General features: G+C 55.5%; 433 protein-coding genes, 13 tRNA genes, 1 rRNA gene, 1 other RNA gene, 6 pseudogenes, 1 riboswitch and 1 other annotated feature (1 of these 456 only partly in view). Of the genes and pseudogenes, 203 read left to right on the forward strand and 251 right to left on the reverse strand.

Going from position 1 to position 460457, the window contains the following annotated elements; all coding sequences use genetic code 11:
* Together dinG and K5Y30_RS05980 are read right to left on the reverse strand one after the other, a co-directional pair.
* Positions 1-232: the start of an ATP-dependent DNA helicase DinG gene (dinG, locus tag K5Y30_RS05975; RefSeq protein WP_222181690.1), read on the reverse strand. 1913 nt of this gene lie to the left of the window's left edge; the window shows 232 of its 2145 coding nt (coding positions 1-232); it begins with the start codon at positions 230-232; its stop codon lies off the left edge, out of view.
* 54 nt (positions 233-286) lie between these two features.
* Positions 287-1183, reverse strand: a complete 897-nt coding sequence (locus tag K5Y30_RS05980; protein ID WP_101763134.1) for a LysR family transcriptional regulator — start codon at positions 1181-1183, stop codon at positions 287-289.
* A 124-nt stretch (positions 1184-1307) separates the two neighbouring features.
* Between K5Y30_RS05980 and speB the strand changes: the two genes are divergently transcribed.
* Positions 1308-2264: an agmatinase gene (gene speB, locus K5Y30_RS05985; RefSeq protein ID WP_255606566.1), complete on the forward strand. Its 957-nt coding sequence runs from the start codon at positions 1308-1310 to the stop codon at positions 2262-2264.
* Positions 2264-3349, forward strand: a complete 1086-nt coding sequence (locus tag K5Y30_RS05990) for an iron-containing alcohol dehydrogenase family protein (protein WP_222210690.1) — start codon at positions 2264-2266, stop codon at positions 3347-3349. The genes speB and K5Y30_RS05990 overlap by 1 nt, the downstream gene beginning before the upstream one ends.
* Before the next feature lie 301 nt (positions 3350-3650).
* Here K5Y30_RS05990 and K5Y30_RS05995 read toward each other — a convergent pair whose 3' ends face one another.
* Genes K5Y30_RS05995 through argH form a run of 7 tightly spaced genes read right to left on the reverse strand, consistent with a single transcriptional unit; the run spans position 3651 to position 10665 of the window.
* Positions 3651-5012, reverse strand: coding sequence for an MmgE/PrpD family protein (locus K5Y30_RS05995; RefSeq protein WP_222210691.1), 1362 nt, complete (start codon positions 5010-5012; stop codon positions 3651-3653).
* A complete protein-coding gene (locus tag K5Y30_RS06000) occupies positions 4996-5883 on the reverse strand; it encodes a polysaccharide deacetylase (protein WP_222210692.1) in 888 nt (295 codons plus the stop codon). The genes K5Y30_RS05995 and K5Y30_RS06000 overlap by 17 nt, the downstream gene beginning before the upstream one ends.
* Positions 5876-6721 carry a polysaccharide deacetylase gene (locus K5Y30_RS06005; protein WP_101763139.1) on the reverse strand — a complete coding sequence of 282 codons (846 nt, stop codon included), beginning with the start codon at positions 6719-6721 and terminating at the stop codon, positions 5876-5878. The genes K5Y30_RS06000 and K5Y30_RS06005 overlap by 8 nt, the downstream gene beginning before the upstream one ends.
* An 11-nt stretch (positions 6722-6732) precedes the next feature.
* Positions 6733-7554, reverse strand: a complete 822-nt coding sequence (locus K5Y30_RS06010) for an ABC transporter substrate-binding protein (RefSeq protein ID WP_222210693.1) — start codon at positions 7552-7554, stop codon at positions 6733-6735.
* Positions 7555-7571: 17 nt separating this feature from the next.
* Entirely contained in the window at positions 7572-8336 is a 765-nt protein-coding gene (locus K5Y30_RS06015; protein WP_008102604.1) for an amino acid ABC transporter ATP-binding protein, read from the reverse strand.
* A 13-nt stretch (positions 8337-8349) separates the two neighbouring features.
* Positions 8350-9228, reverse strand: coding sequence for an amino acid ABC transporter permease (locus tag K5Y30_RS06020; RefSeq protein ID WP_101763141.1), 879 nt, complete (start codon positions 9226-9228; stop codon positions 8350-8352).
* Between the two features lie 9 nt (positions 9229-9237).
* The gene (gene argH / locus K5Y30_RS06025) at positions 9238-10665 is read right to left on the reverse strand and encodes an argininosuccinate lyase (protein ID WP_101763142.1); all 1428 of its coding nucleotides are present in this window, start codon (positions 10663-10665) and stop codon (positions 9238-9240) included.
* Between the two features lie 157 nt (positions 10666-10822).
* Between argH and K5Y30_RS06030 the strand changes: the two genes are divergently transcribed.
* Positions 10823-11794: a LysR family transcriptional regulator gene (locus tag K5Y30_RS06030; protein ID WP_222210694.1), complete on the forward strand. Its 972-nt coding sequence runs from the start codon at positions 10823-10825 to the stop codon at positions 11792-11794.
* 200 nt (positions 11795-11994) lie between these two features.
* Here K5Y30_RS06030 and K5Y30_RS06035 read toward each other — a convergent pair whose 3' ends face one another.
* Positions 11995-12513, reverse strand: a complete 519-nt coding sequence (locus K5Y30_RS06035) for a GNAT family N-acetyltransferase (protein ID WP_222210695.1) — start codon at positions 12511-12513, stop codon at positions 11995-11997.
* The gene (locus K5Y30_RS06040) at positions 12510-13073 is read right to left on the reverse strand and encodes a helix-turn-helix domain-containing protein (protein WP_222210696.1); all 564 of its coding nucleotides are present in this window, start codon (positions 13071-13073) and stop codon (positions 12510-12512) included. The genes K5Y30_RS06035 and K5Y30_RS06040 overlap by 4 nt, the downstream gene beginning before the upstream one ends.
* A 151-nt stretch (positions 13074-13224) precedes the next feature.
* On the opposite strand from K5Y30_RS06040, the gene K5Y30_RS06045 reads away from it, so the two are divergent.
* The gene (locus K5Y30_RS06045) at positions 13225-13959 is read left to right on the forward strand and encodes a MerR family transcriptional regulator (protein ID WP_101763312.1); all 735 of its coding nucleotides are present in this window, start codon (positions 13225-13227) and stop codon (positions 13957-13959) included.
* 169 nt (positions 13960-14128) lie between these two features.
* Here K5Y30_RS06045 and K5Y30_RS06050 read toward each other — a convergent pair whose 3' ends face one another.
* Genes K5Y30_RS06050 through K5Y30_RS06065 form a run of 4 tightly spaced genes read right to left on the reverse strand, consistent with a single transcriptional unit; the run spans position 14129 to position 17866 of the window.
* Positions 14129-14860, reverse strand: a complete 732-nt coding sequence (locus K5Y30_RS06050; RefSeq protein ID WP_222210697.1) for an ABC transporter permease — start codon at positions 14858-14860, stop codon at positions 14129-14131.
* Entirely contained in the window at positions 14860-15795 is a 936-nt protein-coding gene (locus K5Y30_RS06055; protein ID WP_192413953.1) for an ABC transporter ATP-binding protein, read from the reverse strand. The genes K5Y30_RS06050 and K5Y30_RS06055 overlap by 1 nt, the downstream gene beginning before the upstream one ends.
* On the reverse strand, positions 15788-16954 hold the full coding sequence (locus tag K5Y30_RS06060) for an ABC transporter permease (RefSeq protein WP_222210698.1): 1167 nt from the start codon (positions 16952-16954) through the stop codon (positions 15788-15790). The genes K5Y30_RS06055 and K5Y30_RS06060 overlap by 8 nt, the downstream gene beginning before the upstream one ends.
* 3 nt (positions 16955-16957) lie before the next feature.
* Complete coding sequence (locus K5Y30_RS06065; protein ID WP_222210699.1) at positions 16958-17866, reverse strand: ABC transporter substrate-binding protein; 909 nt, start codon at positions 17864-17866, stop codon at positions 16958-16960.
* Between the two features lie 215 nt (positions 17867-18081).
* Between K5Y30_RS06065 and K5Y30_RS06070 the strand changes: the two genes are divergently transcribed.
* Entirely contained in the window at positions 18082-19548 is a 1467-nt protein-coding gene (locus tag K5Y30_RS06070; protein WP_222210700.1) for an MFS transporter, read from the forward strand.
* Positions 19549-19587: 39 nt separating this feature from the next.
* On the opposite strand, the gene idi is transcribed toward K5Y30_RS06070, so the two are convergent.
* The 3 genes from idi to K5Y30_RS06085 form a co-directional block, all read right to left on the reverse strand.
* Positions 19588-20121: an isopentenyl-diphosphate Delta-isomerase gene (gene idi / locus K5Y30_RS06075; protein WP_222210701.1), complete on the reverse strand. Its 534-nt coding sequence runs from the start codon at positions 20119-20121 to the stop codon at positions 19588-19590.
* A gap of 284 nt (positions 20122-20405) precedes the next feature.
* Positions 20406-22301: a methyl-accepting chemotaxis protein gene (locus tag K5Y30_RS06080; protein WP_222210702.1), complete on the reverse strand. Its 1896-nt coding sequence runs from the start codon at positions 22299-22301 to the stop codon at positions 20406-20408.
* 152 nt (positions 22302-22453) lie between these two features.
* Positions 22454-23566 (reverse strand): suppressor of fused domain protein, encoded by a 1113-nt coding sequence (locus K5Y30_RS06085; protein ID WP_008102641.1) that lies wholly within the window; start codon positions 23564-23566, stop codon positions 22454-22456.
* Positions 23567-23791: 225 nt separating this feature from the next.
* On the opposite strand from K5Y30_RS06085, the gene K5Y30_RS06090 reads away from it, so the two are divergent.
* Positions 23792-24085 carry a hypothetical protein gene (locus tag K5Y30_RS06090; RefSeq protein ID WP_222210703.1) on the forward strand — a complete coding sequence of 98 codons (294 nt, stop codon included), beginning with the start codon at positions 23792-23794 and terminating at the stop codon, positions 24083-24085.
* A 3-nt stretch (positions 24086-24088) separates the two neighbouring features.
* Here the strand turns inward: K5Y30_RS06090 and K5Y30_RS06095 are convergent, their stop codons facing one another.
* Together K5Y30_RS06095 and bglX are read right to left on the reverse strand one after the other, a co-directional pair.
* The gene (locus tag K5Y30_RS06095) at positions 24089-24952 is read right to left on the reverse strand and encodes an oxygenase MpaB family protein (protein WP_222210704.1); all 864 of its coding nucleotides are present in this window, start codon (positions 24950-24952) and stop codon (positions 24089-24091) included.
* Between the two features lie 115 nt (positions 24953-25067).
* On the reverse strand, positions 25068-27365 hold the full coding sequence (gene bglX, locus K5Y30_RS06100) for a beta-glucosidase BglX (protein ID WP_222210705.1): 2298 nt from the start codon (positions 27363-27365) through the stop codon (positions 25068-25070).
* A gap of 154 nt (positions 27366-27519) precedes the next feature.
* Here bglX and dld point away from each other — a divergent pair, with 154 nt between their 5' ends.
* Positions 27520-29229, forward strand: a complete 1710-nt coding sequence (dld, locus tag K5Y30_RS06105; RefSeq protein WP_222210706.1) for a D-lactate dehydrogenase — start codon at positions 27520-27522, stop codon at positions 29227-29229.
* A gap of 48 nt (positions 29230-29277) precedes the next feature.
* Here dld and K5Y30_RS06110 read toward each other — a convergent pair whose 3' ends face one another.
* The 3 genes from K5Y30_RS06110 to K5Y30_RS06120 form a co-directional block, all read right to left on the reverse strand.
* On the reverse strand, positions 29278-31719 hold the full coding sequence (locus K5Y30_RS06110; protein WP_222210707.1) for a DUF3772 domain-containing protein: 2442 nt from the start codon (positions 31717-31719) through the stop codon (positions 29278-29280).
* A gap of 254 nt (positions 31720-31973) precedes the next feature.
* The gene (gene pbpG / locus K5Y30_RS06115) at positions 31974-32903 is read right to left on the reverse strand and encodes a D-alanyl-D-alanine endopeptidase (RefSeq protein ID WP_137385419.1); all 930 of its coding nucleotides are present in this window, start codon (positions 32901-32903) and stop codon (positions 31974-31976) included.
* A gap of 221 nt (positions 32904-33124) precedes the next feature.
* Positions 33125-33712 carry a Yip1 family protein gene (locus K5Y30_RS06120; RefSeq protein ID WP_101763159.1) on the reverse strand — a complete coding sequence of 196 codons (588 nt, stop codon included), beginning with the start codon at positions 33710-33712 and terminating at the stop codon, positions 33125-33127.
* A gap of 166 nt (positions 33713-33878) precedes the next feature.
* On the opposite strand from K5Y30_RS06120, the gene K5Y30_RS06125 reads away from it, so the two are divergent.
* Positions 33879-34454 carry a DedA family protein gene (locus K5Y30_RS06125; protein ID WP_110865775.1) on the forward strand — a complete coding sequence of 192 codons (576 nt, stop codon included), beginning with the start codon at positions 33879-33881 and terminating at the stop codon, positions 34452-34454.
* Here the strand turns inward: K5Y30_RS06125 and K5Y30_RS06130 are convergent, their stop codons facing one another.
* Entirely contained in the window at positions 34455-35231 is a 777-nt protein-coding gene (locus tag K5Y30_RS06130; RefSeq protein WP_110865774.1) for an SDR family oxidoreductase, read from the reverse strand.
* A 117-nt stretch (positions 35232-35348) separates the two neighbouring features.
* On the opposite strand from K5Y30_RS06130, the gene K5Y30_RS06135 reads away from it, so the two are divergent.
* Both K5Y30_RS06135 and K5Y30_RS06140 read left to right on the forward strand, forming a co-directional pair.
* A complete protein-coding gene (locus K5Y30_RS06135) occupies positions 35349-37163 on the forward strand; it encodes a glycoside hydrolase family 15 protein (RefSeq protein ID WP_222210708.1) in 1815 nt (604 codons plus the stop codon).
* Between the two features lie 196 nt (positions 37164-37359).
* Positions 37360-38412, forward strand: coding sequence for a L,D-transpeptidase family protein (locus K5Y30_RS06140; protein WP_101763163.1), 1053 nt, complete (start codon positions 37360-37362; stop codon positions 38410-38412).
* A gap of 166 nt (positions 38413-38578) precedes the next feature.
* Here K5Y30_RS06140 and K5Y30_RS06145 read toward each other — a convergent pair whose 3' ends face one another.
* Entirely contained in the window at positions 38579-39604 is a 1026-nt protein-coding gene (locus K5Y30_RS06145) for a transporter (RefSeq protein WP_222210709.1), read from the reverse strand.
* 162 nt (positions 39605-39766) lie between these two features.
* On the opposite strand from K5Y30_RS06145, the gene K5Y30_RS06150 reads away from it, so the two are divergent.
* Positions 39767-41377: an inorganic phosphate transporter gene (locus tag K5Y30_RS06150; RefSeq protein WP_222210710.1), complete on the forward strand. Its 1611-nt coding sequence runs from the start codon at positions 39767-39769 to the stop codon at positions 41375-41377.
* Between the two features lie 12 nt (positions 41378-41389).
* Positions 41390-42310, forward strand: coding sequence for a polyphosphate kinase 2 (gene ppk2 / locus K5Y30_RS06155; RefSeq protein WP_176970986.1), 921 nt, complete (start codon positions 41390-41392; stop codon positions 42308-42310).
* Here ppk2 and K5Y30_RS06160 read toward each other — a convergent pair.
* Entirely contained in the window at positions 42307-43512 is a 1206-nt protein-coding gene (locus K5Y30_RS06160) for an MFS transporter (RefSeq protein WP_222210711.1), read from the reverse strand. The genes ppk2 and K5Y30_RS06160 overlap by 4 nt on opposite strands.
* A 302-nt stretch (positions 43513-43814) precedes the next feature.
* Positions 43815-44075: pseudogene (locus tag K5Y30_RS06165) on the reverse strand (tRNA dihydrouridine(16) synthase DusC); the annotation flags it as partial.
* A 266-nt stretch (positions 44076-44341) separates the two neighbouring features.
* Between K5Y30_RS06165 and K5Y30_RS06170 the strand changes: the two are divergent.
* On the forward strand, positions 44342-46174 hold the full coding sequence (locus tag K5Y30_RS06170; protein WP_222210712.1) for an anti-phage dCTP deaminase: 1833 nt from the start codon (positions 44342-44344) through the stop codon (positions 46172-46174).
* Between the two features lie 602 nt (positions 46175-46776).
* Here the strand turns inward: K5Y30_RS06170 and dusC are convergent.
* The 3 genes from dusC to K5Y30_RS06185 form a co-directional block, all read right to left on the reverse strand.
* The gene (dusC, locus tag K5Y30_RS06175) at positions 46777-47709 is read right to left on the reverse strand and encodes a tRNA dihydrouridine(16) synthase DusC (RefSeq protein ID WP_222210713.1); all 933 of its coding nucleotides are present in this window, start codon (positions 47707-47709) and stop codon (positions 46777-46779) included.
* 4 nt (positions 47710-47713) lie between these two features.
* Complete coding sequence (gene rhlE, locus K5Y30_RS06180) at positions 47714-49102, reverse strand: ATP-dependent RNA helicase RhlE (RefSeq protein ID WP_008102680.1); 1389 nt, start codon at positions 49100-49102, stop codon at positions 47714-47716.
* A 215-nt stretch (positions 49103-49317) separates the two neighbouring features.
* On the reverse strand, positions 49318-49710 hold the full coding sequence (locus tag K5Y30_RS06185) for a YbhQ family protein (protein WP_101763168.1): 393 nt from the start codon (positions 49708-49710) through the stop codon (positions 49318-49320).
* A 177-nt stretch (positions 49711-49887) separates the two neighbouring features.
* Between K5Y30_RS06185 and K5Y30_RS06190 the strand changes: the two genes are divergently transcribed.
* Genes K5Y30_RS06190 through K5Y30_RS06200 form a run of 3 tightly spaced genes read left to right on the forward strand, consistent with a single transcriptional unit; the run spans position 49888 to position 52864 of the window.
* A complete protein-coding gene (locus K5Y30_RS06190; RefSeq protein ID WP_101763169.1) occupies positions 49888-50649 on the forward strand; it encodes an endonuclease/exonuclease/phosphatase family protein in 762 nt (253 codons plus the stop codon).
* Positions 50646-51890: a cardiolipin synthase ClsB gene (gene clsB / locus K5Y30_RS06195; protein ID WP_137385413.1), complete on the forward strand. Its 1245-nt coding sequence runs from the start codon at positions 50646-50648 to the stop codon at positions 51888-51890. The genes K5Y30_RS06190 and clsB overlap by 4 nt, the downstream gene beginning before the upstream one ends.
* Positions 51890-52864, forward strand: a complete 975-nt coding sequence (locus tag K5Y30_RS06200; RefSeq protein WP_101763171.1) for a lysylphosphatidylglycerol synthase domain-containing protein — start codon at positions 51890-51892, stop codon at positions 52862-52864. The genes clsB and K5Y30_RS06200 overlap by 1 nt, the downstream gene beginning before the upstream one ends.
* Before the next feature lie 57 nt (positions 52865-52921).
* Here K5Y30_RS06200 and K5Y30_RS06205 read toward each other — a convergent pair whose 3' ends face one another.
* The 7 genes from K5Y30_RS06205 to moaA all read right to left on the reverse strand — a co-directional run bounded on the left by K5Y30_RS06205 (position 52922) and on the right by moaA (position 57568).
* On the reverse strand, positions 52922-53629 hold the full coding sequence (locus K5Y30_RS06205) for a Bax inhibitor-1/YccA family protein (protein WP_101763172.1): 708 nt from the start codon (positions 53627-53629) through the stop codon (positions 52922-52924).
* A gap of 63 nt (positions 53630-53692) precedes the next feature.
* Complete coding sequence (locus K5Y30_RS06210; RefSeq protein WP_222210714.1) at positions 53693-54787, reverse strand: DUF1615 domain-containing protein; 1095 nt, start codon at positions 54785-54787, stop codon at positions 53693-53695.
* A gap of 80 nt (positions 54788-54867) precedes the next feature.
* Positions 54868-55323 (reverse strand): molybdopterin synthase catalytic subunit MoaE, encoded by a 456-nt coding sequence (gene moaE, locus K5Y30_RS06215; RefSeq protein ID WP_222210715.1) that lies wholly within the window; start codon positions 55321-55323, stop codon positions 54868-54870.
* Complete coding sequence (moaD, locus tag K5Y30_RS06220) at positions 55323-55568, reverse strand: molybdopterin synthase sulfur carrier subunit (RefSeq protein WP_222210716.1); 246 nt, start codon at positions 55566-55568, stop codon at positions 55323-55325. Before moaD ends, moaE begins: the two co-directional genes overlap by 1 nt.
* Entirely contained in the window at positions 55561-56046 is a 486-nt protein-coding gene (gene moaC / locus K5Y30_RS06225; protein ID WP_110865768.1) for a cyclic pyranopterin monophosphate synthase MoaC, read from the reverse strand. Before moaC ends, moaD begins: the two co-directional genes overlap by 8 nt.
* Before the next feature lie 2 nt (positions 56047-56048).
* A complete protein-coding gene (gene moaB, locus K5Y30_RS06230; protein ID WP_222210717.1) occupies positions 56049-56564 on the reverse strand; it encodes a molybdenum cofactor biosynthesis protein B in 516 nt (171 codons plus the stop codon).
* Positions 56565-56581: 17 nt separating this feature from the next.
* Positions 56582-57568 (reverse strand): GTP 3',8-cyclase MoaA, encoded by a 987-nt coding sequence (gene moaA, locus K5Y30_RS06235; RefSeq protein WP_222210718.1) that lies wholly within the window; start codon positions 57566-57568, stop codon positions 56582-56584.
* Positions 57558-57693, reverse strand: a riboswitch (molybdenum cofactor riboswitch). Its footprint overlaps the gene before it by 11 nt.
* Positions 57694-57888: 195 nt before the next feature.
* Between moaA and yvcK the strand changes: the two genes are divergently transcribed.
* Positions 57889-58791: a uridine diphosphate-N-acetylglucosamine-binding protein YvcK gene (yvcK, locus tag K5Y30_RS06240; protein WP_110865766.1), complete on the forward strand. Its 903-nt coding sequence runs from the start codon at positions 57889-57891 to the stop codon at positions 58789-58791.
* A gap of 115 nt (positions 58792-58906) precedes the next feature.
* Here yvcK and uvrB read toward each other — a convergent pair whose 3' ends face one another.
* Positions 58907-60928 (reverse strand): excinuclease ABC subunit UvrB, encoded by a 2022-nt coding sequence (gene uvrB / locus K5Y30_RS06245; protein ID WP_222210719.1) that lies wholly within the window; start codon positions 60926-60928, stop codon positions 58907-58909.
* A 902-nt stretch (positions 60929-61830) separates the two neighbouring features.
* On the opposite strand from uvrB, the gene K5Y30_RS06250 reads away from it, so the two are divergent.
* Positions 61831-62547 carry an ABC transporter ATP-binding protein gene (locus K5Y30_RS06250; RefSeq protein WP_110865765.1) on the forward strand — a complete coding sequence of 239 codons (717 nt, stop codon included), beginning with the start codon at positions 61831-61833 and terminating at the stop codon, positions 62545-62547.
* Positions 62548-62586: 39 nt separating this feature from the next.
* Here the strand turns inward: K5Y30_RS06250 and bioD are convergent, their stop codons facing one another.
* Genes bioD through bioB form a run of 4 tightly spaced genes read right to left on the reverse strand, consistent with a single transcriptional unit; the run spans position 62587 to position 66177 of the window.
* Positions 62587-63258: a dethiobiotin synthase gene (bioD, locus tag K5Y30_RS06255; protein ID WP_222181668.1), complete on the reverse strand. Its 672-nt coding sequence runs from the start codon at positions 63256-63258 to the stop codon at positions 62587-62589.
* A complete protein-coding gene (gene bioC, locus K5Y30_RS06260) occupies positions 63255-64010 on the reverse strand; it encodes a malonyl-ACP O-methyltransferase BioC (protein ID WP_222210720.1) in 756 nt (251 codons plus the stop codon). The genes bioD and bioC overlap by 4 nt, the downstream gene beginning before the upstream one ends.
* A complete protein-coding gene (gene bioF, locus K5Y30_RS06265) occupies positions 63994-65145 on the reverse strand; it encodes an 8-amino-7-oxononanoate synthase (RefSeq protein ID WP_222210721.1) in 1152 nt (383 codons plus the stop codon). Before bioF ends, bioC begins: the two co-directional genes overlap by 17 nt.
* Positions 65146-66177 (reverse strand): biotin synthase BioB, encoded by a 1032-nt coding sequence (gene bioB / locus K5Y30_RS06270; protein ID WP_222210722.1) that lies wholly within the window; start codon positions 66175-66177, stop codon positions 65146-65148. It abuts the gene before it with no gap.
* A gap of 88 nt (positions 66178-66265) precedes the next feature.
* Between bioB and bioA the strand changes: the two genes are divergently transcribed.
* Both bioA and K5Y30_RS06280 read left to right on the forward strand, forming a co-directional pair.
* The gene (gene bioA, locus K5Y30_RS06275; protein ID WP_222210723.1) at positions 66266-67561 is read left to right on the forward strand and encodes an adenosylmethionine--8-amino-7-oxononanoate transaminase; all 1296 of its coding nucleotides are present in this window, start codon (positions 66266-66268) and stop codon (positions 67559-67561) included.
* 30 nt (positions 67562-67591) lie between these two features.
* Positions 67592-68068: a kinase inhibitor gene (locus K5Y30_RS06280; protein WP_222210724.1), complete on the forward strand. Its 477-nt coding sequence runs from the start codon at positions 67592-67594 to the stop codon at positions 68066-68068.
* Positions 68069-68149: 81 nt separating this feature from the next.
* On the opposite strand, the gene pgl is transcribed toward K5Y30_RS06280, so the two are convergent.
* Positions 68150-69145, reverse strand: coding sequence for a 6-phosphogluconolactonase (gene pgl / locus K5Y30_RS06285; RefSeq protein WP_222210725.1), 996 nt, complete (start codon positions 69143-69145; stop codon positions 68150-68152).
* A gap of 148 nt (positions 69146-69293) precedes the next feature.
* On the opposite strand from pgl, the gene K5Y30_RS06290 reads away from it, so the two are divergent.
* The gene (locus K5Y30_RS06290) at positions 69294-70112 is read left to right on the forward strand and encodes a pyridoxal phosphatase (RefSeq protein ID WP_222181662.1); all 819 of its coding nucleotides are present in this window, start codon (positions 69294-69296) and stop codon (positions 70110-70112) included.
* Positions 70113-70162: 50 nt separating this feature from the next.
* Here the strand turns inward: K5Y30_RS06290 and modC are convergent, their stop codons facing one another.
* From modC to K5Y30_RS06310, 4 genes are all read right to left on the reverse strand, one after another.
* Positions 70163-71221, reverse strand: coding sequence for a molybdenum ABC transporter ATP-binding protein ModC (gene modC / locus K5Y30_RS06295; RefSeq protein WP_222210726.1), 1059 nt, complete (start codon positions 71219-71221; stop codon positions 70163-70165).
* Positions 71221-71913: a molybdate ABC transporter permease subunit gene (modB, locus tag K5Y30_RS06300; RefSeq protein WP_222210727.1), complete on the reverse strand. Its 693-nt coding sequence runs from the start codon at positions 71911-71913 to the stop codon at positions 71221-71223. The genes modC and modB overlap by 1 nt, the downstream gene beginning before the upstream one ends.
* Positions 71910-72683 (reverse strand): molybdate ABC transporter substrate-binding protein, encoded by a 774-nt coding sequence (gene modA / locus K5Y30_RS06305; protein WP_222210728.1) that lies wholly within the window; start codon positions 72681-72683, stop codon positions 71910-71912. Before modA ends, modB begins: the two co-directional genes overlap by 4 nt.
* Before the next feature lie 128 nt (positions 72684-72811).
* Positions 72812-72970 carry an AcrZ family multidrug efflux pump-associated protein gene (locus tag K5Y30_RS06310; RefSeq protein WP_007890616.1) on the reverse strand — a complete coding sequence of 53 codons (159 nt, stop codon included), beginning with the start codon at positions 72968-72970 and terminating at the stop codon, positions 72812-72814.
* Positions 72971-73088: 118 nt separating this feature from the next.
* Here K5Y30_RS06310 and modE point away from each other — a divergent pair, with 118 nt between their 5' ends.
* The 6 genes from modE to gpmA all read left to right on the forward strand — a co-directional run bounded on the left by modE (position 73089) and on the right by gpmA (position 79992).
* On the forward strand, positions 73089-73871 hold the full coding sequence (gene modE / locus K5Y30_RS06315) for a molybdenum-dependent transcriptional regulator (protein ID WP_222181659.1): 783 nt from the start codon (positions 73089-73091) through the stop codon (positions 73869-73871).
* A 76-nt stretch (positions 73872-73947) separates the two neighbouring features.
* A complete protein-coding gene (modF, locus tag K5Y30_RS06320; RefSeq protein ID WP_222210729.1) occupies positions 73948-75420 on the forward strand; it encodes a molybdate ABC transporter ATP-binding protein ModF in 1473 nt (490 codons plus the stop codon).
* Between the two features lie 448 nt (positions 75421-75868).
* Entirely contained in the window at positions 75869-76912 is a 1044-nt protein-coding gene (galT, locus tag K5Y30_RS06325) for a galactose-1-phosphate uridylyltransferase (protein WP_222181657.1), read from the forward strand.
* Positions 76913-78061 carry a galactokinase gene (galK, locus tag K5Y30_RS06330; protein WP_222210730.1) on the forward strand — a complete coding sequence of 383 codons (1149 nt, stop codon included), beginning with the start codon at positions 76913-76915 and terminating at the stop codon, positions 78059-78061.
* A complete protein-coding gene (galM, locus tag K5Y30_RS06335) occupies positions 78055-79089 on the forward strand; it encodes a galactose-1-epimerase (RefSeq protein ID WP_222210731.1) in 1035 nt (344 codons plus the stop codon). The genes galK and galM overlap by 7 nt, the downstream gene beginning before the upstream one ends.
* A gap of 150 nt (positions 79090-79239) precedes the next feature.
* Positions 79240-79992, forward strand: coding sequence for a 2,3-diphosphoglycerate-dependent phosphoglycerate mutase (gene gpmA, locus K5Y30_RS06340; protein WP_008109047.1), 753 nt, complete (start codon positions 79240-79242; stop codon positions 79990-79992).
* 61 nt (positions 79993-80053) lie between these two features.
* Here the strand turns inward: gpmA and aroG are convergent, their stop codons facing one another.
* Positions 80054-81106, reverse strand: coding sequence for a 3-deoxy-7-phosphoheptulonate synthase AroG (gene aroG, locus K5Y30_RS06345; RefSeq protein WP_110865751.1), 1053 nt, complete (start codon positions 81104-81106; stop codon positions 80054-80056).
* 296 nt (positions 81107-81402) lie between these two features.
* Between aroG and K5Y30_RS06350 the strand changes: the two genes are divergently transcribed.
* From K5Y30_RS06350 to zitB, 4 genes are all read left to right on the forward strand, one after another.
* Positions 81403-81762 carry a YbgS-like family protein gene (locus K5Y30_RS06350; protein WP_370634177.1) on the forward strand — a complete coding sequence of 120 codons (360 nt, stop codon included), beginning with the start codon at positions 81403-81405 and terminating at the stop codon, positions 81760-81762.
* A gap of 103 nt (positions 81763-81865) precedes the next feature.
* Positions 81866-82450, forward strand: coding sequence for a response regulator transcription factor (locus tag K5Y30_RS06355; protein ID WP_137385389.1), 585 nt, complete (start codon positions 81866-81868; stop codon positions 82448-82450).
* Positions 82432-85518, forward strand: coding sequence for an ATP-binding protein (locus K5Y30_RS06360; RefSeq protein WP_222210732.1), 3087 nt, complete (start codon positions 82432-82434; stop codon positions 85516-85518). The genes K5Y30_RS06355 and K5Y30_RS06360 overlap by 19 nt, the downstream gene beginning before the upstream one ends.
* On the forward strand, positions 85487-86452 hold the full coding sequence (zitB, locus tag K5Y30_RS06365) for a CDF family zinc transporter ZitB (RefSeq protein WP_222210733.1): 966 nt from the start codon (positions 85487-85489) through the stop codon (positions 86450-86452). Before K5Y30_RS06360 ends, zitB begins: the two co-directional genes overlap by 32 nt.
* Here the strand turns inward: zitB and pnuC are convergent.
* From pnuC to K5Y30_RS06380, 3 genes are all read right to left on the reverse strand, one after another.
* Positions 86446-87168, reverse strand: a complete 723-nt coding sequence (gene pnuC / locus K5Y30_RS06370; protein WP_176971410.1) for a nicotinamide riboside transporter PnuC — start codon at positions 87166-87168, stop codon at positions 86446-86448. The genes zitB and pnuC overlap by 7 nt on opposite strands.
* Before the next feature lie 27 nt (positions 87169-87195).
* Entirely contained in the window at positions 87196-88257 is a 1062-nt protein-coding gene (gene nadA / locus K5Y30_RS06375) for a quinolinate synthase NadA (RefSeq protein ID WP_101763203.1), read from the reverse strand.
* A 135-nt stretch (positions 88258-88392) separates the two neighbouring features.
* Positions 88393-88899 carry a methylated-DNA--[protein]-cysteine S-methyltransferase gene (locus K5Y30_RS06380; RefSeq protein ID WP_222181650.1) on the reverse strand — a complete coding sequence of 169 codons (507 nt, stop codon included), beginning with the start codon at positions 88897-88899 and terminating at the stop codon, positions 88393-88395.
* Between the two features lie 158 nt (positions 88900-89057).
* On the opposite strand from K5Y30_RS06380, the gene K5Y30_RS06385 reads away from it, so the two are divergent.
* Entirely contained in the window at positions 89058-90524 is a 1467-nt protein-coding gene (locus K5Y30_RS06385; RefSeq protein ID WP_222210939.1) for an AlkA N-terminal domain-containing protein, read from the forward strand.
* A 436-nt stretch (positions 90525-90960) separates the two neighbouring features.
* Here the strand turns inward: K5Y30_RS06385 and K5Y30_RS06390 are convergent.
* From K5Y30_RS06390 to sdhC, 22 genes are all read right to left on the reverse strand, one after another.
* A tRNA-Lys gene (locus tag K5Y30_RS06390) sits at positions 90961-91036 on the reverse strand.
* Between the two features lie 27 nt (positions 91037-91063).
* A tRNA-Lys gene (locus K5Y30_RS06395) sits at positions 91064-91139 on the reverse strand.
* Positions 91140-91192: 53 nt separating this feature from the next.
* A tRNA-Lys gene (locus tag K5Y30_RS06400) sits at positions 91193-91268 on the reverse strand.
* A 166-nt stretch (positions 91269-91434) separates the two neighbouring features.
* On the reverse strand, positions 91435-92229 hold the full coding sequence (gene cpoB / locus K5Y30_RS06405; RefSeq protein WP_110865745.1) for a cell division protein CpoB: 795 nt from the start codon (positions 92227-92229) through the stop codon (positions 91435-91437).
* A gap of 9 nt (positions 92230-92238) precedes the next feature.
* The gene (gene pal / locus K5Y30_RS06410; protein ID WP_101763207.1) at positions 92239-92757 is read right to left on the reverse strand and encodes a peptidoglycan-associated lipoprotein Pal; all 519 of its coding nucleotides are present in this window, start codon (positions 92755-92757) and stop codon (positions 92239-92241) included.
* 64 nt (positions 92758-92821) lie between these two features.
* Positions 92822-94117, reverse strand: a complete 1296-nt coding sequence (gene tolB, locus K5Y30_RS06415) for a Tol-Pal system beta propeller repeat protein TolB (protein WP_101763208.1) — start codon at positions 94115-94117, stop codon at positions 92822-92824.
* Between the two features lie 116 nt (positions 94118-94233).
* Positions 94234-95511 (reverse strand): cell envelope integrity protein TolA, encoded by a 1278-nt coding sequence (gene tolA, locus K5Y30_RS06420; protein WP_222210734.1) that lies wholly within the window; start codon positions 95509-95511, stop codon positions 94234-94236.
* Between the two features lie 26 nt (positions 95512-95537).
* On the reverse strand, positions 95538-95966 hold the full coding sequence (gene tolR / locus K5Y30_RS06425) for a colicin uptake protein TolR (RefSeq protein ID WP_008107389.1): 429 nt from the start codon (positions 95964-95966) through the stop codon (positions 95538-95540).
* 13 nt (positions 95967-95979) lie between these two features.
* Positions 95980-96666, reverse strand: coding sequence for a Tol-Pal system protein TolQ (gene tolQ, locus K5Y30_RS06430; protein WP_101763210.1), 687 nt, complete (start codon positions 96664-96666; stop codon positions 95980-95982).
* A complete protein-coding gene (gene ybgC / locus K5Y30_RS06435) occupies positions 96663-97067 on the reverse strand; it encodes a tol-pal system-associated acyl-CoA thioesterase (protein ID WP_008107385.1) in 405 nt (134 codons plus the stop codon). The genes tolQ and ybgC overlap by 4 nt, the downstream gene beginning before the upstream one ends.
* Before the next feature lie 198 nt (positions 97068-97265).
* Positions 97266-97559 (reverse strand): cyd operon protein YbgE, encoded by a 294-nt coding sequence (ybgE, locus tag K5Y30_RS06440; protein ID WP_222210735.1) that lies wholly within the window; start codon positions 97557-97559, stop codon positions 97266-97268.
* Positions 97559-97672 carry a cytochrome bd-I oxidase subunit CydX gene (cydX, locus tag K5Y30_RS06445; protein ID WP_007890642.1) on the reverse strand — a complete coding sequence of 38 codons (114 nt, stop codon included), beginning with the start codon at positions 97670-97672 and terminating at the stop codon, positions 97559-97561. The genes ybgE and cydX overlap by 1 nt, the downstream gene beginning before the upstream one ends.
* A gap of 15 nt (positions 97673-97687) precedes the next feature.
* On the reverse strand, positions 97688-98827 hold the full coding sequence (gene cydB / locus K5Y30_RS06450; RefSeq protein ID WP_101763212.1) for a cytochrome d ubiquinol oxidase subunit II: 1140 nt from the start codon (positions 98825-98827) through the stop codon (positions 97688-97690).
* Positions 98828-98838: 11 nt separating this feature from the next.
* Positions 98839-100410: a cytochrome ubiquinol oxidase subunit I gene (gene cydA, locus K5Y30_RS06455; protein WP_101763213.1), complete on the reverse strand. Its 1572-nt coding sequence runs from the start codon at positions 100408-100410 to the stop codon at positions 98839-98841.
* A 662-nt stretch (positions 100411-101072) separates the two neighbouring features.
* On the reverse strand, positions 101073-101948 hold the full coding sequence (gene sucD, locus K5Y30_RS06460) for a succinate--CoA ligase subunit alpha (protein WP_110865742.1): 876 nt from the start codon (positions 101946-101948) through the stop codon (positions 101073-101075).
* On the reverse strand, positions 101948-103114 hold the full coding sequence (gene sucC, locus K5Y30_RS06465) for an ADP-forming succinate--CoA ligase subunit beta (protein WP_007890646.1): 1167 nt from the start codon (positions 103112-103114) through the stop codon (positions 101948-101950). Before sucC ends, sucD begins: the two co-directional genes overlap by 1 nt.
* 60 nt (positions 103115-103174) lie before the next feature.
* Positions 103175-104401, reverse strand: a complete 1227-nt coding sequence (gene odhB / locus K5Y30_RS06470; protein WP_101763215.1) for a 2-oxoglutarate dehydrogenase complex dihydrolipoyllysine-residue succinyltransferase — start codon at positions 104399-104401, stop codon at positions 103175-103177.
* Between the two features lie 15 nt (positions 104402-104416).
* Entirely contained in the window at positions 104417-107224 is a 2808-nt protein-coding gene (gene sucA / locus K5Y30_RS06475; protein ID WP_222210736.1) for a 2-oxoglutarate dehydrogenase E1 component, read from the reverse strand.
* A 207-nt stretch (positions 107225-107431) separates the two neighbouring features.
* On the reverse strand, positions 107432-108148 hold the full coding sequence (locus tag K5Y30_RS06480) for a succinate dehydrogenase iron-sulfur subunit (protein WP_007890649.1): 717 nt from the start codon (positions 108146-108148) through the stop codon (positions 107432-107434).
* A 14-nt stretch (positions 108149-108162) separates the two neighbouring features.
* Complete coding sequence (sdhA, locus tag K5Y30_RS06485; RefSeq protein ID WP_101763217.1) at positions 108163-109929, reverse strand: succinate dehydrogenase flavoprotein subunit; 1767 nt, start codon at positions 109927-109929, stop codon at positions 108163-108165.
* Positions 109930-110277, reverse strand: coding sequence for a succinate dehydrogenase membrane anchor subunit (gene sdhD, locus K5Y30_RS06490; protein ID WP_049850912.1), 348 nt, complete (start codon positions 110275-110277; stop codon positions 109930-109932).
* The gene (sdhC, locus tag K5Y30_RS06495) at positions 110271-110702 is read right to left on the reverse strand and encodes a succinate dehydrogenase cytochrome b556 subunit (protein WP_168197448.1); all 432 of its coding nucleotides are present in this window, start codon (positions 110700-110702) and stop codon (positions 110271-110273) included. Before sdhC ends, sdhD begins: the two co-directional genes overlap by 7 nt.
* 594 nt (positions 110703-111296) lie before the next feature.
* On the opposite strand from sdhC, the gene K5Y30_RS06500 reads away from it, so the two are divergent.
* Positions 111297-112580, forward strand: coding sequence for a citrate synthase (locus K5Y30_RS06500; protein ID WP_008107361.1), 1284 nt, complete (start codon positions 111297-111299; stop codon positions 112578-112580).
* A gap of 36 nt (positions 112581-112616) precedes the next feature.
* Here K5Y30_RS06500 and nei read toward each other — a convergent pair whose 3' ends face one another.
* The 11 genes from nei to K5Y30_RS06555 all read right to left on the reverse strand — a co-directional run bounded on the left by nei (position 112617) and on the right by K5Y30_RS06555 (position 121857).
* The gene (gene nei / locus K5Y30_RS06505) at positions 112617-113405 is read right to left on the reverse strand and encodes an endonuclease VIII (RefSeq protein ID WP_101763219.1); all 789 of its coding nucleotides are present in this window, start codon (positions 113403-113405) and stop codon (positions 112617-112619) included.
* Between the two features lie 11 nt (positions 113406-113416).
* Positions 113417-114064 carry a pyroglutamyl-peptidase I gene (gene pcp, locus K5Y30_RS06510; RefSeq protein ID WP_101763220.1) on the reverse strand — a complete coding sequence of 216 codons (648 nt, stop codon included), beginning with the start codon at positions 114062-114064 and terminating at the stop codon, positions 113417-113419.
* Positions 114065-114071: 7 nt separating this feature from the next.
* Positions 114072-115088, reverse strand: coding sequence for a DUF979 domain-containing protein (locus tag K5Y30_RS06515; RefSeq protein ID WP_222181645.1), 1017 nt, complete (start codon positions 115086-115088; stop codon positions 114072-114074).
* The gene (locus K5Y30_RS06520) at positions 115088-115816 is read right to left on the reverse strand and encodes a DUF969 domain-containing protein (RefSeq protein ID WP_137385379.1); all 729 of its coding nucleotides are present in this window, start codon (positions 115814-115816) and stop codon (positions 115088-115090) included. The genes K5Y30_RS06515 and K5Y30_RS06520 overlap by 1 nt, the downstream gene beginning before the upstream one ends.
* Positions 115817-115875: 59 nt before the next feature.
* Positions 115876-116613 (reverse strand): 5-oxoprolinase subunit PxpA, encoded by a 738-nt coding sequence (gene pxpA / locus K5Y30_RS06525; protein WP_222210737.1) that lies wholly within the window; start codon positions 116611-116613, stop codon positions 115876-115878.
* Positions 116603-117535, reverse strand: a complete 933-nt coding sequence (gene pxpC / locus K5Y30_RS06530) for a 5-oxoprolinase subunit PxpC (RefSeq protein ID WP_101763224.1) — start codon at positions 117533-117535, stop codon at positions 116603-116605. The genes pxpA and pxpC overlap by 11 nt, the downstream gene beginning before the upstream one ends.
* Positions 117529-118185, reverse strand: coding sequence for a 5-oxoprolinase subunit PxpB (gene pxpB, locus K5Y30_RS06535; protein WP_222210738.1), 657 nt, complete (start codon positions 118183-118185; stop codon positions 117529-117531). Before pxpB ends, pxpC begins: the two co-directional genes overlap by 7 nt.
* Before the next feature lie 161 nt (positions 118186-118346).
* A complete protein-coding gene (locus tag K5Y30_RS06540) occupies positions 118347-119090 on the reverse strand; it encodes a type 2 GTP cyclohydrolase I (RefSeq protein WP_222210739.1) in 744 nt (247 codons plus the stop codon).
* Positions 119091-119108: 18 nt separating this feature from the next.
* A complete protein-coding gene (gene phrB / locus K5Y30_RS06545; protein WP_222210740.1) occupies positions 119109-120536 on the reverse strand; it encodes a deoxyribodipyrimidine photo-lyase in 1428 nt (475 codons plus the stop codon).
* Between the two features lie 12 nt (positions 120537-120548).
* On the reverse strand, positions 120549-121505 hold the full coding sequence (locus tag K5Y30_RS06550) for a 2-thiouracil desulfurase family protein (RefSeq protein ID WP_101763228.1): 957 nt from the start codon (positions 121503-121505) through the stop codon (positions 120549-120551).
* Between the two features lie 151 nt (positions 121506-121656).
* Positions 121657-121857 carry a YbfA family protein gene (locus K5Y30_RS06555; protein ID WP_008107019.1) on the reverse strand — a complete coding sequence of 67 codons (201 nt, stop codon included), beginning with the start codon at positions 121855-121857 and terminating at the stop codon, positions 121657-121659.
* Positions 121858-122103: 246 nt separating this feature from the next.
* Here K5Y30_RS06555 and kdpE point away from each other — a divergent pair, with 246 nt between their 5' ends.
* Complete coding sequence (kdpE, locus tag K5Y30_RS06560) at positions 122104-122778, forward strand: two-component system response regulator KdpE (protein ID WP_137385375.1); 675 nt, start codon at positions 122104-122106, stop codon at positions 122776-122778.
* A 39-nt stretch (positions 122779-122817) separates the two neighbouring features.
* On the opposite strand, the gene pgm is transcribed toward kdpE, so the two are convergent.
* Positions 122818-124458, reverse strand: a complete 1641-nt coding sequence (gene pgm, locus K5Y30_RS06565; RefSeq protein ID WP_222210741.1) for a phosphoglucomutase (alpha-D-glucose-1,6-bisphosphate-dependent) — start codon at positions 124456-124458, stop codon at positions 122818-122820.
* A gap of 24 nt (positions 124459-124482) precedes the next feature.
* Complete coding sequence (gene seqA, locus K5Y30_RS06570; RefSeq protein WP_110865729.1) at positions 124483-125022, reverse strand: replication initiation negative regulator SeqA; 540 nt, start codon at positions 125020-125022, stop codon at positions 124483-124485.
* Positions 125023-125270: 248 nt separating this feature from the next.
* Here seqA and ybfF point away from each other — a divergent pair, with 248 nt between their 5' ends.
* The 4 genes from ybfF (at position 125271) to fur (ending at position 127950) form a co-directional block, all read left to right on the forward strand.
* Complete coding sequence (gene ybfF, locus K5Y30_RS06575) at positions 125271-126035, forward strand: esterase (protein WP_222210742.1); 765 nt, start codon at positions 125271-125273, stop codon at positions 126033-126035.
* 167 nt (positions 126036-126202) lie between these two features.
* Positions 126203-126478: a LexA regulated protein gene (gene ybfE / locus K5Y30_RS06580; RefSeq protein WP_007890670.1), complete on the forward strand. Its 276-nt coding sequence runs from the start codon at positions 126203-126205 to the stop codon at positions 126476-126478.
* Between the two features lie 137 nt (positions 126479-126615).
* Positions 126616-127146 (forward strand): flavodoxin FldA, encoded by a 531-nt coding sequence (gene fldA, locus K5Y30_RS06585; RefSeq protein WP_110865727.1) that lies wholly within the window; start codon positions 126616-126618, stop codon positions 127144-127146.
* Positions 127147-127500: 354 nt separating this feature from the next.
* Complete coding sequence (gene fur, locus K5Y30_RS06590; RefSeq protein WP_007890672.1) at positions 127501-127950, forward strand: ferric iron uptake transcriptional regulator; 450 nt, start codon at positions 127501-127503, stop codon at positions 127948-127950.
* Positions 127951-128010: 60 nt separating this feature from the next.
* Here the strand turns inward: fur and K5Y30_RS06595 are convergent, their stop codons facing one another.
* The 3 genes from K5Y30_RS06595 to nagE all read right to left on the reverse strand — a co-directional run bounded on the left by K5Y30_RS06595 (position 128011) and on the right by nagE (position 132489).
* Positions 128011-128406: a hypothetical protein gene (locus K5Y30_RS06595; protein ID WP_101763235.1), complete on the reverse strand. Its 396-nt coding sequence runs from the start codon at positions 128404-128406 to the stop codon at positions 128011-128013.
* 235 nt (positions 128407-128641) lie between these two features.
* Positions 128642-130309: a glutamine--tRNA ligase gene (gene glnS, locus K5Y30_RS06600; protein ID WP_222210743.1), complete on the reverse strand. Its 1668-nt coding sequence runs from the start codon at positions 130307-130309 to the stop codon at positions 128642-128644.
* 152 nt (positions 130310-130461) lie between these two features.
* A complete protein-coding gene (gene nagE, locus K5Y30_RS06605) occupies positions 130462-132489 on the reverse strand; it encodes an N-acetylglucosamine-specific PTS transporter subunit IIBC (protein ID WP_222210941.1) in 2028 nt (675 codons plus the stop codon).
* 343 nt (positions 132490-132832) lie between these two features.
* On the opposite strand from nagE, the gene nagB reads away from it, so the two are divergent.
* The 12 genes from nagB (at position 132833) to K5Y30_RS06665 (ending at position 139726) form a co-directional block, all read left to right on the forward strand.
* Positions 132833-133633: a glucosamine-6-phosphate deaminase gene (nagB, locus tag K5Y30_RS06610; protein ID WP_222210744.1), complete on the forward strand. Its 801-nt coding sequence runs from the start codon at positions 132833-132835 to the stop codon at positions 133631-133633.
* A gap of 61 nt (positions 133634-133694) precedes the next feature.
* On the forward strand, positions 133695-134843 hold the full coding sequence (nagA, locus tag K5Y30_RS06615; RefSeq protein WP_222210745.1) for an N-acetylglucosamine-6-phosphate deacetylase: 1149 nt from the start codon (positions 133695-133697) through the stop codon (positions 134841-134843).
* A 7-nt stretch (positions 134844-134850) separates the two neighbouring features.
* On the forward strand, positions 134851-136071 hold the full coding sequence (locus K5Y30_RS06620; protein WP_101763239.1) for an N-acetylglucosamine repressor: 1221 nt from the start codon (positions 134851-134853) through the stop codon (positions 136069-136071).
* Positions 136072-136112: 41 nt separating this feature from the next.
* The gene (locus K5Y30_RS06625) at positions 136113-136865 is read left to right on the forward strand and encodes an HAD-IIA family hydrolase (RefSeq protein ID WP_192236634.1); all 753 of its coding nucleotides are present in this window, start codon (positions 136113-136115) and stop codon (positions 136863-136865) included.
* 317 nt (positions 136866-137182) lie between these two features.
* Positions 137183-138850, forward strand: a complete 1668-nt coding sequence (gene asnB, locus K5Y30_RS06630) for an asparagine synthase B (RefSeq protein WP_008107047.1) — start codon at positions 137183-137185, stop codon at positions 138848-138850.
* A 215-nt stretch (positions 138851-139065) separates the two neighbouring features.
* Positions 139066-139142, forward strand: a tRNA-Met gene (locus K5Y30_RS06635).
* Positions 139143-139149: 7 nt separating this feature from the next.
* Positions 139150-139234 (forward strand) — tRNA-Leu (locus K5Y30_RS06640).
* Between the two features lie 21 nt (positions 139235-139255).
* A tRNA-Gln gene (locus K5Y30_RS06645) sits at positions 139256-139330 on the forward strand.
* A gap of 34 nt (positions 139331-139364) precedes the next feature.
* Positions 139365-139439: transfer RNA gene (locus tag K5Y30_RS06650), tRNA-Gln, on the forward strand.
* Between the two features lie 26 nt (positions 139440-139465).
* Positions 139466-139542: transfer RNA gene (locus K5Y30_RS06655), tRNA-Met, on the forward strand.
* 6 nt (positions 139543-139548) lie between these two features.
* Positions 139549-139623: transfer RNA gene (locus tag K5Y30_RS06660), tRNA-Gln, on the forward strand.
* A gap of 28 nt (positions 139624-139651) precedes the next feature.
* Positions 139652-139726: transfer RNA gene (locus K5Y30_RS06665), tRNA-Gln, on the forward strand.
* A gap of 103 nt (positions 139727-139829) precedes the next feature.
* On the opposite strand, the gene ubiF is transcribed toward K5Y30_RS06665, so the two are convergent.
* Positions 139830-141002 carry a 3-demethoxyubiquinol 3-hydroxylase gene (gene ubiF, locus K5Y30_RS06670; RefSeq protein WP_222210746.1) on the reverse strand — a complete coding sequence of 391 codons (1173 nt, stop codon included), beginning with the start codon at positions 141000-141002 and terminating at the stop codon, positions 139830-139832.
* Positions 141003-141171: 169 nt separating this feature from the next.
* Here ubiF and miaB point away from each other — a divergent pair, with 169 nt between their 5' ends.
* The 9 genes from miaB (at position 141172) to K5Y30_RS06715 (ending at position 150478) form a co-directional block, all read left to right on the forward strand.
* Positions 141172-142596, forward strand: a complete 1425-nt coding sequence (gene miaB, locus K5Y30_RS06675) for a tRNA (N6-isopentenyl adenosine(37)-C2)-methylthiotransferase MiaB (protein ID WP_222210747.1) — start codon at positions 141172-141174, stop codon at positions 142594-142596.
* Positions 142597-142803: 207 nt separating this feature from the next.
* Positions 142804-143877, forward strand: a complete 1074-nt coding sequence (locus K5Y30_RS06680; protein WP_101763243.1) for a PhoH family protein — start codon at positions 142804-142806, stop codon at positions 143875-143877.
* Positions 143874-144347, forward strand: coding sequence for an rRNA maturation RNase YbeY (gene ybeY, locus K5Y30_RS06685; protein ID WP_008103651.1), 474 nt, complete (start codon positions 143874-143876; stop codon positions 144345-144347). Before K5Y30_RS06680 ends, ybeY begins: the two co-directional genes overlap by 4 nt.
* 82 nt (positions 144348-144429) lie before the next feature.
* On the forward strand, positions 144430-145311 hold the full coding sequence (corC, locus tag K5Y30_RS06690) for a CNNM family magnesium/cobalt transport protein CorC (RefSeq protein ID WP_008103653.1): 882 nt from the start codon (positions 144430-144432) through the stop codon (positions 145309-145311).
* A 4-nt stretch (positions 145312-145315) separates the two neighbouring features.
* The gene (gene lnt / locus K5Y30_RS06695; protein ID WP_222210748.1) at positions 145316-146842 is read left to right on the forward strand and encodes an apolipoprotein N-acyltransferase; all 1527 of its coding nucleotides are present in this window, start codon (positions 145316-145318) and stop codon (positions 146840-146842) included.
* Between the two features lie 437 nt (positions 146843-147279).
* The gene (locus K5Y30_RS06700; protein WP_101763246.1) at positions 147280-148173 is read left to right on the forward strand and encodes a glutamate/aspartate ABC transporter substrate-binding protein; all 894 of its coding nucleotides are present in this window, start codon (positions 147280-147282) and stop codon (positions 148171-148173) included.
* A 161-nt stretch (positions 148174-148334) separates the two neighbouring features.
* Entirely contained in the window at positions 148335-149075 is a 741-nt protein-coding gene (locus K5Y30_RS06705) for an amino acid ABC transporter permease (RefSeq protein WP_061717388.1), read from the forward strand.
* Positions 149075-149752 carry a glutamate/aspartate ABC transporter permease GltK gene (gene gltK, locus K5Y30_RS06710; RefSeq protein WP_101763247.1) on the forward strand — a complete coding sequence of 226 codons (678 nt, stop codon included), beginning with the start codon at positions 149075-149077 and terminating at the stop codon, positions 149750-149752. Before K5Y30_RS06705 ends, gltK begins: the two co-directional genes overlap by 1 nt.
* Positions 149753-150478, forward strand: coding sequence for an amino acid ABC transporter ATP-binding protein (locus K5Y30_RS06715; protein WP_008103661.1), 726 nt, complete (start codon positions 149753-149755; stop codon positions 150476-150478).
* Positions 150479-150574: 96 nt separating this feature from the next.
* On the opposite strand, the gene K5Y30_RS06720 is transcribed toward K5Y30_RS06715, so the two are convergent.
* Entirely contained in the window at positions 150575-151057 is a 483-nt protein-coding gene (locus K5Y30_RS06720; RefSeq protein ID WP_007890691.1) for a zinc ribbon-containing protein, read from the reverse strand.
* Positions 151058-151279: 222 nt separating this feature from the next.
* Here K5Y30_RS06720 and leuS point away from each other — a divergent pair, with 222 nt between their 5' ends.
* The 14 genes from leuS to K5Y30_RS06790 all read left to right on the forward strand — a co-directional run bounded on the left by leuS (position 151280) and on the right by K5Y30_RS06790 (position 165916).
* A complete protein-coding gene (gene leuS / locus K5Y30_RS06725) occupies positions 151280-153862 on the forward strand; it encodes a leucine--tRNA ligase (protein WP_222210749.1) in 2583 nt (860 codons plus the stop codon).
* Positions 153863-153876: 14 nt separating this feature from the next.
* The gene (gene lptE / locus K5Y30_RS06730) at positions 153877-154476 is read left to right on the forward strand and encodes an LPS assembly lipoprotein LptE (protein WP_222210750.1); all 600 of its coding nucleotides are present in this window, start codon (positions 153877-153879) and stop codon (positions 154474-154476) included.
* Positions 154473-155504: a DNA polymerase III subunit delta gene (gene holA / locus K5Y30_RS06735; RefSeq protein WP_222210751.1), complete on the forward strand. Its 1032-nt coding sequence runs from the start codon at positions 154473-154475 to the stop codon at positions 155502-155504. Before lptE ends, holA begins: the two co-directional genes overlap by 4 nt.
* Complete coding sequence (nadD, locus tag K5Y30_RS06740; protein ID WP_222210752.1) at positions 155497-156141, forward strand: nicotinate-nucleotide adenylyltransferase; 645 nt, start codon at positions 155497-155499, stop codon at positions 156139-156141. The genes holA and nadD overlap by 8 nt, the downstream gene beginning before the upstream one ends.
* A gap of 91 nt (positions 156142-156232) precedes the next feature.
* A complete protein-coding gene (rsfS, locus tag K5Y30_RS06745; RefSeq protein WP_008103673.1) occupies positions 156233-156550 on the forward strand; it encodes a ribosome silencing factor in 318 nt (105 codons plus the stop codon).
* Between the two features lie 3 nt (positions 156551-156553).
* Complete coding sequence (rlmH, locus tag K5Y30_RS06750; protein WP_008103678.1) at positions 156554-157024, forward strand: 23S rRNA (pseudouridine(1915)-N(3))-methyltransferase RlmH; 471 nt, start codon at positions 156554-156556, stop codon at positions 157022-157024.
* 33 nt (positions 157025-157057) lie between these two features.
* The gene (mrdA, locus tag K5Y30_RS06755; protein ID WP_222181625.1) at positions 157058-158962 is read left to right on the forward strand and encodes a peptidoglycan DD-transpeptidase MrdA; all 1905 of its coding nucleotides are present in this window, start codon (positions 157058-157060) and stop codon (positions 158960-158962) included.
* A gap of 8 nt (positions 158963-158970) precedes the next feature.
* A complete protein-coding gene (gene mrdB / locus K5Y30_RS06760; protein WP_222182864.1) occupies positions 158971-160083 on the forward strand; it encodes a peptidoglycan glycosyltransferase MrdB in 1113 nt (370 codons plus the stop codon).
* Between the two features lie 10 nt (positions 160084-160093).
* Positions 160094-161170 carry an endolytic peptidoglycan transglycosylase RlpA gene (gene rlpA, locus K5Y30_RS06765; RefSeq protein ID WP_222181624.1) on the forward strand — a complete coding sequence of 359 codons (1077 nt, stop codon included), beginning with the start codon at positions 160094-160096 and terminating at the stop codon, positions 161168-161170.
* 117 nt (positions 161171-161287) lie between these two features.
* The gene (dacA, locus tag K5Y30_RS06770; protein WP_008103689.1) at positions 161288-162499 is read left to right on the forward strand and encodes a D-alanyl-D-alanine carboxypeptidase DacA; all 1212 of its coding nucleotides are present in this window, start codon (positions 161288-161290) and stop codon (positions 162497-162499) included.
* A gap of 96 nt (positions 162500-162595) precedes the next feature.
* On the forward strand, positions 162596-162859 hold the full coding sequence (gene ybeD, locus K5Y30_RS06775; RefSeq protein ID WP_176971362.1) for a DUF493 family protein YbeD: 264 nt from the start codon (positions 162596-162598) through the stop codon (positions 162857-162859).
* Between the two features lie 69 nt (positions 162860-162928).
* Positions 162929-163579 (forward strand): lipoyl(octanoyl) transferase LipB, encoded by a 651-nt coding sequence (gene lipB, locus K5Y30_RS06780; RefSeq protein ID WP_222210753.1) that lies wholly within the window; start codon positions 162929-162931, stop codon positions 163577-163579.
* Between the two features lie 176 nt (positions 163580-163755).
* A complete protein-coding gene (gene lipA / locus K5Y30_RS06785; RefSeq protein ID WP_222210754.1) occupies positions 163756-164721 on the forward strand; it encodes a lipoyl synthase in 966 nt (321 codons plus the stop codon).
* A gap of 148 nt (positions 164722-164869) precedes the next feature.
* A complete protein-coding gene (locus K5Y30_RS06790; RefSeq protein WP_222210755.1) occupies positions 164870-165916 on the forward strand; it encodes a hypothetical protein in 1047 nt (348 codons plus the stop codon).
* Positions 165917-166004: 88 nt separating this feature from the next.
* On the opposite strand, the gene tatE is transcribed toward K5Y30_RS06790, so the two are convergent.
* The 6 genes from tatE to K5Y30_RS06820 form a co-directional block, all read right to left on the reverse strand.
* Positions 166005-166208, reverse strand: a complete 204-nt coding sequence (gene tatE, locus K5Y30_RS06795) for a twin-arginine translocase subunit TatE (protein WP_064740541.1) — start codon at positions 166206-166208, stop codon at positions 166005-166007.
* Positions 166209-166306: 98 nt separating this feature from the next.
* Positions 166307-167077 carry an amino acid ABC transporter ATP-binding protein gene (locus K5Y30_RS06800; RefSeq protein ID WP_255606568.1) on the reverse strand — a complete coding sequence of 257 codons (771 nt, stop codon included), beginning with the start codon at positions 167075-167077 and terminating at the stop codon, positions 166307-166309.
* Complete coding sequence (locus tag K5Y30_RS06805) at positions 167074-168033, reverse strand: amino acid ABC transporter permease (protein ID WP_222181621.1); 960 nt, start codon at positions 168031-168033, stop codon at positions 167074-167076. Before K5Y30_RS06805 ends, K5Y30_RS06800 begins: the two co-directional genes overlap by 4 nt.
* Positions 168030-168917: an ABC transporter substrate-binding protein gene (locus tag K5Y30_RS06810; RefSeq protein ID WP_222181620.1), complete on the reverse strand. Its 888-nt coding sequence runs from the start codon at positions 168915-168917 to the stop codon at positions 168030-168032. The genes K5Y30_RS06805 and K5Y30_RS06810 overlap by 4 nt, the downstream gene beginning before the upstream one ends.
* A gap of 19 nt (positions 168918-168936) precedes the next feature.
* On the reverse strand, positions 168937-169731 hold the full coding sequence (locus K5Y30_RS06815) for a deaminated glutathione amidase (protein ID WP_222210756.1): 795 nt from the start codon (positions 169729-169731) through the stop codon (positions 168937-168939).
* A 2-nt stretch (positions 169732-169733) separates the two neighbouring features.
* Positions 169734-170693: an ABC transporter substrate-binding protein gene (locus tag K5Y30_RS06820; RefSeq protein ID WP_222210757.1), complete on the reverse strand. Its 960-nt coding sequence runs from the start codon at positions 170691-170693 to the stop codon at positions 169734-169736.
* A gap of 137 nt (positions 170694-170830) precedes the next feature.
* Here K5Y30_RS06820 and K5Y30_RS06825 point away from each other — a divergent pair, with 137 nt between their 5' ends.
* Entirely contained in the window at positions 170831-172186 is a 1356-nt protein-coding gene (locus K5Y30_RS06825; protein WP_222181618.1) for a PLP-dependent aminotransferase family protein, read from the forward strand.
* Here K5Y30_RS06825 and K5Y30_RS06830 read toward each other — a convergent pair.
* From K5Y30_RS06830 to pagP, 3 genes are all read right to left on the reverse strand, one after another.
* Positions 172170-172595, reverse strand: a complete 426-nt coding sequence (locus K5Y30_RS06830) for a GNAT family N-acetyltransferase (protein ID WP_222181617.1) — start codon at positions 172593-172595, stop codon at positions 172170-172172. The genes K5Y30_RS06825 and K5Y30_RS06830 overlap by 17 nt on opposite strands.
* 195 nt (positions 172596-172790) lie before the next feature.
* Positions 172791-173000: a transcription antiterminator/RNA stability regulator CspE gene (gene cspE, locus K5Y30_RS06835; RefSeq protein WP_007890714.1), complete on the reverse strand. Its 210-nt coding sequence runs from the start codon at positions 172998-173000 to the stop codon at positions 172791-172793.
* A gap of 150 nt (positions 173001-173150) precedes the next feature.
* The gene (pagP, locus tag K5Y30_RS06840) at positions 173151-173723 is read right to left on the reverse strand and encodes a lipid IV(A) palmitoyltransferase PagP (RefSeq protein ID WP_101763264.1); all 573 of its coding nucleotides are present in this window, start codon (positions 173721-173723) and stop codon (positions 173151-173153) included.
* A 947-nt stretch (positions 173724-174670) separates the two neighbouring features.
* On the opposite strand from pagP, the gene K5Y30_RS06845 reads away from it, so the two are divergent.
* Positions 174671-174916, forward strand: a complete 246-nt coding sequence (locus tag K5Y30_RS06845) for a hypothetical protein (protein WP_007890717.1) — start codon at positions 174671-174673, stop codon at positions 174914-174916.
* A 106-nt stretch (positions 174917-175022) separates the two neighbouring features.
* The gene (locus tag K5Y30_RS06850; RefSeq protein ID WP_222210758.1) at positions 175023-176105 is read left to right on the forward strand and encodes a malate/lactate/ureidoglycolate dehydrogenase; all 1083 of its coding nucleotides are present in this window, start codon (positions 175023-175025) and stop codon (positions 176103-176105) included.
* Positions 176106-176144: 39 nt separating this feature from the next.
* Here K5Y30_RS06850 and gntT read toward each other — a convergent pair whose 3' ends face one another.
* Entirely contained in the window at positions 176145-177461 is a 1317-nt protein-coding gene (gene gntT / locus K5Y30_RS06855) for a gluconate transporter (protein WP_222210759.1), read from the reverse strand.
* Between the two features lie 283 nt (positions 177462-177744).
* On the opposite strand from gntT, the gene K5Y30_RS06860 reads away from it, so the two are divergent.
* Positions 177745-178896 carry an iron-containing alcohol dehydrogenase gene (locus K5Y30_RS06860; RefSeq protein WP_255606569.1) on the forward strand — a complete coding sequence of 384 codons (1152 nt, stop codon included), beginning with the start codon at positions 177745-177747 and terminating at the stop codon, positions 178894-178896.
* Between the two features lie 31 nt (positions 178897-178927).
* Here the strand turns inward: K5Y30_RS06860 and K5Y30_RS06865 are convergent, their stop codons facing one another.
* Positions 178928-180856 carry a methyl-accepting chemotaxis protein gene (locus K5Y30_RS06865; protein ID WP_222210761.1) on the reverse strand — a complete coding sequence of 643 codons (1929 nt, stop codon included), beginning with the start codon at positions 180854-180856 and terminating at the stop codon, positions 178928-178930.
* A 125-nt stretch (positions 180857-180981) separates the two neighbouring features.
* Entirely contained in the window at positions 180982-181809 is an 828-nt protein-coding gene (locus K5Y30_RS06870) for a Cof-type HAD-IIB family hydrolase (RefSeq protein ID WP_222210762.1), read from the reverse strand.
* 149 nt (positions 181810-181958) lie between these two features.
* Between K5Y30_RS06870 and K5Y30_RS06875 the strand changes: the two genes are divergently transcribed.
* Entirely contained in the window at positions 181959-184136 is a 2178-nt protein-coding gene (locus K5Y30_RS06875) for a hypothetical protein (RefSeq protein ID WP_222210763.1), read from the forward strand.
* Positions 184137-184194: 58 nt separating this feature from the next.
* Here the strand turns inward: K5Y30_RS06875 and K5Y30_RS06880 are convergent, their stop codons facing one another.
* The gene (locus tag K5Y30_RS06880; protein WP_222181612.1) at positions 184195-184680 is read right to left on the reverse strand and encodes an RcnB family protein; all 486 of its coding nucleotides are present in this window, start codon (positions 184678-184680) and stop codon (positions 184195-184197) included.
* 761 nt (positions 184681-185441) lie between these two features.
* On the opposite strand from K5Y30_RS06880, the gene K5Y30_RS06885 reads away from it, so the two are divergent.
* Entirely contained in the window at positions 185442-185954 is a 513-nt protein-coding gene (locus K5Y30_RS06885; RefSeq protein WP_222210764.1) for a DUF523 domain-containing protein, read from the forward strand.
* On the opposite strand, the gene K5Y30_RS06890 is transcribed toward K5Y30_RS06885, so the two are convergent.
* Positions 185906-186145: a DUF1272 domain-containing protein gene (locus K5Y30_RS06890; protein ID WP_222210765.1), complete on the reverse strand. Its 240-nt coding sequence runs from the start codon at positions 186143-186145 to the stop codon at positions 185906-185908. The genes K5Y30_RS06885 and K5Y30_RS06890 overlap by 49 nt on opposite strands.
* A gap of 204 nt (positions 186146-186349) precedes the next feature.
* On the opposite strand from K5Y30_RS06890, the gene K5Y30_RS06895 reads away from it, so the two are divergent.
* Both K5Y30_RS06895 and K5Y30_RS06900 read left to right on the forward strand, forming a co-directional pair.
* Positions 186350-187474: an AI-2E family transporter gene (locus tag K5Y30_RS06895; RefSeq protein ID WP_101763272.1), complete on the forward strand. Its 1125-nt coding sequence runs from the start codon at positions 186350-186352 to the stop codon at positions 187472-187474.
* Positions 187475-187585: 111 nt separating this feature from the next.
* On the forward strand, positions 187586-188266 hold the full coding sequence (locus tag K5Y30_RS06900) for an HAD family hydrolase (protein WP_222181609.1): 681 nt from the start codon (positions 187586-187588) through the stop codon (positions 188264-188266).
* Between the two features lie 18 nt (positions 188267-188284).
* On the opposite strand, the gene K5Y30_RS06905 is transcribed toward K5Y30_RS06900, so the two are convergent.
* The 7 genes from K5Y30_RS06905 to K5Y30_RS06935 all read right to left on the reverse strand — a co-directional run bounded on the left by K5Y30_RS06905 (position 188285) and on the right by K5Y30_RS06935 (position 194174).
* A complete protein-coding gene (locus K5Y30_RS06905; protein ID WP_222210766.1) occupies positions 188285-189526 on the reverse strand; it encodes a VWA domain-containing protein in 1242 nt (413 codons plus the stop codon).
* Between the two features lie 82 nt (positions 189527-189608).
* Positions 189609-190184, reverse strand: coding sequence for a TerD family protein (locus K5Y30_RS06910; protein WP_222210767.1), 576 nt, complete (start codon positions 190182-190184; stop codon positions 189609-189611).
* 57 nt (positions 190185-190241) lie between these two features.
* Complete coding sequence (locus K5Y30_RS06915) at positions 190242-190820, reverse strand: TerD family protein (RefSeq protein ID WP_008103744.1); 579 nt, start codon at positions 190818-190820, stop codon at positions 190242-190244.
* Between the two features lie 50 nt (positions 190821-190870).
* Entirely contained in the window at positions 190871-191908 is a 1038-nt protein-coding gene (locus K5Y30_RS06920; RefSeq protein ID WP_008103746.1) for a TerC/Alx family metal homeostasis membrane protein, read from the reverse strand.
* 24 nt (positions 191909-191932) lie between these two features.
* Complete coding sequence (locus K5Y30_RS06925) at positions 191933-192388, reverse strand: tellurite resistance TerB family protein (RefSeq protein WP_192236653.1); 456 nt, start codon at positions 192386-192388, stop codon at positions 191933-191935.
* A gap of 20 nt (positions 192389-192408) precedes the next feature.
* Positions 192409-193590, reverse strand: coding sequence for a TerD family protein (locus K5Y30_RS06930; RefSeq protein ID WP_222210768.1), 1182 nt, complete (start codon positions 193588-193590; stop codon positions 192409-192411).
* A complete protein-coding gene (locus tag K5Y30_RS06935; RefSeq protein ID WP_222210769.1) occupies positions 193590-194174 on the reverse strand; it encodes a TerD family protein in 585 nt (194 codons plus the stop codon). Before K5Y30_RS06935 ends, K5Y30_RS06930 begins: the two co-directional genes overlap by 1 nt.
* A 320-nt stretch (positions 194175-194494) precedes the next feature.
* Between K5Y30_RS06935 and K5Y30_RS06940 the strand changes: the two genes are divergently transcribed.
* From K5Y30_RS06940 to tssG, 25 genes and pseudogenes are all read left to right on the forward strand, one after another.
* Positions 194495-195553: an ATP-grasp domain-containing protein gene (locus tag K5Y30_RS06940; protein WP_222210770.1), complete on the forward strand. Its 1059-nt coding sequence runs from the start codon at positions 194495-194497 to the stop codon at positions 195551-195553.
* 10 nt (positions 195554-195563) lie between these two features.
* On the forward strand, positions 195564-196691 hold the full coding sequence (locus K5Y30_RS06945) for a phosphoribosyltransferase domain-containing protein (protein ID WP_222210771.1): 1128 nt from the start codon (positions 195564-195566) through the stop codon (positions 196689-196691).
* A complete protein-coding gene (locus K5Y30_RS06950) occupies positions 196684-197469 on the forward strand; it encodes a hypothetical protein (protein WP_222210772.1) in 786 nt (261 codons plus the stop codon). Before K5Y30_RS06945 ends, K5Y30_RS06950 begins: the two co-directional genes overlap by 8 nt.
* Positions 197459-198245 (forward strand): annotated as a pseudogene (locus tag K5Y30_RS06955) (cysteine protease StiP domain-containing protein); the annotation flags it as partial. The gene K5Y30_RS06950 and the pseudogene K5Y30_RS06955, both read left to right, overlap by 11 nt.
* Positions 198246-198286: 41 nt before the next feature.
* Positions 198287-198538: pseudogene (locus K5Y30_RS24930) on the forward strand (RNA-binding protein); the annotation flags it as partial.
* Positions 198538-199482 carry an HpcH/HpaI aldolase/citrate lyase family protein gene (locus K5Y30_RS06960; protein WP_222210774.1) on the forward strand — a complete coding sequence of 315 codons (945 nt, stop codon included), beginning with the start codon at positions 198538-198540 and terminating at the stop codon, positions 199480-199482. The pseudogene K5Y30_RS24930 and the gene K5Y30_RS06960, both read left to right, overlap by 1 nt.
* Positions 199483-199657: 175 nt before the next feature.
* Positions 199658-200140 carry a tellurium resistance protein TerW gene (locus K5Y30_RS06965; RefSeq protein ID WP_101763283.1) on the forward strand — a complete coding sequence of 161 codons (483 nt, stop codon included), beginning with the start codon at positions 199658-199660 and terminating at the stop codon, positions 200138-200140.
* A 556-nt stretch (positions 200141-200696) separates the two neighbouring features.
* Entirely contained in the window at positions 200697-201353 is a 657-nt protein-coding gene (gene tssL, locus K5Y30_RS06970; RefSeq protein WP_222210775.1) for a type VI secretion system protein TssL, short form, read from the forward strand.
* Between the two features lie 36 nt (positions 201354-201389).
* Positions 201390-203774, forward strand: a complete 2385-nt coding sequence (locus K5Y30_RS06975; RefSeq protein ID WP_222210776.1) for a type VI secretion system Vgr family protein — start codon at positions 201390-201392, stop codon at positions 203772-203774.
* 2 nt (positions 203775-203776) lie between these two features.
* Positions 203777-204514 (forward strand): DUF4123 domain-containing protein, encoded by a 738-nt coding sequence (locus K5Y30_RS06980; protein ID WP_222210777.1) that lies wholly within the window; start codon positions 203777-203779, stop codon positions 204512-204514.
* A gap of 5 nt (positions 204515-204519) precedes the next feature.
* The gene (locus K5Y30_RS06985; protein ID WP_222210778.1) at positions 204520-205305 is read left to right on the forward strand and encodes a YceK/YidQ family lipoprotein; all 786 of its coding nucleotides are present in this window, start codon (positions 204520-204522) and stop codon (positions 205303-205305) included.
* The gene (locus K5Y30_RS06990; RefSeq protein WP_222210779.1) at positions 205302-205826 is read left to right on the forward strand and encodes a DUF3304 domain-containing protein; all 525 of its coding nucleotides are present in this window, start codon (positions 205302-205304) and stop codon (positions 205824-205826) included. Before K5Y30_RS06985 ends, K5Y30_RS06990 begins: the two co-directional genes overlap by 4 nt.
* Positions 205811-208120 carry a DUF2235 domain-containing protein gene (locus K5Y30_RS06995; protein WP_222210780.1) on the forward strand — a complete coding sequence of 770 codons (2310 nt, stop codon included), beginning with the start codon at positions 205811-205813 and terminating at the stop codon, positions 208118-208120. The genes K5Y30_RS06990 and K5Y30_RS06995 overlap by 16 nt, the downstream gene beginning before the upstream one ends.
* Positions 208117-208380, forward strand: a complete 264-nt coding sequence (locus K5Y30_RS07000) for a PAAR domain-containing protein (RefSeq protein ID WP_217547308.1) — start codon at positions 208117-208119, stop codon at positions 208378-208380. Before K5Y30_RS06995 ends, K5Y30_RS07000 begins: the two co-directional genes overlap by 4 nt.
* Complete coding sequence (locus K5Y30_RS07005) at positions 208377-209513, forward strand: hypothetical protein (protein WP_222210781.1); 1137 nt, start codon at positions 208377-208379, stop codon at positions 209511-209513. The genes K5Y30_RS07000 and K5Y30_RS07005 overlap by 4 nt, the downstream gene beginning before the upstream one ends.
* Positions 209494-212820 carry an ImcF-related family protein gene (locus tag K5Y30_RS07010; protein WP_222210782.1) on the forward strand — a complete coding sequence of 1109 codons (3327 nt, stop codon included), beginning with the start codon at positions 209494-209496 and terminating at the stop codon, positions 212818-212820. The genes K5Y30_RS07005 and K5Y30_RS07010 overlap by 20 nt, the downstream gene beginning before the upstream one ends.
* Positions 212817-213338 (forward strand): type VI secretion system lipoprotein TssJ, encoded by a 522-nt coding sequence (gene tssJ / locus K5Y30_RS07015; protein WP_222210783.1) that lies wholly within the window; start codon positions 212817-212819, stop codon positions 213336-213338. The genes K5Y30_RS07010 and tssJ overlap by 4 nt, the downstream gene beginning before the upstream one ends.
* Positions 213339-213367: 29 nt before the next feature.
* Positions 213368-213970 (forward strand): CDP-alcohol phosphatidyltransferase family protein, encoded by a 603-nt coding sequence (locus tag K5Y30_RS07020; protein ID WP_222210784.1) that lies wholly within the window; start codon positions 213368-213370, stop codon positions 213968-213970.
* Positions 213963-214892: a phosphatidate cytidylyltransferase gene (locus K5Y30_RS07025; RefSeq protein WP_137385335.1), complete on the forward strand. Its 930-nt coding sequence runs from the start codon at positions 213963-213965 to the stop codon at positions 214890-214892. Before K5Y30_RS07020 ends, K5Y30_RS07025 begins: the two co-directional genes overlap by 8 nt.
* A 9-nt stretch (positions 214893-214901) precedes the next feature.
* A complete protein-coding gene (locus K5Y30_RS07030) occupies positions 214902-215534 on the forward strand; it encodes a lysophospholipid acyltransferase family protein (RefSeq protein ID WP_222210785.1) in 633 nt (210 codons plus the stop codon).
* Positions 215531-217285, forward strand: a complete 1755-nt coding sequence (locus K5Y30_RS07035) for a bifunctional alpha/beta hydrolase/class I SAM-dependent methyltransferase (protein WP_222210786.1) — start codon at positions 215531-215533, stop codon at positions 217283-217285. Before K5Y30_RS07030 ends, K5Y30_RS07035 begins: the two co-directional genes overlap by 4 nt.
* A 1-nt stretch (position 217286) precedes the next feature.
* The gene (locus K5Y30_RS07040) at positions 217287-218606 is read left to right on the forward strand and encodes a phosphatase PAP2/dual specificity phosphatase family protein (RefSeq protein ID WP_222210787.1); all 1320 of its coding nucleotides are present in this window, start codon (positions 217287-217289) and stop codon (positions 218604-218606) included.
* The gene (locus K5Y30_RS07045; protein WP_222181584.1) at positions 218591-218992 is read left to right on the forward strand and encodes a hypothetical protein; all 402 of its coding nucleotides are present in this window, start codon (positions 218591-218593) and stop codon (positions 218990-218992) included. Before K5Y30_RS07040 ends, K5Y30_RS07045 begins: the two co-directional genes overlap by 16 nt.
* A 7-nt stretch (positions 218993-218999) precedes the next feature.
* Positions 219000-220784 carry a type VI secretion system baseplate subunit TssF gene (gene tssF, locus K5Y30_RS07050; RefSeq protein ID WP_222210788.1) on the forward strand — a complete coding sequence of 595 codons (1785 nt, stop codon included), beginning with the start codon at positions 219000-219002 and terminating at the stop codon, positions 220782-220784.
* Positions 220781-221797, forward strand: coding sequence for a type VI secretion system baseplate subunit TssG (gene tssG, locus K5Y30_RS07055; protein WP_222181582.1), 1017 nt, complete (start codon positions 220781-220783; stop codon positions 221795-221797). Before tssF ends, tssG begins: the two co-directional genes overlap by 4 nt.
* A gap of 371 nt (positions 221798-222168) precedes the next feature.
* Here the strand turns inward: tssG and K5Y30_RS24830 are convergent, their stop codons facing one another.
* On the reverse strand, positions 222169-222330 hold the full coding sequence (locus K5Y30_RS24830) for a hypothetical protein (protein ID WP_255606572.1): 162 nt from the start codon (positions 222328-222330) through the stop codon (positions 222169-222171).
* Positions 222331-222385: 55 nt separating this feature from the next.
* Positions 222386-222844: a Rha family transcriptional regulator gene (locus K5Y30_RS07060; RefSeq protein ID WP_255602302.1), complete on the reverse strand. Its 459-nt coding sequence runs from the start codon at positions 222842-222844 to the stop codon at positions 222386-222388.
* Between the two features lie 173 nt (positions 222845-223017).
* On the opposite strand from K5Y30_RS07060, the pseudogene K5Y30_RS07065 reads away from it, so the two are divergent.
* Positions 223018-223371, forward strand: a pseudogene (locus K5Y30_RS07065) (tyrosine-type recombinase/integrase); the annotation flags it as partial.
* 18 nt (positions 223372-223389) lie between these two features.
* Here the strand turns inward: K5Y30_RS07065 and K5Y30_RS07070 are convergent.
* Positions 223390-223466, reverse strand: a tRNA-Arg gene (locus tag K5Y30_RS07070).
* Positions 223467-223561: 95 nt separating this feature from the next.
* On the reverse strand, positions 223562-224065 hold the full coding sequence (locus K5Y30_RS07075) for a DUF1198 family protein (protein ID WP_222210789.1): 504 nt from the start codon (positions 224063-224065) through the stop codon (positions 223562-223564).
* A gap of 175 nt (positions 224066-224240) precedes the next feature.
* Here K5Y30_RS07075 and folD point away from each other — a divergent pair, with 175 nt between their 5' ends.
* Positions 224241-225107, forward strand: a complete 867-nt coding sequence (folD, locus tag K5Y30_RS07080; protein ID WP_036648219.1) for a bifunctional methylenetetrahydrofolate dehydrogenase/methenyltetrahydrofolate cyclohydrolase FolD — start codon at positions 224241-224243, stop codon at positions 225105-225107.
* A complete protein-coding gene (ybcJ, locus tag K5Y30_RS07085) occupies positions 225107-225319 on the forward strand; it encodes a ribosome-associated protein YbcJ (protein WP_007890771.1) in 213 nt (70 codons plus the stop codon). Before folD ends, ybcJ begins: the two co-directional genes overlap by 1 nt.
* Before the next feature lie 30 nt (positions 225320-225349).
* Here the strand turns inward: ybcJ and K5Y30_RS07090 are convergent, their stop codons facing one another.
* Positions 225350-226441, reverse strand: coding sequence for an AAA family ATPase (locus tag K5Y30_RS07090; protein ID WP_222210790.1), 1092 nt, complete (start codon positions 226439-226441; stop codon positions 225350-225352).
* Positions 226442-226473: 32 nt separating this feature from the next.
* On the reverse strand, positions 226474-227859 hold the full coding sequence (cysS, locus tag K5Y30_RS07095) for a cysteine--tRNA ligase (protein WP_110865669.1): 1386 nt from the start codon (positions 227857-227859) through the stop codon (positions 226474-226476).
* Positions 227860-228076: 217 nt separating this feature from the next.
* Here cysS and ppiB point away from each other — a divergent pair, with 217 nt between their 5' ends.
* From ppiB to purK, 4 genes are all read left to right on the forward strand, one after another.
* A complete protein-coding gene (gene ppiB / locus K5Y30_RS07100; RefSeq protein ID WP_008103818.1) occupies positions 228077-228571 on the forward strand; it encodes a peptidylprolyl isomerase B in 495 nt (164 codons plus the stop codon).
* Entirely contained in the window at positions 228571-229287 is a 717-nt protein-coding gene (locus K5Y30_RS07105) for a UDP-2,3-diacylglucosamine diphosphatase (protein WP_222210791.1), read from the forward strand. Before ppiB ends, K5Y30_RS07105 begins: the two co-directional genes overlap by 1 nt.
* Before the next feature lie 131 nt (positions 229288-229418).
* Positions 229419-229928: a 5-(carboxyamino)imidazole ribonucleotide mutase gene (purE, locus tag K5Y30_RS07110; protein ID WP_222210792.1), complete on the forward strand. Its 510-nt coding sequence runs from the start codon at positions 229419-229421 to the stop codon at positions 229926-229928.
* Positions 229925-230989, forward strand: a complete 1065-nt coding sequence (purK, locus tag K5Y30_RS07115) for a 5-(carboxyamino)imidazole ribonucleotide synthase (protein ID WP_222210793.1) — start codon at positions 229925-229927, stop codon at positions 230987-230989. The genes purE and purK overlap by 4 nt, the downstream gene beginning before the upstream one ends.
* Before the next feature lie 77 nt (positions 230990-231066).
* Here purK and K5Y30_RS07120 read toward each other — a convergent pair whose 3' ends face one another.
* From K5Y30_RS07120 to ybbA, 3 genes are all read right to left on the reverse strand, one after another.
* Positions 231067-231810 (reverse strand): class I SAM-dependent methyltransferase, encoded by a 744-nt coding sequence (locus tag K5Y30_RS07120; RefSeq protein WP_222182858.1) that lies wholly within the window; start codon positions 231808-231810, stop codon positions 231067-231069.
* 83 nt (positions 231811-231893) lie between these two features.
* Positions 231894-234311: a putative ABC transporter permease subunit YbbP gene (gene ybbP / locus K5Y30_RS07125; protein WP_222210794.1), complete on the reverse strand. Its 2418-nt coding sequence runs from the start codon at positions 234309-234311 to the stop codon at positions 231894-231896.
* The gene (ybbA, locus tag K5Y30_RS07130; RefSeq protein WP_176971306.1) at positions 234308-234994 is read right to left on the reverse strand and encodes a putative ABC transporter ATP-binding protein YbbA; all 687 of its coding nucleotides are present in this window, start codon (positions 234992-234994) and stop codon (positions 234308-234310) included. Before ybbA ends, ybbP begins: the two co-directional genes overlap by 4 nt.
* Between ybbA and tesA the strand changes: the two genes are divergently transcribed.
* The 5 genes from tesA to K5Y30_RS07155 all read left to right on the forward strand — a co-directional run bounded on the left by tesA (position 234962) and on the right by K5Y30_RS07155 (position 238763).
* A complete protein-coding gene (gene tesA, locus K5Y30_RS07135; protein WP_176971305.1) occupies positions 234962-235588 on the forward strand; it encodes a multifunctional acyl-CoA thioesterase I/protease I/lysophospholipase L1 in 627 nt (208 codons plus the stop codon). The two genes, ybbA and tesA, sit on opposite strands and share 33 nt — an antisense overlap.
* A 31-nt stretch (positions 235589-235619) precedes the next feature.
* Positions 235620-236393, forward strand: coding sequence for an SDR family oxidoreductase (locus K5Y30_RS07140; protein WP_137385302.1), 774 nt, complete (start codon positions 235620-235622; stop codon positions 236391-236393).
* A 79-nt stretch (positions 236394-236472) separates the two neighbouring features.
* Positions 236473-237327: a co-chaperone YbbN gene (locus K5Y30_RS07145; protein WP_101762382.1), complete on the forward strand. Its 855-nt coding sequence runs from the start codon at positions 236473-236475 to the stop codon at positions 237325-237327.
* 63 nt (positions 237328-237390) lie between these two features.
* Complete coding sequence (locus K5Y30_RS07150) at positions 237391-238305, forward strand: SPFH domain-containing protein (RefSeq protein WP_101762383.1); 915 nt, start codon at positions 237391-237393, stop codon at positions 238303-238305.
* The gene (locus K5Y30_RS07155; protein ID WP_225614547.1) at positions 238302-238763 is read left to right on the forward strand and encodes an NfeD family protein; all 462 of its coding nucleotides are present in this window, start codon (positions 238302-238304) and stop codon (positions 238761-238763) included. Before K5Y30_RS07150 ends, K5Y30_RS07155 begins: the two co-directional genes overlap by 4 nt.
* Here K5Y30_RS07155 and cueR read toward each other — a convergent pair.
* The gene (cueR, locus tag K5Y30_RS07160; protein WP_101762384.1) at positions 238739-239155 is read right to left on the reverse strand and encodes a Cu(I)-responsive transcriptional regulator; all 417 of its coding nucleotides are present in this window, start codon (positions 239153-239155) and stop codon (positions 238739-238741) included. The genes K5Y30_RS07155 and cueR overlap by 25 nt on opposite strands.
* Positions 239156-239251: 96 nt before the next feature.
* Between cueR and copA the strand changes: the two genes are divergently transcribed.
* The 3 genes from copA (at position 239252) to ybaK (ending at position 243341) form a co-directional block, all read left to right on the forward strand.
* Positions 239252-241771, forward strand: coding sequence for a copper-exporting P-type ATPase CopA (copA, locus tag K5Y30_RS07165; RefSeq protein WP_222210795.1), 2520 nt, complete (start codon positions 239252-239254; stop codon positions 241769-241771).
* 68 nt (positions 241772-241839) lie between these two features.
* Entirely contained in the window at positions 241840-242640 is an 801-nt protein-coding gene (locus tag K5Y30_RS07170) for a TraB/GumN family protein (protein ID WP_222210796.1), read from the forward strand.
* 221 nt (positions 242641-242861) lie between these two features.
* Positions 242862-243341: a Cys-tRNA(Pro)/Cys-tRNA(Cys) deacylase YbaK gene (ybaK, locus tag K5Y30_RS07175; RefSeq protein ID WP_101762387.1), complete on the forward strand. Its 480-nt coding sequence runs from the start codon at positions 242862-242864 to the stop codon at positions 243339-243341.
* Here the strand turns inward: ybaK and K5Y30_RS07180 are convergent.
* On the reverse strand, positions 243338-244207 hold the full coding sequence (locus tag K5Y30_RS07180; RefSeq protein ID WP_222210797.1) for a LysR family transcriptional regulator: 870 nt from the start codon (positions 244205-244207) through the stop codon (positions 243338-243340). The two genes, ybaK and K5Y30_RS07180, sit on opposite strands and share 4 nt — an antisense overlap.
* Before the next feature lie 90 nt (positions 244208-244297).
* On the opposite strand from K5Y30_RS07180, the gene K5Y30_RS07185 reads away from it, so the two are divergent.
* Positions 244298-244729 (forward strand): multidrug/biocide efflux PACE transporter, encoded by a 432-nt coding sequence (locus tag K5Y30_RS07185; RefSeq protein ID WP_192236693.1) that lies wholly within the window; start codon positions 244298-244300, stop codon positions 244727-244729.
* 50 nt (positions 244730-244779) lie between these two features.
* On the opposite strand, the gene ushA is transcribed toward K5Y30_RS07185, so the two are convergent.
* Positions 244780-246531: a bifunctional UDP-sugar hydrolase/5'-nucleotidase UshA gene (gene ushA, locus K5Y30_RS07190; protein ID WP_222210798.1), complete on the reverse strand. Its 1752-nt coding sequence runs from the start codon at positions 246529-246531 to the stop codon at positions 244780-244782.
* Positions 246532-246990: 459 nt separating this feature from the next.
* On the opposite strand from ushA, the gene ybaL reads away from it, so the two are divergent.
* On the forward strand, positions 246991-248679 hold the full coding sequence (gene ybaL, locus K5Y30_RS07195) for a YbaL family putative K(+) efflux transporter (RefSeq protein ID WP_101762391.1): 1689 nt from the start codon (positions 246991-246993) through the stop codon (positions 248677-248679).
* A gap of 47 nt (positions 248680-248726) precedes the next feature.
* Here the strand turns inward: ybaL and K5Y30_RS07200 are convergent, their stop codons facing one another.
* The 4 genes from K5Y30_RS07200 to K5Y30_RS07215 all read right to left on the reverse strand — a co-directional run bounded on the left by K5Y30_RS07200 (position 248727) and on the right by K5Y30_RS07215 (position 252794).
* Positions 248727-250028, reverse strand: coding sequence for an inosine/guanosine kinase (locus K5Y30_RS07200; RefSeq protein WP_222181569.1), 1302 nt, complete (start codon positions 250026-250028; stop codon positions 248727-248729).
* A 58-nt stretch (positions 250029-250086) separates the two neighbouring features.
* Positions 250087-251046, reverse strand: coding sequence for a ferrochelatase (gene hemH, locus K5Y30_RS07205; RefSeq protein WP_101762393.1), 960 nt, complete (start codon positions 251044-251046; stop codon positions 250087-250089).
* Between the two features lie 121 nt (positions 251047-251167).
* Positions 251168-251812, reverse strand: coding sequence for an adenylate kinase (adk, locus tag K5Y30_RS07210; RefSeq protein WP_008103865.1), 645 nt, complete (start codon positions 251810-251812; stop codon positions 251168-251170).
* Between the two features lie 151 nt (positions 251813-251963).
* A complete protein-coding gene (locus tag K5Y30_RS07215; protein ID WP_222210799.1) occupies positions 251964-252794 on the reverse strand; it encodes a DUF6024 family protein in 831 nt (276 codons plus the stop codon).
* 188 nt (positions 252795-252982) lie between these two features.
* Here K5Y30_RS07215 and K5Y30_RS07220 point away from each other — a divergent pair, with 188 nt between their 5' ends.
* The gene (locus tag K5Y30_RS07220; RefSeq protein WP_222210800.1) at positions 252983-253852 is read left to right on the forward strand and encodes a LysR substrate-binding domain-containing protein; all 870 of its coding nucleotides are present in this window, start codon (positions 252983-252985) and stop codon (positions 253850-253852) included.
* A 53-nt stretch (positions 253853-253905) separates the two neighbouring features.
* Here K5Y30_RS07220 and htpG read toward each other — a convergent pair whose 3' ends face one another.
* The 6 genes from htpG to K5Y30_RS07250 form a co-directional block, all read right to left on the reverse strand.
* Positions 253906-255780 carry a molecular chaperone HtpG gene (htpG, locus tag K5Y30_RS07225; protein ID WP_222210801.1) on the reverse strand — a complete coding sequence of 625 codons (1875 nt, stop codon included), beginning with the start codon at positions 255778-255780 and terminating at the stop codon, positions 253906-253908.
* Positions 255781-255879: 99 nt separating this feature from the next.
* Positions 255880-256485: a recombination mediator RecR gene (recR, locus tag K5Y30_RS07230; protein WP_008103873.1), complete on the reverse strand. Its 606-nt coding sequence runs from the start codon at positions 256483-256485 to the stop codon at positions 255880-255882.
* Positions 256485-256814: a YbaB/EbfC family nucleoid-associated protein gene (locus tag K5Y30_RS07235; RefSeq protein ID WP_008103874.1), complete on the reverse strand. Its 330-nt coding sequence runs from the start codon at positions 256812-256814 to the stop codon at positions 256485-256487. The genes recR and K5Y30_RS07235 overlap by 1 nt, the downstream gene beginning before the upstream one ends.
* A 50-nt stretch (positions 256815-256864) precedes the next feature.
* Positions 256865-258844, reverse strand: coding sequence for a DNA polymerase III subunit gamma/tau (gene dnaX / locus K5Y30_RS07240; RefSeq protein ID WP_192236697.1), 1980 nt, complete (start codon positions 258842-258844; stop codon positions 256865-256867).
* Positions 257462-257523 (reverse strand) — a sequence feature (DnaX frameshifting element). (Overlaps the previous gene by 62 nt.)
* Before the next feature lie 151 nt (positions 258845-258995).
* Positions 258996-259547 (reverse strand): adenine phosphoribosyltransferase, encoded by a 552-nt coding sequence (gene apt, locus K5Y30_RS07245; RefSeq protein ID WP_101762398.1) that lies wholly within the window; start codon positions 259545-259547, stop codon positions 258996-258998.
* A gap of 149 nt (positions 259548-259696) precedes the next feature.
* Positions 259697-260080, reverse strand: coding sequence for a DUF454 family protein (locus K5Y30_RS07250; RefSeq protein ID WP_222181565.1), 384 nt, complete (start codon positions 260078-260080; stop codon positions 259697-259699).
* Between the two features lie 58 nt (positions 260081-260138).
* Between K5Y30_RS07250 and priC the strand changes: the two genes are divergently transcribed.
* From priC to rsmS, 3 genes are read left to right on the forward strand one after another with little or no spacing between them, the layout of a single operon-like run.
* The gene (gene priC / locus K5Y30_RS07255; RefSeq protein ID WP_222181564.1) at positions 260139-260651 is read left to right on the forward strand and encodes a primosomal replication protein PriC; all 513 of its coding nucleotides are present in this window, start codon (positions 260139-260141) and stop codon (positions 260649-260651) included.
* 52 nt (positions 260652-260703) lie between these two features.
* The gene (locus K5Y30_RS07260; RefSeq protein ID WP_008103884.1) at positions 260704-260949 is read left to right on the forward strand and encodes a GlsB/YeaQ/YmgE family stress response membrane protein; all 246 of its coding nucleotides are present in this window, start codon (positions 260704-260706) and stop codon (positions 260947-260949) included.
* Positions 260950-260957: 8 nt separating this feature from the next.
* Positions 260958-261116 (forward strand): pleiotropic regulatory protein RsmS, encoded by a 159-nt coding sequence (rsmS, locus tag K5Y30_RS07265; protein WP_176971286.1) that lies wholly within the window; start codon positions 260958-260960, stop codon positions 261114-261116.
* On the opposite strand, the gene acrR is transcribed toward rsmS, so the two are convergent.
* Entirely contained in the window at positions 261103-261741 is a 639-nt protein-coding gene (gene acrR / locus K5Y30_RS07270; protein WP_110867732.1) for a multidrug efflux transporter transcriptional repressor AcrR, read from the reverse strand. The two genes, rsmS and acrR, sit on opposite strands and share 14 nt — an antisense overlap.
* Positions 261742-261883: 142 nt before the next feature.
* Between acrR and K5Y30_RS07275 the strand changes: the two genes are divergently transcribed.
* The 4 genes from K5Y30_RS07275 (at position 261884) to ykgO (ending at position 266803) form a co-directional block, all read left to right on the forward strand.
* Positions 261884-263074, forward strand: a complete 1191-nt coding sequence (locus K5Y30_RS07275) for an efflux RND transporter periplasmic adaptor subunit (protein ID WP_222210802.1) — start codon at positions 261884-261886, stop codon at positions 263072-263074.
* Between the two features lie 16 nt (positions 263075-263090).
* Positions 263091-266240 (forward strand): efflux RND transporter permease subunit, encoded by a 3150-nt coding sequence (locus tag K5Y30_RS07280; protein WP_222210803.1) that lies wholly within the window; start codon positions 263091-263093, stop codon positions 266238-266240.
* Positions 266241-266389: 149 nt separating this feature from the next.
* Positions 266390-266647: a type B 50S ribosomal protein L31 gene (locus K5Y30_RS07285; RefSeq protein ID WP_101762406.1), complete on the forward strand. Its 258-nt coding sequence runs from the start codon at positions 266390-266392 to the stop codon at positions 266645-266647.
* A gap of 15 nt (positions 266648-266662) precedes the next feature.
* Positions 266663-266803, forward strand: a complete 141-nt coding sequence (ykgO, locus tag K5Y30_RS07290) for a type B 50S ribosomal protein L36 (protein WP_008103894.1) — start codon at positions 266663-266665, stop codon at positions 266801-266803.
* A gap of 43 nt (positions 266804-266846) precedes the next feature.
* Here the strand turns inward: ykgO and K5Y30_RS07295 are convergent, their stop codons facing one another.
* The 3 genes from K5Y30_RS07295 to K5Y30_RS07305 are packed head-to-tail and all read right to left on the reverse strand — an operon-like array spanning position 266847 to position 269240.
* Positions 266847-267725, reverse strand: coding sequence for a metal ABC transporter substrate-binding protein (locus K5Y30_RS07295; RefSeq protein ID WP_222210804.1), 879 nt, complete (start codon positions 267723-267725; stop codon positions 266847-266849).
* 22 nt (positions 267726-267747) lie between these two features.
* On the reverse strand, positions 267748-268587 hold the full coding sequence (locus K5Y30_RS07300; protein ID WP_101762408.1) for a metal ABC transporter permease: 840 nt from the start codon (positions 268585-268587) through the stop codon (positions 267748-267750).
* Positions 268584-269240 (reverse strand): metal ABC transporter ATP-binding protein, encoded by a 657-nt coding sequence (locus tag K5Y30_RS07305; RefSeq protein WP_192236700.1) that lies wholly within the window; start codon positions 269238-269240, stop codon positions 268584-268586. The genes K5Y30_RS07300 and K5Y30_RS07305 overlap by 4 nt, the downstream gene beginning before the upstream one ends.
* 340 nt (positions 269241-269580) lie before the next feature.
* On the opposite strand from K5Y30_RS07305, the gene K5Y30_RS07310 reads away from it, so the two are divergent.
* The 3 genes from K5Y30_RS07310 to K5Y30_RS07320 all read left to right on the forward strand — a co-directional run bounded on the left by K5Y30_RS07310 (position 269581) and on the right by K5Y30_RS07320 (position 270702).
* On the forward strand, positions 269581-269934 hold the full coding sequence (locus K5Y30_RS07310; RefSeq protein ID WP_222210805.1) for a hypothetical protein: 354 nt from the start codon (positions 269581-269583) through the stop codon (positions 269932-269934).
* A 147-nt stretch (positions 269935-270081) separates the two neighbouring features.
* Positions 270082-270459, forward strand: coding sequence for an Hha toxicity modulator TomB (gene tomB / locus K5Y30_RS07315; RefSeq protein ID WP_007886936.1), 378 nt, complete (start codon positions 270082-270084; stop codon positions 270457-270459).
* Positions 270460-270483: 24 nt separating this feature from the next.
* The gene (locus K5Y30_RS07320) at positions 270484-270702 is read left to right on the forward strand and encodes an HHA domain-containing protein (RefSeq protein ID WP_007886938.1); all 219 of its coding nucleotides are present in this window, start codon (positions 270484-270486) and stop codon (positions 270700-270702) included.
* A gap of 129 nt (positions 270703-270831) precedes the next feature.
* On the opposite strand, the gene ffs is transcribed toward K5Y30_RS07320, so the two are convergent.
* Positions 270832-270928, reverse strand: an RNA gene (gene ffs / locus K5Y30_RS07325) — signal recognition particle sRNA small type.
* Positions 270929-271105: 177 nt separating this feature from the next.
* On the opposite strand from ffs, the gene K5Y30_RS07330 reads away from it, so the two are divergent.
* Positions 271106-271417, forward strand: coding sequence for an MGMT family protein (locus K5Y30_RS07330; protein WP_008103902.1), 312 nt, complete (start codon positions 271106-271108; stop codon positions 271415-271417).
* A 181-nt stretch (positions 271418-271598) separates the two neighbouring features.
* Here K5Y30_RS07330 and K5Y30_RS07335 read toward each other — a convergent pair whose 3' ends face one another.
* Positions 271599-272156, reverse strand: coding sequence for a YbaY family lipoprotein (locus K5Y30_RS07335; protein ID WP_110867736.1), 558 nt, complete (start codon positions 272154-272156; stop codon positions 271599-271601).
* Between the two features lie 205 nt (positions 272157-272361).
* Between K5Y30_RS07335 and tesB the strand changes: the two genes are divergently transcribed.
* A complete protein-coding gene (gene tesB, locus K5Y30_RS07340; RefSeq protein ID WP_101762413.1) occupies positions 272362-273225 on the forward strand; it encodes an acyl-CoA thioesterase II in 864 nt (287 codons plus the stop codon).
* A gap of 71 nt (positions 273226-273296) precedes the next feature.
* Here tesB and amtB read toward each other — a convergent pair whose 3' ends face one another.
* The 5 genes from amtB to K5Y30_RS07365 all read right to left on the reverse strand — a co-directional run bounded on the left by amtB (position 273297) and on the right by K5Y30_RS07365 (position 279240).
* Positions 273297-274586: an ammonium transporter AmtB gene (gene amtB, locus K5Y30_RS07345; RefSeq protein ID WP_007886945.1), complete on the reverse strand. Its 1290-nt coding sequence runs from the start codon at positions 274584-274586 to the stop codon at positions 273297-273299.
* A gap of 33 nt (positions 274587-274619) precedes the next feature.
* The gene (gene glnK, locus K5Y30_RS07350; protein WP_007886947.1) at positions 274620-274958 is read right to left on the reverse strand and encodes a P-II family nitrogen regulator; all 339 of its coding nucleotides are present in this window, start codon (positions 274956-274958) and stop codon (positions 274620-274622) included.
* A 259-nt stretch (positions 274959-275217) separates the two neighbouring features.
* Entirely contained in the window at positions 275218-276993 is a 1776-nt protein-coding gene (locus tag K5Y30_RS07355; RefSeq protein ID WP_192414041.1) for a SmdB family multidrug efflux ABC transporter permease/ATP-binding protein, read from the reverse strand.
* Complete coding sequence (locus K5Y30_RS07360; protein WP_222210806.1) at positions 276986-278755, reverse strand: SmdA family multidrug ABC transporter permease/ATP-binding protein; 1770 nt, start codon at positions 278753-278755, stop codon at positions 276986-276988. The genes K5Y30_RS07355 and K5Y30_RS07360 overlap by 8 nt, the downstream gene beginning before the upstream one ends.
* A gap of 23 nt (positions 278756-278778) precedes the next feature.
* Positions 278779-279240 (reverse strand): Lrp/AsnC family transcriptional regulator, encoded by a 462-nt coding sequence (locus tag K5Y30_RS07365; protein WP_222210807.1) that lies wholly within the window; start codon positions 279238-279240, stop codon positions 278779-278781.
* Between the two features lie 115 nt (positions 279241-279355).
* On the opposite strand from K5Y30_RS07365, the gene K5Y30_RS07370 reads away from it, so the two are divergent.
* Positions 279356-280390: a PLP-dependent cysteine synthase family protein gene (locus K5Y30_RS07370; protein ID WP_222181557.1), complete on the forward strand. Its 1035-nt coding sequence runs from the start codon at positions 279356-279358 to the stop codon at positions 280388-280390.
* 34 nt (positions 280391-280424) lie between these two features.
* On the opposite strand, the gene cof is transcribed toward K5Y30_RS07370, so the two are convergent.
* A complete protein-coding gene (gene cof / locus K5Y30_RS07375) occupies positions 280425-281246 on the reverse strand; it encodes an HMP-PP phosphatase (RefSeq protein ID WP_222181556.1) in 822 nt (273 codons plus the stop codon).
* A 93-nt stretch (positions 281247-281339) separates the two neighbouring features.
* Between cof and K5Y30_RS07380 the strand changes: the two genes are divergently transcribed.
* Together K5Y30_RS07380 and queC are read left to right on the forward strand one after the other, a co-directional pair.
* Positions 281340-283055: an SgrR family transcriptional regulator gene (locus K5Y30_RS07380; protein WP_222210808.1), complete on the forward strand. Its 1716-nt coding sequence runs from the start codon at positions 281340-281342 to the stop codon at positions 283053-283055.
* A gap of 26 nt (positions 283056-283081) precedes the next feature.
* Complete coding sequence (gene queC / locus K5Y30_RS07385) at positions 283082-283777, forward strand: 7-cyano-7-deazaguanine synthase QueC (protein WP_154153596.1); 696 nt, start codon at positions 283082-283084, stop codon at positions 283775-283777.
* 37 nt (positions 283778-283814) lie between these two features.
* On the opposite strand, the gene K5Y30_RS07390 is transcribed toward queC, so the two are convergent.
* From K5Y30_RS07390 to bolA, 9 genes are all read right to left on the reverse strand, one after another.
* Entirely contained in the window at positions 283815-284222 is a 408-nt protein-coding gene (locus tag K5Y30_RS07390; RefSeq protein WP_137385275.1) for a thioesterase family protein, read from the reverse strand.
* Between the two features lie 102 nt (positions 284223-284324).
* On the reverse strand, positions 284325-284648 hold the full coding sequence (locus K5Y30_RS07395) for a ComEA family DNA-binding protein (protein WP_101762421.1): 324 nt from the start codon (positions 284646-284648) through the stop codon (positions 284325-284327).
* Between the two features lie 140 nt (positions 284649-284788).
* Complete coding sequence (gene ppiD / locus K5Y30_RS07400) at positions 284789-286657, reverse strand: peptidylprolyl isomerase (protein WP_222210809.1); 1869 nt, start codon at positions 286655-286657, stop codon at positions 284789-284791.
* A 237-nt stretch (positions 286658-286894) separates the two neighbouring features.
* Positions 286895-287167, reverse strand: coding sequence for a nucleoid-associated protein HU-beta (gene hupB / locus K5Y30_RS07405; RefSeq protein ID WP_036648244.1), 273 nt, complete (start codon positions 287165-287167; stop codon positions 286895-286897).
* A gap of 213 nt (positions 287168-287380) precedes the next feature.
* Complete coding sequence (gene lon / locus K5Y30_RS07410) at positions 287381-289735, reverse strand: endopeptidase La (RefSeq protein WP_101762422.1); 2355 nt, start codon at positions 289733-289735, stop codon at positions 287381-287383.
* Positions 289736-289923: 188 nt separating this feature from the next.
* Entirely contained in the window at positions 289924-291195 is a 1272-nt protein-coding gene (gene clpX, locus K5Y30_RS07415; RefSeq protein WP_008103932.1) for an ATP-dependent protease ATP-binding subunit ClpX, read from the reverse strand.
* 129 nt (positions 291196-291324) lie between these two features.
* Positions 291325-291948, reverse strand: a complete 624-nt coding sequence (gene clpP / locus K5Y30_RS07420; RefSeq protein ID WP_007886971.1) for an ATP-dependent Clp endopeptidase proteolytic subunit ClpP — start codon at positions 291946-291948, stop codon at positions 291325-291327.
* A gap of 335 nt (positions 291949-292283) precedes the next feature.
* A complete protein-coding gene (gene tig / locus K5Y30_RS07425; RefSeq protein WP_008103935.1) occupies positions 292284-293588 on the reverse strand; it encodes a trigger factor in 1305 nt (434 codons plus the stop codon).
* A 302-nt stretch (positions 293589-293890) separates the two neighbouring features.
* Complete coding sequence (bolA, locus tag K5Y30_RS07430) at positions 293891-294205, reverse strand: transcriptional regulator BolA (RefSeq protein ID WP_008103937.1); 315 nt, start codon at positions 294203-294205, stop codon at positions 293891-293893.
* Positions 294206-294472: 267 nt separating this feature from the next.
* On the opposite strand from bolA, the gene K5Y30_RS07435 reads away from it, so the two are divergent.
* From K5Y30_RS07435 to K5Y30_RS07470, 8 genes are all read left to right on the forward strand, one after another.
* Complete coding sequence (locus K5Y30_RS07435; RefSeq protein ID WP_007886975.1) at positions 294473-295051, forward strand: lipoprotein; 579 nt, start codon at positions 294473-294475, stop codon at positions 295049-295051.
* A gap of 54 nt (positions 295052-295105) precedes the next feature.
* On the forward strand, positions 295106-296593 hold the full coding sequence (gene ampG / locus K5Y30_RS07440; RefSeq protein WP_222210810.1) for a muropeptide MFS transporter AmpG: 1488 nt from the start codon (positions 295106-295108) through the stop codon (positions 296591-296593).
* Between the two features lie 434 nt (positions 296594-297027).
* Entirely contained in the window at positions 297028-297954 is a 927-nt protein-coding gene (gene cyoA, locus K5Y30_RS07445) for a cytochrome o ubiquinol oxidase subunit II (protein WP_101762426.1), read from the forward strand.
* 4 nt (positions 297955-297958) lie between these two features.
* On the forward strand, positions 297959-299941 hold the full coding sequence (cyoB, locus tag K5Y30_RS07450; RefSeq protein ID WP_192236708.1) for a cytochrome o ubiquinol oxidase subunit I: 1983 nt from the start codon (positions 297959-297961) through the stop codon (positions 299939-299941).
* A complete protein-coding gene (locus tag K5Y30_RS07455; protein ID WP_007886985.1) occupies positions 299941-300555 on the forward strand; it encodes a cytochrome o ubiquinol oxidase subunit III in 615 nt (204 codons plus the stop codon). Before cyoB ends, K5Y30_RS07455 begins: the two co-directional genes overlap by 1 nt.
* Positions 300555-300884 (forward strand): cytochrome o ubiquinol oxidase subunit IV, encoded by a 330-nt coding sequence (locus tag K5Y30_RS07460; RefSeq protein ID WP_007886986.1) that lies wholly within the window; start codon positions 300555-300557, stop codon positions 300882-300884. The genes K5Y30_RS07455 and K5Y30_RS07460 overlap by 1 nt, the downstream gene beginning before the upstream one ends.
* 11 nt (positions 300885-300895) lie before the next feature.
* Positions 300896-301783, forward strand: coding sequence for a heme o synthase (gene cyoE / locus K5Y30_RS07465; protein WP_008103945.1), 888 nt, complete (start codon positions 300896-300898; stop codon positions 301781-301783).
* A gap of 130 nt (positions 301784-301913) precedes the next feature.
* Positions 301914-303278 carry an MFS transporter gene (locus K5Y30_RS07470; RefSeq protein ID WP_222210811.1) on the forward strand — a complete coding sequence of 455 codons (1365 nt, stop codon included), beginning with the start codon at positions 301914-301916 and terminating at the stop codon, positions 303276-303278.
* 33 nt (positions 303279-303311) lie between these two features.
* Here K5Y30_RS07470 and adhP read toward each other — a convergent pair whose 3' ends face one another.
* Together adhP and K5Y30_RS07480 are read right to left on the reverse strand one after the other, a co-directional pair.
* Complete coding sequence (gene adhP, locus K5Y30_RS07475; protein WP_137385269.1) at positions 303312-304352, reverse strand: alcohol dehydrogenase AdhP; 1041 nt, start codon at positions 304350-304352, stop codon at positions 303312-303314.
* Positions 304353-304382: 30 nt separating this feature from the next.
* Positions 304383-305903: an aldehyde dehydrogenase family protein gene (locus K5Y30_RS07480; protein WP_110867746.1), complete on the reverse strand. Its 1521-nt coding sequence runs from the start codon at positions 305901-305903 to the stop codon at positions 304383-304385.
* A gap of 275 nt (positions 305904-306178) precedes the next feature.
* Between K5Y30_RS07480 and K5Y30_RS07485 the strand changes: the two genes are divergently transcribed.
* Positions 306179-307951 carry a sigma-54-dependent Fis family transcriptional regulator gene (locus K5Y30_RS07485; protein ID WP_222210812.1) on the forward strand — a complete coding sequence of 591 codons (1773 nt, stop codon included), beginning with the start codon at positions 306179-306181 and terminating at the stop codon, positions 307949-307951.
* Here the strand turns inward: K5Y30_RS07485 and K5Y30_RS07490 are convergent.
* A complete protein-coding gene (locus K5Y30_RS07490; protein WP_110867748.1) occupies positions 307948-308439 on the reverse strand; it encodes a YajQ family cyclic di-GMP-binding protein in 492 nt (163 codons plus the stop codon). The two genes, K5Y30_RS07485 and K5Y30_RS07490, sit on opposite strands and share 4 nt — an antisense overlap.
* 125 nt (positions 308440-308564) lie before the next feature.
* Here K5Y30_RS07490 and panE point away from each other — a divergent pair, with 125 nt between their 5' ends.
* The gene (gene panE / locus K5Y30_RS07495) at positions 308565-309485 is read left to right on the forward strand and encodes a 2-dehydropantoate 2-reductase (RefSeq protein WP_222210813.1); all 921 of its coding nucleotides are present in this window, start codon (positions 308565-308567) and stop codon (positions 309483-309485) included.
* Entirely contained in the window at positions 309439-310047 is a 609-nt protein-coding gene (yajL, locus tag K5Y30_RS07500) for a protein deglycase YajL (RefSeq protein ID WP_192236713.1), read from the forward strand. Before panE ends, yajL begins: the two co-directional genes overlap by 47 nt.
* 34 nt (positions 310048-310081) lie before the next feature.
* Here yajL and thiI read toward each other — a convergent pair whose 3' ends face one another.
* Entirely contained in the window at positions 310082-311530 is a 1449-nt protein-coding gene (thiI, locus tag K5Y30_RS07505; protein WP_110867750.1) for a tRNA uracil 4-sulfurtransferase ThiI, read from the reverse strand.
* 237 nt (positions 311531-311767) lie between these two features.
* Between thiI and xseB the strand changes: the two genes are divergently transcribed.
* From xseB to K5Y30_RS07525, 4 genes are all read left to right on the forward strand, one after another.
* Positions 311768-312010 (forward strand): exodeoxyribonuclease VII small subunit, encoded by a 243-nt coding sequence (xseB, locus tag K5Y30_RS07510; RefSeq protein WP_101762436.1) that lies wholly within the window; start codon positions 311768-311770, stop codon positions 312008-312010.
* Positions 312010-312909: a (2E,6E)-farnesyl diphosphate synthase gene (ispA, locus tag K5Y30_RS07515; RefSeq protein ID WP_101762437.1), complete on the forward strand. Its 900-nt coding sequence runs from the start codon at positions 312010-312012 to the stop codon at positions 312907-312909. Before xseB ends, ispA begins: the two co-directional genes overlap by 1 nt.
* Before the next feature lie 19 nt (positions 312910-312928).
* On the forward strand, positions 312929-314794 hold the full coding sequence (dxs, locus tag K5Y30_RS07520; protein ID WP_222210814.1) for a 1-deoxy-D-xylulose-5-phosphate synthase: 1866 nt from the start codon (positions 312929-312931) through the stop codon (positions 314792-314794).
* Positions 314795-314885: 91 nt separating this feature from the next.
* Positions 314886-315860, forward strand: a complete 975-nt coding sequence (locus tag K5Y30_RS07525) for an aldo/keto reductase (protein ID WP_222181546.1) — start codon at positions 314886-314888, stop codon at positions 315858-315860.
* A 63-nt stretch (positions 315861-315923) separates the two neighbouring features.
* Here K5Y30_RS07525 and thiL read toward each other — a convergent pair whose 3' ends face one another.
* The 5 genes from thiL to nrdR all read right to left on the reverse strand — a co-directional run bounded on the left by thiL (position 315924) and on the right by nrdR (position 319504).
* On the reverse strand, positions 315924-316901 hold the full coding sequence (gene thiL / locus K5Y30_RS07530; protein WP_222210815.1) for a thiamine-phosphate kinase: 978 nt from the start codon (positions 316899-316901) through the stop codon (positions 315924-315926).
* 46 nt (positions 316902-316947) lie between these two features.
* A complete protein-coding gene (gene nusB, locus K5Y30_RS07535) occupies positions 316948-317367 on the reverse strand; it encodes a transcription antitermination factor NusB (protein ID WP_007887007.1) in 420 nt (139 codons plus the stop codon).
* A gap of 19 nt (positions 317368-317386) precedes the next feature.
* Positions 317387-317857: a 6,7-dimethyl-8-ribityllumazine synthase gene (gene ribE, locus K5Y30_RS07540; RefSeq protein WP_007887008.1), complete on the reverse strand. Its 471-nt coding sequence runs from the start codon at positions 317855-317857 to the stop codon at positions 317387-317389.
* A gap of 90 nt (positions 317858-317947) precedes the next feature.
* On the reverse strand, positions 317948-319051 hold the full coding sequence (ribD, locus tag K5Y30_RS07545) for a bifunctional diaminohydroxyphosphoribosylaminopyrimidine deaminase/5-amino-6-(5-phosphoribosylamino)uracil reductase RibD (protein ID WP_222210816.1): 1104 nt from the start codon (positions 319049-319051) through the stop codon (positions 317948-317950).
* 3 nt (positions 319052-319054) lie between these two features.
* Positions 319055-319504 carry a transcriptional regulator NrdR gene (gene nrdR, locus K5Y30_RS07550; protein WP_008103978.1) on the reverse strand — a complete coding sequence of 150 codons (450 nt, stop codon included), beginning with the start codon at positions 319502-319504 and terminating at the stop codon, positions 319055-319057.
* Positions 319505-319709: 205 nt separating this feature from the next.
* On the opposite strand from nrdR, the gene lysM reads away from it, so the two are divergent.
* Positions 319710-320150: a peptidoglycan-binding protein LysM gene (gene lysM / locus K5Y30_RS07555; RefSeq protein WP_110867754.1), complete on the forward strand. Its 441-nt coding sequence runs from the start codon at positions 319710-319712 to the stop codon at positions 320148-320150.
* A 14-nt stretch (positions 320151-320164) separates the two neighbouring features.
* A complete protein-coding gene (locus tag K5Y30_RS07560; RefSeq protein WP_222210817.1) occupies positions 320165-320728 on the forward strand; it encodes a DUF3251 domain-containing protein in 564 nt (187 codons plus the stop codon).
* Between the two features lie 121 nt (positions 320729-320849).
* On the opposite strand, the gene secF is transcribed toward K5Y30_RS07560, so the two are convergent.
* From secF to queA, 5 genes are read right to left on the reverse strand one after another with little or no spacing between them, the layout of a single operon-like run.
* Positions 320850-321818 carry a protein translocase subunit SecF gene (gene secF / locus K5Y30_RS07565; protein WP_101762444.1) on the reverse strand — a complete coding sequence of 323 codons (969 nt, stop codon included), beginning with the start codon at positions 321816-321818 and terminating at the stop codon, positions 320850-320852.
* A gap of 10 nt (positions 321819-321828) precedes the next feature.
* Positions 321829-323676, reverse strand: coding sequence for a protein translocase subunit SecD (gene secD / locus K5Y30_RS07570; protein WP_222210818.1), 1848 nt, complete (start codon positions 323674-323676; stop codon positions 321829-321831).
* 25 nt (positions 323677-323701) lie between these two features.
* Positions 323702-324034 carry a preprotein translocase subunit YajC gene (yajC, locus tag K5Y30_RS07575; protein WP_008103990.1) on the reverse strand — a complete coding sequence of 111 codons (333 nt, stop codon included), beginning with the start codon at positions 324032-324034 and terminating at the stop codon, positions 323702-323704.
* A gap of 24 nt (positions 324035-324058) precedes the next feature.
* A complete protein-coding gene (tgt, locus tag K5Y30_RS07580; RefSeq protein WP_061717469.1) occupies positions 324059-325183 on the reverse strand; it encodes a tRNA guanosine(34) transglycosylase Tgt in 1125 nt (374 codons plus the stop codon).
* Between the two features lie 34 nt (positions 325184-325217).
* Positions 325218-326288: a tRNA preQ1(34) S-adenosylmethionine ribosyltransferase-isomerase QueA gene (queA, locus tag K5Y30_RS07585; RefSeq protein ID WP_222181543.1), complete on the reverse strand. Its 1071-nt coding sequence runs from the start codon at positions 326286-326288 to the stop codon at positions 325218-325220.
* Positions 326289-326471: 183 nt separating this feature from the next.
* On the opposite strand from queA, the gene K5Y30_RS07590 reads away from it, so the two are divergent.
* The 4 genes from K5Y30_RS07590 to K5Y30_RS07605 all read left to right on the forward strand — a co-directional run bounded on the left by K5Y30_RS07590 (position 326472) and on the right by K5Y30_RS07605 (position 331629).
* Positions 326472-327053: an ACP phosphodiesterase gene (locus K5Y30_RS07590; RefSeq protein WP_222181542.1), complete on the forward strand. Its 582-nt coding sequence runs from the start codon at positions 326472-326474 to the stop codon at positions 327051-327053.
* A gap of 92 nt (positions 327054-327145) precedes the next feature.
* Entirely contained in the window at positions 327146-328396 is a 1251-nt protein-coding gene (locus K5Y30_RS07595) for a mechanosensitive ion channel family protein (protein WP_192236718.1), read from the forward strand.
* 190 nt (positions 328397-328586) lie between these two features.
* Positions 328587-329396, forward strand: a complete 810-nt coding sequence (locus tag K5Y30_RS07600) for an inositol monophosphatase (protein ID WP_222210819.1) — start codon at positions 328587-328589, stop codon at positions 329394-329396.
* A 286-nt stretch (positions 329397-329682) separates the two neighbouring features.
* Entirely contained in the window at positions 329683-331629 is a 1947-nt protein-coding gene (locus K5Y30_RS07605; protein WP_222210820.1) for an acyltransferase family protein, read from the forward strand.
* A 46-nt stretch (positions 331630-331675) separates the two neighbouring features.
* On the opposite strand, the gene proY is transcribed toward K5Y30_RS07605, so the two are convergent.
* The 6 genes from proY to phoB form a co-directional block, all read right to left on the reverse strand.
* Positions 331676-333031, reverse strand: a complete 1356-nt coding sequence (proY, locus tag K5Y30_RS07610) for a proline-specific permease ProY (RefSeq protein ID WP_222181539.1) — start codon at positions 333029-333031, stop codon at positions 331676-331678.
* A 67-nt stretch (positions 333032-333098) separates the two neighbouring features.
* Positions 333099-334418, reverse strand: coding sequence for a branched-chain amino acid transporter carrier protein BrnQ (gene brnQ, locus K5Y30_RS07615; RefSeq protein WP_222181538.1), 1320 nt, complete (start codon positions 334416-334418; stop codon positions 333099-333101).
* Positions 334419-334820: 402 nt separating this feature from the next.
* Positions 334821-335924: a cobalamin-independent methionine synthase II family protein gene (locus K5Y30_RS07620; protein ID WP_222210821.1), complete on the reverse strand. Its 1104-nt coding sequence runs from the start codon at positions 335922-335924 to the stop codon at positions 334821-334823.
* 166 nt (positions 335925-336090) lie between these two features.
* Positions 336091-337017 (reverse strand): PstS family phosphate ABC transporter substrate-binding protein, encoded by a 927-nt coding sequence (locus K5Y30_RS07625; protein ID WP_222210822.1) that lies wholly within the window; start codon positions 337015-337017, stop codon positions 336091-336093.
* 656 nt (positions 337018-337673) lie between these two features.
* Complete coding sequence (phoR, locus tag K5Y30_RS07630; RefSeq protein WP_222181535.1) at positions 337674-338984, reverse strand: phosphate regulon sensor histidine kinase PhoR; 1311 nt, start codon at positions 338982-338984, stop codon at positions 337674-337676.
* A 20-nt stretch (positions 338985-339004) separates the two neighbouring features.
* Positions 339005-339694 carry a phosphate response regulator transcription factor PhoB gene (gene phoB, locus K5Y30_RS07635; protein WP_007887040.1) on the reverse strand — a complete coding sequence of 230 codons (690 nt, stop codon included), beginning with the start codon at positions 339692-339694 and terminating at the stop codon, positions 339005-339007.
* A gap of 197 nt (positions 339695-339891) precedes the next feature.
* Here phoB and sbcD point away from each other — a divergent pair, with 197 nt between their 5' ends.
* On the forward strand, positions 339892-341109 hold the full coding sequence (gene sbcD / locus K5Y30_RS07640) for an exonuclease subunit SbcD (RefSeq protein WP_222181534.1): 1218 nt from the start codon (positions 339892-339894) through the stop codon (positions 341107-341109).
* Complete coding sequence (locus K5Y30_RS07645; protein WP_222210823.1) at positions 341106-344783, forward strand: AAA family ATPase; 3678 nt, start codon at positions 341106-341108, stop codon at positions 344781-344783. Before sbcD ends, K5Y30_RS07645 begins: the two co-directional genes overlap by 4 nt.
* 341 nt (positions 344784-345124) lie before the next feature.
* On the opposite strand, the pseudogene K5Y30_RS07650 reads toward K5Y30_RS07645, so the two are convergent.
* Positions 345125-345355 (reverse strand): annotated as a pseudogene (locus tag K5Y30_RS07650) (GNA1162 family protein); the annotation flags it as partial.
* A gap of 204 nt (positions 345356-345559) precedes the next feature.
* Between K5Y30_RS07650 and K5Y30_RS07655 the strand changes: the two are divergent.
* The gene (locus K5Y30_RS07655) at positions 345560-345979 is read left to right on the forward strand and encodes a cell envelope integrity protein TolA (RefSeq protein WP_222210824.1); all 420 of its coding nucleotides are present in this window, start codon (positions 345560-345562) and stop codon (positions 345977-345979) included.
* On the opposite strand, the gene K5Y30_RS07660 is transcribed toward K5Y30_RS07655, so the two are convergent.
* Together K5Y30_RS07660 and K5Y30_RS07665 are read right to left on the reverse strand one after the other, a co-directional pair.
* The gene (locus tag K5Y30_RS07660; protein ID WP_222210825.1) at positions 345909-347000 is read right to left on the reverse strand and encodes an AraC family transcriptional regulator; all 1092 of its coding nucleotides are present in this window, start codon (positions 346998-347000) and stop codon (positions 345909-345911) included. The genes K5Y30_RS07655 and K5Y30_RS07660 overlap by 71 nt on opposite strands.
* Before the next feature lie 151 nt (positions 347001-347151).
* On the reverse strand, positions 347152-348156 hold the full coding sequence (locus K5Y30_RS07665) for a phosphotransferase enzyme family protein (protein ID WP_222210826.1): 1005 nt from the start codon (positions 348154-348156) through the stop codon (positions 347152-347154).
* 259 nt (positions 348157-348415) lie between these two features.
* Between K5Y30_RS07665 and eat the strand changes: the two genes are divergently transcribed.
* On the forward strand, positions 348416-349780 hold the full coding sequence (gene eat / locus K5Y30_RS07670; protein ID WP_061717487.1) for an ethanolamine permease: 1365 nt from the start codon (positions 348416-348418) through the stop codon (positions 349778-349780).
* 195 nt (positions 349781-349975) lie between these two features.
* Here eat and mak read toward each other — a convergent pair whose 3' ends face one another.
* On the reverse strand, positions 349976-350887 hold the full coding sequence (mak, locus tag K5Y30_RS07675) for a fructokinase (protein WP_222210827.1): 912 nt from the start codon (positions 350885-350887) through the stop codon (positions 349976-349978).
* A 145-nt stretch (positions 350888-351032) separates the two neighbouring features.
* On the opposite strand from mak, the gene rdgC reads away from it, so the two are divergent.
* Positions 351033-351944, forward strand: coding sequence for a recombination-associated protein RdgC (gene rdgC / locus K5Y30_RS07680; RefSeq protein ID WP_008106069.1), 912 nt, complete (start codon positions 351033-351035; stop codon positions 351942-351944).
* A gap of 127 nt (positions 351945-352071) precedes the next feature.
* Here rdgC and ppnP read toward each other — a convergent pair whose 3' ends face one another.
* The 7 genes from ppnP to aroL form a co-directional block, all read right to left on the reverse strand.
* A complete protein-coding gene (gene ppnP, locus K5Y30_RS07685) occupies positions 352072-352356 on the reverse strand; it encodes a pyrimidine/purine nucleoside phosphorylase (protein ID WP_101762466.1) in 285 nt (94 codons plus the stop codon).
* A gap of 104 nt (positions 352357-352460) precedes the next feature.
* Positions 352461-353138: an AroM family protein gene (locus K5Y30_RS07690; RefSeq protein WP_222182854.1), complete on the reverse strand. Its 678-nt coding sequence runs from the start codon at positions 353136-353138 to the stop codon at positions 352461-352463.
* Between the two features lie 2 nt (positions 353139-353140).
* Entirely contained in the window at positions 353141-354073 is a 933-nt protein-coding gene (locus tag K5Y30_RS07695; RefSeq protein ID WP_110867768.1) for a DUF1177 domain-containing protein, read from the reverse strand.
* A gap of 15 nt (positions 354074-354088) precedes the next feature.
* Complete coding sequence (locus K5Y30_RS07700) at positions 354089-355648, reverse strand: OPT/YSL family transporter (protein WP_222181529.1); 1560 nt, start codon at positions 355646-355648, stop codon at positions 354089-354091.
* Between the two features lie 189 nt (positions 355649-355837).
* Positions 355838-356590, reverse strand: coding sequence for an IclR family transcriptional regulator (locus tag K5Y30_RS07705; protein ID WP_222210828.1), 753 nt, complete (start codon positions 356588-356590; stop codon positions 355838-355840).
* 357 nt (positions 356591-356947) lie between these two features.
* Positions 356948-357139, reverse strand: a complete 192-nt coding sequence (locus K5Y30_RS07710; RefSeq protein WP_101762471.1) for a YaiA family protein — start codon at positions 357137-357139, stop codon at positions 356948-356950.
* 108 nt (positions 357140-357247) lie between these two features.
* Positions 357248-357772 carry a shikimate kinase AroL gene (gene aroL, locus K5Y30_RS07715; protein ID WP_222210829.1) on the reverse strand — a complete coding sequence of 175 codons (525 nt, stop codon included), beginning with the start codon at positions 357770-357772 and terminating at the stop codon, positions 357248-357250.
* 283 nt (positions 357773-358055) lie between these two features.
* Between aroL and K5Y30_RS07720 the strand changes: the two genes are divergently transcribed.
* Positions 358056-358748, forward strand: a complete 693-nt coding sequence (locus K5Y30_RS07720) for a DUF2076 domain-containing protein (protein ID WP_101762473.1) — start codon at positions 358056-358058, stop codon at positions 358746-358748.
* On the opposite strand, the gene K5Y30_RS07725 is transcribed toward K5Y30_RS07720, so the two are convergent.
* A complete protein-coding gene (locus tag K5Y30_RS07725) occupies positions 358749-359192 on the reverse strand; it encodes a YaiI/YqxD family protein (protein ID WP_008106050.1) in 444 nt (147 codons plus the stop codon).
* Positions 359193-359339: 147 nt separating this feature from the next.
* Between K5Y30_RS07725 and proC the strand changes: the two genes are divergently transcribed.
* Positions 359340-360152, forward strand: coding sequence for a pyrroline-5-carboxylate reductase (gene proC / locus K5Y30_RS07730; RefSeq protein ID WP_222181526.1), 813 nt, complete (start codon positions 359340-359342; stop codon positions 360150-360152).
* 46 nt (positions 360153-360198) lie between these two features.
* Here the strand turns inward: proC and K5Y30_RS07735 are convergent, their stop codons facing one another.
* The 7 genes from K5Y30_RS07735 to K5Y30_RS07765 form a co-directional block, all read right to left on the reverse strand.
* On the reverse strand, positions 360199-361725 hold the full coding sequence (locus K5Y30_RS07735; protein WP_222210830.1) for an FAD-dependent oxidoreductase: 1527 nt from the start codon (positions 361723-361725) through the stop codon (positions 360199-360201).
* A gap of 125 nt (positions 361726-361850) precedes the next feature.
* Positions 361851-363020 carry an N-acetylglucosamine-6-phosphate deacetylase gene (locus K5Y30_RS07740; RefSeq protein ID WP_222210831.1) on the reverse strand — a complete coding sequence of 390 codons (1170 nt, stop codon included), beginning with the start codon at positions 363018-363020 and terminating at the stop codon, positions 361851-361853.
* Positions 363013-363786: a glucosamine-6-phosphate deaminase gene (locus K5Y30_RS07745; protein ID WP_222210832.1), complete on the reverse strand. Its 774-nt coding sequence runs from the start codon at positions 363784-363786 to the stop codon at positions 363013-363015. The genes K5Y30_RS07740 and K5Y30_RS07745 overlap by 8 nt, the downstream gene beginning before the upstream one ends.
* 1 nt (position 363787) lies before the next feature.
* Positions 363788-365311 carry a sodium:solute symporter family protein gene (locus tag K5Y30_RS07750; RefSeq protein ID WP_222210833.1) on the reverse strand — a complete coding sequence of 508 codons (1524 nt, stop codon included), beginning with the start codon at positions 365309-365311 and terminating at the stop codon, positions 363788-363790.
* Positions 365312-365598: 287 nt separating this feature from the next.
* A complete protein-coding gene (locus K5Y30_RS07755; RefSeq protein WP_101762479.1) occupies positions 365599-365901 on the reverse strand; it encodes a PsiF family protein in 303 nt (100 codons plus the stop codon).
* A 102-nt stretch (positions 365902-366003) separates the two neighbouring features.
* Positions 366004-366258 (reverse strand): anti-adapter protein IraP, encoded by a 255-nt coding sequence (gene iraP / locus K5Y30_RS07760; RefSeq protein ID WP_101762480.1) that lies wholly within the window; start codon positions 366256-366258, stop codon positions 366004-366006.
* Positions 366259-366570: 312 nt separating this feature from the next.
* Positions 366571-366714: a hypothetical protein gene (locus tag K5Y30_RS07765; protein ID WP_222210834.1), complete on the reverse strand. Its 144-nt coding sequence runs from the start codon at positions 366712-366714 to the stop codon at positions 366571-366573.
* A 253-nt stretch (positions 366715-366967) separates the two neighbouring features.
* On the opposite strand from K5Y30_RS07765, the gene K5Y30_RS07770 reads away from it, so the two are divergent.
* Positions 366968-370048, forward strand: a complete 3081-nt coding sequence (locus K5Y30_RS07770) for a beta-galactosidase (protein ID WP_222210835.1) — start codon at positions 366968-366970, stop codon at positions 370046-370048.
* Here K5Y30_RS07770 and K5Y30_RS07775 read toward each other — a convergent pair.
* The gene (locus K5Y30_RS07775; RefSeq protein WP_192236735.1) at positions 369987-371291 is read right to left on the reverse strand and encodes a multidrug efflux MFS transporter; all 1305 of its coding nucleotides are present in this window, start codon (positions 371289-371291) and stop codon (positions 369987-369989) included. The two genes, K5Y30_RS07770 and K5Y30_RS07775, sit on opposite strands and share 62 nt — an antisense overlap.
* Before the next feature lie 392 nt (positions 371292-371683).
* Between K5Y30_RS07775 and K5Y30_RS07780 the strand changes: the two genes are divergently transcribed.
* Entirely contained in the window at positions 371684-371935 is a 252-nt protein-coding gene (locus K5Y30_RS07780; protein WP_101762483.1) for a biofilm development regulator YmgB/AriR family protein, read from the forward strand.
* A gap of 12 nt (positions 371936-371947) precedes the next feature.
* On the opposite strand, the gene K5Y30_RS07785 is transcribed toward K5Y30_RS07780, so the two are convergent.
* The 3 genes from K5Y30_RS07785 to K5Y30_RS07795 all read right to left on the reverse strand — a co-directional run bounded on the left by K5Y30_RS07785 (position 371948) and on the right by K5Y30_RS07795 (position 375634).
* Positions 371948-372265 (reverse strand): hypothetical protein, encoded by a 318-nt coding sequence (locus tag K5Y30_RS07785; RefSeq protein ID WP_101762484.1) that lies wholly within the window; start codon positions 372263-372265, stop codon positions 371948-371950.
* A 171-nt stretch (positions 372266-372436) separates the two neighbouring features.
* Positions 372437-372736: an I78 family peptidase inhibitor gene (locus tag K5Y30_RS07790; protein ID WP_101762485.1), complete on the reverse strand. Its 300-nt coding sequence runs from the start codon at positions 372734-372736 to the stop codon at positions 372437-372439.
* A gap of 312 nt (positions 372737-373048) precedes the next feature.
* Entirely contained in the window at positions 373049-375634 is a 2586-nt protein-coding gene (locus tag K5Y30_RS07795) for an EAL domain-containing protein (RefSeq protein ID WP_222210836.1), read from the reverse strand.
* A gap of 219 nt (positions 375635-375853) precedes the next feature.
* Here K5Y30_RS07795 and K5Y30_RS07800 point away from each other — a divergent pair, with 219 nt between their 5' ends.
* Positions 375854-376501, forward strand: coding sequence for a CPBP family intramembrane glutamic endopeptidase (locus K5Y30_RS07800; RefSeq protein ID WP_101762487.1), 648 nt, complete (start codon positions 375854-375856; stop codon positions 376499-376501).
* A gap of 41 nt (positions 376502-376542) precedes the next feature.
* Here the strand turns inward: K5Y30_RS07800 and K5Y30_RS07805 are convergent, their stop codons facing one another.
* Positions 376543-377274 (reverse strand): SDR family NAD(P)-dependent oxidoreductase, encoded by a 732-nt coding sequence (locus K5Y30_RS07805; protein ID WP_222181518.1) that lies wholly within the window; start codon positions 377272-377274, stop codon positions 376543-376545.
* Between the two features lie 99 nt (positions 377275-377373).
* Here K5Y30_RS07805 and K5Y30_RS07810 point away from each other — a divergent pair, with 99 nt between their 5' ends.
* Positions 377374-377754, forward strand: coding sequence for a helix-turn-helix domain-containing protein (locus K5Y30_RS07810; protein WP_192415363.1), 381 nt, complete (start codon positions 377374-377376; stop codon positions 377752-377754).
* Between the two features lie 37 nt (positions 377755-377791).
* Here K5Y30_RS07810 and K5Y30_RS07815 read toward each other — a convergent pair whose 3' ends face one another.
* Entirely contained in the window at positions 377792-377959 is a 168-nt protein-coding gene (locus K5Y30_RS07815; RefSeq protein WP_168197444.1) for a hypothetical protein, read from the reverse strand.
* Between the two features lie 212 nt (positions 377960-378171).
* Between K5Y30_RS07815 and K5Y30_RS07820 the strand changes: the two genes are divergently transcribed.
* Both K5Y30_RS07820 and K5Y30_RS07825 read left to right on the forward strand, forming a co-directional pair.
* Positions 378172-378342 carry a hypothetical protein gene (locus K5Y30_RS07820; protein ID WP_007887091.1) on the forward strand — a complete coding sequence of 57 codons (171 nt, stop codon included), beginning with the start codon at positions 378172-378174 and terminating at the stop codon, positions 378340-378342.
* A 111-nt stretch (positions 378343-378453) separates the two neighbouring features.
* Positions 378454-378687, forward strand: a complete 234-nt coding sequence (locus K5Y30_RS07825) for a hypothetical protein (RefSeq protein WP_110867781.1) — start codon at positions 378454-378456, stop codon at positions 378685-378687.
* 114 nt (positions 378688-378801) lie between these two features.
* On the opposite strand, the gene yniD is transcribed toward K5Y30_RS07825, so the two are convergent.
* The 5 genes from yniD to K5Y30_RS07845 all read right to left on the reverse strand — a co-directional run bounded on the left by yniD (position 378802) and on the right by K5Y30_RS07845 (position 382783).
* Complete coding sequence (yniD, locus tag K5Y30_RS24835) at positions 378802-378909, reverse strand: small membrane protein YniD (RefSeq protein ID WP_021507251.1); 108 nt, start codon at positions 378907-378909, stop codon at positions 378802-378804.
* A 79-nt stretch (positions 378910-378988) separates the two neighbouring features.
* On the reverse strand, positions 378989-379417 hold the full coding sequence (locus K5Y30_RS07830) for an OsmC family protein (RefSeq protein ID WP_101762490.1): 429 nt from the start codon (positions 379415-379417) through the stop codon (positions 378989-378991).
* Positions 379418-379479: 62 nt separating this feature from the next.
* Positions 379480-380670, reverse strand: a complete 1191-nt coding sequence (gene lldD / locus K5Y30_RS07835; RefSeq protein ID WP_222210837.1) for an FMN-dependent L-lactate dehydrogenase LldD — start codon at positions 380668-380670, stop codon at positions 379480-379482.
* Complete coding sequence (lldR, locus tag K5Y30_RS07840) at positions 380667-381434, reverse strand: transcriptional regulator LldR (protein WP_222181514.1); 768 nt, start codon at positions 381432-381434, stop codon at positions 380667-380669. The genes lldD and lldR overlap by 4 nt, the downstream gene beginning before the upstream one ends.
* A 176-nt stretch (positions 381435-381610) precedes the next feature.
* Positions 381611-382783 carry a cyanate transporter gene (locus K5Y30_RS07845; protein WP_222210838.1) on the reverse strand — a complete coding sequence of 391 codons (1173 nt, stop codon included), beginning with the start codon at positions 382781-382783 and terminating at the stop codon, positions 381611-381613.
* Positions 382784-382870: 87 nt separating this feature from the next.
* On the opposite strand from K5Y30_RS07845, the gene K5Y30_RS07850 reads away from it, so the two are divergent.
* Complete coding sequence (locus K5Y30_RS07850) at positions 382871-383731, forward strand: LysR family transcriptional regulator (RefSeq protein ID WP_110867784.1); 861 nt, start codon at positions 382871-382873, stop codon at positions 383729-383731.
* A gap of 88 nt (positions 383732-383819) precedes the next feature.
* Positions 383820-385181, forward strand: a complete 1362-nt coding sequence (locus K5Y30_RS07855) for an amidohydrolase family protein (protein WP_222181512.1) — start codon at positions 383820-383822, stop codon at positions 385179-385181.
* A gap of 156 nt (positions 385182-385337) precedes the next feature.
* Here the strand turns inward: K5Y30_RS07855 and K5Y30_RS07860 are convergent, their stop codons facing one another.
* Positions 385338-385535: a hypothetical protein gene (locus K5Y30_RS07860; protein ID WP_137385234.1), complete on the reverse strand. Its 198-nt coding sequence runs from the start codon at positions 385533-385535 to the stop codon at positions 385338-385340.
* Between the two features lie 402 nt (positions 385536-385937).
* On the opposite strand from K5Y30_RS07860, the gene dbpA reads away from it, so the two are divergent.
* A complete protein-coding gene (gene dbpA, locus K5Y30_RS07865) occupies positions 385938-387317 on the forward strand; it encodes an ATP-dependent RNA helicase DbpA (RefSeq protein WP_222210839.1) in 1380 nt (459 codons plus the stop codon).
* Positions 387318-387458: 141 nt separating this feature from the next.
* The gene (locus K5Y30_RS07870; protein ID WP_008105989.1) at positions 387459-388421 is read left to right on the forward strand and encodes a chemotaxis protein; all 963 of its coding nucleotides are present in this window, start codon (positions 387459-387461) and stop codon (positions 388419-388421) included.
* A 554-nt stretch (positions 388422-388975) separates the two neighbouring features.
* Here the strand turns inward: K5Y30_RS07870 and K5Y30_RS07875 are convergent.
* Positions 388976-389200 (reverse strand): hypothetical protein, encoded by a 225-nt coding sequence (locus K5Y30_RS07875; protein ID WP_222181511.1) that lies wholly within the window; start codon positions 389198-389200, stop codon positions 388976-388978.
* 84 nt (positions 389201-389284) lie between these two features.
* Here K5Y30_RS07875 and K5Y30_RS07880 point away from each other — a divergent pair, with 84 nt between their 5' ends.
* Entirely contained in the window at positions 389285-390841 is a 1557-nt protein-coding gene (locus K5Y30_RS07880; RefSeq protein WP_110867787.1) for a methyl-accepting chemotaxis protein, read from the forward strand.
* Between the two features lie 45 nt (positions 390842-390886).
* On the opposite strand, the gene K5Y30_RS07885 is transcribed toward K5Y30_RS07880, so the two are convergent.
* The 4 genes from K5Y30_RS07885 to K5Y30_RS07900 all read right to left on the reverse strand — a co-directional run bounded on the left by K5Y30_RS07885 (position 390887) and on the right by K5Y30_RS07900 (position 395849).
* Positions 390887-392176, reverse strand: a complete 1290-nt coding sequence (locus K5Y30_RS07885; RefSeq protein WP_101762498.1) for an HAAAP family serine/threonine permease — start codon at positions 392174-392176, stop codon at positions 390887-390889.
* Between the two features lie 379 nt (positions 392177-392555).
* Positions 392556-393551, reverse strand: a complete 996-nt coding sequence (locus K5Y30_RS07890; protein ID WP_222210840.1) for a glycosyltransferase family A protein — start codon at positions 393549-393551, stop codon at positions 392556-392558.
* Positions 393548-394855, reverse strand: coding sequence for an oligosaccharide flippase family protein (locus K5Y30_RS07895; protein WP_222210841.1), 1308 nt, complete (start codon positions 394853-394855; stop codon positions 393548-393550). The genes K5Y30_RS07890 and K5Y30_RS07895 overlap by 4 nt, the downstream gene beginning before the upstream one ends.
* A 16-nt stretch (positions 394856-394871) precedes the next feature.
* Complete coding sequence (locus K5Y30_RS07900; protein ID WP_222210842.1) at positions 394872-395849, reverse strand: glycosyltransferase family 2 protein; 978 nt, start codon at positions 395847-395849, stop codon at positions 394872-394874.
* A gap of 1026 nt (positions 395850-396875) precedes the next feature.
* On the opposite strand from K5Y30_RS07900, the gene K5Y30_RS07905 reads away from it, so the two are divergent.
* The 5 genes from K5Y30_RS07905 to K5Y30_RS07925 all read left to right on the forward strand — a co-directional run bounded on the left by K5Y30_RS07905 (position 396876) and on the right by K5Y30_RS07925 (position 403366).
* Positions 396876-398516 carry a sensor histidine kinase gene (locus tag K5Y30_RS07905; protein ID WP_222210843.1) on the forward strand — a complete coding sequence of 547 codons (1641 nt, stop codon included), beginning with the start codon at positions 396876-396878 and terminating at the stop codon, positions 398514-398516.
* Positions 398509-399201: a response regulator gene (locus tag K5Y30_RS07910; RefSeq protein WP_110867792.1), complete on the forward strand. Its 693-nt coding sequence runs from the start codon at positions 398509-398511 to the stop codon at positions 399199-399201. The genes K5Y30_RS07905 and K5Y30_RS07910 overlap by 8 nt, the downstream gene beginning before the upstream one ends.
* 170 nt (positions 399202-399371) lie before the next feature.
* Positions 399372-400460: an ABC transporter substrate-binding protein gene (locus K5Y30_RS07915; RefSeq protein WP_222210844.1), complete on the forward strand. Its 1089-nt coding sequence runs from the start codon at positions 399372-399374 to the stop codon at positions 400458-400460.
* A gap of 73 nt (positions 400461-400533) precedes the next feature.
* On the forward strand, positions 400534-402303 hold the full coding sequence (locus K5Y30_RS07920; protein ID WP_110867794.1) for an iron ABC transporter permease: 1770 nt from the start codon (positions 400534-400536) through the stop codon (positions 402301-402303).
* Complete coding sequence (locus tag K5Y30_RS07925) at positions 402296-403366, forward strand: ABC transporter ATP-binding protein (protein ID WP_222210845.1); 1071 nt, start codon at positions 402296-402298, stop codon at positions 403364-403366. Before K5Y30_RS07920 ends, K5Y30_RS07925 begins: the two co-directional genes overlap by 8 nt.
* 156 nt (positions 403367-403522) lie before the next feature.
* On the opposite strand, the gene K5Y30_RS07930 is transcribed toward K5Y30_RS07925, so the two are convergent.
* Positions 403523-405268, reverse strand: a complete 1746-nt coding sequence (locus tag K5Y30_RS07930) for a glycosyl hydrolase family 28-related protein (protein ID WP_101762507.1) — start codon at positions 405266-405268, stop codon at positions 403523-403525.
* A gap of 39 nt (positions 405269-405307) precedes the next feature.
* Between K5Y30_RS07930 and K5Y30_RS07935 the strand changes: the two genes are divergently transcribed.
* Positions 405308-405451, forward strand: a complete 144-nt coding sequence (locus K5Y30_RS07935) for a hypothetical protein (RefSeq protein ID WP_158238604.1) — start codon at positions 405308-405310, stop codon at positions 405449-405451.
* A gap of 19 nt (positions 405452-405470) precedes the next feature.
* Here K5Y30_RS07935 and K5Y30_RS07940 read toward each other — a convergent pair whose 3' ends face one another.
* From K5Y30_RS07940 to proB, 7 genes are all read right to left on the reverse strand, one after another.
* Positions 405471-405764: a hypothetical protein gene (locus K5Y30_RS07940; protein ID WP_110867798.1), complete on the reverse strand. Its 294-nt coding sequence runs from the start codon at positions 405762-405764 to the stop codon at positions 405471-405473.
* Positions 405761-406111 carry a hypothetical protein gene (locus K5Y30_RS07945; protein WP_101762510.1) on the reverse strand — a complete coding sequence of 117 codons (351 nt, stop codon included), beginning with the start codon at positions 406109-406111 and terminating at the stop codon, positions 405761-405763. Before K5Y30_RS07945 ends, K5Y30_RS07940 begins: the two co-directional genes overlap by 4 nt.
* Entirely contained in the window at positions 406108-406575 is a 468-nt protein-coding gene (locus tag K5Y30_RS07950) for a glycoside hydrolase family protein (RefSeq protein WP_101762511.1), read from the reverse strand. Before K5Y30_RS07950 ends, K5Y30_RS07945 begins: the two co-directional genes overlap by 4 nt.
* Positions 406576-406757: 182 nt before the next feature.
* Positions 406758-407033, reverse strand: coding sequence for a hypothetical protein (locus tag K5Y30_RS07955; RefSeq protein WP_222210846.1), 276 nt, complete (start codon positions 407031-407033; stop codon positions 406758-406760).
* Positions 407034-407448: 415 nt separating this feature from the next.
* On the reverse strand, positions 407449-408180 hold the full coding sequence (locus K5Y30_RS07960) for a S24 family peptidase (RefSeq protein ID WP_101762513.1): 732 nt from the start codon (positions 408178-408180) through the stop codon (positions 407449-407451).
* A gap of 353 nt (positions 408181-408533) precedes the next feature.
* Positions 408534-409787, reverse strand: coding sequence for a glutamate-5-semialdehyde dehydrogenase (gene proA, locus K5Y30_RS07965; RefSeq protein ID WP_222210847.1), 1254 nt, complete (start codon positions 409785-409787; stop codon positions 408534-408536).
* Between the two features lie 10 nt (positions 409788-409797).
* Entirely contained in the window at positions 409798-410901 is a 1104-nt protein-coding gene (proB, locus tag K5Y30_RS07970) for a glutamate 5-kinase (protein WP_101762515.1), read from the reverse strand.
* Positions 410902-411146: 245 nt separating this feature from the next.
* On the opposite strand from proB, the gene ompC reads away from it, so the two are divergent.
* Positions 411147-412238, forward strand: a complete 1092-nt coding sequence (ompC, locus tag K5Y30_RS07975; RefSeq protein WP_101762516.1) for a porin OmpC — start codon at positions 411147-411149, stop codon at positions 412236-412238.
* An 81-nt stretch (positions 412239-412319) separates the two neighbouring features.
* On the opposite strand, the gene crl is transcribed toward ompC, so the two are convergent.
* The 3 genes from crl to gpt all read right to left on the reverse strand — a co-directional run bounded on the left by crl (position 412320) and on the right by gpt (position 414651).
* Positions 412320-412721: a sigma factor-binding protein Crl gene (gene crl, locus K5Y30_RS07980; RefSeq protein WP_110867801.1), complete on the reverse strand. Its 402-nt coding sequence runs from the start codon at positions 412719-412721 to the stop codon at positions 412320-412322.
* A 102-nt stretch (positions 412722-412823) separates the two neighbouring features.
* Positions 412824-414071, reverse strand: a complete 1248-nt coding sequence (gene frsA / locus K5Y30_RS07985) for an esterase FrsA (protein WP_192415391.1) — start codon at positions 414069-414071, stop codon at positions 412824-412826.
* A 121-nt stretch (positions 414072-414192) separates the two neighbouring features.
* Positions 414193-414651, reverse strand: coding sequence for a xanthine phosphoribosyltransferase (gene gpt, locus K5Y30_RS07990; RefSeq protein WP_007887137.1), 459 nt, complete (start codon positions 414649-414651; stop codon positions 414193-414195).
* A gap of 255 nt (positions 414652-414906) precedes the next feature.
* On the opposite strand from gpt, the gene pepD reads away from it, so the two are divergent.
* From pepD to K5Y30_RS08010, 4 genes are all read left to right on the forward strand, one after another.
* The gene (gene pepD / locus K5Y30_RS07995; protein ID WP_222210945.1) at positions 414907-416367 is read left to right on the forward strand and encodes a beta-Ala-His dipeptidase; all 1461 of its coding nucleotides are present in this window, start codon (positions 414907-414909) and stop codon (positions 416365-416367) included.
* 295 nt (positions 416368-416662) lie between these two features.
* Positions 416663-418168: a sugar ABC transporter ATP-binding protein gene (locus tag K5Y30_RS08000; RefSeq protein WP_222210848.1), complete on the forward strand. Its 1506-nt coding sequence runs from the start codon at positions 416663-416665 to the stop codon at positions 418166-418168.
* Positions 418165-419163, forward strand: a complete 999-nt coding sequence (locus K5Y30_RS08005) for an ABC transporter permease (protein ID WP_101762520.1) — start codon at positions 418165-418167, stop codon at positions 419161-419163. The genes K5Y30_RS08000 and K5Y30_RS08005 overlap by 4 nt, the downstream gene beginning before the upstream one ends.
* A gap of 27 nt (positions 419164-419190) precedes the next feature.
* Positions 419191-420255 (forward strand): sugar ABC transporter substrate-binding protein, encoded by a 1065-nt coding sequence (locus K5Y30_RS08010; protein ID WP_222210849.1) that lies wholly within the window; start codon positions 419191-419193, stop codon positions 420253-420255.
* Between the two features lie 162 nt (positions 420256-420417).
* Here the strand turns inward: K5Y30_RS08010 and dinB are convergent, their stop codons facing one another.
* Both dinB and K5Y30_RS08020 read right to left on the reverse strand, forming a co-directional pair.
* Positions 420418-421470, reverse strand: coding sequence for a DNA polymerase IV (gene dinB / locus K5Y30_RS08015; RefSeq protein WP_370634181.1), 1053 nt, complete (start codon positions 421468-421470; stop codon positions 420418-420420).
* Positions 421471-421561: 91 nt separating this feature from the next.
* Positions 421562-422359 (reverse strand): FkbM family methyltransferase, encoded by a 798-nt coding sequence (locus K5Y30_RS08020; RefSeq protein WP_222181494.1) that lies wholly within the window; start codon positions 422357-422359, stop codon positions 421562-421564.
* 313 nt (positions 422360-422672) lie between these two features.
* On the opposite strand from K5Y30_RS08020, the gene dpaA reads away from it, so the two are divergent.
* Positions 422673-423416 carry a peptidoglycan meso-diaminopimelic acid protein amidase gene (dpaA, locus tag K5Y30_RS08025; RefSeq protein WP_222210850.1) on the forward strand — a complete coding sequence of 248 codons (744 nt, stop codon included), beginning with the start codon at positions 422673-422675 and terminating at the stop codon, positions 423414-423416.
* On the opposite strand, the gene K5Y30_RS08030 is transcribed toward dpaA, so the two are convergent.
* Entirely contained in the window at positions 423387-424154 is a 768-nt protein-coding gene (locus tag K5Y30_RS08030) for a class II glutamine amidotransferase (RefSeq protein WP_008108933.1), read from the reverse strand. The genes dpaA and K5Y30_RS08030 overlap by 30 nt on opposite strands.
* 48 nt (positions 424155-424202) lie before the next feature.
* On the reverse strand, positions 424203-424784 hold the full coding sequence (gene lpcA, locus K5Y30_RS08035; protein ID WP_064740353.1) for a D-sedoheptulose 7-phosphate isomerase: 582 nt from the start codon (positions 424782-424784) through the stop codon (positions 424203-424205).
* 243 nt (positions 424785-425027) lie between these two features.
* On the opposite strand from lpcA, the gene fadE reads away from it, so the two are divergent.
* On the forward strand, positions 425028-427472 hold the full coding sequence (fadE, locus tag K5Y30_RS08040; RefSeq protein WP_222210851.1) for an acyl-CoA dehydrogenase FadE: 2445 nt from the start codon (positions 425028-425030) through the stop codon (positions 427470-427472).
* Positions 427473-427521: 49 nt separating this feature from the next.
* On the opposite strand, the gene mtnK is transcribed toward fadE, so the two are convergent.
* The gene (gene mtnK / locus K5Y30_RS08045) at positions 427522-428721 is read right to left on the reverse strand and encodes an S-methyl-5-thioribose kinase (protein ID WP_222181491.1); all 1200 of its coding nucleotides are present in this window, start codon (positions 428719-428721) and stop codon (positions 427522-427524) included.
* Positions 428722-428826: 105 nt separating this feature from the next.
* Between mtnK and mtnA the strand changes: the two genes are divergently transcribed.
* Positions 428827-429846: an S-methyl-5-thioribose-1-phosphate isomerase gene (gene mtnA / locus K5Y30_RS08050; protein ID WP_222210852.1), complete on the forward strand. Its 1020-nt coding sequence runs from the start codon at positions 428827-428829 to the stop codon at positions 429844-429846.
* 54 nt (positions 429847-429900) lie between these two features.
* On the opposite strand, the gene K5Y30_RS08055 is transcribed toward mtnA, so the two are convergent.
* The 3 genes from K5Y30_RS08055 to K5Y30_RS08065 are packed head-to-tail and all read right to left on the reverse strand — an operon-like array spanning position 429901 to position 431739.
* Positions 429901-430443, reverse strand: a complete 543-nt coding sequence (locus K5Y30_RS08055) for an acireductone dioxygenase (protein WP_222210853.1) — start codon at positions 430441-430443, stop codon at positions 429901-429903.
* Position 430444: 1 nt separating this feature from the next.
* Complete coding sequence (gene mtnC, locus K5Y30_RS08060) at positions 430445-431128, reverse strand: acireductone synthase (protein ID WP_222210854.1); 684 nt, start codon at positions 431126-431128, stop codon at positions 430445-430447.
* Positions 431125-431739 carry a methylthioribulose 1-phosphate dehydratase gene (locus K5Y30_RS08065; RefSeq protein ID WP_222210855.1) on the reverse strand — a complete coding sequence of 205 codons (615 nt, stop codon included), beginning with the start codon at positions 431737-431739 and terminating at the stop codon, positions 431125-431127. Before K5Y30_RS08065 ends, mtnC begins: the two co-directional genes overlap by 4 nt.
* A 131-nt stretch (positions 431740-431870) precedes the next feature.
* Between K5Y30_RS08065 and K5Y30_RS08070 the strand changes: the two genes are divergently transcribed.
* Both K5Y30_RS08070 and K5Y30_RS08075 read left to right on the forward strand, forming a co-directional pair.
* Positions 431871-433031, forward strand: a complete 1161-nt coding sequence (locus K5Y30_RS08070) for a pyridoxal phosphate-dependent aminotransferase (RefSeq protein ID WP_222210856.1) — start codon at positions 431871-431873, stop codon at positions 433029-433031.
* Positions 433019-433789: an amidohydrolase gene (locus tag K5Y30_RS08075; RefSeq protein WP_222210857.1), complete on the forward strand. Its 771-nt coding sequence runs from the start codon at positions 433019-433021 to the stop codon at positions 433787-433789. Before K5Y30_RS08070 ends, K5Y30_RS08075 begins: the two co-directional genes overlap by 13 nt.
* A gap of 45 nt (positions 433790-433834) precedes the next feature.
* Here K5Y30_RS08075 and katG read toward each other — a convergent pair whose 3' ends face one another.
* The 10 genes from katG to hpxU form a co-directional block, all read right to left on the reverse strand.
* Complete coding sequence (gene katG, locus K5Y30_RS08080) at positions 433835-436033, reverse strand: catalase/peroxidase HPI (protein WP_222210858.1); 2199 nt, start codon at positions 436031-436033, stop codon at positions 433835-433837.
* A gap of 142 nt (positions 436034-436175) precedes the next feature.
* A complete protein-coding gene (gene uraH, locus K5Y30_RS08085) occupies positions 436176-436511 on the reverse strand; it encodes a hydroxyisourate hydrolase (RefSeq protein WP_101762537.1) in 336 nt (111 codons plus the stop codon).
* On the reverse strand, positions 436508-437002 hold the full coding sequence (gene uraD, locus K5Y30_RS08090) for a 2-oxo-4-hydroxy-4-carboxy-5-ureidoimidazoline decarboxylase (RefSeq protein WP_222210859.1): 495 nt from the start codon (positions 437000-437002) through the stop codon (positions 436508-436510). Before uraD ends, uraH begins: the two co-directional genes overlap by 4 nt.
* A gap of 2 nt (positions 437003-437004) precedes the next feature.
* On the reverse strand, positions 437005-438270 hold the full coding sequence (hpxK, locus tag K5Y30_RS08095; protein ID WP_222210860.1) for an allantoate amidohydrolase: 1266 nt from the start codon (positions 438268-438270) through the stop codon (positions 437005-437007).
* Positions 438267-439502: an alanine--glyoxylate aminotransferase family protein gene (locus K5Y30_RS08100; RefSeq protein ID WP_222210861.1), complete on the reverse strand. Its 1236-nt coding sequence runs from the start codon at positions 439500-439502 to the stop codon at positions 438267-438269. Before K5Y30_RS08100 ends, hpxK begins: the two co-directional genes overlap by 4 nt.
* A 21-nt stretch (positions 439503-439523) precedes the next feature.
* Entirely contained in the window at positions 439524-440255 is a 732-nt protein-coding gene (locus K5Y30_RS08105) for an amino acid ABC transporter ATP-binding protein (protein ID WP_101762541.1), read from the reverse strand.
* A complete protein-coding gene (locus tag K5Y30_RS08110) occupies positions 440236-440892 on the reverse strand; it encodes an amino acid ABC transporter permease (RefSeq protein ID WP_222210947.1) in 657 nt (218 codons plus the stop codon). The genes K5Y30_RS08105 and K5Y30_RS08110 overlap by 20 nt, the downstream gene beginning before the upstream one ends.
* Entirely contained in the window at positions 440892-441557 is a 666-nt protein-coding gene (locus K5Y30_RS08115; protein ID WP_222210862.1) for an amino acid ABC transporter permease, read from the reverse strand. The genes K5Y30_RS08110 and K5Y30_RS08115 overlap by 1 nt, the downstream gene beginning before the upstream one ends.
* A gap of 3 nt (positions 441558-441560) precedes the next feature.
* Entirely contained in the window at positions 441561-442346 is a 786-nt protein-coding gene (locus K5Y30_RS08120; protein ID WP_222210863.1) for a transporter substrate-binding domain-containing protein, read from the reverse strand.
* Between the two features lie 192 nt (positions 442347-442538).
* Positions 442539-443378, reverse strand: a complete 840-nt coding sequence (hpxU, locus tag K5Y30_RS08125; RefSeq protein WP_101762543.1) for a MurR/RpiR family transcriptional regulator HpxU — start codon at positions 443376-443378, stop codon at positions 442539-442541.
* Positions 443379-443499: 121 nt separating this feature from the next.
* Here hpxU and K5Y30_RS08130 point away from each other — a divergent pair, with 121 nt between their 5' ends.
* From K5Y30_RS08130 to hpxZ, 4 genes are read left to right on the forward strand one after another with little or no spacing between them, the layout of a single operon-like run.
* Positions 443500-445086, forward strand: coding sequence for a gamma-glutamyltransferase family protein (locus K5Y30_RS08130; protein WP_222210864.1), 1587 nt, complete (start codon positions 443500-443502; stop codon positions 445084-445086).
* 12 nt (positions 445087-445098) lie between these two features.
* Positions 445099-445284, forward strand: a complete 186-nt coding sequence (hpxX, locus tag K5Y30_RS08135) for an oxalurate catabolism protein HpxX (protein WP_222181479.1) — start codon at positions 445099-445101, stop codon at positions 445282-445284.
* Complete coding sequence (locus K5Y30_RS08140) at positions 445281-446675, forward strand: AtzE family amidohydrolase (RefSeq protein WP_222210865.1); 1395 nt, start codon at positions 445281-445283, stop codon at positions 446673-446675. Before hpxX ends, K5Y30_RS08140 begins: the two co-directional genes overlap by 4 nt.
* Positions 446676-446677: 2 nt before the next feature.
* Entirely contained in the window at positions 446678-447061 is a 384-nt protein-coding gene (hpxZ, locus tag K5Y30_RS08145) for an oxalurate catabolism protein HpxZ (RefSeq protein ID WP_222210866.1), read from the forward strand.
* A gap of 47 nt (positions 447062-447108) precedes the next feature.
* Here hpxZ and puuE read toward each other — a convergent pair whose 3' ends face one another.
* Genes puuE through K5Y30_RS08160 form a run of 3 tightly spaced genes read right to left on the reverse strand, consistent with a single transcriptional unit; the run spans position 447109 to position 449548 of the window.
* Positions 447109-448068, reverse strand: a complete 960-nt coding sequence (puuE, locus tag K5Y30_RS08150; RefSeq protein ID WP_222210867.1) for an allantoinase PuuE — start codon at positions 448066-448068, stop codon at positions 447109-447111.
* A 29-nt stretch (positions 448069-448097) separates the two neighbouring features.
* Positions 448098-448829: an allantoin racemase gene (hpxA, locus tag K5Y30_RS08155; protein ID WP_110867823.1), complete on the reverse strand. Its 732-nt coding sequence runs from the start codon at positions 448827-448829 to the stop codon at positions 448098-448100.
* Positions 448826-449548 carry a GntR family transcriptional regulator gene (locus tag K5Y30_RS08160; RefSeq protein ID WP_222210868.1) on the reverse strand — a complete coding sequence of 241 codons (723 nt, stop codon included), beginning with the start codon at positions 449546-449548 and terminating at the stop codon, positions 448826-448828. Before K5Y30_RS08160 ends, hpxA begins: the two co-directional genes overlap by 4 nt.
* Before the next feature lie 145 nt (positions 449549-449693).
* Here K5Y30_RS08160 and K5Y30_RS08165 point away from each other — a divergent pair, with 145 nt between their 5' ends.
* Positions 449694-451187: an NCS1 family nucleobase:cation symporter-1 gene (locus K5Y30_RS08165; protein WP_222210869.1), complete on the forward strand. Its 1494-nt coding sequence runs from the start codon at positions 449694-449696 to the stop codon at positions 451185-451187.
* Positions 451188-451288: 101 nt separating this feature from the next.
* On the opposite strand, the gene K5Y30_RS08170 is transcribed toward K5Y30_RS08165, so the two are convergent.
* Positions 451289-451365, reverse strand: a tRNA-Asp gene (locus K5Y30_RS08170).
* A 134-nt stretch (positions 451366-451499) separates the two neighbouring features.
* On the reverse strand, positions 451500-452231 hold the full coding sequence (dnaQ, locus tag K5Y30_RS08175) for a DNA polymerase III subunit epsilon (protein WP_222210870.1): 732 nt from the start codon (positions 452229-452231) through the stop codon (positions 451500-451502).
* Between dnaQ and rnhA the strand changes: the two are divergent.
* Positions 452185-452752: pseudogene (rnhA, locus tag K5Y30_RS08180) on the forward strand (ribonuclease HI). The gene dnaQ and the pseudogene rnhA overlap by 47 nt on opposite strands.
* On the opposite strand, the gene K5Y30_RS08185 reads toward rnhA, so the two are convergent.
* A complete protein-coding gene (locus K5Y30_RS08185) occupies positions 452737-453471 on the reverse strand; it encodes a class I SAM-dependent methyltransferase (protein ID WP_176973083.1) in 735 nt (244 codons plus the stop codon). The pseudogene rnhA and the gene K5Y30_RS08185 sit on opposite strands and share 16 nt — an antisense overlap.
* Before the next feature lie 40 nt (positions 453472-453511).
* On the opposite strand from K5Y30_RS08185, the gene gloB reads away from it, so the two are divergent.
* Both gloB and mltD read left to right on the forward strand, forming a co-directional pair.
* Complete coding sequence (gene gloB / locus K5Y30_RS08190; RefSeq protein ID WP_222210871.1) at positions 453512-454267, forward strand: hydroxyacylglutathione hydrolase; 756 nt, start codon at positions 453512-453514, stop codon at positions 454265-454267.
* Between the two features lie 71 nt (positions 454268-454338).
* Positions 454339-455712, forward strand: a complete 1374-nt coding sequence (gene mltD / locus K5Y30_RS08195; RefSeq protein WP_036620368.1) for a murein transglycosylase D — start codon at positions 454339-454341, stop codon at positions 455710-455712.
* A gap of 152 nt (positions 455713-455864) precedes the next feature.
* Here the strand turns inward: mltD and K5Y30_RS08200 are convergent, their stop codons facing one another.
* Positions 455865-456668 carry an endonuclease/exonuclease/phosphatase family protein gene (locus tag K5Y30_RS08200; protein WP_008105211.1) on the reverse strand — a complete coding sequence of 268 codons (804 nt, stop codon included), beginning with the start codon at positions 456666-456668 and terminating at the stop codon, positions 455865-455867.
* Positions 456669-456816: 148 nt separating this feature from the next.
* Positions 456817-457995, reverse strand: a complete 1179-nt coding sequence (locus K5Y30_RS08205; RefSeq protein ID WP_222210873.1) for an MFS transporter — start codon at positions 457993-457995, stop codon at positions 456817-456819.
* A 100-nt stretch (positions 457996-458095) separates the two neighbouring features.
* Here K5Y30_RS08205 and yafC point away from each other — a divergent pair, with 100 nt between their 5' ends.
* Positions 458096-459004: a DNA-binding transcriptional regulator YafC gene (yafC, locus tag K5Y30_RS08210; protein ID WP_176973087.1), complete on the forward strand. Its 909-nt coding sequence runs from the start codon at positions 458096-458098 to the stop codon at positions 459002-459004.
* 15 nt (positions 459005-459019) lie between these two features.
* Here the strand turns inward: yafC and dkgB are convergent, their stop codons facing one another.
* The 3 genes from dkgB to rrf form a co-directional block, all read right to left on the reverse strand.
* Entirely contained in the window at positions 459020-459823 is an 804-nt protein-coding gene (gene dkgB / locus K5Y30_RS08215; RefSeq protein WP_222210875.1) for a 2,5-didehydrogluconate reductase DkgB, read from the reverse strand.
* A 178-nt stretch (positions 459824-460001) separates the two neighbouring features.
* A tRNA-Asp gene (locus K5Y30_RS08220) sits at positions 460002-460078 on the reverse strand.
* 102 nt (positions 460079-460180) lie between these two features.
* A 5S ribosomal RNA gene (gene rrf, locus K5Y30_RS08225) occupies positions 460181-460296 on the reverse strand.
* Between the last annotated feature and the right edge of the window lie 161 nt (positions 460297-460457).

A 460457-nucleotide genomic window follows, 5' to 3' on the forward strand; every position in this document is an offset into this window, starting at 1 on the left:
GCTTCTCCTCGGCGCGGCTCACCGCAATTCCGGGAATCAAATAAGAGAGAGTTTTGCCGACGCCGGTGGGCGCTTCAATCGCCAGATGACGACCTTCGTCACCGGCCAGACTTTTCGCCACTTCGGCAATCATCTGGCGCTGCGGCGCGCGCGGGATAAAGTCAGGAACCTGCTGCTGCAGCGCCTTATACCATTGCGCAATCTGGCTTTTTATCGCTGCTGTCAGGGCCATTTTCGTTACTGTTTGCTGAATTGGCCTGTATTTTTACACAGTATTGGCGCAGCGTCAGCTTTCGCTGCTATTTTTTCGCGCTGGATTCAGAATTTCACGCATCGCGCGGATTAAGGTTTCACGCGCGCGCCCACGGCGGAACGCAAAAGAGAAAGGCGCGCGGAAGTGGAAATGGTGCGGCAGCAGGCGACGCAACGTGCCCTGCAGTTCCCCGCTGCGCGCGTAGTGTTCGGGCAAATAGCCAATGAAGCGGCCAGAGAGAATCAGCGTCAGCTGCGCTTCGATGCTCTCCACTGAAGCGTTGCTCTGGCGGAAGCCGCGCTTGTTCAGCTCCTGCTGATTCCAGTAACGCCGCGTCACCATGCCGGTTTGCTGCACGGTGCGCACATCCGGATGGCCCTCAGCCAGCGGATGTTGCGGGCTGCAATAGAGCCAATGCTGCTCTTCGTAAAGCGGAATGGTCACCAGATTGCTGGCGCGCAGCGGAAAGTGCCCAATCGCCAAATCGAGCCGATCCTCCAGCAACTGCTGCTGCAACTCATTGGGATCTCGCACGCTCAGATTAAAGAACACCGCCGGAAAGCGCTGATTAAAGCGGGCAATGGCAGCGGGCAGATCCAGCGTGCTATCGGTGACGGTGGCGTCCACCACGCCAAGCGAGAAAGTGCCGCCCTGCGCGCTTTTCAGCGTCTCTACCTGCTCCTGCCAACCCGCCAGCGTCGCCAGCATCTCCTGACTGTAGCGATAAAACTGCTCGCCTTTGCTGGTCAGGGTAAAGCCGCCGCGCCCGCGCTGACAGAGGATAAAACCGAGCTGGCTCTCGAGCTCGCTCATGTAGGCGCTGATGGCCGGCGTGGTCATGTTCAGCGCCTGCTGCGCGCGCGAATAGCCCTGATTTTCTACCACGCTGGCGAACACCTGCAGCAGTTTAAGATTGGGAAGCGTCTGCACCGATTTTCCTTCAGAGATTGCTGACTAAAGTTAAGTAATCTCTGAAGTGATTATCGGCTGTCAAGGATTTTTCCGGCGCACGGGCTGGGTAATGATGGGTTTCACCTGACTGAAGGAGTGCGTGATGACCGATTTCCCCCAGCCGCAAGGCGGCAACGAAATGCCCCGTTTCGCCGGACGCGGCACCATGATGCGTTTACCCGCCGCTGAATCACCAGCCGATTTGGATGTGGCGTTCGTCGGCATTCCGCTGGATATCGGCACCTCGCAGCGCAGCGGTACGCGCTATGGCCCACGCGCCATCCGCGCCGATTCAGTCATGATCCGACCCTACAACATGGCCACCGGCGCCGCGCCCTTTGATTCGCTGCGCGTCGGCGATCTCGGTGATGTGCCGATCAACACTTACAGCCTGCTGAAATCAGTCGATATCATTGAAAACTATTATACCGAGCTGAATAACTGGCCGATTATCCCGTTAACGCTGGGCGGCGATCACACGCTGACGCTGCCGATTTTGCGCGCGCTGGCGAAGAAGCATGGGCCGATGGGGCTGATTCACATTGATGCCCACACCGACACCAACGACGAGATGTTTGGCGAGAAGATCGCGCATGGCACCACGTTCCGCCGCGCGGTGGAAGAGGGCCTGCTCGACTGCCAGCGCGTGGTGCAAATCGGGCAACGTGCGCAAGGTTACGCCGCCGATGATTTTCAGTGGGGCATCGATCAGGGCTTCCATCTGGTGCCCGCCGAGCAGTGCTGGTATCGCTCCATGACGCCGCTGATGGCCGAGGTGCGCGCGCGTATCGGCGATGGCCCGGTGTATCTCTCTTACGACATCGACAGTTTCGATCCCGCGTGGGCACCCGGCACCGGCACGCCGGAAGTGGGCGGTTTAACCTCGATGCAAGGGCTGGAGATCGTGCGCGGCTGCCGTGGACTCAATCTGGTGGGCGGCGATCTGGTGGAAGTCTCGCCGCCGTACGACATCAGCGGTATGACCTCGCAGCTGGCGGCCAATATCCTTTATGAGATGCTGTGCGTGTTGCCCGGCGTCCGTTACACAGAGAACAAGTGATGACACAACAGAATCTGGTTTTCCCGGCGCGCGTGCTGCGCGGTGCGGGCGTGATCAACCAATTAGGCGCGATCTGCGCCGGACTGGGCCAGCGTGCGCTGCTGATTGGCGGCCATCAGGCGTTGCAGGCGGTAGAAGCGCAGGTTCGCGCGCAGCTGTTGGCGGCCAACGTCACGCTTCTGGCGCAGGAGTGGTTTGGCGGCGAAACCTCGATTAATCAGATCAATCGTCTGGCGGCGGTGGCCAGCGAGCTGCGCGCCGAGGTGCTGATTGGCGTGGGCGGCGGTAAATCGCTGGATACGGTGAAAGCGGTTGGCGCACAGCTCGGCTTGCCGGTAGTAACGCTGCCAACCATCGCCGCCACCTGTTCCGCGGTGACGCCGCTGAGTATTCGCTATGACGATAACGGCAATTTCTTCGACATCTTCCCGCTGCCGCAGGCACCGGCGGCAGTGATTATCGACAGCGAGTTGCTGGCTAAAGCGCCCGCCCGCTGGCTGGCCGCCGGGCTGGGCGATACGCTGGCGAAGTGGTACGAGTTCCGCGCGGTCAGCGCACGCCATCCGGCACGCGACGGCAATGCGCTCTCGTCACTGGCGCACAGCCAGATTTGTTATGACGTGATCGCCGAACACGGCCCGGCGGCCTATGCCGCCGTGTTGCGTGGTGAGAGCAGCGCGTCGCTCGATCAGGTGCTGGATGCGATTTTCACCTGGGCGGGATTAACCTCGCTGATGAGCAACGGCGCACACGCGGCGGCTTCGCACGCGATTTATGAAGGCTTTACCTTCTGCGATAAAACCCGCGAGTTTGGGCACGGCTTGCTGGTCGGCTTTGGCAACCTCTGCTTGCTGGCGCTGGAGAACCGCACCGATGAGGAAGTGCTGGATGAGATGCGCCTGGCGCGCGATTGCGGCGTGCCGCTGACGCTAAGCGAGATTGCCTCGCTGGATGAGAGTGAGCTGGCGCTGATTGTGCGCGAATCGGTGCATGCGCCGGATATGGAGAACATGGCCGAAGCAGTGACCGAAGCGCGCTTGCTGGCGGCGATGGTGCGGGTTGAGGGGTTAGCAGGCAGGGTTTAGTTTGTGCTCGCTGTGGTTTGAATGTGCTCGCTGTGGTTTGGATGTGCTCGCTGTGGTTTGAATGTGCTCGCTGTGGTTTGAATGTGCACGCTGTGGTTTGAATGTGCACGCTGTGGTTTGAATGTGCTCGCTGTCCCCCATCCCGGCCTTCCCCCATAAATGGGGGAAGGAGACGCTGCCACATGCAGCTCCCAACTCACATATAGCAGCATCTTCCTCCCCCATTTATGGGGGAGGACCGAGGAGGGGGACAGCGTGCACCTACCAACGGGACAGCGAGCACCGACCAAAAAGGAAAAAATCACCCAATCCCCAACAACCCCACCACTTCCCGCACATCCGCCACTTCATCCAGCTCCAGACACACCGCCTCGAGCCGTTCGACCTGCTCCAGCGGCAATACGCGCGCGGCCAAACTGCGGTACTTCGCCAGCAAAGCATCCAGCGTGAGCGGATTGGTCGGTGCGCCTGACGGCACCGGCACACGCTGCTGCCACTGCGCGCCCTGCCCGGTTTCCAGCCGCACCCATGGCTCGTCGTCGCGGCTCTGCTGCTCATCGATCACCAGCTCAATACGTGCCAGCAACGCTTCCACATCGGGATGCAGGCGTTTGGCGTCGTCATAACTGGCCAGCTCCGCCGAGCTGTACAGTGAGCGCGCCGCCAGCGCATACGGCAGGCTCATCTGCGCCGCCGCCAGGCTGTGTAACTCGCGTCCGCCGCACATCTCCAGCAGGAACGGATTAACGCCTACCACGATGCGCGCAATCTGCTCTACCCGCACATCATGCTGTTGCAGCAGAATACCCAGCGCATCAATGGCCGCGTGGGTGCCACGGCACGAAGCGTAAGGTTTGATCGAGCAGCGCGCCAGCTTCCACACCTCGCCGAGATCGGCCGTCAAGGCCTGCGGCTGCTGGGTTTCCGCCGCTAAGGTTTGCAGGAAGCCGCCCCAGCGCGGTTCAAACACCGCTGAAGGGCCGCTGATACCGCGTTGTGCCAGCAGCGCGGCCTGTACGCCGCCTTCTGCTGCGCGCGCGGCATGAAGTTTTTTGGTGTGCGATCCGTCGTGAATAAAGCCCCACAAACCGCCGCTGAAGCTGGCGGCAATGCCCAGCGCAGACGCACACTGTGCACGGTCGAGCTGCAGCAGCGAACAGACCGCCGCCGCCGCACCAAACACCCCGCAGCTGGCGGTAGAGTGCCAGCCCGCGCCGTTGTGCGCCGAGTAACCGCCGCAGGCTTCTAACACGCGGCGGCCAACGTCATAGCCGATCACCATCGCCACCAGCAGCGCTTGCCCGTCCACCGGCTGTGTCGCCAGCGGCAAAGCCGCCAGCAGCGCCGGGATCACCACCGCACCGGAGTGATCGCAGCCGCCGGTATCGTCGAGTTCATACATGTGCGCCGCCACGCCGTTCAGCCACGCCGCCTGTCGCGGAATGGCCTGCTGCGCGCTGCCCCAAATCTGCGCCTGTTCGCGGCCACCTTCGGCCTGCACCAGCGCCAGACACTCGCGCCAGATCGGGCTGTCGCAGCCCGCCAGCGAAGCACCGAGCGTATCGAGCAGATGGCGTTTCGCCTGCTCCACCAGCGGTTCAGGCAGTTGTGCAAAACGCGTCCCGGCGATAAAGGCCGCCAGTTGATCAAGCGAGTTCGCCATGCGCACCTCCAGTGATGCGGGTAAACACCTCCGCCGGATGGCAGAAATCGTTATCCGGCTGCGTCTGCCAGTGCGCCGCCGCCTGCTCAGCGGTGGCGATCCACACATTGTGCTGTTGCAGCATCTCGAGCAGCGCCCGCAGCAGGCCAATACGTCCGGCGGTGCCGATGATTTCCGGATGCAGGCGCAGCAAGTAGCACAGGCCAAAGCGATGGAAGCCGTGGAAATCCTGCGTCATATTCGCCAGGGTTTCGCCATACGGCGCGATGCGCGATTGTCCCGGCGGAATAGCCGGGCTGAGGTTAAAGGCGAAGTACGGCTCATCTTCCAGCGTGTAGTGCATCGGCAATTCCACCAAACGCGTACCGGGATGGAAATACGGCATATCGTCGCCGCGCCAGCTCGATGACCATTGAATGCCGCGTGCGATCAACGCCTGCGCCAGTCCCGGTTTCCACTGCCCGGCGGGCGTGCGGAACCCCGTGATTTTGCGTCCGGTTATCTGCGCCAGCTTGTCGCAGCCGCGCGTCACGCTGGCGATCTGCTGCTCCAGCGTCAACAGCGAGAAATCTTCGTGGGTATCGCCGCTGCAGGCGATTTCATGGCCGCCGGTCACGATGCGCTGCACTAGTTCCGGCTGCTGTTCGGCGACAATCGCGGGCATACACCAGCTGGCTTTGAGCTGCTTTTCTGCCAGCAGCGCCAGCAAGCGATCGACGCCGCGCAGTGTGCCGTAGCGCCACACCGACAGCGTTTTATCGCGCCCCGCCACTGCCGGAGCCTGAGTGAGAATGCCGTGAATATCGTTGAAATCGATGGTGAGGATCGCCGCCGACTGGAAACCCAGCGGCCAGCGTGAAGGTTCAGTCATGCTGTTGCTCCTGCAAATACCACTGCGCCACCGCGTCGCAGCGCGCAAACCAAACGTCATCGCGCGCCGTCATATGTGCAAACAGCTGTTCCAGCAGCAGCAAGCGTCCCGGCTGGCCGGAGATTTTCGGGTGAAACAGCGTGGTGAGGCACAAGCCTTCATCCATCGCGCCATCGAACTCGCGCTGCCAGTTATCACGCGTGTGCGCATAGCTGGCGATGCGGTCGCCACCTTTGGGGAAGTCGGGCTGGCGCGTGTAGGCCAGCGAGGCGTAATCATCCATCTCCCACTTACCGGGGATCTCCACCAGCGGCGTATGGCCCGCCACCGGAATGCTGTAGGGGCGATCGTCGCCGCGCATGCTGCTGGAGTAGATCACGCCCGCGTCACGCAGGATTTGTGGCGTTTCCGCATGCCAGTCGCCCGACGGCGTACGAAAACCGCAGGCGGTGATGCCCAGATGTTGGTGAAAGACTTCAGCGGATTTCGCCATGACTGCGCGCTGTTCATCCGGTGAAATCGCCCAAAAGGATTCGTGGCGATAGCCGTGATAGGCCACTTCGTGGCCCTGTTCGATAATCGCCTGACACTGCTGCGGCCACTGCTCCACCACCCACGCCGGCACAAAGAAGGTGGCGGGAAGGTGGAAGGCGCGCAGCAGGTCAAGCAGACGCCCGAGCGCGCGGTACGGCCCGTAAGCCCCAAAGGTAAAATACTCTGGCGTTGACCACAGGCTGCCATTCAACATGGCATCGCCGGTGGGACCGTCGAGGTCAAACGCCAGCGCCATACAGCCGCGTTTACCCTGCGGCCAGCGCACTGCGCCCGGTTGTTGCATCTGCGCGCTCCTTAGCCCTGGTTGACGGTCGCCTTCGCCACGCCGTTGTCTGCCAGCCCCCATTTGCCGAGGATTTTCTGGTAAGAGCCATCAGCAATCATCGCGTCGATCGCCGCCTGAATCGCGGTGGTCAGCTCGCCCGCATCTTTACCAATCGCCATGCCGGTGTACTGGAAGGAGAAGGCTTTATCGAGCGCCTTATATTTGCCCTTTTCCAGATCCATGATGTACGGCAGCGTTTCACTGCCCTGCACCACGCCATCCAGACGGTTCTGACGCAGCTGGGTGCGCGCATCGGCGGTGCCTTCAGCACCTACCACAATGATCGCCGGCTTACCGGCCGCTTCACAGTGCGCTTTTGACCAGTTGGCAATCTCCTGCGGGAAGGTGGTGCGACGGCTGGTACCGACTTTCTTACCGCACAGATCCATCGCGCTGTTGATGTCGCTGCGCGCGGATTGGGTGTAGAACTGCGGGCCGGTTTTGAAGTAATCGATAAAGTTCACCACCTGCTGACGCTCTTTGGTGTCCGTCATGCCGGACATCACCAGATCGACGCGCTTAGTCACCACCGCATTCACCATCTGTTCGAAGGCGATCTCCTGCCAGTTGATCTTCACGCCGAGTTTTTCACCAATCGCCTGGCCGAGGTCGTAGTCCACGCCGGTCAGCTGGTTGGTCGCCGGATCTTTAAAATCCATTGGCGGATAGTTCGGCATGATCGCTACCGTCAGCCCTTTCTCTTTGATCGCCGCGGGTACGGCGATGTCTGCCCAGGCAGAGGATTGCAGCAATACGGCGGCACTGATGGCACTCAATAACAGCTTTTTCATATTCACCCCGGTAATGTTTAAAGAAGAATCGCGTTAATAAAGTTTTTCATCCGTGGATTTTGCGGGTTCAGCAGAATGTCTTCCGGTGCGCCCTGCTCGATAATCCGTCCCTCGTCCATAAACACCACCTGATTGGCCACCTCACGGGCAAAGCCCATTTCGTGCGTGACCACCAGCATGGTGGTGCCCTCTTTTGCCAGCTGACGCATCACCGCCAGCACTTCGCCCACCATCTCCGGATCCAGCGCCGAGGTGGGTTCGTCAAACAGCATCAGTTTGGGTTTCATCGCCAGCGCACGAGCAATCGCCACGCGCTGCTGCTGGCCGCCGGAGAGCGACTGCGGATAGTCGTGCGCTTTGTGCGCCAGACCCACGCGATCGAGCAGCGCCATCGCCTCTTCGCTGGCTTCGCGCCTTGGGCGCAGCAGCACGCGACACGGCCCTTCGATGATGTTCTCCAGCGCGGTTTTGTGGGGGAACAGGTTAAAGCGCTGGAACACCATGCCGGTTTGCAGGCGCTGACGCGCAATCTGTTTGTCGCTTAGCGCATGCAGTTTGTTACCGGCGATGCGATAGCCCGCCAGCTCGTTGTCGACCCAAATTCCGCCTTTATCGACCTTCTCCAGCTGGTTAATGCAGCGCAAAAAGGTGCTTTTGCCGGAACCGGATGGGCCGAGGATGCACATCACCTCGCCGTAGTTCACTTCGAGGCTGACATCCTTCAGGGCGTGGAACTGGTCGAAATATTTGTTCACCTTGACGGCGCGCACGATGTTTCTCATGTTGGGCTCCTGTTTACTGACGCTGACGATGGCCGCGTGAGAAATAACGTTCCAGCCGGCTCTGTCCAAACGACAACACCGTGACCACAATCAGGTACCAAATGCCTGCCACGAACAGCAGTTCCATGACGCGCGCGTTGGCGAAGTAGATGGTTTGCGTGTTGTAGAGCAGCTCCGAGTACTGAATCATGCTGGCGAGGCTGGTGGTTTTGATCATGCTGATAAATTCGTTGCCGACCGGCGGCAGAATCACGCGCATCGCCTGCGGCAGAATGATGCGCTGCAGCGCCTGCAGACGCGGCATGCCGATGGCTTTCGCCGCTTCGTATTGCCCGGTATCCACCGACAGCAGGCCCGCGCGCACCACTTCCGAGGTGTACGCGCCCTGATTGATGCTCAAACCGAGCAGCGCGGCGAGGAACGGCGTCATGATGGTGACGGTTTGCACGCTGAACACGCCGGGAATGCTGATGGTGGGAAACACCAGCGCGAGGTTAAACCACAGCAGCAGCTGCAGAATCAGCGGCGTGCCGCGAAAAATCCACGCGTAGCCCACGGCGATGTAGTGCAGCACCGGATTCGGCGACATGTACATGATGGCGGTGATGACGCCAAACAGTACGCCGAGCCCCATCGCCAGCACCGACATGATCAGCGTGTTGACCACGCCGTTGAGAATCGCCTGGGCGGTAAAGAACTGGCCGACAAACGACCATTCGATATTGCCGTGCGCAAAGGCGTTTACCAGCAGCGCCAGCAGCAGCAGAATCACCGCCGACGCAGTGATGCGGCCGTAGTAACGGCGCGGCACCACTTGGTAACGATCGAGATCGTAATGCGTCTGCTCGCGGCTGTTGTTCAAACCCGGCTCAATCGGCGTTGATTGCGACATAAGTTCTCCTCAGGCGCGTGGGCCAGCGTAATCGTCGGTCCAGCGCTGCTGGTCCTGCATCAGGGTTTGCAGACGTGCCAGCTGCTCACGTACGCGTGCCGGTGCGGTACCGCCGTAGCCGCTACGAGCCGCCAGCGCGGCTTCCAGCGTCAGCGCACTGCGCACCTCCGGCGTTAAGCGGACATCCACCGCCTGCAGTTGCGCATCGCTGAGATCCGACAGACCGCAGTTTTCGCGCTCGCACAATTGCACCAGCTGGCCGGTGATCTCATGCGCTTCGCGGAACGGCACGCCGCGCATCGCCAGCCAGTCGGCCACTTCGGTCGCCAGCGTGAAGCCGTCCGGTGCCTGCTCGCGCATCACGTCGGTGTTGAATTTCAGCGTCGCCATCATGCCTGCCATCGCCGGTAGCACCAGCAGCAGCGTATCCACCGCATCAATCACGTTGCGTTTGTCGTCGCTGAGATCGCGGTTGTAAGAGAGCGGCATCGCTTTCATGGTGGTGAGCAGCGCCATCAGATTGCCGACCAGGCGGCCAGCGCGGCCGCGCGTCAGTTCGGCGATGTCCGGGTTTTTCTTCTGCGGCATGATGGAGCTGCCGGTAGCGTAGCTGTCATGCAGCTCGACCCAGCGGAACTGGCGCGATGCCCACATGCACACTTCTTCGCACAGGCGTGACAGGTTGATGCCGATCATGCTGGTGACAAACAGGAATTCAGCGGCATAGTCGCGGCTGGCAACGGCATCAATGGAGTTTTCGCACGGCGCGAGATAGGAAAGATCGGCGGCGGCTTGCTCCGGCTGGCGCGCAATGGCGGAACCGGCCATCGCCGCAGCACCGAGCGGACAGCGTGCGCTGCGGCGATCCCAATCCTGCATACGTTCAATATCGCGGGCAAAGGATTGCGCGTGAGCCAGCAGCTGGTGACCGAACACAATCGGCTGCGCCTGCTGCAGATGCGTGAAACCGGGCGCGACGCTTTCAGTGTGCTGCGCCGCCTGCTCGACCAGCGCCTGCTGCAGGGCCAGCAACGCGCTCACCACCTTGCGGCCGTTGTCGCGCAGGTAAAGACGCAGGTCGTTAACGGTTTGATCGTTACGCGAACGCCCGGCGCGCAGCTTGCCGCCCAGCGGACCTAAACGCTCGGTCAGCGCGCGTTCGATAAAGGTGTGCACATCTTCGTCGGCGGCAATCGGATGCAGCTGACCGGCGCGATAATCGGCGTCTAACGCGTCAATGGCCGCCAGCATGGTGCTGAGCTCTTCGGCGCTCAGCAACTCGCCGCGCGCCAGTTCACGGGCATGCGCCCGGCAGCCCGCCAGATCGTAAGGTGCCAATGCAAAGTAATAATCCGGGCTACGAGACAGCGCGGTTAAACTCGCCGCCGGTGCCGCTTTAAAACGCGCGCCCCATAACAGTTCGGCATTATCAGACATGCTATTTCCCCTTACAGATAATCATCAGCGATATGAAAAAGATATGAGTGAGCCAGTTGAAATAATAAAAACTTATTTTATGGCTACACTGGTAAATAGGGCCTATTTCAGGTTCACTGTACTTTCACCGCAATTATTCCGGAGTTGAATAGCAAAAATGGAAAGTAAAGTTTCCCAGTCCGGAAACAATGCAAATAATCGCAGCGATAATGCGGTTCTGGCACTGAGTAATATCGATTTAAAATTACTGCGGGTATTTAAATGCGTGGTAGAAGCGGGCGGATTAACCGCTGCCAGCCACGAATTGAATATTGGTCTGGCGGCGATCAGTAAACAGGTTTCCGATCTGGAAATTCGTCTCGGCATGACGTTATGCAGCCGCGGACGCGAAGGTTTTGAGCTAACGCAGTACGGCATCAACGTCTACCAGGCCACGCTGGAACTGTTCGTCTCGCTGAATCTGTTTCGCGAGCGGCTGCACAACAGTCGCAATGAACTGCTGGGTGACATTGCCATTTGCGTGGTGGATAACACCATCTCCGACCCGCAATCTCCGGTCACCGAAGCGGTGCAACAGCTGCACCAGAAAGCGCCAAAGGTACAAATTCGACTGCAAACCGCGCAATTAGATGATATTGAGCGCGGCATCAGTGAAGGCCGTTTTCATTGTGGTATTGCACCGGTTTATGAAATGAAAAGTGATTTTGATTACTTCCCGCTTTATAAGGAATATTCAAAATTATATTGCTCCATGTCACATCCTTTATATTCTGGCTCGTGTGATAAAAACATCTCACTGGAAATATTACGTGAGCAGAAAATCATTAATCATTTATATGTGACGCCACGCGACGATCGTCGCATCATTCCGTTGCAGGACAGTGGTGCGCAGGCGGTTCAGGTTGAATCTGTCGCCATGCTGATTTTAACCGGCCATTTTATTGGTTATTTACCGGATCATTACGCCGCAGCGTTTATTGCGCGTGGGCAGCTGTGTGAGTTGGGTGATGATTCGATTCGCCGTGAAAACCCGTTTTGTTTGATGATGAAGAAGGGTCGCAAAATAAACCCGATTATCCGGCTGTTTATGCAAGCGCTGGGGATTGGCGAGGCGGAAGAACCGCACTGAGTTGGTGCGTTTGGAGATTGTGCTCGCTGTGCCTGGGTTTTGTGCTCGCTGTCCCCCATCCCGGCCTTCCCCCGCAAGCGGGGGAAGGAGATGCTGCCAAATGCAGCTTCAACACTGACATGTGGCAGCATCTTCCTCCCCCATTTATGGGGGAGGACCGAGGAGGGGGACAGCAGGCACAAGCACAATCACAATCACAATCACCCCAACACCTTATACATCACCGTAGTCGCATCCAGCACACCTTCGGTTGACTCGGCATACAGCGGAATTGAACCAGCAATCTGCCAATCCATCGACAAATACAATGTGGTTGCCACGTCGCCGCTGCGCGTATCCAGCACCAGCAGGGTTTTCCCCTGCTGTGCCGCCAGCTGTTCGGCCTGCTGCATCAGGCGGCGTGCAATGCCCTGACGTCTGGCGCGGGGATGCACCAGCAGCTTACTGATCTCCGCCCGATGGCGACCGTTCGGCATTGCGCTGAATCCCACCATCACCGTCGCCACAATCACGCCCTGCTGATACGCCACCAGCAGCTGATTGTCGCCGCTCGCCAGGCTGTAAATTTTGTCCTGCCAGAAGCGCTCAATGGCCACGCGATCGTCTGCATCAATAAAGCCCACGCTGGCGCCATCGGCGACGCAGCCCTGCAGCACATCACACAATGCCGCCAGCAGCGGCTGCGCCTGGGTGGCGCTGAGAGGTTCGATGTCAATCATGGTTTGCATACCACCAAAATGTAGCGCGCGCCGCCTTCGGCATGGGCGGCAAACGCGGATTTGCCAGTGAGATGAAAGCGCAGACAGTCGCCTGCCTGCAGCGTCCAGTGCTGATCGTCCATGCTGATCGTCAGCTCGCCCGATTGCAGCCAGATGTGCTGCTCCAGTCCCTGAATCGGCGGCGCATCGTAATCAATGCGCGCGCCAGGACGCAGCACACCTTCCACCACTTCCGCTTTAAAGTGGCTGGCGGGCGGTGATACGTTGCGGCGCTGGAAGCCGCTGGCGTCATCGCGCCATACCGGCTGTTGCGCCGCTTTCAGCAGCAGCGCGGCCTCCTCTTCCACCTCGCTCAGCAGGCGCGACATGGTCAATCCATAAGCCACGCAAAGGCGGTTAAGCAAAGCGGCTGTGGGGCTCGTTTCGGCGCGTTCAATGCGCGACAACGACGCCCGACTGATGCCGGTCGCCATCGCCAATTCATCTAATGACCAACCGCGTTGTACGCGTAATTCAGCCAGTCGCGCCGCCAGTCGATCGTCGGTATTCGAAGCAGACATCTTCACCTCTCATATACGGGAAATAAATCTCACATATGAGATATGACCTTAAATAAATAAAGCGGTCAAGTTGTACAATTAAAAAATCATTGTACAACCCAGTCGTGGGGGTTAAGGTGTTGTTATGCAGGTCAGAATTTTTGAGGACTTTATGGCCTTATACAGTATCGGGGATGTGGCCGAACGCTGTGGAATCAACCCGGTAACGCTTCGCGCCTGGCAGCGACGTTACGGTCTGTTAAAACCCCAGCGTACCGAAGGTGGTCATCGGCAGTTTGATGATGAAGATGTTCAGCGTATCGAAGAGATAAAACGCTGGATAGAGAGCGGCGTGCCCGTTGGCAAAGTGAAAGCGTTGCTGGAAGGCGCGACGGTCAATGTGGATGACGGTTGGTCGGCGCTACAGGAAGAGTTGATGAGCGTACTGCGCCACGTTCGCCCGGCAAAATTGCGCGTTAAAATTGCCAATATTGGCCGGGAACATCCGGTGGATGCGTTGATCGATCACGTGTTCGTGCCGGTTCGCCAGCGTCTTGGTTTAGATCAGAACACCGCGCGCACCATGTGCAGTCTGCTTGATGGCGCGCTGATTGATTATGTGGCGTTTTGTCTGGCCTGTGGACGTAAAAAAGCCGGTAAAGATGCCTTGATGCTGGGTTGGGCGGTGGAAGATCGTACCCGCATCTGGCTGGAAGCCTGGCGTTTGTCGCAGCAAGGCTGGCGCATGGATGTGTTGGCGGAGCCGCTGGACATGCCGCGCCCTGAGTTATTCCCCGGACAAAACCTGTTTATCTGGACCGGTAAAAAGCCGACGCGTCGTCAGGTCGAGCAGTTTGAACACTGGCAGGCGCAGGGTTTTGCCATTCACCTGCACGATCCCGCATAAGTAAAATCGCACACACGGCCTTTGCCTGGCGTGGTGTGCGCGTTATCATGCCGCCCTAAATTTCTTTTCTCAGGTCTCATCATGAACTGGAATAAACTCCTTATCGGTTCCCTGTTTGCCATCATGGCGCTTGGCGGCATGGGTGGCATGATGCTGGTCGGCTACAGCCTCATTGTGCATACCAACTAAGTTTGCGCTGCACGCGCTCTAGCAGGCGATCGCAAATCAACGCCAGCAGCGCCACCAGCAGCGCGCCCTGAATCACATAAGCGGTGTTAAAGCCGCTTAGACCGATAATCACCGGCGATCCCAAACTCTCCGCGCCCACCGTGGAGGCGATGGTTGCGGTGCCGATGTTGATCATCACTGATGTCCGCACGCCCGCCATGATCACCGGTGCCGCCAGCGCCAGCTCAATCTGCCACAAGCGTCGCCACGGCCCCATGCCGAGGCCGATCGCGATTTCGCGATTGCTGGCCGGTACGCTATCTAGCCCCGCCAGCGTGCCCTGCAAAATCGGCAGCAAACCGTAGATAAACAGCGCCATCACCGCGGGCGTGGCACCAAATCCCATTACCGGCACCGCAATCGCTAGCACTGCGACTGGCGGAAAGGTTTGCCCGGCGGCCGCCACGGTTTCCAGCAGCGGACGAAAGGCGCGCCCGGCGTGACGCGTAGCAAACACCGCGCAGCCGACGCCGACCAGCAACGCCAGCAGGCTGCCGCTGACCACTAACGCCAGATGCGCCAGCGCCAGCCGCCAGAAACTCTCCTGCTGATACAGCGGACGCTCCAGCTGTGGAAACCAGTGGGCAAACAGCGGACCGCTGTGCGGCAAGCCCCACAGCAGCAGCAGAAAGGCCGCCAGCAGCCAGTAGAGCGGATCGCGTAACAGCTGCATCAGCTCGCCTCCCGCTGGCGCAGCAAATCGCTGAAGTGCAGCACACCCAGCGGCTGTTGCTGCTGATCGATCACCGGCAATTTGTCGGTGCGGCGCGCAATAAATTGCGACAGCGCTTCACGCAGCGTCAGCGATTCGGCAATCGGTTCGGCGTCCAGCCATTCACCGCGTCGCGCCGCGCTGCCGGCGCGTCCCAGCGCCAGCAAACGCACGCCCAGCTCGCTACGACCAAAGAACTCGCGGGCAAAGTCATTCACCGGCTGCGTCAGCAGATCGATTGGCCTGCCCTGCTGCACGATTTCGCCGCCGTCCATCAGCACCAGCTGGTCGGCCAGCGTCAGCGCTTCGTCGATGTCGTGCGTCACCAGCACCACGGTGCGACCGGACATTTTCTGAATGCGCAGCATCTCGTGTTGCAGCGCCAGACGGTTGACCGGATCGAGCGCGCCGAAAGGTTCATCCATCAGCAGCAACTCGGGATCGGCCGCCAGCGCACGCGCCACGCCGACGCGCTGCTGCTGTCCGCCCGACAGCTGATGCGGCATGCGCGTCGCCAGATGGCTGTCGAGATTGAGCAGCGCCAGCAGCTCCTCGACGCGTTGAGTGATCTTCGCCTGCGGCCAACCGAGCAGCGAGGGCACGGTGCCGATGTTCTTCGCCACGTTCCAGTGCGGAAACAGACCAATCGACTGAATGGCATAACCGATGCGGCGGCGCAACGCGCGCGCATCCATGGTTTCGATGGCTTCTCCGGCAAAACGGATTTCGCCGCTGTCGTGCTCCACCAGCCGGTTGATCATCTTCAGTGTGGTCGATTTACCCGAACCGGAGGTGCCAATCAGCACGGTAAAACTGCCCTTCTCAATCTTTAGCGACAGGTTACGTATCGCCTCTTTGCCAGCGAACACTTTGCTCACCTGGTGAAATTCAATCATGACGTCTCTCCAGCAGTGCCGACAGTAAACGCAGCAGCGCATCAAAAATCACCGCCAGCGCCACCACCGGAATCACGCCCAGCAGCACCAGATCCAGCGCGCTGCTCAGCAATCCCTGAAAAACAATGGCGCCGAATCCGCCCGCCCCAATCAGCGCCGCGACCACCGCCAGGCCCACGGTTTGCACCACTACCACGCGCAGCCCGGAGAGCCACACCGGCAGCGCCAGCGGCAGTTCGGCGTGCCAGAACTGTTGCCACGCGCTCATGCCCATGCCGCGCGCGGTTTCACGCACTTCCTGCGGCACCTGCTGCAAACCGGCCACCACGCTGCGCACCAGCGGCAGCAGCGCGTAGAGCACCAGCGCAATCAAGGCCGGTGCAATACCGATGCCGCTGATGCCCCAACGGGCCAGCAGCGGAAAATGCGCCACCAATCCCGCCAGCGGCGCAATCAGTAAACCGAACAGCGCCACCGACGGCACCGTTTGAATCAGGTTAAGCACGCTAAATGCGGCATTCTGCCAGCGCGGACGCCGCGCAATCGCCAGCCCGAGCGGCAATCCGATGATTACCGTCGGCAGCAGCGTGCCGCACAGCAGCCACAAATGCTGCGTGAAGGCCGCATCAAACACCGCCGTGCGGTTGGCGTACTCTTTCAAAAGCGAGAGACGATCAAGATGACCGCTGAGTAACAGCGCCAGCGGCAGCAGCCAGATTTGCAGGTTGAGCACAATGCGCCACGGGGTACTGCGGGTGATTTGCCGGACCGCTTCCGCCGCCAGCAGCAGCGCCAGCGCCGCCGCACACCACAAGCCGCTGCCAAACGCGGTGCGCGCCAGCGGGCTCCCGCTGTTCGCCAGTTGCGTGGCCTGTTTTCCGGCCAACCAGATGAGTAAGGCCAGCAGCACTTCCGCCGCCAGCAGCACCGATATCGCGTGAATGCGGCGCGGCGGCCACCACAAGCTCTGCCACAGCCACAGCAATGGGATGAACAGCAGTATGCTGTTGCTCACCTGCCAGAACGTCAGCGGCTGGCCAGAGACCAGCCGATTGGCGGCAAAGCTCAATAGCGGCAAGGCAAACAGCGCCAGCGTGATAAGCGCGATTAACACCAGCAGCACCGGCTGCTGGCGCGGTCGGAATAACAACGACGACACTGCTTACAGCAACTTATTGGTCTGTAGCCACTGTTTCGCGACCTGGCTGGCATCCTGACCATCCACCGCGATCTGCGCATTCAGCTGCTGCAGGGTTTTCTCATCCAGCTTGCTGAAGACCGGCTGCAGCCAGTTGCCGATGTCCGGATATTGCTTGAGCACGCTTTCGCGGATCACCGGCGCAGGGGCATAAATCGGCTGCACGCCTTTCGGATCGCTCAGCGTCTGCAGGCCTAATGCCGCCACCGGACCGTCGGTGCCGTAGGCCATCGCCGCGTTCACGCCAGAGGTTTGCTGCGCCGCCGCTTTGATGGTCACGGCGGTGTCGCCACCGGCCAGCGACAGCAGCTGCGCCTGTTCCAGTTTGAAGTTGTAAGCTTTTTCAAACGCCGGTAACGCATCGCTGCGTTCGATAAATTCCGCCGAGGCAGCCAGTTTGAAAGTGCCGCCTTTTTTCAGGTAAGCGCTGAGATCGTCCAGCGTGTTGAGGTTGTTCTTCTGCGCCACGTCGCCGCGCACCGCAATCGTCCAGGTATTGTTAGCTGGCGCGGACGTCAGCCACACCAGATGATTTTTCTCGGCGTCGAGTTTTTTCACCTTCTCGTAGCCCTGCTGGGCGTTCTTCCACGCTGTGTCTTTCTCATCGTTGAAGAAGAATGCGCCGTTGCCGGTGTATTCCGGGTAGATATCCAGCTCACCGGCGGTGATCGCGCCGCGCACCACTTGCGTGGTACCGAGCTGGATTTTATTGACGGTTTTTACCCCATGTTTGTCCAGCACCTGCAGAATAATGTTGCCGAGTAGCGAGCCTTCGGTATCAATTTTGGAACCGACTTTCACCGGATCCGCCGCCTGCGCTGCACCCACGCTCATTGCCAATGCCATCATTCCCAATAAACCCTGCTTTATCATCCCGCTTCCCTCATTTGTTTTCATTGTGTGACTATCAAGCGTAGCCTGGCGAAAGGGGATAGGCGCGGTCAAGCGGCTTACTTCGTGCTTTTTTTGCTATCAATTGCCTATCGGTTATAACCAAAACGCAGCACATATAACCAATTGGAATTTTCGATGTTAAGACGGCGGCTTATGCTCACAGTCCCACTCATTACAATAAATTACAAAACATCATGACCGACTTAGCTTCTCCGGCGCATGTCGCGCAGGCAGGGAATGCCCCCACCGGTGAGACCAAATGGATCCGCAGCGCGGCCGATGTCTCCGGGCTGGTGAACAACAGCAACGAATCACGCAGCAACGCGCGCATCGTGATCGCCATTGCGCTGGGCGGCGTGTTCCTTGACGCCTACGATCTCGGCGCATTGGCGTTTGGCATCAAAGACGTGACGCGCGAGTTCCAGCTGACGCCCGCAGGCACCGGCATGGTGGCATCGGCGATTACCTTTGGTGCGATTGTCGGGGCGCTGATTGGCGGCTACCTCACCGATAAAATAGGTCGCTATCGCGTGTTTATGGCCGACATGTTTTTCTTCGTGGTGGCAGCGTTAGCCTGTGCGTTCGCGCCAAACGAATATGTGCTGGCCGGTGCGCGCTTTGTGATGGGCCTCGGCGTCGGGATCGACTTACCGGTGGCGATGGCGTTTCTCGCCGAGTTTTCGAAGCTGCGCGGGCAAGGCAATAAGGCCGCCAGCGTGGCGATGTGGTGTCCGACATGGTACGCGGCGATCAGTATTTCCTACCTGCTGGTCCTGCTGCTGTATGCGGTGTTGCCCGAAAGCCACACCGATTGGCTGTGGCGTTTGATTCTGGGATTTGGTGCGGTGCCGGCGCTGCTGATCATCGCCATTCGCAGCCGCTACATGAGTGAATCGCCGATTTGGGCAGCCAATCAGGGCAACCTCACAGGCGCGGCGGAGATTCTGCGCAACTCTTACAACATCAATGCGCAGGTGGCGGATGACGCCGATCTGACGCCGCAGAAAGCGGTACGTAAAGCCAGCTGGCGCAACTACGGCGCGCTGCTGCAGGGCGTCTATCGTCGTCGTACCATTCTGGCAACCGTCACCTCCATCGCCTCGTCGTTTGCCTATAACGCGGTGGCGTTTGGTTTGCCGGTGATTATCTCCAGCTTCTTTGCGCAATCGATGCTGACCACCATTCTGGTGTCGCTGGCGCTGAATCTGCTGTTTGCCTTTGTCGGCGGCTTGCTGGCGGTGCGGCTGGTGCCGCGTCTTGGCGCGTGGAAGATGTCGGTGGCGGGTTACGCTTGTCAGTGCGTGGCGCTGCTGGGATTGGCGTTGATTGGTCGTCCGGAAGGCGGCGAACAGGCGGCAGTGGCGATTGCCATGCTGGCGCTGTTCCTGTTTGGTCAGGGCTTTGGTCCCGGCTCGCATACCATGACGTTTGCCTCGCTGAGCTATCCGGCTTCGCTGCGCGGTGTGGGCGTTGGCTTCAACCAGACGCTGATGCGCGGCAGTTCTACCGTGTCGCTGTTCGCCTTCCCGCTGTTGGTAGCGGCGTTTGGTACCGGCGTGTTCTGGGTGATTTTTCTTGCGCCGCTAATTGGCTTGCTGGCGCTGCTGGCGATTCGCTGGGAGCCGTCGGGTTACGACGTGGATGCGGAAGATTTTCAGTGATGGATTAACAGAGGTCGCCATAAATGGCGACCCTACTGATTATGCCGTCAGGCGAAACTCGCCCAGCGTATTGGGAATGCGTGGAAAGGTATGCAAAAACCACGGCGTGAACTGCGCCGGATTCTCCTGCATCTCCTGCTGAATCTGCGCAATCGAGCGATAGCACCATGCATCCGCCTCCTCCGGGTTGAGGACCGGCTGCTCATCGCTGATGGCGAAGAACACGTGGCCATATTCATGCTCGGTTAAGCCGTTACTCAGCGGCAGGTTGTAGCTCAGCTCAAACACCGGCGTTAACGCAACATTCATGCCCATCTCTTCACGCAAACGGCGCTCGGCGGCATCGTGCGTGGATTCCTGCGGATAGGGATGACTGCAGCAGGTGTTACTCCACAATCCACCACAGTGATATTTAGTGCTGGCACGGCGTTGCAGCAGCACTTCATGGCGCGAATTGAACACGTAAACCGTCACCGCGCGATGCAGCAATCCTTTTTCATGCACTTCCAGCTTTTCCATTTTGCCGATAGGGCGATCGAGGTGGTCAACGAGAATAACTTCAATGGCGGGCATGACAACTCCTTCGGAAAATTCGCAGCTATTGTACACAACCTCCAACGGGTTGATGGAGGAAATAGCGCACATTCCGTGCGTTAACGTGGGCACATTAAAGCGTAGCAGCCTGCGGAGAGTTCAGCATAAAAAAGCGGGGAATGGCGTTAACAGAGGAGATGTGTGCGGTGTGTGAGAAGGTCGCCATAAATGGCGACCCTACGGGAGAGTTGTGCCGGCCGCAATTTTTCGACGGCCGGGAGATTTTGTAGGGTCGCCATTTATGGCGACCGCCTCCAAAAAATTTACAGCTTAAAGCTTTGCACCACCTGCTCCAGCTGCACGCTTTGCTGCTGCATCGACTGCGCGGCGGCTGAAACCTGCTCGACGAGCGCGGCGTTCTGCTGAGTGCTGCCGTCCAGCTGGGTAATCGCCACGTTAACCTGATCGATGCCCATGCTCTGCTCGCGGCTCGCTGACATGATTTCGCTCATCAGCGTAGTCACGCTGCTGACGCCCTGCATCAGCTCATCCATGGTTTGCCCGGCCTGCTCCACCAGTTGGCTGCCGGTATCAATATTCGCCACCGACTCCTCAATCAGCTTCTTAATTTCACGCGCCGAGTTAGCCGAGCGCTGTGCCAGGTTGCGCACTTCTGATGCCACCACGGCAAAACCGCGCCCCTGTTCACCGGCGCGCGCCGCTTCTACCGCGGCGTTCAGCGCCAGAATGTTGGTCTGGAAGGCGATGCTGTCGATGACGCTGATGATATCAACCACTTTGCGCGAAGAGTGATTGATCGCGCCCATGGTGGTGACCACCTGACGCACCACTTCGGTGCCGCGCGCCGCAACCTGCGACGCGCCATCCGCCAGCTGATTCGCATGCGTGGCGTTATCGGCGTTCTGACGTACGGTGCCGGTTAGCTCTTCCATCGATGCCGCCGTTTCGACAATCGAACTGGCCTGCGATTCGGTACGCGCTGAGAGATCGGCGTTGCCGCTGGCAATTTCACGCGAAGCCGCCGTAATCGCCAGCGCGCTATCGCCCACCTGACGCATCAGGCCTTGCAGATAGGCGATGAACTGGTTGAAGCTCTGCGCCACGGCGTTGAATTCCGGGCTATTACTGGCGGGCAGACGCTGCGTCAAATCGGCACCGCCGGTCGATAAGGCTTCAATATTGCTGTTCAGCACCGCGAGGCGTTTCATCATGGCGCGCACAAAGCCCAGCAGCACCAACAGCAGGATCACCGCCAGCGGAATCTGCACCAGACCCAGACGCGTCAACATGCTGTGAGTTTGCGCATCCAGCAAGCTCGACGGCACATCGCTGGCGAGATACCACGGGCTACCGGCAATCGCCTGCACAAACAGCGTGTGTTCGCCATCTTCACCTGCAAAGGTGGTTTGCGCGGGCTGGCTGCCCGCCTGCGCCAGCAGACCTTTTAACGCGGACGCCATCGGCAGCTGGGTATCGGCGAGGTTTTCCAGCTTCGGCGCACCATCCACCAGCGCGGCGTTACCGACCACTTTGCCATCGGCTTCAACGATCAGTACGCGGCCCTGAATCGCCTCACCCATCTGTTTTGCCAGTTGGTTGAAGAAGCCGAGCGTTACGTCAATGGTCGCTACGCCCCATACGGTGCCATCGCGATAGATCGCCATTGCACAGTTGGTACGCGGCTGCGGGCTGGCGGCATCCTGATAGGCTTTTGCCCACGCGCACTGGCCCTTGGGCGCAGCCAAACCCTCTTTGTACCAGGATTGCTCCCAGTATTTGTCGGCGGCATCCGAGTTCCAGTAGGTGTTGACCTGCAGCTGGTTGCTGGCGTTGCGCGCAAAGAACGAACTGTCTTTCTCTTTGGCCGGATCGCGACGGTTCGGTAACGGCCAGACGCCACCGCCGAACACGTTACTGTCCTGATATTGGTTAACTAAGGCGGGCAGCAAGGTATCAATGGCTGCGCTATCCATCACGCCTGCGGCTTCGGTAATGGCGCGCTGCTGCGCCTGTACGCGGTTCATCTGCTCGACGATGCGTCCGGCCAGACCGTCTACTTCGTAACGCACCAGACGACTTTCATTTTCGGAGAGTTGCGGAGCGATAAACTGATTAATTACCAGCACGGTAACCAGCATCAGACCGGCAAAAAAGGCGACCAGCGTCGCGGTGAAACGGGATTGTGTTGTTTTGAACATTATGTGTGCCCTTACCCTGGTTGGCGAGTTGCCTGATCGAGGTTAACGGCGTGTTAATGGGGAACTTGAGGTGAGCACGATCACAAAGCAGTGAAATAGTTGATTTGGGTGATAATTTAAAATCGTAGGGTCGGCATCGATGCCGACCTGATTTACGGAGCGGGAGTTTCAACCACTTCCTGGCGCGGCCGAAACACATGATTATTGCCATCCGCCAGCAAACGTTGCAGCAGCTGCTGCCCACCGCGATCGTCAGCCTGCGCAAACTGGCGTTCGGCTTCGGTAATTGGCGTGGACCACAGCAGATTCACGCGGTCGCCATCGCGTTTCGGCAGTCGGAATTGCGCCGCTTCGGGAGCGAGATCGTTGGCCAGCAGGAAGCTCTCAAAGCCAACCGGCGCCACTTCCGACGCCAGCGTATGCCCTTCGCCAATCCAGGTCAGGCGCGCCCACGGCAGATGGGCAAACTCAGCCAGCGCGCTCGCCATCTGCACCGCATTGGCTTCGGTCATCACTTCACCGTCCACCGCCATCGCCAGCTCGACGCGGCGATACTGCGGCGCCAGCTCGTCAAACAGGTGATCCACCTGCGGCATCGGACGGATCCCCATGCCAAGCGTCAGGAAATACCAAACGCCATTGTGCAAGTGCTGCGAAATCGCCATTGGCGGCCAGTTGCCTTGATCGATGGAGTAATATTTTACCGATTCGCCAAACTGCGCCTGATAACACTGCATCAGCTCGCGCTGCACCACATCCCACAAGTGTCCGTCGTGCCAGTCACGCCAGAAGTGACGCTGCTGTTCAGCGCGCGCGTAGTAATCGTTGGTGGAGGCCGATCCCAGCGGTGCGGTCAGGCGATTCTCTTTGATGCAGGCAGCAGAAAAACTCACCTGCTTATCCTGATACAGGCTCCAGCCAGGGATCACCGCCAGCAATTGACCGTAATACCACAGCGCGGCGCCGTCGTCGCTGGGCTCCCACAGCACCTGTAATCCGGCGGGATCGAGCATCGGCTCGGCTTCCAGCGTGCGGCAATACTCGGCACTCAGCAGCGGCGCAATGCCCTGCTCCATCGCTTCACGATCTTCCTGCGCGGGCGCAGGCAGCAGGTTACGCAGCCAGCAGCCGCGCACCGCGTATTGGCTGCGAAACAGGTCATTCGGCCAGATATAAAAATAGGCCGTACGCGCATCCTGCTCGACGATCGCGGTTAGTGTGTGTTGCTGATTCGGCACCTCAGCAATCAGAGGTTGGTGGGTCATAACGCCTCGATATTACCTGGAGGAATCCATTTTCCCCGAGAATAGAGCAGGATCGGCACTCGTGCCATGTGACACAAGGGTAAAACTCTCAAAGTGCCAGAAGGGAAAGATGAGTGCGGCTTATCAATTGCCGCTTAACACGCTGACAAGCTTCAGATTAATTTGCGATTCTTTTACAATTTCACGTGATATGGTTTGCGCATTCACCTCTTTGGAGCTGCCATCATGGTGCTGCAAAACCTCGATCTGAACCTGCGTGACGTGGTTATTTTCGCGATGTTGGTGTGGCTGTTTATCCGTTATACATGGGTGATGACGTCGCTGACGCTATTGCTGAGCGGCGTGGCGTTGCTGGTGTTATTACCGCTTGATATCTATTACAGCCTGCTGCCGCTGGCGCTGATGGGACTCGGACTTGGCATGATGTTGCACCATTATCAGCAACGTCAGCTGGCACTAAAACGTGAAGCGCGCACACCGCGCACCTACACGCAGAAAGAGGATGAGCTGCATTTGTAACGCTTAGCGGCCCATGCGCTGCATGGCGCGGGTATAAGCGCCGCGCTGAATTGACCAGCGCAGCAGCCCCGCAATCACCGCCATTTCCCGATCCAGGCGCCACTGCGTCAGCGGCCCAACCGGCTGCTGAATCTGCTGTTGTGCCCAGTCAGGCAACAATCCCATTCCCGCTTTCAGCATCACGCGCATTGCCGGTTTCGCCTGCCAGTTGGGTGCAGGCGCGTTAATCAGCAATTGCATCACCTCCAGCGTGCGCGCATCACAGAGCAACTCGGGCCGCATCATCTGTAGATACGCCTCAACCGCCTGCACGCTTTTCGGCACCCGCTGCGCGCCGAGCGCTTCGGCAACTAACGCCGCTTCCTGATAGTAGCGATCCTGATCGGCCAGGCTGAGCTGCGGATTTTTGTAGCGCAGATGCGCTGCCAGAAAACGGCTGGTTTCCGCGACGTGCACCCAGGTAAGCAGATGCGGATCGCTGGCGGCATAGGGCTTGCCTGCGTTATCGACGCCGGTCACGCGCAGGTGAATCCGTTTGACGCGGTCGATAAGGATGTTGGCATCGGCGGTGTTACCGAAGGTGGTGACGGCGATAAACTGGCTGGTGCGCCGCAGGCGGCCCATCATGTCCTGCCGGAAATTGGAGTGATCCCACACGCCTGCCAGCGCCGCCGGGTGCAGCATCTGCAACATTAAGGCGCTGATGCCGCCGCACAGCATCGAGGTGAAGTCGCCGTGGACGCGCCAGATAACGTGGTCCGGGCCAAATAAACCGGGATCGCCAGGCGGTTGCGAGATGTCGAATTCGTTGAGTGACAGACCGTTGAGGCGGAAGACTTGTTGTTGGATGCGTTCGCGGATGTTCATGGGTATGTGCGCTCGTTGGCCTGGTCGGCATGAATGCCGCCCCTACAAATCACCGAAGCATAACATGTAGGGTCAGCATTCATGCTGACCGAGCGAAAGAGCGCAACAATCTTACTTACAGATAATCAAACTGCGCATCCTGAGTGCGCACTGAATCCAGTCCAATCATCACGTTGAATTTGCCTGGCTCGGCAACCTGCTGCATCTTCTGGTTCCAGAATTTCAGCGCATCAACATCGATCTTAAACTTCACGGTTTGCGATTCACCGGCTTTCAGCATGATGCGCTGGAAGCCGCGCAGCTCCTGCACCGGACGGCTAATGCTGGCGACCGGATCGTTGAGATAGAGCTGCACCACGGTCGCGCCATCGCGTTTACCGCTATTGGTTACGGTCACTGAAGCCTCCACCGAGCCGTTACGCGGCATGGTGCGTGACGACATCTTCACCGGCGACACCGTGAAGGTGGTGTAGCTCAGGCCGTAACCAAACGGATAAAGCGGGCCGTTCACGGCATCGTAGTAATGCGAGGTGTACTTGTTCGGCTTGGCGAAGTTGTACGGACGACCGGTTGGCAAGTGGTTGTAGTAAATCGGAATCTGACCCACTGAACGCGGGAAGGAGACCGGCAGCTTGCCCGACGGGTTGTAATCGCCGAACAGCACATCGGCGATCGCGTTGCCGCCTTCGGTACCGCTAAACCAGGTTTCCAACATCGCATCGGCTTGCTGATCTTCCTTCACCACCGTCAGCGGACGGCCGTTCATCAGCACGATCACCAGCGGTTTGCCGGTGGCTTTCAGTGCGGCCAGCAGCTTCTGCTGACTTTCCGGGATCACCAAATCGCTGCGGCTGGAGGCTTCGTGCGCCATGCCCTGCGCTTCACCCACGGCAGCCACCACCACATCGGCTTTTTTCGCCTGCGCCACCGCTTCGTCAATCAGCTCCTGCGGCGAACGCTTGTCCACGCTGACTGCCTGCTCATACAGATTGAGGAAGTCCTGAATGCCTTTGTTGTCGGTGATGTTAGCGCCTTTGGCATACAGCACGGTGCCTTTGCCGGCCATCGCATTGCGTACGCCTTGCAGCAGAGGAATCGACTGCTTTGCCACGCCAGCGGCCGACCAGCTGCCCATGATGTCGCGCTGGCTGTCCGCTAACGGCCCCACCAATGCAATGGTGGCGTCTTTCTTCAGCGGCAGCGTTTCGCGCCAGTTTTTCAGCAGCACAATGCTTTTACGCGCCACGTCACGCGCTTCGGCGCGATGCAAACGGCTTTCGGCATTGGTGTCCTGCGGATCGCCCTCTTTCGGCCCTAAATGACTGTAAGGATCGTTAAACAAGCCCATGTCATATTTGACGTTCAGCACATGGCGCGCGGCATCGTCCACTTCCGCCATGCTCACCGCGCCGCTCTTCACCAGGCCCGGCAGATATTTGCTGTAGTACTCGTCGCTCATGCTCATGTCGATGCCTGATTTCATCGCAATGCGCACCGCATCCTGTGGATCGCTGGCCACGCCGTGTTTAATCAGTTCTTTAATCGCACCGTGATCGCTAATGGTGATGCCTTTGAACTTCCAGTCGCCGCGCAGGATGTCTTTCAGCAGCCAACTGTCTGCTGTGGCCGGTGTGCCATTCAATGAGTTAAGCGCCACCATTACGCCACCGCTACCCGCATCCAATGAGGCTTTATACGGCGGCAGATAATCCTGGAACAGGCGCTGCGGGCTCATGTCGACGGTGTTGTAATCTCGTCCACCTTCCACTGCGCCGTAGGCCGCGAAGTGCTTCACGCTGGTCATGATCGAGTAGCGATCCGCCGCGCTTTTGCCCTGCATGGCTTTCACCATGCTGCTGCCCATTTGCGCGCTGAGGAAGGTGTCTTCACCAAAGCCTTCCGAGCCGCGTCCCCAACGAGGTTCGCGGGACACATCAACCATCGGCGCCCACGTCATGTTGAGGCCGTCATCCGCGGCTTCATAAGCAGAGACGCGTCCCACCTCGGCGATGGCATCCAGATCCCAGCTTGCCGCCAGGCCAAGTGGAATCGGGAAAATGGTGCGCTGACCGTGCACCACGTCATAGGCGAAGAACAGCGGAATTTTCAGGCGACTGAGCTGCATCACCTGATCCTGCATGGCGCGAATATCCTGACGCGTCACGGTGTTAAAAATTGCCCCGACCTGACCGTGATGAATCATGTCGCGAACCGCCGATTTTGGCGTATCCGGTCCTACGCTGATTAAACGCATCTGCCCGATTTTTTCATCAAGGGTCATTTTGCTGAGCAGCTGATTCACAAAGGCGTCGCGCGCCTGTTCAGTCATCGGATGTGGGCCAAACAGATCGTCCGCGAAAGCGGGTTGCATGGCTAAGGAGACAGCGAGGCTAACAGAGTAAATCCATTTCATCAGGTCGGGTTCTCTTAAGTGACTGCGCAATATCGAAATAACAGGGGCAGTTTGCCACAAGATGAGGATAGCAGGTAGCCGCCATGTCACACCGCGATCCTGTCGCTGACGCATGCTACAGTAAAAGCGCCATGTTAAAGACAAGGATAGGCCAATGAATAACAACACTTCGCACCCTACTCTGCTCGCCGAACTGCGTCGTCTGGTCGGATCGTCGAACCTGTTAACCGACGCGGAACAGACCGCGCGCTACCGCAAAGGTTTTCGCTCGGGCGAAGGCGAAGCGCTGGCGGTGATTTTCCCTGGTTCGCTGCTCGAGCTGTGGCGTGCGTTGCAGGCGCTGGTCAGCGCCGATGCGATCATTTTGATGCAGGCCGCCAACACCGGCCTGACCGAAGGTTCCACGCCAAACGGCAACGATTACGATCGTCCGGTGGTGATCATCAGCACCTTGCGTCTGGATAAGTTGCAGCTGATCGACAACGGCAAACAGATCCTCGCCTTCCCCGGCAGCACGCTGTATCAGCTGGAAAAAGCGCTGAAACCGCTTGGCCGCGAGCCGCATTCGGTGATCGGTTCTTCCTGCATTGGCGCCTCGGTGATGGGCGGGATTTGCAATAACTCGGGTGGATCGCTGATCAAACGCGGTCCGGCCTACAGCGAAATGGCGCTGTTTGCGCAGATTGATGCCAGCGGCAAACTCAAGCTGGTGAACCATCTCGGCATCGATCTCGGCCATTCGCCGGAAGAGATGTTGGGTCGGCTGGATGACGATCGCTGGCAGCAGAGCGATGTGCGCTGGGATGAACGTCACGCCTCGGATCATGAATACGCCGACCGCGTGCGCGACATCAATGCAGAGACGCCAGCGCGCTTCAACGCCGATGAGCGCCGCCTGTTTGAAGCCTCTGGCTGCGCCGGTAAGCTGGCGGTGTTTGCCGTGCGTCTGGATACCTTCCCCACCGAACCGCAGCAGCAGGTGTTCTACATCGGCACCAATAATCCGGCGGAATTGGGCGATATTCGCCGCCATATTCTGGCGGAATTTACCCATCTGCCGGTGGCGGGCGAATATATGCACCGCGACATTTTCGACATCGCCGAGGTGTACGGCAAAGATACTTTCGTGATGATTGATAAACTCGGCACCGACAAAATGCCGCTATTTTTCACCCTAAAAGGCCGCGTGGATGCCTGGCTGGGCAAGCTGAACTGGGTGAAACCGCATCTCACCGATCGTTTATTGCAGCGCGTCAGCAGCTGGCTACCGGCGCATCTGCCTAAACGCCTGAAGCAGTATCGCGACAAATATGAGCATCACCTGATGCTGAAGATGTCCGGCGACGGCGTCGCCGAAGCGCAGGCCTATCTGACCGAATATTTCCGCGAAGGCGGCGGCGCGTTCTTCGCGTGTGACGCCAAAGAGGGTGCGCACGCGTTCCTGCATCGCTTTGCCGCCGCCGGAGCTGCGGTGCGCTATCACGCGGTGCATGCCGATGAAGTGGAAGACATTCTGGCGCTGGATATCGCGCTGCGTCGTAATGATGAAGCGTGGTTTGAACGCCTGCCGCCCGAGTTCGATAACGATCTGAGCCACCGTCTCTACTACGGCCACTTCTTCTGCCACGTCTTCCATCAGGATTACATCGTGAAAAAAGGCGTGGATGCGCATGCGTTAAAAGAGAAGATGCTGGCGATTTTAGCCGCGCGCGGCGCCGAGTATCCGGCCGAGCATAACGTGGGCCATCTGTATCAGGCGAAACCGCAGCTGCAGGCGTTTTATCAGCAACTGGATCCTACTAACACTTTCAATCCGGGAATTGGGAAAACCAGCAAGCAGAAGGGTTGGGCTGTGAAGGTTTGAGTCGGTGCGAGAGTGGAAAAGGTGGCCATAAATGGCCACCCTACGGATTTATGGCAACGGATCGCTTTGCTGATCTTGTGCTGCGGCCACGGCGCGGCGCTCGATGATCATGGTCTGCGGCGTCGATAGCATAATGCCCTCTTTGCGCAGACGCGTCAGAATATCGAACAGCAGATCGCTCTTGGCACCGGAAATCTGGCGTTGACCGGCAACGTTGCCGGTGACGCTCAACACGATGCCCGCTGGCGTCAAATCTTTGAACGACACGGACGGCTCCGGCGTCTCCAGAATACGTTCGTTCTCCTGATACACTTCCAGCAGAATTTCACGCACCCGCACCGGATCGATATCCAGCGGGAACGTCAGCAAGATGGTGACCACGCCCTGCGCGTTACCCATGGTGGCGTTACGCACGTTCTGCGAAATAAATTGCGAGTTCGGCACAATCACCGTCGATTTGTCGCCCAGCTGAATTTCGGTGGCGCGCACGTTAATACGACGGATATCCCCTTCAATGCCGCTGATGCTCACCAGATCGCCCACTTTCACCGGACGCTCGGTTAACAGAATCAGGCCGGAAATAAAGTTCTTCACAATCTCCTGTAAGCCGAAACCGATACCGACCGACAAGGCGCTCACAATCCACGCCAGTTTGTTCCACTGCAGGCCCATAATCGACAGCGTCAGCAGGATAATCAGCACGTAACCGATATTGCTGAACAGCGTCACCAACGACACGCGCATGCCGACGTCCATGGTGGTTTTGGGCAGGAAATCTTTATCCAGCCAGCGACGCACCGAACGCAGCACGTAAATGCCCACCACCAGACAGAGAATCGCGTTCACCATGTGCGCCGGCACAATGTTCAGCGACTCCAGCCCTTTGCCGCCCCAGAACTCAATCACCTTCTGGATCAGCTCAATCGGCGTTGATGAGGCAAAGGTGCCGTTCAGCAGTGCCAGCGCCAGAATGGCAATCAGCACGGTTTTACCCAGCGCGCTGAGCAGCGTTGCCGCCTGTTGCAGATAACGCTCATCAATATTCAGCGTGGTTTGCAGGCGCTTGCCGGTGGCATTGCTGGTGGAGAACAGGCTTTCGCAGCCGTCATTCACCAGATGGCTGAGGAAGTAGAACGAACCAAACAAAATGCCGCACCAAATCACTTCATAGCTAAGGAAGCGCGCCAGCGTGACGTAACCGATGATCAGTGAAATCAGGATGCCGAGCGCCGTCAGCATCAGCGCCAGCTGCACCAATCCCACCAACGTTGAACGCGCTTCAGGCTGCTGACCTTCCTGCACCATGCGGCGGCGCACGCGGTTGATGCGCATGCCGATCGCCAGTCCGGTGCTGCCGATCAGCAGCGCGGTCAAGCCATTCGCAAAAATGGTGGTATTCAGGCTGGTGCCGACGCTGTAGTTAAAGGCTTCCACCGTCTGGAAAACAAACACCAGCGCCGCAGTGAATGGCGGGAACGGCTTCAGTGCCTGCGCCACTTCGTTGGAGATGGCCGGCAAACGCCAGCTTGGGCGACGTGTGGAGAGGAACGCGCGGCCTAAACCGGCAATCAAACCGCAATAGACGCTGAGCTGTACCAGACGATCAACAAAATCCTGCACATCACCCGAGACTTCATCGCGGCGCGTAAAGGCCAGCGCGATGAAGTTAAAGGTAATGACCACCGCGGCCAGCGTGGTGAGCGCGGTGGTGGCGGCGAGGAAGCTGCGACGTAAGCGCCCTTCCGGCATTTTATGAATGCTGACCCAGGCAAAGAACTCTTCGCTGTAGCGACGGCCCAGCGTCATCACCAGCATCGCGGCAAACAGCCAGGCCACGGTGCCGAAACGCCAGCCAGATTCCCACGACAGCGCGGCGGTGTCCTGCAATTCAGTAATGAACTCGCTGATCTTCTCGCCATCAAGATCCTGACTGCTGACCAGCGGCGCCCAGAAGCGCGGGCCAAGGATACTGCCAGAGTTCAGCGCCAGCTGGCTTTTCAGCTGGTCACGACGCAGGTTGACGATCTGCGATGACAGCACCAGCGCACCGTTTTTGATGCCATCGGCTTGTTTGATCTGATCGTCCAGCTTGGCTTTCTGGCTCTCCAGCGCCGCACGTTTGCGCGTCACTTCAGGCGTCTCTTTCACGCCGCTATCGGCTTTCGGTGCCGGGCCAAGAACCGCCAATTGTGCATCCAATTGCTGGCCCTGCGGGATCAACGCCTGGCCGAGGGTTTCGGCATTACCGGAAAGCTCCAGCGCCATCTCATTAAGCTGGTTGAGCTGGCTTTCATTGGTATCGCCCGAGACCTGGCCTTTAATTTTGTCGAGAATTTTCTGCATCTTAGGCAGCTCGACCGAGGCATTCACCTTGGGTGCGGCGTCCTCTGCCTGATCGTTGGGCGGCGTATCTGCGGCCACGCTCAGCGTGGGAGCTAACAGCACAAGCAGCAGTAAAAACGGGGTAAACAGATGACGAAACTTGAACATATGAATGAGATTCCAGCGTAATAACAGCCGATAAACGCAAGTGCGATCGTGAATGGCGGCTAGTTTAAGACGTTGCCGACACTGAAACTATAGGAATGAAGGTGTAAAACTTTGGCGCTAACGATAAGCGTTTTTGCAGATGAGCTTAACAAATCAAGGCACAATTTGTAGCGGCGCAATTTATTGCGCATCCTGCAGAATCTGCAATGCGCAATAAATTGCGCCGCTACGGTATGTGCGTGCTTCAAATAGGGTTATTCATTATTCGCGGTCAAGCCGGATTTCTGCTTTTTGTACGCCAGCGCAGCGGCCGGAACCGGTGCGGCTTTACCGGTTTCCAGCCAGTCGCGCAGGCGGTTGGCATCGGCGAAATGGGTATATTTACCAAAGGCATCCAGCACCACCAGCGCCACCGGACGGTTGTTGATCACCGTACGCATCACCAGGCAGTGCCCGGCTTCATCGGTATAACCGGTTTTGGTCAACTGGATGCGCCAGTCGTTTTTGTACACCAGATGATTGGTGTTACGGAACGGCAGCGCGTAGCTCGGATGTTTGAATACGGCGGTGTCTTCTTTGGTGGTGCTCAGTTCGCCAATCAGCGGGTACTGTCGTGTGGCTTTCAACAGTTTAACCAGATCTTCTGCACTGGAAACGTTCTGAATCGACAGGCCCGTCGGCTCGACATAGCGCGTGTGCGTCATGCCAAGTGAGCGTGCTTTGGCGTTCATGGCGCGAATAAACGCATCGTAACCGCCCGGATAGTGATGCGCCAGGCTGGCGGCAGCGCGGTTTTCCGAGGACATCAGCGCCAGTAGCAGCATGTTGCGGCGGCTGATTTCGCTGTTCAGTTTGACGCGGGAGAACACGCCGCGCATCTCAGCGGTATGGCTGATATCCACCGACAGCATTTCATCCATCGGCAGTTTGGCATCCAACACCACCATCGCCGTCATCACTTTGGTGAGTGAGGCGATCGGACGTACGCGGTTAGGATGGCTGGAAAACAGCACTTTGTTGTTTTCCAGATCGACAATCATGGCACTGCCGGAGGCGATTTGCGGTTGTGCAATCGGCGCCAGGTTTGCGAGTGCCGCCGGCGCAGCGAGCGCGGGCGTTATAGCGGCTGGCGCGGCGACAAACAGTGCCAGCGACAGCAAGGAAATACGCATTTTTGCAGACATCGTGTCAAAAAAATCCGGTCAGGAGTTTTGCGCTGTGTTGAGACACAGGCCGCCCGCAACAATCCAGACGGGATGCGGGCTGGCAGCAGTATCATACGCACTTACCTGAGAAATTTCTTATTGAGATTGTTTCCGGGCGTTAAAAAGGTCGCCATGAATGACGACCGTAGAAGGTGGATGCGTTTTTTTGTAGGGTCGCCATTTATGGCGACCTGGCTTTCCTAAAACAACCGTGGCCCGTAACCCCACAGAACCACTGTCAGCGCCAGCAGCACTTCAAACACCAGCACACCAATCGCCAATGTCGATCCGGAGAAGCGCAAGCTCTCATCACGGTCGATGCTCAGGAACACCGGGATGCCGACGTAAAGCAGATAACCGGTGTAAACCAGCGCCATCGCGCCCACCAGCACGCACAGCCATACCAGCGGATAGAGCGCCACCAGCCCGCTGAGGAACAGCGGCGTGGCCACATAGCCGGCAAACACCGTACAGCGCTGCAAGCTGGGACGCTGCGGATAGTTACGCGCCATCCAGTGGATCACGCGGCCCATTACCGCCACGCCGCCGAGGATAATCAGATAGAACAGAATGCCGAGACCGATACCGGTCAGTAGATTGAGTTGTACGAACTGCCCTTCGCCCAGATTCCAGCCCAGCTGCGTGGTACCGATAAAGGCGCAGATCACCGGGATCGCCGCCATTAGCAGAACATGATGGGTGTAATGGTGCGAAACGCTCTCATTTTCCTGTTTAATATCGCGCATTTCCTGACCTGGATGCGCCAGTAAACCCCAGACATGATTCATACATTTACTCCTTTGCTGCGATGGGCTGCCCTTACAGCCAACGGCCTGATCAACGGAGGCAGCGTTAGCTCAAGTATAATCGTCGTCGTCGTTTTTGCGGGGCGCCACACAAATTAAGCCGCTGGTATACACTAATAGCGATTTCACACTTTGCAGGGAGGATAATTTGCATCTCGATATCAATGGATTAATCACCCAATACGGTTATCTGGCGCTGCTGATTGGTTGTATTGCCGAAGGGGAAACGTTCACGTTGTTGGGGGGTGTGGCGGCGCATGAAGGCTTATTGCACTTCAGCGGCGTGGTGCTGGCGGCGATGATCGGCGGCATTATTGGCGATCAGCTGCTGTTCTGGCTGGGACGCCGTTATGGCACGCGCATTTTGCGCCGTTTCAGTAAACATCAGGAAACAATTGGTAAGGCTAAGCGGCTGATTCAAAAACACCCGAGCCTGTTCGTGATTGGCGTGCGCTTTATGTACGGCTTCCGCATTGTCGGGCCGATCATTATTGGCACCAGCCGCCTCAAGCCGCTGCGTTTCTTCATTCTGAACGTGATTGGTGCGGCGCTGTGGGCGCTGATCTTTGTCTCGCTTGGCTACTTTGCCGGACAGATTGTCGCGCCGTGGCTGCACAAGATCGATCAGCACCTCAAGCCGCTGTTGTGGCTGGCGGCGGCGGTAATTTTTGGCATCGTCTTGCGTTACATCATTCGCCACTGGAATCACCGCCGCGCCGGTTGATTACGAGTGGTACCCCTTAAACTGCGGATTGGCCAACATAAAACCACCGTCGACAATAAACGATTGTCCGGTGGTATAAGTTGCCCACTCCGAACAGAGCCATGCCACTAAACTCGCCACTTCACGCGTATCGCCGGGACGCCCAATCGGGATTTCCGGCATACGTCGTCCTTGCTGGTCATCTTTCATATCGTTCATCGCCGTGGCAATTGCGCCCGGTGCGACCGCGTTCACCAGAATATGGTGCGGTAAGAGACTCAGCGCCATCGATTTGGTCAAGCCGCCGAGCGCATGTTTGGCAGCGGTATAGGCGGTGGCATCCGGCAGCGGCGTATGTTCATGCACCGACGTAATGTTGATGATGCGTCCGCCGTCGCCCTGATCAACCATATGACGCGCGGCAATCTGCCCGCAAAGAAACGCGCCATCGACATCCACGTTGAACACTTTGCGCCAATCCTCAAAGGTGACATCGAGAAAGTCGGCTTTGGTCATCACGCCGGCATTACACACCAATACGTCAATGCGCCCCAGCGAGTTGATCAGCTGCGTCAGTTGCTGTGCGCCGGCTTGTGGATCGGAGAGATCAACCTGCCGCACCTGCGCCTGCTGTCCACGACTTTCCACCATGCGCGCGGTTTCCTGGGCGCCCTCTTCATCCGAACTCCAGGTGATGCCCAGCGTATAACCCGCTTCGGCCAGCATCACCGCACAGCTGCGGCCAATGCCTGAACTGGATCCGGTAACCACAGCGACTTTCTGTTTTCCTAAGCTCATTACATTCTCCTGATTGAGGGTGTCTTTACAGTATAGAAGTTATCCTTCTGTGCCTCGGGGCCGCCGAATCTGCCGTTTCGTCTATAGTTAACAATTACCTACGGCAAAGGGGGCACGATGAGTGAGATTAAACGCGGAATAGACGACCATGGCGTGATTGGTGATTTACGCACCTGCGCACTGATTGCTAACGATGGCACCATTGATTATCTCTGCTGGCCGGAGCTCGATAGCCCGTCGATTTTCGCCGCGCTGCTGGACAGCGATGAGGCCGGACTTTTCTCCCTCGCGCCAGACTGGAAAAATGCCCGCCAGCAACAGCTCTATTTGCCGGATACCAATATTCTGCAAACCCGCTGGCTTGATGACGCGGGCGTGGCAGAGATTACCGATTACATGCCGATCTGCGATGAGCAGAGCAAAGTGCCGCGTATCGTGCGCCGCGTAAAGATGGTACGCGGCACCGCCACCTTTCATCTGCTGTGCGCGCCACGCCACGACTACGCACGCGCCGAAACCACCACCGAACTGCGGCCCGGCGGTATCGCCTTCCTTGCGTCGGGACAACCGGCGTTGCGCCTCAGCGCTTCGGTGGTGATGACGCGCGAGAATCACAGCGCGGTGGCGGAATTCACTCTGAAAGCCGGGGAAACCGCTGAATTTGTCTTTGGTAACGATGACGATCCTAACGTGGCCACCATCACCACCGAGCACTGTTTCCACGACACGCTGGAGTACTGGCGACGCTGGAGCAGCCACAGTTCCTATCGCGGCCGCTGGCAGGAGATGGTGACGCGTTCGGCGCTGGCGCTGAAGTTACTCACTTCGCATCAGCACGGTTCCATCGCCGCCGCCGCCACCTTCGGCTTACCCGAAGAGTTGGGCGGCGAGCGCAACTGGGATTATCGCGCCTCGTGGATCCGCGATGCCTCATTCAGCATGTACGCGCTGATGCGCCTCGGCTACACCGAAGAAGCACGCGACTTTACCAAATGGGTCGGCCGCTGCGTTGAACACAGCCACGATGACACGCCGCATCTGCAGGTGATGTATCGCCTCGACAGCGGCACCGAGCTGCACGAAACCGAGTTGCTCAATCTTTCCGGCTACGCCAATTCACGTCCGGTGCGCATCGGCAATGATGCCTGGCGCCAGACGCAGCTCGATATTTACGGCGAGTTGATGGATGCCATCTACCTCGCCAATAAATATGGCGAGGCAATTTCGCATCGCGGCTGGAAGTATGTCTCCGATATGATCGATTACGTCTGCGTGAACTGGAATCAGCCCGATGCCGGAATCTGGGAGATGCGCGGCGAGCCGGAACATTTCCTGCATTCACGTCTGATGTGTTGGGTCGCGCTCGATCGCGCACTGCGCCTTGGCCTGAAACGTTCGCTGCCGATGCCGTACGACCGCTGGGATAAGGTGCGCAGCGAGATCCGCGACGATATCTGGCAGAACTTCTGGAACCCGGAGCTGGGCCATTTCACCGCTACGCGCGGCGGCAATTTCCTGGATGCTTCGATGCTGCTGATGCCGCTGGTGCGCTTTGTCAGCTCCACCGATCCCGACTGGATTTCGACGCTGGACGCGATTAAAACGCATCTGGTGAGCGACGGTTTAGTCCGACGCTATAACATTCACGAGACGCCTGCCGATGCTTTAACCGGCGGAGAAGGATCATTCGGTGCCTGCTCATTCTGGTATGTGGAGTGTCTGGCGCGAGCCGGTCGCGTACATGAGGCGCATTTTGAGTTTGAAAAGCTGCTGAGTTACGCCAATCCGCTTGGTTTGTACGCCGAAGAGTTCACTTCACACGGCGAAGCGTTGGGTAACATGCCGCAGGCGTTGACGCATCTGGCGTTAATCAGTGCCGCTTTTTTCCTCAATCGCAAACTGAGTAATGAAGTGACGCTGTGGCAGCCGTGAAAATTCACATTTTGGGCTGCGGATCGACGGGAATTGTCGGGTAAAGACAAGGAATTGCGTAAAGTATTTGCAGCCAGTAAAAATCCTGATTTCCATCAATGCGCCAATGCACATATAATGCGCAGCGGGTCATACTGACCACGATGGATTCGACACACTGACAAGCCTGAAACATGGCCATAACGACTTGAAAAACATGAAAATGAGCATTCGCGCGTTCGCTTCACTCGCCCTCGCACTGGCGGCGTTCAGCCAGTCGGCATTTGCAGTAGTCTATCCGCTGCCGCCGGCTAACAGCCGTCTGATCGGCGAAAACATTGAAATCACTGTCCCTGATGACAGCAAACTTCCGCTGGAAGCCTTTGCTGCACAGTATCAGATGGGCCTCAGCAATATGCTGGAAGCCAATCCGGGCGTTGACGTTTATCTGCCAAAAGCTGGCACTAAAATGATCATCCCACAGCAGCTGATTCTGCCTGACGCGCCGCGTGAAGGCATCGTGATCAACAGCGCTGAGATGCGTCTTTACTACTACCCGAAAGGCACCAAGACCGTGGTCGTGCTGCCAATCGGTATCGGCGAGCTGGGTAAAGATACGCCGGTCAACTGGACGACCAAGGTTGAGCGTAAGAAAGATGGCCCAACCTGGACACCAACCAAAGCGATGCACGCAGAATATGCGGCACGCGGCGAGAGCATTCCTGCGGTGTTCCCAGCGGGTCCGGATAACCCGATGGGCCTGCACGCGCTCTATATCGGCCGCCTGTATGCGATTCACGGCACTAACGCCAACTTCGGTATCGGCCTGCGCGTAAGCCACGGCTGTGTGCGTCTGCGTGCTGACGACATCAAATGGCTGTTCGACAACGTGCCGGTTGGCACCCGCGTACAGTTCATCGATCAGCCGGTGAAAGCCACCGTTGAGCCAGATGGTTCGCGCTACGTGGAAGTACACAACCCGCTGTCAACCACTGAAGAGCAGTTCAACTCACGCGAAGTGGTGCCAATCAACCTGACTTCCGCGGTGACCAAAGTGATTGCCGATGCCAGCACCAACCAGGATGCGGTTAACAACGCTATCCAGGCGCGTAACGGTATGCCGATCAAAATCAACGGTCCAGCTGGCGAAGTGCAGCCAGCACCGGTGCCGGTGCAGGAGTCTTCTGACGCATTGCCGAAAGAAGAGCCAATGACGCCGCAAGGTATCAACGGCGCAGCGCCAGCAGCGCAGCCGGCCACCAGCCTGTAAGTGTGGTTATGATGTGAAGAGCCAGCCTGCGGGCTGGCTTTTTTGTGCCTGCTTTAAGGAGGTCGCCATAAATGGCGCCCCTACGGAAGCGGCAAGATCGCCATTTATGGCGGACGCGTCCCTTCCCGGGTTTTGTAGGGTCGCCATTTATGGCGACCTGGCCAAATCAATCACGCGGTCGTCGAAACGCCAGCCAACCCGCCACCAGGGTAAACGCCAGTACTACTAACACCAGCAGCAAAAAGCCGTGCGGATTATTCGCCAGCGGAATCCCGCCCACGTTCATGCCAAAAAATCCCGCCACGATATTGATCGGCAGCGCCAGCACGGTAATCACCGTCAGCAAAAACAGCGTGCGGTTGCTCTGCTCCATCAATCGTGCGGCAATCTCTTCCTGCAGCAAACGAATCCGCTCCATCAAACTCGCCAAATCATTCAGCGCCACGCTGAACTCTTCGGTGAAAATCCGCAGCTCGACCGCGGGTTCACGCTTTAGCCATTTGGGCGGACGATTCAGCAAGCGGAACAGCGCCGCCGGTTCCGGTGCCAGCAAACGCTGCACGCGCAGCAGCATACGACGCAGTTGTCCCAGCTCGCGGCGATTGGTTTTGATCGCCGCACTCAGTAAGCGCTCTTCAATCGCATCCACCGCCTGACTGGAACGCCGCACCACTTGCTCCAGCTGCGCTTCCTGCTCGCCAAGCAGCCACAGCAGCATCGCATCCGGCTCGGCGAACTTCAGTTCATTCATCTGCTGATGCATGCGTTCGATCATGCTAACCGGGCGAAAACGCGCGGTGACCACCACACGCGGGCAGCACCACATCCACAACGTGGCGTTCTGCGTGCTGCGCTCCTCTTTACTGAAGGTGACGTCATTAAGTACCGCCAGCAGCGCATCGTTTTGCTGGGCTAAACGGGTGCGCGGCGAAGCAGAATGTATCTCGTCGAAAAAATCGTGGTCTACGCCAAAGTGGTCCTGAACCCAGCGTTCAGCACGCGCGTGATTAAGGTTGATGTGCAGCCAGATAAAGGTCGACTCCGGCAGCTGCTGCTGCGCCAGATGGGCCGCTTCGCGTGCATTGAGCCGCTGTGGCAGCGACGCGGGCGTAAAAAGATAACCATGAATCAGTCCGGCGACGTCGTTATTGAAGTCCGGCAGCGAGGCGAGCGGTAGTACGGGCTGGAGCATTAGCAGGTCATTCCCGAGCGGTCAGATCCACAGCGTGCGACAGGGATGTTGCAGCAAGATGACACCGGGTGTGCGCCATCATCATTCTGTCATACAAACCACGTATCACACTGCCATTAACGGGTGCCGTTCGAGCATCGTGATTTAACACTGAGGTGTTTTATGGCTGAAAACAGTTTACCTGCATCGACCTCCTCGTCCCACAGCGGACGCCCGAACCTTAACCGCGGCAACGGCCCTGCCTCACGCCTGATCTTTGTACTGTTGCTAATCGCTGGCCTGCTGTATGCCGGCATCAACCTGTTTAATGACGTTGAAGAGACCGGTGCGCCGGTCACCAGCTACATACCGTTCCTGCTGCTCGGCGTGGCGCTGATCATTGCGCTCGGTTTTGAATTTGTGAATGGTTTCCACGATACCGCCAACGCCGTCGCCACGGTGATCTACACCCATTCACTGTCACCCGGCGTGGCGGTGATGTGGTCCGGTTTCTGTAACTTTTTGGGCGTGCTGCTCTCCAGCGGCGTGGTGGCGTTCGGCATCATCTCGCTATTGCCGGTGGAGTTGATTCTGCAAGCGGGCAGCGGCCACGGCTTTGCCATGGTCTATGCGCTGCTGTTCTCGGCGATTATCTGGAACCTCGGCACCTGGTATTTTGGTTTACCGGCCTCCTCTTCGCATACGCTGATCGGTTCGATTATCGGCGTTGGTGTGGCGAACGCCTTGCTGCATGGCCGCAGCGGTACCAGCGGCGTGGATTGGGATCAGGCAATTAAAGTCGGTTACGCATTGCTGCTATCGCCGATTGTTGGCTTCGTCTGCGCCGCGCTGCTGCTGCTGGCGATGAAAGCCTTTATCCGCAATCGCCAGCTGTATGAAGCGCCGAAAGGTAATCAGCCGCCACCGGTATGGATTCGCGGCTTGCTGATCCTCACCTGCACCGGCGTCTCTTTCGCGCACGGCTCGAATGACGGGCAGAAAGGCATGGGCCTAATCATGCTGATTCTGGTCGGCACCATGCCGATTGCCTATGCGTTGAACCGCTCGCTGCCGCCGGAGCAGATTCCGCGCGTCGCCGCCTTAACCCAGGTGACGGAACAGCAGCTGCTGACGCTGCAACCGGCGCCCGCCGCCATGCCCGCGCCGCGCGAGGTGCTGACCGAATTCGTGCGCACCAGCCAGAATCGTCCACAGGTGTTGCCGGCGCTCGGCATGATGCTGGGCGATATCGGCGACCAGATTCGTCGCTACGGCGCGGTGGAGAATATTCCGGCGCAGGCGGTGACCAACACGCGAAACGACATGTATCTGGCCTCCGAAACCATTAAGCATCTGCAAAGCACCAAAGTAGCGCTGCCGGAAGAGACCGCGCGCAACCTGGCGGCGGTGAAGAAAGAGCTGGATGCCGCCACGCGCTTTATCCCGATGTGGGTGAAAGTGGTGGTGGCGATAGCGCTGGGTCTCGGCACCCTGGTTGGCTGGCGTCGCATTGTGGTGACGGTGGGCGAACGCATCGGCAAAACCCATCTGACCTACGCGCAAGGTGCCAGCGCTGAGCTGGTAGCGATGGCGACCATCGGCGCGGCCGACGCGTTTGGCCTGCCGGTTTCTACCACGCATGTGCTCTCTTCCGGCGTCGCCGGTACGATGGCCGCCAACCGTTCAGGTCTGCAACTCGCCACCATCCGCAATCTGGCGATGGCGTGGGTGCTGACGCTACCGGTGTCCGTTTTACTTTCGGGGCTCCTTTACGCCCTGTTTATCCACCTGTAACGGGAGAAAATGATGGCGACACACGACAATAGCTTCCACAGCGAGACCTTTAATCAGCGTCTGCTGCAGGAGTTTTACGACAGCTACGACGAAGAGCTGGAGATGGAGCTGGATGACCTGCGTTTTAACGACAGCGGCGAGCCGCAGGCTGATGACGATAAAGCCTTTCGTCGTCGCTATTTCCGCGAACTGCTGCACCTGCAAGGCGAGCTGGTTAAGCTGCAGGATTGGGTGATGCGCACCGGACATCGCGTGGTAATCCTGTTTGAAGGGCGCGATGCGGCGGGTAAAGGCGGCGTGATCAAACGCATCACACAGCGCCTCAATCCGCGCACCTGTCGCGTGGCCGCCCTGCCCGCGCCCAACGATCGCGAGAAAACGCAGTGGTATTTCCAGCGCTATATCGCCCACTTGCCAGCCGCCGGTGAGATCGTGATGTTTGACCGCAGCTGGTACAACCGCGCGGGCGTCGAGCGCGTGATGGGTTTCTGCAACGAAGATGAAGTGGAAGAGTTTTACCGCAGCGTGCCGGAGTTTGAAAAAATGCTGACGCGCAGCGGCATCCAGATCATCAAATACTGGTTCTCGATCACCGATGAAGAGCAGGAGTTGCGCTTCCTCAGCCGCATTCACGATCCGCTCAAACAGTGGAAACTGAGCCCGATGGATCTCGAAAGCCGTCGTCGCTGGGAAGATTACACCGAGGCGAAAGAGGAGATGCTGGAGCGCACCAACATCCCCGAAGCGCCGTGGTGGGTGGTGCAAGGCGTGGATAAAAAACGCGCGCGACTCAACTGTATCAGCCATCTGCTGCAACAGATGCCATACGAAGAGAGCGAAGCCAAACCGATTATGTTACCGCCGCGCGAACGTTCTGAAGACTATCGCCGCGCGCCGGTGCCCGATCACATGGTGGTACCGGAGAAGTATTAATCCAGAACTTGCGCGGCCGTCTGGCGGCCGTGCTGCTGGTGCAGACGCAGTGTGATGGCAAACGCGCCCAGCACCATCAGTGCCGCCGCCAGATAGACCGATTGCATGCCCCAATGACCAATCAGCAAGCCCGCCACCGGACCGGTTAATCCCAGTCCTAAATCGAGAAACGCCGAATAGGTGCCGAGCGCCGAACCTTGATCCTGCTGCTGGACGCGCTTCACCGCTTCCACGCCCAGCGCCGGGAACACCAGCGAGAAACCGCCGCCGGTAAGGAACGCGCCCAAATCCACCAGCCAGATGCTGTCGGCCTGCCAAATCAGCAGCAGTCCGGCACACTCCAGCACGAACGACACCAACGACACTTTCAGGCCACCGAAACGCGTGATGTAGCGACCAAAACCGAGGCGCACAATCACAAAGCCGAGGCTGAACAGCGTCAGCGCGAACGCCGCACCGCTCCAGTCGCGGCTGGCGAAATAGAGCGTGATAAAGGTGGAAATTACGCCGAAACCGATTGTGCCAAAGCCAAGCGCCAGACCAAACATCCACACGCGGCTGACCACGCGATGAAACGGAATGCGCACGCCGGCGGAGACGCTGACGCCCGCTTTGCGACTCGCCATCCAGAATCCGGCAACGCCCATGATCGCCACTAAACCAGCAAAGCCGCTGATGCCAAACCACTGATTCAGCAGCACACCGAGCGGCGCACCAATCGCCATGGCGAAATAGGTCGCGACGCCGTTCCACGAGATCACCCGCGCGGTTTGCAGCGGACCGACAATGTTCATGCCCCACAGCGTCGATCCGGTACTGCTGAAGCTTTCGCCCACGCCGAGGAACAAGCGCCCCGCTGCCAGCAGCGCCAAACTCAGCAGCGGCATGTCGCTGCACAGCGCGGCGATAATCGATAACACACCGCTCATGCCGCAGAACACCAATCCCATCATCACCACGCGCTTCGGACCAAAGCGATCCGCCAGACGACCGGAGTGCGGGCGGCTTAATAGCGTGGCGAAATATTGCAGGCTGATGATTAATCCGGCAATGAACGAGCTGAATCCAAGCTGGTTATGCACGAATCCCGGCAGCACCGCGAGCGGCAAACCCACCGAAAGGTAGCAAAAGAAGGTGAAGACAATGACGGAGAGAATACGTTTATTTAACTGAGCGTTACTCAGTACAGCGGCGTCAGACATGGAAAGTGGCGTCGGGGATCAGGATTAAAGTAGTCGGTCACTATAACCTTAGCGTGCTAAGAGATCGCGGGTTTTTTAGTTATAAAGTTTATATGCACTTGAATGAGAAGGTCGCCATGAATGGCGACCCTACAAAGGATTGCGCGTTTTTTGTAGGGTGCGCATTCATGCGCACGTGCATACAGATGCAAACTAGTGCTTAACTGAACGGCATTACGCCATGAAGGGTGCCTCTACAAATGAGAAGGTCGCCATGAATAGTGCACTTACAAATGAGAAGGTCGCCATGAATGGCGACCCTACTAGGATTTGATTATTGCTGCGGCATGGCGCTCGATTGCGGTGGCGATGTCGGCGGAGACTTTGAGGGTGCGAATTTCGCTGAACAAGCCGTCGGCTTGGTGATACGCCTTGCGCAGATAGCCAAGCCACTGCTTGATGCGCGCCACGTGATACATGCCGGTATCGCCCTGCTTTTCCAGCTGAGTGTACTTAAGCAACAAGGCAACCACGTCGGGCCACGCCATCGGCGCTTCGTTGTACTTCACCACGCGCGCCATATTTAACTGTTACCTTAACAGTTAAGGATGCTCTTGAGCCCTTACCGACAATTCATGGAGTACAGCTTAGCTTATCACCCGGTGCCTCGATAAATTAGTTCGGGAGCCTATAGCTAAGTGGTATGGTCACCACTGTTATAAACCAGCTTCATCAAACAATAATATTTTTAAGCAAGAAATTTTATAACAGTAAATGAAGGCGTATTAGTGAATCCAACTTAAACATAGTGTAACCTTATTATAACCACTCATAATGTAAGGATACTGCAATGGAAAAAATGATCAGTGAATTATTCATGGAGAATAGCAAATTTGTTCTGATAGGCTTAACTGGTAGAACAGGCTCTGGATGTACCACAGCCGCCAAAATCTTAGAGTCCGAACAACCTGATATCCCTGATGAAAACCAAATGAATGATTTCTATACTGGGTTGGATATCAAACGGTATTTGGTAACAAAAAAATACATATCTAAACATTGGAATAAGTTTTTCTCTATTAAAGTGAGCGATCTTATTTCGGCTTATCTTTTATTACAGCAAACAGAAGAATTAGAAAGTTTTATTGTAGCTTCAGCACAAGAACATCAAAAAAAATTATCAAGAGATACAATTAAAAACTTTTTAAATACAACTAGCTTTAGCAAATCGTTAGCTAAATCAAATAAAACAATCACTAAGCATGATCGTGTTTTATCGATAACATATAATGATATGCTTGAGAATTTATTGAATCATGACAAGGATATTAATGAAATACAAGTCAGTAATTCAGACTTTATAAAATTCTTAGAAGCGATTAGGCGGTTTACAGAGAAATTCAAAAAAGATTTAAATAAATTATCCCAAGGATTATACATATCTGTTTATCAAGATGCAGGAAATTCGATCAGGAAAACTTCACGTATTAAGTCAACGTATAAAGAGGACGATTTCTCCCCAAAAAATGTATTTCATCTTCCTGAAACCATGAATAGGATTATAAAGCTACTTAGAAAGAATATTGGTAATACATTTATAGTTATTGATGCTATAAGAAATCCATATGAAGTGAAATTCTTCCGTGATCGATATTCAGCATTCCACCTCGTTTCAATCAATGCGCCTGATAAAGATAGAAAACGATACTTACAAAATGTTCATAAGTTTACTAATGATCAACTTGCTGATCTAGACTCACGTGAATCAGGTGATAAACTAAGTAAAAACACCTCCGAAGAGAACAGTTCCGAAATAGAATTATCAGATAAAATTAAGTCAAAAGATGCATATTTCGAATTTACCTCTCAAAACGTCAAGCGTTGCATTGAAATATCTGACATTCATTTATTTAACCCTAGAAATGAACTTGAAAATAACAATGTATTAAAAGCGCAGTTGTATTGGTATATCGCTCTAATGCTTCACCCCGGCCTAATTACTCCGACAGCAATGGAAAGAGTAATGCAAATCGCATTTACTGCAAAACTTAATTCTGGTTGTTTATCTAGACAAGTTGGAGCTGTTCTCACAGATAACAATAACTCTGTTAAAGCAATAGGCTGGAATGACGTTGCAAAAGGCCAGGTGCCATGTTCACTAAGATCCTTAGAAGGTGTAATTAATGACTTTGATGAAGTCGTTTATAGTGAATTTGAAAGGAACAATAAACACTTCAGAGAAAAAGCAAAAGAGAAACTTTTAATTTTTAAAAGCAAAGGAGATAAGATTACTGGATACAATCTAAGCTATTGTTTTAAGAGCTTAAAAAATAGCATTGATGATGATAAAAACCAGGTACATACACGGGCGTTACATGCCGAAGAAAATGCTTTTTTGCAGATTTCAAAATACGGCGGCATGGGCGTTGAAGGTGGGAAATTATATACAACGGCAAGTCCTTGTGAATTATGTGCTAAGAAAGCATATCAACTTGGCATCAAGGACATTGTATTTATCGACCCCTATCCAGGCATCGCTATAAGCCATATACTTACCATTGGTGATTCAAAGCCTAATCTCGTGCAATTTAGGGGAGCAATAGGAAGAGCCTATCATAAAATTTATGAACAAATTATGCCATACAAGGACGAACTCGATTTTTTAGGTGTGATAAATAAATAGTTCAACAAACAACATTAATTAAAAAGCATAAGTAAAACCAACTTATTAATAACCACTTATGCTTTTTCTTTTATTTATTAAAGTCAATAATAACTCGCTACGACCATAATCATTAAATAAATAATATTGAAAAAAAAATATAGAAACCTATACTATTGAAGATCCGTAGATATAATTAAAAACTCTAAATTATTACTTTTTTATTAATAACATCGGAACACTCAATTAGAAAAATGCAGTGAACATCGAAATAATGACAACAAAATTATTCATCATTATTTTAAAATAATTGATAAATAACTTTAAATACAAAAAATTTGTGAATAATGATCTTACGTAACACTCAAGAAAATGTAAATTTAACTTTGCCGAGTTAACCATATTACAATTAGGGGATATTCATTTTTTAAAGAAACTACTCCAACCAATAATCCAATGAAAATTAAAAAACATTAAAGGCAAATAAAAAATAACAAAAAAGATCTTAATTAGTAAACTATATTTATAATAATTAATAACGCCTTGAATTAAAACATCATAAGCAATTCAATTTTAAATATCACCTAGCGTTTAATTAAATCATTAAAACCATTTTAATAAGATCATGATTTACAAATAACTTGCTCAATGTCTTTTGAGGTTTTTAATGTGCGGATTTCGTTAAATACCTCTGTTGCCTCAATATATTCTTTACGCAAATACCCTAACCACTGTTTGATACGCGCCACGTGATACATACCGGTATCACCTTGCTTTTCTAACTGGCTATATTTTTGCAGTAATTTCACTACGTCAGGCCACGGCATACGTGGTTCATTGTACTTAATTACACGACTTATATTCGGTACGTTGAGCGCGCCGCGCCCTATCATCACCGCATCGCAGCCGGTAATGCGCATGCAATCCTGCGCGTCCTGCCAGTTCCAGATCTCACCGTTGGCGATCACCGGAATACGCAGACGCTGGCGGATTTCGCCAATCGCCTGCCAGTTGATGCTTTCGGCGCGATAGCCATCTTCTTTGGTACGACCGTGCACCACCAACTCGCTGGCACCGGCTTGCTGCACCGCATCGGCAATCTCAAAACGACGATCGCCAGAATCCCAGCCTAACCGCACTTTTACCGTCACCGGCAGATGATCCGGCACCGCTTCACGCATCGCTTTCGCGCCGCGATAGATCAGTTCGGGATCTTTCAGCAAGGTAGCACCGCCGCCGCTGCCGTTGACCAGCTTTGACGGACAGCCGCAGTTGAGATCAACGCCCCAGGAACCGAGTTCCACCGCGCGCGCGGCGTTCTCGGCCAGCCACTCGGGGTATTGCCCGAGCAGCTGCATGCGAACGCGCGTGCCTGACGGCGTGCGGCTGTGGTTATGCAGCTCAGGACACAAACGATAGAAGGATTTTACCGGCAGCAGCTGATCGACCACGCGCAAAAACTCGGTCACGCACAAGTCATAATCATTCACCCCGGAGAGCAGCTCACGCACCAGCGAATCAAGCACGCCCTCCATCGGCGCCAGCAACACCCTCATGACGTTAGGCGTTCCCGGTTTTCTTCGGCGCCGGACGACGACGACCGCTGTTAGCGGCTGGCGCAGCCTGGCTTGCGCCCTGCGCTGGACGACGCGCGGAACGCGCTTCACCCTGCGGACGTGGCGCATTGCCGCTGTGCGGGCGAGAAACGTTGCCGCCCTGACCGCGACCCTGGCCTTGACCACGTCCACCTTGACCGCGACCGCCGCCCTGCTGCTGACGACCGTTCTGGATTGGCTCGGCTTTGATGCTGGGATCGACTTCGAAACCAGGCAGCTCGATGCGCGGGATTTCACGCTTCAGCAGACGCTCAATGTCACGCAGCAGTTTGTGTTCATCAACACACACCAGCGACAGTGCCGCGCCGGTAGCAGCCGCACGGCCGGTACGACCGATACGGTGCACGTAATCTTCCGCCACGTTTGGCAGCTCGTAGTTCACTACGTGTGGCAGCTCTTCGATATCCAGACCACGCGCCGCGATGTCGGTCGCGACCAGCACGCGAATGCCGCCGGATTTGAAGTCAGCCAATGCACGGGTACGCGCGCCCTGGCTCTTGTTGCCGTGGATCGCGGCGGCGGTAATGCCGTCTTTGTTCAGCTGCTCAGCCAGATGATTGGCGCCGTGTTTGGTACGGGTGAACACCAGCACTTGCTGCCAGTTATCACGACCAATCATCAGCGACAGCAGTTCCCGCTTGCGCTTCTTATCCACGAAATGCACTTGCTGTGAAACTTGCTCAGAGGCGGTGTTACGACGCGCAACTTCAACCTGTTCTGGGTTGGTAAGCAGTTTTTCCGCCAGCGTTTTGATCTCGTCAGAGAAGGTGGCAGAGAACAGCAGGTTCTGACGCTTAGCAGGCAGACGCGCCAGCACGCGACGGATGTCGTGGATGAAGCCCATATCGAGCATACGATCCGCTTCATCCAGCACGAGGATTTCAACCTGTGACAGATCAACCGCGTTCTGGTGCGCCAGATCGAGCAGACGGCCCGGTGTCGCCACCAGCACGTCAACGCCGCCGCGCAGTTTCATCATCTGCGGGTTGATGCTCACGCCGCCGAATACCACCAGCGAACGGATATCGAGATATTGGCTGTACTCACGCACGTTCTCGCCAACCTGAGCCGCCAGTTCGCGGGTCGGGGTCAGGATCAACGCACGCACCGGGCGGCGGCCACGCGCCGTGGACGGTTTTGCAGTCAGACGCTGCAGCAACGGCAGCGTAAAGCCGGCGGTTTTACCGGTGCCGGTTTGGGCGCTCGCCAGCAGGTCACGACCAGCCAGCACCACAGGAATGGCCTGACGCTGAATCGGCGTCGGCTCTTGGTAGCCTTGTTCTGCTACCGCACGCAAAATATCGGCACTTAAGCCGAGAGAGTCAAATGACATGCAGGTGTATTACTCCGAACCGTCCTGACCGCCGTAGGCGATGTAGTTTTCAGGAGGGATATGACGCAAGCGCGGGGCTCACGTGTGAAAAGGGCACAAACTACCATGCGTAAGGGCGCGAGTTTAGCAGCTTTCCGCGCAGACAGCATCCATAAAAAAAGGAGCCGCATTGGGCTCCTTTTTGTCAGGTCCGCAGGGTTGCGGTCCCTAATCGATCAACTGCGCTTCTTCTCGATGCGCTGAACCGGCTCTTTCGCCAGCAGTGAAACCAGCGCCGGTCCCACCAACATCACCACGCCGAGGAGACCAATCAGCAGGTTGTTGTGGATAAAGCGGGAGATCAGGAACAGCGTTAACATCGCTGCGCCAAAGTAGTAAGTGGTGGTCACCTCTTCGAGGGAATCACCCATTCTACGTAAACGGGCACTACGCTGCATGACCAGCATGGTAATGAATACCACCGCATAAGCTGCCACCAGGGTACTGCTCACTTCAACCAGCGCCCTATGTTTCCAGCCCCAAACCAGTGCGGCAATCACCAGCAGGTGCATTGCAATGTGCAAACAAGTTTGTCCGGTAACAATCTGAACACGATTAGACCATTTCATTCTCTTCTCCTGGCAGACCCAACAGGTCGCCCAAGTGTATCTGGCTGGAGGCCAGACGAACGTCCTCAATGTAAAGCAAATTTCGGATTACGCCCTAATTTTCTGCCCTTAACACCATCCATTTGTGACAAAGACTACACTTTGTGCTGTTGATGATGAAAAGGAGCGCGTCGAAGTATGCCACAAAATACGCAAGGATTTTCATTTAAAGTCCTGACGATCAATACCCACAAGGGTTTCACCAGCTTTAATCGCCGCTTTATCCTGCCGGAATTGCGTGATGCTGTTCGCGCCACATCGGCGGATATCGTCTTCCTGCAAGAGGTAATGGGTACCCACGCCATCCATTCGCTGCACATTGAAAACTGGCCGGAAACCTCCCATTACGAATTTCTGGCCGATACCATGTGGAACGATTTCGCCTATGGCCGCAACGCGGTTTATCCCGAGGGACATCACGGGAACGCGATATTGTCACGCTTTCCCATCGTTGAATATGAAAACCGCGATATTTCCGTCGCCGGAAGTGAAAAACGCGGCATGTTGCACTGCCAAATCCGCCTGCCGGATCGGGCGGAACCGCTGCATGTGTTCTGCGTACATCTCGGTCTGAAGGAGAAACATCGCCAGGCGCAGATGAAGATGATGTGCGACTTTATCGATACGCTGCCGCCCGATGCGCCTTTGGTGGTGGCCGGTGATTTCAATGACTGGCAGGTCAGCGCCAATCGCTTTCTCAAACGCGCGGTGGGCTTAGAGGAAGTGTTCAGCATCAAAACCGGCCGCCCTGCCCGCACCTTCCCGGCGCGTTTTCCGCTGTTACGGCTAGATCGTATCTACATCCGCAACGCTACGGTGAGTAAGCCGTGGGCGCTGCCGGTTAAACCCTGGTCTCACCTGTCCGATCATGCGCCGTTAGCGGTGGAGATTTTCCTATGAGTTTCAATTGGCGCGACGGTAATCAGCTCCGTCTGTTAGAAAATGGTGACCAGTTTTTCCCGCGCGTATCAGGCGCGATCCAACGCGCCGAGCGCACGCTGCTGCTGGAAACCTTCATCCTGTTTGAGGACGAAGTCGGCAACGATCTGCACGAACAGTTGCTCAAGGCGGCGCAGCGCGGGGTCAAAGTCGAGGTGATGGTCGATGGCTACGGCTCGCCAGACCTCTCCGACCGATTTGTTGATAGCCTGACGGCCGCGGGCGTGCGCTTTATCTATTACGATCCGCGTCCGCTGGTGCTCGGCATGCGCACCAATGTGTTTCGTCGCCTGCACCGCAAGATCGTGGTGATCGATGAACAGATCGCCTTTGTCGGCGGCATCAACTTCTCCGCTGAACATAACATCGATTTCGGTGCAGAGGCCAAACAGGATTATGCCGTGGAGGTGAAAGGCCCGGTGGTGCTGGATATTGCCCAATACGTGCAGCAACAAATGGGCAGCGAACAGCACACGCGGCGCTGGTGGGGTGCGCGCTCCCATCGCCCGGCGGTCAACGCCATGCCCGGTGAAGCGCAGGTACTGTTTGTCTATCGCGATAACGACGAACACCGCGACGACATCGAACAGCACTATCTCGCCATGCTGCGCAAGGCACAGAAGGATGTGATCATCGCCAACGCCTACTTCTTCCCCGGCTATCGTCTGCTGCGCGAAATGCGCAGCGCGGCTCAGCGCGGCGTGCGCGTCAGGCTGATTGTGCAGGGCGAGCCCGATATGCCGATCGTCAAAGTCGGTGCCGAGCTGCTGTACAACTACCTGGTCGATGGCGGTGTGGAAGTGTATGAATATTGCCGCCGCCCGCTGCACGGCAAAATAGCGGTACAGGATCAGCAGTGGTCCACCGTCGGCTCCAGCAACCTCGATCCGCTGAGTTTATCTCTCAATCTGGAAGCCAATTTGATGGTGCACGATCGCGCTTTCAACCAGACGCTGCGCGACAATCTGGAACTGCTGATTCAGCAGGACTGCGTGCGCGTGGAGGATGACAAGTTGCCGCCGCGCAACTGGTGGCAGCTCACCAAGGGCGTAATTGTGTTCCACTTTTTACGTCACTTCCCGGCTATTGCCGGATGGTTGCCTGCGCACACGCCACACTTGTCGCAAGTTGCTCCCCCCGTACAACCCGAAATGGAAACTCAGGATCGGGTTGAAGCCGATAATTCAGGAGCAAAATCCTAATGTCGAAAAAGAATCCGCGCTGGCAACTGGCGAAGAAAATCCTCACCTGGCTGTTTTTTATTGCGGTGATTGTGCTGCTGGTGGTGTATGCGCGCAAGGTGAACTGGGAAGACGTCTATACGGTGATCGTCGGTTATAACCGCTATGTGGTGCTAAGCGCTGCTGCACTAGTGGTGGTGAGTTATCTGACCTATGGCTTGTACGACCTGATTGGACGAGCCTACTGCGGCCATAAGCTGGCGAAGCGCCAGGTGATGCTGGTGTCGTTTATCTGTTATGCCTTCAACCTGACGCTCAGCACCTGGGTTGGCGGCGTGGCGATGCGCTATCGGCTCTACTCAAGACTCGGTTTGCCGGGCAATACTATTACGCGCATTTTCTCGCTGAGCATCGCCACCAACTGGCTAGGCTATATTCTGCTGGCCGGCGTGGTGTTTGCGGCGGGCATGGTGCCGATTCCCTCCGGTTGGTTCATTGGTGAAACCACGCTGCGCATCATTGGCGCGGTGCTGCTGGTGATGGTGGCGGTCTATTTGTGGGCTTGCGCCTTCGCGAAGAAGCGCCGCTGGACGGTTAAAGGCCAGCATCTGCAGCTGCCTTCGCTGCGCATGGCGCTGTTCCAGTTTGCGGTCTCCTGCGCCAACTGGATGGTGATGGGCATGATTATCTGGCTACTGCTGGCGCGTCAGGTGGATTATCCGATTGTGTTAGGCGTGTTGCTGATCAGCAGTATCGCCGGTGTGATTATTCACATCCCGGCCGGGATTGGCGTGCTGGAAGCGGTATTTTTGGCGCTGCTCAGTGGGCAACACGCCTCGCACGGCACCATTATTGCAGCGCTGCTGGCTTACCGCGTGCTCTATTTTATTCTGCCGCTATTGGTGGCGCTGGTGCTCTATTTGTGGCTGGAGAGCCGCGCGAAGCATTTACGGCAGAAGAATGAGCAGAAGATGGAGAAATCGGTATCGCGGTGAGTTTGTGCGGAGTTCCCCTCTCCCGCAGGCGGGAAAGGGGACAGTCTGGTGCGGGATTTAGCGGCGGTTGCCGAAGATGCGCAGCAGCATCAGGAACAGGTTGATGAAGTCGAGATACAGCGTTAACGCACCCATGATTGAGGCGCGACGCAGGTTCTCTTTGTCATTGACGTTGATATTCTCGCCAATCGCCTTCAGCCTCTGCGTGTCATAGGCGGTTAAGCCAACAAACACCACCACGCCGATATAGGTAATCGCCCACATCAGCGCCGGGCTTTTCAGCCAGAAGTTCACCAGTGACGCCAGCAAAATACCGATCAGCGCCATAAACAGCAGGCTGCCAAAACGGCTCAGGTCGCGCTTAGTGGTGTAACCGTAGAAGCTCATGGCACCGAACATCCCGGCCGTCACGAAGAAGGTGCTGGCGATGGATGAGTAGGTGTAAACGAGGAAAATACTCGCCATGGTTAATCCGGTTAGCGCCGAATAGAGCATAAACAGTGCGGTGGCGACCGCGCCGCTCAGGCGATGCACCATGCCAGACAACACAAACACCAGCGCTAACTGCGCGATGATCAAGCCAAAGAAAGTGATGCGGTTAGCAAACACCAGTTCCATTACTGCAGGTGTGCGGGCAGCAAACCACGAAACAAACGCGGTGAGCAGCAAGCCGCAGGTCATCCAGCCATACACCTGCGCCATGTAGGTCTGCAGCGAGGTGGATGCCTGCTGCACGATTGAATCATTACGTGGATATCGATCCATGAAGCGCCTCATTAGCGGTTACGTTAACAAACTCTGTAAGTGTGGAGTGTACACCCGTTTGCGTCAACGGCGCGTCAAGCACTGTTGATAGCGGCCATTTACGCGCTGAGCAAACCACGCGGTAGTGAGATTGCGGGTGATTTTCGGGCTCTCCAGCTTGATGCCCGGCAGCATTTCGCGCGGCAGACGTTTTCCGGCCATCTTATCGGCGAGGATAAAGGTCTGCTTCCACAGCGTGCTTTTGGCAAAATCTTCAGTGTCGCCCTTCTCCAGATCGCGGCGGATTTCACGATTGCTCATATCCAGCTGCTTGCTCAGGCTGCGCACCGCCAGTTCGGTGGAACCGGCCTGATCGCTGCCATAGACGATCAGGTCGCCGTCCAGTGCCAGCTTGATGCCGCTGGCGCGCGCGATGGCCGCCTGAAATGCGGCGTTGCGGCTGGCGTACCAACCGGCGTTGAAGTCGGCGAAGCGATACAGCGGCTGGCTGTAATCGGCCGGGTAGCCAAGCAGATGCAGCGTGCCGAAGTAGATACCACCGCGACGGGTGAAGACTTCACGACGAATCGAGCCGTCAACCGCATACGGATAGCCTTTGGCGTGCGCTTCCGCAAACGCAATGCTGACCTGCATCGGCCCGCCGGTATGAATTGGGTTGAGGTTGCCAAACAGCTTTTGCCCCATCGGCACCATATCGATGAAATCATCAAAAATGGCGCTCAGCTCTTTCTCGCTGCGCACCTTATCCAGACGCGCAGCATAGCTTTCGCCATTTGGTGATTTGATCAGCAGAGCGGTGCGCACCAGAAATGCCGGCACATGCACTTTGGCGGCGCGGCGATCAATCTCGCCCCAGGCGATTTTCGGTAAGCCCGGCACCACCGCATCGGCGCTGAAGTTAGACTCCTGATCGGTAACGGCAATCACCGCGCAGAGGTTGCTGACGCTGGCATCAATTTGCTGCACGCGGAACGCGGTATAGATGTCGTCGGCCCAGGCGGATTTCTGTTTCACGTCGCTGGGCAACAACTGCTGGATTTGGCTTTTTACATCGGCGGGCTGACGCGCGGGCGCCTGCGGCTCTTTTTTCGTGCTACAACCGGCCAGCACCAGCGCAGCCAGCAAAGCTGCGCCTTTCATCATCTTGCTCGTGTTCATCCTGCTCCCTGACGCCAACAAAAACCGTACCTTAACGTTTTCAGTGGCCTGCCGCTATCGGAGCGGGAGGATTTTGCGCGCTAGCTCCAGCGCTCAGCGGCCTGATGATCGCTATCACGGGCATCAACCCAGCGATCGCCTGCGGCGGTGGCTTCACGCTTCCAGAACGGCGCGCGGGTTTTCAGGTAATCCATGATGAATTCGGTGGCGGCGAATGCGCTGCCGCGATGCGCGCTGCTGACGCCAACAAACACGATCTCATCGCCAGGAAACAGTTCGCCAACGCGATGGATCACCGTAACCTGCTGCAGCGCCCAGCGCTGACGCGCGTCTTCCACGATCTCCGCCAGCGCTTTTTCCGTCATGCCGGGATAGTGCTCCAGCGTCAAGGCCGCCACGCTGGCACCGAGATTGTGATTGCGCACTTTGCCGGTGAAGGTGACGACCGCGCCGTCGCTGTCATGGGCGGCGAGTTTTTCGTACTCTTCGCCGACGTTGAACGGCTCTGATCCCACACGAATCCGCGTTTCCATCATCAGCCTCCGGTGACCGGCGGGAAAAAGGCCACTTCATCGCCCGCACGCAGCGGATGACTCATCGGCACCAGCGTTTGGTTTACCGCCGCCAGCAGCTTGCCGGATTCCAGCGCCAGCGCCCAGCGATCGCCCTTCTCTGCTAACGCCGCGCGCAGCGTGGCGACATCGGCGTAGTCAGGCTGCAAATCCAGTGAAGCGGTGCCGGTTAATTCCCGCACATGAGCAAAAAACAGCACCTTAATCATGGCTCACCGCCTTGAAGTCGCCGGATTTGCCGCCGCTTTTAGTCAGCAAACGCAGCTGGTCGATGACAATGTCTTTTTGCACCGCTTTGCACATGTCATAGATGGTCAGCGCTGCAACGGACGCCGCCGTCAACGCTTCCATCTCAACGCCGGTTTTGCCGGTGAGACGACAGAGTGAGGTGACGCGCACGCGATTATGCTGCGGTTCCGCCAGCAAGGTAACCTCCACTTTGCTCAGCATCAGCGGATGACAGAGCGGAATCAGTTCCCAGGTGCGTTTCGCCGCCTGAATACCGGCGATGCGTGCGGTGGCGAACACGTCGCCTTTATGATGGCTGCCGTCAATAATCATCTGCAGCGTTTCGGCGCTCATCAGCACCAGTGCTTCGGCCTGCGCTTCGCGCACCGTTTCGGTTTTGCCAGAGACATCAACCATGTGGGCTTCGCCAGCGGCATTGATATGAGTTAACGATGACATGCTTACAACTTCTTCAAATGTGAGACGAAATTACACGGACGCGTACGCGCATCCAGCTGATCTTCGATAATGCGCTCCCAGGCGCTGCGGCAGGCGTTGGTCGATCCCGGCACGGCAAAAATCAGCGTCTGATTGGCTAATCCAGCCACCGCGCGTGACTGCAGCGTTGAGCTGCCGATCTCTTCATAGGAGATCATGCGGAACAGCTCGCCAAAGCCTTCGATTTCGCGGTCCAGTAGCGGCAGCAACGCTTCTGGCGTGCTGTTTTTGCTATTGAAACCGGTGCCGCCGTTAACGATCACCACTTGCACATCGTCGCTGGCAATCCAGCGCGATACCGTGGCGCGAATGCGATAGCGGTTATCTGGCACAATCGCGCGATCAACCACCTGATGCCCGGTTTCCGCCAGCGCTTCACGCAGATAATCGCCCGATGTGTCATTGCTGGCATCGCGGCTATCCGAGACGGTCATCACCGCCACATTTAAGGCGACAAATTCGCCGGAAGGTTTACCCATGGCCGTAACTCCTGTGTTTAGCCACCAATAAAGGAGAGATTTTGCGTGATGCCGGTGTTGCCCTGATGCAGGAAATGCGTCTGCTTTTTCTGTCCAAGGCTGTGCGCAATGCGCGCCTGCAACTCATCTTGCTGATCGTCAGAGGCCAGCAGATCGCGCAGCGACACGCCGCCGTCACCAAACAGGCACAGATGCAGATTGCCCAGCGCCGAGACGCGCAGGCGGTTGCAGCTGGCACAGAAATCTTTCTCGTACGGCATGATCAGGCCGACTTCGCCCTGATAATCGGGATGACGGAACACCTGCGCCGGACCGTCGCTGCGGCCGCGCGGCTGGCGTTGCCAGCCTTGCAGGATCAGTTGGTCGCGGATCACTTCACCGGAGATGTGATGACGGCGGAACAGATCGCTGCCTTCGCCGGTTTCCATCAGTTCGATAAAGCGCAGTTGAATCGGTCGCAGGCGCAGCCACTCAAGGAAGGTGCTGAGACTATGGCTGTTCACATCGCGCATCAGCACGCTATTGACTTTCACTTTATCGAAACCGACATCAAAGGCGGCGTCGATTCCCGCCATCACCTCGGCAAATTTGTCCTGGCCGGTAATGGCGTGAAACTGGCGAGCGTCGAGGCTATCGACGCTGACGTTGATATGGGTGAGACCGGCATCGCGCCAGGCACCTACGTCACGCGCCATGCGATAACCGTTGGTGGTCATCGCGATCTGGCGAATGGCGGCGTTTTCACGCACTGCAGCGATGATGTCGGTAAAATCACGCCGCATGGAGGGTTCGCCGCCCGTCAGGCGCACTTTTTCCGTGCCCGCCGCCGCAAAGGCACGCGTCACGCGACGAATCTCATCCAGCGAGAGAAAACTTTTATTGTGCGTACCGTTCGGCTTATAGCCGCTCGGCAAACAGTAGGTACAACGGAAGTTACACACATCCGTGACCGACAGGCGCAGATAGTAAAAGCTGCGCGCATAGGCATCTGTAAATTGTGGCACCTGAACACCTTTCCAAAGTCGGGAGATGCAGTCATTTCTTTCTGCACCCTGGCAGCTCAAGGCTGCGGCCTGGCTTCCATATCGATAACGACTTAGGAAACCAGGCTTGGGAGTTTGTTGTCATTATGGACAACACGGTTAAAACGAATGGTAGCGCGATTAACGGTTAGCATCCATGAGTGATTTTCGCTATATATCTTGATGCATAACGTTTTTTCACCGCATTTTCGCGACAGGATACGGTAAAATGCACCACGGATATTGATGCACATCAGTTCAACTACGCCTCAACGCGAGGACGTCAGTGACAAAGGAGAAACATGAATCGAACCCTGGCAGATTTGGATCGCGTAGTGGCATTAGGTGGCGGACACGGTTTGGGCCGCGTGATGTCGGCGCTGGCACCGTTAGGTTCGCGCCTGACCGGCATCGTCACCACCACCGATAACGGCGGATCCACCGGCCGCATTCGCCGCTCGGAAGGCGGCATTGCGTGGGGCGATATGCGTAACTGCATCAATCAGTTGATCACCGAACCGAGCGTCGCCACCGCGATGTTTGAGTATCGCTTCACCGGCAATGGCGAGCTGGCCGGGCATAATCTGGGCAACCTGATGCTGAAGGCGCTTGATCATCTCAGCGTGCGCCCGCTGGAAGCCATCAACATCATCCGCAATCTGCTCAAGGTCGATGCGTTTCTGATCCCGATGTCGGAACAGCCGGTCGATCTGGTGGCGCAGGATGGCGAAGGCAATATGGTGTACGGCGAAACGGCAATTGATGAGATGAAGCAGCCGCCCCAAGAGTTGATGTTACATCCGAATGTATTGCCAACCCGTGAAGCCATCGAGGCAATTGGTGAAGCGGATTTGATTCTGATTGGCCCCGGCAGCTTCTACACCAGCCTGATGCCGATTCTGCTGATGGAAGAGATGGCGCGCGCGCTGCGCCGTACGCCTGCCACCATGGTGTTTATCGGCAATCTGGGCCGCGAACTGAGCCCAGCGGCGGCTAGCCTGAATGTGGCCGATAAGTTGGCAATTATGGAGAAAGCGATTGGCAAGCGGGTGATTGATGCGGTGGTGGTGAGTCCAGCCGCCGATATTCGCGGCGTGGAAGAGCGTTTAATCATTCGCGAGCCGCTGGAGGCCGCCGACATCAAATATCGCCATGACCGCCAGCTGCTGCGCATCGCGCTGGAACACGCGATTCAGGCCGTTTAATTTCCAGGTGCGCATGAATTCGCACCCTACGAAAACCACGCTGAATTCCCGTAGGGTCGCCATTTATGGCGACCTGGTTACAACCATCACGATTATGGCGACCTGGATACCACGATCACGAAGCCGCAATAAACAGCTCGCGCAATTGATGCAACTGATCGCGCACGCTGGCAGCCTCTTCAAACTCCAGATTCTGCGCGTGCTGCTGCATCTGCCCTTCCAGCTCGTGAATCTTCTTCTGCATCGCCTGCGGCGTAAGCGCCATATAGTTGGCTTCCGCTTCTGCTGCGTTGCGTGAGGCGGTTTTGCCTTTACCACGCGTTTTCACTACGTTTTTGCCGAGCTCAAGAATATCAGTGATCTTCTTGTTGAGCCCTTGCGGCGTAATGCCATTCTCTTCGTTGTATTTCTGCTGCTTCTCACGACGACGCTCGGTTTCGCCCATCGCGCGCTCCATCGACGGCGTGATTTTATCGGCGTAGAGAATCGCCCGGCCATTGATGTTACGCGCGGCGCGACCAATGGTCTGTATCAGCGAACGCTCCGAACGCAGGAAGCCCTCTTTATCGGCATCGAGAATCGCCACCAGCGACACTTCCGGCATATCCAGACCTTCTCGCAGCAAGTTGATGCCAACCAGCACATCAAATTCGCCAAGACGTAAATCGCGGATGATCTCCATACGTTCCACAGTATCGATATCCGAGTGCAGATAGCGCACCTTCTCGCCGTGCTCCACCAGGTATTCGGTGAGATCTTCCGCCATACGCTTGGTCAGCACAGTCACCAGTACGCGCTCGTTAATCTCAACACGCTTGCGGATTTCCGACAGCAAATCGTCAACCTGCGTCGACACCGGCCGTACTTCCAGAATCGGATCCAGCAGGCCGGTTGGACGCACCAGCTGATCGATCACTTCGCCACCCGATTTTTCCAGCTCGTAATTGCCCGGCGTGGCCGACACGTAAATGGTTTGCGGAGCGGCTGCTTCAAACTCTTCAAACTTCATCGGACGGTTATCCAGCGCCGACGGCAGGCGGAAACCGTACTCCACCAGCGTCTCTTTACGCGCGCGGTCACCACGATACATGCCGCCAATCTGCGGAATGGTGACGTGCGATTCGTCGACCACCAGCAAGCCATCCGCCGGTAAATAGTCGAACAAGGTCGGCGGCGGCTCGCCCGGTCCGCGCCCGGAGAGATAGCGCGAGTAGTTTTCGATGCCGGAGCAGTAACCCAACTCGTTCATCATCTCGAGATCGAACTGCGTACGCTGGAAAATACGCTGCTCTTCCAGCAGCTTATTGTTCTCCAGCAGCACTTTGCGGCGCACCACCAGCTCATCTTTGATCTCTTCCATCGCCTTAAGAATGCGCTCACGCGGCGTCACATAGTGCGTTTTCGGATAGACGGTAAAGCGCGGGATCACCGAATCAATCTGCCCGGTGAGCGGATCAAACAGCGACAGCCGCTCAACTTCTTCATCAAACAGCTCAATACGCAGCGCAATGTCGTCCGATTCCGCCGGGAACACATCAATCACTTCGCCGCGCACGCGGAAGGTGCCGCGCTGGAAGGCCTGATCGTTGCGGCTGTACTGCAGCTCCGCCAGACGACGCAAAATGCTGCGCTGATCAATAATCATGCCGCGCGTCAGATGCAGCATCATTTTCAGGTAGAGATCGGGATCGCCCAAACCGTAGATCGCCGAAACCGAGGCCACGACGATGACATCACGGCGCTCCAGCAGCGCTTTGGTCGCCGACAGACGCATCTGCTCAATGTGCTCATTCACCGAGGCATCTTTTTCGATAAAGGTGTCAGAACTCGGCACATAGGCTTCAGGCTGATAGTAATCGTAATATGAGACGAAAAACTCCACCGCGTTATCCGGGAAGAACTCCTTCATCTCACCGTAGAGCTGCGCCGCCAGGGTTTTATTCGGCGCCAGCACCATCGTCGGGCGGTTGAGGTCGGCAATCACATTCGCCACGGTAAAGGTTTTACCTGAGCCGGTCACGCCCAACAGCGTTTGATGCGCGAGTCCATCTTCCAGTCCCTCTTCGAGACGGCGAATCGCCTCAGGTTGATCCCCTGAAGGCTTGAAAGCGGAGTTGAGTTTAAAGACTTTGCTCATGTTTTTGCGGTTCCAGCAGATGAAGTCGGCGGGCAGGCTGCTAATTCTACTCTGCTATGGCGAATTTGCCAGAAAAAAATACTGGACATAATTACAGTAACCTTGCACGATAATGGCACCTGACGGCGATTCTCTTCAGTGCAATTTAAGCGGCTGGCGGCAAGTTGTTGTTGCGCAATGTTATCCCCAGGCGGAGGATGCTTTTAACATTTGTCAATAGAGTGTCATTAAATTGCAGTCCGATGACAAGGCAGATAATTCCCATGCTTGATTTTAACTAACCTGCTGTTTTAATTCACTTTGACTCAAAAGCCCAGTTTCTCATCATAATGTAGGAAGGCCGCGAATTTACTCGCTTGCACACGGTTTTCAGTCGCTAATGCACAAGGTTATCCACAGTAATGGTGGATAAGTGAATCCAGCCCCGAGCCCATCGGCTGTGTATAATTTTCTCCCGCCCATTCTTAAGCGTGAAAAAAAATTTTTTCGCATTTATTTTTCCCGCCTTGCGTGTCGCATTAACCCTTCTTTTTCCCGGTTTACCTTCCTATACCTGGAGAAAAGCCAGGCGTTAAGGCCATTTATTTCCCCGGTTATTGCCTTACGAACGATCAAATGCACCAGAAACGTTAAGCAGTCAGCACCGTCAAAGTGCAATCGATTTATCACCGCCGGCAATTGTTAAGAATTTCTCAACTTTTAGCCGCTGATTTGTCAGGTTTCAGCCGCAGATGTGCCTGAATTCCTAACCTGGCCTGGGAATTGCAGTGTTAACGCTATGGAGTGACGAGTCCATATCGGCGCTTGCCGACGACAGCGGTGTCCATCAATCGTGCACGACTGTATGCCAGACGACACAGAGCGGGAGCATTCAGGCTAATAATCTGGAAGGAGTATGTCAGATGCTGAGTTTACGTTCGGTGAATCAGTTTTACGGTCAAAATCACATTCTGTGGGATGTCGATCTCGATCTGCCGCCGGGCACCTGTACCGGCGTGCTGGGCAGTCCCGGCATGGGCAAAACCACGTTGGTGAACTGCATTATGGGCCGCCTGCCAATTAACAGTGGCTCAATGACCTGGCAGGAAGATGGCGCGCCGCCGGAAGATTTACTGTTGCAACCGGCCGAACTGCGCGCGCGCACCGGCATTGGTTATGTGCCGCAAGGACGGCATATTTTCTCGCAAATGAGCGTGGAGGATAACCTGCTGATCGCCCTGATGGCGGCACAGGACGATCGTAGCCGTGCCATTCCGGAAATGGTGTTCGACCTGTTCCCGGCACTCTATTCATTGCGCCATCAGCGCAGCGGCGAGTTGCCAATGGAACAGCAACAACATTTGGCCCTGGCGCGTGCGCTGGTGCTGCAACCCAAGCTGGTGATTCTGGATGAGCCGACAGAGGGGATGTCGCCGTGGCTGGAAGAGGAGATGGGCAATCTGATTCGTCGTTTAAACCGTGAGTATGGTTTAACCATTCTGCTGCTGGAGCAGCACGTCTCGTTTGTCCGCCGCGTCGCCGATTATTTCCTGCTGCTGCATCGCGGACGCAATGTGGCGCACGGTAAAGTGGCGCAGCTGGATGATTTGACGGTGAATAAGTGGCTGACCGCAAGGTGAAGATGTAGCCAGGTCGCCGTGAATGGCGACCCGGGTTATTTATTGCGGCAACGTCAAATAACGCCCGCACTCGGCCTGCTGCGCCTCATCGCGCAGGTGCGGAATCTCACCGAGGAACGGCGCATCAATGCGCTGACGCAGCGTATCCATATACTCCTGATGGCGTTTGCCGGGCGGCTGAATATCATTGGCAATCCAGCCCGCAAGGCGTAATCCGCGCGCTTTAATCGCTTCGGCGGTGAGCATGGCATGATTGATGCAGCCTAACTTCACACCCACCACCAGAATCACCGGCAGCTGCTCGGCTTCCACCCAATCGGCGTAAGTTTGCGTCTCCGACAGCGGCGTAAACCACCCGCCTGCGCCTTCGACTAACACCCATTCTGCCTGCTGCTCCAGCGCGCGCAAGCCCGCTGACAGCGTGGCAAAGCTAATCGGCCTGCCCTCTTCCGCGCTGATGATATGCGGCGAGGTCGGCTCGACAAACGCCAGCGGGTTCACCTGCTCGTAGCTTAACGACAAGGTGCTGTAGCGCTGCAACGCCAGCGCGTCGCTGTTGCGAATGCCTTGCGGCGTGATTTCGCAGCCGGATGCCACCGGCTTATAGCCTGCGGTGCGTAAACCGGCGGCGCTTGCCGCCTGCAGCAGCGCGCCGCTGGCCACGGTTTTGCCCACTTCGGTATCGGTTCCGGTAATAAACCAGCGTGTCATTTGCTTAAAACTCCATACATCAGGTGATAACTCAGGCGATAACCGGACTCGTCCTGCGGCCAGTGCTGCTCAAGCTGTGCCAGTTGGAAACGCGTCAGCACGCTGGCGCCGCGTCCGTCGTGCAAATGCGTAGCACCAATGCCTTTCAGCGAGCGCATAGCGCTGAGCGCGCTGGAAAAATGCAGCGTGATAACCTGCTGCTGCACGGCGATTGGCAGCGTCGCGGTGGCCGCATGAAACTGGGCAGCGCTGAGGAAACGGTTGGCGTGCTGGCGGCCATCCAGCTGCGCCCACGCGTGATGCACTTCGTGCAGCGTACCGTCGAGTAGCGTGGAAAACAGCACCGTGCCGCCCGGCCGCGTGACGCGCAAAAACTGCTGCAGCGCGGTGTGCAAGTCGCTGCTCCACTGCACCGCCAGATTGCTCCACACGCCGTCAACGCTAGCGTCCGGCAGCGGCACCGCATCGATATCGCCCAACAGATAGTACTGCGCCGATTGCTGATCGCGCGCGGTTTGCAGCATGTTGGGCGACAGATCGAGCGCCGTCAGCGTGTGCCCGCGATCGCGCCAGTAGCGGCTATACCAGCCGGTACCGCACCCGGCATCCAGCAGATGCGGACCAAAACCAGCGGGCGCCAGCGCCAGCAGCGCATCGCCGCTCAGCCGCTGTAACTGCGCGTGCTGCTCGTAATGCGCAGCCGCACGACCAAAAGCCTGCGCCACGGCCTGTTTGTTAACCTGCAGCGTCATACAGCGCCTCCAGCAGACGATCAATGTCATCGGTGTGATGTGCAGCGGTAAGCGTGATGCGTAGCCGAGCGGTGCCCGGCGGCACGGTTGGTGGCCGAATCGCACTGACCCAACAGCCGGCCTGCGCCAGCCGCTGCGACAACGCCATTGCCGCGCTGTTTTCGCCAACGATCAGCGGCTGGATGGCGCTCGCAGAATCGACCAACTGCCACGGCAAATCCGCCGCACCGGCGCGGAAACGCGCAATGTGGCTGTGCAGTTTCTCGCGCAGCGCATCACCTTGCTGAATCTGCCGCAGTGCCGCCAGCAGCGCATAGCACTGCGCCGGTGGCATCGCGGTGGAGTAGATCAGATGGCGGGAAAACTGCTCGACGTAATCAGCGGTGGCGTCATCGCACAGCAGCGCCGCGCCGCTAACGCCAAACCCTTTGCCGAAGGTGACGATCAGCAGTTCCGGTTTGACCTGCTGCTGCCAGCAGCTGCCGCGCCCTTGCGCGCCGGTCACGCCAATGCCGTGCGCATCATCCACCAGCAGCCAGCCGTTGCCGCACCGCGTCTCTGCGGCGATGGCTGCCAGCGGAGCGCTGTCGCCGTCCATGCTGAACACGCCTTCGGTCACCACCAGCGTGCCGCCGTCCGACGGCGTTGCCAGCAGCTTCGCCAGACTTGCTGGCTGATTGTGGGCAAAACGACGCAGGCTCGCCGGGCTGTGGCTAGCGGCATCCAGCAGTGAAGCGTGCGCCAGCTTATCGGCGAAGATGCGATCCTGCTTTTCCGCCAGCAGATGAATTACCGCCTGATTGGCGGCAAATCCCGAAATAAACAGCAGCGCGCGCGAGTAGCCCAGCCAGTCAGCCAGCTCCTCTTCGAGCTGCGCATGGTGGCGGCTGTAGCCGGTCACATGACCCGATGCACCCGCGCCGGCGCCCATCTCAGCCGCGCCCTGCTGCCACGCGGCAATCACCGCCGGATGCTGGCTCAGACCAAGATAGTCGTTACTGGAGAAGTGGCGATAACGCTCCCCCTCCAGCGTAATTTCCCGCACGCTGTTGTGCTCAATGGGACGCCGCAGACGCCAGCCATCAGCGGCACGCCGCGCCGCTAGCGCCGCGTCGATACGTTGTGACCAGCCCATTTACACAGCCGCGTTGTAGAACTGCGCGGTATCCGCGTGCAGCAGCTGCTCGCTGAGCTGATGCTGCTGCTCATTGTCACCCGCCGTTGTCGCGGTGTGCTCCGGATTCAGGCCCAATTTGCGGAACTGAATCAGATCCTTATCCTCTTCCGGATTTGGCGTGGTAAGCAGTTTGCAGCCGTAGAAGATCGAGTTAGCGCCGGCCATAAAGCACATTGCCTGCGTTTGCTCGCTCATCTGCTCGCGTCCGGCAGAAAGACGCACATGTGACGAGGGCATCATGATGCGCGCCACCGCGATGGTGCGAATAAAGTCGAAGGGTTCAACATCGTCGTTATCGGCCAGCGGCGTGCCTTTGACCTTCACCAACATGTTGATCGGTACGCTTTCGGGCGGCGTCGGCAGATTCGCCAGCTGCACCAGCAAGCCCGCACGATCTTTCACCGTTTCACCCAGACCCACAATGCCGCCGGAACACACTTTGATGCCCGCGCCGCGCACTTTATCCAGCGTATCCAGACGTTCCTGATAGCTGCGCGTGGTGATGATGTTGCCGTAAAACTCTGGCGAGGTGTCGAGGTTGTGGTTGTAGAAATCGAGCCCGGCTTCGGCGAGGCGCTGCGCCTGGTCGCCATCCAGCGTGCCAAGCGTCATGCAGGTTTCCATGCCCATCGCTTTCACGCCTTGCACCATCTGCTGAAGGTAAGGCATGTCGCGCTCGTGCGGGTTTTTCCACGCGGCGCCCATACAGAAACGGCTCGATCCCGCCGCTTTGGCTTTGCGCGCCGATTCCAGCACCGCATCCACTTCCATCAGACGTTCCGATTCCAGACCGGTTTTATAGCGCGCGCTCTGCGGACAGTATTTACAGTCTTCCGGACAGGCGCCGGTTTTGATCGATAGCAGCGTGCTGACCTGCACCTGGCGTGGATCGAAATGTTGACGATGCACTTGCTGCGCTTCAAACATCAACTCAAGGAAAGGTTTATCGAAAAGTGCCTGAGCTTGTGCCAGTGTCCAGCGGTTTGCCATTGCTTACTCCAGAAAAAGGGGGTTCATCCCGACGATTAACGTGGTTATACTTGTAAACTAAATCTTTTTAAAATGGTTTACAACTCGCATGTTCACTCAGGATGACCTCAACTTTGACCGCCAGCATATCTGGCATCCCTACACGTCGATGCGCGATCCCCTGCCCTGTTATCCGGTTGTGGCGGCGCACGGCTGCCAGCTGCAGTTGGCCGACGGACGTGAACTGGTGGACGGCATGTCGTCGTGGTGGGCGGCAATCCACGGCTACAACCATCCGCGTCTTAATCAGGCGCTGCAGCAGCAAATGACGCAGATGTCGCATGTGATGTTTGGCGGCATCACCCATCCGGCGGCGGTGGAACTGAGCCGCCAGCTGGTTGCCATGACGCCTGACGCACTGGAGTGCGTGTTCCTCGCCGATTCGGGTTCGATCGCCGTCGAAGTGTCGATGAAAATGGCGCTGCAATACTGGCTGGGACGCAACCAAACGCGACAGAAATTCCTCACCCTGAAGCGCGGCTATCACGGTGATACCTTTGCCGCGATGTCGGTGTGCGATCCGGAAAATTCGATGCACAGCCTGTGGCGCGGCTATCTGCCGGAACATCTGTTCGCCAACGCGCCGCAGTGCGCTTTCGATGACGCGTGGAACGAGGCCGATTTCGCCGATTTTGCGCAGCTGGTGGAAATCCACCATCGGGAGATTGCGGCGGTGATTCTGGAGCCGATTGTGCAAGGCGCTGGCGGGATGCGTTTCTACCATCCGCGCTATCTGCAGCAGGTGCGCGAGCTGTGCGATCGCTACGGTTTGCTGCTGATAGCCGATGAGATCGCCACCGGATTTGGTCGCAGCGGCAAGCTGTTTGCCTGCGACCATGCGGGTATCACGCCGGACATTCTCTGCCTCGGCAAAGCGCTGACCGGCGGTACCATGACGCTCTCCGCCACGCTGACCACGCGTGAAGTCGCCGACACCATTAGCCGCAGCGCAGCGGGCTGCTTTATGCACGGCCCTACTTTTATGGGCAATCCGCTGGCCTGCGCGGTGGCGGTGGAAAGTCTGAAGATGATCAATGAAGGCGGCTGGACAACCCAAGTGGCGCACATCGAACAGCAGCTGCGCACCGAGCTGCTGCCGCTGCGCCGTCATCACGCGGTGGCCGATGCGCGCGTGCTGGGTGCGATTGGCGTGATCGAAACTCATCAGGCCGTGAATATGGCGGCGCTGCAGCACTTCTTCGTTGAGCGCGGCGTGTGGATTCGGCCGTTTGGGCGCTTGATCTACCTGATGCCACCTTATCTGATTTCTGCCGCCGAACTAACGAAACTGACGCAAGCGGCAGGTGCGACACTGGATGTTGCGGCGCATTTCCACCATGATTGAGGGTTCTGCACAACCATAAAAGGAGTGATCATGCGCGTAGTTAGCCAGGATTTTAACGACGGCGATAAGATGCCAGAGCGACACGTTTTCAATGGCATGGGTTACCAGGGCGACAATCTGTCACCGCACCTGGCGTGGGATGATGTACCGGCAGGCACCAAAAGCTTTGTGGTCACCTGCTACGATCCCGACGCGCCTACCGGTTCCGGCTGGTGGCATTGGGTGGTAGCGAATATTCCGGCTGAAGTCACCGCGTTGCCACAAGGTGCCGGTTCCGGCGTAGCGGAACTGCCGGAGAGCGCCATTCAGACGCGTACCGATTTTGGCCAAACCGGCTACGGCGGCGCAGCGCCACCGCAGGGCGAATCACATCGCTACATCTTTACGGTGCATGCGCTGGATACGGATAAAATTGACGTGGATGAAGGCGCGAGCGGCGCGATGGTGGGTTTTAATGTGCATTTTCATGCGCTGGCCAGTGCGTCGATTACGGTGAAGTACGCGTAATAAAAAAGGTCGCCATGAATGGCGACCTTACGACGGATTTGTAGGGTGCGCATTTATGCGCACCTGGTTGAATCCAACGCGTTATGCCAACGGGTGAATTACCACCCACATTGGGCCTTGTCCTACCGCGTAACGCGCCAGCGGATTAAGCAGGCCGCGTTCCTGAATCTTATACACTTCGATATGGTGCGATTTCTGTCCCGCCGCCACCAAATACTGACCGCTGTGATCAATATTGAAGCCGCGCGGCTGGGTTTCAGTTGGCTGGTAGCCTTCAATCGCCAGCACCGAGCCATCTTCACTGATGCTGAACACCGTAATGGTGCTGCTGGTACGGTCGCAGGCATAGAGGAAACAACCATCCGGCGTGATGTGGATGTCCGCCGCCCAGCGCGTGTCGCTGAAATCTTTCGGCATCATATCAAGGCTCTGCACGCGCTCAACCTGGCCATGCACATTGTTCAGCGCCCAGACATCGACGGTGCTATCCAGCTCGTTCACCACGTAGCCATACGCGCCGTTCGGATGGAAGGCCATGTGACGCGGACCGGCACCTTCAACGGTGGTGACCTGCGCTTGTTCACGCGGAGCCAGAGTGCCGTCTGCGTTCAACTGATACAGGCAGATGCGGTCCTGCTTCAGTGCCGGTACAAACAGCGTTTGGTTATTCAGATCGATATTGGCGGAGTGGCAACCGTCTAACCCGCTGATCACCTGACCTGGCGCTTGCGGCAAACCATCGCTGCCGATTGGGCTGATGCTGACGCAGGCATCGTTATACGAGCCGCAGAACAGATAATTGCCCTGACGATCGGTGGAGATGTGGGTTGGGCTGCCCGGCAGCGGTGCTTCACCGGCGAGGCTCAGCGTGCCATCGGCCGCAATGCGAAACGCCAGCACGCGAAAATTCGGACGAACACCGACATAGAGAAAATCTTTCTTCGGGCTCACCACCATCGGCTGCACCTGGCCGGCAACATCCGTTACCTGCAATAACGTCAGTGCGCCATCTTCCTGCAACTGCCAGGCATGAATCTGCTGGCTCTCGGGACTGGCGGTATACACGACTTGTTTCATGCGTTTTCCTTATTCGCTGCCTGATGAAAGGGATAACTGTAGCGCGTTTCATTTTGTTGCGCTGGATTCATTTGTGCCCTGTTTTTTGTCTCAGGGCCGCTGCCGGGTGTAGACTCAATGCTTTGCCAACTCCCGGACGGAAAGTGTAATGAGCTACCGCGTAATCGCCCTTGACCTCGACGGCACCCTGCTGACCCCGAACAAAACCATCTTGCCTGAATCCATCGAAGCGCTGGCCCGCGCGCAACAGGCGGGCGTGAAAGTGTTGATCGTTACCGGTCGCCACCACTGCGCTATCCACCCTTTTTATCAGGCACTTAAGCTGGATACACCCGCAATTTGCTGTAATGGCACCTATTTGTATGATTATCCCGCGAAACAGGTGCTGGCCGCCGATCCGCTGGATAAAAGCAGAGCCGCGCGTGTGATTGAGATGCTGGATGAAGAGAACATCCACGGTCTGCTGTATGTCGATGATGCGATGCTGTACCAAACGCCAACCGGCCATGTGACGCGTACGCTTAACTGGGCGCAATCGTTGCCGGAAGCGCAGCGTCCGCTGTTCCTGCAGGTGCCAAGCCTGGCGCAGGCGGCGATTGAGGCTGATTCGATCTGGAAATTCGCGCTGTCGCATCCCGACACGCGCGCGCTGCAGCAGTTTGCCGAACGCACCGAAGCCGAACTCGGTCTGGCGTGTGAATGGTCGTGGCACGATCAGGTGGATATCGCCAAAGGCGGCAACAGCAAAGGCAAGCGTCTGGCACAGTGGGTTGAGAGTCAGGGCTTTAGCATGCAAGACGTGCTGGCGTTTGGCGACAACTACAACGATCTCAGCATGCTGGAACAGGTGGGATTAGGCGTGGCGATGGGCAATGCCGATGATGCCATCAAAGCACGCGCCAAAAAGGTGATTGGCACCAATCTTGAGCCGGGCATCGCTGAAGTGATTTATCAGGAAGTTCTCTAGTTAACACGCCGCATAAACGCTTTTTGGTCGCCATTCATGGCGACCGCTTGCTATGCCGCTATCGACACGCTCTTAATCTGCGCATACAGCCACTGATCCGGTCGAATGCTCAGCTCATCGCGCGCCCACGGTGAAATGCGCGCCCACAGTTCGCTTACCCCAATTCGCAGCTTCACTTCCACCTGATCGTCAATCTCCAGCAGCTCAACCACCTGCGCCGGCAGAATATTGCGGATTGAGGTGTTGTGCGGCGGCTGCAAGGCCAGCGACACATCGGCCGAGGCGATACGAATACGCAGCGGCGTTTTCAGCGGCTGATTCACCCGGCTCACCCAAATATGCTGATCGCCAAGCGACAGCGCGGTCATCGGGTAATCAGGATGCTGCTCCAGCACCTGCACGCGCAGCACGCTGGTGCGCTCGGCGAGCGGCAGCCACGGACGCATCGCCGAACTGCTCCACACTTTTTCCAGCGGACCAAAGGCTTTCACCTGGCCGGCATCCAGCACCAGCACGTTATCCGCCAGCTGCAGGATTTCATCGAGGCTGTGCGATACGTAAAGAATGGGAATATCGACCTGCTTCGCCAGCTTTTGCAGATAGGGCATCAGCTCACGTTTGCGCGGCAGATCAAGCGACGCCAGCGGCTCATCCATCAGCAGAATATCGGGCGCCGTCAGCAACGCGCGTCCTATCGCCACGCGCTGTTTTTCACCGCCCGAAAGCGACGCAGGAAAACGCGTCAGCAGCGATTCTAAACCCAGCAGCGCCACCAGCGCGTTGAACTGCGGCTTCATTGAGGCCGCCATGCCGTATTGCAGATTGCCGCGCACGCGATAATGTGGAAACAGCCGCGCGTCCTGAAACACATAGCCGATACGGCGCTTTTCCGGCGGCAAATTCACGCGCGTGGCCGAATCGAACAGCAGGCGATCGTTTAACTCGATGCGCCCGCTTTGTGGCTGGGTTAATCCGCCAATCGCGTTAATTAACGAGGTTTTGCCCGCGCCCGACACGCCAAAAATGGCGGTAATGCCGCTGGCGGGAATATTGACGTTAACGTCGAGCAGGTGCTCGCCCAACTGCTGAGAAAGTTGCAGATTGAGCATTATGCCGCTCCCAGCCGTTTACGGCCCCAGCGCGCCAGCATTTCCGATGTCACTAACGACATCAGCGCCAGCGCAATCGCCACCGCACACAAGCGCGCGGCGGTGCCTTCCGCGCCCGGCGTTTCAATCAGGGTAAACATCGCCGACGGAATGGTGCGCGTCTCGCCGGGAATGTTGGAGACAAACGTGATGGTGGCACCAAATTCGCCCAGCGAACGGGCAAAGGCCAGTACCGTGCCGACAATAATGCCCGGCAAGGTCAGCGGAAGCGTAATAGTGAAAAATACGCGCCAGCGCCCGGCACCCAGCGTGCGTGCGGCCAGCTCCAGTTTGGTATCCACCGCTTCCAGCGCAAGACGAATTGCACGCACCATCAGCGGAAACGCCATCACCGCCGAAGCGATCACCGCGCCGCGCCAGCTAAAGGCAAAGGTGAAACCGAACCAGTCATACAGCCATTCGCCGATAAAACCGCGCCGGCCTAAGGCGATCAGCAGCAGATAGCCGACCACCACCGGCGGCAGCACCAGCGGCAGGTGGACGATGCTGTCCAACAGGGTTTTGCCCGGAAAGCGGCAGCGCGCCAGAATCCAGGCCATCAGGATGCCAAACGGCAAGCTGCATATCACAGCTACACAGGACACTTTCAGGCTGAGAAAAACGGCCTGCCATTCGGGATCGCTCAATATCATTTCTTCGGCGTGAATCCATACTGTTTAAACACGGCAGCGGCATCCGGCCCCTGCAAATAGTTGTAGAAGGCTTCCACCGTTGCGTTCTGATGTTCTTTGACAATCGCCATCGGATATTCCACTGGCTTGTGGCTATCTTCCGGGAATCGTCCTACGACCTGCACTTTTTGGCTAGCCACCGCGTCCGAACCATACACGATGCCATACGGCGTTTCGTTACGCTCCACCAATGCCAGCGCGGCACGCACGTTATTAGCGGGCGCCAGCTGCGGGGATAAAGCGTCCCACGCACCGAGTTTTTGTAATGCTTCTTTGGCATAAATTCCGGCTGGCACGTGATCCGGATCGCCGACCGCCAGACGCTCACCTTTCAGCAGGCTTTTCCAGTCGGTTTTGCTGTCAAGGGTGACCGCTTTAGCCGCGTCGCTTTTCGGTGCAATCAGCACTAAGTCATTGCCGAGCAGCGTATAGCGCGTGCTGCTCATCACGCTGTTTTTCGCCACCACATCGTCCATCCACTGCTGATCTGCAGAGATGAACAGATCGGCCGGTGCGCCCTGATCGATCTGGCGCGCCAGCACCGAAGAAGAGGCAAAAGAGGATACCACTTCTACACCGCTTTTCTTCTGGTACTGCGTCGCAATGTCCTGCAGCGCATTGGTCAGCGATGCCGCTGCAAACACGGTGATTTTCTCTGCGGCCGCGGCATGACCGGCCAATGAAACGCTTAAAACGGTTGAAGCAGCCCAACGGTACTTGATGGTTCGCATTTGTTGTTCCTTGTTACGTTATATATTTGATAATACAACGTACACGCAAATGCGTCATGAGCTTTATATCGGCAGGATTTTACGGAAGTTCAGAAACAAAACGCCCGCAGGAAGCGGGCGTTGAGAAATTAGTGTTGTGAGCTGTTGGCAGGACGATCGTCGCGGCGGCCAAATTTTGAGATGACGTTGAAAACTTCACCCAGACCGTAAATCAGACCGAGCATAATAGCCATCACAATCGGCACCATGATGATAGCCACAGCCAGGCTTTTTAACAGTTCCAGCATGGAAACCTCACGCAGAAAATAAAAAAGTGATTGTAACGGTTAGCGAAAAAAACGCACTGCCCTTTTCGTGCTTTTACTTTTAAGCAGTAAACTGAGCGGATTAACCTAAGGAGCTGACATGCAGGCAGAACTTTCTCTCCATATTCGTCTTCAGCAAAAGCTGTTTGCCGATCCGCGCCGCATCGAATTACTGAAACGCGTGCAGCAAACCGGCTCGATTAGCCAGGGCGCGAAACTGGCGGGCATCAGTTATAAAAGTGCCTGGGATGCGATCAATGAGATGAATCAGCTGGCCGACCAAACGCTGGTGGATCGCGCCACCGGCGGCAAAGGCGGCGGCGGCGCGCAGCTGACGCGTTATGGCGAGCGGCTGATTCAGCTGTTCCAGTTGATGGAGCAGATCCAACAAAAGGCCTTCGATGTGCTGCAAAACGACAGCTTGCCGCTCGACAGTTTGCTGGCGGCGATTGCGCGTTTCTCGCTGCAAACCAGCGCGCGCAATCAGCTGTTTGGTACGGTGCTGGCCAGCGATCATCAGCAGGTGCAACAGCATATCGAAGTGCTGCTCGCCGATGGCGTAACGCGCTTGCAGGTGGCGATCACTGCCCGCAGCGCCGAACGACTACAACTCGACAGCGGCAAAGAGGTGCTGGTGCTGATTAAAGCACCGTGGATTCACGTCAGTCACGCCGCCGACAGCAGCGACAATCAACTGGCTGCGCAGATCAGCGCGATTGAGCCCGGCGATCAGGTTAGCGAAGTATTGATGGCGTTGCCGAGTGGCGAAACGCTGTGCGCGACCGTCACCAATGAGGCGGTGAAACAGCAGAATCTGCAGGTTGGTGCCAGCGTCACCGCCAGTTTTAATGCCGAACACGCCATCATCGCCACACTGCTCTGAAATCCACGCCATGATTTGACTTCGTCTGCATCACTGGCTAAAACTGGACGACACGATGCATAAAACGGAATAGATCATGGCTTCATTGCAAATTTCGCAAGGTACGTTTCACCTTAGCGACACCCGAGCACTGTCCCTTAACGATTTAACCCTCAACAGCGGCGAAAGCTGGGCGTTTGTCGGCGCCAACGGCAGCGGCAAGTCATCGCTGGCGCGCGCCCTTTCCGGCGAGTTGCAGCCCGGTAAAGGCAGCGTGCAGCAGGATTTTCAGCGTCGTACGCGCCTGTCGCTGGAGCAGCTACAGAAACTGGTCAGCGATGAGTGGGAACGTAATAACACCGATCTACTGAGTGAAGGCGAAGACGATACCGGTCGCACTGCCGCACAGATCATTCAGGATGAAGTGCAAGATGCGGCGCGCTGTCAGGCGCTGGCGCAGCAGTTTGGCATCACTTATCTGCTCGATCGTCGCTTCAAATATCTCTCCACCGGCGAGACGCGCAAAACGCTTTTGTGCCAGGCGCTGATGGCGCAGCCGGATCTGCTGATCCTCGATGAACCTTTCGATGGGCTGGATGTGGCGTCGCGCGCCAGCCTGGCGCAAACCCTCAACGATCTGCATCGAAGCGGTTTTAGCGTAGTACTGGTGCTCAATCGCTTTGATGATATTCCCGATTTTGTCGGGAAGGTCGGCGTGTTGGCCGAATGCACGTTAACCCACGTGGGCGAACGGGGCGCGATTCTGGCCGAAGCGCTGGTGGCTCAGCTGGCGCATAGCGAGAAGCTTGCTGGCATGGCGCTGCCGGAAGCGGATCAACCGGATCAACTACCGCAGCTGGCCGAAGATGCGCCGCGCGTGATACTGCGCAACGGCGTGGTGTCGTACAACGACAAAGCGGTAATTGATGGCCTGAACTGGCAAGTTAATCCCGGCGAACACTGGCAAATCGTGGGGCCGAACGGCGCGGGTAAATCTACCCTGCTTAGTTTAGTGACCGGCGATCATCCGCAGGGATACAGCAACGATTTGACGCTGTTCGGCATCCGACGCGGCAGCGGTGAAACCATCTGGGATATCAAGCAGCATATCGGCTACGTCAGCAGCAGCCTGCACCTCGATTATCGCGTCAGCTGTAATGTGCGCACCGTGGTGCTCTCCGGCTTCTTTGACTCAATTGGCTTGTATCAGGCGGTGTCCGATCGGCATAAAGCGCTGGCGCGTCAGTGGCTGGCGCTGCTCGGTATGGATAATCAGCTGGCGGATGCGCCGTTCCACAGTTTGTCGTGGGGCCAGCAGCGGCTGGTGCTAATTGCGCGCGCGCTGGTGAAACATCCCACGCTACTCATTCTCGATGAACCGTTGCAGGGGCTCGATCCGATTAACCGCCAGTTGGTGCGCCGCTTTGTTGATGTGCTGATTGGCGAAGGCCGTACGCAACTGCTGTTTGTCTCCCACCACGCCGAAGATGCGCCGCAGTGCATCACCCATCGCCTGAGTTTTGTCACGCAGGAACAGGGTTACGGTTTCCTGCAAGAGTCTCTCCGTTAAATAGCGGTTGCCATAGATGGCGTAATGCTCGTCAATTAAGACATGAAAAACCCTCATCACCGAGAGCACACATTGTAGCGGCGCAATTCATTGCGCGATAAATCGCGCCGCTACGGAAGGTGCGGTGATTTGATACGGCGCTTAACTGAGCGGCGTTACGCCATCAATGGTGACCCTTATATCTACAAACATCTAACGTGCATAGCGCCATTGCCAAAATAATTCGAGCTGCGGCAAGCAGCAGCAGTTCGAAGTATGAAGGCAATGTAAGCGTTACCATTTCATCGCCTGGTAATTCAACAAACACACGCAACAACCCCACAAAATGAGAATCGTCACCTTGTGTAAACGATACCATTTATCCAGACTGGATCACGCTTTCACGCTGGTCTTTGTGCTACTTTGATCAAAATCATTTTTATCTGTTTGCCGTTTACCAGGACTCATCATGGAAAAATTTAACCCGGTCGATCATCCGCATCGCCGTTATAACCCATTGATCGATCAATGGGTGCTGGTCTCACCCCATCGCGCTAAGCGTCCGTGGCAAGGTGCGCAGGAAACCCCGGCGCTGGAGCAACTGCCAGCGCACGATCCTGACTGCTTCCTCTGTGCCGGAAACACCCGCATTACCGGTGACAAAAACCCAAACTATAAAAGCACTTACGTGTTCACCAATGACTTTGCCGCGCTGATGACCAACACGCCAGACGCACCGCAAAGCGACGATCTGTTGATGCGCTGCGAAAGCGCGCGCGGTACCAGCCGGGTGATCTGCTTCTCGCCGGATCACAGCAAAACGCTGCCGGAACTGCCGCTGAGCGGGCTGGAAGATATCGTGCGGACCTGGCAGGAACAAACCGCCGATCTTGGTCAGCACTATCCGTGGGTGCAGGTGTTTGAAAACAAAGGTGCGGCGATGGGCTGCTCCAACCCGCATCCGCACGGTCAGATTTGGGCCAACAGCTTCCTGCCGAACGAAGCGCAGAAAGAAGATGACAACCAGCGTCACTATTTTGCCGAGAAAGGCACGCCGCTGCTGGTCGATTACGCTGCGCGCGAGTTGAACGATGGCAGCCGCACGGTGGTGGAAACCGAACACTGGCTGGCCGTGGTGCCGTGGTGGGCGGCGTGGCCGTTTGAAACCTTGCTACTGCCAAAAGCCCATGTGAAACGCATCACCGATCTCACCGAGCCGCAGCGCACCGATCTGGCGCTGGCACTCAAACAGCTCACCAGCCGCTACGACAACCTGTTCCAGTGTTCATTCCCCTATTCAATGGGCTGGCACGGCGCGCCGTTCAACGGCGAAGCCAACGATCACTGGCAGCTGCACGCACACTTCTATCCGCCGCTGCTGCGTTCAGCCACGGTACGCAAATTTATGGTTGGCTATGAAATGCTGGCCGAAACCCAACGTGATTTAACGGCGGAACAGGCAGCTGAACGTCTGCGTTCTGTCAGCGATGTCCATTTCCGCGAGGCGCAATAAATGTCATTAAAATCCCTTACTCAACAGGTTTTCGCTGACACTTTCGGCTATCAGGCGACACACAGCATTCAGGCACCGGGCCGCGTCAATCTGATTGGCGAACACACCGACTACAACGATGGCTTTGTGCTGCCGTGCGCCATCGATTATCAAACCGTGATTGCCTGCGCCAAACGCGACGATCGCCAGGTGCGCGTGATTGCCGTCGATTACGACAATCAGCAGGACAGCTTCTCGCTGGATGCGCCGATTGAGCCGCTGAAAGAGCCAATGTGGGCCAACTACGTGCGCGGCGTGGTGAAACATCTGCAGAAACGCGATGCCAGCTTTGGCGGCGTCGATATGGTGATCAGCGGCAACGTGCCACAAGGCGCGGGCCTGAGTTCTTCGGCGTCACTGGAAGTGGCAGTCGGTACCGTATTCCAGCAGCTGTATGCATTGAAACTCGACGGCGCAGCGATTGCGGTGAACGGTCAGGAAGCGGAAAACCAGTTTGTCGGCTGCAACTGCGGCATCATGGATCAGCTGATCTCCGCGCTCGGTCAGCCGGATCACGCCATGCTGCTGGATTGTCGTACGCTCGGCACGCGCGCGGTATCAATGCCGGAAGATGTCGCGGTGGTGATCATCAACTCCAACTTCCGTCGTAGCCTGGTGGGCAGCGAATACAATACGCGTCGTGAACAGTGTGAAACTGGCGCACGCTTCTTCAATAAACCGGCGCTGCGTGACGTCACGCTGGAAGAGTTTGAAGCCTCTGCCGGTCAGTTGGATGCGTTAGTGGCAAAACGCGTACGTCACGTGATTAGCGAGAATGCGCGCACGCTGGAAGCAGCCGATGCGTTAAGCGCGGGCGATCTGAAACGCATGGGCGAACTGATGGCCGAATCGCACGCCTCGATGCGTGACGATTTTGAAATCACCGTGCCGCAAATCGATCAGCTGGTTGAGATTGTGAAAGCAGAAATCGGCCCGCGCGGCGGCGTGCGTATGACCGGCGGCGGTTTCGGTGGCTGCATCGTGGCGCTGATGCCAATCGATCTGGTCGATGCGGTGAAAGCGGTGGTCGCCGAGAAGTATGAAGCGCAAACCGGCATCAAAGAGACCTTCTACGTATGCAAAGCGTCCGCAGGAGCAGGCCAATGGTAAGTGATGTGAATTCACACGCGCCAGACGGGCAACCGTGGCGCATCACCGTGCTGCGCAATCGCAACGGCATGGTGGCTACTTTTATGGATTGGGGCGCGACCTGGCTGTCAGCACGCGTGCCAATGCGCGATCACAGCGTGCGTGAAGCGCTGCTCGGCTGCGCCACGCCGTCCGATTATCTGCATCAGGATGCTTATCTTGGCGCGACGATTGGCCGCTACGCGAACCGCATCGCCTCGGCCGAACTGAAGACGCTTAATCTGTTGCTGGCGGCGAATCAGGGCGCACATCAGCTGCACGGCGGGCCGGAAGGTTTCGATAAACGTCGCTGGCAGATCCTCAGTCAGAGCGAAAGCGAGGTGCACTATCGCCTCGATTCACCGGATGGCGATCAGGGTTATCCTGGTAATTTGATCGCCGATGTCATCTATCAACTTGATGACGATAATTGCCTGTCGATTCGCTACGAAGCGCAAACCGACAAGCCCTGCCCGGTCAATCTGACCAACCATGCTTACTTTAATCTTGATGCGCATCATGGTGATGCACGCCAGCATCGCTTACAACTGCACGCCGATCGTTACCTGCCGGTGGACAGCGAAGGTATTCCTAACGCACCGCTGAAAGAGGTGGCGGGAAACAGTTTTGATTTCCGCCAGCCGAAGCGCGTCGCCGATGAGTTCCTCGTCGATGACGATCAAAAAGCGGTGAAAGGCTATGACCACGCCTTTTTGCTCAACACCGCTGGTGACAGCAGCCAACCCGCCGCCCATTTGTGGTCTGCCGATGGCAAGCTGGAGCTGAGCGTGTTTACTGCCGCCCCGGCGTTGCAGTTCTACACCGGCAACTATCTGGCGGGAACACGCGCCCGTGAGCAGGACAGCTATACTGCTTTCCAGGGCATCGCTCTGGAGAGCGAATTTTTACCGGATTCGCCCAACCATGCAGAGTGGCCGCAGCCCGATTGCTGGCTGCAACCCGGCGACAGCTGGCAGTCCGTGACGCGCTATCGCTTCACGCCGCACTGAGCCACCGCATGAAAAACGCGCACTGCGCTGCCGACAGGCTTACGCCGTGCGTTGTTTTCCGCTATGGTATGGCGCTATTAGTGAGCCGCTTCTCAGTGGCCGCAGCCGGTTTCAATACTAATCGTAAATCGAGCATTAAGGAGTAAAGCTATGGCCGTAACTAAGCTGGTACTGGTGCGACACGGCGAAAGCCAGTGGAACCAGGAAAACCGCTTCACCGGATGGTACGACGTTGACCTGTCTGACAAAGGTCGCACTGAAGCCAAAGCAGCCGGTCAGCTGCTGAAGAAAGAAGGTTTCGTGTTTGATTTCGCTTACACCTCAGTGCTGAAGCGCGCTATCCACACCTTGTGGAACGTGCTGGATGAGCTGGATCAGGCATGGCTGCCGGTTGAGAAAACCTGGCGTCTGAACGAGCGTCACTACGGTGCGCTGCAAGGTCTGGATAAAGCAGAAACCGCCGCTAAATACGGTGACGAGCAAGTGAAACAGTGGCGTCGTGGCTTTGCCATCACGCCACCAGAACTGGATCGCGCTGATGAGCGTTTCCCAGGCCACGATCCGCGTTACGCTTCACTGACTGACGCGCAGTTGCCAACCACCGAAAGCCTGGCGCTGACCATCGAACGCGTAATTCCTTACTGGAACGAAAGCATTCTGCCGCGCATTAAGAGCGGTGAGAAAGTGATCGTTGCTGCGCACGGCAACTCACTGCGTGCGCTGGTTAAATACCTCGACAACCTGAGCGAAGACGAGATCCTCGAACTGAACATCCCAACTGGCGTGCCGTTGGTGTATGAGTTCGACGAGAACTTCAAGCCGCTCAAACGTTACTATCTGGGTGATGCTGATGAGATTGCTGCGAAAGCCGCAGCCGTAGCAAACCAGGGTAAAGCGAAGTAAGCGAACGCTGAAACGCAAAAAGGCCAGACGCAAGTCTGGCCTTTTTTATTGCCGCAATGGCTTAGCTGCGACGCTGTTTGACCGCCTGAGCCAGCTGACGCAACGCCTTCTCAGTGTCTTCCCAGCCGATGCAAGCATCGGTCACACTCTGGCCGTACACCAGCGGTTTGCCGCTTTCGAGGCTCTGATTACCTTCCACCAGATGACTCTCGATCATCACGCCAGTAATCGCCTGCTCACCACCGGCAATTTGCTGTGCCACGTCGTCGGCAACCACCATCTGACGTTGGAACTGCTTGCTGCTATTAGCATGGCTGAAGTCGATCATCACTTGCGGACGCAAGCCTGCTTTCTCCAGACCGGTTTTCACGGCCGCCACGTGTTCGGCGCTGTAATTCGGCTCTTTGCCGCCGCGCAGGATGATGTGGCAGTCTTCGTTACCGCTGGTTTCGACAATCGCCGAGTGACCATATTTGGTGACTGACAGGAAGCAGTGTGGCGCGCTGGCCGCACCAATGGCGTCAATCGCCACTTTGATGGTGCCGTCGGTACCGTTTTTAAAGCCAACCGGGCAAGAGAGGCCGGAAGAGAGTTCGCGATGCACCTGCGATTCGGTGGTACGTGCGCCAATCGCGCCCCAGCTCATCAAATCGGCCATATATTGTGGCGTAATCATATCGAGGAACTCACCGGCGGCTGGCAAACCGATATCGTTGATATCCACCAGCAGCTTGCGTGCCAGGCGCAGGCCGTCGTTGATCTGGAAGCTGCCATCCATAAACGGATCGTTGATCAGCCCTTTCCAGCCCACCGTGGTGCGCGGTTTTTCAAAGTAAACGCGCATCACCACTTCAAGATCGTCTTTCAGCTCATCACGCAGTGCCAGCAGGCGCGTCGCATACTCTTGCGCAGCCTGGGTATCGTGAATTGAGCAAGGGCCGATCACCACCAGCAGACGATCGTCTTCGCCATGCAGAATGCGGTGAATCGCCTGACGTGACTGCGCTACGGTTGCAGCCGCTTTATCGGTGGCGGGGAATTTTTCAAGCAAAGCAACAGGAGGCAGTAACTCTTTGATCTCTCTGATGCGTAAATCATCGTTCTGGTAATCCATACACAATTCCATTCAAATTTCTGGCCCAACGTCCGTCGGGCGCAACCCGCCCACTTTAGCCCTTCACGCGGTGGGTGTAAATTACGCACCGCGCTTAAAATGTACATCTCAAATTTGCATTTATATATCCATGCACTAAGCTTTTTAAATGTAAGCACTAAGGAATGATGTGTTTGCAAAATTAAATTTTTAAGTGAAGCGTATAAGGTGGATTTTATTCCATCGCGGCACGCTATTTTCGTCATTCAACACCAGTGGGTGTTAGACGGCAACTATCCATTAATTACTGGAGCATAATGATGAATAAGTTTGCAATGATCTTTCTGACAGCAGCGATGACTATGGGTAGCGGTGCTGTAATGGCTGCGGATAACAACAATGGTGCGGCCAACGCTTCAGCTGAAGCCGGTGCAGCAGCTGGCGGTGCAAAACAGAATCTGCCACCCAATAATGTTGATAACAGCAAAATTAACAGCGGCAGCACCAATACCAATAGCGCAGCAACGTCAGGCACTGATACAAGCAATATGTCAGCCAGCCAGGTGCACAAAAACAGCATGTGCAAAGACGGCAAATGCCCGGACATGAATAAAAAAGTCGACACCAAAGAGGGTGGCGGCCACGTGAAACATAAAACAGACGGTACTTCGCAATAAGGTCCCTTCTGTTTAATCAAGGGAGAGCTTCGGCTCTCCCTTTTATTTTGCCCCCCGCCCTTTTCCGCTATGCTGAAGCAATGAAATTCACAGGAACTGTTTCATGGCTTCATTGCTGCTTATTGATGATCACCCGTTAGTTGCCGTCGCACTGGAAGCGGCTTGCGTTAACGCTCCCATCACGTTGAACATTCACGCCGCTGGCGACGAAGCGCAGGCGCGCCAACTGCTTCAACAACATCCCATCGATTTAATTGTGCTGGATATCGGTTTACCCGATTGCGACGGACTCGAACTGCTGCGCCGGTTGCGCGTGCGTAATCAGCACTGCCCGGTGTTGATCTATTCCGCGCAGCAGAGCCGCCACACGCTGCTCAGCGCCGTGTCGCTTGGCGCTGCCGGTTACGTGGTGAAAAGCCAAAGCATGGCGCAACTGCTGAGCGCGATTCTGGCGGTGCTCGGCGGCCAGCAGGCTTTTCCGCCGCTGCCGGAACGTATCGAACTGCCGTTAACCGAGAAAGAGCAGCAGATTGTAGCGCTGCTGGTGCGCGGCCTCTCGAATCTGCAGATTGGCGAACAGCTGCATATCAGCAATAAAACCGTTAGCACCCACAAGAAGAACATCCTGGAGAAAACCGGCGTACAGTCGGTGGTTGAGCTGGCTGAGCTGTGGAAAGCGCAGCAGTGAGGATCTGTTTGCTGCTGTGTACGCTGCTGCTGAGTGTGATGGCGAAAGCCGATCTGCAACCCGCCAGCAGCGTGATGCTACCCGCGATGATGCCGGCCCCGCACGCCGAACCCTGGCCTGGCGCAACCTTGCGCGTCGCGGTGCCGGCACAAAATAGCGCGCCCTGGGCGATGCGTATTGGCGATCACATCTGGGGCATCGACGCCGATTATCTCAGCGCCCTAAGCCAGTTGACCGGTACGCACTTCACGCTGCAAAGCTATGCCGATCGCGCGCAGCAACTGGCAGCATTGCAGCGCGGCGAGGTGGATTTGGTGTTAAGTAATCAACATGCCCAGCTCCCATCCGACGTGCTGCTCAGCGACAGCTGGTACAGCAGCCCGATTCGCATCTATCGTAACCGGGATAATCAGCGCGCGGTGATGTTCAATAGCGAAACCGCGCAGCTCACCATTGCCGAAGCGACGCTGGCGCAGTTGCCCACTGAATTTGTGCAGCAGCATCGCTGGCACACCTTGCCGGGCGATCTGCAGGCGCTGTATGCGCTGCTCAATCAGCAGAGCGATTACCTGGTCGCCGATGAAGCCAGCGCCGGTTTTCTGCTGGGCCAGCTGCAGCAAGGACAAATCTACCAAATCACCGCCGATCCCGGCGCGGGCGAATTAACGCTACGTGCGCTAGCGCGCGATGCCGCCTTGATCCACTGGCTTAACAGTCAGCTGCGCCTGCTGCCCGCCGAGTTCAGCAGTCGCGTCCAGCAGCGCTGGAGTCCGCCGCTGCTGCGCTATCAGGATACGCAAACATTGATGCTGTCGGCCAGCGAAAAGCAGTGGCTGGCGCAGCACAACGAGATTCCCTATGCGGTTGAGGCGGATAACGCGCCATGGAGTTATCGCGACAGCAACGGCAACGCGCGCGGCTTCGGCATCGACCTGCTCAACGCCTTAAGCCAAAGCACCGGCCTGCGCTTCACCCCGCGCTGGGTCAACAATCCGCAGCAGGCCGCCACGCTACTGCAGCAACAGCAGGTGATGCTCAACCTGTTGCAGCCGCTGTATGGCGACGATCCCGGCAGCAATACTTTGCCGGTATGGCGCGCCATTTGGGGCATTTACACGCTTGCCACGCATCAGCCAATGAACTGGCAATCGTTACAAGGCCAGCGCGTGGGCGTATTACGCGACGATCTCGCCATACGTTTGCTGCCGTCAGGTATTACGCCGCAGCCGTTCGACGATCGGACGCAGCTGTGGCAAGCGCTGAATAACGGTCAGATCGATGCGCTGGTAGATAACGTGCTCTCTGCCCGCTGGCGTATGGCGAGTCACGAAGATAATCGTGTGCATCTGGCGTTTGCTGCCAGCGATATCGCCTGGCCGCTGGCGCCGCAGGTCAGTGCTGAACAGCCTGAGCTGCGCGCCCTGCTCGACCATGCATTGCAGCAAATCCCGCCTGATACGCTTAATCAGATGCGCGTCAGCTGGTCGCAGCCGCCGCAGCCCGGCACGACGATGGCGATGCGCAATATTCCGCTGATGATTTTGCTTGCGGCAGGCGTAATTATTCTGTTGCTGTTGGGCTTGCTGGCGCGTCGTTACTGGCAGCAGCGTCGTGACCGATTGCAGCGTGAGCAGGCCGAACGCGCCAATGCCGCCAAAAGCCAGTTTCTCGCCACCGCCAGCCACGAACTGCGCACGCCGATGCAGGCGATTCTCGGTTTGCTGGAGCTGGAACAGCAGCAGCATCCGAGTGAACGGCTGGCGCTGATGCACAGCAGCGCGCGGTCGCTGATGGCGCTATTGAACGACTTGCAGGATCACGCGCGTATTGAGAGCCAGAGCTTCCGTCTGGCGCCGCGCCCGCTCAATCTGACGCTCTGGCTGCAGCAACAGCAGCAGTTTTATCATCCCTTAATGCGCGATGCCGGGCCGAACCTGATTGCCGAAGCGTTAACGCCGCTGCCTGCCAGCGTGTTGCTGGATGGCGATCGCCTGCAGCAGGTGGTGAATAATCTGGTGGCCAACGCCCTGAAGTTTACCCGCGAAGGCGAAGTGCGCCTGTCGCTGGCGGTCAGTGAGCACATCCAGCTTACGGTCACCGACACCGGCAGCGGCATCCCGCTTAACGAGCAGGCAAAACTGTTTGAGCCGTGGTATCAGGCGCCGTCCGGCAAAAGCCATGCGGTGCAAGGCAGCGGCTTAGGTTTGTTTATCTGTCGCGAGATTGTGCAACGAATGGGCGGTACGCTAACGCTCACTTCAGCACCGGGCAGCGGCACCACGGTCAGCGTGCAGTTGCCATTAGTCGTGAGCCAAGAGCCGTTAACCGAGCGCACAGCCAGCTGGCCTGTTTACCCGCAGCTGCGCGTGGCGATTGTGGACGATCACCCGACCAATCTTTTGGTGATGCAGCAGCAGCTGGCGATGTTTGGCGTTGAGGCGCAGGTATTTGAAGAGGGCCGAGCGCTGCTGCGCGCCGATGCTCAGCGCGCCTTCGATATTCTGTTTATCGACCAGATGATGCCGCGCCCGGATGGTTTAACGCTGCTGCGTATTCTGCGCCGTCGTCAGCGCCAGCGCGGCAGCACCTCGCTGCGCGTGCTCTGCTCTGCAGATGTTCAGTTGCTGAAAATCGCCTTGCTGGATGACGAAGCTCTGCTGCTCAAACCCATTGAGCTCGATCATCTGGCACCGCTGCTGGCGCGCGCAGTAAAAGATCCATTGGATGTCTTGCCAAACAGCTTACTGATTCTGGCGCAGGATAATCAGGCATTTATTCCGCGCATCTGTCAAACCTTGCAGCGCACGCTGCAACAGGATCGGGATTTGCTGTTGAACGCGCGCGATACACAAAATTGGACGGCGCTGGAACAGGCTGCACACCGCATGAAGGGCAGCTGGTTGATGCTGGGTATGGATGAGGTAGCCGAGCGCTGTCAGCAGTTGATTGAGCAGGTTAAACAGCAGCAGTTGCCGCTTGATGATCTCAATTTACTGATATCATTAACAAACAGGTTACTTAAACAACTGGATAATTATGGCACACACGCATTCTCACGGGACCGCTAACGGCAACCGCAAACGACTGGCCGCGGCGTTTGGCGTAACGGCGCTGTTTATGGTGGCCGAAGTGATCGGCGGGCTGGTTTCTGGTTCGCTGGCGCTGCTGGCCGATGCCGGACATATGTTGACCGATGCCGCCGCGCTGCTGATGGCGTTACTCGCGGTGCAGTTTTCTCAGCGCAAGCCTAACGCGCGCCATACCTTCGGCTTGCTGCGTCTCACCACCTTAGCGGCGTTCGTCAACGCCATTGCGCTATTGGTGATTACGGTGCTGATTGTCTGGGAAGCGCTGCGTCGCTTCTATGAACCCCAGCCGATTGCCGGCGGATTGATGCTCGGCATCGCCATTGCCGGTTTGCTGGCCAATCTGCTGTCGTTCTGGCTGCTGCATCGCGGCAGCGAAGAGAAGAATCTCAACGTACGTGCGGCGGCATTGCATGTGCTGGGCGATTTGCTGGGTTCGGTCGGTGCGATTGTCGCGGCGGTGATCATCATGCTGACCGGCTGGACGCCAATCGACCCGATTTTGTCGCTGCTGGTGTCATTGCTGGTGGTACGTAGCGCCTGGTCGCTGCTGCGCGAGAGCCTGCATGAGTTGCTGGAAGGTGCGCCGGGCCATATTAACGCGGATAAACTGTCACGCGAGCTGACGCGCAATATCGATGAAGTACGTAACGTGCATCACGTTCATCTGTGGCAGGTGGGTGAAAAACCGGTGCTGACGCTGCATGTGCAGGTGATTCCGCCTTACGATCACGACGGCCTGCTCAAGCGCATTCACCATTATTTACATGAGCACTATCAGATTGCCCACGCCACGGTGCAGATGGAGTATCAGCCGTGCAGCGGGCCGGACTGCGAGTTGTGTTTAGATAACAGCGCCGCGCAGCATGATCACCACGATCATGCTGCGCTGGAAGGTCACGCTCATCATCACTGATGGGACAGCGCGCGCGAGCCATGTTCGCGTGCGCTTTGCATCCACAGGCGCGAACCGTTAAGCGCAATCAGCGTCAGAATCGCGTACTCCAGTGACATGGCATAAACGCCCTGACGCGCAAAGATCATCACGCTGATAACGTTGATCACCACCCACAGCAACCAGTTCTCAACGTATTTACGCGTCATCAAAATCATCGCCACAATCGACAGCACCATCATGCACGAATCCCAAAACGGAAACGCGTCCGGCTGCAGTTGCGGCATCGCCACGTTAAGCCCCAGACTCTGCATAATGCCGACCGCTGTTTTGGTCAGGAAAGCAAAGACCGGATCGATGTACACCGTCATCAGCGCAATCGCCACCACGCACGCCGCGCCCCAACCCAATGCTTTCGGCAGCGGCAGCCAGCGAATTCTCAGCTCCGTTTCGTTGTTAGAGGTTTGCCGACTCCACGCGTACCAGCCGTAAACGTTGGCGACAAAGAAGAACAGTTGCAGCAACAAGCTGGCATAGAGCTGAATCTGGAAGAAGATCACCGCAAACAGCGTGACGTTTATCAGTCCAAAAAAGTAGTTGATGATTTTCTCAAGGCTGGCGAGCCAGATGCACAGCAGGCCAGCAATGGTGCCAACGGCTTCGATCCATGAGAGATCGTAGCCGCCAACGCCGAGCGGAATGTGAACCAGAATATTTTGCGTGCTAAAGAAGTCCATATTAGGAGCCTGTGTAACGGGAGCCCATCATGCATTCCCTTTGATTTTAAGTTTGAGATCTGCAGCAAAGGATAGCATGCGGTTGAGCGGTAGCAACGCGGCCTCACGCAATGCGCTATCCACATGGATCTCATGCGCGCTGCCGCCACGCTCCAGTCCTTCGGCAATCGCTTTCAGGCCGTTCATCGCCATCCAAGGACAGTGCGCACAGCTGCGGCAGGTGGCGCCCTCGCCTGCGGTGGGCGCTTCCAGCAACTCTTTGTTCGGCACCGCCTGCTGCATTTTGTAGAAGATGCCGCGATCGGTGGCGACGATCATCTGCGGATGCGGCAAACTTTGCGCCGCCTGAATCAGCTGACTGGTGGATCCCACCGCATCAGCCAGATCGACAATCGCCTGCGGTGATTCAGGATGCACCAGCACCGCCGCATGCGGATAGAGCGCCTTCATGCGTTGCAAAGCCTGTGTTTTGAATTCGTCATGCACAATACAGGCGCCCTGCCAGCACAGCACATCCGCGCCGGATTTTTGCGTGACGTAGCGGCCGAGATGGCGATCCGGTGCCCAGATGATTTTCTCGCCGAGGCTGTCAAGATGCTCAATCAGCTCAACCGCGATGCTCGAGGTGACGACCCAATCCGCACGCGCTTTAACCGCCGCCGAGGTGTTGGCATACACCACCACAGTGCGATCGGGATGCTGATCGCAGAAGCGGTTAAATTCTTCAATTGGGCAACCGAGATCGAGCGAGCATTCCGCCTGCAAGGTGGGCATCAGCACGGTTTTTTCCGGGCTAAGGATTTTTGCGGTTTCACCCATAAAACGCACGCCCGCCACCAGCAAGGTTTTAGCGGGATGGGTGCTGCCGAAACGCGCCATTTCCAGTGAGTCCGATACGCAGCCGCCGGTCTCTTCCGCCAGCGCCTGAATTTCGGGATCGGTGTAGTAATGCGCCACCATCACCGCATCGCGTTCTTTCAGCAAGCGTTTGATTTTGTTTTTGTAGTGGGCTTTTTCATCGTCGCTGAGACGTGCCGGTTTCGGCGGGAAAGGATAGATCGCGCTTTCAGGATCGAACATCAGGCTCATGACACGGCTCTCGTTTTCTCAATTTAACAAAATTGCCGGTTACGGCAATGATGCGGCATCAAAACCGCTATCGTGTTTTATATGCTAAACACGATAGCGGAATTGCGCGAGAGTGTCGTCTCTTTTTTGCGCGCTCTACAGCAACAATGCGCTGCTCAACGTTTTCTGCGGACTTTCCAGCTCCAGCAGGAAGGCTTTAACGGTGAGTCCGCCTGCAAAACCGGTGAGTTTGCCGTTGCTGCCAATCACGCGATGGCACGGCGCCATAATCGACAGCGGATTTTTACCGTTCGCTGCGCCTACGGCGCGCACCGCTTTCGGATTGCCGATCTGCTCGGCGATTTGCAGGTAGCTGCGCGTTTCTCCAAACGGGATGGTGAGCAGCGCCTGCCACACTTTTTTCTGAAACTCGGTGCCGACGGTGTCGTACGGCATATCAAACTGCTGACGCTCACCGGCGAAATATTCGCGCAGCTGGCGTTCGGCCTCACACAGAATCGGATGCTGATCGTTACGGTTGATCGGCTTCAACGGCACGCGCTGCGCCCCTTCGTTTTCCCACAGAATCGCCGACAATCCTTTATCGGTGGCAACAAGCGTGAGCTCACCAACGGGCGTCGCGATGATTTTGGCATGATACATGGTGCACCTCCGGCATATTCTCTGCTGGCGATTATCGCATTTCCGCCGCAGGAAACTGGCTGTTTTCGGTCATCAGCATAAACTGGTTAGCTGTCCGAAAGCAGCGAGTTTTCCTGTTCAGCTTGCGCGACCATGCCGTTTATTTGCCGGAGACGATGATGTTTGATGCTGAAATTGCGTACCAGGCGCTGACGTCGCGCGATAGCCGCTTCGACGGGCTGTTTTTTGTTGGCGTGACATCCACCGGCATTTATTGCCGCCCCATTTGTCCAGTGAAAGCGCCGATGCAGAAGAACTGCCTGTTTTTTAGCAGCGCAGAGGCCGCCGAGAAAGCGCACTTCCGTCCGTGTTTACGCTGCCGTCCGGAACTGGCGCCCGGCTCTGCGCCGGTGGATAGCCATCACCGCATTGCCGATCGTTTGATTCGCCGCATCGAAGAGGGCTTGCTGGAAGAGCAGGAGACGCTGGCAGACATCGCTGGCGAGTTTGACCTCAGTGAACGTCAATTGCGTCGCGTGGTGCAGCAGGAGCTCGGCGTATCGCCTTTAGAGCTGCGTCAGACGCGTCGTATGCTGCTGGCTAAGCAACTTCTGACAGAAACCTCACTACCGGTAACAGAAATTGCTTACGCCAGCGGCTTCCGCAGTTTGAGGCGCTTTAACGATGTGTTCCAGGCGCGCTATCGCATGACGCCTTCCCGCCTGCGCAAGCAGAATCAACCCGACGCCGTGAAGACCACGCAAGAGAGCGCCGAACTACGCCTGAGTTATCGGCCGCCTTACGATTGGGATGCGATGCTCGATTTCCTGCAACAGCGCGTGATGAAGGAGGTGGAATGGGTGAACGAGGGCATTTATCACCGTACGGTGGCGCTGGGCAACTGTCGCGGCTGGGTGCGCGTGAGCCATCTTGCGGAAAAACAGTCGCTGAAGGTGCAATTTACGACGTCTCTGACGCCAGTGCTGCCCGCTTTGCTGCGTCGTCTGCGCGATCTGTTTGACCTGGATGCGCAGCCACAGCGCATAGCAGAGCACCTAAGCCACGATCCGCTATTAGCCGAGAGCTTGTCGCGCTTTCCCGGTTTACGCGTTCCTGGTGCGTTTGACGGCTTTGAGTTGGGTGTGCGTGCGATACTCGGCCAGCAGGTTACCGTGAAAGCGGCGACCACGCTTAGCAGCCGAATGGCACAGCGCTTTGGTGAGCCGCTGGTAACGCCGTGGTCAGAACTTTCACGTTTGCCGCCGAATGCGGAGTCGCTGGCGGCGGCGAGTATCGATGATATCGCCAGTCTGGGGATTGTCAGTGCGCGTTCACATGCCATTCAGGCACTGGCGCAGGCCTGTGCTTCTGGCGCATTACGCTTTAACGGTGCGGTGAATCCAGACGTGGTTCAGCAGCAGCTACTTGCGCTAAAAGGCATTGGGCCGTGGACGGCAAGTTATATCGCGATGCGTGCGCTGCGTTGGCCTGATGCGTTTCCCAAAGAGGATATTGCGATTCGTAATAATCTCGGCGGCGTGAGTGCCAAAGTGGCGGAGCAGTTATCGCAGGTTTGGCGACCGTGGCGCAGCTATGCGGTGCTGCATATCTGGAAAAGTCTGACGCCGGTTAAGAAATCTGAATAGTGCGTTTCAGGCGGAAATAAGGGGCGGTTGCGTAAAGTCGCCGTGGATACATCCCTGTAGGCTCTGCCGGCGCATCCATGCGCCGGAAGCTTTACTCCACCGCCCCTTATCCCCGCCTTCATGCAAATATGTGCACTTATTTAGAAGCGACTCTTGAGCCTGATAGCTCTAAAAGGCGGGAGCGGAAGGAGCGAAGCGTCCGAGCCATGGACAAAAACGCCGGGAGCGTTTTTGCACAACGCGAAGCGTTGCCCGCTTGCGGGCGAGCCTCATGGATGAGGCGAGGACTTGCGAGGCCGATCCACAGGGATGTGATGTGTCTTCGCGATCCGTCCCGCCTTTTAGAGCCCGGCACCCATCCCAAAGCAACACTGCTAAAATTTTATTAAAACGTAGAAAAGCAAAAAGGCGCCTTTAGGGCGCCTTTCTACATAACTGGTGGGTCGTGCAGGATTCGAACCTGCGACCAATTGATTAAAAGTCAACTGCTCTACCAACTGAGCTAACGACCCGCTGTGGGGCTTACAACCTTTACTAGATGGTGGGTCGTGCAGGATTCGAACCTGCGACCAATTGATTAAAAGTCAACTGCTCTACCAACTGAGCTAACGACCCATCAAGGTTGTAAAGCTTACTGAAGAAATCATCTCTCTTACAACGGGTTGAGATGGTGGGTCGTGCAGGATTCGAACCTGCGACCAATTGATTAAAAGTCAACTGCTCTACCAACTGAGCTAACGACCCATCTTCAGTGCTGCCGATACTTGTTAAGATATGTCCCGGCAACGGCGGCATATATTACTGATTTAGCGGGAGGGCGCAACCCTTATTTTCCACTAAATGTCTCAATTGCTTACCTTTCATGCTGTAAGACCAGAAATCACACGAAATCCGGTCTTTTAAGCACAAATTACAACCCGGCAAGACGTTTTTGCGCCTGCTTAGCAGAATCACTATTTGGGAATTGTTTGATCACTTGCTGGAAGACAGCCTTGGCTTTCGCCGTGTCGTTCTTCTCTTGCATGATCACACCAACCTTAAACAGCGCTTCCGGGGCTTTTGGCGATTTCGCGTAATTTTTTACCACAGTGGCAAAGTAATAGGCCGAATCGTCTTTTTTGCCCTTGTTGTAAAACAGCTGACCCAGCCAGTAATTGGCATTCGGCTGATAGGTAGAATCAGGATATTTCTTCACCCAAGCCTGCAGGGCAGTAATCGCCTGATCGTACTGCTTCTTCTCCAGAATCAGCGCAACCGCAGCATTGTAGTCCGTGTTGGCATCGCCGGTTTGCGCTGGCGCAGCCGAACTGGCGCTGCTACCGCTATCCGCAGAAGCCGCAGCGCCCGCTGCAGCGGCATCAGCACCACCGCTCGCCTGCGCACCGTTACTGCCGGAGCTAAGGCTGTCGATTTGCTGATAGAGCTGCTTCTGGCGCTCAATCACCTGATTAAGCTGATAGCTATTTTGCTGGATTTGCCCGCGCAGCGAATCGATATCGCTTTGGTTGTCGCTCATCTGCTGCTGCAATTGCTGCAAAAGCTGAGCCTGGGCATTAGAGATACGTTCAAGAGTGGTGACGCGGTCTTCGACCGAGCCTGAGCCAACGCTACTGATTGACGCCTGGGCATTAGCGGCCCCCAAAGGAGCCGCTAAACCAACCAGTAACGACAGACTCAACAGATGAAGTCTGAAGTTACTCATCATGATATTTTCTTAGTAAACCAGTACGGCACGACGGTTTTTAGCGTAAGCCGCTTCGTCATGACCCAGTACAGCTGGTTTTTCTTTACCGTAAGAAACGATAGACATCTGGTCAGCAGAAACGCCTTTGCCTTGCAGATACATCTTAACGGCGCTTGCACGACGTTCGCCCAGGGCGATGTTGTATTCTGGGGTACCGCGCTCATCCGCATGACCTTCGATGGTCACTTTGTAAGACGGGTTGCCACGCAGGAATGCAGCGTGCTGATCCAGCATCTGAGCGTAGTCAGAAGCCACGTCATATTTGTCCAGACCGAAGTAAACGATGTTGTTCTGCTGCAGCTGCTGCATCTGCAGACGCGCTTGCTCATCAGAAGACATGTTACCGCCGTTCTGACCAGCACCGTAAGCACCGTCGTTAGCGCCCATGCCAGTCTGATCGTTGTTGTTGTTTTTGTGTGAGCTACATGCAGCTACTGCGATAACCGGCAGAGCCAGCATCAAACCCTTCAGCACTTTGTTCAGTTGCATTTCTTTATCCTATTATTTTGTTTGCCATACATTTTAATCCCCCGCCGTGCAGGGGACCTATGCATCACAGATACGGCGACCAGGCAGGGAATTTGACCTGTCCATCAGTTGCCGGAAGACGCGCTTTGAAACGCCCGTCGGTTGAAACCAACTGCAACACGGAACCCATCCCCTGAGTAGAGCTATAGATTACCATTGTGCCGTTTGGCGCCAGACTCGGCGTTTCATCCAGGAACGTGTCCGTTATTGTTTGAACGGCTCCCGTTACCAGATCCTGTTTGGCGACGTGCTGAGCGCCACCGGCGCTGCTGATCATCACCATAGTTTTGCCGTCGGTTGACACATCCGCATCCTGGTTTTGCGCACCTTCCCAGGTAATACGTTGTGGCGCACCGCCGTTGATACCAACTTTATAAATCTGGGGCGCACCGGCCTGATCCGAGGTGTAAGCCAGTGTCTGGCTGTCCGGGAACCACGTTGGTTCAGTGCTGTTGTAGCGACCATCAGTCACCTGACGCGTCTGACCAGAAGCCAGATCCATCACATACAGGTTCAGGCTACCGGTTTTCGACAGCGCGAAGGCGAGTTTAGAACCGTCTGGTGAGAAGGCTGGCGCACCGTTATGACGCGGATAAGAAGCCACCTGACGGATTGCACCGTTAGACAGCGTCTGAACCACCAGTGCAGATTTGCCGCTTTCGAAGGTCACGTAAGCCACTTTGCTGCCATCTGGCGACCAGGCCGGAGACATCAATGGCTGCGGTGAACGGTGAACCACAAACTGGTTGTAGCCATCGTAATCCGACACGCGCAACTCATACGGGAACTGACCGCCATTGGTCTGCACCACATAGGCAATGCGGGTACGGAATGCGCCTTTGATGCCGGTCAGCTTTTCGAACACTTCGTCACTGGCGGTGTGCGCTGCGTAACGCAGCCACTGCTTAGTCACTTTATAAGAGTTCTGCGCCAGCACGGTGCCTGGCGCGCCGCCGGTGTCCACCAACTGATAGGCAACTTGATAGCTGCCGTCAGCGTTAGGCGTTACCTGACCAACTACGACCGCATCAATACCCAATGCGCTCCATGCGGCAGGTTGAACTTCCTGTGCGCTGGCTGGCTGTTGTGGCAGACGAGAACGATCGAGCGGATTAAATTTACCGCTGTTACGTAAGTCAGCAGAAACGATCCCGCCGATGTCTTCTGGTGCCGCGCCTGGGCCAGCCCATTGGAACGGAACCACACCAATAGGACGTGCGGTGTTAACGCCCTGCGTAATTTCAATACGGACTTCTGCATGAAGCATTGCTGCCCACAGCAGTACAAAAAAACCTAAGGTTACACGAAGTGCCTGCTTCATTTTTTCTCCCTTACCTGAACCAGAGGTTCATGATAATTCGCACAGTTCCTGAAAAACACGAGTACTCATAGAGTATGGCAAGCTAACCTTAGTTCAACCTGCCGTACGTTACTGCATTATTCTGGTTTGAAACGCATCGGTGCGTTTTTAAACACTTCATACACCGCCTGCGAAGGCGGCTTCGGAATCCGCGCCTGCTTCGCGGCAGCAATTGCCGCCTGACACAAGGCGGGGTCGCCACCTTCCGATTTAACGTCAATCAGCAAACCATCCGGTGCCAGTTTAATACGCAGGTTACACTCTTTACCTTTGTACAAATCTGCATCGTAGAAACGGCTCTGAATCGCCCCGACCACTTGCCCCAGATAATTATTGATATCTGCGCCTGACGCGCCCGCTTTCTTCTGATTGCCCTGCCCTGCAGCGCCACCCGATGCGGTGCCGCTTTTCGGTGCATTCTTACCAGAAGACAAACCACCTAACAGGTCATCAACCGCATTTTCGTTCTTCGCAGCTTCAGCGGCGGCTTTTTTGGCATCCGCAGCCGCTTTCGCTTTTGCATCCGCTTTGGCCTTAGCAGCCGCATCGGCCTTGGCTTTCGCCTCGGCGGCAGCCTTCTCTTTGGCTTCTGCTGCGGCTTTTTCCTTCGCCTCAGCAGCCGCTTGCTCTTTAGCCTCTTTGGCTTCCTGAGCCGCTTTCGCCTTGGCATCGGCAGCAGCCTGCGCTTTGGCTTCAGCGTCCGCTTTGGCTTTCGATTCTGCGGCCGCTTTTGCCTGCTGCGCCGCTTTCTCTTTCGCTGCTTCAGCGGCAGCGGCTTTCGCCTGCTCTTCTGCTTTCTTCTTCGCATCAGCCGCGGCTTGCTTGGCTTCTTCTACCGCTTTGGCTTTGGCGTCGGCGGCTGCTTTTGCCTGCGCATCGGCTTCCGCTTTGGCATCAGCCTTGGCTTTCGCTGCGGCGGCTTCGGCAGTTTTCTGCTGTTCCTGCGCTTGCTTAGCGGCGGATTCAGCGGCTTTCTGCTGCTCGGCCTGCTGCTTCGCCTGCTCTTTGGCTTCCTGCTGGGCCTGCAAGCGCTCTTTTTCCATCTCTTTCAAACGCTGCTGCTCAGCAGCTTGTTTCTGCTGTAACTCTTCGGCCTGCTGCTGCGACTGTTTCTGACGCTGCTGCTCGGCGCGCTGACTGTCTCGTTGCTGATTCTGCTGGCGGTTATACTGCTCAACCACGGCGCCGGAATCGACCATCACTGCGTCAATATCACTGCCACCGCCACCGCCGCTGGATTCGATTTTTTCGTTAAACGAGCTCCAAATCAGTAAGGCGATCAGCACGATGTGCAGAATCACCGAAACGATTATCGCGCGCTTTAACTTGTCGTTCTGCTCGGTTGCCTTCGACACACTCGGTTCCCAAAAAACGGTTCGCTTTAAATCGGCTGCGTCATCAAACCGACAGATTTCACGCCTGCCTGATGTAACAGGTTCAGCGCCTTGATGATTTCGTCGTAAGGGACGTCTTTCGCACCGCCGATCAGGAAGACCGTTTTCGGATTGGCTTCAATCCGGCGCTGCGCTTCGCTCACCACCTGCTCCGGCGGTAACTGCGTCATACGATCGTGATCCACCACCAGGCTGTACTGGCCAACACCAGACACTTCAACAATCACCGGTGGATTATCATCAGTTGAGACGGTTTTTGAATCTGTCGCATCCGGCAGATCCACTTCCACGCTCTGGGTAATAATCGGCGCGGTTGCCATAAAGATGAGCAGCAACACCAACAGCACGTCCAGCAGTGGAACAATGTTGATTTCCGACTTAAGGTCGCGTTTACCGCGACCACGGGTTCTGGCCATCGTAAACCTCGACTTACTTCGTGTTGTCGGTGGAGAAAGCCTGACGATGCAGGATAGCCGTGAACTCTTCCATGAAGTTGTCGTAGCCCTGTTCCAGCTTGTTAACACGCTGGTTCAGACGGTTGTACGCCATAACGGCAGGAATGGCCGCAAACAGACCGATTGCGGTCGCGATCAACGCTTCGGCAATACCCGGTGCAACCATCTGCAGCGTGGCCTGTTTTACCGCACCGAGGGCGATAAAGGCGTGCATGATCCCCCACACCGTACCAAACAGACCGATATACGGACTGATGGAGCCAACGGTGCCAAGGAAAGGAATGTGAGTTTCCAGCGTTTCCAGTTCACGATTGAAGGAGATACGCATCGCACGGCTCGCGCCCTCAACGACCGCTTCTGGCGCATGGTTATTAGCACGATGCAAACGCGCAAACTCTTTGAAACCCGAATAGAAAATTTGCTCAGATCCGCTCAGTTCATCGCGGCGTCCCTGGCTTTCCTGATACAGGCGTGACAGCTCGATACCCGACCAGAACTTATCTTCAAACGCTTCGGCTTCGCGCCCCGCCGCATTCAAAATGCGCGTACGCTGAATAATGATCGCCCATGAGGCAATAGAAAAGCCGATCAAAATCAACATGATAAGTTTGACCAGAAGGCTCGCCTTCAGGAACAAATCAAGAACATTCATGTCAGTCACTGCTTGAACTCCGCGACAATAGACTTGGGAAGCGCAATTGGCTTCATTAGATGTGGGTTGATGCAGGCAATCAGGACTTCTGCTTCATTTAGCACTTTGCCTTCTGCATTCACGATACGCTGCGAGAACGTCATCGTTGCACGCGTCATTGAGGTCACTTCTGTTTGAATTTCCAAAAGATCGTCCAGACGTGCAGCCGCAACAAAATCGATCGTCATGCGTCGTACCACAAAAGCCACCTGCTCTTCCAACAGGACCTGCTGATTGAAATGGTGCTGGCGCAACATTTCGGTACGTGCTCGTTCATAGAAAGCAAGATAACTGGCGTGGTAAACCACACCACCGGCATCGGTGTCTTCGTAATAGACACGAACCGGCCAGCGAAACAGCGTTGTACTCACTCTACATCCCGGTCTCATTTTAAACGTTGCTACTATACGCAAGAGAGATCGGCTTGGGAATGGTCCGCTGACGCCGCGAGAAAATAATTATCACAGGTTAACAACTGGAAGGATTTATAGGATGTTTCTTGACCGGACGCTGACAAAACCTCACGTCAGCGTCTGAAATTGCGGCGTTTTTAAGTCCTGAGCCTGGACTTAATAGTAGAACCAGAAAATTCCTGCCACTAAAACTATCATCGCGGGCAACGGCGAGAAGAGCGCTTGCCAGCGTAGGCGCTGAGGGAGAAATCCGGTGCCGTGTATCACGCCGGTACAAACGGCCCATATCAGCAGCATTCCGTGCCATATCGCTAAATCACTGGTGCGCGCGGCAAAGCGTGAAGGCTGCCAAATGACACAGCCCGCCAGCCACAACGCGAGGATTAGCGAAAGGGCCCGAAGCGGGCCCTTGTCCATCAGACGATAAAGCGTCTGAATCATTGTGCGCATCAGACTTGCTCGTCCTTCGCGCTGCTCTCTTCAACGTGCTCCAGCGCCAGCGCCGTAATCACACCGAACGCACAGGCCAGCAAGGTGCCAAGAATCCAGGCAAAATACCACATGCTCAATCTCCTTAATCAGTACAGGGAGTGCGTATTGCTCTCAATGTGTTCTTTGGTGATACGGCCAAACATCTTGTAATAACACCAGGCGGTGTACGCCAGGATAATCGGTACAAAGATGATGGCGGCAATGGTCATCACTTTCAGCGTCAGCAGGCTAGACGTGGCATCCCACATGGTCAGGCTGATGCCCGGCACGGTGCTGGATGGCATGATGAAGGGGAACATCGCAATCCCGGCCGTCATAATCACGCAAGCCAAAGTTAATGAAGACGAGATAAACGCCAGAGCGCCCTTCTCGATACGCGAGCAGAGAATGGTCAGCAGCGGCAACACCACGCCCAACAGCGGGAACAGCCACAGTACTGGCATCTGATCGAAGTTCACCATCCACGCACCGGCTTCACGCACCACATCTTTACCCAACGGGTTGGATGCCGCGTGATGATCGATAACGCTTTTCAGCACATAACCGTCGATGCCGTATTTCACCCACACACCCGCGAGAATGAAGCACACCATCATTACCAGCGCCGAGATTTGCGCGGTGCTGCGGCTGCGGACGTGTAACTCACCGGCAGTACGCATCTGCAGATAGGTTGCGCCTTGCGTCAGGATCATCGCCACACTCACCACACCCGCCAGCAAGCCAAACGGGTTCAGCAACTGGAAGAAATTGCCGGTATAGAAGAGGCGCAGATATTCGTCAGCATGGAACGGCACCCCTTGCAGCAGGTTGCCGAACGCCACACCAATCACCAGCGGCGGAACAAAGCTGCCGATGAAAATGCCCCAATCCCACATGCCGCGCCAGCGCATATCTTCAATCTTTGAACGGTAATCAAATCCGACCGGACGGAAGAACAGTGAAGCCAGCACCAGAATCATCGCCACGTAGAAGCCGGAGAACGCAGCGGCATAAACCATTGGCCAGGCAGCAAACAGCGCGCCACCGGCGGTGATCAGCCAAACCTGGTTTCCGTCCCAGTGCGGCGCAATGGTATTAATCATGATGCGACGTTCGGTATCAGTACGACCCAGAATGCGCGTCAGCATACCAACGCCCATATCAAACCCATCGGTGACCGCGAAACCGATCAGCAACACGCCAATCAGCAGCCACCAGACAAAGCGCAATACTTCGTAATCAAACATGGTCGCTCTCCTTATCCACGCGCCGGCTGAGATGATGTCTTCAGCGTTTCATGATGATAGCGGCCGGTTTTCAGGCTGCTTGGACCGAGGCGCGCGAACTTGAACATCAGGTACATTTCCGCCACGAGGAACAAGGTGTAGAGACCGCAAATCAATGTCATTGAGAACAGCAGATCGCCAACGGTCAATGAGGAGTTAGCGACCGCGGTCGGCAGCACCTCACCAATTGCCCACGGCTGGCGACCATACTCGGCAACGAACCAACCCGCTTCAATCGCAATCCACGGTAACGGAATGCCGTACAACGCGGCTTTCAGTAACCAGCGAGACTTACCGATGCGGTTACGAATCACGCTCCAGAAGGAGAGCGCAATAATGCCCAGCATCAGCACACCGCCCAGCACCATGATGCGGAAGGCGAAGTACAGTGGCGCAACGCGTGGGATCGAATCCTGTGTCGCTTTCTGAATCTGCTCTTCGCTGGCGTTAGCCACATCCGGCGTATAGCGCTTCAGCAGCAGGCCATAACCGAGATCCTGTTTGCTGGCTTCAAACTGGCTGCGCACCTCAGGATCTTTGCTGCCACCACGCAGTTCGTTCAGCAGCGCGTAGGCTTTCATGCCATTACGAATACGCACTTCATGTTGTGCCAGCAGCTCTTTCAAACCGGTGACCGGCGTATCCACTGAACGCGTGGCGATCAGGCCGAGCAGATACGGAATCTGAATCGCATATTTATTTTCCTGCGTCTCCTGATCCGGAATACCAAACAGCGTAAACGCAGCCGGAGCCGGTTGGGTTTCCCATTCCGCTTCAATTGCCGCCAGTTTGGTTTTCTGCACGTCACCGATTTCATAACCGGATTCGTCACCCAGTACGATCACTGACAGAATCGCCGCCATACCGAAACTGGCTGCGATGGCGAAAGAGCGTTTAGCGAAAGCAATGTCGCGCCCTTTCAGCAGATACCATGCGCTGATACCAAGGATGAACATCGCGCCCGTGGTGTAACCGGCGGCCACGGTATGGACAAACTTCACCTGCGCAACCGGGTTCAGCACCAGCTCGGAGAAACTCAACATCTCCATACGCATGGTTTCGAAATTGAATTCCGATGCAATGGGGTTTTGCATCCAGCCGTTCGCCACCAGAATCCACAGCGCGGACATGTTCGAACCGAGCGCCACCAGCCAGGTCACCGCAAGGTGTTGCACCTTACCGAGGCGATCCCAGCCGAAGAAGAACAGGCCAACAAAGGTGGATTCGAGGAAGAACGCCATTAAACCTTCGATGGCGAGCGGCGCACCGAAGATATCGCCGACATAGTGTGAATAATATGACCAGTTGGTACCGAACTGGAATTCCATGGTCAGGCCGGTAGCCACGCCGAGTGCAAAGTTAATACCAAACAACTTGCCCCAGAACTTGGTCATATCTTTATAAATTTGTTTCCCCGTCAGGACATATACCGTTTCCATGATCGCCAATAAAAACGCCATACCCAGCGTTAATGGCACGAACAGGAAATGGTACATCGCCGTCAGGGCAAACTGTAAACGCGACAGCTCGACAATATCTAACATGATGACTCCTTGCTCCTCGCATGAACTTCCCCTGCGGATGACAACGGCAAACAACAGACATTGACGCGCAGAACAAGATTCAGGAACGACTGATTATTGATTCCAGTTTTGTTACTGATAGAACAGAGAAAGCTGTTGCCCGAAGAGAGCGAGTAACAGTGATAAAATTCCCTTAAAAACCGATCTTTTCAGTCAATTTAAAGCAGGAGTAACACGAGGAGGCGGCAGAATTGATATAACAACGCCTGGCACAAACTCCTGATAAATTATGACGAAGACTGAATTGATGCAGCGCAATTTATACCGGTTAGTTGGCGTTTTGCTAGCGGTAAAGTTTCCTATAAGTCGCTATTTATTGATCTGGATTAAGACAATAAATTTCCAGATATGTAGTGTTACAGTGGTTGTTAATTAGATGTCACAACATCATCATATTATTAAGAATATAATTACCTTTTCCGCAATTATTTAACCTCATTTTGGAAAGCCGCACGCCAATTGCTTGACAAAATCCAGCGCCTTTTCCCTTCTTTACCTTGATGACAGAGTAAGCATAGCCGCAATTTTTTGAAGCCGTTGCGCTTTTTTCCCTCTCTTTCAGGCAGGTTATTACCAAAAAAAAGCCACCCGAAGGTGGCTTTTCATTGTCAGTCTGTATTGGCTTATTTGAGTGGTAAAACCGCTTTAACCGCGTCACCAATGTCTGCCAGGCTGCGTACGGTTTTCACACCGGCCGCTTCCAGCGCAGCAAATTTCTCATCAGCGGTACCTTTACCACCGGCAATGATGGCGCCTGCGTGGCCCATACGTTTGCCTTTCGGTGCAGTCACACCGGCGATGTAGCCGACAACCGGCTTGGTCACGTGGGCTTTGATGTAAGCTGCTGCTTCTTCTTCCGCGCTACCACCGATCTCACCGATCATCACGATCGCTTCGGTCTGTGGATCTTCCTGGAACAATTTCAGGATATCGATGAAGTTAGAGCCAGGGATCGGGTCACCACCGATACCTACGCAGGTTGACTGGCCGTAGCCGATGTCAGTGGTCTGCTTAACGGCTTCATAAGTCAGCGTACCTGAACGCGATACGATACCGACGCGGCCTGGTTGGTGAATGTGGCCTGGCATGATACCGATCTTACATTCGCCTGGCGTGATCACGCCTGGGCAGTTCGGGCCGATCATGCGCACGCCAGCTTCATCCAGCTTCACTTTCACGGTCAGCATATCCAGCGTTGGGATACCTTCGGTGATAGTGATGATCAGTTTAATGCCCGCATCGATCGCTTCCAGGATACCGTCTTTGCAGAACGGCGCTGGAACGTAGATCACGGTGGCGGTTGCGCCGGTGGCTTCTACTGCTTCACGCACGGTGTTGAACACCGGCAGGCCGAGATGCGTTGTGCCGCCTTTGCCTGGCGTTACACCGCCAACCAGCTGCGTACCGTAAGCCAGCGCCTGCTCAGAGTGGAACGTCCCTTGACCACCGGTGAAACCCTGGCAAATGACTTTGGTGTTTTTGTCGATCAAAATGGACATTATTTACCCTCCGCTGCAGCTACAACACGCTGTGCAGCGTCTGTCAGGCTGGTTGCTGCAATGATGTTCAGACCGCTGTCCGCCAATTTCTTAGCGCCCAGCTCGGCGTTGTTACCTTCCAGACGTACCACAACCGGCACGTTGACACCCACTTCTGCCACGGCACCGATGATGCCGTCTGCGATCAGGTCGCAACGCACAATACCGCCGAAGATGTTAACGAACACGGCTTTCACTGCATCGTCAGACAGAATGATTTTGAAGGCTTCGGTGACGCGCTCTTTGGTTGCGCCGCCGCCAACGTCCAGGAAGTTTGCTGGCTCACCACCGTGGTGTTTCACGATGTCCATGGTGCCCATCGCCAGACCGGCGCCGTTCACCATACAGCCGATGTTGCCATCCAGCGCAACGTAGTTCAGTTCCCACTGCGTTGCGTGGGCTTCACGTGGATCTTCCTGGCTCGGATCGCGCATTTCACGCAGTTCCGGCTGACGGAACAGTGCGTTACCGTCCGCGCCCAGTTTGCCGTCGAGGCAGATCAGATCGCCCTGCTTGGTGATCACCAGCGGGTTGATCTCAACCATCGCCAGATCGCGCTCAAGGAACATGGTCGCCAGGCCCATGAAGATTTTGGTGAACTGGCTAACTTGCTTGCCGGTCAGGCCGAGTTTGAACGCCAACTCGCGGCCCTGATACGGCTGTGGACCCGCTAATGGATCGAGCGCCATCTTGTGGATCAAGTGTGGCGTTTCTTCTGCCACTTTCTCAATCTCAACACCTCCTTCTGTCGAAGCCATGAAGATGACACGACGGGTAGCACGGTCAACAACCGCACCCAGATACAGCTCCTGATCGATATCCGTCGCGGCTTCAACCAGAATCTGGTTTACCGGCTGACCGTGCGCATCAGTTTGATAGGTCACCAGACGTTTGCCCAGCCAGTGTTCAGCAAAAGCACGAATGTCCTCTTTGCTGTTCACCACTTTCACGCCGCCCGCTTTACCGCGGCCACCGGCATGAACCTGACATTTCACTACCCACGGACCTGCGCCAATTTTAGACGCGGCTTCTTCAGCTTCACGTGGCGTGGTGCAGGCGTAGCCTGTCGGTGCTGGCATGCCATAGCGTGCAAACAGCTGCTTCGCCTGGTATTCATGTAAATTCATGATGTTCTATCCATTCAGGTATGAGTTTGGGCGCGCCTTCACACCGCGCGCCCGGCGAAATTAGACGTCCAGCAGCAGGCGAGCTGGATCTTCCAGCATCTCTTTCACCGCGACCAGATAGCCAACGGATTCACGACCATCAATCAAACGGTGATCGTAAGAGAGCGCCAGATACATCATTGGCAGAATCACAACCTGACCATTAACCGCCATTGGGCGATCTTTGATGGCGTGCATGCCGAGAATCGCGCTCTGCGGCGGGTTGATGATTGGCGTAGACATCAGCGAACCAAACACACCACCGTTGGTGATGGTGAAGTTACCGCCGGTCAGCTCTTCAACCGTCAACTTGCCGTCACGGCCTTTCACCGCCAGCTCTTTAATTTTCTTCTCAATGTCGGCCATGCTCAGTGCATCAACATCTTTCAGCACCGGCGTAACCAGACCACGCGGGGTAGAAACCGCAATGCTCACATCGAAATAGTTGTGGTAAACCACATCTTCGCCATCAATAGACGCGTTAACTTCCGGGAAGCGTTTCAGCGCTTCCACTACCGCTTTGATGTAGAAGGACATGAAGCCCAGACGCACGCCGTGACGTTTCTCGAACGCGTCGCCGTACTGCTTGCGCAGATCCATGATTGGCTTCATGTTGATTTCGTTGAACGTGGTCAACATCGCGGTGCTGTTTTTCGCTTCCAGCAGACGCTCGGCAACACGCTTACGCAGACGCGTCATCGGTACGCGTTTTTCGCTGCGGTTAGCCACAGCGGCCTGCGGTGCAGCAGCGGCTGGCGCTGCAGCCGGTGCAGCTTTGCCACCGTCAGCTTTCTTCGCCAGATGTTTTTCCACATCTTCACGCGTCAGACGGCCACCAACGCCGGTGCCTTTGATCTGGCTGGCATCGAGGTTGTTTTCAGCAATCAGGCGGCGTACCGCTGGGCTGAGCGCATCGTTGCTCTCTTCTTCCAGCGAAGCGGTCTGGCGCTGTGCCGGTGTAGATTCGTTGCTTTCCGCTTTGGCCGCAGTCTCTTTCCCGCCGCTGTTGCCCTCTTTCAGACGGCCCAGAATCTGACGAGAAGTGACGGTAGCGCCTTCCTCTTCCAGCACGGCTTCCAGGATGCCATCCGCTGAAGCAGGCACTTCCAGAACCACTTTGTCAGTTTCAATCTCTACCAGTACTTCATCGCGGCTCACAGAGTCGCCAGGTTTTTTGTGCCAGGTTGCAACCGTTGCGTCCGCTACGGATTCAGGCAAATCGGGAACGAGAATTTCTACGCTACTCATTTTCTTTCCTTTTTATTAACCAAGGTTCAGCGCGTCATTAACCAGGTCTTGCTGCTGTTTTTGATGTACGGACATGTAGCCCACGGCCGGTGAAGCAGAAGCCGGACGGCCTGCATAACGCAGTGACGCACCAAATGGAACCACTTCGCGGAAATGATGCTGACTGCAATACCATGCGCCCTGATTCAGCGGCTCTTCCTGACACCACACGAAATCCTGCACATGAGCATAGTTTTTCAATACGTCCTGCACGACTTTGTGCGGGAACGGATAGAGTTGTTCGATACGCACGATGGCCACGTCGGTCTGCTCGTTTTTACGACGCTGCTCCAGCAGATCGTAATAAACCTTGCCCGAACACAGCACCACGCGTTTTACCTGTTGTGGATCGAGATCGTCGATCTCACCAATCGCTGGCTGGAAGCTGCCTGTGGCCAACTCTTCCAGGCTGGAAATCGCCAGCGGATGACGCAGCAGTGATTTCGGTGACATGACGATCAGCGGACGGCGCATACCGCGCAGCGCCTGACGACGCAGCATGTGGTAAACCTGCGCTGGCGTAGAAGGCACGCACACCTGCATGTTCTGTTCGGCACAGAGTTGCAGATAACGCTCCAGACGCGCGGAGGAGTGCTCAGGACCCTGGCCTTCATAACCGTGCGGTAGCAACATGACCAGGCCACACATACGGCCCCATTTCTGTTCGCCGGAGCTGATGAACTGGTCGATCACCACCTGCGCGCCATTGGCGAAATCGCCGAACTGCGCTTCCCAGATGGTCAGCACGCGCGGTTCTGCGGTGGCATAACCGTATTCGAAAGCCAGTACCGCTTCTTCAGACAGCACGGAATCCCACACTTTGAACTGACCCTGGCCGTTATGGACATGGTGCAGCGGCGTGTAGGTTGAGCCGTTGGTCTGGTTGTGGATTACCGCATGACGGTGGAAGAAGGTCCCGCGACCGGTATCTTCACCGGAAAGACGCACCGGAATCCCCTCGTCAACCAGCGTGGCATAGGCGAGGTTTTCTGCACCGCCCCAGTCGAACGCTTTGTTGCCTTCGGCCATCTCTTTACGATCGTTGTAGATCTTGGCAACGCGAGACTGCACTTCTACCGATTCCGGTACGCTGCTGATGCGGCGCGCCAGTTCCTGCAGGCGTTTCAGTTCCACGGTCGCCGGGTAGCTTTCGTCCCACTCGTGGTTCAGATACGGCGACCAGGTGAATGAGTGCAGGCTCATCGGACGCCACTCTGGCACCACGCATTCGCCTTCATCCAGCGCGTCGCGATAGAGATTGACCATCTCGGTGGCATCTTCGCTGGTCGCTACGCCTTCGCTTTCCAGCTGATCGGCATAAAGTTTGCGCGGCGTCGGATGCTTTTTGATTTTCTGGTACATCAACGGCTGGGTTGCACTTGGCTCGTCGGCTTCGTTATGGCCGTGACGGCGATAGCACACCAGGTCGATGAAGACATCACGTTTAAAGGTGTTGCGATAATCCAGCGCCAGGCGAGTCACAAAGGCTACTGCTTCCGGATCGTCCGCGTTAACGTGGAAAATCGGTGCCAGCACCATCTTGCCGATATCCGTACAGTACGGCGTAGAGCGCGCATCTTTCGGGTTGGAGGTAGTGAAACCAACCTGGTTGTTGATCACGATGCGAACGGTACCGCCCACTTCATAGCCACGCGCCTGCGACATGTTCAGGGTTTCCTGCACCACGCCCTGACCGATTACTGCAGCATCACCGTGAATGGTGATTGGCAGAACTTTGTTGCTGCTTGGCTCAGCCAGACGATCCAGACGCGCACGCACTGAACCCATTACCACAGGGCTAACAATTTCCAGATGCGACGGGTTGAACGCCAGCGCCAGATGCACCAGGCCGCCTTCGGTTTCCACGTCAGACGAAAAGCCCATGTGGTACTTCACGTCGCCGGTGCCGAGATGTTCTTTGTGCTTGCCGGAGAATTCGTCAAACAGATCCTGCGGCTTCTTACCTAATACGTTGATCAGTACGTTGAGACGACCGCGGTGCGCCATACCCAGCACCACTTCGCGCGTACCGCTCTTGCCCGCGTGACGAATCATCTCGCGCAGCATGGGCACCAGTGCATCGCCGCCTTCCAGCGAGAAGCGCTTCGCACCCGGGAATTTTGCACCCAGATATTTTTCCAGGCCTTCTGCCGCGGTCAGCTCTTTCAGGAAACCTTTTTTCTCGTCGCTGCTGAAAGACGCGTGGCCCACCACCGATTCCAGACGCTGCTGAATCCAGCGCTTCTCGTCGGTGTTGTTGATGTGCATGTACTCAGCACCAATCGAGCCACAGTAAGTCTGCTGCAGCGCCGCAAACAGATCGGACAGCTTCATGGTCTCTTTGCCGATAGCAAAAGAGCCTACGTTAAAGCTTTCCTGAAAATCGGCGTCGGTCAGATCGTGATAAGCCGGATCGAGGTCGGCTACCGTGTCCTGTTTCCACAGGCCAAGCGGATCGAGGTTTGCATGCTGATGGCCGCGGAAGCGGAACGCATTAATCAGCTGCAGCACTTTTACCTGTTTAGAGTTGGTTGCCGGATCGGTCACGGTTGATGTGTAACGCGTAGCGTCTTTAGCCAGGCGGCGGAAGTAGTCACGCGTGGTGGAGTGAAATTGCTCAGGTTTCACGCCAGTGCCCGGCAGCTGTTGGAACAGCTCGCGCCACATGTCATCAACTGAGTCAGGATCGGTCAGGAAATCCTCATAGAGCTGCTCTATGTAAGATTGGTTCGCGCCGGCCAGCCAGGAGGAGTCCAGCCAGGGTTTCATCGCGCTGTTCTGCATTGTGATCCCTTAAGCATTAATCTGCTTTTTATGAGGTTTCATTTTTTACCGCTTACGCGGCTTGCCGTAGTGAGTTCAGCGATACGAACCTGTGCGCTACCGGCGCCTGGCTCGTAAGGGAACCTTTATAAGCGTGGTCAGCACCGCGCTTATAGAGGCTTCCGTAAACATCCGGGAACCCAGGTTCCCGGAGAGTGACTTTTTCTGTTACGCCCCGCGTTGCAGCAGCATCGACTTAATATGGCCGATGGCGCGCGTTGGGTTTAGGCCTTTCGGGCACACGCTCACACAGTTCATGATGCTGTGACAGCGGAAAACACTGAAAGCATCGTTGAGATTGTCGAGACGCGCATTGGTTTCCGTGTCGCGGCTGTCGATCAGGAAACGGTAAGCGGCCAGCAGGCCAGCCGGACCGACAAACTTGTCCGGATTCCACCAGAACGACGGGCACGACGTTGAGCAACAGGCGCAGAGAATACACTCATACAAACCGTCCAGATGCTCACGCTCGGCTGGGCTCTGTAAATGCTCGCGCGCCGGTGGATTTTCCCCATTATTCAACAGGAAAGGCTTAATCTTCTCATACTGTGCATAGAATTGTCCCATGTCTACCACGAGGTCGCGGATCACCGGCAAACCTGGCAGTGGACGGATAACAATTTTCTTCGAACCGTTGCCCAGCGCAGAGATCGGCGTGATACACGCCAAACCATTTTTACCGTTCATGTTCAGACCATCTGAACCGCACACGCCTTCACGGCAAGAGCGACGGAAAGCCAGCGTAGGGTCTTTCTCTTTCAGACGGATCAGCGCATCCAGCAGCATCATGTCGCGACCATCTTCCGACTCCAGGGTGTACTCCTGCATACGCGGCTTGGCATCGACTTCCGGGTTGTAACGATAGATTGAAAATTCGAGTCTCATGATGATCTCCGCAATTAGTAGGTACGCGCTTTCGGCGGGAAGGCCGCACGCAGTTTCGGTTGCATGTTCACCTCACGGCGCGTCATGCTTTCCGTCTGCGGAACATAGAGACTGTGGCACAGCCAGTTTTCATCATCGCGGTCCGGGAAGTCGAAGCGGCTATGTGCGCCACGGCTTTCGGTACGGAAGTTGGCGGCAACAGCGGTGGCGTAAGCGGTTTCCATCAGGTTATCCAGCTCAAGACACTCGATACGCTGGGTGTTGAAGTCTGGCGAACGGTCATCAAGACGCGCAGATTTCAGACGCTCACGAATCACTTTCAGCTCTTCCAGACCTTCACGCATCGCATCGCCATCGCGGAACACCGAGAAGTTGTTCTGCATGCAGCGCTGCAGCGCTTTACGGATTTCGACAGGATCTTCACCGGTGGTGTTATTTTCCCAGCGGTTGAAGCGCGCCATCGCTGCATCGATATTTTCAGGCGTGGCTTCACGCAGTTCGCCCTGCTCTTCAATACACTCCAGCAGATGCACACCAGCTGCGCGACCGAACACCACCAGATCGAGCAGCGAGTTGCCGCCGAGGCGGTTAGCGCCATGAACCGATACGCAGGCGATTTCACCGACGGCGAACAGACCCGGAATCACCTCATCCTGGCCCTGCTCATTCACACGCAGCGCCTGGCCGGTCACTTTGGTTGGCACGCCGCCCATCATGTAGTGGCAGGTTGGGATCACCGGAATCGGTTCTTTAATTGGGTCAACGTGGGCAAAGGTACGCGACAGCTCAAGGATGCCAGGCAGACGCGACTCCAGCACTTCGGCACCGAGATGGTCGAGTTTCAGTTTGATGTGCGGACCCCAGGGGCCATCGCAACCGCGACCTTCACGGATTTCCACCATCATCGAACGCGCAACCACATCACGCCCCGCCAGATCTTTGGCGTTCGGCGCATAACGTTCCATGAAGCGTTCACCGTGCTTATTCAGCAGGTAACCGCCTTCACCACGGCAACCTTCGGTGACCAGCACGCCCGCACCGGCAATTCCGGTTGGGTGGAACTGCCACATTTCCATATCCTGCACCGGCACGCCGGCGCGCAGCGCCATGCCAACGCCGTCACCGGTGTTGATGTGGGCGTTAGTGGTGGATTGGTAAATACGGCCCGCGCCGCCGGTTGCCAGAATAGTGGCCTTGGCTTTGAAATAGACGGTTTCGCCGGTTTCCATGCAGATAGCCGTACAGCCGACAATCGCGCCGTCTTCGTTTTTCACCAGATCCAGCGCATACCATTCGGAGAAGATGGTGGTTTTGTTTTTCAGGTTCTGCTGATACAGCGTATGCAGCAAGGCGTGGCCGGTACGGTCGGCCGCAGCTGCGGTACGCGCCGCCTGCTCACCGCCGAAATTCTTCGACTGACCACCAAACGGACGCTGATAGACGCGGCCATCATCAAGACGGGAGAACGGCAATCCCATATGTTCCAGTTCCAGGATCGCTTCCGGACCGACATGACACATATATTCGATCGCGTCCTGGTCGCCGATAAAGTCGGAACCTTTGACGGTGTCGTACATGTGCCATTCCCAGTTATCGTCATGGGTGTTACCCAGCGCAACGGTAATACCGCCCTGCGCCGATACGGTATGGGAACGGGTTGGGAATACTTTGGATAACAGGGCACAAGTCTGGCCCGATTGGGAGATTTGCAGAGCGGCGCGCATTCCTGCGCCACCCGCGCCGATCACCACGGCATCAAATTCTCTGACTGGCAAACTCATTTACACACCCCACACAACAACGGTTCCATAAATCGCATATGACAACAGCGCAACCACAATCACAAACTGCAGCAACAAACGGGTTGCAACAGGTTTCACGTAGTCAGTCAGCACCTGCCACATTCCAATCCAGCCGTGGATCAGAATCGAGAACAGCGTCAACATGGTGAACACTTTCGTGAAGGCGGACGAGAAGAAGCCATGCCAGACGTCATACGTCAGCGTGCCTGTCATCACGACAAAACCGAGGATGTAGAGAATATAGAGCGTAATTAAGATTGCAGCAGCACGCAGTAACAGCCAGTCATGGATACCGTTGCGTCCTAATGCAGAAGCATTGCTTACCATACGAGGACTCCAGCCAAAATTGAGAGCACGACAGTGATAACAAAAGCCGCTTGCGCGGAACGGGTTCCCACCTGCAGGGTTTCTGCTGTTACACCAAAATCAGCCAACATATGGCGAATACCGCTCACAGCGTGATACGCCAGCGCAGTTAAAATGCCCCACATGATGAATTTGGCGAAGAAGCTATCCATGATGGATGCCGCTTGCTGGAAACCTTCTGGAGAGGAGAGAGAGAGACCCAGTAACCAGAGCAGAATTCCGAGAGCGACAAAGGTGATCACGCCGGAGACGCGGTGGAGAATGGACGATATTGCAGTAACGGGAAACCGGATCGTCGAGAGATCCAAGTTAACAGGTCTTTGTTTTTTCACGGTTTTGCCCACACAGCTCTTTTTTATTTTGCTTCCTCCGGTCCTGAGTTGCATCAGAGACACAGCGTGTGTTCAGACTGCAACCGCCACCAAAATAGCAACATCCAGTGTTAAATAAAGCGGGTAAAACGCTGGGTGGCTCCTGGTGTCAGGGTGTTCCGGAGACCTGGCCGCAGTATAGGAGGATCACATTCTGATTACAATTCCCCTACAATCTCTTTGGTCACATTTAGGCTGAACAGTGATCAGTCTCACGAATTTCACAATTCATACATTTTTAATTATCTGATTTGACAAAAGATCAACATTTCAGTTACAAACAATCGCATTAAAGTCCTATGATGCACAAAAGTTATGGGGATACACTTTCCCCTAAGCTCAAGTTATGTAACATTGCCAATACAAGTAACACCAAGCATCAGGTTATTGGTTACCAAGAAGTTATGTCGTGACAGGAACTTTAACATCCTCGATGTGCAGCATGTCATGCCCCGACGCCACCGAATGGCCCAGTTCAGCATTTACTCTGTAACCCTGCACGACCAACGTTACCGCAGAGTGATGCTGTGAAGATTGTGGTTTTACGTAACAACATGGCTATTCTGGTGTCTAAGATCCTTACCTTAAAGGCGCTATGGAGACGAAATAATGACAGATAAAAAAGTGACGCTAACCCTACAAGATAATACTTCTGTTGAACTGGACGTGATGCAAGGCACGCTGGGACAAGATGTAGTTGATGTCCGCGCCCTTGGCTCACAAGGCCTGTTCACCTTCGATCCCGGCTTCACCTCTACGGCGTCCTGCGAATCTAAAATCACCTTTATTGATGGTGACGAAGGTATTCTGTTACACCGCGGTTTCCCGATTGATCAGCTGGCAACCCACTCAAACTATCTTGAAGTGTGTTACATCCTGTTAAATGGCGAAGCCCCGACCCAAGCCCAGTTTGAAGAGTTCCGCACCACCGTTACCCGCCACACCATGATTCACGAGCAAATCACCCGACTGTTCCACGGCTTCCGCCGCGATTCGCATCCAATGGCAGTAATGTGTGGTGTGACCGGTGCGCTGGCAGCGTTTTATCACGACTCATTAGACGTCAACATTGAACGTCACCGTGAAATCGCTGCGTTCCGCCTGTTGTCGAAAATGCCGACCATGGCAGCGATGTGCTACAAGTACTCGATTGGCCAGCCGTTTGTGTATCCGCGCAACGATCTCTCTTATGCCGGTAACTTCCTGCACATGATGTTCGCCACGCCGTGCGAAGAGTACAAAGTGAATCCAGTGCTGGAACGCGCGATGGACCGTATTCTGATTCTGCACGCCGACCATGAGCAGAACGCTTCTACCTCTACCGTCCGTACCGCAGGCTCTTCAGGCGCGAACCCGTTTGCCTGTATCGCCGCCGGTATCGCTTCACTGTGGGGACCGGCGCACGGCGGTGCCAACGAAGCGACACTGCGCATGCTGGAAGAGATCAGCACCGTTGATCACATCCCTGAGTTTGTTAAACGTGCGAAAGACAAGAACGATTCGTTCCGTCTAATGGGCTTCGGCCACCGCGTGTACAAAAACTACGATCCACGTGCCACCGTGATGCGCGATACCTGTCACGAAGTGCTGAACGAACTGGGCATGAAAGATGATCTGCTGGAAGTGGCGATGGAGCTGGAACACATCGCGCTGAACGACCCTTACTTCATCGAGCGTAAACTCTATCCAAACGTCGATTTCTATTCAGGCATCATCCTGAAAGCAATGGGCATTCCGTCTTCCATGTTTACCGTTATTTTCGCGATGGCGCGCACCGTGGGCTGGATTGCACACTGGAAAGAGATGCACGACGAAGGCATGAAAATCGCCCGTCCGCGTCAGCTGTATACCGGTTACACCGAGCGTCCATTCACCTCGGCGCTGGATAAATAAGAGAAAGGCGGCCATCTGGCCGCCTTTTTTATAGCGCTACAACTGGCATCCCGGGCACCAGTAAAACGGCCGCGATGACAGCACGCCCTTCTCAATCACCGCGCCGCACCGCCGACACTTTTTCCCCTGCCGATGAAATACCTCGAAGCGAAACGCTGCTTCTTCATGATACTTCTTCATGCTGCCACGCATCTCGTATGACAAACGCGGCACCGCCAGCATCGCCTCACTTAACGCCGTCAGCTGCTGTTCGCTGAGGTCCTGCGCCCGATGCGACGCCAGCAATCCGGCATGCCACAAAATCTCCACGCGCAGATAATTGCCGAGGCCGGCTAAAAAGGCCTGATCAAGCAGCAAGCCGCTGAACTGGCGACGACGAAAACGCGGCGACAGCAAACGCTCGCGCACCTCTTCCACCGTTAAGCTGGCATCCAGCACATCCGGGCCCACGCGCTGCAAAAACGGATGCGCTGCTAAGGTATCGGCGTTGAGCAGCTCAATATCCGAGGCGCTATACAGCAAAATGGTTTTATCCGCCGTTGCGAGCCGAACGCGCAGCTGGCGTGTGGTATTCGGCTGCGTACCGGTTGGCACCACGCGCCACACGCCGTACAGCTGATTGTGGCTGTAGAGCGTCAAACCGTTGGAGAAGTGGGTGAGCAGCGCTTTACCGCGCGTTTCGAAGGCGTTGATGGTGGCATCCATCAGCGCCGGTTCGTAGGTTTTCAGCTGTGGAAAGGCAAACCACACATCGGTAAGGGGTTTGCCGACCATTGCCTCTGCCAGTTGATCCGCCGCGCGGCGGATCTCCGGTCCCTCAGGCATAACAACTCCTTTTAATGCGTAGCGCCACCGACGACGCGGATATCATTTTCGGTACTCAGGATCACCTGCAGCGAGGTTTCCAGCGCCTGAATCACGCTTGCAGTCGCCATGCTGGCCACGCCGGGATGGTGCACCGCTTGTTCCGGCATATACGGGATATGAACAAAACCGCCGCGCGCCTTGCTGTTGGTGGTGTGGATCCAGTGCAGCAGGCTGTACATCACGTGGTTACAGGTGAAGGTGCCGGCGGTTTGCGATACCGAGGCCGGCACACCCACTTCACGCAGCGCGGCAACCATCGCTTTGATCGGCAGCGTGGAGAAATAAGCCGCCGGGCCATCCGCCTCGATGGGCTGATCGATCGGTTGCTGCTGGTTGTTATCCGGTATGCGCGCGTCATCCACGTTGATCGCAACGCGTTCAACCGTAATATCGGCGCGGCCGCCGGCTTGCCCGACGCACAACACGCGATCGGGTTGAATCTCCTCCAGCGCGCGCGTCAGCACTTCACCGCAGGTGGCAAACACCACCGGCAGCTGGCGGACCACAATGCGCGCACCGGCGATCTCTTTGCCGTCAAAAGTGCGCACCGCTTCCCATGAAGGGTTGATGTTTTCGCCACCAAAGGGCTCAAACGCCGTCATTAACACCGTTTTCATTGCAACCTCACAAGAACATCAGGAAGTAGAGCAGGAAAATATTCACTACCAACAGTAGCACACCGGTTGGCACCTGAGCCTTGATCACCGCGTTGCGGTCCGGCAGCTCCAGCAGGCGTGCTGGTACGATGTTGAAGTTGGCCGCCATCGGCGTCATCAGCGTGCCGCAATAGCCGGAGAACATCCCAATCGCCGCCATTACCGCTGGATTGCCGCCGTGCTGCAGTACCAGAATCGGAATACCAATGCCGGCGGTCACAATCGGGAAGGCAGCAAACGCATTGCCCATCACCATGGTCAGCAATGCCATGCCACCCGCATATACCGCGACGGCAATCAGGCGATTATCCACCGCCAGATATTGTTCAGTGAGGTGCGAAATCGCCGTGCCGACACCGGCGCTGGTGAACAGCAGGCCAAGCGTGGCCAGAATCTGCGGCAGAATAAACGCCCAACCCACCGCATCCAGCAGGCGACGGGTTTCCTGCATCGACTGCAGCGGCTTTTCATGGGTGATTTTCAACGCGATCAACCAGCCCAGCAGGCAGCCAATCATCATGGAGAACAGCGTCACCAGCGTGGCGTGATTGCCGGGACCAAACACCCTGTCCTGCAAACCGGGAATATGGTTAAACGCCAGCACACCAATCACCGTCACCAGTGGAATCGCCAGCGCTGGCAGGAACAGTTTGTTGTGCAGACGTTTGGCACTCTCCTGTTTCTGCTCATCGCTGCGCTGATGATAACGACCCAGACGCACGCCGCCGAAACCAGCAATCAACGCCATCAATACCACGGCCACGCCCACGCCGATATGCAACCAGCGGCGGCCGAGTTCGGCATCGCCCGCCCATTGTCCCATCAGCTGATAAGCACCGTCGCCAATCAGAAAAATCAGGCCATACAGTGCCCAGAACAGACCGGTGGTAAAACGGCGCGGGTTAGCGCTGTCACGCCATGAAAGCACGGCAACCACCAGCAGGATTACCCCTGCCAGCCACATCAAATATTGTTGCTGGAACATTACTTCGCTCCTTTGGCGTTCAGCGCCTGCTGGTTTAACGCGCCCAATTCACGCGACAGCTGGCGATCGAGACGCACCAGACGAGCTGAATGAATGAGGAAAGCACAGAGCGCGGTAGGAATGCCCCACAGCGCGATATGCAGCGGTTCGGTGCTGATACCGGCAGATTCCTGCATAAAGTTATGCATGAAGATAATCGCGCCAAAGGCAACGAAGATATCCTCGCCAAAGAACAGACCGACGTTATCGGTCGCTGCAGACATGGCGCGCAGACGATGGCGCACCTCTGGCGGGACATCACCGTAGCGGTTTTCTGTGGCACCTTCGGCCATCGGCGCCAGCAGCGGACGCACCATTTGCGGATGCCCGCCCAGGCTGGTTAAGCCCAGCGCGGCGGTGGCTTCACGCACAAACAGGTAGACGATCAGCAAGCGGCCGGCGGTGGCGGTTTTGATCTGCGCAATCCAGCTTTGCGCCCGCTCTTTCAGGCCATGACGCTCCAGCAAACCGATAACAGCCAGCGGCAGCAGCAGAATCAGCGGCAGATTACGCGTATTGAGGAAGCCAGAGCCGAGTTTTTCCAGAATGTCTGCCAGCGGCAGATGCGCCGCCAGCCCGGTGACGAAGCCCGCCACAATCACCACCAGCACCGGGTTAAAGCGCAGCACAAAACCCAGAATGATGGCGGCAATGCCCAGCAGCGGCCAGAGGTTTACCACGTTATCCATGTTGTTCCCTTATGTGAAAAGACAAAGCCCGGCGTGATGCCGGGCAATGAGTAAAAACGTTATGCGCTGGTGACCGCAATCTGACTGGTCGCAAATGCCGCGCGCAACGTGCGGGCGAACTGCAGCGCGTGTGCGCCATCACCGTGTAAACAGACGGTTTCGGCGTTAACCTTGACCCATTCTCCGCTGATGCTCTGCACCTGACGCTGCTGCACCATCGCCAGCGTTTGCGCCAGCGCCTGTTCCGCATCTTCAATCATCGCTTGCGGCTGGCTGCGTGGCACTAACGCCCCGCTCGCCAGATAGCCGCGATCGGCAAACACCTCTTCGCGGGTGCGCAGACCATGATGCGCCGCCGCCGCAATCGACGCGCTGCCCGCCAATCCGACCAGAATCAATCCGCTATCCACGGCTTTTACCGCGCGCGCGATGGCATCCGCCAGTTGCGGATCGCCCGCCGCCTGGTTGTACAGCATGCCGTGCGGCTTGACGTGTACCAGCCGTTCGCCTTCGCTCTCCGCAATGCTTTTCAGCGCACCAATCTGGTAGATCATCTGCGCATACACCGTTTCCGGCGGCAGCTGCATGGCGGTACGGCCAAAGTTTTCCCGATCGGGGAAACTTGGATGCGCGCCAATCGCCACGCCAGACGCTTTCGCCCAGCGCACCGATTGCAGCATGGTTTGCGCATCACCAGCGTGGAAGCCGCAGGCGATATTGGCTGAACTCACCAGCATCAGCAGCTCCTGATCACTGGCGCTGCCTTCGCCGAGATCGGCGTTAAGATCAATCTTCATGGGCCAATCCCCAGGCTATTTGGTCGAAGGAACGTTGTTGATGCTGTTTGGCGTGTATCGCGTCTTCCAGCGTGCAGTGGATAAAGTGAATCGGTTCGCCGAGACGAATTTGCGCCAGATGATAGAGATCGGCTTCGATGATGCAGGCAATGCGCGGATAGCCGCCGGTGGTTTGTGCATCCGCCATCAACACAATCGGTTGACCATTGGGCGGCACCTGTACCACGCCGGGCACTAAACCGTGCGACAGCAAATCGCGCGTCGCATCGCGATGCAGTTGACGTCCCTGCAGGCGATAACCCATGCGATTACTTTGCGGACTGAGCTTCCACGGGCTGCGCCAGAAACCCTGCTGGGCCTCACGCGAGAACTCGTTATATTCCGGGCCCGCTAAGGCGCGGATGCGGTTGCCCCACAGCAGTTGACGCACGCCGGCTTTATCTTTGAAGTCGCGCGTCGGTTTACCCAACGGCAGCTCGTCGCCATCCTGCAGTTTACGTCCCTGCCAGCCGCCAAAAGCTGCCTTGAGATCGGTACTGACCGAACCGAGCATGTCCGGCACGGCAAAACCACCGTTGACCGCCAGATAACTGCGCATGCCGCGCGTTGGCGTTGCCAGCGTCAGCACCTGCCCTTTTTTCACCGGCAGACGCCAGCCGGTCCAGACCGGTTTGCCATCCAGATCGGCATTGCAGCCCGCGCCCGTCAATGCAAACCAGCCATCGCGCGTAAACTGCGTTTTAAATTGTCCCAGCACGATTTCCAGCACTGCGCTCTGCTCGGGGTTGCCCACCAGCATATTGGCGGTGCGCATTGCCGGTTGATCGAGTGCGCCGCCCACGCTGATGCCATATTGGCGGAAGCCGGTGCGGCCGTGGTCTTGCAGCGAGGTCATCATGCCCGCGCGAAGAATTTTCAACATACGCCCTCCTGCTGCGGCACAAAACGCACGCTATCGCCGGGGCGTAACAGTGTCGGTGGATGCTGAAGTGGATCGAACAGGCTAAGTGGCGTGTGACCAATCAGTTGCCAGCCGCCGGGTGCGGCGAGTGGATAGATGCCGGTTTGGCTGCCGCCGATGCCTACCGAGCCGCTCGGCACCAGCACGCGCGGTTCAGCGCGGCGTGGCGTGTGTAAACGCTCATCCAGGCCACCGAGATAAGGGAAACCAGGCTGGAAGCCGATGAAATAGACCACGTAATCGATGCTGCTGTGCAGTTCTACCGCTTGCCTGGGCGTCATGTTGGCGCGCTCCGCCACCTCCTGCAGATCCGGCCCGCCTGCGCCGCCGTACACGACAGGAATCTCGACGCGGCGCGATTCCGGCAGCTGCGCTTCGCTCTCTTCCCACCAGCGCTGCAAACGCTCAATCGCGTCCAATGCATTGAGTTGCGGATCGCGCAGCAGCAACGTCAGGTTGTTCATGCCAGGAATCACTTCCTCAACCTGCTCGTTTTGCTGCAGTCGCTGACACAATCCCCAGATGCGCTGCTGGCTGGTCAACGAAACCGGCGGTTCCAGTTCCAGCACCACCGCGCGCTCACCTAGCAGATAACAACGTGCTCGTTGCAAAAACAACCTCCTGGTAAAAGTCAAAACATTACGTAGGGTCGTCATTCATGGCGACCGCATGTCTCGTTTATGCGTAAAGGCCATAAGTTATGCGAAAGTGACAGAGATGTGTCAACAGATTTGCGCCCTTAACGCAGGTTAAGGACGTGAGAGTGGAGAAATCAGGCAGGATTGTCGATGTCGATAAAGGTCACATCAAGGCCATGATGGGCGGCTAACCACTCGCCCAGCGCCTTGATACCGCCGCGTTCTGTCGCGTGGTGTCCGGCGGCATAGAAGTGCAAACCTTGTTCGCGCGCGCTGTGGATGGTTTGCTCGGAGACTTCGCCGGTAATAAAGGCATCGACGCCAAAGGCTGCCGCGCTATCGATAAAGCCCTGACCGCCGCCGCTACACCAGGCAACGCGCTTAATTAAAGCCGGCGCGTTATCACCGCAGTGCAGCGGTGTGCGACCTAAACGCTGGGCAATTTTCTGCGCCAGCGCCGCGCCACTCAGTGGTTCGGCCAGTTCGCCCCACGGCACCAGCGGCTGAATCTCGCCTTTCACTTCAATATCAAACAGACGCGCCAGCTGCGCGTTATTACCCAACTCGGGATGCGCATCCAGCGGCAGATGCCAGCCATACAGGTTGATATCATTGGCCAGCAGCGTGCGCAGACGCTGGCGTTTCATGCCTTTAATTACCGGCGTTTCGCTTTTCCAGAAGTATCCGTGATGCACCAACACCGCATCGGCGTTGCGCTTAACCGCTTCATCCAGCAGCGCCTGACAAGCGGTCACGCCAGTGATGATGGTTTTGACCTCGGCGCGCCCTTCCACCTGCAAACCGTTCGGCGCATAGTCGCTGAAGGCGCTGTTATTCAGCTGCTGGTTAACGATCTGTTCTAACTCGACATTATTCATTACGGCTCCCTGACCGCCTCAAGCCGCGCTGCGAGCGCGCTCAAAGGCGTCTAGTGTCTTTTTACGTGCGTCCTTATGTTCCACGATTGGCGCTGGATAATCGAGTTTCTTGTTATTTTTCTGTGCCCACACCTGCGGCTGATGGATATCGCTGTCGGGCACTTCACTGAGTTCCGGCAGCCACTGACGGATAAACTCGCCCTGTTTATCGAAGCGCTCGCCCTGCGTGGTGGGATTAAAGATACGAAAATAGGGCGCGGCATCGGTGCCGGTTGACGCGGCCCACTGCCAGCCGCCGTTGTTGGCGGCCAGATCGCCATCGATCAGCTGCTGCATGAAATAACGCTCGCCTTCACGCCAGTCGATCAACAGATCCTTCACCAGGAAACTGGCGGTAATCATGCGCAAGCGATTATGCATCCAGCCGAGCGTGTTGAGCTGGCGCATCGCCGCATCAACAATCGGATAGCCGGTTTTGCCCTGTTGCCAGGCTTTGAGATGCCCGTCGTTTTGCTGCCAATCCACGTTGCGCGTCCAGTCGACAAACGGCTGATGCTTACACAGCGCGGGAAATGCCACCATCAGATGACGATAAAATTCGCGCCAGATCAGTTCGTTCAGCCAGTTAAAAGCCTTGCCTTCGTTGAGCGCATCGGGATGCTCTTTTAATACGCGATGCAGACACTGACGCGGCGACAACACGCCAATCGCCAGATAGGCCGATAACCGGCTGGTACCGTCAATGGCCGGCAAATCACGTTGATCCGGATAATGTTGCACCGCCTGTTTGGCGAAGTGGCGCAGCTGTTTTAACGCCGCCTCTTCTCCCGCCGGGAACAGGCTTTCATCAAAGGCTTCACAAGGATAATCAAAAGCGGGAATCTTCTTTTCGATACTGATGGGCGCACCATCACGCGCTTTCGGTGCCTGATGGCACTCCGGTAAGCCCTGATGTAAACGACGAACAAAGGCTTTGCTGAACGGCGTGAACACTTTGAACATGGTGTTGCTGCCGGTTTGCACGCTGCCCGGCGGCAGCAGCAAGCTGTCATCGAATCCCTGACATACTACGCCCTGCGCATCCAGACGTTTCTCCGCCTGCGCATCGCGTTCACGCTCGTTGATTTCGTACTGGTAGTTGTAGAACAGCGCATCAACCCGTTGCTGCTGGCAAAATTTCGCCAGATACTCAATCGAAGCGGCAAAGTCATCACACTGATGGAAATGCAGAGGAATGCCGCGTTCAGCCAATGACTTCTGCAACAAACTGAGACTTTGCTGGATGAACGCCGCCTGCTTTGGCGCCATATGGTGTTGCTGCCACTGCTGCGGTGTGGCGATAAACAGCGCAATCACTTTGGCCTGGCTATCGCGGCAGGCGGCGGCCAGCGCCGTGTTGTCATTGAGGCGCAGATCGTTGCGCAGCCAAACTAAATGGGTGGTCATAAAGCCCCGAAATTATTGGCCGTAGCGCAAACGCAGCGCTTCCGGATAAGGATCAAAATAGCGCTGCTGTGCCAGCCACGGATGCGGGTATTCCGCCATGTAATGTTTCAGCATGGTGATCGGTGCTAACAGCGGCTGTACGCCCTGACGATAACGATCAATCAGTTGCGCCAGCTCCTGACGCTGCGGCGAACTCAACTGCGGACGGAAGTAGCCTTGTACATGCATCAGCACGTTAGTGTGATTGCGTCGTGATGCCTGATGTGACATCAGGTGCATCAGACGACTGCGGTACTCAAAGGCGTAATCCTCCAGCGAATCCCATTGGTCCATCGCCGCGACAAAGCGGCCCATCTCGCGATATTCGTCCTGCGCATGAGATAGCAGCAATAATTTGTAGCGACTATGGAAGGCCATCAGCTTGTGGCGCGATAATCCGCTGCGCCACATTTCGTTGAATTCGTGCAGCGCATAGACGCGGCCGATAAAGTTTTCGCGGATAGCGTCGTCATGCAGACGACCATCCTCTTCCAGCGGCAGCCATGGCATCTCTTTCTGTAAAAATGCGGTAAACATGCCGGTGCCCGCTTTACGATTGTTGTTGGTTTCAGGCTCGTAAACGCGGACACGTTCCAGCCCACAGCTAGGGGATTTGGCACAGAGGATGTAGCCGCACAGATGATGTAACGACTTCACGCGTTCGGCGGACCAGCGCTGCATCTTTTCCGTCACCTCTTCGCCGCCATCTTTGCTGAAACAGAGATGGATGTTTTCATCGCTCTCTTTTACCAGGCGCAAAGCCGGACGTGGCGTCGGTAAGCCAATCGCCATTTCGGGACATACAGGTTCAAAGCGCACAAATGGCACGAGTTCGTCCGTGGCGAAAGCAAAACGTTTATGGCCACCATCAAATCGGACGTTATCCCCGAGCAGGCAAGCGCTGATACCAACAGGAATTTTCTCGCTCATACTTGTACAACCTCATAAATCTTGTAGAGGTTTTAAGTGTAGCTGAAATGCGCGGAGATAACAGCGGGAACGCGCGGTGGGCGTGAAAATTATCGATAAAAAACCCGGCGCTTCACGTGAAGTCGCCGGGTTAATACTGCGCTAAATTCGCTTACCAGTGAATGCCGGCAGCCGCTTCAGACTGCGCCAGCCAGACGGGTTTCGTGCTGGTTTTGCACCACATACGATGCAGGTAACTGTACAAACGTGCGCGATCTGAGCGGAATAACATCACTGGCAACGCCAGCAAACCGATTGCTACCACCAGCACGCGGCGCAGTACGATTTTATACAGTGGATATGCGCGATCCATCTTTGGCCCCCTTGTGGTAAACATTGCGTTGAAATGTGATCTGGTTCAGATATTACCCGTTGTTGTGTAATTTTACTACTCATCCGACCACTATATTTGCGCTTTTTTTCAGCAATTTGTGTGGTGATGAAAGTTAGTTACAAGATTGTGAATTAAACGATACTTTCAAGTTAAAAACTTCGTGACGGACGCCGGGCCGCTTTATTGCTAAAGTGATGCGTTAACTTTTTTGCCGCTGGAGGCAGCGTGACGACCATCTTGATAGTGGAAGATGAAAAAGAGATTCGCCGTTTCGTGCGCCTGGCGCTGGAGAGCGAAGGCCTGAAGATTGTGGAAGCGGAGCAACTGCAGCGCGGCCTGATTGAAGCGGCAACGCGTAAGCCGGATCTGGTGATCCTCGATCTCGGCTTGCCGGATGGTGATGGCAATGACTTTATCCGTGAAGTACGCCAGTGGAGCAGCATGCCGGTGATTGTGCTGTCGGCACGGAGCGATGAGCAGGATAAGATTGATGCGCTGGACGCGGGTGCGGATGATTATCTCACTAAGCCGTTTGGCATAGGTGAGCTGCTGGCGCGTGTGCGCGTAGCGCTGCGTCGCCATCAAAGCAACCAGCCAGAACCGGTGGTGAAATTTGGTGAAGTGAGCGTCGATTTGGCGGCGCGCCGTGTACTGCGCAACCAACAGGAAGTGCATCTGACACCGACTGAATTCCGTCTGCTGAGTTTGCTGGTGAACAACGCCGGAAAAGTGCTGACCCAGCGTCAATTACTGAATCAGGTTTGGGGGCCCAATGCGGTGGAGCACAGCCATTATTTGCGCATCTATATGGGGCACTTGCGGCAGAAGCTGGAAGCGAATCCCACGCAGCCCAGCCATTTGCTGACCGAAACCGGTATCGGCTATCGATTTATGCCATAAAAAAAGGCCGCGAAGCGGCCTTTTCTCTTCACTGCCCAATCAGGCGTTTTTCAGTACTTCGCTAACAATCTCAACCGCTTCTTTCTCGATTTGCTGACGATGTTCAGCACCCAGGAAGCTTTCGCAGTAGATTTTGTACGCGTCTTCTGTACCTGATGGACGCGCGGCGAACCAGCCGTTTTCCGTCATCACTTTCAGACCGCCGATTGACGCACCGTTACCCGGCGCGGCAGTCAGGCGTGCGGTGATCGGATCACCCGCCAGCGTATCTGCGCTCACCATTTCGGGTGACAGCTTAGACAGCGCCGCTTTCTGTGCCGAAGTCGCCGGAGCCTGCAGACGGTTATAGCTTGGCGCACCAAAGCGCTCTGCCAGCTCGTCATAATGCTGCTGCGGGTTCTTGCCGGTGACCGCGGTGATTTCAGCGGCCAACAGACACATAATGATGCCGTCTTTATCGGTTGACCAGGCTGAGCCATCGAAACGCAGGAAGGATGCGCCCGCGCTCTCTTCACCGCCGAAACCGAAGCTGCCATCGAACAGACCATCAACGAACCATTTGAACCCAACCGGTACTTCTACCAACTTGCGGCCAATGTCGTTGACGACGCGGTCGATCATTGCGCTGGAAACCAGGGTTTTACCAACAGCAACCTCTTTGCCCCACTGTGGACGATGCTGGAACAGGTAGTTGATCGCCACCGCCAGATAGTGGTTCGGATTCATCAGACCCGCAGGCGTGACGATGCCATGGCGGTCGTAATCGGGATCGTTACCAAAGGCCAGGTCGAATTTGTCTTTGTATGCCAGCAAGCCGGCCATCGCGCATTCAGATGAGCAGTCCATACGCACCACGCCATCTTTATCCAGATGCATGAAGCGGAAAGTCTGATCGATCGCATCGTTCACGATGGTCAGATCCAGTTTGTAGTGCTCAGCAATGCGCTGCCAGTAAGCAATGCCGGAACCGCCTAACGGATCGACGCCAATTTTCAGGCCGGCGTTCTGGATAGCGGCGAAGTCAATCACCTGCGCCAGACCTTCAACGTATGGCTGGATCAGATCCTGCTCAACGATGTGGCCGCTCGCCCATGCCTGATCCAGCGGCAGACGTTTCACGTCTTTCAGCTCGCCCTTGATCAGCTGGTTAGCGCGATCTTCCACCACTTTGGTGACGTTGGTATCAGCCGGGCCACCGTTAGGCGGATTGTATTTGATACCGCCATCTTCCGGTGGGTTGTGCGAAGGCGTGATAACGATGCCGTCCGCCTGCGCGCCGCCGCGTTTGTTGTGCTCAAGAATCGCGTTAGAGATGGCAGGCGTTGGCGTATAGCCATTGTCCTGCTGCACAATCACGTCCACGCCGTTAGCGGCCAGCACTTCCAGCACCGACAGAATCGCCGGCTCTGACAGCGCATGCGTGTCTTTACCGACGTAGCACGGACCGGTGATGCCATTCTTTTTACGTTCTTCAGCAATCGCCTGCGCGATCGCCAAAATGTGCTGTTCATTGAAGCTTTGGCGTCCCGCGCTACCGCGGTGGCCTGAAGTGCCAAATTTCACCGCATGATCCGGATTCGCCACATCGGGCTTCAGGACGTAATACTGCGAGGTTAATTGTGCAACGTTAATCAAATCGCTCTGCTGGGCAGGCTGCCCGGCACGGGGGTGATTGGCCATTGGCGCTTCTCCCTGACGCTTCAGTTAAATGGTGCCGCGAACTTTCTCTGTCAGTTCCTGTGGGAACTGCATAGCCAGCATGATGTGTTCCACCATGCTGCATTTGCGACCTGTATTGGTGTTCGTGATCACCCAGTACGGTGTGCCGGGAACGTGCTTCGGCTTGGTATGGGTGCCATTTTGCAGCAGCGTGTGCTCGTCGCCCGCAAAGTAGACGCGGGTACGGCCCTGCAGCGAGGCAGTAGCTTCAGCAAACGCAGCCGGATCAAGACGATAGAGCGTTGACAGTACCAACATGAAGCGGTTAACCGCCTTATTCTGCTCGGCATATTCATCGGAAAGCAGCAGCTCACGTACCGCACGGACGCGATCCTGAGGACGCGCTTCACGGCTGGCAGGTTGCGCTTCTTTCATTGATGCACCAGCGGCGGGCGCAGCGGGTGCGCTCTGTCCGGCGGTGAACTTCAACATGCGGCGCAAAATATCTGAGGCGCTTTCACCAATGTGCTGCGTGTGGCTGGCAATATAACGGTAGAGTTCTTCGTCAACTTCAATCGTTTTCATCTTTTTCCGTACGATTCTGGCAAATGACAGAACCACGCATTAATGCAACGGCTTTAGCAAAATCCAGTCGTGCAAAACGTGAGCGGGTTCTAACATAAGGATTATAAAGTTAAATCCGTGGCAGCCGATAGCGTTGGCAACGTTTAGGGGCAAAAGTCGGAATATGCCCTAATGCCCATCGGCCTGACTGCTGGACAGGTGAATCCATGATAACCTAAGCCAAGGTCACAACCGTAAGAACTTTAGCCATGATTTTGAACGCCCGTCTGCAAACTGAACAATCTGCCCCCGATGCCACACCGATTCTGTTAATCCATGGTCTTTTTGGCAGCCTTGATAACCTTGGCGTGCTGGCGCGTGGGGTGCGTGATGCACGTCCGACGCTGCAAGTTGACGTGCGCAATCACGGCTTGTCGGCGCGTAGCGATGAGATGAATTATCACGTAATGGCGCAGGACATCGTCGAAACGCTGGATGCGCACCATATCGATCGCGTGGGTGTGATTGGCCACTCAATGGGCGGCAAAATCGCCATGGCGCTCAGTGCCATCGCACCGGAACGTATCGAAAAAATGGTGATGATCGATATCGCGCCCGTTGATTACCAAACGCGCCGCCATGACGAAATTTTTGCCGCTATTCGCGCCGTGAGCGCCGCGGGCGTCACGCGCCGCAGCGAAGCCGCTGAAGTGATGCGTCAGCATATTGATCAAGAAGGCGTGATCCAGTTCATCCTCAAGTCTTTCGCAGAGGGCGAATGGCGCTTTAATGTGCCGGTGCTGTGGGATAATTACAGCACCATTTCCGGCTGGGAAGAGATTCCAGCGTGGCCGCATCCGGCACTGTTTATCCGCGGCGGCGACTCGCCTTATCTGGATAATCAGCATCGCGATGCGCTGCTGCGTCAGTTCCCGCAGGCGCATGCACATGTGATCAGCGGCGCTGGACATTGGGTGCACGCCGAGAAACCCGATGCGGTGTTACGCGCCGTCCGGCGTTTTTTTAACCTGTAAAAGCAAAAGCTTGCCGCTTGCGCTTTAGGGTTGGCGTCAGGGAAGGCGCTGGAGTATGATGTCGCGCTAAAAATTTGCCACGGATATTCTTTCGCCGTGGTCGGGCCGATAATGTTTTAATCGCGCAGCGCCTTTCCGCCGTTCGCGCCCACTCAGTTTTACAAACCATGGCAAAAGAACAGACAGACCGCACTACGCTTGATCTCTTCGCAGACGAGCGGCGTCCTGGTCGCCCGAAAACCAGCCCGCTGACGCGTGATGAACAGTTACGCATCAACAAACGCAATCAGCTCAAGCGCGATAAAGTGCGTGGGCTGCGTCGTGTTGAGCTGAAGATGTCGAGCGAGGCGGTTGACGCGCTCAGCACGCTGGCCGATCAGCAAAACATCAGTCGCAGCGAATTGATTGAACAAATGCTGCTGGCACAGCTCAAACTGTCGTAACGCGCGAAGACCGCACGCTGGAACACAAAGTCACGGCTTTATACGTTCCGCACTTTTTACCGGTCTGCTATTATTCGCATAACTGTGCAGTCAACTGACTTACTTTCACAATCAGGATTTAAGAGGTTACCTAACCCATGGCAATCGTAGGCATTTTCTTCGGCAGCGATACCGGCAACACTGAAAACATTGCAAAGATGATCCAGAAACAACTGGGTAAAGATGTCGCCGAAGTGCATGACATTGCTAAGAGCACCAAAGAAGATCTCGAAGCGTTCGACATCCTGCTGCTGGGTATCCCAACCTGGTATTACGGCGAAGCGCAGTGTGACTGGGACGATTTCTTCCCGACGCTGGAAGAGATTGATTTCAATGGTAAGCTGGTAGCGCTGTTTGGTTGTGGCGATCAGGAAGATTACGCCGAGTACTTCTGTGATGCGATGGGCACTATCCGTGACATCATTGAGCCGAATGGTGCGGTGATCGTCGGTCACTGGCCAACCGAAGGCTATCACTTCGAAGCCTCTAAAGGCCTGGCCGATGACAAAAACTTCCTTGGTTTGGCCATTGACGAAGACCGTCAGCCGGAATTGACCAACGAACGCGTTGAGAAGTGGGTGAAGCAGATCTTTGATGAGCTGCAGCTGAAAGAGATTATTGAAGCTTAATTCCCTGCTCTACCCGATGTGCGCACTGCCTCACATCGGGTAACGGAATTTCCTATAAAAATAATAGCTACGGTTTTTTAACTTTTCCCCGCAAATCTGTAGAATACCCGCAATGGTCATCCGCTTATTCCTCTGGCAGTAGAATGAGGCTGAGTGAAATGGAATCCAAAACCCAAGCGTCTTGAAGACGTTAGTGACGATATCCTTACAACCATTGGTGATTAAGGACGTTGCCTTGGTTTTCATTTCACTGCTTGAGTTCTATAATGAGACGCAAATGAGAATGCGCGTTGACCTAAACATTCAAGGCCCCTGCGCCGCAAGTGACTAGCAAAGTAACAGGACAATATCCGCATGACTGACAACAACTCCGCATTGAAGAAGGCTGGCCTGAAAGTCACGCTACCCAGACTGAAAATTCTGGAAGTGCTTCAGGGACCCGGCCCAGAGTCCCATCACGTCAGTGCGGAAGATTTGTATAAACGCCTGATTGATATGGGCGAAGAGATTGGTCTGGCAACGGTGTATCGCGTTCTTAACCAGTTTGACGACGCGGGCATCGTAACCCGTCACAACTTTGAAGGCGGCAAATCTGTCTTCGAACTGACTCAGCAGCATCACCACGATCACTTGATCTGCCTGGATTGTGGCAAAGTTATCGAATTCAGCGATGAATCAATCGAAACGCGTCAGCGTGAAATTGCCACTCGCCACGGCATTAAGCTCAGCAACCACAGCCTGTACCTGTACGGTCATTGTGCTCTGGGAGACTGCCGCGAAGACGATACGCTCCACGATAAGTAATTGAGTGTGCTATGCAGTATAAAAAAACCGGCGCTTGAGCCGGTTTTTTTATGCCTGTAATCAGGCGACAAGCGTTTCCTGCAGGTAGCGCCAGCGCGGAATGGCGGTGCTGCAATCCAATACCGCCAGTGAAATGCGGCTCTGATTGATGCCGTTCATCATCTGTAATTCACGATACTGAATCGTCACTTCCTCGCTTTGCTGCGAGATGATGGCGTGCTCACTGGTGGCAATGCGCATGCCTTCACGCTGCCCCTGTAACTGGCGAAACAGCACTTCCATTTCATTGAGGTCCAATCGTTTGCCTTGCGGCGTGACCATTTTGAACTCGGGATGAAAGTGCGATAAAAACAGATCAATGCTGTCGTCACTGCCTTCCGCCTGATTGAAAATACGTTCAATAAGCTGATGTAAAACCACCACGCTATGCCTGGCTTCCTGGGCGAGAGTTGTCATTTTTTTTCCTTAGATAAGCCGCAGAGCACCGTCTGAGAGCGCATAGCCTACCTGAAAAAAAGTTTTTCACACTGCCAAATGGGTTAATTTTTCTAAAGTCAGAATAGTCGCAAATAGGGAATTAATGGCTCGTTGAGGCGTGCAGCATAAAAGGTCGTATCTGGCCAAATAGAGATAATAAAAAAGGGCGATTGCTCGCCCTTTCATGATCTTATCGTGCTCGCGACTAAAAATATTAATCGCCGATTTTTGCCCAGGTGTCACGCAAACCCACGGTGCGGTTAAACACCAGCCTGGAGGGCTGTGAATAGACGCTATCAGCACAGAAATAGCCTTCGCGTTCGAACTGGTACGGTGCCATCGGATCGGCTGCACGTAAGCCAGGCTCAACGAAGCCCTGTTTGATTTCCAGTGAGTTCGGGTTGATGGTGGTGAGGAAATCCTCAGCCGCGCCCGGATTTGGCACACTGAACAGACGATCGTACAGACGGAATTCCGCTGGCAGCGCGTGGATTGCAGAAACCCAATGGATAACGCCTTTCACTTTACGGCCATCGGCCGGATCTTTGCTCAGCGTATCAACGTCACAAGTGCAATAGATGCAGGTGATATTGCCTTCATCATCCTTCGCCACACGTTCGGCACGGATCACGTAAGCATTACGCAGACGCACTTCTTTACCCAGCACCAAACGCTTGTACTGCTTGTTGGCTTCTTCACGGAAGTCAGCGCGATCGATCCACACTTCACGGCTGAATGGCACTTCACGCGTGCCCATCTCCGGTTTGTTCGGATGATTAGGCATAGTGATGATCTCATCGTGACCTGCAGGCAGGTTCTCGATCACCACTTTTAGCGGATCCATTACCGCCATCGCACGCGGTGCGTTTTCATTGAGATCGTCACGAATGCACGATTCCAGTGAAGCCATCTCCACGATATTGTCCTGTTTGGTCACACCAATACGGCGGCAGAACTCACGGATAGAAGCGGCGCTATAACCACGACGACGCAGACCCGAAACGGTCAGCATGCGCGGATCGTCCCAGCCTTCTACAACTTTCTCGCTTACCAGCTGAGTCAGTTTACGCTTCGACATCACCGCGTATTCCAGATTCAGGCGTGAGAACTCGTACTGACGCGGATGGACCGGAATGGTGATGTTATCCAGCACCCAATCGTACAAACGACGGTTATCCTGGAACTCCAGCGTGCAGAGAGAGTGCGTAATGCCTTCGATCGCATCCGAAATGCAATGGGTGAAGTCGTACATTGGGTAGATGCACCACTTGCTGCCGGTCTGATGGTGATCGGCAAACTTAATGCGGTACAGCACCGGATCGCGCATCACGATAAAGCTGGACGCCATGTCGATTTTAGCACGCAGACAGGCTTTGCCTTCTTCGAAACCGCCATCGCGCATCTTCTGGAACAGCGCCAGGTTTTCTTCCACGCTGCGATCGCGATATGGGCTGTTTTTGCCCGGCGCCGTCAGGGAACCGCGATACTCACGGATCTCATCCGCCGACAGTTCATCAACGTAAGCCAGACCTTTGTTGATCAGCTCAACCGCATAGTTGAACAGTTGGTCGAAGTAGTCTGAGGAGTAACGAATGTTGCCGCTCCACTCAAAGCCCAGCCATTGCACGTCACGCTTAATGGATTCGACAAACTCCAGATCTTCTTTAACTGGGTTAGTGTCGTCGAAACGCAGATTGCACTGACCTTGGTAGTCTTGCGCGATACCAAAGTTCAGGCAGATAGATTTCGCATGGCCAATATGCAGATAACCATTGGGCTCAGGCGGGAAACGGGTATGCACACTGTTGTGCTTACCGCTCGCCAAATCTTCGTCGATGATCTGACGAATAAAGTTCGTTGGGCGGGCTTCAGCCTCACTCATCTCAAAATCCTCAAAAACTATAACGGGTGATTTGTACCACGAAGTAACGGAGTATGATCCACAAAGCGCAGGAGGGAAACAACCGTTTGTTGGTCGTTTTAAAACAAAAAAGGCAGGAATCGCTTCCTGCCTTCTGGCTCAATCACAAGGACTTAGCCTTTAACCTCGTAGAGCGGGGTTTGGCCTGCAACCACTGAACCGGTTGCCAGTAAATTCAGACCAGCGAAATCATCGCTATTGCTGACCACAACCGGACTGATCATCGAGCGGGCGTTGGCATTGAGGAAGTCCAGATCCATTTCCAGGATTGGCTGACCTGCAGTGACCGTTGCGCCCTCTTCAACCAGACGCGTGAAGCCTTTGCCTTCCAGCGCTACTGTATCCAGCCCCATATGTACCACGATCTCGACGCCGTTTTCCGCCTCAAGGCAGAACGCATGGTTGGTATTGAAGATCTTCACCACGGTTCCGGCGGTTGGCGCAACCACGGTTTTGCCGGTTGGCTTGATGGCCAGACCATCACCGACTGCCTTGCTGGCGAATGCTTCGTCAGGCACATTTTCCAGCGCAACGATGTCACCGGTTACTGGCGCCAGCAGCGTAGCAATCACGGCTTTTTCGCTGTTCAGCACCGCCTGCGGTTTTACTGCAGCTGCAGGAGCAGCCGTTGACGCCGCGGCAGATGCCGCAACTGGACCTTTGCTCAGTACGGTTTTCATTGCTGTTGCAATGCTTTCCGCCTGCGTACCGACGATAACCTGTACGCTCTGCTTGTTCAGACGAATCACACCTGAAGCACCGAGACGTTTAGCGACACCTTCATTAACCTGCGCGGAATCTTTAACGTTCAGACGTAGACGTGTGATACAGGCATCGATGTTGGTCAGGTTTTCTGAGCCACCTACCGCCGCAATGTAACGACGCGCCAGAGATTCAGTTTGGCTTTCACCGTTGCCGCTGTTATCGACATTTACGTCATAACCATCGGTTTCATCGCCCGCAGAGAGTTCGCGGCCAGGTGTCATCAGATTGAATTTCTGGATGGTGAAGCGGAACACCGCGTAGTAGATAACGAAGAACACCAGACCTTGTGGGATCAGCATCCACCAGTGCACTGCCAGCGGGTTACGCGTTGACAGCACCATATCCACCAGACCCGCACTGAAGCCGAAACCGGCAATCCACTGCATGCTCGCGGCGATGAACACAGAAAGACCGGTCAGTGCCGCGTGAATCACATACAGCACCGGCGCCACGAACATGAAGGAGAACTCCAGCGGTTCGGTGATACCTGTAAAGAAGGCGGCAAAGGCCGCTGCCAGCATGATACCGCCGACTTTGGCGCGGTTTTCCGGGCGTGCGCAGTGGTAAATTGCCAGCGCTGCACCTGGAAGACCGAACATCATGATTGGGAAGAAACCCGCCTGGTAACGACCGGTGATGCCTGGGATACCTGTACCTTCAGCGATAGACTGCGCGCCGCCGAGGAATTTAGGAATATCGTTGATACCGGCAACATCGAACCAGAATACGGAGTTCAATGCGTGATGCAGACCAACAGGAATCAGCAGACGGTTAAAGAAGGCGTAGACGCCCGCACCGATTGAGCCCATTTTCTGGATATGCTCACCAAAGCTCACCAGCCCACCGAAAATGATCGGCCAGATATACATCAGCACGAAGGCGACGACAATCATCAGGAAGGAGACAAGAATCGGCACCAGACGGCGACCGCTGAAGAATGACAGCGCTTTTGGCAACTCAACATGGCTGAAGCGGTTATAAACCTCAGCAGAGAGAATACCCACCAGGATACCAACAAACTGGTTATTAATTTTACCGAAGGCAGCGGGAACTTGCTCCACCGGCATCTTCTGAATCATTGCCACCGCTGCCGGAGAACAGAGTGTGGTCACAACAAGAAAGCCGACAAAACCGGTTAACGCTGCAGCGCCGTCTTTATCTTTTGACATACCGTATGCCACACCAATGGCAAACAGCACGGACATATTGTCGATGATTGCCGAACCGGATTTGATCAACAGTGCTGCCAGCGCATTGCCTGCGCCCCAGCTATCTGGATCGATCCAGTATCCAACGCCCATCAAGATTGCCGCTGCCGGCAGAGTCGCTACCGGCACCATAAGCGCGCGGCCGACCTTTTGCAGATATCCTAGAATACTCACCTTATTCTCCCCCTATGAGACTGGCGTTTTGCCGTGGCGCAGGTTGATTTTATTATCCCGTCGCCCGTTACCTTGATGACACTTTTCACCACGAGGCGCAGTGTAAAGATAAATTAATTCGCCTCGCAAATTAAAACCACTGCAACTGTGACTTTAATCACCAAAATGGTGGTTTGATAATGCGAAATGCTAGCCAGCACCACAAACTTATTTTATGATGAAAAATATCGAGTCGCACTTTTCCCAGATGGCTACGCTTAAACGCATTACGCTTAAAGTCAGAAAACTGTCAGAGAAACGGCAACTCCACATTTCCAATCTTAATTGAGGTGAAGACATGAGACTGATCCCTTTGGCCACACCGACCCAAGTGGGTAAATGGGCTGCACGCCACATTGTTAACCGCATTAATGCGTTTAAGCCTAGCGCAGAACGTCCCTTCGTGCTGGGTCTGCCAACCGGTGGAACACCACTGGAAGCTTACAAGCACCTGATCGATATGCACAAAGCGGGCCAGGTTAGTTTCAAGCACGTTGTCACCTTCAACATGGATGAGTACGTTGGCCTGCCAAAAGAGCATCCGGAAAGTTACCACAGCTTCATGTACCGTAACTTTTTCGATCATGTTGATATTCAAGAGCAAAATATCAATCTTCTGAATGGCAATGCCGAAGATATTGACGCAGAATGTCGCCAATACGAAGAGAAGATCCGCGTTTATGGCAAAATTAACCTGTTTATGGGCGGCGTGGGCAACGACGGTCACATTGCATTCAACGAACCGGCTTCCTCCCTCTCCTCACGTACCCGCATCAAAACCCTGACGCACGATACGCGCATTGCAAACTCACGTTTCTTTAACGGTGATGTGGATCAGGTGCCGAAATACGCCCTGACGGTTGGTGTCGGTACGCTGCTGGATGCAGAAGAAGTGATGATTCTGGTTACCGGCCATCTTAAAGCGCAAGCGCTGCAGGCTGCAGTTGAAGGTAACGTCAACCACATGTGGACCATCAGCTGCCTGCAGCTGCATGCCAAATCTGTCGTGGTCTGTGACGAACCAGCCACCATGGAACTGAAAGTAAAAACCGTGAAATATTTCCGCGAAATGGAAGCGGAAAATATGAAAGGTGTGTGAAAACACGTTGTAACAAAACCTGCTGCTTTCAGGCAGCAGGCTTAGCCGGGAGAGAGAAACGATGTACGCATTAGTGAACGGCCGGATTTTTACCGGTCATGAAATTCTGGACAATCATGCAGTTGTGATTGCGGATGGCCTGATTGAGCGCGTGTGTCTGCGTGATGCCTTAGACGCGGCAATTGCACAGCAGGATGTGGCTGGTGCGTTTATCGCTCCTGGTTTTATTGATTTGCAGCTTAACGGCTGCGGCGGCGTGCAGTTCAATGATGACATCAATGCGTTAAGCGTTGAAACGCTGGAGATCATGCAGCGCGCCAACGAGAAATCAGGCTGCACCAGCTATTTGCCAACACTGATTACCAGCACTGATGCGCTGATGAAACGCGCCGTCGAAACCATGCGCGCCTATCTGGAGAAGCATCAGAATCAGGCTATCGGCCTGCATCTGGAAGGTCCGTGGCTGAATAAAGCCAAGAAAGGCACGCACAATCCTGAATTGATTCGCCTGCCGGATGCCGAGCTGGTGGATTTCCTCTGCGCCAATGCCGACGTCATCACTAAAGTCACGCTGGCACCTGAAAATACGGGCAGCGAGGTGATTCGTCAGCTGCGTGATGCCGGCATCATCGTGTCAGCGGGTCACTCCAACGCGACCTATGAAGAAGCAAAAATTGGCTTCAGCGCGGGCGTCAGCTTTGCTACGCATCTCTACAATGCCATGCCAACCTTCGCTGGACGTGAGCCAGGTCTGATCGGTGCGCTGTTTGATTCGCCTGATGTATACTGCGGCATCATTGCGGATGGTTTACATGTCCATTACGCTAATGTGCGCAATGCAAAACGCATTAAAGGCGACAAGCTGGTGTTAGTGACGGATGCCACAGCACCGGCGGGCGCATCGATTGATCAATTTATTTTTGCAGGCAAAACAATATACTATCGCGATGGCCTGTGCGTTGACGAGAACGGTACGCTCAGCGGTTCTGCCTTGACCATGATTGAAGCGGTGCAGAACAGCGTTGAACATTGCGGTATCGCTCTTGATGAAGCGCTGCGTATGGCGACGCTCTATCCAGCGCAGGCGATGGGTGTGGAGAAGCAGTTAGGCACGGTCGAAGCAGGAAAAGTCGCCAACCTGACTGTCTTTACCCGCGATTATCAAATCACTAAGACGTTCGTCAACGGAGACAACGTCCTCAGCGAGTAAGCATTGAATGACCACTGGCGGCCAGTCTCAAATAGGAAATGTTGATCTTGTTAAACAACTCAATAGTGCAGCCGTTTATCGGCTAATCGATCAGCAGGGGCCAATTTCGCGCATTCAAATTGCCGAACACAGTCAGCTTGCGCCCGCCAGTGTCACCAAAATTACCCGCCAGCTCATTGAGCGCGGCCTCATCAAAGAGGTGGAGCAACAAGCCTCCACCGGTGGGCGTCGCGCGATCTCCATCATTACTGAAACCCGTCATTTTCATACTATCGGCGTGCGCTTAGGGCGTAATGACGCGACGTTGACGCTGTTTGATCTGAGCGGAAAATCGCTGGCGCAGGAAGATTATCCGCTGCCCGAGCGCACGCAGGAAACGCTGGAGAACGCGCTGTTCAATGCCATCAGCGCCTTTATGGCCGCGCATCAGCGTAAGATTCATGAACTGATTGCTATCTCGGTGATTCTGCCCGGATTGGTCGATCCCATTAACGGCATCATTCGCTACATGCCGCACATCGCGGTAAGTCATTGGCCGCTGGTTTCCAGCCTGAAAAAACGCTTCAACGTCACCAGCTTTGTTGGTCATGACATCCGTAGCCTGGCGCTGGCCGAGCACTACTTCGGTGCAAGTCGCGATTGCGCAGACTCCATTCTGGTGCGTTTGCATCGCGGCACCGGTGCCGGAATCATCGCCAACGGTCACATTTTCCTCGGCAGTAACGGCAACGTGGGCGAGATTGGCCATATTCAGGTTGATCCGCTGGGTGAACGTTGTCACTGCGGCAACTTTGGCTGCCTGGAAACCATTGCGGCTAACGGCGCGATTGAAAACCGCGTGCGTCACTTGCTGAATCAAGGCTATCCCAGTTCATTAACGTTGAATGATTGCCTGATGCCGCAGATTTGCCGCGCCGCTAATCATGGCGACGCGCTGGCGTGCGAAGTGATTGAACATGTCGGCCGCTATTTAGGCAAGGCGATTGCTATCGCCATCAACCTGTTCAATCCGCAAAAAGTGGTGTTGGCCGGTGAAATCACTGAAGCCGATAAAGTACTGTTTCCTGCTATTGAAGGGTGTATCAATACGCAGACGCTGCCTGCCTTTCGTAAAAATCTGCCGGTGGTGCGTTCCGAACTCGATCATCGCTCGGCGATTGGCGCTTTTGCGCTGGCAAAACGCGCTATGCTGAATGGCATTTTGCTGCAACATCTGCTGGAAGAGTAATCACCAGCCTGCTGTTAAGCAGGCCCGACCGGATGCAATCTATGACGATTAAAAGCGTAATCTGTGACATCGACGGCGTGTTGATGCATGACAATACCGCCGTTCCCGGTGCGAAAGAATTTCTGCAGCGCATTCTGGCGAAGGATATGCCGTTGGTAGTGTTGACCAACTATCCTTCGCAAACCGCGCTGGATCTGGCGAACCGCTTTGCCAACGCCGGCATTGACGTACCGGATTCGGTGTTTTACACCTCAGCGATGGCCACCGCCGATTTCCTGCGCCGTCAGGAAGGGAAAAAAGCCTACGTAATTGGCGAAGGTGCGCTGATTCATGAGCTGTATAAAGCTGGCTTCACCATCACCGACGTTAATCCAGATTTCGTTATCGTCGGTGAAACGCGCTCCTTCAACTGGGAGATGATGCATAAAGCCGCTTTCTTTGTTGCCAATGGTGCCCGTTTTATCGCCACCAATCCTGATACCCACGCGCGCGGCTTTGTTCCGGCCTGCGGTGCGCTCTGCGCCGGTATCGAAACCATCTCCGGCCGTAAACCGTTTTATGTCGGCAAGCCGAGCCCGTACATCATGCGTGCAGCGTTAAACAAAATGCATGCGCATTCGGAAGAGACGGTCATTGTCGGCGATAACCTGCGCACAGACATTCTGGCGGGCTTCCAGGCGGGTCTGGAAACTATTCTGGTGCTGTCTGGCGTATCCACGCTGAGTGATATTGATGCGATGCCTTTCCGCCCGGATTGGATCTATCCATCGGTCGCCGATATCGACCTGTTCTGATTCCAACCATCACCTCTTCTTATAGCCCTGCTTATGCAGGGCTTTTGTTTTTTCTGTAGTTAAGCCTTTCTTTGCCGCTCGCAACATGCTTACAAAACGAACGATAATGCAGTTTCATTAGATAGCATCTAAAATAAACACGCATTAATTGAATAATATTCATTATTAGTTGCTCATCAACATTCTTTTTATCAAAGAATCGCAATTTTGCTTGCACTAACACCACCATTTAGCGCATTTTCTTATACATCACGCAGTCAAGGCTGCCGGACAAACGTAGAAATAACTTCGCCACAAGGTGAGATCAGGAGTCAGTTATGTGTTCAATTTTTGGTGTGCTGGATCTGAAAAGCGATCCTATTGAGCTGCGCAAGAAAGCGCTGGAATCTTCTCGTCTGATGCGTCACCGCGGCCCGGATTGGTCAGGTGTTTATGCGGATGATAAAGCCATTCTGGTGCATGAGCGTCTGTCGATTGTTGACGTTAACAACGGCGCGCAGCCGCTGTATAACGCTGACCACACCCACGTACTGGCTGTTAACGGCGAAATTTACAACCATCAGGCGCTGCGTGCTGAGTTGAGCGATCGTTACGCTTTCCAGACCGGTTCTGACTGTGAAGTGATCCTCGCGCTGTATCAGGAAAAAGGCGTCGATTTCCTCGACGAACTGCAAGGCATGTTCGCCTTCATCCTGTGGGACAGCGTGAAGCAACAATATCTGATTGGTCGCGACCATATCGGCATTATCCCGCTGTATATGGGCAACGACGAGCACGGCAACCTGTATGTCGCTTCCGAGATGAAAGCGCTGGTGCCGGTGTGCCGCAGCATCAAAGAGTTCCCGCCGGGAAGCTACATGTCGAGCGCTGATGGTGAAATCCGTCGTTACTGGCAGCGTGACTGGATGGAATATTCCGCCGTTGAGCACAACACCACGGATGCCGCCGAGCTGAAACATGCGCTGGAAGAGTCAGTAAAAAGTCACCTGATGTCTGACGTGCCTTACGGCGTGCTGCTGTCTGGCGGCCTGGACTCATCCATCATATCTGCCGTGACCAAACGCTTTGCTGCTAAACGCGTAGAAGATGCGGATAAGAGCGATGCGTGGTGGCCGCAACTGCACTCCTTCGCGGTTGGCCTGGAAGGTTCTCCAGACCTGAAAGCAGCGAAATCAGTCGCAGAACACCTTGGCACCGTGCACCACGAAATCCATTTCACCGTGCAGGAAGGCCTGGATGCGATCCGTGACGTGATTTACCACATCGAAACTTATGATGTGACCACCATTCGCGCCTCTACGCCGATGTATTTAATGTCGCGTAAGATCAAAGCGATGGGCATCAAAATGGTGTTGTCCGGTGAAGGTGCGGATGAAGTCTTTGGCGGCTACCTCTATTTCCATAAGGCGCCTAACGCCAAAGAATTCCACGAAGAGAACGTGCGTAAACTGCTGGCTCTGCACATGTTTGACTGTGCTCGCGCCAACAAAGCGATGTCCGCCTGGGGCGTGGAAGCGCGTGTACCGTTCCTCGACAAGAAATTCCTCGACGTGGCGATGCGCATCAACCCGGCAGACAAACTGTGCGGCAGCAACGGCAAGATGGAAAAACATATCCTGCGCGAATGCTTCTCTTCTTACCTGCCGGAGAGCGTGGCGTGGCGTCAGAAAGAGCAGTTCTCTGACGGCGTTGGCTACAGCTGGATCGATACGCTGAAAGAAGTGGCGGCGAAGCAAATCACCGACCAACAGCTGTCGACTGCGCACTTCCGCTTCCCGTACAACACGCCGAACTCGAAAGAAGCGTATCTGTATCGCGAGATCTTTGAGGAATTGTTCCCGATCGCCAGCGCCGCAGAGTGTGTGCCAGGCGGTCCATCGGTGGCCTGTTCTTCGGCTAAAGCGATCGAGTGGGATGAAGCCTTTAAATCCATGGATGACCCTTCTGGTCGCGCCGTAGGTGTGCATCAGTCCGCGTATAAATAAGGTTTTTACTCAACAAGATATGGGGCTCATTCGAGCCCCTTTTTTATGCAATTTATCGTACAGCCTGTGAAATTAGCCGAATAAATCACCAGCCTGGTTACAAGCCAGACAAACAGGCGTTTTAAGGCGAAAAACGGCAAAAAAATTGTTGACGCTACAAGACTCAATACGCATAATGCGCCCCGCAACGCCGATGAAGGTTACGCGAAAAAGATGGCTACGTAGCTCAGCTGGTTAGAGCACATCACTCATAATGATGGGGTCACAGGTTCAAATCCCGTCGTAGCCACCATCTTTTTGCGGGAGTGGCGAAATTGGTAGACGCACTAGATTTAGGTTCTAGCGCCGCAAGGTGTGCGAGTTCAAGTCTCGCCTCCCGCACCATTTCAGTCTTCGGCAGCCGGATGGGGTATCGCCAAGCGGTAAGGCACTGGTTTTTGATACCAGCATTCCCAGGTTCGAATCCTGGTACCCCAGCCAATCCGGATTATGTTGTGGATACAAAGTCGACGAATGGGATATCGCCAAGCGGTAAGGCACCGGTTTTTGATACCGGCATTCCCTGGTTCGAATCCAGGTATCCCAGCCATCGTCGGACGCAGTAAGCAGTACAAAGGCTACGTAGCTCAGCTGGTTAGAGCACATCACTCATAATGATGGGGTCACAGGTTCAAATCCCGTCGTAGCCACCAAATTATTGGGGTGTCGCCAAGCGGTAAGGCTCTGGTTTCTGATACCAGCATTCCGGGGTTCGAATCCCTGCACCCCAGCCATAAAAAGACAATTTGATAAAACACCTATTGGGGTGTCGCCAAGCGGTAAGGCACTGGTTTCTGATACCAGCATTCCGGGGTTCGAATCCCTGCACCCCAGCCAAATTGCACAATAAAGCCCGCTTATGCGGGCTTTATTGTTTTCTGCGTTTGGCAAAGTGGTGAGCACACTTTTAACCAGGAGCGCGTAAATGCGCTCCCTACAATCACAAACCTAATGCGTAACGCAGCACCTTGCGTTTCAACGCTCCGGCATTCTCCGCCGCAATCAGCGCCAGGTTTCGGGCAAAGCGCAGCGGCGGCAGTTTATTGCTAAACGCGAAGTAGAACAGATCCATCCCGCCCTGCATCAGTAAATTATCTTTGTAACGCTGACGATGATAACGCTGCAGCACAGCGTCCGATGACCAGAGCTCAGCCTGGTTGCGCGCCTCGACCAGCGTAGTGATCAACGCATCCACATCCCGATAGCCCAAATTAACGCCCTGCCCGGCCAGCGGATTGATGGTGTGCGCCGCATCACCCACCAGCGCCAATCCCGGCATCACATACCGAGTGGCATGACGTCGCACCAGCGGGAAAGAGGCCGCGGTTTTCACCCGAATACGCCCAACGCGTGCCGGGAAGTGAGCATAAATCTCTTTCTCCAGATGCTGGAGCGGCAAACTTTGCAGCTGACGGATGCGCGCAGGCGCGTCGTACCACACCAGCGAAGCGCGACGAGCAAACAGCGGCAGGAAAGCGCGCGGCCCTTGCGGCGTAAACTGCTGCCAGGTGGAGTCGCCTGCATCCTGCTCGCACTCTACACTGATTAGCATGCAGGATTGCGCATAATTCCAGCCACGTACGCCAATGCCCGCTAACTGACGCACACGCGAATTAGCACCATCTGCGCCGACCACTAAACGCGCATCCAGCGTTTGTCCGTTATCGAGTTGCACCTGCCAACCAGCGCGATGCGACTGCAAACTCTGTAAACTCGCCGGGCAGATCAGCGTGATGCCCTCTTGCTGCATTTTTTCCCACAGCGCACGCTGCAACACGCTGTTTTCCACCATGAATCCCAGCTCGGGCAGCCCAAGCGACGCCGCATCAAACTTCACATGCGCGTTTTGCCACTCCCAGGTCTCCAGCTGGCGATAGGGCGCACAGCGCATCGCCTGCACACGCTGCCAGACATCCAGTTGCTGCAGCAGCGCCACCGACGACGCACCAATGGCGGAGATACGCACATCTGGCTCGCTGCCGGCATCAAAGCTTGCCGGTTCCGCCCGTTCAATGACCGCTACGCGAAACTGCTGCTGCGCCAGGCCACACGCCAGCGCCGCACCAACCATGCCACCGCCCACGATCACCACATCAAAATGTGAATCCTGCATCGACTCTAATCCTTCTTTTTGCCGTGAAACCTTCCAGCATCACGTTGATAGCTAAAGTGTACCGGAAATTAGCAGCGCGATGCGATGCAGATGCGTGAAGCCTGGTAACAACAGCGTCGAAGCATTACAATACGCGCCCTGCACTTCGCTTGAATCAATGGCTAGTTCGATGACCAAAAAACTGCACATCAAAACCTGGGGCTGTCAGATGAATGAATACGATTCATCGAAGATGGCCGATCTGCTGAACAGCACGCACGGCTACACCCTTACCGAGGAAGCTGAAGAGGCGGACGTTCTGCTGCTCAACACCTGCTCCATCCGTGAAAAGGCGCAGGAGAAGGTTTTTGCTCTGTTAGGCCGTTGGAAAAAGCTGAAAGCGAGCAATCCCGATGTGATCATCGGCGTGGGTGGCTGCGTGGCCTCACAAGAAGGTGAACGTCTGCGCCAACGCGCCAGTTACGTCGATATCGTCTTTGGCCCGCAGACCTTACATCGTCTGCCGGAGATGATTAACACCGTGCGCGGCAGTAAAAGCCCGGTTGTTGACATCAGCTTCCCTGAAATTGAGAAGTTTGATCGCCTGCCAGAACCGCGCGCCGATGGCCCAACCGCCTTTGTGTCGATCATGGAAGGCTGCAACAAATATTGTACTTTCTGCGTGGTGCCTTACACGCGCGGCGAGGAAGTCAGCCGTCCGAGCGACGATATTCTGCTGGAAATCGCCCAGCTTGCCGCTCAGGGCGTACGTGAAGTCAACCTGTTGGGCCAGAACGTCAACGCCTATCGCGGCGCCACCTTTGATGGCGATATCTGCACCTTTGCTGAGTTGCTGCGCTTAGTGGCGGCGATCGACGGCATTGACCGTATTCGCTTCACCACCAGCCATCCTATTGAATTTACCGATGACATCATCGAGGTTTACCGCGATACGCCCGAGCTGGCGAGCTTCCTGCATCTGCCGGTTCAGAGCGGATCAGATCGCATCCTGACGCTGATGAAGCGCGCGCACACTGCACTCGAGTACAAAGCGATTATCCGCAAGCTGAAAGCCGCACGTCCGGATATCCAGCTGAGCTCTGATTTCATCATCGGTTTCCCCGGCGAAACGCAGCAGGATTTTGAGCAGACCATGAAGCTGGTCGGTGAAGTGAATTTCGATGTCAGCTTCAGCTTTATCTACTCCATGCGCCCAGGCACGCCGGCGGCCGATCTGCCCGACGATGTGACAGAAGAGGAGAAAAAGCAGCGTCTTTTCATCCTGCAGGACCGCATCAATCAGCAGGTGATGGCGTGGAGCCGCCGCATGCTGGGCACCACGCAGCGCGTGCTGGTGGAAGGCATTTCGCGTAAGAATGTGATGGAACTGACCGGCCGCACCGATAATAACCGCGTGGTGAACTTCGAAGCGCCGGTTGAAATGATCGGGAAGTTTGTTGATGTCGAAATTGTTGATGTCTATGCCAGCTCACTGCGCGGCGTGCTGGTGCGCACCGAAGATCAAATGGCGCTCCGTGTGGCCGAAAGCCCGGCGTCAGTGATTGCGCGTACTCGCAAAGAGAACGACATCGGCGTCGGACTGTTCCAGCCTTGAAACCTCGAACGTTGAGCGACAGCGCACAAAGCGCTGTCGCCTGTTTCATCCCCAGGCCCTTGCTTTCCACAAGTGCTGCCCAAATATCGACTCTGAAGCTTGCGCCACTGCGCAGCGCCATAAATAATTTCATAAAGATGTGGAGAGATTGCTCTTCGGCATCCGGCACACCTTTTCAACTGGCCCTGAGTGACCTTAAGGATTCATTTGAATATCGAAACGCGTGAAATCGCCCTTGAACCGGCAGATAACCAACGACTGATGAGCTTGTGCGGTCCGATGGATGACAATGTGAAACAGCTGGAGCGCCGTTTGGGCCTTGAAATCAAACGCCGCGACAACCAGTTCACGCTCACTGGCCGCTCGCTGTGTGTGGACGCTGCCGTCAATATCCTGCGCACGCTGTATGTTGATACCGCCCCAATGCGCGGTCAGATCAAAGATATCGAACCGGACCAGATTCACCTGGCAATCAAAGAGAGCGGCGTTCTGGAACAGAGCGCTGAGAGCGTGCCGGAATTCGGCAAAGCGGTGAACATCAAAACCAAGCGTGGCGTCATCAAACCGCGTACGCCTAACCAGGCGCAATACATCGCCAATATCTTCTCCCACGACATTACCTTTGGTATCGGCCCGGCCGGTACCGGTAAAACCTATCTGGCGGTCGCTGCCGCAGTGGATGCGCTGGAGCGTCAGGAGATTCGCCGTATTCTGCTGACGCGTCCGGCGGTTGAAGCTGGTGAGAAACTCGGCTTCCTGCCCGGCGATCTCAGCCAAAAGGTCGATCCCTATCTGCGCCCGCTGTACGACGCGCTGTTCGAAATGCTCGGCTTTGAGCGCGTAGAGAAACTGATTGAGCGCAACGTGATTGAAGTGGCTCCGCTGGCCTACATGCGCGGACGCACGCTGAACGACGCCTTTGTGATTCTCGATGAGAGCCAGAACACCACCATCGAACAGATGAAAATGTTCCTGACGCGTATCGGCTTCAATTCGAAAGCGGTCATTACCGGCGACATCACGCAGATTGACTTGCCGCGCAGCACCAAATCCGGCCTGCGCCACGCCATTGAAGTGCTGGCAGAAGTCGATGAGATTAGCTTTAACTTTTTCCACAGCGAAGACGTGGTGCGTCATCCGGTTGTCGCACGCATCGTGAATGCTTATGAAGCCTGGGAAACCGCCGACCAGAAACGCCGTGATCAACAGGCAGAAGAGCGCAAACGCGAAGCTATCGCGGCTCAGCTTGCCAGCCAAACCAGCCCGCAGGAGCGTTCATGAGCGCGGTGATTCTTGATTTACAACTGGCCTGCGCCGATGAAAACCATCTGCCGGCGGAGAGTGATTTTCAACGTTGGCTGGAAGCGGCGGTAACGCCGTTTCAACCGGAAAGCGAAGTCACAATACGTCTGGTGGATGAAGCCGAGAGTAATGAGCTTAATCTGACTTATCGCGGCAAAGATAAGCCGACCAACGTGCTGTCATTCCCGTTTGAAGCACCGCCGGGAATTGAACTGCCGTTGCTTGGCGATCTGATTATTTGCCGTCAGGTTGTTGAGCAAGAGGCTGCTGAACAAGGCAAAACCGTTGAAGCCCACTGGGCGCATATGGTGGTGCACGGTACGCTGCATCTGCTGGGTTACGACCATATCGAAGATGAAGAAGCCGAGGAGATGGAGGCGCTGGAGACCGAGATAATGCTTGCTCTTGGTTATCCTGATCCGTACATTTCGGAGAAAGAAGACGCCTGAGCCGCTGGTTCAGGTTATTGCGCTGCTGGCGCGGATGCCAGCAGCCCCAATCCCTCATTAGAGAGAACTAAATAAAAACGCCATGAGCGACGACCATTCTCAAAACAGCGACGCACCCAGTAGTAAAAAGGGATTTTTCTCCCTGTTAATCAACCAACTGTTTCACGGTGAACCCAAAAACCGTGATGAACTGCTGGGGTTAATCCGCGATTCTGAGCAAAAAGAACTGATTGATCAGGACACCCGCGACATGCTCGAAGGGGTGCTGGACATTGCCGAACAGCGCGTGCGCGACATCATGATCCCCCGCTCGCAAATGATCACCCTGAAACGCAACCAGACTCTGGAAGAGTGCCTTGCGGTGATTATTGAATCCGCGCACTCACGCTTCCCGGTGATCAGCGAAGACAAAGATCACGTTGAAGGCATTTTGATGGCCAAAGACCTGCTGCCGTTTATGGCCAGCGCGTCTGAGCCGTTCAGCATCGAAAAAGTGCTGCGCACCGCTGTAGTGGTACCTGAAAGCAAGCGCGTCGATCGCATGCTGAAGGAGTTCCGCTCACAGCGTTATCACATGGCGATTGTCATTGATGAATTTGGTGGCGTCTCGGGTCTGGTGACTATTGAAGATATTCTTGAGCTGATTGTTGGCGAAATTGAAGATGAGTATGACGATGAAGAAGATCGTGATATCCGTCAGCTCAATCGTTACACCTATACCATGCGCGCCTTAACGCAAATTGAAGATTTTAATGAGGTCTTTGGCACCGATTTCAGCGATGACGAAGTCGATACCATTGGCGGATTGGTCATGCAGGGATTCGGCCACCTTCCCGCTCGCGGCGAAAGTATTGTCATTGATGGCTATCAGTTCAAAGTCGCCATGGCTGACAGCCGCCGTATCATCCAGGTGCATGTAAAAATTCCGGAAGACTCACCACAACCGCAACTGGAAGACGAATAACTTTATGGCTTTAGCCTCTCTTTACTCGCAGCAGCGGGTTCGCCTGCTGCTGGCGTTAATTACGGGTGCCATTGGCACCCTTTCCTTTTCCCCCTACGATTTCTGGCCTGCGGCGTTAATTTCGCTGTTTGGTCTGCAACTGCTGCTGCTGGAACGTCGCACTGCGCAGGCAGCGGCGATCGGCTTCGTTTGGGGCTTTGGGCTGTTTGGCAGCGGCATCAATTGGGTTTACGTCAGCATCGCCACCTTTGGCGGCATGCCCGGCCCGGTGAACATCTTCCTGGTGATTCTGCTGGCGGCTTATCTGTCGCTCTATCCGTTGCTGTTTGCCACCCTGCTCAACCGTTTCTGGCCGCGCGCCACAATCTGGCGTTTGGCTTTAGCGGCACCCGCGCTGTGGCAGATTAGCGAATTCCTGCGCGGCTGGGTGCTCACCGGCTTTCCGTGGCTGCAGTTTGGCTACAGCCAGATTGACGGTCCGCTAAAAGGCCTTGCGCCGCTGGCCGGTGTTGAAACCATTACCTTCCTGTTGATGGTGATCGCAGGCTTGCTGGTGCACGCGCTGCATCATCGTACCGTTAAAAGCTTGATTGCCGCCGCGCTCCTGCTGTTACTGCCGTGGCCGCTGCGCATGTTGCAGTGGTATCAGCCGCTGCCGGAACACAGCGTTGATGTTGCGATGGTGCAAGGCAATATTCCGCAGTCGATGAAGTGGGATCCGCAGCAACTGCTGAACACGCTGCGCGTTTACACTTCCTACAGCCAGCCGTTTATCGGCAAAGCGCCGATCATCATCTGGCCCGAATCAGCGATTACCGATCTGGAAAGCAACCAGCAGCCGTTCCTGCGGGCGCTGGATGCTGACCTGCGCGCGCGCGGCAGCTCATTGATTACCGGTATCGTGGATTCTCGCGTGGAAGGCGATAATCGCTATCACGACTACAACTCGGTGATTGTGCTGGGTGGCGAGCAGCCTTACAGCTATCAAAGCCAGAACCGCTATCAGAAGAATCATCTGGTGCCATTTGGTGAGTTTGTGCCGCTGGAAGCGTTGCTGCGTCCGCTGGCGCCGTTCTTCGATTTGCCGATGTCCTCCTTCAGCCGTGGCGCCTATGTCCAGCCGCAGCTGAAAGTAGCGGGTTATCACCTGACCAGCGCTATCTGCTATGAGATCGTGCTGGGCGAACAAGTGCGCGCCAACTTCCGTCCCGATACCAACTTCCTGCTGACCGTCTCCAACGATGCCTGGTTCGGTCACTCCATCGGACCGTGGCAGCATTTCCAGATGGCGCGCATGCGTGCGCTGGAGCTGGGACGTCCGTTACTGCGCTCCACCAATAACGGTGTCACAGCGGTAGTGAATGCCAACGGTGAAGTGGAGAAGGAGCTGCCGCAGTTCACACGCGATGTGCTGGAAGCCAAAGTCACGCCAACCACGGGTGAAACGCCGTATGCGAAAGCGGGCATCTGGCCAGTGTGGCTAGTGACGTTGATTAGCATCGTGGTGGCCATTCTGCGCCGTCGCCATTAGTTCAGGCAGCTATGCAAACAGGCGAAGTGAATACTTCGCCTTTTTTATGCGCTGTTTTCTCTTCCTTCCGTGGTGCTTTCCCCGATTCTCTGCTGGCTTTTTACACTTCTTCATCGTGCTGGCACGATCATTGCTATTTATTTCAGTGATTTTCGTAAACATCGGCTTTTGTCAGCGTAGTGCAACCTTTACGCACTAATTTATGGCAATGATGCGCACTCTATTAGCGCATCGGGGAGTTTTTGCCTTTTATTGGTGCGGAGCGGCTCGCAAAAAAGAAACTTTTTTGTTTCATTGCGTTAACAATTCGCTATGTTAATCACTATCCTGCGTGCGGTTGCGCTATGGGATAACAAAAAAAGCAGCACGAAATACACACAACATCACAATCTGCGCAGTTTATGTTCTGCGCGACATCCATACGAAGGAGTTGGAACATGCAGATACGCAAAGTGGCATTATCTCTTTTGCTGTTGGGAGCAGCAGCGGGAGCGGCCCAAGCGGAAGATCTCACCGGTACCCTGAAAAAAATCAATGATAGCGGCGTGATCGTCGTTGGGCATCGTGAATCATCAGTTCCCTTTTCTTACTATGACAACCAGCAAAAAGTGGTTGGCTATTCACAGGATTATTCAAACGCCATCATCGCGGCTATTAAAGCCAAACTGAATAAGCCTGATTTGCAGATCAAAATGCTGCCGATTACTTCGCAGAACCGTATTCCTCTGTTGCAGAACGGAACTTACGATTTTGAGTGCGGTTCTACCACCAACAACCTGGAGCGTCAGAAGCAAGCGGCATTCTCTGACACCGTGTTCATCATCGGTACGCGTCTGCTGGTGAAAAAAGGCGGCGACATCAAAGATTTCCCTGATCTGAAGGGTAAAACCGTTGTCGTGACCTCCGGTACCACTTCAGAAGTTCTGCTGCACAAACTGAACGACGAGCAAAAAATGGATATGCGCATCATCAGCGCGAAAGACCATGGCGATTCTTTCCGTACGCTGGAAACCGGTCGTGCTGTGGCCTTCATGATGGATGACGCGCTGCTGGCAGGTGAACGTGCCAAAGCCAAGAAGCCAGACAACTGGGACATCGTGGGTACACCGCAGTCGAAAGAAGCTTACGGCTGCATGCTGCGTAATCAGGATCCACAGTTCAAACAGCTGATGGATGAAACCATTGCTAAAGCGCAAACCTCTGGCGAAGCCTCAAAATGGTTTGAAACCTGGTTCAAAAAACCGATTCCACCGAAGAATCTGAACCTGAACTTCGAACTCTCAAGCGATATGCAGGCCCTGTTCAAAGCACCGAACGACAAAGCACTCTGAATTAACAACGACAACAAGGGCAGCCCCGCTGCCCTCTCGATTGCTGAACATGCGGTGCGGACAGACAGACTGTAACAGGCCGTTCCCCTGAAGCAGGATGCAAGACACCGCTCAACAATCTTATGGGTAGCCTCGCTACCCTTTTTTTACCGGAGCTCGTTATGGGTATCGATTGGAACTGGGGCATTTTTCTTGAACAGGCCCCGTTCGGCAATACGACTTACCTCGGCTGGCTGTGGTCCGGTTTTCAGGTCACCATTGCGGTGTCCTGCTGCGCCTGGATTATCGCCTTCCTGGTAGGTTCCTTATTTGGCATTCTGCGTACCGTGCCCAACCGCCTGCTGGCGGCGATTGGCACCTGCTACGTGGAGCTATTCCGTAATATCCCGCTGATTGTGCAGTTCTTCTTCTGGTATCTGGTAGCGCCAGAACTGGTGGGCGAAAAGCTGGGCATGTGGTTTAAATCGGAGCTGGATCCCAACATCCAGTTCTTTGTCTCCTCAACAATTTGCCTTGGCTTGTTCACCGCTGCGCGCGTCTGTGAACAGGTACGCGCGGCGATTCAGTCGCTGCCACGCGGTCAGAAAAATGCCGGCCTGGCGATGGGCCTGACGCTGCCGCAAACCTATCGCTATGTGCTGCTGCCGAATGCCTATCGCGTGATTGTGCCGCCGATGACGTCGGAAATGCTTAATCTGGTGAAGAACTCGGCGATCGCCTCAACCATCGGACTGGTGGATATGGCGGCGCAGGCCGGCAAGCTGCTGGATTACTCCGCGCATGCCTATGAATCCTTTACCGCCATCACTCTGGCGTACGTCGGCATTAACCTGGTCATCATGCTGATTATGAGTGTGGTAGAACGCAAAATTCGCCTGCCTGGCAATATGGGAGGCAAATAATGTACGAGTTTGACTGGAGTTCAATTGTTCCCAGCCTGCCTTACTTGTGGAACGGGTTGATCATTACCTTCAAGATCACCGCGATTGCCGTGGTGTTTGGCATTATCTGGGGCACGATTTTGGCGGTGATGCGCTTGTCGCCAATTGCGCCGATACGCTGGTTTGCCAAGCTGTACGTTAACCTGTTCCGCTCCGTACCCTTGGTGATGGTGCTGCTGTGGTTCTATTTGGTGGTGCCCGCCTTCCTGCAACAGGTGCTGGGCTTATCGCCTAAATCCGATATCCGCCTGATTTCTGCCATGGTGGCATTTGCGCTATTTGAGGCCGCGTACTACTCGGAAATCATCCGCGCCGGTATTCAGAGCATCTCACGCGGGCAGTCCAATGCCGCGCTGGCGCTCGGCATGACGCACTGGCAATCGATGAAACTGATCGTATTGCCGCAGGCGTTCCGCGCCATGGTGCCGCTGCTGCTGACGCAGGGCATCGTGCTGTTCCAGGATACCTCGCTGGTGTATGTACTGAGCCTGGCCGATTTCTTCCGCACCGCTTCAACCATAGGTGAGCGTGACGGAACCCAGGTTGAAATGATTTTGTTTGCTGGTCTGGTCTACTTTGTGATCAGCCTGAGCGCTTCGCTGTTGGTTACCTATCTGAAAAGAAAGAGGACGGTTTAAATGATTAGCCTGAAAAATGTTTCAAAGTGGTATGGGCACTTTCAGGTGCTGACCGACTGCTCCACCGAAGTGAAAAAAGGTGAAGTGGTGGTGGTCTGCGGTCCGTCTGGCTCAGGTAAATCAACGCTGATTAAAACCGTGAACGGTCTGGAGCCGATTCAAAAGGGCAGCATTCAGGTGACTGGCACCGAAGTGAACAACAAAAAAACCAACCTCGCTCAATTGCGTAGCAAAGTGGGCATGGTGTTCCAGCATTTCGAGCTGTTCCCTCATCTCAGCATCATCGAGAACCTGACGCTGGCGCAGGTCAAAGTGCTGAAGCGTGATAAAGCGGCCTCGCGTGAGAAAGCGCAGGGCTTGCTAAAACGCGTTGGGCTCTCTGCGCACGCGGATAAGTTTCCTGGCCAGCTTTCCGGCGGCCAGCAGCAGCGCGTAGCAATCGCGCGTGCGTTGTGCATGGATCCGGTGGCGATGCTGTTTGATGAGCCGACCTCGGCGCTCGATCCTGAAATGATCAACGAAGTGCTGGATGTGATGGTTGAGCTGGCGAATGAAGGCATGACCATGATGGTGGTGACGCATGAAATGGGCTTTGCGCGCAAAGTCGCCAACCGCGTGATCTTTATGGATGAAGGAAAAATTATCGAAGACACCAATAAGGATGACTTCTTTAACAACCCGCAATCCGATCGTGCCAAAGACTTCCTGGCGAAAATCCTGCACTGATTCAACTTCTGCTAGCCAGGTGCGCATGAATGCGCACCCTACAAGATTATCTCGCTTGCGTTGGGTCGTCATGGATGACGACATGGTTACCCTTCATCAGGGTTCAAACGGCTGACGCTGGAACTGATCGTGCCCGCACTCCGGGCAGCGCGTTAAGCTCTCTGGCGTATAAATCGCCCGTGTGAAGCCGCACTTCTCACAGACTAAATTCCCCAGCCCCACCACTTCACCGCTCTGGTAGACGCCGTGATGACGCAAATCCTGAAACACTTCACGCCACTCGAGCTGACTTTTATCGGTGATATCCGCCAGTTCCTTCCACAGACTTTCACGAATCACGCGCAAAAACACTGAATCGCCGACCACATCAGAAGACTCCTGATAGCTCAGCGCAAACTCGTGTAAATCGCGCCGCACGGCGCGCATCACTTCATTGACCTCGGCGGGCGACAGCGTTTTTTTCGCCAGCAAACTTTGCCGCGCCTCGGCAACCAGCGCATCAACATCGCGCTCGCCATGATCCAATCGTTGGGATAATGCTTCAATCGTTGCACGGTATTCCTGCGCCACGTTATTCATTTTATTCTCCTTTCCGCTGCGGATACTGCTGTTAAGTTTAGCGGTTTTGTCACAATTGCATCGGCAGCAACCTAAGAAATCACAAAAGGGTGAAAGCGGCGGCGCATTCGGCAGAAATCCGGCCAGCGAGGGCGTGAAAAGTTGTTGATGCGCAGCCTTATGGGTATGCTATGCGGATCTAAAAGTATGCTTAGCGATTTTCACAAAGGACCACAGGCAGCCATGCAAGAGCAATACCGCCCGGAAGAGATAGAATCCCGCGTCCAACAACACTGGGACGAAAACGAAACCTTTAAAGTGACCGAGCAGGAAGGCAAAGAAAAATATTATTGCCTTTCGATGCTGCCCTATCCTTCTGGCCGCCTGCACATGGGGCACGTGCGTAATTACACCATTGGCGATGTGATTGCGCGTTACCAGCGTATGCTCGGCAAAAACGTTCTGCAGCCAATTGGCTGGGATGCGTTTGGTCTGCCAGCCGAAGGCGCTGCGGTGAAAAACAACACCGCGCCGGCGCCGTGGACGTACGACAATATCGCTTACATGAAGAACCAGCTGAAATTACTGGGTTTTGGCTATGACTGGAGCCGCGAACTGGCGACCTGCCAGCCAGAATACTATCGCTGGGAACAGTGGTTCTTCACTAAGCTGTATGAAAAAGACATGGTCTATAAAAAGACCTCGGCGGTGAACTGGTGCCCGAACGATCAGACCGTGCTGGCCAACGAACAGGTTATCGACGGCTGCTGCTGGCGCTGTGATACCAAAGTTGAGCGCAAAGAGATCCCACAGTGGTTCGTCAAAATCACCGCCTATGCGGAAGAGCTGCTCAACGATCTCGATAAGCTGGAAGATTGGCCGGAGCAGGTCAAAACCATGCAGCGCAACTGGATTGGCCGCTCTGAAGGCGTGGAAATCACCTTTGACGTTGCCAACAGCGCTGAGAAGCTGACCGTTTACACCACCCGTCCAGACACCTTTATGGGTGCAACCTATGTGGCGGTTGCCGCAGGTCACCCACTGGCGCAGCAAGCCGCTGCCACTAATCCTGCGCTGGCTGAATTTATCGACGAATGCCGTACCACCAAAGTCGCCGAAGCCGACATGGCAACGATGGAGAAGAAAGGCGTGGCCACCGGCCTGTTCGCTATCCATCCGCTGACCGGTGAAGAAATTCCGGTGTGGGTCGCTAACTTCGTGCTGATGGAATACGGCACCGGCGCGGTAATGGCTGTTCCAGGCCACGATCAGCGTGACTGGGAGTTCGCTACCAAGTACAACCTGAACATTAAGCCGGTGATCCTGAATCTCGACGGTTCTGAACCGGACCTGAGTGCTGCCGCGATGACCGAAAAAGGCGCGCTGTTCAACTCGGGTGAATACAACGGTCTGGATCATCAGGCGGGCTTTAACGCCATCGCCGATGCGCTGGCTGCCAAAGGCGTGGGCGTGCGTAAAGTCAATTACCGTCTGCGCGACTGGGGCGTTTCCCGTCAACGTTACTGGGGCGCGCCAATTCCAATGGTGACGTTGGAAGATGGCACCGTGATGCCAACGCCAGAAGATCAGCTGCCGGTCATCCTGCCAGAAGACGTGGTGATGGATGGTATCACCAGCCCAATCAAAGCCGATCCTGAGTGGGCCAAAACCACCGTTAATGGCCAGCCTGCGCTTCGTGAAACCGACACCTTTGACACCTTTATGGAGTCATCCTGGTACTACGCGCGTTATACCTGCGCCAACTACCATGAAGGCATGCTGGATCCGGCGGCGGCAAACTACTGGTTGCCGGTCGATCAGTATGTTGGCGGTATCGAACACGCCATCATGCACCTGATGTATTTCCGCTTCTATCACAAGCTGCTGCGTGATGCTGGCCTGGTGAACTCTGATGAGCCGGCCAAACGCCTGCTGTGTCAGGGCATGGTGCTGGCTGATGCGTTCTACTACCTCGGCGTGAACGGCGAGCGTAACTGGGTTTCTCCGGTTGACGTGACCGTAGAACGCGACGAGAAAGGCCGCATTATCAAAGCCACCGACAACGAAGGTCGTGAAGTGGTTTACGCCGGCATGAGCAAAATGTCGAAGTCGAAAAACAACGGCATCGATCCCCAGCTGATGGTTGAGCGTTACGGTGCAGATACCGTTCGTCTGTTCATGATGTTTGCTTCGCCAGCAGAGATGACGCTGGAGTGGCAGGAATCGGGCGTTGAAGGTGCTAACCGCTTCCTGAAGCGCGTATGGAAACTGGCTTACGAGCACATTGCGAAAGGCGCGACCGTGGCGCTGGACGTCAATAACCTGAATGACGACCAGAAAGCGTTGCGTCGCGATCTGCACAAAACCATCGCCAAAGTGGCCGATGATGTGGGTCGTCGTCAGACGTTCAACACCGCCATCGCTGCCATTATGGAGCTGATGAACAAACTGATCCGTGCCCCGCAGGAGAGCGAGCAAGATCGCGCGCTGCTGCAGGAAGCGCTGGTCGCGGTGACGCGTCTGCTCTATCCATTCACCCCGCACGCCAGCTATGTATTGTGGCAAGCGCTGGGCGGCGAAGGCAGCATCGACGAAGCCAGCTGGCCGGTAGCCGAAGAAGCGGCCATGGTGGAAGATTCGCTGCTGGTGGTAGTGCAGGTGAATGGCAAAGTGCGCGGCAAGATTACCGTTGCGCCGGATGCCACGCAGGAGCAGGTGCAGGCGCGTGCTGCGCAGGAGCATTTGGTGGCGAAATATCTGGATGGCGTCACCATTCGTAAAGTGATTTATGTCCCTGGCAAACTGCTTAACCTGGTCGTAGGTTAAGTTCAGGAGGAACTGTGCGACAACTGATTATCAGGCTGTTTGTCCTGCTTGCGGTAGTGATTACCGCAGGCTGTGGTTTCCACCCGCGCGGCACCACCTCGGTGCCGAGTGAGATGAAAACCCTTATCGTCCAGAGCGGCGATCCCTATGGCCCACTGGCGCGTGCCGTACGCCAGCAGCTGCGCATCAACAATGTCACCATCATTGAAGACAGCAAAGCGGCCAGCGCCAAATACCCAACGCTGCGTCTGGGTACTGAAGGCCAGGGACGCGATACCGCATCGGTGTTTATCAGCGGTACCACCGCGGAATACTCGCTGGTGATGACGGTCACCGCACAGGTTCTGCTGCCGGGTAAAGGTATCTACCCGATCAGCACCACCGTGTATCGTTCTTTCTTCGACAACCCGAACGCCGCACTGGCGAAGGATGCCGAGCAAGATATGATCGTGCAGGAGATGCGTCAGCGCGCGTCCGAGCAGTTAGTACGTAAACTGCTGACCGTGCATGCCGCGCAGGAAAGCAACAAAGATACTTTGCCGCAGCCTGAGACGATTGCACCGGGACAGAACTCACCGGAAGTGTCCTCTTCGTCAGCTACCAGTCTGCAATGATCAGGATTTATCCTGAACAACTGAGCGCGCAGCTTCGAGAGGGGCTGCGCGCCTGTTATTTTCTCACCGGTAATGAACCTCTGCTGATTCAGGAAAGCGCGGATGCAATCCGTGCTACCGCCAGCGCACAGGGATTTGAAGAGCACTTCAGCGTCACCATTGATGCGCAAACCGATTGGGATGCGATCTTCGTTAGCTGCCAATCGCTCAGCCTGTTTACCCAACGCCAAACCCTGACGCTGCAACTGCCCGAAAACGGCCCCAATGCCGCTATCGCCGAGCAGTTGGTGAAACTCTCCACGCTGCTGCACAGCGATATTTTGCTGGTGCTGCGCATGGCGAAACTAACTAAGGCGCAGGAGAACAGCGCCTGGTTCAAAGCGCTGAGTGCGCAAGCGGTGCTGGTTCCTTGCCAGACGCCTGAACAGGCACAGCTGCCGCGCTGGGTGGCGAGTCGCGCCAAAGCGATGAAACTCAGCGTAGATGATGCGGCGATCCAGCTGCTTTGCTATTGCTACGAAGGGAATCTACTGGCGCTGTCGCAGGCGCTGGAACGCTTATCGCTGCTGTGGCCGGATGGCAAATTAACGCTGCCGCGCGTGGAAGCCGCCGTCAACGATGCCGCGCACTTTACCCCGTTTCATTGGGTGGATGCGCTATTGGCTGGGAAAAGTAAACGCGCCCTGCACATCCTGCATCAGCTGGAGAAAGAGGACAGCGAAGCGGTGATTCTGCTGCGCACGCTGCAACGCGATTTACTCACGCTGCTGCACCTGCAGCGGAATCAGGCGAAACAAGCGCTGCGCACGCTAATGGATCAGCAACGTATCTGGCAAAACCGTCGCGCGCTGTTTACCGAAGCTTTGCAGCGCCTTGATGCTCAGCGTTTACAGCGCGCGGTGCATTTGCTGGCAGAGCTGGAACTCAGCATGAAGCAAGATTACGGACAAAACCTGTGGCCGCAGCTGGAAACGCTGTCGCTGCTGCTGTGTCACCGCGATTTCCCACTGAGCTTTACTGATGTCTAAACTTTACGCCCTGTTTGGCGGCACCTTCGATCCGATTCACTACGGCCATTTGCGCCCGGTAGAAGCGCTGGCACAGCAAGTGGGATTAAAAAAGGTCACGCTGCTGCCGAACAACGTGCCGCCGCATCGCCCGCAGCCGGAAGCCAGTGCGCAGCAGCGCGTTGAGATGCTGCGCTGTGCTATTGCCGATCGCCCGCTGTTTGATATTGATATGCGCGAATTGGCGCGTGCAACGCCGTCCTGGACAGTTGCCACGCTGGAAGCACTGCGTGCGGAACGCGGCCCAGAACAGCCCCTCGGGTTTATCATTGGTCAGGATTCTCTGCTAACGTTAGCCAAATGGCATCGCTGGCAGGATCTATTGTCGCTGTGTCACTTGCTGGTGTGTAAGCGTCCAGGTTACGCCGCGCAAATGGAGACGCCAGAGATGCAGCAGTGGCTTGATGAGCATCTGGCCGATGATGTGCAGCAGCTACATCACGCACCGGCAGGACACATCTGGCTGGCGGATACGCCGCTGTTCGACATTTCCGCCACCGAAATCCGTCAGCGCCGCCATGCAGGCATCTCCTGCGCGGATTTACTGCCAGATGCAGTGATCGGCTACATCGATAGCGTTGGCTTATATCGCAGCTAAAGGCAGCATGCTATACTGCGCCGCTTCATTTTCGGCTACCTTTCTCGCATCGTTAGCCCGTCCGTAATCACCTGTTTTTAAGGGGAACCTTTTGCAAGGTAAAGCACTCCAAGAGTTCGTTATTGATAAGATTGATGATCTCAAAGGCCAGGACATCATTGCTATTGATGTTCAGGGCAAATCCAGCATCACCGATTGCATGATCATTTGCACCGGCACTTCAACACGTCACGTCGCTTCTATCGCCGATCATGTGGTGCAGGAATCGCGTACTGCGGGCCTTAAGCCGCTGGGTGTAGACAGTAAAACCGCCTCCGATTGGGTGGTCGTTGACCTGGGTGACGTGATTGTGCACGTGATGGAAGCAGAGAGCCGCCAGCTGTACGAGCTGGAAAAACTCTGGAGCTAAGACGTGAAACTGCAGCTTGTGGCCGTCGGCACCAAAATGCCCGACTGGGTTCAGACCGGTTTCATGGAGTATCTGCGCCGCTTCCCGAAAGATATGCCGTTTGAACTGATCGAAGTAACTGCCGGCAAACGCGGCAAGAACGCCGACATCAAACGCATTCTGGAAAAAGAAGGTGAAGCGATGCTGGCCGCCGTGGGTAAAGGCAATCGTATTGTCACGCTGGATATCCCCGGACAGCCGTGGGAAACCCCACAGCTGGCGCAGCAACTTGAACGCTGGAAACTGGATGGCCGCGATGTCAGCCTGTTAATCGGCGGTCCGGAAGGCCTGGCGCCCGCGTGCAAAGCCGCTGCTGAACAAAGCTGGTCACTGTCAGCGCTCACGTTGCCACATCCGCTGGTGCGTGTGCTGGTAGCGGAAAGCCTGTATCGTGCGTGGAGCATCACCACGAATCATCCTTATCATCGTGAATAAACGCCTGACAACCCCAGACAATAAATGTAGCGGATGAAATTACAGAGCAACGCCTTTCGCGATTACACTGCCGAACAGAAACTTTTTGTCCGCCGAGCATTGGTGGCTTTTGTTGGCATTCTGCTGCTCTCCAGCATTCTGGTGGTCAACATGTACCACCTGCAAATTCTGCGCTTTGACGACTACAGCACCCGTTCAAATGAAAACCGCATCAAGCTGGTGCCGGTGGCACCGAGCCGCGGCATTATTTTCGATCGTACTGGCGTACCGCTGGCGGTAAACCGCACCATTTATCAGGCCGAACTGATGCCGGAAAAGGTCGAAAACCTTAAGCAGACCTTGCAGGATCTGCGTCCGGTGCTGGATCTGACCGACGACGATCTCGATGCGTTTGACAAAGAGCGCAAACGCTCGCGCCGCTTTACCTCGATTCCGGTCAAAATCGGTTTAAACGAAGTGCAGGTAGCGCGTTTCGCCGTCAATCAATACCGTTTTCCTGGCGTGGAAGTAAAAGGCTACCAGCGTCGCTACTATCCGTACGGCCAGACGCTGACGCACGTGGTGGGCTACGTCTCCAAAATCAACGATCGCGACGTTACGCGCCTCGATCAGGAAGGCAAATGGCCTAACTATGCGGCTACACATGATATCGGCAAGCTCGGCATCGAAAATTATTACGAAGATGTGCTGCACGGTAAAACCGGTTATGAAGAGGTTGAAGTTAACAACCGTGGCCGCGTCATTCGACAGCTGCACGAGCAGTCTCCGCAGGCCGGACGCGATATCTACCTCACGGTTGACCTCAAACTGCAGCAGTACATTGAAACCTTGTTGACCGGCAGCCGCGCGGCAGTGGTGGTGAGCGATCCACGCACCGGCGAAATTCTTGCACTGGTTTCTACCCCCAGCTACGACCCGAACCTGTTTGTCGACGGTATCTCGAGCAAAGATTATAAAGCGCTGTTAAGCGACGAAAACCGTCCGCTGTATAACCGTGCGCTGCAGGCCTCCTATCCACCGGCGTCCACTGTGAAACCTTACGTTGCCGTGTCGGCGCTGAGCGCAGGCGTGATCAACCGCAATACCAGCCTGTTCGATCCCGGCTGGTGGCAGCTGCCAGGCTCGGAAAAGCGCTATCGTGACTGGAAAAAATGGGGCCACGGTCGCCTAAACGTCACTAAATCGCTGGAAGAATCGGCGGATACCTTCTTCTATCAGGTTGCCTACGATATGGGCATCGATCGCCTATCAGAGTGGATGACCAAGTTTGGTTACGGCCATCGCACCGGTATCGATTTGCCGCAAGAGAGCGCGGGTAACATGCCCACGCGCGAATGGAAGCTGAAGCGCTTTAAAAAGCCATGGTATCAGGGTGACACCATTCCGGTTGGTATCGGCCAGGGTTACTGGACGGCGACGCCGATTCAGATGAACAAAGCGATGATGATTCTGATCAACGACGGCGTGATCAAAGTGCCGCATTTGCTGCGCGCCACCCGTGAAGGCCAGTCCATGGTGCCCTATCGTCAGCAACCGGATGCGCCGATTGGCGATATTCATTCAGGCTTCTGGGAAATTGCCAAAGACGGCATGTATGGCGTAGCCAACCGCGCCAATGGTACTGCGCACAAGAGCTTTGCCGATGCGCCATACAAAATCGCGGCGAAGTCCGGTACCGCGCAGGTCTTCGGCCTTAAAGAGAATGAGACATATAATGCGCACAAGATTGCCGAACGTCTGCGTGACCATAAATTAATGACCGCCTACGCGCCTTACGATAAACCGCGCGTGGCTGTCACCATGATTCTGGAAAACGGCGGCGCTGGTCCGGCTGTCGGCACTGTGATGCGCCAGATTCTCGACCACATTATGTTAGGCGACAACAATACCGTGCTGCCAGAAGCTGCACCGACGCCGCCCGGCTACGAAGGTGAATAACAATGTCCATGAACGATAGTCCGCAGAAAAGATCGATCTGGACGCGCATCCATATCGATCCCCTGTTTATGCTGATCATTCTCAGCTTGCTGACCTACAGCGCCATCGTCATCTGGAGCGCCAGCGGACAGGATCCAGGCATGACCGAGCGTAAGTTTGGGCAAATTGCCATGGGCATCATCGTTATGCTGGTGCTGGCGCAGGTGCCGCCGCGTGTCTATGAAAGCTGGGCGCCCTATCTCTACATTGTCTGCGTAATATTGCTGATCGCGGTAGATGCGTTTGGTCACATCAGTAAAGGCGCACAGCGCTGGCTTGATCTAGGTTTTGTGCGTTTTCAGCCCTCGGAGATCGCCAAGATTGCCGTGCCTTTAATGGTGGCGCGCTTTATTAACCGCGATGTCTGTCCACCGACGCTGAAAAACACCGGCATCGCGTTGATTCTGATTTTCATGCCGACGCTGCTGGTGGCGGCACAGCCCGATCTCGGCACCTCGATTCTGATCGCCGCTTCCGGTCTGTTTGTACTGTTCTTATCCGGCATGAGCTGGAAGCTGATTGGTATTGCGCTATTGCTGGTCGCCGCCTTTATCCCGATTTTGTGGTTCTTCCTGATGCATGATTACCAGCGCGCGCGCGTGATGATGCTGCTGGACCCGGAAAGCGATCCGCTCGGCGCCGGTTATCACATCATTCAGTCGAAGATTGCTATCGGTTCCGGTGGCCTGCGCGGCAAAGGCTGGCTGCACGGTACCCAATCGCAGCTGGAGTTCCTGCCTGAACGCCATACCGACTTTATTTTTGCCGTTTTAGCGGAAGAACTCGGCCTGGTTGGCGTGTTGTTACTGCTGGTACTCTATTTGTTGCTGATTATGCGCGGACTGATTATCGCTGCGCGCGCGCAAACCACCTTTGGTCGCGTGATGGCGGGCGGTTTGATGCTGATTTTATTCGTTTATGTTTTCGTTAATATTGGCATGGTAAGTGGTATCTTACCGGTGGTTGGCGTACCGCTGCCGCTGGTGAGCTACGGCGGATCGGCATTGATTGTGTTAATGGCTGGATTTGGCATCGTGATGTCGATCCATACTCATCGAAAAATGTTATCTAAAAGCGTTTAAGAGGCTGCACATGCGTAAGGACTGGCTTGGGGTTGCACTGGCATCATTGGTACTGGCTGCCTGTTCCACACCGGAACCGCAGAATAATACTGCGCCACCGCAACCGGCCTATAACGGCCCGGTAGTGGAAATTCCTGGCGTGGAACCACGCTATGAACCGATCAATCCTTCCACCAGCCAGGATTACAGCGTCAACGGTAAAAACTACCGTGTGATCAAAGATCCCTCGAACTACAGCGAAGTGGGTTTAGCCACCTGGTACGGTGACGAAGCGCAGGGGAATCGCACTGCTATCGGTGAATCTTACGATCCGGAAGGAATGACCGCCGCACATCCTACCTTGCCGCTGCCGAGCTATGTGCGCGTTACTAACCTCGCCAACGGCCGCCAAATCGTGGTGCGCGTCAACGATCGTGGCCCTTACACGCCAGGCCGCATTATCGACCTGTCACGAGCAGCGGGCGATCGCCTGAATATCTCAAACAACACCCGCGTGCGCGTTGATTACATCAAAGTGGCACCGGATGGTTCTGTTTCCGGTCCAGGCACCATCGGTACTACCGTCGCCAAACAGAGTTACGCCCTGCCTGCGCGTCCCGATCTTGGCGGCGGCATGGTGATGATGGGCGGCAGCGCCAATGCGGCGCCAGCGCCTGCACCGCAAGACGTTCGCGCTGTTGATAACAGCACCTTGCAAAGCAATGACAGCATGGGTGCGCCCGTCCAGAGCAGCGGTTTTCTGGGTGCGCCACAGCCGTTAGCCACGGGCGTGCTGGAAAGCAACGAGCCAGCACCAACAACGTCTTCTGCGCCAGCCGCCGCACCTGCTGCCAGCCAGAATGCCCATGCCGGCAGCGGTTATGTGGTACAGGTTGGCGCGATTAACGATCCGGCGCGTGCGCGCCAGCTGGCCGAAAGCCTGGGTAAACGCTTTGGCGTGCCAGGCGCGGTTGAAGCTAATGGCAACGTCTATCGCATTCAGTTAGGTGGCTATAAAAGCCGTGCCGAAGCCGTCGCCTTGCAGCAGCGTCTGAACACTGAAGCTCAAATGAGCTCATTTATTACCACTGCCCGTCCATCGATGTAACGGACAGTGACATTTCCTGCTGAAACTGATTTGCAAAGCAAGATGTCGCCCGATCGGGCGTTTGCTATAGTTAGGCACTTTTTTCACTCTAAACCCACGGATGTTGTAGTCCTGAACATGAATACGCTGAAACCTTCTCGTTTTCTGAAACGCCTGACAGTGGGATCACTGGTCGCCCTTTCTCTCAGCCATGCCGCTTTTGCGGACGATGTTAATCTTAAGACTATGATTCCGGGCGTACCGGACATTGATGCTGAAGCTTATGTGCTGATCGACTATAACTCCGGCAAAGTGCTGGCCGAAAAGAACGCGGATGCACGCCGCGATCCGGCAAGCCTGACCAAAATGATGACCAGCTACGTGATTGGTCAGGCGGTCAAAGCGGGCAAAATCCATAACGATGACATCGTGACCGTGGGTAAAGATGCCTGGGCAACCGGTAATCCGGTATTCAAAGGTTCATCCTTGATGTTCCTGAAGCCTGGCGATCGTGTGCCGGTTTCTCAGCTTACGCGCGGTATCGTGCTGCAATCAGGTAACGACGCATGTGTGGCGATGGCGGATTACGTTGCCGGCAGCCAGGACGCGTTCGTAAACCTGATGAACAATTACGTTGGCGCGCTGGGTCTGAAAAACACTCACTTCCAGACCGTGCACGGTTTGGACGCCGAAGGCCAATACAGCTCGCCGCGCGATATGGCGTTGATCGGCCAGGCGCTGATCCGTGACGTACCCGATGAGTACGCGGTTTACCGTGAAAAAGATTTCACCTTTAATAACATCAAGCAGACCAACCGTAACGGTTTGCTGTGGGATACCAGCCTGAACGTGGATGGCATTAAAACCGGCCACACAGACGCAGCGGGCTACAACCTGGTCGCCTCGGCAACAGAAGGCCAGATGCGTTTGATCTCAGCGGTGATGGGCGGTCGTACCTATAAAGGCCGTGAAACCGAGAGTAAGAAATTGCTGACATGGGGCTTCCGTTTCTTCGAAACCGTAGCACCGCTGAAAGCGGGCAAAGAGTTCGCTTCTGAGCCAGTGTGGTTCGGTGACAGCGATCGTGTTCAGCTGGGCGTGGAGAAAGATGCCTATCTGACTATCCCGCGTGGCCGCATGAAAGATCTGAAAGCCAGCTATGTGCTAAACAACACTGAACTGCACGCACCGCTGCAGAAAAATCAGGTAGTGGGCAGCATCAACTTCCAGCTCGACGGCAAAACGGTTGAACAGCGTCCGTTGGTGGTGCTGAACGAAGTGAAAGAAGGTGGTTTCTTCGGTCGCATCATCGATTACATCAAACTGATGTTCCACCACTGGTTCGGCTAAGGCGCGCTTGAAAAAACGCCAATTTGCCCACAAATAAGTTACTATCTTTGCTCCCGCCTCGGCGGGAGCCTGTTTTTTAAGCACCGGAGTCAATGTATGAAAACCAAATTGAATGAACTGCTCGAATTCCCTACGCCTTTCACTTACAAAGTGATGGGTTTGGCGCAACCGGAGCTGGTTGATCAAGTGGTTGAAGTGGTGCAGCGCCACGCGCCAGGCGATTACAAACCGGACATCAAGCCAAGCAGCAAAGGCAACTATCACTCTGTTTCCATTACCATCATCGCCACCCACATTGAGCAGGTTGAAACCCTGTACGAAGAGCTGGGCAACATCGACATCGTGCGTATGGTGCTGTAATTCTGGCGCTGGCAAAGTCCGCTTTGCCAGCGTTATACTCTGCCTTCCACTCTTTACCGGATCTCTGCTTTGTCAGCTAATACGCTTCTTGTTCGTCAACTCGGCCAGCGCGATTGGCAACCCATCTCCGATGCGATGCATCACTTTACCGATCAACGCGACAGCAGCACTGCCGATGAAATCTGGCTGGTGGAACATCATCCAGTGTTTACCCAAGGCCAGGCAGGAAAAGCCGAACATCTGCTGATGCCGGGCGATATTCCGGTGGTACAAAGCGATCGCGGCGGCCAGGTAACCTATCACGGCCCCGGCCAACAAGTGATGTATGTGCTGATCGACGTGAAACGCCGCAAGATGGGCGTACGTGAGTTGGTGACGGCGCTGGAAGAAACGGTGATCGCCACGCTGGCCGACTATGGCATCAGCGCGCGTGCGCGACCGGATGCGCCGGGCGTGTATGTTGGCGATGACAAGATTTGTTCGCTGGGACTGCGCATTCGTAAAGGCTGCTCGTTTCACGGCCTGGCACTGAATGTGGCGATGGAATTAGCGCCGTTCCTGCGCATCAATCCGTGCGGATATGCCGGGATGCAAATGACGCAGCTTAGCCTGCTGCAGCCGGGCGTCACGCTGGCAGATGTGCAGCCGCGTCTGGTGCAGCATTTCGCCCGTTTAACCGGATTTACCCAACTGGAATGGCAAAGTGATGCCGCGGTCTGACCTTGACTGTACGTGCCTATTTACAAAATTGTAACTTTTGCACCGGCGAATCGGCTGCTTATGAGCAGACGAGATGATATAATTTTTGCCATATTTTCAAAAAAAGTTGAAAGCCTGGTTCTCAGTTTGAGTGAGGAAGCTTTCAAATCGCAATCCCGACCGGAACCTGCAGATTTATGAGTAAACCAATTCAGATGGAACGTGGCGTCAAGTATCGCGATGCCGACAAAATGGCGCTGATCCCGGTGAAAACCGTGATGGTTGAGCGTGAAGAAATTCTGCGTAAGCCGGAATGGATGAAGATCAAACTGCCTGCAGACTCCAGCCGCATTCAGGGCATCAAGGCCGCGATGCGTAAAAACGGTCTGCACTCGGTGTGTGAAGAAGCCTCCTGCCCTAATCTCGCAGAGTGTTTCAACCACGGTACCGCGACCTTTATGATCCTCGGCGCGATCTGTACCCGTCGCTGCCCATTCTGCGACGTGGCGCACGGCCGCCCGAATATGCCTGATGCTAACGAACCGCTGAAACTGGCACAAACCATCGCCGATATGGCACTGCGTTATGTGGTCATCACTTCTGTGGACCGTGATGACCTGCGCGACGGCGGTGCCCAGCACTTTGCTGACTGCATCAGCGCGATTCGCGAAAAAAGCCCAACCATCAAAATTGAAACATTGGTGCCGGACTTCCGTGGCCGTATGGATCGCGCGCTGGAAATCCTCACCGCGACGCCACCGGATGTGTTTAACCACAATCTGGAAAACGTGCCGCGCGTTTACCGTCAGGTACGTCCTGGCGCCAACTACGATTGGTCACTGAAATTGCTGGAGCGTTTCAAAGAATCGCATCCGGATATCCCGACTAAATCGGGTTTGATGGTCGGTCTGGGCGAAACCAATGCTGAAATTATTGAAGTGATGCGCGATCTGCGTCGCCACGGTGTCACCATGCTGACACTGGGACAGTATTTGCAGCCGAGCCGTCACCACTTGCCGGTGCAGCGCTACGTTAGCCCGGCCGAGTTTGACGAAATGAAAGAAGAAGCAATGGCGATGGGCTTCACCCATGCCGCCTGCGGCCCGTTTGTGCGCTCCTCTTATCACGCCGATATGCAGGCCAAAGGTCTGGAAGTTAAGTAATATTCTGCGCGATTGTGTGCTAATCCGGGCGCAATCGCAAAAATCCCCCGCAGCAACTTAATCTTTATAGCAAACCTGACGCTTTAACCGCTGAGGCCGTAAGAGCCTATTTCGCTTTTTCTCAGTGTATTTTTTTGAAGGTCAGATTATGCAAACTTCCTTTCATAGAGAGGCGCTCGATGTATTTCGAGCACCGGATGTGTCAGGTCCATCCTCCGAAGCGCGGCACTATAGCGCATCAGAAGAGAGCCTGGAGGCGCTAAAAACGCGCACCACGCCGAAAGACATCACCAATCCCTATACGTCATCGCACGCGTCCTGTGCGAATGCGTTTATCGCTACTGCCATCAGCATTGAGCATCGTTACAACGAGATGGATCTGCAGCTGCCGCTTCCTGAAAAGGAGTGGGTTAATGCGGAAGCGCCGCTGGCTCAGCCGGCAGTGGCAATCTCGCCAACAAGCGAGCCGATCCCGAGCATGCACGTGGCACATTCATTGATTGCAGATGATGCAGAAAACCAATGGAACTTCGAGTTGCTGGAAAAGGATTTTGCGCTGCCCGTTTCATCAAGCTGGGCAGGAGAATCCAACCCGCAATCTGTTGATGTGGCGATACATGAGCTGTTGGCTTTGCCTGAACAGCCTGCCAGCCAACCGTCATCGGTGGTCACGATCACGACGATTGCGGCAGCCGAGAGCGAGATAACCATCAATGGCGATACCCAGGATGAAAACGGCGCTGCCGTATTCAGTGGTGACGCGCCTGCCGGTTCAACGTTGCGTTTTTACATTGACGATGTGCTGCTTGGCAGCCAGGCGATAGCGTATAACGGCCAATGGCAATTTGCACTGCCGGCGGATTTGCCCGCCGCTCAGCATACCTTCAGTGCCATGCCCATCAGTGCGCAGGGTGTTGCTGGCAACAAAGTCGATTGGGTATTTATCATCGAACCTAAACCGAGCATCATTCTGCTGCCAATCGAAGACAGTGCATTAGATATGATTGATGTGGCGTTAATCGACTGGGTCGCTCCAGCGGATGAAACGCCAGTGTCGCTATTGCCGCTGGTCTTAACTGACCTGATGTTCGATGACTGGCAAACCCAGGATGGCATCAGCGTGTATCCCGCAGTGGGTCACACCAACTTGTTTGAATTACACGAACAGGATGTTGCCAGCATTGCCTGGCACTAAGATGCAAAAAACAAAAACCAGACTGTCGACAGTCTGGTTTTTTATCAACGTAATAAATATTTACACTTATTGACGTTCGGCGCAGAGATTACTCTTTGTGGCTGACACGTTCAGCAGGCACTTCTTCAGCGCTGCTTTTGGATGCGCCGGATTCATCATCTTTCATGGCTTTTTTGAAGCCTTTGATTGCGGAACCCAGATCGCCACCCAGTGAACGTAACTTATTGGTGCCAAAAAGCAGTACGATGAGCGCACCGATGATCAGCAGTTTGGCAATACTGATACCTTCCATAATTTACCTTTCAACCAATGTGAAAAACGGACCTGACTATTAACGCGCAGTTTATAGACGGCCTCAACTGCAATCTGTAACAGAGTGAGACCGCCTGCTCAGATAAAGCGGCTGAGAAATGCCTGCGTACGCGGATGTTGCGGGTTACCAATCACTTGCTCTGGACTGCCCTGCTCCACTACCACGCCGCCATCCATAAACACCACGCGATCGGCCGCCTCACGCGCGAAACCAATTTCATGGGTGACGACAATCATGGTCAGCCCTTGATCGGCTAAGGTGCGCATGGTGGTCAGCACTTCACCGACTAACTCCGGATCGAGTGCCGAAGTGGGTTCATCGAACAGCATCAGCGCCGGTTTAATCGCCAGCGCACGCGCAATCGCCACACGCTGCTGCTGACCACCGGACAGATGACGCGGCCAGGCATCAGCTTTGTCACTCAATCCCACGGTCGCCAGCAGTTCACGCGCATGCTTGAGCGCATCCTGGCGTGCAAACTTGTGCACACCGATCGGCGCTTCAATAATGTTTTGCAGCACCGTCATGTGCGGATAAAGATTGAACTGCTGAAACACCATGCCGATTTTCTGGCGCTGATGAGCAATTTTACGCGCCGACAGGCGATGCAGAATACCGCGTTTCAGTTCATAACCGATCTGATCGTCACCCACCATAATCGAACCGGCGTTCATGTCTTCCAGATGGTTAATGCAGCGTAAAAAGGTGGATTTACCCGAACCTGATGGCCCGAGAATCACCACTACTTCACCGGGAAACACATCGAGATCGATGCCTTTCAGCACTTCATTGTCACCATAACTCTTCTGCACATTACGCGCGCGCACCAGCGGCTGAACTTCACTCATACATCCTCCTTCAGACGGTGCGCGATGGCTGGCGCGGCTTCGTTAGCGGCAACGCGTCGTTTGTTCACCACCGTGCGGGTGGTGCCGCGTGCGTAGTAACGCTCGATGGCGGACTGACCAAGGTTGAGAATCGAGGTGATAAGCAGATACCAGATCACCGCGACCATCAGCATCGGGATAATTTCAAAGGTGCGGTTATAAACGGCCTGCACCGAGTACAACAGATCGCCCATAGCGATCACACTCACCAGCGAGGTCGCTTTGATCATGCTGATCAGCTGGTTGCCGGTAGGCGGAATGATCGAACGCATCGCCTGTGGAATGATCACGCGACGCAGCGCACGACTGCGGCTCATGCCAAACGCCTGGGTGGTTTCAACCTGACCGTTATCCACTGACAGCAAGCCAGCGCGAATGATCTCGGCCATATAGGCGGCTTCATTGAGCGCCAGTCCGGCAATTGCTGCGGTCAGTGGCGTAATCAGATCGTTGGTATTCCAGCTGGCAAAAGTGATATCCGTCCACGGAAGAGTGATCGCAATCGTGGGAAACAGCGTCGACAGGTTGTACCAAAAGATCAGCTGTACCAGCAGCGGCGTACCACGGAAAAACCAGATGTAGAGCGACGATAAGCCGCTGAGCAATTTGTTTTCCGAGAGACGCCACACGCCCAGCAACAGCCCAAGCAGCGTGCCGAGAATCATCGACACCACCGTCAAGCCGAGGGTGACCTGCAGGCCTTTCATCACCGAACCTTCGGTGAACCACTGCAGCACCACGTTCCACTCGAAATTGGGGTTGGTTGCCACCAGCCAGAGGAAGTTCGCGGCAATAACCAGCACCAAAATCCATGAGATCCAGCGCCCATAAGTGGGCGCACTGCGGGCAAAAGCCACATCGCGCTGCTGCACGTCGGCCTTATCCCTGGCTCGCGAATTGTTGGTGACCGGACTCATTTTGCTGCCCCTTGCGCCAGGTTACGTCCCGGTTGCTGCAACACGTTGCCGTCTAATTTCCACTTCTTCATGATGGCCGCGTAAGTGCCGTTATTGAACAGCTCTTTGTACGCATCCAGCACCACGTTGCCGAGTTCAGAACCCTTGGGTACCACGGTGCCCTGGAAAATGTCGCCAAAACCGTTTTTCTTGCCTTTGCCCGACAGCTCCAGCTGACCATTGGCCTGTTCGATGAAGTAAGTCAGCGGCGCCTGTGACGAGAAGAAGGCGTCGGAACGTTTTGAGCGCACGGCTAAAATCGACGATGGCTGATCGGTAAAGGATTGCACCACCACCGCCGGTTTACCCGCCGCGACACAGGCATCGGACTGCTTGCGAATCACCTGTTCCGCCGAACCGGCCGCCATCACCGCAATGCGTTTACCGCAGGTATCTTCCAGACCGTTAATCTTCGAGGGATTGCCTTTCTGCACGCCAAACACCACGAACTCCTGCACGAAGTCGATAAAATCGACCTTCTGCTGCCGGTCCGGATAATCCCCTATCGGGCCAATCGCCATCTGGTAGCGACCAGAATTAATGCCGGTGAGCACGCCCGATAAACCGCTGACGGTGGCATGTTCAATCTTCACACCCAGCAACTGTGCCAGCGCTGCGGTGAGATCGGCGGAGGCGCCATCCATTGAGTGCGGACCGTTAACGATCTCATACGGAGGAAAAGAGCCGTTGTTTACCGAGATCATTTTGCCGCTGCTTTTGATTTCTGCAGGCAGACGATCGTGTAGTGCCTGATCCACTTTTTGCGTAGGAATAGCGTCAGCCGCCTGAGCGAAACAGGCCGTCAGGCCCAATGACAGCGCGATGGCGGTAGCAATAGTTTTCATCAGTCAGATTCCCCAGCGATCAAAGTGGTTTAAGTTCGGGACGAGCAAAACAGCGATTTTCCAGCACCGGCAGTACGCTGCGCGCATACGCGATGCGCTGCGGATCGAGATCGGCAAACACCAGCGCGGCCGATTCCGGCGCTTTGGCAATCGCCACGCCCAACGGATCGATTACCAAGCTGTTGCCGATATTGCGTGGCCCGCATTCGCCCACCGCCACCATGTAGCAGGTGTTTTCCAGCGCACGCGCGGTGGTCAGCAATTCCCAGTGCATCTCTTTCAGCGGGCCTTTCACCCATGCTGCCGGCAGCACCAGCACATCCGCGCCGTCAAGCACTAAGCGACGCGCCAGCTCCGGAAAGCGCACGTCGTAGCAGGTCATCAACCCGACTTTCATGCCCGCCACGTCAACCAGCGGCGGAATCTCACGTCCCGGATTCACGCGCTGCGACTCCTGCATGGCGAAGGCATCATAAAGGTGCAATTTCACGTACTCGGCGATGATTTCGCCGTTGCGAATGGCGATCAGCACATTGAGCGCCTTCTGCCCTTCTGTCGGCACGTGCACGCTCATCATGGTGGTCAGGTTGTTGCCTTTGCTAACCGCCAGCAGCTGCGTGACGAAAGGACCATCAAGTGGCTGCGCCGCTTTCAATACCAGATCAGGATCGGCGATATCACGCGCCAGTACGCCTTCCGGCAGCACCAGCAGATCAGCACCGCTCGCCAATGCCTGGTTCATCAATCCGATGCAGATATCGGTGTTTTCCTGCCATTCGCGGCTGACGGCAAATTGTCCCATTGCTACTTTCATGGTTATTCTCCTTGCGCCGCAGCCGGGAAAATCGCTTCCGGCGTCAGCAATGTTTGGGTTAGGCCTTGCTGGAACAGCTCATTCGCAAAGTCGGCAATCATCTTTTTGTTAACGGAAAATCCGTTCTGATTCCAGTTGGCCGGTAATTCCTGCGCGGTGCGCCGCAAATCGTCCAGCAGCCACGGCGTGGTGTCGGCGTATTTCTCGCGCTTCTTCATCCACATCTGGTACGAACGATCGATGATGTCGCTCAGCGCCTGAGGCAGCCACGGATGCGCCTCCGCTAAGGCGGGCTTCAGTGCCAGTAAGTGAATGCCCGGCACATAACCGACGCGATTAAAGTAGTCACGCTCGGCAGCAGCAAAATCCACCTGCAGCTGGCGCAAACCCGAATCGGCGAGGAAAAAACCTTCCGGCATAAAAGGGGTAAAGACAGCATCCAGCTCGCCCGCTTTCAGCAGCTCGATCAGTGGACGTTCTCCTGGCGCCGGTTCAATACGCCCCGGACGACCAAAACCGGCCAGACGATCGACAATCGGGTGATCCTCGGTCAAACGACCGGCAAACCAGTACGCATCATCAATCTCCACGCCCGCTTCACGCAGCACGGTGCGCGTCCAGGTGTTGCCCGAATCCTGCCAGCCGGTAACGCCGATCTTTTTACCTTTCAGCTGCGCTGGCGTGGTAATCGGGCTGTCGCTGCGCGTGATGATGCAGCGCTGGCGGAAACCGCGCATCAGGAAATGTGGCAGGCCCAGCAGCGAAGTGTCACCTTTTGCCCGAGCCTGAGCAAAGCGGCTAAACGACACTTCACCGGCATCGTATTTATCGCTGGTGGCGAGGTTATCCACCAGCGTGCCAACGCGATCGATCTCCAGCGTGAAACCTTCCGGCTTGATATCGCCAAGTGCCAGCGGTGTGAAGTAATCCCAGTCACGTACCGCCAGTCTGATGGTTACCATAGTTTTGCCTTCCCCGTCTGTTCTGCCAGCCCTGCGGCTGTGATTATTTATGCAGCAAATAGTGCTTGAATTTGAGTCTAAATCGCGAATACTAATCTGAACAATCTATTATTTGTTACTGAACAAAGGATTTTCTTATGACGCAAAGTGTGGATTTGGAGTGGCTCAGCCAGCAGATCACGGATGCTTCGGTGAAAGGCATCACGCATGCGGCATCCACGCTAATTCGAGATGGGCAGATTGCAGTGGGCATGCAAATGCCGGCGGTGCGTGAGTTGGCTGAGCGATTGGGCGTGAGTCCGGCAACCATATCCGCTGCCTGGGCGCAACTGAAGAAGCAGAAAGTGCTGGCGGGGAAAGGTCGCAGCGGCGTGTGGGTGAGCGGCAACAGCGTTATGCCGCGTCCGATTCGCTTCGAGAAGATCGGCAATTACGGCGAGAATGTTCAGGCATCACTGGCGATGGCCGCACCGGACCCAACGCTGTTGCCGGATCTGCGTCAGGCGATGCTGGCTGGCATTGCGTCGCCGCAACTGAATAGCTATCAGCGCGAGGCGATTTCACCGCAATTGCAGGATGCCGTGACGCCGCGCTGGCCCTATCCCGCTGAAGCCTGGCTGGCAACCGACGGCGGCTTCGATGCCATGAACTTGATCGTGCAGACGTTGCTGTCACCGGGCGATCGTGTGGTGATCGAAGATCCTACCGCCACACGATTACTGGATATTTTAGACAACATTGGCGCTGAAATTCTGCCATTACCGTGCGATGAGCAAGGTCCGATTCCCTCGGCGCTGACCACGCTGATGCAGAAATCTCCGGCGATGTTTATCTATCAACCGCGCACCCATTCCGCTACCGGACATAGCGTGAGCCAGCGTCGCAGTGCAGAGCTGGCGCGTGTGCTGGCGAACAGCAGCACCATCATTGTGGAAGATGATGGCATTGGCGATCTGTCGCGCTGGCCGGTATTCAGCCTCGGTTTCCACTATCCCGAACGCGTGCTGCATGTGCACTCGTTTTCCAAAGCTTATGGGCCGGATTTGCGGCTGGCGGTGTTATCAGGCACCGCAGAAATGGTAAAGCGACTGCAAGCGTGGCGTAACTTTGGCGTGAGCTGGACCAGCCGTATTTTGCAGGATGCCGTGGCGTGGATGCTCAATGATGAAGAGACTCAGCAGCGGATTCAGCAGGCCAAAGCCACCTATGCGCAGCGTCGCCAGCAGTTACTGGCCGCACTGGCGAAACGCGGTCTGGTGCTTGAAGAGCGCGATGGATTGAGCGTGTGGATTCCGGTCGAATCGGAGCAGTACGCGATGATTACGCTGGCCGCTCGAGGTATCGCCGTGCTGCCCGGTGAACGCTGTAGCATTAGCAGCCGGCAATTTATTCGCGTTAGCGCGGCGCTGCTGCCTGTTTCACAACTCGACAGCATCGCTGATGCCATCGTGATAGCCAGCGGACGCGAGCTTAATCTTAACCCAGAGCTTTAATGTGATAGCGCGGTGATTCCACATAGCCTTCGCGCGCATAGAACTGGTTGGCTTTGAGGCGCGATGAGTGGCAGTGCACTTCCATACGGTCGCAACCGCGTGACCGCGCCAGCTGTTCGGCGTGGTTCAATAACTGCTGCCCGCTGCCTTTGCTACGCTCGCCTTCGGCAATACAGAAGTAGCTGATGCGGGCAAAATCGCCGGCCAATGCCAGCTGCGGAATAAAGTGCAACGAGAGAAAACCCAGCACCTGATTACCATGTTCAGCGACCAACAAAACTTCATCGGGATGATGAATAAGCTGCGCCAAACGCGTATCGATAAATCCTTCCGTCGCGCTATAACCTAATTCGGTTAACAATGCGCTCAACGCAAAACTGTCTTTTGCCTGTGCCTGACGTATGTTCATCCTGCCTCCTCATTTTCCCTGAGCAGTTATATAGCGTTGCCGGACAAAAATCTGCAAGTAAGCATTGTTGTGGCAGTGTTACGGAAGTTATCTGTGAGATGTGCCGCAAAATCTATCTTCAGACAAAGCAGCTAGCTGATTGAAGAACAAAAAAAACCCGCCAGAAGGCGGGTTTTCAGAATTCGAACTGTTAAATTACAGTGCGATAACGTTAGCAGCTGATGGGCCTTTAGCACCGTCAGTGATTTCGAACTCAACGCGCTGACCTTCAGCCAGAGTTTTGAAACCGTTGCTGTTGATTGCAGAGAAATGTACGAATACATCTTTGCTGCCATCTTCTGGAGTAATGAAACCGAAGCCTTTCGACTCATTAAACCACTTTACGTTACCTTTGATCTTAGACATCTATATTACCTTTACATGAAAAAAGGACACTAAACTGTGTCGACGTCTAGTACAGCAATTGCGGTGACATTTGTCCAGTGCGATTTGATGAAAAAGTAATAAATATTGATTTTTTGCATGCCGATCACACTTTCTGCACGCCGCTAACGGTTAAAACTCAAATCTCAGCCAGGCAAAATAGACATTGCCATTATTGTAAGTGCCGGGAATATAAGTCATTTGGAAAGTGGCTGGACCATATCCAATTGATGCTAAAGGCAATATCAGCGGAACCGGGATGTAGCGCCAGTTATCACGTGCCGTTACACCCGCCGTGTATCCGGCGCCCAAATGAAAGTTCTGATCGCTAAGCGGTCGCCAGGTCGCTTCCCAACCGTAACCGCCAATCGGCTCCCATTTGTTAAAGGAGTCCTTGAACGCCATCAGGTACAAACCGTGCCAGTTACCTTTCTCATCCCAGCGCGAAACGCCCGCACCTGCGCCCCACGGGCGCTCGTTGTATTTATCGATGTGTTCATCGTCGTAAGTCCAACGATTGTGCCAGGTAATCGCCGGCAGATAAAAATCATAATTCTGCGGTTGCGACCAGGTTTGCGACACGTTGTCGCTAAAGGTGTTCCAGCCTGATTTGATGGCTTGTGAAGTTGTTACCGCTGATGCCGAAAAGGAGACCGATGAGGTCAAAATGCAGCCTAACAAAACTGCAGAAAAGTGCCGATTCACAACGTAATTTCCTGTTAATTCGTGCTGAAAAAATGCACTACCCTGAGGTAAATTTTTCAGATTCTTGTACGACGCATTCCTAAGTAATCGCCAAAAGGATATTAAAAAACAGGCTTAATATCTCCAGGCTAATTCTCGGTTGACGGCGAATTTTACCTCATGCGGAACGTGAAATTGAAACGCCGGATAAACGGAAAGGCATTACCGGGGGATGTACACAAAGTGCAATCATGCTGTGATGATAACGCTAAGCAACAAGATAGCTTTCAGTGACTTAGCGTCAACTATTCACGCATGGAATAAATTAACAAAATTTATCAATTGAACTCATCCGACGAATAAGATAAATCTCGATACTCCAGGACGGAGATGGGGAAAAAACTGACATGACTATTCGTTGTAGCCGCTGCGGTTGCGCTAAATTTTTTTACACCTTATCGGACTGCGAAAAGATCGATTCGACAAATCATCATGGCGCCTGCTGCGCACAATGTCAGAAACCGCTTACGCTGCGCGATCTCATCCTGCCGATTGCGTCTTTTAAAGACAGCGAAAAATCCTATGCTGAATAAAAAATTCAGGCACCCGCAGGTGCCTGTACTTGTCAGAAAATCAGTTTAAAGACGCCTGTAATTGTCAGTAATCCAACGATGAAGATGATGGCGATGACCCACAGAATTATTTTCATTGTTCGCTCCTTCAAGTATGAAAAATAACGTGTCTGCTAACCAGTATAGATGATCATTCTGCTTTCGCTGGGCGCTGCGAGAGTGGTCACAACCCTTTGCTATCGTTTCGCTTGATGCAGATTTAATTCTGCGAGACGGGTCGCAGCCTTCGCTTTTCCTTCTCCTTTATTCCACATTCAGCGCCTGTCCGCAGTCTAAACTTACAGCGCCTGAAGAGGCCTCGATTGTTATCAATGCCTACGTAACAAGGAGATTCTTATGAGCACGATTAATACCAGCATGGGGCGTTATAGCCTTAAGGCAAAGGATTACGGCAACCACATCAGCGGCAGTATTGCTATTAACGATGAAGGTGGCACGCAACTCACCATGCAGGAGTTTGAAGAGCACTATCTTGACGATGTCGTCAACAATGTCATTTATCCGATCACCGGCGGGAACCGTGAAATTACCCGCGCGCTGCGCGATCAGATGGTCAAAGCGGGCTTTGAACAGCCGCACTGAGTTTTTGGGCCACACATTGTGGCCCTTTACTTCTTATCATTGACTTGCGGTTATTACTGGTTTCGGCACAGGATGCATGATTGTTCATGATAAGGAGATTGACCGTATGAGTACTCTGCATCTTATTCCCCCTTCTCGCCTTCATCAGTTTGTTCAAGCCATTTGGTTACATGCTGGCAGCAGCGCCGAAGAAGCGCGCCTGGTCGCCGACCATTTGGTGGCCGCGAATCTGGCGGGCCATGATTCGCACGGCGTTGGCATGATTCCGAGTTACATGAATTCGCTGGCGCAGGGTTTTCTGCAACTCAACCAACATGCCAGCATTGCAAAAGACGCCGGTGCTGTGCTGACGCTGCACGGACACAATGGTTTTGGTCAGGTCGCGGCCTTTGAGGCGATGCAGCTCGGCATTGAGCGCGCAGCGAAGTTAGGTATTGCGGCGGTCGGTTTACACCATTCACACCACATTGGTCGCATCGGCCATTGGGCGGAGCAGTGCGCGGCCGCCGGTTTTGTCTCGTTCCACTTCGTTAACGTGATGGGCGATCCGATGGTCGCGCCGTTTAACGGTAGCGATCGTCGCTTCGGCACCAATCCTTTCTGCGCCATTTTCCCACGCCGCAATGCCAAGCCGCTGTTGCTCGATTTCGCTACCAGCGGCATCGCCTTTGGTAAAACGCGAGTGGCGTGGAACAAAGAGCAGCAGGTCGCGCCAGGTTATCTGATTGATCATCAAGGCCAGCCGACCACCGAACCGGGCGTGATGCATCAGGCGCCGTATGGTTCGCTGATGCCGTTTGGTCTGCACAAAGGCTATGCGCTGGCAACCATGTGCGAAATCCTCGGCGGCGCGCTGTCGGGCGGCCGCACCACGCATGATGACACGCTGGTCACCAGCCACGATGCCATTTTCAACTGCATGACCACCATCATCGTGAATCCGGATGCGTTTGATGCGCCTGCGATGCAGGAAGAGGCGGAATCATTCCTGGATTGGGTGAAACAGTCGCCGCAAAGTGGCGATGCACCGATTCAGGTGCCCGGCGAGTGGGAAGAGCAAAACCGCGTGGCACGTGAACGCGATGGCATTCCTCTCGACAGCAACAGCTGGGAGCAAATCTGTGACGCGGCGTTACAAGCGGGAATGCCGCAAGAGGAACTCGCGGCGTTCCGCGCCTTAACGCAGTAAACCGCAAGCGGCTGAGGCGCAGTGCCTCAGCCTTGATGCTTAGATGACGTTGGCAAGCAGTAAGCAACCCAGCAAACCGCATACCGAAATGATGGTTTCCAGCGCCGACCATGAGCGGAAAGTTTCGCCGATGGTCAGGTTGAAATACTCCTTAAACAGCCAGAAGCCCGGATCGTTAACGTGAGAGAAAATCACGCTGCCGGAGCCGACCGCTATCACCATCAGTTCCGGGCTGGCGCCGCTGGTGACGATCAACGGTGCGACAATCCCGCCAGCCGTAATCGCCGCCACGGTCGCGGATCCCAGCGCAATTCGCAGCACTGCAGCAATCGACCACGCCATGAAGATCGGCGACAGATTGGTTTCATGCATCATGCTGGCGATATATTTATCGACGCCGCTGTCCACCAACACCTGTTTGAACGCCCCACCACCGCCAATTACTAACAGCATCATCGCGATGATCTTGATCGAATCGGTGATGGTGCCCATCACTTCATCCATGCTGCGGCCACGGTTCAGACCAAAGGTGAAGATGGCGATCAGCACGGCGATCAAGGTTGCCATGATTGGGTCACCAAAGAACTCGGCATACGGCAACAACACGTGACCTTTCGGCAGCACCATCTCCGCTACCGCACGCAACGCCATCAGCACCACCGGCACCAACGCCGTCCATACGCTGACGCCAAAGCCAGGCATCTCCGCTTCGGTAAAGGTTTTCGGGTTCCACAAGCCTTCCGGGATCGGCTTATCAATGCCTTTCAGGAAGCGCGCATAAACCGGACCGGCAAGGATAACAGTGGGAATCCCCAGCAGCGTTCCGTACAGCAGCGTTTTACCCATATCGGCGTTAAAAAGCGTGGCGATCGCAGTTGGGCCCGGATGCGGTGGCAGGAAACCGTGCGTAACGGAGAGTGCGGCCGCCATCGGCACACCCACATACAGCAGCGGCACGCGCGCGGAGGCGGCGATGCTGAACACCAGCGGCAGCATCAGCACAAAGCCCACTTCATAGAACAGCGCAAAGCCGACGGTAAAGCCGGTCAGCACCAGCGCCCACTGAATATGCTTCTCGCCAAATTTAGCGATTAACGTGGTGGCGATTCGCTGCGCCCCGCCGCAATCCGCCAGCAGTTTACCCAGCATCGCGCCGAAGCCCATGATCAGCGCAAGGCTGCCCAACGTGCCGCCGACGCCGGTTTTAATCGAAACGATAACTTTGTTGACCGGCATGCCCTGCATCATGCCAACGGCCAGCGCCACCAGAATCAGCGCAATAAATCCGTTCAGTTTGAAACGAATCATCAGCAACAGCAGTAACGCTACGCCAATCGCCACATAGAGTAATGGCATAATTTTTCTCCACTTTTGCGCACGGTAAGTAACCGGCAGCGGTTTATTTTGGTTATCCCAGAGGACATGAGAATCAACAGCGTGTGCTGCAGGAAAAATCCTGCCGAGCAATGTTACGGGTATCATGTTAAGGGTAACATTGCGTACAAAGCACCTGGCGCAGCGGCGGAATTTCTGTTTTGCGAAGGTGATCAACTTTTTGCCTGCGAGTTATCAGAATGTTTGCAGCGGGAGTGTCATGGCTTATGGTTACACTTAGGTCTTTGAGCCAAACAAGAAGGACATGCAGGTGAGTGAGAATCTGATCGAGTTGTACAGTAATCAACAAACCCTGTTTGGGCGCGGCAGCATTGACCAGCTGATTCCGCTGCTGGCGGCCAATTCCCAGCCGACGCTGCTGTTTTGCGGCCGCTCATTTCTGAATGGTCCGGCCTGGGCGCGCTTAGGTGCCGCGCTCAACGATCAGATCATCGGTTACGAGATCGTCAGCCATGAAGCCTCGCCGGATGAAATTGATGGTTGGGTGCGGCGCTGGCGCGGCCATGTTGATCGCGTGGTGGCGATTGGCGGCGGCAGCGTGTTGGATGCGGCCAAAGCCTTCAGCGCGATGATGCAGCACCCGCTGAATACCGCACGTTATCTGGAGAAAGTCGGTGATACGCCGGTGCAAGCGGTGACTTTGCCGCTGATCGCCATCCCTACCACGGCCGGCACTGGCAGCGAAGCCACGCAGAACGCGGTGGTGACCGATCAGCAGCACATTCAGGTCAAAGCGTCGCTGCGCCATCCGGTCTTTGTGCCGCAGGTTGCGATTCTCGATCCCGATCTGCTGAAAGGCGCGCCAGACAGCGTGCTGGTAACCTGCGCCATCGATGCCTTCACCCATTTATTCGAAGCCTATCTGTCGCGCAAAGGTAATCTGTTTACCCAACAAACCGCGCTCAATGGGCTGCGACTGTTCTTCAAAGCCTGGCCAGATTTAAATCGTGATGACGAACGTGGTGATGCAGCACGAGAAGCGATGATGATGGCGTCGTGGCTGGGTGGCGCGTGTCTGAGCAGTGCCGGATTGGGCGTGATCCACGGTATTGCTGGAGAGCTGGGGGCGATCAAGCCGTTCCATCACGGCGAAGTGTGCGGACGTTTACTGTTACCGTTCCTCGAGGTGCTGGCAGAAACCGAGCATGCTGAACAGCAACGTTTGATGGCGCAGTTCGGCCAACAGCTGCTGCCGGACGATCCCGCGCCGCCCGCGCTGGCGTTGAAAGCCTGGATCCAGCAGCAGGCGATCGTGCCGTTCTGGTTAGAGGGCCCAACGCTGTCAGCCACCGACGTGGACTGGATTGTGTCGCGCGCCAACAGCAAAAACGGTTGGGTCAGCTACGACGCACCGACGTTAACCGAGATGATCGCCGCCGCCTGGCGCATCGTCTAAATGATAACGGGCAGCCGACGCTGCCCGATTTTTATTGCTCAGCCACTTTAAACATCGCCATCTCTTGCGCCAGCTGCGCCGCTTCATCACGCAGCGCCTGGGTATTTTCGGCGGTTTGCGTCACCAGCATCAGGTTTTGCTGAATACCGCGCTCCATTTGCGATACGGCCAGCGTCACTTCCGCGATACCTTTGCTCTGCTCATCACCGGCCACGCGCATCTCGCTGACTACCTGCTTCACTTTATGCACGTCGGAAACCAGTTGCGAAAGCTGCTGCCCCGCGCCTTCCACCAGTTTACTGCCGGCCAGCACGTTGCTGTCGGAATCGGCAATCAGCGCTTTGATCTCCTGCGCCGCCGTGGCGCTGCGCTGGGCTAAGGCCCGCACTTCAGATGCCACCACCGCAAAACCACGCCCTTGCTCACCAGCGCGTGCCGCTTCCACCGCCGCATTCAGGGCAAGGATGTTGGTTTGAAACGCGATGCTGTCGATCACCGTCAGAATCTCAGCCACGCGGCGCGACGAGGATTGAATAGCGCCCATGGTGCTCACCACTTCGCCCATCACTTCGCTGCTGCTGCGGGCAATCTGCGCGGTCTGTTCGGCGGCAGCATCGGCCAGTCGGGTATTTTCAGCATTTTGCTGCACGGTGGCGTTAAGCTGCTCCATCGCCGCCGCACTCTGCTCAAGCGCCGCAGCCTGCTCGGCGATTTTCTCCGACAGCGCGGTGTTGCTGTGCGCTAATCCCGATGCGTTGGCCGCCACCGTTTCGCCGCTGCCCTGCACGCGGGTAATCACGCCAGCGATCTTATCGACAAAGCTGTTGAACGCACCGGCGATATCCGCCAGCTCATCGCGCCCACTTTTGGTCAAACGGCGGGTCAAGTCGCCATCGCCATTGGCAATCTCATCCAGCGCCGCATGTGTAGCCTTCAGGCGCTGGCCGATGCGTTGGGTAAACGCCCAGGTTAACAGCAGCAGCACGATCATCGCCGGAATCAGGAAGGTGAAAATGTCGCGCATCATGGTACGTGCCAGGCCGCTAACTGCACTTTCCGGTGTTACGAGGCCAATCACCCAACCGGTGCCGGGCATGCGGAACAGCGTGACCTGCGCGCTGGTGTGCAAGTAGTCGTCATTGAAATCTGACAGCTGCAACACCTTGCCATCGCCTTTTAACTGAGCGATACGTGCGGCCAGCGGCGCCAGCCAGCTGGATTTTTCCGCCAGGCTGCTCAAGGTGGTGAGCGATTTCACATCCTGGCCTGGGTAATAGAGCAGATTGCCCGCGCTATCGAGCGCAAAGGCATAACCGCCCGTCACCTGCCCTTTCTGCTGCATAAAGTCTGCGAGATTATCCAGCTGCACATCCAGTGTCGCGACACCGGCAAAACGCTCGCCCGCCGCATACGGCACGCTGCAGGTCACCATTTTCACGCCGGATACCGGATCCTGATAAACCTCAGACCAGCCGCAACGATCGCGCGGTCCATTGCGCACCGCGCTGTACCAGCTTTCCTGTTGATAGCCGTTGCCCGCAGGCAGGTTGTAGTCATCGGAATAGGCCAGCGCGCCATCACTCTGTCGCGCCCAGAAGAAGCTGCGACGCTGCACTCCGGCGCTAAAGGCATCGGGTTCGGGCCACACGCCGCCACCGGCAATGGTTTTATTGCCGCTGCTATTGATGATTTGTGGGAAACTTTGCTGCCACAGCGTGGCATCGTGCGGCAACACTTCAGCAAGGCGCGCCATGCTGACGGCTTCGCCTTCAATGCGCACCAGCTGCTGATTTAATTGGCTGACCAGATTGCTACCGGCCTGCTCAATCAGCGTATGGCTGGCTTCGATGACGCGTGGTTGGCCGCGCAACAACAGAACGGAGAACACCACTGCGGTTGTGACGCACAGTAATAGCAGGCCACCCAGCGTCATGCGGGTAGCCAAACGGGTTGGCAACATAATTAATCCTTTCTAACCGACTGCATTTACGATTGAGATAAGAAGTGCCGCTCAGCGGCGAATTGTGCGTTCCGTCACAATCGAATATCGGCAAAGCAAAGAATAAATTCAGCTATAAATGACGATCAGATGACAAACGGCGGTTTGCCGGCCAGCATCTGCTCAATCACCTGTAAAACGCCCTCGTCGTTATTACTCGGCGCTTCAAAGCGGGCTGCATCTTTGACCTTCTGCGGTGCGTTCGCCATGGCAAAGCTGAAGCCAGACTGCTGCAGCATTTCGAGATCGTTACCGCCGTCGCCAAACACCAGAATTTCACTGCGTTCGATGCCCCAACGTTTGCCCAGCAGATCAAGGCCGTGGCCTTTATGGTTGCCTGGCACAATCAAATCCACCGATCCGTGACCGCTGGAGGTGGCGGCCGCCGCTCCCTGATGCAAACGCTCAATGTCCGCCATCAGCGGTTCCACGTAATCATCCGACAGATTCAGCGCGAACTTGAACAGCTTATCGCCCGCGACTTCATCGAGGCTGCGAATCGCCTTCAGCCGATGGCAGTAGTGACGCATTTTCACCAGCCACTTTTCATCGAGGCCTTCGAAGTAGTACGCGCTGTCGCGTCCGCACAGGATGTAGCGCAGTTCGGGATAATTACCGTTGTGCAGCGTATCCAGCACCGCATCAATATCCTGGCGGGAGAACTCGCCGCAGAATAACTCTTCATCACGATCGATAATCCACGCGCCGTTCTCCGCCACGAAGGCAATTTCGCTGGCGATCTCAGGGAAGAAGGATTTGAGTTGGTAATACTGGTTGCCGCTGGCTACCACAAACTTGATGCCGCGCTGCTTCATTTCCTGATAGCAGGCGTTAAAACGCGCGCGATTGTACTGTTTATTGTCGTCGAGAAAGGTGCCGTCTTTATCCACCGCCACCATTTTTACCGCTTTCATTGATGCTCCTTTTAGCATTGGAAATCATTTGTTGGGAGCTCAGCGCCCAGTAGATGGAATTGAGACAGTACTGCTAGAAAGTATTATCACATCAGGTAACAATCCTCTTTGCTTTATAGTTTAAACTATTGAAATAAGGGGTTTTTTACATGAAAAACACACGTTCAACTATGCATAATTCTATGGCTGGCAGTAGTTATTACATCGCCGAGTCGGCTAAGATGCAACCTCATGCCTGGCATCCACCGTTTATCGGCGTACCTGTTCAACCTATCATTGAAAAAATCCTGTCGGAAGAGCCCTTGAGAATGGAGGAGATTCCGCTTGAAGGCGGTTCATCCAGTAGCGGAAATCTCATTCTGACAGGCAGGGGACAACCTGGCTCAACGTTATTTATTTTTGATGGCGATAAATTTCTTGATGGCGTCTTTGTTAATAGTGTGGGTGAGTGGAGTTATAACCTGCACGCATTTGGACCGGGTCATCACCAGCTGAAAGTGATCGATGAAATATCGAAGGAAAGCTCAATTTCCGTGATTATCGATGTTCGTAATCCTGCCGCTGACACGCCGGTTACCCTTTCTTATGCTACTGACTATACGAATAATGATTTAGTGATGTTAAAGGACGGCGATACCATATCGAACAGCTCACCAAGATTCACTGGCTTGGCGAAAAAATTTGCCAATGTTTATATATTTGATAATGGCGAATTAATTGGCAGTGTTAAGGCTAATAAGATGGGCCAATGGTGGTTTAAGGCGGATTTAAAGGAGGGAGATCATAACTTTGGTTTTGGTTATTCTGCAGACACAATCAGTGCGTCATTCAATCTGCACATTGTGTGTGAGAATGAAGTAACGCCATTACCTGAACCCATCTTCGAAAAGATTCCGGATCTCGGCTTGGTGCCATTGCCGAAACCGATCCACGAACAGAATCCGGACTACGGCCTGGTACCGCTGCCGAAACCAATCCACGAACAGAATCCGGACTACGGCCTGGTGCCGCTGCCGAAACCAATTCACGAGCAGATTCCGGACTACGGCCTGGTGCCGCTGCCGAAACCGATCCACGAGCAGATTCCAGACTACGGCCTGGTGCCGCTGCCGAAACCGATCCACGAGCAGATTCCGGACTTCGGCCTGGTGCCGCTGCCGAAACCAATCCACGAGCAGATTCCGGACTACGGCTTGGTACCGCTGCCGAAACCAATCCACGAGCAGATTCCGGACTTCGGCCTGGTGCCGCTGCCGAAACCGATCCACGAGCAAATTCCGGACTACGGCCTGGTGCCATTGCCGAAACCGATCCACGAACAGAATCCGGACTACGGCCTGGTACCGCTGCCGAAACCGATCCACGAGCAGATTCCGGACTACGGCCTGGTGCCGCTGCCGAAACCGATCCACGAGCAGATTCCGGACTTCGGCCTGGTGCCATTGCCAAAACCGATTCGTGATGAAAGCCGCGATCTCACACCGTTACCTGAACCGATTCCTAATCCCGCGATTTCACCGGTTGCCCCTACGCTGGAACATATTCAGGAAAGCTGGGGGAATATTACCAATCTGGATATTCACCAGGGAGCAACAGTGCATGATCCCTATTTGAGACTTTCGGGCGAGGCAACCCCTTTCACCGTTGTTGAAATCTATGACAATGGAAAATTAATGACGACTGCCGTAGTGACTGATATTGGGAAATGGTTCATTCATGATCTTAAATTTGGTAATGGCGAGCACGCTCTCACTGTGAAAAGCTCAGACGGTACATCAGAGTCATTCAACTTTGTTGTTGATCATAAGTCAGTAGGTATTTCTGCGGTAAGTGATGCGTATTTTGATTTAGACCATTATGAAACTAACGGTGGAAACATCATTGGTAATGATTTGATCATCTTAGGATTTGGTACGCCTAATACGCAAGTTGAAGTCCTTGACGAACGCGGCCGCTCGCTCGGTCATGCGGGTATCAATGAGAGTGGACGATGGTATTTAAAAGCGCAAAAGTCACTCGCTGACGGAGAACATGTCCTGACTGTGCGCTCCAGCGATAAACACACCGACACCTTCAATATCACGATTGGTGAACCGTTAACCATTCAGGATGAGCCTTCTATGTACACCATTGATTCACTTGAATTATCGGCGACCGATCTCTTGAGCAATACACAACCTGCGCTACTCAATAACGAAGCTGAAGACTTGCCTGCAATCGCATCTCTGGAACATTCAGAGCTTATTCACAACGTTTCATCGATGGGCGGTGTGATGGCGTTTGTAGCGCAGGATAAACCAGAAGAATTGCAAACGTTCATCTATTGAACTCAGGCATGATCTCTCCATTGAAAAGGTGGCGCTCGCCACCTTTTTTTAGCAGCAATTAGTTGAAGGTGCCGTTGAGCAGAATCGCGGTGATGATGCCGGTTGCTGCGGCCACCAGCACGTAATTACCATCGATGTAAGCCCAATGTTCACCGCGCGGTGGCTCATACAGACCACGGTCGCGCCAGTCATCTACGCGATAGTGCGGACCACGAAACTCCGGCGGTGCCGGATAGCCGCGACGGAAATCATGGCCGCCCCAGGCGAAGCGATCGCCGCCACGATGTCCTTCCGGCATCCGATGGTCAGCGTAACGGTCGTGACGATCCGGGCCAGGGCCGCGATCGTGGTCACGGTCGTGATTATCACCGCGATTCGGTCCGCGGTCGCCGCCACGATCCGGTCCACGTCCGTGGTCCTGATGCTGGTCGCCGCCGTGCGACTGCCAGCGCTGGTCACCTGGGCCGTCTGCCCAAGAGACGCTGGAAAACAGTGTGCTGCATGCAATAAATGACGCAATAAGACTTAGTGTTGTTTTTTTCATGGTGTTGCCTCCAATGATAACGGCGGTTGCGGTGCCGTTGAGCATTACTATTTATTAAATGGAGACAGAAAAGCATTTCCAAAACTCTTAAAAACCGGATATTTACAGGAAATTACGTCAACTTATCACTTTCTTAACGATTGTGTATTTTCTGACATTAACTGGATCGAAGAGACGCATCAGCGTTTATTGCGGAGATTGCGGGAAATATAAAGAAAAACCCGATCGCAAGGATCGGGAGGATAATTCAATTTCCATAAATTGCATAAAGGGGTAAACCCTGCAAAAGTGAGGGTAAAACTGAAGCACACAACGCCACATCACTAGCATTGCCGGTAAACAATACCATTTAAAATTGAAAAATTCTTTTGAAAAGGGCTATTTTTCAGAAAAATACGCAAAAATTAATCGACCGAAGAAATAATATTTTGCGAAACGTTGTTTCAGGAAAAATAAGGTCTGTGCTCTGACCAGATTCACTATGACATAAATGCACCTGTCAAAAAGCAACATTAACGCTTTAATAAAAAAGTAAAATAACTTATAAAATCAATGAATTTACCTCATCTCTCGCTTTGCGAGCTGAATTTTACAATCTGACTTCAGTGTTATTCATCAATCGCTCGCCATTATTACGCTAAAATCCCTATCAGCCCCATTAATTCACTCCAGTGATTAATATCGCGCTTAATATATCCTCTGTTGCGCAACGCGTTAATACTGTGATCTCGACAGCGTCGTTATTTAAGGAAAACGTTTACATGGAAAGAATATTAGTCAGTGCCTGTCTGATGGGATACGCCGTGCGCTATAACGACAGCGATAAAGCGCTGATCTCAGACCTGCTGGCTCGCTGGCGCAGCGAGCAACGTCTAATCATCCATTGTCCCGAAATGGCTGCGGGCTTAAACACGCCACGATTACCCGCAGAAATTCACGGTGGCAGCGCAGAACAGGTATTATCTGGCGCGGCGCGTATTTTAGAATCGGATGGCCGCGATGTGACGCAGCATTACGTGCTGGCGGCGTGGTTAGCACTGCGCGCGGCGCAAGATGCGCACTGTCGCTTTGCCCTGCTCACCGACGGCAGTCCAACCTGCGGCAGCCAACGCATTTATGACGGCAGTTTTCGCGGTCAGCAGCAGCCCGGTCAGGGCGTCGCCGCGGCATTATTGCGCCAGCACGGCATTGAGGTGTTTGCCGAATCGCAGCTACCTGAGCTGATTCAGCGGGTCGCTGACGCCGATAAATGTCGTGTGGTCGATGCAGGATGACGCGCTAACGCCGCAGCAGGACGAATCGGTCGACGAACCAGTTCACCGCTGCAATTCAGGCAGCGCTGCGCCAGAGTACCTTCCGCGCACGCCACACAGAAAGTGCATTCAAACGAACAGATGCGCGCATCAAGCGACTCCGGCGGCAGATCTTTATCACAGCATTCGCAGTTAGGACGTAGTTCCAGCATGATTTCCTCCGGTGAGTTTCAGCCACCATCATCACCGTAATATTGCTGCCGCGCCAGCCAGTGAACAGACATCAGGCGGACAAATCGGGACATCCTATGTCTGCTCTCTTCACGAGCTTGAGCGAACCATCGATCCTAAAAACATTACTTTCCCCGTTAAGCGTTCTATAGTTCATTCGCCCTATCTACTGACGAGACTATGTAATGCGTATTAAAGGACTTAATTTAGGCTTCTTTATCGTTATTTTGGCGATCGTCACTTTCGCCTTTTTTGATGTGCTGACACCCTATTTTTCTGCCATTTTCTGGGCCGCGATTCTGGCGGTGATCTTCCATCCACTGAAGTCGCTGCTGCGCCGTAAAATGGGCGATCGCAACGGCCTGGCTTCGTTCGCTACGTTGCTGATTATCTGCCTGATGGTGTTCACGCCGCTGGCGCTGATCACCTCTTCAATGGTGGTTGAAGTTAACACCGTCTACACCAAGCTGCAGAACAACTCCGCGCAGTTCCCTGCGGTGTTTGCCGATCTGCTGCAGCATCTGCCTTCCTGGGCACGCAACTATCTCGCCGATAACAACCTGAACAACGCGCAGGAGATTCAGCAGAAGCTCTCTGGCTTTGCGCTGAAAGGCGGCCAGTACATGGCGGGCAGCGTGTTCCTGATCGGTAAAGGGACGTTCACCTTTACCGTTGGCTTTGGCGTGATGCTCTATCTGCTGTTCTTCCTGTTGAAAGATGGCGCCTGGCTGGTGAATTTGATTCTGGAAGCGCTGCCGCTTTCAACCTACGTGAAACATCACCTGCTGATGAAGTTCGCAGCGGTATCGCGCGCCACGGTCAAAGGCACGGTGGTGGTTGCGGTGGTACAAGGTGTGCTGGGCGGCATCGCCTTCTGGATCACCGGCATTGATGGCAGCTTGCTGTGGGGCACCTTGATGGCTTTCCTGTCACTGATTCCGGCGGTCGGTTCCGCGATTGTCTGGGTACCGGCAACCATCTTCTTCTTCGCCACCAGCGCCATCTGGAAAGCGCTGTTCCTGATTGGCTTCTTCGTGGTGGTGGTTGGCTTGGTGGATAATATTCTGCGTCCGCTGCTGGTCGGTAAAGACACCAAAATGCCGGACTATCTGATCCTGATCTCCACGCTGGGCGGCATGGAAGTGTACGGCATCAACGGCTTTGTCATTGGTCCGCTGATCGCCGCGCTGTTTATTGCCTGCTGGAATCTGCTTTCTGGTCGCGATAACCGTGAGAACTCCGAAGAGATCGACGAAGAGTTTATCGAAGAGGGTAAAACCCGCGAGGAAGAGGGCAAAATCCGCGAGTAAGCGTTTCAAACGGCTGCCGTTTATCGGTAGCCGCATTCACGCATGAGAATATCGGCCAGCCATTTGCTATCATCGTGGCATTGATTACGGCTTGCGACAAAAGAGAACAACATGTCCATGGAATCCTCCTTAGCGCGTGAAAATCAGGTTCTGTCAGTCTTCGATTTTGACGGCACGCTGACCATTCACGACAGCTTCATCCCCTTTCTGCGCTTCAGCTTTGGCAAACGCACGTTCGCACGCAAAATTGCCAAACTGGCATTCCCAACGCTGCGCTGCATGCGGAAAAAGCTAACGCGTGATGAGCTAAAAGAAGTGTTGATTCACACCTTTTTAACCGGCGTTGAGGAGCAATGGATTCGCCAGCAGGCGCAACTTTTCTGCGCGGCAAACTGGAATAAGCTGATGCGCCCCGCCGGGCTATTGGCGGTTGCCGCCGAAGTGAACTCCAGCGCCGAAGTGACCATCTGTTCCGCCTCGCCAGCGATGGTGTTAGAACCGTTCGCCGAGCGTCTGGGCATCAATCTGATCGGTACCCAATTAGAAGTCGTTGATGGCATTCTTACTGGAAAAATTACCGGTCATAACTGCCGCTGCGGGCAAAAGGTCAAACGACTGGAAAGCGTTTACGGCCCGCTGCATAACTATCACCTGCGCGCCTGGGGCGATACACGCGGTGATTTTGAGTTACTGGCCGCCGCGCAGGATCCACACTGGCGTCATTTCCATCCAACGTGGAAAAAACGCCGCGTGCCAATGGAAAAACTGCGCATGCTGCGTCTGGATCCCTAGCCGCACAATTCGGGCTGATCAGTAAATCCGGTCAGCCTTTGCCGCATCCAGCCACGGCTTAAACTCCTCCAGCAGCAGATCATATAAACGATCTTCCGCCAGGCTGGCAAAGTTGTCGATGGCGAAGAAATGGGTATTGTCGATGCGGCGATCGTTGAAGTTATCCAAATCCTGCAAAATGCCATAATTACTGCCGCCGAGGCCGACAAACTTCCAGAAGATGGGATAGTTAGCCGAGCGGCGAATCGCCTCTTTGATGGCGCGGGTTTTGCTGATGCCGCCGTCGGTAATGAAAACCACGTACACCGGCAGATCGCTGTGCCTAAAGGTATCAATCAGCTCTTCCATGACCGGCGGTTCATTATTAGTGCCGCCTAGCCCAGGTAAAATCTCCCACGCCGATTTCTTGCCGCCACGCTGGATGCTGGCGATGTAGCCATCGAGATTATCCAGGGTTACATCGGGATATTTCGCGTGCTGCTGGCCGAAGCCCCAGACATCCATCGAACCGTCATCATCAAACTGCGCCGCCAGCACCGCAATGCGATCTAATACGGCCTGCACGTTGCCCTTACTAAACTGCCCTTTCATCGAACCCGAAGCATCCAGTACAAATGCCACCTTCGCTTTCACCGTTTGTAGCTGGTATTTGCTCAGGCTAACGCTGGCGTTTTTCGCCAGGCTCACTAATCGTGGCGCTTTCTGTTGCAGCTTTTTCTCCAGGCTCACCACCGTTGGCGCGGCTGGTTGAGTATCGGGCTGGGCGATATCCACGCCATAATGACGCGCCAGTGGTTCGAGCCCGCCGTTAAATCCCTGTCCCAGCGCGCGCAGTTTCCAGCCGCCATTGTGACGATAAACCTCGGCCAGAATCAGCGCCTTCTCACCACGCCCGAACGTTTCCGGGCTGAACTGGGCAATATTTTCGGCGGTTATGGTCAGGCTGTTGAGTGCATTAATCGCCTCATCGCCGTCAATCACTAAGGTGACGGCAATTTTACTGACGCTGGCGGCAATCTTAGTCAGATCCAGATTGATGGTGCAGCCTTGCGGCGTGCTCTGCATAACCACGCTGCGATTAGCGGTTGCGGGCTGATTGAAGAAGATGAAATCGGCATCGCCACTCACTTTGCCAGCGGCATTGAGCAGGAAAACGCTGGTATCCACATCGCCGCGCAACATGGGTGAAGCAGCATAGTGCAGGCGCAACGTTAGTTCAGTGGTGTTCAGCGGCAGGTTCTGGCCCGGTTGTAACATCATACTTTTAACCTCCTGTTAGGATGCGTCCTTTAGATATTAAAAAGCCCCGGACCAGCCGGGGCTTTGTAAGCAATGCTTTAAATCAGACGCTCACGCCGTGCTGCGAAGCCAGCGCTGACAGGCCGCCTGCGAAGCCCTGACCAACGGCTTTGAATTTCCACTCGGTACCGTTGCGATACAGCTCACCGAACACCATCGCGGTTTCGGTAGAAGCATCTTCAGACAGGTCGAAACGGGCGATTTCAGCGCCGTTGTCATTGTTGAAGATACGCATGAAGCTGTTGCTCACCATGCCGAAGTTCTGCTTACGCGCTTCTGCATCATAAATGGTCACTGCGAAGACCAGCTTCTTCACCTCAGCCGGTACTTTAGACAGGGTAATTTTAACCTGCTCGTCATCGCCATCGCCGGCACCGGTGCGGTTATCGCCCTGATGCTCAACGGAACCACAAGCGCTCTGCTTGTTGTTGAAGAAGATGAAGCTGGCATCGCTCAGCACTTTACCGTCGTCACCGACCATAAACACTGACGCGTCGAGGTCGAAATCCTGACCATCTGTTACACGTGCATCCCAACCCAGACCCGCCATGGCAACATTCATGGTTGGTGCTTCTTTAGTCAGGGAAACGTTACCGCCTTTTACCAGAGAAACTGCCATTTTAAAGCTCCTGCTTTTAATTGGATGATGCGGGCAGCGCGAAGCTGCCCGTGATAATTAAGACGCGTTGATACCGTACTGAGCACATACCGAAGCGAGGCCGCCGGCATAACCCTGGCCTACCGCGCGGAATTTCCACTCGGCACCGTTACGGTACAGCTCACCAAACAGCATCGCGGTTTCGGTGGAGGCATCTTCGGTCAAATCGTAACGTGCCACTTCACTGCGGTCGTCATCGTTCACCAGGCGGATAAACGCGCCGGAAACCTGGCCAAAGCTCTGACGACGGGTCTGCGCATCGTGGATGGTGACCACAAACACAATCTTGTCGACGTCAGCCGGAATCAAATCCAGTTTGATTTTAAGCGATTCATCATCGCCATCGCCTGCACCAGTACGGTTGTCACCGGTGTGGGAAACGGAACCGTCTGAAGAGACCAGATTGTTGTAGAAAATAAAGTCAGCATCGCCGCGGACTTTGCCGCTGGCGGACAGCAAGAACGCTGACGCATCAAGGTCAAAGTCCTGACCATCGGTGGAACGTGCATCCCAGCCAAGGCCAACGAGGACGTTTTTCATGGTTGGTGCCGCTTTGCTCAGCGAAACGTTACCGCCTTTAGAAAGAGAAACGCTCATTGTAATTACCTCTTGGTTAATGATTTTTCAGACTCATTGCTGGCAGAAGATCAGCTCTCTTCTTTTTCCTCGGGCTTACCGGGGAACATCACGCTGAGCACGATACCGACCGCTAACACGCCGAGTACCACAAACAGGCTGGCGCTAGCAGAGATGCTGTAGCCGTGATGCCAGATATGATCGGTAGCATTCAGACCCAGTTTCACCGCGATGAAGAACAGCAGCACGATGACGGCTTTCTCGAGGTGAACCAGATACTGCTTCAATGCTTCAAGTACGAAGTACAGTGTACGCAAGCCGAGGATGGCGAACATCATGGCGCTATAAACGATCAGCGGTTCACGGCTTACTGCGATAATCGCCGGCACGGAGTCAAAGGCGAACATCACGTCAGAGAGTTCAACCACCGCCACACACAGCATCAACGGCGTGGCATACAGTGCCGCTTTCTTGCCGCGACCAATCGCTACGTCTTTGTTTTCTGGCTTCTGCAGCTCTTCATCAACTTCCTTCTGATTCAGCAGGAAGGCGTTACCGCGCATTTTTGGCCAGATTGGGAAGAAGCGCTTCACCATGCGATAAGCAAGGTGCTGCGAGTAATCTTCGATCTCGTCGCTGTCATCGCCGCTTTTCAGCATCATCACCGCCGTCCACGCGACGATCAGCGCAAACACGATTTCGACATACGGACCAAGGCTCAGCAAGCCGGTACCGATCGCCACGAAGATGCCACGGAAAACGATGGCACCGATGATGCCCCAGTAGAGCACGCGGTGACGATAGCGGTCCGGAACGGCAAACCACGAGAAGATCGCCATCATCACGAACAGGTTATCGACGGAGAGTACTTTCTCCAGCGCATAACCGGTCACGAACAGGCTGGCAACTTCAGCGCCGTGATGGATATAGAGGAAGCCGGCGAAACCCATCGCCACCGCCACCCAGAACACTGACCACAGCGCCGCGCTTTTCAGCGAAATCGGCTTGTCGCCGCGGTGCATGAACAGGTCGATAAAAATAGCGCCCACCGACAGCGCGATGAAAACCGCGACTGTTTCAGTTGGGAAGCCAATGTGCGTAGACACCATGATGAACCCTTAAAAGATAAAAAATTACAGACCAAATATTGCTGGATCAAAGCCCAAAGCGACGGCGATTTCGCGCACCGCTTTCTGCTCGTCAGCATCAAAATCACCATCACTCTTACCGACAGCAATACCTACGCGGATCGCCAACTGTGCGGCTTCCGGCTGATCTTTCAACGCCATGATGTGCTTCATGGTTTCGCCCTTGCCGATTTCCAGATCGAAATCAAAGCTGCTCACCAGCTTGTTGAAGAACTCAATCACTTCGTTGGTATCAAAGACTTTCAACTCTTCGGAGGCGCGCAGAAAACCGATCATCTTCTGCTTCTCTTCCGCGCTCACGCCGCCGTCTGCCACCGCAATGCGTGCGCACACCGCGACGGTGCCTTGCATAAATTTCTTGTTCTTAAAGCGGCTAACCTGTTTGGTTAATTCATCGCGGCCGGAATTAAATGCCCCTTTGACCTTGTTGAAAAAGCTCATAGTGAATCCTCTGTCTGTTATTATTTGGAGCCGGCTCGCCAGTTGAATCCCCAACCGAAAGCTTTGTCCATATCGGAATGCCCGTTAAAGAACTGATTGATACGCTCGACGCGGATACTGCCGTTCTCATTGACCAGGCGAGCAATCGCACACATGTTGCGGCGGTTCTCCCCTTCAGTCATACGCGTTTCAATCGGAGGCTGGTCTGGAATGTGCAGCGTGACTACGCCATCCGTTTTGTCCCAGCTCGCCGCACCTTGATAGATGAAGGCGAAAATTAATACTTCGCGAATCTGACTCCATTCGCGACCGTTAATGTGCAGCCATTCGCCGTCGGTCACTTCGCCGGTGCGATCGTCGCCCTGCAAGTGTACGAAAGGTTTGGCATGCATAGCGCCAAAATTGCCGCCCAGCGCCTGGATCACACCGCGCGAGCCGTCTTGCAGCTCAACGAAGGCGCCGAGATCGAGATCCACGCCTTTGTTGCCGCCGAACAATCCGCGCAATCCGCCGCCACCGCTGCTGGTTTCACGGTGCCAGTTCAGATTGATGCGGATCTCACCGAAGTTATCGCGCTTGGTCAGGCTGATAGCTGGCTTCTCTTTGGTAAGAGACACTTTGCTCAGATTGATTTTTGCCGGCGCGGGTGTCGGTGCTGGAGCCGGTGCCGCCTGCGGTGCAGGCGCAGGCGTTGGGGCAGGCGCGGGTTCAGCCACATCCACACCGAAATGTTCCGCCAGCGGCTTTAAGCCGCCGTTGAAACCCTGCGCAATAAAGCGGAATTTCCACTCATTATTGCGGCGGTAAAGTTCGCCGAGGATCAACGCTGCTTCCTGACGTCCTACCAGCTCCACGCTGCCATTCAGCAACACTTCACCACTCTGCTCCACCTGAATCGCCAGACGTTGCAAACCCGACACGTTGCGGCCGCCGTCACAGGTAACGGTAAAGGCCACTTTCTGCACGTCAGGACGCAAGCGGTTAAGATCGACAGAAAAGGCAGAGTTGTGCCCTTCGCTTTTCAGGCTGATGGTGCGGTCATCGTTATCCGGCTGACCGTAGAACACCATATCGGCATCGCCATTGACTTTGCCGCTGGTGAACAGACGAAAGGCCGAAGCATCAACGGCGGCGCCAGCGAGTACGCGCACCGTCAGCAGATTAGCGGGAACGGGAGCATTGCTCCCCGGCGTCATATTCATTAGCGCACCACTGCGGCAACGATGTCGTTTTGCATCGCGTCAATGGTACGGCCGGCACTCGCGCGGCCATGCGCCGTGAAGTCCCACAGTCCGCCGTTGCGGTGCAGCGAAGCAATCACGATGCCGGTATGGCTGCCTTGCTCAGTCAGCTCATAGCGCGCCAGCTCTTTGCCGTTTTGATCCACCACGCGGCAGAAGGCATTTTCCACTTCATTGAAGGTTTGACCCTGGAAGCTGTTCACGGTGAACGCCAGATACTCAACGTTAGCTGGCAGACGTGACAACTCAACGATGATCACTTCATCGTCGCCATCGCCTTCGCCAGTACGATTATCACCGCTGTGTTTCACCGCACCACATTTGGAGGTTAATGCGCGGAACCAGATGGTATCAATGACATGACCGGATTGATCCAGTAATACGCAGCTGGCATCCAGATCGATGGAATCGCTGCCACCACCAAAAAGCTTGCCCATGAAGCCTTTCTTTTTAATGGGATCCCAGCCTAAGCCGAAATGTAATTTATTCAGCGAAGCGGTTTGTTTGCTGAGTGAAACCGTCTGATTCTTGCTTAATGAAACCATGTCATAATTCCTTCAAACAGGTTTGAAAAGGGTTTTATATTTGCATCAAATTCCATGAGGTCAAAATCATAACATGAGGATATTCATGTTCAGCATTAATTTTCACAGCAATTTTATGAAACACAATAAAGCCTTGCAGAAGAACAACTTAAAAGAATCCAGCCCGAACCAGCAACGCACTAAACATGACAATTCTTTACATTAAAATTCATAAGGTTACGTTAGGGTAAAAAATCATATTATGATTGACTCATTTCAAAGTGAGAAATAAACTCGCAAACCATACCCCAGCCACAAGCCTCTTGCGGAAATAATTAGAAATGTCTCACAAAATTTGGCTAATGGAAGGTTTATCCTCCCAACGCGATATAATTAATGGCATTACATCTACAGCTAAAAAAAATAACTACAATGTGTCGGTTTATGCATCACATCGCCAATCGCGTAATGAAATACTTTCTCTAGCGGATCATGCATTAATTGAACCCAATGATAATAATCAGCGCCTCGCATTTATTCTTTCTACCGTTGAAAAATACGCCATTCAGGCGATTCATACTGGCCGCCACGCCCATTGGTTTGAAGCCCATCGCGCGGCCATTGAAGCCAGCGGTGCGCGCTTAACCACCGGCGCTCGCGACGTCGCCATGCTGGATCTGGCTGATGACAAAGTCGCGTTTGCCCACCATATGAAAAGCCTGAATTTGCCGGTGGTGCCTTCACTGCGCGTTGATTCGCCCGTACAGTTGCGCGAGTTGATCGCCCGTAAACCCTTTGGCGATCTGCCGCTGTGCGTAAAGCCGGTTACCGGTATTTATGGCATGGGATTCTGGCAGTTTGATGAAAGCGTCTCGCCGATGGCGGCGTTTACCCATCCGGACGCGCGTCGGGTGAAAGCGGAATTCTATCTACAGGCGCTGGAAGCCGCCGACAGCATGGAGCCGCTGGTGCTGATGCCCTATTTGCCGGGCCCGGAATACTCGGTTGATATGCTGGCGGAAAACGGCAAGGTGCTGGCCGCCGTGGCGCGCCGCAAAGAAGGTGCATTGCAGTATCTCGAGAACAGCGGCGAAGCCTTTGAGCTGGCGCAAACCTGTGCCGCCGCGATGGGCGCAGATGGATTGATCAACGTGCAGACGCGCAATGATGCCCGCGGCAAACCGCTATTACTGGAGATCAATATGCGCCCTTCCGGCGGCATTGGTTACACCCGTTTCAGCGGCGTAAATCTTCCCGGATTGTTTGCCCTGCGCCAGCTAGGCTTGATCAGTCAGCAGCAGGTGATCGACGACGCTCGCCGCGACTTCACGCCAGCCACCGTCCGCGCGCTGAGCGACGTAGTGGCGTACAACCCCGTCCTGTCCAACCAGGTTCAATGAGGAATAATCCATGACCACACTTTGGAGCAGGACGCTTTCATGCGGCACACTGAGCGTTACGCCAACCGGCGGCATCAGCGTCATCGACGATCTGTTTGAGATCGCCGAGCGCCGTAATCCCAAGCGCGCTTTTTTGTTCGTCAGTAAAGTGCTTGGCCGCCACATTCCGGTCGCGCCGGAGAAAATGCGCGCCGTGTATCGCCAACTGGCGGAGCAGTTCCCGCAGCTTTCTGACGGCCCGGTGCTGTTTATCGGCATGGCGGAAACCGCCGTTGGCCTCGGCGCAGGCGTGTTTGATGAAGTGCGCCAGCACGTTAGTGAGCCGGTGTATCTCACCTCAACGCGCCATCCGCAGCAGGCCGATTTGCTGTGCGAGTTTAAAGAAAATCACAGCCACGCCACCGATCATCTGATCTATCTGCCCGATGATGCGCAGCTGCGCCAGCGCGTGCTCAACGCGCGCACGCTGGTAATGATTGATGACGAAGCCACCACCGGCAACACCTTTATTAACCTGCTCGAAGCGCTGCGCAACGACGGCGGCTTAACGCAGATCGAGCAGGTTATCGCCGTCACGCTCACCGACTGGAGCGGCGATGCGTTACCCGCGCGCTGTCCGGTGCCGGTGCGCAGCGTGTCGCTGGTGCAAGGCGACTGGCACTGGCAGCAGGATCCCGACGCTGCACTGCCACCGATGCCAGCGATGGTGCTTAACGACGCCGCCACCGTGCCCATCACCGGCAAACAGCGCTGGGGCCGACTTGGTATGGCAGCGCCAGCGGGCGATCTGGGTTGCGCGATTCAGGCGCAGCCGGGAGAAAAAATCCTCGTGCTCGGCAGCAGCGAATTTGTCTGGGAACCTTTCTTGCTGGCTGAACGTCTGGCGGCACAGGGCGCAGAGGTGAAATACAGCTCCACCACGCGCTCGCCAATCGCTACCGGATTTGCCATCGAATCAGCTATCGCCTTCGGTGATAACTACGGTCTCGGCATCGCCAACTTCGTTTACAACGTGGCGCATCAGCAGTTTGACCGCATTTTGCTGTGCATCGAAACGCCGGTCGAAAGCCTGGATCCGCTGTTAACCACGGCACTGAGCAAGGTTGCGCCACAGGTGGAGGTGATCAGCTATGAATAAACCAGTAATTTTTTCCGACCTCGACGACACGCTCTTTCAGACGCGCCGCAAAATGGTGGACGAGCTGGATCTTGAGCCGTTCCGTACTGGCGCGCTCGATCTCAGCCTGCAGCCGCGCAGCTTTATGACCGAAGAGCAGTCGATGCTGGTTGACTGGATGATCGATCAGGCCGATTTGATCCCGGTCACCGCGCGCGGCACCGAAGAGATCGCCCGCGTGCAGATCCCCTTTCGTTCGTGGGCGGTGACCACGCACGGCGCGGTGATCCTCAATCCGCAAGGCGAGGAAGATGCCGAATGGCGCGCGCAGATGCTGGAAAAACTGACGCCGTACGGCCCGGCGCTGCTCTCGATGCAGCAGGCGATCACCGACCTGATGGCAGAGCGCGATATCAACGGCTGGGCGCGCATCAACTATGAATATGGCGTCACGCCGATCTATCTGGTGATGAAGCACCGCGACAGCACGCGCCTCGAAGAGCTTTACGCCATCGCCGATGAAATCGAGCAACGCTTCCCCACCGCCGGCTACTACATCCATCGCAACAGCAACAACGTCGCCTGGCTACCGAACGTGGTGGAAAAAGGCTTAGCTGTCAGCTACCTGCTGGAAAAACTGCGTGACGAGCGCGGCGTTTTCCCGGTGATTGGCCTTGGCGACAGCCTCAGCGATCACCGCTTTATGAAGCTGTGCAGCTGGTACGGCATTCCGCGTCAGAGCCAGTTTGCCGAACGCATCAACCAGGCAATATTCGGAGAACAAACAGATGGTGAATAACTTGCCTTTCTCTGGATCGTACCAAGCCGGCGACGTCGAATTTCTGCTGAAGCCGGTTGAAATCGACATGACGCCGGTAGATCAAAAAGAGCAGCTGATCCAATCCGGCGCGCGCCACTATTCCGAGATGTTGAGTCAGGAACCGGAACCGACGCGCTGGCACCTTGAGCTGTTTTCCCGCGCGCTTGACGCCGGTGCCGGACGCCTGGCGCAAGAAGTCACCATGCTGGCGCGGACGCTGGCATACCAGTTTGGCGACACGCCGATTGTGCTCGCCAGCCTGGTGCGCGCGGGCGTGCCGCTCGGCGTGATGCTGCAACAGGCGCTGCGCGCGATGGGCCACGAATCCTACCATTACGGCATCAGTATCATCCGCGATCGCGGTATTGATCAGGCCGCGCTGGAGATCATCGAAGCGCGTCACGGCACCGCCGGCATTGTGTTCGTTGATGGCTGGACCGGCAAAGGCGCCATCACCGGCGAGCTGATCCGCAGCCTCGAACATCGTCCCGGCTATCCGGCACAGCCGCGCTTGGTGGTGCTGGCCGATCCGTGCGGTCGGGCGTGGCTTTCGGCCAGCGATGATGACTGGCTGATCCCGTTTGGCATTATGGGCGCGCCGGTTTCAGGTTTGATCTCGCGCTCATTGTGGTCTGAAGCGGGCTTGCACGGCTGCGTGCAGTGCGACCATCTGGCGCAATACGATTGCAGCCAGCAGCTGGTGAACACCGTGGCGGAATACGCGCGATCGCTGGATGTCAGCGCCCTGCCCGCGTGCCAGCAGGATCCACAACATCAGCAGCAGCTGGTGGCGCAAAGTGAAGCGGTGATCGCCATGCTGGCGGCGCGTTATCAGGTGAACAGCATCAACCGCATTAAGCCGGGCATCGCCGAAGCCACGCGCGCCGTGCTACGTCGCGTGCCGGATCAGGTGCTGGTCCGTTCGGTGGACGATCCCGACGTGGCGCTGCTGGTCTATCTTGCCCAACAAAAAGGGCTGACCATCACAGAAGCGGGTGCCGATCTTGGGCAATACCGCGCCGTGACGATAATCAAAAAGGTGCAGTGATGAACGGCCGTCTCTCTCCGTGGCGATTGGGCGCAACGCTGTATATGCCGGCGGTGCGCAGCGATATCGTCGATGCCATTCTGCACAATAAAATCAGCGGGTTGCGCTCGCTGGTGATCTGCCTGGAAGATGCGGTCAGTGATGCGGATTTGCCGCAGGCGCTGCACAATCTCCAGCAAATCTTAAATGTGTTGAACGCCGAACAGCGCGCCAATGGCAACGCGCAGTGGCCGCTGGTGTTTATCCGTCCGCGTAACTGCGAAATGGGCGCGTGGCTGGTGGACAACCTCAACCTCAGCGCGATAGATGGTTTTGTGCTGCCGAAATTTACCGCCGACTCCTTGCCGACGTGGTGGCAGATTCTCGAACCGAGCCATCTGTGCATGATGCCGACGCTGGAAACCGAAGAGGTGTTCGATGTGGTGGCGATGCGCGAGCTGGCCCTCACGCTGCAACTTCATGCTTGCCGCGAGCGCGTGATCGCCCTGCGCATCGGCGGTAACGATTTGATGAATGTGCTGTCGCTGCGCCGTTCGCGCCACTTCACGCTGTATGACAGCCCGATGGGTTACACCATCAAAATGCTGGTGGCGGTATTCGCGTCGCGGGATTTTGCGCTAACCGCGCCGGTGTGCGAGCACATCGACGATCAGCAGATTATGGATCAGGAACTGGCGCTGGATATCGCGCACGGTTTGGTGGGCAAAACCGCCATTCATCCGAGCCAGATCGGCAAGATTCAGGAGATGTTGATGGTTTCCGCCAGCGATCAGGCGGATGCCTTCCGCATCCTCAACTCAAGCCAGGCGGTATTCAAATCGCAGGGCGCGATGTGTGAACCGGCGACGCATCGCCGCTGGGCCGCCGCCATCCTCGCCCGCGCGCAGGAATACGGCATCGCACCCGATACCCGCTCAGACGGCGCCTTGATGCTGGTAACCTGACAACCCCCGCAGGCTGGGCATTCATGCCCACCGCGTTACCACTGAACCACAAACCGGACGTAGGAATTTTCGGACCCTATTTACCTGATATTTAAATACCCTCTGATACTGTCGAAAACCGTTTGCCAGGAGGGCGATACCGACCATTGACCACTAACGCAGGCCTCAATCGACCATGCAACTTAGTACCCGACAGACACGTGTATTTATGCTCGCCTCACTGCTCAGCAGCGGCAAACCGGTCGCATCCAGCCGCATTCTCGCCTCGCTAGACTGCTCCGAACCCACGCTGACGCGCGCGCTAAAAGAGCTGCGTGAATCCTGGTCTGCGGAGATCAAATACAGCCGCCTCACCCATTGCTACCAACTCACTGAACCCGGCAAACTCGATAAGAAAAGCCTGCGCCATATTAATGAAGCGCTTAAGCTCAATGCCGAACTGCAACAAAGCGAAACCGTCAGCCGGGTATTTCTGGATAAAGAGAAAAAGAAAGCGGTGTCGCTGTCGTTGCGCATGTCTGTTTTGAGGAAGATCGACCAGGTTGTAAGACTGAGTGAAACGACAAGAAGTGATGCGGTGGAGATGCTGGTTGAGAGCGGGTTGGATGAGTTGATTGAAAAGTTAATGCTTAAAAAGAACGAGTTAAAACGGCAGTAATATTTCAGCAGTGGTTTAACAACATTGAGTGGTGGGATGTATTGCCGACGCACTTCAGCGATACCAATCTACCTCAGGCCCTTAAATTTTTGCTGGACCTTATAGACCTTGCCAATGTCCCCTAACCTGCCAAAACTGTTAACGTAATCACGTTTCATCGATCGTTATTTTCATCCTCAACATTCACATCTTCGCACCACATGTTTACTCACGCAGAACAGCCTTCCCCTTTATTAAATTATCAAAAATCGTTCAAAATCAGAATGTAAAATAAAAAACCGCAGTTACTGAATCGCATTAGGATTACTAGTAATGTCGAGTGAAAATCCTTGCTTAAAATTGGAATCCTGTTTCACAAACTCAAATTGTTAGTTTGATCAACTATCACTCCTTGTAATATCCTCAGGGCCGTTGGTAGGTGGAGATCGCTCTTTCAGGGCAGCGACTCCACCTTTGCTCGGCTAAGTAAGCAGCGAGAGCAACAGCCATTTCTCGATTGAAATCGGTAATTGGATTAATGGATTAACAATGCTCAGGCGTTACCAGGAAGGTGCCCATGACGTTTTCACAACACAACATCACAGCGAATACTCTCGATGAGCTGATGCAGGATACCTGGCTATTGGCGCTCGCGATCCGTAATGGGCAATCCATCACGGTTGATGATGCACTCTACCAGCGCTGCTTCAATACGATTCAACAGGTTCAGCATCACCTCACGACAGCGGGAGCATCCGCTTCTCTCTGCGAAGAAATCAAATTTGCGCACTGCGTCTTTCTCGACGAACTGATCATGACCATTCCGCAAGCTGATATCTCTGCCTGGTGGAAACGCACACCTTTGCAGGGGCACTTTCTCGGGCACCTCATTGGTGGTGAGCAATTCTTTGACCGCGTCAAAAATCTGCTTCGTGAACCTGCAACAGCTCAAGCCGCTATTAGCTGCTACTACAGAATGTTGCATTTGGGTTATGCCGGAAAATACCGAACGGAAGACGATGAGGAGCGCCAGTTGCTGATGCAGCAGCTAAAAGCGCTAATGCCGAAGCAGATTGGATCTGCCGACTCAGCAATAATTATCCAGCGCTCGAAACACAAAACATCGTTCTGGCAACGTTCTCCGTGGCTTATTTGCAGCAGTGTGCTGGTTGCCATTATTGTCGCCACTTTCATCATGAACGGTCATCTGCAATATCTGTTAGTCAAAGGGTAGGCTTCAGGCAAACAAATTTCAGGAAGGAATCTGTAAATGGGCAAGAGGGATTTTGTGATTACGGCTGGCAAGACGCCAATATACAGCCACTATCAACTGAGCATCCAGACGCTGAAAAATCAGCGTCCCGATATTCTTTTGTCAGTGCTGCGTTTTAGCGGTGAAGAGGCATTAAATTCGCCGTGGAAGTACAGTATTGAACTCACCAGTGCTACACGCGATATTCCCGCCGATATTCTGATTAACAGCACGGCCCAGTTATTGTTTTACCCTGACGGCCAACCCTGGCAGTCAGTGGAACCCCGCATTTTGCGCGGTGTAGTTACCGCTTTCCAGCAGTGCGAATCCTCTGCTGACCAAACACGTTATGTGGTCACGCTGGAATCGCGCCTTGCGCTGCTAAAAAACAGCCTGACCTATGCCGTTTACCAGCATAAAAGTGTACCGGGTGCGGTAGAGGATATCCTTAAACGCTGGGAATACTCCTCGCTGGATTATCACTTTCGCCTGAATACTCAATATCCTATTCGCGATTTCTATATCTCATATGCGGAGAGCGATCTCGCCTTTATAGAGCGTCATCTGTCGCGCATTGGTGTCTTTTATTACTTCACCTGGGATGAAGAAAACCACCGAGATGTGCTGGTACTGGGTGACAGCGCGCAGGCCTATGGTGCTGAGCAAAGCATCGTCTTTCGCCATCCGTCAGGGTTATTTGATGGCGGCCTGGAATCTCTCTGGGATATTTCCGTTAATCGCCAATCCGTTGCCGCCAGCACACGACTCAATGATGAGTATTACCGCAACGCGCAAAATGACATGCAGGCGCAAGCGGAAACCGATCCTGATAAGCCTGCGCTTACGGGAGAGCTGTATCGCTATGGTGAAAACTATCAGTTGCTCGGCAAGGAGTACCAGGCTCTACCGGAACAGGGACAGTGGTTTGTCAGACGTCGCCAGGAACGCCTGATCACCGAGCAGGTCACTTTCGACGGTATGAGCAACGGCATGGATATCCGTCCGGGCATGGTGATCTCGCCACAAGGTAAAGAGTGGCCAGATGCGCCGGATGGCCTGCTGGTAGTGTCTACCTCATCAACCCGTATTTCGCGCGATACCGCCTATGTTATCCGCTTTACCGCTGTGCCCGTTCGGCCGCAAAGCACTTATCGCCCACCGTTGAAAAGCTGGCCGCACATCGCAGGCACGCTGCTGGCTCGCGTTACCAGCCCGGTAGAAAATGCGCAATATGCAGAACTTGATGAACATGGCCGCTATCGGGTGCGTTTTCAGTTCGATCTAAACGAATCCTGGCAGTCTGGTTTTGAAAGTGTACCGGTGCGGCTGGCGAAGCCCTATGCAGGCAATGTCTACGGCTGGCATTTTCCACTGATAGCTGGAACGCAGGTGATGATTGCCTTCACCAACGGCGATCCTGACAGACCTTACATTCTCTGCGCGATGCATGATTCTCGCCATGAAGATCATGTCAATCTCTATAACTATCATCGCAATGTGCTGAGGACGCCGGCGAATAACAAACTCCGATTTGAGGATCGCCGTGGATATGAACACGTCAAACTGTCGACGGAATTTGGCGGTAAGAGCCAACTCTCACTCGGACATATCGTCGACAGTTCACGTAGCAAGCGCGGCGAAGGGTTTGAGCTGCGTACAGACAGCACCGGTACGCTGCGAGCCGGCAAGGGCCTTTTCCTGACGGCTGATAAGCAGGCCACGGCAACCGGGCCGGTGCTGGAAATGACATCGGCAATAAGCCTGGTCAAAGGTGCGATCAGCCAGATGAGCGACTGGCAGTCGATCACTCAGTCGCACCATAATCTCCAGCCTGATGTCACGCATCTCAGGGCTTATCTGGCCGCCGTCGACCAGCTCAAATCGCCTGCCATGTTGCTGAGTGCGCCAGAAGGCATTGGCGTTGTCAGCCCCAAAAGCATTCTGCTCAACGCAGGCAGCACTCTGCATCTGCAAAGCCAGATGGAAACCAGCATTGCCAGTGGCAAACGCATTCAGGTCAACGCCAGCCAGGCGATTTCTCTGCTGTCGCAGCAGGAAGGGATTCGCATGGTGTCGGGCCAAGGCCCGCTTACGGTGGAATCGCACGGCGATACCCTGGGACTGACGGCGATGAAAGATATCAGCGTCCAGACCGTTCAGGGTGAACTGCGCCTGACCGCGAAAAACGGCATTGTGCTGGGTTGCGGCGGCGCAACCATCAGGATTACGCCGCAGGGTGATATCCAAATCCATTCACCGGGTAAAACCAGCATCCGTGGCGTTCATGCCTGGAATTCTCCCGCCAGCGAAGAAACAACGCTGCCGGATCTGCCTAAATCCGTGTGCAAAGAGTGCCTGAAAAAAGCACAGGAAGCCGCGCTGGCTTTCGCGCCAAGGGGATAGTGATGACGGACATGAATAATGGATGGTTGAAACAGGCTAACGCGCTTTGCACTGCTGCCGGACAGGATTATCTCGATGTGCTGATTGATCAGGCTGGCACAGCACAGCCGCTGCAACAGGGGCTGAACCAAATTAACCCGCCGTTACGCTGGTTCGAGCTGTTTGCGAATACGCCGGAAGCGGCAACGCCAGAGTATTCACCGCTGGTGATGCGATTGCATTTTAGCATCAGCAGCCACCAGCGCTGGCTGGAACAGCTGGTGGAACACTTCTCCACGACGCCGCGATTGACGTTGCTGATATCGCCACTGGCATTCGACCTGCTGAGTAGCCATTTGCAGGCACTGTCACAGGTTCACTGGGAAGAGCAAACCGGTTTACTGCGCTATTACGACAATCGCGTATTTCCCTCGCTACTTGAGCACGTCCTGACGCCAGAGCAGCAGGCGGCTTTCACCGATATTGAGCTGTTCTGGGGCTGGCGAGATCGTGATGACGAGGTGGTATGGAAAACTGGTACCTGGAACCCGGGTCGACAACTTGCTGATGCGCCAGAGATGCACCGCATGAGTGATGCGCAGGTTGAGCTGATGGGATGTATCAGTGATGCCGAGACGTTGATGAAGGAGCAGGCAACTTTGGTTCCCTCACGAGAGGAACACTTTGCGCAATGCCTGGCAATTGCCATCAGAGCAAGCCGGGCGGGATATATAGGCGATCTACTGGACTATAAGGAATAAAGCGAATGAAAAAATGGATATTTAGTACGCTGAGCAAACGGTTAATCTGCGCAATTTTGTTTGTGCAGCTAGCTGGATGCGGGACATTGTTGCGCGGCGAAAGTAATGAGAAGATCTATCGCGGAGTTGATACCGATATACGCAATACCACTAATGCATTCATGTGGTTATTTAGCGCTGGAATTTTACCCGTTTTCTCAATTATTTCGATGCCCTTTGATGCAGTGATCGATACACTTTTGTTACCTGTCGATCTTGCCATGAGCAATTCGCCTAAAGTTTATAAACAACCCGCGGCAAATTATGTCCCAGTTTTTGCCATCAATATGACCGGAAAACCAGACGTTGATTATGCTATTCGAAAAAAAAGCACTGGAGAAATACTTACTCAATCCCGAAGTAGAATTATTCCTCAGGCTGGTAGCGCATCGGGAAAACTTAATAAATCATCCCTGATAACAAAGGATAATCCATCTGTTCCTCCAGAATCTGTGACGATTAGCTGGGATGCTGGAACAAGGCTTCTACAAACAGAGTCGACGGATAGCAGTAACATCACTGAATCATATACTCCCGATGACTCTCTGCTTAAAGCCGCAAGTGTCATCGCAATATTTATGCCTTGCAATCGAGTCATGCTGGTTAATTATGATTCTGGATTTTACAACTACGATTTTATTCATAAACAAGCCATACAGGATGTTTTCCAGCAATTAAAGTCATTATCCGAACGTTCTCAGTGTTCTGCTTCAGGACAGATAACGCTAATGATGGAAGGAGCCTGGAAATGAAAAAGAAAACATCCGATTGGTTGTATAAAGGATTGTTTTTTATCGTTGCTTCGATACTTTCAGGTTGCTCGCAGGCAAGCGTTGATGACGGCTATACCGCTGGCGATCTTCGTGCAGTCAACCATGTTGAGGGACAGGGTATAAATGGGTTTTCAGTGAATGGATACCACGTTCCAGGTTTAGGCGGTGGATATTGCTGCATCATGCTTCCTGAAAAATGGACGCCTGATTTGAAAGCTCGGGTTGAATGGGAAGTTGATCCCAATCCTAATGTAATTTTACCTCCATTAGGAACGGATGAGTTCCGTAAAGCATACGAACAGCATAGAACAAAATATCAACAATACAGTGCCATCGTTAATATTCCGCAGTTTGGCAAGGAGCGCTGTGGCTTAACTGTGCACTTTCTGCCTTGTAATAAGGTGAAGGTCACAACTGTTTGTTCCGGGTATGGCACTGAGAATTATCCGATCAAGGAACCGCTTAACATGAAGGAGCCACCGGCATGTCCCGTGAAATGAGCCTCGCGTTGCCTTGCTTTGCGCCCCCGGTTTTTCCTGATGCTGGACGCTTGCAACTTAGCGAAATGCAGATTAATGGCAATTACAAAAAGCAGATTCGCGAAGAAATTGATTACCGAGCCAGTCTTGCCGAAGATATCGGTAAGAAAGGCATCGTCCCTTGCTGTAGAAGCCTACATATCAGCTTATTTTTCGATGGGACGGGAAATAACGAAGAGAACGATACGCGTATTGCTAAACCGTCGCATCCTACCAATATCTCGAAGTTGTATCATGCGACATATCAAAATGCTGATGGTGAAGGCTATTTTCGCTATTACATTCCGGGTGTTGGCACGCCCTTCCCAAAAATTGGCGAAATGGATTACAGCAATGATGGTCTGGCTTTCGCCGCAGGTGGAGAAGACCGAATTAACTGGGCGTTGCTGAGATTAGTGGATGCTTTGACTTATGCCATCACCAAAGGAGCCAAACGCCTTGGTGATGGAGTAGCGAAGGGAATGCTGCCCAGCATGCAGGCTCGCGGAGCTTTTTCAGGCGAAGTGAACCGACGTAATGTTATTAACCCTTTGTTAAAAGCATTAGAAAGTCAGGCAGCCCAAACTCAGCAGCCCCATCTACTCGGTATTAAGTTGTTTATCTATGGTTTTTCTCGCGGAGCTGCTGAAGCTCGGACCTTTGTAAACTGGTTAACCCAGTTACCCGATCCCAAGCTAAAGGGTGATCACCTGAAACTCGCTGGTTTACCGATCAGTATTGAGTTTCTGGGATTACTGGATACGGTGGCGTCTGTTGGAGCAGCTCACATGATGCCGGGTGCTGCAGGTCATATGGGCTGGGCGGATAATAGTCAGCAATTACCTGATGAGCGTAAATTTCCTGGGTTGATTAAGTGTTGTCGGCATTTTGTTGCCGCACACGAACAGCGCTTATGTTTCCCTCTTGACTCAGTTCGTCGCCCTGATGGCAGTTACCCGGCCAACACTCAGGAGGTCATTTATCCCGGGATGCACTCGGATGTTGGTGGCGGTTATCCTCCAGGGGATCAAGGGAAATCATGTAATGGCACTGGCGAATTATTATCGCAAATTGTTCTTCACGATATATATGTTGCGGCATTTGAGGCGGGTGCACCATTAGCAGTTTTACCTAAAAGTATTTCTGCACTAATAAAGGACGTTTCACCGTCAAGAGCTATGTCTCCTGAATCACAAGGAGAATTCGACTTCAGTAAAACGCTGGTCAGACGCTTCAACATCTGGCGTCAAACCCTGCTCAATACCACCCTGCAAGGCAGCGAAGAGGCGGGAGATACATCAGAAGGCTATCGCGCCTATCAACTTTCTCAGACACTTGAAAGTGCGCTGATCGATCAGATTGGCTGGATCACTGCCTGGCGCATTGGCCGCTACGCTCACGGCAGTATGCTTCCTCAGGGCGATAAGTTTGCCCACAGTTTCTTTAACAAAGCACCCCAGCTAACTCCTGAAGGACTTAAAAAAGAAGCGGATGACCATAAAGCAGCGGTAAAAGCGCTTAACTTACGGCGAGCAGAAGCCAAAAAGAACCGCTTGCCGCTGGACGAAAGCTTGCAGGGCAAGCCCGATCTTGATCCGACTAACGCCCAATATCAACTCCGCGAAGCTGCGCGTGAATTCCAGCATGACTATAAATTGTGGCGACGAGACATCAATGGTGGCTTGATAGATAAAACTGCGCAGATCGTTCTGGATGTGATCCCCAAGCACGCCATCTTCCTGATCAACGGTGACGATGAAGACGCGGAATATGCGCAGATGAAAGCCGATGGCGATCGTCGTTATCCGCAGCTGTTTATCGACAAGCTGGGCACCGGCATTCGTACTCAACCGCGTGCTGACTTGTTAGCCCTTTACGATGAACAAATTCACGATTCCCGCGCCTGGTTTATGCAAAGTGCATTGGGGGGACGTGAACCCTGGGGCGGTTATTTCCGCTATCGCATGATTTACTGCGGCAACCAGAGCAATAAGAATCTTCGCCTGATTTCCGTCGAAGGCAAAGTAATTAACGCCGCGCCAACCTCCAATAACGTCATCTATTTTATCGAGCCAAAAACCGCTTATAACAATGTGACTTATAAAGTGAAGGATATGGCGACAGGTATCGTTCAGACACTTACTCCACCAGAGGTAACCACCCAACCAGGCGCCGCAGTTGCTCTGGCTCGCACCAGTGTGGTTAGCGAACAGCACCAGGCCATGATGACCTCTGCCATCGATATGCTGAAATCATCGGGAGCGCGAGTGGTATGACACTAAAAAAACTGGTGCGCGTTGGCGATACGCTCAAACCTCACGGTGGTGAAGTGCTCAGCGGCAGTTTTAACGCGTTTGGCAAGCCGGTGGCCTGCGTCAATGACAAAGCGAAATGCAACGAGCACGGCATGACCGCCATTATTCAGGGAGCAACCAACAGCACCGTAAACGGTAAAGCGGTGGCGCTCGATGGGCATAAATGCGCCTGTGGTTGCACGCTGGTCAGTTCCCTGCCGGACATGGATGTCTGCGGATGAACCAACCGCCGGTTTATGCCGATTACGCCACCATTTATCCGGTCCGCTGGCGGCGCTGGTGGGTGGTGTTGCCCGTGCTGCTGTTTATATCAGCGATGACCACCATTCTGTTGTGGCCGGAGGGAAAACCGACCCGTTCGCCGCTTTTCTGGTTCTGCGCGCTGGTCTTGCCGCTGCTGTGCTGGTTGCTGGCGGTGACGCTGCGCTGGCTGGTCTGGCTGCAATCTACCGATAACCGCCGCACGCATTATGCAGAAATCTCGCAGGCGCTAGATGCGTGGTGGCGAAAGCGCAGCCAGGCCTTGCCAGTTGAAGCCGTGTTGCTGGTGACGCCAGCCGGAGAAGACGCGTCGGAACATCTGGCGCTGTTGTCGCACCCAGCGGACGCTCCGCAACCGGGCATCACTGCGCAAGGTTATGCTGCGTTGCGTTGCCCACTAGTGCTAAACAGCGCCCGCAGTCGTCCTGTGATGCTGGCGGCTTATCTCGCCAATCGCCTGGTGACGCATCTTCGTCAGTCAGGTGATGCACGCCCAATCACCCATCTCTGTTGGCTGGGTGATGACCAAAGTCTGCTCGCCTTTCGCGAAACGCTACTGGCAGCGGGCATGACGTTGCCAGAGGAAACCCTTCGACTCAGTGCAATTGATGGCGCAGATAACGTTATCGATCTCTTCGCCACTGCTGCTCCGGTTTTGCTGCTGTGTGCCGGAAGCGGCAAAGGATTGGCTGATTGCACCCCGGTTGCCGGGGAAGCCGCCTTTGCCTGGCTCTGCTCGGCGCAGGGGACTGCGCTGATGCATCGCTCGGAGCGCTGGCAACCGGCGTTGGGTGAAACGGCCACTCTGACCGTCGCACAGCTTTCCCGTTATGCCGGATTAAGTGATACGCCGGATACGGTGATCGCGGCAGATGCCCCCGCCATGGAAGCGTTGCTGGAGGGCGGCTGGTCCGCGCTGGATCACGTACTTGCCCCGTGGATCGGCCATGCCGGGCAAATCACACCGTTTACGTTACGGTCGCTGGCGCTGCTCTCGGCGCTCAACGGCCAGTCCTGCGGCTGGATCGCCGCAGAAATGGAATCTCAATACATTACAGGAGTTTGTATTCCCCGTGGAAACCTCCCGCACTAATCCCCGGCACTCGCTGTTCTGGCTGGTTTCAGGATACTTGCTTGCTGTCACCCTGCTGGTGCTGACTGGCGCAGGCCTCTATTACTTCGCAGGCAGCAGCATTGATCTGCCGGAAGCTCTGCCGCGCCAGATTGCTTTCTGGTCATTGATGGTCTGGCTGGCGCTGGTGTGGTTCTGTCCTCTGTTTATTCTCGCCTGGCGCGGGCTGGTGCGACTCAACGCGCGTGAGGCAACGGGCTCGCAGAAACAGCGCCCTGCCGAGAATCAATGGGTGCAGGAGATCATTACCCAGATGCGCTACCAGTATCGGTGGCGTTGGCGTAGCCGGGTACGCATTCTGCTGGTGGTAGGCGATGAGCATCTGGTTGAACGGAGTATTCCCGGCCTGACAACTCAACACTGGCTTGAGGGGCATCATACCTTGCTGCTCTGGCACGGCAGTCCGCAGGAAGATCCGCTACCCGCGCAGCTGCGGGCGTTACGCAAAATTCGCCGCCATCTGGCCGATGCGGTGGTGTGGGTAGTGAACGCAGAGGCGGAAATGACTCAGGATGTGCTGGATACCACGGCTCGCCAGATGCAGAAGCGCTACAACCTGTTGGGCCAGGATATCCCGCTGTGGCTGTGGGAGATTCACGCGCCCTCTCTGTATAGCGCCCCCGCGCAGGGGATCGGATTTACCATTGCGCAAGGTGATAGTACGGACGATTACCGTCAGTCACTGGATGATCTTCAGCACCAGTTGGTTGAGCGCGGCATGCAGCAAATTGAGCGTAATCGCCAGCACAGTTTTTTACTGGAACTGGCGCACGTGCTGCGCAGCGGTGGCGCGGATCGCCTGACACGAACCTTGTTGCAGCTTTCCACAGGTGCAAGAGCGCTGCCGCTGGCGGGAGTCGTGCTCAGCCAGCCGGAGATCACCGGAAGCGCTTCATTGCGAAATGCCTGGCAGCCGGGAGAAGCCTGGCGGGATTTACTGGCGCTACGCTGGCGCAGGCCGCTAACTAACGGTGCCTCATGGCGGAAAACGGTGCTGACGCTCTGCTCCTGCCTGCTGGTGATGTGGATGGCCTGCCTGGTGTTTTCTTGGATTGCCAATATGCGTCTTATACAGGCAGATCAGCACCTTGCCGACACCGCAACAGATTTCCGTCAGCCGCTGCAGCAGCAACTTTCAGCCTTGCACGAGTTGCAGAAAGAGATCGAGCGTCTGCAGCATCGTCAGCAATATGGTGCGCCCTGGTATATGCGTTTTGGCCTCAGCCAGAATGACGCACTGTTGGATTCGCTGTGGCAGCAATGGCAGCAGGCGGCCATGCCGCTGCTGCGTGATGCCTCCGTCAAGCGCCTGACTACGCTGATGAGCGGCTGGCGTAACCTGCCGCCCGATAGCCCGCTGCGGGCCGATGAGGCCAAAAGCATGTATGACCTGCTGAAAGCGTACCTGATGCTGGCACATCCCGAACAATCCGATCCGGCGTTTTTCAGCGCCACGGTAATGAAAGTCTGGCAACGGCGTGATGGCATTCCGGACGCAAGCTGGCGCAACAATGGCGGCGCTATGCTGGCCTTTATGATGACGAATCTGCCTGCGCACCCAGAGTGGCAGTTACAACCGGATATGCGACTGGTCAGCAGTATGCGCTCAGCGCTGCTGCGTCAGATTGGTGCCAGCAATGCGGAGACCTCGCGCTATCAGCAACTTATTGAGCAGGTGTCCCGTGATTATGCTGATATGACGCTCAGTGAGATGGTCAGCGGCACCGACAGCAGCAGGTTGTTCAATACCGATGAAACCGTGCCCGGCGTCTTTACCCGTAAAGCGTGGGAAGAGGCAGTAGAGCCTGCGATTGAGCAAGCGGCGAAAGTGCGTCGCGATGAAATCGATTGGGTGCTGAGTGATAACAAAACGGCCAGCAATAATGATGTCTCTGCGGAAACGCTGAAAGCGCGGCTGACAGATCGCTATTTCTCCGATTACGCCGGAGCCTGGCTTAAATTCCTCAACAGCCTGCAATGGCAGCGGGCGGAGGGCCTGTCAGAATCGATTGAACAGTTAACCCTGCTGGCCGACATACGCCAGTCACCTTTGATTGCGCTGATGAACACGCTGAATGTACAGGGCCGGACGGGGCAAACTGGCGGTAATCTTACCGATTCGCTGGTGAGCTCTGCAAAGAATTTGCTCAGCAGTGACAAAACCCAGGCCATCGCCAGACCACAAGGTGCACGTGGCCCAATGGATGACGCCTTTGGACCTTTGCTGGCGCTAACCGATACCGGCGCAGCGGCTAAAGATAGCCTCAGCCTGCCAACCTTCCTGACGCGTATTACCCGTGTTCGTCTGCGGCTGCAGCAGGTCACCAACGCGCCGGATCCGCAGGCCATGATGCAGTCGTTAGCATTGACGGTGTTTCAGGGCAAAGCCGTTGATCTGACTGACACCCGCGATTACGGCAGTCTGATTGCTGCCAGCCTCGGACAGGAGTGGAGCGGGTTTGGTCAGGCGATATTTGTCGAGCCGATGGTGCAGGCGTGGGAGCAAGTGCTCAGCCCCACCGCTGAAAGCATTAACAGTCAATGGCAGAACGATATTGTAACCCCGTGGGATCAATCGTTTGCCGACCGCTATCCGTTTGCTAACCGACAAAGCGACGTCTCCTTACCGCATTTGGCGCAGTTTATGCGTACCGACACCGGACGTATCGCGCAGTTCGTTAACAGTCGCCTCGGTGGCCTGTTGCGGCTCGAAGGCGATCGCTGGGTGCCGGATGCCATGAACAGCCAGGGACTGACGTTCGATCCTGCTTTTCTCAACGCGCTGAATAAACTGACGCACATCGCTAATACCGCATTTGTCCGGGGAGATGTAGAGCTGCACTTTCAGATGATGGCAAAACCTTCCCGCGACGTGGTGGAATCGGAGCTGACGGTAGATCGCCAGAAGCTGCAATATTTTAACCAGGAAGAGAGTTGGCAAACGCTGAACTGGCCTGACAACCGCTGGCAACCGCAAACCACGCTGACCTGGCGCAGCACCCATACCGGAACCCGCATTTATGCCGATCACCCTGGAAGCTGGGGCCTGATCCGCCTGCTGGATAAAGCCCGCATCACCAATCTGGGGAACAACATCTATCGTGTTGCCTGGCCGACGCCGGACGGGCTGGCACTTAACTATCAGATACGTACGGAGCTCGGCAGTGGCCCGCTGGCGCTACTCGAATTGCGCGGCTTCCGCATGCCAGCGCGGATATTTATTTCCGCTACGCAAAATGAAGATGCGTATCAGGGAGGTGAACAATGAAAGTTCGCTTCGCTCATATGTTGCTGATTTTGCTGTCGCCAACGTTGCTGAGCAGTTGTGGAGCGTGGCAAAAAACCAAACAGGGAACAGCAAGCATTGCCGATGCCGTGTTTTATCGCCAGGTCAACACCCTGCACCTGACCTTCACTGCACGCATGGCGATTAATCAGGACGACGCCCAGCAGTCGATGCCTCTGCGCCTGAATATTTTACAGCTCAGCACGCGTCAACGTTTCGATAACGCAGAATACAGCAGCCTGCTGACACAGCCAGATTGGGTGCTGAAAGAGAGCCTGCTGGCGCAGCGGCAGCTCAGCGTCATGCCGGGACAAAGCGTCAGCCTCGATATGCCAATGGAGAAGCAGGCGCAGTTTGTCGCAGTCGTAGGCTTGTTCCGCCAACCGGACCGGGAGCGCGGTACATGGAAACGGGTGCTGAGCCGTGAGGAGCTTGATGCGGATTCACCACGCACGATTGAAGTAAGGGATAACACCCTGAATTTGGAATTATTGAAGTAACTATTCAATTTAACGGCAGGAGCCACAAAGTGACGCTATACGATATAAAACCGAAGTTTCAGCATTTATTAAGACCGCTGGTCGTCAGGTTACATGCGCAGGGTATCACCGCGAACCAGGTAACCTTGTTTGCCATGCTCACCTCTGTAGTACTGGGCGCATTGTTGATGCGTTTCCCCGATCCACGCTTTTTTATCACCCTGCCCGTTTTCCTGTTTTTCCGCATGGCGTTAAACGCCATTGATGGCATGTTAGCCCGCGAATTCCATCAGCAATCCACCCTTGGAGCGATCCTCAACGAGGTGGGTGACATTATCTCCGACGCCGCACTCTACCTCGCTTTCGCGTTTGTTACTGGCATCTCTGCCTGGTGGGTTGTGCTGGTCGTGCTGCTTTCCTGGCTGAGCGAATTTTGCGGTGTGATGTGCCAGACGCTGAACGGCATCCGTAGCTACCGTGGCCCGTTAGGCAAAAGTGACCGCGCATTTATCTTTGGCGCTCTCGGCCTGGTGATTGCGCTGTGGCCGCAGTCTATCGGCTACGCTAACGCAGTGTTTGCCATCGCCGCCCTGTTCCTGTGCTTGACCAGCCTGAATCGCTGCCGCAATGCGATGGAGGCGAAAAATGGCTGACTCCAGACACCTGCTTTATTACTGCCTGGGCGGTATCTTCGGTGTTCTCATGCTGGCGACGCTGATTATTTTTGTGCTGAGAAAGTGCCGCCCACAACGCAACTGGCTGGAATTGCAGCAGCGCGTTAATAGCTGGTGGGTGATTATCTGCCTGTTCTCGTTAGCAATGCTGTCGCCGAAGTGGCTGGCGCTGACCTTTTTCGGCTTCATCAGCTTCCTGTCGTTAAAAGAGTATCTGACGTTAGCACCCACGCGGCGTTCTGACAGTATGCCGCTGCTGTGGATGTATGCCGCTATCCCGGTGCAATATCTCTGGACCGGCATGGCCTGGTACGGCATGTTCATCATTTTTATCCCGGTTTACGTCTTCCTGTTCCTGCCCGCTCGCATGGTGATTGCCGGTGATACCAAAGGTTTTCTGCACTCTGCGTCGGTAATGCACTGGGGCATGATGACCACCGTGTTCGCTCTGAGCCACGTTGCCTACCTGATGACTTTACCCGGTGCCGACGCCAGCGCCGGTGCGCTGCTGGTGTTCTTCCTCGTTGCGCTAACTGAGCTGAATGATATTGCCCAGTATCTGTGGGGAAAATCGCTGGGCAGGATTCGCGTGACGCCCAACGTCAGCCCGAATAAGACGCTGGCCGGTTTGCTGGGTGGCATCTTTACCACCATGCTGCTGGCCGTGATTCTTGGTCCACTGCTGACACCGATGAGCTTTCTCCACTCGCTGGGTGCTGGGTTGATTATTGGTGCAAGCGGCTTTTGCGGCGATGTTGTGATGTCGGCGATCAAGCGCGATTTTGGTGTGAAGGATTCCGGCAAATTGCTGCCCGGACACGGTGGCATTTTGGATCGACTCGATTCACTCATCTACACCGCGCCGCTGTTCTTCCACTTCTATTACTACTTCTACGTGTAGGAGGCGCACATGAACCGCATGCTGCGCTGGCTCTTTACCCTGTGCATCGCTTATCCGGTGGTGTGGATCTGGCTGGGTGTCGCCGTGGCCAACCGCAAGAAGCTACCGAAAACAGGCCCGGCGATCATTGTGGCAAACCACAACAGCCATCTTGATGTGCTGACGATCTTCACATTGTTTCCCCTCTCGACGCTGGTGAATGTACAGCCGGTGGCTGCCGCTGATTATTTCCTGAAAAACAAAGTGGTGGGTTGGTTTGCGCTCAAGGTGATTGGCATCATCCCGGTGTATCGCGGGGCGCATCAGGCTAATCCACTGCAGGCCTGCGTCGATGCGCTGGCGGAAAAGAAAATTGTGATTATTTTCCCGGAAGGCACGCGCGGCGAGCCGGGGAAACTGTCAGAAATTAAATCTGGCCTCTGGCATCTCAGCCAGCAGTGCCCGGATGTGCCCATCATTCCGGTCTATATGCACGGGCTGGATCGCTCAATGGGTAAAGGTCAGAAAATACCGGTGCCGTTCTTTATCGATATTTATATCGACGATCCGCTGCGTTATCAGGACAACAAGGCCGAATTTAAAAGCGCGTTATTAAATCGTTTTGTCGAATTACAACAGCAAGCCATAAGGAAATCATCATGAGCCAGGAAGCACGTTTATTTCAGGAAGGAGCTTTTTCAACCAGCGACGGGGAATCTCTCTATTTTCGCCACTGGCCCGCGCAGGATGCGCAGAGCAAAAAAGTGATTGTGCTATTTCATCGCGGGCATGAGCACTCCGGACGTTTGCAGCATGTTGTCGATGAGTTACTGATGCCGGATGCCCATTTTTACGCATGGGATGCGCGTGGACACGGACATTCGCCGGGAGAGCGAGGTTATAGCCCAAGCCTGGCTCGCTCAGTGCAGGACGTCGATGAATTTGTTCGCTTTGTCGCTGAACAAGCCAGGGTGAGCATTGAAGATATAGTGGTGATTGCGCAAAGCGTCGGCGCGGTGCTGGTCGCTACCTGGGTGCATGATTACGCACCTAAAATTCGCGGTATGGTGCTGGCCTCTCCAGCGTTTAAGGTGAAGCTGTATGTACCTTTCGCACGCAAGGGATTGGCTATGCTGCAACGTATTCGCGGTATGTTTTACGTGAACTCTTACGTCAAAGGGAAATTTCTCAGCCACGACCCGGAGCGCATTCGCAGCTTTGAGCAGGATAAATTTATCACCCGTCAGATTGCCGTGAATATTCTGCTGGATCTGTATAAAACGGCGGAGCGTATTGTTTCTGACTCTGCCGCCATCACCGTGCCAACACAGCTGCTGATTTCCGGCGATGATTTTGTGGTGCACACCAAACCGCAGAAAAAATTCTATCAGGGGCTGCGTAGCGCCATCAAAGAGCAGCATATTCTGCCCGGTTTTTATCACGACACGCTGGGAGAGAAGGATCGCCAGCTTGCCTTCGATAAAATGAAGCCGTTTATTGAACAGCTTTACCACGCTGCGCCTTACACCTTCGATTACAGCCATGAAGATCAGTGGAGTCCGGGCGCTGATGCGTACCGTGAGTTGCAGGCGCCACCTAAGCGCTGCTCACTACAAGGCGTGTCCTACGCTTCATTAAGTTTTGGCATGAAAACCATTGGTCGGCTGTCAAAAGGCATGCGCCTGGGATATGAAACCGGCTTTGACTCTGGCAGTACGCTGGATTATGTCTACCGCAACACGGCTGAAGGCACCGGCATTATTGGCCGTATCATCGACAGGCAGTACCTCAACAGCATTGGTTGGCGCGGCATTCGCATGCGCAAAGAAAATATCCAGCAGGTGATTACGCAGGCCGTAGCAAAACTGCAAGAGCACAATTTGCCGATTCGCGTAGTCGACATAGCCGCCGGACATGGCCGCTACGTTCTTGATGCACTAGAGAAACAGCCGGGAATTGAAAGCATCTTGTTGCGAGATTACAGCGATCTAAATGTGGAGAAAGGCCAGGCGATGATTGAAGCGCGTCAATTAGGCCATCTCGCGCAGTTCAAAAAAGGCAATGCCTTTGATTATGACTCGCTCGCCACACTCGCGCCTGCGCCGACGCTGGGCATTGTCTCCGGCCTGTATGAACTGTTCCCGAGCAACCAATTAATCAAAACTTCGTTGGCCGGGTTGGCAGCAGCCATTCCGCCGGGCGGCGTGCTGGTTTATACCGGGCAACCGTGGCATCCGCAGTTGAAAACCATCGCATGGACCTTAACCAGCCACCAGAACGGTATTCCCTGGTTGATGCGCGTACGCAGCCAGAAAGAGATGGATACGCTGGTCGAAGACGCTGGATTTGAGAAATGCCACCAGTTGATCGATGAGTTTGGCATCTTTACCGTGTCGCTGGCGGTAAGAAAATAGCATGACTGAATCGTTGCTGACACAACGCCCTTTTCGCCCCTGGAAACAGGGGCTTTGCTGGCTGATGTTGCTGGGGCCCCTGTTTTTTCTCAGCTACGGGCAGGTGAATACCTACACCGCGACCCGCGACGATGTGGAAAGCCTGGTGTTTGCCTGGGAACGTTCGATTCCATTTGTTCCCTGGACTATCGTGCCTTACTGGAGCATCGACCTGCTTTACGGTATTTCACTGTTCATCTGCACATCAAGACAGGAGCTGACGCGTCACGGCTATCGCCTGCTTGCAGCATCGCTGGTGGCGTGCGCAGCGTTTTTACTTTTCCCGCTGAAGTTTACCTTCACGCGCCCGGAAACCCTTGGTGCCTTCGGCTGGTTGTTCCGCCAGCTTGAACAGTTTGATTTACCCTATAACCAAGCCCCTTCTCTGCACATTATTCTGACCTGGCTGCTCTGGCTGCGCTTTCGCCAGCATCTAAATCGCAATGCGAGAATCGTTGCGGCCAGTTGGTTCCTGCTGATTGCTGTCTCGGTACTGACCACCTGGCAGCACCATTCTATCGATGTCATTAGCGGGATTGGGGTCGCGGTCATCATCAGCTACCTGATTCCGATTAGAGGAGAATGGCGCTGGCAGCGGCCCACTTTGCACGCGCGACGTCTGGCGAGCAAATACGGCCTGGGTGGAATGCTGTTTTTACTGGCGGGAGCCGCGATTCCCTGTGGTCATTTGCTGTTGTGGCCTGCTTTAGCGCTGCTGGCAGTGGCTGCAGGCTATGCCGGATTGGGCGTGACGGTGTTCCAGAAAAACAGTTGCGGCAACTTATCCCTCTCCGCACGCCTGCTGCTTTTACCCTATCTGACAGGCGTGAGGATTTCCCGCCGCTGGTTTTCCCGGCATAGCGCGCAAAGTAATGAGATTGTCGCTAGCGTAGCGCTGGGCAGGTTTCCGGACAAGGCGCAGCAGGATTTTGCCGTTTTTGATCTGACCGCAGAATTACACAAAGGCAACCGGAACGCACAGCGATGGCAGGCCTATCCGCTAATGGATCTGCTGGTGCCCGACATTGCGCATTTGCACACTGCGGTAAAACAGCTTCAGCAGCTGCACCGGGAAAATGACAAGGTGTTGGTTTGCTGCGCGCTGGGTTTATCGCGCAGTGCCACGGTGATTGCGGCGTGGCTGCTGGCGGAAGGACATGCAGCCTCTGTCGTTCAGGCCGTTGAACTCATCCATTCCCGACGCCCGCAGATTGTTCTTACCCCTGCACACATTGCAATCCTCGAAGCCTTTAGCAAGGAAAAGCTATGTCAGACATCATGATGACCAACCGAATTGTGCAAATTCATCTGGCAAGCTGGCGCTACTTTGCCGCTCTGACACTGCCGCCACTGGCGCTGATACTCAGCCTTTTCTACTCCGCGCTGAGTCTGCCGTTAATGGTGTTGTTCTTCATCACACACTACTACTGCTGGCGTTTATGGCTTGATGAACGGCTCTTCGCATTGCTCAACAACGAAGACGACCTTGCTGAGTTTGACCGGGGCATGGCGCAGCTGTGGCCGAAAAAATTTGCCCGCCCGCGTTCTCTGGCTGATCGCCTGCACGGAACAAGAGTCATATTTTACCGGGCAATGATCTCACTGCTGGTGCTGTGGTTGGTTTCACTCTGCTCAGTGAGTTATCTGGCACTCACGCTGGTTGAGTAGGTGAACCATGAACGATCATGATTTTCTAAAATATTTCGACAGCGAAATGCGTTATCTGAAAGCTGCTGCGCAGGAGTTTGCGGAGCAGTATCCGGAGGCGGGACGGCGACTGGGTGTCGACGGCAAATCTCTGAAGATGAATGACTCGGTCGAGCAACTGTTTCAGGGCTTCTCGCTGATGATGGCGCAGATGCGTCGCAAGATTGATGACGATATTCCGGAGCTGACGGAGCCGCTGCTTGGGCATCTGGTGCCCGTGGTGAACCGCACGCTGCCATCAATGTCTGTGGTGGAACTTACGCCCGATAGCGTCGCTCAGGTACGTGATGCGGTGCTGCCGGAAGGTACAACGCTGCTGACCCGACCGATGGATATCACTGGCCAACGCTGCCCGTATCGCACGACCGATGCGTTGAAATTGCATCCACTGGCGCTGGGCGAGATAACCACGCCCTTCCATCCTGATGGACACCAGATGATTTCCCTGCGGTTTACACTCAGCCCTCAGGCCGATACGAGCCAAATCGATCTCAGCGATATCCCGCTCTACATCCACGGAGATCGCCCGGTGCAGTCGCTGCTATACCATGCGCTGACCCGTCATCTGCGCAACATCACTTTTCGCCTGCCGCAGAGTGATAACTCCGATCCGCAGCCATTTAGTGGCGACATCCGTGCCCGCTGGCAGCAGCACTGGCGTCCGGTCTGGCCGGAAAGCGACAGTCCTGCACTCTGTGGTGAAGTGCGCCCGCTGCTGGAATATTTCATTTTTCCGGCTCGCTACGCCTTCTTTACTCTTTCGGGGCTCAACACGCTGCCTTTCGACGAAAGCTGCCGCGAGGTGATTCTCGATATTCACCTCAGTCAGCCGCTTCCACATGATATTTCCCTGCCGGCAGACGCGCTGCGCATTCACTGCGTGCCGGTGATTAACCTATTTACGCTGAACGCCGAGCCGCTGAAGGTAAAACCTGCGGTGCTCGATTATCGTCTGCGTCCGCATCGACTGCGCGATCAGCACACTGAGATTTACAGTGTTGATGAAGTTGCCGCCAGCGAAACACTGGATAAGCGGCGCTATGTGCCGTATCGGCACTTCCGGCAAAAAGGGGGCATGTTGCAACGCAAAGAGTCCTGGCCGGAGCGATATTTCCATACGCGTGTCTGGCGTGGTGTCAGCGGTCTTTATGAAACCCTGCTGATGTTGGGTGGCGATGAAAGCGAGACCGATCGAGGCGAGGATGATGCCACGCTGTTTATGAACATCACCTGCACCAATGGTAACTATCCGCGTATGGCGCTGGAGAAAGCCGTATTTGATGGAAGCGCGGTCACCGGCAACCTAACGTTGCAGTGCACAACGCGTCATCCCCCTTCTATGCCTTGCTACCCGCCAACCACGCAGTTGTATCAGTGGCATGTGATGTCGCTGCTGCATCCGCGCGCGCTGAGCCAGATGATTAGCGATGCTAAAAACCTTCGAGCCGTGCTGGCGCTGTTTGACTGGAGTAATGACGATAACAACCGCCGTCGCATCAGCGGTATTCGTCACGTCAGCTGGCGTCAGGACTATAACTCCTCGTATCACTGGCACGGGGTGCGTATTCGCGTGGCACTCGATGAAACCCAGTTCAGCGGCACCGGCGATGCCCGCCTGTTCTGCGAGCTGCTGGAACAGTTCCTGATGCAGTACGCCAGCGTTGTGCGCTTTACCCAACTGACGGTGCTGCTGACTGCTTCGGGCACCGAGTGGGCCTGGCCGGAGCGACGCATTGACAGGGTGCTGATGTGAGCGAAAACAACAAAAAACCGTTCTGGCTGGACGATAACGGCAATGATCAGACCGCGCAGTACAACTTTTACCGCTTCTGCCAGCTGCTGGAGCAGACGGCCGGCAGCCGTCTTGGCACGGGCCGCACGCCAGAGAGTGATCCGGTGCGCTTTCGCCCTAACCCGCATCTGGGCTTTCCCGCCGGGGAGCTAAAGCGCACGGAAATTGACGCCGATAACCCGGATGCGATACCAACGGTCCGAACCAACTTCTTCGGCCTGTACGGCGTGGATTCGCCGCTGCCCACCAGCATCATTGACGACATCAACCAAGGCCGCGATGGTGCGGATGCGATGGCAGCGTTTCTGGATATCTTCAATCACCGACTGATGACGCAGTTTTACCGCATCTGGCGCAAGTACAGCTATCCGGCCACCTTTGAGCCAGGCGGTACCGATACGGTTTCGCAAAGCCTGATGGCGCTAACCGGCATCTCCAACAGCGGTGAACAACCTTCGTCACGCCTGCTGGCTATTCTGAAACCGTTGCTGCATACCACACACACTGCTGAAGGCATCGCTGCGGTTATACGCAGCCAGGCACCGAACACCAAGGTTGAGGTTTTCGCACACCATCCAGTGAGCATGCCGGTGGCAAAACGCGCCCGACTTTCACTTAAAGGTGGCATGACGCTTGAACAGAATCCGATACTGGGTGATGAAACCCGCGTGGCTGATTACTGCTCACGAGTTGAGCTTTCAACAGACGATCCTGATGAAGCGAAAGGCTGGATGCCTGACGGACAGCTTAGGAATGACGTGATGGCGCTACTGCGTACCTATTTGGGCTGTGACTATGATTTGCGGTTTTGGCTAACAATTCCCACCCAATTTCTGCCAATGCCGCGGCTTGGCGATTCCGGGTTGTTCAATGGATACAACATGATGCTGGGGTTGAGGGAGGATAATCAGAGTGCGATGCCGGAAATGGTGCGAATTAAAGTGGGAAAGTTGCGAGAAAGTAATGTTAAATAACATAAACATCGAGAGTGAATGACACGCTAAATACAGTGAACCTTACCGGTATATCGGGGAAGCCACAGATGTATACGAGCATTGTTCTCGTATAATGATTAAAAATCCGAACGAAACATGAAACAGTGAATAAAGTCGGTTTCTTCGGCGATGCATACACCGTCTGTAAGACAATAGTTCCAAGATGGCGCCACACGATTGGTAATTTAGTGAGTTATTTCACCTACTGAAATGCTGATCAGTAAAATATTCATTTCAATCAACTTGAATATGGGATGCTTTATCAGTGCATCCCTTTCAATATTTAATTAGAAAAAATTAAATATCTCAATCCATTAGATTTTATACATAGAAATTGTTGACTCGCAAAGTCATTCGCGTATCTCCATTACTGGCGAAGATGTGATCAGAGTGGCGAAGGCTTCCATACGACGTGCCACTTCACGAACTGCATCACCCGGACTCATGCCACTGCGCACCGCTTCGCCAAAAGCTGCAAGCTCAATCTTCTGTATCACTACCAGCAATCCCAACTGTTGTTCATCCGCGCGACCTCGCTCGCCTGCGGACAGGCCAATAACGCGATTTTCAGCACGTGCTAGATTGATGTAATGATGACGCAGTGCTCCGAGCGCTTTGAGGCTGTCGCGCTTCACGACGCATAGAAAATGCTTTAGTCACGTCCAATTTGAACAGATTCATGCGTTCTGGATTGTTCCCATGGATAACTCGAAGCGTGTAATCGAATTGGAACTCATTAAGCAAATAACTGACCTCTGGCCTCTCTTCCCTGCTTTTAAGGTTTCCCTGTTTCGAATCGGAAAACTCTTTAAGCGATTGGCAGGGCAATGAACCAAGCTCACGAAGTCTTTCTTTATTCACTTTGATTGTTGCAACTAAGTTTTCATGCTGTATTCCAGCTCGTTCAGCAATAACCCGAGAATCAATACGCGACTCTTGCTTATGTTGGGTAAGGATTTCATCTTGGCGGACTTCAGATTGAGTTTGGCCGCTGCCATTTAAGGCAGTGATTTTTTTCTGGTTCATCTTTTTTGCTCCGAATTATTTTTAATTAGAGCCGCCGCGACAGCGTTAATGATGCTGCAATAAAATGAGCGCAAATGGTCGCAACTTATTTTATTTTCGCTGTTCAGAATAATTTGCGAGTATTTGCACATTAATTTTGCTAGGCCGATTTAGAGCTATGTGGCTTATTAACGGTATTCGTTCACAACGAATCAGCGAAGAGAAGTGACGGAACCACAATGGCAAAGCTTCGTAAAAAGTGAATGGATTCCAATACAGCCTGGAGAGCTGCATTAATACGAGCGGGAATTGATGATTTAAGATTTCATGACCTGAGACACATCTGGGCGAGTTGGCTTATTCAGGCGGGAGTTTCATTGTCGGCATTACAGGAAATGGGCGGCTGGGAGAGTATAGAAATGGTGCAGCGTTATGCTCACCTGGCACCGAACCATTAAACGGAACATGCGAGGCAAATTGACGCGATTTTTGGCAGCCGTGTCCCAAATCTGTCCCATGGGGAAAACTTGAAAGCAGTAGGAGAGTGATAACTCATTGATTTGTATTGGTACGCCCTACAGGATTCGAACCTGTGACCTACGGCTTAGAAGGCCGGTGCTCTATCCAGCTGAGCTAAGGGCGCAAAGTGATTGGGTCGGATTATACGTCCAGCGGCTCGCGCGTCAACGTTTTTGCCCTTGAACAGAAGCGGAGTGCTGCCAGATTAACCAAAACCCCTTAATGCCGCTTGCGCCATTCGCTCATCGACACTAGATTCCCGCCCTGCTCCGTTTCGCCTTCCAGCTCAATCCCTTGCTGCGTGAAGTGCGCATTGTACTGGTCGCGCAGCGCATGCAGTTCCTGGCTGTCCGGCTCCAGCTGGCGCAAGAACCCCAACGCCAGCAACAGCTGTTGCCTCGATATCAACGCAGAAAATCCCGCCCGACTCAAAATGCCATGCCAGCGCTGCATATTCTCGTCGCTGCCATCGACAATCATCACCTGCCAAATCAGCAGCACCGCCGCGCCATTGTGCAGATGCGTGTCGTTATCGCCCGCGATGTAATCGGTAAACTCTTTTGCCGCCTCTTTGCCCATCAGCGACAACATCGATTCGATATGCACCGGCGGCAGTTGCAACCGTTTATTGAGCGCCTGCACCGCATGGCGCGAGCTGGCCGTCAGCAGCTGAAAACCTACTACGAACACCACCGCCAGCGTGGCGAGAATTAACCAAATCATCACGTCATCCATCTCATACACTGCCGGGCATCATAAGCGCTAACGCGGGCGGGCGCCACGGCGAAAAATCGGGAAAGCGGCGTTGATGGCGAATCTCTACCTGACAGCCGCACGCGCTTCTGACAGAATAGGCGCCATCCCCGATCTAACCCTCTACAGATGGATTTCCTCTCTGATGGCAGCAAAAATTATTGACGGTAAAACGATTGCGCAGCAGGTGCGCCTTGAGGTTGCCGAAAAAGTACAGCAGCGTCTGGCGGCCGGTAAACGTGCGCCCGGTTTGGCAGTTGTGCTGGTGGGTGAAAACCCGGCTTCGCAGATCTATGTCGCCAGCAAACGTCGTGCTTGTGATGAAGTGGGCTTCATCTCCCGCTCGTACGATCTGCCCGCCACCACCAGCGAAGCCGAGCTGCTGGAGCTGATTGATACGCTCAACAACGATAACGACATCGACGGCATTCTGGTGCAGCTGCCGCTGCCAGCCGGCATCGATAACGTCAAAGTGCTGGAGCGCATCGTGCCGGACAAAGACGTGGATGGCTTCCATCCGTACAACGTCGGTCGTCTGTGCCAGCGCGCACCGAAGCTGCGTCCATGTACGCCGCGCGGCATCGTCACTTTGCTGGAGCGCTACAATATCGATACTTACGGCCTGAACGCCGTGGTGGTTGGCGCATCGAATATCGTTGGCCGTCCGATGAGCATGGAGCTGCTGCTCGCCGGTTGCACCACCACCGTTACGCACCGTTTCACCAAAGATCTGCGTCATCACGTTGAGCACGCCGATCTGCTGGTGGTGGCGGTTGGCAAGCCGGGCTTTATTCCGGGCGACTGGATCAAGCCGGGCGCGGTGGTGATTGATGTGGGTATCAACCGTCTCGACAGCGGCAAAGTGGTGGGTGATGTGGAGTTCGAAGCGGCTGCTGAGCGCGCCTCGTACATCACGCCCGTTCCAGGCGGCGTCGGTCCAATGACTGTTGCTACACTGATCCAAAACACGCTGACGGCGTGTGAAGAATTTCACGACATTGAGGAGGCATAATGGCCAGTTTTTCTCTCGGTAAACATGCCCACGTTGATTTGTGCGACCTGCTGAAACTCGAAGGTTGGGTGCAAAGCGGTGCGCAGGCGAAAGCGGTGATTGCGGAAGGCGAAGTGCGCGTCGATGGCGCAGTTGAAACGCGTAAGCGCTGCAAGATTGTTGAAGGCCAAAAGGTCGAGTTTGCAGGCTTTAAGATTACGGTTGTAGCGTAGTCATCCGGAAGGTCGCCATTAATGGCGACCCTACAAAACCCGGGTTTCCCCTTCTATTTGCTCCAGCTCGATATGATTCACCGCCGTATGCTGCGCAATCAGCGTCGCCAGTTTCGGTGAATGGCTGGTGATCCACAGTTGGCTGAACTGGCTGGCTTCGGCGATCAGTCGCGCCAGTGCGGGCAACAGATCTTCATGCAAACTGTTCTCCGGTTCGTTGAGCGCCATAAACGCTGGCGGCCGCGGGCTGAGCAGCGCCACCACTAAGCAGAGAAAGCGCAGCGTGCCATCCGAGAACTCGGCGCTCTCCAGCGGACGCAAAATCCCCCGCCGTGACATCAGCATCTGAAAACGCCCGTTCTGCACATCAACGTGAAATTCCGTGTCCGGGAAGGCTTCGGCCATCACCTCGAGCAGTAATTCGGAATGACCGCGTTCAACAATTGTGGCCCAGGCTGCGGCCAAATTGCTGCCATCGTGGCTCAGTACCGGCGCGCGTACGCCAATCTGCGGCGCACGAATCGGCGAACCGGGCCACACCGCAAACTCATGATAGAAACGCCACTGGCGCAGCCTTTCACGTACCTGCGAAAGCTCGGGATAAAGGTGCGGCTCGCCAAGCTGCCCAAACAGCGACTCTTCCGGATGCAGCACCGCGGGATAAGCAACGCGTTCACCCTCAACGTTGTGCAGGAAAGCGGTTTGATTTTGCCGCTGCAGGATGCAGGAGGAAGGACGCCGACGCTGGCCGCTCATCCATATACGCTCCTCTTTCACCAGCGGATCGAGGTTAAACATACTGGTGGCTAACGGCTCAGGAAAACCGATATCAAGCTGATAATCCATATCGTCCATCACCACCGCGAGCGCCAGACGTTTAGGATCGTGGCGACGATCGCCGCGCCGCAATCCGCCCGCCCACATCGCTTTCTGGATGCCGCCCTCTTCCGCCAGCGCCAGCGCTAAACGTCCGCTCGCCGCTTCGTGCAGCAGTCGCACCGCTTTATACAGGTTGGATTTGCCGCAGCCGTTCGGGCCGCTCACCACATTGAGCTGCTGCAACGGCAGCGTCAGGTCGCGCACCGAGCGGAAGCCGTGAATATGAATCTGTTCAATCGCCATAATAAAAAAGGGCGATTTCTCGCCCTCTCCGGTTATTTGCGGCGCCAGCTGGAACCTTGCGGCCCATCCTCAACGATAACGCCCAACTCATTGAGCTTATCGCGCGCCACATCCGCCTGCGCCCAATCTTTGGCTGCTCGCGCATCGGAACGGGCTTTCACCCAATGCTCGATTTCCGCCACTTCATCGTCATTCACCTGCGCACCACTTTGCAGGAACTGCTCGGGATCCTGCTGCAAAATGCCCAGCACGTTAGCGATCTGGCGCAGTTTCGCCGCCAGCGCATCAGCGGAGGCTTTGTCTTCAGTCTTCAGACGATTCACTTCACGCGCCATATCAAACAACACCGAATAGGCTTCCGGCGTGTTGAAGTCGTCATCCATCGCGGTACGGAATCGCGCTTCAAACTCTTCGCCACCCGCCGCAGTGGCATTGGCATCGGTATGACGCAGCGCGGTGTACAAGCGCTCGAGCGCCGCACGCGCCTGATTGAGGTTATCTTCGCCGTAGTTGAGCTGGCTGCGATAGTGGCCCGACATCAGGAAATAACGCACGGTTTCGGCATCGTAATGCTGCAACACATCGCGCACGGTGAAGAAGTTATCCAGCGATTTCGACATCTTCTCGCGATCAACCATCACCATGCCAGAGTGCATCCAGTAATTCACATACGGGCCATCGTGCGCACAGGTGGATTGCGCCACTTCGTTTTCGTGGTGCGGGAACATCAGATCCGAACCGCCGCCGTGAATGTCGAAATGGGTGCCAAGCTGTTTGCAGTTCATCGCCGAACATTCGATGTGCCAGCCTGGACGGCCGTTGCCCCACGGCGAGTTCCACGCTGGTTCGTCCGCTTTGGACATTTTCCACAGCACGAAGTCCATCGGATTGCGCTTCACGTCCGCCACTTCGACGCGCGCGCCAGCCTGCAGCTGCTCCAGATCCTGACGCGACAGCACGCCGTAATCTTTGTCGCTCATCACGTCGAACATCACGTCGCCGTTGTCCGCCACGTACGCGTGCTTACGCTCAATCAGCCTGCCGACCAGCTCAATAATCTCGTCGATATGGCGTGTGGCGCGCGGCTCCAGATCCGGCGGCAGAATGCCGAGCGCGGCGAAATCGTTGTGCATCTCGGCGATCATGCGGTTGGTCAGCGTTTCGATGCTTTCCCCGTTTTGATTGGCGCGTTTGATGATTTTGTCATCGATATCGGTGATGTTACGCACATACTTCAGTTGATAGCCCACGTAACGCAGATAACGCGCCACCACGTCGAATGCCACAAATGTACGCCCATGGCCGATATGACAGAGGTCGTAAACCGTGATACCACACACGTACATACCGATTTCACCTGCGTGGATAGGTTTAAATTCCTCTTTCTGTCGACTCAGGGTGTTATAGATCTTCAACATTGAATGGTTCCGTTATTGACGTTTGCGGGATACGCCCTTGCAGCGTAGCCGGTTATTGTGCCGTATTTTTCTGACTTGTGCATCGCTCGGTTGCCAACTGCCGTCCGGTTACTGACGCGTTATTGGAAATTGTGATATAAGAAGCGTCTACAAAAATGCCCCGCCGCCTTGCAGGCGCGGCAGCGACACTGACGACAACCTTGACAGGAAGAAAATAATGGTCACTTTCCAGACGAACCATGGCGATATCGTAATTAAAACTTTCGATGACAAAGCGCCGGCTACCGTGAAGAACTTCCTGGAATACTGCGCGGAAGGTTTTTACGATAACACTATCTTCCATCGCGTAATCAACGGTTTCATGATTCAGGGCGGCGGTTTTGAGCCTGGCATGAAGCAGAAAGATACCAAAGCAGACATCCGCAACGAAGCGAACAACGGCCTGAAAAACACCAAAGGCACCCTGGCGATGGCGCGTACTCAGGCGCCACACTCTGCAACTGCCCAGTTCTTCATCAACGTGGCAGACAACGACTTCCTGAACTTCCGTGACGAAAGCCTGCAAGGCTGGGGTTACTGCGTGTTCGCTGAAGTGGTTGAAGGCATGGACGTGGTTGAGAAAATCAAAGCGGTGAAAACCGGCCGCAGCGGCATGCATCAGGACGTTCCGGTTGAAGATGTTGTCATCCAGAAAGTGACTGTTAGCGAGTAATGTCGCGCACGCTGTTTATCGCAGATCTGCATCTGTGTCATGAAGAACCGGCAATCACTGCCGGTTTTCTGCATTTTTTGCAGGGTGAAGCGCGCGCCTGCGATGCGCTTTACATCCTCGGCGATCTGTTCGAAGCCTGGATAGGCGACGACGATCCTAACCCGCTGCATCAGCAGATCGCTGCGGCGCTCAAAGCCTTGCCAGTGCCGAAATTCTTCATCCACGGTAATCGCGACTTCCTGCTCGGCCAGCGTTTTGCGCGTGCCAGCGGCATGACGCTGCTGCCGGAAGAGAAGGTGCTCGATCGCTACGGACATCGTGTGTTGATCATGCACGGCGATACCTTGTGTACCGACGATGAAGGCTATCAGCGATTCCGCGCCAAAGTGCATCAGCGCTGGTTGCAGCGTCTGTTCCTCGCGTTGCCGCTGCGTCTGCGCATGCGCATTGCCGCGCGCATGCGCAATGGCAGCAAGCAGGCGAATCAGCATAAATCGGTCAGCATCATGGACGTCAATCAGTCCGCGGTGGAAGCCGCAATGACGCGCCAACAGGTGCCGATTCTGATTCACGGCCACACGCATCGTCCCGCCATTCACGCCTTCCTGCTGCACGGTGAAAACGCCGAGCGCGCGGTGCTGGGTGCCTGGCATGAGAACGGATCGATGATTCAGCTTGATGCCAGCGGCGTAAGCCTGATCGAATTCCCCTTCTGAAATCCGGGCATCAATGCCCGTTTTCCGCCTACGCAACCGTTTTCCTTGCTGCCATCTCATGCTATTCTCTGTGCCCTTCTTCGCCTGCCCGCCCGGCCAGGTTCGTTTGCATATTCACAGGAGTTGACCGCATGTCATCCAACGCCGCCCCGGCCCGTATCGCCATTGTCATGGGTTCCAAAAGTGACTGGGCTACCATGCAGTTCGCCGAGGAAATTCTTAACAGCCTGGATGTTCCCTTCCACGTTGAAGTGGTCTCAGCTCACCGTACGCCCGACAAATTGTTCAGCTTCGCGGAAACCGCCGCTGAAAACGGTTTTCAGGTGATCATCGCCGGTGCCGGCGGTGCTGCCCATTTGCCGGGCATGCTGGCCGCGAAAACGCTGGTGCCGGTGCTGGGCGTGCCCGTGCAAAGCGCGGCGCTGAGCGGCGTCGATAGCCTCTACTCCATCGTGCAGATGCCGCGCGGCATTCCGGTGGGTACGCTGGCGATTGGTAAAGCCGGTGCTGCCAACGCCGCCCTGCTGGCGGCACAGATTCTGGCGATCCACGACAGCGCGCTGTCAACGCGCATCGCCAACTGGCGTCAAACGCAAACTGATGAAGTGCTGAACAACCCGGATCCGCGGGAGGACGTATGAAGCCGGTTTGCGTCTTAGGAAATGGTCAGTTAGGCCGCATGCTGCGCCAGGCGGGTGAACCGCTGGGCATTGCGGTGTATCCGGTGGGCCTGGATGCGGAGCCTTCTGCGCTGCCGATCGCTAAAAGCGTGATCACCGCTGAGATCGAGCGCTGGCCTGAAACCGCGTTAACCCGCGAACTGGCGAGCCATCCGGCCTTTGTGAATCGCGATATTTTCCCGCGTCTGGCCGATCGCCTGACGCAAAAACAGCTGCTGGATCAGCTGAACCTCGCTACCGCGCCGTGGCAGCTGCTGGCCGATAAAGCCGAGTGGCCAAATGTGTTCAACTCGCTTGGCGAACTGGCGATTGTAAAGCGTCGTACCGGCGGCTATGACGGCCGTGGCCAGTGGCGTTTGCGCGCCCATGAAACCGACGCGCTACCGGATGAATGCTACGGCGAATGCATCGTTGAGCAAGGCATTAACTTCAGCGGCGAAGTGTCGCTGGTCGGTGCGCGCGGACACGATGGCAGCACGGTGTTTTATCCGCTGACGCACAACCTGCATCAGGACGGCATTCTGCGCACCAGCGTGGCGTTCCCGCAGGCCGATGCCGCACAGCAACAACAGGCGGAAGCGATGCTCAGCGCCATCATGCATGAGCTGAACTACGTCGGCGTGATGGCGATGGAATGCTTCATTACGCCAGAAGGTTTGCTGATCAACGAGCTGGCACCGCGCGTGCACAACAGCGGCCACTGGACGCAGAATGGCGCGTCCATCAGCCAGTTCGAGCTGCATCTGCGTGCAGTACTGGGTCTGGCGCTGCCGCAACCGGTGGTGTTTGCGCCGTCGGTGATGGTGAATCTGATTGGTACCGATGTAAACCTGGCGTGGCTGCAGCAGCCGCTGGTGCATCTGCATTGGTACGACAAAGAGGTGCGCGCCGGCCGCAAGGTTGGGCATCTTAATCTGACCGATAGCGATCACGCGCGTCTGGCGTCAGCCTTGAATGCGCTGGTGCCGCTGCTGCCGGAAGCGTATGCGAGCGGGATTGCGTGGGCGATTGAGAAGCTCTGATTAACCAGGTCGCCATGAATGGCGACCCTACGTGGTTTGGTGTGATTTTCGTAGGGTGCGCATTCATGCGCACCGGGTTACGCCACCATCTTCATCGCCACATGGCTCCAGCGATTCAGATGCGTAATCTGGAAACCATGCGCCTTAAACAGCGCATCCAGCGACGCTTCAGAATGAATCGTGATATGCCCATTACGCGGCGCGATATACCAATCATTCATTCCCAAATGGCTCACTTCATCTGTGGTGCCGGTACTAAAGAAAAACACCCCGCCCTTTTTCAAAAACCCTGACACTTCTGCCAGCGTTTTATGCGGATCGGGTGTGTGCTCAAACACTTCAAAACTGGTCATAAATTCATACGAATTCAGTTCCGGGTACTCGCCCGATACAAACGGATCCCAGGCGACCATATCCATTCCCACTTCCCGCATTAACCGTGCAAACGTGCCAGTGCCACCGCCGTAATCCAGCATCTTTTTACCCAGAAATCGTTCAAATAGCTGCAAAACTAAGTCACGGTTTCTGCGGGGACGTACGATCGCGTATTCGGGATCAAATTCAGCGTATCCATCATTATAAACGTGCTGTGCAAAATCAGATGGCGTCCAGTCATCAAACGCATGGGTGTAAACCAAACCACAGCTCTGGCATTGATGGTAATAGATGGCAACGCCCGTTAAGGGAAATACATAACGATTGGGCAGCTGTGAATGACAGGCAGTATTAAAATCGGTCACGCCATACAGCGTGGCTTCACTTTGGCAGACTTTACAGCAGCCGATTTCAACAACGGATTTGACGATAAGTGGAGATGACATGTTTAGCCTTAAATAAGTCTGGTCTGCTTTCATGAGTCGACTCACACAGACCAGAACTTAAATTTAAGACAAAAACGTTTTGCTTATCCGGCGCTGAAGCTTCTGAACAGCGCCTTCTGTTTTAACAGCCGAATCCCCAGCCAGGCACCGCACAGCGATAACAGCAGCGCGCCGCCGATCGGCAAGGCGATCCACAGCGTCCAGTCTGGCTGCCAGGGGAAATCGAAGATCTTGCGCTGCAAGCCCCACAACGCCGCTTCCGCGCCCAGCGCCGCCGCAATCCCCGATACCACGCCAAGCAGCGCAAACTCACACCATAAGGTGCCGCGCAACAGGCGCTTGCTGGCACCGAGCGTGCGATAGACCACCAGCTCCTGCCGACGCTGACGCATGCCAACCTGAATCTGCGCCAGCAGCAGCAGCACGCCGCATATCGTCACCAGCACCACCATCACTTCCAGCGCCTGGCTCACCTGCGTCAGCACCTGGCCGATCTGGCGCATCATGCTGCCGATATCCAGCAGGCTCAACGTCGGGAATGCACGATTAAGCTGCGCCAGCAGCGCCGGATTGCTCTCCATACGGAAGCTGGTCAGCCAGGTTTGTGGCTGTTGATCGAGCGCGCCCGGCGGGAAGATAAAGAAGAAGTTCGGCCGCAGACTCTCCCAATCCACCTTGCGCAAGCTGGTGATTTTGGCGCTGAACTGCTGAGTATCGCCGCTGAAGGTTAAGCTATCGCCCAGTTTCACGCCCAGACGATCCGCCAGCTCCACCTCCATCGATACTTCACCGGGCTGCGGCGGCCAGTTACCGGAAATCAGCGGATTGTGATCCGGACGCTCCGCTTGCCACGTCAGATTAAGTTCGCGATTCAGCGCGTTATCCAGCTGGGGATCGGCCTCTTTGCCGTTTAGCTCGGTGAGACGTGCACGCACAATCGGGTAGAAGGTTTCCGGCTTGAGCTGATGCTCGATCAGGAAGTCGCGTACCTGCGGCACCTGCTCTTGGGTGATGTTCAGCAGGAAATAGTTCGGACTGTCCGGCGGCAGTTGCTGTTGCCAGCGATCCAACAGATCGCCGCGCATCACCAGCAGCAGCGCCAGCAGCATAAATGACAGCGAAAACGCCGCCAGTTGGCTGAGCGTCATCGCCGGTTGACGCAGCAGACGGTTAATCGCCAGGCGCAGCGCCAGATTACGCACCACCAGCCGACGCAGCAGCAGCAAGGTGCCCCAGCCGAGTAACGCCAGCAGCAGCGCCAGCATCACCACGCCCGCCAGCAGCGCCCACAGCATTTTGCTGCCGCCCATCAGCAGCGCCAGCAAGCCAATCACCACCAGCGCCATTGCCGGCAGATAGAATCGTAGCGGCCAGACGTTCGCCACCGCATCCCGCCGCAGTACGCGCAGCGGTTGCGTCGCCATCAGCAAACGATACGGACGCAAACCCACCAGCAGCGAAATGACAAACATCGCGCCAATCGCCCACAGCCACGGCCAGAAACTCGCCGCAGGCAGCGCGCCCGGCAGCACCGGTTTCAGCATCAGCAGCAGAATAACTTCAATTCCCTGCCCTAAGGCGCTCCCGACAATCGCCGCCAGCAGCAGCACCGCCAGCCATTGGCCGATGATCAGCCGCTGCAGCGCCTTGCGCGTTGCGCCCAGGGTTTTCAGCACTGCCACTAAATCGTAGCGACTACGGCAATAATGGCTCATCGCTACAGCCACCGCAGCAATCGCCAGCATCAGCGTCAGCAAGGCTGAAAGCAGTAAAAACTGCTGCGCACGCTGCATTGAGCGGCCCAGCGCATCTTCCGAATTATCCACGCTGATCCAGCGCTGATCGGCTTTCAGCTGCGGCTCGATCCAGCTGTCATAACGCGCCAGCGGTGCCGGATCGCCGGAGAATTTATAGCGCCAGCTCAGGCGACTGCCCGGCTGCACCGCACCGGTTTTCTCCACGTCGGCCAGGTTCATCAGCAGACGTGGCGCGGTCTGGAACGGATTGAAGCCGCCATCCGGCTCCTGAATCACTTCCCCGGCAATGCGCAGCGTGGTGTCGCCGACATCCACGCTATCGCCCACTTTCAGATTCAACAGCGCCAGCAAACGCGGTGCGACCAACACCGTGCCCGCTTGTGGACGTAGGCCCGGCGGATCGGTTTGCAGCGTGCCGAACATCGGATAGGCATTGTCCACCGCCTTTACGTCCGCCAGCTGCGGCGTCTCTTGCGCGAAGGTCATGGTCATAAAGTGCAGCTGGCTGCTGACCGACAGCCCTTCATCACGCGCTTTGTTAAGCCACGCTTCCGGCGCGGGCGCGGTGGTGCGCAGCGTGCGATCGCCCGCCATAAAGTCGCGGCTCTGCTGGCTTAAGCCTTTCTCCATGCGATCGCTGATCGAACCCAGCGCCAGCACGCAGGCCACCGCAAGCGTGAGCGCCAGCCAGACAATCAGCAGCGAGGGCGAACGCCACTCGCGCCAGAACCAGCGCCAAATCATGACTCCTCCCACAACTTGCCGTCGCGCAGCCGTAAGCGACGGTCGCAGCGCGCCGCCAGTTGTTCATCGTGCGTCACCAGAATCAGCGTGGTGGCAAAATCGCGGTTGAGGGAGAACAGCAGATCGGCGATACGATCGCCGGTTTTACGGTCGAGGTTGCCGGTGGGTTCATCAGCAAACAGCAAACCGGGACGACCGCTAAAGGCACGCGCCAGCGCCACACGCTGCTGCTCGCCGCCCGAAAGTTGCGCCGGCAGATGGTGCAGACGATCTTTCAAACCCAGCACCGTCAGCAGTTCCACCGCCTGGCTGCGGCTTTCGCGATCGCTGTCACCACGCAACAGCGCCGGCAGCTGCACGTTTTCCAGCGCATTCAGCGTCGGCACCAGCATAAACGATTGAAACACAAAGCCCACTTCACGCGCACGCAGCGCCGCTCGCTGCTCTTCATTCATGCTGTGCAGCGGCTGGCCAAGCAGATGCACTTCGCCGCTGCTGCCGTCGTCCAGTCCGGCCAGAATGCCCAGCAGCGTGGATTTGCCCGAGCCGGACTCGCCAATCAGGGCGATGGTCTCAGCTGGTTTGACAACCAGCTCAACTCCGGTAAGGATGGTCAGCTGATGCTCTCCCTGACCGACGGACTTAGTAAGATGATGAACTGCAACAATGTTTTCCGCTGGCATTATCCCTTCCTGTTGTTATTGCTTCTGCTGGTGTCCCGACTCGCCGCCGCCGATACCTTACTGGTGTTGGGCGATAGCCTGAGCGCCGGGTATCGCATGTCGGCCACGGCGGCCTGGCCCAGCCTGCTGAATAAAGAGTGGCAACAGCAGCCCAAAGTGGTCAACGCCAGCATCAGCGGAGATACCGCAGGACAAGGGCTGGCGCGTTTACCGGGCCTATTAAAACAGCATCAACCCCGCTGGGTGTTAATCGAATTGGGCGGTAACGATGGCCTGCGTGGTTTCCCGCCGCAGAATATCGCCGCGGACCTGACCAAAGTGATCGACGAAGTGAAAGCCGCTAAAGCGCAGCCGCTGCTGATGCAGATTCGTCTGCCGGCTAATTATGGACGTCGTTATACGGAAGCGTTTAGCGCGATCTATCCGCGCCTGGCACAGCAGTACGACATTCCTCTGGTGCCCTTCTTTATGGAGCAGGTCTACCTGAAGCCGGAGTGGATGCAGCAGGATGGAATTCACCCCAATCCGGATGCTCAGCCGTTTATCGCCAACTTGATGGCGACCGAACTGGCTCCGCTAGTAAAGCATGATTAATGCAGGCGTGTGATTTTTAACGGGTAAAGAAATGCAAAAAACAATTCTCATCACCGGCTGCTCGAGCGGCATTGGTTTGGTCGCCGCAAATGACCTTTTATCGCGCGGCTATCGCGTGCTGGCCGCCTGTCGCCGCGCCGACGATGTGGCGCGCATGGAAGCATTAGGATTTATTGGCGTGCAGCTCGATCTCGATGATGCCGCCAGCGTCGATGCCGCCGCCGATCGCGTGCTGGAACTCACCGATCATCGCCTGCACGCGCTGTTTAACAACGGCGGTTTTGGTCAATATGGGCCGCTCAGCAGCGTTTCGCGTCAGCAATTAGAGAAGCAATTTTCCACCAATCTGTTTGGCACTCATCAACTGACCATGCGCCTGCTGCCCGCGCTGCAAGCCAGCGGCAACGGACGCATCGTCAATACCAGTTCGGTACTGGGACTGATCTCGACGCCGGGGCGCGGCGCCTATGCCGCCAGCAAATGGGCGCTGGAAGCCTGGAGCGATGCGCTGCGTCTTGAAGTGCGCGACTCTGGCGTGCGCGTTAGCCTGATTGAACCGGGCCCGATAAGCACGCGTTTCACCGATAACGTGCATCAGGGCCAGCAGGATAAACCGGTACAAAATCCGGGCATCGCCGCGCGTTTCACGCTGCCGCCGGAAGCGATTTTGCCGAAGCTGCGCCACGCGTTAGAGAGCAAACATCCGCGCCTGCGCTATCCGGTAACGCTGGTGGCCTGGGCGATGAGCCTGCTGAAACGCCTGCTGCCAGGTTGGATACTGGATCGCATTTTGCGCAGCAACTAAGCTGCAACGCAGAATCAAACTTGAACCGGGGCAGCTTGCCCCCATATCCTCAACACACTTTCTGACAAGAGACGTATTCATGTCACACGCTTTGATTATCGACATCAACGAATCCAACCTGCAGCAGACCTTAGAACAGTCGATGCAGCTGCCGGTGCTGTTCTATTTCTGGTCCGAACGCAGTCAGCACTGTCTGGAACTGACGCCGGTGCTGGATCGCCTGGCGCAGGAGTATGCGGGTCAGTTTATTTTGGCGAAGCTGGATTGCGATAAAGAGCAGATGGTGGCATCGCAGTTCGGCCTGCGCTCGATCCCAACCGTTTATCTGTTCCAGAACGGTCAGCCGGTTGACGGCTTCCAGGGACCGCAGCCGGAAGAGGCGATTCGCGCTCTGCTGCAAAAAGTGTTGCCGCGTGAAGAAGAAGTTAAAGCGCAGCAGGCGATGCAATTGATGCACGAAGGCAAACCGCTGGAAGCGCTGCCGCTGCTGAAAGATGCGTGGCAGCTGAGCAACAAAAACAGCGAAATTGGCTTCCTGCTGGCAGAAGTGTTGATCACCCTGAACCGCAGCGACGAAGCAGAAACCGTGCTGGATGCGGTGCCGCTGCAGGATCAGGACACGCGCTATCAGAGCCTGATTTCGCAAATCGATCTGTTAAAGCAGGCCGCCGATACGCCAGAAATTCAGCTGTTGCAGGAGCAGTTAGCCAGCGATCCGACCAATGCCGAACTGGCTGCTAAACTGTCGTTACAGCTGCATCAGGTTGGCCGCAACGAGGAAGCGCTGGAGTTGTTGTTCAGCTTCCTGAAAAGCGATCTCAGCGTTGGTGACGGCCAGGTGCGTAAAATGTTCCAGGAAATTTTGGCCGCACTCGGCACCGGCGACACCCTCGCCACGCGCTATCGCCGCCAGCTTTACTCGCTGCTGTACTGATCGGTACCGCGCGTTAAACGGGCCGAACGACTCGGCCCGACAATCTGACAGCCAGGAGGTTATATGTTAACGGTCATTCCCGTCATCATTGTGCTCGCACTCGTTACCGTGTGGGCCGGTGTAAAAATTGTTCCACAAGGTTACCAGTGGACGGTAGAGCGCTTTGGCCGCTACACCAAAACCCTGGCGCCTGGCCTCAATTTGCTTGTGCCATTCATGGATCGTATTGGTCGCAAAATCAATATGATGGAACAGGTGCTCGATATCCCTTCCCAGGAAATCATCTCTAAAGACAACGCCAACGTCACCATTGATGCGGTGTGCTTTATTCAGGTTGTCGATCCGGCGCGCGCCGCCTACGAAGTCAGCAATCTTGAACTCTCGATCCTGAATCTGACCATGACCAATATCCGCACCGTGCTCGGCAGCATGGAGCTGGATGAGATGCTGTCGCAGCGCGACAACATCAACACGCGTCTGCTGCATATCGTTGATGAAGCCACCAATCCGTGGGGCGTGAAAATTACCCGTATCGAAATTCGTGACGTGCGCCCGCCGCAGGAGTTGATCGCCGCGATGAACGCGCAGATGAAGGCGGAACGCACCAAACGCGCCGATATCCTTGCCGCCGAAGGCGTACGTCAGGCGGCGATTTTGCGCGCCGAAGGGGACAAGCAGTCGCAGATCCTCAAAGCAGAAGGCGAACGCACCTCGGCCTTCCTGCAAGCTGAAGCGCGCGAGCGTCAGGCAGAAGCGGAAGCCACGGCGACGCGCATGGTCTCCGAGGCGATAGCCGCCGGTGATATTCAGGCGGTGAACTACTTTGTGGCGCAGAAATACACCGACGCGCTGCAAAAAATCGGCGAAGCCAACAACAGCAAAGTGGTGATGATGCCACTGGACGCCAGCAGCCTGCTCGGTTCAATTGCCGGTATCAGTGAATTGCTGAAGGAGAACCGGACGGAGCGCAGACCATGATCCTGATGGAGCTGATTGCGCATCCACACTGGTTCTGGCTGACGCTGGGCGGCCTGCTGTTGGCCGCCGAAATGCTCGGCACCAGCGGTTATCTGCTGTGGAGTGGCTTAGCCGCCGTCGCGGTGGCGCTGATTGAGTGGCTGTTTCCCATCTCATGGACCAACCAGGGCATTGTGTTTGCGGTGATGACGCTGCTGAGCGCGTTCTTCTGGCATCGCTGGATGCGCTATCGCGAATCGTCGCAGGTCGCCAACACGCTTAACCAGCGCGGCAACCAGTTAATGGGCATGCAGTTGACGCTGGATAACGCACTGAAAAACGGCCTTGGACACGTACGCATTGGCGACAGCAGCTGGCGCGTGCAGGCAGATAGCGACCTGCCGGCGGGCACGCCGGTGATTGTCACTGGCGTGGTCGGCATTACGCTGATGATTCAGCCGCGCTTTCCATCGGCGTGATGGCAGCAACCGGCCAGGTGATTGATGATCGGGCACTCTGCGCTGTCATCGCCGGGGCAAGCCTCCGCCAGTTCCAGCAAGCGCGCACGCATTGCATGTAACTCTTCGATGTGCGCAGCAATCTCGTCGGCTTTCTGCAAAGTGCGCGCTTTAACATCGGCGCTGTGGCGCGCGGGATCGTTGAACAGCGTCACCAGTTCACGGCACTCTTCCAGCGTAAATCCCACCTGACGCGCCTGGCGCAGCAGATTCAGCTCATCAATATGATGCGCCGCGTAATGGCGATAGCCATTGTCACCGCGCGATGGCGGCGTCACCACGCCCTTCTCTTCGTAGAAGCGAATCGCTTTGCTGGTGAGTCCGGTTTTTTTTGCAACATCGCTGATGTTCATCTTTCCCCCTTGACCTTCCATTCAGGGGAAGGTTTAGGCTGTAGTTCTAATGCAAATTTTGCATGCAGTCAAAATCATTAGCCTGAGGAGTACACCATGTCACATACCCAACTGCTGGCGCTGGACGGCTTGTCCTGTGGCCACTGTGTAAAACGCGTCAAAGAAGCGCTGGAGCAGCGCAGCGATGTTGAACAGGCGGACGTCACGCAGCAAGAAGCGCGCGTGACCGGTGCGGCGAGCGCCAGCGATCTGATCGCTACGGTTGAACAAGCCGGTTATCACGCGGTGCTGAAAGACGGCGCAGCCAGCCCAAAGCCTGATCCGTTGACAGCTACAGAGCCGCCGCCGGAGGCGCTGACAACGGAGTCGCAACCGGCACAATCCACTGAAGCTGAGCTTCCTGTGCATCATTTACTGATTGGCGGCATGAGCTGCGCCAGCTGCGTAAGCCGCGTGGAACAGGCGCTGCAAAAAGTGCCGGGCGTCAGCCAGGCACGCGTCAATCTCGGTGAGCGCAGCGCGCTGATCATGGGTGATGCAAGCGCCGAAGCGCTGGTGAGCGCGGTCGATCAGGCAGGTTATTCCGCCGAAGTGATCGAGGATGAACAAACCCGCCGCGAACGCCAGCAGGTTAGCGCGCAGCACGCTATGCGCCGTTTTAGCTGGCAATCAGCGCTGGCGTTGCTGCTCGGCGTGCCGATGATGATTTGGGGCATGCTCGGCGACAACATGATGCTGAGCGCAGATAACCAAACGCTGTGGCGCACACTCGGCGTGATTACCTTGCTGGTGATGGTGATGGCCGGCGGCCACTTCTATCGCAGCGCGTGGCGCAGTTTGCGTCACGGCACAGCCACCATGGATACGCTGGTGGCGCTGGGAACCGGCGCGGCGTGGCTCTATTCGATGAGCGTCGCCCTTTGGCCCGAATTCTTCCCGCATCAGGCGCGTCATCTCTATTTTGAAGCCAGCGTGATGATCGTTGGCCTGATCAATCTCGGCCACGCGCTGGAGCAGCGCGCACGCCAGCGCGCCTCGCAGGCGCTGGAACGATTACTGGATTTAACCCCGGCGCAGGCGCGGGTCATCAGCGATCAGGGTGAAACGCTGTTGCCGCTCAGCGAGGTTAAGTCCGGCATGACGCTGAAGCTGGTCACTGGCGATCGCGTACCGGTGGACGGTGAGGTCGCCAGCGGTGAAGCCTGGCTGGATGAAGCGATGCTGACCGGTGAAGCAGTGCCGCAGGCCAAACAGCCGGGAGATAAAATCTTTGCCGGTACGCTGGTACAAGACGGCACGCTGCACTTTGTGGCGCGCGCCATCGGCAGCCACACCACGTTGGCGCGCATTATCAATCTGGTGCGTCAGGCGCAAAGCAGCAAACCGGATATTGGCCGACTGGCGGATCGCATCTCCGCCGTATTTGTGCCGGTGGTGGTGGCGATTGCGCTGCTGAGCGGGGTGATTTGGTATCTGGCGGGTCCGCAGCCGCAGTTGGCTTACACGCTGGTAATTGTCACCACGGTGCTGATCATCGCCTGCCCTTGCGCTTTGGGTTTAGCAACGCCGATGTCAGTGATTGCGGGCGTCGGGCGCGCCGCAGAGTTGGGCGTGCTGGTGCGTGACGCCGATGCGCTGCAGCGGGCCAGCGAAGTCGATACTATCGTGTTCGATAAAACCGGCACCCTGACGCGCGGCACGCCGCAGGTCAGCGATGTGTTGTTGTATGGCGACTGGAATCGCGAGCAGGTGCTCAGCGCGGCGGCGCAGATGGAGCAAGGCTCCAGCCATCCGCTCGCCAAAGCGATTCTTGAGGCTGCGCCTGCGGTGAGCACCGAAGCGGTTAAGCAATTTCGTACAATACGCGGCAAAGGCATCAGCGCTACAGTCGCCGACAGAACGCTGCTGCTGGGAAATCAGGCGCTGCTGAATGAGCAGCAGATTGATTACCGCGCCGCGCAGAATGATATCGAGCGCTTCGCCGCACAAGGCGCAACGCCGGTGCTGCTGGCCGACAATCAGCAACTGCTGGGATTGATCGCGCTGCGTGACAGCTTGCGTCCCGAGAGCAAAGCGGCGCTGCAGCGTCTGCATCAGCAAGGTTATCGCCTGATTATGTTGACCGGCGATCACCAGAAAACCGCGCAGGCGATTGCCGCCGAAGCGGGTATTGATGAAGTGATTGCCGGCGTGTTGCCGGATGGCAAAGCGCAGGCGATTAAGCAGCTACAGCAGCAAGGTCGCAAAGTGGTGATGGTCGGCGACGGCATTAATGATGCGCCCGCGCTGGCGCAGGCGGATGTCGGCATTGCGATGGGCGGCGGCAGCGATGTGGCGGTAGAAACCGCCGCCATGACGCTGATGCGCAACGATCTGCACTGCGTCGCCGATGCGCTGTCGATCTCCAGCGCTACGCTGCGCAATATGCGGCAAAATCTGTTGGGCGCCTTTATCTACAACAGCCTCGGGATTCCCATTGCGGCCGGCGTGCTCTATCCGTTTACCGGCATGCTGCTGAGCCCGATTGTCGCGGGCGCGGCGATGGCGCTGTCATCCATTACCGTGGTGAGCAACGCTAACCGTTTGTTGCGCTTCAAGCCCGCGCAACGGCAATAGCCATTCCAGCCCTGTTTTTCATGAGATGAAATCGCTAGCATGGTTTTTTGCCTTAAAAAGGACAGGGAATGAGACACGGTCTGTGGCACAGCATCCAACAACGGATCGCGACCCTTTTTCCGGCCAGTTACAGCTGGCCGGCCATGGATATTCAGCTGGGCGATCGTCGTTTGCATTTGGCGGGCAGCATTCACATGGGCACGCGCGATATGCAGCCGCTGCCTGCCGGGCTATTGCGCCAGCTGCATAAAGCCGACGCGCTGATTGTCGAAGCCGATATCACTCAAGGCGAATCGCCGTTCAGCAATGATGATGAACATCCGCCGCTGGCCACGCGACTCGACGACGACGTGCTGCAGCGCTTGCAGGCCTTGTGCGATGAGCTTTCGCTGTCACTGAGCCTGTTCGATACGCTGCCGTTCTGGCAGATCGCGCTGATGTTGCAGGCGCAACAGGCGCAGCGGCTGGGATTACGTCCGCAGTTTGGTATCGATTATCAGCTGTTGCAGGCGGCCAAAGCGGCCAACAAACGCATTATCGAGCTGGAAGGTCCGGAAACGCAGATCGCCCTGCTGAAATCGCTGCCGCAGGATGGTTTGCCGCTGTTGCTGGATACGCTGGAACACTGGCACACCAACGCGCGCCTGCTGCAAACCATGATCAGCTGGTGGCTGGATGCGCCGCCCACCCAGCAACCGGTGGCGCTGCCGACCACCTTTAGCAGCGAGCTGAACGACACGCTGATGCGCAACCGCAACCAGCACTGGCGCGAGCTGCTGCTGGCGTTACCGAAAGGGCGTTATGTGGTGGCGGTGGGCGCACTGCATCTGTATGGCGATGATAATTTGCCGGGACTGCTCAAAGGATAAAGTAGGGTCGCCATTTATGGCGACCTACATTCCAATTACGCACAAACACAAAAAAAGAAGGCCAATAATAATATTGGCCCGTCAAAGAGGAATTTGTTTATGATTTTGGTTATCACCAACAATCTCTTGCTGGCGCGGGCCAATTCTCGCGCAAAGTTCAGAATTTCGCCACTGTTTTTCCATCAAAACTGAAATAAGAATTTTCCTAACAAGGACCGATCATGACGCCCGCGGTAAAACTTCTGGAAAAACAAAAAGTCACCTTTACCCTGCATCCCTACGACCACGATAGCCACGAAACCAATTTTGGCGACGAAGCGGTGCGTAAGCTTAATCTGGATGCGCGCCAGGTGTTCAAAACCTTGCTGGTATCGCTCAACGGCGATGCTAAAGCGCTGGCGGTTGCGGTAACGCCGGTCTCAACCCAATTGGATCTAAAAAAGGTCGCCAAAGCGCTAGGCGCCAAGAAAGCGGATATGGCCGATCCGCAGCTGGCACAGCGCGTGACCGGTTATCTGGTAGGCGGCATTAGCCCACTGGGACAGAAAAAGCGTCTGCCAACGGTGATCGATCAGCAGGCAGCGGAGTTTGCCACCATCTTTATCTCCGGCGGCAAACGCGGGCTGGATATCGAGCTGGCCGCGCAAGATTTGTCTCGCCTGCTGGATGCGCCGCTGGCCGACGTCGCACGGCGCGATTAGTCGGGCTGCTGGGCGCAGAGTTGATCGATCATCCAGCGCCCGGCCGGTCCCGGCGGATTACGCCGCGACCACACCACATCAACCGCGATATGCTGCGGCCAGCCCGGCACCGGCAACTCCTTCAACACCTGATGACCAAACTGCTCCACCAGCCAGCGCGGTAATATACTCCAGCCAAAACCCTGCTCCGCCATCTCTAACAGCAATAAATAAGATGGCGCCGACCACACGCGTCCGGCGGGCAAGGGATCGCGATTTTGTACCCAGGTATTGAGCCGCAGATGCCGCAACTCACCTAACTGCCCCTCACTCACCTGCTGGAGCTGCGACAGCGCATGATCCTGATGAAGGTAAATCGCCATCTGCGCCCCCACTTGCAAGCGTGCCACCGCCAAATCCGGCGGCAATTGTGGCTGCGCCCGCACCACGCCAAGGTGCACACGCCCGGCTTGTATCAAATCTAATGCATCAGCATCCTCGGCGATCATGCACTCAAAATCGATATCTGGATAACGCACCTCAAACCGGTTAAGCAGATTTTCATGGTGATCCGCTTGCCAAAAATCGGAGATCGCCAGGCTAAGGCGCGGTTCTACGCCCTGCGACAAGCGTACTGCCAGCTCATCCAGCCGCTGGCTGGCGGCCAGAATCTGCTGCACTTGCGCAAACGCGCGCTGGCCATGCTCGGTCAATATCGGATTACGTCCGCTGCGATCAAACAGCGTGAAACCCAGATCGTCTTCCAGATTAGCGATCGCGTTACTGATGGTGGACTGGCTTTTAGACAACGCGCGCGCCGCCGCCGAAAAGGATCCGCTGGCCACGGTTTGCACAAATGCCTCAAGGGATTCCGGGGAATATTTCATGTTGAACCATCGCTTTTATCGATAGGTGATCATTTTATCTTAGCATCACCCAGTGCGAAAATAGGGGTTATCACCAATAAGGAGGTTTATATGCGTACCCGTTCGCTGAAAGAACGTTTTTGTCATGCCGCAGGCTTTGAAGGGTTAGCACTTATCACTGTTGCGCCGCTGGCTGCCTGGATCATGGAGAAACCGCTGTTTCAGATGGGCGCGCTGGCGATTATGCTGTCGACCGTCGCCATGCTGTGGAACATGATCTATAACACCGGCTTTGATCGCATCTGGCCGCCGCAGGTGAAACGCGGATTCGGTTTACGCGCCATGCATGCGCTAGGCTTTGAAGGCGGTTTTATCCTGATTGGCTTGCCGATTGCCGCCTGGATGCTGAATATTTCGCTGCTGGAAGCCTTTGTGCTAGAAGTGGCGTTCTTCCTGTTCTTCCTGCCCTATACCATGGTTTACAACTGGATGTGGGATAAGTTGCGCCACCGTTGGGTGACGCAGAAATCCTGTCGGGCCTGATGTGCATATAAAAAGTGGTCGCCATAAATGGCGACCTACGAGCGCAGAGTTCAATGTTGTGCGGCGCGCGGCCAGATCCACGCCAGAATCATTTGCGGGTAGCTTGGTTTGCGTTGCTTCTCCAGCGCTTTGTTGCGCTCTTCAATTTGTGCTGCCGTCAGATGCACAATCCCGCCAGGTTGATAATCCGCTACCTTCAGCGGTGAATGCTGGCTGACATAATCACGCAGCACATCCGCATCGCGCTGCCCGCTGTTGCTGAAGCCAGCATGGGTTTCAATGTTCGGATAACCATCGCCGCCGCTGGCGTTAAAGCTGTTAGTCGCCATGCGGTAGGTTTTATCCTTTTGCAGCGGTTCGCCATTAATCTTCACGTCGCTAACGCCTTTACCATCCGCCACCAGGCTGATGTTGCTGAACTGCGCGAAGCCGCCGGAGTCCACTTTAATATTGGCAACCGTCGCCAGATAATTCATCACTTCATTACCCTTCAGCGTCACCGACACCACCTGATTGCCAAACGGCTGCACCTGCAACAAATCGCGCCAGCTGAGATTGCCTGGCGCCAGCGAAGTGCGAATGCCACCGCCGCTCATCACCGCAAAGTCCGCTTTGGTCGCCGCCATTTGGGCGCGCAAAATTAGCTGCCCAAGATTGGTCTGCTCAAAGCGTACCTTGTCGCGCTCACCGACAAACACGCCGTCGCTGCTGCCGACTTTGACATCCAGTTTCTTGCCAGCACGCAGTTGATACGGCGTTAACAGCTTCATCATCGCGCTGTTTTTCGGGATCTCTTCCTGCCAGGTAAGCCAGGATTCGCTGCCATCAAGATTCTTTACTTTATGCTTGAGGTTGACCGGGATCAGCTGGTAATTCTCCAGCGTCAGCTCACCATTGCGGAAGGTGAAGTCGCCGCGCCCAACAAATTTGCCCCACTCTTTTGCCTGCATGATCCACACGCCGTTTTGCCGATCCGGCTGGCAGGGCTGGCCTGGCTGATAATCTTTTACGCTGACGTTCTCTTTCTCCATGCACACCGCATCCTGCGAATGGCCGCCAATGATCACGTTGATGGTACCCGGCGGCAGGCTACGCGCCAGCTCCACGTCACCCGGCGCATTGCTGCCGTGCTGACCGTCGTCGTAGTGACCCATGTGTGTCAGCGCGATGATGACATCAGGCTTTTCGCTGGCGCGTAGTTCCGCCACCGCTTTTTCGGTCTCTTTCACCGGATCGCGAATATCAATCGTTGCAATGTTTTCCGGATTGGCGATGCGCAGCGTGTCGGTGGTGGTCAGGCCGATCACTGCAATCTTCAGCCCCATGCGGTTAAAGGTTGCCCACGGCTTAAATAAGCGCGTGTCGGTGCCTTTTTGATAGATGTTAGCTGAAAGGAACGGAAACTTGGCCCACTTCTGCTGCTTTTGCAGCACGCTCAGCGGTTTATCGAATTCGTGGTTGCCCAGCGCCATGGCGTCATAGCCCACCAGGTTCATGCCGCGAATGTCGGGTTCAGCATCCAGCATGTCTGACTCTGGCACGCCGGTGTTCACATCGCCCGCCGACAGGATCAGCGCGCCGCCGCCTTTGGCCTGCACATCATAGCGCTGTTGATCCATCAGGGTTTTCTGTGCGGCGAGGCCATATTCGCCCTGCGCGTTGGGCCAGTAACGTCCGTGATGATCGTTGGTGTGCAGAATGCTGAAACGATAACTGCGATCCGTTTGCCACGCCTGCGCCAGCATCGGCAGCAGTAACACTGTCAGCGCCAGCCAGCGCCCTTTTCGCGGTGATAAAAACAAAGTCGATCTCCTTATTCTGCGTTTTTCCACTTAGCGGTGGACATAATGTGCGTTATCGCCCTTCTGTGTCGCACAGATGGCTGGCTAACTCAAGATGAAACACGCATTGCATCATGGCACAGCGTGACGACCAGCATTTTTAAATTCGCTTCTCGCTGGGACTGACAACCCAATTCTACACCTGGCGGTGACTTTATCGACTTAGGACCGCTTTAACCGTAACAACCCCTGCTGCGAAGCCAATTTCCCACTGCAACTATTTTTTCCGCGCCACCCTTCATTCTGCGTATTTCCAGCCGATATCGTGAGATAACTGACGAAAATGGAGCTTCAGCTGCGTTTTAGTCTCATTTTTTCAATTTAGTGGGCTTTAACCGCTCAAATGTTTAAACGCGGTGAGTGATTGTGCATTACACTAGGTTGTTACAAGCGGATACATTTGCACACAAGGAGACAGGCATGCATCACACCACACCGTTGATCACTACCATTGTCGGGGGACTGGTCCTCGCATTTCTCCTTGGTATGCTGGCAAACCGCCTGCGCATCTCACCGCTGGTCGGTTATCTTCTGGCTGGCGTCCTGGCCGGCCCTTTCACGCCAGGCTTTGTCGCGGATACCAACCTTGCCCCTGAACTGGCTGAACTCGGCGTTATTCTGCTGATGTTCGGCGTCGGTTTGCACTTCTCGCTGAAGGATTTGATGTCGGTAAAGTCCATCGCCATTCCTGGCGCCATCGCGCAAATCGCCGTGGCGACGCTGCTGGGAATGGGACTTTCCTGGACAATGGGCTGGTCGTGGATGACCGGCCTGGTATTTGGTTTGTGTCTTTCCACCGCCAGTACCGTGGTGCTGCTGCGCGCATTGGAAGAGCGACAGCTGATTGATAGCCAGCGCGGGCAAATCGCCATTGGCTGGTTGATCGTGGAAGATTTGGTGATGGTGCTGACGCTGGTGCTGCTGCCAGCCATCGCCGGCATGCTGGAACAGGGCAACGCCAGCCCAACGCTGCTGTTGTGGGATCTGCTGCTGACCATCGGTAAAGTCGTCGCCTTTATGGTGCTGATGATGGTGGTGGGCCGTCGCGTGGTGCCGTGGATTCTGGCAAAAAGTGCCGCGACCGGTTCGCGAGAGCTGTTTACTCTTGCGGTGTTAGCGCTGGCGCTCGGTATCGCCTTTGGCGCCGTCGAATTCTTTGATGTCTCCTTCGCCCTCGGTGCCTTCTTTGCCGGCATGGTGCTGAACGAATCTGAACTTAGCCACCGCGCGGCGCACGATACCTTGCCGTTGCGCGATGCCTTCGCCGTCCTGTTCTTTGTGTCCGTCGGCATGCTGTTTGATCCGATGATCCTGATTGAGCAACCGCTGGCGGTGCTTGGCGCGCTGGCGATTATCGTGCTGGGTAAATCTATTGCTGCCTGGCTGCTGGTGACGCTGCTTGGCCATTCACGTCGTACCGCGATGACCATTTCGGTGAGCCTGGCGCAGATTGGTGAATTCGCCTTTATTCTCGCCGGTCTCGGCATCTCGCTCGGCATGCTGAGCGAGGAAGGCCGCAATCTGGTGCTGGCGGCGGCGATTCTCTCCATCATGCTTAACCCGATTCTGTTTAGCGTGCTGGAACGTTACCTCGACAAAACCGAAACCATCGAAGAGCAGACGCTGGAAGAAGCTATCGAAGAAGAGAAGCAGATTCCGGTGGATATCTGCAATCACGCGGTTTTGGTCGGTTATGGCCGCGTCGGCAGCCTGCTGGGACAAAAGTTGATGGAAGCGGATGTGCCGCTGGTGGTGGTTGAGAACTCGCGCCCGCGCGTTGAAGCACTGCGCGAGCAAGGGATCAAAGCGGTGCTGGGCAATGCGGCGCGCGTGGATACCATGGAATTAGCGCGCCTCGACTGCGCCCGCTGGCTGCTGCTGACCATTCCCAATGGCTACGAAGCCGGTGAAGTGGTGACGGCAGCGCGCGAGAAGCGTCCGGATATTGAGATTATTGCGCGTGCGCATTATGACGATGAAGTGACCTACATTATGGAGCGCGGCGCGAATCGCGTGGTGATGGGCGAACGTGAGATCGCTAACAGCATGTTGCATGTGCTGGAAGAAGAGATTGCGCAGAACCCGATTGTGCGTGAGTGCCCGATTTAAGTGAGTGCGGTCATTGGGAAGGTCGCCATAAATGGCGACCCTACGTTTTATCTGTCCCAGTATGACTCTTCTAAACTGTCTTCCCGCTCCGGCAGGCCGCGCGTCAGACGCGGTGAATGCTGGTTCAGCACCTGATAACTCACCCGGTTAGCGTATTTACACACCTGTGCCAGTGACGAATAAGTCAGGTAGGCGCGGCCGTGTTTGCTGGAGTTAGGCACTTTTTGACGGTGGAAGTTGTTGGCGGTGATGTCATGCAGCAGCGCCGCCAGCGCACCATCGCCCGCGCCGTTGGTGTTCATGATCTTCTCTGGCCCGCCCATATATGGCGCGATATGCGAGAAGATGCGCAGCGGCTGATCGCAATCCTTGTGGCGCATCGCGCGGCTGAATTCATATTGGTTGAACTCGGCCAGCGCGCCCGGCAGCAGCGGATGGTTGGTTTTGCGCTTGTACTCTTCTTCGGTGAAACCGGCCATGTACAAACCGGTTGGCCCGGCGGTGCACAGCACCAAATCCACCCAATCCAGCGCCATATTCGACGCCAGCAGCGGATCCTGCTCGCCGGTTAAGGCAAAGGCTTCTTCTTCGTTCATCGCCACAATCGAGACGTGATCGCGCAGGAAATCGCGCCAGAACTGCGGGTTATCCTGAATCACATATTTGGTGCCGAGCGTCAATACCACCGGCACGTTGTGTTTTTTAGCGTATTCGATGGCACGCAAGGTGGCTTCCGGCATCGGTTCGCCCGGCTGGCAACGCACCAGATAGGAAGTCAGCACCAGCGCGGATGCGCCCGCAATCACCTCTTCCGGAATGCTGTTGGCCTGCAGCTGGTTCATCAAGCCGGGGCTGATGGCGAAGGTACGTTCGCCCTGCTCGCCAATCAGCGTGAAGCAGCGGCCAATCGCGCCATCAACGCCCTGCAGGAAGTTCAGATCCATGCGGCTGGAGGTGTTGCACAGGTAGCGATAGGCGTAGCCGCCGATCTGGATGTTATTGCACATCACGCCGAGCAGTACCGAGCGGTCATCCGCCAGCACCGAGTAGTTATGCAGGGTGTTTCCGATGGTGCCACCGGCAAATTGATGGCTGATGAGCGCTTCGCGCATCAGTTCGTTGTAGAGCGCCTCGGCGGTAGCATCGTCGATCACCAGCGAGTGACCGGCGCTTAAACCGTAACGCTGCAGAAAGTCGTCGTCGACTTTGGCTTCAATATCCACCAGCGTCTGGTCGATACCCACCACCCAACTGCCCTCTTCCTGCTCTTGCTGCGTGGCTTGCAGCAGCGGATCGCGCGCGTTGACGGGGAAATAGTGTTTGGATTTGCGTTTGCCGGGAAATTTCATCGAGAGTGCCGTCAGGGAAAATCAGGCAGAGAATGATATCACACTCTCTGCCACACCCTTAACGGCGCGCGTTGACCAGCTGCACCATCATTTCAATGTGCTCCGCATCGGCGTTGAGCGCAGGAATGTACTCGAACTTTTCGCCGCCGGCATGCAGGAAGATCTCGCAGTTCTCACCGCTGATCTCCTCCAGCGTTTCAAGACAATCCGCCGCAAAGCCCGGACTCATCACCTGCACGTGCTTGATGCCTTTGGCCGGCAAACTTTTCATGGTTTCATCGGTGTACGGTGTCAGCCACGGCTCGCGACCAAAGCGTGACTGGAAGGTCATCATGATCTTGTGCGGCGCAATGCCCAACGCCGCGGCCAGCGCATCGGTGGTGTCTTTGCAACGCAGCGGATAATCATCGCCTTCATTGGCGAAACGCTGCGGAATGCCGTGATAGGACAGCACCAGCAGATCCGGTTCGCCATGCAGCGCAAACGAGCGCTCAACCGAGGCTTTCAGCGCGGCGATGTAAGCCGGATGCTCCGCGTAATCACGGATAAACGCCACTTCTGGCAGCGAGCGCAGTGGTTTAAAGCTGGTGGCTAAGCCATCCCATACTGCGGCAACCGTCGAGCAGGAGAACTGCGGATAGAGCGGCAGCACGATGAGTTTGGTCACGCCCTGATCCAGCAAGCGCTTCAGCGCGCTGTCGAGGCTTGGCTGGCCGTAGCTCATACCGAGTTCAACCGGCATATCAAGGCGCTGCGCCAATGCTTCACGCTGACGCTTGCTGAACACCATCAGCGGTGATCCTTCATCCATCCATACGGAAGCATACAGTTTCGATACGCGTGGCGAACGGAAAGGCACGATGATGAAATTGAGAATCGGCCACCACAGTAAGCGCGGTGTATCAACCACTCGTGGATCGCCGAGGAATTGTTTCAGATAGCGTTTAACCGCAGGTGTTGTGGGTGCGTCTGGTGTGCCTAAGTTAACCAGCAAAACCCCGGGCTTTTCTTGCCTCATGGTATTTCCTTGATGTCGAAACGAATGGGTCGAGTGCAAAATCAGGGGGAAATTGTAGCGGAAATTGAAGGAGGGGAAAGCAATTGCTGCAAAAGGGCCGGACAACCGGCCCCTCAACGCATTAACCGAGAATCGTGGCCAATTGCGTGCTCACTTCGGCGACAGGACGCGTGCCGTCGATTTTGTGATATTCGGTGTTGCCGTCTTGCGCTTCTTTGCCGTAGTAGGCAATCAGCGGCGCAGTCAGTTGATGGTATTCTACCAGACGCTTACGCACGGTCTCTTCCTGGTCATCTTTACGCGTGGTCAGCTCTTCGCCAGTCAGGTCATCTTTACCTTCCACTTTTGGTGGATTGTAAGTGACGTGATAAACGCGGCCCGATGGCGTGTGTACGCGACGACCAACAATACGATCCACAATCAGCTCGTCGGGTACAGCGAACTCCAGCACGTAGTCAACCTTGATGCCCGCTTCTTTCATCGCGTCAGCCTGCGGGATAGTGCGTGGGAAGCCATCGAGCAGGAAACCGTTTTTGCAGTCTTCCTGCGCGATACGCTCTTTAACCAGCGCAATCACCAGCTCGTCAGTCACCAGTTTACCGGCATCCATGATCGCTTTTGCCTGTTGGCCCAGTTCCGTACCTGCTTTTACTGCCGCACGTAACATGTCACCGGTGGAGATTTGCGGAATACCGTATTTCTCCATGATGAATTGAGCCTGAGTGCCTTTACCTGCGCCCGGAGCTCCGAGCAGAATAATACGCATTGCGTAATTCCCCTTGCGAATCGCATTGTTCAATCTGAGAAGGCGAAGAACATACCATTATGGCCCGCGCACCACAAGGAAACGGGCGCGCTCGCCACGAAAGGTCTACTTTGACCTGCTTTGCCAGCAAATACCAGCAGAGTGCCCGTTTTTAGGAATCACGGCTAAGCATGAGTAGGTCTTTGAGGCGTTTTTTCAGTGCGGGTGTGACGTTCAGCTGTTTGTTGACCCCGCCGCGCACGTCGGCGCGCAAGCGTAATTGCGCCTGTTCGGGCAGCACCTGAATATCCTGCGGCAATTCACTGGCATTAAGGCCTTTCGGCAGCGGAAAAAGTGCAAAGGGTAAACCCGGTTGCTGAATGGAGTGCAGGATGAATGGCGAGTCGAGCGCGATTTTTTCCACCATCGCAATATTGTACGGACGCCATTCATTGTCCTTCATCATTGCCAGCGCCTGTTCTGGCGCGCCACCGAGCGCTAATCCTTGCTCAAACAGCCGCAGCTCGCTGCGCACCAATGTGCTGAAATCGGCGGTGCGCAATGCGATTAACACCAGATCGCCGCATAACGCCGAATGGCGATCAAGGCGGGCGACAAACAGTCGCGCATCGCTCACCAGCCGTTTGTGTAGCTGCGTGGCAAACGACTCCGATGCATCGGTGACGCCGTGGCTTTGACATTCGCTCAACGCACGCACGCGACCTTGCTGCATATCAACATGATCCACCAGCGCAATGTTGCCCGCCGTCATCGGCAAAGTGGGCAGCACGCTCAGTTCACTAACCGGATAGTGCGAGGCATAGCGCGTGTGATTACGTGATTGCTCCTGACGGAGAAACAGCTGGGAAAGCAGCACTCGCGAGATATGCAAAGAGGGTGCGAAGAAGAGATCGAAATTTTCAAGCCGGTAATAGCGGGAAAGCGAGCCGCGAAGCTTATCGCGCGCCGCCGCCGCCCTGGCAGAAGCAAGTTGTGGAGCCATCGCGTGGTATGTCTCTGGTTATTATGCTGTGTGTGGGAGGTGAAACCTGCGGTGATAGTCGGCGTAAAACACAGAGAGCCGTAGCCGTCAACCTGCCAGAATCTGGGGGAAAGGTTAGGCCAATGCGGCTGGACATTAAAATGATATAAACTGACAATCCCTGTTAGGTTTTTACACAGGGGACGAGTATGACCGTGCTTCCATCGTTACGTGCACTGCACTATTTCCACCAGGCGGCACTGTTCAGCAGTTTTAGCGTAGCGGCCGAACGTCTGCATGTCACCCATAGCGCCATCAGCCATCAGGTTCGACAGCTGGAGAGCTGGATGGGGAAGCCGCTGTTTGTGCGTACCAATGGACGCGTCAAATTAACCTCACACGGTGAACGTTTGCTGGTGAGTTGTCAGAAAGCCTTTAGCGAGCTCTCCACCACCTGCGAAAGCATCCGTACCGGCATGCGCCATCATATCAGCGTCTCCTGCGCGCCCAGCTTTCTCTCGCAGTGGCTAATTCCGCGCATCGCCAGCTTCTATCAGCGCTATCCCGATATTGAAGTGCAGTTTCAGCCGCTGGTAGAGATTGACCAGCTGCGCAGCGAGCATACCGATGTGCTGATTCTCAGCGCCGAGCAGTCGCCGGATGACGATATTGATGCCACCTTGATCAGCGATGATTACATCGGCCCACTGTGCGCCCCGCAGTTTGCCGCCCGCTTTCAAAGCGAGCAGGATCTCGCCTCACTGCCGCTGCTGCACGCCGATACGCGGCTGCATGCGTGGGCCGAATGGGCGAAAACCAGCGGGGTACGCGGCAATTACTGGATCGGCAAGCATTTCGATAATTTGACGTTAGCCATTCAGGCGGCGAGAAACGGATTGGGCGTGATTATGGCACCACGCTTGCTGGTGCGTCAGGAGTTGAGTGACGGCACCTTGATCGCGCCACTGGGCTTTGTGCGCGTCGATCGCGCCACGTTGATGATGACCAAGATTTCGCGTCAGCACGATGCAGAGATTACGTTGTTTCGCGACTGGTTGCGGGATCAGGCGCAGATTTAAGCGCAGATATAAAAAAGGTCGCCATGAATGGCGACCTTTCGGGTTTGGTGCGATTACGCCGTCAGCAACTGGTTCATGCGACGGATAAACTGGTTTGGATCGTCAAGCGTACCGCGCTCGGCGAGCAGCGCCTGATCCAGCAGCAGCTCAACCCACTCGGCAAAGCGCGTCTCGTCCTGGGTATCAGCCACGCGTTTCACCAGCGTATGATCCGGATTGATCTCGAAAATGTACTTCACGTCCGGCACGTCCTGACCGGCCGCGGCAAACAGCTTCGCCATCTGCGTGGTCATTTCGTTAGCATCGGTGGTGACGATCGCTGGCGTGTCGGTGAGACGATGCGTCAGACGCACCTCTTTCACACGCTCGCCCAGCAGCGTTTTTACGCGCTCAACGAATGGCTCCAGCGCCTTCTCTGCTTCTTTCTGCTCTTCGGTCTCTTCATCGGCCAGTTTGCTCAGCGAATCATCCGCTTTGCTGACTGACTGGAAGGTTTTGCCGTCGAACTCGGTGAGGTAGCTCATCATCCATTCGTCGATACGATCGGAGAGCAGCAGCACCTCGATGCCTTTTTTGCGGAACAGTTCCAGATGCGGGCTGCTCTTCGCGGCGGCATAGCTGTCGGCGGTGATGTAGTAAATCTTGTCCTGACCTTCCACCATGCGCGTCACGTAATCGTCGAGCGAAACGGTCTGCTCTGCGCTTTCGCTCTGGCTGGTGGCGAAACGCAGCAGTTTGGCAATCTGTTGCTGGTTAGCGTTGTCTTCGGCTGGACCTTCTTTCAGTACCAGACCGAACTCTTTCCAGAACTGCTGATATTTTTCCGCGTCGTCTTTCGCCAGCTTCTCTAACATCTGCAGGCTACGCTTGGTCAGCGCGCCACGCAGGCTCTGGGTCACACGGCTGTCCTGCAGGATTTCACGCGATACGTTCAGCGGCAGATCGTTGGAATCTATCAAACCACGCACGAAGCGCAGGTAGTTCGGCATGAACTGCTCGGCATCGTCCATGATGAACACGCGCTGTACGTAGAGTTTCAGGCCGTGCTTGCTGTCGCGGTTCCACATGTCGAACGGCGCACGCGCCGGGATATACAGCAAGCTGGTGTATTCCTGCTTACCTTCCACGCGGTTGTGGCTCCAGATCGCCGGATCGCTGAAATCGTGGGCGATATGTTTGTAGAACTCGTTGTACTCGTCGTCGCTGATCTCAGACTTGTTGCGCGTCCACAGCGCCTGGGCTTTGTTGATCTTTTCCCAGGTGGTGGTGTCGCTCTCTTCGTCTTTGCTTTCAATCTCCACCGGCAGCGCGATGTGATCGGAGTATTTGCTGATCACGTTACGCACGCGCCACGCATCGAGGAAATCATCTTCGCCTTCACGGAAGTGCAGCGTAATTTCGGTACCGCGATCGGCTTTCTCAATCTCTGCCAGCGTATATTCGCCTTCGCCAGCAGATTCCCAGAACACCGCTTCATCGGCTTTAGCGCCGGCGGCGCGGGTGCGCACGGTGACTTTATCCGCCACAATGAACGCAGAGTAGAAGCCCACGCCGAACTGGCCGATCAGCTGGCTGTCTTTCGCCTGGTCGGAGCCCATAGATTCGAGGAAGGATTTGGTGCCGGATTTAGCGATGGTGCCGAGGTTCTCAATCACCTCATCACGGCGAATACCGATGCCGTTATCGCTGAGCGTCAGCGTGCGATTTTCCGGATTGACCGAGATACGTACGCGCAGGTCGCCGTCGCCTTCATACAGATCGGGCGTCGACAGCGCGCGGAAGCGCAGTTTGTCGGCGGCATCTGAAGCGTTGGAAATCAGCTCGCGCAGGAAAATCTCTTTATTTGAATAGAGTGAATGGATCATCAGGTGCAGAAGTTGTTTTACCTCTGACTGGAAGCCACGCGTCTCTTGTCCTTTCATGGTCATTGCTACCTCAACTGAATCGGGGTTGATGATACGTTGAGAGAGAAATGGGGATGAAGGAGAGGATTTCAAGCCGATGTCTGTGAAGACATCGGCAAGTGATTAGAAATTAATCTTGTGGCGTCCGGCGAGCGAGTGCGACAGCGTGGTGCCATCGACCATTTCCAGCTCACCACCGACCGGCACACCGTGTGCAATGCGGCTGGCATCAACGCCATATTGTCCGCACAGCTCGGCGATGTAGTTGGCCGTGGCTTCCCCTTCCACCGTGGGATTGGTGGCGAGGATCACTTCGGTTAAGGTTTCGCGCTCGAGACGCTGCTCCAGCCGATCCAGGCCGATATCCTGTGGCCCAATGCCATCCAGCGGTGACAAGTGCCCCATCAGCACAAAGTAGCGGCCGCCAAACTGGCCGGTCTGCTCAATGGCGTGGATATCTGCCGGGCTCTCCACCACACAAATCTGGCCGTTTTGCTGACGACGCGGATTGGCGCAGATGGTGCAGATTTCCTGTTCGGTGAAGGTACGGCAATCGGCGCAGTGACCGATTTCCGACATGGCGCGGGTCAATGCCTGCGCCAGACGCATGCCACCGCTACGATCGCGCTGCAACAGCTGAAAAGCCATACGCTGCGCCGACTTCGGGCCAACGCCCGGCAGGCAGCGCAACGACTCCATCAAAGATTCAAGCAGTGGACTGGTTTGCATCAGAACGGCATCTTGAAGCCAGGCGGCAGCTGCATACCTGAAGAGACCGCAGCCATCTTCTCTTTCTGCGTTTCGTCAATACGGCGTGCCGCATCGTTGAAGGCCGCGGCGATCAGATCTTCCAGCATGTCTTTGTCATCTTCCAGCAAGCTAGGATCGACTTCAACACGACGGCAGTTGTGCGCACCGTTGATGGTTACTTTAACCAAGCCAGCGCCTGATTCACCGGTCACTTCGATCGCGGCGATCTCTTCCTGCACTTTGGCCATTTTGTCTTGCATCTGCTGGGCCTGTTTCATCAGGTTGCCCAATCCGCCTTTACCAAACATAGTTTTCTCTCTCTGCTGGGGCTGCGCGCAGTTGACGCGCGGCAGCATGTTCACACCGGTCGAATACTCTCTTCATCCAAATCGGCATCGAAGAATCGACGCAATGTCTGAATATGGGTATCGCTTTCGATCGACTGTCGCGCCTGCGACAGCTTCTCTTCATAAATGGCCTGGCGCCACTCCAGTGGCGTCAATACCGTAGGATTATCGTCTTCAATAATCGTCAATTCAACCGGCTGACCGGCAGACTGACTCAGCGCTTCCGCCAGCGCCTGCCTGGCAGAAGCTGAATTCAGATGGCGCTGACTGCTGCGCAGATGCAGCGTAACGCCGGCTTCGCCCACCTCTTTCCACGCATTGAGCGCCACTTGCTGCACCAGTTTCGGTAGCGTCAGCGCGGCGATTTCAGCAGCCCACGCATCGCGCTGCTGGGCTTCTTCCGCCAGACGCAGCGCCAGCTCAGGGGTTTTCTCATGCTCCAGTGCCGAACGCAAGGCTTTTGGCGTCGCCACCGGCTCCGCTTTAACCTCCACCGGCAGCTGCGTTTTCCAGCGATAAGCTTCCGGTTTGGCCGGGGCTTTTACCGTGGGTTCGGACGCACGTTGTTGCACACGTTCAGTGACGCTAGCGAGACGTTCCAGCGCCGGATTCGCCGGCCGCGCGGAACGCGCTGCCGGCTCACTCTTTTTTGCTTTGCCGGCTCCCTGACGCAGCAACTGCGTTCGCGCCTGTAACAACTGGCTGGTGGAGTCAGGTAACGGATCGGGCGCGGGCTGCATGTCTGGATAATCATCCGACACCGGCGGCGCGTCAGGGTTTGGCGGTGCCATCTGCGGCTGCGCAGCCGGTGCGGGCGCGGCTTTCGCTGCGGCTTGTGGCGCAGCAACCTGCGGCGCAGCTTGTGGCGTCAAGGTGGGACGCGCCACCGGCTCCGCAATCGTTGCCTGCGGATGGAACGCCAGCGCACGCAGCAGCGTCATCTCTACGCCTAAGCGCCGATCCGGTGCCAGCGGCAGATCTTTACGTCCCATCAACAACGTTTGGTAATAGAGCTGCACGTCAGCCGGTGGCAGCACGCGCGCTAACTCGCGCAGGCGATCGGCCTGGCTGAGATCGTCCTCGCTGAGCGAGCTTGGCAGCAGCTGCACCATCGCAATGCGGTGCAGTAAACGCAGCATCTCGACCAGCAGCGCTTCCCACTCAACCCCACGCGACGCGGCCTGATTCAGCAGCGCCATCACCTGTTCGCCCTGGCCATCCACCAGCGCTTCAATCAGCGCCAGCGGCTGTTCATCGTCAAGCGTGCCGAGCATTTGTGCCACGGTGTCACGCGTTACGCTGCCCTGCCCCATGGCAATCGCCTGGTCGGTCAGGCTCAGCGCATCGCGCATGCTGCCGTCAGCGGCGCGTGCCAGCAGATGCAGCGCACGCGGTTCGGCAGCAATCTGCTCCTGCTGCAACACATGCGCCAGCTGCTGCTGGATTTGCTCCACGTCGAGCGCTTTGAGGTGGAATTGCAGGCAGCGGGACAGAATCGTCACAGGCAGCTTCTGCGGATCGGTGGTCGCCAGCAGGAATTTAACGTGCGATGGCGGCTCTTCCAGCGTTTTAAGCAGCGCGTTGAAGCTGTGGCGCGACAGCATGTGCACTTCATCGATCAGATAGACCTTGAAGCGACCGCGCGCCGGCGCGTACTGCACGTTATCGAGCAGATCGCGCGTATCTTCAACTTTGGTGCGTGATGCGGCATCGATCTCAATCAGATCGACAAAACGGCCCTGCTCGATTTCGCGGCAGTTATCGCATTGCCCGCACGGCGTTGACGTGATGCCGGTTTCACAGTTAAGCCCCTTCGCCAGCAGACGGGCGATCGAGGTTTTCCCGACGCCGCGTGTGCCAGAAAAGAGATAAGCATGATGGATTCGTCCCAGTGACAACCCGTTGGCCAGCGCAGTCAGCACATGTTCCTGACCGACTACGTCAGCGAAGGCCTGGGGACGCCATTTTCGCGCAAGTACCTGATAGCTCATGTGGATTCAATCACTGGAATTTAGGGAGAAGGGAGAAAATGCAGCTTCGCAAACCCTGTTTATTTTGGCAGTAGTTTAACAGCCACCAGCGGATCAGCAACCACTAACTTTGCAGAGGTGGCGCCCCGCCGTACAGCGGAGCGCGCAGGCCTTAGTGGCCGGGGAAATTCACCAGGCTGAAGCACTCGACGCCCATGGCAGTCAGGCGGGCTTCGCCGGTCAGGTCAAACAGATTAATCACGAATGCGGCGTCTTTCACTTCACCACCGGCGCGGCGGATCAGTTTCACCGTTGCTTCCAGCGTGCCGCCAGTCGCCAGCAGATCGTCCACCACCAGCACCACATCGCCTGGTTTGATGGCATCTTTGTGCAGTTCCAGCGCATCGGTGCCGTACTCCAGCTCGTAGCTTTCGCTGAAGGTGTCACGCGGCAGTTTGCCCGGCTTACGCACCGGCACAAAACCCACGCCCAAACCCAGCGCCACCGGTGCGCCAAACAGGAAGCCACGCGCTTCCGTTCCCACCACCTTGGTGATGCCTTTGTTACGATAACGCTCCACCAGAATGGCGATCGACGCGGCATACGCCTGCGGATCTTCCATCAGACTGGTCACGTCACGGAACAGAATGCCCGGCTTCGGATAGTCAGGAATGCTTTTAATGCTGTTTTTGATGAGTTCAAGCTGCTGCGCAGTTGCGGTCATAAATGTTACGCCTGGAGAAAATATCTAATACGCGCAGCTTCTCTAGCGCCAAACCCCGGAAACCGGGTTAAGCGAAGTCGTTTATAAGGGAAGCCACGCACGAAGATGCCCAAATCTATGCAAATACCCGGCTAAATGCAACCCTCACGCTACTGTTGTGGCGGGTTGGCATCCTCGGTTACAACCGGAATGCGCCACATAAAAAGCAGCAGCAGGCACAGCATCGCGCCTAACAGGATGCGCACCCACAGCAGGTTTACTAAATAAAGGGACACCGAAAAGGTAATCACAATCAGCAACATGGCGCGCCCTTTGGCGCCGGGCGGCATGGCACGATGCTGCTGCCAGTGGCGAATATAGCGGCCAAACGGCGACTTCCACAGCAACCAATGATGGAAACGCGGCGACGAGCGGGCAAAACACCAGGCCGCCAGCAACACAAATGGCGTCGTAGGTAATAAAGGTAATACAATGCCCAGCGTACCTAGCACAATCGCCAGCCAGCCAAGGCTCAGTAGTAAAATGCGCTGCATGCCTGATGCCTGAATAAGTCAAAAACAGCGTTACGTTAACACAGTCGGAAACAGAGTGATGCCCCAACCGCCCGCCCAGCAACGTCTCCATGCCATGTTAGAGTTACTGCGCCAGCAGATTGCGCAGCAGCCGGATGGTGCCTGTCGTCAGCCCCGTTTTGATTCTCACCTGTTTCGCACCAGCGGCACGCGTCTGGCGGATTATCTGCGCGAACTGGAAGGCAATGTGACGCAGTTAACCGCTGCTGACACTGATGTGGCGCGCCGTCAATGGCTGGCGGAGAAAGTGCTGGATCAAATTGCCGCCTTGCAGCGCGAATGCCAGAGCCAGCAGCTGCGCGTCAAGCGCGAGCGGCCACGTGTCGATGCACGCCAGGCCAAGCGTGAAGAGTATCAGGGTTACGAAAAGCGCTTACTGGCGATGATTCAGCAGCGCGAGCAGCATCTGGCGCGCGCCGAAACCCTCAGTGTTCAGCAGCAGTTGATTCGCGAAGTCGATCAGCTGCAGGAGCGCCTGGCACGCTGCCGCGCCGCTATCTACAAACTGGAGTTGCCGTCTATGCCGCGCTAAACGCGGCGCTTTTTCCTCTATACTCATTGCGGTGAGAAAAAGGAGAAAAATCATGACGCTGGTTTTTTGGATTGTGATCGGTTTAGCCGCAGGCTGGCTTAAGCGGGTGATTTTTCCCGGTCGTCCGGGAGGATTTGTGCCGACGCTGGTGCTGGCGGTGATTGGCGCGCTGATTGGCGGCTATATCGCCACCTACTTCACCACCGGCGATCTGGCCGCCTTGCATCCAGCCGGTTTTGCCAGCGCGCTGCTGGGCGCACTGTTAATGCTGCTGGTCGCGGCGAAATTACGTATTTAGGAGAAAGAATGTCACTGGAGAGCGCACCAGACGAAATCAAACTTGCCGTCGATCTGATTCAACTGCTTGAAGAGAATAATGTTCCCACCGCCACCGTGCTGGCTGCGTTGGCGATTGTTCAGCGGGATTATGAGCAGAAACAAGCGGCGGAAATCAAGGCCGACTAAGCAGCGTTGGACTCAGGCGCAACATATCAAGAAACGCATCCACCAGCTGAGGCGCATCGGCTGCCAAATCAAAACTTTGCGGGTTGAACAGCCAGCTTTCCATCATGCCATTGATATAGCCGCGCATCAGTAGCGCCGCCTGACGCGTATTCAGGTTCGCAGGCAATTGGCTGGCATCAATACAAAGACGTAGTACAGTTTCAATTCGATCGTAACACGCTTGCAGTAAGCTCTGCTGCATATCCTGTAACGTCGACATTTCGCCAACAAACTCACATTTGTGAAAGATAATCTCCATTAATGCGCGTCTTTGCGGATCCTTTGCTGTGGCGTCAAGGATATAGATCAACATAGAACGAACAACAGAAAGTGGATCGCCCGGGTATTTTGTCTGATACTCAAGTTCCACATCGTCCAGCCCAGCGTCACAACGCAGCCAGATTTCCTGTAAGAGATCGGCTTTATTTTTGAAATGCCAGTAGATAGCCCCGCGCGTGACGCCGGCCGCTGTTGCGATATCCGCCAGAGACGTGGCGGCCACACCATGTTCGGAAAAGTGTGCTAATGCGGCGTCAAGAATTTGATGCCGTGTTTCAAGAGCTTGCGCTTTGGTTTTTCGTGCCATGCTGGGCTTTTTTTACAAACTTGTAAGTTTACATACATTTGTGAATGTATGTACCATAGCATGACCCGTGTTTTAACGCAGCAATGGGTTTATCGGTTTGTGATCCATTGATCATTTGATATCGGACACTAGAGGTTTATTTATGAATAAAAACAGAGGATTAGCGCCTCTGGCGGCCGTCCTGATGCTATCAGGCAGCTTTGTGTTAACAGGATGTGATGATAATAAATCCCAGCAAGCCGCCCAGCAGCAGCCCCCAGAAGTGGGTGTTGTAACGTTAAAAAACGAACCCTTGAAAATTACCACCGAGCTGCCGGGCCGTACCTCGGCTTTCCGCGTTGCGGAAGTGCGCCCTCAGGTGTCAGGAATTATCCTCAAGCGTAATTTTGTTGAAGGTAGTGATGTAAAAGCCGGTCAGTCGCTGTATCAGATTGATCCAGCCACCTATCAGGCGGCCTACGACAGCGCTAAAGCGGATCTCGCCCAGGCTGAAGCCAATGCGCGTGTTGCGCAGTTAACCATTACTCGCTATAAGCCGCTGCTGGGTACCAAGTACATCAGTCAGCAGGACTATGACACCGCCGCAGGCACCGCAGCTCAGACTGCTGCAGCCGCCCAGGCTGCACGTGCCAACGTCGAAACTGCGCGCATCAATCTGGCGTATACCAAAGTGACGTCACCCATCAGCGGTCGTATTGGTAAATCGTCGGTAACCGAAGGTGCGCTGGTTTCCAACGGGCAAACCACTGCCCTGGCGACCGTGCAACAGCTCGATCCTATGTATGTCGATGTGACCCAATCCAGTGATGATTTCCTGCGTCTGCGCGCAGAGCTGGAATCCGGTCAGCTGAAACAGAACGACGGTAAGGCCAACGTCACCCTGCTGATGCAAAACGGTAACGCATACCCGCAGACAGGCACATTGGAATTCTCTGATGTGAGCGTGGATGAAACCACCGGCTCGATCACGCTGCGCGCCATCTTCCCGAACCCGGACAATCGCCTGCTGCCAGGCATGTTTGTTCGTGCGCGTCTGGATGAGGGCACCAATCCCACCGCACTGCTGGTGCCGCAACAGGGCGTAACACGCACCCCAACCGGTCAGGCAACCGCAATGGTGGTTGGCGCAGATAATAAAGTGGAATCGCGTAACATCACCGCTAATCAGGCATTTGGCGACAAATGGCTGGTGACGGAAGGTCTAAAAGAAGGCGATCGGGTGATCACCACCGGTATCCAGCGTGCCAAACCGGGTGTGCAGGTGACGCCAAAAGAAGTCTCCGATGATGCCAAAGCTGCACCAGAATCACCGTCTGCTAAATCATCGTCATAACAGGAGCCACTGATACATGGCTAAGTTCTTTATTGATCGCCCCATTTTTGCGTGGGTGCTCGCCATCATCATCATGTTGGCTGGTGTGCTATCGATTATCAGCCTGCCGATTGAGCAATATCCCAATGTTGCACCGCCGGCGGTTGAAATCCAGGCCACCTATCCAGGTGCTGATGCGAAAACGCTGCAAGATTCGGTGACGCAGGTCATCGAGCAAAACATGAACGGTATCGATGGACTGATGTATATGTCCTCGAGCAGTGACTCGTCGGGTACATTGACGCTGACGCTGACCTTCCAATCCGGTACTGATGCCGATATCGCGCAGGTTCAGGTGCAGAACAAACTGCAGCTGGCCACGCCGTTACTGCCACAGGAAGTACAGCAACAGGGTATTCAGGTTAAGAAATCCTCTAGCAGCTTCCTGATGGTGGCGGGTTTTGTCAGTGATGACGGCACCATGACGCAGAATGATATTTCTGACTATGTTGCTTCAAACATCAAAGATCCGGTCAGCCGTATGCCGGGTGTCGGTGATACCCAGGTGTTTGGTGCGCAGTATGCGATGCGCATCTGGCTGGACCCACACAAGCTGAACAACTATTCACTGACACCAGTGGATGTGATCAACGCGCTGAAAGTCCAGAACACCCAGATCGCCGCGGGTCAGTTGGGCGGTACGCCACCTGTACCGGGCCAACAGCTGAATGCCTCGATCATTGCGCAAACCCGTCTGACATCGACAGATGAGTTCGGCAATATTCTGCTGAAAGTGAATCAGGATGGTTCGCAGGTACGTCTGCGTGACGTGGCGAAGATTGAACTCGGTGGTGAAAACTACGAGATCATCGCGCGTTATAACGGCAAACCGGCTTCCGGTATCGGTATCAAACTGGCCACCGGCGCTAATGCACTGGACACCGCCGATGCGGTGAAAGCGGAACTGGCGAAACTGGAGCCGTTCTTCCCGGCAGGCATGAAAACGGTTTATCCGTACGACACCACACCGTTTGTGAAAATTTCGATTTTCGAAGTGGTGAAAACGCTGTTCGAAGCGATCGTGCTGGTGTTCCTGGTGATGTATCTGTTCCTGCAGAACTTCCGTGCGACGCTGATTCCAACCATCGCCGTTCCTGTTGTGTTGCTCGGAACCTTTGCGATCATCAGTGCCTTTGGCTACTCGATAAACACCCTGACGATGTTCGGGATGGTGCTCGCCATCGGGCTGCTGGTGGATGACGCCATCGTGGTGGTAGAGAACGTCGAACGTGTAATGGCGGAAGAAGGCTTACCGCCGAAAGAAGCGACCAAACGTTCGATGGAGCAGATTCAGGGCGCATTGGTCGGTATTGCTTTGGTGCTGTCAGCGGTATTTATTCCAATGGCGTTCTTCGGTGGTTCAACCGGCGTCATTTATCGCCAGTTCTCCATCACCATCGTTTCGGCGATGGCGCTGTCGGTGCTGGTGGCGTTGATCCTGACGCCTGCGCTTTGTGCCACCATGCTGAAGCCGGTGGAGAAAGGCGCTCACGGCAAAACCACCGGTTTCTTCGGCTGGTTTAACCGCCTGTTTGATAAGAGCACCAACCACTACGTTGACAGTGTTGGTCATATCATTCGCAGCACCGGCCGTTACCTGCTGATTTATCTGGTGATCGTGGTCGGCATGGCGTACCTGTTCCTGAAACTGCCTACCTCATTCCTGCCGGAAGAGGATCAGGGTTTGTTACTGGCGCAGGCGCAATTGCCAGCCGGTGCTACCCAGGAACGTACCCAGAAAGTATTGGATCTGGTGACGGATTACTTCCTGACCAAAGAGAAAGACAGCGTTAATTCCGTGTTTACCGTTAACGGCTTCGGCTTCGCCGGTCGTGGACAGAACACCGGTATTGCGTTCGTCAGCCTCAAGCCGTGGGATGAGCGTGGCGATGCCAACCTGAAAGTGCCTGCGATTGCCGGTCGTGCCATGCAGGCGCTCGGTCAAATCAAAGATGCGATGGTGTTCCCGTTCAACCTGCCAGCAATTATCGAACTGGGTAACGCCACCGGCTTCGACTTCATGCTGACCGATCAGGGTAACCTGGGTCACGAGAAGCTGACCGCCGCGCGTAACCAGCTGTTTGGCATGATCGCTCAGCATTCGGATACGCTGGTAGGTGTGCGTCCAAACGGCATGGAAGATACGCCGCAGTACAAACTGATCATCGATCAGGAGAAAGCGCAGGCGCTGGGTGTGTCGCTGTCGGACATCAATACCACCCTGGCTTCAGCATGGGGCGGTTCTTACGTCAACGACTTCATCGACCGCGGTCGCGTGAAGAAGGTGTACGTTATGGGCAAGGCCGATTCACGTATGTTGCCGGACGATATCAGTAAATGGTACGTGCGCAACAGCGGCGGCACCATGGTACCGTTCTCCGCCTTCTCTTCGGCGAAGTGGCAGTACGGTTCACCGCGTCTGGAACGTTACAACGGCTTGCCATCGATGGAGATTCTGGGCCAGGCTGCGCCAGGCAAGAGCTCCGGTGATGCCATGAACCTGATGGAAGAGTTGGCAGGAAAACTGCCGGCGGGTATCGGTTACGACTGGACCGGCATGTCCTATCAGGAACGCTTGTCAGGTAACCAGGCTCCGGCGCTGTATGCTATCTCACTGATTGTGGTGTTCCTGTGTCTGGCCGCGCTGTATGAGAGCTGGTCGATTCCGTTCTCGGTCATGTTGGTGGTACCGCTGGGTGTTGTCGGCGCACTGATCTTCACCACGCTGCGTGGCTTAAGTAACGACGTCTACTTTGTGGTGGGCTTGTTGACTACCATAGGATTGTCGGCGAAGAACGCCATCCTGATTGTCGAATTCGCCAAGGATTTGATGGAGAAGGAAGGTAAAGGGTTGGTGGAATCCACGCTGGAAGCATCCCGTATGCGTCTGCGTCCGATTCTGATGACCTCACTCGCCTTTATCCTCGGCGTAATGCCGCTGGCGATCAGCACCGGTGCGGGTTCTGGCGCACAGAACGCGGTAGGTACCGGCGTAATGGGCGGGATGGTAACAGCGACCGCGCTGGCTATCTTCTTCGTTCCGGTGTTCTTCGTGGTGGTACGTCGCCGCTTCAGTAAGAACAAAGGTGACCTGGAACACGGTCATCCGGTTGAGCACAAACACTAAGTTTTACTCTTCCCTAAAAGGCCGCTGATGCGGCCTTTTTTATTGCTGTTTCCCTGCCCCACCAAAATCCCTGCGTTTTTCACGGTTGCAATCAGCCATGTTCGGGCTCATACTATTGTTATAGTATAACATTACATAGCGAGGTTACTATGAAACCGAATATCCATCCTCTTTATCGCCCAGTGGTGTTCCACGACACCTCGGCCAACGAATACTTTAAAGTCGGCTCCACCATCAAAACCGAGCGCACCATTGAGTATGAAGGTGAAGTGCTGCCGTATGTCACGCTGGATGTCTCGTCAAAATCCCACGTGTTCTACACCGGCAAGCAGAAAGACTTTGCTAAAGAAGGCAGCACCGCGCGCTTCAACCAGCGTTTCGGCAGCTTCCTGTCGCGCAACAAGTAACGCTGGAGAGAACAGATGCAGGTATTGAGTTCATTGCGCTCTGCAAAGACGCGCCATAAGGATTGCAAAGTCGTGCGTCGTAAAGGTCGCATCTATGTGATTTGCAAAACTAACCCGCGCTTTAAGGCGGTTCAGGGAAGAAAGAAAAAAAGGTAGGAAAGTGTCGTGATAGTTGGCCGGGATGCTCCCCGGCCTTTTTTTACTTCATGCTATGCAGAATGGCGTCAACATTGTGTTTGAACGCGGCGACATAGGTCGCTGCTGGGCCATTCGCTTCCGACAGCGCCTCAGGATAAAGTTCCCCGCCCGGCTGTGCGCCGGTTTCGCTGGCAATCTGTTTTACCAGTCGCGGATCGGTTTGATTCTCCATAAAGTAGGTTTTGATGTGCTCGGCCTTCAGTTGTTGGATGATCGAGGCCACGTCGCTGGCGCTGGCTTCCGCTTCGGTAGAGAAGCCCACCGGCGCCAGGAAACTGACGCCATAGCGTTGGCCAAAGTAGCCAAAGGCATCATGGCTGGTCAGCACTTTACGCTTGCTCTTCGGCACTTCGGCAAACGCATTTTTCGCCCAGCTATCCAGCTTCTGCAGCTGCTGAATGTAACTTTCACCGCTTTTACGAATATCCGCCGCATCTTCAGGATCGGCTTTGATCAGCGCATTCATCACATTAGTGGCGTAGATCACACCGTTTTGCATGCTGTTCCACGCGTGCGGATCGGTGACGCTTTTACCGTCCTCTTCCATCTTGCGCGTGTTGACACCGTTCGATGCCACTACGATGGTGCCTTTATAGCCTGACGCGCCGATCAGGCGATCCATCCAGCCTTCCATGCCCAAACCGCTCACGAATACCACATCCGCCTTCGACAGCGCCTGGCTATCCTGCGGCGTCGGTTCGAAGGTGTGCGGATCGCCATTCGGCCCGACCAGCGATTTCACGTTAACGTGATCGCCACCAACCTGTTTAACGATATCCGCCAGCACGGTAAAGCTCGCCACAACATCAACGCTTTTCGCCAGCGACAGCGGGCTTGCCAGCATGGCGCCAATCGCCAGACTCAGCGGTAACTTTTTCATTCCTATCCCCTTATTGGTTTGGTTATCGACGGCGCAACAGGCCGCCACATGGTCCTGTCAAAACAGAAAGCAGAAACAGCACCGCAGCACTGAGCACCACCGCCGGTCCAGCCGGCAGCGAGAAATGCCACGAAAGAATCAGGCCGATAAATGCTGAGACGATCGCCAGCAGCATGGCGATGCCGAGCATGTAAGCCAGATGGCGGCTCCAGAAGCGTGCGCTGGTCGCCGGCAGCATCATCAATCCCACCGACATCAGCGTGCCCAGCACCTGAAAGCCCGCCACCAGATTGAGCACCACCAGCATCAGAAACAGACCGTGCACCAGCGGTGCGCTCCATTTGCCCTGAGCGCGTAGGAAATCGGGATCGAAGGCATCGATCACCAGCGGACGGAAGATCACCGCCAGCAGCAGCAAGGTCGTAGCCGCAATGCCGCCGACCAGCAGAATCGCCGCGTTATCCACCGCCAGCAGCGATCCAAATAACACGTGCAGCAGATCGACGCTGGAGCCGCGCAGCGACACCAGCGTGACGCCCAGCGCGAGAGAACCGAGGTAGAAACCGGAAAAACTGGCATCCTCTTTGAGATGCGTATAACGGCTGACCGCTCCCGAGAGCAGCGCCACCGCCAACCCGGCAATCAGGCCGCCGATACCCATCGCCACCAGCGATAATCCCGATACCAGATAACCAATCGCCGCGCCGGGTAACACAGCATGTGATAAGGCATCGCCGACCAGACTCATGCGGCGCAGGGAAAGGAAAACGCCCAGCGGCGTGGCGCTGATCGCTAATGCAACGCAGGCCACCAGCGCACGGCGCATAAAACCAAATTCGATAAAGGGTTGAAGTAATGTCACGACGCCACCCTACGCAACGTTGGCGTTTGTGCGGAATCAGCGTCATCGAGCGATAACACATCCTGAAAATAGCGCGCTACCAGCGGACGATCGTGTAGCACGACTAATAACGTGGTGCCCGCCTGCTGCTGCTGTTCGAGAATCGACATCAGCAAGGTGACGGTTTGGCTATCAATGCCGTTGAAGGGTTCATCCAGCAGCCAGAGCTGGCTGCGCTGCAGCATTAAGCGCGCGAACAACACGCGCTGCAGTTGCCCACCAGATAACGTCGATGGCTGCGCATCGGCGAACTCACGCATTTGTACCGCATCCAGCGCGGCATCGATTTCCAGGCGCAAGGCGCGATTGATACCACCAAACCAGCCGCAGCGTGGCCAGCAGCCCATCGCCACCAGTTCATAGGCAGTAAGAGGAAAGCGGGTTTCAAGTTCACTGCGTTGCGGTAACCAGCCCAGAGCTTTGCGTGGGATATGCAATTCGCAGTTGCCGGAAATTGGCGGTAGTAAGCCGGCAATGGTTTTTAGTAATGTCGATTTGCCGGTGCCGTTAGCGCCAATCAGCGCCGTCATGCTGCCCGTTGCCAGCTCACCGTTAACGACCGGCGTCACCGCACGGCCTTGATAACCGGCTTGTAAGCGGTTGAAATGTATCATTTCTGCATGCCCCAATATAAGGCCAGCGCTAGCAAGGCAATCAGCATCAGCGCAACCAGCAAACGGCCGCCAAGGGAAAGAAGTAAACCGCTGTGATTCATATTCAACAACCAAAAATGTTATAACATAACAATTATCATACCCGACTCACCCTCAATTGCGTCCAGGCAAAAGTGTTTCAAAAGTTGATCGATCATAATGATAGCCGCGCTAATTCGCCGTTTCGCCATGATTGTGTTATGAAACCCATCACAACGATTACTCTTTCTGTTTATTAGCGACTTGCAATGTCACTCAATAAGCTCAATGATAGAAACATCATTCTTTTACTGGATACAAAATGCCGTCTATTATTCATTGTGATATTGCTGTGGATGAGGACGATTGCGAAAAGTTGGTCAGAATTATCCAGGGGAATATTCTCAAAATAGCCGAGGCATTAGCCGGTGATTTACAGTGGTATTCTCAAAACGCGCAATTAGTTCCCGATAGCTTCCAGATTATTTCTATTCAATCAACCGACAATAATCGATTTAAAATGCTTTACGATTTCAGCTGGAATTTATTTAATCCTTGCCTGGATTTAAATGAAACGTTTACGCGTCGAGAAGAAGTGTTGTTTCAGGTAAAGCCCGGCGCGCTGGTGTTTGACGTGATTGACAATGAGCGCCCCTCTCCTGCCGATGAATTGTAATATTTGGTAATTGAGGTGAGCAAAGCTAATGATTGTGGATTACATTTAAGGAGTCGCTGAATTCATTTTTATTCGATATCGCTTCCTGGTAGCTTTTCTTAATCTCGCCGCGCTGCGGTAACTGTGCTAGCTATGGAGGGGAAAAAGATGGACGAATACTCACCGAAACGGCATGATATTGCCCAGCTTAAATACCTGTGTGAGAACCTGTTCGACGAAAGTATGGCGACATTGACTGACAGCCATCATGGTTGGGTTAATGATCCTACTTCGGAAAGCAATTTACAGCTCAACGATTTGATTGAGCATATCGCTTCTTTCACGATGAATTACAAAATTAAGCACGTTGAAGATGAAGCCCTGATTACGCAAATCGATGAATATCTTGACGATACCTTTATGCTGTTCAGCAGCTATGGAATCAATACTCAGGATCTACAACGGTGGCAGCGTTCAGCAAAACGCTTATTTAATCTGTTTGCCGAAGAGTGCGCTTATCTCCAACAACCTAGCCATTCCTTTTAGCACCAGACTGAGACCGGTTTATTTATGAGCAACCAAGCCTTAACTAAAACAGATTATTTGATGCGACTGCGCCGCTGTCGCTCAATCGATACCCTTGAGCGGGTTATCGAAAAAAACAAGTATGAATTACCTGATAATGAACTCGCGGTATTCTATTCGGCAGCCGATCATCGTCTGGCTGAACTGACCATGAATAAGCTTTACGATAAAGTACCGGTTTCTGTCTGGAAGTTCGTCCGCTAAGTTTTTCCCCTAACAGCCGATCTGCATCATCATCGTGTTAATCAAGGATTGAATCACAGGCAAAGGATTGCCAGATTTCTCTGTGCGTAAAATTCTGTGGAGTATGAGGCGGGTACAAAATGGTGGGGGCCCTGCCAGCTACATCCCGGCACACGCGTCGCCTGCTGCGGCTGCTTCCTTCCGGATCTGACCGAGTTCACAAGTTAGCATTGCGGGAGAACCAACAGGGCCCCCATTGACAAGCCCTCATTTCGAGAGCGCAGGCATTATCAAGTATGCCCCCGGCAATTGCAAGCGCAGGCCCGACAACCGTTGGTTTCTTGCACAAGCACACAGCAATGCGCTGATGTCTACCCTTCTGCATGCTAAAGTTTGCCCTTTCCAGATAAAAATAGGTGCGCATATGAGCGACCAAAACAATTTCTCTGAGCGCGTCTGGCAGATCATCGCGGCCATTCCGCCAGGAAAGGTCACTACTTACGGGGATGTTGCGCAATTAGCGGGTTCGCCGCGCGCGGCACGCCAGGTGGGTGGCGTATTACGCCGTTTGCCGGAAGGCAGTAAATTACCCTGGTTTCGCGTTATCAATCGCCATGGCCGCATTTCACTGCAGGGTGACGACTTGTTTCGTCAGCGCGATGCGCTGGAAGCGGAAGGGATTGAAGTTAGCGACGCTGGGGAGATCGAGTTAGAGAAATATCGGTGGGAAATTTAGAGGTGCGATATGTCGCGCACAAGCCCGCAGCCAATAGCACTGAACATCGCACGCTGGAAGGCATCGTTGTGGAGTAAAGCGTCACACGCCATTGATGGCGTGTGACGAGCGATCAGGGACGGGACAGCGACTTTACGGAACAACGATGCCTTCCGGCGCTCTCCCGTCCCATCAATCGAAATTACAGACTTGTCGGTGCCGGCACCGAAGCAGATGGCGTCACCTGCGTAGGTGAAGTCGAAGGCACTGTTGTTGCTGCTCCCGGCTGGGTTTGCATCGCGACGTTGGTCACTGGCACCAACAGCAGTTCGGCTTTTGTTCCGCCCTGATTAATCACCGGTTTCACCGTATCGGTGATAAATGCCAGCTTGCCATCAATCGAAATCGCCGCACTCAACAGAATGCGCGCGTTTGGCTGGATGTCAGCCGGGTTAAACGGCAAGACAAACTGGAACGGCGACTGTTTCCCTTCCGTGCGCACCACGCGCTGCGACAGCACTTTCGAAGGCGCATCGGCCAGTGATGCATCTGATAGCGTAACGGTCAGCACAGAATCCGGCGGCAGCGCAATGCGCTGGCGGATATACACCGAACCACTGACATTAGGCTGCGCAATCGCGGCCTGCTGCCCCGCTACCGCTGAGCCGAGTGTGGGTGTGGCAACCGGCTTGCTGTGGTCCGCACAACCGGTAATCGCCGCAGCCAGGGTCATACCGCTAATAACTTGCCAGAGTTTCATCGATGTCGTCTCCTTATGAACACTATGATTGTCGGCGGTAAATTTATTGCTTAGCTTTTCAGCCGCCGAATGACCTTAATTCTGGCACAAATATCGGCATTGCGCCTAAACCCTCCGCCAGCCCGCTGAAATCGCGGCAAAATCATTGACGGAAACTGGTCGGATCTTTCACACTGACGCGATGAGTCACGCTGAGGAATCCGCTATGAGCCAGGCACTGCACAACCTGCTTAATTTATTAAATCTGGAAAAACTGGAAGAAGGCCTGTTTCGTGGTCAGAGCGAAGATCTGGGCTTGCGCCAGGTGTTTGGTGGCCAGGTAGTCGGCCAGGCGCTGTATGCTGCGAAACAAACGGTGCCGGAAGAGCGCATCATTCACTCCTTCCACAGCTACTTTTTGCGTCCGGGCGATAGCCAAAAAGCCATCATTTATGATGTCGAAACGCTGCGTGACGGCAAAAGCTTCAGCGCACGCCGCGTTAGCGCGGTACAGAATGGTCAGCCGATCTTCTACATGACGGCTTCGTTCCAGGCACCTGAAAGCGGCTTCGAGCATCAGAATGAAATGCCGCAGGTGCCGGGCCCGGATAATCTGCCATCGGAACAGGATTTGGCGAAAAAGCTGGCCGCGCATCTGCCACTCAAGCTGAAAGAAAAATTTCTCGCTGAGCGTCCGCTGGATATTCGTCCGGTGCAAATTCATAACCCGCTGAAAGGCCACGTCGATGAGCCGCTGCGTCAGGTGTGGATTCGTGCCAACGGCGAGTTACCGGCCGATCGTCGTATCCATCAATACCTGCTGGGCTATGCCTCGGATCTCAACTTCCTGCCGGTGGCGCTGCAGCCGCACGGTAAAGGCTTCCTCGAAGCCGATATGCAAGTTGCCACCATCGATCACTCAATGTGGTTCCATCGTCCGTTCGACTTGTCTGAATGGCTGCTGTACAGCGTAGTGAGCACTTCCGCCTCGGGCGCGCGCGGTTTTGTGCGGGGTGAGTTTTATACCCAGGATGGCCGACTGGTGGCGACCACGGTGCAGGAAGGCGTGATGCGCCAACGCGACGCATAAAAAAAGGGGCGATAAAATCGCCCCTCTGTTTTTTTATAATTTTAGCGCACTGCTCTTCTTTAGCCCGGCGGTTACTGGTTGTAAGCGTTCTCGCCGTGGCTGTTTACATCCAGACCTTCACGTTCCTGATCTTCCGGAACACGCAGGCCAACAATCATATCCGCCAGTTTGAAGCCGATGAAGGCTACCACCGCAGTCCAGACGATGGTCACACCCACGCTGAACAGCTGAATCCAAACCTGATGGCCCATGGTCACGCCTTCTGCGTAGCCTACGCCGCCCAGTGAAGAGGACGCGAACACGCCGGTCAGGATACAACCAAGGATGCCACACACGCCGTGCACACCAAACACATCACATGGGTCATCAACGCGCAGCCATTTCTTCAGGGTTGTTACGCCCCACAGACCGGCTAAACCACCCGCCAGACCGATAATCAGCGCGCCGCCGACACCCACATAACCACAAGCTGGGGTAATCGCCACCAGACCGGCGATGAAGCCAGAGCAAGCACCGAGCAGAGAAGGTTTACCGCGTACCGCCCACTCGCCGAACACCCACGACAGCACCGCACCCGCTGTAGCCACCACAGTATTCAGGAACGCCAGTGCAGCGATTTCGTTAGCTGAGGAAGCAGAACCGGCGTTGAAGCCGAACCAGCCCACATACAGAATCGCGGTACCGAGGAACACCATCGGCAGGTTGTGTGGTTTGAAAGCTTCTTTGCCGAAACCAGCACGTTTGCCCACCAGGTAAGCACCCACCAGGCCAGCAACCGCGGCGTTGATGTGAACCACGGTGCCGCCCGCGAAATCGAGCGCGCCGTCTTGCGCCAGCAAGCCACCTGCCCAAACCATGTGTGCGATTGGCAGATACGCCAGCGTCAGCCATACCACCACGAAGATCAGAACTGCAGAGAAGCGAATACGTTCAGCCAGCGCACCGACAATCAGGCCGACGGTGATACAGGCGAAGGAAGCCTGAAACGCAACGTGAATGTACTGATAGAAGCTGCCCATCAGCGCTTTCAGCTCAATATTTTTCAGCATCGCCCACTGGAAGCTACCGAAGAAGGCGTTGCCTTCACTGAACGCCAGCGAGTAGCCGTAAATCACCCACAGCACGCAAACCAGTGAGAAGGTCACCGCAACCTGCGTCAGCATCGACAGCACGTTCTTACCGCGAATCAAACCGCCGTAGAACAGCGCAATGCCGGGAATCGACATAAACAGTACCAAGGCGGTACAGATCATCATAAAGGCGTTATCGGCTTTATCCGCTACTGCAGGGGCTGCCGCCATCGCCAGAGAAGGTAACAGCGCAAGGCTGGTGAGGCCCAACTTCGTTATCAGTTTATTCATTTCTTTCCATCCCATCACAATTCAGAGCCCCAGTTACAGTGCTGCTTCGTCGGTCTCGCCGGTACGAATACGAATGACGCGCTGCAGTTCTGCGACGAAAATCTTGCCGTCGCCAATTTTGCCGGTATACGCGGCTTTGCTGATGACATCGACCACTTCATCAAGTTGGTCGTCCGCAATAGCGATATCAATTTTTACTTTTGGTAGGAAGTTAACGCTGTACTCGGCACCGCGATAAAGCTCTGCGTGACCTTTCTGGCGACCGAAACCTTTAACCTCGGTAACTGTCAGTCCCTGAATACCAATAGAGGATAAGGCTTCACGCACGTCCTCCAGCTTAAATGGTTTGATTACCACGGTAACCAGCTTCATACGTTCCCCTCCGGATAAGAAATTGAGTGAGTCTTCGCGGACACGTAGGGATATAAGCAAAGGCTGTGCCATAAATAAAAAAAGGGGAATGTCAGTAGCATAGGCGCGCTGCATCACGCTTCGTTATGTGAAGCGCAGCGCAGATTGTGGGGTAGGAAGAGGAAAGGTGTTGCAATATTGCACTTCTTTGGTGCTTCAAGCCTCAAAGAAGTGCATCAATACAGAACATTCCGATAAAACTGTGCAAAAAAGGTGCAAATCACCCTTCAGCTTGTACGGGGATGCCCGCCGCGAGTTCATCGCCAGCCTGCTGCAGCTGATACATCTGCCAGTAACGTCCCTGCTCGGCCAGCAGCTCAGCATGCGTACCGCGCTCCACCACCTGACCGCGATGCAGCACTAAAATCTGATCGGCTTCGGTAATGGTGGAAAGGCGATGCGCGATCACCACCAGCGTGCTGTGCTGGCGTAGTGCACGTAACGCCTGCTGAATTGCCTGTTCCGTGCCGGAATCGATATTGGCCGTGGCTTCGTCGAGGATCAGGATTTGCGGTAATGACACCAACACGCGCGCCAGCGCCAGCAGCTGTTTCTGCCCAACCGACAGATTATTGCCCTGCTCGCCTAAACGCGTATGGATGCCGTCCGCCATGCTGCGCGCCAGCGGTGCCAGCTGCACCGTCTCCAGCGCCTGCCACACCTGATCTTCCGGGATATCGCGCCCCAAACGCACGTTGGCCAGCAGCGAATCCGCCAGCACCACCGGATCCTGTTGCACCATCGCAACGCTTTGACGTAAAGCGGCGTGCGACAGCTGCGGCAGCGGGCGACCATCCAGTTCGATACTGCCGCGCGTCACCGGGTAATAGCCCATCAGCAGATTCGCCAGCGTGCTTTTCCCGCTGCCGGTGTGCCCCACCAGCGCAACAAAATGACGCGCCGGCACTTCGAGATTGATGTGGCTGAGCACATCGCGATTATCGCGATAGGCAAAGCTCACATCCCGCAGCGAGATGCTGCCGGAGGCCAGCGGCAGACTATCGCTGCCGTAACCTTGCTGCTCCGCATCCATCAGTTCGAAGATACGCTCGCCGGACACCACCGCCTGTTGCAGCATCGACTGCTGCGTGGTGAGTTCAATCAGCGGTTCATTGAGGCGGCCAAGATAGGTAATAAAGGCGTACAGCACACCAACTTCAAACACGCCCGGCGTGGCGAAGCTGAACAGCATCAGCAAACCGCACAGAATCATGGCCGAAAACAGACTCAACAACGGGCGCAATAAAAAGCCATCCAACCGCAGCGTTTCCATACGCGCCAGATAGTGTGAACGGCTGGCTTCGCCCATGCGTTCACCAAAGCGCGCCTGCTGGCGGAACTGCTGGATCACGCTCATGCCGTTGATCACTTCATTGAAGCCGTTGTTGATGTCCGCCAGATAGCTGCGCACGCGACGCGCAATCGGCGTGCTGAAGCGCTGATAAATCATCATCACCGTCAGCACCAGCGGGAAAATCACGATCGCTACCAACGCCATGCGCCAGTCGAGGGAGAACATCGCCACCAGCATCGCGCCAATCAACGCGGCAGCCCGCAACACTGTGGCCACCACGGTGACGTAGAGATCTTTGATCACTTCGGTGTCATTGGTGACGCGCGAGATGATTTGGCCGACCGGCTGCGTATCGAAGGCGCTGAGCGGCTGGCGCAACGCCGCGTTCATCACGTCCACGCGTAATTGCTGCACCACGCCAATCGCCGCGCGGTTAAACAGCAACGCCTGAAAATAGTGCAAACCGGCGGCCAGCAATTGCAGCAGGACAAAGCCCACCAGCAGGCCCGCGACGATGCCCCACGGCATCTGATGTTTCGCCACCAGATTATCGATGAAGTAGCTTACCAGCACCGGTCCGGTGACTTCGGCTGCCGCCGCAATCCACAGCATGCCGACCGCCAGCCACAGCGATTTACGCCACGGTTTGCCATACGCCAACAGTCGTTTCAGCGTCGGCCATAAACGTTGTGATTTAGCCACGGCTTGCTCCTTCTGCCACTTCATCATCATCCAGTGCGGCTTCCAGCTGCTGATAACGGTACATATCGCGATACCAACCCTCTTTAGCCGCCAGAGTGTCATGATCGCCACGCTGCGCCACGGCGCCGTGCTGCAGTACCAGAATTTCGCTGGCCTCGGTAAGCGCCGAAAGACGATGCGCGCTGATAATCAAGGTACGCCCTTTGCCCCACTGACGCAGGTTATGCAGGATGTCATGTTCAGTGCGACCATCAACCGCCGACAGCGCATCATCCAGAATCAGGATTTCGGCATTCAGCAGCAGCGCGCGTGCAATCGCAATGCGCTGCTTCTGTCCGCCCGATAACATCACGCCGCGTTCGCCCACTTCGGTTTCGTAACCTTGTGGCAGGCGCAGAATATCGTCGTGCACGCAGGCCATGGTTGCCACGCGCTCCAGCTCTTGCTGCGTCGCATTCGGGCGACCCAGCGCCAGATTGGCGGCAATGGTGTCAGAGAACAGGAAAGGCGTCTGGCTGACCACCGCCAGTCGGCTGCGCCAGCTATCGAGTCGCAACTGCGGCAGCGGCGTGTTGTGGTAACGAATATCGCCCTGATCGATGTCGAAGTGGCGCTGGATCAGGCTTAACAGCGTGCTCTTGCCACAGCCGGTTGGCCCGCATAATCCCAGCATCTGGCCCGGTTTTAGCTGGAAATTAAGATGGCTCAGCACCGGGCCAGAACTGGCCGGATAGCGGAACTCACGAATGGCAACCTGCATTACGCCAGGTTCAGGCGGTAACACTTTCTGGCCATCTTCAACGGCAGGCGCTTCCGCCAGTAATGAACGGATACGGCTCCACGCCGCACTGCCGCGCTCAACGATGTTGATCATCCACGCCAGCGCCAGCATGGGCCAAATCATCAGGCCGAGGTACATCACAAAGCTGGTGAGCTGCCCGAGCGTCAAACTGCCGTTCCACACCATCCAGCCGCCACCAGCAATTGCCAGCAGGTTGGAGAAGCCGACGGCAATATAAATGATCGGATCGAAACGCGCATCCACGCGCGCCACATGCAGGTTTTTCTTGCCAGTATCCGCGGCGATGCCAGCAAACTGCTGCGACTGATGATCTTCGAGGCCAAATGCTTTGATCATACGAATGCTGGTCAGGCTTTCCTGGGTTTGATCGTTCAGGCTTGAAAACGCCGCCTGCGCCACTTTGAAACGTTGATGCAAGCGGGCACCGTCTTTCTGGATGGCGAAAGCCATAATTGGCATCGGGATCAGCGCCAGTAACGTCAGTTGCCAGCTAATTTGGGTGCTCATCACAATCAGCACCACCAATCCCATCACCAGCGAATCCACCAGCGTCAGCACGCCTTCACCGGCGGCAAACACCACGCGATCCACATCATTGGTGGCGCGGGCGATCAGATCGCCAGTGCGATGGCGCAGATAAAATGCCGGATGCTGGCGGCTGAGCTGGCGATAAAAATCTTCACGTAGCTCAACGGCTAATTGATAGGATGCGCCAAACAGCAGCACGCGCCAGACGTAGCGCAGCAGATAGACAATCACCGCCGTCACCAGCATCACGCCGATCCACATAAAGATCTGCCCGGCGCTTAAATTATGCTGGGTGACGCCGTCGACAATTACGCCAACCACGTGCGGTGGCAGCAATTGCAGTAAGGCAATAACGATCAGCAAGCTGACGGCGCCCAGATATCGCCGCCACTCGCGCAGGAAATACCAACTTAACTGGCTGAATAATTGCACAAGCGTGTCTCTTTCTGTGCCCGTTAGGGCGCTACCGGCAAGGCGGTGGTGTATTTAATCTCTTCCATGGCAAAACTGGAGGTCACATCTATCAGTCCCGGTACGCCGTTCACCAGGCGCTTATAAAAGCTGTCGTAACTCTTCATGTCCGCGACCTGAATGCGCAGCAAATAATCGTACTCGCCCGCCATGCGGTAAAACGCCATCACTTCCGGCATTTGCTGCACCACGGCGACAAATTGCTTAAACCACTCGCTGCTGTGCTGCTGGGTTTTGACAAACATAAAGGCGGTAAGCGACAGACCGATTTTTTCGCCGTCCACCAGCGCCACGCGCGCACGAATAATGCCATCATCTTCCAGTTTTTTCAGGCGTTTCCAGCACGGCGTGGTGGTGAGATTCACCGTATCGGCTAACGTCTGCAGCGACAACGTGCAATCCTGCTGCAGCATTGCCAGCAAAGTGCGGTCAGTTTTATCTAACATTGGCCACTCCGGGAGAAAATTTTTCTCTAATCTCGCCATTATAACCCGGTTTTAGCAACCTCTTTTTCCTGCCAGTGCCTTACACTGTGCGCAATAATGATTACGGAAATGCCACATGCAAACGCCCTGGGTTCGCCACGCCATCAATGAAATTAATGCCGATTTTCAGCGCTCTGCGGATACACATCTGATCCGCTTTAAGCTGGATGATTTTCCCGGCATTCACTTCTATCTCAAGGATGAAAGCACCCATCCCAGCGGCAGCTTAAAACATCGTTTGGCGCGTTCCCTGTTTCTCTATGGCCTGGCGAATGGCTGGATCCACGAAAATACGCCAATCATTGAAGCCTCATCTGGCAGTACTGCGGTATCGGAAGCTTACTTCGCGCGTTTGCTCGGTTTGCCCTTTATCGCCGTGATGCCTGCCAGCACCGCGAAACGCAAAATCGAAATGATTGGTTTTTACGGTGGCGAGTGCCATTTCGTCGCCGATCCCTGCCAGCTGTATAGCGAATCCGAGCGTTTAGCGCGTGAACTCAACGGCCACTTTATGGACCAGTTCACCTACGCCGAACGTGCCACCGACTGGCGCGGCAACAACAACATCGCCGAAAGCATTTTCCGCCAGATGTCACACGAACCGTTCCCGGTGCCGCATACGGTGATCATGAGCGCCGGTACCGGCGGCACCTCAGCAACGTTGGGCCGCTATATCCGCTATCAGGGCCATGACACGCGCCTGCTGGTGGTCGATCCGCAGCATTCAGTGTTCTTTGATTACTGGCATAGCCGCGAAAAAACGCTGCGCAGCGAACGCGGCAGCCTGATTGAAGGCATTGGTCGTCCGCGCGTGGAACCGTCGTTTTTACCCGACGTGATTGACGAGATGATGAAAGTGCCGGATGGCGCGACAATCGCCGCGATGCTGCAGCTGGAAAAGGTGCTGGGACGTCGTCCTGGCGCCTCAACCGGCACCAACTTTTGGGGCATGATGCAGGTGGCAAAACGCATGCGGGAAAACAGCGAGCAGGGTTCTCTGGTGACATTGCTGTGTGACAGCGGTGAGCGCTATCCGGACACCTATTACAATGCGCAGTGGGTAGAGCAGAATATCGGCGACATTGCGCCTTGGGTGCGAGAGCTGCAATAAAAAACCGGACGTCCTGTCCGGTTCACTGTAAGCCTCAGCATTCGGGGGAATAATCGAGGTGTGGTGTGGTCATCCAGTGATTAAGGTAGTGAGACACCGCCTGTGTCTCGCAATGTCCGATAATCGGTAAATGGGGCAACGACGCTTTCAGTTGATTCATGGCGTTGCCCATAATGAAACCGCTGCCAACGCGCTCCAGCATTTCGCGATCGTTCATGGCATCGCCAAACGCCATACAATCCGCCAGCGACAGCGAAAGGTGCTGGCACAAACGTCCCAACGCCGCGCCTTTATGGCAATCGACCGGCAACACTTCCAGGCAATCCCACGCAGAGAAGCAAATATTAGCCCGCTCGCCCAACGCGGCCTGCAATTCACTTCTTAGCGCCTGCAACATTTCATGCGGTGCAATAAAACAAATTTTGGTGACTTCATGCGCCGACATCTGACGCAAATCACGCAGCTGATAATGGAAGCCACTCATCGCATGCGCTTCCAGCGCGCCGAGCAGCGGTTTATCGGTAAACCAGCCCTCATCGTTGAAAATATGAATCGAGGCTGGCGTTTGCCAATGGGTATGAATCACCTCTTCCGCCACCGATGGCGATAAATCGCAGCCGTAAAGTTGGTTGCCTTCCAGATCGTGAATACGCGTGCCGTTGCCGGTGATCAGCCACGCAGGCAAGGTGATTTGTTCGCGTACTCGCTGCATATCCATAAGATGACGCCCGGTGGCAAACGCCAACGTGACGCCGCGCTGATGCAACGCATGCAGGCTTGCCAGCGTTTCATTACCTAACCGGTGCGAAGGAAGCAACAGCGTGCCGTCCATATCAAATGCCGCGAGGCGAGCCATGCGAATTCTCCTGTCTGAGTGAGGCAGCTACTATCGCCTGGCAATTACGGAACTAATAGTGAATACTTTCTAAAAACTGTTCCGGGTTTAGCCATGCGCGAACTTCATCGGGTCAATCAATTTCAGCGCCTGTGGCAACTCAGCCACGGCGAAACGCAACGCCTCAGCGTCGCTGCGATGGCGCAACACTGCTTTTGCAGCGAGCGGCATGTGCGCACGTTGCTGCGTCAGTGGCAGGATGCCGGCTGGCTGAAATGGCGCGGAGAATCCGGGCGTGGCAAACAGGGCGAGCTGACTTTCCTGCTGTCACCGGAGCAGCTGCGTCAGCAGCTGTTAACGCAGCAACTCGACGCCGGCGAGGCGGTGCAGGCGCTGCAGGTGCTGGATCTGCATCCCGAGCGGTTAGTGAAAATGCTGCGGCCGCTGATGGGCGGTCAGTGGCAGAACCAATCACCAGTGCTGCGCATTCCTTATTACCGCGCGATGGAGCCGCTGCGTCCACTAAAGCTAACCGGACGCGCCGAGCAACATCTGGCGCGCCAGGTTTTCTCCGGGCTTACGCGCTTTCGCGATAACGATGTTGAAGGCGATATCGCTCACCATTGGCAGCACGATGCCAGCGGCCGTGACTGGTACTACTGGCTGCGCCCGCAGCTTAGCTGGCACAACGATGAACCGGTACAGGCGGCACAGTTGGTTGAGCAGTTGCAGCAGATCATGCAATCGCCGCGCGGCTCGCGGCTGCTGGCGGCGATTGAACGGATTGAAGCACCGCATCCGCTGGCGATACATATCCAACTGCGTGAAAGCGATTATTGGCTGCCGCAGCGTCTGGCGCATCAATTCTGTCTGTTACCTCATCCTGAATTCGCCGATGTCGGTAGCGGGCCGTGGAAACTCACGCATTTCACCGCTGAAATGGTGCGGCTGGAGAGCCATGCACGCTGGCATCTGCAGCACCCGCTGATCCAGCGGATGGAGTACTGGATCACGCCGCAGCTGTTTGACCGTGATCTCGGCACCAGTTGCAGCCATCCGGTGCAGATCGCCATTGGCGATCCTGACGAACTCGGTTCGCTGCGTCCGGTTGATCGCAGTATTAGCCTGGGATTTTGCTATCTGGCGCCACGCATCTCGGCGCACTTCAGTGCCGAGCAGGCCCAATCGCTGATTGCCCTGATTCAGCGCAGCGGCGTTATTCAACAATTGCCGCTGGATGAGGGTTTAATCACACCGAGCCATGAGCTGCTTCCTGGCTGGCCGGTACCGCGCGCCGAAAGAGAGACGATTGCACTGCCGCCCACATTAACGCTGCATTACCACTTGCCGGTCGAACTGCATGTGATGGCACAGGCGTTAATTCCACTGCTGGCGCAACACGGCTGCGCCCTCACCTGCATCTTCCATGACGTAAAAAGCTGGCGTGACGATAGCGATCTCAGTGAGGCCGATGTGGTGATGGGCGATCGACTGATTGGCGATGCGCCACTGTTTACGCTGGTGAACTGGCTGGAGAACGATCCGGTCTGGCAGCCGCTACGCGAACAGGTTCTGCAAACGCCACTGAGCGCGATTGCCCAACAACCTGATGCACTGCAGCGCAGTGAATTGACTCAGCAACTGTTTCAGCAGCTGATGTGCGATGGCCACTTACTGCCGCTGTTTAACTATCGCTATCAGGTTTTTGCGCCGCCCGGCGTGGAGGGCATCCAGCTTAATAGTTTGGGATGGTTTGATTTCACCCGCGCCTGGATTCCGCCGCCAACCAAAGCTAGCGCTGTTCAGCCTGCGTCCGAGCCAGTAACATAAGCGCACTGATTTTTGGGGAAGAAAAAATGAAACGAGCCGTTGTGGTATTCAGTGGCGGACAAGACTCCACCACCTGTTTAATTCAGGCGCTGCAACACTATGATGAAGTGCATTGCGTGACTTTTGATTACGGCCAGCGCCATCGTGAAGAGATCGAGGTTGCGGCTGAGCTGTCGCACAAGCTGGGCGCGCGCGCGCACAAAGTGCTGGACGTTACGCTGCTCAACGAGTTAGCCGTCAGCAGCCTGACACGCGATAACATTCCGGTGCCCACTTACGATCCCAATGCCAGCGGTTTGCCGAGTACCTTTGTACCGGGCCGCAATATTCTGTTTCTGACGCTGGCATCGATTTATGCCTATCAGGTCGAAGCCGAAGCGGTGATCACCGGCGTGTGCGAAACCGATTTCTCCGGCTATCCGGATTGCCGCGATGAGTTTGTTAAAGCACTGAATAACGCCGTCAGCCTCGGCATGGCGCGCAATATTCGTTTTGAGACGCCGCTGATGTGGCTGAATAAAGCTGAAACCTGGGCGCTGGCCGATTACTGGCAGCAGCTGCCGCTGGTACGCGCTGAAACGCTTACCTGCTACAACGGCGTAAAAGGTGATGGCTGCGGCGAATGCGCGGCCTGTCATTTACGCGCCCGTGGCCTGGCAGATTATCAGGCGAACGCCTCGGCGGTGATGGCAGCGATGAAAGAAAAAAGCGGCCTCAACTGATTCAGGCCGCAGAGTAAACTGGCGTCATTGGCGCCAGTTATTCATTTTCGACCATCAGTGACGCCAGACGCTCGCGCAACTCACCTTCCATCGGCACCGCTTTTTGCGTACGCAGATCAATACAGACAAAGGTCAGCGCTGCATCGGCTACCACCGAATTATCACTCGCCAGCAGGACACGCTGCGCAATGATGCCGCTTTTACCGCTGAGCTGTGACACTTCACTTTCAATATTCAGTACGTCGCCCAATACCGCCGGACGACGATAGTTGATGTTGATATTCACCACCACAAACGCCAGTTGCTGCTCCATCAGCCAATGAAACGCATCGACATCCTCCAGCCACTGCCAGCGCGCCTCCTCCAGAAATTCCAGATAGCGCGCGTTATTCACGTGCTGATAAACATCCAGATGGTAACCGCGCACTTTAATTGTGGTTTGCATTATTGCTCCTTGTTCAGGCTGAGAATGACAACTGGTAAGACCTGTTGAGCATAGCACAGCCTGAATCCGGGCTTTTTCAATCCTTCAAAGTCGCGAGACGCTTCACAGTTTAAGCCGGGCGCTGTTGCGCTCAATAAGTGCGCTACCGATACCCGGTACCTCCTTGAGTTGTTCAATAGCGGTAAACGGGCCGTATTGTTCGCGATAACTGACAATCGCCTGCGCTTTCTTCAGCCCGATACCGTTCATACCCGCCGCCAGTTGTTCGGCGGTGGCTGAATTGATGCTGACCTGTCCTTCCTGTGGCGTGGAGACTTGCGTCGCCTGCGTTTCACTGGGACTTTCGGCAGCCGCCAGTCCGGTGGTATAAACTGCGCCGCCCAGCGCCAGCGTAATGCATAGGGCTTGAAACGTTGATTTCACCATGCTGTGTTTCTCCTTGTGTTTGACAGCAACAGCAGGGTGTCACAGCACAATTCAACGCTCAAAAGGGCAATTTCAGAAATGGAAAAGGCCGCATAAGCGGCCTTTCGGATATTGCAGTGATTTAACTTTTTTTGTGAGGCTTACTGGTTTTGTGCTGCGGCGCCGTACTTAATCTTCGCCTCTTTACGCAGGTTTTCCAGCAGCGCTTCAAAGGCGATTTGCGCGTTATTCTGCGTTACGCCTTTTACCATCTCATCGATCTGCGCCTGCGGCATGTTGCCCGCGCTGACTTTATCCAGCGCGATCAGCACCACATTGCCCTGCATATCTTCACTCACGCCCCACGACGGTTTATTGTCGGCAGGTTGTGGCAGATTGAAGGCCGACTGAGCAACAGGATCCTGCGCGTTGCGATCGAACGATTTGCTGGCGCTGAGCGTCAGGCCTGCAGCCTTCAGTGCATCCGCTTTACCGGCTTTCAAATCGGCCAGCAGCTTGTCTGCTTGTGCTTTCGCCTGCTGCGTCGCTTTATCATGCTTCAGCGAGTCTACGATCTGCGCTTTTACCTGATCCAGCGGCTTCACCGCTTCCGGTTTGTGCTCGCTGATACGCAGGACAAAGGCACGATCGCCATCCACAGAGATGATGTCGGAGTTGTTACCCGGCGCACCATTCTGGCCCACTAAACCACCGTTGAAGATCGCCTGTTTAACCTGATCGAAATTCAACTCGTCTGGCAGGTTATCGCGGGTGATCCAATTGGTCTCTACCACTTTCAAGCCGGAAGCTTGCGCGGCACCCGCCAACGATTCGTTGTCGTTGCTAGCTGCTTCGCTGACTTTCTGCTGAATTTTGTAGAAGCCATCAACCGCTTTCTCTTGTTTCACTTTATCGGCAACGATGTCATGAACATCGGCCAACGGCTTAACCTGCTCCGGCTGGATATCATCCAGACGCACGACCAGGAAGCCAACCGACGATTTGATAGCGCCGGAAAGCTGGCCTTTCTGCGTCAGATTGGCGTTTTTCAGCTCGTCTGGCGTAGTGCTCGGCTCCAGCCAACCCATGTCACCCCCTTTGCGGGCTGAGATTGGGTCGATGGATTTGCTTTTTGCCAGCGCAGCGAAATCTTCGCCTTTCTTCAGCGCGTCAACCACGGCGTTAGCGTCAGCTTCCGTCTTGGTCTGGATCACGCTGTAGCGATTACGCTGCGGCTGTGAGTAATCCGCTTTGTGTTGATCGTACCAGCTCTGAATGTCCGCTTCGCTGGCCGTTTCCTGCATGCTAGCGGCATCCATTTTGATGTAGCTCACGCGGAACTGCTCAGGCGCCATGAAGCTATTCTGGTGCTGCTGGTAATATTGGCTGACTTCGTCGTCGCTGACCGTCTGCTTAGCCGCCAGCGCGTTGACATCAATCACCGCCTGACGCACTTCACGCTGCTGCGACACCAGATCCACGAGTTTGCTGGTTTCGCCTTTTAACATGAAATCGGTGTTAGCAATTGCGTTAATCAGCTGCTGCGTCGCCAGCTGCTTGCGCAGCGCTTCGGCATACTGATCAGCCGTGAAGCCCATGCTGGTGATCAGGCCGCTGTATTTGGCGTTGTCGAATTTACCGTTGGTCTGGAAAGCTTTCTGATTGAAGATCGCCTGTTTCACCTGATCATCGCTGATGCCGATGTGCAGATCTTTGATGTACTGATCAAGTAACGCCTGATCGATCAACTGCGACAGCGCCTGCTGGCGCATCTGCTGCATGTAGCCTTCGTTGCTGGCTAACTGCGAGAACTGATCGCCCAGCATCTGCTGCTGACGATTGCGCTCGTTGTTATAACCCTGCTCCAGCTCTGCACGGCTGATCTCGTGGCCGTTAACTTTGGCAGCATAATCACCGCCGCCACCGATCAGGTAGTTGCCCACCCCGGTGAGTACGAAAGACAGGATGATCAATCCCAGAATAATCTTGAGCACGACATGATTCGACGCCGCGCGTAAATTGTCCATCATGGTATGACAACACTCCGCTGTAGTGTGAATGTAAAGCTCTAACACGATGTCATCATCGTGCAACTGCTGTTCAGGCTGGCAGTTGGCAACCATGCGGAGACAACAACCAAAGGCTATCGCCGCGCATCAAGAATAAAAAAGGCACATCAAAAATGATGTGCCCGTATGTTACATGAGAACGGCTTTTGCGTCCTCAATCCACGGAAGAAAATGCTTCAATGGATGTATCAGCGGTCATTAATTGACGGAATCTTTCAGTGCTTTACCAGCACGGAAGCCCGGAACTTTACCAGCCGGAATGGTGAGCTCTTTACCCGTTTGTGGGTTACGGCCTGTGCGAGCTGCACGCTCACGTACAGAGAAAGTACCGAAACCAACCAGTGCCACTTCATCACCGCCCTTCAGAGCTTCGGTAACGGAGTCCATGAATGCATCTAAAACACGTCCCGCTGCCGCTTTAGAAATGTCAGCATCTGCAGCAATTTTGTCGATCAACTGTGACTTATTCACTCTCTTCATCCCCTCTTTTATTATTCACATCGCACCCGCGCTTCCCGCCCGGTGCGAACGCGCAGCAAGTTATATCAAGCCTGTGGAGCTGAAACAACGGTATTCATCTTAATCGTTGATCCAGCAGCCCACTAAGTTAGCGGCACAAAAAAAAGCTGGCAAGCACCATTTTGCCTGCCAGCTTCGCTTTTTAGCGGTTTATGCCGCTAATCACTATTTTGCGGTCGCAACCTGCATGCCGTAAGGCGCATTTTCCAGTGCCAGGTTCAGCACTTCTTCAATACGCTTCACCGGATGAATCTCCAGATCGGCAATCACGTTCTGGGGAATATCCTCCAGATCGCGCTTGTTTTCGTCCGGGATCAGCACGGTTTTGATACCGCCACGGTGTGCCGCCAGCAACTTCTCTTTCAGGCCACCAATCGGCAGAACCAGACCACGCAGGGTGATTTCACCGGTCATTGCGACATCAGAACGCACCGGGTTGCCGGTTAAGCATGAGACCAGCGCGGTGCACATGGCGATACCGGCGCTCGGGCCATCTTTCGGCGTCGCACCTTCTGGTACGTGCACGTGGATGTCGCGTTTCTCGTAGAAATCACCGTTGATGCCCAGTTTCTCTGCACGCGCGCGCACCACAGTCAGCGCGGCCTGAATCGATTCCTGCATCACTTCGCCCAGCGAACCGGTGTAAGTCAGCTTGCCTTTACCTGGTACGCAGGCGGTTTCAATGGTCAGCAGATCGCCGCCCACTTCCGTCCACGCCAGGCCGGTCACCTGACCCACACGGCTTTCGCTCTCTGCGCGACCATAATCAAAGCGCTGCACGCCAAGGAAATCCTTGAGGTTGTCGCCATTGATCACGATGTGCTTTTTCGACTTATCCATCAGCAGCGCTTTCACTGCTTTACGGCACAGCTTGGAAAGTTCGCGCTCCAGACTACGCACGCCCGCTTCACGCGTGTAGTAGCGGATGATGCCAACAATCGCGCTGTCGTCGACGGTGATCTCTTTCTCTTTCAGCGCATTACGTTCAATCTGCTTCGGCAACAAATGTTGCTTCGCGATGTTCAGCTTTTCATCTTCGGTGTAACCGGAGAGACGAATCACTTCCATACGGTCAAGCAACGGTGCTGGGATGTTCATGGAGTTTGAGGTCGCCACGAACATAACGTCAGAGAGATCGTAATCCACTTCCAAATAGTGATCGTTAAACGCGATGTTCTGCTCAGGATCCAGCACCTCAAGCAGCGCTGAAGCCGGATCGCCACGCATGTCAGAAGACATTTTGTCGATCTCATCCAGCAGGAACAGCGGGTTTTTGACGCCCACTTTCGCCATTTTCTGGATCAACTTGCCAGGCATAGAACCAATGTAGGTACGACGATGTCCGCGGATTTCCGCTTCATCACGCACGCCACCCAGCGCCATACGCACGTATTTACGTCCGGTGGCCTTAGCAATCGACTGTCCCAGCGAGGTTTTACCCACGCCCGGCGGTCCAACGAGGCACAGAATTGGGCCTTTGATTTTGCTAACGCGACTTTGCACCGCAAGATACTCAAGGATGCGATCTTTGACGCGCTCCAGACCGTAATGGTCGATATCCAGCGTTTCCTGCGCTTTACGCAGGTCTTTCTTCACCTTGCTGCGCGCCACCCACGGAACCTGAACCATCCAGTCGATGTAGCCACGCACCACGGTCGCTTCTGCAGACATCGGCGACATCATCTTCAGCTTCTGCAGCTCAGCTTCGGCTTTTTCACGCGCTTCGGTCGGCATTTTGGCCGCTTCAATCTTACGTTTCAGCGCCTCGTACTCATCCGGCGCATCATCCATTTCGCCCAGCTCTTTCTGAATGGCTTTCATTTGCTCATTCAGATAGTACTCACGCTGGCTTTTTTCCATCTGCTTTTTAACGCGGTTGCGAATGCGCTTCTCAACCTGCAGCAGATCAATTTCTGATTCCATCATCGCCATCAGATATTCCAGACGTTCATTGACGTCGGACATCTCCAGCACGGACTGTTTATCAGCCAGTTTCAGCGGCATATGCGCTGCGACGGTATCGGCCAGACGAGCCGCATCGTCGATGCTGTTGAGGGAGGTTAAGACCTCAGGTGGGATTTTTTTATTGAGCTTGATGTAGCCTTCAAACTGGTTAATGGCCGTGCGCACCAGCACTTCCTGCTCGCGCTCTTCAATTTCTGGCGAGACAAGGTATTCGGCCTGGGCAACAAAATGGTCGCCATTGTCAGCCAGCGTGGTGATGTGCGCGCGTTGTAAACCTTCGACCAGCACTTTTACCGTGCCATCTGGAAGTTTCAGCATCTGCAATACAGAAGCGACGGTCCCTACTGAGAAGAGATCGTTAATGCCAGGTTCATCCGTTGAAGCCTCTTTCTGTGCAACCAGCATGATCTTTTTATCATGATCCATCGCGGCTTCGAGGCACCGAATCGATTTTTCCCGGCCAACAAACAACGGAATTACCATGTGCGGATAAACCACCACGTCGCGCAACGGCAACACGGGGATTTCAATGCGTTCAGAACGCTCAGGATTCATAGAGCTCTCTCTTAGTTTAATGTCCGCCAGGTGATGGGTACCGCGCAATAGAGGTTTTGCAGTTAAACCCACAGGATATTGAGTATATGGGGATGCTTGTACGACATTCAATGTCACTGGCGAGAGAAAAACAAAAGGGGAAAGATTTTTCCCCTTTTTTAAGATAACAACGTGGTGCAATTGTTTATTTATTCACCAGAAGCCTGGGCTTCATGCTTTCCATAAATCAACATCGGCTCGGATTGACCTTCAATGACTGATTCATCAATCACCACTTTTTCAACGTCATCCATCGAAGGCAGGTCGTACATAGTTTCAAGTAACGCACCTTCAACGATAGAACGCAGACCACGCGCACCGGTTTTACGTGACATCGCTTTTTTAGCGATTGCCGTTAAGGCTTCGTCGCGGAATTCCAGTTCTACGCCTTCCAGATTGAACAGCGCCTGATACTGTTTGGTCAGCGCATTCTTCGGCTCACGCAGGATCTGAATCAGCGCTTCTTCACTCAGTTCGCTCAGCGTTGCCACAACCGGCAAACGACCGATGAACTCAGGAATCAGGCCAAACTTGATCAAATCTTCTGGCTCAACCTGAGACAGTAATTCGCCTTCACTCGCCTTCTGGGATTTGCCCTTCACGGTTGCACCGAAGCCGATGCCGGACCCGGTTTCAACACGCTGGGAGATCACCTTGTCGAGACCGGCGAATGCGCCACCACAGATAAACAGAATCTTGGAGGTATCAACCTGCAAGAACTCCTGCTGCGGATGTTTACGTCCGCCCTGCGGCGGTACGGCAGCCACGGTGCCTTCAATCAGTTTCAACAGCGCTTGCTGTACGCCTTCGCCCGAGACGTCACGGGTGATCGACGGGTTGTCAGACTTACGAGAAATCTTGTCGATTTCATCGATGTAGACAATGCCGCGCTGCGCTTTCTGCACGTCGTAATCACACTTCTGCAGCAGCTTCTGGATGATGTTTTCAACGTCTTCACCCACATAACCCGCTTCGGTCAGCGTGGTGGCATCCGCCATCGTGAAGGGCACATCCAGCAAGCGCGCCAGCGTTTCGGCCAACAGTGTTTTACCGCTACCGGTTGGACCGATAAGCAAAATGTTACTTTTGCCCAGTTCAATACCGTTGCTGGTATCGCCATTGCGCAGGCGTTTGTAGTGGTTATACACCGCTACTGCCAGCACTTTCTTCGCCCTTTCCTGACCAATAACATAGTCATCAAGGTGATGGCGGATTTCATGCGGCGTCGGCAGTGAGCTACGCTCGCGGTGCGGCGCAACTTCCTTAATCTCTTCGCGAATGATGTCGTTGCAAAGATCAACGCACTCATCGCAAATGTACACTGACGGCCCGGCAATTAGCTTACGGACTTCATGCTGGCTTTTGCCGCAGAAAGAGCAGTACAGCAACTTACCTGAACCGTCTTTGCGCTTATCTGTCATCAGCTAACCTCTTTTCTTTCTCAGACCAAATTTGTTGTACGGCGCTGGCCGTACATCAACGGCCGATATGCATTCAACCCATCTGCCTGCTCCCCGTTAACTATAGCGTAAGGGGCAGACAGATGTGTCTTATTGGCGATGCGTCAGGATTGAGTCAACCAAACCGTACTCAACCGCTTCGCCCGCAGAGAGGAAACGATCGCGCTCAGTGTCGCGTTCAATCTCTTCCAGCGATTTGCCAGTGTGCTCAGCCATCAGCTCATTCATGCGCTGCTTCACTTTCAGGATTTCGCGCGCATGGATTTCGATATCCGTCGCCTGGCCCTGATAGCCGCCCAACGGCTGATGAATCATCACACGTGAATTAGGCAGGCAGAAGCGTTTGCCTTTGGTGCCTGCTGTCAGCAGGAACGCACCCATTGAACAAGCCTGACCCATACAGATGGTGCTGACATCCGGCTTGATAAACTTCATTGTGTCATAAATCGACATCCCAGCAGTAATCACGCCGCCTGGCGAGTTAATGTAGAGGTAAATGTCTTTTTCAGGATTCTCAGCTTCCAGAAACAGCATCTGCGCCACGATCAGGTTAGCCATATGATCTTCAACCTGACCAGTCAGGAAGATCACACGCTCTTTGAGCAGGCGAGAGTAGATGTCGTAAGAACGCTCGCCGCGCGAGGTTTGTTCGACCACCATTGGCACCAGCGCCATGTGCGGTGCAGTAAATTCACGATCGCCACTGTATGACATTACCGTCTCCTGATAAATTTCATTGGCAACATTCTGTACCGATTTTACGTGAGGCGCGCCGGGAAAACTATGCGCTGCAGTCTCACTCCGCAGTAACAAGACGGTTAATCAGTCAGTCTCACTGTTTTCATGCATTCTCCCTGTATCTGGGGATGCTGCCCAGTTGTTTCAAGCATAACAACCTTTTGCCCATTCGCTAACACGGAAAAAGAGCTTAGCGGATAATTTGCCGATTAATTAAGCAAATAGAGGGCAAATCGGTGTATTTGGCGCCAGAAACGAAAAAGCCCGCGACTTTTCAGTCACGGGCTCAGCACTAACGGTTAACGAATGAATCAGGCCGCAGAGGTCTGGTTCATCAGTTCCTGGAAGTTAGTGGCTTTATCGGTCACTTTCGCTTTCGCCAGTACCGCTTCAACCGCTTGCTCTTCCAGAGCCACGTTCCGCATGTTGTTCATCAGCTCGCTGTTCTTGCTGTAGAACTCGATCACTTCCTGCGGATCTTCGTACGCAGAAGCCATCTCTTCGATCAGCGTTTTAACGCGATCTTCGTCAGCCTGCAGTTCGTTGATACGAATCACTTCGCCCAACAGCAGACCCACAACGACGCGACGTTTAGCCTGCTCTTCGAACAGTTCGCGTGGCAGTTCCAGCGCTTGCTTCTCGTTGCCACCAAAACGCTGTGCAGCCTGACGACGCAGAACGTCAATTTCGCTGTCGATCAGCGCAACCGGAACATCGATGTCGTTGGCGTTAACCAGACCGTCGATTGCCTGCGTCTTGACGCGGTTACGGATAGCACCTTTCAGCTCGCGATCCATGTTCTTACGCACTTCAGCACGCAGACCGGCAACTGAACCATCTTCCACGCCAAAGCGCTTGATGAACTCTTCAGTCAGCTCTGGCAGTTCGCGAGTTTCAACTTTCTTCAGCACGATTTCGAACTTCGCATCTTTCCCTTTCAGGTTTTCTGCATGGTAATCGTCTGGGAATTTCACGTCGATAGTGAAGGTTTCGCCGGCTTTGTGGCCAACAACGCCCTCTTCGAACCCAGGGATCATACGGCCCTGGCCCATTGCCAGCACGAAGTCAGAGGCTTTGCCGCCTTCAAACTCTTCGCCGTCAACAGAACCGCTGAAGTCGATGGTCGCGCGATCTTCAGCTGTCGCTGCGGCATCGCTCTCTTTCCAGGTCGCCTGCTGCTTCTGCAGGGTTTCCAGCATGGTATCAACGTCAGCGTCAGTCACTTCTACCACTGGCTTCTCAACTTCGATTGCGTCCAGGCCTTTAAGCTCAACTTCTGGATACACTTCGAACTCAACCGCGTAGGTGAAGTCTTCGCCTTCTTTATATTCGCCCGGCACATAGTTTGGTGCGCCAGCCGGATTGATTTTCTCTTTGATGATGGCGTCAACGAAGTTGCGCGTCATCAGCTCGCCCAGTACGTCCTGGCGAACAGAAGCACCGTAGCGCTGAGAAATGATGTGTGCCGGCACTTTGCCTTTACGGAAACCGTCGATACGGACTTTCTTAGCCACTTCCACCAGTTCTTTCTTCACTGCGCTTTCGATGCTGTCAGCTGCAACAGTAATCGAAATGCGACGGCCCAGACCCTGAGTGGTTTCTACTGAAACTGTCATCTTGTTACCTCAAAAAATCACGTGCTCGGTCAACTTCAGACACCACACATAAAATGCGCCGTATCCAACAACCGGGACGGCCTCTGCAGGCAGAACCAAATCCCTGTCACCAGAAGCGTCCCGAAGACATTCCGGAAAAATAGACGCAGCATTATAGCGGCATCGCTGGAATGAGTCGAGGCTGCAAACTCACCACTTTTTAGCGGTCTTGCTGCTTTTTTGCGCCGTAGATCGCGTTTGAGTGTAATAAATGAAAAGAAAACGGCCCGCAGGCCGTTTTTAAGGATGAGTAAAAAGGGAATTCAGGCGAGCGTTCCCGCGCCGCGACAATTCGGCGAGGCCAAAACCGTATCCTGCAATCCATCCCACTCTTTTTGCGTGTAGGTATGCAGTGCCAGCGCGTGTACGCTGCCCGCTAATTCGGTTGCCAGTTCGCCATAAATAGCGCGATGACGTTGCAGAAAGCGCTGACCGGTAAATCGATCGCTGACAATCACCACTTTAAAGTGACTTTCAGAACCGGCGGGCACGTTATGACGGTAGCTTTCATCATGCACTTCAAGATGTGCAGGCTCGAAAGCGTTACGCAACTTTTCTTCTATTTGTTCGCGAATCATGATTAACACTCCTTTCCGGCGAGCGCTGTGCCCATCTGTTTAAATATTAGTAGGTTTTTCACCGCTTCCGCAGGTTGACCGTAAATAAATCCGCCAGCGCTGCGCATAGTAACTCGCTTATCTCTCAGGTCAACTGGCTGGCGTTTCATCCTGTCCGAAAAAAGCCTTTACAATCAATTTCCATTGGCCCGGGGCTTTTTTCACCGCTGCGCAATGCTATGATGGCCGCAGTTTTGCAAACCAACCCATATGCTAACGAGAATGAGTATGTTGAAAAAACTGTTATTCCCTCTGCTGGCTGCTTTTATTTTGGCCGGCTGTGCCAGCAACAACACCACATTGGATATTCAACCGAAGATTCAATTACCGCAGCAAGATCCAAGCCTGATGGGCGTCACCATCAGCGTTAACGGTGCCGATCAACGTTCCGATCAGGCGCTGGCCAAAGTAAACCGCGATGGTCAGTTGATCACGCTGACACCATCACGCGATCTGCGCTTCCTGCTGCAGGAAGTGTTAGAGAAGCAGATGACGTCACGCGGCTACATGATCGGCCCGAGCGGTGCCGTTGATCTGCAGATCGTGGTGAATGGTCTGTATGCGGATGTGACCCAAGGCAATGTGCGCTACAGCATTACCACCAAGGCGGATATCTCCATCATCGCCACCGCGAAAAACGGTAACAAGCAGGTGAAAAACTATCGCCAGACTTACAGCGTAGAAGGCGCGTTTACCGCCACCAACGCGAAGATCACCAACGCGGTTAACTCAACCCTGAGTGACGTGATTGCTGATATGGCGCAGGACACCAGCGTTCACAATTTCATTAAGCAGAACGCCCGCTAATTTCCGCAGTATTTTGCCCGGCTACTCTCAGCCGGGCTTCATTTCAGGTTGGCTATGACATCTCACTATCTGCGTATTTTTACTCAACGTAATGCGGCGGTATTGCTGCTGCTGGGTTTTGCCTCAGGCTTACCGCTGGCGTTAACCGCCGGGACGTTACAAGCGTGGATGACGGTAGAGAATGTTGACCTGAAAACCATCGGTTTCTTCTCCCTTGTCGGTCAGGCTTACGTATTTAAGTTCCTGTGGTCGCCAATGATGGATCGCTATACGCCACCGTTTCTTGGCCGCCGTCGTGGCTGGCTGCTGGTCACGCAGCTGACGCTTATTGGCGGCATTATCGCCATGGGCTTAATGCAGCCTTCGCGTGACTTAACGCTGCTGGCCGCGCTGGCGGTGCTGGTTGCTTTCTGTTCGGCTTCGCAGGATATCGTGTTCGATGCCTGGAAAACCGATGTGCTTCCGCCGGAAGAGCGCGGCGGCGGCGCGGCAATCACCGTGCTGGGCTATCGTCTGGCAATGTTGATTTCAGGCGGACTGGCGCTGTGGATTGCGGATCGCTACCTCGGCTGGCAAGCCACTTACTGGCTAATGGCGCTGCTGATGGTGCCGGGCCTGATCGCCACGTTGCTGGCGAAAGAACCGGTGACGCCGGCGCGCGAACCGCACTCGCTGCGCCAGGCCGTGACATTCCCGCTGAAAGACTTCTTCCAGCGCAACAATGCCTGGCTGCTGATCACGCTGATTATCCTTTACAAGCTTGGCGATGCATTTGCCGCCTCGCTCACCACCACCTTCCTGATTCGCGGCGTCGGCTTTAGCGCGGGCGATGTCGGTCTGGTTAACAAAACGCTGGGTTTATTGGCCACCATTATTGGTGCGCTGTATGGCGGCGTGCTGATGCAGCGCCTGAGTTTGTTCCGCGCCCTGATGATTTTTGGCGTGCTGCAAGCAGTGTCGAATTTTGCTTACTGGTTGCTGGCGGTAACGCCACCGCACTTGTGGAGCATGGCCAGCGCGGTCTTCATTGAAAACCTGTGCGGCGGCATGGGCACCGCGGCCTTTGTCGCGTTGTTGATGACTCTGTGCAACAAATCCTTCTCGGCGACGCAGTTCGCACTGCTCTCTGCCCTCTCCGCCGTGGGCCGCGTTTACGTCGGTCCCGCCGCCGGTTGGCTGGTCGAAATGTGGGGCTGGCCGACCTTCTATGCCTTCACCGTGTTTGCTGGCGTACCGGGATTACTGCTGTTATGGCTGTGTCGCGGCACTTTGCATAGCATGCAGCAAAGCGGAGAGTTTGTGATGCGCAGCTTGTGGCCGCAAGGTTACCGCTGGACGGTGCGTCTGTTTAGCATCGGCTGCGGCTTACTGGCCTTGTGGTTACTGGCCTTAGCCCTTAACGCCAGCGGCGTTGTGCAGATTGATGCGCTACTTACGCCAATGTTTGAAGCCGGCATGGCATTTGCGCTGTTGGCGGTCGCACTCGGTGTTATTTTGGATAGTTTGGCATTAAAAAAAGCGGCGCGGGAAAATCTGGGTTGAGTAAGCCAATTTTCATAACGAAATAATGGGGTAAAAATATCAGTTGCTCATTTTCCCAATAGCATTTTTTTTAAAGCGAATTAGAAACATTAAATTAACAACTGCGAGCGAATATTTAAATCCGGTGCGCAATTACTTTGTATAAAAGTCATCGCCGAAATGATGCAGAAATGTTAAATAAATGAGTATTAAGAGTACGGTTTATACTTTCCCTGATTTTTCTGCGGTTTCTACCATTGGTTTTTGTTATATTGATGCCAACTGCTTGTCGCAGTTAATAATTTGTCACCCTGCGTAACATCTGTGACACCCTTAGCAAAAGGTGTCAACAGCCTTCTGACACATCCTTAAGCTGGTTTACACTGCATAAACCTTCCCGTAAAATGCGCGCACACTTAAACGACAATAGAGCCCTTTGTCATTGAGGTCGTTAAATGAGACTCAGTAAATACAATAAAAGTTTGGGGATTTTGTCATTAATTGCAGGCGCTGTATTACTCAGTGGCTGCGATAGTGCGTTGTTAAATCCCAAAGGACAGATTGCACTGGAGCAACGTTCGTTGATTCTGACAGCTTTCGGCTTGATGATGATCGTAGTTATCCCGGCAGTCTTCATGGCAGTATTCTTTGCCTGGAAATATCGGGCAACCAATACTAACGCAACATATAGCCCTAACTGGTCACACTCAAACAAAGTGGAAGCCGTGGTCTGGACCATTCCGATCCTGATCATTATCTTCCTCGGCGTTTTGACCTGGAAATCAACCCACGCGCTGGAGCCGAGCAAACCGCTGGTTTCTGACGTTAAACCGGTTGAGATCGACGTAGTGGCACTGGACTGGAAATGGCTGTTCATTTACCCGGAACAGGGTATTGCAACCGTCAACCAGATTGCCTTCCCGGCAAACACTCCGGTGAACTTCAAGATCACCTCCAACTCCGTGATGAACTCCTTCTTTATTCCTACTCTCGGCAGCCAGATCTATGCGATGGCCGGTATGCAGACCAAATTGCATCTGATCGCCAACGAGCCAGGAACATTTGACGGTATCTCTGCGAACTTCAGTGGTCGTGGTTTCTCTGGCATGAAGTTCAAAGCCATTGCAACTAAAGACGATGCGGAATTCCAGCAGTGGGTTGCCAAAGTTAAAGCGGCACCTAACGCGCTGAACACCATGGATGATTTCGAGAAACTGGCTACGCCAAGCGAAAATCACCCGGTGGAATATTTCTCAACGGCAAATCCAGAACTGTTCAAGCAAGTGATTGATAAGTTCATGATGAGCCACGGGAAGATGGACATGCCAGAACATAAAGGCATGGACATGAGTCACGCCGCTTCCGCGGGAGCCGAGGAATAATACGATGTTCGGAAAATTAACACTGGATGCAGTGCCATACCACGAACCCATTATCGTGGTTACGGTCGCCGCTATCATCTTAGGTGGTCTGGCGCTGGTTGCTGCGATTACCTACTTTGGTAAGTGGCAGTACCTGTGGTCAGAATGGTTCACCTCCATTGACCACAAAAAACTGGGTATCATGTACATCATCATGGCTTTCGTCATGTTGCTGCGCGGCTTTGCCGATGCGGTAATGATGCGTACCCAACAAGTGATGGCTTCCGCTGGGGAAGCCGGCATACTACCGCCGCACCACTACGACCAGATCTTCACCGCTCACGGCGTGATCATGATCTTCTTCGTGGCGATGCCGTTCGTGGTAGGTCTGATGAACATCGCGGTACCGCTGCAAATCGGTGCTCGTGACGTTGCCTTCCCGTTCCTGAACAACCTGAGCTTCTGGTTTACCGCGATCGGTGTGATCCTGGTGAACATCTCTCTGGGTGTGGGCGAGTTCGCACAGACCGGCTGGTTGGCTTATCCGCCGCTTTCGGGTGCGGAGTACAGTCCTGGCGTCGGGGTCGATTACTGGATCTGGAGTCTCCAGCTGTCCGGTATCGGTACGACACTGACCGGTATCAACTTCTTCGTTACCATTCTGAAGATGCGTGCGCCGGGCATGGACCTGTTCAAAATGCCGGTATTCACCTGGGCATCACTGTGTACTAACGTCCTGATCATCGCTGCGTTCCCGGTACTGACCGTTACGCTGGCACTGTTGACGCTTGACCGTTACCTTGGCTTCCATTTCTTCACCAATGAAATGGGCGGTAACATGATGATGTACGTCAACCTGATTTGGGTCTGGGGTCACCCGGAAGTGTACATCCTGGTTCTGCCGGTGTTTGGTGTCTTCGCTGAAGTCACGGCGACCTTCTCTAAAAAGCGTCTGTTCGGTTATACCTCTCTGGTGTGGGCGACCATCGCGATTACCGTTCTGTCGTTCATCGTTTGGCTGCACCACTTCTTCACCATGGGTGCGGGCGCGAACGTAAACGCCTTCTTCGGTATCATGACGATGATCATCGCTATCCCGACCGGCGTGAAAATCTTCAACTGGCTGTTCACCATGTATCAGGGTCGCGTTGAGTTCCACTCAGCGATGCTGTGGACCATCGGCTTCCTGGTTACCTTCTCTATTGGTGGTATGACAGGTGTTCTGCTGGCGGTTCCAGGTGCGGACTTCATTCTGCACAACAGCCTGTTCCTGATCGCCCACTTCCATAACGTGATTATCGGTGGTGTGGTGTTCGGTTGTATGGCTGGCGTGACCTACTGGTTCCCGAAAGCGTTCGGCTTCACGCTGAATGAAAAATGGGGTATCCGCGCGTTCTGGTTCTGGATCATCGGCTTCTTCGTGGCATTCATGCCGCTGTATGCGCTGGGCTTCATGGGCATGACGCGTCGTATCAGCCAGGACATCGATCCTCAGTTCCACTCACTGCTGGTGGTTGCAGCAGGCGGTGCGGCGCTGATCGCTTGCGGTATCCTGTGCCAGGTTACCCAGTTCTACGTTTCTGTACGTGATCGCGACCAGAACCGTGATCTGACCGGTGACCCATGGGGTGGACGTACGCTGGAGTGGGCAACCTCTTCACCGCCGCCGTTCTACAACTTTGCTGTTATCCCGCATATCCATGAGCGCGATGCGTTCTGGGAAATGAAAGAGAAAGGCGAAGCGTACAAGCAGCCAGAAAAATATGAAGAAATTCATATGCCGAAAAACAGTGGCGCAGCTGTTGTTATCGCGGCTCTGATGACTGTATTCGGTTTCGCCATGATCTGGCATATCTGGTGGCTGGCTGGCCTCACCTTCGTGGGCACTATCGTCACCTGGATTGTGAAGAGCTTCGATGAAGACGTGGATTACTACGTACCGGTTGCTGAAGTCGAGCAGATCGAGAAGAAGCACTTTGACGAAATCAGCAAAGCAGGTCTGAAATAATGTCAACTGAAACTGCAAAACACCACCACGACGCCCATGCGGAGCATGGGCATCACGATGCAGGAGCCAATAAAGTCTTTGGCTTCTGGATCTACCTGATGAGTGACTGCATTATCTTCGCAACCCTGTTTGCGACCTATGCAGTTATGGTCAATAACACTGCCGGTGGCCCGGCAGGTAAAGACATCTTCGAACTGCCGTTCGTTCTGGTCGAAACCGCGCTGCTGCTGCTCAGCTCCATTACCTATGGTATGGCAGTGATTGCGATGAACAACCAGAACAAGGGCTCGGTCATCAGCTGGTTAGCGTTGACCTTCCTGTTCGGTGCTGGCTTTATCGGCATGGAAATCTATGAATTCCATCACCTGATCAAAGAAGGCTTCGGTCCTGATCGCAGCGGCTTCCTGTCAGCGTTCTTTACGCTGGTCGGCACGCACGGTCTGCACGTGACCTCTGGCCTGATCTGGATGGCAGTGATGATGTTCCAGATTTCTAAACGTGGTCTGACTGCAACCAACCGCACTCGTATCATGTGCCTGAGCTTGTTCTGGCACTTCCTGGATGTGGTTTGGATCTGCGTATTCACCGTTGTCTACCTGATGGGAGCCATGTAATGAGTCATTCTGTTAACGAACATGGCGCTTCTCACGGTAGCGTGAAGTCTTACATGATTGGCTTCGTCCTCTCTATCATCCTGACCGGTATTCCGTTCTGGATGGTCATGGATGGCGGCGCTTCACACGGCACTATTCTGGGTGTGGTTCTGGTGTGTGCGGTAGTTCAGGTGCTGGTTCACCTGGTCTACTTCCTGCACTTAGACAGCAAATCAGAAGGTGGCTGGAACATGGTGGCCATTGTCTTCTCAGCACTCATCATCTTGATTGTTGTCGTAGGCTCACTGTGGATTATGTGGAACCTCAACTACAACATGATGGCCCACTAAAGAGTCGCGTAATGATTAAGCAATACCTGCAAGTAACAAAACCAGGAATTATTTTCGGCAATTTAATTTCTGTGATCGGTGGATTCCTGCTGGCTTCGAAAGGCAGCATTGATTACACCCTGTTTCTCGCCTCGCTGGTTGGCGTATCGCTGGTTGTCGCATCAGGTTGTGTTTTCAACAACGTGATTGACCGCGATATCGACATCAAAATGGAGAGAACGCGGAACCGTGTTCTGGTCAAAGGCCTGATCTCGGCGAAAGTAAGCCTGGTTTATGCAACCGCATTGGGTATTGCTGGCTTTGCGTTGCTGTATTTCGGCGCTAACCCGCTGGCCATGTGGCTGGCGGTGATGGGCTTCGTGGTTTACGTAGGCGTTTATAGCCTCTATATGAAGCGTAACTCTGTCTACGGCACGCTGATTGGTAGTCTCTCTGGCGCTGCGCCGCCGGTGATTGGCTACTGCGCAGTGACCAACCAGTTTGATGCTGGCGCGTTGATTTTACTGGCTATCTTTAGCCTGTGGCAGATGCCGCACTCCTATGCGATTGCCATCTTCCGCTTTAAAGATTACCAGGCTGCCAACATCCCGGTTCTGCCAGTGGTGAAAGGCATTTCGGTGGCAAAGAATCATATTACGCTGTATATCCTGGCGTTCATGATTGCCACGCTGATGCTGACCCTTGGCGGTTACGCGGGCTACAAATATCTGGTGGTGGCTGCAGCCGTTAGCGTGTGGTGGCTCGGCATGGCGCTTTCAGGTTACAAAACCTCAAACGATAAAGTTTGGGCGCGTAAACTGTTTGTGTTCTCGATTGTCGCTATCACCGCTCTGAGCGTGATGATGTCCGTTGATTTCATGACGCCAGCGTCGAAAGATTTACTGACTTACGTCTGGTAATTCAGCTCCGCAAAACCAGAAAGGGCGCGAATTTCGCGCCCTTTCTTTTTGTTACCACTGCTTAAGAACAAATGTTTTACCCGCCCTGCCCTGCTGCCTAAAATGGGCGCAGTATAATTTTGAGGTAAACATGAACGACAATAAAATGACGCCAGTAGAGTTACGCGCTACATGGGGTTTAGGTACCGTTTTTTCCCTGCGCATGCTGGGAATGTTTATGGTCTTGCCGGTACTCACCACGTACGGCATGGCGTTACAGGGCGCCAGTGAAACACTGATTGGGTTCGCAATCGGTATCTATGGTTTGGCACAAGCCATCTTCCAGATTCCTTTTGGTCTGCTCTCCGATCGCGTCGGCCGAAAGCCGCTGATCGTTGGCGGGCTGCTGCTGTTCGTTTTCGGCAGCGTTATCGCCGCCACCTCCGACACCATTTGGGGCGTGATTTTAGGCCGCGCGTTACAAGGCTCCGGCGCGATTGCCGCCGCGGTAATGGCGTTGCTGTCAGATTTAACCCGTGAACAAAACCGCACTAAGGCGATGGCGTTTATCGGCATCAGCTTTGGCGTCACTTTTGCTATTGCGATGGTAGTTGGCCCGATTGTCACCCACGCACTCGGCTTGCACGCGCTGTTCTGGATGATCGCCATCCTCGCGACGCTGGGCATCGTCATCACCTTATTAGTGGTGCCGAACGCACCAAACCACGTATTGAACCGCGAATCCGGCATGGTGAAAGGCAGTATCCGCGCGGTATTGACCAATCCAAAACTGTTAAAACTGAATATCGGCATTCTCTGCCTGCACATTCTGCTGATGTCGAGCTTCGTGGCGCTGCCGGGACAGTTTGAACAAGCCGGTTTACCGGCGGCCGAGCACTGGAAAGTCTATCTGGTGACGATGTTGGTGGCCTTTGTTGCCGTGGTGCCTTTCATTATCTATGCCGAAGTGAAGCGCCGCATGAAGCGCGTGTTTGTCGGCTGCGTGGCGATCATCATCATTGCAGAAATCGTATTGTGGGGCGCGGCAGGCCACTTCTGGACGCTGGTGATTGGCGTGCAGCTGTTCTTCCTCGCCTTCAACGTGATGGAAGCGATTCTGCCATCGCTGATCAGTAAAGAGTCGCCGCCGGGCTACAAAGGCACCGCGATGGGCATCTACTCCACCAGCCAGTTCATTGGCGTAGCGATTGGCGGCAGCATGGGCGGTTGGATCTTCGGTCACGTTGATGCCCAAACCGTCTTCCTGGTCGGTGCGATTGTCGCGGCAGCGTGGCTGTTTGTGGCGATGTCGATGCAGGAGCCGCCTTACGTGAGCAGCTTGCGCATCATGCTCAGCGATGCGGTTCTGGCGGTGCCAAACCTTGAGAAGCGTTTGAAAGCGCAGCCCGGTGTGGCGTCGGTGTTTATCGTGCCGGAAGAGAAAAGTGCCTACATCAAAATCGACAGTAAAGTGACGAGCCGCGTCGAACTCGAAGCGCTGCTCGCCAGCTGCTAAATGACAAGCCCGACCATCGCGTCGGGCTTTTTGTTACAGCGACATATCCACCACGATGCGCCCTTCAATCTTGCCAGCGTGCATCCGCGCGAAGATATCGTTGATGTTAGTCAGCGGTTCTACCGCCACGGTGGCTTTCACCTTGTGACGACCGGCGAAATCCAGCGCTTCCTGCAGATCTTTGCGCGTCCCCACAATGGAACCGCGCACCGTAATGCCGTCCAACACCATATCGAAAATCGACAAATCGAACTTGCCCGGCGGCAAACCGTTCAACACCATGGTCCCGCCACGACGCAGCGTACCAATCGCCTGTTCGAACGCTTTTGGTGAAACCGCCGTGACCAGCACGCCATGCGCACCGCCAAAACTCTCCTGGAACACCTTGGCCGGATCGACATTTTTCGCATTCGCCACCACGCTGGCACCGAGACGTTTAGCGAACGCCAGTTTCTCATCATCAATATCCACCGCCGCCACGTTCAGACCCATGGCAACCGCGTACTGCACCGCCATATGCCCTAAACCGCCAATACCGGAAATCACCACCCAATCGCCGGGTTTGGTGTCGGTCATTTTCAGCCCTTTATACACGGTGACGCCGGCACAGAGGATTGGCGCGATTTCGTTGTAATCGACGTTATCCGGAATGATGCCGACATAGTTGGCATCGGCGAGGCAGTATTCCGCGAAGCTGCCATTCACTGAGTAACCGGCATTTTGCTGCGACAGACACAGCGTTTCCCAGCTATCGAGACAGTGTTCGCAGTGACCGCACGCCGAATAGAGCCATGGCACACCGACGCGATCGCCCATTTTCAGGTGCTTAACGCCCTCGCCGAGCGCCACAACCTGGCCCACACCTTCGTGGCCCGGAATAAACGGCGGATTGGGTTTAATCGGCCAGTCGCCTTCGGCCGCGTGAAGATCGGTATGGCACACGCCGGTAGCCGCAATTTTCACTAAAATCTGCCCCGGCCCGACCTGCGGCACCGGCACCTGCTCAATCACTAACGGTTCACCAAAAGCCTTCACAACAGCGGCTTTCATGGTGGTTTTGATTTGCATATTCATCTTTCACTCTCCATTTGAACGGATGCGGACTTAGAACAGGCCCAAAGGCGCGGTGCCATAGCTAACCAGCAGATTTTTGGTTTGTTGATAGGCGCTGAGCGCCATTTTGTGCGTCTCACGGCCTACACCCGACTGCTTGTAACCGCCGAATGCCGCGTGAGCGGGATAGATGTGATAACAGTTGGTCCAGACGCGCCCAGCTTTGATGCCGCGTCCCATGCGATAAGCCAGATTGGTATCGCGCGTCCACACGCCCGCACCAAGACCGAACTGGGTTTCGTTGGCGATGGCGAGCGCTTCTGCCTCATCCTTAAAGGTGGTAACACCAATCACCGGCCCAAAAATCTCCTCCTGGAAACAGCGCATCTGGTTGGTTCCTTTGATTAAGGTCGGCTGAATGTAGAATCCATCATTCAGCTCGGTGGCCATGCTGGCGCGATCGCCACCGGTGAGAATTTGCCCGCCTTCGTCGCGTGCGATGTTGATATACGACAGGATTTTATCGAATTGCTGGCGTGAAGCCTGTGCACCAATCATGGTGTCGCTATCGAGCGGATCGCCGCGACGGATGTTCGCCACCTTGGCCATCACGCGATCCATAAAGGGTTGATAGATAGATTCATGAATCAAGGCGCGCGATGGACAGGTACAGACTTCACCCTGATTGAAGAAACCGAGTACTAACCCTTCCACCGCCTTCTCAATAAACTCGTCCTCGCCATCCATCACATCAGCGAAGTAGATATTCGGCGACTTGCCGCCCAGCTCGACGGTGCAGGGAATGATGTTTTCAGCAGCACAGGCCATAATGTGGCGCCCCACCGGCGTTGAACCGGTGAAAGCGATTTTGGCGATGCGTTTGCTGGTCGCCAGCGCTTCACCCGCTTCACGACCAAAGCCCTGCACCACATTCAACACGCCAGCCGGGAACAGATCGCCAATCACCTCCATCAGCAGCGTAATACCGAGCGGCGTCTGTTCCGCCGGTTTCAGCACCACACAGTTGCCCGCCGCCAGCGCTGGCGCCAGTTTCCACGCCGCCATTAACAGCGGGAAGTTCCACGGAATGATTTGCCCAACCACGCCGAGCGGTTCATGAAAGTGATATGCCACGGTGGTTTCATCGATCTCCGCGGTGCTGCCCTCTTGCGCACGCAGGCAACCGGCGAAGTAACGGAAGTGATCCACCGCCAGCGGCAGATCGGCGTTCAGGGTTTCGCGAATCGGTTTACCGTTATCCCAGCTCTCCGCTACCGCCAGTTTTTCGAGATTAGCCTCAATGCGATCCGCCACCTGCAACAGGATGTTGGCGCGATGCTGCACGCTGGTTTTTCCCCAGGCATCGGCCGCCTGATGCGCCGCATCCAGCGCTAAATCGATATCGCGCGCATCCGAACGCGGGAACTGCGCGATATCGCTGCCATTCACTGGCGAGGTGTTAGTGAAGTATTGGCCGCTGAGCGGCTCGACGAATTTGCCCGCAATGTAGTTGCCGTAAATCGCCTGGAATGAAACCAAAGCGCCGGGCGTACCGGGATGTGCATAACGCATCGCAAACTCCTTTATGTAGGGTCAGATATTCTGAAGGCTCAGTCGCCTTCCAGAAAACGTGCTGTCAGAGGAGCTATTGCAGCGGACGTGCCAGCTTTTTTCATCAGACGATTATTTGTTAAAAAATAAACATTATCATAAAGTTAAAAAACGGTGCACGGCATGACCTGCGCATGTTATGCAGAAAAGTTCACCATCTGTGTTGCGTATCGCAACAGTACAGAAACCGACCCGCTACAATGTCGCAACACTTTCGCTTGGGCATGAGGTCATCAATGCAGGGAAATCCATCCGCGTCTGCCGTTAACGCCAATCCGCTGTTAAGCGACTCCTGGTTCCGTAGCCAGCTGTATGGCCTCGATCGCACCGCCGATGATTTTCCGCGTGTTCGCCAGGGTGAACTGGCTGATGTACTCGCCAGCAATGCCGGGCTGCAGCAGTTCGCTCAGCCGGTGATCAAACAGCTGGCGCAGAAACTCGCCGAGAAGCAATCGGTGGTGATTCTGTCGGATGCCACCGGTTTGGTGCTCAATACCTTTGGCGATATGCCCTCGCTGGAAAAAGCCCAACGTTATGCGCTGGCGCCGGGTAATTTATGGAGTGAATGCGGGCGTGGCACCAATGCGATTGGCACTGCGCTGGCGATTGATGATGGCTGCGAGATTCAAGGTCATCAGCACTTCCTGACGCTCAATCAAGGTTTGTACTGTGCGGCGATGCCGCTGCAAATGCCCAACGGTCAGATTGCTGGCGTGCTGGATATTTCCGGCCCGGCGCACTTCCCGCATCCGCAGACCTTTAGCTGGGTGATAGCGGCGGCAAAACAGATCGAATATTTGTGGGTGAAGCAGAGCCTGCACCCGCAGCAATGGTTGATGAGCCTGCATCTGCAGCCGCAGGGTATTGATACCAGCGATGAACTGCTGCTGGTGTTCTCGGATAACGTCCTGACCGCCGCCAATCGTCTGGCGATGCGCGAACTGGCGCTGAGCGTCGGGCAACTCGGCAGCGTGACCTTTCAACAACTGTTTCCGCAACAGCAGCAGCACGCCAACAGCATTCCCGCTCCGCTCGATTACGCTACGCAGCGCTACTATTTTCGCCTGCGAGCACCGCAGCGCAGCCATTTTGCCACGCCGAGCGAACCCGCCAGCGAGCTGCCTTTCTCGCTGGGGCGCGATGGCGAGAAGATGGTGCGACTGCTCAATGCCGGCGTTTCACTGTGCATTCACGGCGAAACCGGCAGCGGCAAAGAGTATGTCAGCCGCGCACTGCATCAGCAAAGCCGCTGGCGCGAAGGCAAATTCGTTGCCATTAACTGCGCGGCCATCCCCGAAGCGCTGATTGAATCTGAGCTGTTTGGCTATCAACCCGGCGCGTTCACCGGCGCGAGCAAGAATGGTTACATCGGCAAAATCCGTGAAGCGGATGGCGGCGTGCTGTTCCTTGATGAAATTGGCGATATGCCGCTGGCACTGCAAACCCGCTTGCTACGCGTGTTGCAGGAGAAAGAGGTGGCGCCGCTCGGATCCAGCCGCAGCTGGCCGGTGAATTTCGCGGTGCTCAGCGCCACGCACCGCGATTTGGCACAGCGCGTGGCCGAAGGCGAATTCCGCGAAGATTTGCTCTATCGCCTGCAGGAATTCTCGATGACCATTCCGCCGCTGCGCGCCTGGCCGGAAGTAGAGGGTTTTATCAGCCGTTTATGGCTGGAGCTGGGCGGCGCGGATCGCGATATTCAGCTCTCACCTGCGCTGTTGACGGCTCTGGCTCAGCTGCCGTGGCCGGGCAACGTGCGGCAATTGCGCAGCTTGTTACGCGTGCTATTGGCGCTGGCGGATGAAGGTGAAGAAGTGACAGAGGTGCATTTACCGGCAGAGTATCGGCGTGCGGCGGTGCAGCCACAGTCCGATCGGCAGAGTCATGATAGGCGGTTGATCAGCGAAACGCTGCAGCGCTTCAATGGTAATATCAGTAAAACGGCGGAAGCCTTAGGCGTCGCGCGCAGCACGCTTTATCGTCGTGCGGCGCGCGACAAACGCGATTAGTCGCGGAAGTTTTTGAACTGGAAAGGCTGACCGAGGTTGCCACCGCGCACCAGCGCCATCGCACCTTGCAGGTCGTCGCGTGACTTACCGGTTACGCGCAGTTCTTCACCCTGAATCTGCGTCTGCACTTTCAGCTTGCTGTCTTTAATCAGCTTCACCAGCTTTTTCGCGATATCACTTTCGATACCTTTCTTCAGCTTGGCTTCCACCGACCAGTTTTTACCGCTGTGCACGATCTCTTCTGGCACTTCAATCGCCGCGCCTTCAATGCCACGCTTCAGCAACTTTTCGCGCAGAATATCCACCAGCTGCTTGACCTGAAAATCAGATTCGCTGCTGAGTTTGATGGTCTCGTTCTTTTCGTTGAGCTCAATGGTTGCACTCACGTTACGGAAATCGAAACGAGTTGAGATCTCGCGGTTCGCATTCTCCACGGCATTTCGCACTTCCGACAATTCGACTTCGGAAACGATATCGAAAGATGGCATCTTTTCTTCTCCTGATACTAAAGTGACATGCATAATACGCGTCTTGTGGCGCTAATAAAACACGATACGCGGAAAGCTATACTTACCCGTAACGTGAAAACAGGAACCCGCCCACGGGAGGCAAAATGAAAATTACCGTGTTGGGGTGTGGCGCCTTAGGTCAAATTTGGCTCGCCGCTCTCGCCCGTCAGGGACATGAGGTGCAGGGCTGGTTACGTGTACCGCAGCCCTATTGCTCAGCCAACGTAGTCGATCCGCAAGGCGAGGTGAGCAATCACACCTTTATTGCCAACGATCCGCTGTTCCTCGCCGAAAGCCAGCTGTTACTGGTGACGCTCAAAGCGCCCCAGGTTTCACCTGCGGTGAAAAATCTGCAAAGCGTGCTGCCGACGCACGCGCCAATTCTGCTGCTGCATAACGGCATGGGAACGTTGGAAGAGCTGAAAGATTTGCGTCAGCCGCTGTTGCGCGGCATCACCACGCACGCGGCAATGCGCGACGGCACGGTGATTAAGCATATTGCGCACGGCATCACCCATATCGGCCCTGCTAATCGTGAGAGCGCCGCACAGAGCGATATCGCTGATATTCTGCATCAGGCGCTGCCGGATGTGGCCTGGCATGACAATATCGCCGCCGCCAGCTGGCGCAAGCTGGCAATCAACTGCGTGATCAATCCGATGACCGTCGAGCACGATTGCCAGAACGGGGCGCTGCGCGCCTGGCCGGAACAAGTCGCGCTGCTGTGCGAAGAGATCGCTTGGGTGATGGAGCGCGAAGGCCAGCACATGGCGGTGGATAATCTGCGCGACATCATTTACGACGTGATCGATAGCACCGCCGCCAATACCTCATCAATGTTGCAGGATGTGCGCGCGCAGCGTCTGACCGAAATTGATTACATCACCGGCTACCTGTTGCGTCGCGCCCGCGCGCAGGGCATTTCACTGCCGGAAAACACCCGTTTGTACGATCTGATTAAACGTAAGGAGTCCCACTATGAGCGCGAACGCATCGGTTCTGGTTTGCCTGGCACATGGAAGTGAAGAGACCGAAGCGGTCACCACTATCGATTTGCTGGTACGCGGCGGTTTAAGCGTCACCACCGCCAGCGTGGAGAGCGATGGCACGCGTGAGATCGTCTGTTCGCGCGGCGTGCGGCTGCTGGCGGATGCGCCTTTGGTTGAGGTGGCGGACAACGACTACGACGCGATTGTGCTGCCCGGCGGTTTGAAAGGCGCGGAGACCTTCCGCGACAGCCCGTTACTGGTGGAAACCGTGCGCCAGTTCCATCTCTCCAGCAAGATTGTGGCGGCGATTTGTGCCGCGCCGGGCACGGTTTTGGTCGCGCACGATCTGTTTCCGGTCGGCAATATGACCGGTTTTCCCGGCCTGCGTGACACCATTCCCGACAGCAAATGGATGGAACGCCGCGTGGTGTGGGATCCGCGCGTTAATCTGCTGACCAGCCAGGGACCGGGCACCGCAATGGATTTTGCGTTGAAGCTGATTGATTTGCTGGTGGATAAAGAGACCGCGCGTGAAGTGGCTTCACAGCTGGTGCTGGCGGCGGGGATTTATAATTATCAGGAGTTTGAAGAGCGTTAATAATAAAGGTCGCCATAAATGGCGACCTTACATATCACGGGCGATAAACCTTCACGTTTTTGAAGCCCTGCTCATGCAGATAGAGCGCCTGCAGGCGACTCATCACACCGCGATCGCAATACAGCAGCCAGGTTTTACTCTGGTCCAGGTCGCCAAACTGGGTGCTGAGTTTGTAGAACGCCAACGTTTTCACTTCAACGCCTTCGACGATCAGCGGATTCGCCTCCTGCTCATCCGCCGAACGGATATCCAGCACCACGTCGTTGCTGATGAAGGAGTCAACGGTTTCAACTTCCACCACTTCTTCTTCCGTCTGCTCGGCGATTTCACGGATATCGACGTTGCTGGCTTCCTGCACCACGCGATGAAGGATCTCGAAATCGAAGTTTTGCTCTTCCGCTTCGATCTTGCCCTTCACCGCTTTAACGGTTGGGCTTTTCGAAATCACGCCGCAATATTCTGGCATGGTGCGGGCAAAATCTTCGGTGCCGATCTTACGCGCCACATCAATGATGTGCTCTTTGTCGTGGGAGATCAGCGGACGCAGAATCAGCGTATCGGAGGCGTTATCGATCAAACGCAGGTTGGTCAGCGTCTGGCTGGAAACCTGGCCCAGCGCTTCGCCGGTCACCAGCGCCTGCACGCCGTAACGTTCTGCCACCATCGACGCCGCACGCACCATCATACGCTTCAGTACCACGCCCATTTGGCCGTCGTCCACTTTCTCAAGAATCTCACCGACTACCGGCTCGAAGTTGATCGCCACGAAACGTACGCGGTGTGAGCGACCAAAGCGCTGCCAAAGGTAATGTGCAACCTGGCGCACGCCAATCTCGTGTGCCGCACCGCCAAGATTGAAGAAGCAGTAATGCACGCGGCAGCCGCGACGCATCAGCATGTAGCTCGACACGCCGGAGTCGAAACCGCCGGAAATCAGTGACAGAACATCTTCCTGCGTACCAATCGGGAATCCGCCTAAGCCTTCATAGCGTGCGGTGATCAGCAACAGGCGATCGTCGTCGATCTCCAGATTCACCGTTTCTTCCGGGCGATTGAGCTGCACGCGCGCGCTGGCGATGTGTTGATTAAGGCCGCCGCCAACGTAGCGTTCCACGTCCTGCGAGCTGAAGCTGTGCTTGCCGCGACGCTTGACGCGCACGCAGAAGCTTTTGCCTTCCAGACGCTCGCGGTTCAGCACCAGCGTCTGCTCGAAAATGTCGTGCATATCGGTGTAGGCGCGATCTTCCACCGCCAGCACATGGTGAATGCCCGGAATGCGCGTCAGTTCGGTGACAAGGGTCTCGCGCAGCGACTCATTCTTAGAACGCACTTCAATGTGGTCCCAATGGCGCACGACTTTGATCTCTTCATCCACGGTGCGCAGAATATTACGAATGCTACTGGAGAGAATTTTGATAAAGCGCAGACGCACCGACTGACTTTTGATGGTGATTTCTGGAAACAGCTTGACGATAAACTTCATGGCGACAGGGGTTCGTTTGGACAAATAAGTGCTAAAAGCATCGGCACTTAACTGTTAAAATCATATAATTGCGGGTTAATTCAGGAGCCCCCGCATCCGAGGCGCAAAAGTATATCACCTTTGCCGGGTGACTGCTTTAAGCAACCTTCATCACATTCATTATTTTGCTAATTAATCCTCGTCAGCTACCATGACCGATTGCAAGATGATCTCCTAACCTGTGAGTCGACACTGATTATGCCGAAAAAAGCCGAAGCGCCTGCCAGTTTTGAAAGCGCATTAGAGCAGCTGGAACAGATTGTCAGCCGCCTGGAAAGTGGCGAGCTGCCGTTAGAGCAGGCGCTGAACGAATTTGAACGCGGCGTACAATTGGCACGTACCGGTCAGCAAACCCTGCAGCAGGCAGAGCAGCGTGTGCAAATTCTGCTTAGCGATGAGAAAGATGCCGCCCTCGCCCCTTTTACCCCGGAAAATGAGTAATGGATTTCGCTAAACTGCTGAGCGCTTACCATCAACGCGTTAATCAGGCATTGACGCGCTTAATAGATCCACTTCCTTTTCAGAGTTCTCCTCTGGTGAATGCCATGGAGTATGGGGCATTATTAGGCGGTAAGCGTCTGCGTCCCTTTCTGGTGTACGCAACAGGCGAAATGCTAAAGGCCGATGCCGCCAGCCTCGATGTGCCGGCTGCGGCCGTGGAATGCATCCATGCTTATTCCCTGATTCATGACGATCTGCCGGCGATGGACGACGATGCGTTACGCCGCGGGCAGCCAACCTGCCATATTAAATATGGTGAAGACACGGCGATTCTCGCCGGCGATGCTCTGCAAACTTTGGCCTTTTCGATTCTGGCCGATCAGCCGATGCCCGGCGTCAGCGCCGACGCACGTATTGCGATGATTTCCGAACTGGCGCAGGCCAGCGGCGTGGCTGGCATGTGCGGCGGTCAGGCACTGGATTTGGCTGCGGAAGGCAAAAGCATCGATCTGGCGCAGCTGGAACAGATTCACCGCCATAAAACCGGCGCGTTAATTCGCGCCGCGGTACGTCTTGGCGCATTAGCCGCCGGCGATCGTGGCCGCGCCGCGATGCCGCTACTGGATACCTACGCCAATGCCATCGGACTGGCGTTTCAGGTGCAGGATGACATCCTCGATGTGGTCGGCGATACCGCCGTGTTAGGAAAAACACAGGGCGCGGATCAGGCATTGGGTAAAAGCACCTATCCTTCATTGATGGGCCTGGAAAATGCCCGCAGTAAAGCCTGGGATCTTTATCAAGAGGCGCTCGGCGCGCTCGATATTCTGGCGGCACAGTCTTACAACACACTCGCCTTACAAGCGCTGGCAAGCTTCATAATTGAACGCGATAAATAACTTTCATAATGAGTCTCTGATGAGTTTTGATATTGCAAAATACCCGACACTGGCGTTAGCCAACACGGTTCAGGAATTACGTTTATTACCGAAAGAAAAACTTCCGGAGCTGTGTGACGAACTGCGTCAGTATCTGCTGGATAGTGTGAGCCGATCTTCCGGCCACTTTGCATCGGGTCTGGGCGTCGTCGAGCTAACAGTGGCGCTGCATTATGTTTATAACACCCCCTTTGATCATCTGGTGTGGGACGTGGGCCATCAGGCCTATCCGCACAAAATTCTGACCGGACGCCGCGATCGTATCGGCACCATCCGCCAGAAAAATGGTCTGCATCCGTTCCCGTGGCGCGGTGAGAGTGAGTACGACGTGCTGAGCGTGGGTCACTCCTCCACCTCGATCAGCGCCGGGCTCGGCATGGCGGTTGCTGCAGAACGTGAAGGCAAAGGCCGCCGCACCGCCTGTATTATTGGCGATGGCGCGATCACCGCCGGCATGGCGTTTGAAGCCATGAACCACGCCGGTGACATCAAGCCGGACATGCTGGTGATCCTCAACGACAACGAGATGTCGATCTCCGAGAACGTGGGCGCACTCAACAATCGTCTGGCACAGATTCTCTCCGGGAAAACCTATTCACGCCTGCGCGAAGGCGGCAAGCGTGTATTGGGCGGTTTGCCGCCGATTAAAGAGCTGGTGAAGCGCACCGAAGAGCACCTGAAAGGCATGGTGGTGCCGGGCACGCTGTTTGAAGAGCTCGGCTTTAATTATATCGGCCCGGTGGATGGCCACGACGTGCTGACGCTGGTGAGCACGCTGAAGAACATGCGCGATCTGAAAGGTCCGCAGTTCCTGCACATCATGACCAAAAAGGGCAAAGGTTATGCCCCGGCGGAAGAAGATCCGATCACCTGGCATGCGGTACCGAAGTTCGATCCCGCCAGTTTAGCGCTGCCGAAAAGCGTGCCGGGCTTGCCAAGCTACTCGAAGATTTTCGGCAACTGGCTGAGCGAAATGGCGGCTGACGATCCGCGCCTGATGGCGGTCACGCCAGCGATGCGCGAAGGTTCGGGCATGGTGAGCTACTCACGCGAATATCCGCAGCAATATTTTGATGTGGCGATTGCCGAGCAGCACGCGGTAACGTTCGCGGCGGGCATGGCGATTGGTGGTTACAAACCGGTTGTGGCGATCTACTCGACCTTCCTGCAGCGCGCCTACGATCAACTGATCCACGACGTCGCCATCCAGAAATTGCCGGTGCTGTTTGCTATCGATCGCGGTGGCATTGTCGGCGCGGACGGTCAAACTCATCAGGGCGCATTTGATATCGCGTTCTTACGCTGCGTGCCAGAGATGGTGATCATGACGCCAAGCGATGAAAACGAATGTCGTCTGATGCTTTACACCGGCTATCACTATCAGGCTGGCCCGAGTGCGGTGCGTTACCCGCGCGGTACCGGTACCGGCGCAACGCTGGAACCGCTGGCCAGCTTGCCGCTGGGCAAAGGTATCGTGAAGCGTCGTGGCGAAAAGCTGGCGATCCTTAACTTCGGTACTTTGCTGCCAGAAGCCGCTGCCGCTGCGGAAGCCCTAAATGCCACGCTGGTGGATATGCGTTTTGTGAAGCCACTCGATGAAGCACTGATTGCCGAGCTGGCGGCCAGCCACGATTCGCTGGTTACGCTGGAAGAAGGCGCCATCAAAGGCGGCGCCGGCAGCGGCGTCAATGAATATGTGATGGCAAAACGCCTGCGCGTGCCAGTGCTCAACCTCGGCCTGCCGGATGAGTTCATCCCACAAGGTACGCAGGAAGAAGTACGTCAGGATTATCAGCTGGATGCCGCCGGTATTCAGCAGCAAATCGCTGACTGGCTCGCCCAGTAATCTGCCCGACTCGCTCACCGCCCGGTGAGCGAGCCTGCTGCTATGCTTAGGGAACGATTTCCCTCACGTATAAGAGCAGGAGCCCAGATACATGAAAACCATTCCCTTAGGCCAGACCGACTTACAGGTTTCGCGTCTCTGTTTAGGCTGCATGACTTACGGCGATCCCACGCGCGGCAATCACGCGTGGACGCTGCCCGAAGAGAGCAGCCGACCGTTGATCAAGCAGGCGCTGGAAGCCGGCATCAACTTCTTCGATACCGCCAACAGCTATTCCGATGGCAGCAGCGAAGAGATCGTGGGCAGCGCGCTGAAAGATTATGCCCGCCGCGATCAGGTTGTGGTCGCCACTAAGGTCTATTTCCCGCTGAGCAATCTGTCACAAGGCTTGTCGCGCCAGAATATCCTGCAATCGATTGATGACAGCCTGACGCGCCTTGGTATGGAGTATGTCGATCTGCTGCAGATTCACCGCTGGGATTACGCCACGCCGATTGAAGAGACGCTGGAAGCGCTGCATGAAGTGGTGAAATCCGGCAAGGCGCGTTACATCGGCGCATCATCAATGCACGCATCGCAGTTTGCTCAGGCGCTGGATCTGCAAAAGCAAAATAACTGGGCGCGCTTTGTCAGCATGCAGGATCAGTACAACCTGATTCAGCGTGAGGAAGAGAATGACATGCATCCGCTGTGTCAGCGGGAAGGGATCGCGGTGCTGCCGTGGAGCCCGCTGGCGCGCGGTAAACTCACGCGTCCGTGGGGCGAAACCACCGCGCGTTCAGTATCGGATAATGTGATGGAGAAGCTGTATACCGGCACCGAAGAGAACGATGCGGCGATTGCCGAACGTCTGGCTAACGTTGCCGCCGATAAAGGCGTGACGCGCGCGCAGGTGGCGCTGGCGTGGCTATTACATAAACCGGCGGTCACCGCGCCGATCATTGGCGCCTCGCGCGAGCAGCAGTTCGCCGAGCTGGTGAAAGCAGTGGATGTGGAGTTGAGTGAGAATGAGATTGCCGAGCTGGAAACGGTATATCAACCGCATCCGGTGGTGGGATTTGAGTGATTCAGGAACCAGGTCGCCATAAATGGCGACGTTTTGTAGGGTGGCCATTCATGGCCACCTCGTTCACTTCACACCGAAGTGATCAAACCCTTTCACATCCACGCTGCGCGGCTTGCCGTTCTCCAGCAAACTCAGCCCTTCCGATTCGGGTGCAATCTGCCCAATACAGGTATAAGGCACACCAAAATGGCCGAGCGCCACGTCGATCGCGCCACGGTTCACTTCTGGTACGGTAAAGCACAGCTCGTAATCTTCGCCGCCGCTCAACGCCCATTTCAGCACCAGTTCAGGCTCGAAGTGATCGCGCAGGGCCGCTGAAAGCGGTAACGCGTCGAGATTGATGCGAGCGCCAACGCGGCTGGCGGTCAGCACATGGCCGAGATCGGAAATCAGGCCATCAGAGATATCGATCGCCGAGGTTGCCAGCCCCCGCAGCGCCTGGCCTTGCAGCACGCGCGGCATTGGACGCAAATGGCGTTTGATCAACGCTTCGTGCACCGCCGGATCGTTCAGGCGATGGCGATGCTGCAGCAGCGATAAACCGGCCGCGCTGTCACCCAAGGTGCCGGTGACAAAGATCCAGTCGCCTGGCTTCGCGCCCGAACGTTTCAGCGCCCTTCCCACTGGCACTAAACCGTGAATGCCGAGCGTCATGCTCAGCGGTCCGCGCGTGGTATCACCACCAATCAGCTGCATATCGTAATAATCCAGCAGCTCAAACAGGCTGTCGCTAAAGGCCGCCACCCACGGTTCATCAATTTCAGTCAGCGTTAATGCCAGCGTCAGCCAGGCCGGATCGGCGCCCATGGCGGCTAAATCACTGAGATTAACGGCGACGGCTTTGTAGCCGAGATCGGCGGGATGGATATCACGTAAGAAGTGGACGCCTGCAACCAGCGTGTCTGTGCTGATGGCAAGTGTCTGTTTTTCTGGCACGTTAAGTAACGCGCAGTCGTCACCAATTCCTTTCTCCACATCGCGGCGGGAGCTGGTGACGCGGTTAAAGTAACGTGCAATCAGTTCGAATTCACCACAAGACATAAGTCAGGTCTCAATGAGAAAAAGGCCGGATAACCGGCCTTTAACGCTATTTTTTGTTTGGTCGAATTTGCGGGGCAGCTTTGTCGAGCACACCGTTGACGAATTTGTGGCTGTCTTCAGCACCAAACACTTTTGCCAACTCGATGCCTTCGTTGATGGCCACTTTATACGGCACATCAGAACGCTTGCTCAGCTCATACAGCGAAATACGCAGGATGGCTTTTTCTACCTGGCCCAGCTCTTCCAGCTGACGCGACAGGTAAGGCTTCATCAGACCGTCCAGGTACGCGCTGTTAGTCGCCACACCGGCCAGCAATTCGCGGAAATAGCTAATATCGACGTCTTTGACGTCTTGTTCCGCCAGAAACTGGTATTCCACATCGGCAATGTCGTTCTTAGACAGCTGCCAGGAGTAAAGCGCCTGGACAGCGCACTCACGGGCGCGACGACGAGCAGCAGGTTTCACAAAATTCCCCTTACAAAAATCAGGCTTTGATGGCTTTCAATACGTTGATCATTTCGAGTGCAGTCAGGGCCGCTTCGGCACCTTTATTACCTGCTTTCGTGCCGGCGCGTTCAATCGCCTGCTCGATATTTTCAGTGGTCAACACGCCGAAGGTCACCGGGATTTCGCTGGTCATCGCGACGTGCGCAATGCCCGAGCTGGCTTCACCGGCCACATATTCGAAATGTGCGGTGCCGCCACGGATGACAGTGCCCAACGCAACAATGGCGTCGTGCTTACCGGCTTTCGCCAGTGCGCGTGCTGCCAGCGGCAGTTCGTATGCACCTGGAACCCAGACAACGGTGATGTTATCTGCTTTCACCTGGCCGATGCGCTTAAGTGCGTCAATCGCGCCGTCCAGCAGGCTGTCATTAATGAAGTTGTTAAAACGCGCAATTACGATGGCAATGTTTGCATCAGGCGTGGCAACAGGAGCTTCGATAACTTTCATACATATCCTTTGGGTTGTTTTATGGCCCCGCAGAAGGGGGCGGATTCTATCATACTCTTTGGCGACGCGCTCAGGCTTTTCCGCGGGCTTTCAGCGCGGCGTCAGCGTCAGGCGCAGGTCCTCGCCAACCAGGCGCACATCGCTAAAATTCAGGGCCGGCGCATCGGCCAGCTGTTCCAGTCCGGGCAGCATGCACAGGCCGCGTGCGGCAGTCCCTAACAGCTTTGGCGCCATGTAAACAATCAGCTCATCCACCAGGCCCGCTTGCAGCAAAGCACCCGCTAATCCGGCACCCGCTTCCACCCACACGCTGTTGATCTGGCGCTGGCCGAGCAACATCATCACCGCGACCAAATCAAGCTGTTCACCACGCTGCGGCACCGCAATCTGGGTCACGCTGGCGGGCCACGCGTGTTGATCGGCCTCGCAGCGCATCAGCCAGGTTTCGCCTGGCTGGTCAATCAGTCGGTGTTGCGGCGTGACGCGCTGTTGGCTGTCAATCACCACGCGCACCGGCTGACGCAGCTGGCTTTCATCAAGCTGCGCACGCACCTCTTCATTCAATTCCCTCCAGCGTAACGTGAGCGACGGATTGTCAGCCAACACCGTGGCGCTGGTGCTAAGAATAGCTGAACTCTGGGCGCGTAAACGTTGCACATCGCGCCTTGCGGCCGCGGATGTGATCCACTGACTTTCGCCACTCGCCATGGCGGTGCGGCCATCAAGGGATGCGCCGAGTTTCAGCTGGATCCACGGGAATCCGGTCCGCATACGTTTGAGAAAACCCCGGTTCAGCGCTTCCGCTTCGTTCATCATCAGGCCATGACTGACGTCGATGCCCGCCTGCTGTAAACGGTAGAGTCCACGTCCTGCCACCTGCGGATTGGGATCCTGCATCGCGGCGACCACGCGCGTCACGCCTGCGGCAATCAGCGCATCGCAGCACGGCGGCGTGCGTCCATGGTGGCTACAAGGTTCCAGCGTGACATACGCGGTTGCGCCAGTAGCTCGTTCGCCCGCCATACGCAGCGCATGCACTTCGGCATGCGGTTCGCCGGCGCGCTGATGCCAGCCTTCGCCGACAATCTCGCCCTCGCGCACAATCACGCAGCCGACGTTGGGATTAGGTGTGGTGGTAAAGCGTCCGCGCCGCGCCAGTTCCAGCGCGCGCGCCATATAGCGTTCGTCAGTCATGGATTAGTCCTGTAGGCGGGCGATCTCTTCACCAAAATCGCGAATATCTTCGAAGCTGCGATAGACCGAGGCAAAGCGAATGTAGGCCACTTTATCGAGCTTTTTCAGCTCATCCATCACCAGATTGCCGATCAGTGCGCTTGGCACTTCGCGTTCACCGGTGGCACGCAGCTGAGTTTTAATATGATTGACCGCGCTTTCAACCGCATCGGCGCTGACGGGGCGTTTTTCCAACGCCTTAATCATGCCGCTGCTGAGCTTGTCTTCATTGAAGGGTTCACGCACATCGTTGCTTTTTACCACGCGCGGCATCACCAACTCTGCCACTTCAAAGGTGGTAAAACGCTCATGACACACCAGACACTGACGACGGCGACGCACCGACGATCCTTCACTAACCAGACGAGAATCAATCACTTTGGTGTCCACAGCGGAGCAGAATGGGCAATGCATGAGGCTTCCTGATGCGAGATAAATAGGCCACACAGTGTAGCGCGATCGCGCCACAAAATGTATGTGTGTGGCACATAATGTGTGAATCCCCGTTTGTGACGTTAAGCCAAATGCAAGACATCACCTACATGACCACAGGCAAAAAACCACTACGCTTAAAGAGCCGCCAGCAAGGCGGCCAACATCATAAAAATCTGGAGGATGTATGGGTCTGTTTGATTTCGTGAAAGATGCTGGAGAAAAACTGTGGGATGCCGTCAGTGGCGGCGGCGACGATGCCAGCAAGAAATTGCAGGATCACATCAACAAACTCGGTTTGCCCGACAGCGATAAGGTCAAGGTGGATGTCAAAGGCGATACCGTTACCGTGACTGGTGATGGCATCTCTCAGGAGTTGAAAGAGAAGATTCTGGTGGCCGCCGGTAACGTCGCGGGCATCACCAAGGTAGATGACAAGGTCACCGCCAGCGATGCCGCTACGCCTGCGAAATTCTACACCGTGAAAAAAGGTGATACTTTGAGTGCGGTATCGAAAGAGGTCTACGGAAATCCTAATCAATACAACAAGATTTTCGAAGCGAACAAGCCAATGCTGACGCATCCTGATAAGATCTACCCTGGCCAGGTTTTACGAATTCCCGAATAAAGAAAGGACATTGCATGACGATCAGGACGTTTTGGGCTCCGGTAGCACTCTCTTTGCTGGTTCTCAGTGGTTGCAGTTCAACGCCGGTTTCACCGCAGGTCAAAGAGTTGCATCAGGAGGTGAGTCAGCTTAATCAGCAGATGCGCAAGCTGACCAATCAGGCAACGGCGCTGGAGATTCAGGGACAGCTGAACAGCCAATCCACCCAGGGCGCGTGGCTGTTGCCGCAAGCCAATACGCCGGTGGAGTTACAGACGCAGCTAGGTAAATTGCGTTTGTCACTCTCGCAGGTGGCGGGTGAAGCCAGCGGCAGTCGCGCCAATCTGAATATCCGCTCAACCGATGATCAGCCGATTCCGGCACTGCGCGCGACCGTGGTATGGGGCGAAATGGATCCGGCCAGCGGCAAACCGCTTAACGCGGGCAGCCTGAACCAGACCATTGAGGTTTCCGCAGAGTTAATGCCACGCAGTTCCGTCAGCGTGCCGCTGCGACTCAGCGGGTTAACCCCGGAGCAACTCGGCTACGTGCGCGTGCACGATGTGGAAGGAACCGCTGTCAAAAAAACCGGACCTTGAATATGCACGCTACACGCATTTGTAGGGTCGCCATTTATGGTGACCGCTGTGCACGATGTCCTGATCGACAGGCATAAAAAACGGGCTGCCAATGGCAGCCCGTTTACTTTCTGACTCCGCGTTACGGCAGAATCGAAGGCTGATCTGCGCCCTCTTTTTCCACTTTCTGCACCAGCATATGTTCACGCTTCATGCCGAGTTTCAGCGCCAGCGCTGAAGAGACATAAATCGATGAAATGGTACCAATGGTGACACCGATCAGCATGGTCAGTGAGAAGCCTTTCAGCAGCGCACCACCAAACACGAACAGGATCATGATCATCGCCAGCGTAGTGATGGAGGTGATCAAGGTACGGCTTAGCGTCTGGGTCAGCGACACGTTAGTGATGTCGTAAGAAGAACCGCGGCGAATCTTGCGGAAGTTCTCACGAATACGGTCGGAGACCACGATCTTATCGTTAAGCGAGTAACCAATTACCGACATCAATGAGGCGACAATCGTCAGGTCGATTTCAACGTGCGCCAGCGACAAAATGCCACAGGTGATGATCACATCGTGCGCCAGCGCCAGAACGGTGCCGAGCGCTAAACGCCACTCAAAGCGAAAGCCGATGTAGATCAAAATCGCAATCAGCGCTGACAGCAGCGCCATCGCACCGGCCTGCGCCAGATCGCTACCCACGCTTGGGCCAACGAACTCGATACGTTTCACGGTAGCGTTCTGCTGCGTGGTCTGGCTAATGGAAGCCAGCACTTTATTGCCCAGTTCGGTGCCGGCATTGCCGGTGGCCGGAGGCATACGCACCATCACATCACGGCTGCTACCAAAGTTCTGCACCAGCGGCTCTTCAAAGCCCGCTTTCACCAAACCTTCACGCAGCGCGTCGAGATCCGCCGGTTTTTCCAGGTTAATCTCAATCACCGTTCCGCCGGTAAAGTCGAGGCCCCAGTTGAAGCCTCGCACACCGACAATGACGATAGATGCCACAATCAGCAGACCGGAGATGATGAAAGCCAGCTTATCCCAGCGCATAAAGTCGACGACTTTACGCCCGTGGTTTAGCTGCTCAATACTATATTCCTGTGCCACAACGCACTCCTCAGATAGACAGCTTGTTGATGCGTTTGCCGCCGTACACCAGGTTAACGATGGCACGGGTGCCGACGATAGCGGTAAACATTGAGGTTGCGATACCGATAGCCGTAGTAATCGCAAAGCCTTTGATTGAACCGGTACCGACCGCATAAAGAATGATCACTTTGATAAGCGTAGTGACGTTGGCGTCGACGATACTGGAGAAGGCGCCTTTATAGCCTTCATGAATCGCCTGCTGTACCGAGCGTCCGTTACGCAACTCTTCTTTAATACGTTCGTTAATCAACACGTTAGCATCGACCGCAACCGCCAGCGTCAACACGATACCGGCAATACCCGGCATGGTGAGCGTCGCGCCTGGCAGCAGTGACATAATGCCGACAATCAGCACCAGGTTACACAGCAGTGCGCTGGTCGCGATAAGACCAAACTTCTTGTAGAACACCACCATAAACAGGATGGAGGCGATCAAACCCCACAGGCAGGCTTCGAGGCCTTGTGTGATGTTCTGCTGACCCATGGTTGGGCCGATGGTACGCTCTTCTACAATCTGGATTGGTGCAATCAACGCACCCGCGCGCAGCAGCAGCGAAAGCTGACGTGCTTCGTTTGGATTGTTGATGCCGGTGATGCGGAAGCTGTTACCGAGGCGCGACTGAATATTCGCAACGTTAATCACTTCTTCCTGTTTCACCAGAATCGAACGGCCGTTGGCATCTTTCTTACCGCTGTCTTTGTACTCCACAAACAGGGTCGCCATCGGCTTACCGATGTTGTCCTTGGTGAAGTTCGACATCATGTTGCCGCCCGCGCCATCCAGTGAAATGTTCACCTGCGGCTGGTTGTACTCATCCATGCTCGACGTAGAATCGGTGATGTGATCACCGGTCAGAATCACACGCTTGTACAGCACCACTGGCTGTCCTTCGCGGGTTTTCTTCACTTCCGAATCGCCTGGCACGCGGCCGCTGGCCGCTGCGGTTGGATCAACGCTGGTGTTCACCAGACGGAATTCCAGCGTGGCAGTTGCGCCCAAAATCTCTTTGGCGCGCGCAGTGTCCTGAATACCCGGCAGTTCCACCACAATGCGGTCAGAACCCTGACGCTGCACCAGCGGTTCGGCAACGCCAAGCTGGTTTACACGGTTACGCAGAATGGTGATGTTTTGCTGCACCGCATATTCACGCGCTTCGCTCAGGCGCGCATCGCTCATCACCGCACGCAGCGCATCGCTGCCCTGGCTTGAGATCACCAGATCGCGATGGCGAGTAGACAAGTAGCTGATTGCCGCATCACGGCTGGCGCCGTCACGGAAACGCACTTCTACGCCATAGTTCGCGATTTTATTAACGGTGGTATACGGAATGCTTTTGTCGCGCAGATCGCTGCGCAGGCTGTCGGCGTTCTGCTCTTGCAGTTTGCCCAGAGCCGTATCCATATCCACTTCCATCAGGAAGTGAACGCCGCCGCGCAGATCAAGACCGAGTTTCATCGGTTCTGCGGACAGCATGCTCAGCCAGCGAGGCGTTGCCGGCGCAAGATTGAGGGCCACAATGTAGTCTTCGCCCAGCGCGCTGGTGAGTGCATCACGCGCGCGCAGCTGTCCATCCTGCGTTGCAAAGCGGGCCAGAATGGCACCATTTTCCAGAGCGAGGGATTTGCTCTCGATATTGTCTTGTTTTAATACGGTCTGGATCTGATCCAACGTTTGCTCACTGGCGGCGCCACCGCGCGCACCAGTGATCTGAACGGCCGGATCCTCACCATAAAGGTTAGGAAGCGCATAGAGCAGGCCGACGAGAATCACGACGACCAGCATGATGTACTTCCACAAAGGATAACGGTTTAACACGGCAGTTCCCTTCGGGAAGAAAAAATTACAGCGCCTTCAAAGTACCTTTCGGCAGAACGGCGGCCACGAAATCACGTTTAACAACTACTTCAGTGGTGTCGTTCAGGGCAATAGAAACATAGCCAGTTTCTGCCACTTTGGTCACACGGCCAACTAAACCACCGCTGGTCAGCACTTCATCACCTTTAGAGATGGAATCCATCAGTTTCTTGTGATCTTTAGTACGCTTCTGCTGTGGACGCAGAATCATGAAGTAGAAGATCAGACCAAATACCACCAGCATGATCACCAGAGAATACGGACTTCCCTGAGACGGTGCGCCTGCTGCGGCTACGGCGTCAGAAATGAAAAAGCTCATTAAATTTCCCTCATTGATGAATTATCAGACGTTCAGCGGAGGAACCGCCTTCCCCGTCCGTTGGTAGAACTCGCTAACAAAGTGCTCTAATTTACCCTCTTCGATAGCCTTACGTAAACCGGCCATCAAACGCTGGTAATAGCGCAGATTGTGAATCGTATTCAGGCGTGCGCCCAGTATTTCGTTACAGCGATCAAGATGATGCAAGTAGGCGCGGCTATAATTGCGACAGGTGTAACAATCACACTCTGCATCCAGCGTTGCGGTGTCATCTTTATACCGGGCATTACGAATTTTCACCACGCCATCGGTAACAAACAGATGACCATTGCGCGCATTGCGCGTTGGCATAACGCAGTCAAACATATCGATACCGCGGCGAACGCCTTCCACCAGATCTTCTGGCTTGCCGACGCCCATCAAATAACGCGGTTTGTCTTGCGGAATTTGCGGACAGACGTGTTCCAGGATTCGGTGCATGTCCTCTTTAGGTTCACCCACCGCCAGGCCGCCCACAGCGTACCCATCAAAGCCAATCTCTACCAGACCTTTAACCGAGACATCTCGTAAATCTTCGTAAACACCGCCCTGAATAATGCCAAACAATGCATTTTTATTGCCGAGCGAATCGAAGCGATCGCGGCTGCGTTGTGCCCAGCGCAACGACATCTCCATCGAACGTTTGGCGTAATCCCAATCCGCCGGATATGGCGTACATTCGTCGAAGATCATCACCACGTCAGAACCGAGATCGAACTGAATCTCCATCGACTTTTCCGGATCGAGGAAAATCGGATCGCCGTTGATCGGGTTACGGAAGTGCACGCCCGCTTCGGTGATCTTACGGATATCGCCAAGGCTGAACACCTGGAAGCCGCCGGAATCGGTAAGGATCGGCCCTTGCCAGTTCATGAAATCGTGCAGGTCGCCGTGCAGTTTCATGATCTCCTGACCTGGACGCAGCCACAGGTGGAAGGTGTTGCCGAGCAGGATCTGCGCGCCGGTCTCTTTCACTTCTTCCGGCGTCATGCCTTTCACCGTGCCGTAGGTGCCCACCGGCATAAATGCCGGGGTTTCAACAACGCCACGATCAAAGACCAGACGGCCACGGCGCGCGCGCCCGTCGGTAGTATCTAATTCAAATTTCACATTAACCTCTGATCAGAGAAACAGTCTGATTCAATTATGCGCCGACGCTTTCGTCAGGCGCTTGTGGATTACGGGTGATGTACATCGCATCCCCGTAGCTAAAGAAACGATACTGCTCTGCCACCGCGCTGTGATAAGCCGCCATGGTGTGCTGATAACCGGCAAAAGCCGAAACCAGCATAATCAGGGTCGATTCCGGCAGGTGGAAGTTGGTGATCAGCGCATCAATCACCTGATAGTGATAGCCGGGATAGATGAAAATCTGCGTGTCATCGAAAAACGGTGCAATCAGCGCATCCTGGCTGGCCTTCGCGGCGCTCTCCAGCGAACGTACTGAGGTGGTGCCCACGGCGACCACTTTGTTGCCGCGTGCTTTACACGCCAGCACCGCATCCACCACATCCTGCGGCACTTCCGCGTATTCGGCATGCATGATGTGATCCTCGATGGTTTCAACGCGCACCGGCTGGAAAGTCCCGGCACCGACGTGCAGCGTGACAAACGCCATCTCGACGCCTTTAGCTTTCAGCGCTTCCAGCAGCGGCTCGTCAAAGTGCAAACCGGCGGTCGGTGCGGCGACGGCGCCGGGACGCACGCCGTACACGGTCTGGTACAGCTCACGGTCAGCATCTTCATCCGGACGATCAATATACGGCGGCAGCGGCATGTGGCCGACGCTGTTGAGAATATCCAGCACCGCGCGATCGTCTTCGAAGGCGATCTCAAACAGCGTGTCATGGCGCGCCACCATCGTGGCTTTGACGCTTTCGTCATCGCCCAGCAGCAGCGCTGCGCCCGGCTTCGGTGCTTTGGAGGCGCGCACGTGCGCCAGTACGCGCTTATCGTCCAGCATGCGCTCAACCAGCATCTCGATTTTTCCGCCGCTGGCTTTACGGCCAAAGACGCGCGCCGGAATCACGCGGGTGTTGTTGAACACCAGCAGATCGCCCGGATTGAGCTTATCCATCACGTCTGTAAATACGCCGTGGCTTAACGCGCCGCTTGGGCCATCCAGCGACAGCAAGCGGCAACTGCTTCGCTGCGCCTGCGGATAGTGGGCGATTAAGGATTCTGGCAACTCAAAGGTAAAATCGGCTACGCGCATGCTTCACTTCTTCAGGACTTAAAATCAGGCGGCATAGTCTAGCGGAAAAGCGGCAAATTCTGAACAACTGGCTGCGCTTCTGTGACTCTGCGAATACACAAAATAATTCGAGGTACAGGAAGGCGGCAAACGAGAGCAGCCATCACACCTGTAACTTGAAGTATGACGTGTATATAATGCGCCATGAACTTTCTCGCTCACCTTCACCTGGCGCAGCTGGCTAACAGCTCTCTGCTGGGCAATCTCATGGCCGATTTCGTGCGCGGCAACGTGCAATCACAATGGCCTGCGCCGGTGGTGGATGGCATTGCCATGCATCGTCGCCTCGACGTCCTGACCGATAACTTGCCTGAAGTGCGGATTGCGCGTGCGCTGTTTCGTCCGGAAACGCGGCGCGTGGCGCCCATCACGCTCGACGTGATTTGGGACCATTTCCTCGCGCTGCACTGGGATAAATTCCATCCGACGCAATCGCTGGTGGCGTTTACCGCTGCGGCTGAACAAGACATCGTGCCGCAGCTGGCGGGCACGCCGGAAGGTTTCATCGAGCTGAACGCGGTGATGTGGCGCGAGCGCTGGTTTGAGCACTATGCCGAACCAACGCGGCTGGCACGCGTGCTCAACGGCATGGCGCATCGCCGTCCGCGCTTAGCCGCGCTGCGCGACTCCTATCAGGATTTTGTTGATCACTACGAGCAACTTGAGCCGCTGTTCTTCCAGTTTTATCCGCGCTTAATGGCCGCCGCGCGCGCGCAAGAATTGTAATATTAGGTAATTCAAGACCCGTCTGTTGGACGGGAAATTTCTCATCACCTACCCTGCGTGACCTTAATCTTCGTCACACTCAGGGAAATCTCATGCAGCATCTTATTGCCAACCGGCTCGCAGAAGCCGGTCTTAGCTACACGCACATCCTGGCGTTGGGGATAGTGATTGCCATTATCTTTGCCATCTCACTGCTTACTCACGCCATTCTGCACCGCGCTATCTTGCCGCTGCTGCGTCGCTACACCGAGAAAAGTAGCCGTCAGTGGCCAAAAGCGCTGATTAACAGTCGCCTGTTTAGCCGCAGCGTCTGGCTGATGCAAGGTGTGCTATTCAAATTACAGACTGAACTCTTCCTGCACGACAGTGCTCAGATCTATGCAGCGCTGCTGATTTTCGCCCAGCTGTGGATGATGATCTTCGCCCTGCTGATGTTGTTCTCCTTGCTGGATTTACTGCAGCAGCTCAGCGCGAACAGCATGCTGGCACAGCAATTACCGCTGCGCGGTATTATCCAGAGCGTGAAATTGATCGCCGCCATTTTAATGGTAATCATGATTATTTCGCTGCTGTTGGGTAAATCGCCCGGCGTATTGATCACCGGACTCGGTGCCATGACCGCGGTGCTGATGCTGGTATTTAAAGATCCAATTCTGGGTCTGGTAGCCGGCATTCAGTTAGCCGCCAATAATATGTTGAAAATGAATGACTGGCTGGAAATGCCAAAATATGGCGCGGACGGCGCGGTCATCGATATTTCCCTGACCACGGTAAAAGTGCGCAACTGGGATAACACCATTGTAACCATTCCCGCTTACGCCTTAATTTCAGACTCCTTTAAAAACTGGCGCGGTATGTCGGAATCCGGTGGGCGTCGCATTAAGCGCAGCATTCATATTGATACCACCAGTATTGGCTTCCTTGATGATGCCATGATGCAGCAGCTGAAAAGTGCGCATCTGCTGGCACCGTATCTGGATAGCAAAAGCGAAGAAGTGGCCGCATGGAATGCGCAACTGGGCTGTGATTTAGATTCGCCACTCAACGGTCGCCGCCTGACGAATATCGGTACCTTCCGCGTCTGGCTGCAGAGCTGGCTGGAGCAGCATCCGCGTATTCATCAAGAGATGACGTTAATGGTGCGGCAGTTAGCACCAGGTGAAAACGGTTTGCCGCTGGAAGTGTATGTATTCACCAACACCACGGTGTGGAAAGAGTACGAGAATATTCAAGCGGATATCTTTGACCATATTTACGCGGTGCTACCTACTTTTGGTCTGCGCGTCCATCAATCGCCAACCGGTAACGACATGCGTCAAATTGGCGTAAGAACCCGCCATTAAGGCTTCATCCCGTATTACCCGCCAGTGAGAAGAAAAATTTCACTGGCGGGCTTTTCCCCCTCTTGTCACGCGCAGCCATCTGCGGCTTAATGAAGCCTTTCTTAACTTTTGTTAACTTCGTCACACAGCCAATACGCCATTTTTGGCGTCTGTTGTTGCTTCGCCAGCCTGAAAATCATAAGAGGGAAAGATGTCATCAGCTTCGCTTACCGAACTCGACGCACGTTATCATTTCGCCTGTGATGTTGCCAAAACAGCCGCCAGCCGGGCTCTATCCTGGTATCAGCAACGTCATCAATTAGTGGTTGAGCATAAGAAAGATCTGCAGGATGTGGTCAGCGAAGCCGATCGCAACGTTGAGGCATTGGTCAAGCATCTGATCCACGAACGCTTTCCTGACGATGCGGTGTTGGGTGAAGAGAGCGGCGGCAATACTGCTGGCGCACGCTTTATCTGGGTGCTCGATCCGATTGATGGCACCAGCAGCTTTCTTAACGGCTTGCACAACTGGTGCGTATCGCTGGCGATCGTTTGTGAAAACGAAGCGGTGATTGGTGTGGTGTGCGATCCCAATCATCATGAAACCTTTCACGCCTGCCGCGGCAAAGGTGCATGGGTTAATGATAAACGCATCCAGGCGCACAGCGCGCAGCAGCTCGATCAGGGATTGCTTGGTCTGAGCAGCTCCAACAGCCAACCGATTGAACCGCTGACCACTTTTATCAGCGCATTGCTGGCGCAGGGCGGCATGTTTATCCGCAACGGTTCGGGGGCGTTAATGAGTGCGTGGGCGGCGGCCGGTCGATTAATTGGTTACTACGAAGCGCATATGAATCCGTGGGATGGCTTGCCAGGCATTGTGCTGATGCGCGAAGCGGGCGGCATCACCAACGATTATCTGGCTAATCACGGCTTGCAGAGCGGCAATCCGGTGCTGCTGGCTAATGCAGTGATTTATCCGCAGCTGAAAGCGCTGCTGCCTGCGCATTTATCGTTATAATTTTCGTATTAGGTTAAGTTCGTAAAATTATGCGGACTTAACTTTTATTCAAAATTACTTAAGCGCGCTGTAAGTAATATTCCTAACAGCCTTGAGATTTTTCTCTTTTTTTTCCAAAAGTCCCGGAAACAATAAAAATACGATATACTGCACAGGTCAAACATCCCTTAGTAATACTCATTTTCTCTTTTTTGTAGTTTTTTCGGCGACAGGACGCGCCGATTTATTTTTTCTTGTAGCTTATTCGTCCCTGTCTGAAATAGTAATATCAATATGGATTTTGATTATGACTGCCTCTCACCGCTATCGTGCGGACATTGACGGCCTGCGCGCCGTTGCCATTATTCTGGTTGTGTTATTCCATTCCGGTGTTTCCGCGCTAAACGGCGGTTTTATTGGCGTAGACCTGTTCTTTGTTATTTCTGGTTTTCTGATTGGTGGCATCATTAGCAAAGAAATATCTGAAGGACATTTCTCGTTTTATCAATTCTATTTACGCCGTATTCGCCGCATTGCGCCCGCGCTGTTCTTTATGATGTCGATATTGCTGCTGCTCGGGTTTATTCTGCTCTCACCGCTGGAGTTCAGCCAGCTGGCGAAATACAGCGTGGCGGTATTTATCTCCGTGCCCAATATGTTATTGCTGAAAAGTGGTGACTATTTTAGCAGCGATGCCGATCTCAATCCGCTGTTGATGACCTGGTCACTGGGCGTCGAAGAACAATTCTATATCGTACTACCGTTTATTCTCCTGCTGGCGGCACGCCTTAAACGCTCAATGGCGGGTGTGGTGCTGGTGCTGAGCGCGCTATCGCTGGCGGCCTGTATCTGGCTGACGCCGCTTGCCAGCACCCATGCGTTCTACCTGTTGCCGACGCGCGCGTGGGAAATGGGCGCAGGCGTGCTGCTAGCATTGTGGAAGCCAAAGCCGCTGGAAGGTCGAGCGGCTAACCTGCTCAATCTGCTCGGCTGGTTGCTGATCTTGGCCGCCAGCCTGTTACTGACGAAACAAGACCGCTTCCCCGGCTGGCTGGCGCTGATCCCGGTACTGGCGGCGTGCCTGATGATTGGCGCACGCGGTGAGCTGAATAAACGATTACTCGAGAATGCGCCGATGCGCTTTATCGGCAAGGTTTCCTATTCCTGGTATCTGTGGCACTGGCCACTGCTGAGCCTGGCGCGCATCTGCAGCGATCATCCACTCAGCGTCTGGCAAGGATTGACCATCAGCGGCATAGCATTGGGCATTGCCTGGCTTTCATGGCGTTTCGTTGAGCAACCATTCCGTCAGGCAGGCAATCGCACACGTTGGGTCATTCCCGGCTATTGCGCCTCTTCGATTGTTGCTGCCGCTGCGATGGTGGTGTTGTGGCAAACCGGCGGCATGAAGTCGCGCGTAAGTGATGTGGTAGTGAATGGCGAATCATGGAAGATTTCGGCGCAGCGCAATCCCTGTCTGCTGGATTACGGCGCCAATCTCCCATCACAACTCGCGGAGTGCCAGCCGGTCAGCGATCGTCCCGGCATCGCATTGATCGGTGATAGCCACGCTGCAGCCTTGCGCAGTTCGGTAGCGGGTTATGCGTTGCGCCAGCAGAAGCCGCTGTTTCAACTTACCAAAGCTTCGTGCCCTTTCCTGCTTGATGCCACGCGCGTGGTCAGACAAATGCCACAACACGCGCAGCAGTGCATTAATTTCAATCAGCATGTCCTGAAGCTGGTGCTGAGCGACAAGATTGATGAAGTGGTGATCAGCGCTTATTGGGCGGCCGGCATGAGCCTGTTGCCGGGCGAAGGTTTCAGCGCCATCGGCGATGCACAGCAAAGTAATCTGGCCGCGCTCAAACTAGGCATGGATGGCGTGATAACGCAGCTGCTTCAGGCCGGAAAAAAAGTCACCGTGATTGAGGGAGCGCCAACAATAGCCATCGATCCTCTGCGCTTCAGTCATAACCGCAACATGCCGATTCGCCGTGTACTGAGCGCCTGGCTGGGCAAATGGGAAGCACCGCCGCTACTAAGCGAACGCACCACACTCTTCCAGTTACCTGAAGCAGCGGTCGAGAGATTATTGCAAAGCTATCAGCAGCATGAGGTGCGCGTACTGTCGCTGCGCGACAAGCTGTGCAATGAGCAGGGTTGTATGATTACCCGTGAAGGATTGCCGCTCTATTACGACCACAATCATCTGAGTCCATTTGGTGGCGAGATTGCGTTAGGAAAGAATTGGTAAATCAGGATAAACGGGGCGCCGTAAAAAGCGCCCCGTTCACATGTGATTAGCGCTTATGCTTTTTCACTAGCGGCCACGCCAGTAATAGCAGTGCAATCCACGCAAAACCAACGTACAGCGACACGCGCGTATCCGGGAAGTAACCAATCAGCCCAATAATGAAGGCCAGGAACAGCACGCCGAACCATGCGGTAGCGCTACCGCCCGGCATGGCAAAATCCAGCTTACCGGCTTGCTCTTTGCCAATCTTGCGGCGGAAGGCGATCTGCGACAGCAGAATCATGATCCACACCCAAACGGTAGCAAAGGTCGCCAGCGAGGCGATCACCAGGAACACTTTCTCTGGCATCAGGTAGTTGAGATACACCGCGATCAGCATCGCCAGCATCATCACCAAAACCGTCACCCACGGAATCCCACGATTCGAAACCTTCTGGAACACCTTCGGTGCGTGGCCCTGTTGCGCCATGCCGTGCAGCATACGCCCCACGCCAAACACATCGCTGTTAATCGCCGAAAGCGACGCCGTCAGCACCACGAAGTTAAGAATTGATGCCGCGGCAGCAATACCCAAATGCTGGAAGGTCAGCACGAACGGACTGCCAGAAGTGCCCACCTGATTCCACGGATAAATCGACATGATGACGAACAGCGTACCAACGTAGAACACCAGAATACGCATCGGTACGGAGTTGATGGCGCGCGGAATCGAGGTCTTCGGATCTTCCGCTTCACCGGCGGTAATCCCGATAATCTCAATGCCGCCGTAGGCAAACATCACCATCTGCAGTGACAACAGCATGCCGACGATGCCGTGCGCAAAGAAGCCGCCATTAGTCCACAGATTGTGAATGCCGGTCGGTTGGCCGCCGTTGCCGATGCCCCAGAAAATCATGCCGAAGCCGGCGAGAATCATGATGATGATGGTGGCGACTTTGAAAAAGGAGAACCAGAACTCCACTTCGCCAAATACTTTCACGCTCATCAGGTTGATGGCGCCAATAATCAGCACCACGCTCAGCACCCAAATCCAGTGCGGCACATCGGGGAACCACACGCCCATGTAGATACCAAAAGCCGTTACGTCGGCAATCGCCACAATCAGGATTTCAAAACAGTAGGTCCAGCCGGTGATGTATCCGGCCAGCGGGCCGAGATAATCCTGCGCATAGCGCGAGAATGAGCTGGCCTGCGGATTGTTGACCGACATTTCCCCCAACGCACGCATGATGATGTACGCCACCGCACCGCCGATGATGTACGCCAGCAGCACGCTTGGGCCCGCCATTTTGATGGCATCCGCCGAGCCGTAAAACAGCCCGGTGCCAATCGCCGATCCCAGCGCCATAAAGCGAATGTGGCGCGTGCTCAGTCCGCGTTTGAGCTTATTGGTTTCTTGCATAACACTCAGTACCTTGAAAATGAAAAACCACGGGCAAGCCCGTGGTTGGAATTAACAGCAATGTCGCTTACTGATGAACCGCGACCTGCTCACGTCCTTTTGCCCGATCAACTACCGCGGCAATCACCAGCATCGCCAGCGATGGCGGCAACCAGGAGAGTCCCTGATCGGCCAGCGGCAAATGCTGACTGAACAGCGGCAACACATCTTTAAAGCTGGTGGTTTTGATGGCATCAACGATACCGAACACCAGGCTTACCAGCATGGTCGGCGCGATGATACGCGAACTTTTGTTCCAGAACTTCAGCGTGAAGCTCAGAACCACCAGCACGATGCATGGCGGATAAATCGCCGTCAGCACCGGAATCGAGATCTGAATCAGATGGCTCAGGCCGAGATTCGACACCACCATCGAGAACAGGCCCAGAATAAATACCAGCGTTTTATACGACAGCGGAACGTATTGCGCAAAGAATTCTGCACAGGCGCAGGTCAGGCCAACCGCCGTCACCATGCAGGCGACGAAGATCAGTGCCGCGAGGAAGAAACTGCCCATGCCGCCGAAAGTCTGCTGCACGTAAGCATGCAGAATTTCAGCACCGTTGGCGCTCTGCGCCACTAATGCGCCGCTATCGTTACCGAGTTTGAACAGCGTCAGGTAAATCAGCGTCAGACCGATACCGGCGATGATGCCCGCCAGCATGGTGTAGCGCGTCAGCAGTTTAGCATCTTCAACACCGCGTGAACGCGCCGCATTGACGATAACGATACCGAACACCAGCGCTCCCAGCGTATCCATGGTCAGATAACCATTAACGAAACCGCTGGAGAAGGCGGCACGCTGATACTCTTCGGTGCCCGGCGAAACGCCACCGGCCGGCCAGATCAACACGGCAACGCCGAGCACAATCAGCGCCAGAATTTTCAGCGGTGCGAGGAAGTGGCCGACGGTATCCAGCAGTTTGCCCGGATACAGCGAGATGCCAATCACCAGCGCGAAGTAAATCAGGCTATAGATGAACAGCGGCAGCGCGCCATCGCCGGTCAGCGGTGCAATACCCACGGCAAAGGAAACGGTGGCGGTACGCGGCGTGGCAAACAGCGGGCCAACTGCCAGGTAGCAAACAGTCGCCAGCAGCAAGCCTGCCGCTTTACCAATCGGCGAGCTCAGCGCATCAATGCCGCCGCCCACGCGCGCCAGCGCGATAACGGTGATCACCGGTAAGCCAACAGCCGTAATCAGGAAGCCGAATGCCGCAATCCAAACGTGTTCGCCAGACTGAATCCCCACCATCGGTGGGAAGATGATATTTCCTGCGCCAACGAATAGGGCAAACGTCATGAAGCCCAGCGCCAGGATATCCTTGGAGGTTAAACGATGTGTCATAAACTTCTGTACTGCCTGTAGCTGATGTTGCGGTGGAAGTTGAGTTCGTGTTGTCCTCTGGATGCGCTAAAACGAGGGCTTATAAGGCAAGACCAGCGTGTTATGCGGGACTAATCGTTAAAGCGCAGGTGATTTAATCTACTTTTCTTCTGTTCGCAGAGGGATAAATCGACAACGGCGCAAATTAGAACGTTTATAGCGAAGAAAGGCAATACGGGATCGGAAAACCAGAAGGATATAACAAGATAGCGGGAGAAAGCAGTGAATCACGGTGGAATAGCGGCAAAACACCTCAGATGATTTGCTAAATGTTTCCTCAGTGCGGGAGATCTCTTTGCATAAATCAGCCTGTGGATGCACAAGAGGCGCGATTTACGCGCCTGTTTGGCTAACTTTACAGAATTACCAGACTGTTCTTGCTATATCGACCACCAGACGAATCTTCTGCCACTGCTGCTCTTCGCTCAGGCTGTTGCCCTCTTCGGTTGAGGCAAAGCCACACTGCGGGCTGAGGCAGATTTGATCGAGGCTGACGAACTGTGCTGCTTCCTGCAAACGCGCTTTCACCTGCTCCGCATCTTCCAGCTCGCCGTTTTTGGTGGTGATCAAACCCAGCACCACTTGCTGATGGCCAGGCTTGAGGAAGCGCAGCGGCTCGAAGCCACCTGAACGTTCGTTGTCATACTCCAGGTAGAAAGCATCGATATTCACGCCGCCAAACAGCACTTCGGCGACCGGCTCATAGCCACCTTCGGAGATCCAGGTTGAGCGGAAGTTGCCGCGACACACATGCAGCCCAACGGTCAGATCCTCTGGCTTACCTTCCAGTGCAGTATTCAGCACTTCAGCATAGATGCGCGCCAGTTCCTGTGGATCTTCACCACGCTCTCGGATCTGCTGCTGCTGTTCGGTTGAGCACAGATAGGCCCACACCGTGTCATCCAGCTGCAGATAACGGCAGCCAGCCGCATAAAACGCTTTGATGGCGTCTTTATAGGTCTGCGCCAGATCGGCGAAGTAATCTTTCAGATCGGGATATACCGTGGCATCGATCACCTTACGGCCACCGCGGAAGTGCAGCACGCTTGGGCTGGGAATCGTCATCTTGGCAACCGCATCGCCCGCCACGCTTTGCAGGAAGCGGAAATGATCCAGCATCGGGTGTTGAGGATTAAAGGCCACTTTACCGATGACTTTCACGCCGTGCGCTTTGGTCTGCACGCCGTTGAACTGAATGCCCTGCTCCGCTTCGAACAGCTCGACGCCGTGCAGATCGCCGAAGAAATCGAAGTGCCACCATGCGCGACGGAATTCACCATCAGTAACGATCTGCAGGCCGTTGGCACGCTGCTGTTCTACAACGTTGCGGATTTCGCGATCTTCAACCTGACGCAGTTGCTCAGCATTGATTTCGCCATTGGCAAACTGCACACGCGCCTGCTTGATGGCAGCGGGACGCAGAAAACTGCCGACGGTATCGGCTCGGAACGGGTTATGACGTGGCATCTTCTCTCCTGGCTGAGCACATAGTTGCGTCAGGGTATAATTTCGCTGGGTTATATCAGCCATCTGGACGGCTATATGTCCAAGAAGAATGCCACGCTGTTACCTTTTCGGCAACGGAAGAAAATTCAGCTTACATGAAACTATTTCATGTTCAGATGCACGTTCTTCAATTTCCCTCAATTGCCGCCCGCGCTTGCGCCATCTGGCTATCGGACAATGGCAGATAGCCGGCTTCGCTCACCCGACGCTGACCTTGTGGCGATAACACCTGATGCAGAAAGGCATTCACCAGCGGCGGCAGCGGTTTGCCGGGTGCTTTGTTGACGTAGATATAAAGCGGGCGCGACCACGGATAGCGGCCGCTGCGAATCGATTCGGCATCCGGCATCACGCTGTCGCCGTTCGCCGTGACCACCGGTAGCATTTTCACGCCGCTGAGATGAAAGCCAAAACTGGCATAACCGATGCTGTTGGACGTGGCGGCAACGGCTTGTACCACCGCCGCAGAGCCGGGGAATTCAGCGACATCAGCACGGAAATCACCTTTGCACAGCGCCTGCTGCTTAAAGAAGCCCCATGTTCCCGACGCCGAGTTGCGGCCATAGCGCTGGATGCTGCGCGTGGCCCACTGGCCTTCGCTCAGGCCAAGATCGCCCCAGCGCTGCGGCACTTGCTGCCCGCCGCACAGACGCGTGATGGAGAACAGCGCATCGAGTTGTTGCGGCGCGATGCGCGACAGCGGATTGTCCTGATTAACCACTACCACCAGCGCATCCATCGCCACCGGCACCGCCAGCGGCGGATAGCCGTAGCGCGCGGTAAAAAGTTGACGTTCGTCGATCTGCATCGGCCGGCTCATCGCGCCCAGCTGGGCAGCACCTGCCGCCAGCGCGGTCGGCGCAGTAGAAGATCCCGCCGCCTGCACCTGAACGTTGACGCCCGGCGACTGGCGGCTGAAATCCTCGCCCCATAATGTCATCAGATAACCCAGCGTATCCGATCCAACGCTGCTCAGATTGCCGGTTAGCATGGTTTGTTGGCCGTGTGCCAAAGCAGAGCAAAGCAGCAAGAGGGAGATCAACAGCGATTTCATTGGCGATTCCGCGATTCAGTAAGACGCCTATTCTGGAGCGGCGCGATTTATCACGCAATACATTGCGTATGGGTTGTTAATGAGGCGGGAATTGGTCTCCATGAAGGCGTAATGCTTGTCCATTAAACCAACGACGAGTGCGCAGGCCGGGGTCACTTTTGGTCCGGCGGTCCTCACGCCGCTTACGCGATACCTTCACTTCGCTCGTCTGCCTGACGGACCGGCGGAGACGGGACTTCCTTGTCCCGGCTCCGCCTTTCGCCCGCGTCCTGCGGGCTCTCCGGGCTTCCTCGCTTCGTTCAGCGCTGCGGATTGCCTGCCCAAAAGTGCCCCCGGCCTGCTCATAAACTTCAGTGCGTGTTGTTGAAAAGGACTCATTCGCTTCAGGCGCTGGCGCGTCTGCTGCGGCAAAAGGGCCATTCGCAGCGCTGAGGCTTTTACGTTGGGCCAGGAGCCTCGCGCATGGATGCGCGAGGCAGTTCGGGGTCGGCCAGGGAAGGCCGATCCGCGAACGGTCCGTCGGCACAACGTGGAAGCCGAAGGTACCGCGCTAGCGGCGCGAGGACGGCCCGTGACGCAGCAGATGTGTCAGCGCCCGCACCAAAAAGGCTTTATTAACTGATAAGTATGGCGCCATGAATAGCGATCCCATGACCTTAATTAACCTGCTCTTGCATCACGTTAGCCACAATCAAGCGTGGCGGCAGCAGGAAGCTGAAACAGGTTTCCTGATGCGGCACGCTGGTGATCTCCAGCCGCGCGTTGTGATGTCCCAACGCATGCTTCACGATCGCCAGCCCCAATCCGCTGCCGCCGGTGGCGCGCGAACGCGCTTTATCCACGCGATAGAAACGCTCGGTGAGGCGCGGCAGATGCTGCTCGCTAATGCCCGGCCCGTCATCACACACCTTAAACTGCGCGCCTTGTTTGGTGCGCAGCCAGCTGATGTCGATGCGCGTGCCATCCGGCGTGTGATTCACCGCGTTATAGACCAGATTGGAAATGGCGCTACGTAGCTGCTCATCATTGCCGAACACTTTCAGATGCGGTTCGGTATGGAAATGGATGGTGTGACGTCCCTGACTCAGCGTTTCCGCTTCACGCTGCAACAGCATCAGCATGCCCGGCACATCCACCGTCTCTTTGAGATCGATGGCTGGCGCCGCTTCGATACGCGACAAGGTCAGCAACTGCTTCACCAGACTGTCCATGCGGCGCGTCTGCTCTTGCATGGTATGCAACGCCTTGCTGCGCGTGCGCTCGTTCATCACCGCGTCGTCCATCATTTCCAGATAACCCTGCAATACCGTTAACGGCGTGCGCAGTTCATGACTGACGTTAGCAAAGAAGTTGCGTCGCGCGCCTTCCAGCTGGTGCATCTGGGTGACATCACGCGCCACCATCAGCCACTGACCTTCGCTGTAAGGCATCACGCGGAATTCCATATGATGCTGATTATTAAGGATCTGCGTCAGCGGCATGTCGAACTTGCGCTGACGGATATAGCGGGAAAATTCAGGATAACGCAGCAAATTGAGGATGTTCTGACCGTTATCTTCCGGCCAGCGCAAGCCAAGGTGCTGCTGCGCCAGGCCGTTGCACCAGAAAATAGTGCCCTCTTCGGTGGTCAGCACCACCGCATCCGGCAGCGATTCTGCCCCGCTGCGGAAACGTTTGATCAGATTGCCCAGCTCGCGCCGCCGCCGCCGGTTGCGCAATTGCATCTGGTACAGGCCATAAAACAGCGGTTCCCAGCTGCCGCGTCCGGTGGGCGGCGTCATTGAACGATCGACCCACAGCCAGTGCGACAGACGCATCAGATTTCTGAAGTGCCAGAACATCACGCCGGTCACCGCAATCAGCAGCAGCCACGGCAGATATCCGAACAACAGACCCAACACCAGCGCAGGTAAACAGACCAGCGCCAGCTCGGTCAACAATCTCTTCCAGGAGAGTCGTTCCAGCACGGTAAACACTCCGTTTACGTTTAGTAGCGGGCAGAGAAACGATACCCTGTTCCGCGCACGGTTTGAACCATGCGATCGTGGCCGGTTAATTCCAGTGCTTTACGTAAACGGCGAATATGCACATCGACGGTGCGATCTTCGACATACACATTGGTGCCCCAAACATGGTTCAGCAGCTGTTCGCGGCTGTACACGCGTTCCGGGTGGGTCATAAAGAAGTGCAGCAGTTTGTACTCGGTCGGTCCCATCTCCAGCGGCGTGGTTTCCGACATCACGCGATGTGAGGAAGGATCGAGGCTCAGGCCCTGCATCTCAATCACCTCTTCCACCGCCATCGGCGAAATACGGCGCATCACCGCTTTGATACGCGCCATCAGCTCTTTCGGTGAGAATGGCTTGGTGATGTAATCATCCGCGCCCACTTCCAGACCGCGCACGCGATCTTCTTCTTCCCCGCGCGCCGTCAGCATCATCACCGGAATGTCGCGCGTCATGGCTTCGCGCTTCAAATGCTTAATAAACTGAATCCCGCTGCCGCCGGGCAACATCCAGTCCAGCAGAATCAAATCAGGCCAGGGTTCGATCAGCTTACCAATCGCGCTGTCATAATCTTCCGCCTCAATAGGCTGGTAATCATTCTGTTCCAGCACGAAACATAACATTTCACGGATGGGAGCTTCGTCTTCCACAACCAAAATGCGCTTAGCCATTGTAACTCCTGCTAGTGTGACACCGTGTCACTGGGATTTGCGGCGCCATTATGCGTCAGTTTTGTGACACTTTTATGAAAACACCGCCCTAAGATAGATAGATAAAAAACAGAAATGTCACAATAAAATTCTGCTTTTTTTCTTTGTGATCTTAAGTGGTTATAATTCGCCTTCGCTAAACAGAGCACGGAGCAAACATGCGCATCATTCACACCGCTGACTGGCATCTCGGTCAGTTCTTTTACAGCAAAAGTCGCGCGCGGGAACATCAGGCGTTTCTCGACTGGCTGCTGGATCAGATTGTGCAGCATCAGGTGGATGCGCTGATTATCGCCGGCGATCTGTTTGATACCGGTTCGCCGCCGAGCTACGCGCGTGAAATGTTTAACCGTTTTGTGGTGGCGCTGCAGCCAAGCGGCTGCCAATTGGTGGTGCTGGCGGGCAATCACGACTCGGTGGCGACGCTGAATGAATCGCGCGAGCTGCTGGCCTGCCTGAATACGCAGGTGATTACCAGCGCCACGCCGCAGGGCGAACAGCAGGTGTTAACCCTAAAACAGCGCGATGGCGCGCCGGGCGCGCTGCTGTGCGCCATTCCTTATCTGCGTCCGCGCGACATTCTGCGCAGCCAGGCCGGACAATCCGGCCGCGAAAAGCAGATCTCGCTGCTGGAGGCGATCGAGCAGCATTATCAGCACTGCTTTGCTGCCGCGCAGGCGCAGCGCGATGCACAGGAAGTTACGCTGCCGATCATCGCCACCGGCCATCTCACCACCGTTGGCGTCACCAAAAGCGATTCGGTGCGCGACATCTATATCGGCACGCTGGATGCCTTCCCGGCGCAGGCGTTTCCGCCCGCCGATTACATCGCGCTCGGTCACATTCATCGCGCCCAGCGCATCGCCAACAGCGAGCACATTCGTTACAGCGGCTCGCCAATTCCGCTCAGTTTTGATGAACTCGGCCGCGAGAAAAGCGTCTTCCTGCTGGAATTTGGTGACAAGCTCAAGGAAGTGACGCCGCTGACCATTCCGCACTTCCAGCCGATGCAGATGCTGAAAGGCTCGATGGCGGAGATTGAACATCAGCTGGCGCAATTCAGTGAAATCGCCTGCGAACAGCCAACCTGGCTGGATATTGAGATCACTACCCAGGAATACCTCAGCGATCTGCAACGCCGCATTGAAGCGCTCACCGAAAACCTGCCGGTCGAAGTGCTACTGGTGCGCCGCAGCCGCGAACAGCGGCAGCGCAGTCTCGAACGGCTGGAGAACGAAACCCTGAGCGAACTAAAAGTGGAAGACGTGTTTGCTCGCCGACTGGCGCAGGAAGATCAGCTGGATGCAGAGCAGGCCGAGCAGTTAACGCAGCTGTTCCGCACCCAGCTTGCCGCGCTGGAGAATCCATCCGCATGAAAATTTTGACGTTACGCTTTAAAAATCTCAATGCGTTACGCGGGGAATGGTTTATCGATTTCCGCCGTGAACCCTTTGCCAGCAACGGTTTGTTTGCCATTACCGGCGCCACCGGCGCGGGCAAAACCACCTTACTTGATGCTATTTGTCTGGCGCTCTATCACCAGACGCCGCGCCTCGGCACGCTGTCGCAAACCCAGAACGAGCTGATCACCCGCGACACCGCCGAGTGTCTGGCAGAAGTGGAGTTTGAGATCAAAGGCGAAGCCTGGCGCGCCTTCTGGAGCCAGAACCGTGCGCGTGGTCAGGCCGACGGCAAGTTGCAGGCACCGCGCGTCGAGCTGGCGCGCGTCGCGGATAATCAGATCATCGCCGATAAAGTCGGCGACAAGCTGAAAGCGATTGAAACCCTGTCGGGGCTCGATTTCGCCCGCTTTACCCGTTCGATGATGCTGTCGCAAGGTCAGTTTGCCGCCTTCCTGAATGCCAAACCCGGCGAACGCGCCGAGCTGCTGGAAGAGCTGACCGGCACCGAGATCTACGGACAAATCTCGGTGCAGATCTACGAGCGCTGGCGCACCGCGCGCAGCGAGCTGGATACGCTGCGCGCCCGCGCCGGTGGCATGTCGCTGCTCGATGAAGCGCGCCGCACCGAGCTGTCGCAGCAGCTGGCGGAACTCGGCACACAGGAGAAAATTCTCAGCGAACAGCTGACGCTGGCGCAGCATCAGCAGCAATGGCTGGTGCAGCAGCAACAGCTAACGCAGGAGCAGCAGCAGGCCGAACAGACGCTGCTTGCCGCGCAACAGGCCTGGCAGCAGGCGGATGGCGATCGTCAGCGGCTGGCGCGCGCCGAACCGGCGGAAAAACTGCGCGAGAAGTTGCAGCAGCGCGAACAGTTGCAGGGCGATCTCGGTACGCTGGAACAGCAATCGCAGCAGTTGCAGGCGCAACTGCTGCAAGCCAAAACCGCGCTGCAACAGGGCGAAAGCCATTATCAGGCCGCGCAGCAGGCGCGCGAGCAGGCGTTACAGCAACAGCAGCAGCTTGAAACGCTGCTCACCGAGCAGGTTATCCCGCTCGATCAACAGATCACCACCACCTCGCAGCAACTGGATGAACAGCAGCGGCTGCATCTGCAGCAGCAACAGGCGCTGCAAACCAGCCAAACCGCGCTGAGCCAGCAACAGCAGGTAAGTGAACGTTTACAACAACAGTTAGCGCAGCAGCAGGAATTCCGCACCCGCGAAGCCGCTGTCGCCCATTGGGGCGCTGAACTGACGCGCTGGCAGGCGGAGATTGCCCGGCTGGATGAGCACGAGCAGACGCTGACGCAGCTCATCGCACAGCACCAACAGCAGCGCAGCCAGCTGGAGCAGCATCAACAGGCGCAGACTCAGCGTGAACAGGCGGCGCAACCGTTGCAGCAAGCCGAAGCGCAGGCCGCGCAGCAGCGTCTGCAAGCGGAGCAAGCACTGACTTCGCTTGAGGCGGAGATCGGCAGCGCGCAACTGCGCGAAGCCCTGACGCAGCATCAAACCCAACGCCCTGCACGCCAACAGCTCAGCCTGCTCGCCGCGCAGTGGCGCGCGTTGCAGCCGCAGCGGTTGCAGCGTCAGCAGAAACTGACGCTGCTCCAGCAGCAGCATCAGGACGCTGAACAGGCGTTGCAGGCACTGCGCGAAGAGTACAAACGGGAACATCAGGCGCTGCTCGATGTGCGCAAAATCTGCGAGCTGGAGCGCACCATCGCCGAACTGGCCGACGAGCGCGCCAAATTGCAGCCAGATCAGCCCTGCCCGCTGTGCGGCTCGTGCCAGCATCCGGCGATCGCGCAATATCAGCAGCTTGAGCCCGGCGCCAATCAGCAGCGTCTGGCCACGTTGGAAACGCGCGTGGCGCAGCTGAAAGAGTCCGGCACCGCCAAAGGCGAGCAGCAGAAGCTGTCGCTGCAACAGCAGCAGGCGTTGCAGCAGGAAATCAGCGATTACGATCAGCAGTTGGCGACGGTGAACACTCAATGGCAAGCGCTGAGCAGTGAGCTGGCACTTACCTGCACGCTGGAGCAGCAGGACGATTTTGCGCAGTGGCAACAGCAGCAGGATGCGCGGGAGCAGTTGCAGCAACAGCAGCTGCAGACGCGGGAAAACGCCGCGCGTGCGCTGCAGCAGGCAAAGGACGCGCATCTGCAACAGCAGCAGCTGTGGCAGCATCATCAGAATCAGCAGCAGCTGGCGCAGCAGCAGATCGCCAGCACGCAGCAGACGCTGGATGAAATCAGCCAGCGCGAAGCCAGCGAGCGCAGCGCCATGCAGCAACTGGCGCAGCAGCTGCAACAACAGCTGGCGCAGCATCAGCTCGTCCTGCCAGATGTGGCTGAGCGGGAAAGCTGGCTGCGCGCGTTACAACAGCGCTGGACCGCATGGCAGGAAAATGAGCGGTTACACGGCGAGTTGCAGCCGCAGCTGGCAAAAGCCGAAAGCGAGCGCAGCAGCCTGCAGCAGAATCTGGCGCGTGAACAGCAGCGGCTCGATGAGCTGCAGCAGACGCTCAGCGCTTTACAGCAGCAACGCCAGCAGCAGCAGCAACAGCGTCAGCAGCTATTTGGCGATCGTCTGGTGGCGGAAGCCCGGCAGCAGCAGCACGCCGCGCTGCAACAGTGTGAACAGGCGCTGGCGCAGCAGCTCCAACAGTGGCAACAGGCGCAAAGCTTGCTGCACAGCCTGGATGGGCAGTGCGAGCAGATCGCTGCGCAGCAGCACACCTTGCGTGAGCGCGCTGCTGCCGCAGAAAGCGCCTTCCTCGCTGCGCTGCAGCAGAGTGATTTTGCGGATGAAAGCGCGCTGCGTGCCGCCCTGCTGGAGGAGCGCGAGGTGCAGCAGCTGCGCCAGCAGTTGCAAACGCTCGATCAGCAGCGCCAGCAGCAGCTTACCCTCAGCGAACAGCTCTCGCAGCGCTGGACGGCGCATCAGCAGCAGCGGCCTGCGGATCTGAGCGACGAGATCGCCGCCACGATTCAGCAGCAGCTGGAACAGCTGCGCGTGACGTTGCGTGACAATGCCCGTCAACAGGGTGAAGCGCAGCAGCAGTTGCACAGCGATGCGCAACAGCGTTTGCAGCAGCAATCGTTACTGACGCAAATCGCCACCGATGAAGTGGAGCTGGCGCAGCTGGGCCGCCTGAACGATCTGGTGGGTTCAGCCAAAGGCGATAAATTCCGCCGCTTTGCGCAAGGCCTGACGCTCGATCATCTGGTGTGGCTGGCGAACCGTCAGCTCGATCGCCTGCACGGTCGCTATCTGCTGCAGCGCCGCATCAGTGAGGAGCTGGAGCTGGAAGTGGTTGATACCTGGCAGGCCGACGCCACGCGCGATACGCGCACGCTGTCAGGTGGCGAGAGTTTCCTCGTCAGCCTGGCGCTGGCGTTAGCGCTGTCGGATTTGGTGAGTCATAAAACGCGCATAGAATCGCTGTTCCTTGACGAAGGCTTCGGTACGCTGGATGCCGAGACGTTGGATACCGCGCTGGATGCGCTCGACGCCCTCAACGCCAGCGGCAAAACCATTGGCGTGATTAGCCATGTGGAAGCGATGAAGGAGCGTATTCCGGTGCAGATCCGCGTCCGCAAGATGAATGGCCTGGGTTACAGCAAGCTGGAGCTGCCAGGCGAATAAAGCAGGTCGCCATAAATGGCGAACCTACGGGATTTGTAGCGACTGTGAGTCAAAATAATGCATTGATGCTGCAGCAAGTGTGTTGAGGCGACATCCCAAACCGCTGAGCGAATGAGGGACTCCAGGGCGAGCCGCATGGATGCGGCGAGAGGCGGCGCTGAGCAAGAGCGAATCGCCGCCGGTCCGTCAGGAATCGTAAATGAGTGAAGGCACCGCGAAGCGGCGGGTTGGGCTGGCGCAGGGCCCGGGTTTCAGTGCAGCCAGGCGCCCTCTGCTCGGTCGCCGCACGAAAGTGCTGCAACTGCCTCAGCATAGGGCGAACGAAAGTCGCACTGCGCTTAAGCGACTGACACCAACATGCCAATGATGCCGCCGTTATTGCTATTGCCATCTTCAGCGTCGCTGGCGGTGGCAATGCCTTGCCACAGCTCTTTACCGCTGCGCAAATCCACCAGACGCGCCGTCGCAGACACCTTGGTCACGCTCTGGATCACCTGATAGCTGCTGCCGTAATCGGTCACTGAAATATACAGTGCGCTGTCCGCGTGGAAGATGTCATGCAGCCGCTGAGCAGTCTGGCGCTTAACAAGAAGAGTGCCGCAAGGGCATATTTTTTCTGCATTTCTAATCCATGAATCAAAAGGGGATAAAGCTGCGAGGCTGCGGCAAATTCTGGTTCTGCCGACAGTCAGAGTAATGCCATAGCATTGGTTGAGTCGGTCTGTAGACTGTCGGCAGTGAGGGAGAGGAATTTTAGTGAAAATACAGGCATATTAATGAATTTAATGAATCGAATGGCGGGATTATTGGGCGGATTAATGATTGTTGCGACGCTCAGCGCTTGTCAGCATTCTCAGCCAAAGCAACAGGATAACATCGCCAATCTGTGTCAGCCCCTGAGTGCGCCGGGCAGCGCATCCTGCAAGTGGACTGATGAGATGCAGCATCAGCTCAACCAGCATTTCCGCGATGCGCGCCGTTATGCCGGTCAGCAATGTCTGGTGCGGCTTGAGTGGCAAAACAGCGGGCGCTACGCGGTGACGCAGACGCAAGGCGACGAAACGCTGTGCTTGCGCGCCTGGCAGTTGATTGGTCAAAGCAACCATTTACCGCCGCCGCCGGACGCTAGCCAGCCAGCGTGGTTCGGTTTTGCCCCGGCAACGCCGAGCCATCCTGGCGCCACTGGCGCGGACTGATGCCAAACCAGCGGCGGAAGGCGCGAGAAAAGGCGCTGACTTCGGAATAGCCGAGCAGCAGCGCCATCTCTGAGATCGGCAGCTGCTTCTGTTGCAGATAGTGCGTCGCCATCTCGCAGCGCACCTTGTCCACCAGCGCCGTGAAACTGATGCCCTCTTCGCGCAGCCGCCGTTGCAGCGACCAGCTCGACAGGCCCATTTTTTCGGCAATCTCTTCCAGCACCGGTTCGCCCTGCATCAGCGACAGATTGACCTGCGATCGCGCCTGCTCCACCACGCTTTGCAGGCTGGCACAACTGTTCAGGCGGCGGATAGCATCCTGCATCACCATCAGCAACATCGGGTCTTGTTCCGGCATGCTGCGCAGCAGATCGCGTTTTGGGATCAGTAATGAGTTGAACGGTTGATCAAACCACACCGGCGCATCAAATACTTTGCAGTGCTCGTGCCACTGCTCCGGGCGCGGATGTTCGAAGTGCACTTCACGCGGTGCCCAGTTTATGCCGGCAACGTGGCGGATCAAGTTGAGAAACATACCGAGCGTCAGCTCCGCATCCTGGCGTCTGGAGAGGATCGCGCCGTGGCGCACCTGATAATCGAGCCGCCAGCACTCGCCTTTATCCACCAGCCGCGTCAGCGTGTCGTGCTGATGCCACGGAAAGGCGTTCACCACGTTGTGCAGCGCCTGCTCCAGCGTGGGCGAACAGAGGCCGATATACCCAATCAAGCCTAATGACTGCGGTTTGAACTGCTTGCCGTAATGCAAACCGAAGTTATCAAAACCGGAATGACGCGCTGCCTCTTCCATCACGCGGCAGTAGTTCACCAAACCCAGGCTTAGCGTGGGGCTCGCCAGCAGTTCGGAGTTGATGCCGCTGATGCCAAAAATACGATCGACATCGCCGCCTTTGTCAGTGATAAACCCGCTCAGTCCGGTAGCCGCCGCCGCCAAAACGCCGCGGTTGCTGGCGCTGACGGACAAGGCGCTCAAGGCTTCAGTGGGTGTTATGAGTGATTGCATCGGAACCTCTGCGTGTGGCGCGAGTGAAACAGGTTGAGGATTCCAGCAATATTCGTACCAGGCGGATGATTTGCGGATTTTGTCGCAGGGTCGCCATGAATGGCGACCTTTGCTGCGCCGCGACAGCGCAAAGCTGCTCACTGCTGGTGCATCAGACGCCGACTGGAAGCTGATTGGTTTCCAGATAACGTCGGCAGAGGCGCACCGAGTGATCGGCCCAGCGCGGTCCAAGGCTCAGTGCCATTTCCGTTTCCGCGTGCGATCCCATCCACGCCGTCATCTGAATGCGGCGCTGGATCAGCAGCGTCGGCACCAGCGCCATCTCGTCATCACTGATGTGCGCCACTTTTTCGTAACCGAGGATCCAGTTATCCACCCATTCGGCGGCGCGCGGATGGTGCTCAACAAAACTGATCGCCGCCGCCAGATCGTGCAGATACCAGCCGAGTCCGCAGTCATCAAAGTCGATCACCCGCGTTTCGCCTTTATGCAGCAGCAGGTTGGTCAGACGCAGATCGGCGTGGATCAAACCATAACGATCCGCCCCTTTGCCAAAGCCCTGCAGCTCCTGCCCGACGCGCGCTACCGCTTCGGCGACGATGCCGTGATCGGCCGGATTGAGGTTCGGCGCATCCTGCCAGCGTCCCCAATGGCTATGATCGCTGACCATGGTGTGATGATCCCAGATGATGCGCTGGAAACTGGCCGGTTTCTGCCAGCTGCGGCTGTGCTGATGCAAACGCGCGGTGATGTGACCAAGCTGCTGAAACGCTTTAGGATCGACATCGGTGGTGGGCATATCACCCTCGATCCAGTGGAACAAGACGGCGTAGCGCTCTGCGCCGTTTGCCATCGGCAGCGTCAGCACGGTTGCGCCATCGCTGGCCGGGATCGCCTGCGGCACCATAATGCCGATGTCACGCAGCGCATCCAGCCACAGCAGCTCGCTCTGAATGTCCGCTTTGCTGTGATAGTTAGGACGATGCAGACGCAGCGCGTAGCGTTTGCCCGCCGCCTGCAACAGGAAGGTGGCATTTTCCGACCGGCACAGCAGCTTGAGTTCGCCGCGCAGTGCCGCGGGATAACGGGCCAGCGCCTGATGCGCCAGCAGGGTGATTTCAGTATCGGTTAAGGTATCGGATTGTTCGGCACTCATTCATCAATCTCCAGCATCAAGCAAGTGATATCAGCATGGGATGACGTCGTCCTGACTGCTTGACCGCAGACAACCCAAAGTTGACCGCAGCGTGCATCTGGCACTTTTCTTGCCTCAGAGTTGACCGTGGAGGACAAAACTCACTGCGCCCGCGTCAAGTTTTCCCGCGCCCGGCAGCGGCATTATCACTTCACTGTAGCGCAAAGATAAAAAAGCGCGGTGAAGCTGCCGCACCAACAATGACGACGGGGAGAAGATGATGACGAATAAGCTCAAACCCACGCTGGGCACCCTGCATTTGTGGGGCATTGCGGTTGGACTGGTGATTTCCGGGGAATATTTTGGCTGGAGTTACGGCTGGGGCGTGGCGGGCACGCTAGGGTTTCTGATCACCACCGCGATGATCGCCACCATGTATACCTGCTTCATTTTCAGCTTTACCGAACTGACCACCGCGATTCCGCATGCGGGCGGTCCGTTTGCCTATAGCCGCCGCGCGTTCGGCGAAACCGGCGGCTTGATCGCGGGCCTCGCCACGCTGATTGAGTTCGTGTTCGCACCGCCGGCGATCGCCATGGCGATTGGCGCTTACCTCAACGTCCAATATCCCGATCTCAATCCGAAAACCGCCGCGGTCGGCGCCTATATCGTCTTCATGACGCTGAACATTCTCGGCGTTAAGCTGGCGGCGATGTTCGAATTGGTGGTCACCGTGCTGGCGGTTCTGGAGCTGCTGGTGTTTATGGGCGTGGTGTCGCCGGGCTTCAGCATCGCCAACTTTGCCGCTAACGGCTGGGCGGGCAGCGATCACTTCGGCATGCCGGCGATGTCTGGCATCTTTGCCGCAATTCCGTTCGCCATCTGGTTCTTCCTGGCGATTGAAGGCGCGGCGATGGCGGCCGAAGAGGCCAAAGATCCCAAACGCACCATTCCCAAAGCCTATATCACCGGCATTCTGACGCTGGTGGTATTGGCGATTGGCGTGATGCTGCTGGCCGGTGGCGCTGGCGACTGGCGCAAGCTGTCGGACATCAACGATCCGCTGCCGCAGGCAATGAAGATGATTGTGGGTGAAAACTCCAACTGGATGCACATGCTGGTGTGGATCGGTCTGTTTGGCCTGATTGCCAGCTTCCACGGCATTATTCTCGGCTATTCGCGCCAGTTCTTCGCCCTCGCCCGCGCCGGTTATCTGCCGCAAAGTCTGGCGAAGCTGTCGCGCTTTCAGACGCCGCACCGCGCGATTATCGCCGGCGGTTTGATTGGCATCGCCGCGATCTACAGCGATGGTTTCATTAATCTGCAAGGCATGACGCTGACCGCTGCGATGATCACCATGGCGGTGTTCGGCGCGATTGTGATGTATCTGATGAGTATGCTGAGCCTGTTTAAACTGCGTCGCACTGCGCCAGAGATGGAGCGCAGCTTCCGTGCGCCTGGCTATCCGATTGTGCCGGGCATTGCGCTGGTGCTGTCGCTGGTGTGTCTGGTGGCGATGCTGTGGTTCAACCCGGTGATTGGCGGCTTGTTTGTGGCGATTATGGCGGTGGGATATGTCTACTTCCTGGCGACGAAAGCCCAGCGTGATAACGCGCCGCAGGATTCGATGTTAGTGGGTGAGTGAGTGGGTTAGTGCTGGCTGTCCCCCATCCCGGCCTTCCCCCGTAAACGGGGGAAGGAGATGCTGCCACATGCAGCATCCAAACTCACATATAGCAGCATCTTCCTCCCCCATTTATGGGGGAGGACCGAGGAGGGGGAAAGCGAGCACAAACCGAGGAGGGGGAAAGCGAGCACATACAGAGGTGCGTAAAAGAAACTACCCTTTCAACGGCCACAACCACGCCGCCCCGCGCACGCCGCTCGAATCGCCATGTACCGCCTTCAGCACCGGTGTTTCACACTCGCGGCCAAACACCCACTGCTTCATCAGCGCCGGCACGGTTTGGTACAGGCGATCGTTGTTACTCATGCCGCCGCCCAGCACAATCACATCGGGATCCAGCAGATTCACCACCTGCGCCAGCGATTTTGCCAGACGCATTTCGTAGCGGTTCATCGCCAGTTCCGCCACCGGATCCTGCTGCTCAATCAGCTTGATGATTTCCGCACCTTTCAGCGCTTTACCGCTCAGACGCTGATAATCGATAGCGAAGCCGGTGCCCGACACAAAGGTCTCAATGCAGCCCAGCAAGCCGCAATAACAAGGCACTTCCGCGCGATGGCGCAGTTCATCTTCATCCATCCACGGCAGCGGATTGTGGCCCCACTCTCCGGCATTGCCGTTACCGCCAATGCGCGACTCACCGCCAATCGCTACGCCCGCACCCGATCCGGTGCCGATAATCACCGCAAACACCAGCGGCTGACCCGCGCCCGCGCCATCCACCGCTTCGGAAACCGCCAGACAATTCGCGTCGTTGGCAATGCGCACGTCACGATTCAGCGCCTGCGCTAAATCCTTATCCAGCGGCTGACCGTTCAGCCAGGTGGAGTTGGCATTCTTCACCCGTTGCGTGTAGGGCGAAATCGTGCCGGGAATGCCGATGCCGACCGTGCCCTGCTGGCCGGTTTTCTCCTCCGCCAGCAGCACTAAATCGACAATCGCCTGAACCGTGGCAGCGTAGTCGTCACGCGGCGTGTTAACGCGATGACGGAACAGTTCCTGACCCTGATCAGATAGTGCAATCACTTCAATTTTGGTCCCGCCTAAATCAATCCCGATGCGCACGATTTATTCCTCATTATTCGTTCTGGTGACCAATACAGTAGAAGGCTGAATCGGGAAAGGCAATGAAACCAATCCGATGTTTCGCTATCATGCGCGCTGACTTTGAGACTTGTGCGCCCGATCGCACCCACGGTAAGGAATCCCGATGTTGTGGTTTAAAAATATGATGGTTTATCGTCTGAATCGTGACATTCCGCTGTCCGCAGACGATCTGGAAAAACAGCTCGACGCCTTTACCTTTTCGCCGTGTGGCAGCCAGGATATGGCGAAAACCGGCTGGGTTTCACCGATGGGCAACCGCAGCGAAGCGCTGACGCACGAAATCAACGGTCAGATGGTGATTTGTGCACGCACCGAGCAGAAGATTCTGCCGTCGCCGGTGGTGAAGCAGGCGCTGGAAGCCAAAATCGACAAGCTGGAAGCAGAACAGAGCCGCAAGCTGAAGAAGACCGAGAAAGATTCGCTGAAAGATGAAGTGCTGCACAGCTTGCTGCCACGCGCGTTTAGCCGTTTCAGCCAGACGTATATGTGGATCGACACCGTTAATAACCTGATCATCGTCGATTGCGCCAGCGCTAAGAAAGCCGAAGACACGCTGGCGCTGCTGCGCAAAAGCCTCGGTTCGCTGCCGGTGGTGCCGCTGACGCTGGAGAATCCGATCGAGCTGACGCTGACCGAATGGGTGCGTTCGGGTGAACTGCCCGCCGGTTTTGCCCTGATGGATGAAGCCGAACTGAAAGCGATGCTGGAAGATGGCGGCGTGATCCGCTGCAAGAAGCAGGATCTGATTTCCGACGAGATCGCCACGCACATTGAAGCCGGTAAAGTGGTCACCAAACTGGCGCTCGACTGGCAGGAACGCATTCAGTTTGTTATCGCCGATGATGCTTCAGTGAAGCGTTTGAAGTTCAGCGACACGCTGCGTGAGCAGAATGATGACATCGACCGCGATGATTTCGCCCAGCGTTTCGATGCCGATTTCATTCTGATGACCAGCGAACTGGCCGCACTGATCAGCAATCTGGTCGAAGCGTTAGGCGGCGAAGCGAAGCGTTAATCCTCTCGATCCTGGTCGCCATTAAGGGTGACCCTACGACAAACCAGCAGGATTTTCGTGGGGTGAGCAATAAAAAAACCTGCGCTTCAACAGAAGTCGCAGGTTTAATATGTTCTAAAGCTTGAGTTTAGAGGTAGCGGCACAGATAAGAAGAAGGCTCTGCCACCTGCAGATGGAATTCGCTTTGGCCTGGCACGTTGAAGCTGGTGCCAGCTTCGTACCATTTCCACTCGGTTTCGCCCGGCAGCAGCACTTTCAGCGCGCCGCTCACCACCGTCATCTCTTCCGGTTGATTGGTGCCGAAGGTGTATTCACCTTCCGCCATCACGCCAACGCTGGCACGGCCAATGGTCACGCTGTCGAAACCAATGGATTTCACTTTTCCGTCGAAATACTCACTTGTATTGAGCATATTACTTCCTCACAGCACATTATCGTGACTGGCAGATTACTAAGGAACTCGCTGATCTGTCACGCGAATTAGCGCCACAGATCGCAACTTGTGATCTCCCTGCGTTAGACGATCAATTCTGCCGCCAGCTTGGCCACCAGCACGTTCGACAGCAGTACCGGAATGCCCAGCATTTTCTGCAGGAAATCGCGGTGCTGCTGGTGATAGCCGATGCAATCCAGCACCACCACATCCGCGCCCTGCTCCTGCAGCGACAATCCCGCTTCCACCAAATCGGCCTGCTCCGCCAGATACGGGCTGGCAACGGCAAAACACGGCGGAGTGATCAAGTTGCGCCACTTGTTGGCCTGCTCGGCAATCTGCTCTTCCACCGGCACCACAATCCCGACTTTATGATCTTGCACAATCGCGCGTACCAGCGGTGGGATGATGCGATCGGGCTCCAGCAGCAAAGCGGATTGGGTTTTCAGCGCGCCAAACTCGCCGGTGCACAGCAGCAAAATGGTGTCATAGCCCTGCTGCTCCAGCGCGTTGATCTTACGTTGCAGTCCCTGCTCCACTTTTGCTACGGACAGGCGCACCTGCTCGCCGCTGGTCATACGCGATATCAGCACCTTGTCGCCCGGCGCGGGCGCATACTGCAGCTCAACTTCGGCTAGCGTCAGGCCGTCGAGTAAACCGGCATGCGCCACCTGATCGGCGGGCAGATATTCCAGCAGCAGCGGCAGAATGTCGCTACGCGGTGATTGACCAATCGTCAGTGTGACCAGGGAGATGTTCATCATCAGGCTTTCCGGGTGCGCAGATGGCTGAGACTACCATACAAAGAGAGCAGCAGCGCGTACTCTTGTGGGTCGTAGAAGTGACAGGTTTCACGCCCGAACTCTTTCGCCACTTCGACCGCAAACTTCACTGCTAAAGCGATATCCACTTCGTGGCTGGCGCCGGTGCCGCAGCCCGGCACCACCGATTCGGCACAGATCGCCACGCCGACCACCGGTACATCCGTCGCGGTGGAAGGTTGCAAAATACTGTTGAGGTGATAAACCCCGTTGCCGTATGGCGTGATGTCCTGCGTGGTGATCGGGAAGGTGACCGCCGGTTTGCCGCTGGTCATCTCCATGATGCGTAACAGATCTTCTGACACGCGCAGGATGTAGCCCTCTTTCACCGTCGGCGACAGCGCGTAGCCTTTGTGATTGAGGATGCGGTTACCTTTGGTGGTATCGATCGACAGAATCGCATCAACGCCAGCAATCACTTCGTTGTCATTCATGGTGATGTCGTCGCACGGCGAATCCATGAAATCGACCGGTTCGTGCGGACGGGTTGGCGCATCCGGGCAGATGTGGGTGGTGATAATCACATCACCGGCCAGCACGTCGCCTTTGGTCTGCATCTGCGCCAGCTTCAAGGCACTGCTCACCGCCGCGACGGCGCCATCGGCATCCGATACCATACCAATGCGCGTTGGACGCGCACCAATACCGCCGAGACGGCCAATGATGCCGAGTGTTGGCGCACTGCCGCCGTTGCTTTTGCCCTGCGCACCGGGGATATCGATGCGGACGAAATCGGTCCGCCCTTTTGGCCCGCTAACGCGTTTCGTGCTGGCGGTGACGCCCGGATAGGCCGCGAACAGATCGACCACCTGTTGGCCATCAATGTAAGCGCTATCGAGTAACTCAAAGACCTGCAGTGTCTGCTGTAAACTCATCATGAATTTCCTGGATTATTTTTTGCTGCCGCTGGCAAAAAGTGAATGGAAGAAGCTGTAGAGCGCATCGCCCGCGATAAATCCGGCGGCCATCACCTCCATCGGTGAACGTCCACGCTCTCCCCACACGCGCAGGATGATAATGCGCAGCGCGATGCCCACCATCACCGCCCAACCTGCCGCGGCGTTGTTGATTAACAAGCCGGTCGCCAGCAGGACGCCAAGCTGACGCTTCGGTCCGCCGATCAACTGTATAACCGCGCCCGGAATCGCCCACATCAGCAGATTGCCAGCGATCCCCGGCTCCGCACCGGCCTGAATGGTTTTGGCATAAACGCGCGCCACCGGCGGCAGCAGATTCTCGGCAAAGAAAATGGTGTGCGCGTACCACACCACGGGAATACAGATCACAAAGGCAATCATCGCGGCGATCAGCTGGATACGGCGGCCCCACAGCTCTTGCTGCACATCGGCACCGTTGCCGCGCAGGATAAAGCCGGCTTTCAGGTCATACCCCATATCGGCAAACGCCGGACCGGTAGCGGCGGTAAAGCCACACAGCAGGCACAACGCCAACGGCGGGAAGCCGAGCAGAATACCGAGAATCAGGGTAATCAGCGCCACCGCAAAGGCCGGGAACCAGCCAGAGTGCATGGCGGCGATACCAACAATCAATTCATGCACGAAGGCAGCAAAGGCGGCGTAAAGGATAAACAGCACCAGCATCGGCAGGCCCATCTGGCTCCACAGACCGCCCGCCAGCGCCAGCAGCGTGGAGATGACGATGTAACCGACGGTGCCGAAACCCAGCGACCGTTTGACTTCGCTGTCGCTACGGCTGACGTTGACCTGATCATTGCGGCGGCTGCGAATCACCTGCACCACCTGAATTAACGCCACCAAACCGGCACCGACCATCACGCCGTGCGGAATATAGAGTGCGTTGATATCAATGCCAGCAACCGGTTGCGCGTAGGCGCGCAGCAGGAAACCCATACCGAGCATGCTGAGCGCCCAGATATTACCGATAAACGCGGTGCCAAATGCCGACATCGGGATCTTTAGCATCGAACCCACGATGCCGCCAACAATCCCCACCACCAGCAGCCAAGCCTGACGACCGCCTTTGTCACCGGCTTTGATCGCTTCGGCTGCCGCCACGCCCGGCGGCCACGCATTGCTGGCCGGGAAGACGCGGGTATCAAATAGACGATAGAGTAAATAAGCATCGAGCAGCATCGCCGCGCTGACGCCAACAAACAGCGGCAGCACCAGCTGCGGCTCACCCAGCGCCCACGGCACCGCAATCGGCATCAACAGGCTGTTGGCCGCACCGAAGGTGGCCGAGGAGATGGCGGTTTGCGCGAGGTTTTGTACTTCAATGGAGCGATAGCGACGAAACCATTGCAGCGGAATACGCGCCAGCAGCATGGCAAACAGCGCGCCGATAATAGAGGTATTGGGTGTTACCCCAATTGTGGTAATAAGCTGAACCCCAATGATGGCGCCGGCAACGGACAGCAGAACCAGCATTAAGGCAACGCCAACGCTTTTTATTGGATTATTTTGACGCATGAGATCCCCGTATTTTCACCCTGTAGAAAACGCTTTAATTCGAAGTGCCCGACACGCGGGACATCAACGTTTTTATATTAATCGTTCCCTGATTATTGAAATAAGCAGGTCCGAAGACCTGCTATTTCCCTGGTGTGGCGCGAATAAACGCCTTCAAAACTAAAATAGGGTTTCCTGTTTTGGACAGGATTATGCGCCGTATTTTTCGGCCATCAGTGCAGCCGTTGCGCGTAGTTCGCTGAGCAGCCTCTCCGGATATCCGGGCGCCGCTTCTTGCGATAAAAACGAGAGACAGAGCGCGGCACTTTCACCGCGATGTTTATTGGTTACCGCGACCGCCAGCGAACTGATGCCCGGCAGCGTCTCATTGCGCGCCAGTGCCCAGCCTTGCTGACGAATTACCGCTAACTCTTTGCATAACGCATCGACGCTCAGTGGCGAGTTCATCGAAGCCGCCTGCCAGTTGCTGGCAAATCGGTCGCGAACCTCGTCATCACTGAGCTGCGCCAGCAGCACGCGTCCGGTCGAAGTGCCGGTCAATGAAACGCGCGTGCCCGGCGGCGTCACCAACTGGGTGAAGAAACGGCCGTGATACATGCGCATCACCAGCACATCGTCGCCATCCAGCACCGAGATATAACCCATGCAACCGCTGCTGGCCGCCAGGCGCGCCATCGGCGCCGACGCGCTATCCACCAGCGGCGTCGACAAATAGTGACCCGCCACCGACAGCAGCACGCGACCAATCTGGAAGCAGCGACTTTCAGTGTCACGCTCAAGTAAGCCTTCACTCTCCATGGTCGCTAACAGGCGCGAGACCGTGCTTTTCGGCATGCCTAACGCATCCACCACCTCGGTAAAGGTCAAGCCGGGATGGCCCTGCGTCACGCCAAAGCGCTGAAACAGCTTCAGTACGGCGGAGGCATTTTCGAGTGTGGTCATGGCGTTGGTTTCACTATATGGAACACAGTTCCTCTTTCAATAACCAGAAAGTAAAGCGCGACGCTTTGACGGTCAAGCGCAAATTTTAAGCCGGACGTTTCTGAGGGAATTTAAGGCAGAATAAAATACGGCGTGAAGTGGAAAACAAATGACGTAATCAGGTGAGTTAAATATTCCGCAGGAAAGTGTGTAACTTTTTTGGAATATTGCAGTTTTTCGGTTGAATTCTTTACCCTATAGAATTCAAGTTGCAGGGAGGCGGCAAATGGGTGAATCCCCCAGGAGCTTACTTAGGTAAGTGACTGGGGTGAACACATGCAGCCAACGCACCTGCAGCTTGAAATATGACGGGTAAACTTAATCTTTTTCAGCGTCTTCGTAGCGCTCTTTGGCATCTTGCGCTTCGGTTTCGCTTTTGTGTTCGCTTATTAATGTATCGGGTTTGGGATGGTCGGCACGTAATTCATACCAGGTGACGGTTTGATCCGCCGAACCTTTTTCAACGGCGACAATACGCGCGACTCGCGGATAGGGTGGTTTAGTTGGCATCGTTTTCCCTCTTCTATCAGTTGTCCACAGACAGCGGTGATCCTCTGCCTAATGTTAAGTATAGACAACTGAGGATCGCTGCGAAAAAACAGAGAGAAATCTGAGGGTTTAACTGGCGCGCGCCAGAGAGAGCGATTGCAGAATTTGCTCTACTACACGATCGGGCGATTGCATCGCGTTGACTTCATGATGCGCGGTTTGACGATACAGATGAGCACGCTCACGCAGGATATCGCCCATCTCTTCGGCAATCGGGCGGCCGGTTAAGGTGGGACGCTGCGCCGCTTCCGGCTGATGTTCCAGACGATCGGCCAGCACTTCTGAGGGCGCATTCAGCCAAATCACCTGGCCGTGTTCGCGCATAAAGCGGCAATTCACTTCCGCCAGCACCATGCCGCCGCCGGTAGCGATGACCGTATTCGACGCGGTGACCGCACGCAGCGATTCCGTTTCGCGGGCGCGGAAGCTATCCCACCCTTCAGATGCCACAATCTCCGCCACGCTGCGTTGCGTAGTGAGTTGCAAATAGTGATCGGTATCGTTAAAGGCATAGCCCAGCGCTTGCGACAGCGCCTTGCCAACCGTGGTTTTACCGCAACCGCGCGCGCCGATCAGATAGATGGGTAATGACATCCAGGCTCATCCTCCGCCGTAATGTGCCGCACGGGCAACGTCATCAGGTCAATAATGCGTCGCATAATACCTGGATTTTATTTTATCAGCCACCCGCGAGGCACGATTTACGCGTATTTCAGTCACATCCTAAGCTAGTCGTTTGATTAAGCTGCAAAAAACAATGCATGAATCGTGCATCCGGCAAAATGTAACAGCGGCCAACATTTCCTTACCAGGCCGCTGATTTACTTTCTTTGGTCGCGCCCTCATATATGAGGCATACCTTAACGGAGGGTTCCCCATGCAAAGCGAAGAACAACAACTTATTGAAAACCTGTTCAGCCGCCTGAAACAGGCTGAGACGCAAAGCGGCCCGCGTGATGCTGGCGCAGAGCAGTTAATCAAACAGCATTTACAGAATCAGCCCGGCGCGCCTTACTACATGTCGCAGGCGATCCTGATTCAGGAAGCGGCGCTGAAAAAGCTTAATGCGCAGGTTACGGATCTGGAAAATCGTCTGGCGCAGGCGCAGCAGCAACAGGCACCGCAGCAGAGCAGCGGCGGTTTTCTTTCCAGCCTGTTTGGTGGCGGATCGCGCCCGGCGGCGCAACAACAGCCAGCGTGGGGGAATCCACCGCCGCAGCCACAACAGCAATATGCGCCACCACAGCAGCAATCTGCTGCGCCTGCGGCACGCGGCACCGGCTTCCTCGGCGGCGCGTTGCAGACCGCAGTTGGTGTGGCAGGCGGCGTGGTGATGGCGGATATGCTGACCAGCATGTTCCACCATTCGCAGCCGGAAGAGATCGTTAACATCATCAACGAACCGGCGCTGCCGCAGGTCGATAACAGCCTCGACACCTTTAACGGCAACGACAGCAACAATGCGTTCCTGAATGATAACTCGGGCTGGGATAACAACCTGGCGGACAACAATGATTTCGGTGACTTTGGCAGCGGCGGCGACTTTGACGACGATGATAGCTTCGTCTGATCAGCGTTGACGTAACCACTTATCCAATTCATTGGCGAACAGTTGGCGGTCGCGTTGGCTTAAGGTCGACGGGCCGCCACTCTGAATCCCGCTGGCGCGCATCGTTTCCATAAAGTCACGCATGGTTAAGCGCTGACGAATGGTGTCTGTCGAATAGCGCTCTCCGCGCGGATTCAGCGCCGCAGCGCCCTTCTCCAACACTTCTGCCGCCAGCGGAATATCACCGGTGATCACCAGCTCGCCGGGTTGCACCCGTTTCACAATCTCGTTATCGGCCACGTCAAACCCGGCAGCAACCTGCAGCGTTTTCAGCCACGGCGACGGCGGCACGCGCAGCGGTTGGTTGGCGACAAAGGTCACGGTAACTTTGGTGCGCTCAGCCGCGCGGTACAGCACTTCTTTGATGACATTGGGACAGGCATCGGCATCAACCCAAATCGACATGATGACTCCTTTTTCACAGACAATGAGGCTGATCTTGCCGTGCTACGGCAGAATGGCAACTGTTTTTGCTGGCCGCCCGCCTTGTTATTAATCCTCGCTGACGTAAGCTTACCCCCACAGAAAATGAACCACTTAGAGGATAAAGCGATGCTGGAGAAGAAAATCGGGTTTGTCGGCTGCGGCAATATGGCGAAAGCCATTATTAGCGGACTGGTCAACAGCGGGCAGATCGCCCCCACCAATATCTGGGTGTTCGACCGTAAGCCCGCCACTAACCAGGCGATGGCGCAGCAATATGGCGTCACTGCCGCAGACAGCGTGGAAAGTCTGGCGCGCGAAGTGGATATCCTGTTTGGCGCGGTGAAACCTAATGTGATTCTCAAAGTGTTGAAAGATCTTGCCGGCCAGCTGAAGAAAGATGTGCTGGTGGTCTCGATTGCCGCCGGCGTGACGCTGGATTCTCTGGCATCGGTGCTCGGCCACGATCGCAAAATCATCCGCGTGATGCCCAATACGCCATCACTGGTGAACGAAGGTATGACCTCGGTGACGCCAAACGTGCTAGTGGAAGCGCATGAAGTGGATGAAGTGGTGGGGATTTTCGAAAGCTTCGGCAAAGCGGCGGTGGTAAATGAATACCTGATTCACGCGGTGGTTGGCGTGAGCGGCTCAGCGCCAGCCTATGTGTTTATGTTTATCGAAGCGATGGCCGATGCGGCGGTGCTCGGCGGCATGCCGCGTGCGCAGGCATATCAGTTTGCGGCACAGGCGGTCAAAGGTTCGGCGCAGATGGTGCTGGAAACCGGCAAGCATCCCGGCGAGCTGAAAGATATGGTGTGCTCGCCAGGCGGCACCACCATCGAAGCGGTGAAAGTGCTGGAAGAGAAAGGCTTCCGCGCCGCGGTGATTAATGCGATGCAGCAGTGTATGGCGAAGTCAGAGGCGTTGAGTAAGCAATAAGCGTAGTTGTAGGGTCGCCATTTATGGCGACCTTCAAACACCGATTCTACCCCTGATACGCCTCATACAACGCAATACCCTGCGCCAGCGTCATGGGCTGCTGCATCTCCTGCACCAGCGCTGCCGTCAACGTATACAGCCCGGCAGAACACACCGCCGCAATCATCCCTTCCTGACAATAGAGAGCGATAAACTGCTTATTCTGCAGCGATCCCAGCAACCGATAATCATCCCACTCTTCCGCATGTCCCAGATACTCATAGCGGGTACCGTAATGCGCGGTCCAGAAGAACGGCACGCGGTCATACAGGATCTGTTTTCCTAACATATTCAGCGCCGCGATGCGCCCTTGCTGGTGCGCCACGCGATAGTGCTCAATGCGTTGTGGGCCCTGCACCGACGGATAACTGGCGATATCACCGGCCACCCAGATGTTATCGGCCACGCGCAGCTGGCTGTCGGTGAGCAAGCTGCCATCCTCTTCCAGCGGCAGGTCGTGGATGAACTTGGTCGCCGGCACCACGCCTGTGCCAAACAGCACTAAGCTGGCATCGACTTTTTTGCCACTCTTCAGACGCACAGCGCTGACGTTGCCCTCGCCTTCCAGCGCCACGGGATCGCCTTCCACAAACTTCACGCCGTTGCTGCGATGCAGATCGTAGAAGTGGCGGCCAATCTCTTCGCCAAACTGTTTAGCAAACGGCAGCGGATGACGCGCAATCACCGTGACATCGATATCGCGGTTACGCAGCGATCCCGCCATCTCCATGCCGATAAAGCTGTTGCCGATAATCACCAGTTGCTCAGTATTATCGACCTCTTTGAGCAGTTCATCAGCCTGATTAAGCGATCGCAGCAGATGCACGCCGTCGAGATCTTTACCCGGTATATCGAGCGGTTGCGGCACGCCGCCGCTGGCAATGAGCAGTTGGTCAAACTTCACTTGCTGACCGCCTTTAAGGATCAGCGTTTGCTCAAGCGCTTTGAGCTGCTCGACATCGCCCTGAATCCGTTCCACCGTACCCAGCACATCCTGCTGCAGCAGCCTGGGTACATCCTCAATCGCCATTTTGCCGGACGGCACGAATTTGCTCAGTGCGGTGCGATCGTAAGGTGCGGCCGATTCCCGCTCGATCAACACAATATGCCCTTTAAAACCTTCATCGCGCAGCGTCCAGATCGCCGCACTCCCCGCCGCGCCCGAACCGAGAATCACGCATACCGGCGACTCACCTTGTGCGGAGGGCGCACTGGCGGGCGACATCGCCTGCGGGCTGACCAGCACTTTGCCTTGTTCGATGCGCACCGGATAACGCTTGAGATTCGCCAGCGCCAGCGGCTCGCACATCTGCCCATCCTGCAGCTGAAACACCGCTTTGTGCCACGGACAGATCAGCTTGTCGCCACACACCGCGCCCTGCTCTAACGGCGCCCCGGCGTGCGGGCATTTGGCCTGAAACGCCTGCACCCGCTCATCGTCACGAATCAGTACCACATCGGTGTCGCCGACGGTAAATTTGGTGGGTTTGCGCTGTGCCAGCGACTTGAGTTCCACAACAGTTTGATAGCTCACGTTAGGCCTCCTTTCTTGTGGTTTTTGAGGTAATCAGCAAATCCCTACAAAGAGTAAGCCTGGCAAAGCATGGTGATTTGTCCGCATCGACAACGCGCTACGGTAGGTAAGTTATTGTTTATTCGCTAAAGATAATCTTCACCATCCCGCCACACGACAGCGCCTTGCTTCACACAGCCGCGTAAAGCCACGCCGCCGTCCGCCTGAGCAGCCAGCAGCAGCACATCGGCGGGTGCGCCGCAGGCCAAACCTTGTTGCTGCGGCAGATTGAGCTGCCGCGCCGGACGAACAGACGCCATCTCAATCGCCTGCGCCAGCGTCGCCAGCTGATGGCGCAGCAGGAAGTTCACGCCCTCCAGCAAACCACGCGCCGATCCCGCCAGCAGCTGCGGCGCATCGGCGATGCTCAGGCGTCCGCTAGCGCTAAGCTGCACGCGGCCGCCAATCGCGGTGTCGTAGATGCCCGGCGGCTGCCCAGCGAACGAGGTGACGTCACTGACCAGCAGCGCCTGCCCGCCTTTGGCACGCAGGAACACTTTCAGCACGTCCGCCGGCAGGTGATCGCCATCGGCAATCAACGTGGCCGTCAGCGCATCTTCCGCCAGCTGCTGCCAGATGTAATTGGGATGACGCGGCAGTTGCAGATGCGCGCCGTTGCCGAGATGGGTGGAGAGCGTCGCGCCTGCGTCAACCGCCGCGTGAATCTGCGCTGGCGTGGCGGACGTATGCCCAATGGCGACGCGCACCTGCTGCGCCACACAATGTTTGATCAGCGCATCGCTGTGCGGCCATTCCGGCGACAGCGTGAGCAGGCGAATATGCTGCTGCGCGGCTTGCTGCCAGCTGTCGAACAGCGCAATATCCGGTGCGCGAATCGCCTCGCGCGGATGCGCACCACGCGGCCCATCTTCAGGCGACAAAAAAGGTCCTTCCAGATGAAACCCCGGAACGGCGCGTGCCACGTCAGGATGATGCTGGCGGGCGCTGACGAGTCGCTGCATCGCCTGCGTAATCTCCTCCGGCATGGCGGTGATCACCGTCGGCAAAAAGCTGGTGACGCCCTGCTGCCACAGCGCGCGCGTGGCGTGCAGCACATCCTCTTCGCTGAAAGGAAAATGGTTGAAATCGACGCCCTGAAAGCCGTTGACCTGCAGATCGACCAAGCCCGGCGCGAGGATGATCTCCTCATCCAGTTCATTCAGCGCGCGCACATCAATGATGGTGCCGTGCTCAATCTCCAGCTCAATCGGTTGCAGCGTGCGGTAATCGCGGCCGCGCAAAATGAGGCTAGTCAAATGTCACCTCCGGGCAGGCATCGCTGTCGGTATAGAGCGTGCAATCGGCATGCTGGCGCAGACACGTCGCCGGACACGCGGTGGAGATCGCATCCTCAAGCGTTGCCCGCACCGCCGCGCGTTTGCTCGCACCCGGCACCATGCAGAACAGCCGCGCGCCACTCATCAAGGCGGGAATCGTTAGCGTTACGGCATGCGTCGGTACCGCCTCGACAGTGGCGAAACAGCCATCGTTGACCTGCTGCTGGCGGCAGGCATCATCCAGCTGCACCACCTTAACGGTGAAAGGATCGCTGAAGTCGGCCACCGGCGGATCGTTGAAGGCTAAATGGCCGTTCTCACCAATACCAAGGCACACCGCATCAATGGACGCGGCGTTAAGTTTTGCCGCGTAATCCGCACAAATCGCGGCAGGATCGCCGCAAGATGGGATCAAGTTGACTTCGCCAGGCTGCACCCTATCAAACAGCTTCTGGCGTAAAAAGTGGCTGAAACGCTGGGGCGCATCCGCCTCCAGCCCGATGTACTCGTCCATATGGAAGGCGTGAATGCGCGACCAGTCGATATCCGCGGCCGCAACCAGCGCGGCGAGAAACTCGTTTTGCGATGGCGCGGCGGCAAACACCATGCGCACCACATGCTGTTCACTCAGCCGTTGACGCAGAAACGCGGCCACATCCTGCGCAGCAGCAGCACCTAATGCCGCGCGGCTGGCGAAGCGTTTGATCCGTAAGCGATCTCGGGTTCCCTGTTGTAATAGCGTCATGTTATCCCTCCTGAGAGACGTTGCTTTTATGCGCCCAGCGCTGTGCGGTAGGCGCATCCTGATCCTGATTGAGTGCGATCAGCAGCTGATCTACTTCCGGACGCACCGGCGCGCGGCGTAACCAGCCCATCACCACAAACAGCACCAGCGAGGACATCACCGGCGCAGCCACCACGGTGGCGGTGCTGACATCGGTAAAGACAAATTTCACGCAGAAGAAAGTGCCGACGCCGATCGCCCAACTCACCAGCGCGGCGGCGCTGCCGCTGCGACGAAATGCCGGCAGCAAACCCAGCAGCATGGGAATGGAGATCGGGCCGACTAAGCCGCCAAACCAGATGATCAGCAGCGACAGCACGCCGCCGAAGTGGCTGGCGTTCATGGCAATCACCAGCGTGGTGATAATGAAGATAAAAGCGGTGAGCCGCGCCACCAGCAGCGAGCTTTTACCGCGCTGAAAATGTTTCGGCAGCATGCCGGGCAGGATATCGCGCGTCACCACCGCCGTAATGGCGTTGGCATCCGACGAGGTCATCGATAGCGTGTGAGTAAACATCGCCACCAGCACCAAACCCACTAGACCATTCGGCAGCAGCTCCATCGCCATCATCGAATAAGAGCGCGACGGATCGCTGAGATTGGGAAACAGCAGCGGCGCTGCCCACATCGGCCAGAACAGAATCAGCGGCCAGATGAGATAGAGCGCGGCGGAGAGGCGCGCCGCTTTGCATGCATCGCGGCCGGCGGGCGCGGCTATAAAGCGCTGCGCCAGATTCCAGGTGCCGCCGTTGTAGCTCAGCGTGTAGATGACGAAATAGGCGAGAATAAAGCCGATGCTGTACGGCTCCTGAATAATCTGGGTATGGGTTGGCGGCAAACGCTGCCAGATGGTGAACAGTTCAGCAAATCCGCCGAGATGCACCGCCACCGCGACCACCATCACAATCGCGGCCACAAATTGCACCACGAACTGGCCGAAGTCGTTGCAGGCATCCGCCCACAATCCGCCCATCACGGTGTAAAACAAACTCAGCGCGCCGGAAACGCAGATGCCAATCAGCGGATCAAGTCCGGTAAAGACGTTGATGATCACCGCAATTGCCGCCCACTTCGCGCCGACGTCAAAAGTTTTCAGCAGCACCCCGCTCCACGCCAGCACCATTTGCGTTGGCAAGTTGTAGCGCGTGGCGAGATATTCCATCGGCGATTCGATGTTCATATAGATGCGCAAGCGCGCCCAGCGCGGCGCAAACAGGCGTGAACCTATCAACACCGCAATCGCGATGGGAAACGCCCACCAAAAATAGATGGTGATGCCCATGTTGTAAGCCACCGCCGCATAGGCGACAAAAACCGCCGCGCTGTATCCTGACATATGATGCGACACGCCCGACAGCCACCACGGCATTTTGCCGCCAGCCGCAAAGAAATCACGCGTGCTGCCCACCTTGCGCATCGCCCACAAGGTTATAGCCACAATCATCAGCGCATAAAGCGCCATCACAGCATAATCAAGCACATTCATAGCAGACTCCACAGGTAAAGGCTGCCCAACGAACGCTCTGGCTTAGCGGGGATTGAGCGGATGGAATAATTAGTCATCATTTAGGACTAAAGTATCCTGGCAGCGTTATCGGTGCGGTTTTGTGATGAGGATCCTGATATGAGTTTTTCCTCTGACGTGATAAGTAAAATTGAATATGTCTGCGCCGCAGCTTACAGCAATAAAAAAAGGGTTCACGCTAAACATGAACCCTTATTCCTTTTCACGCATGAGTGATTTAAAAACGGCGACGATTATCGCTAATTAAATCAGCTTTTCTTCAGGCACGAACTCATAAACGTTTTACGTGCATCGCCGGTGAGCTTTTTATCGCTCGCATCAGCATTACAGGTTTTCATCTTCATTTGTTGCGGCGTCATACTGCCTATTTTGCTGTCTTTTTTCAGACAGTCACTCATAAAGCTTTTACGCGCATCGCCTTTCAGATTTTGTGTACCGGCGCTCTGGTTACACTGGGTCATTTTTTCCTGCTGTGCGGTTTTCTCTGCCGCACTCGCTCCGCCTGCAATCAGCAAGCCTGCTGTCATTATTGCCAAAAGACACGATTTCATTACCGGATTCTCCGTAGCATTATTGCTCTCTAAGCATGGCACGGAATAAGCAAATACGAGAAATCGATAATGACAATTGCCTGCAAAAACAGGCGATAGCCATTATACGCGCGGATGATGCAGCAACTTCTCTACGTAATTACGCAGCATGGTGGTATCGGGCGTTTCAGCCGCGGGAGCGACGGGCGGCATGGCTAATTTAATAGCGGCCTCAATGTCGTGGAATTGATCGGGATTCAGTTTGCGCAGCATCGCGGTTAACACGATTTCTAATGCCTCAACCTGAGCCACTAATTCTTTAGACTCTTCTTCTTTTTCAGCCAGCTTTAGAAGGAGTTCCGCAATCAGGTTTTTCATGCGACAAGCTCAATGAGAGAAGAAAAACAGACGTTAGCATTGCGCTGAATAAAACAACAAGGATTTTTAAGCCGTTTTAGAGAAAAAACAGCCAAACGGCAGAATAAAAAAACCGGCTAGATTTCAATAGGTAATAGCGAAACGTTTCACTGAACGCCTAAGGGTTAATTGAAACGTTTCGCTCACCTATATCCTGAATAATTCGACTGCAGGAAGGCGGCAAGTGCAATCATCCTCAGGAGCTTACTTCACTAAGTGACTGAAGGTGAATGCACGCAGCCAATGCACCTGCAGCCTGAAGTATGACGGGTATTAATGCGGCCCCATAAATCCGCGTCCCGGACCGCCGCCACCATGACCGCCGCCCCAACCGCCGCCACCCGGAGGTGGGAAAATACAACCGCTCAACGCGGTGACCAATGCCACAACTGCGACGATTTTAATCATACGGACCATAATTACCTCGGAATGGTGAAATCGGGCTGAGTGTATGAGGCCGCATCGGGCACGACAATACAGAATTCTCCGCAACCCGGCGCTATTCATCTCTGCTCACCACGCTTAACAATTTACTGGCACTAAAGCGGCAAAAACATTGCAAGGCTGGCATAAATTGCTGCCAACGCGCTGCGCAAAATCGTGGTTGATCGCTTTACAGCCAGTGCGATTTCACGCAATGTGAGCGCATTACAATAAATGAGATCTCATCATGAGCTTATCTGCTGTCTCCCTGAGTGAAATTCTGGCGCGCCGTGACTGGGAAAATCCGGTGATCACCAGCCTTAATCGACTGGATGCGCATCCGCCGTTTGCCAGCTGGCGCGACGAAATCAGCGCGCGCGATGACCGCCCTTCGCCTTCGCGCCAGCTATTGAACGGCCAATGGAGCTTCAGCTACTTCACGCAGCCGGAAGCGGTACCGCAAAGCTGGCTGCTGCAGGATTTGTCTGGCGCCGATGCGCTGCCGGTGCCCGCAAACTGGCAGCTGCACGGCTTTGACGCGCCAATTTATACCAACGTGCAGTATCCAATTCCGGTAACGCCACCTTTGGTGCCGCAACAGAATCCTACTGGATGCTACTCGCTCACATTCAAAGTGGATGCTAGCTGGCTGCAACAGGGCCAGACGCGCATTATCTTCGACGGCGTAAATTCGGCCTTCTTCCTGTGGTGTAACGGCCAGTGGATCGGTTATTCGCAGGACAGCCGCCTGCCCGCCGAGTTTGATCTCACTCACGCTTTGCAGCCCGGCCAGAACCGCTTAGCCGTGATGGTGCTGCGCTGGTGCGATGGCAGCTATCTGGAAGATCAGGATATGTGGCGCATGAGCGGCATCTTCCGTGATGTCAGCTTGCTGCATAAGCCGGAGACGCAAATGGCCGATGTGCAGATTGAAACCGTGCTGAGCCCGGAATACCTGCGCGGCGATCTGCGTGTCAGCGTCAAGATCCACGCCGGCGATCGTCAGCCCGCGCAGTGCCGATTGCGCGTCAGTTTGTGGCGCGGCGACAGCTGCATTGGTGAGCAGGAACAGGCACCCGGCAGTGCGATTATCGACGAGCGCGGTCATTATCCCGAACGCGCCCTGCTGATCTTGCCGGTCAACCAGCCGCAACTGTGGAGCGCCGAAACGCCGCATCTCTATCGCGCGGTGGTGACGCTGATGGATGAAAACGGTGCCGTGCTCGAAGCCGAAGCTTACGACGTCGGTTTCCGTCGCGTCAGCATTGAACAGGGCCAATTGTGCCTCAACGGCAAGCCGCTGCTGATTCGCGGTGTGAATCGCCATGAACATCACCCGGAAAACGGTCAGGTGGTGGATGAAGCCAGCATGCGCCGCGACATCGAGCTGATGAAGCGCCACAACTTTAACGCGGTACGCTGCGCGCACTATCCCAATCATCCGCTGTGGTATCGCCTGTGCGATCAATACGGTTTGTATGTGGTGGATGAGGCGAATATCGAAACGCACGGTATGCAGCCCATGAATCGCCTCTCCAGCGATCCGCGCTGGTTCGCCGCCTACAGCGAGCGCGTCACGCGCATGGTGCAGCGCGACCGCAATCATGCCTGCATTATTATCTGGTCGCTGGGCAACGAATCAGGTCACGGCAGCACGCACGATGCGCTCTATCACTGGGTGAAAAGCAGCGATCCGACGCGTCCGGTGCAGTACGAAGGTGGCGGCGCCAACACCGCCGCCACCGATATCGTCTGCCCGATGTACGCGCGCGTCGATCAGGATCAGCCTTTTCCGGCGGTGCCAAAGTGGTCGCTGAAAAAGTGGATTGGTTTGCCGGGCGAGACGCGGCCATTGATTCTGTGTGAATACGCCCACGCGATGGGCAACAGCTTTGGCGGTTTCGCTAAATACTGGCAAGCCTTCCGCCAGTTCCCGCGCTTGCAGGGCGGCTTTGTCTGGGATTGGGTCGATCAAAGCCTGACGCGCTACGACGACAACGGTGAAGCCTGGCAAGCCTACGGCGGAGATTTTGGCGATACGCCGAACGATCGCCAGTTCTGCATGAACGGGCTGGTTTTTGCCGACCGCTCACCGCATCCGGCGCTGTTTGAAGCCCAGCGCGCGCAGCAGTTCTTCCAGTTTCAGCGGGACGCTAACGAGCCGTATCGCTTTACCGTCAGCAGCGAATATCTGTTCCGCCGCAGCGATAACGAAGTGCTGCGCTGGTCAATCGAGCAGGATGGCGTTGCCATCGCCAGCGGTGAATTGCCGCTCGATCTCGCCGCTCAAGGCAGCCAGACGGTGACGCTGCCCGCCAGTGAAAATTTGCAGGGCAACGCGTGGCTGAATCTGGCGGTGCATCAAATCAACGCCACGCCGTGGTCCGAAGCGGATGCGCGCGTCGCCTGGGATCAGTGGCCGCTGCCCGCTGCGCTGCCGGTGCGCGTTGTGGAGATCGGTGCCACCGCGCCGGAACTGATTGCCAATCACGATCTGGTGGCGGTAGTTGTGCCCCAACAGCGCTGGCACTTCTCGCGCCGCAGCGGCGAGCTGGTGCAATGGTTTGTCGATGATGAAGAAACGCTGATCACGCCGCTGCAGGAGTGCTTTATTCGTGCGCCGATTGATAACGATATCGGCACCAGCGAAGCTGCCAATGTTGATCCCAATGCGTGGGTCGAGCGCTGGAAACGTGCGGGCTACGATGAGTTGCAAGCGGTGCTGGTGGATATGCAGGTCGATAGCCTGAAACACAGCGTGCTGATTGAAACCTGGCATCAGTGGCTGGCCAACGGTCAGCTGGCTTTCACCAGCCACAAACGCTATCAGATCAATGCTAACGGTGAGTTGTCCATCAGCGTCAATGTGGAACAGGCGCCCGGTTTGCCGCCGCCGGCACGCATCGGGCTGCGCTGCCAACTGGCGAAGTCGCCGCAGCAGGTGAGCTGGCTCGGTTTAGGCCCGCACGAGAACTATCCGGATCGCCAATTGGCGGCGCAGTTCTCGCGCTGGCAGCTGCCGCTGGCAGCGCTCAGCACCGCGTATGTGTTCCCCGGTGAAAATGGTTTGCGCTGTGGCACGCGTCAGTTACAGAGCAATGGCTTGCAGGTGAGCGGCGACTTCGCCTTTTCGCTCAGTCGCTTCAGCCTTGAACAGCTGCGTGCCACCTCGCATCGCCACTTATTGCAGCAAGAGGATGGCTGCTGGCTGCACCTCGATGGCTTCCACATGGGCGTCGGCGGTGATGATTCATGGAGCCCAAGCGTTAGCCCGGAGTTTTTGCTTTCTCAGCAGCGCTGGCACTACGCGCTGACGTTGCGTCAGTAGGTTTTTCTGCGGTTTCACGCTGGCTCAAAGGTGGAGTCAGCGTGGTTTTCGGCCGACGATAGAAGCGGCGCAGGAAGATCACGTTAACCATCACCACCATCGCCGTGGCGAAGAACACCCAGCGATAGCCGGTTGCCGCCGATACCGCCGCGCCCAGCAGCGGACCCGCCACGTTACCCAGATACATAAACGATTGGTTGTAGCCGAAAATGCGCCCGGTGACGTTATCGCGTGAATGCCGCACCAGCAGCGTTTGCACCGCCGGCATCATGGCACCATCGGCAAATCCCAACAGGAAACGCAACACGCCCAACTGCGTCGCGCTGGTGACAAACGACATCGCCACCAGCAGCAATAATGAAACCATCATAGTGGCGAGCAGAATGCGTTGCGTGCCAATACGATCGCCGAGTTTACCCAGCCGTGGCGCGGAGATCAGCGCCGATACGCCCGGCAGCGCGGCGATCACCCCGCTGAGAAACGCGATGTTCTGCGCATTCGGTGCCAGCTCGCGCACGAACAGCGTCAGGATTGGGTTCACCGAGCCGTTGCACATCTGAATCACCATGGTGGTGAAGAACAGGCAGATCATTAAGCGCGGATTATCGAGGGTGAGAAACACGTCGCGCCCGCTCAGCTTGTCCTGCTTGCTAACCGGCGTATAACCGGTCTCTTTTATCAGAAATAAGGTGACGAGAAAGCTCACCATCAGCAGCACGGCGGTGACGATAAACACCATGCGTAAACCGAGCCAGTCCGCCAGCAAACCGCCAATCATCGGCCCGAGAATGACGCCGCTGATCTGCCCGGTGGAAACACAGCTGAGCGCCCAGCCGCTGCGCTCGCGCGGCACCTGCGCCGCCACCAGCGCCATCGCATTGGGAATGTAGCCGGACGTAAGGCCCATCAGCGCGCGCAGCAGCAACAGCTGCCACGCCTGAGTGACAAACGCCTGCAGCAGAATCACCGCGCCCATGCCGAAAGAGGCGCGCAGCAGCATTAGCTTGCGCCCTTTACGGTCAGCAAGGCTGCCCCACAACGGCGCGACGGCGGCAGAAACAATGAAGGTGACGCTAAAAGTGAGTCCAGACCAGACGCTGAGCGCGTTACCGCCACGAATCCCGAGTTCTTCCACATACAGCGGCAGGAAGGGAATGATCTGACTGATAGCAAGGCCGGTAAAAAAGCAGCCAAACCAAACGGATATCAGATTAACTTTCCAGGACTCGATGGAGCGTAACATGGGCGTGGGCATCAGCAGAATGAAACGAGAGTTCAGTCTAACAATCTCATAACATTACCGGACGGCAAAACATGGCATGGGCGAAAAAACGCAGTTTTACACTGTCGAGCGTGATTTTGCTCACAGCAAATCATGTCTGAAAGCCGTTTTTTAGTGTCTTTATGTGCTGAAACCCAGCCTGCCGCAAGATAAGCGCATCGCAATGGCAGGCAAACGTGAAAAAATATGTCTACACGTTACTGACAATATTCCACACCGCATCTATGTTTAAAAAACCACCAGTTATCACTGGCGACGCGCTGTCTGTTCTGGACAGTCCGCATGATTAAACCCAATTTCCCCATGCTGCCATTATCCGGCGGTGGGCATCGTTGTCTCTGCGGAGGTCAGCTATGAGAACCCAGCCAAACAGCGCCAGTCGGGCGATTACCGACTATTTTAATAGCCCAGCCTGGCATGCACCGCATGAGAGCGACATGCTGGCGGCGATCATGCGCGAACTGATGGATGACGGACAGCCTGCCACCAGCAAAGCGATTATTGCGCGCGTGATTGATAAGCTGGAATTTGAAGGGGATGAACAGCAGCTGCAGAGCTACCGCAACTTACTGGCAAAACTGCTGGAATCGGGGCCGCAGAAATAGCGGCCCACGCCACTATTTTACCGCACGCAGATGGTCGGCTTCGCTGACAAATGCCTTGCCGCTTTGACGCTGGTACAGGCAGAGTTCGCGTCCGACCTGATTTTTCATGTGCTTTTGCGGATAGCGACCTTCCAGCAGCAGCGCATCAAAGCCCACGCTGTCATCATACTGAATCGGCTTACCCACCACTTTCGCTGTCTTCAGGCCGCTGGCCTTGAGACAGCTTTGCTGCATATTTTTGTCGTTCTGCTGCCATGCGGCTTCGCTCGACGCCTGCGCCAGCGGACTTAACAACAGCGTTAACAGCAGCAATTTTCCACGCGTTCTCATCATCACTCCTCCATCAGCCTTGCAGGCCGAAAGATAAAAAAATTCCCGCCGCAGCGGGAAGAAATAAGACGAACATTGCATATTCGAGAGTGACGAGGAAATCTCCGTAGTGCGCAGTTATCCTCGCCCGGCGCTGTGACAGCCCGATGACAATGCAATGTCGTTTTTTTGTTATCCGCAGTACACCCGGGAAATTTTACCGCTTTGATCCGCCGCGAAATTTATCCGACGCAGATTGAAATCCATCGTTACCGCTGAATTCCACGGAATAGCACGCACGGGCACCGCGAAGCGTTTGTTGTCGAGCGTCGATAATGGCTGACCAACGTAGTTTTGGTATTGCGATGCGCCGCACTGATCGGTTTCCGGATCGTGGCTGGCAGCCGCGCTGGCGTCAGGTTTGCTGGCTGACTGGCACGCGGTCAGGGCAAAAAAGGCCGTTACCAGTAGCGCTTTTCCATAATGGGTCACAAGTTTCTCCTCCTGGATAAATAGACAACCGGTTTTTGAGAGTAGCAAAGCGTGACCGTGAAACGGAAATTTTTACAGCAGATTGGTCGCACTAATCAGCTCAAAAGGGCGATCTTCCTCTCAAAAGTTAGGATTAATCGCACGCACTGTCTAAAAATCAATCCGCCAGCCACTACAATTAACTAAGAATTTTCTTAGCGAGGAGGCAATGATGGAACTGGTGATTTTTGTTGGCTTCGCCGCTCTGATGACGTTTGTTGCGATCAGAGTGCGTTAAGCGGTTTCAAATGATGGTCGCCATAAATGGCGACCCTACGATGTAAATTCTTCCTTCAACCGGGCATTAAACGCTGCCAGCGACATGGGTCGGCCAAGGACATATCCCTGCCCTTCTTCACACGACAGCGCTTTCAGCTCCCTGAGCTGTGCTTCGGTTTCAATCCCTTCTGCAGTAATGGTCAGCGCAAACGCGCGAGCCAGACCGACAATCCCCGCCACCACCGATTGCGCCTGCTGCGATTCCGGGAACTCCTTCATCCATGAACGATCGATCTTCAAACCGTTGAACGGGAAAGTTTTCAGATAGCCCAACGCCGCATAGCCAGTACCAAAATCATCCACCGTCAGCCGCACGCCGAGCGCGCGCAGGCCTTGCATGATCTCCAATGCGCGATCCGGATTCTCAAAAGTGACGTTTTCGGTGATCTCCAGCTCCAGACGTGTGGCCGGTAATCCACTCACCTCCAGCGCATGCGCCACGCGCTGCACCAGATCGTTATTACGAAACTCCACCGGCGAAATATTCACGGAAACATAGCGCTGTTCGCCCCAGTCGCGGGCGTCCGCGCATGCGCGCATCAGCACCCAATCGCTGATCGCAGCGATCAGGCCGTTCTCTTCCGCTAATGGAATAAAGCGATCGGGTGTGATCCATTGATCGTCGGCTATCTGCCAGCGAATCAGCGCTTCAGCGCCAGCCAGCTGCCCGCTTTGCAGCTGATAGCGCGGCTGGTAATGCAGCGTGAAGGCGTGATTGTGCAGCGCGCCCTCAATCGCCTGCACCATGTCGCGTTTTGACTGCAGATGGTTAGCCATATCGGTGGAGTACCAAACCCACTGATCGCGTCCGGCACTGCGCGCCTGAGCCAGCGCAATATCGGCCAGGCGTAACAGCGCTTCCGGCTGAGCCGCATCCTGCGGTGCTGATACGATGCCCATGCTGGCGGTGAGGCTGATTTGATGCGATCCGCTGATGATCGGTTGATGCACCATGCGCTGCAGCGCACGACAGCGATATTCCACACCCGCCCGCGTGCTTTCGCGCAGCAGCAAAATAAAGGCATCGCCGCCGAGCCGGGCCGCCAGTTCATTCGGCGCCAGCAAGCTTTTCAGCCGTGTCGAGATCTCATTCAGAACGTCATCACCGACCGCGTGGCCCCACGTATCGTTGATCGGTTTGAACTGATCGAGATCGAAACTGATGACAAACAGCGGATCATCCGCGCTGACGCACTCCAGATACGCGGTTAAATACTCCTGCAGCTGCATGCGGTTCGCGAGGCCGGTCAGCATGTCATGACGTGACAGAAACTGAATGCGCGCTTCGGCGTCCACTTCATGAGTGATATCCGACACTGTGCCGCGAAAACCCGAGCGCAAGCCGTTACGCCGAATGGCTTTCGCCATTAACTGCCCAATGCGGCGCTCGCCGTTGGCCGACATAAACTGGCAGCGCAGCGGCACATGTTTCACCTCTTCGCCTTGACGCATCAGCCAGGAGACCAGCGAATGGCTGGGATGGCTCAGCAGTTGGTCAAGCGGACGTCCAATCCAGCTTTTCACTTCATGGCCGGTCACCGCAGCAAAGCGCGACGAGAGATAACAGAGGCGGCCCTGTGCGTCGACTTCCCAAATCCAGTCCGACGCGGCTTCCGCCAGATCGCGAAAACGCTCTTCGCTGTTGGCCAACTCACGCTGACTGATCGCCAGCATTTCAAAGCGACGATCGGAGATCACCGCGTTGTGCAGTGCATGCCGCAGCACGCGACGCGTCACCAGCGCCACCGCCAGCGCGGTGAACAGCAGCAGCGGCATCATCAGCCACATCACGCCGAAGCCGGGATTTTTCGGCTGCCAGCGCAATACCAGGGGTTCGCCCTGCAGCACCGGCTCCACCAGCCGTGGCTCAAACAGCGCATCGTTTAGATCGCTGGCGATGCGCGGTTCAATCACATTCAGGGATGTGCCCAGCGCTTGCAGTTTTTGTGGCGTGAAAATGTTAACGAACACCATGACCGAAGCGGGGCCGGGCATCGTCGGCAAATCCTGTCCTTTGCCCGGCGTAATCGGTGCGGCCACGACGATCGCCGGGTTACTCTCCACCAGCGCATTGCCTGCAACGGCGTCATGCAGTGAGCGCGCCGCGCTTAGCAGTACGTTGCTTTGTGCGCCTAACAAGCTCTCAATCGAAGCATCTGATAATTCACCGTTAATCACCGCATAGCGGGTTTTCCCATTGCCATCTACCACGAACACGCCGTCGTAGTGATACTCCTTGTAAAGCCCCGGACCAAAGTTCTCTTCGTCCCACGCCCAAACCTTATTGACCGTCAGATGCAGGTTCTTCCAGCCTTCGCCCCAGTTAGCATAATCGCGCGCATCGACGAGCATCTGTTGCTGCTGTTGCTGCCACGCCTGACGCATCAGATTGGCATCCTGCTGGATTGAGTCGATGTTCTGTCGATGGGCGATAACCAACACCATCACCACAGAGAGAAGTAGCACGCCAAACAGCAGCGAGGATAAGGTGCGCAGACTGCGCCGCGTCAGCCTTACCGTGTGTGCTTCCATATTGGTCCTGGCGGCCAGTGCCGTGTGCCGGTGAAACTCAGAATTCATGCGCATTGCTCGTAAAATACAGGCAGCAAAAAAAGGCGGATGACAACGCAGACTGCGCACATCTCCACCCTGTAAGGGTTTGATCGGTTATCGGCCCCGAGCGCCGCAGATTTAGTCTTGTTGGTGGAATATTTGAGCAGCGCAAATGTGCAGCACGCCACCTCGACAGGGATGATCGGCGTTGCTACTATGCGCTCTCCTCTGCTCGCTGAGTCGCCTATGGACACCCAATCCGACAAAGTTACGTTAACGCTGTTCTACGTGGGTAGCTTTGTGGTCTATTACCTTGTGACCATGCTGGTTACGCTGTTTCCCAATTACGGGATGCTGCGTACCAACGGCTTGCTGATGCCGGTGCTTTGCCTGGTGGAGTTTGCGGTGATCTATCCGCTGTACCGTTTTTACTGTCAGCGTCGCAGCGACATTCCGCTGGGCTTTGTGCGGCCGATGCAGGCGCTGCTGTTTATCGGTTTACTGTTCGCTTTGATGGTGGCGCAGACGCAATTTCTGCAACCCGAAGGCTGGCTGATTGCGCAATCGCAGCAGGGACGCAGCTCGATGTTGATTCTGCTGCTCACCGCCGTGCTGCTGGCACCGGTGTTTGAAGAAGTGCTGTTCCGGGGATTTTTACTGCAAGGTTTTCTGTTGTGGGCGCCGAGAAGCCGTTTTGCCTGCATGCTGCTCACCTCCCTGCTGTTCGCCGCGATGCATACCCAATATGTGCACTGGGAAACGCTGGTTGCCTTAACGCTGTTTTCCATGCTGCTGTGCTACGCCCGCCTGCGCAGCAACAGCCTGGCGCTGCCGATCTTCCTGCACACGTTAAACAATTTAATCGCTATCCTGCCCGCCTGGTATTTCGCCTGACCAAAGCAAAACAGCCATCCTGAGATGGCTATGTATGATGCTTACACCTGTGTCAAACCGCCATCCACACAGATTTCTGCGCCCGCGATGTAACTGCTCTCGTCACTGGCGAGGAACAGCGCGACGTTGGCCACCTCTTCGGGCTTGCCCATTCTGCTGAGCGGAATAGTGCTGGTGATGCCGTTGCGCACCTCTTCAGAAGCCGCCCGCATCATATCGGTATCGATCGGGCCAGGCGCCACCACGTTAATGCGGATACCGCGCGCAGAGAGCTCGCGCGTCCAGGTACGGGCAAAGGATCGCAGCGCGGCTTTACTGGCGCTGTAAACGCCGTATCCTTGGGTGCCAATCACATCGGCAATAGAACCAATCAATACCACGCTGGCGCCGGGCTTCAGCAGCGGCAACGCGGCCTGCAGGGCAAACACCGGCGAGCGCACATTGAGGCCGAAGATGTGATCAAAATGCTCAGCGCTAATCTCATCAATGGTAGCGTACTCCGCCATCCCAGCGTTGATCACCAACACATCCAGCTGGCCGGATTCACGCGTGATCGTTTCAATAATGCGCGTCAATTCACTCTGCTGGCTCACATCGGCACGCAGCGGATGCGCGTTGCCGCTGATGCTGCTGCTGGCGGTCTGTAACTCCTCGTCACGGCGCGAGGTAAACCAGGTGGTAGCGCCCTCACTGGCAAAACGCTGGCTGATTGCCAGACCAATTCCCTTTGCGCCGCCCAGTACCACCGCCACTTTGTTATTCAGTCTGCTCATCTGCTCTCTCCTGTTTGGGTAGAAAGCAGATGGTATATATTTTATACTTAATAACAATTACGCACTTTATTTATACCAGATATCGCGGAGTATATCGCCATGGCTGAAATCGACGGTAACAGCTTGAGAGATGTAGGGAAAACCCGGCCGGTGCTGGAGCACATCACCAATAAATGGTCGATTTTAATTCTCACCGTGCTTTGTACTAAGCCGTCGCGTTTTAATGAGATTCGTCGTCGGCTGGATGGCATCACTCACAAAGCGTTGGCGGATGCGTTAAAGCGGCTGGAGCGTAATGGGCTTGTGAATCGCGAAGTGCTGAACACCGCGCCGATCGGTGTGGAATACAGCCTGACCCCGCTGGCACAGACGCTGCAACAACCGTTTGTCGCGTTGTATGACTGGGCGCTGGAGCACGGTCCATCACTGGAACGCGCGCAGGAAGAGTACGACCGCACCCACACGGATGAGATCGCATAGGGCCGCCATTCATTCATGGCGACCGCTGGCACAAAAATTACTCTTTTTCCGCTTCGAAATGGGTTTTGAACTGTTCGTAGATTGAAATCATGTTGGAAGCATCACCGTGCAGCGGGCTCAGTTTTCCCGCGCGCACCAGTTCAATCACCAGTTGCAAGGCAGCTTGTTTTGGGCTGCTGGCTGGTTGGGCAATTTCGTTCGACATGTTAACTCACTCATCGTTTTTATCAGGGCCGCATAGTTTAGCCCAGATTGAGCTACGGTTGCGCACTGCGATGCGTATAATCTTGCGAGCCGGACAAGAAAGCCGCTCAGGGTGATAATTGACTCTCAACGCGTTTAGCTATACTGGATCAAAAAAGGGAACGACCAGCCACACATTCCGTACCAGCGAGAAGGTGTTAAAGGAGTCTGATTATGCTGATTGGTTTTGTTTTATTAGTGAGCGCATGTGGGCATGATGCCTGTGATGCCTTACCGGTTTCGGAGCGTATCTATCCGACCAAAGTGGCCTGTGAGCAGATGGCCGATCGCATCCATAAAGTGCGGCCAAATGTGGTCTTACTTTGTGGCGAAGTGCACCGTTAATTCGGTGCCAGCTTGATTAAAGTTGCGCAAATAGTAGCCAAACGGCATTGCAAGAATGGGTTGTAGCGTTCAAAATATAAGCTGCTTTTCACTATCATCGTTGTGAATCCAATGAAAACATCTCGCCCCCGTCGTCCAAACGGACGCTGGGTTTATTACATTTTGTATGATGGCATTCTCTGGCCCTGCCCCGTACGTTGGGAATGGGAAAGCGGCTTCGGCGGCTGGCTGCCATTCTATTTCTCGCCCACGTTTGAGTTCGTGGCGGGCGATCCACGCAAGGCCTATCGCATTGCGCGCAGCAGTGCGCGTAACGTACGCCAGACAGACGGTGAGTACGCCTGATTGATTAGCCAATCTGCCATGGGAACCATGACGCCGTGAGCAGGTAGTGCAGTAACTCCAGCACCAAAATCACCATCACCAACACGCCAAGCTTGTGGCTGCTGATCCACTCTTTCATCCCCATATCATCGCCGCCCAGCGAATCAGCATCAGCGCCCCGCAGATGCACAACAGCACCACGATCATTTTCCAGTGTTTGGTTGCAGCCAGTTTTTTTGCCACGCATCCTCCAGACGACAGAAAGCAACGGTGCGCCCTAAGGCGCACCGTTGATTCTAACGCTGGTCACCCATTTGGGCGATTATTTATTCAGCGTGTAGTCGAGCGTGATTTCAGCATTCAGTACCTGAGAAACCGGGCAGCCCGCTTTGGCTTTCTGGATGATCTCATCAAACTTCGCGTCATCAATGCCCGGTAAGACGATGGCGCTGGTCAGCGCGATTTTGGTGATGGCAAAACCGTCGCCCTTTTTATCCAGCGACACATCCGCGGTGGTATCAATGCTTGTTGGCGGATGCCCTTCATTGCCCAACATCAATGACAACGCCATTGAGAAACAAGCGGCATGTGCTGCACCAATCAGCTCTTCCGGGTTAGTGCCCTTCTGGCCTTCAAAACGGGTATTGAAACCGTACGGTTGATTGCTCAACACGCCGCTTTCGGTACTTACCGTACCTTTGCCTTTAATGTCGCCTTCCCAATGGGCCGATCCTTTCTTATGAATGGTCATGTCATTCCTCCTGTTGTGTTCGACAGCTATTGAGTATAGACAACATGACTCATTCTGCTGGATTAGCTCACCGCGCGTGGACGCGCCGGACTCAAGCCCGCCTCACTCAACAGCGCGTTAGCCTGCACCAGCGAAGCCTGCGTAATCTCTTTGATCGATTTCGCGCCGGTCAGCGTCATCGCCACTTTCATCTCTTTCTCAATCAGGTTGAGCAGATTTTCAACGCCGCGCTGACCGTGCGTTGCCAGCGCATAGACAAACGCGCGTCCCAGCAGCACGCTGTCGGCACCGAGGGCGATCATGCGCACCACATCCAATCCGCTGCGAATGCCGCTGTCGGCGAGAATAGTGATATCGCCTTTCACCGCATCGGCAATCGCTGGCAACGCGCGCGCCGACGACAGCACGCCGTCCAGCTGACGCCCGCCGTGATTCGACACCACAATGCCATCGGCACCAAATCGCACCGCATCGCGCGCATCTTCCGCGTCGAGAATGCCTTTAATCACCATCGGGCCATCCCAGAATTCACGAATCCACTCCAGATCTTTCCAGGAAATCGACGGATCGAAATTGTTCGCCAGCCAGCCGATGTAATCTTCCAGCCCGGTCGGTTTACCAAGATAAGTGGAGATGTTGCCGAGATCGTGCGGACGGCCATGTAAACCGACATCCCACGCCCATTGCGGATGCGTTGCCGCCTGCCAGTAACGACGCAGCGGCGCATTGGGGCCGCTCATGCCGGAGTGCGCATCACGATAGCGTGCGCCCGGCGTCGGCATATCGACAGTGAACACCAGCGTGGTACAGCCGGCGGCTTTGGCGCGCTCCAGCGCGTTGCGCATAAAACCGCGATCGCGCAGCACATAGAGCTGAAACCACATCGGACGATTAATGGCCGGCGCCACTTCTTCGATGGGGCAAACCGATACGGTTGAGAGCGTAAACGGAATGCCTTTCAGCGCCGCCGCGCGCGCCGCCTGTACTTCGCCACGTCGCGCATACATGCCGCACAAGCCGACCGGCGCTAATGCCACCGGCATCGATAGCGTTTCGTTGAACAGTTTGGTTTCGAGGCTCAACGCCGACATGTTCTTCAATACACGCTGGCGCAGCGCCACGTCGGAGAGATCGGCGACATTGCGCTTCAGCGTGTGCTCGGCGTAAGCGCCGCCATCCAGATAGTGAAACAAGAACGGTGGCAAGATGCGTTGCGCCGCGGCGCGATAGTCACTGGCAGCAGAAATGATCATCCGTTATTTTCCTTGTGCTGAGGTTGGTGGCCCGGCAGACGCGTAATGCGCGCCTGGCGCGCCTCATCTTCATGCAGGGTTTTCATAGTGGTGTGAACAAAGCCGAGATGATCCATCGCCGCCTGGCGCGCCTTTTCCGCGTCACCGGCCATCACCGCATCAAACATCGCCTGATGCTGTTCGTTAAGACGATTAAAAATCACCGGATGGGTATACATGCGCTGACGGCTGTGCAGCACCGAGGATTGCAGCAGATCGAAAAAGCCGCGCATGGTCTGCAGCAGCACTACGTTGTGCGAGGCTTCGGCGATGGCGAGATGAAAACGCAGATCGGCCTGCGCCGCGAGATCGGCATCGTCGCTCTGCTTAATCTTCAGCAGCGCATCAAAGGCGTAAGCCAGCCGCTCTTTATCGGCTTCGGTGGCGCGCAACGCCGCGTGCCACGCGGTGCTGGCTTCTATCGCGTGACGCGCTTCAAGGATGTCGTAGCGATAATCGGGATCCTCCGCCAGCAACTGGCGAATCGGCTCAACGATACGCTGTTCCGACCACGGCTGCTGCGGCTGACGCAGCCAGGTGCCGCCGCCGCGTTTACTGATTAACACGCCGCTGCTGATCAGTTGCTGGATCGCCTCGCGCAGTGACGATCGCGATGAGCCAAACTCCGCCGCCAGCGCGCGTTCGGACGGCAGCCGCATGCCCGGCTCCAGCTGATGCTCGGTGATCCAGGCGCAGAGCCGCGCCCGCAGCGTGTTTTCGGTCATCGCATTATCCTGTATGAAGCTCGCCCGCCACGCTGAATTGGTAGGACCAAAATGCAGCGCGGCGGGCTTGGTGGAGGAGAATGGTTAATGCTTTGTTATTTCGATGCAACGAAACAGGCGGGATTTTTCATGTTATGTGACGACGAGGCCACATCTGAATCTTTTGGTAGGACCAATTACGCCGCAGTCCGACCAAAGGCCCGATCATAACTGCGTGGGTGAAAGCGCAGGTTCAGCAAAATCAGCCCGACCGTCACCGCCGCCTGCATCAGCCAGACGCTGGAAAAACTGTGGGTTAATGCCTGCAGCTGACCGGCGATAAACGGCATGCAGCCGGCGATGATAAAGCCCGCGCCCTGCATAAACGCCACCAGCCGCGCACCGGCCTGCGGATGCGGCAGGTGATCAAGCGCCAGCACCATCGCCAGCGGGAACGCCGCGCCCAGACCAAATCCGGCAATCGCCGCCCACAGCCACGGCGCGAACAGCGGAGCAAACAGAAAGCCGCTCATGCCGATCAGCTGACAAACCAGGCTGATAATTAGCTGCGGACGTCGATCCGCCTTACGCGCCAGCAGCGGCATCAACAGCGCACCTGCAACCTGACAGAGAATCATTGCGCCGAGCAGCGATCCGCCGGCCTGCGCCGACCAGCCAAGATGATGATAGGCATCCGGCAGCCAGGCAACGCAGGTGGCGTAACCACCGTTCACCAGGCCAAAACTGATTGCCAGCGTCCAGGCGCGCGGCGTGCGCCACAGCGACGGCAGCGCAACCTTTTCCGTGCTGGCGGCGGTTGGCACCCGCACATATAACCATAATCCAATCGCCAGCAGCACCGGCAGCGCCCAGCCGCTCAGCGCCAGCGGCTCGCCCAAATGATCGCTGAGCCACGGCGATAACGCCGCCCCCAAACCGCCGCCGCCCATCAGCGCACCGGCCCACAATCCGGTGACCGGCGCGCTGCGCTGCGCAAAGCGCTGACGAATCAGGCCCGGCATCGCCATCTGTACCACGCCCACGCCAAGGCCGCCAAACAGCGCGCTGACCACCAGCCAACTGCCGTCGTGGATCACGCCACGCGCCGCCAGCGCCAGCAGCAGCAGCGTCAATCCGGCTAGCAGCAAGCGTTGCAGCGGCAGGCGCTGCATCAGCGAAGCGCTCAATAGCGCGACCGCGCCCATCATCACCATCGGTACCGCAGGCAGCAGCGAAGCCGCCAGTGAAGAGAGTCCCATCGTCTGCCGAAGCTGGCCGAGTAATGGACTAAGAGAAGTGAGTAACGGTCGCATATTCAGCCCAGCCAATACCAAAGCGGCGAGCGTTAATCCGTTGAAATGTCGATTCATACACAATCCAGCTGCAAAGAGGTTGTCAGCATCGCAGCAGTCGTTACTATTTGGAAATGAAATAACACCATAATGACCAGTGGAAAAATGAATCGTCAGCCGATGTTCACCCCACAGCAACTGCTGAGTTTTGTCGCGGTGTGTGAAACCGCCAGCTTCACCCGCGCCGCCGATCGCGTGCATCTGTCGCAATCCACCGTGAGCCAGCAGGTGCGTCGGCTGGAAGAGATGATCGGTAAACCGCTGCTACAGCGCACATCGCATCAGGTGGCGCTCACCGAAGAGGGCGAGAAGCTGCTGGGCTATGCGCGCCGCATCATCGCGCTAAACGGCGAAGCGCACGACGTGCTGAGCGATAAATGGCGCGACGGCGTGCTGCGCCTTGGCGTGCCGGAAGATTTCGCCGCGCCGACCGCCGGTTTGCTGGCGGAGTTCAGCCGCGATCATCCGCAACTGCGCCTTGATGTGATGAGCGGCATGTATGTCGATTTGCATCGCGCCTGGCAGCGTGAGGAGCTGGATATCATGCTGATCAAACAGCCGGGCGGTGAACGTCCGCTGGCTGCGCGCCCCGAGCCGCTGCTGTGGCTGGACAGCGCCGCACATCCCTGCTTTGAGCAAACGCCGGTGCCGCTGGTGGTGTTCCCGCAGCTCGGTTTGTATCGCGAAGAGATGGCGCAGACGCTGGATAGCCTCGGCCGCAGCTGGCGCATCAGCTACAGTAGCGCCAGTTTAGTGGCGCTCGCCAGCGCCAGCGCCGCCGGATTGGGCTTAACGCTGCTGCCCGCCAGCTGCCGCTTGCCTGAGCATCGCGTATTAGGGGAAGCCGATGGTTTACCCACCATCAACCATTTTGAACTGGCGCTATTTTGCCGTGCGCCGCAGGACGAACTGCAGCAGGCGCTGGCCGCCGCGCTGGTGACCTTTTGTCAGCTGCAGTGGCAGTGATTTTTCCACTGCTAACCAGTGGCAAATATCGCAGCGCGCTGCGTTGAGTTTTGCCAGATTAAGCGTTTCTCATTTGATGGAACCGCTGATGCAACTGACCTCTCCCAGCCGTCGTGAATTTCTCAGTCTGACCGCCGCCGGAAGCCTGCTGGCCGCCGGCATCAGCTACGCTGCGCCCGCTTCACCGCTGCTCGCTAACAGCACACAGCCGCACACGCCGCCACCGCGCGTTGCGCATTACCAGCTGCTCAATGTCCGCCTCGAAGAGGGCTTTGAGCGCGACGGTAAAGAGGTGATCGCCACGCGCACCGCGCTGTACGACATCACTATCAAAGACGGCACTTTCGCGGCGATTGATGCCGCAGGCAAAGCGCGCAACACCAATCTGCCTCAGTGGGATGCCAACGGCGCCCTGCTGCTGCCGCGCACCCGCGATATGCATATCCATCTCGACAAAACCTTTTACGGTGGTCCGTGGGAAGCGCCGCGTCCGCGTCAGGGCAAAACCATCATGGATATGATTGCGCGCGAACAGGTGCTGATCCCGCAACTGCTGCCAACGTCGCAGGCGCGTGCCGAAGCGATCATTGGTTTGCTGCACAGCAAGGGCACCACCGAAGCGCGCAGCCACTGCAATATCGATCCGGTTAGCGGCCTGAAAAGCCTTGAGCATCTCAAGCTGGCGCTGGCGAATCATCCGGAATTCCCGTGTGAAATCGTTGCCTTCCCGCAGCACGGTTTACTGCACTCGAAGGTTGATGGCTTGATGCGCGAAGCGATGCAGATGGGCGTGCAGTTTGTCGGCGGGCTGGATCCCACCAACGTGGATGGCGCGATGCAGGCGTCGCTGGATGCGATGTTCCAGATCGCCCTCGATTTCCAGCGCGGCGTAGATATCCATCTGCACGAAACCTCGCCATCCGGCGTGGCGGCCATTCAGTACATGATCGACACCATCGCGAAAAACCCGCAGCTGAAGGGCAAAGTGACGCTGAGCCACGGTTTTGCGCTCGGCACGCTGGAAGGCAAAGCGCTGGATCAGATGATTACGGGCATGGCCGAGCAGCAGATGAGCGTGGCGTCGACCATTCCGATTGGCAAGCTGACCATGCCGCTGCCGCAGTTGCAGGCGGCGGGCATCACGGTGATGACCGGCACGGACAGCGTGATCGATCACTGGTCACCGTTTGGCACCGGCAGCATGCTGGAGAAAGCCAATTTGTACGCGCAGCTGTATCGCGGTTCCGATGAGTTCGGTTTGAGCCGCGCGCTGCATATCGCCACTGGCGGGATTTTGCCGCTGTCGAATCAGGGCGAACGTCAGTGGCCGAAGGTCGACGATGAAGCCAGCATGATGCTGGTCGAGGCCAGCTGCTCCGCCGAAGCCGTCGCCCGCATCTCCCCGGTCCGCGCCACCTTCCACCGCGGATTACCGGTGTTCAGCGCCTGATATTCCCCGATACGCATCAATACGCACCTTGCCGTAGGGTCGCCATTCATGGCGACCGTCTCAATTGCTGCACCACCCCAACAAAAAAGCCTCCGCAAGGAGGCTTTACGTACGACTTAAACAGGCGGCATGCGCACACCCGATGAGTGCTGGATTTTACGAAAGCATCTGAATCGCCAGCGCATACAGCCGCTGGTTTTCATCGTCGCTGACAGGCTCTTCTTCCGCGTAACAGGCAATCATAGAGCTGACTTTATCCGAAGATAAGGTTTCTCCATGCAGATGCAGCGTTAACACGGCGCGGCCGACGATTTTCAGAATGCCTTCGTTTTGTCCCTGGACATAATGACTCAATGAAATGACCTCTGAAATATTATGGGTATTTACTGATTAGCCAAACGGCGGGGTAAATATAAAGCAAATCGGCTATTCGTTTTAATCAGAATTTTACCTAAGCGAAGCCATTCATTAGCACAATACTTATAAGTAAGCATTAACAAACCCTGATAATGCTTGTTTAATAACGCTAATTCTCCTTTTTCGTTGCATATGACGAGGTTTAGCGCCTTCATTGCAGAATAAAATCAACCTCAAAAGCATTAGAACTTCGCAACAGTATGCGTATAAAAACGAGACAAGCCTGCTATAACGCTAACGGTTTTCAGGCAGGCAGCAGAAGCGCTTTTGCCATTGCCGATCACGCCCCTTTCTGCCAGACTGACCGCCGCCATCCTACCCGCAATTAGAGACTTTCCCGTGACTGCTTTTTCTACCCTGACGCAACTGCCCGCCAGCCAACTCGATAACCTGCGCGAGATGGGTTTCGACGCCATGACGCCGATTCAGGCCGCTTCCCTGCCCGCGATTCTGGAAGGGCGCGACGTGCGTGCGCAGGCGAAAACCGGCAGTGGCAAAACCGCCGCCTTTGGCGTGGGTTTGCTGAACCGCATCGATAACAGCCAGTTCCACACTCAGGCACTGATTCTGTGCCCGACGCGCGAACTGGCCGATCAGGTCAGCAACGTGCTGCGTCAGCTGGCGCGTTTTACCCGCAACATCAAAATTCTGACGCTGTGCGGCGGCCAGCCAATGAGCGCGCAACGTGATTCCTTAGTGCATGCGCCACATATCGTGGTCGGCACGCCGGGCCGTTTGCTCGATCACCTGAAGCGCGACAACCTTGATCTCAGCCAGCTGCAAACGCTGGTGCTGGATGAAGCCGATCGTATGCTGGAGATGGGCTTCCGCGACGATATGGAAGCGATCATCGGCTTTACGCCGGAAACACGCCAGACGCTGCTGTTTTCTGCCACCTGGCCGGATACCATCGCCAGTCTCAGCCAGCGTTTTCAGCGCGATGCGCTGGCAGTCGCCACCGAAGATAAAACCGAGTTACCGACCATCGAGCAGCAGTTTATTGAAGCCAGCGCCAAAGAGCGCCACAGCCTGCTCGGCGCGCTGCTCAGCCAGCAACAACCGGCCTCCTGCGTGGTGTTCTGTAACACCAAGCGCGAGTGTGACGACGTTGCTGCCGCGCTGAACGAGCGTGATATCAGTACGTTAGCGCTGCATGGCGATCTGGAGCAGCGCGATCGTGAGCGCGTGCTGATTCGCTTCGCCAACGGCAGCATCCGCGTATTGATCGCCACCGACGTCGCTGCACGCGGTCTGGATATTAAATCGCTGGCGCTGGTGGTGAATTTCCAGCTGGCGTGGGATCCGGAAGTGCACATTCATCGCATCGGCCGTACCGGTCGCGCCGGTGAGAAAGGGTTGGCGGTAAGCTTTGTCGCCCCCGACGAAATGGTGCGCGCCAATGCGCTGGAAGAGTATCTGCAGCAGAAGCTGAATTGGGTTTCCTCCAGCTCGCTGAAAGGCACCAGCGCCAAATCGCTGCCGGCGACCAAAATGACGCTGTGCATTGATGGCGGCCGCAAAGCCAAAATCCGTCCGGGCGATATTCTCGGCGCGCTGACCGGTGAAGCCGGATTCAGCGGCGATCAGATCGGCAAGATCGATATGACCGCCACCCACGCCTATGTTGCCATCGACGCCGCTCAGGCGAAGAAAGCGCTGATCAAGCTGAAAGAGGGCAAGATCAAAGGCAAAAGCGTGCGCGCCATTCTGCTGAAGTAAAGGGTACCCGCGTGAGGGCGATCGCTCTCACGCTAAAATTTCCGCTATCTCCCCCTTCATTTTTTTTCTCTTCTGCCGATAAGTTAATCATGGCGATATTGCCCTGCCCTTTACTCAGCCCAGATCTGCTCCGAGGCCATGATGGATAATTTTCAGAAAGAGATCGATGAACGCGCCAACCTTGCGCTTTCCAATAAATTCGAACTGCTGTTGTTCCGACTGGGTTCCGATCAGCTGAAAGGCAAATCTGAGCTGTACGGCATCAACGTATTTAAACTGCGTGAAATCGTGCCGATGCCCACCATCACCCGCGCCGCTGGCATGCAATCGCCGCTGCTTGGCATGGCGAGTATTCGCGGCCAGTTTATTCCGGTTATCGATCTGCCCGCCGTCACCGGCTGCAAACCAGAAACCGGCCTTAACCTGCTGCTGGTGACTGAGTATGCGCGCAGCACTCAGGCGTTTGCGGTGGAATCGGTGGAGAACATTGTGCGTCTCGACTGGAGCCAGGTGCACACGGCGGAAGCGGGCATCGGTAGCCGCAACATCACCAGCATCGCCTGTTTGGATACCGACGGCCAAAGCAATAATCTGGCGATGGTACTGGACGTTGAGCAGATTCTGTATGACATCATTCCTTCAGTGCGCGGCGTTGAGCCAAGCGCAGAGACCGCCAAAGACTTCAATCTGAAGCCGGGCCAGGTGGCGATTGTGGCGGAAGATTCCAAAGTGGCGCGTCAGCTGCTGGAGCAAGGCCTGAAAAGCATGGGCATCCCGGCGATTATGCACAACACCGGTCTGGAAGCCTGGATCAAGATTAACGAGATGCAGAAAGAAGCGGCTGCTAATGGTGAGTCGATCCACGACAAGATCGCGCTGGTGCTGACCGATCTCGAAATGCCGGAGATGGATGGCTTTACCTTAACGCGCAACATCAAACGCGATAACAACCTGCGCCAGATTCCGGTGGTGATCCACTCTTCACTCTCCGGCAGCGCCAACGAAGATCATGTGCGCAAAGTCGGTGCCGATGGTTACGTGGCGAAGTTCGAAATCAACGAGCTGTCGAATGTGATCCACGGCGTGCTGAAAAAGCCGCGTTAATTCGTCTATCCCGTTCCATCTTAACGCCGCCATTTATGGCGTAATGCTGGTCCGATAAGCCAACGACGAGTGCGCAGGCCGGGGGCACTTTTGGTCCGGCGGTCCTCGCGCCGCTAGCGCGGTGCCTTCACTTCGCTCGTCTGCCTGACGGACCGGCGGAGACGGGACTTCCTTGTCCCGGCTCCGCCTTTCGCCCGCGTCCTGCGGGCTCTCCTGGCTTTCTCGCTTCGTTCAGCGCTGCGGAATGCCTGCCCAAAAGCGCCCTCGGCCTGCTCTTAAGCTTCAGTGCGTATTGTTGAAAACGGCACATTTGCCAGAGGCGCTGGCGCGTCTGCTACGGTAAAAGGGCCATTCGCAGCGCTGAGGCTTTTACGTTGGGCCTGGAGCCTCACGCATGGATGCGTGAGGCAGTTCGGGCCGGCCAGGACGGCCGATCCGTGAACGGTCAGTTGGCACGACGTGGAAGCCGAAGGCACCGCGTTAGCGGCGCGAGGACGGCCCGTGACGCAGCAGAGGTGTCAGAGCCCGCACCAGATTTAAAGCGAAATGCTTTATTAACTGACAAGCATTACGTCATGCATGCGCCCCTTTAACCAGGTGCGCATGAATGCGCACCCTACAAAGTCCCCAACGTCCCCGCCCAGCCACAAATCGATGTTAACGTCATTAACCAAACTGTGACGTACCTCTAAAAAATTAAAGTTAAAACATCCACAACCGATAACTGATAGCGCCGGTGCTGCCATACCAGTTTTGTCACGCTGCGCAACGATTTTCATCTTAGAAAACATCAACCTGATGCGGGCGCCTTGCCTGCTTTTCCGTCTTGAAAACATCAATTTTTGGCATTACGGGGAGAACCAATGTTGAGCTTAAAGAATATGAAGGTCGGCGTCCGTTTGGGCATCGCCTTTGGTTTAGTGGTGGCACTGTTAGTCATTGTCGGCATCACGTCGATTACCAAAATTAACAACATCAAAACCGGTATTACGTCGATTGTGGAAGACCGTTACGTAAAAGTGCGTCTCGGTTTTGACGTCCGTGACGGTGTTAACGATCAAATTAAATATCTGCGTGGCATCGTGATTGATACCACGCGTCCGGAAAATAACGTTAAACGTTATCAGCAACTCGCCGAAGCCACTGAACATACCAACAACGCGATGAATAAAATCAAAGCGATACAGGTTACCGAAGTGGGTAAAAAGAAAATCGCCGGGCTGCTGGCGGCCAGTGACAAATTCGAGGCCGAGAAACATCAGCTGATTGAGCTGGTACGCGCTGGCGATGCAGACGCCGCCAGCACCTATGTACTGAAATCCATTACCGATACGCAAAACGCTTTCCTGGCGAGCGCGGTGGCGTTTGCCGATTCGCAATCGCAGCAGTTACAGCAAGAAGGCGCGAAGATTATTGATAACGGCTCATCCGCTATTGAGATGACGCTAATCTTCTCCGCTCTCGCCATTGCGGCCTCCATCGTATTAGGCTTTATGCTGACGCGTTCAATTGTGCGTCCGCTGAATGAAGCGGTGGAAATCGCCGGAAAAGTCGCGGCAGGCGATCTCAGCTCGCACATTGAAATCAGCGGTAAAGATGAAACCGCCGTGCTGATGCAGGCGCTGCAGGCGATGAACGACAATCTGCTCACTATCGTTTCCGATGTGCGCGCCGGTTCCGATACCATTGCTGTCGCCTCGAATCAAATCTCCAGCGGTAACATCGATCTCTCATCACGCACCGAACAGCAGGCCAGCTCGCTGGAAGAGACCGCATCGGCGATGGAACAGATGACCGCCACCGTCAAGCACAACGCCGAAAACGCGCGGGAAGCCAATCAGCTGGTGGCCAACACCTCCAACGTGGCGAAGCAAGGCGGCGTGGTGATGGAACAGGTGATCGAGAAGATGGAAGCCATTACGCTCTCTTCGAAGAAGATCGTCGATATTATCAGCGTGATCGATTCCATCGCCTTCCAGACCAACATACTTTCCCTTAACGCCGCGGTCGAAGCCGCACGCGCCGGTGAGCAAGGCCGTGGTTTCGCCGTGGTGGCCACCGAAGTACGTAACCTGGCGGCGCGTTCGGCATCTGCCGCGAAAGAGATCAAGGTGTTGATTGAGGATTCGGTTGCGCAGGTGGATGAAGGTAGCCGTCTGGTGACGCACGCCGGTTCAACGATTGGTGAAGTGGTCAACAGCGTGAAGAGCGTGGCGGATATTATGAGCGAAATCACCATTGCCAGCAGCGAGCAAAGTAGCGGGATTAGCGAGATCAACTCAGCGATTACGCAGATGGAGGCGGTGACGCAGCAGAATGCCGCGTTGGTGCAGGAAGCCTCAGCGGCGTCGCAGGCGTTGCAGGAACAGGCAGATCGCCTGGCGCAGTCGATGAGTGTGTTTAAAACGGCTGCGGTGTAATGATGACAAGGTCGCCATGCCTGGCGACCTTTCTGATATATATGCTTAGCTGACCAGCGAATAAGCAATCGACGAAATCGCCAGCACGCCAACGATCACCACAAACACGTTACTGATTTTTCCGCTGTACTGACGCATCGCCGGCACTTTCTGAATGGCATACATCGGCATCAGGAACAGAATCATCGCAATGATCGGCCCGCCCAGCGTTTCAATCATGCCCAGAATACTGGGGTTCAGCGTCGCCACCAGCCAGGTGGTCAGCAGCATAAATGCGGTGGTCAGGCGATTCAGACGCTGCGGCGTGACGGTTTTACCGCGGCTGCGCAGCGACTTCACCACCATGCCGTTAAACCCTTCACGCGCCCCCAGATAATGCCCGAGAAACGACTTAGTGATCGCCACCATCGCCACAATCGGCCCCATCCACGCAATCATCGGTACATTAAAGTGGTTGGCTAAATAGGAGAGAATGGTGATGTTCTGATCTTTCGCCGCCTGCAGATCGGCGGGCGACAGGCTCAGCACGCAGCTGAACACAAAGAACATCACCGTCACGACCATAAGCAGATGGGCGTTCGCCAGGATGCGCGAACACTTCTTCTCCGCGCCTGCGCCGTACTCATCGCGTTTGGCAACAGCAAAAGAGGAGATAATCGGCGAATGATTGAAGGAGAACACCATCACCGGAATCGCCAGCCACAGCGTCATCAGAATGCCGTGGCCGCTTACATTCGCATCTAATGACAACGTTTCCAGCGCTGCACCATGCCAGTGCGGTACCAGATAAGCCGCCAGCAGCATCAGCACCGCCACAAACGGGAACACCAGTATGCTCATCGCTTTCACAATCATCTGCTCGCCAAAGCGCACCACCGTCATCATGCCGATGATCAGAATCAGCGACAGCAGCGCACGCGGCGGCGAAACCAGCCCCAGCTGATGCACGATAAAGCTATCAACGGTATTGGTGATCGCCACGCTGTACATCAGCAGGATCGGATAGATAGCAAAGAAGTAGAGCAAGGTGATGATCTTGCCAGCGCCCACGCCAAAGTGCTCTTCCACCACTTCGGTAATGTCTTCGCCGGGATTTTTACCGGAGAGCACAAAGCGCGTTAACGCGCGGTGCGCGTAATAGGTCATCGGGAAGGCAAGAATCGCCATGATAATCAGCGGAATCAGCCCGCCTGCACCGGCGTTTATCGGCAGGAAAAGCACGCCCGCACCAATCGCCGTACCGTACAGACCCAGCATCCACACGGTATCACTCTTACGCCAGCCCTTAGCCGCCGTTTCTACGGTGCCAAGCGTACCGGTTTGTGAGTTGTCCATCTGTCTCTCCAGAATTTCAAGCTTTATCAACATGCAGCCACAAAGATGGCTACCAATCATGGCGTGGGCTGCTCCGCCCGGCCGGAACGCAAAGGATGACGCTTCATGAGATGAAATTCACGCATCCTGATGTTTTGCGCCGCATTAAATGCACGAAACATGCGCGCAATCGATTGCATGGGGCGCTATTTGACATGAGACGCGGAATGAGTGCAAGAAGGAGTAACGGGGAGTCAGCAGAAAGGCGTGAGGAAAGTGGAAAGGTGTGGCAACGCTGGGCTGTTACCACGGGTAGTGCAAATGACACAAGAGCAACTCCCCCGGCCACTAGCCTCTGATACAGCAAATGCGTCCAGAGGCTAACGCCGGGAGAATTTAATTAGAATGCGCGCATTCTGTAGAGTGCATAAAGAAAATAGTACGCTGTGAATGTATTCAAATTCATAATCATGTACTTCAATTTTTCATTTTTATTCAGCAGAATGAAAATACCTTTTGAGTATTTACCCCGCTTTATTTCATTAATTTCCTGGGCAATATCCGCAGGTGAAAACGAAGAGTGATACATCGCGGTCACGATTTGCATATCCAGCGCCAGCACACGTTTGGAGATGCCTTTAAGGAAATAGTCGAGATCGCTGGCCTGATATTTACTGATGATCGAATCATACAGTGCGGTGAGAAACTGTTTACGTACTTTCAGCTCACTGTATTGCACTTTACGCTTCGATAATGAACCCTCCACATCTTCATAATGATAAGCCGCACCCGGCGTCACCAGGAAATTGCTAATGCAGCTGAAGAATTTAAGGTTAAACAGCAGATCCTCGCTCATGGAGATACCTTCCAAAAAGCGCAGGTTCAACTCCTCAATAATCTGACGGCGATAACATTTGTTATGCAGATAACCGATGTTATCACTCATCTCCAACTCACCGAGCACATAAGGAATGTCCTCCTGACTGAAGAAGCCCGCCTGCGACACTTTGCCCACGCGGTTGTCGTTGAGGTTGCCCACCATCAAATCGACAGATTCCGCTGGCCAGGCATCGAGATTCTGTTTGAAGATCATCAGGAAGTTATCATCCACCCAATCATCCGCATCGAGGAATAACACATATTCACCGCTGGCTTGCTGCATTCCGCTATTTCGAGCGGCGCTGACACCGGCATTAATTTGGTGAATTACCGTGACCTGCGAATAAGCACTAAACTCCTGCAGAATATTCGCGGTTGAATCGCTGCTGCCATCATTAACCACAATCACTTCGTAACTGCTGAACGTCTGTTTAAGCACGCTCAGTAAGGTACGTTTAATGGTTTTTTGTGAGTTATAGACGGGAATGATAAGACTAAATAGGGGTTTTTCATTCATGATAAACTCTCTTTACTGTCTGAGGTTTTGATATTGTTAAATAACAGCCATAGTTTCCTGGGATTGATAAAAATTTGATGAATACGCATTACGGGTTGAGCAGGGAAAAAGTAATTAAGCAGGGAGAAAGATAAAAACTCGGTTAATACCACGCTCATGGCCGCGCCATTTAAACCGAAATAAGGAACCAACAATAAAGAGGAGGCCACGCAAATTAATAACACCACGAAGGTTTTCTTCACTAAATAGCGATATCCGTTGTACTTAATAATGAAACGATCCATCACGCTGCTTAGCACCGCGCACATCGCACCCACGCTGAGTAACAGCGTTGGCGCTACCGCATCGAGATACTCCGCACCGTAAAAGTCACGGATAAACCATCCGGACAATAACCAAATCGCCAGAATCACCAACGACGAGACACCTATCACCAGCAGATGTAATTTCTGCGCTTTGATAATCGATTGCCGATCGTCACGTTCGGCAAAGAACGCCGGGAAAAAGGAAGCCAGCAAGGCATTGGGTAAAAATACCCACGCGGTGGCGAGCGTCAGCGCGACAGAGAAAATCCCCGCCTCTTTCACGCCAAGGAAATACGACACGCTGATTTGGTTAACGCGGGTATAAATCGCCACCGCAATCACGGAAAACACCAGAGAAATACCGGACGCCACCATATAGCGGGAATATTTCTTCATCTGGCGCAGTGCCGGAATCGGTACCTGACGATGGTATTTCAGGAATATCGTCAGTTTGATGGCAAAAGGAATAAAGGTCGCCAGTACGATCGGAATCGACAACAGCTGCGGATCCAAACCGTAATACGAAATAAAGAAGCGCACGGTTAAACTGATCGCCAGCCCCGCCAGATTGGCGATGACATTCAGGCGCGCATTAAGCATCGCCTCGTTGTAGATATTGACCAGATCGAGCGAAGAAAACAGACAGGCAATCGCCGCTGCGCAGACAAATACCCGCGCTTCAGCACTCCACTCTTCGTCCATAATCAGCATGCCGCTGGCTGCCAGAATGCCGTAAATCACTAACACCAGCAGAAAGGTCGCCATCATTAAGCGCATGCCGGAGTGATGATTTTGCGATAAGCGTTTCAGCAGAATCACATCGCTGCCCATCAGCGCGATGCTTTGGATGAACTGAAATACCAGCATCGAAATCGAGATAATGCCGAAGGTGGTGGGCCCCACATATTTCGCCACATAAGAGGTGACAAATATCAGGCCGAACACCGCAATCAGCTTTTCAGCGATCATCCACAGAGAATTTTTTAATTTATCTTTCACAACTCAACCTCAGCGTTTATTTCTGTGCCAGGCGGCGCAGACGCGATACCAGTCGTGGACTGACAAAAAACAGCGCAAAGTACAGGCTCCACGGATTGAGCATCAATCCTGATGTGAAATAGGACTTGAAGCTGCGACGGTAGAGCGAAATATATTCATCAATAAAGGCGCGGCTGAATCCGTCGCTGTGCAGCGCTTTATAGATATAAGACGAGGTCACTTTTAAATAGAGATGGTAATAACAGCGGCTATGCTGCGCGGATAAAAACGCCTGCATGCCATTAAACGAACGCGCAAAGGAGAAATGCTTCTCGCGTAACGCCGATCGCGTGGCGGAGTTGGTGGATTCCACATAGTGATAAACCACCTGCTGGGTGAAGATCACCTGACGATCCTGTTGCAGGTGCAGGTAATTGACCACAAACAGCAGATCTTCGAAGTTATAAATCTCTTCGTTAAAGGTGAGCTGATGCTGACGAATCACATCACCACGAAACACCTTGTCGCAGATGCCGTGACGCGGATTGAAATAGAGCAGATCGTTAATCGCCGCCGAAGCGGTCAACTGGCGCACGTCACTGCTGTTGGCCGGGAAATCGAGCGGATCGCCTTGCGGCGTGAAGTGCTGCGATTCCCCACCCACCATGGCGATGTTGTTTTGCATCAGCCGCACATAGGTGGCAAATGCGCTGGCCGGCAGAAAATCATCGGCGTCTAAGAAGCACAGCAGTTTGCCGCGCGAGGCGCGAATGCCCTGATTGCGCGCCGATGAAACGCCGCCGTTGGTTTTGTCGATAATGTGAAAATGTGGGTAATGGGCGTAATTCTGTAATATCGCGAGCGAGTTATCGCTGGAGCCGTCATTAATAAAGATCACTTCAAAACGGCTTTCTTCCTGCTGTAGCAGGCTGTCAATGCATCGCTCCAGATACGCCGCGGCGTTATACACCGGCACGATGACGCTGATTAAAACGTCGTTAACGGGATTTTGCATATAACCTCTGGACTCTGTCGGAGTAAAAGTTGCGGGCGGAAAAAGTATTCGCTGAACATTGCAGTGATTAACAGTGCACGTTGCTTGCGCCCGGCTTAACATTTATTGCCTGTCTATTTCAGAGTTTCCTCAGGTCAAATAAAACTGGCCTTTAATTCTCTGTAAAAAGATCGCTAAATAAGATAATCGCCAAATAAACCGTGCAGATTTATTCTGCTTTCGTCAGGTAAAACAGGCAGGCTACCGCCCCAGGCTTGCAGCTACCTGTTTACTGACTACACAAAAACCCACTATTCAGGCGTAAAAAGGCTGCGCTGCGCTCGTGAGAGTTCAGTTAATTTTCAGCCAGTTACGTTTTATCTTGCGGTGATTTGGCTTAATAGCGTCACCACGCCATTCACGGCGTACTTAAATTAAATTTTTTATCTGTCAGGTAATGAGAGTTAAAAAACGCTGGCGTTTTTATCGCGCTCATTACCAAAAACAAGAAATGCCGACCGGGGCTGAGTAGGTGCATCAACAGACGGGCCTTCTCAACGAACGTCACGACATTAACGATATTTGCTGTGTGCCCTGCACTTTTATTACTTCGGCGCGTCTTTTTGCGTTCCGATGAGTGCAAGTGGCGTTAATTCAGTGCGGCGCTTGCGGTCGCACTGCAACGGGCTTAATGCCCAAAATTTGCGATCTAATTCAAAACTTTTCCCGGCATTCTCACCACTCAGGGTTATAAGGTCAATGGTTGCCAGGCCAAACCGGAATTTACTCAGAGAAAGGCTGGATTAAATAACGGCGCATAGATTAGCCGTGGTGAATTGATTTTTTGCCGATTGATTAGCGCCACAGCAGGCGAATACCAGGAATAAGATGGGAATATCGCTGACATGGTGCCAACAGTAACCAGCGCCTAAGCCGCGCCGGGATTGAAGCCAGCTCACAACTCTGAAGATAGCGTGTCACGGCACGCATTTTCGCGTGCTAGTCTCCAGCCATGCCTCTCTCCAGTTTCTCTTTACTGCAGGTTGTATGAAACGCAGATTATCTTTCCAGGTAAAACTCTTCCTGTCGCTGGTGCTGTTTTCCTGCCTGCTGCTCGCCTTGCTGGGCACCATTCTGTTTCATTTTATCGACCGCCAGCTACATCACGATCTTGGGCAGCGCGCGCGGGTGCAGGCCAGTGAGATTGCGCTGATGCCCGGCCTGGCGGAGAAAGTGGCGCGCCGCGATATCGCCGGCATCGCCGCGCTGATCCAGCCGCTGCGCAACCAAAGTGATGCCAGCTATATCGTGATTGGCGACACGCAAGAACACCATCTCTATCACTCGGAATCACCGGAGCGCCTCAATTTACCGATGATTGGCGGCGACAATGCCGAGGTGCTGCAGGGCAAAACCATTATTTCGGTGCGCAAAGGCGGCATCGGCGTATCGCTGCGCAGTAAGGCGCCGATCTTGAATGCCGAGCATCAGGTGATTGGCATTGTCTCGGTGGGTTATCTCACCTCCTATATTGCCAATATCAACGTCAGCCTGCTGTGGCAGGCCAGTTTGTATGGCGTGGCGCTGCTGTTGCTGCTGTTTATCTTTTCCTGGATGTTTAGCCGCAACCTGAAAAAACAGATGTTCTGGCTGGAGCCGAAAGATATCGCCCTGCTGGTGCTGCAACAAAAGGCGCTGTTGGAAGCGATGTATGAAGGGGTGTTTGCGGTGAACGCGGAGCGGCAGCTGATTCTCATCAACCGCGCCGCACGCGAGTTGCTGGATATTCAGCAGAGTGAGAGTGAACTGTTGGGGAAACCGCTGGATGCGGTGTTGCAGATTCCTCCGGCGTTTTTGCGCCAGCATGAGGTGAAAACTCACGATCACGTTACCGTGCTCAATCAGCGTCAGGTGATCGTTAACCGGGTGGCGATCGAGCTGGAACCCGGCGAGCCTGGCGGTTGGGTATGCAGCTTCCGTGATAAAAACGACATCAATACGCTGAGCAGCCAGCTGAGCCAGGTGAAACGCTATGCGGATAATTTACGCATCATGCGTCATGAACAGCTGAACTGGACCGCCACGCTGGTCGGCCTGTTACAGATGCAGCGTTACGACGACGCGATGCGCTACATTCATGCGCAATCAGCTGGCGCGCAGCAGGTGCTGGATTTTGTCTCGGCGCGCTTCACCTCGCCCGCGCTCTGTGGGCTGCTGCTGGGGAAATATGTCAGTGCGCGGGAAAAAGGCGTGGGGCTGAAATTTGATCCGGCCTGCCAGCTGAGCCGCATTCCTGCCGCGCTGAGTGAAACGGCGTTGATGTCGGTGATTGGCAATCTGCTGGATAACGCCGTCGACGCCACGCTCAATGCCACAACGCCCGCCGCCCCGATAGAATTGTATATTTCTGGCCGTAATCAGGAGCTGTTAATCGAAGTGGCCGATCAGGGTTGCGGCATCGATGACAGCATTAAACCGCATCTGTTTGAGCAAGGCGTCACCAGCAAGCCGTCCAGCAACGACGATATGTTCGGTGCTGAGCACGGCATCGGCCTCTATCTGGCGGCAGGTTATGTACAGCAGGCGGGCGGTAGCATTGAGATCAGCGACAACTCACCGCAGGGCACCATCTTCTCGGTGTTTATTCCGTTCCAGCCCGCCGCATTAACAGGACTTTCCCATGAATAATGCTAAGCCACTTGATGTGGTGATTGTGGAAGATGAGCCGCATCTGGCCGATCTGCATCGTGAATATATTGAGCAGAACTTTCATCTGCGCGTGGTCGGCATTGCCGCCACGCTGGCGCAGGCGCGTGCGCTGATTGCCGCGCATCAGCCACGCCTGCTGCTGCTCGACAACTATTTGCCGGATGGTCAGGGCGTAACCTTGATTGACGATCCGCTGCTGAAGCGTTTTGAGTGCTCGGTGATTTTCATCACCGCCGCCAGCGACATGCAAACCTGTAGCCACGCTATGCGCAGCGGCGCCTTTGACTACCTGCTGAAACCGGTGTTTTTCCATCGCCTGCGCGCGTCGCTGGAGCGCTTCATGCTGCTGGTGCAGACCCTGCGCCAGATGAAGAATGTCGATCAACAGGCGCTGGATAAGCTGTTCAACCTGCCAGCCAGTGACGCGCCTGCCGCGCCATCCACCAAAGGCATTGAGTCGATTACGCTGGAACGGGTGAAAGGCTTTTTTAACGCAGCACCGCACAGCAGCTGGTCGGTTGAACAGGTGGTAGAAAACATCGGCATCAGCAAAACCACCGGCCGCCGCTACCTCGAATATTGCGTAGAGATCGGATTTATTGGCGTCGAGATGCAGTACGGCAATATCGGCCACCCGCGACGGCTGTACCGCAAAATCCTGTGATCACGCGCAAATTCCGCGCGCGGCCACTTGTGGTTTTTATGGTGTTAATTGCCTAAACGACGCCAACAATCACACTTCGTGAAGATAACAATCCGTCACCTCTTGTGTGGAAAAGGCGATCGGCTATGTTGACCTTTAGTTCCTCAAATGTAACTAAAAGGTTAATTATAATGTCGAACACTTTCCCTCTGTCTCTGATTGCCGCCACTGTGTTTGTTTCAATGTCAGCCGTAGCGGCTCCGCCGCAAGGTTACCCTTCGGACTACCAAAGCGTGATAGATGCCGCCACCAAAGAGGGCAAAGTGGTGGTCTACTCCACCACCGACATCAAAGCCGCCGGGCCGCTGGTCAAAGGCTTTGAGGCCACTTATCCCGGCATCAAAGTTGAATATAACGATATGAACAGCACCGAGCTGTACAACCGTTTTATCAGTGAACAAGCCTCGGGTGGCACCAGCGGCGATGTGGTGTGGAGCTCCTCAATGGATACCGGCCTGAAGCTGGCGACCGACTACGCGCAGGAGTACAAATCCCCTGAACTGGCTCAGCTGCCGAAGTGGGCGGTGTGGAATAACAAGGCGTACGGCACCACCTACGAACCGGTGGTCTTTATCTACAACAAGCGCATGATCCCGGCCGGTGACGTGCCCGATTCGCACGCTGCGTTAGCCAAGCTGATCGCCAGCCAGACCGACAAATTCAAGAGCAAAGTCACCACCTACGATATTGAGAAATCGGGCCTCGGCTTTATGCTCTCAGTACAGGATGCCAAAGCCGACCCCAACTACTTCAAAACCCTGGCCGACGTGGCGAAAGGCGCTTTAGCCGTGCAGTCTTCCACCGGCACCATGATGGAAAGGGTTTCATCCGGCGAAAACCTGATTGGCTTTAACATTTTGGGTTCTTACGCCGAAGCGCGCGCCAAAACCGATCCGTCGCTGGGCATCGCTTATCCGAAGGACTACACGCTGGTGCTGTCACGCGTCTCGTTCATCAGCCAGCAAGCGCAACACAGCCATGCGGCTAAGCTGTGGCTCGATTACGTGCTGTCTGAAAAAGGGCAAAGCATTCTGGCCAATCAGGCCGACATCCCATCCCTGCGCAACGATATTGAAGGCAAAAATGACATTGATGGCTTGACCAAAATGTTAGGTAACGCGCTGAAACCGATCCCGGTTGATGAAAGCCTGCTGGAATATCTGCAACCGAAAAAACGTCTGGATTACATCAAACAGTGGCGCACAGCCGCCGGTAAATAACGGCAGTACCGAAGCGCGGCCGCTGCGTCGCGCTTCTCTTTCTGTTATCTGATTCGCCATTCAGGGTCTCAATATGCGTGCATTGCAGAGAAAGTGGCAAAGCCTGCCGCGCGGCGTTGTGGTGCTGATAACCGCGCTGGTTATCTACGTTCCGCTGTCGTTTATCGTCATACAAAGTTTCTTGTCCGCCCCGTTCTTTTCGCCGTCGAAAGCGTGGAGCCTCGAGTCGTTTGAATTTATTTTCACCGATCCCGACTTCTATAAAGCGCTGCGCAGCGGATTTATTCTCGCCTTCGGGCTGGTGATCATCGCCATTCCGCTGGGCGGTATTCTGGCGTTTCTGATGGTGCGCACCGATCTGCCCGGCCGACGCATCATTGAGCCGCTGATCCTCGTGCCAATTTTTGTCTCGCCGATGGTACTCGGCTTTGGTTACGTGGTGGCGGCGGGCCCGGTGGGATTCTTCTCGCTGTGGGCACAATCGCTGTTCGGTTTTGTGCCGTGGAATATCTACGACATGTCGAGCATCGTAGTGATCGCCGGGCTAACGCACGTCCCGCACGCCTATCTGTATATCTCTTCTGCGCTGCGCAGCGTGGGATCGGATGTGGAAGAAGCGGCGCGTATTGCGGGTGCGACACCGCTGCAGGTGATGACGGCGGTGAGCTTGCCGATGGTGCGTCCTTCGATGCTGTATGCCACCGTGCTGCTGTTCTTCCTCGGGCTGGAGGTGTTCGGCCTGATGCTGGTGCTGGGCGATCCCGAAGGCAACATGGTGTTGGCTACCTATCTCTACCAACTGACTAATAAACTCGGCACGCCTTCTTATCATCTGATGGCCGCCGTAGCGGTGGTGCTGATCTGTATCACCATTCCGCTGGTGATGCTGCAACGCCGCCTGATGCGCACCGCCAATCGCTTTGTCACCGTGAAAGGTAAAGCCTCGCAGGCGCGTGCGCTGCCGCTGGGCAAATGGCGCTGGGTGGCGGGCGCGGTTGTCGCCTTCTGGCTGACGGTGACCATTGGCGTGCCGCTGCTGGGCGTGGTGCTGCGTGCGTTTATCTCAAACTGGGGCGTTGGCGTCTCGCTCTGGGATGAGCTGTCGATCAAAACTTTCCAGACTATCTGGGCGCAGCCTAATCTGCTGCGCGCCATCGTCAACTCGATGGCGATTGGGGTAATTGGCGGCGCGCTGGCGGTGGTGTGTTATCTGTTTATCGGTATCGCCATGCACCGCAAACCCGATAACACCACGCGCTTTCTCGACTACAGCGTGCTGGTGCCGCGTGCGGTGCCGGGCTTGCTGGCCGGCCTGGCGTTTCTCTGGGTGTTCCTGTTCCTGCCGATGTGGCTGGATAACTCGCTCAAATCGGGCTGGCTGTCTGATTTCGTCTGGTCGCAGTGGCTGCGCGATAACCTGATCGTCTGGCTGCGGTCACTGCGCAGCACCATCTTCAGCGTCTGGCTGGCGTATACCGTGGTGTGGATGGCGTATGGCCTGCGTCTGATCTCGTCCACGCTGCTGCAGGTCGGGCCGGAACTGGAAGAGGCGGCGCGCAGCACCGGCGCCACGCGCGGACAGATCACGCGTCACGTCACCATTCCGTTATCCCGTTACGGCCTGATTGGCTCATGGCTGCTGATGTTCCTGATTTTCGAGCGCGAATATTCCACCGGCGTGTACCTGCTTTCGCCCGGCACGGAAACCATCGGCTCCATGCTGGTTTCCCTGTGGGCGGCGGGCGCGATAGATATCGTCGCCGCACTCTCGTTTATTAACATCCTGCTGGTCGTGGTCGGTTTGGGTATTGCCTTGCGATTTGGAGTCAAATTACATGATTGAATTATCGGTCGAGAACCTGCACTTAACTTACGGCGACAATCCGGTGCTGAAAGGCGTGTCGATGAATTTGCAGCGCGGCGAAGTGGTTTCTCTGCTTGGTCCGTCCGGCAGCGGCAAAACCACGCTGCTGCGTGCGGTCGCCGGGCTGGAGAAGCCAACGCAAGGCACGATTGTGATTGGCAACAACACGGTTTACGCCGGCACGCCGCGCAGTGAGATCCCAGCGGAAGAACGTAATCTGGGGTTGGTGTTCCAGTCCTACGCCTTGTGGCCGCACAAAACCGTGTTCGAGAACGTGGCGTATCCGTTAAAGCTGCGCAAAGTGGCAGCGGCGGAGATCACCCAACGCGTGCAGGATGTGTTGGTGCAGTTGGGTTTAGGCCACCTTGGTAAACGCCATCCGCACCAGCTTTCTGGCGGTCAGCAGCAGCGCGTGGCGATTGGTCGTGCGCTGGTGTACAACCCACCGGTGATCCTGCTGGATGAACCGTTATCAAACCTCGACGCCAAACTGCGCGAAGAGGCGCGCGTGTTCCTGCGTGAGCTGATCATCAAACTGGGCTTGTCGGCGCTGATGGTGACACACGACCAGAATGAGGCGATGGCGATTTCCGACCGTATTTTGCTGCTCAATAACGGCAAAATCGAACAGCAAGGCACACCGCAGGAGATGTACGGCTCGCCAAAAACCCTGTTCACCGCCGAGTTTATGGGCAGCAACAACCGGCTGCACGGCAAAATCACCGAGCTGCGCGACGGCAAAGCGCGCATCGAGGGCAAAGGCTGGGCGTTGTGGGGATTGGCGGGCGCAGGCGTGCAAAACGGCCAGGAAGCCACGGCGGTGATCCGCGTCGAGCGGGTGAAACTGGTCGAGGGGCCGGGCGAAAATCAGCTGGAACTGCCGCTTCTCACCAGTATGTATCTTGGCGATCGCTGGGAATATTTGTTCCGCACCCAGGGCGATGATTTTGTCATTCGCGCCTACGGCACCGACGTCCGCGATCCGCAGCATTGCCATCTGGCGCTGCCGGAAAACCATGTGTGGATTTTCCCGAAAGGGTGAGGTTCAGCCAGGTCGCCATAAATGGCGACCCTACGGTGATGGCGAGGTTTTGTAGGGTCGCCATTTATGGCGACCTGGCCCATCACCGCATACTCTTCAAAAATTTTTGCCCAAAAAAAGGCGAGGCCAAAGGCCTCGCCAAACAGGTGCTGGACCTCAATCGTAATAAGGAAGTTTACGATCGACACCGTTAATGTTGACCAGCACAAAGCCCGTAGGCGCGGTTTTGTTGGTTGGCGTACCGGCCGCCGTCGCGACGGTCAGCACCCCTTTCTCGTTCGCCCCAATACCGGCCAAACCGTTGTGCAGGCCGAAGCGCGCCGCCGGTTTGAAACCGCCCAGTTTGGTGGTATCGGTCACGACCGAGAAGTCCTGCTGGAACAGCGAGCAGGAACCGGTATCGAAACGCGTAGGGCCGGTGCATTTCAGGTTCATCATGGTGTCACCGCTGTTGGCGCGCAGTTTTACCCACACCGCCGCATAGGTAGTGCCGACGCGGCTGTAGCGGATATCCAGCACCGCAGGTTGTCCCATGTGATAGGCATCAGCCCACACCGTTTCCAGACGCTGCAGATTGACCCAGGTTTTGCCGGTCGCCGCCACGTTGACCGGTGAACCGGCAGTGCCCGTTGGCTGAGTGGCATCCGCTTTACCAATAAACTCCATTACCCACTGCTGGTTAGCGTTCGGGAAGAACAGCTGCCCGACGCGATACCAGTTATCGGTATCGGTGTTATTAGTAATTTTGTAGCCGCTGAAGTAGCCCGCGCGCAGCGATCCGGTCATAAAGGTGCCGTAGTTCTCGTCGCGACGATAACCGTATTCAAAGGTGGATAACCAACGTCCAGCCGCCGCATCCAGGCTGAGTTTTGCGCCGGATTGCAGATTGAGCTGACGGATCACCACGCGCGCATTGTTGAGATTCAACGGCGTGCCGCAATCCTCAATGTTCAGCGTATCCACCGTCCAGCCGCCGTCGGAGAGATCGCCCGGATTACGCGTGTGCTCAATCCATACGTTGCGAATAATCCCCTGCGTCACGCGCGGCATGTAGAGTGTGGCGTCGCCATAACCGGTCTGGAAGTTACAGTTACACAGCTCAATCGCCGTGGAGTGATCCCACGCGCCTTTTGGCGAGTTTGACCAGCCGACATCAAACACGCGTCCGTAGGTATATAGGGTGTAAATCTGGTCGAATTTACTGTCGAGGGTATCCAGCACTTTGATCACCGTACCGCCGTTATTCTGCGCGCGGAAACAGTAGATATTGACGGTGGTGCCTTCGATACAGGTGTTTTCGAAGAACGGCTGCACGTTGCTGCACATATCGGCAGTGATGGTGCTTTTGTTGGTGGTGATGTCGGCAGATGCCTGGCCGTTCCACGCAATACCGCGGATTGAGGTACGACGCGCCTTCACCTTGAACACCGTGTTGGCGCTTTTGTCGGAAATGATGGTGGTGCGCGGCAGCGAACCCAGCTCGACATCATCCCCCTGCAAACCGAAGAAAGCGCGCTCGGTACCGCTGATGTCGATGGGGCTAATCAGGAATCGACCGCCAGGGAAACGTACCGGTAATGCGGTGATGTTGCCTGAGTAGCTTTGCGTCCACGCCAGCATACGGTTAAACGCCTCGGTATCGTTGGCGTAACCGTCGCCTTTGGCACCGAAGTGATAAACGTTGATTTCGGTGGGATCGTTAATCACGCGTTTCCAGTAAAAACCGTTACCGATCACCAGCGTACCGCCATCTTCTACCGCCGTGGTGGTGCCGATAAAACCGGTAAAATCACCGCCACCGTGGAAGGTGGAGTCCGCGTTGTAACGACGTAAGAATGCCAAATCGCCGTTTTTGGCCGGTACAGTGGTGCGCAGTTCTGCATAAGAGTTAACTTCGATCATCATAGCCTCCTCGGCTTTTCGGGTAGGTAATGCAAATGCATGAGAGCAGCGTTACTGAGCCGGCTGGCCGCAGTGCTGATCCCAAAGATCGTTGTGGTTGTTGATGGCGCGCACGGTGCGAACGTCCATGCGCTCGGCGTCATTGCCGTGGGTGTAAATCGGGGAAAACAGGGTGCAGGCTGAGTCGATGACGACGGGAGATTCAGGGCTGGTGGTACTTCGATTGCTGCAACTTGTCACGAGCAGCAGCGTCATCAAGATTAAGGTTGCTGGCTTCCACACGTTTGGCCTCCTCGCGCAGCAGTTGCTGCTGTTGGTTAACCGCTACCGCTTGCGCCGCGGCTTTATCGGCGCGCTCGACGGCGGCCTGGGATGCTTGCTGCACCTTGCCGATTTTCTTGCCACCGAAGTAGCTGGCAACCAGCGCGGCGATGACGCCCGCCAGCGCGGCAACCCAGTGCCAGCTGCCGCCGAACAATGTCATGAGCAATGTCATACTTTTTCCTCCATCGCATTTTTCTGCTGGTTGAGGCCTTTTTGGCGGATGAATTGGGCAATCACGCCCATCGCCACCATAAAGGCGCCAATCAGCCCCAGATAGTTGTGCGGCAGAATCGCTTTCACGTCGGGCGGCATGCTGTTCCAGGCATCAAGCGCAGCGGTGGGAAATGATTGCACCCACGCGCTGAGCATCGAACCGAGCGACGCCAGCCATACCGACCAGGTTTTGAATAACAGCCGCGCATGTTTCACGAACTCCAGCGTGGTGAAGCGCTGCATCACCAACACCACCACAATCACTGCCAGCACCGCGGTGACAAAAATCAGCAGTTTCAAATTCATAGCAGCCCCCGATAGATGTCGTAGGTGCCGCTGCGCATCACTTCGGCATGGCGCCGTGCGCGACCCGACGTTTGTCTTGCCCACAGGCTGTCGAGCATGGCGTTGGCCGCGCTGTTGAAATCGCCCTGCGTAATGGCGGTGAGCATGCCGCGAAACATCGCCAGCCCATCCACCCCCAGCTGATATCCCATGCTGATCAGCACATCGCTGCGCGCCTCATTGCATTTGGCCAGCGCCTGCTGCACCAGCGCACGCTGATGCATCTGCTGCACCTTGCCCTCGACAATGCACTGCTTCCACACATCGCCGACGGGACGCGGCACCTGGAAGATGTAGTTGCTAAGCGATGCCCCTTTGGGGCCGATGCGAATGCCGCCAGCGACCGTGGGGAAACCCAGCGAGTCGAGGTAAGGCGCTTCGCGGTAACCCTCTTCGAAATTCAGGATGGCAATAATCTGGCTCATAGAAATTCCTCTTTGACGGGGCGCAACAGCCTGAAAATGGCTGCGCAAAACGGCAAAAACATAAATCCTGCTGATCGTTTACGACATTGAGCGCCTTTTCATATAAGCGAAACGCTCAAGAATGGTTAAACAGTGAGCAACAATGGAACGTTCCGTTTAAAACTGGGGAAAGTGATGCAGGGTTAACGCACGGCATACAAATAGACGTGGGGCAGACAGCAGTTATCAAAGCTGGGTTGTGCCTGCTGAACACGAACGGGCGCTAGCACGGCGCTGTCAACGCGCGACAGCGTCTGGCGCTGGCAGATGCGTTCAGCGGTGCGCAAGTTGACGTTTTCGTATTCGATGCCGAGTGCGCTGTCGATGCTGCGCTTAAGGCTGAGGGACTGGCGTCGCCGATGGCGGCGCGTGCGTGCATTGCCTGAAAATACTGACTTTCCGTACTGGATAATCGCCATAACTCCTCCTGTTAATGAGTCTTTGGCGATGGGGTGGCAGGCACGGCAATTCGGCTGATGCCGACGCGTTCGCTGTTCCTCTGGAAAATACCCGACGTCAACTTACCCGGCTGCTTTCGCGGCCAGGGTGAAGTAGAGGAGAGTGAAAATCAGAGGGCAACTGACAACGCTGCAAAGTGCGTATCCACCCCATCCCAAAGTTCACTAACTTTGGATGGTATGTATCGCGCTTGTGCAGCGCCTCAATTGTTTAAGAGCGGGCTCATCCGTGAGCAGGTATGTTGTCCATCCATGCTCAAATTATTAACAGGTTCTAATGCATTGGCAAACACCAATGGTTAATTTTTTATTTACCGTCAGTTAAATTAATGATTTCAGCCAAAATATTTTTTTGCCGCAATCTGACGTTTTGTGATCAGCCCAGGATTTGATAATCCCGCGCCTGGCTCATGATCACCCGTGCCACCACTTGCAGTGTCCTGGCTTCTTCCAGCGTGAGATACCAGGTTTCATAGCGCTTGTTATCGGAGATCACCGCGACCTTTTTGTGCTGAAGTTGCAGGCGTTTGAGATAGAGCTGATCGTCAAGCGTGAACAGGTAAATGCCATCGCCATCGAAGCGATGCACGCTGATATCAACAAACAGCTGATCGCGCGGCGCAAAGGTGCCGGCCATCGAATCGCTGTTCAGCGCGATGAGGCGAATATTTTCCGCCGGGCGGCCATTAAACAGCACCCGCGCCTCTTCCAGCCCATATTCAATGGCTTGAATGGTTTCCACCAGTTCATCGCGCGAAGAGCCGCTGCGCACACCGTGCTGGCCGATATCCAGACTCTCCACGCGAAACAGATGTTTTGGGTTCACCAGACTGCGCTGCGTCAGCAAGGCGGCTGGTTTTTCCATGCCAAATTGCAGCCACTCCACGCGCACGTCGAGTAACTGGCTGAGAGCCAGTAAATTATTATCATCGGGGATCGATTGCCCGTTAAACCATTTCCACACCCCCGGCGTTGAGATCTTGCATCCCCTCTCTTGCAGAGCCAGCGCAACCTGTTTATTCCGTCCATGTCCGACAATTCCCGCGCTTTCGCATGCGGCAATCAGCCTGGCAGTGAATGCTTGTCTCGTACTTTCTTTTTTAACCATCAGTTAATAATCTGCCTTCAGTAAAAGACTGAATGTTATTTTCATTTTTGCTACCAGTTCATTTTATATTACCGGCAGTTTACTACCCAACCGCTTTTATCAATGAAGCTGGACAATCATTATCCCCTTCGGTTAGGGCGAAACCAGTGTTCAGTGCCATATCGCTTGTTCTGACAGGGGTTTTCAGGATTGTTCTGTAGCAATAAGACCAGCATCTAAAGGAAAAAATGGGTGAAAAGCCGCGAGCCCGCCATAGATGACAGAAATAAATCAAAAAGCTCTTGGAATAACTGGATCGAAAACCAAAAAAATGGGCACCGTTTTCGGTGCCCATTGTCATGCAGGAGCGAACATTAGCGACGTAGCGTATCGTCGCCCCACCCTATCCATTTGTAGGTGGTCAGCGCTTCAAGTCCCATTGGACCACGCGCATGCAGCTTCTGTGTACTGACCGCCACTTCGGCACCGAGGCCAAACTGGCCGCCGTCAGTGAAGCGTGTGCTGGCATTAACGTATACCGCCGATGAGTCAACCTGGTTGACGAAGCGATTGGCGTTGCCAATGCTGCGCGTCAGAATGCCATCAGAGTGCTGCGTGCCGTGCTCACGGATATGCGCGATGGCTTCATCAATATCCGCCACCAGCTTGACGTTCAGATCGTTGGACAACCATTCGTCATCATAATTTTCCGCTTGCACCGCCACCACCTCGGCAGCACCGTTTTGCAGCAGCGCCAGCACATTTTCGTCGGCGTGCAGCGCAATCTTCTCTTGCGCCATACGTTGCAGGAATGCCGGAATGAAATTGTCCGCCTGATCGCGATGGATCAGCAGCGTTTCCAGCGAGTTGCAGGCGCTTGGCCGCTGCTTCTTGGCATTGACGATCACCTCCAGCGCGGCCTCGGTCTCCATGGTTTCATCGAGATAGAGATGGCACACGCCGATGCCGCCGGTAATCACCGGAATGGTGGAGTTTTCACGGCACAGCTTGTGCAAACCTGCACCGCCGCGCGGGATCAGCATATCGACGTAGCGATCGAGCTTCAGTAGCTGATTCACCAGTTCACGATCCGGGTTTTCAATCGCCTGCACCGCGCCCGCCGGTAAACCGTGCTGGGTCAGCGCATTTTGGATCACGCGCACGGTGGCGGCGTTGGTGCGATAAGTCTCTTTGCCGCCGCGCAGAATCGCCGCGTTACCGGTTTTCAGGCACAACGATGCCACATCAACAGTGACATTAGGACGCGCTTCATAAATCACGCCAACCACGCCGAGCGGCACGCGACGACGTTCAATGCGCAGGCCGCTATCAAGCTGGCCGCCATCCATCAATTGCCCCACCGGATCGGCCAGGCGACACACCTGACGCACATCATCGGCAATGCCTTTCAGACGCTGCGGGTTGAGCGTCAGGCGATCGAGCAGCGCTTCGCTCATGCCATTTTGGCGTGCATCCGCCAAATCCTGCTCGTTCGCCGCCAGGATGTCCGCGCTTTCCGCTTCCAGACGATCGGCGATGGTGAGCAGCACCTGATTTTTTTGTTCGGTGGAGAGTTCTGCCAGTTTGTACGACGCAGCGCGCGCCGCTTTACCCATCTCTTCTAACATTATCTGCTCCTTAACTGACGATCATATCGTCGCGGTGCACCGCTACCGGGCCATATTCGTAACCGAGGATCTCGCCGATTTCCTGGCTGTGATGACCGGCAATCATGCGCATGGCATCGCTGTTATAGCGCGTGACGCCGTGGGCGATATCGCGCCCTTGCAGGTTGCGAATGCGGATCACTTCACCGCGCGAGAAGTTGCCCTGCACGTCACGGATGCCTTTTGGCAGCAGCGAACTGCCGCGCTCCAGCATCGCGGCCAGCGCACCATCATCGATGGTGATTTCGCCCGCCGGCGGTGCGCCAAAGATCCAGCGCTTGCGGTTTTCCAGTGGCGACTGCTGCGCGTGGAAACGCGTACCGACCGGTTTGCCATACAGCACATCGCTAATCACATCCGGACGACTGCCGGCGGCGATGATCACATCGATCCCCGCGCGACAAGCGACGTCCGCCGCCTGCAGCTTGGTCGCCATGCCGCCGGTTCCCAGGCCCGACACGCTGCCGCCCGCGAGGGTGCGTAACGCATCATCGATCTGGTGCACGTCGCTGATCAACTCCGCTTCCGGATTGGTACGCGGATCGGCGGTGAACAACCCTTGCTGATCGGTCAGCAGCAGCAGTTTATCCGCGCCGCCCAGCATCGCCGCCAGCGCCGACAGATTGTCGTTGTCGCCCACTTTAATTTCAGCGGTGGCCACCGCATCGTTCTCGTTGATCACCGGCACGATGTGGTTGTCGAGCAGCGCGCGCAGCATGTCTCGCGCATAAAGGAAACGTTCACGGTCTTCCATATCAGCGCGCGTCAGCAGCATCTGCCCGATGTGAATGCCGTAGATTGAAAACAGTTGTTCCCACAGCTGGATCAAACGGCTCTGCCCCACCGCAGCCAACAGCTGCTTTGAGGCGATGGTAGGCGGCAGTTCGGGGTAACCAAGGTGTTCGCGTCCGGCGGCAATGGCGCCAGAGGTAACGATAACAATGCGATGGCCCGCGGCGTGCAACTGCGCACACTGACGAACCAACTCCACCATGTGCGCCCGATTCAACCGGCGTGAACCGCCGGTGAGGACGCTAGTACCCAACTTGACCACAAGGGTCTGACTGCCACTCATGTTTTTCCTGCCATGTAAGAAAAAAATCTGCGAAGGGACGTTTTATCAGGAGTGAGCAAGGAAGCCAACAACAGCAAGGGGAAAAGCACAAAAATCCCCTGACAATGCGGTAGACCAAAAGTTCGCGATTAACAAGAAAGCCGAAAAACTGTCATAAAACGTTCATCACCAACCGGTAAAAAGTCGGTGTTTTACAAAACCTTTCACGGGTACAACAAATTTTACTCATTGGGATTGATAGCAAAATGAAGAAGAGCACACTGGCATTAGTTGTATCAGCGCTGGCACTGGCTTCCACCGCAAACGCCGCAGAAGTGTATAACAAAGACGGTAATAAACTGGACTTCTACGGCCGTGTTAAAGCTGAACACTACTTCAGCGATAACGCGTCAAGCGACGGTGACAAATCTTACGTGCGTATCGGTTTCAAAGGCCAGACGCAGATTAATGACCTTATGACCGGTTACGGTCAGTGGGAATATCAGTACAACGCGAATAATTCTGAAGGTTCTGATGCCAACGCAGGCAACAAAACCCGTCTGGGCTTTGCTGGTCTGAAATTCGGCCAATACGGTTCATTCGACTACGGTCGTAACTATGGCGTGTTGTATGACGTCGAGGCCTGGACTGACGTATTCCCAGAGTTCGGCGGTGACGGTACCGCGCGTACCGATAACTTCATGACTGCGCGTGCAACTGGCGTAGCCACTTACCGTAACAGCAACTTCTTTGGCCTGGTTGATGGCCTGCGCTTCGCGCTGCAATATCAGGGCAAAAACGACGCCACCAGCGCTAACGCCCGTGGCAGCATCACCGATACTTCTCGTCAGAACGGCGACGGTTACGGTGCGTCACTGGGTTACACCATTGCTGACACCGGTATCAGCCTGATGTCGGCCATCACCTCTTCAGACCGTACTAACCAGCAGCAGCTGCAGGCGCTGGGTAGCGGTGATAAAGCGGAATCATGGGGCGCCGGTATCAAGTATGATGCGAACAGCATCTACCTGGCTTCTATCTACACCGAAACCCGCAACATGACGCCAATCGGCACCCGCGGTTTTGCTAACAAAGCGCAGAACTTCGAAGTGGTAGCGCAGTATCAGTTCGACTTCGGCCTGCGTCCGTCCCTCGGCTATATCCAGACCAAAGGCAAAGACATCGAAGGGATCGGTGACGAGGATCTGGTTAAATACATCGACGTGGGCATGACTTACTACTTCAACAAAAACATGTCGACCTTTGTGGATTACAAAATCAACCAGTTGGATGACAACAACAAGCTGAACCTGAACAACGATGACGTTGTGGCCGTTGGCTTAACTTACCAATTCTGATTGAGCTCTACCCTCGTTGTGTCTATAAAAAAAGAGCCGGCTCATCACCGGCTCTTTCCTTTTTAAACCCTTAAAAGTCTATCAGGCGCTCAGTTTCACTGGCTCTTCTTTAAAGCCTTCCGCCGGGCGCAGATCGAGTTTCTGTTCCAGCAGCATCGCTTTCAGACGCTCATGGAAATTACGCAGCGTGCTTTCCACTTTGGCATTGTTCTCTTTGCCTTTGATGGTCGCAGCGCCCCAATCACCCGCTTTATCAAACAGGCCAAAATGATATTCGTATGTGAAGTGATCTTCATAGGCTTCCAGCGTCATCCACCAGCCCCAAAACTCACGCAGCTCAGGTGCAGGCTTGACGTTGACACACGCTGCGAGGCAATCGAAGAAGAAGCGTGTATCTTCACATTTGCCTTCACGGATATACGGCCCCAATTCGGTGAAGCGCTTAAGCAGGCGACTACGGGGGTGACCACTCGGTAATGTCATCTCTTTTCCCTTAACCCTTTAAATTGCACTTCCAGCTTTCCATTAACATAAAAATGGAAAATCCCGGATATAAGTAGTAGCAGAGTTCAGAGATTTCGCCAGTTAGCCTTTCAACTGTTTTTCCAGCCAGTCACAAATTTGATTGAGCGCTTTGTCAAAACTGGCAAAAACCGGCTTGGCGGGAATCGCCAGCGTCTTGCCCTGCGACGAGGAGTTGGCGATCAACTGCGCGTCTGCTTCCGGACCGAAAATATCATCCGGCCAGTAAGCCGCCAGCATCGGCGTTGGCGTGCGGCGGCCGAGTAAGCCTTGCACTTTCAGCGAGTAGCGGTTGAGTTCCGTGCGCAGATTGCTGTCGGAGGTTGAGGACATACCGAGACGGCTCGCCAGCATATCCATGTACATATCCGGCAGCTGTTGCTGCTGTTGCGCATCCACAAACACGCTGTGCACCATGGCTCCCAGCGTCGCTACCGCGCGTACTCGCGGCACTTCCAGATAGGCCAGACGTGTCGCCACGTTGGCTCCGAAGCGGTAGCCCAGCAGCGCCACGCGGGTGTGATCGATCCACGGCACATTGCTCAGTTCACGCAGCACCTGCTGATGCACCTGGCTGGTGTCCTGATTCAGCATCCATTTGCTGCTAAATCCTACCGATGGCATATCCAGCGTCAGCATGGCGATGCCGCGCGGCGCGAGATAGTCGTGGAACAGGCGATAGTGATCGCTCTGCAGCGAATCAAGGCCGCCGCACAGCAGCACTGTGGGATACGGCGCTTCGGCTTGCGCGGGCATATGCAGGAACCCCGTCACCGGACTGCCGCCGCTCATCGGAAAAGTCAGGGATTTTAGTTCGCCCGGCAGACGCTGCGTGGCCTCTTCGTAGGCGCGATTGGCCAGCACCTGCGCCTGATCGGCCAGCTCGTCGCCTTTGATGTAAGGGTAAGCCGCGAGGCTGAACAGATTGGCGGCGTGCAGCCAATGCTGACCTGCATCGTCATGGTTTTCGCTCTCTAACGCGCGCTGCTGCCAGATCGCCGCCTGCTTCGACCACTCGTAATTCCAGTTGCCGCCGCGATAGCCAATCACGGTATCGAGCAAGGCTTCATTGGTGCGTTCGAACTCGCTCACCGCGATACGCGCCAGCACTTCGCTGATCTCCTGCGGCGACAGACCGCGCCACGTCCACAGCAGCTTGTTCAGCATGCGATACCAGCCGCGCTGCGTATCCCCTTCGAGGGCGTTATGCACCTGCACGGCGGCGTGATGCTGGCGGTGCACTAATGAGGAGGTTTCCGGGTGTTTAAAACGCGGTTTGAACAGTTCTTCGCTCAGGTTTTTATCAGACATCTCAGCTATTCTCCTGCCAACAACGTGGCGATGGCTAAGAGTGTACTGCACCCGCCATACGCGCGCGAGGCGCAGAAAGCACAACGCCCGGCATAACCGGGCGTTGTTTGCGATGCATCAATTAGCTTTTGACGATTGGCGGGATGTAGACCACGCCCATGTCCCAGGGCTGCTCGATCCAGGTGTTCTGCGGAATATCGACAATGTAGTCGTCCACCAGCGCACGGCCAGCTGGCTTAGCGAAGATGGTGCAGAAACGCGCTTTAGGATACATGTCGCGGATCGCCTGCGCGGTGCCGCCGGTATCCACCAGGTCATCAATCACGATGAAGCCTTCACCGTCGCCTTCGGCACGCTTCAGCACTTTCATTTCGCGCTGATGATCGTGATCGTAGCTGGAGATGCACACGGTATCGACGTAGCGAATACCGAGTTCACGCGCCAGCAGCGATGCCGGAACCAGACCACCACGGCTCACCGCGATGATACCTTTCCACTGTTCCACAGGAAGCAGGCGCTGGGCCAGTTTACGGGCATGGATTTGCAACATGTCCCAGGTTACGACGTATTTTTCGCTCATATAAAGGAATCCCGGCCAAGAAACTTGGCTTAAAAAATATGCAAGGGGGAAAAGGTTGCGCGAGATTATAAGGATCTGACGCCTTAAAAACCAGCATCTGTCTTACTGGTTGCAGGTTTTTAGCGCGGCTGATTACGCACCCGGCGAGAAACAGTGATATTCTCAGGCCCATCACGTCAGATGTTCTGACGACGATTTTTACTGGAAACCCGCGTGCGTGCGGTATGTCCGCCACGCTGACACAGGAGATGCATGGTGTCTGAATTGTCGCAACTTTCACCCCAACCGCTGTGGGATATTTTTGCCAAAATCTGTTCCATTCCGCACCCTTCTTACCACGAAGAAGCACTGGCCGAACACGTTGTCGGCTGGGCAAAAGAGCAAGGTTTGTGGGTTGAGCGCGATCAGGTTGGCAACATCCTGATTCGTAAACCCGCTACCGCCGGTATGGAAAAACGCACGCCGGTGGCGCTACAGGCGCACCTCGATATGGTGCCGCAGAAAAACAATGACACGGTGCACGACTTCACCAAAGATCCAATTCAGCCGTATGTTGATGGCGAATGGGTGAAAGCGCGCGGCACCACGCTGGGCGCGGATAACGGCATTGGTATGGCGTCTGCGCTGGCGGTGCTGGCTGACAACAGCCTGATTCACGGTCCGCTGGAAGTGTTGCTGACCATGACCGAAGAGTCCGGTATGGACGGCGCCTTTGGTTTACAGCCGAACTGGCTGCAGGCCGACATTCTGATCAACACCGACTCGGAAGAGGAAGGTGAGATCTACATGGGTTGCGCTGGTGGTATCGACTTCATCACCACCCTGCCGCTAACGCGTGAAGCGATTCCTGCAGGCTATGAAACCCTGAAGCTGACGCTGAAAGGCCTGAAAGGCGGTCACTCTGGTGCCGACATTCATCATGGTCTCGGCAACGCCAACAAACTGCTGGCACGCTTCCTGGCACTGCACGCGCGTGAACTCGATGTTCGTCTGATCGAATTCACCGGCGGTACGTTGCGTAACGCTATCCCGCGTGAAGCTTTTGCTACGCTGGCGATCGACAGCCATAACGTTGACGCACTGAAATCTGCTGCGGCCCATTTCCAGGCGACGCTGCTGAACGAGTTGGGCATTAAAGAGAAGAACATCGCCGTGGTCACCGAAGTGCTGGCGCATCAAGGCCAGGCGCTGAACGCTGACAGCCGCGATCGTTTCCTTAATTTGCTAAACGCTACGCCAAACGGCGTGATTCGTAACTCTGACGTGGCGAAAGGCGTGGTGGAAACCTCGCTGAACGTCGGCGTGGTGACGATGGATCAGGACAATGCCGAAATCATCTGCCTGATTCGTTCACTGATCGATACCGGTAAAGATTGGGTGGTTGAAGTGCTGACCTCGCTGGCCGATCTGGCCGGGGCGAAAAGCGCACCTAAAGGCGGCTATCCGGGCTGGCAGCCTGATGCCGATTCACCGGTGATGGCGCTAACGCGCAAAACTTATGAAGCGCTGTTTGGCAAAACGCCGAACATTCAGGTGATTCACGCCGGTCTGGAGTGTGGCCTGTTCAAGAAGCCGTATCCAAACATGGATATGGTGTCGATTGGCCCAACCATCACCGGCCCGCATTCGCCGGATGAGCAGGTTCACATCGAAAGCGTGGGTCTGTACTGGAAACTGCTGACCGCGCTGCTCAGCGTGGTACCTGAAAAAGCGTAATCTCTTCACAGACCACAGCCTTCCATTTTCCAGGTGCGCATGAATGCGCACCCTACAAAATTCGTAGGGTCGTCATTTATGGCGACCTGGTTTCACAGCACAATCCCCTGATAATCCCGCTTACCGCCTCCTGATTACCCCAACTCTTGCCTGCCATGCAGATTTAGCCGCCATCACGTCCAGATGTCTGGATGGCTAATAAGATTTCGTGCTAGCTTATGCCCTTTCGTTCGTTGCCGAGTGTGATGGTTCAGGAAAAAATGCCCCCAACTCAACTAATTAAAGGCCCGGCTCTATGAGTGCGATTAACCGCCTGGAGATGCGTAATATCTCCATTGCCTTTGGCGGTTTCGCCGCGCTGGCGCAGGTGGATTTTCTGACTAAAGGCGGCTCGGTACATGCGTTGACGGGCGCTAACGGCGCCGGAAAATCCACGCTGATGGCGGTGCTGGCCGGTGCACACGATCATTACAGCGGTGAGATTCTGCTGGATGATGTGCCGGTCACTATTCGCTCACCGCGCGATGCCAAAAAGCTCGGCATTCATCTGGTGCAGCAGGAAGTGGATGTAGCGCTGGTACCACAGCTCAGCGTGGCCGAAAACATTCTGCTCGATCGTTTAGCCGAACCGGGTCACGTCTACAGCTGGCGCGAGATTCGCCGCCAGGCGCGTACGTTACTGGCGCAGCTGGAAGTGAACATCGACGTCAACCGTTTGGTGGAGCGCTGCTCGCTGGCAGAGAAGCAGCAAATCCTGCTGGCGCGCGCCCTGTCCCATCACTGCCGCTTTCTGATCCTGGATGAACCCACCGCCCCGCTCGATCAGCATGAGAGCGAGCGCCTGTTTACCGTGGTGCGCCGCTTGCAGTCCAGCGGCATTGGCGTGGTGTTTATCTCGCACCGCATTCACGAACTGAAAGCGATTTGCGACCGCTTAACGGTGCTGCGCGATGGTCGTCTGATCGAAAGCAGCCCGATGGCGGCGCTGAGTGGCGAGCAGATCGTGGAGAAAATGCTGGGACATCGGCTCGATGATGTTTTTCCGCCGCGTCGCGCCCGTACCACTCAGCCGCTGCTGCTGTCGGTGGAAGGCTTACACGACGATCGCTTACTGCAGGATATTTCGCTGCGTCTGCATAAAGGGGAAATCCTGGGCATTGCCGGTCTGGCGGGCGCCGGTAAAACCGAGCTGTGCAAAGCGCTGTTTGGTGCCAGCAAAAGCCGCGTGACGCAAGGCGAACTGCACGGCAAACCGTGGCGACCGCGTTCACCGCATGATTCAGTAGAAAACCGCATGGCGTTGGTGCCGGAAGAGCGCCGCAAAGAGGGCATTTTCATCGATGAACCGGTGAGCATGAACCTGAGCATCAGCGCCGATAACAGCTTCTCGCGCTGGAGCCTGTTTGGCCATCGCCAGGCGTGGCGCTGGGCTGAAGCGGTGATTCAGCGCCTGAATGTGCGTACCACCGGACCGGGGCAAATTCTGCGTCGTTTGTCGGGCGGCAATCAGCAGAAAGTGGCGATTGGTAAGTGGCTGCGCAACAACGCCGATGTGCTGATTTTTGATGAGCCGACGAAAGGCGTTGATATAAAAGCCAAAACCGATCTGTTCACGCTGATCGATGGCTTAGCGCGCGAGGGCAAAGGCATCATTTATGCCTCGGGCGAGTTTTCTGAATTGGTCGGTCTGTGCGACCGCATTTGTGTGCTCTGGGATGGGCGCATTGTGGCAGAGATGGAGGGCAACACCGCCACCGAAGAGGCACTTTTGCTTTATTCCACCGGAGGAACACCTGCGTGAGCAGCAAAGAACTATCCCTAAACTCGCAGCCTTCTCTGCGCCATCAGCTGTTTGATTTCCTCTATAAGTGGGGCATGTTGCTGACCGTGGTGATTTTGATTGCCGCATTTGGTCTCGCTTCGGACAGCTTCCTCGAACCGACCAACATCATCAACATCCTGCGCTCGATTGCCATCGTCACGGTGATTGCGATTGGCGTGTCGATTTCGCTGACCATTGGCGGCTTTGACCTGTCGGTGGGATCCACCGCATCGCTGGCCAATGCGCTGGTGATTTCGCTGTTCGTCTGGCACGGCTTTGGCACCACCGAAGCCATCATTATTACGCTGCTGCTGTGTACGCTGGTTGGCTTGTTCAACAGCTTCCTGATTGTGGTGCTGCGTATTCCCGACATGCTCGCCACTCTGGCCACGCTGTTTGTGATTCAGGGCGTGGCGATGACCTACAGCTTTGGCGGTTCCATCACCGAGAATATGGTGCTGCCGAGCGGCGACATGGCCGAAGGCACCATTCCTGCGGCCTTTGGCCTGCTCGGCCAGGTGCCGACCATCGTGATTATCATGCTGGTGGTCACCATTGTGGCGCAGCTGGCGCTGTCGCTGACCAAGCATGGCCGTCGTATGTATGCGCTGGGCGGCAATCCTGAAGCGGCACGTCTCTCCGGTATTCGTACCACGCGCTATCGCGTGCTGGCGTATGTGCTGGCCTCGCTGCTGGCTGGCTTGGGCGGCATTTTGCTGGCATCACGCATCGGCTCTTCGCAGGTGAATGCCGGCGGCGGTTATCTGATGGATGCCGTTGCCGCAGCGTGGATCGGCTTCTCGCTGGCCGGTTCGGGCAAACCGAATGCGCTGGGTACCTTGGTGGGCGCCATCATTCTTGGTGTGTTGCAGAACGGGCTGGTGATGTTATCGGTGCCCTATTACGCGATGGACATTATTAAAGGTCTGGTACTGGCGCTGGCGCTGGCGATGACTTACATCCAGCGCCGTTAAGGCGCGTTTAATCAGAAAGAGATCATAATGAAAAAAATTACCCTTTCGCTGCTGGCGGTTAGCCTGCTCAACGCCAGCGCCGCCTTCGCCGATGCCGCAGTGCCTGCGGTTATCGCTAACCATGAAGGTCCGGTACGCATCGCCATCATCCGCAACCTGGGTTCGGACGATAACACTACGCAGTTTGTCGCCGGGGCGATTCAGCAAGGTCGCCAGCTGGGCTTTAAGGTCAGCACTTTCCTCAGCAATGGCGACGATGCGCGCTTCCAGGATTTTGTGAACCAGGCGATTAGCCAGAAATATGACGGCATTATCCTGTCACACGGTAAAGATCCCTACTCGACTGCGCTGGTGCAGCGTATTGCCGCAGCGGGCATCAAGCTGTCGGTGTTTGATACGCCGGTTAATACGCCGGTAGAGGGCGTCACCGTGACGGCGCAGAACGATGCTTCGCTGGCACAGGAATCGCTCGGCAGTTTAATCAAAGACTTCAACGGCAAGGCGAATATCGTCAAGCTGTGGGTGGCCGGTTTCCCGGCGATGGATCGTCGTCAGGTAGTGTATGAGAAGCTGCTGAAAGAGAATCCGGGTATTCATCAGCTGGAGTCGATTGGCGCGGTTTCTTCCGACGTACAGGGCGATACCGCCAACAAGATTGGCGCGATTCTGGCGAAATACCCGAAAGGCAAGATCGATGCGATCTGGGGTTCGTGGGATGCCTTCAGCCAGGGCGCGTATAAAGCCCTGCAGGAGAATGGTCGTACCGAGATCAAACTGTATAGCATTGACGTATCCAATCAGGATTTGCAGTTGATGCACGAGAAAAACAGCCCGTGGGTACAAACCGTGGCGGTGGATCCGAAAACCATTGGTGCGGTGAATATGCGTCTGGTGGCGAACAAGATTGCTGGCGGAACTACATCGGCGACTTACGAGTTTAAAGCGTCATCGATTTCTCAGCAGCAGCTGAACAGCCAGCAAGGCGCGGTCAACGTGGCGTCGCTGAATAAGATCATTCCAGGCTGGGGCGAGAACAGCGATTTCGTCGCGCCATGGTTTGCGACGCTGGAAGCGAAGTACGGGAAGAAGTAGTTTTCCCTCACCCTAAACCTCTCCCACAAGTGGGAGAGGGAACCGATCGGCGTTGTCTTCTCGCTTTCATGCTGGCGGGAGAGGGAACCGATAGGCGCGGTTTGTTTTACTCCTTCTCCCGCTGGCGGGAGAAGGCCGGGAGGAGGGGCAGCGCGCACAATCTCACAACCCCAACACCAACTGCCGCTCCAGCTGTGGATCCACCATCGTGACATGCAATCCCACCAGCCGCACGCCGCGCCCTGCTCTGCGTTCATCCCACGCCTGACGCGCCACCGCGATCATGTCGTCTTTATTTAGCACCGGCCAAACGTGCTCCTGCGTGGTTTGCTGGAAATCATTGAACTTGAGTTTCACACCTTGTCTGGCGATCTGCTTATCCGGCTTGATGGCGGTTAAGCGGCGATCCAACTCCGCATAGAGAAAATCAATAATCTCCAGACACTGCTCCCAGCTATGAATGTCCTCCATCAGCGTACGTTCAACGCCGAGCGATTTGCGCTCGCGCTCAACCACCACATTGCGCTCATCCACGCCATTGCTGCGTTCCCACAAGATGCGGCCAAACTTGCCAAAGCGTTTAAGCAGCAGCGCCAGGTCGGCGCGCTGCACATCGGCGCAGGTGCGCAAGCCCATCTCTTCCAGCTTTTTGGTCGCCACTTTACCCACGCCAGGAATTTTACTGAGCGGCAGCGTTAGTAAAAAATCGGACATCGTGTCAGGCGTAATCACATATTGCCCGTTGGGTTTGTTAAGATCGGAGGCGATCTTGGCGAGGAACTTGATCGGCGCGATCCCGGCGGAAGCGGTTAGCCCGGTTTCACGCAGGATATCGGCGCGAATCGCCTGCGCCATTAATGTCGCCGAGCCATGACAATGCAGGCTGTCGGTCACATCCAGATAGGCTTCATCCAGCGACAGCGGTTCAATCAGCGAGGTGTAACGCGAGAAGATGTCGCGGATCTGGCGGGAGGCTTCTTTATAGGCATCAAAGCGGCCTGGCAGCAGCCGCAGATGCGGGCAGAGTTTCAGCGCCATGCCGGTCGGCATCGCGCTGCGCACACCATACTTACGTGCCGGATAGTTCGCGGTGCTAATCACGCCACGCCGTTCACGGCTGCCGCCAATCGCAATGGGGATATCGCGCAATGACGGGTCATCGCGCATTTCCACCGCTGCGTAAAAGCAGTCCATATCGACATGAATGATTTTCACGTTTGCCACTAATCCAGAATCAATTGAGACACCATTATAATACTGGATATTTGTACAGATGCAAAAGTGTTGGCAATGCTAAAGTGCAGCTTTAGAACAGGCGACGAATCACCATACCCTTGTCATCTTTTTTGATCTCAAGACGTTTATTCTGCGGATGCTGAGCGATGCCGAGTTCGCCAAACATATCGATTTCGTAGCCTAAAGCACGCTTCAGCAAATTGAGCAGGCGGTTACGTTTAGGGATTAATGCAGGCAGATAATCGCCCCACACTTCAAATAAAATGGCGGGATAACCCGAGCTTTCCAGCCAGTGCCGCGCGCCTTTAAGCACTTCTAATTCGAGCCCTTCGACATCGATTTTAACCAAGTGCGCCGCCGGTAATTTCAGGCTATCTAAGGTAGCGATGCGCACAGATTCACTGATGGTGAAGTCGGTGCTGAGCATCTTCTGCTGCGCTCGAATATCAGCATCCAGTGACAGCGCCCCGACATTCACTTCGGTTTGCATATCCAATACCGGAACGTCAATTTCACCGTTTACATCACCAATCGCCATCTGCATAGCATGGCAGTGAAACAGCTGATTGCTGAACAGATTGGCGCACAGTTGGTAGAACACCTGGCGTTGCGGCTCGAAGGCATACAAGGTGCCACCCTTGGCGCGAATGTGATCGCCCATCGGCACCGACCAGGCGCCTAAATTGGCGCCCACATCGACCAACACCGGATGCTCGATACCTTCAATAAGCAACTGAGCAATTTGCAGCGTGGTTGGCTCCCACGCTTTGCCGCTGCGTAAGTGTGAATTGATCATGTCGGGACCAGACGACAACATATAGTGCAGGTTATCCACCTGATAAAGGGACGGGCGCGCTGGGGTTTCCATTAATGTTTACCTGTTGAAAATGACCGGCGCAGTATAGGTAAGTGATTTTTCTCAACCCCCAAGACATGTCTTATTCATCGTCAGGATTAAACCGTTTTCAAGCGCAGCGCAAAAAACCTAATTTTTTATCTATCTAATTAAAGTTTACAAATTAGTGGTCGTATTCCTTTTAGGAACGCGCCATTTTCTCGGACACTGGCTTGATTAAAAGCCAGACAATGTTAATGTTGCGCTGCGATAGCGGATATTTCCGATAATGCAATACCCGGACGCATAGCGTCATCGTCTCTCTTCACATCAAGGTATCTACAGAATGGGCAGAATCGCATTAACGCTTGCGATGATTCTTATGCCGCTCCTTAGCTGGGCAATTAACCCCGAGCCTACGCAACCGCTGGCTCCGGTGAGCAAAGAGTTAAAGAAACAACTAATTGGCACCCCCGTTTTTATTCAAATTTTCAAGGAAGAGCGTACGCTGGAACTGTACGGCAAAATCGGGAATGAATATCGTCTGCTGGACAGCTATCGCATCTGTAATTTCTCTGGCGGTTTAGGACCTAAACGTCGTCAGGGCGATTTCAAAAGTCCGGAAGGCTTTTATAACGTTAAGCTGAACCAGTTGAAACCGGATAGCCGTTTTTATCGCGCTATTAATACCGGTTTTCCCAATCAGTACGATCGCGCTAAAGGCTATAACGGTAACTATTTAATGATTCACGGAGATTGCGTGTCAGTGGGCTGCTACGCAATGACGGATGCATCGATGGATGAGATCTTCGCCTACACCAACGCCGCGCTGCGTAATGGTCAGCAGGAGATTCAGGTCAATATCTATCCGTTCCGCATGACAGACAGCAATATGCAGCGTCATAAATACTCGACCTACATTAACTTCTGGCGTGAACTGCAGCCGGGCTATGCGTACTTCGCTAAGTACCGTGTGCCGCCTACCGTGAACGTGACGGCCACCGGCCAATATGCGGTGAACAGCACGCCGGTGATCGCTACACCGGATGCTGCCTCGAAATCATTCCTGGCGCTCACCCAGGCAAAATAATGCCCACTCGCCTGGCACTATCCGGTGCCAGGTTTCATTGCCCGTCAGCGGTTGCGTAGCAATCACCGTCACCACATCTTGCGGCGTCGTCTGCTGCTGAAAATCAATTTCCACATCCTGATCGAGCAACGTCGCTTTGCCAAACGGCGCCCGGCGCGTAATCCAGTAGAGATTAGTCGAACAGAACGCCATCAGATAGCGCCCATCCGATAACAGCATGTTGAACACGCCCTTCTCACGCATTTCTGCTGCCAGCTCGGCAATGTAGCGGAACACCGCTGGCCAGTTGCCCGGCGTGCGCGGATAGCGCTCGGTCAGTTTGTGCAGCATCCAGCAAAATGCTTTCTCGCTGTCGGTTTCACCAATCGGACGAAATGGCCCGGTATCCAGCTGACGATAACCTTTGAGCTGACCATTGTGTGCGTAGGTCCAGTTGCGGCCCCACAGCTCACGCGTGAATGGATGGGTATTTTCCAGCGACACTTCACCGCGATTCGCCTGGCGGATATGCGCCACCACCGAATGCGATTTTATCGGGTATTCCTGCACCAAACGGGCTATCGGCGAGTTAAAGCTCGGCTGCGGATCTTTGAAGGTGCGGCACCCTTTGCCTTCGTAGAACGTGATGCCCCAACCATCTTTGTGCGGCCCGGTTCCACCGCCACGCTGCACCAGACCGGTAAAACTGAAACAGATGTCCGTGGGGACATTGGCGCTCATCCCGAGCAATTCGCACATAACAACCGCCTCAAGTTAGATCCCCTCGCGCGCGGCGAGAGGAACGCATCATGACTTAACCATCTCTTTTTCAATCAACAGCATCAGGATATGAATCACTTTGATGTGGATCTCCTGAATGCGGTCGGCATAGCCAAAGTGCGGCACACGAATTTCGATATCCGCTGAACCTGCCATCTTGCCGCCATCTTTGCCGGTCAGAGTAATTACTTTCATGCCTTTCGCGCGCGCAGCTTCCACGGCTTTGATGATGTTGGCAGAGTTACCGGACGTAGAAAGACCCAGCAGCACATCGCCTTCACGGCCTACCGCTTCGATATAGCGCGAGAACACATAGTCATAACCAAAATCATTACTGACGCACGAGAGATGGCTGACATCAGAAATGGCAATCGCCGGGTAGCCAGGACGGTTTTCACGGTAGCGTCCAGTCAGCTCTTCAGCAAAATGCATCGCATCGCAGTGCGAGCCGCCGTTACCGCAGGAGAGTACCTTGCCGCCCGCTTTAAAGCTATCGGCCAGCAGAACTGCGGCGCGCTGAATGGCGTGAATGTTGGCTTCGTCACTCAGGAACGTGTTGAGCGTATCGGCTGCTTCATTGAGTTCTGAGCGAATAATGTCCTGATACATAGAGATGTCCTTTAGAGGAAAGATTGACCCGGCAAGTTTAACGGAATGGCGCTAAGCCGCAAAGCGCCTGCCATAAGGAAAAGCGCGGCGTCTCGAGGAAGTTTGGTAGTTGTTGCGCATCGTGCAACGAATTTGTGAGATGTGTTGTAATTGCGATGTAAACAGATTGATAAATTTTGCCCCATATTCTAAACCTACACCCATAACAGGTCAGACCTCTTACTACTTATGGAGTGGTTCATTATGTTGGTTGCCTCAATCGTTGCGACGCTAATCCTGCTTAGCGTGTTGTTCTACCACCAAATTTCGCTTCAGCTGAGCAGCGTAATTCTGCTGCTGTGGACCGGCGCGCTGGCGGCCGCTGACATATGGACGCCATGGATGCTGCTGCCGCTGGCGATTATTCTGCTGCCATTTAACCTGCCGGTGATGCGTCGCAGCCTGTTCTCGAAACCGGCGCTGCACAGCTTCCAGAAAGTGATGCCGCCGATGTCGCGTACTGAAAAAGAGGCGATCGACGCCGGCACCACATGGTGGGAAGGCGATCTGTTCCGCGGCAAACCGGACTGGCAGAAGCTGCACAACTATCCGCAGCCGCGCCTGACCGAAGAGGAGCAGGCCTTTATCGATGGTCCGGTCGAAGAAGCGTGCCGCATGGCGAACGACTTCGAAATCACCCATGAAATGGCCGATCTGCCGCCGGAGTTGTGGGCGTATCTGAAACAGCATCGCTTCTTCGCCATGATCATTAAGAAAGAGTATGGCGGCCTGGAATTCTCCGCCTATGCGCAGGCGCGCGTGCTGCAGAAACTGGCGGGCGTCTCCGGCATTCTGGCGATCACCGTTGGCGTACCGAACTCACTCGGCCCCGGCGAACTGCTGCAACATTACGGTACTGATGAGCAGAAAGATCATTACCTGCCGCGTCTGGCGCGCGGTGATGAGATCCCGTGCTTTGCCCTGACCAGCCCGGAAGCGGGTTCGGATGCCGGCGCGATTCCCGATACCGGCGTGGTGTGCATGGGCGAGTGGCAAGGTCAGCAAGTGCTGGGCATGCGTCTTACCTGGAACAAGCGCTATATCACGCTGGCACCGATTGCCACCGTGTTAGGCCTGGCGTTCAAACTCTCCGATCCGGATCATCTGCTGGGCGAGACTACAGAGCTTGGCATCACTTGCGCACTGATCCCAACGCACACGCCTGGCGTAGAGATCGGCCAACGTCACTTCCCGCTCAACGTGCCGTTCCAGAACGGTCCGACGCGCGGTAAAGACATTTTCGTACCCATCGACTACATCATCGGCGGCCCATCCATGGCCGGCCAGGGCTGGCGCATGCTGGTGGAGTGTTTGTCCGTTGGTCGCGGCATCACGCTGCCTTCGAACTCAACCGGCAGCCTGAAAAGTATTGCGCTGGCGACCGGCGCGTATGCGCACATCCGCCGTCAGTTCAAAGTCTCTATCGGCAAGATGGAAGGTATCGAAGAGCCGCTGGCGCGCATTGCTGGTAACGCCTACGTGATGGACGCCGCCGCAACGCTAATCACCAGCGGCATTATGCTCGGTGAAAAGCCGGCGGTTCTATCGGCGATTGTGAAGTATCACTGCACCCATCGCGGTCAGCGCGCGATTATCGACGCGATGGATATCGCTGGCGGTAAAGGCATTATGCTGGGCGAAAACAACTTCCTGGCGCGGGCTTATCAGGGCGCACCGATCGCCATCACCGTGGAAGGCGCTAACATCCTGACGCGCAGCATGATCATCTTCGGCCAGGGCGCGATCCGCTGCCATCCATGGGTGCTGGAAGAGATGAACGCCGCAGCGAAAAACGATTTGGTGACCTTTGACCGCGCGCTGTTCAGCCATATTGGCCACGTAGGCAGTAATAAAGTACGCAGCCTGTGGCTGGGCTTAACCGGCGGCCGCACTAGCGCCACACCAACCCGCGACGCCACGCGCCGCTACTATCAGCACCTTAACCGTTTGAGCGCCAACCTCGCGCTGCTGTCAGATGTATCGATGGCGGTGCTGGGCGGCAGCCTGAAACGTCGTGAACGTATCTCGGCGCGTCTCGGCGATGTGCTGAGCCAGATGTATCTGGCCTCCGCCACCCTGAAGCGCTATGACGATGAAGGCCGCAACGAAGCCGATTTGCCGCTGGTACACTGGGGCGTGCAGGATGCGCTGCATCAGGCCGAAGTGGCGATGGATGATTTGCTGCGTAACTTCCCGAACCGCATGGTAGCCGGTGCGCTGCGACTGGTGATTTTCGCCGGTGGTCATCACTGCCCGGCGCCGTCCGATAAACTGGATCATAAGCTGGCGAAACTGCTGCAGCTGCCTTCTGCGACGCGTACCCGTTTGGGCCGCGGCCAATATCTGGCACCGAGCGCGCACAATCCGGCCGGTCAACTGGAGCAGGCGCTGCAGGATGTGATGGCCGCCGAAGTGATTCACGATCGTCTATGCCAGCAGCAGAAAAAACACCTGTCGTTCACCCGACTTGATGCGCTGGCGCAACGTGGTCTGAAAGAGGGCTGGATTGATGAGAGCGAAGCGCAGGTGCTGATTCGTGCTGAAGCCAGCCGCCTGAAAGCGATTAACGTCGATGATTTCGCGCCGGAAGCGCTGGCGGTGCCAAAGCCGCAGACGAAATCCAACCCGCGAGCCAGTGAAGCCGCATAAAACATAAAAGCCTCCGCATGGAGGCTTTTTTATTTCATTCACACCCGCATCAACCCGCCTGACGAATCCGCGCAATCAGCGCATCCACATCAGCAATATGATCGGCAGCCAGAATCAGCGTGCGTCCCAGCGTGATGCAGCTGCGAATGCACTCGGTGCGCATGGTCTCATCTTCAATCTGTTTGAAATCCGCAACGTGAGACATTCCCACCGTGCGGCGGATCAACTCGGTACCGCAATAACCCAAGGTATCGCGCCACACTTTGCGCAGGAAGGATTCGGCGTAACCGGGATAGGCCAGCGCCACATCGCGGGTTTTCTCTTTCGCCAATTCCAGGAAGCGGCTGGCGAACTGATTACAAACCTCCTGCACGTCGCTCAGACGACGTTCACGCCCTTCAGCCGCCTCACGCGGTGCCAGCAAGCCCGGCAGGCAGCAGTAGTTGATCAGCAAGTTGCCAATCGCGCTGCCGACATCAAAACCTATCGGCCCAAAGTAACCGAACTCCGCATCAATCACTTTCAGGCTGCCATCGGCGACAAAGATGGAACCGCTATGCACATCGCCATGCAGCAATGCTTCCGCATCGGCGAAAAAGCGGTGCTTGAGACCGGCCACGGCGATTTTTAGCGCATCGTCGCTGCGCAGGCTGACCACCAGCGCTTCCAGCGCCGCAGGATATTTGTTGCGCTCATGGTCAATAAACGGATCGTTGAAGAATAAGTCTTCGGTGATTTCGCACATTTCCGGATTAATGAAACGCGCCACTTCGGCTTTTTTCTTATGCGGATGCAGGAAGAAATCGGAGGTATGGAACAGCGTCTGCGCCAGATACTCGCCAACCTGACGACCGGCCTGAGGATAATACGCGCCCTTCACCAGTTCGCTGCGCCAGATACGATGGCTGGAGAGATCTTCCATCACCATCACCGCCAATTCGGCGTCGTAATGGGTGATATTAACGGTGTGCTGCGGGCAATGTTTGTAGTGCTCAATCAACGTCTGCGCTTCGAGACGCGCGCGATCCAGCGTGAGCGGCCAGGATTCACCGACACAACGCACATAGGGCAGCGCCTGTTTTACCACCACGCGGCTGCGGCCTTGATTATCGAAAATTTTAAACACCAGGTTGAGATTGCCATCCCCGATCTCCTCGGCGCTCACCAGCGCTGACGGATCGTCCACGCCGCCAAATTGTTTCGCATATTCCACAGCATCGGCAGCATTGAACGTACGGTATTGCGACATTGCCTGTTCCTCGATTATCGATAGTAATAAGCCGTTCAGACGTCTATACATCCGTTACGCATGTTGGCACAATAGCCAGCATTAACGCAACAGGGATTTCACACCATGCAAACACTTCGTACCACCAGCCTTGAGGTCCGCGATAATCAACTGTGGATCCTTGACCAGCAGGCGCTGCCACAACAACAAAACTGGCTACCCGCGCACAGCGTCGCGCAGTTGGTCGAACACATTCATGCCTTGCGCGTGCGCGGTGCGCCGCTGATTGGCCTCTCAGCCAGTTTGCTGCTGGCGCTGCTGGCTGAGCAAGGCGCAGCGCGCACGGAATTAGCGACGGCGCTTGAGGTGCTGCGCGCGGCGCGCCCAACGGCGGTGAACCTGATGAATAACCTTGATCGCATGAAAAATGCGTTGGCCGAGAGTGATTTCGTCACGGCGCTGAGCCGCGAAGCGCTGCGTCTGGTGGCCGAAGATAAGCATTTGTGTGACAACATCGCCCGCGCCGGCAGCACGCTGGTAAAACCGGGCAGCCAGCTGCTGACGCACTGCAATACCGGCGGGCTGGCGACTGCGGGCGTCGGCACGGCGCTCGGCGTTATCGCTTATGCCCACCAGCAAGGTTTGGTGAAAAATGTCTGGGTGGATGAGACGCGGCCGCTGCTACAAGGTGGCCGTTTAACCGCGTGGGAGCTGGGTGAGCTAAACATTCCTTATCAGCTGATTACCGACTCGATGGCCGCCAGTCTAATGGCGCGCGGCGTGGTCGATGCTATTTGGGTCGGCGCGGATCGTATCGCAGCGAATGGTGATGTCGCGAACAAGATTGGCACCTATAGCCTGGCCGTGCTGGCGCACTATCACGGTATTCCGTTCTACGTCGCCGCACCGCACACCACGCTGGATCGTCAATGTCCGCACGGCGACGCCATCCCCATCGAGCAGCGCGCCGCCAGCGAAGTGACCGGCGTTGCAGGCAGTTTTGGGAGCGTGCAGTGGGCGCCAGAGAGTGCGGCGGTCTATAACCCGGCTTTTGATGTCACGCCCGCGGCGTTGATTAGCGGTTGGGTGCTGGATACCGGCGTGGTGACGCCTGCGCAGGTTCAGGAAGGGATTTTTCAGCCGTAGGGTAATGGGTAATGTGCGGTGATAAAAAGGTCGTCATGAATGACGACCCTACAATCATGCTAAACGCGGATACGCATCAGCGATCTTGTCGCCGGTGAAATTCGCTACCCAACCTTCCTGATTATCGAAAATGCGGATCGCGGTAAAGTGCGGCTCAGAACCCATATCAAACCAGTGCGCCGTGCCAGCGGGCACCGAGATCAGATCATTCTTCTCACACAAAATCTGATACACCTCGCCCTCCAGATGCAGACAGAACAGCCCTGAACCTTCAACAAAGAAGCGTACTTCATCTTCGCTATGCGTATGTTCGTTAAGGAACTTGGTGCGCAGCACCTCTTTCTGCGGATTATCCGCACGCATGCTCAGCACATCCCAGCTCTGATAGCCCTTCTCGGCCACCAGACGATCAATCGCATGTTGATAGGCGTTGATCACCGTCTCTGCATCAGGATCCGCACCCAAATCGCGATCGGCTTCCCAGCGTTCAAAGCGCACGTTTTTCGCGTTAAGACGCTCGCGAATCGCCTCGGCATTGGTGCTGTGCCACACCGGTTGCTGGGCTTCGGTATCGGTAAAAATGGTCAATGCACTCATGTTAAATCGACTCCGGTTTAATCTGGGAAAAATCGTTGACCTGGTGATGACGACTGGCGTTATCCGCCGCGCCACGAATTAACTGCACGGTATGCCAGCCCGCATCCGCTGCCGCATCCAGCTCCTGATGAATATCCGACAGGAACAGCAAGGACGCAGGCGCAAGGCCGATTTTTTCGGCGATATTGCGATACGATTGCGCTTCACGTTTCGCGCCGACGCCGGTATCAAAATAGCCGCTGAACAGCGAGGTTAAATCACCTTCATCGCTGTAGCCAAATAACAGTTTTTGCGCGGCGACCGATCCCGAGGAATAAACATACAGACCAATCCCCTGCTGCTGCCAGCGCGCAAAAGCCGGCAGCACGTCGGGATAAAGGTGGCCGGTGAACTGACCTTCAACGTAGCCGGCGCGCCAAATCATGCCCTGCAGGGCTTTGAGGCCCGGCGACTTGCGATCCTCATCGATATAATTCGTGAGTGTGGTAATCAGCTCCTCCAGCGTGGCCTGAGGCGCAGCGGACTCTGCACGCACCGCGTTGAGTGCGGCGGCGACGTTTTCATCCATGTGATTTTCCCGCACGTACGCCGCTAAATGCTGACGCGCATAAGGGAACAACACCTGATGCACAAACTGGATATCGCTGGTGGTGCCTTCAATATCGGTAACAATGGCGCGGATCATTTGGCCTCCAGCAGGCGACGTTGCAGTTCACATTCAAACAGAAATTCCAGACCTTCGAGATGGCGACGCGCTTCGTTGACGTCCTTGCCCCAGCAGGTCAAACCGTGGCCGCGCAGCAGAAAACCATATTGCAGCGGCGTATCGGCGGCAAAAGCTTCAATACGCTGCGCCAGCGCCGTAATGTCCTGATCGTTATCGAATAATGGGATGGCGACGGTGTTCAGATGCGTCTGCTGCCCGGCCAGCGTTTTCTGCATCTCATAACCACTGAGCACCAGCGCGTCGCCCTTCTCCACCCGCGACAGCACCGTCGAGTTGACCGTGTGCGTATGCAGCACCGCGCCCGCCTGCGGAAACAGACGATAAATCAAGGTATGCAGGCCGGTTTCCGCTGAGGGCGTGCGGCCCGATGGCACCGCGTTGCTAGCGATCTCAACCTGGATAAAATCATCACGCGTCAGGCTGCCTTTATCTTTGCCGGACGCACTCAGCAGACAATACTCCGCGTCCTGCCGCACCGACATATTACCGCCGGTTGCGGGTGCCCAGCCTTTGCCACCAATCCAGTGGCAGGCGGCCACTAAATGTTCCAGTGGAAGAAAATCCGTCATAGCGATATACAGGCTCCGCAGGTTAGTTTAGACGTCTAAGCGTCTCGATTGCCAAATGTTAACATCCTGTTTATAGTGGCAGCAACACAGGGTTTCTCCGCAACGACATTCGCGCTTAAGGCCACAAAACAATGACGCAGCACAACCTGATCCCCGAGAGCAAATTACCGGCGCTCGGCACCACCATCTTTACGCAAATGAGCGCGTTAGCGCAGCAGCACAACGCCATCAACCTGTCGCAAGGCTTCCCCGATTTTGACGGTCCGCGCTATTTGCAGGAGCGCCTGGCGCATCACGTCAGCCAGGGCGCCAACCAATATGCACCGATGATCGGCGTACTGCCACTACGTGAGGCGATTGTTGAGAAAACTGCTGCGCTTTACGGCCACACGCCTGACGTCAACAGCGATATCACCGTGACGACGGGCGCGACAGAAGCATTGTACGCAGCGATCACCGCGCTGGTGCGTCAGGGTGATGAAGTGATCTGCTTTGACCCAAGCTACGACAGCTACGCGCCTGCGGTGCAACTGGCGGGCGGCGTGTTAAAACGCATCGCCCTGCAGCCGCCGGGTTTCCGCGTTGACTGGCGCGAATTCCGCGGCCTGCTGAGCAGCAAAACCCGCTTAGTGATCCTGAACACGCCGCATAATCCGTCCGCCACCATGTGGCGCAAAAGCGATTATGCCGAGCTGTGGCAGGCGATTGCTGAGCAGGAAATCTTTGTGCTGAGCGACGAAGTTTATGAGCACATCTGTTTCACCGAAGAGGGCCACGCCAGCGTGTTAGCGCATGCTGAACTGCGTCAGCGATCCATCGCGGTTTCATCTTTTGGTAAAACCTTCCACATGACCGGCTGGAAAGTGGGTTACTGCATTGCCCCGGCTGCGATCAGCGCTGAAATCCGCAAGGTGCATCAATATCTGACATTCTCGGTGAATACGCCGGCACAGCTGGCGATTGCCGACATGCTGCGTCAGGCGCCTGAGCACTATCGCGAACTGCCGGAGTTCTACCGCGCGCGCCGCGATCGCTTTATCCAGGCGCTCTCCGCCAGCCGTTTCAAGCTGCTGCCGTGTGAAGGCACTTACTTCCTGCTGGTCGATTACAGCGCCATTTCCGATCTGGATGACGTGAGCTTCTGCCAGCTGCTGACCAAGGAAGTCGGCGTGGCGGCGATTCCGCTGTCGGTGTTCTGCGCCGAACCTTTCCCGCACAAGCTGATTCGCCTGTGCTTTGCCAAACAGGAAGCGACGCTCGACGCCGCTGCGGAGCGCTTATGTCAGCTTTGAAAATTACCGTTCTGCAGGAAACCCTGAGCTGGATGGATGGCGCGGCTAACCTGCGTCATTTCGATGGCGTGCTGAAAGGCATTGCAGGCCGCGACATCATTCTGCTGCCGGAGATGTTCACCACCGGTTTTGCTATGGAAGCTGCCGAAAGTTCGCTGCCGCAGGATGACGTCGTGGCGTGGCTGCACGCGCACGCGCAAACCAGCAATGCGTTAGTCGGCGGCAGCGCGGCAATCCAGACGGAAAAAGGCGCGGTGAACCGCTTCTTGCTGGTCGAGCCAGACGGCACGCTGCATCAGTACGACAAACGTCATCTGTTCCGCATGGCCAATGAACATCAGCACTATGTGGCGGGTGAAACACGTGAAGTATTTGAGTGGCGCGGCTGGCGGATTCTGCCGCAAATTTGCTACGACCTGCGCTTCCCGGTTTTTTCGCGTAACCACAACGATTACGATCTGGCGCTGTATGTCGCCAACTGGCCGGCACCGCGTGCGCTGCACTGGCAATCGCTGCTGTTAGCCCGTGCAATTGAAAACCAGGCTTATATCGCCGGTTGTAACCGCGTCGGCAGCGATGGCAATCAGCATCAATACAGTGGCGACAGTCGAATCATTTCACCGCTGGGTGAGATTCTGGCGAGTGGAGAGCCCTTTGCGCGCGCACGCCTTGATGCGGAGCTATCGCTGGAGGAGCTGCAAGCCTATCGGGAAAGGTTTCCGGCATGGCGCGATGCCGATGCGTATACGCTGAAATAACAAAAAACCCCGGCAAGCCGGGGTTTTTACTTTCTTTGCTGTAGATTACAGCTCGAAGCGATCCAGATTCATCACTTTTGTCCAGGCGGCAACGAAGTCGGTCACGAACTTCTGCTTCGCATCGCTGCTGGCGTAAACCTCGGCCAGCGCGCGCAAGATAGCGTTCGATCCAAACACTAAGTCGGCACGTGTCGCAGTGAACTTCACTTCGCCGCTCAGACGATCGCGACCTTCAAACAGCTCTTCGCTCTCATCGGTGGCTTTCCACGCGGTACGCATGTCGAGCAGATTAACAAAGAAATCATTGCTCAATACGCCAACCCGATCGGTGAATACGCCGTGCTGGCCGCCGTCGAAGTTGGTGCCCAATACGCGCAGGCCACCGAGCAACACCGTCAATTCTGGCGCGCTCAGCGTCAGCTGTTGGGCTTTATCCAGCAGCAGCGTTTCGGTTGAAGAACCTTTGGCGCTGCGGCGATAGTTACGGAAACCATCGGCCAGCGGCTGCAGGAAGTTGAACGACTCAACGTCGGTTTGATCCTGACGCGCATCCACACGGCCCGGCGTAAACGGCACTTGCGTTGCCACGCCAGCGGCTGAAGCGGCCAGTTCGATACCCACGCTACCTGCCAGCACAATCACATCGGCCAACGATGCTTTGCCTGATTCCTGCTGAATCTTCTGCAGGGTTGGCAGCACATCATTGATTACGCTGGCATTCACCGCCCAATCTTTCTGCGGCGCTAACGCCAGACGCGCACCGTTGGCTCCGCCACGTTTGTCACCGCCACGGAAGGTGGAGGCTGAAGCCCAGGCCACTGAAACCAGCTGGCTGACGCTCAGACCTGAAGCCGCAATGCGCGCTTTAATCTCGCTGATATCAGCCGGCGTTGGCTGATGAATCGCCTGCGGTAACGGATCCTGCCACAGCAGATCTTCCTTCGGCACTTCCGGGCCGATGTAACGTGCTTTTGGTCCCATATCGCGGTGCGTCAGTTTGAACCAGGCGCGGGCAAAGGCTTCGTTGAACGCCTGCGGATCGTTGAGGAAGCGGCGCGAAATCTTGCCGAACTCTTCATCGAAACGCAGCGTCAGATCGGTTACCAGCATGGTCGGTTTACGTTTTTTCTCCGGATCAAACGGATCCGGGATAATCGCTTCGGCATCAACCGCTTCGAACTGGATGGCGCCCGCTGGGCTGCGTGTCTGCACCCATTCGTATTTGAACAGGTTCTCGAAGAAGTAGTTGCTCCACTGCGTTGGGGTTTGAGTCCACACCACTTCCAGACCAGAAGTGATGGCATCTTTACCCACGCCGCTGGCGTAGCTGCTGGTCCAGCCAAGACCCTGCGCTTCAATTGGTGACTCTTCAGGATCCACGCCCACATGGCTGGCTTCTGCCGCGCCGTGGGTTTTACCTAAAGTATGACCGCCAGCAATCAGCGCCACGATCTCTTCGTCGTTCATGCCCATGTTGCCGAAGGTGGCACGAATCGCCGGCGCGGCTGATTTTGGATCGCCACTGGCTTCCGGGCCTTCCGGATTGACGTAGATCAGGCCCATTTCGGTAGCGCCCAGCGGTGCATTGGCCAGCGCTTCTGGATGGCGATGCGCCAGCCATTCGGTTTCGTGGCCCCAATCCACATCCATATCCGGTTCCCACACGTCTTCACGACCGGCACCAAAGCCGAAGGTGCGGAAGCCAGCGTTTTCCAGCGAGACGTTACCCGCCAGGATATAGAGATCGGCCCAGGAAATTTTTTGACCATATTTCTGTTTTACCGGCCACAACAGGCGACGCGCTTTATCGAGGCTGACGTTATCCGGCCATGAGTTCAGCGGCGCAAAACGCTGCTGACCGCGACCTGAACCGCCACGACCATCAATGGTGCGATAAGTACCCGCGCTGTGCCACGCCATGCGAATGAACAGCCCAATATAGCTGCCCCAGTCGGCTGGCCACCAGGATTGCGAATCGGTGAGAAGTGCGCGGATATCGGCTTTTAACGCGGAGTAATCCAGTTTGCTGAATTCGTCGCGGTAGTTGAAGGTGTCACTAAGCGGGTTGGAACGGTTGGAGTGCTGGTTTAACAGATCGACGCGTAACATATTGGGCCACCAGTCGCGGTTGGATGTACCGCCACCGGCGCCGCGCGCCAGAACACTCTTCTCTTCAGACGCCCCGTGATGAAAGGGGCACTTGCCTGCGGCTGCTGCATTATCGTTATTGTCGTGCGTGCTCATGTTTATCGGCTCCATTGGCTTCATATTGCTTTCTAATATGCGACTAAGATTAGCCGCACTTTCGCCAGGAATATATTTGGATGAACCGAAGGTTTTGATAGTTACTGGCTTTCAAGCGCAGCGCGTGAAGTGGCGCACATTATCAGCTGCCGCGATAAGTCGACCACGACCACGGCGAGATGAGAAACGGCAGATGATAATGGCTGCCTGTGGCGCCAATCACGAAATCAATCTGCGCACTCACGTAGAGCGCATCGCGCCCTTCGGCAGCAAAGTAGTCGCCAATTTCCGCCGTCAAACGGTAATGACCTGGCGCCAGCGGTTCGGGCGTCAGGTCTTTAATGCGTCCGTCGCTGTCGGTGTTGCCTTCCACCAGCGGCAGCCAGCCTTCCGGGCTATTTTGCTCGAGCGAAACCGCCACGCCAATCGCCGGTTTGCCCAGCGCGGTATCGAGAATATGCGTCGTAATGGTGCTCATGTGATGCTCTCCTTTAGCCGCAACAGGGTAATTTCACGCAGCTGCGCCAGCGCTTCACGCTGTTCACTCGCTGCATCATTGTTAAGCCGACGCTGCAATTCCGCCAGCATCTCTTCGCCGGTGCGCCCTTTGGCGCGAATCAGAAATACCCGACCAAAGCGCTGCTCATAGGTTTGATTGCCCGCCAGCATCGCCAGCTGCAGCGCGCCGTCCGCCTGCTGCATCGCCGACTGCTCACTGCGCGACAGCGAGGCCTCTTTGTCCGCGCCCGCCACGTTGTCGCCAATGCGTGGATGGGCACTCAGCGCCAGCTCAAGATCAGCGGCTTGCCACCGCTGCGCCAAACGATCGGCTTCGGCCAGTAAAGCCGCAACGTCGGCAAAAGGTCGCGCCGCCACCAGCGCCTGTTGCCAGGCGGGAATCGCCACGCAGTGCGCAATCGCCGCTTGCGCGGCTTGGGGGTAAAGCTGATTGAAGCTTACCAAATCCATCTTTATTCCTTAGCGCGTGCAATATCGCAAACCGCTTGCAGATACGCCTGCACGCCTAGCGCCACATCAGCGGTTTGTACCGATTCCGCCGGATGATGGCTGATGCCGCGATGGTTGCGCACAAACAACATGCCAACCGGCCAGCGCTCGGCGATAGCAATCGCATCGTGTCCCGCGCCGCTCGGCAGCGACAGGCTGCGCCCTTGCACGGTTTCTACCGCGTGGCTCAGCGCCTGCTGCAACCGCGCATCACAAGCGGTGGCGGCAATGTGGTAATACTCGTTGGCGCTGAAGGTTAAGCCGCGACGCAGCGCAATCGCCTGCGCCTGCGTCAGCAGCGTGGAGAGTAAACGCTCCAGCGGCTCATCCTGCGGACCGCGCACATCGAGCGACAGCTGCACTTCACCGGGGATCACGTTGACCGCGCCCGGCAAGCAGCTCAGCGTGCCGACAGTCGCCACCAGCTGCGGATCGTGCTCTTGCGTGGTGTGCTCAATAAACACCATCCATTCGGCTACAGCGGCCAGCGCATCTTTGCGATGCGTCATCGGCACGGTGCCCGCGTGACCCGCTTCACCGATAAAACTGCAGTTCAGACGACGCGCGCCGTTGATCGCCGTGACCACGCCAAGCGCCAAATCTTCCTGCTCAAGACACGGACCTTGCTCGATATGCAGTTCCAGATAGGCGGCGATCTCATTGACCTGACGCGCCGCGTCGTGAATCTTCGCCGCATCGAAACCGACATCCTGCATCGCTTCCGCCACGGTGATGCCGTTACCATCCGGGTGCGTCACCCAGCTTTCCGGCCAGCTGCCGGTTATGCCACGGCTGCCGAGCAGCGTAATGCCGAAGCGCGTGCCCTCTTCGTCGCCGAAGCCGACAATCTCAATCGCCAGCGGCAAACGCTGCTGCCGATCGTGCAGCCACTGCACGGTTTCAATGGCGCTTAACACGCCGAGCATGCCGTCGTAGCGACCGGCATTGCGCACCGTATCCAGGTGCGAACCGAGCAGCAGCGCCCGCGCGCCCGCCTGCGCCGCTTCGTAGCGACCGCAAATGTTGCCCACCGCGTCCTGCCACGTCGTCATGCCCGCGGCCTGCATCCATTCGCCGACGCGCGCGTTGGCACGCAGCTGTTCCGGCGACAGATAAACACGCGTCAGGCCACCTTCGCTTTCGCTGATCTCAGCCAGCGCATCACAGCGCGCCATGACGCGAGCGGCGGCGATCTGCGCCTCGCTGGCGGTCATCAGGCTTTTATTCATGCGCGGCTCCCGTAAAGATCCCACGCCGCCTGCATCCCCGCGCCTTGCGTGGTGCGGAAGCCAACATGATTCAGCACCGCTTCCAGCGCGCTCAGGGTTTGCATCACGCAATCTTTACGCGCGTTGTAGCCCATGGTGCCGATGCGCCACACTTTGCCATGCAGTGGACCAAACGAAGTGCCGATTTCGATACCGAAATCTTCCAGCACCAGCTTGCGTACCTGATCGCCATTCACGCCCTGCGGGATCACCACGCCGAGCACGTTATTCATTTTGTTTTTTAAATCGCCAAAGGTTTCGAGGCCCATGCCCTGAATGCCTTTCAGCAGCGCATCGCCGTGTAGCTTGTGGCGCGCGATGCCGTTATCTAATCCCTCTTCCATTATCAGACGCGCACATTCACGCGCGCCAAACAGCGCGGTGGTGGCTTCGGTATGGTGATTGAGACGTTCCGGGCCCCAGTAATCCATGATCATGCCGAGATCGAAATAGTTGGAGTAGATCATCTCGTCGTCGCCATCCTGATGATCGGCGGTGCGGATGCCCTCTTCCACGCACTTGCGCTTGCGGATCACCGCTTCCATCTGCGGGCTCAGCGTGATTGGCGACGTACCGGATGGACCGCCAAGGCACTTCTGCATCCCGGCGGAGACCGCATCCAGGCCCCACGCATCGGTTTCAAGCGCGTTACCGCCGAGCGACGCGGTGGCATCGGTGTAGAACAGCACGCCATATTTCTTGCAAATCGCGCCCAGCGCTTCCAGCGGCTGCAGCATGGTGGTGGACGTATCGCCCTGCACCGTCAGCAGCAGGCGCGGCTGCACTTTTTTGATCGCGTCTTCGATCTGATCCGGCGTAAACACTTCGCCCCACGGCACTTCAACGGTGTGCACTTCCGCGCGGCAACGGCGGGCAATTTCACACAGCAGATGACCGAAACGGCCAAACACCGGCACCAGCACTTTGTCGCCCGGACGGATCGCCGACAGCAGAATCGCTTCGATACCGGCGCGTGACGTGCCGTCGATCAGCATCGTCCAGCGGTTTTCAGTGCGGAATACGCCACGGTACAGCGCCATCACTTCGTTCATGTAGTGCGTCATCGCCGGATCGTACTGGCCGATCAGCTGGCTCGACATGGCGCGCAGCACGCGCGGATCGGCATTGATCGGGCCCGGTCCCATCAACAGACGCTGTGGCGGATTGATTTGCGAAAATTGGCTGATATCCATGTTGTATTCCTTAAAGAAAGCTTAGAGGCGCACGGTAGAGATAAACTGCTTCAGCTCCGCGGTTTGCGGATTGGCGAACAGCGTTTTGCTGTCGCCCTGCTCCCAGACGCGCCCCTGATGCATAAAGACCACGCGATCGCCCACGTCGCGGGCGAAGTTCATTTCATGGGTGACGAGAATCAACGTCATGCCTTCGGCGGCCAGCTGCTCCAGCACTTTCAGCACTTCGCCCACCAGCTCGGGATCGAGCGCGGAGGTGATCTCATCACAGAGTAAAACCTTGGGCTGCATCGCCAGCGCACGGGCAATCGCCACGCGCTGCTGCTGACCGCCCGACAAATTGGCCGGATAGTAATTGATGCGCTCACCGAGGCCGACTTTCTCCAGCATCTGCGTTGCCAGCGCACGGCATTCGGCTTCACTTTTCTTCAGCACACGGCGCGGCGCCAGCATCACGTTTTCCAGCGCCGTCATGTGCGGGAACAGATTGAAGTTCTGGAACACCATGCCGACCGAACGGCTAATTTCACGCGCCTGCGATTCGCGGTCGGTAATCGTCATACCGCCGAGTTTGATGCTGCCTTCCTGATAACCTTCCAGCCCGTTCATGCAGCGCAGCAGGGTACTTTTACCCGATCCGCTGCGGCCGATAATCGAGATCACTTCGCCGTGATCGACATCGAGATCGACACCTTTCAAGACGTGGTTGTCGCCGTAGTACTTCTGTACCTGATTAATGGTGATGAGCGGCATTGAATTTTTTCTCCAGGTACTGGCTGTAACGCGACAGCGGATAACACATCAGGAAGTAACCGAGCGCCACCATGCCAAACACCTTGAACGGCTCATACGTCACGTTATTCAAAATGGTGCCGGCTTTGGTCAGCTCGACGAAACCGATAATCGAGGCCAGCGCGGTGCCTTTAATCACCTGCACGGCAAACCCAACCGTAGGCGCGATGGCGATACGAATCGCCTGCGGCGCGACCACGCGAAACAGCGTTTGACCAAAGGTCAGGCCGAGACAGCGCGACGCTTCCCACTGCCCTTTTGGCAGGGCGCGAATACTGCCGTACCAGATATCCACCAGAAACGCGCTGGTGTAGAGCGTTAAAGCCAGCGAGGCGGCGGTCCAGGGCGCGACATCGATGCCGAACAAGCCGACGCCGAAGAAGGCGAGGAACAGCTGCATCAGCAGCGGCGTGCCCTGAAACAGCTCGGTGTAAGCGCGCACCAGGCGCATCGGCCATTTACGTTTCAGCAGGCGCATAAACAGCAGCGGCAAGGTCACCAGCGTGCCGCCAAAAAACGCCACCAGCGAAAGTAAAATTGTCCAGCGCGCTGCCAGCAGCAGGTTGCGCAGGATGTCCCAGTCGGTAAATTGCGTCATCATGCCGGCTGCGCTCCCAACCATTTACGTCCCAGCGCCAGCAGCAGTTGGCGCATGGCAATCGACAACGCCAGATAGATCAGCGTGGTCACGAAATAAACTTCAAAACTCAAAAAGGTGCGCGACTGAATCAGGTTGGCGGCGAAGGTCAACTCTTCGTACGACACCTGCGACACCACCGACGAGCCGAGCATCACGATGATGCATTGGCTGACCAGCGCCGGATAAATACGCTGCAGCGACGGCGGCAACACCACGCGAATAAAGGTTTGCGTGCGGGTCAATCCCAGCACGCGCCCCGCTTCCCACTGGCCGCGCGGCGTCACCTGAATGCCGGCGCGAATAATTTCGGTGCTGTACGCGCCAAGGTTAATCAACATCGCCAGCAGTGCGGCTTCACCCGCCGTCAGTTTCAGACCCAGATTGGGCAAACCAAAGACGATGAAAAACAGCTGCACCACAAACGGCGTATTACGGATCAGCTCGACGTACAGGCCCCAGATGCGGCTCGCCCAGCCCGGTTTGCCGCTGCGCAGCGCCGCGCCGAGAATACCGAGGCTGACACCGCCCACGGTGGCGAGCACGGTGATCTGAATCGTGACCCACAGTCCGGCCAGCAACTCTGGCCAGTGCGGCCAGAGATCGGCGAAGTTAAGTTGCGCCATACTTTATGCGCCGAGGTTCGCTGGCAGCGGCGCTTTCAGCCACTCTTCCGACAGCTTGTTCAGCGTGCCGTCTTTGATTCCCTGCTCAATCAGCGCATTCACTTTCTCTTTCAGCGCCGGCTCATCTTTTTTCAGGCCGATGTAGCACGGTGAATCTTTCAGCATAAACTGGGCAACCGGCGCTTTTTCGGCGTTCTGGCGCGCAATCGCCGCCACCACCAGGTTGCCCGTCGCCACGTACTGCACTTGTCCGGAAAGGTAGGCCGACAGCGTGGTGTTGTTATCTTCATAACGCTTCACCTGCGCCTCTTTCGGGGCGATATCGCTTAACACCATATCTTCCACTGCACCGCGCGTGACGCCGATCGATTTGCCTCTCAGCGCTGCCGCATCTTTCAGCGTTTCGCCTTTCGGACCGAATACGCCGAGGAAGAACGGCGCGTAAGCGCGGGTGAAATCGATCACTTTTTCACGCTCGGCGTTTTTACCCATGCTGGAGATCACCAGATCAACTTTATCGGTCTGCAGATACGGCACGCGGTTGGCACTGGAAACGGGCACCAGCTGCAACTTCAGTTTCATCTGTTTAGCGAGATACTTCGCCATGTCGATATCGTAGCCCTGCGGCTGCAGGTCAGTACCCACGGAACCGAACGGCGGGAAGTCCTGCGGAACCGCTACGCGGATCACGCCGCGCTTCTGGATATCCTGCAGCTGATCGGCCATCGCACTCCCGACCTGCGCCATCAGCAATGCCGCGCCCGCTACCGCTAATAATACTTTTTTCATTATGCACCCCGGTGAGTTTACGTGAAACAAAAGATTCTTGATGAATCATTCTGCAACTAATGTGCCAACCGCAGTGCTGGGAGAAGAAAGGGGAAAAAACGGGGATTTACCGCGTTGAAGGCAGCAAAAACGGGCATCGCGCCCGTTGGAATTAACGATCAAAAACAGTGCAATGCACCACAATGGCGCCCGTTAACGGTGTTCCAGCTCGTCGAGATGCTGATAAAGATCGGCAATTTGATGGATGCGCTGACGGCCCTGCGACAACATTTCATGCAGCAACGCATTCGCCAGCAGGTTAATCAGGCTCATGGCGGAGGCGTAGCTATCAAAAGCGGAAACGCTGTCGAGCGGCGCACAAAGCTGCCAGCGCGCCAGTGTGATAATGCCCTGCGCCTGCGGCTCACACAGCGCCAGCACGGGAATGTTGCTCTGCTGCAGCTGCTGCATCAGCGGACGAATGATGCGTGGACGGCGGCGAAACGCCATCACCACCACGATATCGTCAGGCGTTATATCCACCAGCTCTTCGCCCAGCGTCTGACCCGGCTGCGGCAGCACATGCACCTGCGGACGCGCCTGCATCAGCTGCTGACGCAAGTGCAGCGCCACCGGATAGGCGTTACGCATGCCGATGATAAATACCCGTTTTGCCGCGCCCAGCGCGCTAATCACCTCGCCAAACTGCTGTGGATCGATGCTGTTGACCCACTGCGTCAGGTTGGCCATCTCCTGCTTATAGTGGCGTGACAGCAAGGTGTTGCCCTGCACCGCATCGCGGTTGTCGGTAAGCGGCATGCCGCTCTGGCGCAGGATGCGCAGCTCGTCGCGCATGTCCTTATATTTCTCGTAACCGAGACGCTTGAATAAACGGCTGACCGTGGCCTTCGACACACCGCTCAGCCGCGCCAGCTCGGCGCTGTTGTAGCTGATCAGGTCATCAAAGTGGTCAAACACGAAGTCGGCAATGCGCTGCTCCTGCGGCGACAGTTGCGGATAGTGACTACGAAGGCGTTCATCAAGTTGTTTCATCATCGGTCCTGTAACTTTCGTTTCATCACAAGCTAGCATAAATCGATCCAGATTGATGTCCGTTCAAAACTGGAACAGCTCTTGCTTCCCATTAACCACGTACCCAGAAAAAGAGTTCTTTATGATACAGAGCAACATGGCGCCGTTAGGCATGGCCGTTACGCCGCACCATCTCGCCAGCGAAAGCGCCTTAGCCGTACTGCGCGAAGGCGGCAATGCGCTGGAAGCGATGGTGGCGGCCGCAGCCACCATCGCCGTGGTTTACCCGCACATGAACGGTTTGGGCGGCGACGGCTTCTGGCTGGTGGTGCCGCCAAACGGCGATCCCATCGCCATTGACGCCAGCGGCGCAGCCGGTTCGCTGGCACATCTTGATTTCTACCATGGCGAAACGCAGATTCCGCATCGCGGCCCCAAAGCCGCCTTAACCGTTGCGGGTACCGTCAGCGGCTGGCAGGAAGCGTTGACGCTGGCGCAGGAACTTGGCGCGACGCCGCTGCCGTTAACCCGTCTGCTGCGCGATGCAATTCGCTATGCCGCCGACGGCATTCCGGTCACCGCCTCGCAAGCCGCCGCCACCGCCGCCAAACAGCACGAGTTGCAGCATCAACCTGGTTTTGCCGCCACCTTTTTACCGGACGGCAGCGTACCGCTTGCCGGCAGTCGCTTCACCCAGCCGGCGCTGGCGAATACGCTGAGCATGCTGTGCGATCACGGGCTGGAAAGTTTCTATCGCGGTGAACTGGCGCACCATCTGGCGCGCGAAATGACCGCGCTGGGAATGCCAATCACGCTCGAAGATTTGCAAACGCACCAAGCCCGGCGCTGCACGCCGCTGCACCTGGCACACAGTGAAGGCGATATCTGGAACATGACGCCGCCAACACAGGGTTTGGTGTCGCTGGCGATCCTCGGCATTACCGATCGGCTGAATATGGCTGACGCCAATGAAGCGCAAACCGTGCACCGCATCGTTGAAGCCACTAAAAAAGCCTTTGCGCTGCGCGACAAGCACATCACCGATCCGCGCCACATCGACATTGATGTGCAGCGTCTGCTGGATGAGGAACACCTCAGCACGCTGGCGGCGCAGGTGGACGATCAACAAGCCGCTGCGTGGGGCACCGGGCGCGGGCCGGGCGATACCGTGTGGATGGGCGTGATGGACAGCAGCGGATTGGCGGTTTCGTTTATCCAGAGCGTTTATCACGAATTCGGCAGTGGCGTGGTGCTGCCCGGCACCGGCATCACCTGGCAAAACCGGGGTGCCGCCTTCAGCCTGCAACCCGATCATCTGCTGGCGCTGCAGCCGGGCAAACAGCCGTTCCACACCCTCAATCCCGCTGCCGCGCGTCTCAAAGATGGCCGCACCATGGTGTACGGTTCGATGGGCGGCGACGGCCAACCGCAAACCCAGGCGGCGATTTTCACCCGTCACGTGATTCAGGGACATCCGCTACAACAGGCGGTGAGCGCGCCGCGCTGGCTGCTGGGTCGTACGTGGGGACAATCATCCGATTCGCTCAAGCTCGAAGCGCGCATCGCGCCGGAAACGGTGCAGCAGCTGCGTGCGCTCGGCCATGAGGTTGAACTGCTACCCGATTTCAGTGAAGTGGTCGGCCATGCGGGCGCGATCGTCAGACACAACAACGGCATGCTGGAAGGCGCGTTCGATCCGCGCAGCAACGGCAGCGCCGCCGGTTTCTAACGGAGATTATTGATGAGTTCACAACCGGACTGGGCCACCTATATTGCCCAAATGGAGCAGATTCTGGCGCTGGAGCTGGATGATGCGCGCCGCGCCGAGCTGCTGACGCAGTTCAACCGCATCGCCGTCATGGCCGAGCCGCTGATGGCGCTGCCGCTCGACGATCGTCTGGAAGTGGCGGGAGTGTTTCATCCATGAAACTGTCGTCATTATCGATTAATGCCCTGCAGCAGGCGCTGAGTCAGGGCGAGATCAGCGCCCGCGATATCGCGCAAAACACGCTGGCGGCGATTGAACAGCATAAGGCGATCAACGCCTGGACCGAAGTCACCAGCCAGCGCATGCTGCGCGAAGCCGATCAGATCGATCTGCAGCGCCAGCGCGGTGAAGCCTTGCCGCCGTTAGCCGGCATTCCTTACGCGGTGAAAAACCTGTTTGATGTCGCCGGACACAGCACCTTAGCCGGTGCCAGCCTGTTCAGCGAACGCGCGGCGGCGCGCGAGGATGCGTGGGCGGTGAGCAAACTGCGCCAGTCTGGCGCGCTGCTCTCCGGCATGCTGAATATGGATGCCTATGCTTATGGTTTTACCACGGAAAACACCCATTACGGTGCAACGCGCAACCCGCGCGATTTAACCCGCGTGGCGGGCGGATCGTCCGGCGGTTCAGCGGCGGCGGTGGCGGCGGGTTTGGTGCACTTCTCGCTCGGTACCGACACTAACGGCTCGATCCGCGTGCCCGCTTCACTGTGCGGCATCTTTGGCCTGAAACCGACCTTTGGCCGTCTGTCGCGCAGCGGCAGCCATCCGTTTGTCGCCAGCCTCGATCACATCGGCCCGTTTGCCCGTTCGGTTGAAGATTTGAGCCTGGTGTACGACACCTTGCAAGGTGCCGATGCCAGCGATGCCTTCCAGGCCGCGCAGCCCGCCTCGCCAGCTAGCGCAGGGCTCAGCAAGGGCGCAGAAGGCGTGCGCAGCGCGGTACTCGGCGGGTTCTTCTCAACCTGGTGCAGCGATGAAGCGCGCGCCGCCGTGGCGGTGGTAGCTAAAGCGCTGCAGGCGCTAGACGAAGTGACTTTGCCGAATGCGGAGATCGCACGCTCGGCGGCCTTTATCATGACCGCCGCAGAAGGCGGCAATCACTATTTGCCGGTGCTGCGCACGCAGCCGGAGCAGTTTGAGCCCAACTCGCGTGAGCGCCTGCTGGCCGGTGCGATGCTGCCCTCGGCGTGGTACGTGCAGGCCCAGCGTTTCCGCCGTCACTTCCAGCAGCAGGTGCTGCCGCTGTTTGAGCAGTTCGACGTGCTGATTGCGCCCGCCACGCCCTGCACCGCCACCACCATCGGCCAGGAAACCATTCACATCAACGGCCAGGATTTGCCGACGCGCGCCAGCATGGGCATGCTAACCCAGCCGATTTCGTTCCTCGGCTTGCCGGTCTGCACCGTGCCGCTGCAAACCTCCAGCGGCTTGCCGATAGGCTTGCAGCTGATCGCTGCGCCGTTTAAAGAACATCTGGCACTGCGCGCCGCCTGGGCGCTGCAACAGCAAGGGCTGACGCTGCCACAAACCACCTTAATGGATGCCTGAAGATGACACCTGAACATATCGATCGCCCGGCAATTCTCGCCGAAGTCACCGCCGCCTTTTACCGCTATGAGCAAGCGCTGATCAGCAATGATGTGGAGGTGCTGGATGAGCTGTTCTGGCACGACAAACGCATCGTGCGTTTGGGCGCGGGTGAGAATTTGTATGGCATTGATGAGATCCGCGCTTTTCGCGCGGCGCGTCCGTCGAAAGGGTTGGATCGCGAGTTACGTAATACGGTGATCACCACTTTTGGCGATGACTATGCGGTGTGCAGTACGGAGTTTACGCGTGAAGGTGTAGAGAAGATCGGACGCCAGCAGCAGACGTGGGTGCGATTGCCGTGCGGCTGGCGGATTGTCGCGGCGCAGGTGAGTTTGATGAGTTAAGGTGCTACCGGGATAAATCGGTCGCCATAAATGGCGACCCTACAAATTCAGGATGTTGGTGCCGGATGCGTCTCGATCCAGTGATCGGCGATTTGCTGCCGCGTACACACCCACACATCCTCATGCTGCTGAATATGATCGAGGAAGCGCTGCAAACCACGGAATTTCCCCGGACGTCCCAGTAAACGACAGTGCATGCCAATCGACATCATCTTCGGTGCCGTTTCGCCCTCTTCGTACAGCACATCAAAGGTGTCGCGCAAATAGGTAAAGAACTGCTCCGCGGTGTTGAAGCCCTGCGGCGAGGCGAAGCGCATATCGTTGCACTCCAGCGTGTAAGGGATGACCAGATGCGGTTTAACCGTGCCGTCCTGACAGGTGACCTGCGTCCAGAACGGTAAATCGTCGCCGTAATAGTCGCTGTCATAGCTAAAACCGCCCTGCTCGACCACCAGGCGTCGGGTGTTGGGGCTGTCGCGGCCGGTGTACCAGCCGGTTGGCGCTTTGCCGAACAGGTCGGTTAACACGTCCACCGCCTGCTGCATATGCTGGCGCTCGGTTTTGGCATCCATCGCCTGATAGTGGATCCAGCGCCAGCCGTGGCTCACCACGTCGTAATCCGCCGCTTTAATCGCCTCGACGATGTCCGGATGACGCGCCAGCGCCATCGCCACGCCAAACACCGTTAGCGGCAAACCGCGCTTTTGAAACTCATTGTGGATGCGCCAGAAACCGGCGCGCGAGCCGTATTCATACAGCGAATCCATCGACATATGGCGATCGGCATAACTGGCCGCGCCGATGATATCGGAAAGAAACTGCTCGGAACCGGCGTCGCCATGCAACACGTTGTTCTCGGCGCCCTCTTCGTAATTAAGGACAAACTGCACCGCGACGCGCGCTTTGCCCGGCCACTGTGCATGCGGCGGGTTGCCAGCATAGCCGATCAGATCGCGCGGATAATTTTTGTTGAAGCTGTACTCTTTCTTTCCAGATACATCATTCATTCTGTAAGTTCCTGTCGCTCAACCAGTGGTTAGTTTAGGTGCTGAAATGCCCCGCTGAGCGGTTTTTCGAGTGGATAATCGAGATCGCCGTGCTTGCTGGTACCAAAGCCTAGCGCCACCAGCGACTCCACCATTTTTACCGCAGCGCTGACCCCGTCGATTACCGGCATGCCCAGTTCTTTTGTGAGATCCTGCGCCAGCGTAGCCATACCGCCACAGCCCAGCACAATCGCGCCACTGCCATCTTCGCGTTTGGCCTGCATGCAGCGCTGACGCACTTTCTCCTGCGCCACGCCGCTGCCGTCTTCCAGCGCCAGCACCGGCAGATCGATGGCGTGCAGCGCGGCACAATGGTGTGTGAAGCCATATTGCTGCAGCAGATGGCGCGCAATCACCAGCGTGCGCGGCAAGGTAGTGACAATCGAAAAGCGCGTCGCCACCAGCGTGGCGGTGTGCATGGCCGCTTCCGCAATGCCAATTACCGGGCCGCTCGCCAGTTCACGCGCCGCCAGCAAGCCCGGATCGCCGAAGCAGGCAATGATATGGCCACTCACGCCTTGCTCTTTGCCGCGTTTCACCTGCTCCAGCACACCAATCGCCGCGATGGCTTCATCAAAATGACCTTCAATCGACTCGACGCCGTGAGTCGGGCACACCGCCAGAATCTCGGTGCCCGGCGCGGCGACGGCTCGCGCGGCAGTACCCATGGTTTCCGTCATCGCTAAGCTGGTGTTGGGATTGATGACCTGAATCAGGCTCATGATGCCGCTCCTTTGTTACCGGCAAATAACCGGGTGAAATCAGGCAAGGTTTCGCCGCTGCGCTCAAAGTGCAGGCTGGCAACAATATGTTCGAAGTGATGCTGCAGCGCCGCCGTTAACCCCGGCAGATCTTTTTGCCGCAGCAGCTCCACCAGCCGATCGTGATGATCGCATCGGCAGCCGCGCTGCCACGGTGCACCGTAAGCGGCAATCACCAGCGACGAACGCTGCGTCAGGCGCGTCACCATATCGGTGAGCACTGCGTTACCGGAGATCGCCTGCAGCTGAATATGAAAGGCGGCGGAGAGACGAATCGCGGCGGCACCATCATGCTGGTCATGTGCCAGCTGCTCTTCTTCAATCAGCACGCCGAGTGCCGCTAAGTGCGGTGCCTGCACGTGGCTCAGCACCGCCGGTAGATTGGCGCACTCTAATAAACTGCGAGTGGCAAAGATGTCGCGGGCTTCATCCACGCCCGGCGTCGCCACCTGTGCACCACGCCTGGGCGACAAAGTGATCATTTGCACCGCGGCGAGGCGTTGCAGCACCTTACGAATGCCGGTGCGGCTCACGCCGAAGACATCCGATAAGGCTTCTTCCGGCAATTTACTGCCCGGCGGCAGTTGATGCTCAACGATGGCGGTAAGCAGCGCCTGATAGATAGGTTCATCGCGATCGTTCAGATCGGCAGCCGTTTTCTGGCCTGTTTCACTCTTCATTACCTGCTCCGGTAAGTGACTGTGTGCTGCACATCGTATACGTGAAATTATTTTTTTGTATACAAGAAATCATTTCTGGCCTGGATCCTGCAATACCGTTTCACGCTGTGATTATTTTTCCATGATGTTGAGAGGAGCAGGTTTCATGCCAAAACATACTGAAGTGACCTCTGCGGTGGCCTCTGAAGCCAACGCACAATACAGTCCACGTCTGTGTAATGACGATCTGGCGCCGACGCGCGATCAGAACTGGTCGTGGTACAACATCTTTTCGTTCTGGATGTCGGACGTGCACAGCATGGGCGGCTACGTGGTGGCCGCCAGCTTCTTTACCCTCGGGCTGGCGAGCTGGCAGGTGTTGCTGTGTTTGCTGGTGGGCATCTGCATTGTGCAGCTGTGCGCCAATCTGGTGGCCAAACCGAGCCAGATGGCAGGCGTACCGTACGCGGTGATTTCGCGTCAGGCGTTTGGCGTGTTCGGTGCCAATATCCCAGCGATTATTCGTGGGCTGATCGCTTTTGCGTGGTACGGCATCCAGACTTATCTGGCGGCTAACGCGCTGATGCTGGTGCTGCTGAAGTTCTTCCCAACCCTGAGCAGCATGACGCAAAGCAGCTGGCTCGGCTTATCTCAGTTGGGCTGGTGCTGTTTCGGTGTGATGTGGTTACTGCAGGCGATGGTGTTCTGGCACGGGATGAGCGCGATTAAACGCTTTATTGATGTCGCCGGTCCGGCGGTGTACGTGGTGATGGTGGCGCTGGCGGGCTGGATTGTATACAAAACCGGTTTCGATGGTATCTCCTTTACGCTGGCCAGCAAGCAGTTGAGCACCGGCGAGCAAACCTGGCAGATGATTACCGCCACCGCGCTGGTGGTATCCTACTTCTCCGGTCCGCTGCTGAATTTTGGTGACTTCTCGCGTTACGGCAAAAGCATGGGCGAAATTCGTCGCGGCAACCGCTGGGGCTTACCGTTCAACTTCCTGCTGTTCTCGATTGTCACCGTGGTGATTGTCTCCGGTACGCAATCGCTGTTCGGCAGAATGATCACCGATCCGATTGAAACTGTCAGCATGGTGGGTAACGACGTGGCGGTGGCGATTGGCCTGCTGACCATGATTATCGCTACCATCGGCATTAATATCGTGGCGAACTTTGTCTCGCCGGCATTCGACTTCTCTAACTGCTCACCGCAAAAAATCAGCTTCCGCACCGGTGGCATGATTGCTGCGGTCGGTTCAGTGTTACTGACACCGTGGAACCTGTTCCAGTCGCCAGAACTGATTCACTACACGCTGGATGTGCTGGGCTCGTTTATTGGGCCGCTGTTTGGCATCCTGGTGGCCGATTTCTATCTGATCAAACGCAGCAAAGTCTACGTGGATGACCTGTTTGATGACACACCGAAAGGACGTTACTGGTATCGCGGCGGCTTCAACCCGAAGGCGATTGCCGCGCTGCTGCCGTCGGTGGGCATTTGTCTGGTGATCAGCTTTATTCCTTCACTGCATGCGGTGGCGAACTTTAGCTGGTTTATTGGCGTGGCGTTGGGTGCGGGCTGCTATCGCTGGCTGGCGCGCGCTGACCGCGAAGAGTCGGTGGCGGCGTATCGCGCGACGGTGGCGGTACAGAAGGATTAAGTTGGTAATGGTCGCCATGAATGGCGACCCTACGGCAAATGTGTAGGATTTGGAAAAAGCAAAAAGCCGATGCATTTCTGCATCGGCTTCTTTAAATAGATTGGCGGAACGGACGGGGCTCGAACCCGCGACCCCCTGCGTGACAGGCAGGTATTCTAACCAACTGAACTACCGCTCCGCGCTTTATTCCCCGTCGAGAACGAGGCGCATATTAATAGCAGCTTTCACACCCGTCAACGCTTTTTCTGTGGAAATGTTTCGTTTGGCGTTTTTTTCAGCTTAACGTCGATTTTGCACGCGAAATCAGCCGTTTTACACGCGCCACAGGCAGCTGCCGCCCTTCTTCTGCACCAAATCCAGACGACCTTCGTGCGCAGCAATCTCTTCATCGCTGGCGCTGACCACGAGCAGGCCTGAACTCGGACGCACAATGCGCTGAATATGCTCACCGCCGCCCTGATTGTTCTGCTCACCGTCCAGAGAAAATGCCAGCGAGGTTTGACCGCCGGTCATCATCAGGAATACTTCGGCCAGAATCTCGGCATCGAGCAGTGCGCCGTGCAGCGTACGCTTGCTGTTGTCTATTTCATAACGGTTGCACAACGCATCGAGGCTGTTGCGCTTGCCGGGATACATCTTACGCGCCATCGCCAGGCTATCGGTGATCTGGCAGAAGGTTTCGGTTTTGCCGATATCCCGCTTCAGCATGCCGAACTCGTAATCCATAAAGCCGATATCGAACGATGCGTTATGGATCACCAGCTCTGCGCCTCGGATGTAATCAAGGAATTCGTCGGCGATATCCGCAAACATCGGCTTATCGGCGAGGAATTCATCGGCGATACCGTGAACGCCGAACGCTTCCGGATCCACCAGCCGATCGGGCTTCAGATACATATGGAAGTTGTTGCCGGTCAGGCGACGGTTGATCACCTCAACCGCACCAATTTCAATGATGCGATGTCCTTCATAATGCACACCGATCATGTTCATGCCGGTGGTTTCAGTATCGAGGACGATCTGGCGGTTATTTGCAGTGCTCATAGGACTCGTTTTATGTCAGACTTGGCGTTTTGTCAGAAGGAAGTCTACCAGAGATGCGCAAACAGGTAGAAATATTCACCGATGGATCTTGCCTGGGCAATCCCGGTCCCGGCGGTTATGGCGCCATTTTACGTTATGGCGCGCATGAAAAAGAGTTCAGTACAGGTTATCGCCTTACCACCAACAATCGCATGGAAATGATGGCGGCTATTGTGGCGCTCGAAGCGTTAAAACAGCCGTGTGACGTGGTGATCAGTACTGATAGCCAATATGTGCGTCAGGGCATCACCAGTTGGATCCACAACTGGAAGAAGCGCGGCTGGAAAACCGCCGATAAAAAACCGGTGAAAAATGTCGATCTGTGGAAACGCCTCGATCTGGCGCTCAGCAACCATGAAATTAAGTGGGAATGGGTAAAAGGCCACGCGGGGCATCCGGAGAACGAACGCTGCGACGAACTGGCGCGCAGCGCGGCGGGAAATCCTACCCAGGATGATATCGGTTATCAGGTTGAATCCTGATCCTTCACTTCACGAAACTGGCGCGTAACGTTAACCGTTTGCCGTAGCTGGCTTTGACTCAGATTCTTCTTCATTTTGGTGGGCGTTAACGGGAACGTACGTTTGCGTGCCACCACAATGTTCAAACAACCGAGTGCCGGCAAATGCGCGCTGATCACTCTGCCGCCCTGCCGATGCCACGGCACCACCTGAAAACGGGTGCGGTAAACCACTTCATAATTCAGCAGGCCCAGCCAGTCGAGCAGCCGCACCTGGCTGAACATCCGTCCACTCCACGGCGCGCGCGAGTGCAAACCCGGAATGCCTTTGCTAATCCCTAATAGACTGAAAGGATTAAAGCCGCTGATGATCATCCAGCCATCATCGATCAATACCCGATCCACTTCGCGCAGCACGCGGTGCGGATCCTGACTCCACGCCAGCGTGTGCGCCATTAAACAGGCATCAACTGATTTAGATTCAAAGGGTAATTGTGTGTTATTGGCGATAACCTGCAACTCATCGCCCTCAATGCCCACATTCACCTGATGCGATATGGCACACTGGCTGGTGTTGATTTCTGCGCTGAGGCTGCCGATTTTAAGCATATGAAAGCCATACAGCTTGCCGAGATAAGGCTGCAGTTGCTGAGTGAGTGCGTCGCGAAAATAGTCTCCCATTGGCATATCGCGCCAGGAGCGCGGTGCAGTCAGGATTTGGCGTGTTTTAGCCGGCTTCATGCTCTACCATTTTCCTTTTTCTACGACCTGAGAGGTGTTTATGAATCTTACCAGCATTCCCGCATTGCAGGATAACTACATCTGGACACTGACGGACGATGACAATAGGTGTTTGATTGTCGATCCCGGGGAAGCACAGCCGGTGCTGGATAAAATCAGGGCCAATCATTGGCAACCCGTGGCAATTTTGCTGACGCATCATCATCACGACCACGTTGGCGGCGTGGATGAACTGTTGCAGCACTATCCCGATTTGGCGGTTTTCGGTCCACAGGAAACTGCAGATAAAGGGGCGAGGCGTATTGTGGCCGAAGGTGATGAATTTACTCTGCTTGGGCTAAATTTCCGTGTCATCGCAACACCCGGTCACACTTTAGGACATATCTCATATTTCAGCTCCCCTTATCTTTTCTGTGGTGACACGATGTTTTCTGGCGGCTGCGGGCGTTTATTTGAAGGCACTGCAGAGCAAATGTTCGAGTCATTTCAAAAATTTAACCAGCTACCTGAAGAGACTCTCGTTTGCTGCGCGCATGAGTACACTTTATCCAATATGAAGTTTGCTGCGGCTATTCTGCCCCATGACCCTAAAATTTTGGCAAGGTATCAGCAAATTAAGGACTTACGCGCAGAAAACCGCATTACTTTACCTACAAAACTGGCCTTAGAGCGTGAAATAAATTTATTTTTACGCACACAAGATGCTGATTTACAACGGGCTTTAGGCACTAATGTGTCATCGTCAGCGTTATGGCAAACTTTCGCCGATCTACGCGAGAAGAAAGACCGCTTTTGATTTTTGAGGTTGTGTTGTGGTGGACCGTCACGTATAGTTGCTCGTCTTTTAAGCGAACTATTGACACACACATGAAGGCTAAAGCGATCTTACTCGCCTCGGTCTTGCTGGTAGGATGTCAGGCATCAAGGAATGACGCCAATATCCCCGTACAGCATGCCCAGAGTCTGTCTTCAGCTGGTCAAGGTGAAAATGGAAAGTACGGAGATCGATTGTTGTCGCCGCGATGGCAGGATGATGGAACAAGCCTCGCAGAAGATACTGATCTCTGGAATCACATTAGTGACGAGTTGAAGATGGGGATTCCGGAAAACAGCCGGATCCGCGAACAAAAAACAAAATTTTTAAAAAATAAGAGCTATCTCCACGATGTAACATTACGGGCAGAGCCGTACATGTACTGGATAGTCGAGCAGATACAGAAACGTAAAATGCCGATGGAACTGGTACTGCTACCCATAGTGGAGAGCGCTTTTGACCCACACGCAACATCTTCTGCGAATGCCGCCGGCATCTGGCAGATTGTTGCACAAACGGGCAAAAACTATGGTTTGAAACAGAACCAATGGTACGACGGACGCCGCGATGTGGTGGCCTCGACCAAGGTAGCGCTGGACATGATGCAGCGTCTGAACGGTATGTTTGACGGTGACTGGTTACTGACCATCGCCGCCTATAACAGCGGTGAAGGACGTGTGCTGAAGGCGATGAAACAGAATAAGGCACGCGGTAAGCCGACTGACTTCTGGAGTTTATCGCTGCCCCGCGAGACCACGGTTTACGTACCTAAAATGTTGGCCTTGAGTGAGATTCTCAAGAACAACAAGCGTTACGGTATCAAACTGCCGACCCCGAACGAGAGCCGTGCTTTAGCTCGCGTAGAGGTGGGACAGCAGATTGAACTGACGCAGGCCGCCGATATGGCCGGTATGTCTCTCAGCAAGCTGAAGACATTTAATGCCGGTTATAAAAATGGCGCCACTGCGCCAAATGGACCGCACTACATTATGGTGCCTAAGTCCAACGTTGCTAAGTTGCGCGATTCACTGGCTTCCGGTGATATCGCTTCCGTGCAGCCTACCGAGATGGCGAAAGTCAGTGCGGCAGGAAACAGCTACACGGTACGCAAAGGCGACACCTTGTCTGGTATTGCCAGCAAGCTTGGCGTAAGTGTCAGTGCACTGAAACAGCAGAATAATCTGCGCAGCGCTTCAGTTCGTACCGGTCAGACTCTGACCGTTAGCGGCAAAGCGAGCACGCAATTGGCTGATAACGGCAACAGCATCACCTACCGTGTACGTAAGGGTGATTCTTTTGCCAGTATTGCTAAACGTCACGGTGTGAACACCAAAGACGTTATGCGCTGGAACAGTGACGCTAAAGACATTCAGCCGGGCGACAAGCTCACGCTGTTTGTGAATAATAGCGCAACACCTGATACCTAATGCCCCGAAAAGGCTGACTTTTGTCAGCCTTTTTCATTTCTGCTTGCATTAAATTCTGCCTATCGCCTGTTCAGACACTGACTTGCCCTTCGCACTATTATTTTCAGCTGAACGTTGTGACGGTTGCGAGGCGGGAGCTAGAGCGTATTAGCTTAACGCTCGATACCGTAAAGAGAGTTGAACTCAACCAGCAGCGGATTGTGGTCTGATGCGCGCGTCACCAGCACAGAAGCTTCACTGACCTTCATATCGCGGTAGAAGACGAAATCCAGAGGGCGCCCAAAGGCTTTTCGGCGATGGTCATCGGTGAAGTTCACCTCACGCAAAGACATCTCCCGCGCAAAGCGATACAGCGCATTCATGCGCTGGCGGCTCCAGGCGTTAAAATCCCCCGCCATGATCACCGGCCCACGATGATGTTGAATCTGTTCGCCAATCGGCCCCAACTGTTTGCTGTAGACATCGACACCGAGACTGAAATTGACCGCGTGGATATTCACCACCATCAGCATTTCGCCCGTGGGTAATGGATACGCCGTGACCAGCGCAGATTTGGCCAAACGCAGCAGCGGCTCACGTTCCCGTAGTGGGCAACAGTACACAGGGTGCGCAGACGCCAACGTCATGACGCCGGAAGGATGTTGCGGTAAGACAAAGGCCGGCACCTGATCGGCCGCGAGATAGTTACTGGTGGCGAATTTGACCAGTTCAGGCGTGGCCTGCGCCTCCTGCAGCAGAACAAGGTGGGCATCTTTGCCAAAACCTTGGAGCACCGACATCCAGTCTGCACGCTGTTGCTTGAAGATATTCCAAACTAAAACTCGCAGTGTGGGATCAGCTGGCAAAGGTGCGCCAGGCGGTAATGCCTGCCCAAGATGCAGCATTGCCCCCGGCGGAAATATCCGCTCTGCTGGCTGACCTGCTACATAACGCATTGAATAAGTTTTTTTCCGCACTTTCCCGCCTGACTGGTTTACGACTCGTACTTCACCTGACTGTTATAGGGATTTTAGCGCGGGGTTTCAATTGGTGTTGTTGATTGTCGGAATTCGCCTCACAGCATACCAATGCAAAAGCCTGCCAGTTGGCAGGCTTTTCGGCGTGTTATTCCATCGCTATCGCCGTTTGAGGTTTATCGAGTTGACCACTCAATCGCACCAGCAGCAGCGCGCCAAGCACAATCACCGCACCGACCCACGGCGTTTGCGCCAGTCCATAATTTTCGACAATATAACCACCTACCGTTGAACCCAGTGCGATACCGATATTGAAGGCCGCAATATTAAGGCCTGATGCAACATCTACTGCGCCTGGCGCATAGTGTTCAGCTTTCTGCACCACGTAAACCTGCAAACCCGGCACGTTGGCAAAGGCGAAGATGCCCATAACTAATACTGTCGCCACTGACATAAAGTGCATGCTGGCGGTGAACTGGAACACCATTAGTAGAATGGCCAGCGCCACAAAGATCAGTGTTAAAGCAGGGACCGCGCCACGGCGATCGGCCAGCTTGCCGCCCCAGATATTACCGATGGCGACCGACACACCATAACCCAGCAGAATCATGCTGACTGCGGTAGGTGAAAAGCCAGCCAGCGACTGCATCATTGGCGCAAGGAAGGTGAAGGCAGTAAATACGCCTCCATAACCCAGCGCAGTAATCGCATAGATCAGCAGCAGACGTGGATTGATCATCACCCGTGCCTGCTGGGCCAGCGTTGTTGCCGGTGGTTGAGCAATGTTACGCGGAATAAGCAGTTGGCTTGCTACCAGAGCGATCACACCCAGCAACGACACAGCCAGGAAACTTTCACGCCAGCCAAAGTGTTGCCCGATGAGCGTGCCCAGCGGCACGCCAGTCACCAATGCTACGGTTAAACCACCAAACATAATGGCAATGGCACTCGCCGCCTTCTCTTTACTCACCAGGCTGGTCGCAATCGTCGAGCCGACAGAGAAGAACACACCGTGAGCCAGGCCGGTAAGCAGCCGGGCAATGACCAGCGTTTCATAGTTTGGTGCCAGCCAGGCAACCAGGTTGCCAACGGTGAAGAGCACCATCAATCCCATTAATAATTGCTTGCGCGCTAACTTACCGGTCAAGGCAGTTAACACCGGTGCGCCAACGGCAACACCCAGAGCATAAATAGAAACCAGCATTCCAGCGGAAGGCAGCGTAATACTGAGTTGTTCAGCGATGGTGGGGATCAGACCGACAATAACAAATTCTGTCGTTCCGATGGCATAGGCGCTGATAGTCAGCGCCCAAAGTGCAAGTGGCATGATTAACTCCCATTAAGGTTTTGATGTGCGTTAGTATTGCCGCATGCTTTAATGACAAAAATATGCAAAGTGAGAATAGACTTTTGCTTTTGGAGGGATAATGAAGGCGTCGTCAGATGAACTTAAGGTGTTTATCGCTGTAGTGGAGAGCGGCAGCTTTAGTCGCGCTGCAGAACAGTTGCAGATGGCTAATTCAGCGGTGAGTCGCACGGTTAAAAAGCTGGAGAATAAGCTGGGTGTCGCGCTCTTAACGCGTACTACGCGTCAGCTAGCGCTCACTCATGAAGGCGAGCATTACTTTCGTCGCGTGCAAAAGTTGATGCAGGAGATGTCAACCGCCGAGAGCGAGTTGATTGAGCGTCAGCTGGCGCCTCAAGGCGTACTGCGTATTGATGCTGCTACACCCGTGATTCTGCATCTATTGCTGCCGATGATTAAACCGTTTCGTGAGCGCTATCCAGATGTCACGCTATCGCTCATCTCGTCGGAGAGCTTTATTAACCTCATCGAACGCAAAGTCGATGTGGCGATTCGCGCCGGCAATTTGACGGATTCCACGTTGCGCGCTCGTCTGCTCTTTATTAGCTATCGCAAATTAGTCGCCACACCGGCTTATTTGGCGAAATATGGCGTACCAGTAGCGGCAGCTGATTTAGCGCAGCATCAATGCCTTGGCTTCGTAGAAACGCCACGCTTAAATCGCTGGCCTGTTGCAGATGAAGGTGGCGATCTTTATGACATCACGCCGGGTATGTCATCTAATAGCGGCGAAACGCTCAAACAGCTAGTGCTAGGCGATCAAGGTATCGCTTGTTTATCAGATTTTATGGTGGATAAAGAGATAGCGGATGGCACTTTTATTGAACTGCTTGCTGAACAGCGCGTTCCAGTTGAGATGCCTTTTAATGCAGTCTATTACAGTGACTTGGGAGTTAGCCAACGCGTCAGGGCGTTTATCGATTTTCTAAGTGAATGGGTTAAAGATCAGCCCTGGCGAGTGCAGGGCTGAAAAGGGAAGCAGTGATTAATCCCAGTCTGGTGCCAGACCTTCAGGACTCACTAAGCGCTGCTGACGATCCAGCGCGGCAATATTTGCCATATCTTGATCGTCTATCTGCAGATCAACCGCTGTCATGTTGCTCGCCAGGTTTTCACGTTTGGTTGATGACGGGATCACCGCGTAACCTAACTTCATCGCCCATGCCAGAACAACTTGTGCCGGAGTAGCTTTGTGCTTCTGTGCAATGGTATTAATTACCTCATCCTTCAGCGCTTCTCCATAAGCCAACGTCATGTAAGAAGTGATGTGAAGACCATTCTTCTCTGCGAAATCAACCACCTGACGATTCTGCAGAAAAGGATGCAGCTCAATCTGGTTAGTCGCAATATTTTCCACGCCAACTGCGTCAATCGCCTCTTGCATCAAGGCAATTGGAAAGTTTGAGATACCAATTTGACGCGTCAGGCCTGCTTCTTTGGCTGTCATCAATGCCAACATGCTCTCTTTCACCGATACTGCAGATCCCGGAGAAGGCCAGTGGATCAAGGTGAGATCGACATAATCGGTGCGCAGCTTTGCCAGGCTCTCTTTCAAGCTGGGAATCAACTTCTCAGCCGAAAGATTCTCGATCCAAATTTTAGTGGTAACGAACAAGTCGCCACGTGCTACGCCACTCTCAACGATCGCCTGACCCACAGCCGCTTCATTTTCATAGATTTGCGCAGTATCAATTGTGCGATAGCCAAGTTCCAAAGCCGTTTTAACTGAATGGATTACAACGTCGTCTTGTAGACGGAAAGTACCTAAACCAAAGGCGGGGATTGTCATGATTTCCTCATCGTATAGCGTTATGTTTCGATGGGAACTATTCTGGCAGGTTTATTGTTGCTGAAAAATCCGCTTATAAGCAGAAGAATTTTGATTTTTCATCAACAATAATGACTAAATTGTATAAATTGTAGACATGAAAAAGCCCTGACTTTTCAGTCAGGGCTTATCAATTGAGTGGCGGAACGGACGGGGCTCGAACCCGCGACCCCCTGCGTGACAGGCAGGTATTCTAACCAACTGAACTACCGCTCCACCGATTCTGTACTGATATCAGACAATCGTTCTGATTTCAGGTGTTTCGCCCTTCCCGCGTCACGGGGAAGGTCACGACCCGGTAACGGGTCTTAAATTGATGCCTGGCAGTTCCCTACTCTCGCATGGGGAGACCCCACACTACCATCGGCGCTACGGCGTTTCACTTCTGAGTTCGGCATGGGGTCAGGTGGGACCACCGCGCTAAAGCCGCCAGGCAAATTCTTTGCGCAAAAACGAATGTCATTCGCCTCCGCTAAATCTTTAATCCGTAAAACAAGCTGAAAATCCGGTCTCTCAGACCAAAACGCCTCTGGCGTTGTAAGGTTAAGCCTCACGGGTCATTAGTACCGGTTAGCTCAACGCATCGCTGCGCTTA

It is taken from the genome of Pantoea sp. DY-5, from assembly GCF_019795955.1.
Lineage (GTDB): Bacteria > Pseudomonadota > Gammaproteobacteria > Enterobacterales > Enterobacteriaceae > Pantoea > Pantoea leporis.

Coding starts and splice junctions, on each gene's coding strand:
- speB (WP_255606566.1), top strand. CDS start 1,308: ATGACCGATTTCCCCCAGCCGCAAGGCGGCAACGAAATGCCCCGTTTC.
- K5Y30_RS05990 (WP_222210690.1), top strand. CDS start 2,264: ATGACACAACAGAATCTGGTTTTCCCGGCGCGCGTGCTGCGCGGTGCG.
- K5Y30_RS05995 (WP_222210691.1), bottom strand. CDS start 5,012: ATGGCGAACTCGCTTGATCAACTGGCGGCCTTTATCGCCGGGACGCGT.
- K5Y30_RS06000 (WP_222210692.1), bottom strand. CDS start 5,883: ATGACTGAACCTTCACGCTGGCCGCTGGGTTTCCAGTCGGCGGCGATC.
- K5Y30_RS06005 (WP_101763139.1), bottom strand. CDS start 6,721: ATGCAACAACCGGGCGCAGTGCGCTGGCCGCAGGGTAAACGCGGCTGT.
- K5Y30_RS06010 (WP_222210693.1), bottom strand. CDS start 7,554: ATGAAAAAGCTGTTATTGAGTGCCATCAGTGCCGCCGTATTGCTGCAA.
- K5Y30_RS06015 (WP_008102604.1), bottom strand. CDS start 8,336: ATGAGAAACATCGTGCGCGCCGTCAAGGTGAACAAATATTTCGACCAG.
- K5Y30_RS06020 (WP_101763141.1), bottom strand. CDS start 9,228: ATGTCGCAATCAACGCCGATTGAGCCGGGTTTGAACAACAGCCGCGAG.
- argH (WP_101763142.1), bottom strand. CDS start 10,665: ATGTCTGATAATGCCGAACTGTTATGGGGCGCGCGTTTTAAAGCGGCA.
- K5Y30_RS06030 (WP_222210694.1), top strand. CDS start 10,823: ATGGAAAGTAAAGTTTCCCAGTCCGGAAACAATGCAAATAATCGCAGC.
- K5Y30_RS06035 (WP_222210695.1), bottom strand. CDS start 12,513: ATGATTGACATCGAACCTCTCAGCGCCACCCAGGCGCAGCCGCTGCTG.
- K5Y30_RS06040 (WP_222210696.1), bottom strand. CDS start 13,073: ATGTCTGCTTCGAATACCGACGATCGACTGGCGGCGCGACTGGCTGAA.
- K5Y30_RS06045 (WP_101763312.1), top strand. CDS start 13,225: ATGGCCTTATACAGTATCGGGGATGTGGCCGAACGCTGTGGAATCAAC.
- K5Y30_RS06050 (WP_222210697.1), bottom strand. CDS start 14,860: ATGCAGCTGTTACGCGATCCGCTCTACTGGCTGCTGGCGGCCTTTCTG.
- K5Y30_RS06055 (WP_192413953.1), bottom strand. CDS start 15,795: ATGATTGAATTTCACCAGGTGAGCAAAGTGTTCGCTGGCAAAGAGGCG.
- K5Y30_RS06065 (WP_222210699.1), bottom strand. CDS start 17,866: ATGATAAAGCAGGGTTTATTGGGAATGATGGCATTGGCAATGAGCGTG.
- K5Y30_RS06070 (WP_222210700.1), top strand. CDS start 18,082: ATGACCGACTTAGCTTCTCCGGCGCATGTCGCGCAGGCAGGGAATGCC.
- idi (WP_222210701.1), bottom strand. CDS start 20,121: ATGCCCGCCATTGAAGTTATTCTCGTTGACCACCTCGATCGCCCTATC.
- K5Y30_RS06080 (WP_222210702.1), bottom strand. CDS start 22,301: ATGTTCAAAACAACACAATCCCGTTTCACCGCGACGCTGGTCGCCTTT.
- K5Y30_RS06085 (WP_008102641.1), bottom strand. CDS start 23,566: ATGACCCACCAACCTCTGATTGCTGAGGTGCCGAATCAGCAACACACA.
- K5Y30_RS06090 (WP_222210703.1), top strand. CDS start 23,792: ATGGTGCTGCAAAACCTCGATCTGAACCTGCGTGACGTGGTTATTTTC.
- K5Y30_RS06095 (WP_222210704.1), bottom strand. CDS start 24,952: ATGAACATCCGCGAACGCATCCAACAACAAGTCTTCCGCCTCAACGGT.
- bglX (WP_222210705.1), bottom strand. CDS start 27,365: ATGAAATGGATTTACTCTGTTAGCCTCGCTGTCTCCTTAGCCATGCAA.
- dld (WP_222210706.1), top strand. CDS start 27,520: ATGAATAACAACACTTCGCACCCTACTCTGCTCGCCGAACTGCGTCGT.
- K5Y30_RS06110 (WP_222210707.1), bottom strand. CDS start 31,719: ATGTTCAAGTTTCGTCATCTGTTTACCCCGTTTTTACTGCTGCTTGTG.
- pbpG (WP_137385419.1), bottom strand. CDS start 32,903: ATGTCTGCAAAAATGCGTATTTCCTTGCTGTCGCTGGCACTGTTTGTC.
- K5Y30_RS06120 (WP_101763159.1), bottom strand. CDS start 33,712: ATGAATCATGTCTGGGGTTTACTGGCGCATCCAGGTCAGGAAATGCGC.
- K5Y30_RS06130 (WP_110865774.1), bottom strand. CDS start 35,231: ATGAGCTTAGGAAAACAGAAAGTCGCTGTGGTTACCGGATCCAGTTCA.
- K5Y30_RS06135 (WP_222210708.1), top strand. CDS start 35,349: ATGAGTGAGATTAAACGCGGAATAGACGACCATGGCGTGATTGGTGAT.
- K5Y30_RS06140 (WP_101763163.1), top strand. CDS start 37,360: ATGAAAATGAGCATTCGCGCGTTCGCTTCACTCGCCCTCGCACTGGCG.
- K5Y30_RS06145 (WP_222210709.1), bottom strand. CDS start 39,604: ATGCTCCAGCCCGTACTACCGCTCGCCTCGCTGCCGGACTTCAATAAC.
- K5Y30_RS06150 (WP_222210710.1), top strand. CDS start 39,767: ATGGCTGAAAACAGTTTACCTGCATCGACCTCCTCGTCCCACAGCGGA.
- ppk2 (WP_176970986.1), top strand. CDS start 41,390: ATGGCGACACACGACAATAGCTTCCACAGCGAGACCTTTAATCAGCGT.
- K5Y30_RS06160 (WP_222210711.1), bottom strand. CDS start 43,512: ATGTCTGACGCCGCTGTACTGAGTAACGCTCAGTTAAATAAACGTATT.
- K5Y30_RS06170 (WP_222210712.1), top strand. CDS start 44,342: ATGGAAAAAATGATCAGTGAATTATTCATGGAGAATAGCAAATTTGTT.
- dusC (WP_222210713.1), bottom strand. CDS start 47,709: ATGAGGGTGTTGCTGGCGCCGATGGAGGGCGTGCTTGATTCGCTGGTG.
- rhlE (WP_008102680.1), bottom strand. CDS start 49,102: ATGTCATTTGACTCTCTCGGCTTAAGTGCCGATATTTTGCGTGCGGTA.
- K5Y30_RS06185 (WP_101763168.1), bottom strand. CDS start 49,710: ATGAAATGGTCTAATCGTGTTCAGATTGTTACCGGACAAACTTGTTTG.
- K5Y30_RS06190 (WP_101763169.1), top strand. CDS start 49,888: ATGCCACAAAATACGCAAGGATTTTCATTTAAAGTCCTGACGATCAAT.
- clsB (WP_137385413.1), top strand. CDS start 50,646: ATGAGTTTCAATTGGCGCGACGGTAATCAGCTCCGTCTGTTAGAAAAT.
- K5Y30_RS06200 (WP_101763171.1), top strand. CDS start 51,890: ATGTCGAAAAAGAATCCGCGCTGGCAACTGGCGAAGAAAATCCTCACC.
- K5Y30_RS06205 (WP_101763172.1), bottom strand. CDS start 53,629: ATGGATCGATATCCACGTAATGATTCAATCGTGCAGCAGGCATCCACC.
- K5Y30_RS06210 (WP_222210714.1), bottom strand. CDS start 54,787: ATGAACACGAGCAAGATGATGAAAGGCGCAGCTTTGCTGGCTGCGCTG.
- moaE (WP_222210715.1), bottom strand. CDS start 55,323: ATGATGGAAACGCGGATTCGTGTGGGATCAGAGCCGTTCAACGTCGGC.
- moaD (WP_222210716.1), bottom strand. CDS start 55,568: ATGATTAAGGTGCTGTTTTTTGCTCATGTGCGGGAATTAACCGGCACC.
- moaC (WP_110865768.1), bottom strand. CDS start 56,046: ATGTCATCGTTAACTCATATCAATGCCGCTGGCGAAGCCCACATGGTT.
- moaB (WP_222210717.1), bottom strand. CDS start 56,564: ATGGGTAAACCTTCCGGCGAATTTGTCGCCTTAAATGTGGCGGTGATG.
- yvcK (WP_110865766.1), top strand. CDS start 57,889: ATGAATCGAACCCTGGCAGATTTGGATCGCGTAGTGGCATTAGGTGGC.
- uvrB (WP_222210719.1), bottom strand. CDS start 60,928: ATGAGCAAAGTCTTTAAACTCAACTCCGCTTTCAAGCCTTCAGGGGAT.
- K5Y30_RS06250 (WP_110865765.1), top strand. CDS start 61,831: ATGCTGAGTTTACGTTCGGTGAATCAGTTTTACGGTCAAAATCACATT.
- bioD (WP_222181668.1), bottom strand. CDS start 63,258: ATGACACGCTGGTTTATTACCGGAACCGATACCGAAGTGGGCAAAACC.
- bioC (WP_222210720.1), bottom strand. CDS start 64,010: ATGACGCTGCAGGTTAACAAACAGGCCGTGGCGCAGGCTTTTGGTCGT.
- bioF (WP_222210721.1), bottom strand. CDS start 65,145: ATGGGCTGGTCACAACGTATCGACGCGGCGCTAGCGGCGCGGCGTGCC.
- bioB (WP_222210722.1), bottom strand. CDS start 66,177: ATGGCAAACCGCTGGACACTGGCACAAGCTCAGGCACTTTTCGATAAA.
- bioA (WP_222210723.1), top strand. CDS start 66,266: ATGTTCACTCAGGATGACCTCAACTTTGACCGCCAGCATATCTGGCAT.
- K5Y30_RS06280 (WP_222210724.1), top strand. CDS start 67,592: ATGCGCGTAGTTAGCCAGGATTTTAACGACGGCGATAAGATGCCAGAG.
- pgl (WP_222210725.1), bottom strand. CDS start 69,145: ATGAAACAAGTCGTGTATACCGCCAGTCCCGAGAGCCAGCAGATTCAT.
- K5Y30_RS06290 (WP_222181662.1), top strand. CDS start 69,294: ATGAGCTACCGCGTAATCGCCCTTGACCTCGACGGCACCCTGCTGACC.
- modC (WP_222210726.1), bottom strand. CDS start 71,221: ATGCTCAATCTGCAACTTTCTCAGCAGTTGGGCGAGCACCTGCTCGAC.
- modB (WP_222210727.1), bottom strand. CDS start 71,913: ATGATATTGAGCGATCCCGAATGGCAGGCCGTTTTTCTCAGCCTGAAA.
- modA (WP_222210728.1), bottom strand. CDS start 72,683: ATGCGAACCATCAAGTACCGTTGGGCTGCTTCAACCGTTTTAAGCGTT.
- K5Y30_RS06310 (WP_007890616.1), bottom strand. CDS start 72,970: ATGCTGGAACTGTTAAAAAGCCTGGCTGTGGCTATCATCATGGTGCCG.
- modE (WP_222181659.1), top strand. CDS start 73,089: ATGCAGGCAGAACTTTCTCTCCATATTCGTCTTCAGCAAAAGCTGTTT.
- modF (WP_222210729.1), top strand. CDS start 73,948: ATGGCTTCATTGCAAATTTCGCAAGGTACGTTTCACCTTAGCGACACC.
- galT (WP_222181657.1), top strand. CDS start 75,869: ATGGAAAAATTTAACCCGGTCGATCATCCGCATCGCCGTTATAACCCA.
- galK (WP_222210730.1), top strand. CDS start 76,913: ATGTCATTAAAATCCCTTACTCAACAGGTTTTCGCTGACACTTTCGGC.
- galM (WP_222210731.1), top strand. CDS start 78,055: ATGGTAAGTGATGTGAATTCACACGCGCCAGACGGGCAACCGTGGCGC.
- gpmA (WP_008109047.1), top strand. CDS start 79,240: ATGGCCGTAACTAAGCTGGTACTGGTGCGACACGGCGAAAGCCAGTGG.
- aroG (WP_110865751.1), bottom strand. CDS start 81,106: ATGGATTACCAGAACGATGATTTACGCATCAGAGAGATCAAAGAGTTA.
- K5Y30_RS06350 (WP_370634177.1), top strand. CDS start 81,403: ATGATGAATAAGTTTGCAATGATCTTTCTGACAGCAGCGATGACTATG.
- K5Y30_RS06355 (WP_137385389.1), top strand. CDS start 81,866: ATGGCTTCATTGCTGCTTATTGATGATCACCCGTTAGTTGCCGTCGCA.
- zitB (WP_222210733.1), top strand. CDS start 85,487: ATGGCACACACGCATTCTCACGGGACCGCTAACGGCAACCGCAAACGA.
- pnuC (WP_176971410.1), bottom strand. CDS start 87,168: ATGGACTTCTTTAGCACGCAAAATATTCTGGTTCACATTCCGCTCGGC.
- nadA (WP_101763203.1), bottom strand. CDS start 88,257: ATGAGCCTGATGTTCGATCCTGAAAGCGCGATCTATCCTTTCCCGCCG.
- K5Y30_RS06380 (WP_222181650.1), bottom strand. CDS start 88,899: ATGTATCATGCCAAAATCATCGCGACGCCCGTTGGTGAGCTCACGCTT.
- K5Y30_RS06385 (WP_222210939.1), top strand. CDS start 89,058: ATGTTTGATGCTGAAATTGCGTACCAGGCGCTGACGTCGCGCGATAGC.
- cpoB (WP_110865745.1), bottom strand. CDS start 92,229: ATGATGAGTAACTTCAGACTTCATCTGTTGAGTCTGTCGTTACTGGTT.
- pal (WP_101763207.1), bottom strand. CDS start 92,757: ATGCAACTGAACAAAGTGCTGAAGGGTTTGATGCTGGCTCTGCCGGTT.
- tolB (WP_101763208.1), bottom strand. CDS start 94,117: ATGAAGCAGGCACTTCGTGTAACCTTAGGTTTTTTTGTACTGCTGTGG.
- tolR (WP_008107389.1), bottom strand. CDS start 95,966: ATGGCCAGAACCCGTGGTCGCGGTAAACGCGACCTTAAGTCGGAAATC.
- ybgE (WP_222210735.1), bottom strand. CDS start 97,559: ATGCGCACAATGATTCAGACGCTTTATCGTCTGATGGACAAGGGCCCG.
- cydX (WP_007890642.1), bottom strand. CDS start 97,672: ATGTGGTATTTTGCCTGGATTCTTGGCACCTTGCTGGCCTGTGCGTTC.
- cydB (WP_101763212.1), bottom strand. CDS start 98,827: ATGTTTGATTACGAAGTATTGCGCTTTGTCTGGTGGCTGCTGATTGGC.
- cydA (WP_101763213.1), bottom strand. CDS start 100,410: ATGTTAGATATTGTCGAGCTGTCGCGTTTACAGTTTGCCCTGACGGCG.
- sucD (WP_110865742.1), bottom strand. CDS start 101,948: ATGTCCATTTTGATCGACAAAAACACCAAAGTCATTTGCCAGGGTTTC.
- sucC (WP_007890646.1), bottom strand. CDS start 103,114: ATGAATTTACATGAATACCAGGCGAAGCAGCTGTTTGCACGCTATGGC.
- odhB (WP_101763215.1), bottom strand. CDS start 104,401: ATGAGTAGCGTAGAAATTCTCGTTCCCGATTTGCCTGAATCCGTAGCG.
- sucA (WP_222210736.1), bottom strand. CDS start 107,224: ATGCAGAACAGCGCGATGAAACCCTGGCTGGACTCCTCCTGGCTGGCC.
- K5Y30_RS06480 (WP_007890649.1), bottom strand. CDS start 108,148: ATGAGACTCGAATTTTCAATCTATCGTTACAACCCGGAAGTCGATGCC.
- sdhA (WP_101763217.1), bottom strand. CDS start 109,929: ATGAGTTTGCCAGTCAGAGAATTTGATGCCGTGGTGATCGGCGCGGGT.
- sdhD (WP_049850912.1), bottom strand. CDS start 110,277: ATGGTAAGCAATGCTTCTGCATTAGGACGCAACGGTATCCATGACTGG.
- sdhC (WP_168197448.1), bottom strand. CDS start 110,702: ATGCAACTCAGGACCGGAGGAAGCAAAATAAAAAAGAGCTGTGTGGGC.
- K5Y30_RS06500 (WP_008107361.1), top strand. CDS start 111,297: ATGACAGATAAAAAAGTGACGCTAACCCTACAAGATAATACTTCTGTT.
- nei (WP_101763219.1), bottom strand. CDS start 113,405: ATGCCTGAGGGACCGGAGATCCGCCGCGCGGCGGATCAACTGGCAGAG.
- pcp (WP_101763220.1), bottom strand. CDS start 114,064: ATGAAAACGGTGTTAATGACGGCGTTTGAGCCCTTTGGTGGCGAAAAC.
- K5Y30_RS06515 (WP_222181645.1), bottom strand. CDS start 115,088: ATGTTCCAGCAACAATATTTGATGTGGCTGGCAGGGGTAATCCTGCTG.
- K5Y30_RS06520 (WP_137385379.1), bottom strand. CDS start 115,816: ATGGATAACGTGGTAAACCTCTGGCCGCTGCTGGGCATTGCCGCCATC.
- pxpA (WP_222210737.1), bottom strand. CDS start 116,613: ATGAAGATTGATCTTAACGCCGATCTCGGCGAAGGCAGCGCCAGTGAT.
- pxpC (WP_101763224.1), bottom strand. CDS start 117,535: ATGTTGAAAATTCTTCGCGCGGGCATGATGACCTCGCTGCAAGACCAC.
- K5Y30_RS06540 (WP_222210739.1), bottom strand. CDS start 119,090: ATGAATAATGTCGAGTTAGAACAGATCGTTAACCAGCAGCTGAATAAC.
- phrB (WP_222210740.1), bottom strand. CDS start 120,536: ATGACCACCCATTTAGTTTGGCTGCGCAACGATCTGCGCCTCAATGAC.
- K5Y30_RS06550 (WP_101763228.1), bottom strand. CDS start 121,505: ATGAGCGAGAAAATTCCTGTTGGTATCAGCGCTTGCCTGCTCGGGGAT.
- K5Y30_RS06555 (WP_008107019.1), bottom strand. CDS start 121,857: ATGGATCGCGCATATCCACTGTATAAAATCGTACTGCGCCGCGTGCTG.
- pgm (WP_222210741.1), bottom strand. CDS start 124,458: ATGGCCAATCACCCCCGTGCCGGGCAGCCTGCCCAGCAGAGCGATTTG.
- seqA (WP_110865729.1), bottom strand. CDS start 125,022: ATGAAAACGATTGAAGTTGACGAAGAACTCTACCGTTATATTGCCAGC.
- ybfF (WP_222210742.1), top strand. CDS start 125,271: ATGATTTTGAACGCCCGTCTGCAAACTGAACAATCTGCCCCCGATGCC.
- ybfE (WP_007890670.1), top strand. CDS start 126,203: ATGGCAAAAGAACAGACAGACCGCACTACGCTTGATCTCTTCGCAGAC.
- fldA (WP_110865727.1), top strand. CDS start 126,616: ATGGCAATCGTAGGCATTTTCTTCGGCAGCGATACCGGCAACACTGAA.
- fur (WP_007890672.1), top strand. CDS start 127,501: ATGACTGACAACAACTCCGCATTGAAGAAGGCTGGCCTGAAAGTCACG.
- K5Y30_RS06595 (WP_101763235.1), bottom strand. CDS start 128,406: ATGACAACTCTCGCCCAGGAAGCCAGGCATAGCGTGGTGGTTTTACAT.
- glnS (WP_222210743.1), bottom strand. CDS start 130,309: ATGAGTGAGGCTGAAGCCCGCCCAACGAACTTTATTCGTCAGATCATC.
- nagB (WP_222210744.1), top strand. CDS start 132,833: ATGAGACTGATCCCTTTGGCCACACCGACCCAAGTGGGTAAATGGGCT.
- nagA (WP_222210745.1), top strand. CDS start 133,695: ATGTACGCATTAGTGAACGGCCGGATTTTTACCGGTCATGAAATTCTG.
- K5Y30_RS06620 (WP_101763239.1), top strand. CDS start 134,851: ATGACCACTGGCGGCCAGTCTCAAATAGGAAATGTTGATCTTGTTAAA.
- K5Y30_RS06625 (WP_192236634.1), top strand. CDS start 136,113: ATGACGATTAAAAGCGTAATCTGTGACATCGACGGCGTGTTGATGCAT.
- asnB (WP_008107047.1), top strand. CDS start 137,183: ATGTGTTCAATTTTTGGTGTGCTGGATCTGAAAAGCGATCCTATTGAG.
- ubiF (WP_222210746.1), bottom strand. CDS start 141,002: ATGCAGGATTCACATTTTGATGTGGTGATCGTGGGCGGTGGCATGGTT.
- miaB (WP_222210747.1), top strand. CDS start 141,172: ATGACCAAAAAACTGCACATCAAAACCTGGGGCTGTCAGATGAATGAA.
- ybeY (WP_008103651.1), top strand. CDS start 143,874: ATGAGCGCGGTGATTCTTGATTTACAACTGGCCTGCGCCGATGAAAAC.
- corC (WP_008103653.1), top strand. CDS start 144,430: ATGAGCGACGACCATTCTCAAAACAGCGACGCACCCAGTAGTAAAAAG.
- lnt (WP_222210748.1), top strand. CDS start 145,316: ATGGCTTTAGCCTCTCTTTACTCGCAGCAGCGGGTTCGCCTGCTGCTG.
- K5Y30_RS06700 (WP_101763246.1), top strand. CDS start 147,280: ATGCAGATACGCAAAGTGGCATTATCTCTTTTGCTGTTGGGAGCAGCA.
- K5Y30_RS06705 (WP_061717388.1), top strand. CDS start 148,335: ATGGGTATCGATTGGAACTGGGGCATTTTTCTTGAACAGGCCCCGTTC.
- gltK (WP_101763247.1), top strand. CDS start 149,075: ATGTACGAGTTTGACTGGAGTTCAATTGTTCCCAGCCTGCCTTACTTG.
- K5Y30_RS06715 (WP_008103661.1), top strand. CDS start 149,753: ATGATTAGCCTGAAAAATGTTTCAAAGTGGTATGGGCACTTTCAGGTG.
- K5Y30_RS06720 (WP_007890691.1), bottom strand. CDS start 151,057: ATGAATAACGTGGCGCAGGAATACCGTGCAACGATTGAAGCATTATCC.
- leuS (WP_222210749.1), top strand. CDS start 151,280: ATGCAAGAGCAATACCGCCCGGAAGAGATAGAATCCCGCGTCCAACAA.
- holA (WP_222210751.1), top strand. CDS start 154,473: ATGATCAGGATTTATCCTGAACAACTGAGCGCGCAGCTTCGAGAGGGG.
- nadD (WP_222210752.1), top strand. CDS start 155,497: ATGTCTAAACTTTACGCCCTGTTTGGCGGCACCTTCGATCCGATTCAC.
- mrdA (WP_222181625.1), top strand. CDS start 157,058: ATGAAATTACAGAGCAACGCCTTTCGCGATTACACTGCCGAACAGAAA.
- mrdB (WP_222182864.1), top strand. CDS start 158,971: ATGAACGATAGTCCGCAGAAAAGATCGATCTGGACGCGCATCCATATC.
- rlpA (WP_222181624.1), top strand. CDS start 160,094: ATGCGTAAGGACTGGCTTGGGGTTGCACTGGCATCATTGGTACTGGCT.
- dacA (WP_008103689.1), top strand. CDS start 161,288: ATGAATACGCTGAAACCTTCTCGTTTTCTGAAACGCCTGACAGTGGGA.
- ybeD (WP_176971362.1), top strand. CDS start 162,596: ATGAAAACCAAATTGAATGAACTGCTCGAATTCCCTACGCCTTTCACT.
- lipA (WP_222210754.1), top strand. CDS start 163,756: ATGAGTAAACCAATTCAGATGGAACGTGGCGTCAAGTATCGCGATGCC.
- K5Y30_RS06790 (WP_222210755.1), top strand. CDS start 164,870: ATGCAAACTTCCTTTCATAGAGAGGCGCTCGATGTATTTCGAGCACCG.
- tatE (WP_064740541.1), bottom strand. CDS start 166,208: ATGGAAGGTATCAGTATTGCCAAACTGCTGATCATCGGTGCGCTCATC.
- K5Y30_RS06800 (WP_255606568.1), bottom strand. CDS start 167,077: ATGAGTGAAGTTCAGCCGCTGGTGCGCGCGCGTAATGTGCAGAAGAGT.
- K5Y30_RS06805 (WP_222181621.1), bottom strand. CDS start 168,033: ATGAGTCCGGTCACCAACAATTCGCGAGCCAGGGATAAGGCCGACGTG.
- K5Y30_RS06810 (WP_222181620.1), bottom strand. CDS start 168,917: ATGAAAACTATTGCTACCGCCATCGCGCTGTCATTGGGCCTGACGGCC.
- K5Y30_RS06815 (WP_222210756.1), bottom strand. CDS start 169,731: ATGAAAGTAGCAATGGGACAATTTGCCGTCAGCCGCGAATGGCAGGAA.
- K5Y30_RS06820 (WP_222210757.1), bottom strand. CDS start 170,693: ATGGTAACCATCAGACTGGCGGTACGTGACTGGGATTACTTCACACCG.
- K5Y30_RS06825 (WP_222181618.1), top strand. CDS start 170,831: ATGACGCAAAGTGTGGATTTGGAGTGGCTCAGCCAGCAGATCACGGAT.
- K5Y30_RS06830 (WP_222181617.1), bottom strand. CDS start 172,595: ATGAACATACGTCAGGCACAGGCAAAAGACAGTTTTGCGTTGAGCGCA.
- cspE (WP_007890714.1), bottom strand. CDS start 173,000: ATGTCTAAGATCAAAGGTAACGTAAAGTGGTTTAATGAGTCGAAAGGC.
- K5Y30_RS06845 (WP_007890717.1), top strand. CDS start 174,671: ATGAGCACGATTAATACCAGCATGGGGCGTTATAGCCTTAAGGCAAAG.
- K5Y30_RS06850 (WP_222210758.1), top strand. CDS start 175,023: ATGAGTACTCTGCATCTTATTCCCCCTTCTCGCCTTCATCAGTTTGTT.
- gntT (WP_222210759.1), bottom strand. CDS start 177,461: ATGCCATTACTCTATGTGGCGATTGGCGTAGCGTTACTGCTGTTGCTG.
- K5Y30_RS06860 (WP_255606569.1), top strand. CDS start 177,745: ATGCAGGTGAGTGAGAATCTGATCGAGTTGTACAGTAATCAACAAACC.
- K5Y30_RS06865 (WP_222210761.1), bottom strand. CDS start 180,856: ATGTTGCCAACCCGTTTGGCTACCCGCATGACGCTGGGTGGCCTGCTA.
- K5Y30_RS06870 (WP_222210762.1), bottom strand. CDS start 181,809: ATGAAAGCGGTAAAAATGGTGGCGGTGGATAAAGACGGCACCTTTCTC.
- K5Y30_RS06875 (WP_222210763.1), top strand. CDS start 181,959: ATGAAAAACACACGTTCAACTATGCATAATTCTATGGCTGGCAGTAGT.
- K5Y30_RS06880 (WP_222181612.1), bottom strand. CDS start 184,680: ATGAAAAAAACAACACTAAGTCTTATTGCGTCATTTATTGCATGCAGC.
- K5Y30_RS06885 (WP_222210764.1), top strand. CDS start 185,442: ATGGAAAGAATATTAGTCAGTGCCTGTCTGATGGGATACGCCGTGCGC.
- K5Y30_RS06890 (WP_222210765.1), bottom strand. CDS start 186,145: ATGCTGGAACTACGTCCTAACTGCGAATGCTGTGATAAAGATCTGCCG.
- K5Y30_RS06895 (WP_101763272.1), top strand. CDS start 186,350: ATGCGTATTAAAGGACTTAATTTAGGCTTCTTTATCGTTATTTTGGCG.
- K5Y30_RS06900 (WP_222181609.1), top strand. CDS start 187,586: ATGTCCATGGAATCCTCCTTAGCGCGTGAAAATCAGGTTCTGTCAGTC.
- K5Y30_RS06905 (WP_222210766.1), bottom strand. CDS start 189,526: ATGATGTTACAACCGGGCCAGAACCTGCCGCTGAACACCACTGAACTA.
- K5Y30_RS06910 (WP_222210767.1), bottom strand. CDS start 190,184: ATGGCAGTTTCTCTGGTAAAAGGCGGTAACGTTTCCCTGACTAAAGAA.
- K5Y30_RS06915 (WP_008103744.1), bottom strand. CDS start 190,820: ATGAGCGTTTCTCTTTCTAAAGGCGGTAACGTTTCGCTGAGCAAAGCG.
- K5Y30_RS06920 (WP_008103746.1), bottom strand. CDS start 191,908: ATGGTGTCTACGCACATTGGCTTCCCAACTGAAACAGTCGCGGTTTTC.
- K5Y30_RS06925 (WP_192236653.1), bottom strand. CDS start 192,388: ATGAGCTTTTTCAACAAGGTCAAAGGGGCATTTAATTCCGGCCGCGAT.
- K5Y30_RS06930 (WP_222210768.1), bottom strand. CDS start 193,590: ATGAATATGACGCCGGGGAGCAATGCTCCCGTTCCCGCTAATCTGCTG.
- K5Y30_RS06935 (WP_222210769.1), bottom strand. CDS start 194,174: ATGGTTTCATTAAGCAAGAATCAGACGGTTTCACTCAGCAAACAAACC.
- K5Y30_RS06940 (WP_222210770.1), top strand. CDS start 194,495: ATGTCTCACAAAATTTGGCTAATGGAAGGTTTATCCTCCCAACGCGAT.
- K5Y30_RS06945 (WP_222210771.1), top strand. CDS start 195,564: ATGACCACACTTTGGAGCAGGACGCTTTCATGCGGCACACTGAGCGTT.
- K5Y30_RS06950 (WP_222210772.1), top strand. CDS start 196,684: ATGAATAAACCAGTAATTTTTTCCGACCTCGACGACACGCTCTTTCAG.
- K5Y30_RS06960 (WP_222210774.1), top strand. CDS start 198,538: ATGAACGGCCGTCTCTCTCCGTGGCGATTGGGCGCAACGCTGTATATG.
- K5Y30_RS06965 (WP_101763283.1), top strand. CDS start 199,658: ATGCAACTTAGTACCCGACAGACACGTGTATTTATGCTCGCCTCACTG.
- tssL (WP_222210775.1), top strand. CDS start 200,697: ATGACGTTTTCACAACACAACATCACAGCGAATACTCTCGATGAGCTG.
- K5Y30_RS06975 (WP_222210776.1), top strand. CDS start 201,390: ATGGGCAAGAGGGATTTTGTGATTACGGCTGGCAAGACGCCAATATAC.
- K5Y30_RS06980 (WP_222210777.1), top strand. CDS start 203,777: ATGACGGACATGAATAATGGATGGTTGAAACAGGCTAACGCGCTTTGC.
- K5Y30_RS06985 (WP_222210778.1), top strand. CDS start 204,520: ATGAAAAAATGGATATTTAGTACGCTGAGCAAACGGTTAATCTGCGCA.
- K5Y30_RS06990 (WP_222210779.1), top strand. CDS start 205,302: ATGAAAAAGAAAACATCCGATTGGTTGTATAAAGGATTGTTTTTTATC.
- K5Y30_RS06995 (WP_222210780.1), top strand. CDS start 205,811: ATGTCCCGTGAAATGAGCCTCGCGTTGCCTTGCTTTGCGCCCCCGGTT.
- K5Y30_RS07000 (WP_217547308.1), top strand. CDS start 208,117: ATGACACTAAAAAAACTGGTGCGCGTTGGCGATACGCTCAAACCTCAC.
- K5Y30_RS07005 (WP_222210781.1), top strand. CDS start 208,377: ATGAACCAACCGCCGGTTTATGCCGATTACGCCACCATTTATCCGGTC.
- tssJ (WP_222210783.1), top strand. CDS start 212,817: ATGAAAGTTCGCTTCGCTCATATGTTGCTGATTTTGCTGTCGCCAACG.
- K5Y30_RS07025 (WP_137385335.1), top strand. CDS start 213,963: ATGGCTGACTCCAGACACCTGCTTTATTACTGCCTGGGCGGTATCTTC.
- K5Y30_RS07030 (WP_222210785.1), top strand. CDS start 214,902: ATGAACCGCATGCTGCGCTGGCTCTTTACCCTGTGCATCGCTTATCCG.
- K5Y30_RS07035 (WP_222210786.1), top strand. CDS start 215,531: ATGAGCCAGGAAGCACGTTTATTTCAGGAAGGAGCTTTTTCAACCAGC.
- K5Y30_RS07040 (WP_222210787.1), top strand. CDS start 217,287: ATGACTGAATCGTTGCTGACACAACGCCCTTTTCGCCCCTGGAAACAG.
- K5Y30_RS07045 (WP_222181584.1), top strand. CDS start 218,591: ATGTCAGACATCATGATGACCAACCGAATTGTGCAAATTCATCTGGCA.
- tssF (WP_222210788.1), top strand. CDS start 219,000: ATGAACGATCATGATTTTCTAAAATATTTCGACAGCGAAATGCGTTAT.
- K5Y30_RS07060 (WP_255602302.1), bottom strand. CDS start 222,844: ATGAACCAGAAAAAAATCACTGCCTTAAATGGCAGCGGCCAAACTCAA.
- K5Y30_RS07075 (WP_222210789.1), bottom strand. CDS start 224,065: ATGATTTGGTTAATTCTCGCCACGCTGGCGGTGGTGTTCGTAGTAGGT.
- folD (WP_036648219.1), top strand. CDS start 224,241: ATGGCAGCAAAAATTATTGACGGTAAAACGATTGCGCAGCAGGTGCGC.
- ybcJ (WP_007890771.1), top strand. CDS start 225,107: ATGGCCAGTTTTTCTCTCGGTAAACATGCCCACGTTGATTTGTGCGAC.
- K5Y30_RS07090 (WP_222210790.1), bottom strand. CDS start 226,441: ATGGCGATTGAACAGATTCATATTCACGGCTTCCGCTCGGTGCGCGAC.
- cysS (WP_110865669.1), bottom strand. CDS start 227,859: ATGTTGAAGATCTATAACACCCTGAGTCGACAGAAAGAGGAATTTAAA.
- ppiB (WP_008103818.1), top strand. CDS start 228,077: ATGGTCACTTTCCAGACGAACCATGGCGATATCGTAATTAAAACTTTC.
- K5Y30_RS07105 (WP_222210791.1), top strand. CDS start 228,571: ATGTCGCGCACGCTGTTTATCGCAGATCTGCATCTGTGTCATGAAGAA.
- purE (WP_222210792.1), top strand. CDS start 229,419: ATGTCATCCAACGCCGCCCCGGCCCGTATCGCCATTGTCATGGGTTCC.
- purK (WP_222210793.1), top strand. CDS start 229,925: ATGAAGCCGGTTTGCGTCTTAGGAAATGGTCAGTTAGGCCGCATGCTG.
- K5Y30_RS07120 (WP_222182858.1), bottom strand. CDS start 231,810: ATGTCATCTCCACTTATCGTCAAATCCGTTGTTGAAATCGGCTGCTGT.
- ybbP (WP_222210794.1), bottom strand. CDS start 234,311: ATGATTTGGCGCTGGTTCTGGCGCGAGTGGCGTTCGCCCTCGCTGCTG.
- tesA (WP_176971305.1), top strand. CDS start 234,962: ATGATGAACTGCAACAATGTTTTCCGCTGGCATTATCCCTTCCTGTTG.
- ybbA (WP_176971306.1), bottom strand. CDS start 234,994: ATGCCAGCGGAAAACATTGTTGCAGTTCATCATCTTACTAAGTCCGTC.
- K5Y30_RS07140 (WP_137385302.1), top strand. CDS start 235,620: ATGCAAAAAACAATTCTCATCACCGGCTGCTCGAGCGGCATTGGTTTG.
- K5Y30_RS07145 (WP_101762382.1), top strand. CDS start 236,473: ATGTCACACGCTTTGATTATCGACATCAACGAATCCAACCTGCAGCAG.
- K5Y30_RS07150 (WP_101762383.1), top strand. CDS start 237,391: ATGTTAACGGTCATTCCCGTCATCATTGTGCTCGCACTCGTTACCGTG.
- K5Y30_RS07155 (WP_225614547.1), top strand. CDS start 238,302: ATGATCCTGATGGAGCTGATTGCGCATCCACACTGGTTCTGGCTGACG.
- cueR (WP_101762384.1), bottom strand. CDS start 239,155: ATGAACATCAGCGATGTTGCAAAAAAAACCGGACTCACCAGCAAAGCG.
- copA (WP_222210795.1), top strand. CDS start 239,252: ATGTCACATACCCAACTGCTGGCGCTGGACGGCTTGTCCTGTGGCCAC.
- K5Y30_RS07170 (WP_222210796.1), top strand. CDS start 241,840: ATGAGACACGGTCTGTGGCACAGCATCCAACAACGGATCGCGACCCTT.
- ybaK (WP_101762387.1), top strand. CDS start 242,862: ATGACGCCCGCGGTAAAACTTCTGGAAAAACAAAAAGTCACCTTTACC.
- K5Y30_RS07180 (WP_222210797.1), bottom strand. CDS start 244,207: ATGAAATATTCCCCGGAATCCCTTGAGGCATTTGTGCAAACCGTGGCC.
- K5Y30_RS07185 (WP_192236693.1), top strand. CDS start 244,298: ATGCGTACCCGTTCGCTGAAAGAACGTTTTTGTCATGCCGCAGGCTTT.
- ybaL (WP_101762391.1), top strand. CDS start 246,991: ATGCATCACACCACACCGTTGATCACTACCATTGTCGGGGGACTGGTC.
- K5Y30_RS07200 (WP_222181569.1), bottom strand. CDS start 250,028: ATGAAATTTCCCGGCAAACGCAAATCCAAACACTATTTCCCCGTCAAC.
- hemH (WP_101762393.1), bottom strand. CDS start 251,046: ATGAGGCAAGAAAAGCCCGGGGTTTTGCTGGTTAACTTAGGCACACCA.
- adk (WP_008103865.1), bottom strand. CDS start 251,812: ATGCGTATTATTCTGCTCGGAGCTCCGGGCGCAGGTAAAGGCACTCAG.
- K5Y30_RS07215 (WP_222210799.1), bottom strand. CDS start 252,794: ATGGCTCCACAACTTGCTTCTGCCAGGGCGGCGGCGGCGCGCGATAAG.
- K5Y30_RS07220 (WP_222210800.1), top strand. CDS start 252,983: ATGACCGTGCTTCCATCGTTACGTGCACTGCACTATTTCCACCAGGCG.
- htpG (WP_222210801.1), bottom strand. CDS start 255,780: ATGACCATGAAAGGACAAGAGACGCGTGGCTTCCAGTCAGAGGTAAAA.
- recR (WP_008103873.1), bottom strand. CDS start 256,485: ATGCAAACCAGTCCACTGCTTGAATCTTTGATGGAGTCGTTGCGCTGC.
- K5Y30_RS07235 (WP_008103874.1), bottom strand. CDS start 256,814: ATGTTTGGTAAAGGCGGATTGGGCAACCTGATGAAACAGGCCCAGCAG.
- dnaX (WP_192236697.1), bottom strand. CDS start 258,844: ATGAGCTATCAGGTACTTGCGCGAAAATGGCGTCCCCAGGCCTTCGCT.
- apt (WP_101762398.1), bottom strand. CDS start 259,547: ATGACCGCAACTGCGCAGCAGCTTGAACTCATCAAAAACAGCATTAAA.
- K5Y30_RS07250 (WP_222181565.1), bottom strand. CDS start 260,080: ATGCAGCGCATTTTACTACTGAGCCTTGGCTGGCTGGCGATTGTGCTA.
- priC (WP_222181564.1), top strand. CDS start 260,139: ATGCCCCAACCGCCCGCCCAGCAACGTCTCCATGCCATGTTAGAGTTA.
- K5Y30_RS07260 (WP_008103884.1), top strand. CDS start 260,704: ATGACGCTGGTTTTTTGGATTGTGATCGGTTTAGCCGCAGGCTGGCTT.
- rsmS (WP_176971286.1), top strand. CDS start 260,958: ATGTCACTGGAGAGCGCACCAGACGAAATCAAACTTGCCGTCGATCTG.
- acrR (WP_110867732.1), bottom strand. CDS start 261,741: ATGGCACGAAAAACCAAAGCGCAAGCTCTTGAAACACGGCATCAAATT.
- K5Y30_RS07275 (WP_222210802.1), top strand. CDS start 261,884: ATGAATAAAAACAGAGGATTAGCGCCTCTGGCGGCCGTCCTGATGCTA.
- K5Y30_RS07280 (WP_222210803.1), top strand. CDS start 263,091: ATGGCTAAGTTCTTTATTGATCGCCCCATTTTTGCGTGGGTGCTCGCC.
- K5Y30_RS07285 (WP_101762406.1), top strand. CDS start 266,390: ATGAAACCGAATATCCATCCTCTTTATCGCCCAGTGGTGTTCCACGAC.
- ykgO (WP_008103894.1), top strand. CDS start 266,663: ATGCAGGTATTGAGTTCATTGCGCTCTGCAAAGACGCGCCATAAGGAT.
- K5Y30_RS07295 (WP_222210804.1), bottom strand. CDS start 267,725: ATGAAAAAGTTACCGCTGAGTCTGGCGATTGGCGCCATGCTGGCAAGC.
- K5Y30_RS07305 (WP_192236700.1), bottom strand. CDS start 269,240: ATGATACATTTCAACCGCTTACAAGCCGGTTATCAAGGCCGTGCGGTG.
- K5Y30_RS07310 (WP_222210805.1), top strand. CDS start 269,581: ATGCCGTCTATTATTCATTGTGATATTGCTGTGGATGAGGACGATTGC.
- tomB (WP_007886936.1), top strand. CDS start 270,082: ATGGACGAATACTCACCGAAACGGCATGATATTGCCCAGCTTAAATAC.
- K5Y30_RS07320 (WP_007886938.1), top strand. CDS start 270,484: ATGAGCAACCAAGCCTTAACTAAAACAGATTATTTGATGCGACTGCGC.
- K5Y30_RS07330 (WP_008103902.1), top strand. CDS start 271,106: ATGAGCGACCAAAACAATTTCTCTGAGCGCGTCTGGCAGATCATCGCG.
- K5Y30_RS07335 (WP_110867736.1), bottom strand. CDS start 272,156: ATGAAACTCTGGCAAGTTATTAGCGGTATGACCCTGGCTGCGGCGATT.
- tesB (WP_101762413.1), top strand. CDS start 272,362: ATGAGCCAGGCACTGCACAACCTGCTTAATTTATTAAATCTGGAAAAA.
- amtB (WP_007886945.1), bottom strand. CDS start 274,586: ATGAATAAACTGATAACGAAGTTGGGCCTCACCAGCCTTGCGCTGTTA.
- glnK (WP_007886947.1), bottom strand. CDS start 274,958: ATGAAGCTGGTTACCGTGGTAATCAAACCATTTAAGCTGGAGGACGTG.
- K5Y30_RS07365 (WP_222210807.1), bottom strand. CDS start 279,240: ATGTTAGATAAAACTGACCGCACTTTGCTGGCAATGCTGCAGCAGGAT.
- K5Y30_RS07370 (WP_222181557.1), top strand. CDS start 279,356: ATGCAAACGCCCTGGGTTCGCCACGCCATCAATGAAATTAATGCCGAT.
- cof (WP_222181556.1), bottom strand. CDS start 281,246: ATGGCTCGCCTCGCGGCATTTGATATGGACGGCACGCTGTTGCTTCCT.
- K5Y30_RS07380 (WP_222210808.1), top strand. CDS start 281,340: ATGCGCGAACTTCATCGGGTCAATCAATTTCAGCGCCTGTGGCAACTC.
- queC (WP_154153596.1), top strand. CDS start 283,082: ATGAAACGAGCCGTTGTGGTATTCAGTGGCGGACAAGACTCCACCACC.
- K5Y30_RS07390 (WP_137385275.1), bottom strand. CDS start 284,222: ATGCAAACCACAATTAAAGTGCGCGGTTACCATCTGGATGTTTATCAG.
- K5Y30_RS07395 (WP_101762421.1), bottom strand. CDS start 284,648: ATGGTGAAATCAACGTTTCAAGCCCTATGCATTACGCTGGCGCTGGGC.
- ppiD (WP_222210809.1), bottom strand. CDS start 286,657: ATGATGGACAATTTACGCGCGGCGTCGAATCATGTCGTGCTCAAGATT.
- lon (WP_101762422.1), bottom strand. CDS start 289,735: ATGAATCCTGAGCGTTCTGAACGCATTGAAATCCCCGTGTTGCCGTTG.
- clpX (WP_008103932.1), bottom strand. CDS start 291,195: ATGACAGATAAGCGCAAAGACGGTTCAGGTAAGTTGCTGTACTGCTCT.
- clpP (WP_007886971.1), bottom strand. CDS start 291,948: ATGTCATACAGTGGCGATCGTGAATTTACTGCACCGCACATGGCGCTG.
- tig (WP_008103935.1), bottom strand. CDS start 293,588: ATGACAGTTTCAGTAGAAACCACTCAGGGTCTGGGCCGTCGCATTTCG.
- bolA (WP_008103937.1), bottom strand. CDS start 294,205: ATGATTCGCGAACAAATAGAAGAAAAGTTGCGTAACGCTTTCGAGCCT.
- K5Y30_RS07435 (WP_007886975.1), top strand. CDS start 294,473: ATGTTGAAAAAACTGTTATTCCCTCTGCTGGCTGCTTTTATTTTGGCC.
- ampG (WP_222210810.1), top strand. CDS start 295,106: ATGACATCTCACTATCTGCGTATTTTTACTCAACGTAATGCGGCGGTA.
- cyoA (WP_101762426.1), top strand. CDS start 297,028: ATGAGACTCAGTAAATACAATAAAAGTTTGGGGATTTTGTCATTAATT.
- cyoB (WP_192236708.1), top strand. CDS start 297,959: ATGTTCGGAAAATTAACACTGGATGCAGTGCCATACCACGAACCCATT.
- K5Y30_RS07455 (WP_007886985.1), top strand. CDS start 299,941: ATGTCAACTGAAACTGCAAAACACCACCACGACGCCCATGCGGAGCAT.
- K5Y30_RS07460 (WP_007886986.1), top strand. CDS start 300,555: ATGAGTCATTCTGTTAACGAACATGGCGCTTCTCACGGTAGCGTGAAG.
- cyoE (WP_008103945.1), top strand. CDS start 300,896: ATGATTAAGCAATACCTGCAAGTAACAAAACCAGGAATTATTTTCGGC.
- K5Y30_RS07470 (WP_222210811.1), top strand. CDS start 301,914: ATGAACGACAATAAAATGACGCCAGTAGAGTTACGCGCTACATGGGGT.
- adhP (WP_137385269.1), bottom strand. CDS start 304,352: ATGAATATGCAAATCAAAACCACCATGAAAGCCGCTGTTGTGAAGGCT.
- K5Y30_RS07480 (WP_110867746.1), bottom strand. CDS start 305,903: ATGCGTTATGCACATCCCGGTACGCCCGGCGCTTTGGTTTCATTCCAG.
- K5Y30_RS07485 (WP_222210812.1), top strand. CDS start 306,179: ATGCAGGGAAATCCATCCGCGTCTGCCGTTAACGCCAATCCGCTGTTA.
- K5Y30_RS07490 (WP_110867748.1), bottom strand. CDS start 308,439: ATGCCATCTTTCGATATCGTTTCCGAAGTCGAATTGTCGGAAGTGCGA.
- panE (WP_222210813.1), top strand. CDS start 308,565: ATGAAAATTACCGTGTTGGGGTGTGGCGCCTTAGGTCAAATTTGGCTC.
- yajL (WP_192236713.1), top strand. CDS start 309,439: ATGAGCGCGAACGCATCGGTTCTGGTTTGCCTGGCACATGGAAGTGAA.
- thiI (WP_110867750.1), bottom strand. CDS start 311,530: ATGAAGTTTATCGTCAAGCTGTTTCCAGAAATCACCATCAAAAGTCAG.
- xseB (WP_101762436.1), top strand. CDS start 311,768: ATGCCGAAAAAAGCCGAAGCGCCTGCCAGTTTTGAAAGCGCATTAGAG.
- ispA (WP_101762437.1), top strand. CDS start 312,010: ATGGATTTCGCTAAACTGCTGAGCGCTTACCATCAACGCGTTAATCAG.
- dxs (WP_222210814.1), top strand. CDS start 312,929: ATGAGTTTTGATATTGCAAAATACCCGACACTGGCGTTAGCCAACACG.
- K5Y30_RS07525 (WP_222181546.1), top strand. CDS start 314,886: ATGAAAACCATTCCCTTAGGCCAGACCGACTTACAGGTTTCGCGTCTC.
- thiL (WP_222210815.1), bottom strand. CDS start 316,901: ATGTCTTGTGGTGAATTCGAACTGATTGCACGTTACTTTAACCGCGTC.
- ribE (WP_007887008.1), bottom strand. CDS start 317,857: ATGAAAGTTATCGAAGCTCCTGTTGCCACGCCTGATGCAAACATTGCC.
- ribD (WP_222210816.1), bottom strand. CDS start 319,051: ATGACTGACGAACGCTATATGGCGCGCGCGCTGGAACTGGCGCGGCGC.
- nrdR (WP_008103978.1), bottom strand. CDS start 319,504: ATGCATTGCCCATTCTGCTCCGCTGTGGACACCAAAGTGATTGATTCT.
- lysM (WP_110867754.1), top strand. CDS start 319,710: ATGGGTCTGTTTGATTTCGTGAAAGATGCTGGAGAAAAACTGTGGGAT.
- K5Y30_RS07560 (WP_222210817.1), top strand. CDS start 320,165: ATGACGATCAGGACGTTTTGGGCTCCGGTAGCACTCTCTTTGCTGGTT.
- yajC (WP_008103990.1), bottom strand. CDS start 324,034: ATGAGCTTTTTCATTTCTGACGCCGTAGCCGCAGCAGGCGCACCGTCT.
- queA (WP_222181543.1), bottom strand. CDS start 326,288: ATGCGCGTAGCCGATTTTACCTTTGAGTTGCCAGAATCCTTAATCGCC.
- K5Y30_RS07590 (WP_222181542.1), top strand. CDS start 326,472: ATGAACTTTCTCGCTCACCTTCACCTGGCGCAGCTGGCTAACAGCTCT.
- K5Y30_RS07595 (WP_192236718.1), top strand. CDS start 327,146: ATGCAGCATCTTATTGCCAACCGGCTCGCAGAAGCCGGTCTTAGCTAC.
- K5Y30_RS07600 (WP_222210819.1), top strand. CDS start 328,587: ATGTCATCAGCTTCGCTTACCGAACTCGACGCACGTTATCATTTCGCC.
- K5Y30_RS07605 (WP_222210820.1), top strand. CDS start 329,683: ATGACTGCCTCTCACCGCTATCGTGCGGACATTGACGGCCTGCGCGCC.
- proY (WP_222181539.1), bottom strand. CDS start 333,031: ATGCAAGAAACCAATAAGCTCAAACGCGGACTGAGCACGCGCCACATT.
- brnQ (WP_222181538.1), bottom strand. CDS start 334,418: ATGACACATCGTTTAACCTCCAAGGATATCCTGGCGCTGGGCTTCATG.
- K5Y30_RS07620 (WP_222210821.1), bottom strand. CDS start 335,924: ATGCCACGTCATAACCCGTTCCGAGCCGATACCGTCGGCAGTTTTCTG.
- K5Y30_RS07625 (WP_222210822.1), bottom strand. CDS start 337,017: ATGAAATCGCTGTTGATCTCCCTCTTGCTGCTTTGCTCTGCTTTGGCA.
- phoB (WP_007887040.1), bottom strand. CDS start 339,694: ATGGCTAAGCGCATTTTGGTTGTGGAAGACGAAGCTCCCATCCGTGAA.
- sbcD (WP_222181534.1), top strand. CDS start 339,892: ATGCGCATCATTCACACCGCTGACTGGCATCTCGGTCAGTTCTTTTAC.
- K5Y30_RS07645 (WP_222210823.1), top strand. CDS start 341,106: ATGAAAATTTTGACGTTACGCTTTAAAAATCTCAATGCGTTACGCGGG.
- K5Y30_RS07655 (WP_222210824.1), top strand. CDS start 345,560: ATGAATTTAATGAATCGAATGGCGGGATTATTGGGCGGATTAATGATT.
- K5Y30_RS07660 (WP_222210825.1), bottom strand. CDS start 347,000: ATGCAATCACTCATAACACCCACTGAAGCCTTGAGCGCCTTGTCCGTC.
- K5Y30_RS07665 (WP_222210826.1), bottom strand. CDS start 348,156: ATGAGTGCCGAACAATCCGATACCTTAACCGATACTGAAATCACCCTG.
- eat (WP_061717487.1), top strand. CDS start 348,416: ATGACGAATAAGCTCAAACCCACGCTGGGCACCCTGCATTTGTGGGGC.
- rdgC (WP_008106069.1), top strand. CDS start 351,033: ATGTTGTGGTTTAAAAATATGATGGTTTATCGTCTGAATCGTGACATT.
- ppnP (WP_101762466.1), bottom strand. CDS start 352,356: ATGCTCAATACAAGTGAGTATTTCGACGGAAAAGTGAAATCCATTGGT.
- K5Y30_RS07690 (WP_222182854.1), bottom strand. CDS start 353,138: ATGAACATCTCCCTGGTCACACTGACGATTGGTCAATCACCGCGTAGC.
- K5Y30_RS07695 (WP_110867768.1), bottom strand. CDS start 354,073: ATGAGTTTACAGCAGACACTGCAGGTCTTTGAGTTACTCGATAGCGCT.
- K5Y30_RS07700 (WP_222181529.1), bottom strand. CDS start 355,648: ATGCGTCAAAATAATCCAATAAAAAGCGTTGGCGTTGCCTTAATGCTG.
- K5Y30_RS07705 (WP_222210828.1), bottom strand. CDS start 356,590: ATGACCACACTCGAAAATGCCTCCGCCGTACTGAAGCTGTTTCAGCGC.
- K5Y30_RS07710 (WP_101762471.1), bottom strand. CDS start 357,139: ATGCCAACTAAACCACCCTATCCGCGAGTCGCGCGTATTGTCGCCGTT.
- aroL (WP_222210829.1), bottom strand. CDS start 357,772: ATGTCATTACCCATCTATCTGATCGGCGCGCGCGGTTGCGGTAAAACC.
- K5Y30_RS07720 (WP_101762473.1), top strand. CDS start 358,056: ATGCAAAGCGAAGAACAACAACTTATTGAAAACCTGTTCAGCCGCCTG.
- K5Y30_RS07725 (WP_008106050.1), bottom strand. CDS start 359,192: ATGTCGATTTGGGTTGATGCCGATGCCTGTCCCAATGTCATCAAAGAA.
- proC (WP_222181526.1), top strand. CDS start 359,340: ATGCTGGAGAAGAAAATCGGGTTTGTCGGCTGCGGCAATATGGCGAAA.
- K5Y30_RS07745 (WP_222210832.1), bottom strand. CDS start 363,786: ATGACGCTATTACAACAGGGAACCCGAGATCGCTTACGGATCAAACGC.
- K5Y30_RS07750 (WP_222210833.1), bottom strand. CDS start 365,311: ATGAATGTGCTTGATTATGCTGTGATGGCGCTTTATGCGCTGATGATT.
- K5Y30_RS07755 (WP_101762479.1), bottom strand. CDS start 365,901: ATGAAATCGTGTCTTTTGGCAATAATGACAGCAGGCTTGCTGATTGCA.
- iraP (WP_101762480.1), bottom strand. CDS start 366,258: ATGAAAAACCTGATTGCGGAACTCCTTCTAAAGCTGGCTGAAAAAGAA.
- K5Y30_RS07765 (WP_222210834.1), bottom strand. CDS start 366,714: ATGGTCCGTATGATTAAAATCGTCGCAGTTGTGGCATTGGTCACCGCG.
- K5Y30_RS07770 (WP_222210835.1), top strand. CDS start 366,968: ATGAGCTTATCTGCTGTCTCCCTGAGTGAAATTCTGGCGCGCCGTGAC.
- K5Y30_RS07775 (WP_192236735.1), bottom strand. CDS start 371,291: ATGTTACGCTCCATCGAGTCCTGGAAAGTTAATCTGATATCCGTTTGG.
- K5Y30_RS07780 (WP_101762483.1), top strand. CDS start 371,684: ATGAGAACCCAGCCAAACAGCGCCAGTCGGGCGATTACCGACTATTTT.
- K5Y30_RS07785 (WP_101762484.1), bottom strand. CDS start 372,265: ATGAGAACGCGTGGAAAATTGCTGCTGTTAACGCTGTTGTTAAGTCCG.
- K5Y30_RS07795 (WP_222210836.1), bottom strand. CDS start 375,634: ATGAATTCTGAGTTTCACCGGCACACGGCACTGGCCGCCAGGACCAAT.
- K5Y30_RS07800 (WP_101762487.1), top strand. CDS start 375,854: ATGGACACCCAATCCGACAAAGTTACGTTAACGCTGTTCTACGTGGGT.
- K5Y30_RS07805 (WP_222181518.1), bottom strand. CDS start 377,274: ATGAGCAGACTGAATAACAAAGTGGCGGTGGTACTGGGCGGCGCAAAG.
- K5Y30_RS07810 (WP_192415363.1), top strand. CDS start 377,374: ATGGCTGAAATCGACGGTAACAGCTTGAGAGATGTAGGGAAAACCCGG.
- K5Y30_RS07815 (WP_168197444.1), bottom strand. CDS start 377,959: ATGTCGAACGAAATTGCCCAACCAGCCAGCAGCCCAAAACAAGCTGCC.
- K5Y30_RS07820 (WP_007887091.1), top strand. CDS start 378,172: ATGCTGATTGGTTTTGTTTTATTAGTGAGCGCATGTGGGCATGATGCC.
- K5Y30_RS07825 (WP_110867781.1), top strand. CDS start 378,454: ATGAAAACATCTCGCCCCCGTCGTCCAAACGGACGCTGGGTTTATTAC.
- K5Y30_RS07830 (WP_101762490.1), bottom strand. CDS start 379,417: ATGACCATTCATAAGAAAGGATCGGCCCATTGGGAAGGCGACATTAAA.
- lldD (WP_222210837.1), bottom strand. CDS start 380,670: ATGATCATTTCTGCTGCCAGTGACTATCGCGCCGCGGCGCAACGCATC.
- lldR (WP_222181514.1), bottom strand. CDS start 381,434: ATGACCGAAAACACGCTGCGGGCGCGGCTCTGCGCCTGGATCACCGAG.
- K5Y30_RS07845 (WP_222210838.1), bottom strand. CDS start 382,783: ATGAATCGACATTTCAACGGATTAACGCTCGCCGCTTTGGTATTGGCT.
- K5Y30_RS07850 (WP_110867784.1), top strand. CDS start 382,871: ATGAATCGTCAGCCGATGTTCACCCCACAGCAACTGCTGAGTTTTGTC.
- K5Y30_RS07855 (WP_222181512.1), top strand. CDS start 383,820: ATGCAACTGACCTCTCCCAGCCGTCGTGAATTTCTCAGTCTGACCGCC.
- K5Y30_RS07870 (WP_008105989.1), top strand. CDS start 387,459: ATGGATAATTTTCAGAAAGAGATCGATGAACGCGCCAACCTTGCGCTT.
- K5Y30_RS07875 (WP_222181511.1), bottom strand. CDS start 389,200: ATGAAAATCGTTGCGCAGCGTGACAAAACTGGTATGGCAGCACCGGCG.
- K5Y30_RS07880 (WP_110867787.1), top strand. CDS start 389,285: ATGTTGAGCTTAAAGAATATGAAGGTCGGCGTCCGTTTGGGCATCGCC.
- K5Y30_RS07885 (WP_101762498.1), bottom strand. CDS start 392,176: ATGGACAACTCACAAACCGGTACGCTTGGCACCGTAGAAACGGCGGCT.
- K5Y30_RS07890 (WP_222210840.1), bottom strand. CDS start 393,551: ATGAATGAAAAACCCCTATTTAGTCTTATCATTCCCGTCTATAACTCA.
- K5Y30_RS07900 (WP_222210842.1), bottom strand. CDS start 395,849: ATGCAAAATCCCGTTAACGACGTTTTAATCAGCGTCATCGTGCCGGTG.
- K5Y30_RS07905 (WP_222210843.1), top strand. CDS start 396,876: ATGAAACGCAGATTATCTTTCCAGGTAAAACTCTTCCTGTCGCTGGTG.
- K5Y30_RS07910 (WP_110867792.1), top strand. CDS start 398,509: ATGAATAATGCTAAGCCACTTGATGTGGTGATTGTGGAAGATGAGCCG.
- K5Y30_RS07915 (WP_222210844.1), top strand. CDS start 399,372: ATGTCGAACACTTTCCCTCTGTCTCTGATTGCCGCCACTGTGTTTGTT.
- K5Y30_RS07920 (WP_110867794.1), top strand. CDS start 400,534: ATGCGTGCATTGCAGAGAAAGTGGCAAAGCCTGCCGCGCGGCGTTGTG.
- K5Y30_RS07925 (WP_222210845.1), top strand. CDS start 402,296: ATGATTGAATTATCGGTCGAGAACCTGCACTTAACTTACGGCGACAAT.
- K5Y30_RS07930 (WP_101762507.1), bottom strand. CDS start 405,268: ATGATCGAAGTTAACTCTTATGCAGAACTGCGCACCACTGTACCGGCC.
- K5Y30_RS07935 (WP_158238604.1), top strand. CDS start 405,308: ATGAGAGCAGCGTTACTGAGCCGGCTGGCCGCAGTGCTGATCCCAAAG.
- K5Y30_RS07940 (WP_110867798.1), bottom strand. CDS start 405,764: ATGACATTGCTCATGACATTGTTCGGCGGCAGCTGGCACTGGGTTGCC.
- K5Y30_RS07945 (WP_101762510.1), bottom strand. CDS start 406,111: ATGAATTTGAAACTGCTGATTTTTGTCACCGCGGTGCTGGCAGTGATT.
- K5Y30_RS07950 (WP_101762511.1), bottom strand. CDS start 406,575: ATGAGCCAGATTATTGCCATCCTGAATTTCGAAGAGGGTTACCGCGAA.
- K5Y30_RS07955 (WP_222210846.1), bottom strand. CDS start 407,033: ATGGCGATTATCCAGTACGGAAAGTCAGTATTTTCAGGCAATGCACGC.
- K5Y30_RS07960 (WP_101762513.1), bottom strand. CDS start 408,180: ATGGTTAAAAAAGAAAGTACGAGACAAGCATTCACTGCCAGGCTGATT.
- proA (WP_222210847.1), bottom strand. CDS start 409,787: ATGTTAGAAGAGATGGGTAAAGCGGCGCGCGCTGCGTCGTACAAACTG.
- proB (WP_101762515.1), bottom strand. CDS start 410,901: ATGAGTGGCAGTCAGACCCTTGTGGTCAAGTTGGGTACTAGCGTCCTC.
- ompC (WP_101762516.1), top strand. CDS start 411,147: ATGAAGAAGAGCACACTGGCATTAGTTGTATCAGCGCTGGCACTGGCT.
- crl (WP_110867801.1), bottom strand. CDS start 412,721: ATGACATTACCGAGTGGTCACCCCCGTAGTCGCCTGCTTAAGCGCTTC.
- frsA (WP_192415391.1), bottom strand. CDS start 414,071: ATGTCTGATAAAAACCTGAGCGAAGAACTGTTCAAACCGCGTTTTAAA.
- gpt (WP_007887137.1), bottom strand. CDS start 414,651: ATGAGCGAAAAATACGTCGTAACCTGGGACATGTTGCAAATCCATGCC.
- K5Y30_RS08000 (WP_222210848.1), top strand. CDS start 416,663: ATGAGTGCGATTAACCGCCTGGAGATGCGTAATATCTCCATTGCCTTT.
- K5Y30_RS08010 (WP_222210849.1), top strand. CDS start 419,191: ATGAAAAAAATTACCCTTTCGCTGCTGGCGGTTAGCCTGCTCAACGCC.
- K5Y30_RS08020 (WP_222181494.1), bottom strand. CDS start 422,359: ATGGAAACCCCAGCGCGCCCGTCCCTTTATCAGGTGGATAACCTGCAC.
- dpaA (WP_222210850.1), top strand. CDS start 422,673: ATGGGCAGAATCGCATTAACGCTTGCGATGATTCTTATGCCGCTCCTT.
- K5Y30_RS08030 (WP_008108933.1), bottom strand. CDS start 424,154: ATGTGCGAATTGCTCGGGATGAGCGCCAATGTCCCCACGGACATCTGT.
- lpcA (WP_064740353.1), bottom strand. CDS start 424,784: ATGTATCAGGACATTATTCGCTCAGAACTCAATGAAGCAGCCGATACG.
- fadE (WP_222210851.1), top strand. CDS start 425,028: ATGTTGGTTGCCTCAATCGTTGCGACGCTAATCCTGCTTAGCGTGTTG.
- mtnK (WP_222181491.1), bottom strand. CDS start 428,721: ATGTCGCAATACCGTACGTTCAATGCTGCCGATGCTGTGGAATATGCG.
- mtnA (WP_222210852.1), top strand. CDS start 428,827: ATGCAAACACTTCGTACCACCAGCCTTGAGGTCCGCGATAATCAACTG.
- K5Y30_RS08055 (WP_222210853.1), bottom strand. CDS start 430,443: ATGAGTGCATTGACCATTTTTACCGATACCGAAGCCCAGCAACCGGTG.
- mtnC (WP_222210854.1), bottom strand. CDS start 431,128: ATGATCCGCGCCATTGTTACCGATATTGAAGGCACCACCAGCGATATC.
- K5Y30_RS08065 (WP_222210855.1), bottom strand. CDS start 431,739: ATGACGGATTTTCTTCCACTGGAACATTTAGTGGCCGCCTGCCACTGG.
- K5Y30_RS08070 (WP_222210856.1), top strand. CDS start 431,871: ATGACGCAGCACAACCTGATCCCCGAGAGCAAATTACCGGCGCTCGGC.
- K5Y30_RS08075 (WP_222210857.1), top strand. CDS start 433,019: ATGTCAGCTTTGAAAATTACCGTTCTGCAGGAAACCCTGAGCTGGATG.
- katG (WP_222210858.1), bottom strand. CDS start 436,033: ATGAGCACGCACGACAATAACGATAATGCAGCAGCCGCAGGCAAGTGC.
- uraH (WP_101762537.1), bottom strand. CDS start 436,511: ATGAGCACCATTACGACGCATATTCTCGATACCGCGCTGGGCAAACCG.
- uraD (WP_222210859.1), bottom strand. CDS start 437,002: ATGGATTTGGTAAGCTTCAATCAGCTTTACCCCCAAGCCGCGCAAGCG.
- hpxK (WP_222210860.1), bottom strand. CDS start 438,270: ATGAATAAAAGCCTGATGACCGCCAGCGAGGCGCAGATCGCCGCCGCT.
- K5Y30_RS08100 (WP_222210861.1), bottom strand. CDS start 439,502: ATGGATATCAGCCAATTTTCGCAAATCAATCCGCCACAGCGTCTGTTG.
- K5Y30_RS08105 (WP_101762541.1), bottom strand. CDS start 440,255: ATGCCGCTCATCACCATTAATCAGGTACAGAAGTACTACGGCGACAAC.
- K5Y30_RS08110 (WP_222210947.1), bottom strand. CDS start 440,892: ATGACGCAATTTACCGACTGGGACATCCTGCGCAACCTGCTGCTGGCA.
- K5Y30_RS08115 (WP_222210862.1), bottom strand. CDS start 441,557: ATGGCGCAACTTAACTTCGCCGATCTCTGGCCGCACTGGCCAGAGTTG.
- K5Y30_RS08120 (WP_222210863.1), bottom strand. CDS start 442,346: ATGAAAAAAGTATTATTAGCGGTAGCGGGCGCGGCATTGCTGATGGCG.
- hpxU (WP_101762543.1), bottom strand. CDS start 443,378: ATGAAACAACTTGATGAACGCCTTCGTAGTCACTATCCGCAACTGTCG.
- K5Y30_RS08130 (WP_222210864.1), top strand. CDS start 443,500: ATGATACAGAGCAACATGGCGCCGTTAGGCATGGCCGTTACGCCGCAC.
- hpxX (WP_222181479.1), top strand. CDS start 445,099: ATGAGTTCACAACCGGACTGGGCCACCTATATTGCCCAAATGGAGCAG.
- K5Y30_RS08140 (WP_222210865.1), top strand. CDS start 445,281: ATGAAACTGTCGTCATTATCGATTAATGCCCTGCAGCAGGCGCTGAGT.
- hpxZ (WP_222210866.1), top strand. CDS start 446,678: ATGACACCTGAACATATCGATCGCCCGGCAATTCTCGCCGAAGTCACC.
- puuE (WP_222210867.1), bottom strand. CDS start 448,068: ATGAATGATGTATCTGGAAAGAAAGAGTACAGCTTCAACAAAAATTAT.
- hpxA (WP_110867823.1), bottom strand. CDS start 448,829: ATGAGCCTGATTCAGGTCATCAATCCCAACACCAGCTTAGCGATGACG.
- K5Y30_RS08160 (WP_222210868.1), bottom strand. CDS start 449,548: ATGAAGAGTGAAACAGGCCAGAAAACGGCTGCCGATCTGAACGATCGC.
- K5Y30_RS08165 (WP_222210869.1), top strand. CDS start 449,694: ATGCCAAAACATACTGAAGTGACCTCTGCGGTGGCCTCTGAAGCCAAC.
- dnaQ (WP_222210870.1), bottom strand. CDS start 452,231: ATGAGCACTGCAAATAACCGCCAGATCGTCCTCGATACTGAAACCACC.
- K5Y30_RS08185 (WP_176973083.1), bottom strand. CDS start 453,471: ATGAAGCCGGCTAAAACACGCCAAATCCTGACTGCACCGCGCTCCTGG.
- gloB (WP_222210871.1), top strand. CDS start 453,512: ATGAATCTTACCAGCATTCCCGCATTGCAGGATAACTACATCTGGACA.
- mltD (WP_036620368.1), top strand. CDS start 454,339: ATGAAGGCTAAAGCGATCTTACTCGCCTCGGTCTTGCTGGTAGGATGT.
- K5Y30_RS08205 (WP_222210873.1), bottom strand. CDS start 457,995: ATGCCACTTGCACTTTGGGCGCTGACTATCAGCGCCTATGCCATCGGA.
- yafC (WP_176973087.1), top strand. CDS start 458,096: ATGAAGGCGTCGTCAGATGAACTTAAGGTGTTTATCGCTGTAGTGGAG.
- dkgB (WP_222210875.1), bottom strand. CDS start 459,823: ATGACAATCCCCGCCTTTGGTTTAGGTACTTTCCGTCTACAAGACGAC.